Below are 461,373 nucleotides of genomic sequence, written 5' to 3'. Positions count from 1 at the left end.
TTGGAAAGTCAGTTTGTCAGCCGTGCCATCAAGCAATTTCTTTGTGTTAAACTCAGTATCAGTAGAGATTCTTGTTACTTCAGATGATAATTGGTCCATCTCTTTTTGAAGCTCGTCACGGTCAGAAGTAGTGTTCGTGTCGTTCGCCGCTTGAGTTGCAAGCTCGCTCATACGCTGAAGAATGCTGTGAGTTTCGTTCAATGCACCCTCAGCCGTTTGGATAAGAGAGATTCCGTCTTGAGCGTTTTTAGACGCCATGTCTAAACCGCGGATTTGAGAACGCATTTTTTCAGAGATCGCAAGACCCGCTGCGTCATCACCAGCGCGGTTGATGCGAAGACCTGAAGATAATTTTTCCATGTTTTTTGCAGCAGAACTTGAACCTGCATTCAGCTGACGGCTAGTGTTAAGAGCCGCGATATTGTGGTTGATTCTCATTTTGTATTTCCTCCCTGAATTGTTTTTCGCACGTCCTTGTGCATTTGCGCAGCATCATTTTTGAAGGAAATTTTTCCTCTCATTGGCTACACTATATATATCGGACGGCCGCTTCTATTGTTTATATTGAAAATAAAAAAATCCTCACTTTTTTTGTGAGGATAAATTAAGTAATAAATCAGTATTAAAAGATACAGCTCTGTTATTCTCTTCCAGGATGGACAAGTATATTTCCTTCCGATGAATATCCACGTGCTGCGGCGCTTCAATTCCCAGTTTCACTTGCTCTCCTTCGATGGCAATCACCTTGATTTCAATATCCGGCCCGATCTGAATGGACTCATTCACTTTTCTCGAGAGAACTAGCATGATCCTCCTCCTATCAAATGTTTTGTTTCATAGGAAGCATCATGTAAAATGATTTGTTTCGCCTTCATTTCCTTTTTATTGACGATAATCGGCGCTTTTAAATTGGCGGTCGTGTTTTCAAAAGGCTCTTCCAGCGTTAAAATCGCCATCACTTCGACGTCCTCTATATCTTCAATGTGCAAAAGCTCCAGCGTCGATTGGTCAATGTCAAATTCGTATCCTTTAAAGAAAATAAACGGACTGGCGACAATAAAGGCAATATGCTCCTGTTTGACAGACTGCAGCGCCAAAAACGGTGAATCTTCCGACAAAGGAAGAACAACAAATTGAGTCTCGTCATTAAATCCCGGTAGCCCGTTTTCAAATGAGATAATCTGCCCTTCGTCTATTCTGATTTCTCCGTGATATTTTGTTTTAATAATCATGCTTCACAATCCTTTACCACTTTCATCTTTTATTCTGTATTACCGTCGTCAACCGAAATCGTCACTTTAGGGTCTTGCCTCATATCAATCTGAACTCTCCCCGGTGTGTAATTCCATACCGGTTTATGGGCGGTGGCTTCAATTGAAGGTTTGCGGGCTTCAATATCAACCGTAAGCTTTGAAGGAATGCAGTCAATATCAACGAGAAACTGCGCAGGCAGAAAGTCGCTGAATTCGCCGAATGGATCGGGCGGACTGACATCCGCTGCCTGACGGGCCATCACATTGCCGGTTTTCTTTTCGATAGCCGCCATTTCCTTCCCTTCTCTGACTGTTTTCGCAATAAACTCACTGCATGCTTCCGCACCTTTCTGGGCGGCTTCAGCGTTCAGCTTTTCAAATGATTTCAGATTTAAGTTCTCCCACGCCCTCGTCTGATCAATCGTCAGTTTGGCCGGCGTGCTTTCAATGTTCAGCTCTGCCGGCGGCTGCTCGATTTCCAGGTCAGCGGGCGGCTGTTCCATCTCGATTTCTTCCTTCTGAAAGGTTATACCGATTTTAGCAGGCACACTGTCAATAATCAATCTCGGCATCTGCATAGAGACCCCTCCTCTTTAGAGTGTTCTAGTAAAAAAAGCGATCTCCCTGTTGTGAGTCGCTTTTTTTATATATAGAAGACGTTTCATCTATTATTTCAGGAAGTCGATCAGTGACGGCTGAATGATATTCGCATTTACTGACAGCGCAGCTTTATGAACCGTCTGCTGAGATAAATAATCAACAATCACATCTTCCATTTCTACATCTTCATTATCTGACAATACTTTTTCAGCGGTAGCAGCTTGAGATTCCAACCTTGTCTTAATGAGTTCCAAACGGTTTGTTCGGGCGCCGATATTGGATTTTTCAGCATTCATTTTGTCAGTAAAACCGTCGATGTCTGACAGAATTTGATTTGAATCTGCTTCAGAGAGCGTACCTTTGCTTAAAGAAGCTTCTAATGAGTTGAGAAATTCAAATACATTATCTCCATTTTGAGCGACGCCCCCGAAAGCTGAATTCGGGTCAGAATTCACTTTCAGCACTGCCCCGTTCGAAATGTTGATGTTAACATCCGAAGCACTCGTGTAATTTTCATAGTTGTACGTATACGTGCCGTCGGCATTTTCAGTGATCGGCGGGACATCTGAATTTGTTCCGTTAAACAGGTAACGCCCGTTCACCTGAGTATTCGCGACAGAAACGAGCTGCTTTTTCAGCTGGCCGATTTCTGTACCGATGGCTTTTAATTCCGTTTCACCGTTCGAATCACTTTTTGCCTTAATCATCAAGTCCCGGATTTTCCCCATAATATCCGTTTCCGAGTTTACGCTGGATTCCGAGTTTTCCAGCCATGTGAAACCTTGCGAAACATTCCGCTGATACTGGTTGACCTGCGCAAGCTGAGTACGGTACTGCATTCCCTTCATTGCGACGACCGGATCATCAGAAGCTTTGGTGATTTTTTTCCCCGTAGACACTTGCTGCTGAAGCCGATCGAGCTTGTCATAACTTGAGCCGATAAATCGAAGAGAATTTTTTGCGATCATCCCTTGAGTTACTCTCATTTACTTATCTCCTTATCTTCCTCCGGTGCCCATACCGTTAATAATTTTATCGAATATTTGATCCTGCATCGTTATGATTCGCGCAGCGGCATTATAAGCGTGCTGAAACTGAATCATATTTGTCATTTCTTCATCTAATGACACTGCGCTGACTGATTGTCTCCGCTGATCGGCCGAAAGGGTGTTGCTTTCAGAGTTGTTCATAAGATTGGCCGCTTTTTGTGAATTAACGCCCAGCTTGCCGATAAGGGATTCATAAAAGTCATTAATTGTAGTGGTTTCACCGTTAATTGTCAGCTTGCTGTTCTGCACGGCTGCCAGGTTTGTCGCGTTTGTGCCGTCGCTTTTTTCTCCGTTTAACGACGCTGCGATATTGTCTGTAGACGCAAGGACTTTGTCACTGACTTTTATTTTCGCTGCCGCCCCTTTTACCGGCACCGCTTCATCACCGCTGAAATCAAAAAATGCTGCGCCCTGTTCGCCTGTATAGGTCTTTCCTTTTTCGTGAACCGCATTAAACGCGTCAGCAAAGGAGAGCGCCATATTATCAAGAGCAGTCATCATTTCAGGATAAAGGCCCTTTTCTTCTCCATTTGACATATAGCCGTATGACTCAATAAGACCTAAAAGTGAGCCTTTGCCGGTAAATGCATCCGCATTAACCGCATTGCTGCCGACGGATACGCTTGACACAAGACCGCTGTCCTGGTCGTAGTTGATTTTCATTTCTGAAACGGTTTTTGTATTACCATCAAGCAGTGTTCCGAGAGAATTGTTGTTTCCGTTCAGCAATTCCACGTTGACCGTGCCTTCAGCAGTCGCCAAGGCATGTCCGCCCGACTTATTATATGAAACTTTTATATTTGCCATAGAAGATAGCTGGTCAATCAATCTGTCTCTTTGGTCATATAAATCATTAGGAAGCATACCGCTCGGCTCAACTGCCGCTATTTGAGTATTAAGGTCATTCAGCTGATTTAAAATTGAATTGGCCTGATCCGCTGTGTTATCCAGGTTCTTTTTAATATCCCCCTGAATGTTAGTCAAAGAGCTTGATATATAGTTAAAACTCTCGACAAGAGATTTCCCCTGCTCCTGCAAGACTGAGCGCGCTCCCGTATTTTCCGGGTTCGTCGCCAGGTCCTGAAGGGCATTCCAAAACGAACTGAGTGATCCGTTTAATCCGTTATCATCAAGCTCTTTCATGACGCCTTCCATTTGCGACAATGAATTGGAACGGGCTGTATAGTAGCCTAATTTTGTATTTTCAGTTCTGTACTGATAGTCTAAAAAACTGTCTCTTACACGCTCCACTGAACCGGCTTTGACCCCGGTTCCGATTTGGCCGGCCGTCAGCTCACTGTTTTTTGATACAGCGGGGTAAGGACTCGTCGATTGTAATGTGACGCGCTGCCTTGTATATCCTTCTGTATTTGCATTTGCAACGTTATTTGAAACTGTGCTCAATGCAGTCTGCTGCGCACTCAGTGCACGTCTTGCTGTTTCGAGCCCCATAAATGTCGATGGCATTGAAAATCCTCCGTTCTAAGCTTTTGAATCGAATAATGTCAAACGGCTGACAGGCTGGCGCGCCGCTTGCGGCTCTTTATAATTCATATTCTCTTTTTCATCCGGCATGATCATATCGAATGCCCCTGAGATGAATTGCAAAGCCTGAATCGTGAGCTGCTTATTCATCTCATTCACTTCTTTCAGACGGTTAAGAAGCGCAGATAAAGAGTGAAATAATCCTTCAAGCTCCTGTTTTTCACTGCCTGAAGTTCTTGAGATACATGCAGCAATTGTGTTATCTTCACCGCGGCTGAGAAACTGGGAAGTTAACTTGATTCGCTCTTCCTCAGTCTGCCCGATTGCCTGAATATACTTTTGCTCTTTGGTCAATATGTTGGAAAGCTCTTTTGTTTTACCTGCTTTCAGCGCTTCCGTTTTCTCCTCAGACAGCGTGAGCAGATGTTCATGCAGTGCGCAAAGTCGCTTCAGTTGATCGATAATTGGCTTTGCTGACATTGGCTTTCTCCTTTTTATTGCTTTTTATAGAAATTCATTATTTTTTCAGCGATGCTGTTTGAATCTATTTTATATGTTCCGCTCTCTATATCCGCTTTTAGCTGAGCGATTTTTTCCTGACGTGTTTTAGTGACCGCATCTGACGCATTTTGAAGCTCTTTTGCATGAGAAGAAATTTCCACTTTGTCTTTCGGCTTTGCAGCCTCTTTTTGTACGGCTTGCTTTTCGTAATTTTTTTGGTATGGATTAACGGATTGTGTTCCGTACTGATTGATTTTCATTGGATTCCTCTCGCTTTCTGTTCGCAGTCTAATTCTTTTATCGACTGCGTTATCAGTTAGTTTAGGGAATCAGGTGTTTTTGGTATTATAGGCATAGTATGTGTCTTTAGTACTATTTTTCTCTTTGAATTCAGCAGCTGTTTTTTGGTTCATATGATCTAATTGCGACTCGATATCAGTCTGACAGGACTTGCAGAATTTCCCCGTCCTGATCGGATTTCCGCATCTTTCGCAAGGGTATGCCAAATTCGGAAGATGGCTGATTTGAATCCTTTTTTGTTTGATAAACTTGAGGATCAGCTCTTCTTCCACACCTGTTTCCTCAGTAATCTGCTGCATCGTCGACTGTCTGTTGATCTGCTTTCTTAAAAATTTATAGACGGTTTCAAATGCTTTTTCTTCTTCTTTAATACATGCCTGGCATACGGTCTGCAGGTTCGTTTTAAAAAATAAAGCATTGCATTTTGGACAATTTGCCAATTCACCCATCGTTTTAACTCCTATTCCTTCATTTATCTGCCTTATATTTCTATCAATTATATCGGCAGAAAAAATGAATGATTTAGCTCCTGATTAAAGTAAAAGAGGAGACCGATAACGCTTTGCCTTCTGTCAGCAGAGCTTCGGCAGCTTGATGCAGTGTGGCGCCCGTCGTATAAATATCGTCTATTAAAATGACGTTCATACCTTCGGCGGAGTTTTCAGCAGCTGAAAACTTTTTTTCTGCGGAGAGCCTTTCTGTTTTGCTTTTTTTGGATTGTTTTTCATTGTTCAGTCGGATGAGGGGGTAAATGACGGGCATTCCGAGCAGAGAGGCCAGCAGCTCGGATTGATTGAATCCGCGTTCCGCCAGCCGTTCGCCGCTCAGCGGAATAGGGACGAGGGTATGTGTATTTGACGGGTACGCCGCTTTAAAGCCGGCAGCAAAATCACGTTCAAATGCTTGAATGATTTTCGCATCACCCCGGAATTTAAACCGGGTCAATGCATCCTTCATCGCATCATTATACAAATATACCGAACGGTTCTGCCGCAGTAAAAAGCGCTTTTCCGTTTTTGATTCCCGCGACATGCAATCAGCGCATTTTTCATTTGACTCCTGAGACCTTCCGCACAAACAGCATACGGGACCTTCAATTTTTTCGAATTGATTGCTGCATGCGCTGCATACCTCTTGTTCCGGCGCAAGGGAAAATAGAGATCTCCAGGTCAGTGAACTTGAAATTGGTGAATCACACAATAAACAATTCAGAGATATTACGCTCCTTCCCGATTTTCACAGAACTCGCTTGGTTTAACTGAAACAATCGAGGCTGATTCAGCCAGAATGACAAGCAGCGCCGTATTTTTCTGTTTATCAACCATCTCTGCTTTTGCATAAGCAACTTTCTTTTTATCAGTAACATATGCCGGTTCAGCCCGATTTAACGAAAGAGCCAGTACATCATTTTTGCATACGCGGCATGTGCATTTCATATGAAGCTGAGGCATATGGCGGTCGAGAAGTTCCCTTAATATGATTTCTTTAGAATTGACAAGCATGTTGACAGCTCCTCATAGGAAAGTATGAGTATACTGTATCACGTTTTCTGAAATTAACTAGTCCAACAATTTACTTTTTTGTGCCAATTTGTTCATATGTTCTATATGTTTTTTTGCTTTTTTCATTCCGTTTGTCATTCCGAAATGAAACATGACGACATCACCGCTGAAATGTTTATAGTGCCTTCCCGTTCTGCCTGCGATCTGCACGAGTGCGCTCTCAGTAAAGATAGGTGCTTCCGCGCCGAGGACACATGTCTGAACTTTAGGTACGGTAACTCCTCTTTCTAAAATCGTAGTTGTTACCAGCAGATCAAGCCGGCCGTCTCTGAACCGTTTCACTTTATCCTTTCTGAATGTGTCTTCCGCATGTACGCCTTCTGCGCGGATATTTAATTTCTGAAAATAATCCGTTGTCTTTTTCAATACGTGTACAGACGGAACGAATAAGAAAACCGGCAGCCGTGATTGAAGTTTTTGCCGGACCCAATCCGTTACTGAGTGCGGCAGTTTTCCTTTCTCAAGCTTCTTCTTCCAATTGCCGCACCATAAAAAACGCGGCTCCGGGAGAGGTTTTCGATGATATCTGGCCGGTATGCGGACGCTTTTCAGCAAACCGGCTTCAGCCTTCTTTTTTAATGCGTCTGAAGGAGTTGCCGTTACATAAACAAGGGCGCTGTTGTTCTTCCTGGCTTTATCAACCGCGAATCTTAATGTCTCATCGGCTGAAAAAGGAAATGCATCCACTTCATCTATTATCATGACATCAAAAATGTCCCGATATCGCATCAGCTGGTGAGCGGTTGAGATCATTAGCGGGGTCAAACTGCCTTTGTCTTCACTGCCGCCGTACAGAGCTGAAACTTCAACATTCTCAAATGCTTTTTTCAGTCTCGGCAGAAGTTCAAGCACGACATCTGTACGGGGAGTCGCGACACAGACCCGCAATCCGTGATTCAGTGCAAACTCTATACCCGGAAACAGCATCTCTGTTTTCCCTGATCCGCAAACCGCCCACACTAACAGTTCTTGTTTCTCTTTTATCGCTTTTATAAGCGCGCCGGCCGCCTGCTTCTGTCCGTCTGTCAGTGTTCCTTCCCAAGCAAGCTTTACAGGCTCCCAGCTGCTTTCTGAGGTTTGATTCCAAGAATATAATGACGTCAGTTCATCAGCCCTTCCCATTACGACACAGGCACGGCAATAGGTAATATGTCTTTTGGCAGAAGGCGCCCAGAATGCGGCAAAGCAGGCTTGGTCAGACTGGCCGCATCGGCGGCAGGCGTAACGGTTTTTCCTGCGGATAACAGACGGCTCGGCCGTTATATGTTCTTTTTCTATAAAAGAATTGATACGCTGATCTGAAAACGGTATCTCAGATCTCAACAAATGCCTGCCGTAAAAGAAATCCCGCACCTCTGAAAATTCTGAAGCATCTTCGGACATTTCTCTGCCTCCTTTCTGCTCAAAGTATGCCTGCCGGGAATTTTTTTGTCGAATCCCGAAAATTAAAAAACAAAAAAATCTCCGCCCTTGAAAACGGAGATTTCCACTTAGTTTTTAAAGCACCAGCCGATTCCGATGGCGCCTTCGCCCAAATGCGTTCCGATCACGGCACCGAAATAGCTGTTATAGAATTCGACATGAGGGTATTTACCGCTTAATTCTTGAATAATATCCGCGGCTTCTTCCTCCCTGTTTGCATGAATGACAGCTGCCCGCATCGGGATTCCTTTACTTGCATCCTCGCCAAACAGCTCGAAAATTCTAGAAATCGCTTTTTTGCGTGTCCGAATCTTCTCAAAAGGAACAATTAGCTTATTGTCAAAATGAAGAATAGGCTTTACCTTTAACAGACCGCCGATAAAAGCCTGAGCACTGCTTAGGCGCCCGCCCCTCTGCAGATGTGATAAATCATCAACCATAAAGTATGCACGGACTGTTTTCTTCATTTCTTCCAGCTCTTTTAAAATCTCTTCCGGAGAGTCAACACCGTCTTTAATAAGCTGTGCAGCTTTTAATGCATAAAAACCTTGTGCCAAACAGCTGATCTCTGAATCAAACGGATAAACTTCGATATTATCAACCATAGCGTTTGCCGAAGCGGCGCTGTTATAAGTTCCGCTGATTCCGCTGGACAAGTGTATGCTTATGACCGCATCATATGTTTTGCCCAGTTCTTCGTACAATGCAATCAATTCACCGAAAGAAGGCTGTGACGTAGTCGGCAGCTCATCATGATTTTTCACTTCTTTATAAAAGCTTCTCCAGTCGAGCTCTGTTTCTTCGCGGAATGTTTTTTCACCGAAAACCACTTGAAGAGGAATCATATGAATATGATGTTCATCTCTCATCTCTTTCGGAATATATGCTGTACTGTCTGTTACAACTGCAATATTCATCACTTTACCTGCCTTATTAAGTACTTAATAAGTATTTTAATAGATATGAAGCTGTAAAAAAAGACTTGCCTATTATGGCAAGTCTTCTCATACATGACTAACGCATCTCTACCCAGCCGTTTTTAATGGCTACGACAACAGCTTGTGTCCGGTCGTTAACGTTCATTTTCTGCAAAATATTACTCACGTGGTTTTTCACTGTTTTCTCACTGATAAACAATGATTCACCGATTCCGCGGTTGCTTTTTCCGTCTGCAAGCATTTGCAGCACTTCACATTCCCGTCTCGTTAATATATGTAATGGTCTCCGAATTTCCGGATAAACCTCATGCTGAGGATGAGCGGAAACTCCGCTTGTCGCAAGACGTCGGAATTCGTTGACAAGATTGTGGGTTACTTTCGGGTGAAGGTACGAACCGCCTTCGGCTACCACTTTCACTGCCTCAATTAAAGTATCCGCGTCCATCTCTTTCAGGAGATAGCCTCTTGCGCCTGTTTTTAAAGCATGGGTCACATAGTTTTCATCATCATGGATGGAGAGGATAATCACCTTAGATTCAGGGTACAGCTCAACAAGCTGTTTAGTAGCCTCTACTCCATTTACATTCGGCATATTGATGTCCATTATGACGACATCGGGATGATAATGCTCGACGATACGAGCCGCTTCATCTCCATCGTCACCTTCTGCTACCACTTCAAAGGTAGGTTCAAAATCCAATATTCTTTTTACACCCTCACGGAATAGTTGATGGTCGTCGATAATAACAATATTTACTTTAGTCACACGCTACGCCTCCTTATCCTATTGTTCTATATACGCCGCTGTTCGGTCAATATGTCTTTTGGCTCTATTTAACAAATTATAGGCCGAGAGATAACGGAACCTTAATCATGATAAATGTCCCAAGACCTATTTTAGAGTCTATCGTTATCGTTCCTTCAAGCAGATCTACTCTTTCTTTCATTCCCAGCAAGCCGAATGACTTGTTTTTCTTTTGTTTAGCTTCCTTAATATCAAAGCCTTTTCCGTTGTCCTTAATGATAAGAACGACAAAATCAGCGGTTACTTCCACTTTTACCGTAATTTCCTCTGATTCTGAATGTTTGAGAGCATTTGTGACGGCTTCCTGAGCGAGACGGAAAAGCGCCACTTCAAATTGCGGGGCAAGCCTTTTGTTCTCCGTGTCTCCGATACACTGAAAATGTATTTTCACCTTTCCGTTGTATTCTTCAGTTGTATAAAGATATTTTCTCAGCGTCGGAATCAGCCCGAGATCGTCCAATGCCATCGGTCTTAAATCATATATAATCCTTCTGACTTCGTAAAGGGCATTCCGCACATTCTGCCGAAGATTTCTGATTTCCTGAAAGCCGTCCTCCGTGCCGCGGTCGCGGAAGATCCGTTCTATCAATTCCGATCTCATCATGACATTTGCCAGCATTTGCGCGGGACCGTCATGAATTTCTCTGGAAACTCTTTTTCTTTCTTCCTCTTGGGCTTCGATAATTCTTAAACCGAAATCTTGTTTAGCCTGCGCATCGGCAAGCAGAAGCCCTACTTGGCGAAGGTCTTGATTCAGGTAATTCAGAACGACGGTTATTTGGCTGACCAATGATTCTGACCGTTCAATGATTTCCTGAAGCCCTAAAAGCCGGCGTTCCAGATCATCCCTGCGCTCCCGCAGCTGTTTTTCACGCTGCTGAATCATCGTCAGCTCCACTTGAAGTTTGTGCGCCTTTTCATAGGCGTTGCGAATTTCTTCTTCGCTGAACTTATGGAAATTCCTGCTTACTTCAGACAAACGGTTTCTTGCGTGCCGAGTATGAACTTCAAGTTTGTCGCCCAGCTCAATCACTTCGTAGACCTGCTGTTTGATCTGTTTAAGTTCTTCGACCAGCTGCTCATATTGCTGGCGCGACTGCTCTCCGATTTGAAAAACCTCGTCTTTGCTCCCGTCCACGGTTTTCAGCATTTTCATGAGTATAGAATCCAAAACTTTGGAGTCCATCTTCGATTTATTCATCAGTCTCCCTCCGTAACGGTGTTGTTATGTATTTTTATTATAAATGTAATTGAACTGCAATTTATGTCGAATTATAATGAAAGAATGCGTATATTCTAGAAAAAAACATTTTTATATAGTATCTTACTCTTTCATGATACCAAAATATGCGCAAAAATTCTAAAGTCTGTTCGAATTTGTAGAAACAAGTCTTTTAATGCTTGTCAGGAGGGTCCAGCAATCATGCTGCACAGCTATTTAACTGTTAAAGAAACGGGTGAACACGAGATTGTGATTGAAAAATCACGTTTTATCTGCCACCTGAGCCGTGCCGCTTCTGAAGAGGAAGCGCAGGAATTTATACAAAAGATAAAAAAACAGCACTGGAATGCGACTCATAACTGCTCAGCTTATCTGATCGGAGAAACGGATCATATACAAAAGGCGAATGATGACGGAGAACCAAGCGGCACAGCAGGCGTACCCATGCTGGAAGTGCTGAAAAAACGCGGCCTGAAAGATACCTGCGCGGTGGTTACCCGGTATTTCGGCGGAATAAAGCTCGGAGCAGGCGGATTGATTCGTGCATACGGGAAGTCAGTGTCTGAGGGGTTAAATCATATAGGGGTTACGGAGCGGAAGCTGATGCGGATTATGCATACATCGGCGGATTATACGTGGCTCGGCAAGATAGAGAATGAATTGAGGGAGTCAGTTTTTTTACTGAAGGATATCCATTATGCAGATCACGTCGAATTTGAAACGTACGTTGAAGAAAAAGACAAAGACGAGTTTATAAAATGGATGACAGAACTGACGAACGGCAAGAGTAAGAATACAGAGGGAGAACTGACGTATTTAGAAACAGACGTCAGCCCTAAAGGAGACTAATGTAATGGCTGAACGTGTAAGAGTGCGTGTTCGAAAGAAAAAGAAAAGCAAACGAAAGATTATTTTCAAGCGGATTTTGCTGCTGCTTACGCTCGTTTTGTTAGTCGCTGCCGGGTTCGGCGGGTATAAAGTATACAAAACGATCAATGCGGCAGATAATGCATATGATGCCCTTTCCCGCGGAGATAAATCAAAACTTCGGGATGAAGTCATAGATATGAAGAAAAAACCGTTCTCCATTTTGTTTATGGGGATCGAAAATTATGCCACTAGCGGAAAAGGCGGACGATCAGATTCTCTTATTGTCGTTACCCTTGATCCGAGAAATAAAACAATGAAAATGCTGAGTATTCCGCGTGATACGCGGGTGACGCTTGCCGGCGACACAACCGGTAAAAAATCAAAAATCAATGCGGCTTTTGCTAAGGGCGGAGCGGATGAAACCGTGGCGACCGTAGAGGACTTATTAGACATTCCGATTGATAAGTATGTCACTGTGGATTTTAACGGATTTAAGGATGTTATTGATGAAGTCGGCGGAGTGAATGTAAAAGTGCCGTTTGACTTCGACGAGATGAGTGACGTCAGTAAAAAGAAACGGATTTACTTCAAGAAAGGAAACATGCATTTGAACGGTGAGCAGGCTCTGGCTTACGCGCGGATGAGAAAGCAGGATAAGCGCGGAGACTTCGGCCGGAATGACCGTCAAAAGCAAATCCTCAATGCACTGATCGACCAAATGTCGAAGGCTGGAAATATTGCTAAAATCGATAAAATCGCTGAAACAGCGAGCAATAACGTACAAACGAATATCCGAATCACTGAAGGGCTCGCTCTTCAGCAGATTTACAGCGGCTTTACCAGCAAAAAGATTGATACACTGTCCATTACAGGATCAGATTTATATTTAGGCGGCGGCGGAACCGCATCTACGGGCGGAACGTATTATTTCCAACCGGACCCGGCCAACCTCGAAAAAGTACGGCAAACCTTGCAGAAACATTTAGATTACCCGTCCGGAAGCGGCACCGCTGCCGATTCTGCTTCTGACAGCACCGGAACGGACAGTACGACCGGTTCAACTTCCGGCGGCACAGGAACAGATGACGGCACGACTGATTCGACTTCCGGCAGCACGGGAACCGGCGGCACAACTGATTCAACCAGCGGTACTCAAGGTGCAAACGGAACGGACAGCACACAGTCCGAGAGCACAAATTCAAACGGCACAACAGGCTATTAAGGCTAGTAACAGCAAACCCGATCCTTTGAGAAGGATCGGGTTTTTCTATATAATAAGAGAATAGAAGAATCCATAAAAAAGCAGACCATTCGCATGATCTGCTCTTTTTAATTTTTCTTTACCAATCTCTTGTAAAACTTGGTAAATGGTTTAAATTGTTCATTTACTAACCCTGTGACCTCTGCTATGATTTGCATAAATACAATCAATATAAAAATAATAAACAGCGAAAGCCATATGGTCGCGCTTTTCAGCAGGATTGCACTGATGCTGAAAATAAAGCCGATTAAATAAATGATGATGACAGCCGTACGGTGTGAAAGCCCGAAGGCCATCAGCCGGTGGTGTATATGTGACTTATCAGGCGCCGAGATCGGCTGTTTGTTTAAAATCCGCCTGATGACAGCGAATGTCGTATCAAAAATCGGCACGCCCAAAATAATGATCGGAATGATGATACTGAATAAAGTAACGCTTTTATAAAGACCCAATAATGAGAGTACTGAGATGACGTATCCGAGAAAGAGCGATCCGGTATCTCCCATAAATATTTTTGCCGGGTGAAAATTATAAAATAAAAATCCGAGTGTGCTTCCTATTACTACGAGAGAAAGTGACAGAATCAGGATTTTGCCTCCGGATAACGCCATTACTGCGATGGTGGACAGTCCGATGACTGACAGGCCCGCAGCGAGTCCGTCCAAACCGTCTATCAGGTTCATCGCGTTCGTGATACCGACGATCCATAACACAGTCAGCGGGTAAGCGATCCATCCCAATTCTAAACGTTCCGTTAAAAACGGCACGGAGAAAAAGTCCATTTTCAGTCCCGTGCTCACAATCATAATGGCCACGGCTAACTGGACGAAAAACTTTACCTTTGCGCTTAATTGGTATTTATCATCAAGGATTCCTAAAATAACAATAATAAACGCGCCCACCGTGATAGCGGTCATCTTCGTTTCATTATATATGCCGGCCGCGAGCACCCCTGCCGCTACGCCGATAAAGATAGCCAATCCGCCCATACGGGGCATTATTTTATCATGTACTTTTCGGTTGCTGGGCTGGTCAACTGCACCTATTTTGATCGCAATTTTTTTCACGATAGGAGTTAGGATTAAAACCGTTAGCAGAGAGACAAAAAACGCAACAACTATGCGAAACATGCGTTCGTCAAGCATAAAGAAGTCTCCTTTGGAATTATATGAAGTCTTTTCTGATATTGAACCGTTCCTTCCATTATAATTCTTACTAGTTATTATAACAAGCATCATCAAAAAGAAACACGCAAATCAAAAAATGCGCTTTCCCTTTTAATGGGATTGCGCATTTTTCAATATACCCGTGCATTCGAGCATTCGGCCGAATAAAACGTTCCAATCCCGTCTCCGGGCCAATTCACGGCGCAACGCCTCATATGATCCGCTCCGTTCCGATGCCAGCAGGGCGTCGCAGGCCGCGATGAAATCTGCAGGGTCGCTGCCTTCAACGTATTCATAAACGAAAGGCCTTTTGATTTTTGCCGTAGAAGTAAGGTTGCACCCGACAACCGGTTTCCCGGCGGCTAAAAATTCAAAAAGCTTGAGCGGAAATACCGCGTCATTATAAGGCGAATTTTTATAAGGCATAATGCCGATGTCGACGAGCTGCATATAGGACGGCACTTCATTCGGCGCGGCGGGTCCCGTCCAGATAACATTCGGGCGCTCCAGAAGCGACTTGAAATCCGGGTCATCCTGAGCCGTGTTCGGGCCTACCAATAAAATCGTCCAGTCCGGCCGTAAATCTGCCGTTTCCGCCAAAAGCGCGAAATCAAGCTTCGGTTTGATTCCGCCGATAAAACCGAGAACATTTCCGTTTCTTCCCCGTAAAATGTCTGCATCCGGCTGTTGATTTTCCCGTGAAAACAGGTCATATTCCACTCCGTTTTCAATGGTGAACACTTTCTGGCGCGGATTCTCCAGCTTTTTTCCGACCTCCTGGTGCAGAAAGTCAGATGTGCAGGTAATGGAATCCGCCCGCTGAATGATTCTCATTTCCGCCTGTTTAATGATGTTTCTTCTTACATTTGACAGCACACCGGCACGGCCGCTGATCGGAGCGGCCCACAGATCGCTGCAATCGTAAATCACTTCATCCCAAGGGTAAAGATCTGATAGAAGCGGAAAACCGGGGAAGGTGTACCATAAGCAGCAGCGGGCCCCTTCTCCTTCTTCCTTCAGCACGGCCAGCAACGGTGAAAGCTTATGCCTGTAACACATATCTGTATACCTGCCGAATCGGAATGCTTTTTGCCTGAAGAGATCCTTTACCGCGAACTGCCGGATTCCCTCAGAAATTTCGGTCATCTGTCCGTCATTTGCGCGCGGAGACGGACATACCCAAATGACGCTTTTCGTTTCTTTTTGCCGTGCGAGAAATTCAGCCAGCCGGTGCCGTCTGTATCTCAGCCGGTCATGACCCCATTCCGCCGCTCCGACGATTACGTGAACAATCGGTTCCACCTTCATCACCCAGCCCCTCTGACGCCTACAGCCTTTTCATGACCGCGTTTTTCGCATATTGCATAAAACACCATGAAGCCTTGATAAAGTGCAGGCGCTCTATTTCTCTATAGACAAACCATGTTTTTTTGGCGGCTTTCCACTTGTTGCTTGAAATCGAATTCTGCACAAGTCTGTATTCTGAAAGACACTCATTCAAACCGTAAGCTGTAAATCCCCTTTTCAGCAGGGAAAGCCAAGTCGCCAAATCCTGCCGCGTTCTGATATCAGGCATTTGAATCTGCCCCGTCTGCTCTCTGTCAATCATGACCGTTAAACATCCGATAATCGTGTTTTTTAAAGCTTCATCATATGACAGGCTTTCAGGCGCTTGAATCGTTTTATCCGTCGGTGTTCCGTCCTGCTCCATGACGCTGTAGCCCGTGAATGAAAAGGCGCAGGACCGCTCTGACATAAACGTCAGCTGTTTCTGAAGCTTTTCCTTCTTCCATCTGTCATCGCTGTCCAAAAATGCGACATAACGCCCCTCGGCATGCTCGAGGGCTGTATTTCTGGCAGCCGCGGCTCCCTTGTTCTCTTCTAAATAAACGACGCGGATCCGCTCATCCTTTTGTTCATATTGCCGTAAAATATCTCTCGTTCCGTCCGTTGAACAATCATCCGCAATGATCATTTCCCAATGCGGATGGCTTTGATGTAAAACGGATTGAATCGTGTCTTCGATATATTCACTTGCATTATAAGACGGTGTAATGACAGATACGAAAGGTTTCCAGTTTGTCATGGTCACATCTCCATCGCAGATTTTTAAAAGGACTCTCTAAAAAACTCAGGAATGACAATGAACATAAATGCAACTGCAATGCCGATCAAAACACCCAGAACCGCTTTCTTTTTCGGCGGCATGCCTTGTCCCGCCGTTTCACTCACCGGCTCTGAATTGATGACGGCGGCTGATTTCAGGTTCAGCTGTGTATTTTTCAATTCGTATAAAAATCGTTCCTTATCCACTTTGGCATCCGCGCTGACGGTTTCTCCTTCAAGTGCATCAATGCTTTGCCGGACCACTTTTGCCCGTTTCTCAAACAGCTCCTGATCATTCTTCAGAAAAGTATTCATGACGTCCTGAAACACCGATTCGGTCTCCTGCTTGTTTTGGCCGCTGTAGCTGACCGTGATCAATGAATCTGATTGTGTTTCGACAGTCAGTTTACTTTTCACGGCCGTCCTTTCTTCGTCTGTTTTGTCAGGCAGAGCCTGTTTTAAAAAAGCATCGCTCGTCAAAAGGAGCGGAATTTCTTTTGTGTTGTTATAAAGCGGATGATCATAGTTTCCGGCGGCAATCGCGGCTTCCGATGTGAAACTGCTGCTTCCGGTGATTTTTGACGGCAATAGATAACCCGCCGCCCCCAGCACTACGGGCAGCGCAATGATCCAAATGATATTCTTTTTGATACGCCGGATTATTCTTGTCAACATATCCTTCATCTCGCATCTCCCTGTTTTTCATAGTACGCCGTAACGGCAGGCTCCTTTTGTAAACGCCTCAGAATATTGACCGCCGCAATCACGAGTGAGAGAAATACCCAGTGGAAAAATAAATTTGATACGGAGCTTGGGCTGATGCTGCTTACCAAAAAACCGGCCATTGCCGTGATGAGTCCTTCTGTGATCAGTCTTGACTGATTTACCGATTTTCTTTCATGGCATTTATAAAGTGTCCAAAAAAGGTACAAATAGACTGTCAAATAGCCGAGCATCGCAAGCACGCCGAAGTTCGCCATAATCTCGACGAGCCAGTTGTGCACCTCAACTACGCCGCCCGTATCATAAACGGGCTCGGCTTTTAAATAGTACGAGACGTTTCCGGCACCCACTCCGAACCCCCAGGAATCAATCACGTAGTAAAAGGCGTTCTTTAAAAGATTCGCCCGCGCAAGGTTCGATGGAAGCGGGTGCTGTCCCGGCATCGCCTGCGGAGCTGAAAACAGATTCAAGACGGCATTTGTGATACGGCCCGCAAATAAAACCGCAAACAGCGCAGCACCCGCTCCCGCTGCGTACAGTGCGAGTTTTTTCAGCAGGGAAGGCAGCAGGATGAAGACGTATACAGCCGCCCCCGCGCATATGCCCAGCAGGCTCGCGCGCGAACCGGTCAACATGATTAAATACAAAGCGCTGATCGCAAAGAGCAGGCTGACGGCTTTTACATAGCCGTTTTTCACATTTTTCACCGCCGCCGCGTACAGAAAGAAACTGATGCACAAAAACGTCGCAAAATCATTTTGATTAAAAAAAACGGACGTCGGATAATGCTGTTTGTATTGCGGCCCGTTATAAAGCGTAGAGCTCGGCAGTTGATGGTGAGTAAAATGGTTGTAAAAGCCGATCGCCATCACAAAAATGGTCATCACAAGCCATATGCCGTAAAAAACCATCAGCTGATCAAAGCGCTGAATAAACATGACGATGAGATAAATCAGAAACATGCCCATCGCCATTAATGCTAAATATTTGATCCCGTACGTCACGGATTTTGCCCACAATAACGATATGAGACCGTATGTAAACCATAAGGCGAAGAACATCAGGATGCCTTTTACATTCACCCGATTCCATCTGTCAATATGATGACGGTTTGTCAGGATGCCGGCGATGTGAAGAGCACCCGCCCCGATTAATAACAGCCGGTATATAAATAAGCTGAAAAATCCGAGATGGATCGCAAAGAAGGCCTGATTTAAAAATGTACACGCGATCAAGACATAAATGAGCCCCATAAACATCTGACCGTTTGCGGTAAAGGCGGATAGCAAAGCAAGACCGGCAATCCCGATCATGGCGGCAAGCAGCAGCACGGTGATTTTTCCGAAGCCGGCATCCGTCCTGACCGCCTCCACCATGATAAATCCTCCTGTAATGACAGCGGCAAGCAGCACAAGAACATGTGCCGCTGAACGTTTGATAATCACATGGCAAACCCCTTTCCAAAACCGGCAGCCGAGCCGGGCTGCCGAGAGCCTGAAGACAAATCTTTTTCTATCTTGCCAGTTCTTTTATTTGCCGATCGGCATGAACCGCCGGACGTCCGACGGAATGATAAGTGAATCCTGAAACCCGCATATATTCCAGCGGGAACATATTTCTGCCGTCAATGATGACCGGCTGTTTGAGCAGCTGCTTCGCCCTCTGAAGATCCATTTCTTTGACTTCCGGCCAATCGGTTGTAATCAGGCATGCATCCGCATTTTTGATGGCGCTGTACAGCTTTGTGTAATAGTCAATTCCGCTGTTTCCTAATGCCGCAGACGCTTCGGGAATCGCGATCGGATCATACGCTTTTACGTGAGCGCCCTGCTCTTTAAGACGCGGAATGATATCAAGAGCCGGGGCGGAGCGGACGTCATTTGTGTGCGGTTTAAAGGCCAGCCCCAGTACGGCCACGGTTTTCCCTTTTACCGAACCGATGGCGCGGTTTAATTTTTCCGTTATTAGAACCCGCTGCTTCTGATTGGTTTCTATGACGGCTTCCATCATTTGAAACGGATATCCGGCGCTGTTTGCGATATGCAATAAAGCCGTTGTATCTTTCGGAAAGCAGGACCCGCCGAACCCGATGCCCGCCTGGAGAAATTTATTCCCGATCCGGCTGTCAAGGCCGACGCCTTCTGACACGTGAGAAATGTCCGCGCCGACACGTTCGCAAATATTTGCGATATCGTTAATAAAAGATATTTTGGCGGCTAAAAAAGCATTTGCGGCATACTTAATCATTTCCGCGCTTTCAAGATTGGTCTTCACGATCTTCGTACGGAACGGCTTGTGAAGCTCTTCAATAACCGAAGCGGCATGTTCGCTTGTGGCGCCGATGACCGCCCGCTCCATCTGCATCGTATCCCGCACCGCCGAGCCTTCGCGGAGAAATTCAGGATTTGACGCGACATCAAACGGATATTTCCCCTTCGACGCTTCGCTGATGATTTGGTAAACGAGCCTTCCCGTCCCGACCGGAACGGTGCTTTTGCTGACAATGATTTTGTATCCGTTCAGCTGTTCCCCGATTGTTTGCGCCGCGGCCTTGATATAGGTCAAATCGGCTTCACCCGTCTTTGACATCGGTGTACCGACGGCAATATAGATGATATCAGCGGCTTTCACAGCCGGCCCAATCTCTGCCGTAAAGGACAAACGCCCGGCACTGACGTTTTTTTCAGCTAATTCCTCAAGCCCCGGTTCATATATCGGGATAACTCCGTTTTGCAGGCTTCTGATTTTCGCTTCATTGATATCACAGCAAGTCACATGATGGCCGATTTCCGCAAAACAAGTTCCAGATACGAGACCTACATACCCTGTTCCTAATACAGCGATTTTTTTCACAGCTTCATCCCTCTTTCGAAAGGTTCTCCTCTTGCCCGGCCCGGTTCATGACGGTCCGGTATTTCTCTTTCAGCGCTTTTGCGTTTTGGCTTGCGTCAAAATACGTGCGGACGGTTTGATAAAGTTCTTCGGCTGTTTGCGTTGTCCACGCCTCTCCTTTTTCATATTGCAGGATGGATTCCGCCAGCGTTTCGGGTGAACCCGGTCTGATCAGCAGCCCCCGGTGTTTACCGAATAAAGAAGCCGCTCCTCCGACATCAGTGCAGATCACCGGCACCTTCAGAGCAAGCGCCTCAATGACCACAGTCGGCATGCCTTCACTGTAGGACGGCAGGGCCATGATATCCGACGCCAGCAGATAGTCCTGTATCTTGTCGTTCGGCACTTGCCCCGTGACGATGTGAGCGGCTTCCCGCAATGAGGCTGCGGCGGGTCCGTCACCGACAAAGACGGCTTCAAATCTTTCATCCAATGACTGAACGGCTTTTGATAAGTCGAAAACGCCTTTCTCTTTGACAAGCCTGCCGATGAACACGATCAGCTTTTTATCCGGAGGAAGGCCGAGCCGTTTTCTGATAGCTTCTTTCGTCTCGTTTCTTTTTTGGAAGGCGTCAAGCGTGATGCCGATCGGAAGCACGCTGCAATCCGCTGCGCTCAGCTTCTTCATTTGTTCCCGCAGACTGCCGCTGACGGCATAAATATCGGCAGCCTCCCGCACCGCAAATGTGAATGCGCGATGAGCGCTTTTGCTGTAATGCGGATAGACATTGACATCACTGCCATGCAAGGTCAGGACATACGGAATTCCCAGGGCCTTTGACACAATGGCGGCCGCTCCGCCTGACGGCATGGCGAAATGCGCGTGAATCAGATCAGGCTTCAGACCGTTCTTTTTGATCGCAGAAAGAACCGATGCCGCCATTCTTTTATGCGGCTGCGCCCATTTCAGCTGCCCGGGGACCGCCTGATAAAACGGCCGGTGTACGGACACGCCTTTCCGCCATTCATGCGCAGGCCTTATATCCTTTTGCCGATATGTCTTTTTCAGCAGCCGGAATGGCGCGGCGAGTTTCGGCCGCGGACAGATGACGGTCATCTCCGCGCCAAGCTTTCTCAGTTCTTGCGCCTGTGTTTCATGAAAAACGCCTTCCCCCGGCTTTTCACTGCTCGGATAGACACTTGTCATCCACAATACCTTCATAGCAAACGCCCTTTTCTTAATTTACTTTTCATATGCGGATAAGCTTTGATTAAAAGAAATAAATAACACAATGCGCCGCAGGCTACTGAGATCGCCAGACGCAGCTTTACATCAAGGCTGATCCGCTCCATTCCGAGGCTGGCTGTAAAGGCGATGACACCCATCGCCGCCGTAAGCAGAAACGGTTTGGCCACGGCTTTGAAGTAAGCCGACAGCCGCAGCTTAATGACATATGCCAACAGCCAGCGGCCGATCAGGAAATTCAAGATGCTGATGAATGCGTATGTCCAGGCTACCTTCAAGAGATTTCCGGACAGCACGGCGGCGTACAATGATGCACCATACAGCAGCATCACCCCGGCGTCCCAATAAAACGCCAGATCGGCCCGCCCTTTTGCCAGCAGGACAGATCCGTTCGGGTTCATCAGGACCCTTAAAATCCCGACAATGGCGAGAACATTTAAGACCGGGACAGCCGCCAGCCATTTTTCTCCGAATACCGAAGCCACGAATGCATCCGACACTGAAACCAAACCGAGCAAAAGCGGAAAAGATATCAGCGCGAGCATTTTGGTCATATTGAGAAAGCCTTCTCTGATGGCGCTGTTTTCATGCTTGTTTTTCGCAAAGACGGGAAACGCGACTCTTGTAATGATCGGATTAATTTTTAATACCGGAAGCGTGACTATCTGATAGGCCAGATTATAAATGCCAAGGGCCTCAGCGCCGATAAAACTGCCGATCAGAATCATATCAATATTCGCCCCGAGCCGGTTCACAAGCCGGGAAGACAGCTGAAAGGCTCCGAAAGAAAAGAAGCCTTTCATTCCCTTCAGATCAAAAACGAACGACGGACGCCATGTTTTTCTGCAGGCCATCCAGTACAGAATCCCTTTCGACGATTGCAGCAGCACCTGGGAAATCACATATGCGAGAATCGGGTCCGTATAAAAAACCGCAGCCGCCAAGTAAACGAAGGACAGCACATTTGAAAAGATTTCAATTTTGCTTAACGTGTTAAATGCCAGCGCTTTTTGCAGCATATACTGATATTGCTGACCGATCGGTGCGATTAAAAACATGACGGCCAGCACGCGGACTAAATAGTCAAGCTCCTCCCGCTGATAAAAATCAGCAATGAGCGGGCTGCTGAAAAACAGCAGCGCAAACAGTGCAAGCCCCGTTATGATATTCAGCCAGTACAAGGAAGACATCTGTTTTTCAGTGACATGATCTTTTTGAATGAGCGCGGCGCCAAACCCCATATCAAGCGCAATTTGGGCAAACACCGCTACCGTTGTGATCATGCCGACAAGGCCGAATTCAGCCAGTGACATGACCCGCCCGAGCAGGGCGAATTGAACGATTTGAATGACCGTAATACACGCTGTCGAAATACTTGTCCATTTAGCGCCGCTCAAGATTTGATTTGTAATACTAGGCATCGTTTTCCCTACTTTTTGTCTGCTGACCAGAATTTTTATCGTGCCCCGTCACCGGTCCAGATTACTTTGCACGTTTTGAGCATAATCTTCAGTTCCAATGAAAAGGTCAGGTTGCGGATATAGTATAAGTCAAACATCAGCTTTTCCCTCGGTGTCATGTCATATCCCCCATTGACCTGCGCCCAGCCGCTTAATCCCGGCTTAACAGCCAGCCGCTCCGTAAATCCCGGGATTTCTGCCTGAAACTGTTCCGTAAACACGGGCCGTTCGGGGCGCGGGCCGATCAGGCTCATTTCTCCCCGAAGCACATTTACCAGCTGCGGCAGCTCATCAATACGGGTCCTTCTGATAAAAGCGCCGACCTTTGTCACGCGGGGATCCTTTTTCAGCGCCCAGACCGCACCCGATTTTTCAGCATCTATTTTCATAGAGCGGAGCTTATACAAATAAAACGGCTTCCCGTCTTTGCCTACCCGCTCCTGCTTATAAAAAGCCGGGCCGGGCGACTCCAAACGAATCAGTATGGAGAACAGGCCTATTATCGGAAGCGCCGCCAAAAGCCCCGCAAGCGCAAACACAATATCCATGAATCGCTTAAAAGCCAAATAACGGGCCGTTCTTTCCGTTACGGCAGCGGAAGTCCCCTGCCGCACTGCATAGTTATTATTTACATTCATGCTTTTCTCTGCTCCCACTGACACACACCTCACGATTTGTTGGGATGTTTGATGACCTATGCCGTGAGTTTAGCAGATGGATGTTAATTGGAAGTAAAGGAAACGTTAATGTTTATTAGAATGTTTCGATTATTGTTTTTTTATTGTAAATCTATTCATATCCATATTTGAGTCAAACCATAATGAAAAATAAAAAAACAGACCGGTATGAATCGGTCTGTTTTAAATGGAAAATACTATCTGAAATAGGAGGAAACGCCTTGGGTGATCCCCGCCGCGAGTCTGTCCTTTTTCGTTGATTGTTTTAAAATATTGGCATCAATCGGGCTTGTGACAAAACCGGTTTCTAACAAGACACTCGGCATTTTAGAATACTTAATCACGTAAAATCCGGCAGTTTTCACACTGCGGTCACGCGTGCCGAGAGCAGAAACCATTCTCGGCTGAATATTTTGGGCAAGCCTCAGACTGTTTGCGGATTGGTAGGTTGGATCATAATATGTCTCCGTACCGTTTGCACTGCTGTTATCATTCGCGTTTGCATGAACGCTGATGAAAATATCGGCATTCGCCTTCGCCCCTTTGCTCACTCTCTCCTCAAGCGAATCAAAGGTGTCTCCTGTCCTCGACATTACAGTAAGCGCACCCGCACCGTATAATTGATTGTTTAGGCGTGTTGCGATATCAAGGTTCACATTTTTTTCAAGCAGGCCATTGCCCGTTGCTCCTGAATCCTGGTAGCCGTGTCCCGGATCAATAAAGACCGTTTTGCCGACAACTGGATTTTTAAGCTGCGATGCCGCATTGTTGCTTAAAGATGATGCACTCCCTATGACGGTGAAGCTGGTGATGCGTTTACTTCCGATATACGTCCGGACGTCCTTTGACAGGCTGTCCCCATTCGTCATAAGGTGAACTCTTCCCTGTTTGGCACTTAAAACGCCTGCGACGATGGTATCCGGCTCTTTAAAACCATTGGTAACAAACGTATAGCCTGTGCTGAGGCCTGTCTTTTTCGCAAGATTCACAGACAGGTTATAGCGGTTTTTGCCGCTGACTCTTGAAGGATTCGGCAGCTTATTGTAAAGTGAGCTGCTGATGCTGCCGGTGCCGCCGATGACAATCGTATTTTTAATCCCCAGGCTTTTGATCGCATTTGACGTGGATCCATTCAGTGTTGAATCATTGGTGAATAAAATCGGATATTTTTTCGCGGATGCATAAGAAATCGCAGCCATCCCATCTGCATCAACAAACCCGTTTACCACCAAGGCTGTAGAAGATCTTGTCATTTCACCCGCCACTTTTGCGGCTGTGGCATATCTCGTGCTCCCTGATAATCGTTTGACACTGATGCCTAATTTAGCAATTTGATTTGCGGTATTTTTCGAAACGGCAGGTGTACCGCCTACGATAATCACATTTTTCGTTTTTAAATCAATTAATCCCTTTTTTGTGCCGGCAGACAGCTGATCTTTATTGGTAAACAGCAGCGGCGCATTTTTTTGATATGAAAGCGGCGCAGCGGCAATTGCATCGGCATATGAAGTCCCGCCGGTGATAATAACCGTTTTTGCTTCGCTCCATGATTGTTTTGCCGCCTGTACAGCCGTATCATACCGGGTGCTTCCGCCGATCCTTTTGACCGTGTTGTCAGCCAAAGCGGATGGGACAAAAAGAATGACCCCGAGAATGAAGACAGGGAGACATTTTATGATGAATTTCAATCCGATCTCCTCCACAGAAGTTTAGTAGTTTGTAAGTGCTGTATTAGGATAATAGAACGCAAGAATAGAAGTATACGGCTCTCCGGCCTCCGCTCTTTCTCTCGCTCCGTATTGACTCATTCCCACGCCGTGTCCGTATCCCTTTCCTGATATCGTGATTTTCGCAGAATCAGCGGACGCACTGGCGTATGTACTTTTAAAAGATGAAGCTCCGATCATCGTTCTGAGCTCTGACGCCTTCACCTCAAAGGATGCAGTCTTGTTCATGACATAGCCTTTCGACTTGTCATTCACATGGTATGTCACCTTCACCGCGGCGTCTTCTGCCCGCTGCCCTTTTGTTTTTCCAGTGAGCGAGAGATCAGAGATGCTTGCAATTTTTATGGAATTTGCATTGGTTTCTTTATTTTTCATCAGCCAATTTTTTATTCCGTTGAGCTGCGCAGCATTTGCTTCGTTTGTTTTGGACCACCAGGATGCGGGGTTTTTCATATCCAGACCGGCTGGCAGCTGCTGTTTCTGCAATGTTAAAGACCAGCTGATTTCCGGATCTTTTGTATCCTTTTTGGCTACTAAATACGGCACTTTTGAGCCCCATACTTCATCGCCGGCTTCAGTGTAGCCGCCATTGCTTGACGAGTAGGTGGCATCTATCAATCTGCCGGAATAAGTGAGCACTTTCCCCTTTGTTCCGTCAACGGCTGCGGTGGCGTTTGGAGACCAGCTGTATCCCCCGTATACCTGAAAAGCCGTTGAATCCGCAACTGTTTGTCCCGTCTTGCTGATAGAGTAGGTGCGGGCGGCAACAGCCTGAGCCTTCAGCGCTTCTGTCGGCCAGCTTCCCGGCATTTCATTCGGCAGGACACCTTTCAAATAATCCTCAAAAGGAATGTTTTCATTTACAGGTCTTACATATTTGCCGGATTCCGCAGAAAAACTCATATTCCCCAAATACGGTTTTCCGTCAATGCTGATTGTGTTCGATGTTGAATATTTTTCAGGAACCGCCTTGAAAGACGTTTTTCCGCTGTTAATACCGGCAACGCCTAGTTTGCCGCCGGATGTTTCAATGCGGTACGTTTTCCCGTTTACAAGATAAAACTCTTTTGCGTAAGCATCCTTAACTGAATCTGCAATTGAATTCGTGCTGCCTATTAATGTATAAGAATAGGTGCCTTTTACTTTAAAAAGGCTGGCTTCGTCGGCCGGCGTTTCACTTTTTTTGATGTATACAAGCGGCATATGATTTGCGGCGGCAATATTCGAGCCGACAACGATGTCCGCTAATTTTGTCCCGTTGGCAGCAACTGCTTTGCTTGCATCCATGCCCAGCGAAGTGACTGCATTTGCTGATATTTGATATCTGTTTGAACCGGTGATTCTTTTTGTCACTGAAGCTTTCTTTTTAATTTGATTCTCCACATCTTTGCTGACGCTTGAAGTGCCTCCCATGATGATCACTTTTTTAGGCAGATTGTAGCTCGGGAGGGAGTCTTTTTTCGTCAGGAGAATCGGATAGCCGTTTTGCGCGGCATAAGGTGCGATTGCCAGCGCATCCGTATAAACATCTCCGGTTACTACGATTGCCTGGTCATAGCTGCCCATTTCGGCCGCGATATTTTTGGACAGATCATATCTGTTTTTTCCGCTGATCCGTTTCGTGCGGCCGTATTTTTTCAATGTTTTTTCCGCAGCTGACGAAATACTGTTCGCCCCGCCGATGATTAAAATATTATCCGGGTTGTATTTTTTGATTTGCGCTTCCGTGCTGCTGCTGAGTTTTTTCGATTCAGTCAGCAGAACAGGCGCTTTCAGTTTATTCGCTAAAGGAATGACGGAAAGCGTGTCCGCAAAATAAGCATCCGTATTAACGACGACTACGTTGGACGGATTTTTCCAATACTTTGATGTCGCGGCGTTTGCCGTATCATATTTGGATGCGCCTCCCAATCTGACAACGGAGGACACACCGCTTCCCGTCAGTTTATAAGTTCCGGAGGGTTCGATATTCAGAGTCGATTTATTACCAATATAATTCGTCAGTTTTACTGAGATATCAGAACTGGCCGCAAAAGTGCTTTCCGGTAATAAAGCCAGGCTGAATATCACAGAAAAACAGACAGCCCATATTGTTTTCTTCAATTTTTATCCCGCCTTTTGCTGATCATGATGTATTATTTTGCTTTCTCGATTTCCTTGATCTCTTTTTGGCCTTTATCATTTGTGAAATAAGTAATGCTGACTTTGTCATTTTCGCTGAATTTATTCAGAACATCAGAGAAGTCGTCAGAAAATTCAAAGCTGACAGGCTGATCATCGACTTTTACTTCAATTGTGTGCGTATCCGCCATACCGACATAATATGCCGTTTCTTTTTGAGCCTGCGTTTCCGAAGAACCGCTTCCCTTCTTTGATTGATCCGCCGTTCCGCATGCTGCTAACACAACTGAAAAAAGCAGTATTAAGAACGAAGCTGCAACAGTTTTTTTCATTTTTTTCACCTCATCTTTATGTATCGTCTTATACTAACTTTTTTTTAAGGTAATTTTAAGGTCTTTTTGTAACCTTTTTTTTAAGAATTTCGTCTATTACACGGTTAGAAGTAAAAATATGACTGGGTTTATAAAGATTAGTAAATTGCATCGTGAAAGTTAATAGAAAAGGTGATGACAAATGAGGGCTGAACGAAAAAGAAAGAAGAAAAAAGTTCTTCTGACAATCGTAACGATCATCGGACTGTTAGTTTTATCATCAGGAGGCTACGTCTACTACTTGTGGCACAAAGCAGCTTCAACGGTGGCAAGCATTCAGGAAGACTTAAAAAAATCGGACAAACGTGACACAGATATAGATCTCGGAAAGAAGGACCCGATTTCTGTTTTAATCATGGGCGTCGATGAACGGAAAAATGATAAGGGGCGCGCGGATACGATGATTTATATGACCGTCAACCCTAAAACGAATACAACAGAAATGGTCAGCATTCCGCGTGATACGTATACGAAAATCTCCGGCAAAGGTACGATGGATAAAATCAACCACTCCTATGCTTTCGGCGGGACGCAGATGGCCGCGGATACCGTCGAGGACCTGCTTGACGTGCCGGTAGATTATTTTGTGAAAGTAAACATGGAAAGCTTCAAAGATACGGTGGATACACTCGGCGGGATTACGGTGAACAGCACGTTTGCCTTCAACTACGACGGGCACTCGTTCGGAACGGGGAACATCAGCCTGAACGGTGAAGAAGCACTCGCCTACACGCGTATGAGAAAAGAAGATCCCCGGGGGGATTTCGGCAGGCAGCAGCGCCAGCGCCAAGTGATTGAAGGGATTATATCTAAAGGGGCAAACATCTCGTCTGTCACAAAATTCGGAGATATGTTTAAGGTCATTGAAAACAATATGAAAACAAACATGTCATTCGATGATATGTGGACGGTTATGACTGACTATAAAAACGCCCGCGGCAAAGTTATTCAGCATGAACTGAAGGGAACGGGAACGAGAATCAACAATATCTATTATTACAAATTAGATGAAGCAAGCCTCGCTTCAGTCAAAAAAGAATTAAAAGAAAGCCTGAAATAATAAAAAACTCTGCATGCGATGCAGAGTTTTTTATTCTGTAAAAGGCTGCGGACGTTTTTTTCTATAGCCGTACCGATAAAGCAGTTCCTCCGCGATCCGTTTTGACGCAGATCCGTCACCATAGGGGTTGGACGCCTTTGACATCCGTTCATATTCGGCCTGATCGGTTAAAAGCCGTTTTGTCAGCTGATACACGGTTTCCTCATCGGTGCCCGCAAGCTTTAATGTTCCTGCTTTCACTCCCTCGGGGCGTTCAGTTGTATCCCGGAGCACCAAGACCGGCTTACCGAGGGAAGGCGCTTCCTCCTGCACTCCGCCTGAGTCGGTCATAATGAAATGGGCTTTCGCAGCGAAATTATGAAAATCCACAACCTCCAGCGGCTCTATTAAATGCACTCTGTCCGAATCAGCGAAATGGGCTTCTGCGGCCTCACGTACTGCAGGATTCAAATGGACGGGATAAACGACTTGTACGTCCTCAAACTCTTCAATGACTCTTCTGACAGCCTTAAACATCTGTTCCATCGGCCTTCCTAAGTTCTCACGTCTGTGCGCTGTCAGGAGGATCATCCTGCTTCCGTCCAGTTTCTCAAAAATCGGATGAAAATAATCTTCCCGCACTGTCGTTTGAAGCGCGTCTATCGCCGTATTTCCCGTGACAAATATAGAATCCGGCTTTTTATTTTCCGCAAGCAGATTCTGTTCAGCCTGGCTTGTCGGCGCAAAATTCACATCAGCGATCACGCCCGTCATCTGCCGGTTGATTTCCTCAGGAAAAGGAGAGTATTTATTTTGCGTACGCAGACCGGCCTCCACATGGCCGACCGCGATTTGATGATAAAAGGCGGCAAGGCTTCCCGCGAAAGTTGTCGTCGTATCTCCGTGGACCAAAACGATATCTGGTTTTACTTCTTGGAACAGCTTGTCCAGTTTCAGCAAGGCATGAGATGTAATTTCAGAAAGCGTCTGACGCTCTTTCATAATGTTCAAATCATAATCAGGCTTAATGCTGAATGCTTCAAGCACTTGATCCAGCATCTGTCTGTGCTGTGCGGTTACAGTCACCAGTGAATCAATTTCCGGATATTTTTCAAGCTCTAACACGAGCGGAGCCATTTTAATTGCTTCAGGTCTTGTACCGAATACGGTCATTACTTTTAGTTTTTTCAACGGTTTGTCTGCACCTCGTTTTATATGTCGGATATTCCCTTCATGTTAACATATTTATGCCGTTTCTTAGATATTGTAAAGCTTAACGGCAAACAAAGCAAAATCCTTTACAAGACTCTTTGGAAGCGGATTAAAAGGTGTGAATTTTAATCAATTGTGGTAAAGTGGAAAAAGACTAGGTTATAGTTCTGAAAAAAAGATTCAGCAGAAACAAGGATGGTGTTATTCAGTGAAGAAAGTACGCAAAGCCATTATCCCGGCAGCAGGTTTAGGCACACGTTTTTTGCCTGCCACAAAAGCAATGCCTAAAGAAATGCTTCCAATCGTTGATAAGCCGACAATTCAGTATATTATCGAAGAAGCTGTCGAATCCGGCATCGAAGACATTATTATCGTAACCGGAAAAGGAAAAAGAGCAATTGAAGACCATTTCGACAATGCGCCTGAACTGGAGCGCAATTTGGAAGAGAAGGGTAAAATCGAACTGCTGCAAAAAGTGAAAAAATCATCAAACATTGCGGATATCCACTATATCCGCCAAAAAGAGCCAAAAGGACTCGGTCATGCCGTTTGGTGCGCACGCAACTTCATCGGCGATGAACCTTTCGCCGTTCTTCTCGGCGATGATATTGTCCAGGCCGAAAAACCGGGACTTCGCCAGCTGATGGACGAATATGAAAAAACATTGTCTTCCATTATCGGGGTTCAGCAAGTTCCTGAAAGTGATACACACCGATACGGAATAATTGACCCGTTAACAAATGAAGGACGCCGTTACCAAGTCAGAAATTTCGTAGAAAAGCCTGAAGCGGGCACAGCTCCTTCCAACTTGGCGATTTTAGGAAGATACGTTTTCACTCCTGAAATTTTCATGTATTTGGAACAGCAGGAAGTCGGTGCAGGAGGAGAAATTCAACTAACGGACGCCATCCAAAAGCTCAATGACATTCAGCGTGTCTTCGCTTATGATTTCGAAGGAAAACGTTACGATGTCGGAGAAAAACTGGGGTTCATCGAAACGACGCTTGAATTTGCCTTACAGGACAAAGATATCCGCCATAAATTAATTCCGTTTATGAAGGATCTTCTTGAAAAAGAAGAAGCTGACGAATAGAAAAAGCTGCCGAATCCGGCAGCTTTTTTTATGTGATCTTTACTTTTTAGATGTTACGGTCAGTGTTTGATCAGCGTTGTTCACAGAGAAAGTATATTTCTGGTTTTTAAGCATGAACAAGTTCTGATTGATTTTGCTGCCGCCTTTTTCACTTAAAGCTGAGATGTCTGCGGGACGCGATAAATGAAAAATCACTTCGGAGACTGTATCATTGTCAATCACAAAATCCGTTTTCGCATCGGATACTTTTAATACTTTCCGTCCGTCATCCGTTTGCCCGTCAGCTGGATTTTTCAATTTACTCCGCACGTCGTCAAGGCTCTTATTGATATATGAGAGAAACTCTTCTGTCGTTTCGCTTGATAAACTGCTGCTTAAATCACTGAGCTGAACATCCGTCGTTCTTAAAGCGTTCACTTTATGCAAATCAGTCTTTTTCATAAAGTACTCTTTATCGTTTAATCTCACTTTGGCCGCTTGGTTATTCTCGGCTTCTATCTGCACCTTCGTACCGAAATTTACACTTGCCGAGATTTTCCCTTTTATATCTTTTCCGGCGTAAAGATCCGCTTTTTCAGCTTTTACCAAAGCAGGTTTATTCACAGACTCATAAAGGCCGGCATCGCTCTGTTTGACGTCGCCGAAAGATGCGATCGCACGCAGAGGCTTGTCTGAAAACATCGAAGCAGCCGCTCCTGCAGCCAGCAATGCAAGCAGCGTAATCTGAATCGTATTGGCAATGAATTTGGGCTTCGCTTTCTTTTGCTGCGCCTGAGTGATTTGCTGTTCCTCGGCAGCCCGCGTTCTGCCTTCAATCTGCTCATTTTGATATTTCTTTTTTTCTTTCTTTGAAAGCTTGTTGAACCAATCCACAAAAGCTTTATATTCTTTCACAACCGCTTTTGTTTCATCAAACATACGCATTTCGCCGTAATGCATCCAAGCCACCCGATCACACATTTTCTCAATCTGTCCGATGGAATGACTGACGAAAAAGATCGTTTTGCCGCGTTCTTTAAATTCCGTAATGCGGTCCACACATTTTTGATAGAAAGTCTGGTCCCCTACTGAGAGCGCCTCATCGATAATAAGGATGTCAGGGTCCATATGCGCCGATATGGCAAAACCGAGACGGGATTTCATACCGCTTGAATAGCTTTTAACAGGCTGATCTATAAAGTCGCCAATATCCGCGAATTCAACGATTTTTTCATAAAGCTCGTCTATCTGCCGATTGCTGAGACCCATCATCAAGCATTTCAAACGAATGTTGTCCTTACCGCTTAATTGATTGTTTAATCCGGCAGAAATGGCGATTAAAGACGGCTGCCCGTTCATATCAATCTCACCGCTTGTCGGCGGAATGATTTTTGCAAGCAGATTAGACATCGTTGATTTTCCCGAACCGTTGATTCCTACGAATCCGATCGTTTCTCCTTCATAGACGTCAAAAGAAACATTTCGGACAGCGAAAAAACCTTTTTGATTTCTGTTTGGGAAAAACAGCCCTTTAATTTTGTCAGACTGTTTTTTATATAGAAAATACTGTTTTGAAACATTTCTGAACGAAACTTTTAGTTTCATCGTATAATCTCCTTACTATATTAAAGAAAGTCAACAAACTTATCTCTGAATTTCATATGAAGAAGTGAACCGACTGTTAACAACAGCAGTGTGACGAACCAGAAATACAGCGTATATTTCATATCGTGGAAAAACCACTGCCCTTCCATAAAGCTGTCTCTAAAGCCCTCGATAATATAGAAAAGAGGGTTTAACTTCAAGATGGTCAAAACTTCAGGTCTGTTTCCAAATTTCTCGGCAATGTCCCAGAAAATCGGCAGAAGAAAAAAGAGAAGCCTTGTGACGGCCTGAAGCAAAAACTGATAGTCCCTGATTAATACGCTGATGGTCGAATTAAACAGGCCGAAAGCAAACATAAAACTGATCATGCAAAACAAGTAATAAATATATTGCAGCCAGTGAAGCGTCGGAAACAGCCCGTTGCTCAGCAGCACAATAATATAAATCGCCATCATCACAAAGTAACTGAATAAATTCGATGCTATCACTACAGAAGGCAGTGAACTGATCGGAAAGTTCATTTTCGATACTAAATTTATCCGTTTAAAAACGCTGTTAGATGCATCCAATATCGTCGGACTGATAAAGAACCAAGGAATTAAGCCGGCCAGCATCCAGACGATGAACGGTACGCTGTCTCCATTTCCAAGCACCATATCATGTCCGCCGCGAATCCCGAGACCAAATACGAACCAATAAGCCAGCATTTGAATCATAGGGTTGAGAAACTGCCACAATATACCCAAATAGTTCACTTGATACTTTGATTTCGTTTCGTACACTGCAAGCCGCATAATCAGCGGAAAAGAGTTGAATTGCTCTTTCAGAATTTTTACCAATGCATTCATTCTAATCTTCCTTAGTCGTAAGTTTTGGTAATAGCTTTGACTTACAAAAGCACCGCTCATAATTGTAACAGATTACGATGTATTTTTCACTTCATAACAAGCCTGCGGCCGGTGAGCGCAACATGCCGTCTTTTAAGCAAAAAAGCATAATTAACGTGGTTAAATTATGCTTTTTTGCACTTATTTACTTGTCCCCGAAAATCACTTTTACGGCTTTTTCAGACGATTCCCCGGTCTCTAAATAACAGAACTTCTCATAAAAAGGCCCGAACGAATCCGGAAGCTTATAATTGTCTGATTCCGTTTCATTCACCCACTTGATAACGTCACCCGTTTCTTTGACCAGCGGGCCGGGCGCTTCTTTTTCAAAGTCAAAGTAAAACCCTCTGAGTTTATCCCGATACGTTTCGATATCAGGCACATAAAACAGCATCGGTCTTTTCAGATTTGCATAGTCAAAAAAGACAGATGAATAGTCCGTTATAAGTAAATCAGAGACCATATACAGCTCACGGATATCTTCGTAGCTGGAGAAATCATACGCAAATCCTTCATACGGTCCGAGATCAAAGTTTTCCGCAACCAGATAATGCATCCGTAAAATAATGACGTAACGGTCGCCGATCGCTTCTCTCAATTGGTGAAGGTCTAAATCAAGGTCAAACTTGTATTTTCCCTTCTTATAAAATTGGTCATCCCGCCATGTCGGTGCGTAGATGATCACTTTTTTATCTTGCGGAAGGTTCATTTTTTCTTTCAGCGCTCTGATGACAGAAGGGCTGTTATCCGTCTGAAGGAAGTCATTCCGCGGATATCCAGATTCAATCATGGTTTTATTAAACTGAAACGCCCGAGCGAAAATTTCTGTTGAATATGCGTTCGGTGAAATCAGATAATCCCATTTTGAAGCCTCTGTCGTAAAATTGCGCTTATATTTTTCAGTGTTTGTTCCCGGCATATGCACTTCATCCATATCAACGGCAAGACGCTTTAAAGGCGTTCCATGCCATGTCTGGACATATGTCGTATGCTCGGGTTTCGGGATCCACAGCGGCATACGGCTGTTGACAATCCAGTACTCGGCTCTTGCCATGGCAAACAGCCATTTAAACGTAAAACGTTCGATATAAGGAATTCCTTTATCTTTAAATGTCTGTGTATAAGCGGGATTTACACTCCAGCACAGACGGTATTCAGGCATTTCTTTGCTCATGTATTCGTAAATTGCCCGCGGATTACAGCTGTACTGTTTTCCGGCAAAGCTTTCAAACATGACAAATTTCTGTTTGACGGGCATTTTCCCTGCAAGCCTGAATCCTGCTTTATAAGTGTTTTGTATTCTTTTCTCAATAAACTTTTTCAGCTTATTCTTTCTTTTGCGTACAAAGGATGCGCCCCGTTTCAGCTTTCCTTTTACAAAATACTCGACGCGGGTGCTGAAACTGTAATCATTCATTCTCAGATGGAGATTTTTTGTTTTCTTTTTCGTGAAAACATGAAATCTGGCAGGTCCTTTTTCCGTTTTCAGAATCGTGAATTGGTTAGGGTTTACTTGTTCAGATTTCAGTGCCTTTAACGGCTTGCTGTTGGTGATAACCTCTTCACCCGTCCCGGCATCTTCAAAAATGAATTGAATATGGAATTGAAAGATAAGCTGCTGATTCAATTCTTTATAAATGGCATTCAAATCAATTTTTGTATCAAAGCCTATCGTGTCAAGTGCCGTTGTATCCTGAACATATTCATCAAGGTCGTGTCTCGGCACGTCATGAAGCGGATACTTCAGAATGAGAGGCTCCTCTTCTTTACCTTTTTTCATTTTCAGAATCAGGTTTTTTTCTTTTATCTTTAAGGTTTCTGCTGCATTCAGCCGGAATGCAAAACCTTTCAGATGTAAGCTGCCGTCAGATTCAAGCTCCATTTCATCAATTCGTGTGACGAACTTTCTCTGCAGCAGCTTTAAGGAGAAATTCCCTTTCTTGGTCGTGTAAGGGAAAAAGAACATATGATGAGCCTCATCTTTATAAGAAGACAGTTCAATAGGTTCAAGGCTGGATTTTAACCGTTTTTTATTGATATCACTGTCATCATTGATAAAGGAGACATAGAAATCAAGACATCCTTTGCCGTCCGTATGTTCAGAAAGCAGCTCCGTGCCCATGACAGCATGGTACTCCCCGCTTTCTCCGGGCAACCGTTTCAGAGGGACGGAAAGTTCCGCTTTTGTCTTACGATTTATAATCTGAAGAGAAGGCTCTTCCTCTAAAGCGGCATTTTCACAGGATATCGTAATACTGAATGTATCTTCCTTTATATTAAGATGTTTTAACTTGTATCTGACAGGATTTTCTATACCCATAAAATAAGTCTACTCCTCTGTTTCAATTAAACATATCCAATCACAATCATCATTTTGATACTTTCAGCGATAGGTTCTCCTTCACTGTCCGGTAGAATTGATAGTGCAGTCCGTTCGCTTCTGCAGTTACCTTTTCATCGTCTTCTCTGTTTAACATGACCCGTTCATAATCGTTATAAATGACATACATAATATAACCGCCAAGTCCGACTTTTTCAATGTCACGTAACGGGAGTTCAAGGACGTACCGCCCGTCTCCCAGTGACTGTACCGGAAACTGGTGGTATTCTTTCATTTTTTCTCTGTGCTGAAACTGAATATATTGGGCATTATTTCTGTCCTGTCCGAACAAGCGGAACGTAATGGTGAATTTATCATCGGCGAACACCGCGCTTTCCGTTTCCCCGTGCATGCGCAGTTCGACCAGTTTATTTTCTTCATCCGTCAGCGGGCTTTCTAAATAAGCCAGTCCGTCCCGGGTCACGATGTTTTTATTGGGCTCTTTTTTAGACCATCGGAACAGCTTTTCGACTTCATCATACCGTTTTTGAATCAGCAGGCGGTAGGCTGTTTTATGGATCGGATGAAAAAACGTCTCGGAAATATCGTACTTCGTCTTCTTTAATACATTCAGAATTTCATTGAATTTATTGTAGTAAGCTTCTTTATTTTCGCTTTTCAGGAAGTGCATCCGATCGAAAAGCCGCGTAATGGAATCGAATTCAATCAGACGGTTCATCGCCATCTTTTCTTTCTCAGTATCTAATTTTTTGTTCAGAATATACTTCATTACGGCTATGTTCGTATCGGTTTTTTCCATAATATTCGTCTTTTTTGTCAGCGACTCATTATTGTCCATTCTGTTCAAATAATAAACCGGTTCTGTTGACGTTGAAATATCTCCGCACGACAAAAGAACATCCATAAAAAATTGCTTATCTTCAGCAAATTTCATTTCCGGATATCTGATATCATTATCTTTTAGAAATTGTAAGCTCATCATTCTTGCCCGCGGGCCGAGATGATAGAAAATATGCCGGATTGAAAAAGGCGATACTTTCGCTCTGTTCAGTGAGGACTCATGTTTCCCGATTGTTTTTTGCCCGTTCACCTGCATTTCGATCGTTTTTCCGACCGCATAATTCACATGATCTCTTTCAAGCATGTCGAATAAAATTTTAACTCCGTTCGGCGCAAACCAATCATCCGCATCTAAAAAGGTAATGTACTTTGCATTTGCAAGCTCAATTCCCAAGTTTCTCGGATAAGCGGGGGTTCCCGTATTGTCTTTCAGAAATACGACCGTAATATTCTCATACAGCTCGGCGTATTCAGTCAGAATGTTTCTGGAATCATCAGTTGAACAATCATCGACCAGAATTAAAGAAATATGCTGAAAGCCGATATTTTGAAGGATTACTGAATCAACTGTTTTCCGCACATATTCTTCTGCATTATAAACGGGAACGACTACCGCTACCTTCTTTTCATCCGCCAATGCTTCTTTGTTTAAAATGGTATATTCACGTTCTTCTATGGACGGCTTGGACTCTTTTTTATTCAATTTAAAAAAGTTACTAAGATTCATTTTAAATTCTCCTCTTATTGTCTAGCTTTTTTAAAAAAGCGCATAACAAATATAGCGAAAATAACCTTATATTACAAGAAGTACTCCCTATCCGGAGGGAGTACTTCTTTATCATCTGCATATCCGAATGTTTCAATTACACCCCGGCAATTTCTTTTTTAATCTGAGTAGTGGAAATGCCTTCGGTTCTAGGGAGATAGATGACTTCGCATTGATCTTTAAGGAAGTCGAACTTGCCTTCCCAATCGTCTCCCATTACGAACACGTCGATGTTGTGCTCCGCTACGTCCCGGACTTTTTGATCCCAGCTGTTTTCCGGAATAACTTCGTCGACATAACGGATCGTTTCAAGAATTAACTTTCTGTGTTCATAGCTGTGGTAGGCCTTTTTTTGTTTTTGAAGGTTGAACTCATCTGTTGAGATGGCAACGACAAGATAATCTCCAAGCTGCTTCGCGCGCTCGAGCAGTTTAATATGACCCCAATGCAGTAAATCAAACGTTCCGTAAGTAATGACCTTCTTCATGAAACAAAAGCTCCTTTCTATCATCATACGTATAACAAGCAACTGCCCTGAAATGCTGTGCAGCTGTATCCTTAATCACTAAAGTGCCAATTTCGTACTCATGGAACCTCATTATATCACATAGCCCTGAAAAGGTTAAGCTAATGTAAAACGAAGTTGAATTCCACTTATTGACAAATGTTATTACAATAGGAGTTTAGCAGGGTTTTTGCACGTATGATTAAAGAAATTGTTATCTTATTTATATTTTTGTAAAACTATTGTTAAGTTTATCTGAAGGTATTATGTTAAAATAAAGCTTAGCTTAAGTCACGAAAAAGTGAAAGAAAATCCCGTACAAAAAGGAGGACGGCAGATGCAGACTGAAATGGTGCACAACCTTTCTTATGTTAATGGAAATTTACAGGAGTTTATTTCATATTTAGACACTTATTATATCGCACAAAAGCAAGGAGCCGTCATTGCGACGGTCAATCCAGAGATCGGATACGCTGCGGCGAAAGACAAAGGTTATCATCAAGTCATTTCTTCCGCGGATTTCGTCCTGCCGGATGGTATCGGCGTCGTGTTAATGTCACGTTTGACGCAGCACCCGCTGAAATCAAGAATTGCGGGATTCGATGTGTTTCTGTCGCTGCTCGGTCTCGCAAACCGGCAGTCTAAAAAAATATTTTTATACGGAGCTAAGCAAGACGTGCTTGACGCCGTTTTGAATCGGATCAGTAAAGAGTATCCGAATATCGAGGTTGTCGGAGCCAGCAACGGCTATGAAGCCGATAAACGCTTCGTCGCCAAACAGATTTCCCGGGCGAAACCCGATCTCGTGTTTGTCGCCTTAGGATATCCGCATCAGGAGCAATTTATTTATGAATACAAACATCTTTTCCCTCAGGCTGTTTCAATCGGTTTGGGCGGAAGCTTTGATGTGTTCAGCGGAACGGTAAAACGCGCCCCTGAATGGATGATCAAAACAAATCTGGAATGGCTGTACAGACTGGTGACGAATCCGTGGAGATGGAAAAGGATGCTGAACATTCCGAAGTATGCTTTTACCGTTTTGAGAAACAATAAATCAAATAAGAGCCTGTACTCCAAGCAGGCTGAAGATCAAACGAAACAGCTTTAAACAAATAAAACAGCAAAAGAGATTGGTAATCTATGAACTTGCGATCTTTATTCGCCGCTTTCTATTCTATATATCTGTCGGTTCTCGGCGTTTTGTTCAAGCCTGTAAAGCCAAAGAATCATCTGACCCTGCTGGTATCTTTTGAAGAAAATGCGCAGGCTCTCATCCATTCTTACAAGGCGCACGCTGAATCGCTTTCTTATGAAGTGACGGTTCTGTATACGAGACATGCCGTCAGTCTGAAAAAAGAGCTGGAAGGTCTCGGCTCTTTTTATCTGGACGAAAAAAACCCTCTGCATCTTGTGAAGGCCGTTTTCATCCTTTTTAAGAGCAAAGTGGTCATAACAGATAACTATTTTCTCCTGACAAGCGTCTTAAACCGCCGGCCGCAAACGACATGCATTCAAGTATGGCATGCGAACGGCTCTTTGAAAAAGTTCGGCCTTGAGGACGTGACGAACCAAAGCCGGCCGGCATCAGATATCAGCCGCTTTAAAAAAGTGTACCGTTCGTTTGACTTTGTCACCGTCGGTTCAGATGAGATGGCGGACGTTTTTAAAAAGTCGTTCGGTATACGGGATGCCCAGCTGTTAAAAACGGGAGTTCCCCTGACTGACGTCTATTATGAAGAAAACAAGCCGGAACCGGAGCGTAAATGGCCGAAAAAAATCATTCTGTACGCACCGACATTCAGGGATTATGATATGCAATCCTTTCGGCTCCCATTCACCGAAGAGCAGCTCACAAACGAATTAAACGGAGAGTATCTGCTGCTTGTAAAGCTTCACCCTGCCGTTTTGCATCATATTTCAGCTTCGTTTGAAAGCGAATCGATCAAGAACGTATCTGACATGCGTCTTCATGATCTCTTGAAAGCGGCTGATATTTTAATTACGGACTACTCTTCTGTGCCCTTTGAATTCGCGCTCTTAAATAAACCGATTTTCTTTTTCACCTATGATCTGGAGGAATACGATCAAAAACGCGGTTTGATCGACAATTATGCTTCGGTCATTCCCGGAAGAGCTTGTCATGACAGCAAAGCCCTTCTCGAGGAAATGACGAAAAAGCCCTTTCATGCAGAAGAAATGAAGCGGTTCTCGGACAAATGGAATATGTATTCAAATGGGAATTCGAGTGAAGCGTTATTGAAATTTGCGGAAACAAAAATGAAAAATTGCGCTGAAGCACCTGCCTGAATCCGAGGCGGGTGTTTTTTTGCATGAAGAAAGGCTGAAGCAACAGCTTCAGCCTTTTTTTTATACTTTCATATACACAGGAACATCATAGTAAAGCGTGTAGTTGTCCAGCAGTGAGTATAAGCTGTACATGCGGTTTACCTGCTTATACGCCCAGCCGATGTCTGTGGCATACTGATGGGACGCGGCTGGAGACCATCTCATTTTATACAGGGTATCCTGTTCGTATGCGGAGTTGTGAATATATGACGCACCGATAAATTGGGCTCCGCCGATAATCGCGGCTTCCGGAGTAAACCAGCCTTGATTGTATGCGTATTGTGCGCCGTAATAATTCGGGTTGCTGTCATAAGCCCCGATGCCGTACATGTTATACACCTTTTTTCCATTATACGTAATGCCGTTTGCAAGCTCTGACGTGCCATTGCCCGTTTCAAGCAAAGCATGCGAAATCAAATACACTTCATTGATGCTGTATTTTCCGGCGGCTGAAATAAAGGCCTGGCCTTTGCCTGTCAGAATTCCTTTATTGACCAGCACTTTTTGATTCAATTCAGATGCGTTCAATCCCGCTGTCTGAGAGAGCTTCAGAAATTGAAAATAATACTTGCTGTCTTGTGCGAAGTGATCGGGATTGACGTATTGCTCGACTTCATCACTGCTGGCGTTTCTCCAGCCCATGCTGAGTTTGGCCCAGCCGTTTGTCTGGCCGGTGATGCTGACTTTATCGCCTTTTTTCAATTGCCCGATAATATTGCCTGAGCTGACTTCCGGAGTTGATCGGACGTTCAGGACGTCGGCTGTGACCGTCCCGGAAGCCGTATTGATGTAAGTAAGCGACGCGTAAGCCGAGGCATCAGTCTGCGGGCTGACTGTCATTTGTTTTTTGACCATATCTGCAAGCGAGATGTTGTAATTGGTATTCATAATTTGCGGTCCGTTTTTTATTTTCAAAATAGTCATCGTCCATCCGTACAGCTTTTTCAGCTTTTGGGAGGCGGCGTCCGCAGACTGCGCGCCCGTGAATTGATCGCGGAGATGGAGCTCATAAACCGGATGGCTTTCACTCGTATAGCCGGCCTGCAATTGTTTGGCGCTGAAATAGCTCATGCTTTTATTTAAAACGGTTTTACCGGTGAACTTTTCGGTTTTGATGACGTACTGTGAATAGGCGGTTTTCCCCGTCTCCTTTACAGTGCCGGCCGCTTTGTTTTGTTTGAAAAAGGCAGTCACGCGGTCAATGTCTTCCTTCTTAAGCAGCGGGGCCGTTTCAATCCTGAATTGTGTATACGCTGTTTCACCTGTTTTCTGTGAAGAAGCGGATACTTTTCTCCCTTTGAAGAAATCCAGCGTTCGATTGATCTTTGCCGTATCAAGCAGTGATTCAGTTGCGACTTGGTATGTTGTTCCCGTTTGCTTGGCTGCTGTTTTGGAAACGGCACTCAATTTATATCCGGCCAGAAGATTCAATCCTTTTTTGATCTTCGATTGGTCTGCCGTCTGCTGAGAAAGCAGCTGATATTGGTTTTCTGCTGTTTTCCCTGCCGCGGTTCTTGCCGTCTTTACATGCTGCTGGCGGAAAAACGCCTCCGCTTGATCTGCCTGTGCGGCGGTAAGCTGTCCTGCTGTAATCCGGTAAACGGACGCTGACGCTGTCTTTTTGACAGGCGTTGTGTCGCAATGCCATTTTTTCTTTTTAAAGAAGGATTGAACGCTTTGCAGCTGCTGAGCCGTCAGTCCGCTCATCGCTACCGTATAATTATTTTTCGTGCCGGCTTTTTGATAGCTGCCGCTGACGCCTGTATTCTTCTTGATTTGGCTGACGGCATTTTGCACGGCGCTTACTCCGTTAAAATATCCTGACCGCACGTTGTACACGGCAGCTGTTTTGCTTTGGGCATACGTTTGAACATTCCCTTTGATGCCCGTTTTCTGCTGCAGCTGTTTCGCTAAGCCTGCCGCTTTATTAGCATCCGGAATGCCGGAAGCTGTCACGGTGATATTCGGGCTTCCTTTTGTTATCACCTTCAGCGACGATTGTAATCCTGTTTCCTTTTGAAAATCAGTTTGGATTTGAGCAGCTTTTTGATCGCCGGTAATTGTTCCTGATTGGATCTGAAACTGGGCTGTTTCCCGCTTGATCGGGCGGTATGATGCCTTCACGCCCGTCTGCTTCGTCAAATCTTGAGTGAGCGTTTTCGCGTCTGCTTCGGCTGCGATCTCAGAGGTCACGACCTGCATGTACGGCTGCTTCGTTCCCGACTCTTTGACGGCGCCGGTCACGCCTGTTTCTTTCGTCAATTTGGCAAGAAGGTTTTTCGTCTGCTGCCCGTCTGATAGAACTCCTGATGTGACGGTCACGTACGGCTGTTTGCTTCCGCTTGCGCTGTAAGTGCCGGCCACACCCGTCTGCTTCGTAAAATCTTTCAGCACGGTTTTCGCGTCCGTTTCATCGTGTAAGCCTGAAACGGAGATTTGATAAGCAAGCGGCGCATTACCGGCTTTCTTTGCGTCAGCCTGCCACCCCGTATCCTTTTTCAATTTCGCTGCCGCTTGAAGCGCCTCATTCTCAGAAGCGAATTGCTGCTTCGTTTCCAGCTCATAAACGGAATAGTCGCTGTATGAAGCCTGGGCGTGCTGTGTAACGGTGCTAAAGACAAGGAAAACGGCGGACAATAACATAGGTGCAACGAATCTCTTTTTCATTCCTTCTCCTCTTTCTGATTCAATTGGTTTCTATCAAACTAGTTTATTTATCGGCCGGCTTTCTTCATTTTTACAGAGAGAAATCATCCAATTATCCAAATAAAAAAACTTAATCCCATCGCTGGGATTAAGTTTCGGTGATTTATATATGAGAGACGATGATTGTGCATTCTCCGGTTATCGTAAAGTCAGGCATCTGATCCGGCAATATGAAATGCGCGCCTTTTTCAAGTGTTGCGGTCTTGCCTTCACAAGTGATGGAGCCGCTTCCTTCTATGACGCTGCACAGCATAAACGGAGCGTCCTGGGTCATTTCCGCCGTCCCGCTGATATCCCATTTGTAAACAGAAAAATATTCTCCCTGCACAAAGGTTTTGATGGTGATGCCTTTTCTCGTTTCAGTTGATTCATCTAAAAATCCGTCCACATGAGGAACGGTGGCGGCGTTGACGGCATCGCGGATATGCAGCTCACGCGCCTCGCCGTTTTGATCTGTGCGCCCGTAATCATATATCCGGTAAACGGCATCTGAATTCTGCTGTATTTCCAGCACGAGCGCCCCGGCGCAAATGGCATGGATGGTTCCGCTCGGCACATAATAAAAATCGCCGGGTTTGATCTTCACGCGGCGCAGCAGGCCTTCCCAATCACCGCTGTTAATCATGGTGACAAGCTCTGCTTTCGAACGGGCCGTATGACCGTATATAATCTCCGCATTTTCTTTACAATCGATAATATACCAGCACTCAGACTTCCCCGTTTCGCCCAGTCCATGCTCCTCGGCATCATAATCGTCAGGGTGGACTTTGACGGACAGGTGATGTTTGACGTCCAGTATTTTCGTCAGCAGCGGAAAGCGGTCCCCTTCCGTTCCGCCGAATAATTCTCTATGCTGATTCCACAGTTCGATCAGGGTTTTCCCTTGATACGGACCGCTTTTGACCGTGCTCATCCCATGCGGGTGGGCTGATATCGCCCAGCATTCACCGGTTGTTTCTGAAGGTATACTGTATCCGAATCGTTCGCGTAATAACGTGCCGCCCCATATTTTTTCTTTACATACAGGCTGTAAAAAAATCGGCTCTTGCGTCATGTTCGTTCCCCTCCCATTAAAAAGCGGCTCATATCCCATTCCCCCTGTACCTATTTTAAAACACGGAGAGAGCCGCAGTTAAAAACAATATGTATAAATGGCTGACCTGCTCATTATACCATTCGGATGGGGCGGAATGCTCAGTCATTTCCTATTCCAGAATAAAATCCCTTGTTTGTCGCAAATTAAAATAACTGATGAAAGGGGGGAAACATTGTGACGATAAATGCTGAACTCGGACAAAACCTTCAAGCGCTGAAAAAACGGTTCGGCCAAAGCGATGACATGATATTTTATTCATTTACGTACGGAAACGGCAAATGTGACGCCTGTCTAGTGTATATAGACGGACTGACTGAAAATCAATTGCTTGCAGAATATATTATTTCGCCCGTGCAGGCGGCCGCCCGGCATCAAGAGGAACCGGCTGAAACAACGCCGGCATCCATTTCTTTCGGATATCACCACACCCGGCTTTCTTCACTTAAGGATGTTGAGGCAGACATTCTTTCCGGCAAATCGGTTTTGCTGGCGGAGGGATGGAAGGAGGCCCTTTCCTTTGATACGGAAACATTTAAAATGCGGGATGTCGAAGAACCGGCATCAGAAGTACTTGAACGGGGGCCGAGGATAGGCTTTGTAGAAAAGCTTCGGACGAACACGGCGCTTTTGCGTGAGCAGTCCGGTGATCCCAACCTCCAGATCAAGGAACTGACACTCGGCGAACGGACAAAAAAACGGATCGCCGTTGCCTACATTCGGGATATCGCGCCTGATGATGTCGTAAAAGAAGTGATGAAAAGACTGGAGTCCATCACCATTGATGATATTCCGGAATCAGGATCGATCGAACAGCTCATTGAAGATAACACGTATTCCATTTTCCCGACCATTTTGACGACTGAACGGCCTGACCGGGTTATGGGCGCTCTTTTGGAGGGAAGGGTCTCCGTTCTTGTAGACGGAACGCCATTTACCCTTTTGATGCCCGCTACCATTGATGAATTTATCCACTCCCCTGACGATTATAATCAGCGGTGGGTTCCGGTTACCTTTCTCAGGCTGCTTCGGTATTCGTGCATTTTAATCACGATTTATTTACCCGGCCTTTACATCGCGCTCGTTACGTTTCATACCGGGCTTTTGCCGACGAGAATGGCGGTGACGATTGCCGGGAGCAGATTGAATGTTCCGTTTCCCCCTTTTGTTGAAGCGTTTATTATGATTTTTACGATTGAAATGATCAGAGAAGCCGGACTCAGACTGCCGAAGCCGATCGGCCAGACGATCGGCCTGATCGGGGGAGTGGTGATCGGCCAGGCCGCCGTACAGGCGAATATCGTCAGCGCGATGATGGTGATTGTCGTATCCGTTACGGCATTGGCCTCTTTTACGACGCCCTCCTATGTGTTCAATTTCCCGCTGAGGCTCATCCGCATTTTTTCGATGATTTTATCGGCGATTTTAGGTTTATACGGACTGATCATGTGTTATCTGCTCGTCGTCGGCCATCTGATGCGCCTGAAAAGCTTCGGCCAGGATTATATTATTCCGATCATGGCGCAGCCGGGCCAGGACTTAAAGGATACGATTGTCAGGCTGCCGACACCGCTTTTGAAAAAACGGCCGACACGAAAAGAGACAAAAGATAAAATCAGACAAAGGTGATCCCCATGATAAAACCGGAAGACAAGCTGTCTTTTATGCAGACCCTTCTCATGGTAAGCGGAACAATGATCGGAGCGGGCGTGTTAACATTGCCGCGCTCGGCCGCAACAGCGGACAGTCCGAGCGGATGGATCATTATTCTGTTGCAGAGTGTCGTGTTTATCGGCATCGTCCTGCTCTTTATGCCGTTTTTGCAGAAGAACAGCGGGGAAACCATCTATGAGCTGAATCAAAGCATCATGGGCCGCGCTATCGGTTCTCTTTTAAATTTATTCATCAGCTGTTATTTTGTCGTCACCGTCTGTTTTCAAGCCCGGTTTCTCGGTGAAGTCATCAATTACTTTTTATTGAAAAATACGCCGATGGGTGTCGTCATATTCATTTTTCTGGCGGTCGGCATTTACCATGTGACCGGCGGGGTCTATCCCATTTCAAAGCTCTATGCTTATCTCTTTCCGGTTTCGATCGTCATTCTGCTTACACTGCTTATATTCAGCCTGAGACTGTTTAAGCTGGATTTCGTCCGCCCGGTCTTTGATGGGGGCTACAAAAGCTTTTTTGAGCTGTTTCCGCGAACCCTTCTGTATTTTTCGGGGCTTGAAGTGATTCTTTTTCTGGTGCCGTTTATGAAAAACCCGAAGCAGGCGAAAAAGGCGGCTGTCTTCGGCATCGCAGGCGCGAGCTTATTTTACAGCTTTACGCTGCTTATCGTGATCGGCTGTATGTCGGTTGCTGAAGCCAAAACGGTGACGTACCCGACAATTTCCCTGATTCACGCCTTGGAAATCCGCGGTATTTTCATCGAAAGGTTTGATATCTTTCTTTTAATTACGTGGACATGCCAGCAGTTCACCTGTATGCTCGGTTCTTTTAAAGGAGCGCATCTCGGATTCAACACCATTTTCAGGCTGAAAAATAAAAACAATGGCTGGCTGCTCGGGGGATTATTGGCGGTGACATTCGGCCTTTCAATGTACCCCGATGATATCAACAGTGTGTTTGCATTCGCTAATATTCTCGGATATGCGTTTTTTGCCGTCATTATGATTCCTTTTCTCATTTGGTTTGTCAGCTGGATGAAGAAAATAGCGGGGAGGAAACAGACGTCATGACACATTTCATAAAATGGGCGGCGGCGCTTTTCATACTGATCATGCTTTCAGGATGCTGGGACGCGAAGGAAGTCGAAAAACTATCGTTCGCCCGGGGAGTGGCCATAGACGAGACGAGTGACCGCCGATATAAACTTACCTATCAAAACCTGCTGCCCCAAAGTGAAAACAGCCAGGCTTCCGGCCGGCCCGTGTTTGTCAATGTGACGACGCGGGGGGATACCATTCTTGAAGCCGTCAGTGAAGTCTCCTTAAAAGATCCGCCCGTTTACAGCGATCATTTAAAAGTGCTGATATTCAGTGACAAATTGCTGGCCGACCAAAATATACTGCAGATGATGAATCATTTTATCCGTGATGATGAATTAAGGCGGAGCAGCTATCTTTTCGCGGCAAGAGGAAAAGCGTCCGATATTCTGACGGAGCCGACGCCGAATCAGCAGCAGCCCATGGCCGCGGAAAAGCTCATCGACCTCACAAACAACGGCAGCTACAATGGAAAAATTTTAAGGCCGCTCAGAATCGGGAGAGCTTCGATTTACTGCCATAATAAACTCAGCTTTCTCATGCAGGCCGTCAGCAATCAAAAAGGAAAAACGGTGTATGACGGAGCGGCCATCATCAAAAACAAAAAACAAAACAGACTGGCGGGATTCCTGTCATCATACGAAGTACAGAGCCTGAATTGGCTGACGGGAACGATACAGGGCGGCGTGCTGCCCGCTTTGGATAAAGGAGGGCACCCGATTACCTTCGAGATCAAAAAATCAACATCCTCCATCACCCCCCGGCTGAAAAACGGGAAGCTGTCATTTCACGCAGCGGTGAAAACAAAAGGCATCTTGTCGGAGGATCAATATGCCGGCGAGGATTCATTCAATCAGCATTATTTAAACGGGCTCGAAAAGATTTTCGAAAAAAAACTGAAAAGCGATATAAAAGAAGTCATTGATAAGCTTCAGAATCAATATGAAACGGACCCTGTATTCTTTTCTGACAGAGTCCGCATTCAATATCCCGACTATTGGAAGAAAGTGAAGAATCATTGGGATAAGACCTTTTCCGAAGCGGCATTTGACTATGATGTTTCCATTCAGATTGTCAACTTCGGAACGATGGGTCGGTAAGCCTTCAGCGTGTTTTTTCGACACGCAGGAGGATTTGGTAAATCCGGCTTTGTTCGGGCAGCTGTGTTACCGGAAATTGCATCGCCTGCGCCATTCGTGTGATTTCTTGTAAAAACAGCTGCACCCGCTCATCAACATGAACATACGTATAGGACTGCTTTTTCACGTCAAATGTCTCTTCCGGAAAGAGCGTGCGGACCGTCTGCGGCGTAAAAAACCGCAAGTGGGTGCGGTCGAGAATGCCGGCGTCCTTGTATGTCCAGTCACCGAGCAGAAGCGGAAACAGCGCTTCGGCATGAGAAATATTCGGAATGCTGCAAACGATTGATCCGGCAGGCGCCAAATAGGCTGAGTACGTTTCAATGACACGCCAAGGGTCTTTTAAGTGCTCAAGGATGTCTGCAAAAATGATGCAATCAAAAAAGCCTTCCGGATACGGGAGCTTCACTTCTTCGACATCTTCCTGCAGAACCGCTTTATAGTGTCCTTTTGCCGCTTGCGCCGCCAGCGGGTGCAGTTCTATTCCGTACAGTTCACAGGGCTGTCTGTTTTGAAGTTCCAGTCCCGTAGCTCCCGCGCCGCAGCCGACATCAAGTACCCTTTTCGCTTCCCGGGGAACAAGCTCCGCAATTTCCGGTCTAGGGTGGGTAAAGTACGTAAAATCAGTGCCCCATTTTTCCGTAAAACGCTGGCGGTTCTCCACATATAATTGATTGATATTGATATCCTGATTAGCCGTAAACGTCGCGTGCCCGTGATGATGCACAAAGGCATCGAGGGCAATGTGCAGACTGTAGCCTTTTTGCAGGGCGCGCAGACATAGGTCATCATCTTCAAAAGAACCGTATCCGAATTGTTCATCAAACGGGCCGATGTCTTCAATGACGCTTTTTTTCACCAGAAGGCAGAATCCGACAAGGCGGAGCACCCGCTTCGTATTATGCTTTTCCCGGGCGCAATAAGCCTCCGCGAATGACTCCAGTTCATCAAGCGATTGATACGCGTCATGGATCATCTGCGCGCCGCTGACATAGTTGCTGACGGGACCGACCATGCCGTTTTTTTCAGATTGATACAGCACTCTCAGCATGGCGGTGAGCCAATTTTTCGTGACCATCGTATCGTTGTTCAGAAACAGCAGATTGTCCCCCGCCGCCGCTTTGATTCCCTGGTTGCAGCCCTTGGCGAATCCGAGATTTTTCTCATTTAGGATGACTTTGACGTCAGGAAGATTTGATATGTACTCTCTCGTTCCGTCTGATGAACCGTTATCAACGATGATCAGCTCTATCTCTTCTTTGTCGGTGTATTGATCAATGCTGGCCAGACATTTTTTGGTCAGCTCCAGCTCATTATATGTAAGGATAATAATGCTCGTTTTCACCGGCATCCCCGCCTTTATCGTGACTTTATACTAACGTATGACATATTCCTGTCATTTATGTGACCGGGCGCGGGGCGCAGTTTTAAGGGGCCGGTGTATAACCGCCCCCTCTCACACTGGAATTAAGGATGAACTGTCTGCCGATTTGATTCTGATTCCGAGCCTCCGTTACGGCTTCGCAGATCCTGTTCGATTTCTTCAAGGCTTTTCCCTTTCGTCTCGGTCACTTTAAACCAAACGAACAGGAATGCCATTATCCCGATCGCGGCATAAATGATAAATAGATAGCTGATGCCGACGGCCTCCATTAATATCGGATAGGTTAATGAAACAAGCAATGTTCCGGCATGCAGCATCAAAGTCGAGACACCCGTGCCGATACCGCGGACATGCAGCGGGAATAATTCCGGCAGCATAACCCACACGACAGGCCCCCAGCTGATCGCAAACACGATGATAAACAGGCCTAAACAAATGACCGTCGTCCATGATGCAGCTGCTGAATGTTCAAAGAAGAGATTGACCGCGGCCAATACGAGCAGACTGATGACCATGCCCGCATTTCCGGCCAAAAGCAGCGGCTTCCGACCGATCTTATCAATGACTTTGATAGCCGCAAGTGTCATGATGACATTGACGGCGCCGATTCCGACGGTTCCCAGGATAGACGCGGAATTGCCGAACCCGACACTGGTAAATGTTTTCGGGGCGTAATAAATAATGGTATTTGTCCCGATGAATTGCTGTAAAAAGGCTAGCCCGAGACCGGCAATCAGCGCGGGTCTCACCCACGGCTCAAACAATTCTTTCAAACCGCCTTCGTTTTCCTTTTCCGCTTCTTTCATCTGGTCAATCTCGCCATCAATATTCTTCGTTCCCCGCAATGACGAAAGAATTTCTCTTGCTTTATCTTCTTTGCCGATTGTAAACAGCCAGCGCGGGCTTTCCGGCATGAATAATATTCCGATCAGCAGAATGACTGACGGCACGACCGCAAGACCAAGCATCCAGCGCCAAGCGCCTGCATCGGCAAATATATAATTCACGATATACGAAACGAGGATTCCGACTGTAATCATCAGCTGGTTCAGTGATGAAAGCGCCCCCCGTTTATGCTTCGGAGCCAGCTCCGATAAATAGAGCGGAACGATCGTTGTAGATGTTCCGACAGCCAGTCCGAGAATGATCCGGAATAGAACCATCACCTGTGTATTCGGGGCAAAAGCGACCCCTAGCCCGCCAATACAAAACAGCAGCGCCGCTCCCATGATGGCTTTCCGCCTGCCGAACCGATCGGTCAGCTTGCCGGCGAATCCCGAACCGAGAATCGCCCCCGCCAATAACGAACTGACGACGAGGCCTTCCGTAAAGGCGTTCAGCCCCAGCTCTTTTTTCATAAATAAAATAGCCCCGGAAATGACTCCGGTATCATATCCGTATAAAGCGCCGCCGAGAGCGCCGAAAAAATAGAGCCATTTATTCGAGTGTATGCTTTTCATGTGATATAGACTCCCTTTCATCCAACGCTTTATCCGCGCGGAGTTGTTCTACTGCTTCTTTTGCCTGATTACGATCGTTTCAAACCTTCCGTACGGTTAACATCCATTATTTTACTGATTATTTTTTACAACCCGACGAAACATTTTCCGGTTCCTGCCGTCCAATATAATGTGAACCTGATGTAAAAATAACAGTAGATGTTGTCGAAATAGAGAGAAAGATTTGGAATTTTCTCATTTACAGAGTTGCTCCAAGCCAACAATTATGGTACGCTTCACAAAGAATAGAAACGAGAGGTAATGATATGGAAGAACGATCTCAACGCAGAAAAAAGAAAAAACGCCTCAGAAAATGGGTGAAATTTGTACTGGTTTTTGCCGCTTTCTTATTGGTGATCGCCGGTTCCGTCGGCGCCTACGCATTTGTGAAACTGAACAATGCGACCAAGGAAGCGCACGTCAGTCTTGACCGCGGCGACCAGTCCGTGAAACGGATTAAAGAATTTGATCCGAAGAAGGATTCTTTCACCGTATTGCTTTTAGGAATTGACGCCCGTGACAATAAGGGCGAATCAGTGGATGACGCAAGAAGTGACGCCAACGTCCTCGTCACCTTCAACCGGAAAAAGAAAACAGCGACGATGCTCAGCATTCCGCGGGATTCCTATGTCAACATCCCGGGACACGGCTATGACAAATTCGCGCACGCACATGCTTACGGCGGTTATAATTTAACTTATAAAACAGTAGAAAACATGTTTGATATTCCGGTAGATTATGTGGTTGAGAGCAACTTCGACGCGTTCCGCGATGTCGTCAATGAATTGAACGGCGTGACGGTAAATGTAAAAAGCCAGAAAATTGCCGATCGTATTAAAGTCGATACAAAAGGAAAAGTCGTGCTGAAGCCGGGCGTCCAGACGCTTGACGGTGAGCAGGCACTGGCTTATGTAAGAACACGTAAAGCGGACACCGATCTGATGCGCGGACAAAGACAGATGGAAGTGCTGAGCGCCATTATTAAAAAGTCTAAATCGTTAAGCTCGATCCCTTCTTATGACGATATCGTCGACAGCTTAGGGAAAAACTTAAAAATGAACTTATCTCTGAATGACGCCATCGGCCTGTTCCCGTTTATCACATCGCTGAAATCAGTGAATTCTTTACAGCTGACGGGTTCTGACAGCTATATTTACACTCCTCAATACGGCAAAAATATTTATTATTTCAAACTGAATGAGGAGAACCTTCAAGAAGTGAAAACGAAATTAAAAAAGGATTTAAACGAGTAAGATGTCACGGCGGGGTTTCAGAATCCCCGCCGTTTTTCTGTTGAAAAATAGGGCATGAAAGTATAGCCTTTTAATTGACGGCTTTCTGCTGATTTCGCAAAAAGCTGAACATACTACAGGAAGCAGCTTTATTTTTAAGGAGGGCATCCATACATATGAAATTGATAGCCATTGACTTAGACGGCACATTACTGAACTCGGACAGTGTGATTTCTCCGGAAAACAGAGCGGCTTTACAAAGAGCGGATGAAGCGGGCGTTCTTGTGGCCATCTGCACGGGCAGAGCCACTTTTGATGTAAAATCACTCCTGGAAGATTTGGATATTCCGATCATTGCGGCAAACGGCGGGACGGTTCACGACAAAGGATACCGGCTCGTCAGCCGGCTCTTAATGGATCAGCAGGCCGGTAAGGATATCGCCGCTTATTTAACGGGAAAAGACATTTACTTCGAGGTTTATACAGATCATCACCTGCTGTCCCCGTTTGACGGCGAGTCCAAATTGCAGGCAGAACTGGACATTCTGAAAAGCGCCAACCCGAAGGAAGATATTCAGACATTATGGGAGGGCGCAAAGACGCAGTTCAAACAATTCGGCATCAAACCCGTGCAGGATATACAGGCGATTTTTAACGGAGACGAACATATTTACAAGCTTCTTTGTTTCTCTTTTGATATGGAAAAACTGAAAAATGCCAAAGAAGAAATTACACACCATCCGAAATTATCCCAGACTTCTTCCGGAAAACACATCATTGAAATCCTCCCTGCCGGTTCCGGTAAAGGACGGGCCCTGACGGAGCTTGCCTCACTGTACGGAATTGAAAAACAGGATATTTACGCCATCGGCGACAGCCCGAATGATTTCTCCATGTTTGAAGCAGCCGGAAACCGCATTGCCATGGGCAACGCGATTGATGAACTGAAGGAAAAAAGCACGTATATTACAAAAAGCAACGATGAAAACGGCGTTGCCCTTTTCATCAACCGGCTTCTCGACAACGAACAATAAAAAATCCGTCCGTCAAAAGCCAGGTCTTTCACGACCTGGCTTTTTCATGTTTTCTAAAAAAGGAATTTCCAAAATTGAAAATAAATTGTAAAATAAAGAAAAAAGGAGCGTTATTATGTCGAATGCAATCGCTATTATTGGATTTTTGGCTTTTTTCTTCGCACTTGGATACGGAATATTCCATCTCATATGCAAAGCAGCAAAAAAAGAAAAACGTTTTTCAAAAAAGCTGTTTTGGCCCCTTCTTGTCGGCGGGCTGATCTTGCTCCTGACAGGCGCCTCCCTCACAGAGCCGGACGCCGCGGCTGCAAAGGCAGAGCAGAAATACAGCACCCTTGATACGGCCTATCAAAAATTGACGAAGGAACACCTAGCGCTTGAGAAAAAATATGAAAGCATCAGTGCCGCGGCTGAAAAAGAGAAAGCAGAAGCGGAAGCGGGCAATGAGAAAAAACTCAGCGAACTCAGCCAAGAAATAAACGAGCTGAAAAAAACAAACAAATCACTCAAACAAGACAACGAGAAATTAAAAAATTCACAAAAGAAACTCGAAAAGACCGCTAAAACGCTTCAATCAGAAAATAAAACATTAAAGCGGCAAAAAGAAGAAACAAAAACATCCGAGCACACGGAAACGGCGCAAAATACCGCCCCTTCCTCCGGCGGACATGCCGGGACGAAAGCAGCCGACACCTCACAGGGATGCGACATTAAAGGCAGCCGAAACGGCATTTATCACACGCCGGGAAGTACATACTACGATCGGACGACAGATCCAGTGGAAATGTTCTGTTCTGTAGAAGAAGCGGAAGCGGCCGGATTCAGAGCCCCGAAACGGTAAAAGAAAAAGACGTCAGAGACACTCTCTGACGTCTTTTTTTATGGGAGCCGGATGCTGCCCGCATATTTGTCCTTCCAATAAGCGCTTGTGTTCATATTTGTTATGGTTACGCCTGCGGACACAGTGACATGAATCACTTGTCCGTTCCCGATGTAAATGGCCGGATTCAGGCTTTCCGCTTTAAAAAAGACCAGATCGCCGGGCTTCAGATCCTGTTTATCGACCGGAGCGCCCGCCTGCATCTGCTTGTCTGCGTAACGCGGCAGGCTGATTCCTTTCGCTTTTTGATAGACGTATTGAACAAATCCGGCGGTATCAAAGCCGGTTTCCGGTGAAACGCCGCCTTTCAGATAAGAAATTCCGATATGATCAGCCGCTGTTGACACAACGGGATTATCTTTAGAAATAGTCAGGTTGCTGAATCGGCGCACTCCTGTAAAATGCTTTTTCCAATAATCTTCCGCCAAATAAGAAATGGTGACTTTTTCGGAGCGGCTCGCTTGGATGAATCTTCCTTCTCCCGCATAAATGCCCGCATGGGAGATTCCTTTTTTATACGTGTCGCTGAAATAAATCACGTCCCCGGGCTTTATGTCGCTCAATTTGATTTTCTCACCGACCAGCCACTGCTGCTCCGCAGATCTCGGCAGGTAAATGTGAAGCTTGTTTTCGAAAACATATTGGACAAGCCCTGAACAGTCGAAACCCGCTTCAGGCGTGCTTCCGCCGAATACATACGGAATGTCGAGATAACGGGCGGCCTCCTGAACGATCGGATTATCAGCCAGCTCCGGATCTTTTTTAATCCGTCTCGCGCCAAGATATAAATTCATCCAATAACTGCTTTTTTGAAAGCGCGTGATCGTCACGCCTTCTGACGGAGAACTGTGTATCATCTCTCCGTTTCCGATATAAAGACCGTCTTGGACGGGCGTGTTTTTTGTTGAATCCGACTTTTTGAAAAAAACAATATCTCCCGGTAAAAGGTCATTGTCTTTGACGGCAGCTCCGACTTTCCATTGATCACTGACCGTTCTCGGCAGATGGATGTTCTGTCTGCCGAAAAGATAATGGATCAATCCGGACGGATCAAAACCGTCCTCAGGCTCTTCGCCTCCGTAAACATATTTATTTCCGACAAGTTTTTGTGCATCTGAAACAATCAGGACAGAAACTTGAGAATCCGCTTCAGCAATCTCCGTTCTCGTTACTGCAGGTGCCACAAGACAAATCATAAGGCCGGCAAGGATGTACTTCCTCCAGCTTGTGAGCATGTTTTTTGTTCACTCTCCTTATTTTTAGTAGTTTTTACATCGGTAACTTTTAACAAATGTTTAGAGAGCATAAAAAAAGAATGCCCGATATGGGCATTCTTTACTGGATTCGGTGCAAACAATATGCAGGCAAGCGGAATCATGCGCTTATTTTGCGCCCGCTGTGTCCTCCTGCTGAATTTTTTGCATTTCCGTGTCAATTTTTTGTTTTTCCTGATCTGTGAGCTGATCATTGTATTTAAAAGCTGACATAAACATAAATACCATAATGATCGCGGCAAACGGCCATCCGGCTTTAATGATTTTCATTTGTTTTTCCCTCCGCTTTCTTTTTTAAGATATTGCTGTGGTCCACATCAAACGTTAACTTTCCGTCCTTGACGCTCCACTTGAAATTCGATTCTTTCGTCAATTCTCGTATGATTGTTTTATGATTGATGCTGCCTTTTTTAACCGGCGCAGGCGTCGCTTCATGAATGTTCATCGGCGTGACTTCAAAGCGTCCCGTGCCGTTTTTCTGCAAATGATATTGTACAAGCGCCGTGTCTCTCGTTCTTGTCCATCCCTGGTCAAATACGAAGTTGCCCAGGCTGTAGAAAATAACGGTGCCGTGGTACATTTCGATCGGTTCAAGCACATGCGGATGGTGTCCGACGATGATATCCGCTCCTGCATCCGACATTGCTCTTGCCAACTGGCGCTGTCTGTCATTCGGATCATTATCGTATTCCTGTCCCCAGTGTGTTTGAACAATGACAAGATCGGCTTTCTTTTTGGCTTTGGAAATCATCGGAATGAACAGCTCAGGATCGGCCGGAAGCACACCCGGCGCATTTCGTTTAGCTGCAAAGCCTTTTCCGGAAACATCGGTGAATCCCAGTGTTGCGATTTTGATTCCGTTTACATCTTGATATGAAATGTTCTGCTCGGCCTCTTTAAGCGTCAGGCCCGCACCGACAAGTTCAAGGTTCTGCTTTGAAAATTCTTCAACAGTATCCCGCATTCCTTGAGGGCCGTAATCCATCGCATGGTTGTTGGCTGCCGTCAGAACGGTGAAATTCGTGTCCTTTAATACTTTTACGGCATCTTTGTCTGATTGAAGGTGAATATTTTTGTCTGCTTCTTTGTAGTTCTTTTTATATGTAACCGGGTTTTCAAAGTTTCCCGACACATAGTCAGATGCTTCAAAAAATGGCTTTGCGTAGCGGAAGACGCTTTCCGTTCCGTTATGCTTTGTCACTTTCTCCACATTCCGGCCCATCATAATATCTCCGACGAACGAGGCTGATACAAGATCATCGGCATTTCTTTTCACACTCGGCGTCTCCGCCTTCCCTGTCAGGATGCAGATGAACATCAGGCAAAAGACGATCGGCAGTGCGATAAAAACGTGAAGATTGGTTTTCTTTTTCTGCTGTTTGGTCAGCTTCAGCAGTTTCTCTTGAAAGCTTAATTGTTTTTTCATCGTTTGACACACCTTACATTAGATTAAGTAGTAAGCAAACATAATGGCAAAAGTGGCGCCGCTTAAAAACAGCGTGCTGGCAAATGTAATCGTTAATCCCTGTTTCTGAATGGTGTTGGCGATCAGACCCGGTACAATGATACCGATTCCGCGGAATTCTGATATCTCAAACGGTACGATCGGGTAGAGAAAATCCAATGCGATTTTTAAGCAGATTCCCGTAATCAGCATAGCTGCGAATTTTCTGCGTCCGTATAAAATCATAAATCTTGATAAACCGTATTTGACGATCACGTATGTAAGAAGACTCACTAACAATACGAGTAAAATAAAGACCGGCTGGTTAAAAACGAGCCCTAAATAACCCGGTACGACTAACCCGGCAGGTACGATACCTGTTTTTTCCGCAAAAATTAAACTGATTAACACGCCTAAAATAAGTGAGATATATAAATCTGATCCGAACATTTATCCTTTTCCTCCTAGCTAACGAGCTGTTTCACCTTATACTCTTGGATTTTTTCAATTAATGGTTCCGCTGAACCGTGGATGTTGCCGACGCCATATATGACACGGTTTTGCATTCTTGTTTTCAGCACGTCCATGATTTCGTCTGTTGATTTATATTCGAGATCGTGCAGGGTATCGGCAGGAATCTTGCCTTCTTCATAAGCTTTGACGATCGGTTCTGTCGTCTCGCCGATGAGAATGAGTTCCTTCGTTTTAATGTACGGAAGCACATCATTGGCAAACTGAATCGTTCTGTCCACGCGGTCGGCGCGGCAGTTCATGATGACGATTGGTTCATCTGTCGGATAGCCGATTTCCTTTACACGTTTCCATATATTCAAAGTAGAAGATGCATCATTTGCGGCAAAGCCATTTACGAAATGACCGGGCTCCTTTGTGCTGAGCAGCGGCAGAATTCTCATGGCGCCTGGATCAGGCGGCGCATTCAGCATGCCTTTAAACGCCGTTTCTTCATCTATACCAAGAGCCTGGGCAACGCCGAGCGCAAGTGAAGCGTTATCAGGAAAGACCATATATTCGAATTTCCGCAGGTATTCATCAGTAATTTTAGAGTTATCCGCAATAATGACTTCAGTATTTCGCTCTGCGGCTTTTTCTTTAAAGAAATCTGTGTATTCACTGTCTGTAATCACAAGATGGCCGTTATAAGGAATCGTCGCGGTAAAAGCTTCAGCGATTTCATCAAGCGTCGGCCCCATAACGTCCATATGGTCTTCAAGCACATTCACGATGACGCCGATGTTGGCTTGAAGGAGTTCTTCCTGAAAGATAATCTGATAATCCGGGTTTACCGCCATACATTCACTGACAATGGCATTGGCGCCCCGTTCAACGGTTTCCTTCATTACTTCTTTTTGCTCGCCGATATTCGGGCCCTGCGGTTTCCGTTTGATCGGTTTTTCCTCAGGTGTATCCCAATAGATCATCCTTGCATCTGTTCCCGTCGTTTTTCCGACTGTTTTGTAGCCCGCCTCCATCAGTATTCCGGTCGTCAGCCTCGTTACGGTTGACTTTCCGCGGATACCATTAATATTGACGCGTACTGGCAGAGCATCGATATTCTTCTGATGCCGCCTTTTTTCAATGATTCCGATGATTAGTACGGCAGCACAGGCTATAATGAGTAACCACATTGATTTTTGACATCTCCTTCTGTATTGATAAATTCATTCATCAGTATATAGCTTCACTATGAATTCTCAATCGGCATTATGTAACATAATCTTCCCGCTTTCACTGAGCCAAACTTCTCTATTAGTGACGCTATTCTTCCTATTATCGAATTGCTTTTTTTGGGAATCGGCAGGACTTAGAACTTACTTCAATTTTTTTCAGAAAAAATGAATGCGTTTACATTTTCCCTCGTCTATTTATTTGGACTAATAGAACTATCCGCGTTCCGGAAGAAAAAGATGCAATCATAATCCATCTTTTCCGGCCTTTTATACCAGTGTTTTCCGCACTGCGCATACGTTTTCTGACTCTTTGTCCGCTGGATGAAGACTTCCTGTTTTGTTAAGAATAAGGTCTTAAAGTCATTCATTTTTCCCCCGCATCCTGCTTTCAGTCCCATTCCAAAATAACTACCGGGATGTCTTGTACATGACAGAAACAGACGGGTCCGGAGTGTTTACAAGAAATATACATTTTATATGCGGAAAGCCTATCTGCTTTTGTTCCGTTTACAGGCCATTTCTCACTCTTTTGAAATAATTTTAATAAATCTTTAAATTCGTTCAAGAAAAGTTCATCCATAATTGTAGAGTTTATGGAAAAACAGCAAGCAGCAGCAAGAAATTCCTCTAATTTATAAAATGCATAAAAAGGAATGGATACTGATCCCCGCCGGCATCTGAAAGTAAAAATTCGTTTAAAGCTGAATGCACGTGCCTTGGAATATCCGAAAGACAAGCTGAATTCCTATGCGGCTATCGGCAAAATGAACAAACAAGCCCTCAGCCAATCTGAACGTGCGGAGCAAGCATTTCAATTGGGCGTGAGATCTATCCTTCCATAGAGATTGTCCCTGATACCAAAGTTAACTCCGGCCTCTTTTTTTGTTGCCAAGCGAAAATATTCGTGATACTCTTTTTGTGTAAACGGTTACATAAATAGAGGAGGAGTGTTTGTTGGCAACGATTAAAGATGTCGCAGGCGCTGCCGGCGTCTCTGTTGCCACGGTCTCGCGTGTCCTCAATGACAACGGCTACGTGCATGAAGATACAAGAACGAAGGTCATGCTCGCCATGGAGAAACTGAATTATTATCCGAATGAAGTTGCCCGCTCTCTTTATAAAAGAGAATCCAGACTGGTGGGACTTTTGCTTCCGGATATTACGAATCCCTTTTTCCCGCAGCTTGCCCGCGGCGCTGAAGACGAATTGCAGCGGGAGGGGTACCGGCTGATGATCGGCAACAGCGATGAGGAATTGGAAAAAGAACTTGACTATCTGCAGACATTTAAACAAAATCAAGTTGCCGGAATTTTGGCGGCCACCAATTACCCCGATCTTCCCGAATACAGCGGGAGCCTTTACCCGGTCGTATTTCTGGACCGGGCAAAAGAAGGCGCTCCTTCCGTATTCAGTGACGGCCGGGCAGGCGGAAAACGGGCGGCTGAGGAAATGCTACGCGGCAAAAGCACAAGCATCACGCTCGTCCAAGGCCCCGGCCGCCTTCCGACCGCTCAGGAACGTTTTAACGGCGCACGTGACGTGCTGCAAAAAGCGGGCGCGCAGTTCAATGTCATCTCCGCCGCTTCATTTTCCATCAAGGATGCCGCCATTTTAGCGAAAGAATTGTTTGCCGCATTCCCGGAAACTGACGGCGTCATTGCCAGCAACGATATTGCGGCGGCGGCCGTCCTTCATGAGGCGCTGCGGCTCGGTAAAAAAGTTCCCGAGGAGATTCAGATCATCGGATACGACGATATTCCGCAGAGCAGTCTCTTGTTCCCGCCTCTTTCAACCATCCGCCAGCCTGCATATGAGATGGGAAAACGAGCGGCAAGCCTGCTGCTGCAATTAATAAAGAAAGAGCCGCCGAAAGAGACGTCCATTCAAATGCCAGTCACATACATGGAAAGACAAACGACGAGAAAGGATGAGTACAAGTGAGTGAAATTTGTGTTATCGGAAGCTGTTCTATGGATCTTGTCGTCACATCCGAACGGCGTCCGAAAGCGGGAGAAACCGTACTGGGCGCAGACTTTCAAACCGTGCCCGGGGGAAAAGGCGCAAATCAGGCCGTAGCCGCTTCCCGCCTGGGAGCTGACGTATATATAGTAGGGAAAGTAGGCAGTGACAGCTACGGAAAAGCGATTATTGAAAACCTGCAGGCAAACGGTGTCAATACGGACTATATGGAAACGGTTACACACCAAAAAAGCGGAACGGCTCATATTGTGCTCGCAGAAGGAGATAACAGCATCGTCGTCGTAAAAGGCGCAAACGATGACATCTCCCCCGCTGATGCCAAAAGCGCGCTCGCGAAACTTCCCGGCATTGATATCGTGCTGATCCAGCAGGAGATCCCCGAAGAAACCGTTGAAGAAGTGTGCAGCTACTGCCGCGAGCATCAAATTCCGGTGATCCTTAATCCGGCGCCGGCCCGTCCGCTGAAACAATCAACGATTGAGGATGCCGCTTATCTTACGCCGAACGAACATGAAGCATCCATTTTATTTCCTGGCCGGACGAAAGAAGAGGCGCTAGCCGGCTATCCCGGCAAACTGTTCATTACCGAAGGGAAACAAGGCGTGCGGTATTCTGACGGCACTGCAGAGAGACTCGTTCCCGCCTTTCCTGTGGAAGCAGTCGACACGACGGGAGCCGGTGATACTTTTAACGCGGCACTTGCCGTCGCACTTGCGGAAGGACAGGACATCGAACAAGCGCTTCTGTTTGCCAACCGCGCAGCCTCCCTATCCGTGCAGCATTTCGGCGCCCAGGGCGGTATGCCGGACAGAAAAGCAGTCGAGGAGTTGCTGTCATGAAGAAACACGGAATGTTAAACAGCCACATTGACAAAGTATTAGCCGATCTCGGGCATACAGACCTCATTGCGATCGCCGATGCGGGTCTCCCCGTCCCAGACGGTGTCCCTAAAATTGATTTGTCCTTAACGGCGGGCGTTCCCGCCTTTCGGGACGTGACCAGCCTGGTAGCCGGGGAGATGGCAGTCGAAAAGGTGATAGCCGCTTCCGAAATCAAAGACGCAAATCCTGAGAATGCAAGTTTCATAGAAAGCCATTTCTCAGCGCAGACGATCGAGTACATGTCCCACGAGGAATTCAAACGGCTCACACAGAAAGCAAAAGCCGTCATCCGAACGGGTGAAATGACACCATACGCCAACTGCATCCTGCAGGCGGGTGTGATTTTCTAGAAGGAAGGGATCCAGCATGCACATCAGCATGACAGACATTCATAAAGCATTCGGGAAAAATCAAGTGCTCTCCGGCGTCTCATTTGAGCTTCTGCCGGGAGAAATCCACGCTTTAATGGGAGAAAACGGAGCGGGCAAATCGACGTTAATGAACCTGCTCACCGGGCTGCACCGCCTCGATAAGGGAAACATTACGATAAACGGAACAAATATGACCTTCTCCAATCCAAAAGAAGCCGAAAAGCACGGAATCGCCTTTATCCATCAGGAGCTGAATATATGGCCGGACATGACGGTGCTTGAAAACCTCTTTATCGGCAAAGAGCTGACGACGGCATTCGGTGTTTTGGAAACGAAGAAAATGAAAGCGCTAGCAAAATCACAGCTTGAAAAACTGGGAGTCTCTCTGCCTCTTGACCGGGAAGCCGGACAATGTTCCGTCGGCCAGCAGCAGATGATTGAGATTGCTAAAGCGCTGATGACAAACGCCGAAGTCATCATTATGGACGAACCGACCGCGGCGCTGACCGAACGGGAAATCAGCAAGCTGTTTGACGTAATGACGGCGTTAAAGCAAGACGGCGTTTCAATCGTCTATATATCGCACCGAATGGAAGAGATATTTTCAATTTGCGACCGGATCACCATTATGCGGGACGGCCTCACTGTCGATACGGCGCATTTGAAAGATACTAATTTTGATGAAGTGGTCAAAAAAATGGTCGGCCGGGAGCTGACTGATCGGTATCCGACACGCACGCCGTCACTCGGCGATAAGGTGCTCGAAGTGAAAAACGCCTCAAAAAAAGGAAGCTTTTCACAGGTCAGTTTCCATGTGCGCGCCGGAGAAATCCTCGGTGTTTCCGGCTTAATGGGTGCCGGACGGACAGAAATCATGAGAGCGCTGTTTGGAATTGACCGGCTCGATTCCGGAGAGATCTGGATTTCCGGCCGAAAAATCGGCATTCGGGGTCCGGCTGATGCCATCCGCAAGGGACTCGGCCTGATTACAGAAAACCGGAAAGATGAAGGACTGCTTCTGGATACGTCCATTCGTGAAAACATCTCATTGCCGAGCCTGACCAGTTTCTCTCCGAAAGGCATCATTGATCGAAAACGTGAGGCGGAGTTCGTCGAGCTGCTGATCAAGCGGCTGACCATTAAGACCGCGTCTCCGGAAACCGCCGCGCGGCATCTATCCGGAGGAAATCAGCAAAAAGTCGTCATCGCCAAATGGATCGGAATCGGCCCAAAAGTTCTCATCCTCGATGAACCGACAAGGGGCGTCGACGTAGGCGCGAAACGGGAGATCTATTCATTAATGAATGAGCTGACCGACCGCGGAGTCGCCATCATCATGGTTTCTTCCGAGCTGCCGGAAATTCTCGGCATGAGTGACAGAATTATCGTCGTCCATGAAGGACGCATCAATGGAGAAATCAATGCGGCCGGTGCAACGCAAGAACACATCATGACACTTGCCACGGGAGGGCAGCAGAATGAAAACTGAACCAATGACATCAACTGAACAACAGCGTTTTTCCATTCATACCTTTACGCAAAAACTCGGTCCGTTTCTCGGCTTACTGATTCTTGTGCTGATCGTTTCCGTTTTAAACCCGAGTTTTCTTGAGCCGCTCAATATTCTGAACCTTCTTCGGCAGGTTGCGATTAACGCGCTGATCGCTTTCGGAATGACGTTTGTCATTTTAACGGGAGGCATTGATCTCTCTGTCGGAGCCATCCTCGCCTTATCGAGCGCATTGGTCGCCGGTATGATGGTATCAGGCATCGACCCGATCTTAGCCGTCATCATCGGCTGCGTGATCGGCGCAGTACTCGGCATGATAAACGGTTTATTAATCACAAAAGGGAAAATGGCTCCGTTTATCGCCACTTTGGCGACAATGACGGTCTTTCGCGGACTGACCCTCGTCTATACAGACGGAAATCCGATTACGGGACTCGGTACAAATTACGCGTTTCAATTATTCGGGCGCGGTTATTTTCTCGGCATCCCCGTACCCGCCATTACCATGCTGATTGCATTCGCGGCCCTATGGGTTCTTCTGCACAAAACACCGTTCGGCCGCCGGACATACGCCATCGGCGGCAATGAGAAAGCGGCGCTGATTTCCGGTATCAAAGTGCCCCGCATCAAGATCATGATCTATTCTCTGACAGGTTTATTATCGGCGCTGGCCGGAGCGATTCTGACATCACGCTTAAATTCCGCACAGCCGACGGCCGGGGAATCATACGAGCTGGACGCCATCGCAGCGGTCGTCTTAGGCGGAACAAGCCTGTCCGGCGGACGGGGACGCATCATCGGTACGCTGATCGGGGTTTTGATTATCGGAACGCTGAACAACGGCTTGAACCTTCTCGGCGTATCGTCTTTTTATCAGCTCGTCGTCAAAGGAATCGTCATTTTAATCGCGGTGCTGCTGGACCGCAAAAAATCGGCATAGTAGGAGGATCATTATGAAGAAGGCCATCATCGCGATTGCGGCATTATCACTGTTTTTACTGTCCGCCTGTTCACTTGAACCGCCCCAATGGGCAAAACCGTCAAACACCAAACATAAAAAAGAATTCACACTCGGACTTTCCGTCTCCACTTTGAACAACCCGTTCTTCGTTTCATTAAAAGACGGCGTGGTAAAAGAAGCCGAAAAACAGGGCATGAAGGTCATCATTGTCGATGCTCAAAACGATTCATCAAAACAGTCGAATGACGTAGAAGACCTGATCCAGCAGGGAGTCGATGCGCTGCTGATCAATCCGACCGATTCATCAGCGATTTCAGCCGCCGTCGAATCTGCAAATTCCCTCGGCATTCCCGTCATTGCGCTTGATCGTTCAGCCGAACACGGCAAAGTCGAAACGCTTGTCGCTTCTGACAATGTCAAAGGAGGAGAAATGGCGGCCGGCTACCTCGCCGATCAGCTCGGAAAAGACGCCAAAGTCGCGGAATTGCAGGGAGTTCCGGGCGCATCCGCGACCCGGGAACGCGGTACGGGCTTTCATCATATCGCCGACAAAAAGCTGGATGTCGTAACGAAGCAAGCGGCGGATTTTGACCGTACAAAAGGATTGACCGTCATGGAAAATCTGCTCCAGGGCCATCCTGACATCAAAGCCGTGTTCGCCCATAATGATGAAATGGCGCTCGGTGCGCTCGAAGCGATCAACAGCTCGGGCAAACACATTCTGGTTGTCGGGTTTGACGGAAATAAGGATGCGATTTCCTCCATTAAAAACGGGAAGCTGACAGCCACGGTCGCCCAGCAGCCGGAGCTGATCGGAAAACTGGCGGCGGAAGCGGCGGAACAGGTGCTGAAAGGAGAAAAAATCAAAAAAACCATTTCCGCTCCATTGAAACTTCAAACACAAAAGTAACCGTCCGATGTTTAGACTTTCGGAAAAACGTGAAAAGAAGAAGTAAAAGGAGAGATAGAGATGAAGAAAACAGCCAAAGCGGCATCCATCCTGGCCCTTGCAGCGGGAATATCAGCGGCTTCAGCTGCCGGAATAACGCCTCTTCCTGAGACACACGCGCAAGAAGCGGTCAAGATTGACGATCTGTACAGCTATCCGCTTGACTCTTATCTCGTTTCCGCGGAAGCATTGAACGTCAGAACAAAAGCATCGGCTGTCAGCCCGAAAGCTGATGTTCTTCATTTAGGCGACAGCTTAAAAATCGTTTCATTCCAGAACGCAGACTGGGCAAAAGTCCATTATAAAAACGGAAAAACAGGATTTGTATCTACTCATTATATTGTTAAAGAAGCAACAACCGTAAAAACGACCGCAAAAACTAAAGTATTTACAGAAAACCGAGCAGTCAAAGCTTCTCTTGCTAAAAATACGAGCGTTTCTTTCTTAGGATGGAAAAAAACTGCCGGCGGCGGCATTGATTTCGGCTGGGCGCTTGTCGATTACGGCGGCGCAACTGGATACATCAGCACAAAAGATCTGCAAAAACTGACATAATTTCAAAAACGGATTTCGCACATTCACCGCGAAATCCGTTTTTTTTCTTTCTGACAGTCAAAATTGTCGGGAATTCGAAATATTTCTCAGGAAATATTGTCACATAAAGACGAATGCATCATGCATCAGCGGATCATTTTAAAATGATTTCTTTATGTAATCCGCCAGACTTCTCGCATTGTCACGAATATTCGCCGCACCCGCCCCATTTACACCGTACAGCGCGAAAGCCGGCAAATAGGTCATACCCGTAAAATTAGCCATTGCCTGAAACGGCCTTAAAAGCTCGCTCAATGTAAAGTGGTTGGAACCGCCTGCCTGGTATGCATCCTCCCCGGCACCTACGGAAACAGCCAGCAGTAATTCTTTGCCATGCAGCGCCTTGCCTTTGGAGCCGTAAGCCCAGCCGTACGACAGCACATGATCCATCCATGTTTTTAAAAGCGGAGGCGCACTGTACCAGTACAGCGGAAATTGAAATACGATCCGGTCATACTGTTCGCACAGCTGGCGTTCCTTTTCCGCATTGATTTTCCCGTCCGGATATTCTTTATAAAGCTCACGGACCGTAATGTCATCGTGATTTTTTAATTCTTCTGTCCACGCCTTATTGACCACTGAGTTTTCCATGTCAGGGTGAACCGCCAATACCAAAACTTTCACAGCTACCACACCTTTCCCTTTTGACTGTATTTTACCTAATCATTGCCGGTTCAGCCAAATAAAAAGAAAGCCCGGGAGAAGGGACTGACCCCCGTTTTTGAGACAGGGATCAAAACACCTTTAAGCAGCCAGCTGTCGGTATGTGACCGGCGGCTGGTTGTTTAGTTTCGTTTGAATACGAATGTTGTTATAATAGTGTATATAGGTTTCGACAGTTTGTTCTACGATGGTCGTCGTAGTGCTTTCCAACCTGTCGAGGTAGAACGTTTCAGACTTTAGTGAGGAATGAAACGATTCGATGGAGGCATTATCAGCGGGCGTCCCTTTGCGGGACATGCTCATGGTAATGCCTTTTGTTTTAACAGCTTTCTGATACTCATAAGATGTATAAACAGAACCTTGGTCACTATGTAACACGCAGTTCTCTGGCAGTGCGGGCAGCTGATCAAGTGTGTGTAAGACAAAGTCTGTGTCCTGTCTATCGCTAATCGTAAAAGCAATCACTTCTCCATTGTATAAATCCAATATACTGGAAAGATACAATGGTTTCTGCCCATAAGGCAAATATGTGATATCCGTTACTAGCTTTTCCAGAGGGCGATCAGACTGAAAGTTTCGATCCAATATATTCTCGGCCACGGCATATGGCTGCCCATTCTTCTTGCGCTTTTTCACCTTAACCCGGCATTGCCACTGATTCTTCTGCATAATGCGCTGAACCGTTTTATGATTCATACGCATTCCCTTTTTTAATATGGCTGTGATTTTCCGATAGCCATATCGATACTTGTGTTCTCGGCACAACGTGCCGATTTGTTTTTCTAAATGGTATTTAGGGTTATCTTTCATCAGATTCTTCTTCCAACGATAATAAGATGCTCGTGAGATACCTAAATGAATACAGATATCCTTTATGGTCATTGTGCCGCGCAATGCTTCTACAAGCTCGACTGGCGTTTCGCTATCAGCTTCCTTTCCAATTCGTTGTACTTTTTTAACACTTCGTTCTGTTGTCTCAGATAACGATTTTCTGCCTGAAGTTTCTCTAATTCGGAAGAATACTCTGGACCTTTTCCATAAGAATATTGCTTTCCGACAGGTTGTTCGAATCGATGTGTATCCCCAGCTTTATACCACCTGACCCATGTCTGCACCTGCGTCTTATTCTTTATATTCAATTCCTGCATGATCTCCTTCACAGGCACGCCCGCCAATCTCATTTCTACAGCCTTCTGTTTGACTTCAACCGGATAACTCACTCTTGCCCTCATAGAAAAACACCTCCAAGTCTAATTTCGGATAACAACGATCCGTTTTCAAACTTGAAGGTGTTTTTTGTTTGTCTCATATTATGGGGTCAGTCCCAGAAAAACGGGCTTTCTTTTTTCATTTATTCAGGGCTTCCTTCGGTTGTTTCAATGTCCTTCGCGAAATTCGGATTATCTAAATTCGCGTTGAAAAAGTCCGCCGTATTCGGAAGCTTGAGGTTCATGTTCATTTTTTGAGAAATGGTCACTTTGCAATCTTTAATGATATAGTCAAACACATGTCCGCCGGAATTGCGGCCTTCATCAATGAAGTGCAAGTGATACCCGGAAACAGCGATGCCGTTTGCGTAACCCGGCGTCCAGAAGCCGGCGATCGTTCCCTGAATGTCGTCAAAGTTGAACACAGGCTGTGTTTTCACCGCTTCGATCATCGGAACGTACGGTTTCTCCTGACGTTCTACCGTTCTCGTCTGCACCTTTTTAAATACACCGTCTAAACGGATCGCATAAAATAAGTTTTTACTAGGCAGAAGGCTGGCCATTTCCTGCTCGAATTCTTCACGGGTCATTTCGCCGTCGATCGTATGCGTCATATCCGGTGTGAAAAATGTGAATGAACAGAATGGTGACAGGTCTCCGCCTTTAACAGGCGTAGCCGTTCCGTCGCCGCGCAGACGATAGAATTGTCCGTCAAATCCGATTAATTCGCCGTCCAGTTTGTTGAAAGTGCCGATTCCGAAATCACCGAACTTCGGAATGTCAGCCATATCAAAATCTCCGTCATATACTCCGTCCAGCAGAGATGTCATTGTTGATACTTGATAGATCTGATCCTCAGGTGAGCCTTTTTCTCCGCGGCTCATCACTTGGATGTCGTTTGCATTTTTCATTCTCTTCACTCCTTTTAAATTAGGCTGTTTTAGAAAACAGGTCATGGTGCGCAGAGTGCTAGAGAGCTTTTGCTTTCATTCTTTCTTTGAATTGCTTCGGAAGCATGTCACTTGATAAATGAACGTTGTCACTGTAATCGACAGGAATGTCGATGATGACAGGTCCTTCTGTGTTCAAGCCTTTTTGCAGCACGTCTGCCAGCTGTTCCGGTGACTCGACACGCAAGCCGGTGGCGCCGAAGCTTTCTGCATATTTTACGATGTCAATGTTTCCGAAATCTACGCATGATGTACGGTTATATTTTTTCATTTGCTGGAATGCGACCATATCATATGTGCTGTCATTCCATACAAGGTGAACGATCGGCGCTTTTAAGCGGACTGCCGTTTCCAGTTCCATTGCGGAGAACAGGAATCCTCCGTCTCCTGAAACGGATACGACTTTTTCACCCGGATTCACCAATGTGGCGGCAATCGCCCAAGGAAGCGCTACGCCCAATGTCTGCATGCCGTTGCTGATCATCAGCTTCAACGGCTCATAAGCGCGGAAGTAGCGGGACATCCAGATCGCATGAGAACCGATATCGCAAGTGACGGTGACGTCGTCATCAATTGCATTGCGCAGTTCTTGGACGATTTGCAGAGGATGCGCTCTGTCGGATTTATGATCGCTTGGCGCCTTCTCGCTGTCTGATAGCATTTGTTTTAATTCGCTCAGCACTTCTTTTTCACGGCTGCCCATTTCAAATGTCACAGCGTCGTGTTCAATTTGTTTAACCGTAGCGGCGATATCACCTAATAATTCTAATTCCGGCTGATACGCATGATCGATATCGGCCTGAATTTCGTCAAGATGGATAATAGCACGGTCGCCGTTTACGTTCCAGAACTTCGGATCGTATTCAATCGGATCATAACCGATCGTTAATACGACATCCGCCTGTTCAAGCAGAAGATCGCCCGGCTGGTTGCGGAACAGTCCGATCCGGCCGAAATATTGGTCCTCAAGCTCTCTGGACAATGTGCCGGCCCCTTGGTACGTTTCTACGAAAGGCAGTTTTGTTTTGGCAAGCAGCTTGCGGATTTGTTTTACCGCCTCCGGTCTTCCGCCTTTCATGCCGACTAACAGAACGGGAAGTTTCGCCGTCTGGATTTTCGCGATAGCCGCGCTGACCGCTTCTTCCGGTGCAGGGCCTTGTTTCGGCGCCGGCACGCTGCGTACGTTTTTGACGTTTGTGACTTCATTCACAACATCCTGCGGAAAGCTCACAAAAGCCGCGCCTGCCTGACCTGCTGACGCTGCCCTGAAGGCGTTTGTTACCGCTTCTGGTATATTCCCTGTTTCCTGTACTTCTACACTGTATTTTGTGATCGGCTGAAATAGTGCCGCATTGTCTAATGATTGGTGTGTCCGTTTTAACCGGTCCGCGCGAATCACGTTTCCCGCCAGTGCCACTACCGGATCACCTTCTGTATTAGCCGTTAACAAGCCGGTCGCTAAGTTGGATGCCCCCGGGCCTGAAGTAACGAGACAAACGCCAGGTTTTCCTGTCAGTCTTCCGACAGCCGCTGCCATAAACGCAGCGTTCTGTTCGTGACGGCATAAAACCAGTTCAGGTCCTTTATCTTTTAACGCATCAAATACTGCATCAATTTTTGCACCCGGAATGCCAAAAACATGTGTGACACCTTGCTCCACTAAGCAATCAACAACAAGCTCCGCCCCGCGATTTTTTCCAGAGGTTCTCAGTTCATTTGTTGCTTTTGCCAACACCCTCACTCCTTATTATGCATATTAAATATAAAATTTTAAGTAATTTGTGATATTATTCACTATACACCCTTTGGAAATTGACCTCCAATATCAATTCGCCGTATGATTAATATGTTTCACGAATAATTAACAAAGGGAAAGGAATGGATAAGGATGGAGCTTCGCCATCTTCAATACTTTATTGCCGTCGCTGAAGAACTTCATTTCGGCAAAGCCGCGCTTCGGTTAAATATGACACAGCCGCCTCTCAGCCAGCAGATCAAACAGCTTGAGAAAGAAGTCGGCGTGACTTTATTAAAGCGCACGAAACGGGTTGTTGAGCTTTCAGCTGCCGGAGAAAGTTTTTTGAAACACAGCAGAAACGCGATCGAACAAATAGACAAAGCGATTGAAATGGCGCAGAGGACGGCGCGGGGAGAGCTCGGCCGGCTTGTCGTCGGTTTTGTCGGCTCAGCCACATATGAATTTCTGCCGCCGATCATTCGGGAATTCCGCGAAAAATTCCCCTCCGTCAAGCTTGATCTGCGTGAAATCTCTTCTTTCAGACAGCAGGAAGAGCTTCTGAAAGGCAACATTGATATCGGCATCCTTCATCCGCCTTTACAGCATTCGGCCTTACATATGGAAAAGGTGCAGAGCAGTCCTTGCATTCTGGCCTTGCCGAAGCAGCACCCGCTTACCGCCAAAGAGACAATCGACATTCAGGATTTAGAAAATGAACCGATTATCACACTGGCGAAAGAAACGTGGCCGACTTTATACCTGGAATTTGTAAACTATTGCGAGCAGGCGGGCTTTAAACCGAAAATCGTTCAGGAAGCGACGGAGTATCAAATGGTAATCGGATTGGTAAGCGCCGGAATCGGTGTAACCTTCGTGCCTTCTTCAGCTAAAAAGCTGTTTAATCTCGAAGTCGCCTATCGCGACATCAATCAGGTTCAGCTTACCGCCGATTGGGTCATCGCCTATCGCAAGGACAACCAAAACCCGATCCTGAAACATTTCTTGGAGATTATCAATAAACGCCAGGCTTTATTGCAGGCGGATAAGGAAAAAGTATAAAAAAGAGGACGCCGAGAAGCAGCCTCTTTTTTTTGTGCTTTTATGGAATTTTACTAAATTAGTAGAAACGCTCAGTACACCTTTCGGCCTGTACTCGTATACATACAGTACAACTGATCAGGAGGGATAAAAATAACGGGGCGGCAATGACCCATCCAAAAAGGAGGCAGAACACATTACACATATTAGCGTCATATTGACCCTGATTGCTTTCTTTGTGACCATTATTTTTATTTTTTGGAGACCCCGGGGATTAAATGAAGCCGTTCCGGCATCGCTGGGCGCCATTTTCGTTTTGTTATGCGGAACCGTTTCCTTTCATGATTTGGGAGATATAGGTTCTAAAGTCACCGGAGCATCGATCACCATTATTTCCACAATGATTATGGCGATCGCGCTCGAAAGCTTCGGTTTTTTTAATTGGGCGGCAGCCAAGCTGCTCCATCGCGCCAGAGGATCAGGCATCCGGCTGTTTTGGCTGACCAACCTGCTTTGTTTTTCAATGACGCTCTTTCTGAATAATGACGGCAGCGTCTTAATCACCACTCCTATTTTACTGTTGGTATTAAAGTATCTCGGACTTAAAAAACATCATAAAACGCCCTATTTAATCAGCGGCGTCTTAATCGCGACCGCGGCAAGCACTCCTATCGGCGTCAGTAATATCGTCAATTTAATTTCTCTCAAAATGATAGGCATGGACCTTTATTTGTACACCAATATGATGTTTATCCCCGGCACGCTGGGGCTCGTGTTTATGGCCTTTCTGCTGTTTGCTGTTTTTTACCGCCGCTTGCCGAAACAGCTCCCCGATATTCCGGTTCATTTTGAGTCACTGGAACACAAAAGATATCATCCGCTCCTGCCTCCGCCAGATCAGGCCCAAAACAGCCGTACGAAAATCATGTTTTGTGTTTTGGCGTTTGTATTGTTAGTGCGGGTCAGTCTGTTTGCCGCTTCATACAGCGGCATATCCGTTTCACTTGTGGCAGTCATCAGTTCAGTCATCCTGCTTGCCTGGAGATGGTTTCATTTGAAAATCAGTCCGGCAGACTTATTAAGGAAAGCGCCCTGGCATATCTTTGTTTTTGCCTTCACGATGTACATTATCATCTACGGACTGCATAATATCGGACTGACCGCATTGCTTGTTCAGTATATTGAGCCTTATGTCTCACAAAGCATTGCCCACGCGGCATCTATTATGGGTATTGCTACATCCGTCCTCTCTAATTTGTTTAATAACCATCCTGCCCTAATGATCAGCACCTTGACATTAACTGAAATGTCAATTGACCCCTTAACCGTAAAAATCATTTATTTGGCTAATATTATCGGCAGTGATATCGGATCATTGCTTCTGCCGATCGGGACATTAGCCACACTGATCTGGATGCATATCATCAGACAGCACGGCGAAAAAGTCTCTTGGTCAGAATATATCAAAACGACCATTGTCGTTGTCCCTCTCACCGTTGTGTTTACCATTACCGTTTTATATGTTTGGATCAGCTGGATATATCTTTAGCTCCGATGAAAAAAACTGCCTGCTGTATAAGAGAGGCAGTTTTATCATTTATGGGAGGTGCATGGTTTTTAAATGATTCAATTTCCAAAAGACCGTATCTCCGTCCGCATTGGTCAATTCAAGAATGTTATCTGAGACGTCCTTTAACAGCCCCACTTTATTCGGTATATCTCCTAAATCCAGAATAATCAATTTGCCGGTATATTTTTTTAATTGCTCCTCAAAATTCCGGACAAGGGGCACACTAGCGGGAACGACCGGCAGTTCTGAGCTGTTTAATGTATACGGCGTCTGCTCATCGGAATATGGTGTCAGCCATTTTAAATGATGCATTGAGATGAAAAGCGTCTTATAAACCGGAGAGAAGAAAACAAAATAATCGTTTAAAACACTTGTTACATACCCATGAATGGACCGGTCTCCCGTAACGAATATTTCTGTAAATCTGCCTTTTATATGCTGGAGGGTATTCCGGTAAGAAAATGAATGTTCCTGTTTTTCAGGATGCGGACTTTCTTCTCTTGTGTACGGCCCTTTATTCTCATCATCCGGCACAGTCAAAGTCATCCGCTGCAGATGCAGCAGCGGGATATAAAGAAAAGTCCGGCCGTCGTAGATCACAATGATATCATGACCGATATCCAAAAGAGTTCCTGAAAATGTTGTATTTCCCGATATCTCAATATCGACCTGTTTATCCAGAAATCTGCTTAACCCAGCCATTTCATCCTCCCCTCCCCTCGTTTTCGGACAATCTTTCCGGTCATTTACGGCCGTGTTTCCACCGGTAATCTATTGTTCTTAATACAGTGGCGTAGCTATAAGATTCATCTTTTTCCCGTTTTGAGGATCGTCCGGACTTTGATGATCTTTTCGATTTTTTAGAGGAAGTCTGCTGCTCTTCATGTGATTCTTCTTCAGCGCACTCTTTCTCATCTTTATTCTCGTCTTTTTTGGCCGCTCCTTTTGCCCCTGCGCTGATGCTCTTGATATGAAAAGGATAGATCCGCAGCACTTCTTTATCTTTCACAAGAGTATAGTGGCCGTCAGAATTATCCACAAGTATACCTTCAACAGCTTCAGGGCCTCCGCGGTTGATGGAAACCCATTTGTGGATCAGGCGTTTAAATATGCCGTGAAAATCATCAGCCATTTCAAATTCCGGGCGCTCCTCCTCTTGGCCGTCCTCTTCTTGTTCGGCGCTGATGCTTTTGACATGGTCGGCGTTAAAATAGACGATTCCGTCATCTTCCGTTTCCAGCACGAGAAAATCATCCCCTGTTTCGTGAAGCTTTCCTCTTTTCGATTCCGGACCTCCCTGATTCAATTGCACCGTGCGATTGGTCATCCTGCTGATCAAGTCTTGAAAATCATCAGCTTTCACGCATTCTGCCGGCTCAACCGGCGATAAGGTCTCACTCGTATTTTCCGTTACGCTTTTCACGTGCTTCCATTGATAGTAAACGATTTTATTATCAACCTGAAGAGCGATATAATCCGATTGAATGTCTGCCAATCTTCCTGTCTTGGACTCCGGGCCTCCCCGATAGACTGTAATCACTTTTCCTTCCATCGCATGCAGAAAGTTGTCATCAGACCGATGCCGATTCGTATTGCGTTTCATCTATTGTCCTCCTAGTCATATTTCTCATTAATATCAAACATAATGCATATATACGTATCCCGATTCTTTTCGGGAACTGGTTCACCAGCCTATTTGTAAAAATCTTTCTTCCTTTCAATCAGATATTCCACTGCTCTAACTCGCTGCTGATGAAAGCGGACCGTTCCTTAATGTATTCGCAAATCACATCAGGCTCCCGGTCAAAGCGGTCAAGCTCATCTTTTTTATAAGGATCCTTCGCGACATGCGGCCTGATCAGCTCATACAGCGACATGACCTTCGGCTTCATATGTTCAATGGTAAACCGGGTCTGAAGCGTCTCTTCCAAAAGCTGTTTGTACGCTTTGCGGAAATACGGTTCATCTAGAAGTCTTGCGGTCAAGGTATTAAATCCTTGTATTCTGACATAATCAGCCTCCATACGGTCACCGTGAATATCTCTTCCCCACGTCGCATCGTAATCCCACGGAATGACTTCAAAAAGTCCCGTTTCATGGCTGCGGTACAAGGCGTAATTATGAACAAACCCATCGTAGTTTGAGGTAAACACGATGCCCGCGAGCCACCGCAAATACTTATCTGCGTCCAAGTGTTTTACAATTTCTCCCTTGAACTCTGACTTCGGCACGGTATTAATTTTATAAATCATATCCTGCAGATAAAAATCGTCTTCTTTCGTTCCCGTTTTCTTTTCATAGCCAAGTTCGAGCGATGTTTTCGTGTCCCGCTCCAAATCACTGACGAGGGAAAAATTTGCATCATCATCCACCGCGTAAAAAACAGCGCCGTCAGCCAGGTTCCGTTTCGCCAGAAAATATTCATCCACTGACTCCAGCTCAAGGTACACACCCTCATATTTGCCGTTGATCTGCAAGGATACGAAATTCGCCTTTGGTGACAGCGTTCCAAGCTCCGCGAAGAAATCGAGAGACAGCTTATTCCGCATCATCGACGGATCTTTGTACTCGGCGTTTAAATGTATTTCTTTAGCCCTGCGAAATGTTTTCGGCGAATAAAAAGTGACGTGATACGATTTTTTCTTAAAGTCTCTAATATGAGAGCCGCGGTACGCCAGATCAATGTCAAGCCGTTTTTGATTTACTCTCAGCACCGCGGGCACCGGATCATCATCCCAAATGTCTTTTTTCAGCTCCAACAAGTCCTTCGGGTGAATAAACAGCTGGTATAAAGGCAATGCTGATTGGTCTTTCACCTGAAAACCTCCTTGTATTAATTTAGGCTGTGCTTTTTCGATAAAACTCAGCGGAACACACATACACTTTTTTTATCCATGCGTACTATGTGGTAGTAAGGATCGCATCCTTAAAACATATATCAAGAGGAGGTTTCAAAATGGGCCACTATTCCCATTCTGATATCGAAGAAGCAGTAAAATCCGCAAGCACCGAGGGATTGAAAGATTATTTGTACCAAGAACCAAAAAGCAGTAAGAAAAGAAAGTCCCGCAAAAATAAAAAATCTCGCAGCCACAAGAAATCACGTTCTCACAAAAAATCTCGCAGCCATAAAAAATCATGCCGCTCTCACAAAAAATCTCGCAGCCATAAAAAATCACGTTCTCACAAAAGATCCCGCAGCCATAAAAAATCGCGTTCTCACAAAAGATCCCGCAGCCATAAAAAATCGCGTTCTCACAAAAGATCCCGCAGCCATAAAAAATCACGTTCTCACAAAAAATCACGCAGCCATAAAAAATCACGTTCTCACAAAAAATCCCGCAGCCGTAAAAAATCGTGCCGCTCTCACAAAAAATCCCGCAGTCAGAAAAAATCGTGCCGCCGCAAGAAAAAACGCACTCAGAAAAAACCTTACCGTTCTACTAAAAAACCAAGCCATAAAAAAGACGATTACTGCACCAAAACAGAGTACTGGAAAGACGGAAATGTCTGGGTTGTAAAGAAAAACTATAAGAAGTAATCCCCCAACAACCTCATATCACTTGTAAATAGGCTGCCGGCTAAACGGAAGCCTTTTTCCTCAAACAGATATATGCCACGAAATAAGATATGCAGCCGGGTTTCTTTTGTTGTGCTTCCGAATTTTCTTTCGGTATAATCAGGTCATACGAAAAAGAAAGGCGGCTGACATGATGCATATCTTACGAGCAGACGAATTGAACGCGAAAGATACCTACAAATTGCTTTCGGGCACAGTAGTTCCCCGGCCGATTGCATTTGTCACTACGCGTTCATCTATCAATGGCGCCGTAAACGCGGCGCCCTTCAGTTTTTATAACGTTGTCTCCGCAGATCCGCCGCTTCTTGCCATTTCTGTAAACCGCGCGGAGGGGCAGCAGAAAGACACTGCGAGAAACATCATCGCTCATCAGGAATTCGTCGTGCATGTCAGTGATGAGTCCATCATTGAAGACATTAACAAAACGGCAGCGAGGCTTGGCCCTGATGTCAGCGAGCTTGACATGACAGACCTTTCCGTGACAGACAGCACCTGCATCAGCGTTCCCGGTATAAAAGAAGCGAAGGTCAGATTTGAATGTATACTCGAACGCCACCTTCCGTTCCAAAATGACGGCGGGGAAACGACGACAGATCTCATCATCGGCAGAGTCGTTTGTTTTCATTTGAATGATCAAGTATATGATGCCGATAAAGGCTACATACGGACCGATGAACTGCAGCCGGCGGCGAGGCTCGCGGGGAATGAATACGCCAGACTCGGGAAGACATATACGCTTGTCCGCCCGACCTGAAACAGGAGCCAATATAATAGAAGAAACTAGTCAAAAAGACCCCTTTTAAAAGGGGTCTTTTTTTATCTGTTAACCATTTAACTCAGTCTAATGTCTTATAAAAGATTAAAACTTACAAGGTCCTCATCCGTATGAAACGAGTGACACATTTTTAGGGGGCAGACGATGGATTTCATTCAGTTACTGATTTTTTCAGCCGTATTTATTTTGCTCAGCCTTATGTTTCACGTATTTGCCGACAAAGTTCTCCATTTGCCAAAGCCTGTTAAAAAGCAGAAACCGATAAACAGCACACATCGATTAATCGAAATCACACTGCTTATTTCAGGCATCGCAGCGGTGTCATTATTCGATGAAATGTACGTATTTGCGGGAGTTGTTTCCATGCTTTTTTGCTGCAGCGGCTTAATGGAGCGGCGGCACCGGCGGGAGAAAAAGCAATATGTGTACGATTCGTTTTACGCGGGTTTATCTGCCTCGCTTGGCGTGCTTATTTTTTTCATCAGTTAGCGTAGCTCTATACTCCTGCGGCCGCTCCGTCGCCGCGCGGGTCGGCACCGCCTTGGAGAAAACCTTCGTCATCAATGACGATCGCTGCCGCGTGTCCCATGATCCGGTCAAAATCGCTAACCGTCTCGACGCGGTGGCCGCTTCGCTTTAATGCTTCTCTCGTTTCACGGCTGATCCGGCTTTCGACCCTCAGCCCTTCATACGCCTCTCCCCATGTCCGTCCCCACACCCAGCGCGGCTCACTGACCGCCTGCTGCGGGTCCATGTTGTAATCAATGATGCGTGTAATCAGCGCCGTCTGAGTTTGCGGCTGGCCTTCTCCTCCCTGGGTGCCGTACAGGATGTGCGGCTTCCCTTCTTTACAGGCCATCGCCGGCATGAGGGTGTGGAAGGTCCGTTTGCCGGGTTCGAGCGTATTGACATGAGATTCATCCAGCGAAAAAAATGACCCGCGATTTTGCAGCAGAATGCCCGTCTCCCCCGCCGTAACGGCTGACCCGAACTCAAAATAAAGGCTCTGTATAAAGGAAACGGCATTTCCTTCCGCATCTCTGACGGCGGCATAAGCAGTGTCGCTTCCGACCGGACGGCTTACCGCCGGCGCAGCCGTGTAACCGATTTCTTCCGCCAGCTGCTTTGCATACTGTTTATCCAGTAACCGATCCAGCGGAATATGAGAAAACGCCGGATCAGTCAGCACTTCATTCCGATGCTGAAAACTCTTTTTCAGCGCCTCGATCAGCAGATGATAATATTCAAAGGAGCCGTGTTCGATCTTAGAAAAATCATAGTTTTCCAATATATTGAGCGTCATTAAGCCTGTAAACCCCTGTGAATTCGGGGGAGCCTGATAGATGCGGTACCCGCGGTAATCAGAGGATACCGGGTCCGACCACTCGCCGCGATGGGCTTTAAAGTCATCAAGCGTCAGACGGCTGCCGTTGTTTTGCAGAAATGATGTGATGCTTTGGGCGATATCCCCTTCGTAAAAAGCGCTCCTGCCTTTTTCGGCAAGCTGCTCCAAGCTGGCCGCCAGATCCTTCTGGACAAACCGCTCGCCGGGCATGGGCGCTTTTTTGTTTCTCGTAAAAATGGCTGAGGTATAAGGTGTTGAGGCTAAAAGAGCGAGATTTCGTTCTGTGTGGGCGCACTGGTCGGCGGACACCGGGAATCCGTCTGCCGCATAATCAAGGGCGGGCTTCAGCACCTCAGCGAACGAAAGACGCCCGTACGCCGAAAGCACGGCATCCCAGCTGTCCGCCATTCCCGGAACGGTAATGGCGCTTTCTGTACCGCGCATCGGTATCGCTTCTCTGCCTCGATACAAGTCTCTCGTCACATGTTTTCCTGAGCGGCCGCTCCCGTTGTAAGCTTTGATTCGGCCCGTTTCTTGATGGTAAGTAAGCCAAAATGAATCTCCGCCAAGCCCCGTCATATGCGGATACACGACTGCCAGGCAGGCGCTGACCGCCACCGCTGCATCAAACGCGTTTCCGCCCTTTTCAAGAATGCCGGCCCCCGCCTGGGAAGCAAGATAATGCGGACTGACGACCATTTGTTTCGTTCCGATGATAGAAGTATTCATGGCAAGCCCCTTTACAAATTTTCTCAAGTATAAAAAGCAGCACCGACGGCATCCACTTTTCTGAGAGAAAATCTCACACACTATTTTCTTTTCGATAAGAAAAAATCAATATTTATTACGTAACGAAAACAATTAAAAAATTTATCCTTCATACCGTAAGATTTCATGATACAATAATGTCTACCAGATGAAGGAAGGTGAAGCCGATTGGAACATGAGTACAGCATTCCGAACCTTGTACTTGATGAAACGGATAAACATATTCTCTCGATTTTGCACGAGGAAGGGAGGATTTCCTATACAGACTTAGGAAAGCGGGTTAATCTGTCGCGTGTGGCGGTTCAGCACCGCATCCAGCATTTAATGGATGCCGGCGTAATTGAAAAATTCACCGCTGTCATCAACCCGGCGAAAATCGGCCGCCATGTGTCCGTGTTTTTTAATGTCGAAGTGGAGCCGCAGTATTTGGAGGAAACAGCGTTAAAGCTTGAAAAGGAGCCGGCCGTGACAAGCCTTTATCACATGACCGGACCGAGCAAGCTGCATATGCACGGCATTTTCGCAAATGATCAGGAGATGGAAGAGTTTTTGACAAAACGGCTCTATACGCAAAAAGGCGTCGTCAGCGTCGATTGCCAAATGCTGATTAAACGGTATAAAAGCAGAATGGGCATGAAGCTGTAAGGAGGACACGGCAATGAAAAACCCCTATTGGGACATTACGGCGGCAATGGTGCGAACAGGCATTCTCGGATTCGGGGGCGGCCCGTCCGTGATTCCGCTCATCCGCCATGAAGCCGTCAATAAATACAAATGGATAGATGATGATGAATTCGGAGAAATATTAGCGATCGCAAATGCGCTTCCCGGACCGATTGCCACAAAAATGGCTGCGTACTTGGGCTTTAAGCTGAAAGGCACGTTAGGCGCAATCTTGGCAACCCTCGCCCACATTCTGCCTACATGCCTTGCGATGGTAGGCTTGTTTGCCGCTGTAAATGTGTTAAGCCATTCAGCGGTTGTTGCCGGCATGATTGGCGCCGTCACGCCGGTGATCGCCGTCATGCTCGGCATCATGGCGTACGAGTTTGGCCAAAAAGCGCTAAAAGGTTTCGGCTGGGTCACCGGCATCCTGTTTTTTATCATCGCTTTTATCGGTCTGCAAACACTGCAGATCAATCCCGGCTTTGTCATTATTATTTTCTTAGCATACGGCGCGTTTCATTTTAAATTGAAAGACAAAATCACAAATAAACGTTCAAAAGATAAAGGAATGTCGGCTTCATGATGATGATCTATTTATTTATGGCGTTTTTTATTGCAAATGTACTCGGATATGGCGGCGGCCCTGCGTCTATCCCGCTCATGTTTGAAGAAGTCGTCAACAGATACAGCTGGCTCTCAAACGATCAATTCTCAAACATGCTCGCCCTTGCGAACGCATTACCCGGCCCGATCGCCACTAAAATCGCCGCGTATGTTGGCTACAGCGCAGGCGGATGGCCCGGCTTCCTGATTGCGCTGATCGCCACCGTCGTACCGTCAGCACTCGCATTGATCGTGCTGCTTCGCATCATTCAGCGCTTCCGCCAATCACCCGTCATCAAAGGCATGACGCTGTCCGTCCAGCCCGTCATCGCCGTCATGATGCTCATTCTTACGTGGCAAATCAGCGCAGACGGCATCAAAGCGATCGGCTGGATTCAATCACTAGTCATTGCGGGGATTTCCCTCCTTGCCCTGACAAAATTCAAGCTGCATCCGGCCTTTCTGATTATCGCGGCGTTTTTGTATGGAGGTCTTGTGGTTCCTCATTTGTAGAAAAAAGCACCTGGACAGGTGCTTTTTTCTAGTATTCATTTTTCATTTCTTTCATAAAAATATGATCCAATTGTGTTGTTAATTCTTTAAGTCCTGTACACATAATATCCTCTAAAGGATTTTCCCAATCTCCGTTTTTTATCAGTTCAATGCCATAACTGCCGGTTGGATCCCCTTCTGGGTACCATCCTACGTCAAGCAACAAGTTTTTTGCCTTATGAGAGATTTGCAGAAGATCTTGATTGAAGTCAAATAACCACGCATCATCATTTGCCTCTAGAGTCTTAGGGTCAGTATCTTTTAATGAAATATAATCAACAGTCCAACCAGTTGGTATCCTAAGCCTTAAGAAATTGGGAACCTTTTGGCTTAGCGGATGGAAACCCTCTAAAACCCCACTTCCCACAGTCCAGATTTGATATTCTAACTCTTCTAATAATTGCTCTATTTCATTAAAAGATTTTTCTTCATAAATCTTTTCTGTTTTTAAACCCGCTACTTTGACATGGTATTGATCATTTTTAAATATTGCCTTAATAACAGCATTATGTTTTTCATTTTGCAGTATTAGCAGTTCAAATTCTTCTATTCTATTTTTTGAGTTTACATTGTTCAGTACTACAGACCAGCCATTACAGATTTTTAGTGGCTGAAATTGAGAAATTTGATCTCTGTCCATCCAGTTGCTCCTTGTACTTTGTTGGCCTATCTTTAAAAAGCTTCATCATTCTAAAAAAACTTGCCGATACAACACAGCAAGTTTTTATATATAGTAATTCTAATACATCAGTAAACCAATGCATCTCCTAATGTTAATCTCCGGAATGCATATTAGCTTTTAGAACATCTAATTTAATATATTTACTTACCATGAGAACCTCTGTTAGCAACTACTCATTTCCTAAGCTTTATTTTTTATAAGGTTCAATGCTATAACTTCCGGTTCAATCTCCTTCTGGGTACACCCCAAATAAACTAATCATTCATATCTTTAGGGGGTATAAAAGCGACTAATTGACCTTCAGGATATATACCTTTCCATCCACAAGGCCATCCGCCTGTTTTATACACTTGAAACATTTTCTCAAAAAGATTGTCTTTATTACCGTTTACTAGACGATTGATTGCACATTTATACAGATCTGACTCTACTTCTTCAGCAATATCCCAAAAATCCATAGGAATGAAATCTTCAGAATAGTTATCATCAGAATTGAAAATATTCGACAATTCTTCATCTAATGTTTTTAAGTGATCATCACTTAAAATTATCCCCAATAACTGTCCGCTTTCATTTGATTTTACATCTTGCCAAACTACTTCAACTTCATCAGTATCTTGAGACCACGCTAATTGTTGCGCTATCTCAAAATCTTCTATAAGTGTAATATCAGACAAATTCCGATTATTATTCTTAAATAATTCTCCGTGCTTAATAAAGTCAATTACCTCTTCCACTAAATCGCTATATTTACCGTAACTACTCATTTATTTAACCACCTTTCCCATAATTCCTCTGTAGCCCCCCCACCTCTTTGCCAAATAGGAAGCTTTTTGTTTTGACCCCTTTTATAAAATTTTTCTACATTTTTGATTTTCGATTTATAAAGAGGTATTCCTTTTTCTACCCCTAATTTTAGTTTTTGCTGTAATTCATAGACTTGTTGTTCTAAAACTTCAACATTTTCATTAATGTCCATTTTATTTAACTGTTTTTTTACAACATTATTATAAACACTGTGATAACCTCTATGTCTAGACAAAGTACTTATTGCCTCTGCAGGGATTGGTAAGAAAATACCGTTCGATGCATGATTTGTTTCCATTCCAATTTTTTTAATTATAGGATGGTTATATAGTTCTCCAGGAATAATATGTTGGGCTTGGTATCCAGTCCATTTTGATGACCGCGTTAATCCCATAGATTCTAACAAGTTTTTCCCAAGTTCAGTCGAATCACTTTTTGTTGTATGCCCCGGTCGTCCCGGTATTTTCCTCTTCTGCTCTATCATCGGACCCTTAGTGCCTTTACCACTGCCCGCCATCTTCACAATCCCAAGATCTTTCACAGCTTTCGTTTTCACATCAGCATGAATGATTGGGAAAGTTGCGCCATCCGGTGTGACAGTCTTGTGGACGCGAATTTTTACATTCGTTGGGACTTTGAATTCTTTTACTTGGTCTAGAATCTTTTTCCCTTTTTCAACTTTTGCTGCTTGTGGCGATTTTGCAAGCGGGATGCCTTTGTTTACATGTTTCGCCAATGCACCGGCACCAACCAAACTCAATGCCGCTTCCAGTGCTCCTTGCTTCCGCTTCTCCTCAGACACTTTGTTTCCGAACATATCCCGTCCTGTGACGGCTTCTGAGAAACCGTTTGAGGCGACGAGGCCGTATGCGCCCATTTCTGTCATTTTGAGAATGTCTAAGGATTTTCCGGTTTTATAGACGTCTAACGCGTGTTCTGCGGCCATGACGGTTTTTCCGGTTTTGTAGATGGCTTTTCCGCCTTTGAAAGCGCGTCCCGCCCAGCCGACGACTGGTATGAATCCGGCGGCGGCCATCGCTCCCGCTGTGACGCGTTCTGCGGTGGAGAGTTTTTCTCCGGTCACCGGATCGACGCCTTCGGCTGCTCTTTTATAATCATAATAGCCAGTGACTTCTCCGGTAAAGTCGCAGATTCCGTCCCATGTTTTTTCGTACCATGGTTTATTGGCTTCTTCTTCAGCCTTTTCCTGAAGCCGTCTTGCTTCGGCCTGCTGGGCTTTTGCATCAATATAGTCCGTTCCCTGCTTTTCTGCTTCAATGACGCTTTTGTAGATTTCATTGCTGTGGAAGGCTTTTTTGTCATAGTACATAGGGGATGCGTTTTTCCCGTTGCTGGTGGCTTGCATGAGAACGGAATATTTGCTGAGAACCGCGTTGTCCAGAGATTCTAAATTTTGATATTCAGTGGTCAGGGATTCATCAAGCTTATCGACTGCCGTGATCGTGTCACGTCTGGTTTTCTGGGCATCACCCATTTTATCTGCGTAATCATCCAGCGTATACGTGTCGAGATGAATAATATCGCTGATGCCTGACAAAATGGAGCCGATTTCGGCTTTATGGGCGGAGACAATCTCTGAAGCCTTCAAGTCCGCGTTGGGCAGCTCATGCTCCAAAAACGAAGTCTCCACATAAGAATCGCTGAGTTCTTGATCTTTAATATCACCTGAAATGCCGTTTAAAAACGCAATTTGAGCAGAAACAAGCGTCAGCCAGCTTTCGGCGATTTCCGCTTGTCCCTGAAAGAAATCCTTTATATTGTCTGCGCCTTTTCCTTTTAAAGCATCACCCAGGTCAGCCATGCCTTGAAAGGCTTTTTTGAGCGCATTCAGCTGTTCTTCAAGAGCTTCGTATTGTTTCTTTCTCTTGTCTGCTTCATCCGTTAACGATTGTGATTCAAACACTTTGCTCATCGGCAAGTCCTTTCTTTCGTTATTTTACGGCGATCGCCTCGTCCTGTTCTTTCAGGGAATCTACGTTGTCTTTTACGTCCGCGATGTTCTTATGAACGGCTTGCTTATATTCGCTGATCATGGATACAAGCTTTGCCTCGCGGGAGTGGTACTTGGAGGTATAGTCAAGCTTGTTTTTCCCGTTTGAACCCGCATTCCCGATCGAAACGGCCTCCAGCGCGCTGCTGACGGATTCAAGCTGTTTCATGACGGCTCCGTATTTGAGTTTTATTTCTGTCATTAAAACCAACTCCAGCTTCTTTTGATTGATTGTATTTTGTCTCCCACGGCGTCAAGGGCTTCTTCACCAAGCGTCAGCAGGTGCTCTGCTTCTCTGGCGATGCTTCTGGCGGCAAGGAGCCCTCCTTTTTCAATTTCAAGCTGTGTCATCTTTAAGCCGATCCGATAAATATACCCGTCGTATTTGTCTGTAACGATTCTGTATGCCTCTGTATGGGCCTGATCGCGCCGCTCATCAAATTCCTCAGCGAAAGTGCCGGTCCAATGATGATCCAGATGCGGTCTGAGGATGTCTTTGATTTCAGACATGCCCTCTTCCTGCAGAGATTCTATATCTCTCTTCGCTTCTTTTAATTTATCAATTTGGTGTTCGATCTCGCCCAGTTTATGGCTGATTGTGCTGTTAATATGGCTTAATGTGCTTGAATGGCTCATCTGTTTTCACCTCGTCTTACGCAAAAAGTCGTACAAAAAGCACAGACTTTTCCATACTATATTTCCATATATTATATTTTAAAATAGACAGAAAGCGGCTTAAATAGGTTAAACGGCTTATTTTCATCAGCCGAGGTGCTCTTCACCAACGCCAAAAGACTCACGAAACCGGCACGTTCATTCAAAGATCTCCTCTATATATCCATGATAAATTCCCTAAAAAAAGGAGCCGGTTATCAATAACCGTCTCCTTTGCCGTGTATTATCATTATAAATATGATAAAGGCCGGCGCGGACGCCGGCCTTTCAAGTGACAGAATCAGTCTGAGGCAGGACGGCTTTTCTTCCGATTGAGATATATTCCACGCCCGCCTGTTCCGCCTCTTTAAGCGAGTGGCAGTTTCTCCCGTCGAAAATAACCGGAGTTTCCATCAGCTCTTTGTAGGCTTCAAGCGGAAAATGCTTAATATCTTCCCAGTCTGTCAAAATCAGAACGGCATCCGCTCCCCTGACCGCTTCCTCTATAGACTCCCGATAGGAAACCCCGGCCGGAAGCAGCTCGGAAGCCCGGAACGAAGCGATCGGATCGTACGCTGTCATCCGGGCGTCAAGAGCCGCCAGACGATCCGCAATGACAATGGACGGCGCATCCCGCATATCATCGGTATTCGGCTTAAAAGACAGCCCTAATAACGCAATGGTTTTTCCCGTAACTCCGCCGAGCCTGTTCAGCACTTTATCAACCAGCATGGACTGCTGGTTATTGTTGACTTTAATGACGGACTTCAGCAATTCAAAATCATGCTCCACATGTCCCGCGATCTGCACGAGGGCATTTGTATCCTTTGGAAAGCAGGAACCCCCGTAGCCGATGCCGGCTCTTAAGAATTGATTGCCGATCCGTTTATCCAATCCCATTCCGTGTGCGACTGATTCCACATCCGCACCGACTTTTTCGCATATATTGGAAATTTCATTAATAAAACTGATCTTTGCCGCTAAAAAAGCGTTCGATGCATATTTGATCATCTCGGCGCTTCTGATATCCGTATGATAAACCGGAATGGCAAACGGCGCGAAAACCCGGTCAAGCGTTTCTCCTGTCTGCCGGTCTTCAGTTCCGATTACGATGCGGTCGCCTTGAAAGGTATCGTGAATCGCCGAACCTTCACGAAGAAATTCCGGATTTGAGGCGATTGAAATATTCACATCCGATTTCAGGCGTGAATAAATAACTTCGCTGATCCTGTCATTCGTTCCCACGGGAACCGTGCTTTTTGTCACGACGATCGCATCTTTAGAAATAGATTCGGCAATCCGTTCGGCGACATTTTCAATATAGGTAAGGTTTGCGTGTCCGTCTTCTTTTTGCGGCGTTCCGACCGCTATAAAAATAACCTCTGCTTCCGCAAGCCCTTTTTCATAGCTCGTTTCAAAGGCCAGCCGATGCCGGCCGATATTTCGTTTCATCATATCTTCAAGGCCCGGTTCAAAGATAGGGGATATTCCCTTTCTCATCTGCTCAACCTTACGTTCGTCAATATCTATGCATGTTACGTCATGGCCGATTTCTGAAAGAGACACTCCTGTCACAAGACCGACGTAGCCTGTTCCGATCACTGTTATTTTCATCGTGTTCCCCCAACCGTTTAGAAATTGCTGCTGGGCAGCTTACCGTTATTAGCATATGATCCCGGCGCCGGCAGAATGCCGGAAGCCTGCGGTCATGATAGAAAAAACGGTGCCGGCCGCTGGTTATAGCATAAGCATAAAAAGATCATCTTGCAAAACAGCCGCTTATGCTTCATTTAAACGGGATAGGGAAGATGGTTAAAAAAGACCCCAGCGCTTACGGCGGGCCACAGGCAGCGGAGGTTCCTTATAAACGGCTTTGTTTTCAACGAGAAGCGCAGCGTTTTCCGTAAGCATGTAAATCAGCTCCGCCCCGGCTTCTTTTTTCAAAACGCCGAGCGCCTCCTGATAATAAAAATGTCTCGATCCGAGATTATGGGCGTCAGATGCGAGAAAGTGGATCAAATTCGCTTCAATAAGCTGCAGCGAAAAGCTCTTCGCTTTCCGCCCGAATGCTCCGGCAAGGCAGCCGGCCGTCACTTGGGCAGCAGCTCCTTTCTTTACGAGACTGTAAAGGACGGACGGGTTTTCGCGGATTTCTCTGTTCCGCTCCGGGTGGGCGATGACAGGGACATATCCCCTCAGCTGCAATTCATAAAATAGCCGTTCGGCATAGGCCGGAACATGATCGGCCGGAAACTCCGCCAGCACATACTTTGTATCATGGAGCGGGATAAGCTGGCCGCTTTGAAGACCGGCCAGCAGATCTCCGTCTGTTCTGATTTCCTGGCCGGGCAGAACGGTGAGCGGTATGCCTTCCTTATTCAAACGTTTGTTTAACAGTCTGACCGCTTCTTTGACCGTATGCCGGTCCGTGTCATAGCGGTATTTCACGTGATGCGGCGTCGCAATGATCGTATCAATTCCCTGTCTGACCGCTTCTCTAGCCATCTCGAGGCTTTCTGTATCATCCGCCGCGCCGTCGTCTATGGAAGGAAGGATGTGACAATGGATATCTATCATATTTAACCCCTCCTTCTTAAAAAGAATGGACTGCGCCCATTATGACATTACTGTCCATAATAGGCGTAGTCCGAGTGTTTCGTTTGTTTTTTCCCGTTCATCACGGCCCCGAGGAGCTTGCACGGGCAATAATCGAGCGCTTCTTTCGCCTTGGCCGCTTTTTCCTTGTCCGTTTTCCCGCTTGAGATCACCATAATGGCCCCGTCAGTATAGCTGCCTAATATTTTCGTATCGGCTACGGCCAAAACGGGAGGCGTGTCCAAAATCACCTTATCATAAACAAGGGCTGCTTCTGACAGAAGATCTCTCATGGCCCCCGTCGATAAAAGCTCCGCCGGATTGGGCGGGATCGGCCCGCTCGTTAAAATATCGAGATTGGCTTCCTCAGCCCGCAGGACGGCTTTCTGAAACGGAATCTGTTGTAACAGCAGCGACGTTAAACCGGTTCCGTTATCCAATTTGAAGGTGAAATGAACCGTCGGTTTGCGCAGATCCGCATCAATTAAAAGTACTTTTTTCCCCTGCTGGGCAAATACGACGGCAAGATTGGCCGCGGTAGTCGACTTTCCTTCTTCCGGACCTGCGGATGTGATTAAAAGGGACTTCACCTCCGTATCGACGGAAGAAAATTCAATGTTTGTACGGATCGTCCGATATTGTTCCGAGTTGATGGACTTCGGCTCTGACATCGTAATCACGCTTCGTTTTGCCGGCTTGTCTTTTTTACGCGTCAACTTGTCCGCCTCCCGCTTGTTTGATTTCTGCCATCCTCAAATTTTTGGCAACGCTGTCTTTTGCGCTGATTGAAGTAACCGTTCCCAAGATCGGGATGCCGAGCAGCGATTCCAGCTGTTCCTCCGATTTGATCGTATTATCCAGATGTTCCAGCAAAAAGGCGAGACCGATTCCGCCCAAAAGTCCGGCCGCAAACGCAATCGCGATGTTCAGCTTGCGGTTAGGCTCTGCCGGTGACTGGCTGTCCGCCGCTTCGGCCTTTGAAAGAATGCTGACATTATCCACATTCATGATGGCCGTGATCTTGTCCTGAAAAACGGCTGCAACCGTATTTGCCATAACGGCCGCCCGCTTTGCATCCGTATCCCGCACGGCGATCGTCACGACTTGTGAATCCTGCTCGCTGGATACCGTGACTTTTGATTCCAGCTCTTTCGAAGTCATGGACAGATTCAGCTCTTTAATCACCTCATCGAGGATGACCGGGCTTTTGATGATGACATTATACGTGTTGATTAATTGGAGGTTGGTTTGAACGTCATTGAATTGGACTTCTTTTTGATTGTTTTTAGATTGACTGACCAAAATTTGCGTTGAATTTTCATAGACCGGCGTAAGAGCGAAGAAACTGATGAGTCCGCCTGCGGCAGATGCCGCCGCGGTGATAATAAGTATAAACAGCAGACGCTTTCTCAGTATTGCGAATATTTCTTTAATGCTTGCGGATTCTCCCATATAACCTCCATATCACTTTCCGTGTATTCCTATTCCCTCCAATAACTTTTCCAATTACGATTATACAGCTTTGAACTGTCATTTCTAACCTTTTCAAATGACAATATTCGACAAAAATATACAAACACTTCTATTCGGTTTATTTTTGTAAGCGTTTTAAATACTGGTGTCGCAGGAGGATTAAAAAATCCCGCGGTCAAGAGCCTGCGGGACTTTATGTTGCATATCCATTTTTAATATGAGAAATCAAATTCTCAAGCATTTCTTTTGTGGTCATCTCAGAGGACTGCTCACCGATGTCGTGCGCATGCATTAAAATCTTCAGAAACTCCTCTTGATCTAACTTCGTTTTCTTCATCATTCGTTTCCTTTCGGCTTCCATTAAATTGAAAACAAGATTATTATATGCTGTCGGGTGCTGTTTTGCAATCTCTAATACATCATTCGACACACTCGGGTTTTTATGTCCTTTTTTAGGAAAAACTTTTTCCGGACCATGTGTTGCGATATAATAGAGGAATTGGAATCTTTTTATTTTGTGACTCGTTAGGAGCGATAATCATGCTTCAGGATATGATTGCTAAAGAAGATGTGCTCGCAGCGGCTGAACAGCTTAAAGAACTTCTTCCTTACAATGAAGACAATGTTCAGCTGATGAAGAAAGCACTCATTTTATATCGGCAGGATTCCGTCTATCGTATACAGGTTCAAACCCCGACAGAGATTTCCGCGTATGTGCAGGATGTTGTGCCTGTAAGGGTCACGCTGAACTTATTTTTCATGGTGAAAAGCGGCTGCGCATGCCCGTCTGAGGCGATCTGCCGCCACGTGCTGGCCGTTTTTCTTTACGTATATGCCCAATTTGAGCGGGTCGGTTCCTTTACCGAGCATTGGCTGGAAAGAGAAAAGCTTGAGGAAAGCAAGGAGCTTGTCCGCCGGCAGTTTCAGGAAAAAGTGCTGCCGAATGAAGAGTCGCTGTCAAGCTGGCTCGCTTTTTTTGATTCGGAATTCTCGCTGTGGGAGGCGCGGACGCCGGCCGGAAGCCAGACGATGCAGGGGCTTTATTACGGCTATTTGTCAGCGCTCAAAAAACACGCCCCGAAAAAACCCGAGCTCAAAAGCTTATATCAGATTCACTCGGCGCTTGCCGTCTGGCTTCACATGTTTACTTTGATTGAGTCTGGCAGACTGGATGCCGAAAAAGATTATTACAGCATCAACCCATACGTCGAACAGCTGATGGATACGATTTACTCCTCCATTGACAGACTGAAAACGTATGCCCTGTCTTTCTCGCTTGATCCCTTTTTGGACCGGACGCCTCCGGTGATCCGCAGACTTCTGCTGAAAGAGGAGCTTTTTCAATACGAACGCCTTCGGGTATTCGGCGAAGTTTGGAGCGCGCTTTTGAACCGGCCGAAATGGGTCGCGCGTGAACAGGAGATTCTCGCACAGGAAAGCGGACGCCGTTTTTCGCCGGAAGTACGGTTCGGCCGGCTTCATTTGGCCTTTTTGCAAAAAGATGATGCAGCGGTCTTTGAAGATATTTCACGCTTCCCTTCCGAAGCGCTGCCTTATACCTTTCAATGGCTCAGTGAGCTCACCGCGAAAAAAGACTGGAAACGGCTGAAAACATGGTACGGTCAGATCGAACCTCTTGCCGTAAACTACACGAAACTTGATAAGCCGTTTAAAGAAATGCGCGATATTATCGGAGAACTGTTTGTGCTGCTGGCGGATTATGCGCGGCACTCACGGGATGATCAGCTGTTTGAACGGTTTGCCTCCGGCTGCCTTCCCTATACCTTTACAGAGTACAGCCAGTATCTGTACGAAAAACGGCGGTATGCGGAGTGGGTGGAGATTCACAGCCTCGTCGGTTTTTCCGTCTGGGAAATCGAAAAGGACATTTTGAAGGAAATTGCCGCCAATGATCCGGAAGCGCTCATCCCCTCCTATCACCGGGCGGCGGCCTTTTTTATCGACCAAAAAAACCGCAGCGCCTATAAAGAGGCTGCGCGCCATCTGAAAAAACTGCGGACGCTTTATAAAAAGGCAAAAAAACAGCAGGTTTGGGAGCGGTATATCAGCCAGCTGAGCGCAAGCTACAAAAGGCTGCGCGCCCTTCAAGAAGAATTGCAGAAAGGAAAGTTGATTGATGGCGAGTCTTAAGGAAATTTTCATTCATGTAGAACAAATGGAAGATTGGACATTTACGCTGTCAAGCCATGACGAGAAAGAACAGCCGCTTACGCTCAGTCAGATGAAGACTCATCTGTTCCAATGGCATGAGTCCACCTTTTACGGAACGTTTCTTGAAGACGTCAGCTTCATCGGCACCCCGGCCGTTCTGCTCAGCCCGTGGATGACCGTCGAGCTGCTCGGAAAAAACTCGTTCAATTCATTCAGCACCGTTCAGCTGACAAAGGAAACGGAACCATTAATCGAAGCGGCTTCGACGATATACGAATTTATAGCCGACGGCGATTTTCTTCCGGATTATGAGGCTTGGCAAAACGGCGTCTTGCGCTTCAAAGACCGCGAGCTTTTGCTGGAAGGATTTACGGCTGACTGGTTCTCGGCCGCGGTTCAGGACTACATTCAGTACAATGATGACCTGCGGGAAAAATGGCAGCAGATCGAAACCCGTTCGCCGGCCGTTCATACGTTTAAAGGCTCATTTTTGGACGAAGATGATTTTCTCGAGGGAATCGGCTGGAATGATGATCTGACGCCGTTTACCGTCGGGCTGCGATTAAACGAGCCTGATTTTGACGGTGACGACTGGAAAATCGAAATGTTTTTACGCGAGAAAAAAACCGGAGCCATCACCTTTTTCGACGGACTGAAGGGACTGAAAAAAGCGTGGCAGGCATACAGCGGAAAAATCGCGCGTGAACAGGACCGCTTCCGCCGAACGGTTCCCTGGCTTTCATTTGATTCGGGAACGACGCTCATTTCTGAAGAAGAAGCTTGGATCTTCTTATCAGAAGCGAGTGAGACGCTTGTCGATATGGGCGTGGAGATTCTTCTTCCATCGTGGTGGCAGATTGTCCGGGAAAGCAATATGATGCTCAAAGCAAAAGTGTCATCCTCCCCGCGGGGCGAGTCCTTTGTCGGCATGAACGCCCTGCTTGATTTCAACTGGAGATTCGCCACAAACGGAATTGAGCTGACAGAGGATGAATTCAATGAGCTTGTCGCAAACAACAGACGTCTCGTCAACATCCGCGGACAATGGGTGAAAATTGATCCGCAATTTATTAAACAGATGAAAAAACTGATGGAAAAAGCGGAATCTGAGGGTCTCCACATGTCCGACGTGCTGGCGCGCGAACTGATGGATCACGGGGAAAACGGAGCAGAGGACACGGACATCATTGACTCATCGGCATTTGCCGGGATCAAGATCGAATTATCAAAGCAGCTCAGAAGCCTGATCCGCAAACTGACGGATGCCCGGGATCTGCCGGAGCATGAAGTCAGCGCCGCGTTTCAGGGCCAGCTCCGCCCTTATCAGGTGTACGGCATGAACTGGCTTCTCTTCCTGCGGGAAAACGGCTTCGGCGCCTGTCTCGCAGATGATATGGGACTTGGAAAGACGATTCAGATGATCGCTTATTTTCTCCATGTGAAGGAAAGCGGCCGGCAAAAAGCGCCTGCCTTAATCATTGCGCCGACATCGGTGCTCGGCAACTGGCAGCGTGAGCTCCAGACCTTCGCGCCGCAGCTGAAGGCCGTGCTTCATTACGGACCCCGCCGACCGAAGGAGGAAGCATTTGTCCCGGCCTATCAAGACGCAGATGTCGTTCTTACTTCTTACGGCCTCTCGCACGCCGATCAGGAAGAACTTTCTTCCGTGACTTGGAGCACCATCTGCCTTGATGAAGCGCAAAATATTAAAAACGCGCATACGAAGCAGTCCCGCTCGATCAGAAAGCTAAGAGGCGTCCATCATATCGCGCTGAGCGGAACACCGATGGAAAACCGCCTGACAGAGCTTTGGTCGATCTTTGATTTTATGAACAAAGGCTATCTCGGCAGCCTGACCGGCTTTCATAAACGCTATGTGCTGCCGATTGAAAAAGACCGTGACGAAAAAAGAATCAACCAGCTACAGCAGTTAATCCGGCCGTTTTTACTGCGCCGGACAAAACGGGATGAAGAAGTGGCGCTTAATCTCCCTGACAAGCTGGAACAAAAAGAGTTTATCCCGCTCTCGGCCGAACAGGCCTCCCTTTATGAGCAGCTTGTCAAAGATACATTTGAACATATGGCTTCTCTGACCGGCATGCAGCGGAAAGCGCTGATTTTGAGCATGCTCGGCCGCTTGAAGCAAATCTGTGACCATCCTGCGCTCTATTTGAAGGAAGAACAGACAGAGCTGTTAAACGGGAGATCCGTCAAACTGGAAAAGCTGCTTGACTTAATGGCGGCGATTCGCGGACAAGGGGAAAGCTGCCTCATTTTCACCCAATACATTCAGATGGGCAACATGATGAAGCGCCTCCTGGAAAAAACATTCGGAGAGCCTGTTCAGTTTTTAAACGGAAGCTTGTCCAAGCAGGAACGCGATTCCCTTGTAGAACGGTTCCAGAAGAAAGAATACCCGACGCTGATTTTGTCACTGAAAGCGGGCGGAACCGGCCTGAACCTGACGGCTGCCAATCACGTCATTCACTATGACAGATGGTGGAATCCGGCGGTGGAAAACCAGGCGACCGACCGCGCCTACCGAATCGGCCAGGAGCGGTTCGTCCACGTGCACAAACTAATTACGACGGGAACGATTGAAGAAAAAATTGATGCCATGCTCGAAACGAAGCAAACGCTGAACGATCAGATTATCCAAAGTGAAAATTGGATCACCGAGCTGTCATCCGATGAGCTTGAAGAATTATTCACCCTCAGCGCATCGGCGCAATCACATTAAACGCAAAAAGGCCGGCTCTCTCGGAAGAGCCGGTCTTTTATGCCGTCCTTACTGTTACGCCGCATTTGCCATGAATGCGTCACGCCAGTCGTGAACAGTATCGCCAAACCTTTTAAAGTAAATTCCTGATCATATGCGCAACGCCGTTTTGATCATTTGTCAATGTAACGGCGTCAGCGATCTCTTTAATGTCTTCTCTCGCATTTCCCATCGCTATGCCTTTTCCGGCCGCCTGAAGCATTGAGTAATCATTTAAGCTGTCACCGACCGCTGCGGTTTCAGCCATCGGAATGCCGAGCTTTTGCGCCAGCCGTTTAAGCGCCTGCCCTTTAGAAGCATGTCGCGACGACAGTTCAAAGTTGTGATCGGCAGAGCTGACAAGGGTGAGGTCTTTCTGATCGCTAAATCGGTCCCAGCCCGCTTTCAGCTTCCGCTCATCAAACGAAAACCCGAGAATATTGTAAAAATCCAGATGTTCTTCTTTCTCAAAGAGCTCACGGTATGATTGAATGTAAGCAAAGCCCGACTGGCTGTATTGCACAGAAGCCGCCTGCTCCAAAATAGAAAGGTCGGTTTCCGGATTGGCGCTTTTTACCCGATCCATTTCGATATCGAGCAGCTGCCTGCCGGTTTCAGGCGTATAGATGGCTTTGTTTGTAAACACCTCATAGTAATATTGATTCTCTTCAAGCCAGGACAAAATCCCCCGGGCCCTTGTTTCTTCAATCGCATCACAATGGTACAGGCTGCCGTCAGGAGCATGAATGGCGGCTCCGTTTGCACTGATAATCCAAGTTTTTATGCCGAGCGGTTCGAATATGGAGTGCACGTCAAAATGCGCGCGTCCCGTGGACACCACGATTTCAATTCCCGCTTGCCGGGCTTCCCTTAAAGCCCGCTCGTTTTCATCGCTTACTTGATGACTGCTGTTCAGCAGTGTGCCGTCCAGATCTATGGCAATCAGTTTCACATGTCCTCATCCTCTTCTTCAGAATCAGTTACAAGCAATTCTACGCCGTGCCGGTCGAGCAGATCACAAAAATCCTGATCAGGCAGCCGATCGGTGATCAGCAGGTCAACCTCGTGCAGGTCTGCATATTGATAAAAACTCGTACGGCCAAGCTTGGAATGATCGCTCAGCGCAATCACCTGTTCCGCCTGCCGGATCATTTTACGCTTGACCATGCCGTCTTCTTCATGCGGTATCGTCAGACCGTTTTCCGAGATGCCGACAACGCCGATCAGCACCTTATCGGCGTGATAATCCCCCAGTTTTTCTACCACAGAAGCGCCGTATAAAAACCGGTGTTCCTTTTGCAGCTTTCCGCCGAGCAGATGAATGTCAATTCCCTCTTTTGCAGAGAGGATATCGGCCTGATTGATCGAATTTGTAATAACAGTGCAGTCGGTGACATTTAAATGTTCGGCGCAGGCCTGCACGGTTGTGGAGGTATCCAGGATGATCCGGTCTCCTTTATGGATCAGGGAGGCGGCCAGTCTGCCGATTTTGTTTTTCTCTTCAGAAACGGTTTTCAGCCGGCCGGAATAGCCAGGCACTTCCTGATGCACAGACGGCAGAATCGCGCCGCCCCGTGTTCTGATAATGGCCCCGCGCTCTTTCAGCTTGACAAGGTCCCGTCTTGCGGTGTCTCTTGAAATATGAAGCAGCGAACATATCTGTTCAGCGGTGATCCGCCGATGCTGTTTCAAATATTCCATTATCGCAATCAGTCTTTCTTCTTGATACACGTCCTCATTCCTTTTTTCGTCACTTATCTGTAAGTAATTATAAGTTTTTATCTTAAAACATTCAATTATTTTAAGTGTTTATAAGCAAAATCACTTCTTTTTAACCATTTTTTAGACCCCGAACCAAAAAACCAGTCTTTCGACTGGCGTATAGGAAGGGGGTATTGCGGGGCCCGCCAAAAGGCGGGAAAAAGAGGAAAAAAAGCATGTTATTCAGCCAGCGGCTCTTTCCGTTTTTGATCCATAAACCGAACGGTATCAGCCATGACCTCGGTCACATAAACTTTTACGCCGTCTGTCTTTTCATAGCTTCTCGTCTGGATTCTGCCGCTCACACCGACCAATGACCCTTTTTGGCAGTACAATGCTGTGTTTTCAGCGCTTTTTCTCCAAATGGTGCAGTTGACAAAGTCAGTCCCGGTTTCACCTGACGCGCTTTTAAAATTGCGGCTGACAGCCAAGGTAATATGAGCCACGGCAATGCCCGCTGATGTAAAACGGAGCTCCGGGTCTTTCGTCAGCCGGCCGACAAGCATCACGTGGTTAAACAAGCCGTATCCTCCTCTCTTTTTCGAGGGTGGCTTCATTGTAGTACAAGAGCTCCAGAAAGCAAAAAGCGGAAAAAACCGTTATCCGTTTATGCCTCTCTTATGATTTCGCTTTTCTTTCAGATAAAAAAAACTTTTTCTTTTGACCGCTTATGTAATATGTATTTTTGAGCAGCCGCGAGAAAAGTTTCGTTTTAAGCCAGTTTTTCTCAAACATCCTGACGAACTTTCCGCCGTCCCATGCGAACCAGTAAAAACTCAGCTTTTTATCAGTCAGCGAAAGCTGAATTTTATACTGTTCCATGCGGTCTTTTGTTTCATACAAAAAGACGACATTCCCTCTTCTGTTAAGATGCACCTCGCACTCTTCCTTTTTGGATACTAAGTAGGAATGATCGTCTTCCCGCCTTAAGCCGTCTTCTATATAAATTTCCTTCAGGCGCAATTGATTCATAAGCATCTCTCCATGACTATATTCTTTTACATTATAATGAAAAAATAGAAATGATTAAATGTTGATCGCCTACAAAAATAATGAAGCATGTCTTACAGCATTTTCCCGGAAAAAGTGATATGTGTTATAATAAATGAACGAAAAACATGGACAACAGGGGTGAAAATAGAGATGAAAACCTTTAAACTGGTTGATCTGAATGTGGAACGTTTAGATAAAGACGATCGGCCGATTGAACAGTTTCCCCTTTTAGACGGATTGATTATCAATAAAGAAGACGGTGAAAACCATTGGTTAATTGAAGCTCTGGTGCCGGCCGAACACTTTTCTTTTTTTGATATGCTGATGAAAAGCCAGAAAGAAGCGAAGGTGTTTGTAACGATTACGAAAAAAAGCAACCGTCCCGCCCAGCTGACGGGAAGCATCAAAAATATCGTCGAGCTGGAAAAGAGTATACAAGTTTTAATTTACGGTCAAATGGTGTCAAGAAATCACCCCGGATCAGAAAGCATTCTGGAGTCGCTCGTGAAAGAAGGATACTCAGGCAGCCGGCTGATTGAAGCGTTCAAACAAAAATTATAATCATGAAAAAGGCCGGACGTTAATCATCCAGCCTTTTTTTTATGCCCTAGTCATTGTGATGCGCCCGCTGTTTCAGCAGATCTCTGATTTCAGTCAGCAGTTCTGTCTGCTGATCTGTTTCTTCGGCTTCTTCCGCCTCTTCTTCAGCTTCTTTTTTACGTCTCAGCTTGCCTATTGTGCGAATCACGATAAAAATAGAAAATGAAATAATGAAGAAGTTCACAATCGTTTGTATAAAGCTTCCGTACTTGATATGGGCGTCGCCGAATGTCACCGCCAGTCCTGAAAAATCAAGGCCGCCAAGCAGAAGACCGACAAGCGGCATAATGATATCTTCAACGAGTGACGTCACGATTTTCCCGAAAGCGCCGCCGATGACAACACCGATTGCCAGATCCATGATATTGCCCTTCATCGCAAAGCTTTTAAATTCTGACCACATTACATTCACCCCTTTCTACACGAAATGGGCTTTTTTATAAGCCCATTTGTTTATTTTTATTCTCCGAGTGCAAAGGTTAATTCGGCTTCACACACGAGCTCGCCGTCAACTTTGGCAACGCCTTTGCCGCGTCCGATCGTACCGCGTGCACGTGTAATGTCCACTTCAAGCTCCAGCTTGTCACCCGGTTTTACCTGCTTTTTGAAACGGCAGTTATCAATCCCCGCAAAAAACGCGAGTCTGCCTCTGTTTTCTTCTTTAATCAGCATCGCCACAGCTCCGACCTGCGCCAAAGCCTCTACGATTAATACGCCCGGCATAACAGGGTATTCAGGAAAATGGCCGTTAAAAAAATCTTCATTCGCCGTCACATTTTTATATCCCGCCGCCCGTTTTCCTTCTTCGACTTCCGTAATTCTGTCTACCAGAAGAAACGGATAGCGATGGGGAATAATTTCTTTAATTTGCTGAGTATCAAGCATTCTCTTGACATCTCCTTCATCGACAATAGTATGTATAGAAGGTATAAGTGGTAACCAATCTGTACATTTGGAAGTATATTATGAATCAATTTCTTTTTCAACCGCGCTATAAACTGTAACCAGCTGGCAATGAGCCTCGTCCATTAATGTGTTATGATAAATAAAGATTTTTACCCTATGCAAAGAGGTTGGAAGATGATTGCTAAGTTTACTGAAAAACGTACGCTGGGGATGCTGAATGAGTGGTATGACGCCATGGGAAAACGCCAATTCGATCTAGCCCGTTCCCTTCACGAACAAATCAATCAGCATCTCCCCAAATTACAAAAGAATGCAAAGCTCAATCTCAGATATCAGCTGTTTTTTGCACGGTTTCAGCTGCTGTTTGAGAAAAAAGACGGCCTGAATAAACTGTTCTGTGAGCTGAAGCGGCGCAAAGATGAGATGGATCAAGAATTAACTTATTATTTCTATTTTTTCAAAGGGTTATTCCATATGGTGAACGGCACTCCGAACCGGGCTGTCTGCCGCTTTAAAGAAGCCGAACAGTACCTGCCGGCCATCCAGAACCGTATTGAAGCCGCTGAATTTTATTATAAAACAGCGGGTGCTTATTACATGATGAAGTCGCCTCCGCTTTCCATTCAATATGTCAACAAAGCGCTGAAGATCTATCAGAATGAATTCGGCTACATCAAAAAAATGCTCAGCTGCCAGCTGCTTCTCGCCGTAAATTACATAGACGAGGCACGCTATGAAGACGCTGAACAGCTCTTCAATGAATCCATAAAAATAACAGACCGCATCAATGACAATAACCTGCTGTGCCACGCTTATTACAATTTTGGTTTTTTAAAGACCGCTCAGAAAAAAGATAAAGAGGCGCTCCCTTTTTACAAAAAGGTATTGGGCAATCAGCGTTTTGAAAAGGAGTCTCCCGTTTCCTACCTTCATTGTGTATACGAAGCGGTCAGAGCACTTTTTAAAACCGGATGCTCCGCTGAAGGACAAACCGTGCTGCAGAAAGGATTATACATAGCTGACAAAGTGCAGAACAATATCATGAAACTGAAGCTGGCCGCGCTCAAAACACTGTATACCTCTCAGGAGGATCCGTACGACCGATTGCAGAAGCTCGTGCTGGAGCTCCAGAAGATTGAAGCGTGGGTGGATTTGGAAGTGCTGCTTCAAGATATTACGGATTACTACAAAAAAAAGGGCGATTTTGAGAAAGCCGCATTTTTCATCATGCGCGGCTGATCAAAACGCCCCTTCTTTTATCTGACTGAGTTGATTAAGCCCAGCATTTGGTCTCCCAATGTAATCGTGCGGCTGTTCAGCTGGTAAGAACGCTGCGACACGATTAAGTCGGTCATTTCCTTAGACATATCGACATTTGAATTTTCAAGCGCCCCCTGCTCCATGCCGATCTCCTGCCGGTTTGCGCCGGTCAGCTCTTCAATCGCTGAAGCTCCCGCACCGTTTACGGAAAACAGATTATCCCCTTCCGCATGAAGCGCCTGAGGGTTATTGACATTGACGATGCCGAGATTAAACGTCTGAGAACGGGTCCCTGTCTGGTCTGAAGCTGTCAGGGTTCCGGTTTTGCTGATTTTCAGCTTAGTCAGCGAGCTGTCAATTTGGATGGGCTGACCGTTCTCATCGAGGATGGGATTGCCTCCCGCCGTCATCAGCTGCAGAACCCGGTTATTTCCGCCGGCCGGCTTGAGGGTGAGTGAGCCGTCCCTTGTATACACCCGCCGTCCGTCCGCTTCTGCCTGGAGATATTGATATGGTGATGTGAACGCGATATCAAGGTCACGGTCGGTTTTTTTGATGCTTCCCTGCCCTGAATCCAGCTGCGGCGTCATCATCGCTCCGGCGCCGAGACGCAGGCCGGGCGGTGTTTTCCGCATGTTCGGCGAATTTTCCTTTTTATCATCTATTTGATCATACTGCTGCCTGATCAGCTCAGAAAAGCGGGAATCCCTCGCTTTATAGCCTGTCGTATCACTGTTTGAAAGGTTGCTGCTGACTGTATCCATCTGCTGCTGAAGCTGGTTTAAGGCTGTTGAAGCCGTCAGCATTGATCTGAGCATCATAATTGAACGTCCCCCATTTTATTACACTTTGCCGATTTCATTTGCGGCTTTATCCATGCTTTTATCGTAAGCCTGAATGACTTTCTGATTGGCTTCAAATGATCTGTATGCTTCCGTCATTTCTGTATACGTGCTTGTCACGTCCACGTTTGAAAGCTCCGAGACGCCTTGTTTTAAGGTATACGAGACTTGGGGATTCGCCGCCGCACTCGGCAGTTCAGAGCCGTCGGCCGTGCTGTATAGGTCATTGCCGTCCCGTTTCAGATTGCGCACGTCTTCTTCCATTCTGATGTCAATCTGTCCCGCCGGCCGGCCGTTTGTTGTGACCGTGCCGTTTTCTGATACGGTGAATTTTTCATTGTCGACTGTAATCGGCTGTCCGTTTGTTGATAAAACAAGATTTCCGTTTATCGTAAGCTGATTGTTTTCATTTAATGAGAAAGTGCTGCTTTTTGAGTAGCGGACGCCGCCCGCAGTCTGAACCGGATAAAACAGCTCAGCGTTTTCATTCGTTTCGGCATTCTTGGGAACTTGATTCTCCATAAGCGCGATATCCGTCGGCTGATCGGTCGTTTTCAGGCTTCCCTGCGTGAACAATGGTTTCAGCTCCTGCATGTACACGCCTGTGTTGACGGAACCGATTTTCGTTTTTTTGTCGCCTTCTATTCGGCTCAAAAGCATTTCGGGAAAGGCGCGGATTGAACCTTGATCCTCTTTGTACCCTGATGTATTCGCGTTTGCGATATTATTTGACAGCATTTCCGTTCTTCTCTGCTGTGTAATCATTGCGGACGTTGCGGTATATAATCCTTTTAACAAGTCTTCCACCTCTGAAATAGCATGATTTCCAGTTGCCTAACCGGAACATTTGTTCTATAATGAAGATCAGCATTTTTTCTTATTATCGGATTTACATTCCCTTTCGTGAAGGGTTTTACAGAAAAAACCTCATTCTTTTTCAAGAATGAGGTTTTATGATCAGCTCAGTTTGCGTTTTGGAAGCTTGTCCATGTTATCAAGCATGACGCCGGTTCCGACCGCCACACAATCCATCGGATTCTCAGCGACAAGAACAGGCACCTTCAGTTCTTCGGCAAGAAGCTGGTCAAGTCCGTTTAAAAGCGCTCCCCCGCCGGTAATGATGACGCCGCGGTCGATGATATCAGCGGACAATTCAGGCGGTGTTCTTTCAAGAACCTGCTTGGCGGCCTGCACAATGACGGCAACTGATTCACGAAGGGCTTCTTCCACTTCTTTGCTGTTTACTGTAATCGTTCTCGGCAGACCGGAAACCATGTCACGGCCGCGAATGGTGATTTCTTCATGACGTGCGTCTGGGAAAACCGTTGCGACCTTCACCTTAATATCTTCAGCGGTACGCTCACCGATCAGCAGCTTGTACTCGCGTTTGATATAATTTAAGATTTCCATGTCAAACTTGTCCCCAGCCATCTTAATAGAAGAGGAGGTGACAATATCGCCCATAGAAATAACTGCGATATCCGTCGTACCGCCTCCGATGTCAACAACCATGTTACCGCTCGGCTGGAAGATTTCCATACCTGCGCCGATAGCGGCAACTTTCGGTTCTTCTTCAAGGTACACATGCTTTCCGCCGCTTTTTTCAGCGGCTTCTTTAATCGCTTTTTGCTCAACGGACGTAATATTCGTCGGGCAGCAGATCAGCATACGCGGTTTTGAGAAAAGTCCTTTTACATTCAGTTTATTAATGAAGTGTTTCAGCATGGCTTCTGTTACTTCGAAGTCTGCGATTACGCCGTCTTTCAGCGGACGGATCGCAACAATGTTCCCAGGTGTACGTCCAACCATTCGTCTGGCTTCTTCGCCGACCGCCAGCACTTTGCCGCTGTTTTTATCAAGCGCCACAACGGACGGCTCATTCAGAACAATTCCTTTTCCTTTTACATGGATCAGTACATTTGCAGTACCGAGGTCAATTCCAATATCCCTTGCAAACATCTATTTATATCCTCCTTGATATCTGTTTCACAGTAAAATATCCACATTGTGCCCTAATTATATATATTATCATAATTTATCAAAAAAAAGCTGCTGAACGAGATAAGTTCTTGACAAAATTTTGCGGATATTTGCGAAACCGCCCGGAGGAAAAAAAGGGAGCCGGCAGACGTCAGACGCTACGGCTGCTGAACGGGCTCCCCTTCTAGAATTTCATCTTTTTTGTACTTTAATTTTGTCGCCTCTCCTCCTCTTAAATGTCTGATGGATTTATGATAATCGAGTATTTCTTTTACTTCATTCGCCAAGTCAGGATTGATTTCAGGCAGGCGCTCTGTCAGATCTTTGTGTACGGTACTTTTGGAAACACCAAACTCTTTCGCAATGACACGAACGGTTTTTTTCGTCTCCACGATATACTTGCCAATCTTGATTGTTCGCTCTTTGATGTAATCGTGCACACCACTCGACCTCCCCAGTTGGATGTGAGAAGTGTGAAATGAGATCCGTATTCTGTAACAGATTCACTGATGATGCAGCTTCTTTGTTGTCCGATTATATAAGAAGGTTTTTGAAATATGCCCACGATCCCTCACCTCAAACACTCTCTTTGATAGGTTTGTAACAGTGTATTAGCAATGAATTGGGAATATGCTAAAAACTCAATAAGGACAAGGGACGGATCGCAATTTTCTGCTTTTTGAACGGGGGGCTTTACATCCGCGCGATCCTGCTGTAGAATGAAACAGCGCAATTAGTTACTTAGGTAAGTTTTTTGAAAAGGAGAACGGAAATGATCCCCGTCAACAGACGCCTCATTCATCAAATCAATCAATGCGCCCGCCTGATTACGAAGAAAGCCAATGAGCGGCTGGAACCATTCGGCCTGTACTCCTCTCAATGGTCAATCCTATATTGCTTGAAAACGATCGGACCGATGACCCAAAAAGAAATCTGGTCCTATATGAATGTGGAGGCGCCGACCGTTACCAGAACGATCAAACGCCTTGAAGAAAACGGCTGGATTCAGCGGGAACAGGGAGAAGACAAGCGGGAAAAGCTCGTCGTCTTGACGAAGGAAGCTGAATTGAAATATGACTGCATCAATCAAGAGATGCTGAAGTTCGAGGAAGACATACTTGCGGATTTCCAGGATGGAGATAAGGAAGCTTTTTCTGAGTTTCTGAATGTGTTTTTAACGAAATAAAAAAGAAAGGGAAGTGCTGTACTTTTGAGTAAATCTGACTCGATCTGGACCAAGGATTTTATTATGGTCGTACTCGTGAATTTATTTGTCTTTGTGTTCTTTTATACATTTTTGGCCGTGCTGCCTATTTATATGATTCAGGAGCTTGGCGGCAGTGAATCGCAAGGAGGGCTTTTGATCAGCCTGTTCCTGTTATCTGCTATTATTACCCGTCCTTTTTCAGGGTCGATTATTGAACGGTTCGGCAAGAAAAGAATGACGATTGTATCTCTGGCGCTGTTCGCCCTGTCTTCTTATCTGTATTTGCCGATACACAATTTCTATCTGCTGCTTGGACTGCGTTTTTTCCAAGGCATCTGGTTCAGCATTTTAACGACGGTCACGGGCGCAATTGCCGCTGACCTTATTCCCGCCAAGCGGCGCGGCGAGGGACTCGGTTATTTCGCGATGTCTATGAACCTTGCCATGGCGATCGGTCCGTTTCTCGGGCTGAGCCTTGTGAAAGTCATTTCATTCCCGGTTTTCTTTACGATTTTTGCCGTGTTTGTTTCTTTAGGCTTGTTAATTGCTTTCATGATTCGCGTGCCGGATCAAAACAACAGCGGAACGACTGTCTTCCGTTTTTCTTTCTCCGACATGTTTGAAAAAGGCGCGCTTAAAATCGCGATTGTCGGGTTGTCCATTTCTTTCTGTTATTCAAGTGTGACTTCATATTTATCTGTTTATGCAAAGACGATCCATCTGTTGGATGTCAGCGGCTATTTCTTCGTCTGTTTCGCCGTGACGATGATGGCCGCCCGTCCTTTCACAGGAAAGCTGTTTGATAAAATCGGGCCGGGAATCGTCATCTACCCGTCGATTATCGTGTTTTCCGCAGGGCTTTGCATGCTGGCGATGACAAACAGCGCCCTCATGCTTCTCTTATCCGGCGCCGTCATCGGTCTCGGCTACGGCTCTATCGTACCGTGTATGCAGACTTTGGCGATTCAAAACTCGCCCGGACACCGTTCAGGCTTCGCAACGGCTACCTTCTTCACTTTCTTTGACAGCGGGATTGCCGGCGGGTCCTATGTATTCGGCCTCTTCGTCGCTTCGGCCGGATTCCATTCGATTTATCTGGCAGCGGGGCTGTTTGTCCTGATCGCTTTACTTCTGTATGGCTGGAGCCAGAAAAAAAGAACGCCGCTTGAAGCGGACGGAAACGTTTCAATCGCAGACTGATATGACAAAAAGCCGGGGGAAGCCCCCGGCTTTTTTTATTCTGCCGCTCTTTCCCGCACCATTTGTCCCGCCGCTTTCGCATAAGGCGGATGGAAATACATAAGCGCCGTATAACCGAGACATGACACAATCACACCCGCGAACCAGGAAATATCGTAGATGCTGGCGAATGCCGGGACGTACATCCCGATTAAGGAAATAAACGCGCCGAGAAAGGTCGCGGCAAAGGCCCGGTAATTATAGCCTTTGTAATAAGTGTACTGTCCGTTTTCCGAATAAAGGTCTTCAACTGAAAGCTGTCTTTTTCTGATGAGAAAATAATCAGCCATCATGACCCCGGCTACCGGTCCGAGCATCCCGCCGATGAGTCCGAGAAACGCATATACATTCGTGGCGCTCTCCATCAGCTTCCAAGGTATTGTGAACAGGGCCAGAACGGCGGTCAAATACCCTCCCCTTCTGAACGTAATATATTTCGGCAGGGCATTCGCCAAGTCATAGGCCGGTGACACGATGTTTGCCGCCACGTTGACCGAGACGGCGGCGATGCAGAGTGTGATGACTGAAAGAGCGATAACGTAAGGATTATCAAACCGGGCCAAAATCTCCACCACATCCCAAATCGGTTTCCCGAATGCCGCCTGTGAACCGGATGTCACTGTAATGCTCGCAAACGCAAACAGGGCAAACGTTCCCGGCAAGCCGTAAAACTGGCCGCGAATCTGTTCTTTTTGCGACGCGGCGAACCGGGTGAAGTCAGGAATATTCAGAATCAATGTCGCCCATATTCCGATAATGCCCGTTACTCCGGCTGCAAACGGCCAAAACGTTTCAGAAAAGGTATGAAATTTTCCCGGCTGTGAGTAAATCGGGCCGAGCCCACCGGCAATATCTATCGCCCACCAGACCATGCCGCCGAATACGAGATAAACAAGCGGGCCCGCCCATACTTCAAATTTTTTGATTGATTCCATGCCGTGCCTCAGCACAAGCAGATGAATGCCCCAAAAGAAAATAAACGACAGAAAGCCCGGCAGATGAAGTCCGAGTATATTCCAATCTCCGCCGAGGCTTCCCCAGCCCGGCCATATGTTCAGCAGCAGAATGTTTAAAGCTGTGCTCCCGGCAAATGTTTGAATTCCGAGCCACATAATGGCTGTAAACGCCCTGAGAAGCGCCGGAATGTTTGCGCCGTATATTCCGTAAGAAGCCCTGATGATGACCGGAAAGGGAAGCCCGTATTTCGTTCCGGCATGTCCGTTTAAGGCGAGAGCGGCGAATAAAATGAGTGATGCTGTCACGATAATGGCGAGCACCTGCCACGGAGAAAGGCCGATCGCAATGAGCCCGCCTACCGTCGCATAGGTCGGGATGTTATGAATGCAGCCCATCCAGATAGATGCAAAATTCACCGCTTTCCATGTCCGTTCTCCTTCTTCTAAAGGCAGTAAATCTTTGTTGCTAAGCCGATCATTCGTTGGTTTTTTCATCTTCACCCTCCTGTATGTACGGTTTCCTCACATATCATGTTAAAGAATATAACTGAAAATTCCGCAAATAACATTGGGCGCTATCGACAATTTTCGTTTTGATTTTTGAGCACATTGCACATCAAAAAGAGACGGGGAGTACCCGTCTCTTTTTGATGCGGCTGTTAAGAGGCCTTTTTGAGAAGAACTGAAAACCGGAACGCCATCAAAAGGCTTACGGCGCCGACAATGATAAGAATCGTGCCGAGCATATGAAAATGGCCTGCGGTTATTTCTTTTCCGAAAAGAATCCCCAAAATGACGGAGGATAAGATCGAACCGAGATACCGGCAGGTCTGAAACAGGCCGGACGTTGTTCCGACCATGTCGGCTGGACTTGTTTTCAGCATGGCCGCCTGAAACGTCACATTGCCGAAGCCGTAACCGACACCCAGCACAGACAGAATCAGCCCCTTCCCTATCATAGGCGCCTGAAGGAAGAAGAACGTTAACAGCACCGCCCCAATCGCAGTCAGGCAGGTTCCGGCAACAATCGGCTGAAGAACCCCTTTCTTATCTATCCATTTTCCGGTCAAAGGCGACACCAGGATGCTCATGCCCGACATAAACAGCATAATCATTCCGCTTGTCTGGACGGACAAATGCATTTCATCCTGAAAATAGCTCGGAAGCCCGAAAAAGATGCAGTAAAAGAATATATTCAGCAGAATAAATTGAATATACACCGACGATAGTTTCCGATGCGTTTTAAACAGCCTGACATCAATAAACGGCTTCTCTGTTTTCAGCTCGCGCCAGATAAACAGCCCGACAAACAAAAGCCCGAATACGCCTTCTGTATAATGGGGCTTCGTACTGAAGGACAATAAAAACGATAAGAGAAGTATAATCGCCCCGGCAAACAGGAGTATCCCGATCGTATCAAGCTGGCGGAGCACGGCTTTCAAGCCGCCGATCTCGCGTTTTTCATCTTTCGGAAACATATACATCCCGAGAAAAAAGCTGAGAATGATAAACGGCAGATTGACGAAAAATATTGCCGGCCACCCTCCCCAAACGATCAAAAAACCGCCGAGTGTCGGACCGAGCGCCGTCATGGCTGAGGCAAAGATCGACAGGACGGCAAGCGCCGATGCCTGCTTCTCCTGTATATTCGAACGGATCAATCCGACACCGGACGGATATATCGCGCTGCTTCCGATCGATTGAAACAATCTCATCATTAACAACGTCATGAAAGTCGGCGCAAACGGCGCGCCGACGGCTGAAACGGCAACAAGCAGAAGCCCGATCAAAAACAGCTTCTTCCTGCCGAGCATATCACCGAGCTTTCCGGTAACAGGCTGCGCCACCGCACTGGCCAGATAAAAGGACGATATCAGCCAGGACACCGTTGTAAACGACAGGTGAAATTCATGCTGAATACTGTGAAGCGCAAGAGAAATCATCGACGAGTTCAATGGGTTCAGCATCGTCCCCGAAGCCACGGCTGTTAAAAACAGAACGCGGCTTTTTTTGGAGATTGTCATTTGGTCTCTTCGATGAACTCTTCCGTCGTCCGGCTTCTGCCGATTTTCGGGAAGATAAACTTGAGTGTCGCTTCATGCTGTTCATCGCTGAACGTCGCCATCGCGTCAGTTATGAAAACTTGCTGATACCCGAGCTGAAAAGCTTCCCGCGCCGTGCTTTCCACACCGATGTTTGTCGCAATCCCGCATAATACAATCGTGTCGATTCCCCGTCTTCTGAGCTGAAGATCCAGATCAGTGCCGAAAAACGCGCCCCACTGCCGCTTTGTCACCGTATAATCATCTTCTTTCACTCCGATTTCAGGCACAAATTCAGCCCAATCCGCCGCCGGAGCCGAATGGCCCGCAGCCCTTTCATCCGTCAGCGGCTTCAGCGCATCAGCCCCGTCATGAAAATCAACGTTCACAAAGCTGATAAAACCGCCTTTTTCCCGGAACACATCAATTAATTTTTTCGCGTTCGGCACAACGGCCCCGCTTTTATCCATCGGCACAATGCCTTTTTGTAAATCAATAAGGACCAAAGCCGTTTTTTCAAATTGCAGATTCAATGATGTTGTCATATTCAATTCCTCCTGATGCAGTTAGTGTTTCTCACCCCGATTATTTTACTCTTTCCCGGACAGGATTTCTTCTTCCGTGCTCCGATGCTCTTTTTATGGATATAAAGACACATGACGTTCATTTGAAAAGCGACATGATGAACGCAAAAAACCATGTTAGATAACCTTACACGAAAATGTTTTATCATTCTTTTTTCTCTATAATAATGAATTAATCACAATTACATTCTGAATGAGACGGAGGAATACAACATGCAGATGGGCGATACAGTATTTATGTTCTTTTGCGCTTTACTCGTGTGGCTGATGACCCCCGGGCTGGCTTTATTTTACGGCGGAATGGTAAAAAGCAAAAATGTGCTCAGCACGGCGATGCACAGTTTTTCTTCCATCGCCATTGTATCCGTCGTTTGGGTTTTGTACGGATATTCACTTGCTTTTGCTCCCGGCAATACATGGCTTGGCGGCATTGAATGGGCGGGGCTGAAGGGAATCGGTTTTGACCCCGGGAGCTACAGTGATACGATCCCGCATTCATTGTTCATGATGTTCCAAATGACATTTGCAGTCCTGACGACGGCGATTATTTCCGGAGCATTCGCTGAACGCATGAGATTCAGTGCTTTTCTTTTATTTTCCTTTTTGTGGGTTTCCCTCGTATATACACCCGTTGCGCACTGGGTATGGGGCGGCGGCTGGATCGGCCAAATGGGCGCCCTTGATTTCGCAGGCGGAAATGTCGTTCACATCTCTTCCGGAGTCGCCGGACTCGTTCTGGCGATTGTCCTCGGGAAACGCAAGGACGGCACGGCGGCTTCTCCTCACAACTTAATTTACACGTTCTTGGGCGGGGCGCTCATTTGGTTCGGATGGTTCGGCTTCAATGTCGGCAGCGCCCTGACGCTTGACAGTATCGCGATGTTTGCTTTCATTAATACAAACACCGCAGCTGCGGCCGGAATTATCGGCTGGATTTTAATCGAATGGATGCTGAACAAGAAACCGACTATGCTGGGCGCTGTATCGGGCGCTATCGCCGGACTTGTCGCCATTACGCCGGCTGCCGGGTTCGTTACGCCGTTTTCTTCCATCGTGATCGGTTTTATCGGCGGGCTTGTCTGCTTTTGGGGTGTGTATTGGCTCAAAAAGACTTTCGGATACGATGATGCGCTTGACGCTTTCGGCCTGCATGGAATCGGCGGGACATGGGGCGGCATCGCGACCGGTTTATTCGCGACTACTTCCGTCAATGACGGCGGGGCAAACGGGCTGTTTTACGGCGATCCGGGACTGCTTTGGAAACAGATTGCGGCCATTGCGGCAACCTATGTATTTGTATTTATTGTCACTTTCGTTATCATTAAAATTGTAGGTCTCTTCATTCCCCTCCGCGCCAGTGAAGAAGAAGAATCACTCGGGCTTGATTTAACGATGCATGGGGAAAAGGCATATCAGGACTTATAAAGTGAGGAGTGACTTAGATGAGCGGTCAAATGTTCAAGGTAGAAATCGTTACGCGTCCGGCTAAGTTTGAAACATTGAAGCAGGAACTCGGTAAAATCGGAGTCACATCGCTGACTTTCTCCAACGTACACGGCTGCGGCCTTCAAAAAGCCCACACCGAACTGTACCGCGGAGTCAAAATTGAAAGCAATGTGTATGAACGGCTGAAAGTGGAAATCGTTGTCAGCAAGGTCCCCGTTGATCAAGTGGTGGAAACGGCGAAAAAAGTGCTGAAAACGGGAGAGCCCGGCGACGGCAAAATATTTGTCTATGAAATCGGAAACACGATTAATATCCGCACCGGAGAGGAAGGACCAGAAGCTTTATAAACATACAGAACGCCCGGAGACAGCATGTCCCGGGCGTTTTTTTCGGATTTCATTAAAAAGAAGAAGCCTTTTTTTCATGCGGGACAGGCCGCTTATGCCGTACGGTTTGTTTTTTTGAATATGTACTGATATTGACCAGTATGCCGCACAAAAACAGCGTCATAATCAATGAAGAACCGCCGTAGCTGATAAACGGCAGCGGCACACCCGTAACCGGGAGGAGTCCGCTCATCGCTCCCAAATTCAATACAACCTGAAACATCAATTGAAACGTAATTCCGATGGCGAGAAGCTTCCCGAACGGGTCATCAGCACGCATGGCTGTTTTTACGCCGAGAAGCATTAACGCGAAATATAATCCCAAAACGATCAGAACACCGAATATCCCCAGTTCTTCGCTGATCACGGCCATAATGAAGTCAGTATGCGCCTCAGGCAGGTAATTCATTTTTTCAACACTGTTCCCAAGTCCTCTTCCGAAAAATCCGCCTCCGGAAATGGCGAAATAGGATTGAATCAGCTGATAGCCATCCCCGTTCGCGTCACCAAACGGATTGGTAAAGGAAACAAGCCGCTTCACACGATAGGAAGCGGAAAATGCGAGATAAACGACTCCCGACACCGCCGTCGCGCCGAGCACGAGCAAATGGCGCTTTTTCAAGCCGGCACATAATAAAATTGACCCGCACGCCGCCAGAATTAAGGAAGCCGTCCCTAAATCAGGCTCTGCCAATGTCAGCAGAAAAGCGGTTCCCAAAATGACTAAAGGCGGCAGAACCCCCTTCACAAATTGATGAATGTACGGCTGCTTTTTCGTGTAAATCGCAGCGAAATACAAAATCATCGCGATCTTCGCCAATTCAGACGGCTGTATGACAAGCGGCCCCGCTCCCAGCCATCTGCGGGAAAAATTCCGCTCCAGCCCGATTCCCGGTATCAATACGAGCAGCAGCAACACCAGCGATCCGACCACAAACAGCGGTACAAGCCGGGCATACCGCTTATACGGCAGACAGGCCGCAAATAAAAATAAGCATATTCCGATCAGCAAAGAGGTTCTCTGTTTATGGAAGAAATAGGATGGATCTCCGTATCGCTGAGATCCCATCACATCACTGGCGCTGTATACCATTAACAAACCGAATCCGCAAAGCAGCATGATGACAAACACAAGCGGCAGATCGGCGTTTTTCAAACGTTTCAGCAACGGACAAAACTCCTTCGGCTATTCTTTTCCCTCATACTTGACGCACAGTAATACAGTCACGTTTCATTCTGTTTACTTTTTTATAATTATTTTTAATACCAATTGTGTCTCATAGAAAAAAGCATTACACTGTTCATATAAAATAAAGATAAAAGGTGATATTTGTGAATTACGAACTATTTAAAGCGATCAATGGTTTGTCGCACCATAGTGCCATTCTCGACTCTATCATGGTATTTATAACGGAATACGCCCTTTACGCCTACGCCCTTTTCCTGCTTGCCATGTGGCTGTTTGGAAACACAAAAGGCAGACAAAACGCCCTGTACGCCGGCTTTACCGGCATTGCGGCGCTTATCGTCAACTACATCATCACAAAAATCTATATCGAGCCGCGCCCCTTTGTCGATCATACGGTTCATACGCTGATTCCTCATGCCGCGGATGCTTCTTTTCCGAGTGACCATACGACAGGCGCTTTGGCCATTTCAATTGCGATTCTGTTCCGCAACAAAAAACTCGGCTGGCCGCTAGTGATTTTCGGCCTTTTGACCGGCTTCTCAAGAATTTGGGTCGGCCACCATTATCCGATTGATGTACTCGGAAGCATTATCGTTTCCCTCGTTGTCGGATTCCTGCTGTTCAGATTTTCAAATGTGCTTCGTCCGATTGTCGACCTGATCGTGCGAATCTACGAAAGTATCGTTCATAAAAACAAATCGACAAACCATAACATATAAAAAAAGCCGGCGTCTTTCACAGACTGCCGGTTTTTGTATGTCTGGCGGTATGTTTTTTCCTTTGTAAAACACAGAATGCGGCAATGCCGAGACTGTCAATCAGTACATCGCGAAGGCAGCCGTTTCTGCCGAAAAAGAGCTGGACGATTTCTGTCAGGAAGGCGGCGGCCAATGCATACAGCACCGCCCTCTTCATGCGTCTGTGCTCCCTGAAAAACAAACAGGTCAGCACAAAAAAAGAAAACGCGTGCCCGAGCTTTTGAATCGCCGCTTCAGGTACGGTGAGCTCCGCCATATCGAACACAAAGAAACCGGATGCATCCGGATGGGGCGTGAAACGGAAGGCCATCGTCTGCGTCACAATCATATCGTGAAAGCTTTCAGTCAAAGCAGAAATGAAAATAAAGACGAGCCATCCCGCCGCCAGACATTTATTCATTCAGCATCTCCCTCGTTTTCTATTAGTATAAAGGCACATAAGGCAAAATGAAAAGCGCCTATCAGAGCTGATAGGCGCTTAGGGATCACAGTTACTTGCCAGAATCTTTCATTGAACCGTCATCTTTACCATCTGTCTTGTCTTTTGTGCCGTCTTCTTTACCGCCGGGTTTTTCCTCGGTTTCTTGTTTAGGCGTCACATCTTTTTTCTCGGAAGACTGCTGAATGGACCCTTCCGTTTCTTCTGTTACAGCGTTTTTCTCTTCAGCTGCCGCTTTTTCAATAGATGTTACCGGTTTGTCCATAAAGTTCAGCGGATTCATCGCTACGCCGTCTTTGCGGATTTCAAAGTGCACGTGGTTTCCGCTTTCTTCACTGTAAAGGTTTTTTCCTGATTTTCCGATAACCTGGTTCTGCTTCACTTTGTCGCCCTGATCGACGCTGACTTCAGATAGAGACTGATAGACAGTAGACAGGCCGTCTGAATGTTCAATTTCAACCACATATCCCAGTACCGGATCTTTAGCAGCCTTCACAACCGTACCGCTCAGAGAAGCGGAAACGTCAAATGATTTTCCGTCTTTCTCAGCTAAGTCAATTCCTTTACTTAGGCTGTACGTGTTATTATAGTTAACAAGTGCTGCTTCTTTCTCTTTTTTTGCGGCATTCGTTTCATAAAACTTTTTCACAACAGAAACATTTTCAGAATGAGCAGCCGGCATTGCGACGTTTTCCATTGACTTTCCTACTTCGACGGCATCGTCCTTGCCGCTGTCATACGCGGAGTTTCCGCCGTTATTCGTCAGATTGTCCTTCACATCATTTGAAACGGATTGATACCAAAGGACAGCTGTTAAAATGACGGCCGCACTGACTAAGTAAATGGCAGGGAATATCCAGCGTTTGCGAAAGAACCGCTGAAGTTTTTTGACTTGAGAAGTTTTCTTTTCTTCCTCTCTCATTTGTTCATCACCTCAGCAACATTCTGAACACTTTTCTGAAAATATATACACATCTTAAAAAAACTTTTTTGGAAGTAGTATGTGCAGATTGCTCTTAATTATGTAATGAAATGTGAAGGGAGATCCCGGAATATGAATTTGACCCTGCGTAAAGCCGTATTGGAAGATTTAGATGCGGTTGTGGCTATATACAACTCGACGATCGCCTCACGGATGGTCACGGCTGATACGGAAGAAGTGACGCCCGAAGACCGGATGGATTGGTTTTTGCGGCACACGGACAGGCGCCCGCTGATGGTTGCGGAAGATGAAAACGGAAAAGTGGCGGCCTGGATCAGCTTTGAAACGTTTTACGGCCGTCCGGCCTATGACAAAACGGCGGAGATCAGTATTTATCTGCATCAGGATTGCCGGGGCAAGGGAGCGGGAAGCTTTCTGCTGAAAGAAGCCCTTGAGATAGCCCCGAAGATCGGCATCCGTAATCTGATGGCTTTTATCTTCGGCCATAATGTGCCGAGCATTAAGCTGTTTGAAAAATTCGGTTTTACCGAATGGGGCGTATTCCCGGGTATCGCCGAAATGGACGGAAAACGATATGACTTGAACATTTTAGGGAGAGAACTGTCATGATCAGCATCGATAAAGAAGAAAAAGACGGTAACCAGCCGCTCAATAAAAAAGCCCGTTCCCTTGCCGACATCGCCAAGTGGGGAAAAATCACCGCCGTGTTTCTTATCATTACGGGCTCTCTTTCCGCCCTGTCAGCCATTGTGACGCTGCTCGGAGCCATACCGGGTGTTTTGCTCATCATTTCCGGCGTCATGCTGATGCGCTCGGCAAAAGCCGCAGCCGCCCTTCAGGAAGAATCAGAAGAAAACGCGGAAGAACATATGCTCGAACATTACGCATCCTTTATCAAAATGCAGTTTTTTTACGCGGTATCGAGTTTGGCATTGGGCATTATCGCTTTTATTTTATTCATCATTTTCGCTGTCATCGGAATTGTGGCTTACCACAGCACTGATACGTATGACGCGCCTGATTCATATTACTATGAGAACGACCCTGTGTTTGAATGACAAAAAGAGCTGATCGCGCGTCAGCTCTTTTTTAATACAGCATTTCTTTTTTCCGGTCTTCTTCTGTTAAAAATTCAATAAAGCTTTTCATCGCAGACGGCTCCTCCGCTACCAATCGGGTATAGGCGCTTTTCCGTTCCTCGGACAGAATATTGCTTTTTCTGATTCTGTTCAGCATATACAGGCGGATCGTTTTTTGCACCTGTTTCCGCTGGTAGCCGGCTTCTTTAAAAAACGCAAGACCCAGAGCCGCAAGGAGTGCAAAAATGCCGGCCGACACGAGGGCTCCTCTCCCGGAAGGGGCCTGAATCAAAAGCGATGCCAGATGAAACAGACTAAAAGCGGCGAGCGGGAAAGCGAGAAAACGGTAAATGATGCTTTTTTTCATCAGCGGTGCGATGGCGATTTGTATTTTCTGAATTTCTTTTTTTATGAATCCCGGCAATTGTTCCGCATGTTCCAGCTTCATACCCTCTCCCCTTTGCTGTCATTTTTGTCTTCTTTTTCATATATGCTTATTCTACCGCACCCGGAACTTTCTTTGAAAGAAAACTGCATCCATCTTTGATTCCGGCTCTTTATTCTTTTAAAATGTCAATGTTATAATTTGAAGTGGGAATCAGATTGCTGCACTTGTCGGAATACTAATGGGCACAGTCTTGATAAATATGATATAGCGGGGTTGCAAAGTGAGCATTTCATTTATTTTATTCGGATTTTTTTTCGTTTTAAATATACTTTTGGCCGTCATCATGATTTTCAAAGAAAGACGCGACGCCAGCGCTTCATGGGCTTGGCTCTTGGTTCTTTTTTTTATTCCCATTTTAGGGTTTATTTTATACCTGTTATTCGGCCATAACCTGAGACGCAAGCACCTGTTTCAATGGGAAGACCGTAAAAAGATCGGAATTGAAAAGCTGCTGAAGTCTCAGCTGAAAGATCTGAAGTCGAGGCAATTCCAATTTAACAACAGGGCGACCGTGGATAATAAGGACCTCATCTATATGCTTGTCATGAACAACCACGCGGTTTTCACAGAGGATAATTCGGTTGAGATTTTAACGGACGGGCGCGATAAGTTCAAACGTTTAATGAAGGACATTTCCAACGCAAAAGATCACATTCACCTTCAATACTATATTTATAAAGGTGATGAGCTGGGAAAAAAATTGCGTGACGCCTTAGTGAAAAAAGCACAGGAAGGCGTAAAGGTCAGAGTGTTATATGATGAACTCGGTTCACGATCACTCAGAAAAAAATTCTTCAAACCGCTGCGGGACGCCGGCGGCTATGTGGAAGTCTTCTTTCCTTCCAGGCTTCGGCCGATTAATTTGCGGCTCAATTATCGGAATCACCGCAAGCTCGTGATTATTGACGGTGAAACCGGCTATGTCGGCGGCTTTAATGTCGGAGATGAATATCTCGGCCTGAATCCGAAATTCGGCTATTGGCGGGATACGCACCTCAGGCTTCAAGGCACGGCAGTCCATGCCATTCAGACACGGTTTATCCTCGATTGGAACCAAGCCTCCCATCACCATACGCTCACTTACGTTCCGAATCATTTTCCGGAATGCGAGCCGAAGGGCAATGTCGGGATGCAGATTGTCACAAGCGGACCGGATTCAGAATGGGAACAAATTAAAAACGGCTATATCAAGATGATCTCAACGGCGAAACGGTCGATCCTGATTCAGACGCCTTACTTTATTCCTGACTCCAGTCTTTTAGACGCCCTCAGGATCGCCTGTCTGTCAGGCATCGACGTCAAAATCATGATCCCGAACAAACCGGATCACGCTTTCGTTTACTGGGCGACTTTATCTTACATCGGCGATCTTTTGAAAGCCGGGGCCTCGGTCTACATTTACGATAACGGCTTTATTCATGCGAAAACGATTGTCGTCGATGATGAGACGGCTTCTGTCGGTACGGCGAATATCGACGTCAGAAGCTTCAGGCTTAATTTTGAAGTCAACGCCTTTATTTATGACGTCACCATCGCGAAAAAGCTCATTTCCTCATTTAAAGAAGATCTGCTTGTCTCCAGAAAATATACGTATGAAGAATATCAGGAGCGTTCGCTGTGGATTCGCATTAAAGAATCGGTTTCAAGGCTTCTGTCGCCGATTTTGTAATTCCCGGGTGCATCCCGGGAATTTTATCATATCAAAACGGATGCACGGCAGGAAAAAAACACATTTTATATTCAAAAGAATGACCGAATAGTGTATAAATGAAAAGTGAGTATTTTTTTGTAAAGGAGTGCCATGTGTTGAAACCTGAATCAGTAAATCGTTCGCTTATTTCTATTTCGAAATGGGGAAAAGCGACAGGTATTTTATTCATTATTATGGGCGCATTTGCGGCGCTGTCGGGTGCGTTTTTCTTCTTAATCGGAGCCATTCCCGGCGTTTTGCAGATTATTGCCGGCATTTTTCTGATGCGCTCGGCAAAAGAAGCGGGACAGATGGCGGAACAGTTCAATGAACTGACAGAGGAACATATGCTGGAGAATTACGCAAAATTCGTGAAAATGCAGGGGATCTACCTCATTGTAACGATCGGCCTGTCCGTTCTCGGCATCATTCTCTTCATTGTCCTCATGACGTTCGGCATTGTTGACGGTATGTTTGATAACATTGATGCAAATACATATTAAAAAACCCGGCGCGTGAGCCCGGGTTTTTTTCTTATTCGGCTTGCAGCCTTGCCTTTTCTGCCTTTTAACGAGGCTGACCATTCCTCTGCAGGCCCTCAAAATGCCATTGTCCGCCGCAATATCATAAGCAGATTTCCCTGTTCAGTGAGCGGCTTATCGGCGATTAAATCCCCTCTTACATCAAATACAAAGTAAAACATGACAGATGACTCAGTCAGAATCAGAAACAAGGATTGTGATTCTGCGAAAAAAGAATAAGGCTATGGCGGAACAGGACCGCCCATAATGTATTTTTTGGGCCTTTGTAATTAAATTACAAATACTCTTAATCTTCACTTATGCATTCGTGATATGATATTGAAGGGAGCGATCAAAAGCTTTGGCGTTAGTCATTAAGAATGTTTTAAATATATACGGGTGCTGCCTCACGTCAAAGTCAGAAAAAATAGTATAGGAGGTCACATATGTTTAAATTTAAAAAGAAGTTCTTAGTTGGATTAACGACAGCTTTAATGGGTATTAGCTTGTTTTCATCAACCGCGTCTGCTGCCGGTACAGACTACTGGCAAAATTGGACTGATGGAGGCGGAATCGTAAACGCTGTCAATGGGTCTGGCGGGAATTACAGTGTTAATTGGTCCAATACCGGAAATTTCGTTGTTGGTAAAGGCTGGACGACAGGTTCCCCATTCAGGACCATAAACTATAATGCCGGAGTTTGGGCGCCGAATGGCAATGGATATTTGACTTTATATGGCTGGACGAGATCACCTCTCATCGAATATTATGTAGTGGACTCATGGGGTACTTACAGACCTACCGGAGCGTATAAAGGTACTGTAAAAAGTGATGGAGGTACATATGACATCTATACAACGACACGTTATAATGCACCTTCCATTGATGGCGATAACACTACTTTTACGCAGTACTGGAGTGTCCGTCAGACAAAGAGACCAACTGGAAGCAACGCTACAATCACTTTCAGCAATCATGTTAACGCATGGAAGAGTCATGGAATGAATCTGGGCAGTAATTGGTCTTACCAGGTCTTAGCGACAGAGGGATATCAAAGCAGCGGGAGTTCTAACGTAACAGTGTGGTAACAGATTATCTTTAATCAGGGGCAGCTAACGGGCTGCTGATCGTTCCTTGAGAAATTTTAAAATCATTATGATTGTGAGTGCTAAGAGGCGACGGTCTTTTAGTTGGACTCCCAATATGGAGCCAAAACCGCAGCCTCTTGATCTTTTACGTTTGATGCATGTCTCCGATGGCTGTCATTTCATGCCTGCGTTCCTTCGCTTCTATCATAACGGCTTTTCCGCTGTTCTTTTCCTCCTTATTCCTGTAACCATTTTCATTACATCTCAAACGACATGAAGCCATCTCTTTTTAACAAAAGAGATGATTCATTACATCATAAAGAGATTTGTTCGCCAGTTCATTCTCCATTGCCCGCTGTACGCTTCCGAACGTCTCATCAAGCGCGTGCTGAATATTTTTGCCGACCGGACAGTCCGGATTCGGATTGTCGTGAACCGCAAAAAGCTCTTCCTTATTTTGTACCGCCCTGTAAACCTCTAAGAGGGTAATCTCCGACGGATCTTTTTTCAGGCTGGCTCCCGCAACACCTGCCCGGGATGTCAGAAGACCTGCTTTTTTCAGCTGGCTGATCGTTCTCCGCACTACGACGGGATTGGTGTTTACGCTGGCCGCAATCATATCTGACGATGCCCGTTCATCCGTTGAGATCAGCGAAAGAATGTGAATGGCCACAGCAAGACGGCTGTTAATCATGTTTTTCACCACCGGTGTAACCACAATGGTTACATTTCATTTGTTTTTCAATTATTAATATACACTAAAATACGCGGCAGGATGAAATCAAGTTGACAATAGAGGTGTAAAAAGGCCGGCGGAAACCGGCCGGTGAGGGATTAAAATAAGAAATAACGCTGACCGAGCGGAACATAGCTGACAGGCTGGCATGCCAGTTCTTCTCCGTCGGCGAACACCTGATAGGTTTTCGGATCGACTTGTATATTCGGCATCGCGTCATTCAGCTTCATGTCGAGCTTACTCAGCTTGCGGATATTCCGTACGGGGGAAATCATTTTTTCAAGCCCGAGCTTTTCCGGTACGCCGTTTGCGATACCGGCCTGGGACATAAATGTAATAGACGTATTGCGGTTCGCTTTCCCGTAGGATGCGTACATCTGACGCATAAACACAGGCTCAGGCGTCGGAATGGAAGCATTCGGGTCTCCCATCTGGGCGCGGGCGATCATGCCACCTTTGAGCACAAGTTCAGGTTTAACGCCGAAGAAAACCGGGTCCCATAGTACGAGGTCGGCGAGCTTTCCTTTTTCGACGGAACCGACTTCATGGCTCAGGCCGTGAGTGACGGCAGGATTGATCGTGTATTTGGCGACATAGCGTTTGGCGCGCACATTATCATTGCCGCTTTCTCCTGAAAGAGCGCCTCGCTGCTTCTTCATTTTATCGGCAACCTGCCATGTCCGGATAATCACTTCTCCCACCCTGCCCATCGCCTGCGAGTCAGATGATGTCATGCTGATCGCGCCGATATCGTGCAGAATATCCTCCGCCGCGATGGTGGCCGCTCTTATGCGTGAATGACTGAACGCCACGTCTTCAGGGACTTTTGAATCTAAATGATGGCAGACCATCATCATATCAAGATGCTCGTCCATCGTGTTGACCGTATACGGAATCGTCGGCGTCGTAGAGGACGGCAGAATATTGGCGTAAGAAGCGAGTTTCATAATATCCGGTGCGTGGCCTCCGCCGGCTCCCTCTATGTGATATGTATGGATAACCCGGTCGCCGATCGCATCAAGCGTATTTTCTAAAAAGCCCGCTTCATTAATCGTGTCTGTGTGGATTGCCACCTGAATATCCGCCTCATCTGCGACTTCCATGCATGCTTTAATGGCGCTTGGCGTTGATCCCCAATCTTCATGCAGCTTCAGGCCGATCGCGCCGGCTTCTGTCTGTTCAATGAGAGGCGCTTTATCAGAGGCATTCCCTTTCCCTAAAAAGCCGACATTGATCGGAAACTGCTCAGCCGCCTCCAGCATTCTCGCCATGTACCATGCGCCGGATGTACAGGTCGTCGCTTTACTTCCCGTCGCAGGGCCCGTTCCGCCGCCCAAAAGCGTGGTCACGCCTGAAGAAAGCGCGACTTCCATCTGCTGCGGGCAGATGAAGTGGATGTGCGTATCAACGCCGCCGGCCGTTACGATTTTTCCTTCGCCGGAAATGACTTCTGTTCCGGCGCCGATGACCATGTGCGGGTCCACCCCATCCATAATATCCGGGTTGCCGCTTTTCCCGACGCCGACAATCCGGCCGTCCTTCACCCCGATATCCGCCTTGACGATCCCTGTGTAATCCAGAACGACGGCATTTGTAATGACCAGGTCAAGCGCTCCGTCTTTCCCGGTGATACGGCCGTTTTGCCCCATGCCGTCCCGGATTGTTTTTCCTCCGCCGAAAATCATTTCTTCTCCGTAATTCGTGAAATCTTTTTCGACTTCAATCCATAAATCCGTATCTCCGAGTCTGACTTTGTCTCCCGTTGTCGGTCCGAACAGTTCTGCGTATTGCTCACGTGACATTTTCATCGGATCGCTTCCTCCATCCATCCGGCTTTTTTAAGATTCGACAGCGTCTTTTCTTTTCCCCGCTCATCCATATACGTATCAGCCATGCCGTTCAGGCCTCTGACCGTTTTTCGTCCTCCGATTTCCACGAGTGTGACGGTTTTCTCTTCTCCCGGTTCAAAACGGACTGAGGTGCCTGACGGGATGTCAAGACGCATGCCGATTGCTTTCTCCCGATTGAAGGACAGGGCGCCGTTGGCTTCCGCAAAATGAAAATGCGACCCTACCTGTACTGACCGCGTCCCATGATTGGTGACTGATACCTCCAGCGTCTTTCGGCCTTCGTTAATGGTGATGGTCCCCTTTGCGACTTGAATGGCTCCCGGCTTCATGACTTCACCTCCGCTTTGATCGGCTGATGAACGGTGACAAGCTTGACCCCGTCCGGAAACGTCGCTTCCACCTGAATGCTGTCCAGCATTGCCGGAACGCCTTCCATAACGTCTTTTTCCGTCAATACGCTGCGGCCTGATTCCATCAGCTCAGCAACGCTTTTTCCGTCTCTGGCGCCTTCCATCAGGTAACAGGTCAAATATGCGGCAGCTTCAGGATAATTCAGCAGAACGCCGCGCTCTTTCCGCTGTTTTGCGAGCTCTCCCGCTGTGAAAATAAGCAACTTTTCTTGTTCAACCGGTGTCAGTTTCATCTGTATTCCCCCTTAGTGATAGTCAAACGCAATCCACATGGTCATACCGAAACGATGCAGGCGGTTACCACCCCCTTCACCTCATGAAATGTTAAGTGATAAAAAGTATTCGACGGTGAACAGCCTGATTCCTTTTGCAGAAATTCCAGATTTCTTATTTTTTAAAACAAACGTTTAATCAAATGTGAAAAAAGATCACATTCTTTGTGAATATTATAAAGAAATTACCGCATAATTTATAGAATATTTAAAAATTTAGTGAATATTAACCAATCGAACTGGAATTTTTGTCATTTCTCATAACAAAAAGCCCAAAATATTTTGGGCTTTTGCTTTGTTTCAATATCAAATTAATCGTCACTGAGTTTATCTTTCGTTTCGCCGACACCCTTTTGCAGGCTGCCTTTCGCTTTGTCCTTCTTCCCTTCCGCTTTTAGATCGGACTTGTTTGCCATGTCACCCGCTTTGTCCTTCGCTTCCCCTTTCATTTTGTTCATGCCGCCTTTTACTTTGTCTTTTAACCCGTTATCTTGACTCATATCTATTCAGCTCCTTTTTTGTTTTGTGTACTTGTTTTCTTCCCTTTCAGCATTATCGCAAACATGTAAACTCTCAATTATTGATTTCACAGCGCTCCCCGTAGCGGAGCACTTTGTAAACGGCCAATCCGTCTGACAGCTTATTATCCCCGTATTTGACCGGCAGAAGGGCAAAGAATACATAATACGTTGAAAAATAGACAAATTGGTAAAAAAATAAGTTTGGCTCGAGAACATCTTTCATGATCAGCAGATTTATTATAAAGATAGAAGCGAGATTAAACAGACAGCCTCCGGAATAGACGAGCGCGCTCGTCAGACGGTTATCTATCCGCAATTCGCCGAATTGGCAAAAAGAATCTATAAAGTAGATACGCCGCACCTGAATCGGCCCCACTTTTAAAAAACGTTTCCCCATACCGATATCCAATGACGCCTTACCTCCGAACAGCATCGCCATAAAGCTGTGGCCTGACACATGGATGACAGACACCATCGGCAGAATGATGAGAAAGGATACGAAAAACTTTATCATATCATTAAATCCGAACAACAAATCCCTCCTTTCAATCATCCGTTTTTCCCTCTACTGCGATTTTTCCGTTTTCTTCAACGATCAAACGTCATAATGTGCATAAAAAAAATAACCATCTGCCGATCAGATGGTTAGAAAATTTATATATCGTATAAACATTGTTCTTTTTGAATGTTTTCTCTCATGTGAATCACTTTTTCATAAAAATACGCCGCTTCTTTATATTGCTCATGGGCGCTTGTGTATATGGCAGCCTCCAAGGCGAAATCTTCAATATACACATACAGCGATTTTTCATTCATATAGTCAAACACTTCATGGATTAAGTCCATATTGAGGGATTCCAGGTAAAGCGCTTGTAAAAACTTATATTTCTCTAAACTGAATCGGTCGCCGCGTTCTTTCGCGATCGTGACCCCTCTTTCATAATAAGTAAGGGCCGCTTCGTCATCACGCAGCCTGAAAAGGGTGTGTGTTAAGCTGAACAGCGCCTTCGGAAGCTGTTCAAGCTGATGTTCTTCAAAAACGGGCACCGCTTTTCTAAAGTAACGGGCCGCTTCAGCCAGATCACGCTTTTCAGAATAACAATTCCCCAGATTGTAAAGCGAAGACCCGATCAGGCGGGGCTGTCCTTCAAGCAAAGAAAGGCGGAGCGCTTCGTCTAAATGCTCAAGCGCTTTGTCGTAGTTTTTGCAGTCGATATAGTTTCCTGAGATTACGAAATGGCACTGTATTCTCCGCACTCTGTAAAAATCGTGTTTCATATATGTATCCAGCGCCTGAATCGCGTGATTCATGGAGAAATGAGTCTGCTTCATGACGTAAAACACTTCAGACATCTTGAAATGGAATTCCGCCCTCTCTATATCATCCTCGACAAATGAAAGGAGTTTTTCCGCTTTCCGGTAAAAAGAAATAGCCGCAACATAGTTATTCTGATCGAATTCATACATTCCTCTGAACAAATGGAAATAATACTCGGACAGTCCCGATATGCTGTCCGTGCTTTCGATCGTCTTTTGCAGCTCGCTGTACTGAATTTGAGATTGTTCGGTGAAATCCGGCTTGACGTAATCAAGCATAATATGATGGCGGTAGCTGATCAGCTGGTAATATAACAGCAGCAGCTGGTCTTCCTCCATACGTTGTATATCCTCATCAATTTCCTCTTTCAGCTTTATGGCATCAGCCGCTTGAAACGCTAAAATGTGCTTGTACCATTTGTTGATCTTGACTCCAACTTGAGATGACGGAATCTCGTATGCGGTCATGCCCCTTTCACAACCTTTTCTAATTTCTATTGGTTATATTTTAACATATTGTATGGCTTTGGAATTGAATAACTTGATCGTCCTGCATCAAAATTCCTATCATATATTTCGGCAGACATCGGTTTTTTTTGAACAGGCCTGAGCTTCATTTGAATAAAAAAGCCTGCCCTTGTTCGGGCAAGCCTTTATTCATCCGCCTATATACGACATTTCCACTTTCTTTTTCCCATCTGTTTTAGAAAGCGCGCGGTCAATTGAATACTGATCCGTACGATTTCTCCAGACAGAGGCGATGGATTCCGTCAATTCGTCATCAGTCAGGCCGCCGCGCACAAGCTTCCGCACATCGAAGCCGCTTGAAGCGAACAGGCACGTAAAAAGCTCGCCCCTTGCCGACAGACGCGCTCTGTTGCAGGAGGCGCAGAATGCATCCGAGACGGAGGAAATCACGCCGATTTCGCCGGAACCGTCGAGATAGCGGAATCTGGAGGCGACCTCTCCTTTATAATTCGCTTCTATCGGTTCCGCCGGCATGTGCTGATTGATCAGATCAATGATCTCAGCCTTCGTGATGACGTCTTTTTTATTCCATTGATTTGTATTGCCGACATCCATAAATTCAATAAACCGAAGAATATGGCCCTTTTCTTTAAAATAGCGGGCCATCGGCAGGATGTCTTTTTCATTGACGCCCTTTTGAACAACCATATTGATTTTCACACCGAGTCCGGCCGCTTTTGCCGCTTCAATGCCCTCGAGCACCTTGTTCACCGAGACGCCGCGGCCGTTAATGGCCTTAAACCGCTCATCCTCTAAAGAATCAAGGCTGACGGTCACGCGATGCAGCCCCGCCTGCTTCAGCTTTTCAGCATACACCGGAAGCAGAGAGCCGTTTGTCGTCATCGCAATATCGTTAAGCCCCGGGATGCGCGCAAGCTTTTTGATCAATTCAGGCATATCTTTTCTCATCAGCGGCTCCCCGCCCGTCAGCCTGATTTTTTCAACGCCGAAGCGGCCGACAAACAGTTTGGCAAGCCGTTCAAGCTCCTCAAATGAGAGCAATTCCGTCTTTTGCAGAAATGGATAATCCGGTCCGAACAGTTCGGCTGGCATACAGTACGTGCATCTGAAATTGCAGCGGTCGGTTACAGAGATACGGAGATCCCTGAGCGGCCTTTCCCTTTTGTCTGACACGCGGCGCGTTTCTGTATTCATAAGCCCAAGACCCCTTTCTATTGTTCAACCCGTTCAGGATGTGTGTATACGTTAAACGATCCGTTTCTCACAAAGCCTATCGCCGTCATGTTCAGCTCTTCCGCCATTTGCAGCGCAAGCTCCGTCGGCGCCGATTTTGAAATGACAATCGACACGCCGATTTTTGCGGCTTTCAATAAAACCTCTGAGGAAATCCGGCCGCTGAAGACAATCAGCTTGTCACGGACCGGCATTCCGTTTTTCAGGCAGTTGCCGTACAGCTTATCCAGCGCATTGTGGCGCCCGATGTCCGTCCTCATGAAGAGCATCTTTTCCGTATCGCACAGCGCCGCATTATGGACGCCGCCCGTTTCCTGGAATGTGCCGCTTTCGCTTTGCATCTCCTTCATGAGGCGAAGACACGTTTCAGGAGTTATAGTGATGCGGCTGACAGCGGTTTTGGCCGTTTTCACATCCTGCTGAAAGTAAAAATGGCGGCCTTTCCCGCAGCATGAACCGATCACTCTCTTCGTATAGTCTTTTTGCTCAAGCACTTCCGGATTCGTCAGCTCCACATATGCAAATCCGAGACTTTCATCTATCGTAAAACTTTTGATCTCTTTTTCAAAACGAATGACGCCTTCTGACGCGAGAAATCCGATAACGAGTTCCTCTAAGTGGTCGGGCGTGCAGACGAGCGTAACAAATTCCTGCCCGTTCACCATGACAGTCAATGGATACTCTGATACCATCCGATCTGCCGTTTTTGTTAATACCCCTTTTTCATAGCGGTATATTTCTCTTACCGCCGTTGTTTTTTCATCCACTGTTTTCCCCTCCGCAGTATCCTTCTCTTTTATTCTTCCATAATCCCTGTATTTTGTCGAATTTGCGGTTTAAAAAAAGAGCCCTCTTCGGACTCTATGTTTCGTTGCGATGATGTCTGCTCAAAATGGTGAATAAAATAACTGCGGCGATAATGGCCAATATACTGACAAATATGAAGGCGGCAAGCTTCAGAAAAACTCCCATCAGTACAAAAACGACTGCCGCCAGCACTAATATAATGCCTGCTCCTTTTAACAACAGCGTTCATCTCCTTTTAGTCGTATCATTCCCGCGGCTCCGTTTTCTAAACAAAAAAGACGCCGCGCGGGCGTCCTTTTTCAGCCTATTCTTTTGCTAAATCCTTCGCAGCGTCTTCCCAAGCCTGTTTGAACTCGTCCGCGCTGTCTGCTGAGACATACGTCCCGCCTCCTGCTTCCGCCGCTTTTTCAAGGCTTTCGCTTCCTTTCATGCCGAAGTTGAAGCCGATGATATTGACGATTGTGTTGACGTTCGCTTTACGGAGCTTTTGAATTTCAGCCTGAGGATTACCGCCGCATGTTTCTTCACCGTCTGTAATCAGATATACGACGTTTTTCCCTTTAGCGCCGGCCCGCTCAAATTCTTCGCGCGTATCAGAAAGCGCTTTCGCTATCGGTGTCCAGCCGGTCGGTTTAATTTTGCTGAGTGATTGCTCAAACGGAGTCACGGCGTACGGCTGAAGTCCGTATAACGTTTCTGTCGCGTTACATGATACGGCTTTGCCGGAGTTTTTATTATTGCCCTTATGGCCGAATACCCGAAGCATCAGATTCGTGTCTTCAGGAAGAACTTTTGCAAAAGAGGTGACAGAATCTTTCGCAACGTCTATTTTACGTTCTCCCCCCGTTTTTTGGATCATGCTTCCGCTTGCATCAAACAGCACAGCGACGTTGGTTTCCTCTTGCTTTTTCTCAGCCGCAAAAACAGGTGATCCGAGTGAGAGCGTCAAAAGTCCGACAATCCCCGCAGTAAACATTTTTTTCATTACCTTCATTCCTCTCCATTTGTTTTTTGCCGATGGGCCCCGGCTCTTCTCTATGCTAGTTTAGCTATTTGGAAAAAGATATAGGGCGTGATGCCTTTTATGAGAACGGCGATATATTACCAAAAATGAACAGAATTATGCGCATCATCCTAAAAAGATTGGCTAAATGATGACAGTTTTAATGCCTTTTTCGCCCTTTTTGTAATATAAGTCCGGGATCTGATTCTTTTTACAGTTTTCTCTTCATCTCTTCATGAAAACTTTGTTACATCAAACATAAAAAAAGGGCCGATAAACGGCACCTTTTTCTTATTCCGCTAATGATTTTGCTTCCATTGTAAAGATACGGTTCATATCCTTTTGGCTGTGAGCTTCGTAATATTTTCCTCCGCCCGCTCCGGCAATCGCATGCAGCTGGCCGTTGAAGCCTTCCTTAAAGTCAAAACCGATCACGTTGACTTTAATATGATGTTTGCGAAGTTCTTTCGCCGTCTTAATAGGATCTCCGCCGCATGTCTCCTCACCGTCCGTCAACAGGTAAACGGATTTAAAGCCGAATTTATGAACACCGTTAAAAGAAGCCTTCGCATCTTCTAATGCTTTTGCAATCGGTGTCCAGCCTGTAGGCCCGATTCCGTTCAGAGAGTTCAGGAAGCTTTGTCTGTCAAACTTTTGGAATCCGTACACACCGCGAATGGCTTCACATGATTGAACTTTTCCGGAATTTTTATTATTGCCTTCCGAACCGAAAACCGTCATTCTGACCTGTGATGTAGACTTAATTTGATCCGCAAAACGGATGATTTCATCTTTTGCCATATTGTATTTAGATACGCCGTCTATCCGTTTCGCCATACTGCCGCTCGCATCAAGTAAAATGGCGGTATTGTTTCTGAATAAAAGAGTGTTCTCGTCTGCTTTCTCAGCAGCAAAAGCAGCAGGAGATGCAGCAGTCAGCATCAATCCGAGCATAAGTATGAGTGAAAATGTTTTTTTCATTGCTTTTTCCCCTTTTCAATAGATTTACGTTCAACGCTGAACAATATTAATCGTAAATGAGATGAAAAGGGAAATAAATAGGACGGGCTTCCTCATTATTTTTGCGTACATTCACATAGAAGCGGCATTTTTATCAGTGATTTTCACCCGGTGCGCAGCCATCTACCCGCAATTGTCAGCCTTTAGCCTTTCGTTATATGAGTCCGTTGGTTGTTTTACCGTTTATGGAATAGTTTTCCGAAAAAAAGACGCTGATGACAGCGTCTACTTTTTCGCCATATATTTGTTTAAAAATGAAGCGGCCTCGGAAATGTTCACTCCCTGATAGTAATGCTTGACGATGTCCGTCACGGATTTTCCCTGCTCCGCCATGTAATTGGCTCCGTACTGGCTCATACCCACGCCATGGCCGAAACCCTTTGTCGTAATGGTGATGCTGCTCCCGTTTCGTTTCCATTCAAAGTCAGCAGAGCGGAGTCCGAGTTTTTCCCGGATGTCTCTGCCCTTCAGCTTCTTGCCGTTTATGACGGCCGTCGCCACTTGATGCCCCGGTGTTCTGGCTGTAATCTGCCCCACCGTGCTTTGTCCTGAAAGCTGCACGCCGAGCTTCTGCTGAAACTCAGACACACTGAAGGTCTGGGTGGCGAGATATTTAGGCGATTTCTTATCCCAGGGGCTTTTCACACTCTTTAAATAAGGAATGGCGCTTGTCCAATAGGCTTCCGCATTTTCCGTATAGCCGTTACTTGTAGAGAAAAAAGATGCCTCAATCGGTTTGTTGTCATACGTTAAAATCTTTCCTTGGGTGCCGGCCACCGCGTTTGTGATTTTCTTAAGCTTTTGAGCGTACTCAGAACCCCATTCTTTTTTCAGCTGGCTCTTGCTTTGATAGACTTGGAACATCTGCGTGTCATCCACCAGCGATCCTTTAGGCGCCTGAACGGCTGAGTCAGCGACCATCAGTCTGACGATGAATGTCCGGGCAGCGAGCGCCTGAGCTTTTAAGGCCTCCGGTTTAAAGTCTGCGGGCATTTCGGAAGCTACGACTCCGGTCACGTACTCTTCAAGCGGAATGTTCTCTACAGAATGTTTCGATGTCCGATAAACCGGAATGGATACAGGTGATTCTTTCAATGTTTCTGCTCCTTTTGTCTCTCGTATGGTGTGTGCTGTTTTGTGTCCGGGCTCTTTGTTCGCGGCCGCTCCTTTTTCTGCCTGAAACGGAAGAACGAGAATGGTGGGAACAAGAAGAATAAGTACACATAGCCCGGATAGTAGAAATACGATGGGTTTCATATATCAGCTGCCTCCTGCTTGGGATTCGACTCTACTTCATCTTATGGGCAGGGACAAGCTAATATGACTTCCTTTTGGACAGAATCTTTATTCGATTATTCACGCCAAAAACGTATTCTTTTTTGAAAATCAGAGCATAATAATGATGATAAACCCTATAAAAAAAACAGTATGCCAGATTGACATACTGTTTTTATAATCTTTATGCGTTTAAGTCAGTAACGGCTTCTTTGCTTTCCTGTTCAGCGGCCGTTTCATCAACGACACGCTCGATGTCAGCGCCGAGAGCCGCAAGTTTTTTATGGAAATCCACATAACCGCGATCCAAGTGCTTCAGTTCCGTGACGCGTGTATGACCTTCAGCCACTAATCCCGCAAGAATCAGCGCCGCGCCCGCACGCAGGTCCGTAGCGGCAACTTCTGCGCCTTGCAGCTGTACAGGACCGTTAATGATCACAGAACGTCCTTCAATTTTAATGTCGCCATTCATCCGGCGGAATTCTTCAGCATGCATAAAACGGTTTTCAAACACAGTTTCAGTAATCATGCTTGTTCCGCTCGCACGGAGAAGCAGCGCCATCATTTGCGACTGCATGTCAGTCGGGAATCCGGGGTGAGGCATCGTTTTGATGTCGATCGGCTTCAGCTGGGCAGGACCGATGACACGAAGGCCTTCTCCTTCATCCGTAATTTTGACTCCCATTTCTTCCATCTTCGCAATTAAAGACGTAAGATGCTCAGGAACCGCACCTTTTACTAATACATTTCCTTCCGTGATAGCCGCAGCCACCATGAAAGTTCCCGCTTCAATACGGTCAGGAATGATATTGTGTCTTACGCCGCGAAGCTTCTCGACACCTTCAATTTTAATGGTGCCTGTGCCGGCTCCGCGGATTTTTCCGCCCATCGCATTGATATAGTTCGCTAAGTCAACGATTTCTGGCTCTTTTGCCACGTTTTCAAGCGTTGTTGTTCCTTCAGCTAATGCAGCTGCCATAATCAAGTTTTCTGTCGCACCCACACTTGGGAAATCTAAATAGATTTTTGCGCCTTGCAGACGGCCTTCCACTTCCGCTTCAATAAAGCCGTTGCCTACTTTGATTTTTGCACCCATTGCTTCAAAGCCTTTTAAATGCTGGTCAATCGGTCTTGAGCCGATAGCGCAGCCGCCCGGAAGCGCTACTCTTGAATGACCCGTACGGGCTAATAGAGGGCCCATTACAAGCACTGACGCGCGCATTTTACGCACATATTCAAAAGGTGCTTCTGTTTCTAAAGCGTAAGAAGCGTTTACGGTAACTTCATTATTCTCAAAATGCACATCTGCTCCTAAATGACGCAACACTTCATTAATTGTATATACATCGGAGAGCGTAGGTACATCACAGATTACGCTTTTTTCTTCACTTGCTAATAAAGATGCAGCGATAACAGGTAAAACGGCATTTTTTGCTCCTTCAACTTTCACTGTGCCGTTTAACTTCTGACCGCCGCGGACGATGATTTTTTCCAAGGTATTCCCCTCCGCGTCCCTATATTCTCTATATTAATATTCAGTTGTCACGATTGGTGTGCCAACCGTAACGGTATGTTTTTCGCCCATTCCCGCACTTCTAAGCGCAATTTGCACATTCATCTTATGTTTAGATGTCATGATGTAATCTGTCCACTTATATGTAAATGCAGAAACAGAAACGAAATGAGGCTCAACTACATGTTCAACTGGACTTGCTTCAAATTCTTTCATGAGCTGTTCTGCTTTTTTTTGCAAAACAATACTCATATTATCATTTAAATGACCCTTAAGACAAGTAAAAATAAATACTTTATTTTGAAATATGTCATGTGCCTGCCGTTCAAACTGTTCATATGTATCATTCCAGTTTTCCGGTTGCTCCGGGCTCATTTGCTCATATAATAAATACGAAGTTGGGTTCTGGTTTTTGAGGGTAGTGACGAGCTGCAGTTTAAAAGTTGTATGATTTTTTTTGTCAGAATACGTGCCGACAGCCTTTACAATTTTATCTTCTTGAGCGGTTTCCCACTGATATTGCGGATTCTGCGTCTTCAGTTCTTTCACCTTGTCATCAAATTCACTCAGTGACAGGTTCAGATTCTCTTTCGCATGAAGCGTCCACTCATCTACAGTGACATGCTGCCGCTCCATTCCTTCGGCAATCTGGGCAAGCGGAGACAGCTCACTTGCATGAATGGAATGAAATACCGCAATTAAGGCGCTTAAAAAAACAAAAAACAAGATGATACGGCCTGCTCTTTTTTTCTTCATATCGATCTCTCCCCCTTACTCCCATTTTTGCCGGAGCCGGGGAAAGCGATACATGGAAAACTTCGTCAAAACTCGCCAAACGGGTGAAGAAAAAATTGGTTTCTCCCCCAGCGATTCCCTTCATTTCAACTGACGAAACACCTTAAAACAAGTATGGAAGCTGCTTCGAATACGTAAGATAATCTAAAAAGAAGTCAGCGACTGCCGTTCCGATCGCAATGGTAAGAAGAATAATCAGCAGCCTTGCCTGCACTATTTTTCCTTTTCGGATCAGCGGATCAAAGTTGACGGCCTGTAGCGCCCACCAAGTCACCGCAATGCATACCAGATGAACCAGAATGCTGATTGCGGCCTGCTGCCCCAATACATTCACACATTCCATCTCCTTTCATTTTTTCCGCCCCTCATATCCTCTCTTATTATATAAGAAGAAAAGAGAAAGATGATCATTTTCACAGCAGAATTTTTATCCAAAATTAGGGGCAATCCCCGCTTAAATGTCCGTTCTCCTGCATGGTATACTTTTTTGGAAAGGAGATGGGAATATGAATCATTCCTTTTTTCATCCGGAAAAGCAGTATGGAGAATCACTGCCCGTATTTGACCACGAGTGGGAAGCGATAGCATTCTACTATGATTATAGACAGTCTCAAACAGAGGAACTGAAAGAATTATGTCAGTTTTTCAACATTTCTCTTGATTATTCACACGGGAGCCTGAAGAAATTGGAAGCTCTCTACTTCCGCAGCATAAAAGAGCTGCTATTGGCGGAGTGGAGTCTGCCGATTGACGAATTTGAGAAAATGCTCAGTGTGTATGTCATAGATTGCGCCATCAGACACCATGACGATGCCGAATGGATCGTTAAACCTTATCCGTATACGGACGGCGCCTATACGACGGGCGTGCGAAGAGGAAACAAAACGTGGCACACTGACAACTGCTGTGAACATTTATATCTGCAAAAAGAAGAGGATCATCCGCTTATCGGCGTCTATGAATCTCTTATGCGTTAATATAGAAAAAGAATCCTTCTCAGACAGCCGAGAAGGATTCTTTTTTAGTTTCCTGCAACATCCAATCTGTTTACAGCCCGCTGTAACGCAAGCTCAGCCCGACGAATGTCAGTATCATCTGATCGTTTGTTCAAACGGTCTTCCGCCCGCTTTTTCGCAGCAAGGGCGCGCTCTTTATCAATGCTGTCCGCAGTTTCAGCGGCTTGTGCAAGGATAGTGACCTGATCAGGACGGACTTCTAAAAATCCGCCGCTGACAGCCGCCAAGTCGGTCTGTCCGTCTTTTTTAAGGCGGACAGCGCCGATTTTAAGCGGAGCCACGGTCGGAATATGGCCCGGCAAGATACCGAGATCACCGCTCTCGGCTCTTACGCTTACCATTTCAATATCAGCATCATATACTGGGCCGTCGGGAGTAACGATATTGACTTTAACGGTCTTCATGCTTTTACCCTCCTAGGACCAGATTAAACTTCTACACCCATCTCTTTTGCATTCTCAATAACTTCTTCAATGCGTCCCACAAGACGGAATGCATCTTCCGGAAGATGGTCATATTTACCGGAAAGGATTTCTTTAAAGCCTTTAACTGTTTCTTTAACAGGCACGTAAGAACCCTTTTGTCCCGTAAACTGCTCAGCTACGTGGAAGTTTTGAGAAAGGAAGAACTGGATACGGCGTGCGCGGTGAACGACAAGCTTGTCTTCTTCACCCAATTCATCCATACCGAGAATTGCGATAATATCCTGCAGTTCTTTGTAACGCTGAAGCGTTGACTGAACTTCACGCGCCACCGCATAATGCTCTTCTCCGACAATTTCCGGAGCAAGCGCGCGGGAAGTGGAAGCCAGCGGATCAACCGCAGGGTAGATACCCATTTCAGTTAATTTACGCTCAAGGTTAGTCGTTGCGTCCAAGTGAGCGAACGTCGTCGCCGGAGCCGGGTCAGTGTAGTCATCGGCAGGCACGTAGATCGCCTGGATAGATGTAACTGAACCAACGTTTGTAGACGTAATACGTTCTTGAAGCTGACCCATTTCTGTCGCAAGCGTCGGCTGATAACCAACCGCAGAAGGCATACGGCCGAGAAGCGCGGAAACCTCTGAACCCGCTTGTGTGAAACGGAAAATGTTATCGATAAAGAACAGTACGTCCTGTCCTTGTTTATCACGGAAATGCTCAGCCATTGTAAGACCAGTCAGTGCTACACGCATACGTGCGCCCGGCGGCTCGTTCATTTGTCCGAAGACCATGGCTGTTTTCTTGATAACGCCTGAATCGCTCATTTCGTAGAAAAGGTCGTTCCCTTCACGAGTACGCTCTCCTACACCGGCGAATACGGAAATACCGCCGTGCTCTTGCGCGATGTTGTTGATTAATTCCTGGATTAATACGGTTTTACCTACACCAGCACCGCCGAACAATCCGATTTTACCGCCCTTGATGTAAGGAGCGAGCAGGTCAACTACCTTAATTCCCGTTTCAAGAATTTCAACCTCAGTTGAAAGCTGATCGAATGAAGGAGCAGATCTGTGGATCGGGTCCTTTTGAGCATCCGCAGGCAGCGGTTCATTTAAATCAATTTTATCTCCCAGTACGTTAAATACGCGTCCGAGAGTCACATCACCGACAGGAACGGAAATCGGAGCACCTGTATCAACTGCTTCCATTCCGCGCTGAATTCCGTCCGTAGATGCCATGGCAATTGTACGGACTGTATCATCGCCTAAATGAAGAGCAACCTCTAGCGTTAGGTCGATGCCTACTTCATTTTCGCCTGTAGCTGGCTGTGAAACTTTAATCGCATTATAAATCGCAGGCAAGTGGCCGTCCTCGAAACGTACGTCGACAACCGGTCCAAGCACCTGACTTACGCGTCCTTTCTTCATCGCTATCCCTCCTGACAAAATCTTTCTATTCTAAAGCGGCTGCACCGCCGACAATTTCGGTAATTTCTTGTGTAATCGCCGCTTGACGCGCGCGGTTATATGAAAGCGAAAGTGAATCAATGAGTTCTTTCGCATTATCAGTCGCATTTTTCATTGCTGTCATTCTCGCAGCGTGTTCACTTGCTTTACTGTCAAGAAGCGCGCCGTAAATTAAGCTTTCCGCATATTGAGGAAGCAGCACTTCGAGCACCTCTTCTTCATCCGGTTCGAACTCGTAAGAAGCCGTGCGCTTCCCGCCGCTCGTTCCGAAATCCGTTAAAGGCAGCACTTTTTTCTCCGTCACTTCCTGTGAAATCGCACTGACGAAATGGTTATACACCAAATGCAGTTCATCAAAAGCGCCGTCGATAAACATTTGAACCGTCTGACGGGTCAAATCCTTAATCTGAGCAAAAGTGACCTCGTCGCCAAGCCCCACTAACTCAGACAAAATCGGCATTTCCCGTTTTTTGAAGAAATCGCGGCCGACTCTGCCGATTGCAATCACCGTGTATTCATCTTTAGACTGATGGCGTTCTTGAATGGTGCGGTAAGCGTTTCGCAAAACCGAACTGTTAAACGCACCCGCAAGCCCGCGGTCAGACGTAATGACGAGATACGCCGTCTTTTTCACTTCTCTTGAGACAAGCATCGGGTGTTTCGCGTTTTTCGCGCCTTTTCCGACGTTAAACACAACCTCCTGGATCTTATCCATATACGGAGCAAATGACTTCGCGTTGGTTTCCGCACGGTTCAGCTTCGCAGCGGATACCATCTGCATGGCTTTTGTAATCTGGCTTGTTTTTTTCGTTGACGTGATCCTTGACTTAATATCGCGTAATGAGGCCAAAGATTTCACCACCTTTATTCTTCATTTGCGTAAAAAGAGAGAAAAAGAGAACCTTTTTCTCTCATCTTCTAAGGGTTAGTTGCTTGGTGCAAATGTGCGTTTGAAGCCTTCGATTGCAGCTTTGAAGTCTTCATCAGCAGGAAGGTTTCCTGTTTTCGCAATGCCGTCAAGCAGATCTTTATGGTTTTGATCAAGGTACATGTAGTACTCTTCTTCAAAACGTCTGATATCCGCAACCGGAATATCATCAAGATATCCTTTTGTCAGCGCATAAAGAATGGCTACCTGTTTTTCAACCGGAAGCGGTTTATTCAAGTCTTGTTTCAGCACTTCAACTGTACGCGCTCCGCGGTTCAGTTTCGCCTGAGTCGCCTGGTCAAGATCAGATCCGAATTGGGCGAATGCTTCAAGTTCACGGTATGAAGCAAGGTCAAGACGCAATGTTCCCGCTACCTTCTTCATCGCTTTGATTTGGGCTGATCCGCCGACACGGGATACGGATAATCCGGCATTGATCGCAGGACGCACGCCTGAGAAGAATAAGTCGGATTGAAGGAAAATCTGTCCGTCAGTAATGGAAATGACGTTTGTCGGGATATAAGCGGAGATATCTCCTGCTTGTGTTTCGACGAACGGCAGCGCCGTAATTGATCCTGCACCTTTAGCGTCACTCAGCTTGGCTGCGCGCTCAAGCAGACGGGAGTGAAGATAGAATACATCCCCAGGGAATGCTTCACGGCCCGGCGGACGGCGAAGAAGCAATGACAGCTCACGGTAAGCGGCCGCTTGTTTGGATAAATCATCATATACGACGAGAACGTGCTTGCCGTTGTACATGAATTCTTCACCCATTGTCACCCCTGCATACGGTGCAAGGTAAAGAAGCGGAGCCGGCTGTGAAGCAGACGCCGTCACGACAATCGTGTAATCAAGCGCGCCATGCTTACGAAGTGTTTCCACCACGCCGCGTACTGTAGATTCTTTTTGACCGATCGCTACATACACACAGATCATGTCTTGGTCTTTTTGGTTTAAGATTGTATCAATCGCAACAGATGTTTTACCTGTCTGACGGTCCCCGATAATCAGCTCACGCTGTCCGCGGCCGATCGGAATTAACGCGTCGATCGCTTTGATACCCGTTTGCAGCGGCTCATGTACCGATTTACGGTCCATTACGCCTGGTGCTTGGCTTTCGATCGGGCGGGTTTTGCTTGTCAGAATCGGACCCATTCCGTCTACCGGCTGTCCGAGCGGGTTGACGATACGTCCGATTAATTCTTCACCTACAGGAACTTCCATGATGCGGCCCGTTCTTTTGACCTCATCACCTTCACGGATATCTCTGTAAGGTCCTAAGATAACGATACCTACGTTGGATTCTTCAAGGTTTTGAGCCATACCCAAAACGCCGTTTGAAAACTCAACAAGTTCACCGGCCATACAATTATCAAGGCCGTGCACACGCGCAATACCGTCTCCGACTTGGATGACTGTACCTACGTCATGAACTTCAATTTCAGATTGGTAATTTTGAATTTGCTGCTTTATCAGCGTGCTAATCTCTTCAGCTTTGATGCTCACTTAGGTTTCACCCCTTCTATCGATTTCCTCCGGCAAGTTGACGTTCCATGCGCTCAAGCTTTCCGCTCACGCTTCCGTCATAAATCCGGTTTCCAATGCGGACTTTAATGCCGCCTATTAAATCCGTCTGCACTTCATTTCTGATTCTGAGCGAAGCGATTCCGGCTTTTTTTGCAAACACTTGAGATAATGATAACATTTCCGCTTCTGACAGCGGTTTTACTGAATAAACAACCGCATCCTCTGTCTGACGTGCCTGATTGGCGAGTTTGATAAACTCGTCTGTGAGATCAGGCACAATCGAAGACCGGCGGCGGTCAATCAGAAGAAAAATCGTATGCAGCACAGACTCAGACAGTGCGCCGAACGATTGCTGAATCAGCTCTTTTTTCTTAGCAGCCGATACCTTCGGATGGCTTAACACTTCCTGTAATCCGGCTTCGTTTCGGAAAACTTCTTTTAGTACGGTAAGCTCTTCTTCGATTTCATTGATTTGAGAAGTCTCAACGGCAATGTCGAAAAGCGCTGACGCGTATCGTTTAGAGACAGCAGATCCACTCATCGGCTCTCTCCTACCTCTTTAAGATAATCCTGAATCAGTTTTTCCTGGGCTTGTTCATCAAGCTCTTTTTCGATCACTTTCGATGCGATTAAGACAGAAAGTGATGCGACTTGCTCGCGAAGTGCGGAAACCGCTTGTTCTTTTTCTTTGACAATTTCGGTTCTCGCCGCTTCTTTTAATCTTTCAGACTCGGCGCGCGCAGCCTGGATAATGTCTTCCTTCTGCTTTTCACCCAGTTTTTTCGCATTTTCAATGAGTGATTGTGATTCCTGTTTCGCTTCTTTTAGAAGAACGCGCTGCTCTTCAATCAGCTTCTGCGCTTCTTTATTTCTTTCTTCAGCGGACGTAATTTCGCCGGTGATATGATCTTCACGCTGTTTCATTATATTTAATAGCGGTCCAAGAGCGAATTTCTTGAGAAGCGCTAATAAAACTAACATAGCTAACAATTGGAATAGGATATCTCCGCCGTTAAACGACAGTCCTAATTCAAGAGGTAATTGAGACATCTACTACGGCAACTCCCTTCTGCAGGTTTTCTCTGCTGATAAAAGCCGTTTCAAGACGGCCTGCTTATCAGACATAAAGCAATGGCGAAGGTTCTCTTAGAGTGATCTTCGCCATTTTTAGTTCATATAAGGCTTTTATGCTTAGCCAAAGAACGCTAAGAACGCGATAACGACAGCGATAATTGGAAGGGCCTCAACCAATGCGATACCCATGAACATAAGAGTTCTAAGTTCTTTTCCTGCTTCCGGCTGACGGGCAATTCCCTCTACCGTACGTGAAACAATCAAACCGTTACCAATACCTGCACCAAGTGCACCTAAACCGATTGCAATCGCAGCTGCTATTAAATTCATGAAAAAGTTCCTCCTTTAAAATGTTATCCGAATTGGATATATGATTTTAATGATCATGACTGATTTTGTGTGACATGTACACCATCGTCAGCATCGTAAAGATAAATGCCTGGATGGTACCGATGAACAAGCTGAATGCCTGCCATGCAAGCATCGGAATAATGGCTCCGACTGTACCGACCAAACCGAGAAAGAAACTGTTTGAGTAGAAATTCGTCGCCAGATTTGCAAGAAGGCCAAGAAGAATTTCCCCGGCGAAAATGTTACCGTAAAGACGAAGTCCGAGTGTCAGCGTATTCGCAAACTCCTCAATGATCTTCATCGGGAACATAAGCGGAACCGGTCTGAGGTAATCCTTAGAATATTCCTTCAAACCTTTCATTTTCACGCCGTAGTAGTGTGTTAATGACACGACCATAACGGCTAGAGTCAGAGTAATAGCCGGATCAGCCGTCGGTGATTTCCACCAAAGCTCGTGTCCGACCGTTACAGAAAACGGCAGCCCCAGCATATTTGATACAAATATGTACATCAGCAAGGTTACACCAAGCGCCAAGAAGTTAGCCCCTGTCTTTAAATCCATTGTACTGCCTATAATATTGCGGACAAAATCAACAATCCATTCCATGAAGTTCTGGGCTTTTCCCGGACGGATGGACAGCGTTCTCGTAGTAAGAATCGCAATCAGCAGCACAATCACACTTGCCACAGTAATCATCAGAATGTTTGTCAGATTAAAAGTAAGACCATACAAATCAATAGTTCTGTAATCGTGATTCAATGGGTTTTCACCTCTCTTCCATTGATGAACGTTTGAGCTGAATAATGGAATCTATCATAATGACGGGATAAATTGTCATTAATCCAATAATCACACTTGCCACACTGACTTTGTCGGGATATTTAAAGGCGATAGCCATCGCAAGTATCGCATTGCACCAACGCGCTGCGCTCCCGAGTGATCGTATGGACTTTCCTTTCGCTACGGCCTTGTCAAAAGCATTCATTCTTCTGGTCAAGAGCCACAGATTAAACAAACTGAAAACAGTTCCCAAAAAGAGGCCTAAAAAAACAGTTTTATACGCCGTAAGACCATATCCCAGCAAATAGATTGCCAAGATCACAAATACATATCTCCGTTGTCTGCTGAATGTAAGATTGGGATCGTCCATCAACTATCTGTCTCCTGATGAAAAAGTAATATAATTCCTGGATACGGCATACATGCGGTTAACCCTTTGCAGAAGGCCTTTTTTGTCCCGCAAAAAAACGGCCTGTTCGAAAAAACCACTCATCCTCCTGATGCGGGATGCTGTTTCATTCGCTTAGATAAATCCTCATATAACGGGTTTTTTTGGAGGATTTAAAATGAGGATGGATACTAGAAATGAAAGGAATGAAAACCTTCTCATAATACCCTCGTTTAGCATACAATAGCCCCTAACATGTGTCAATCTGTTTAAAGTTAAAAAACTTTTTATACCGGAAGCATACACAGAATGTTCACAAATTCACCTATAAATGTATGAACTCTCCCCTTTCAGCAAAAATTTGGATAAAAAAAAGAAAACCTCTGAATGAGGTTTTCCGATTTATTTTGTTCCGTACAGTCTGTCACCCGCGTCACCGAGACCCGGAACGATATAGCCTTTTTCATTCAGCTTTTCATCCAGGGCCGCGATGTAAATATCAACGTCTGAATGGTGTTTCTGCAGCTCTTCCACGCCTTCGGGAGCCGCTACAAGACACATGAAACGAATGTTTCTCGCCCCGCGTTTTTTCAGGCTGTTTATCGCTTCAACCGCAGAGCCTCCCGTTGCAAGCATCGGGTCCACGACAATAAATTCACGTTCTTCCACATCAGAAGGAAGCTTCACATAGTATTCCACCGGTTTTAAGGTTTCCGGATCACGGTATAATCCGACATGTCCCACTTTGGCCGCAGGGATTAATTTCAGCATGCCGTCAACCATTCCGAGACCCGCTCTCAGGATCGGCACGATACCGAGTTTCTTCCCTGAAATCACTTTGGATGTCGCTGTTTGAACAGGTGTTTTCACTTCCACATCTTTAAGAGGAAGATCACGTGTAATTTCAAACGCCATCAGTGATGCAACTTCGTCCACAAGGTCTCTGAAATCCTTTGTGCCTGTATTTTCATTCCGAATATATGTCAGCTTATGCTGGATTAAAGGATGATCAAATACGTAAACCTTTCCCATACTGTGTTCAGCTCCTTTTTTGTTATCCGAGTGACTTTTTCACACTTCTATTGATTCTACAGAAAAAGACAAACAGTTTCAAGAAAATCATAAAAAAACCCGCCGGATTAAGCTTCCGGCGGGTTTCTTCCTTATTAATAGTCCAGTTCTTTATATAAAGGAAACTTTTCAGTCAAGGCAGATACGCGCTGTCTTGCTTCTTCAAGCTTTGCTTCGTCTTCATGATTTTTCAGCGCAAGGCCGATGATGGCGCCGACTTCTTCAAGTGCGTCACCGTCAAATCCGCGGCTTGTCACAGCTGCCGTACCGAGACGGATTCCGCTTGTGACAAACGGTTTTTCCGGATCATAAGGGATCGCGTTTTTATTAGATGTAATGCCGATTTCATCAAGAACATGTTCAGCGACTTTTCCGGTCAGACCGAGAGAACGGAGGTCGACAAGCACGAGGTGGTTATCCGTTCCGCCTGATACGAGCTGAATGCCCTCTTTGGTCAGAGATTCAGCAAGACGCTTCGCGTTCGAGATGACGTTTTGCGCATATGTTTTGAAATCATCTTCAAGCACTTCCCCGAAAGAAACGGCTTTGGCCGCGATGACATGCATAAGCGGTCCGCCTTGGATGCCTGGGAAAATGGATTTATCAATCTTTTTGCCGAACTCTTCACGGCAAAGGATCATTCCTCCGCGCGGTCCGCGAAGTGTTTTGTGAGTCGTTGTCGTTACAAAGTCAGCGTAAGGAACCGGATTCGGATGAAGGCCGGCCGCGACAAGACCCGCGATATGCGCCATGTCGACCATGAAGTAAGCGCCGACTTCATCAGCGATTTCGCGGAATTTTTTAAAGTCGATCGTGCGGGGATACGCGCTCGCTCCGGCAACGATCAGTTTCGGCTTATGCGCCAGCGCTTTTTCACGCACATCTTCATAATCTATATATTGCGTGTCTTTATCGACACCGTATTCAACAAAGTTGTATTGAACGCCGCTGAAATTAACCGGGCTTCCGTGTGTTAAGTGGCCGCCGTGGGAGAGGTTCATCCCGAGCACCGTGTCGCCGTGCTCTAAAATCGTGAAGTAAACAGCCATGTTCGCCTGAGCGCCTGAGTGCGGCTGAACGTTTACATGCTCGGCTCCAAAAATCTCTTTCGCGCGGTCGCGGGCGATGTCCTCAACGACATCAACGTGCTCACAGCCGCCGTAGTAGCGTTTGCCGGGGTAGCCTTCAGCATATTTGTTTGTTAAAACAGAGCCTTGCGCTTCCATTACCGCTTCCGTCACGAAGTTTTCAGAAGCAATTAATTCGATATTAGTCTGTTGACGCTTACGCTCATTTTTAATGGCGTTAAACACTTGTTGATCTTGTGCAGGTAAATGTTTCATCAGCGAAATCCTCTCCTATCCGTTTCCTGTTCTTTATTTTTACCACCCTTATTGTACATGGTTTTTCAGGTGAATGTAACAGCTTATTTAAAAAAATCACAATATTTAATTGGAAAACACGAACATTATACAGGGAAAGTATTTTCATCATTCGCATTCATAAACGGCACGAATTCCGCCGATCAGCTTCGGCCTTGTCCGGGCCATCGTCACATGCGCTTCTCCGAGCTCACGGCTTGATATCCGGACAGGGACGGCAACGGGTTTTAAATGCATGCCGATGAACGTATCACCGATGTCAATTCCGGCGTCAGCCTGAATCGATTCAGCGAGCACGGGAGACTGCATCTGCCGGTATGCATATGAAGCCATCGCTCCGCCCGCTTTCGGGACGGGGACGGCTGAAACGATGGGGAGCCTGAACCGCTCGGCCGTTTCCGCCTCAATGACAAGCGCCCTGTTTAAATGCTCGCAGCATTGAAAAGCAAGGTGAACACCCGTTTTTTCTTTGAACCGGGCAAGTCCGCCGTAAATCAATTCAGCCCAATCGCCGCTCCCCGCGGTGCCGATCCGGCTTCCGGCGGCTTCACTCGTACTGCACCCGATGACCAGCAGACTGCCGTCCTTAAGTCCGGCCTGCTCTTGAAATTCAGTCAGCATGTCCGTCCATTTTTGCTTCATCTCTTCCATTGTCCAGCACCTCTTACAGATTTTTTTCTTCGTAATCTGCGATTTTGCCGATCCGCCGTTCGTGGCGGCCGCCCGTAAATTCAGTCGTCAGCCAGATTTTTGCGATTTCGCGCGCCAGACCCGGGCCGATGACGCGTTCCCCCATCGCAAGAACATTCGTATCATTGTGTTCCCGCGTCGCTTTTGCGCTGAAGGTGTCATGCGCAAGCGCACAGCGTATTCCTTTTACCTTGTTTGCGGAAATGCTCATGCCGATGCCTGTGCCGCAAATTAAAATTCCCCTGTCAACTTCACCGTTCACCACTTTTTCCGCTACCGGAAAAGCGTAGTCAGAATAATCAACAGAACCGCTGCCGCATTCACAGCCCATATCAATGTATTCAATCTGCAATTCATCCAACAGACTTTTGATTTCTTCGCGGATATGGACGCCGCCGTGATCTGACGCAATAGCTACTTTCATTCATTTACCTCCTAGGTGTGGCTGGGCGAAGACAGCCCAGTGTGCTTGTCCTTTTTACGAAATCCGTTGATTTTATTCTACTCTTTCATATTCGTTTTGCAAATGACCTGTTTGCAGATTTTCTGACAGATTACTTGCTTTTTCCGTCAAGCAATTGGTCAGCCAAAAGGGTCAGCAGTTCCTCCAGTTCGTCCCGCGTCCTTTTATAAACATCAAGCGGACCGCCGAACGGGTCAGAAATATCGCCGCTTTTTCCCGTTACGTATTCTTTAATGGTAAATACTTTACCATGACTGTTTCGATATCGGCTTTCGATCAGCTGTTTATGCTGTTCGGTCATCGTCAGCACCAGATCGGCCGTCTCGATATGTTCTTCCGTTAAGGGAGATGAGCTGTGATTGAGAGCGATCCGTTTTTCAAACAGCGCTTCCACGGCATGAGCCGACGCTTTTCCGTTCGGGGACGCAAACACTCCGGCAGAGCTTGCGCTGACGTCCAGCCCTTTCGTTACTGCAATGGATTTAAAAAGAGCCTCAGCCATGGGACTGCGGCACGTATTGCCTGTACAAACAAAGATTATTTTCATATCCGTCACCTCTTACTGCCTATTATAAATGAAGAAAAAAGAAACGGCATCTTCGTTTCTTTTTTACTCAGCCCTATATCGGTAAAAGCAATTTCAGCCCGAATCCGATCAAAATGGCTCCGCCGAGCGCTTCGCTGTAGGAGCCGAGCCATGATTGCACCTTTCTTCCCGCCAAGAGACCCGCCCATGTTAAAACGGTGCTGAAGATTCCGAACAGCGCAACGGCCAGAATCGGGTTGGAGCCGTTCATCCCTAGGCTGAGCCCGACGGAAAAACTGTCAAGACTGACACCGACCGCGAATAAAAACAGTCCCGAGCCTGCCGGAGATATGAGCGGCCCGTCCGATTGCTTAAACGAGGCGATGATCATTTGCACTCCTAAAATGAAAAGAAGAGACCCGCCGATATAAACGGCAAGCATCCCCAGAAAACCGGACAGCAGATGCCCGGCCGCCATTCCTGCCAGCGGCATGATGACATGAAACAGCCCGATGACAATTCCTATATGAAAGATTTGTTTTTTCTTCAGCTGAATCATTCCCATTCCGAGCCCGACGGAAAAAGCATCCGTCCCCAAAGCAAATGCCATGATGCTTAAGGAGACAAGCTCCCCGATGAATAGATTCGACATGAAATAAAAAACCCCCTTGGACGTGCCCGCTTGTTTAGCTTATGCATGTCCGATAAGGGGTAGAACAAGTTAATGGATAACGGTGCCGCCCGCAGCCTTCATCAGCCTGTTCATAATGGCGAGTCCCACTCCGGTGTCCGGAAAGGATTCAGAAATAATCATATCCACTTTTGCATCATCAAAGCTGCGGAGCGCATCGTACAAGGCGGACGCCACTGTTTCAAGGTCGGCGCGCCGGCCGCATACTTTAATAAAATCAGCCTGGTAGCTATCGGCATTCTCCTCTGTTGTCAAAATGCCGATCCGTTTTCCCCGGCTTTTATATTCGTCAGCCAGCTCTTGAATTCTCAGAGCGCCGCCGTCGGCAATAGCCATCGGCGCAGAAGGCGCATAGTGTGTATATTTCATACCGGGAGAAATAGGAACCTGATCTTCTTCGGTCAGCCCTTTATCCACAAGAACCGGACCGGCTGCGGATTCAATCTGTTCTTTTGTCACGCCGCCCGGACGAAGCAGCACGGGCTGTTTCCCCGTACAGGACAGAACGGTTGATTCCACTCCGATCCCGGTCACTCCGCCGTCCACAATACCGGCAATGCGGCCGTTTAAATCATGAGCCACATGCCCGGCCTTCGTCGGGCTCGGTTTTCCTGATAAATTGGCGCTCGGCGCTGCGATCGGCAGTCCGGCCGAGCTGATGAGGGCTAACGCCACCGGATGATCAGGCATTCTGACCGCTACCGTCTCAAGTCCCGCGGTGACACGGGGGGACAGCACGCCGGGCTTACACGGCAAGACCAGAGTCAGCGCGCCCGGCCAAAAAAGCGTCATGAGCTTTTTCGCCGTTTCAGGAATATGGCTGATAAAACGATCAAGCTGGCTGATGTCAGATATGTGCACAATCAGCGGATTATCGCTCGGCCTTCCTTTCGCCTCATAAATTTTCGTTACGGCTTCCGTATTTTCAGCGTTAGCGCCCAGTCCGTAAACGGTTTCTGTCGGAAAAGCCACAACTTCATTCTGCCGAAGCAATTCCGCGGCTTGTGTAATCTGGGGATCGGTTGTGGATAATTCTGCGGAAGAATCCACAAACCATCTTCTTGTTTTCATGTATAACCAAACTCCTTATTTTAAAGCGGTAAAACTTTATTTTCTCTCGTGTATTCCTTTTGAAAGTATAAAAGATGTCCTTTAATAAAACAAGTGTTATCCACAAACTGTGGACAACACTTTTCGATAAGTGGATAACTTTGTGCATAAGTGAGGTTATGCAGAGGTTTTCACCATCAAAAACGAACCCTCTGTGCATAACGAATTGCGGAAATGCTCGGACGTATACAGTTCATCAGGCACATCTGCGCATTCTTCAAATCCCATCACATTCAGAAATTCAGCAGATGAGGGCTGATTGGCGACTAAGTAGACATCTTGAATTTCATGTTTTTTGCACAGCACATCCATACTTTGAAACAGCGTAACGATATGGCTTTGGTTCAGCCTGTCCGACATAACGAGTGAACGGAGAAGCCCTTTTCCGCCGCTGAATTTTTCGATCCCGAGACAGGCGGCAATCTCTTTCTCACTGTCCTCCAGCATGATAAACCGGCTGATCTGCTGATCGATTTCCGCATGTGCCGTATCAGCCTTTTTCAAAAAGGCCTCCAGCGCCTCCGTATCTTGATCTCTTGCCACTCTCAGCTGATAAAACATATATTTCCCCTCCGTTTCGATCAACTCTTTCTTCCAATCTATGAATCGAATCCGGATTTATGCCTTTTTGCTTCAGGAAAACAGATCTGAAATCCAATCGACGAGGAAAAACTTCACTTCGGTATCATCGTCATCTTTATTTTCTTTCTTCGCTTTATCAGCTTTCGCTTTGACATCATCCATCACTTTTTCTGTCTGTTTTTCCGTTTCTTCCTGCTTCTGTCCGCCGTCTTCCTGATCTTTCACCGCTTCACCGTTTGAGAAATCAAGGAAGCACAGCGGCGGAAACAAGACGCACCACCAGTTGGCGCCCTCGCCATTGCCGAGGGTAATTAAAATCGCTTCATATTTTCCGGCCGGATAGACCATATTGCCGTAAAGCTTTGTCGGAAACGAAATTTTATTGAATTCAACTGAAACGGATTGATGCGCACCTTTTTCTTTCATTGTTTGTTTGGCGATGTCTTTAATTTCAGGAAGCTTTGAACGGATGAGCCGCCGCGCTTCTTCAATAGAAGTGATATCTTTCACCCAGCCCGTGATTTCCTTGTTTACAGCATCTCTGATCTGGCGCTTGAGCGTTTGATCCTCATCGTTATCACTGTTGGCTAAGATCCGAAGCCGTATCGCTTCATCCGGTATGACAACGGGCTCATTGGCTGACGCCCGCGCCGTTTCTTCTTTCGTCAAGCCCGCAAGCGCTCCTGATAATAAAAGAAAAATATATATGCAGATCATCATTGTCTGTTTCATCGGTCCCCACCGTTCCTCTCCGTGCTTTTTTATCTAGTCTTATTATGGACATGACCGAAAAGGTTTAAACCGGCGGGAAGAAAAAAATCTAGCAAGCTGATAATCTGCATTGACAGACTCAGAATATGGTACGATATTATTTTGATAGGAGGGTTTTCAGATGAAATATAATTACACCGTGCTGCTGTCGGCGGCATGTATGTCTGTCATTTATTCTATTTTGTATGTTCATCAATTTATTATCGCGGCTTTCATTTCGATGGCATTTTATTTTTTGTTTCCCTATTTGATTTTTGCGCTCCCGCTTCAATACTTTTTGAATAAAAAGCCGAAGAGATTTCATCCGCTTTATTTCCTTTATTATTTAGGAACGTCATTTGTCGCAAACGGGATCATCTTCGGTCTTTTGCAGCCGTCAGGCCAATCTCTGTTTTCTAATTCGGTCTTTTATATTTTTGCGGTTTTAACAGCCGCCGTCTATTGGGTGTGGGATTCCGTATTGCTGCAAAGACAAAGTCCGGCTACAGAAGCGTAATCAGCAGACAGACGGCTGAAGGCAGAGCGGCGCAAAAGAAAACGGCTGCCATCTTTAAACGGGCGTGCCGGCCTTCTTTTGTTTCAGAATGATAATTGGCCCGCTGTTCTGCTCCGCTTACGGCCAACCCGGAAACAATGATCGCTGTGATGATAAGAACGGCCGTAACGGCACCGAAAATGCCGTCAAAGCCAAACGGCAGAACAAACCCCGCCGCATAAGCTGCGGCGGCGAGTATACATCCGAAGGCGAACGCTTTTTTCAAGGCGATTACCCCTTTCATTTTCTTTCCATTGTAACAAAAGCCTGCCGTGTGCGTCACAGGCAGGCTTTTTTTATGATGTGATGACCGCGGATACGGTTCTGTCTTTTCCATTGATGTCCTTTATGACTTCAACTTCCGCATTCGGAAAGGAATGACGGAACAGGTCTTTCACGGCTTTTCCCTGATTATATCCGATTTCAAAGACGACAAGCGCTTTATCTTTCATGACAAGAGGCAGCTCCTCCATAAACCGCTTGTAGAATTTCAAGCCGTCACCGCCGTCTGTAAGAGCATGAAGCGGCTCATGAAAACGGACGATATCGGATAACTCCGCCATCTCTTCTTCAGAAATATACGGCGGGTTGGACACAATAATATCCGCTTTTATTCCTGATGAAATAAAAGGAGTCAACAGATCTCCCTGCAAAAAGCGGACGTCCGCTCCGAGGTTTTGCGCATTTCTTTCCGCCACCTGAAGCGCTTCTTTTGAAATGTCCGAAGCCGATACTGAAAAATGTCCGCATTCAAGCGCAAGCGTCACCGCAATGGCTCCGCTCCCCGTTCCGATATCAATGACATTCAGGCGTTCTCCCTCAGAAAACACCCGCTTCTGTCTGTCCAGCAGATGAAAGACGACTTCTTCCGTTTCCGGACGCGGAATGAGAACATCGTCATTCACAAAGAATTCCCGGCCGTAAAACTGTTCTTTCCCGATAATATATTGAATCGGAATGCCTTCTTTATGCATTTCCACATGCCGTCTGAAACGGTATAGCTCATCCTCGCCGACAGGCTCCTGCAGACTTGCGAGAAGCTTGCTCCGATCCATTCCGGTATCATTTAACAGCAGCAGCTCGGCCGCGTTTTTTTCTCTTCCCGCTTCGGTTAAATAAGAAGAAGCCCAGCTTAGGGCTTCAAAAACGGTCTTCATCTTAATTTTCCGCCTGCTGGAGCTTGCTTGACTGGTCTTCTACGATTAACGCTTCAACCACTTCATCAAGCTTTCCTTCAAGGATTTGGTCCAGCTTTTGAATCGTCAGTCCGATGCGGTGATCCGTCACACGGTTTTGCGGGAAATTGTATGTGCGGATACGTTCAGAACGGTCGCCTGAACCGACGGCTGATTTGCGTGTCTGATCATATTCAGCCTGGGCTTCCTGCTGGAATTTATCATAGATTCTGGCACGGAGCACCTTCATCGCTTTTTCTTTGTTTTTAATCTGAGATTTTTCATCCTGACAGGATACGACGACACCCGTCGGCAAATGCGTCAGGCGTACGGCCGACATTGTCGTGTTTACGCTCTGTCCGCCCGGTCCGCTTGATGCGAATGTATCGACGCGGATATCCTTTTCATGGATGTCCACTTCTACTTCTTCCGCTTCCGGAAGACACGCCACCGTCGCCGTAGACGTATGAATGCGGCCGCCTGATTCCGTTTCCGGCACACGCTGCACGCGGTGCGCCCCATTCTCATACTTCAGCTTGGAGTACGCGCCTTTTCCCGTAATCATAAAGATGATTTCCTTGTAACCGCCCGTTCCGGTCACGTTTGCTTCCATGACTTCAGTCTTCCAGCCTTGGATTTCGGCATAACGGGAGTACATTCTGTAGAGATTTCCCGCAAACAGCGCGGCTTCTTCTCCGCCTGCTGCGCCGCGGATCTCCATGATTACGTTTTTGTCATCGTTCGGGTCTTTCGGGATGAGGAGCACTTTCAAACGCTCTGATAAGGTTTCGGTCTCTCCTTGCAGCTCGGAGATTTCTTCCTTCACCATTTCTCTCATATCGGCATCAAGCTTATCCTCAAGCATTGCTTTCGCATCGGCAAGCTGTTCTGATGCGTCTCTGTATTGTCTATAGACTTCAACAGTTTCCTGTATATCAGATTGCTCTTTCGAATATTCTCTAAGCTTTTTCGGATCGTTGACCACTTCCGGATCACTTAAAAGCTCATTTAATTTTTCGTATCGTTGTTCAATTGACTGTAAACGGTCTAACACGGTCTTCACCTCTGTTTTCCTGTGCGTAACATTCTCATTATAGTATAGGGCTTATCGCCAGTCAAAAGCAATCGGCCTCTGCTATACTGAAACAAAAAAGGAGGAGCGGATATGCTGAAATCCATCCACCATATAGCAATCATATGCTCTGATTATGAAAAGTCGAAAGCTTTTTACACCGAAACGCTCGGTTTCGGCATTATAAAAGAAACTTACCGAAAGGAGCGCGGGTCTTATAAACTCGATCTGGCGCTGGACGGCACATATGTGATTGAATTGTTTTCCTTTCCCGATCCGCCCGAGCGGCCGACCCGTCCTGAAGCAGCAGGTCTCCGGCACCTCGCCTTCACTGTAAACGATCTTGAAGCGGCCGTCAGGGAGTTAAAGGAAAAGGGCATCGCCACAGAACCGGTCAGAACCGATCCGCTGACGGGGAAACGCTTTACCTTTTTCTTCGATCCCGACAAGCTTCCGCTAGAATTGTATGAAGCGTAACGTTTTTTGAAGAAATGTTGCTTTCTTTGGCGAATTCCTTCTTGTTTTGTCTAACATGAAGGGAACGCCGCCTCATGGTCGAATACCTAGCTGAAAAGGAGGTATGTGATCATGAATACAAACATGGCCGCGAAAGAACTCGGTGTCTCCGCAAAAACGGTACAAAGGTGGGTCAAGCAGCTGAATCTTCCGGCTGAACGGAATGAGCTCGGGCATTATTCCTTTACGCCTGAGGACCTTGATGTGCTTAAATCGGTCAAACGGCAAATTTCTGAAGGCACCGCTCTGCTGGACGTACAAGTGCCCCGGCAGCTAAAAAAACGGACGGGCTTTATTTTGCAGCGGCCGAAAACGAGCGGCAGCGCCGAACAAAGGTTAGCAGAGCTGGAACGCAAACTGGATATTCTCACGAAAGAGAAACAGGACGGGGACCAACTGCTATCAAGAATAGATGAGCTGGAACGCCAGCTGAAACAAAAGGCGGATGAAGGGGTGTCTTATCAGCTTCTTCAGCACAGACGGGAAATCGACGACCTCAATGCCGAATTGCAGACATTGGCCTCCCGCATCCAGGAACTCGCCCAGACTGCTCCCCTCTCAGAAACAGCCGCTTCTTCAGAACATAAGAAACCCAGAAAAAAAACGAGATTTTCGCCTTTTAAATTTCAATTCTAATGAAAAAAGCTCCCTGAAACAGGGAGCTTTTCATTATGCAGTCAGCGCAATGATGATCGGCAGTGAGATTAGAGATAAAATCGCACTGATCACGAACGCAGACGCAGTTTCTTCCTCTTGTTTTTCGAAACGTGTGGCAATCATCGCCGCTACCGCAGATCCAGGGAATGCAACAAGCAATACCGCTTTTGTGATCTGGTCAGCCGGAAGTCCGACTGCAAGAGCGATCAAGTACATCAATGCAGGCTGAACGGCAACTTTTAACAAAGCGATACCGAAAGCCGGCACACTGAGCTTGATGTTGCGGATACCGACAGTTACACCGACGGCGAAGAGCGCAACACCTGATGTTGTGCTTCCGAGCTGCTCAAGCATTTTATCGCCGAGCTCAGGAAGACTTACACCGAACAGCACAAGGATGATACTGATAAGCGGTGCAGCCGCAAGCGGTTCGGAAAGACCGTGAAGAATAGACTTACCAGTCATTTTCCAGAAATTCTCGTTTTCACTGTCTTGCTTCTTAGATGACTCACCGACAGTAGCGATAATGATCGCAATCGGATCAAGCATGGCGTTAACCACGATACCTGTTACGGCAATAGGAATCGCTACTTCGTTTGCGCCGAATAAGCTTCCGAGTACAGGAATACCCATAAATGCAAATGTCGGCTGGGCTGAGTTTAAAGAAAATACAGATGAGTTCGTTAAATCATACTTAAAGATGAATTTACAAACCAGCAGAATGACGATATAGAATCCGACGATCCCGATGATCAAAGCGATCATTAAAGGAACCTGTGTTAAAAACGCACTTCTTGAAGTGGTTAAAATACTGGCGATAAAATGCGCCGGAAGCGCGTACTTCGTAACTAAGGTGCTTACCCCTTTTGCTGACTTCGCGTCATAACTTCCGAAGCGACCTGCGAACCAACCCAGCACGATCACGAAAAAGATCGGTGCCAGGAGGATTAAAATATCTAAGAAGCTCAAAATATTCTCCTCCAAATCCTTAATGTCCGTATACTTTAGCCTTTATATAAAAGCTTTCCCTCGGACTGTAAAATTAATCGTAAAATTATTTAGCGACAACTTGTTTGTATTGCGGTTTCCACATTGCATCAAGAACGGCTTGTTCTACATTTTCAGGAACGCGGTTTGCCACGCCTTCTTTAATTGCAGTTTCTGCTACGGCGATCGCAACTTTAATTGAAACTTCTTGTAAGTCGCTCATGCTCGGCAGAAGGCCTGCACCCGGTGTTTCAAAATCAACGCTTTCTGCGATTGCGTCAGCAGTTGCCGCAAACATTGCAGGAGTAATCACTTTCGCTTCTACAACGATTGAACCAAGGCCAAGTCCAGGGAACGCGAATGCGTTGTTAGATTGTCCGATTTCATGAGAAACGCCATTGTACTCAACATTTTCAAACGGGCTTCCTGTTGCCACAAGAACTTTACCGTCAGTCCATTTGAAAAGATCGCTAGGAACGGCTTCAGCAAGCGGTGTCGGATTAGACATCGGCATGATGACCGGACGCTCAACGTGTTTCGCCATTTCTTTTACGATTTCTTCACTGAATGCGCCGCTTTGGCCTGAAGTACCGATTAAGATAGTCGGTTTTGCTTGACGGATTACTTCAATGAAAGGAATTTGTCCATTTTCATCGCGTTTCCAATCTTTAATTTCTTCAGCTGTGCGCAGGTACGGCTCTTGGAAATCAAGAATGTTTTCCATACCTTCAACTAACAGGCCTCTGTAGTCCATTGTGTAGAATGCTTTGTTAGCCTCTTCTTCAGAAAGACCTGCAAGCACCATAGTGTCGCGGATTTGGTCAGCGATTCCGATTCCGGCAGATCCCGCACCGAAGACAACCACACGCTGATCTTTAATAGAAGCGCCTGTTTTCTTCATAGCTGCAAGCACACCTGCAAGCGTAATCGCACCAGTACCTTGAATATCATCGTTGAAAGTAAGAATTTCATGGTTGTATTTCTTCATGATATTGCGCGCGTTTTTGTTTCCAAGGTCTTCCCAGTGAAGAAGAGCTTTAGGGAAATATTTAAGCGCAGCTTTTACATAAGCGTCAATGAAAGCTTCATAACGTTCGCCTTGGATACGTTCATGGCGGTTACCGATGTATAAAGGATCGTTCAGAAGTTTTTCATTGTTCGTACCGACGTCAAGAACGACAGGAATAACACGGCTTGGATCAATACCGGCAGCGGCTGTGTATACGGCTAATTTACCGATGGCGATGTTGATTCCGCCTACACCCCAGTCACCGATTCCGAGGATGCTTTCTGAGTCTGTCGCAACGATCAGATCAATATCGCCGGCAGTGGCATGAAGGTTTTCAAATGCTTCTTCAATGCCTTCCACATTGTCGATAGAAAGGTAAATCCCTTGAGGTCTTCTGTACTCATGGCTGTATTCTTGAATCGCTTCACCGACAGTCGGTGTGTAAACAACCGGCAGCATTTCGCGAAGATGGTTTTGAAGCAATTTAAAGAAAAGAACTTCGTTACGGTTTTGCAAATCATTCAAATACACGTTTTGGCGAAGGCGGTCCGGCTGAGCCTGAAACTGCTCGTATGCGCGTTTAGCCTGCTCATCAAGAGACAGAATTGTCGGAGGAAGCAGCCCGTCTAATCCAAGGCTTTTTCTTTCCTCTGCTGAAAACGCAACACCTTTATTTAAAGTAGGGATAGATAGAACTTCTTTTCCTCTTAAAGTAGTTTCTAAGTTGCCTTCCTTCGTTACTTTAATATTATTCAAGAAAATCTCCTTCTTTCTTCAAATAGTTAACAAAGTTAAGTAATTACCCAATTCGGCTAATGCGATCGCGATCTGCTATATCTTTTTTGACAATTATTCGAACAATGTCTCATAACTATTTACATTACTTAGTCATTTTATGCCTGTAAAAATGAAAATTCAAGAGATGAAAATTACTTAATTTTTTCATACTCTTTTTTAAGTTATTTAACTACAATTTTTGAAAAAACGTCAAAAAAACACCGGATCTTTTACCGATGTTTTCATGAAAAGGATTATTTATCAGTCTGTTTATTCGGCACTTCGTGATGGTGTCTGCATCTCGCTTCGTATGACTCTGATGCGCCGACTAAAATGATCGGGTCATCATAGGAAGCGGGCTTCCCGTCAATTAAACGCTGCGTACGGCTTGCCGGCGACCCGCAGACGGAGCATACCGCCTGCAGCTTCGTTACCGATTCGGCAACCGCCATCAGATTCGGCACAACGCCGAACGGCTCTCCGCGGAAATCCATATCAAGTCCGGCCGCGATGACACGATAGCCTTTATCGGCAAGCCGGGATAAATCGTCAATGATCGATTCGCCGAAAAACTGCACTTCATCTACCGCGATGACGTCCGTGCTTTCACTGATATGATCCCATATTTCAGCCGAAGACGAGATGACGTGGCTTGTCATGGATGTGCCGTTGTGAGAAACGACGGCTTCCTCACTGTAGCGATTATCAATGGCAGGTTTGAATACCTTAACCTCCTGCTTCGCATATGTCGCTCTTTTCACTCTGCGGATCAGCTCTTCTGATTTCCCAGAGAACATGCTGCCGCATATCAGCTCAAGCCATCCGCTTTGCTTCATGATGTACATAGGCTATCCGCTCCCCTTTTTTCCTGTTTATAGACATAAAAAACAGGCAAGAAGCAATTCTTGCCTGCCTGTAAAATCTATTATTACTTAAGACCGTATTTTTTGTTAAAGCGATCAACACGACCATCAGCAGAAGCGAATTTTTGACGTCCAGTGTAGAATGGGTGGCATTCAGAGCAAATCTCAACGCGTACCTCTTCTTTTACTGAGCCTGTTTCAAATTCATTTCCGCAAGCGCATTTAACTGTTGCTTTTTTGAAATTAGGATGAATTCCTGCTTTCATTGTATCCATCTCCTTCCGCCCTGAATCCCATGTGGAAACAGAGTTATTATTCCGGAGCGAATCCGGAACGCATATGAGAGAATTATATCAGTCATTTACTGCATTTGCAAATACATTTTTTATCAGCGGCGGGCTGATGATGACAGGTTCGCCTGCTTCCATTCTTGGTTGATCAGATCGAAGAATTCCTGATTCGTTTTCGTTTTTTTCATTTTTCTCATAAACTTCTCTGCGAAGTCCGGAGAATCAGACATCGACTTGCGGATCGCCCATAAACGGTCAAGATGCTCTTTCGGCACGAGCAGCTCTTCCTTCCGTGTGCCGGAGCGGCGGATATCGATCGCCGGGAAAATCCGTCTTTCCGCAAGAGAACGGTCAAGGTGAAGCTCCATGTTGCCCGTTCCTTTAAATTCTTCATAGATGACGTCATCCATCCGGGAGCCCGTGTCTACGAGTGCCGTCGCTAAAATGGTCAGGCTGCCGCCCTCTTCAATGTTTCTCGCGGCACCGAAAAAGCGCTTCGGACGATGGAATGCAGCCGGGTCAATACCGCCGGAAAGCGTACGTCCGCTTGGCGGGATAACGAGGTTGTAGGCGCGTGCCAAGCGGGTAATGCTGTCCATCAGGATGATAACATCTTTTTTATGTTCAACGAGACGCATCGCCCGTTCAAGCACAAGCTCCGCTACCTTAATGTGATTTTCCGGCACTTCATCGAACGTGGAACTGACGACATCGCCCGCTACGGAACGTTCAATATCCGTAACTTCTTCCGGTCTTTCATCAATTAAGAGCACGATCAATTCAGCGTCAGGCTGATTTGTCGTAATGCTGTTAGCGATTTCTTTTAACAGCATGGTTTTACCGGCTTTCGGCGGCGCAACGATCAGACCGCGCTGGCCGAAACCGACGGGAGCCATCATATCGAGAATTCGTGTAGAGAGATAATTCGGTTTCGTCTCAAGCACCATTTGGCGGTCGGGATAAAGCGGAGTCAGCGCAGGAAAATGAACGCGTTCCTTCGCGGATTCCGGATCATCGCCATTTACCGCTTCAACGTGCAAAAGTCCGTAATAGCGTTCGTTCTCTTTCGGCGGGCGCACCTTGCCGGAAACTTTGTCACCGTTTCTTAAATCAAAGCGGCGGATCTGGGAAGCAGAAATGTAGATGTCTTCTGAGCTTGGCGAGTAATTAATCGGTCTGAGGAAGCCGAACCCTTCCGATTGGATGATTTCGAGCACGCCTTCCATAAACAGAAGATCCTCCTGCTCGGCGTTGGCTTTCAGTATGGCAAAGATTAATTCTTTTTTGGTCAGTTTGCTGTAATAGGAGATTTTATAATGTCTTGCCAGTTCGTACAGTTCTTTTAATTTCATATTTTCCAAAGAGGAAATAGATACGTCTTTCATAAAAACACCACGCTTTTCATAGTCAATGTATTGCTGTTTTCATTCAAATCGGCTGCTTTGCATGATTCCGCCAAAGCACATTCTTTTATAAAACATTCAGGAACTTCTATCGGTAACACTTCCACCCATGATCGGCGCTTTTTTTTAAAAAGGATTGTCTTAATGAGTTTTGAAGGAAGCGAGGACAAAAACTTGAGAAGATCAATATTTATATCGTCTGTATGCGGTAGAATTTGAAAATTTCCCAGTACTCAAAAGAAGGAATGACACAGAAAAATCGCAGCACTCTTTATTTTTACCTCATTTTAAAAAATTATTCAACTTAAATAATGCTTTGACATATAAATGATAGGGTTGACTCTTTTTTGCAAAAGAAAAGCGGGACGGAAAGTCCCGCTTTTCTCTCTATTTATGGCCGGATCACAAGATTTGGTTTTTTCTTCAGGCTGTGTCTTCCGTCAACGAATCGGACCGTTCCTGATTTCGCCCGGATAACCAGACTTTCGGTCGTGCCGACTGTGCCTTTGAACTGAACGCCTTTCAAAAGCTCTCCGTCCGTTACGCCCGTTGCCGCAAAAATGGCGTCGTCCCCCCTCACAAGGTCCTCCATCCGGAGCACTTTGGAGACATCGAGGCCCATCCGCTCACAGCGGGCTTGCTCTTCCGCACTTTGCGGCAGAAGCCTGCCGATGATTTCACCGCCGAGCGCTTTTAACGCAACGGCAGACAGCACGCCTTCAGGTGCCCCGCCTGAGCCGAAGAGAATGTCTACGCCCGTATGGTCAAAGGCCGTATTGATGGCGCCCGCGACATCACCGTCGTTGATCAGTTTGATTCTGGCGCCGGCCTCACGCAATTCAGAGATGATTCTTTCATGTCTGTCGCGATATAAAATGGTTGCCACGACATCTTCAATGTCTTTGTTTTTCGCTTTCGCAACAGCTTTCAAGTTATCAATGACAGGAGCTTCGATATCGATGCAGCCTACCGCTTCAGGTCCGACCGCGATTTTTTCCATATACATATCAGGAGCGTTCAGCAGTGTTCCATGGTCAGCGACCGCGATCACCGTCAGCGCATTCCAGCCGCCGCTGGCTACGATGTTTGTGCCTTCAAGAGGATCGACGGCGACATCGACGCGGGGGCCGTAGCCGTTTCCGAGCTTTTCGCCGATGTAAAGCATCGGCGCTTCGTCCATCTCGCCTTCCCCGATAACGACCGTGCCTTTCATCGGCACCGTGTCAAACACGTCACGCATGGCGCTTGTCGCCGCATCATCGGCTTCATCCTTTTTCCCGCGGCCCATCCATCTGGCAGATGCTAAAGCCGCCGCTTCAGTAACCCGAACCAATTCCATTGATAAGCTTCTTTCCATTTCAACACGATCTCCTCTCAAAAGTCCGCATTTCTATGAATTTTGGAGCTGTTCTATCTCTTCGTCCGTCAGCCTCTGCCGCCAGATTGTGGCGCCCAGACCTTCGAGTTTTTTCTCAAGATTGCTGTAGCCGCGGTCCAAATGCTCAAGACCGGTAATTTCGGTTACGCCGTCGGCCATCAGCCCTGCTACGACCAGACAAGCGCCTGCACGCAGATCGCTCGCCTTTACTTTTGCGCCCTGCAGCTCGGCCGGACCCGTGATAATCGCCGACCTGCCTTCCACTTTCATGTTGGCTCCCATCCGTCTCAGCTCATCAATATGTTTAAATCTGGCCGAGTAGATGGTGTCAGTCACGACACTCGTGCCGCCCGCTCTCGTTAACAGAGATGTCATCGGCTGCTGAAGGTCAGTCGGGAATCCCGGGTAAACAAGCGTTTTTACGTCGACCGGTTTGATCTGCTTCTGCCCGCCGAGCATAAGAAGCTGGTCGTCACTCGTCTCGATGTGAAAACCCATTTCCCTGAGCTTTGCCGTCAAAGACTCCAGGTGGGTCGGTATGACATTATCAATAATGACTTCTTTCCCCATCGCCGCGCCGGCAATCATAAAGGTGCCCGCCTCAATTCTGTCCGGGATGATGGTATGTCTGCATCCGTGCAGCTCTTTCACGCCGTCGATTCTGATCACATTGGTTCCCGCGCCTTTTATCTTTGCGCCCATGCTGGTGAGCAGTGTGGCAACATCAATAATCTCAGGTTCCTTGGCGGCGTTTTCTATCACGGTTTTTCCTTCAGCGAGCACAGCGGCAAGCATGATATTGATCGTCGCCCCGACGCTGACGACGTCCAAATAAATCCGTGCGCCTCTCAGCCTTTCGGCGCGCAGATAAATCGCGCCTTGTTCATTGGTGACTTCAGCCCCAAGCGCCTCAAACCCTTTTATATGCTGGTCAATCGGCCGAGGCCCGAGATGGCACCCGCCCGGCAGTCCGATGACCGCCTGTTTGAAGCGGCCGAGCATCGCGCCCATTAAATAATAAGAAGCGCGGAGTTTTTTCACTTTGCCGTTGGGAAGCGGCATGCTGATCATCGGAGAAGGGTCCACGACCATTTCTCCTTTTTCAAAATGGACGTTTCCGCCGATTTCTTTCAGCAGGTCACGCAGCGTTTCAATATCTGAGATCTCCGGAAGCCCTTCGATCGTTACTTCGGAATTTGCCAGAATGGTTGCGGGTATCAATGCGACGGCGCTGTTTTTCGCACCGCTGATATGTACGGTTCCGTTTAACGGGTCGCCGCCGGCAATATTCAACTTTTCCATGATAGTCTCCTTCCATAAGAAGATAGCTGCGGAGCATAAATAAAATGGCATTTTATTCTGTCTCTGCAAATAAAGCTCTTGTCCAAAATGTAGCCAATTCGAAGAGAAAGAATACAAGGACATTATAAAATAACAGGAAGAAAATAGCGAAGCTTTACGGGGCATTTTTAACACAGGATGCACAGAGACCCGCCGGGTTCACATTCCGGGGAACTTTGATATGAAGGCCCGCCGTCAAACAGGAAATAGGGTGCGGCAAACGGATGCAGCCGGTTTGCCGCCCATTACACCCTTATTTATTCCAGTCTGCCAAAAATTGCTCAATGCCTTTATCCGTTAACGGATGTTTTGTCAGCTGGTGAATGACTTTCAGCGGCATCGTACCGATATGTGCACCGCGCAAAGCCGCTTCAGTCACGTGCTGCGCATGACGGATGGAAGCTGCGATGATTTGTGTATCAATGTCATGAAGGTCAAAAATCTGTCTTACTTCTGAAATCAGGTCAAGGCCGTTATGGCCGATATCATCCAGGCGGCCTAAGAACGGAGATACATAAGTCGCTCCGGCTCTTGCGGCTAAAAGCGCCTGGTTGGCGCTGAAGATGAGCGTTACGTTTGTTTTTATGTTCAGGTCGCTCAGCGCTTTTACGGCTTTTAACCCTTCAGACGTCATCGGGATTTTCACCGTGATATTCGGCGCGATTTTCGCAAGTTCTTTACCTTCTTCAATCATTTCTTCAGCATTCAGGGAAATGACTTCTGCGCTTACTGATCCGCTCACGACTTCCGTAATCTCACGAAGTCTGTCATGGAAAGTCACGTCAGCTTCTTTTGCTACTAAACTAGGGTTTGTCGTCACTCCGGCGAGAACGCCAAGTTCATAAGCTTCTTTAATCTCGTCAATGTTTGCTGTATCAATGAAAAATAACATAAGGAAAGCCTCCCCAGTAATCAATTTTCAGAACTGTAAAACATGATTGCGCTTTCTAAAGGTAAGACATAAAACCGCCTGTCAATGCTGTCAGGCGGTTTATGGATGTTACACTGGATTAAGCTTGGTTTGAAGAACCGAACTCACGCATTTTGCCGATAACCGTTTCTTTGATCGCTTCACGAGCAGGTCCAAGATATTTACGAGGATCATATTCGTTCGGCTTAGCTGCCAATGTTTCGCGGACAGCTTTTGCAGAAGAAATTTGGTTTTCAGTGTTTACGTTGATTTTAGCCGTACCAAGTGAGATTGATTTTTTAATGTCGGCAGTCGGAATTCCTGTACCGCCGTGAAGTACTAACGGAAGGCCGGTTGATTTGCCGATGTCTTCCATTTCTTTGAAACCGAGGTTCGGTTCGCCTTTGTAAGGGCCGTGAACAGAACCTAATGCAGGTGCAAGGCAGTCGATGCCAGTGCGCTCTACAAGTTCTTGACACTCTTTAGGGTCAGCATAGATTACGCCTTCAGCGATAACGTCATCTTCCTGTCCGCCGACAGTTCCGAGCTCAGCTTCAACTGAAACGCCGTGGAAATGAGCAAGCTCAACCACTTTAGCTGTAGTTGCTACGTTTTCCTCAAACGGATGGTGAGATGCGTCGATCATTACAGAAGTGAAGCCTGCATGAATCGCTTTCGCACAAGATTCAAAGCTTGAACCGTGGTCTAAGTGAATGGCAACAGGAACTGTCACTTTGTATTCTTCCATAAGAGCTTTAACCATGGCAACGACTGTTTTGAAGCCGCCCATGTAGCGTCCCGCGCCTTCTGAAACACCAAGAATAACCGGGGATTTTTCCTCTTCTGCTGCTTGTAAAATAGCTTGAGTGAACTCAAGGTTATTTAGGTTAAATTGTCCAACAGCATATCCTTTTTCTTTAGCTGTATTCAACATTTCCGTCATTGAAACTAAAGGCATGTCGAAAGTCCTCCTTATGTAGCCTGATTTGCTTTCTCGAAAAAAGCTTTCCACCCTATAGCATGACCATAAAAACCTGTCATATGTAAAACAACAGATCGCTTTTTCTCCATCTCTAGGATACCAACTTTTCGACAAATCGGCAACACAATGACATAATTGTTTCTAATTTTATTAATTCGATTTTAGAGGTAAATACTTTTTCACCGCGTCTCTGATCTCGTCAATGTCGAAAGGTTTGGCAAAATGAGTCAGCGCTCCGAGCTCTTTTGATTCCTTAATCATATCGAGTTCTCCGTAAGCGGTCATAATAATGACGCGGATGGAGTCGTCGATCATTTTCATGCGTTTGAGAATTTCGATTCCGTCCATGCCTGGGATTTTCATATCTAATAGCACAAGATCGGGCCGTTCTTTCGTTACGATGTCCAGCGCCTGTATGCCGTTGGCGGCCTGAAACGTCTGGTACCCTTCTTTATGAAACACTTCATTGAGCAATATACGTATACCGTATTGGTCATCTACGATTAAAATCTTTTCATTCATCATTTTACACCCCAATATTATCATTTTCGTCAAAAGGAAGCAGTTGTTTATGTATTCTGTTTGATTTTCACATTTCCTTTAATTATAATAGTCTACTTTCCGACATTTTCTGAGCATTTTCTCTTTTGTTGTATACTGTTCTTGTAAGTGTAAAGGAGGTTTCACTCATGTTAAAGATCTTTACGACGCAGCTTGCAGGCATTTTTTCCCGCATTCAGGATAAGGAATCCGAAGCAATAGAAGACGGCGCGCGGCTGCTGGCTCAGGCTGCCGTCAGCGGCCATTCCATCTATTTATACGGCGCAAATGAGATGCAGGGCATTTTGTGCGAGGCGGAACTCGGCTCTGAACCGATGCCTTCCGTCAAGGCGTTTCCGGATACAGCTGATTCGATTACAGTAAGCGACAGGGTGCTGATGTTCTGTTCAGGCCCGGGTACGGCTGAAGAACAGGCGCTGGCAAAAAAGCTTTATGAAAAAGGGATCGGCCTTGTGTGCGTGTCCCCCGTCATTAAGGATCAAACCGGGATTGAGGCATTTTGTGATGTTCATATTGACAGCAAATTAAAAATGCCGCTTCTGCCCGATGAAGACGGAACAAGATACGGCTTTCCTTCATTAATGACAGGCCTGTATGTCTATCACGCACTGTCCTTTACATTAAAGGAAATGATGCAGGAATATGACTGATGAAGAAAAAAGACTTGCCGCTTTTAACGGAGGCAAGTCTTTTTTTATTACTTCTGTTCGGCAGCTTGTACGGAAGCGCCGATAAAGTCTTTGAATAAAGGCTGAGGTCTTGTCGGTCTTGATTTGAACTCAGGGTGGAATTGGCAAGCGACATACCAAGGATGGTCTTTCAGCTCGATAATTTCCACAAGGCGGCCGTCAGGGCTTGTGCCTGAGAACACAAAACCGTTCTCTTCCATTTGCTGTCTGTATTCATTGTTGAATTCATAACGGTGGCGGTGGCGTTCGTATACCACTTCATCCGCATACGCTTCGAAAGCTTTCGTGTCTTCCTGAAGCTTACAAGGGTACAGTCCGAGACGAAGCGTTCCTCCGAGATCCTCGACATCTTTTTGTTCAGGAAGAAGGTCGATGATCGGATAAGGAGTGGACGGATCGATCTCCGCAGAGTGAGCCCCTTCCAGACCTAATACGTTTCGCGCATATTCAATGGATGCAATCTGCATACCAAGGCAGATGCCGAAGAACGGAATTTTATTTTCACGCGCGTACTTGGCGGCGATGATTTTCCCTTCTACACCGCGGTCTCCGAAACCGCCGGGCACGATGATTCCGTCTGTGCCGTCAGTCAGCTCTTGAATATTGCTTTCCGTCACTTCTTCGGCGTTAATCCATTTGATCTTCACATCAGCGTCAAACGCATAGCCCGCGTGGCGCAGTGATTCAACGACTGAAATGTAAGCGTCCTGAAGCTCGACGTATTTTCCGACGAGGCTGATTGTAATGGTTTTAGACAAGTTTTTCACTCTTGTGACAAGGTCTTTCCATTCCGTCATATCCGGATCTTTGCACTCTAATTTCATATGATCGCAGACAAGCTTATCGAGTCCCTGCTCCTGAAGGTTTAGCGGGATGGAGTAAAGGTTGTCCGCATCTTCACATTCAATAACCGCTTTCGTGTCAATGTCGCAGAAGAGCGCGATTTTATCTTTCATATCTTGAGAAATCGGCATTTCTGTGCGCACGACGATGATATTAGGCTGAATGCCGAGGCTTCTCAGCTCTTTTACGCTGTGCTGCGTCGGTTTTGTTTTCAGCTCGCCCGCCGCTTTGATGTACGGAACAAGCGTACAGTGAATGTACATCACGTTTTCATGGCCGATGTCGCTTTTCATTTGACGGATGGCTTCAAGGAACGGAAGGGATTCGATATCTCCCACGGTTCCGCCGATCTCAGTAATGACTACATCTGCATTTGTTTCTTTGCCGGCGCGGTAAACGCGGTCTTTCAGTTCATTTGTGATATGCGGAATGACCTGAACCGTTCCCCCGAGGTAGTCGCCGCGGCGTTCTTTCTTCAATACAGCAGAGTAGATTTTACCGGTCGTCACGTTGCTGAACCTGTTCAGATTAATGTCAATGAAACGCTCGTAGTGCCCTAAGTCAAGGTCAGTCTCGGCGCCGTCATCGGTTACGAACACCTCACCGTGCTGGTACGGGCTCATCGTTCCCGGGTCAACGTTGATATAAGGGTCAAATTTTTGGATGGTGACGCTCATGCCTCTGTTTTTCAACAGGCGGCCCAGTGATGCTGCCACAATTCCTTTTCCGAGTGAAGATACAACTCCCCCGGTTACAAAAATATATTTCGTCATTTCGTTTGCTCCTCTCTTCGGTCTGCGCTACATTCTTTAAAATGTGCCGTTTTATAGAAAATCATTTCACTAAAAACAAATGATGTATAAAAGAATTTGGGAGATGAAAATAAGAAAGCTCCCTTTCAATTTCTTGAAAGGGAGCGTAGCACTCTTATGAATTCTCTTCTTTTTGAAGAGCCCAAAATACATACTACATAGTTCGACAATGAAAGTCAAGATCGTTTTGCTGCTATGAAATCAGCGTTTTTGATCCTCGTCTTCATCCTCATCATCTTCCTCATCTTCTTCAATCATATCTTCTTCGATCTCAAGATCGTCGTCATCTTCTTCATCGTCGATATCTTCGTCGTCAAAGCTGTCTGCTTCAAGATCGATATCTTCTTCCAATTCATCGAGATCGATGTCATCTTCATCAACTTCCTCGAATTCGTCAAGATCAAGATCTTCTTCAACGGCTTTTTTCGCTTTTTTCTTTTTCGCTTTTACAGTCGGCTGTGTTTCTTCGTCCAGCTGATCGTACGGATACCAGCTGCGAAGCCCCCAAGTCTGATCTGACAGAGCAATAAAGCGGCCGTCAATGTTGAGGTCGGTATAAAATTGGGCGATGCGGTCACCCAGTTCCTCTTTCGTAGCACCGAGCAAGGAAGTAATTTCATTCAGCAGCTCCTGGAACGGAACCGGTTTTTTATGTTCTGAGAAAATTTCGTGAGCGATTTCAACTAAAGCCATCTGCTTCAGCTGTTCCTGAGAATATTGTTTGATACTCAAGGTCGGACACTCCCTTTCTATTACTTATATGTATCTGTTTCTATCCTATAATAAGAACGATTTTGTATTGTTTTGTTCATAAACCATACCTCTCATTATAAACAAATTAAAACAGAATATGCTACCCTTAACAGTGTAATTTAAGAAATTTTAGAGGCGTCCCTTCATAATTGGGCCGATGTGCGAAAACAAAGCCGCCGGCATATGCGCGGGCGGCCTGCTTCTCTCTATAAAGACTCTTGTTTTTCCGTACCGAATACAGACATGGCGAGCAATTCACTGACATCATAAGTGCCGATCGCGTCTTCGGCTTCTTTCGCTTTTGTACCGTCACCGAGCATGGTCAGACAGTAAGGACATCCGGAGCTGATGACCGTCGGGCTGACAGAAAGCGCCTGCTCAGTCCGGGCCGTGTTGATTCTCACTCCCGTTTCTTCTTCCATCCACATGAGGCCTCCCCCGGCGCCGCAGCACATTCCGTTTTCGCGGCTGCGCTCCATTTCCTTCAATTGAACGCCCGGGATGGCTTTTAAGATCGCTCTCGGCGGCTCATATACTTCATTGTATCTGCCTAAATAGCATGAGTCATGGAAGGTAATCGTTTCATTCACCGGATGAAGCGGTTTTAGTTTCCCCTGCGACACCAGCTCGGCTAATAATTCAGTATGATGATAGACTTCAGCCTGGAATCCGAAATCCGGATATTCATTTTTGAACATATTATAGGCGTGCGGATCAATCGTGACGATTTTTTTGATCCCGTGTTTTTCAAATTCGCCGATGTTGTGTTCCGCCAGCTCTTGGAAAAGAAACTCATTGCCTAAACGGCGCGGCGTATCGCCTGAGTTTTTTTCTTTATTGCCGAGTATCGCAAAGGATACGCCCGCTTCATTGAGCAGTTTTGCAAATGAGACGGCGATCTTTTGGCTTCTGTTGTCATAAGAACCCATTGAACCGACCCAAAACAAATAATCAAACTCTTTCTCTTGTTTTTTCATTTCTTTCACTGTCGGAATCTCTGTATCCGTCTGCTCCCGCCAGTTTTCCCGCTCTTTCCGGTTTAAGCCCCACGGGTTTCCCTGTCTTTCAATGCTTGTCATGGCCCGCTGCGCGTCGCTGTCCATCTTCCCTTCCGTAAGCACAAGATAGCGGCGCAGATCGATAATTTTATCAACGTGTTCATTCATGACCGGACATTGATCTTCACAGTTGCGGCATGTGGTGCACGCCCAGATTTCCTCTTCCGTAATGACCTCGCCGATTAAGCTCGGGTTGTAGTCAATGGCTGCCGCCGCTTCACGTGATCCTCCCCCTGAGGAAGCCGCGGCGAGCTGATTCGCCTTCGTGTGCTGAAAAACGGGCGCGGGCACCCACGGAGATTTTGATGTCACGGCAGCGCCCTTTTCCGTCAGGTGGTCTCTCAGCTTTAAGATGAGATCCATCGGTGAAAGCATTTTGCCCGTACCGGAAGCAGGACACATATTTGTACAGCGGCCGCATTCGACGCAGGCGTAAAGATCGACAAGCTGGGAGCGGCGGAAGTCTTCAATCTTTCCGACACCGTAACTTTCTTTCGTTTCATCGGTGAAATCGATTTTTTCCAGTTTTCCTTTTGAATCCAGCCTGCTGAGGAACACATTCGCCGGACCCGCAATTAAGTGTGCATGCTTTGATTGCGGCACGTATACTAAAAAGCTGAGCAAAAACAACAGATGAAGCCACCATGAAACATAAAACACAGCGGCTGCGGCCGGTGCTGAAAGACCGCCGAGCACAAACGCAATGGAGGAAGCGATCGGCTCCGTCCAGGACAAAGAATGATCGTGCCATAAAAGGTTCATGGCGTTCCCGAGAAGCACCGTCACCATCAGTCCGCCGATAAACAGCAGGACAAGCCCCGCTTTAAATCCGCGTTTCAGTCTGACGAGTTTTTCAATGTAGCGCCGGTAAAACGCCCAAACCACGGCAATTAAAATAAGAAACGTGACGATTTCCTGAAAAAAGGTAAACGCCGGATAAAGCGGGCCGAACGGCAAATGCCGGTCGGGAAGCAGCCCTTTCAGGATAAAATCAATTGCGCCGAACTGAACGAGTATAAATCCGTAAAAAAACAGGACGTGAATGATTCCGCTTTTTTTATCTTTCAGCAATTTTTTCTGTCCGAACACATTCACCCATATCATTTGCAGACGTTCTTTCAGGCGTTTATCAAATTCTTCCCTTTGACCGAGCTTAATATAAGCGATCCTCGTTCTGATCAGGTAAACGAATAAATAAACGGCGTAAGCGGTTACAGCTAAGAACAGCAGCGCGTTTACCATGAGAAAAGCGTTCATCTTGTCTCCCCCTTTGTTCTGATTCCCCTCTGCATTGTCATATCTTTACTTTATCATAAATAATGAATGAGTGTTCAGTCAATAATTAAATTCGCATTCTCAGGGCACACTACGGATACTTCGGAAAGGAGCGTCGGTATGAAGGTCTTTGTTGTGTTGCTTATCATTTTTATCATTTTAATCGCACTTATGCTGCTTGATATGCTGCTTGGCAGGGCGGCGTACAAAAAACAGGCGTATGAGCCCGTTTTTGACCCGAAAAAGAGTGATATCAGACTCATTCACTGCGGCGGCGAGCTGGTGCAGCAAATGACGGCCGATATCCGCCAAGCCGCCTCTTCTATTCATATGATGTTTTTTATCATGAAGAACGACCAAGTCTGCCATGATATGTTTCATTTATTGAAAGAAAAGGCGCAGGCCGGCGTCTCCGTATATCTGCTGCTTGATTGGGCGGGCAGCCGCCAAGTGAAAAAGCCTTCTATTCAAACGATGGAAAAAGCCGGCGTTCACGTTCATTTTCTGAACAAACCCGGATTTCCGTTTCTTTTTTTCAAGCTGCAAAAACGGAATCACCGGAAAGTAACCGTCATTGACGGCAAAATCGGCTATGTAGGCGGATTCAACATCGCGGAAGAGTATCTCGGCAAAAAAGCGAAGTTCGGAAACTGGGAGGATTATCATCTGCGGATGACCGGCGAAGGCACGGCGGATCTCCAGACTCTTTTTTTAAGCGACCTGAAACGAAACACCGGTAAAACACCCGAGTCACCCGAGGTTTATCCGCCGTTGCCGGAAGGGAGTATCTCTCATAGGACATATGCGTCGGACGGTTTTTCGCTTGAATCGCATTATGAAAACTGCATCCTTAAGGCGGAGAAAAAAATCATAATCGGCACGCCTTATTATGTACCGAGCAAAAGGCTTCAGGCAGCGCTTATTGCAGCCCGCCGAAAAGGCGTCAAAGTCACCTTGATCGTGCCGATGAAGTCAGACCATCCGCTCGTTCGGGAAACGGCTTTTACCTATTATCCCGAGCTTTTGAAAGCCGGCTGTCTCATCTACCGGTATTATCAAGGCTTTTATCACGTCAAAGCCTTCATTATAGACGACCGCATCAGCATTATCGGTACGCCGAATTTTGATAAACGGAGCCTGTTCTTGAATGAAGAAGTGAATGTCATCATTAATGATGAGGCCTTTACAGAAGAAGTGCTCTCAACCATAAAGCAGGACATCGAAAAATCCGAGCTTCTCACATTAGAAAAAGTGAAACAGCGTTCCGTCAGACAGCTTCCTGCAGAATGGCTGGGGAAAGCCATATCTTATTTTTTATAAAGGAGAAAACATATGCTGTTCAGATTCGGTTTCGTTTCAAACGCCATGTGCCTTTGGGACGCATCCCCCGCCAAAACCTTAACATATGCGCGCTATACAAAACTTTCACCCGGCGAGCGGAAAGAGGCGCTGCTTTCTGTGACGAAAGCAAATCTGACCAATACGCTGCGCACCCTCCACTATGCGGTCGGACACGGCATCCCTTTGTACAGGTTCTCAAGCTCGATTGTGCCGCTCGCCACGCACCCGGATGTACTGTGGGATTTTGTCACGCCGTTTCGCCAGGAGTTCCGTGAGATCGGCGGGCTGGTCAGAAAATATGATCTCAGAACGAGCTTTCACCCGAACCAATTCACCCTTTTCACAAGCCCGAAACGGGGCATTACCGCTAATGCGGTCAAGGATATGGCCTATCATTATGACATGCTGGACGCCATGGGCATCGCGGACCGCTCCGTCATTAACATTCATATCGGAGGCGCTTATGGCGACAAACAAAGCGCGCTTGACCGTTTCGGCATGAATCTGAAAGAACTCCCCGATGTCATCAAACAGCGGATGACTTTGGAAAACGATGATAAAACGTATACATCTGAAGAAACACTCAGTGTATGTGAACAAGAGGGCATTCCGTTTGTGTTTGATTATCATCATTTTTACGCCAATCCGACCGATGACGCTGATTTAGATGACATTCTCCCGCGGATGATGAAAACGTGGCAGCGGATCGGCTTAAAGCCGAAGGTCCACCTCTCCTCGCCAAAATCAGAATCAGCCATACGCAGTCATGCGGACTATGTGGATGCGAATTTTATTCTGCCGGTGCTGGAGCGGTTCAGACAATGGGAGACGGACATCGACTTTATGATTGAAGCGAAAGAGAAAGACCGGGCGCTGCTTCGGCTCGTCGAAGAGTTAAGCGCTATCCGCGGAGTCAAACGCCTGGCGGGAGGCGTGCTGAGGTGGAAAGCATAACCAGGTTTATCACCGGTTTATATGGGGAATTTCCGAAATAACAGATCATCAGACGGAGGAGAATACATATGAAAAATATAACATCTTTGAAAATAGCCGCTAAGAAGTTCACTTTACGAAACATGCTTCAGCTTTATCAGCTTTGCCACACGGGAGGCCACGAGCTGTATATCTACTCTAAAAAAACGATGTGCAAAATCAAAGACATCATCGAACTGGAAACATTCAGAATGGCGCATAAAGAACAAGAATATTTAATTGTAGTGGAAGGAAAGAAAGCGGTTAGCTCATTGACCGTTTCAAACATATCATCGAACCTGCGCAAAAAGAAGCCCATTAAATACGGACTACATAAGAAAGGATAGACAGGAGGCGCCTCGGCCCCCGTTCGTCTATCCTTTTTCTATATTAATGAATCAGTTCGCCGAATTGCGCCTGATGGAGTCTTTGGTACATGCCGCCGGATGCCAGCAGTTCCTTGTGGTGTCCTTGTTCGGCGATGCCTTCTTTCGTGACGACGACGATCCGGTCCGCATCCTTAACCGTAGCCAGCCGATGGGCGATCACAAGTGTCGTGCGGCCTTCAGAAAGTTTCTGCAGAGACTTTTGAATGGCAGCTTCTGTCTCTGTATCGAGGGCCGATGTAGCCTCATCCAAAATTAAGATCGGCGGGTTTTTCAAAAACATTCTGGCGATGGAAAGCCGCTGCTTCTGTCCGCCTGACAGCTTCACTCCGCGTTCGCCGATCACCGTGTCTAAACCGGCAGGATACCCGTTTACCAAATCCTCTAAATGCGCCTGGCGGACGGCCTGCCAGATTTCTTCCTCGGACGCATCCAGCCGGCCGTAAGCAATGTTCTCCCGCAATGTGCCGGAAAACAGAAAGACATCCTGCTGGACGACGCCGATTTGTCCGCGCAGAGATGACAGCGTCATGTCTTTAATATCGATTCCGTCGATGGAAATCGCACCTTCAGACGGTTCATAAAAACGCGGCAGCAGACTTGTCAGCGTTGATTTCCCCGCTCCCGAAGGCCCGACAAATGCGACCGTCTCCCCCGCTTGAATGGACAAATTAATGCCGGACAGCACCTGATTGTTTTCTTCATAGCCGAATGACACATGATCATAGCGGATATTCCCTTTTAAACCGGACACATGTTTCGCATTCGGGGCATCCTTGATGTCAGGCTCCGTTTCAAGGATTTCCATAAAGCTTTTAAAACCGGCAATGCCCCGCGGGTACATCTCAATAATCGCGTTGATTTTATCAATCGGACGGAAGAGAACGTTCGTCAGCAGCACGAAAGCGACGAATTCCCCGTAGGATAATGATCCGCGGATGACAAACCATGTGCCGCACAACAGGACGAACAGCGTGACGAATCTTGTCAGCATGTAACTGATTGAGCCGTTTTTCGCCATGATTTTATATGACGTCAGTTTTGTTTTGCGGAACCGCTGATTGTTCACGTCAAACCGCTGCTGTTCAAACGCTTCATTACTGAAAGCCTGGACAAGGCGGATGCCGCCGATATTGTTTTCGACCCTCGCGCTGAAATCCCCGACGTCTTTGTTCAGTTTTGTAAATGCAGAGGTCATTTTTTTATTGAAATACAGAGCGAGCCAAATGACGACCGGCATGATGATAAACGTCAACAGCGCGAGCTGCCAGTTAATGAACAGCATGACGCCGAACGCGCCCAAAATCGTCATGATGGCGATAAAAAGATCTTCGGGCCCGTGGTGGGCGGTTTCTCCGATATACATCAAATCATTGGTGAGCTTGGACATTAAACTGCCCGTTTTGTTGTTATCGTAAAATTTGAAGGAAAGCTTTTGCAGATGGTCAAAAAGCTTTTTCCGCATATCGGTTTCAATGTTAATGCCGAGCATATGGCCCCAATACGTCACAACATACTGAAGTGCCGAGCTGAGGGCGTAGACCCCGAATAAAGCAGCGGAAGTCAAAATAATCAGACTCCAATCCCGGCCCGGGAGCAATGTATCGATAAAGTAATTGACAATCAGAGGAAAACTCAGCTCCATCAATCCGCCGGCAATGGCAGAAAAGAAGTCGAGAAAAAACAGCTTTTTGTACGGTTTATAGTAAGAAAAAAATTGTCGCAGCACGATTCCGTCCTCCTTGTGCCTCGTTCTTAATGATAATATTTCTCAATTATACTATACACAAGGCGTTTTTAAAGCGCTTTTTACAAAACGCCTGAAAATAACCGTGCAAAGGATTCCTTCGTTCTTTCCCATAATGTGCGCTTATAGAAACGGACGGGGCTGATTTTCTCAGACTCCTTCATATCTTCCAGATAATGCGCTTCAAGATCTTTGATCGCAGCCTGATCTGTAAAAAAGACATTGACTTCAAAGTTCAGCTGAAAGCTTCTCATGTCCATATTCGCCGTCCCGACAGAAGCGAGGTTTCCGTCAGTGATGAGCACCTTTTGATGCATAAAGCCTTTTTGATAGGAATAGACTTCGATTCCTTCGCGAAGAAGCTCGGGGAAATACGATCTCGTCGCGTACTGGGTTAAAAACCCGTCATTGGTTTCCGGCACCATAACACGCACCTCTACGCCTCTGGCAGCTGCCTCCTTTAACGCTGTGCGGATCGGCTCATTCGGCACGAAATAAGGCGTCGCAATCCATACAGACGATTCGGCTGCCGCAATCATGGCATAATACAGATCGCTCATCCTCTCCTTCATATCAGGGCCTGTCGGAACGACTTGATAGATGCCGCCGCTTTCCGCAGGGACCGGGCGGCTGTATGCTTTCTGATCAATAAGCACCTCATCCGAAACGTATTCCCAATCAAGCATAAAAATGCTGTGGAGCGTCTGAACAATTTCTCCTTCGACTTTCATATGGGTGTCACGCCAAAAACCGACATTTCGGTCTTTGCTGATATATTCCTTGCCGACATTCAGCCCGCCGACAAAACCGGTTTTCCCGTCAACGATAACGATCTTACGGTGATTTCGGAAGTTGAATTTCTGGTTGAAAAAGCCGTATTTCAGCGGCAGAAACGGGACGATATTCACGCCCGCATGTTTCAGTTTTTTAATGTCTTTTCCGGCCAGCTTCAAGCTGCCGGCCGCGTCGAACAAAAACCGCACTTCCACGCCTTCACGGGCTTTTTCCATCATAATCTCCATCATCTTGTGCCCGAGCATGTCTGATTTGAACATGTAATACTCAATATGTATAAATGACGTTGCCGCCCGAAGCGCCTCAAACAGCTCAGGGAATGTTTCATCCCCGTTTTTGAGCACCGTCAGCCTGCTTTTTGTATTGATATTCATATGGGCCGCTTTGATTGAATACTGAAAGAAACGCTTTTGATTTCCTTTCAATCCGGACAAGTCGGGAGTTTGCTCCATATCAAATATCGTCCTCAGCTTTTCCCGGTTATATGTCCGTTTCGACCTGAACAGCTTGCCTTTTTCATAAAGCTGGCCGGAAAAAAGGTAAAATAAGTACCCGGCGATCGGAAAAAACACAAGAATGTGAATCCATAACAGCGTGTGCTGCGAGGTGCGGTTTTCTAGGATTAACGAATAAATGCTGAACAAAATAATGCTTGCATAGCAAAGCAATCCGCCGTAAAACTCAAGCCTGGAAACCGGAAAAAACCATATGACATATGCTCCGATAAGCATCATATATAAAAAGCAAAATTCCAGTCTCCTTTTCAGCATCCCGACTCTCCCCCATCTGATCCGATATCTCTGTATACCCTCTGTTTTCCGGCCTGTAAACATATGAAAAAGCCTTTCCGAACGATCGGAAAGGCTTACGATGAGGCTTCCTGTGATTGACCCGGCGTGAGGTGTTGAAGCAAAGCCGGCCTGAGGGAGCTGCTGTTTTTGATTTTATTTTTAAACATGCCGATGATCAGGCCCGTGACCGCAATCGACACTAAGGAGAAGATTCCTCTCAGCAATCCGACAGAGAAAATGCCGGCCAGCACTACGCCAAAATCGAAGAGGAAATTAACCGCACCCGGATTCCATCCGCAGCGTTTTTGCAGAAATAAAGCGAGGATATTGGCGCCGCCGAGCGATGCCTGATGGTAAAACATGAGCGACAGGCCGAACCCGATCAGCGATCCTCCGCAAATCGCCCCGGCTAGCGGTGAAACAGAGAACGGCGGGAGCCAGTGATCTGCGCCTGTAAACATAGTCAGCACCGTGACTGCCAAAACGGTAGATAGAGTGAATTTGATGCCCATTCTGATGAGGGAAAATACATAAAACGGGATATTAATCAGAAAGAAGATAAAGGCAAACGAGGATTGAAACAAATATGACAGGCTTAGTGACAGTCCGGCCGTGCCGCCGGTTAATATATGAGAATGTCTGAGTGTCAGGACGCCGGCGCTTGTCATGAGACAAGCAGCTACAATGAAGAAAACCCGCTTCATTCTTCACTCTCCTTTTGTTCATGTTATTTCACATCAAACATAACAGGAATCCCGGCCGCCCAGCCATTACATTGGCAGAAAATATCTTATATTTTTATTTTTTTCACCATAAAAATCCCCTCTTGCAAGGGGGATTTTCATGAGCGTTTCCGATAAACAACATAGCTGCGGGTCAAATACTTGATCGGCAGGCTGAACACATGAACCAATCTTGTAAACGGCCAGAGGATAAAAACAACATACCCAATGATGATATGAAACTTAAACCATAGCGGGACACTCTCCATCAAAGAAGCGTCAGGCCGGAACAAAACGATTTCCCTGAACCACGGCCCGACTGTCGCCCTGTAATCAAAGCCTTTCGAATCAATGTTGAGAAACGTGGCCGCAACACCTGACAGCATCATGAACAGAAGCAGGATGAGCGTAAGGATATCCGATGGCGAGCTGGTTTTGCGGATTCTTTTGTCAAACAGCCTTCTGTACGTCAGGATCACTAGTCCGGTACACGCCGCGATCCCCGCCGGCAGTCCCGCGCCAATCGCTATTTTGTGATACATATGCTCTGAAATGCCGATGGAAGCGTACACGGCTTCCGGGATCAAAATTCCCATGACATGTCCGCCGACAACGCACAGCAGTCCCCAATGAAAAAGTGTGCTCCCAGCCGCGAGTTTTTTCTTTTCTAACAGCTCGCTTGATTTCGCCGTCCAGCCAAACTGGTCATGCTGATAGCGGTAAATATGCCCGCCGATAAAAATCGTCAATACAATGTACGGCATAATCCCCCACAGGACCCGCTCGCTCATGCCTGAACAGTCCCTTCTTCAATGCTTTCCCGCACGCCGAGAATGTCCAGCGCGGCCAGCAGGGCATGCAAGAGCCCGGCGTATATGCTGTCATTTTTTTCGAGTCGGGATGCCAGCTCTCTCACATTGGACAGATATTTCTCAAACACGCTTCTCGCCGCTTCAGTCTCCGCAGCCGCCGCAAATTCCAGCATCAGCGGCAGGTAATCAGGCAGTTCTTTCTCTGTCGGCAGGAAACCGGATTGCTGGTAGGTGTTTTTTAAATGCAGCAATTCAATGCCGCGTTCCCTTTGTTCGCCTGAGTTAAAGTAGGTGACGTACATATTCGTTTTTTTCCCGAAATCGAACGTATAGACATAGTGTTCAATCAGCGCTTCCGGAGAAAATCCGGCTGCCGCCTCTAAAAAGTGAAGCAATTTCTCACGGATTTGCTGATTGGTGATGTCATGGATAAGAGACTTCCAATCAGGAAGCTCAGCTCTCCATTCTTCATCAGGATAAGAGAGAAGACAGGAAAGAGCAGAAAACGTAATTTGCCGGTCCATGGTGTTCATCTTGTTCCACCTCATTTATCAAAAGTTAGAAACAAGAGCCTGGGCCGCCTGAAAATGATAAGCCGCAGCTCCCTTGTTCAGCGTATAAATCAGACACTTCTTCCCGATGGCTGCTTGGAATCACAAAGCGGTCATCATATTTGGCGATCGCCAGCAGCCGATACATGTCTTTAATTTGCTTTTCTGTTAAGCCGACACTGGAGATCAGTGCCGGGTCGATGGATTTATTCGTCTGGACCGCTCTCATATATTGGCGCATGACAGACATTTTCTTTAACGTGGACCGAATATGATCCGTATCACCAGCCGTTAATAGCTGCGCCAAATAGTCAATCGGAATTCTCATTTGGTCGATAGCCGGGAAAATAGCTTCCGCGGATTGCCCGCTGCCTTTTCCTTCAAAGAGATTCATAATCGGGCTCAGCGGCGGAATGTACCAAACCATCGGCAGTGTGCGGTACTCAGGGTGAAGCGGCAGCGCAATCTTCCAGTCGATGATCATTTTGTAAATCGGCGATTGCTGCGCCGCCTCTATCCATTCAGCCGGGATGCCTTGTTCTTTTGCCTGTTTGGCAACCTCAAGATCATTCGGATCGAGAAAAACGTCTAATTGGGAATGATAGAGATCCTTTACATTTTCAACAGATGCCGCTTCCTCGACTTTGTCCGCGTCATACAGCATTACACCGAGATAGCGGATTCTGCCGACACACGTCTCGGAGCAGATGGTCGGCAGTCCGGCCTCCAAGCGCGGAAAGCAGAGTGTGCATTTTTCCGCTTTGTTCGTCTGCCAGTTAAAATAGACTTTTTTATAAGGGCAGGATGACACGCAATATCTCCATGAACGGCACGCGTTTTGATCCACAAGCACAATGCCGTCTTCTTCGCGTTTGTACATGGCGCCGGACGGGCAGGATGACACGCACGCCGGATTGATGCAGTGTTCGCAAATACGCGGCAGGTACATCATAAAGACCTCATCGAATTCCGTTTTGATCGATTCCTCCATTTTTTGAACGTTTGGATCTTCAAGCCCTGTAATATGGCTGCCCGCGAGATCATCCTCCCAGTTCGGGCCCCACTCAATATTCATGAAATCCCCCGTCAGGGACGATTTCGGCCGTGCCACAGGCTGGTGTTTTTTCTGCGGACTGTTTGTTAATGTTTCATAATCATAGTTCCAAGGTTCATAGTAATCATCAATTGACGGCTGATTCGGATTATAGAAAAGGCCTGCAAGCCGGCTTGTTTTCGGTCCGGATTTCAGTTCAAGCTTCCCTTTTTTCAATGTCCAGCCGCCTTTATATTTGTCCTGGTCCTCCCATTGCTTCGGGTAGCCGATACCCGGCTTTGTTTCTACGTTATTGAAGTACATATATTCCGCACCGGAACGGTTTGTCCACGTGTTTTTGCAGGTGACGCTGCACGTGTGGCAGCCGATGCATTTATCCAAGTTCATGACCATCCCGATTTGCGCTTTAATCTTCAAGCCAATCGACCTCCTTCAGCTTGCGGATGACGACATTCAGGTCGCGCTGGTTCCCCGTCGGGCCGTAATAATTAAAGCCGTAGCTGAGCTGGGCGTAGCCCCCGATCATCTGTGTCGGCTTAACGTGAATCCTTGTCGGGCTGTTATGGGTGCCGCCGCGGTTATTTGTCAGTTTTGTGCCGGGCACGTTGATATGGCGGTCCTGGGCATGGTGCATAAACGCCATTCCTTTAGGAATCCGGTGAGACAAAACCGCTCTCGCCACGACAACGCCGTTTCGGTTAAAGCATTCAATCCAATCGTTGTCTTTGATATCCGTATCCGCGGCGTCATCTTTATTCATCCACACGGTCGGCCCGCCGCGGAACAGTGTCAGCATCGGCAGGGAATCAAAATACATGCTGTGGACGGACCATTTATTATGCGGCGTCAAATAATTAAGAACGATTTCTTTGCCCTCTTGGTCAGGCCTTTTGCTTAGGAACGGGCGATGCTGGAGGATCGGTTTAAATGTCGCCATCGTTTCACCGAATTCCATCATCAGTTCATGATCGACATAATAAGATTGTCTGCCGGTCAGTGTCCGCCACGGAATTAATTTTTCTACGTTTGTCGTAAACGGCGAGTACCTGCGTCCCCCTTTTTCTGAGCCGGTAAAGGCCGGAGAGGTGATGACCGTTTTCGGCTGGGCTGTAATTTGTTCGAACGTAAAGCATTCTTCCTCCCGTTCTTCCGCCAGGTCTTTCAGCTCCAGATTGGTGATGTTTTCAAGTGATTCCCATGCTTTCACGGCGACTTTTCCATTGGAGGTGGACGACAGGGTTAAAATCGCTTCCGCCGCCTGCTTCGCTTCACTTATATTCGGACATCCCTTTACGACGCTGTCCGAGGTGATTTCTCCCAGTCTCCTTTTAAGTGATTCATATTCATCGGCTACTGACCAGCTCATGCCTTTTGTGCCGCTCGGTTTTAAACCGGTGTAAGGTCCGAGCGCGGTCATTTTATGGAAGATGTGCTTGTAATCCCGTTCAACGACTTGGATGTTCGGCATCGTTTTTCCCGGAATGGCTTCACATTCGCCCCTGCTCCAGTCATTGATTTTGCCGAACGGCTGGGCCAGCTCCTGCATCGTGTCGTGGAGAAGCGGCGTTGCAACCACTTCTTTCACCGGCTCCATCTCGACTTCTTCTGCCAGATCGGAAACGGCTTTTGACAGGGCCTTGAAAATATCCCAGTCTGATCTCGATTCCCACGGAGCTGAGATGGCCGGAGCAAAAGGATGGATGAACGGGTGCATATCCGTGCTGCTGAGATCGTGTTTTTCATACCATGTCGCCGCCGGCAGCACGATATCGGAATACAGCGCCGTACCCGCCATTCGAAAATCAAGGTTGATTAACAAGTCGAGCTTGCCTTCCGGCGCCTGCTCCCGCCATTTGATTTCTTCAGGGCGGATGCTGTCGCTGTCATCATTCATCAAACCGTTCGTCGTTCCCAGCAAATGCTTGAGAAAATATTCATGCCCTTTTCCTGAGCTTGAGATCAGATTGGCCCGCCATACGAAGAGATTCCTTGGGAAATTGGCTTCATTGTCTGGATCTTCAATCGCGAATTTCAGCTTTTTGTCCTGAAGCTGTGAGGCTACGTACGCACTAACGTCTTCAGGTGTCGCCGCCCCCGCTTTTTCAGCTTCTTTGTACAAGTCAATGCCGTTTTTATCGAAAGTCGGGTAGGACGGCAGCCACCCTAATCGCGCCGCCAGCACATTGTAATCGGCGTGATGCTTGTAGCGGGATGACGAAGCGATCGGTGAAGCCAAGTCACTAATAGGCTGGTCTTCATAACGCCACTGGTCTGTCGCAAAGTAAAAAAATGAGGTGCCGTTTTGCAGCTTAGGCACGCCTTCCCAGTCCTTTGCATTTGCGATCGTCTGCCACCCTTCAGCAGGACGGAGCTTTTCCTGACCGACATAATGTGCCCAGCCTCCGCCGTTTACGCCTTGGGCGCCTACGAGTAAAACAAGATTTAACACCGCGCGGTAGATTGTGTCGGAATTGAACCAGTGGTTAATCCCCGCTCCGACGATAATCATGGATCTGCCGTCAGTATCAATCGCATTTTGAGCAAACTCTCTCGCAATCTGAATGACGGCTTCTCTTTTAATTCCTGTGATCTGTTCCTGCCAGGCAGGTGTAAACGGACGAGGATCATCATAGGATACGGCTGATTGCTGACCGATGCCCCGGTTCACGCCGTAATTGGCCAATATCAAGTCAAACACGGTCGTGACACATACCTCTTCGCCGTTCAGGTCCAGTTTTTTAATAGGAAGATCCCGCTTGAGCACTTTGTTTCCGTCATTTGAAAAATACGGAATGCGCACCGAGCCGATTTCGTCCTCCATTCCAAGCACAGAGAGACGGGGCTCGATCTGTTCCCCGGTGTCTTCATCGATCATGTGCAGGTTCCATTTCTGCTGCCCGTCCCAGCGGGAGCCCATTGTTCCTTGCGGTATGGCAAGAGCGCCTGTCTGTTCATTCCAGACTGCAGGCTTCCATTGATCATGCTTTGTCTGCCGCCCGATGTCCTTCGCATGCAGAAACCGGCCCGCTGTGTATACGCCGTTTTCTTTTGACAGAGTGACGAGGAATGGAAAATCCGTGTATTGCTTCGCATACTTGATAAACCGCTCCGTCTCTTGATTCACGTAAAATTCCTGCAAAATGACATGCCCCATAGCCATCGCAAGCGCCCCGTCAGTACCTTGGCGGATACTGAGCCAGTCATCGGCGAACTTTGAGGATTCCGCAAAATCCGGACTGATCGAAATGACCTTAGCGCCTTTATAGCGGGCTTCCGCCAAAAAATGTGCGTCAGGCGTTCTCGTTAACGGAACGTTTGAACCCCATGTGATGATATAGCCGGAATTGTACCAATCACTGCTTTCCGGAACGTCCGTCTGGTCGCCCCAAATTTGCGGGGACGCCGGCGGAAGATCCGCATACCAGTCATAGAAACTGAGCATAGGGCCGCCGATTAACGACATGAATCGCGAACCTGATGCGTGGCTGATCATGGACATCGCCGGAATCGGTGAAAAGCCGACATTCCGGTCAGGCCCGTATTTCATGACTGTATACAGCAGAGAGGCTGAAATCAGCTTCAGCACCTCCGGCCATTCAGCGCGCACAAACCCGCCTTTTCCTCTTGCCTGTTTATAAGACTTCACTTTTTCAGGATTTTCAACGATTGATTTCCAGGCATCAATCAGATTTTGATGCGCCTGCAGTGCTTCCCGCCACAAATTGATCAGCACACCGCGCACGTACGGATATTTCACACGGAGCGGGCTGTAGATGTACCACGAAAAACTGGCGCCCCGCGGACAGCCTCTCGGTTCGAAATCAGGCATATCCGGGCCTGTTGATGGATAATTCAAGTTTTGTCCTTCCCACGTGACAATTCCGTTTTTTACGTAAATATTCCAGCTGCAAGAACCCGTGCAGTTGACGCCGTGGGTGGAGCGAACGACTTTGTCGTACTGCCATCGGTTTCTGTATACATTCTCCCAATCACGATCTTCGCTTGTGGTTTGGCTATGTTTATTTGAATGATGTTCAATAGGAGAAAAATAGTTTAATCTCCTGAACAGCGGACTCATTTTCTTTTTCTTCATGATCGTTCACTCCTTCCGAGTCAGGTGATGCTACATACACTATAAACAGAGAGAGCGTATTTCCTTGTGAACTATGTCACACACTCCGTTTTTTTCACAAAACGTTCACACAAAGAAGAAGGAAAGACGGCGGCGTTCATGGCAGGGCGTTTTCTTTCAAAGAAAAAAACCGGCTCTATTTAAGAACCGGGCTCGGCGTTTTCATCGCATGATGTATGCAGATACCTCAAAAACAACTGATAGGAACAAAAGACATTTTGCTGAAGCATCACCAAAAAATTCATTTGCAGCCGCGGATGGTAAGACATCATCTGCTTAAAAACGGAATATGGAATATGCAGTGCCAGAATGTCCGGTGAGGCATTGACTGAGATAAAAGGCGATAAAGAATGCCCGCCTTTTTCATCAATCGGAAACACATCGCCTTTTTCCCACAGCGCAACGGTTTGCGATCCTTCAGGCAGCCTGCTGTCCTTAAAACGGATACTGCCTTTTAATACAACATAAACGGATTGTGAATGAAGAAAGGATGGAGACTGATCAGATGAGCCGCTGATAAACGTCCCGTTTTTCAGCAAAGTTTCGACAATGGACAGGGGCACTTCGTTAAACATAGGAAGTTGTTTCAGAAATAATAAGTAGTCACACTGATTCATAGGAAAGCCTCCTGTGCTGATGATAGCTTTAGTGTAGCCCGATTGAGCCTGTGCGTCAGTGATGTATTTCACAGCTTGTATGATGAATATCACTTCTCAGGAGGATGCCTGCATTTATAATGACATACAAAAGGAGGATTTCGATGAAGGTGATGATTCCGAATCAGCACGGCGCATGGGCGATGCTGCTGATTCCGTTTTTACTCGGCACAGTCAAGGGAGGCCCGGTTTTCTGGCATATTCCGCTCTTTCTGGGCTGGCTTTTCCTTTACTTAACGGTTTATCCCGTTTCGCTTGCCTTAAAAAAGAAACGGCTCAAACCCTATCAAAAGTGGATATATATTTACGGTTTTCCGGCATGCTGCTTTTTGATCATTTCTATCTATCATAAACCGCAGCTCGTCTGGGTCGGCCTTGCTTTATTGCCGCTGTTTCTTATCCATGTGCATTATGCCCGCCGAAAAAACGAACGGGCACTCGTGAATGATATGGCGGGAGTTTTGTTCTTTTGTTCAGGCGGGCTTGCGAGCTGCTGGCTGGGAACGGGGGCTCTTGACGGCTGGGCTTGGTTCATTCTCTCTCAATCTGCTCTATTTTTTATTGGAAGTTCCTTTTATGTGAAGTCGGTCATCCGGGAGAAAAAAAACAGAGGATTTGCATACTGGTCATGGGGTTATCACCTGCTGCTCCCCTTTTTATCCGCTCTTCTCGGAGCAGGCTGGGCATTTCTCGCTTTTATCCCCAGCAGTTTGCGGGCGTGGTTTTTTCACGGGAGAAATTGGCCCGCGAAAACGATCGGCATTTTGGAAATCGTGAATGCCGGCTTCTTTTTCGCCGTCATGTGTATATGTATCACAAATTGAAAAAACAAGGACACCGGCTGTCCTTGTTTTTTCAGTCAATATTGCAAATCTCCAGCGGGCAGTTTTCACACTCGATCTCACATCGTAAATAGTCCCGCTTGTGCAAAATAATTTTTCCGGTTTCGTCTATCGAAATAACCCCTTGTTTGCGCAGATCTCCCAGCATGCGGTTGACACTTTCCCGTGCCGCCGCGCAAAACTTTGCCAAATCCTGATTTGTCAGCACAATGTTAATCAGAATCCCGTCGCTTCGTTCCACCCCGTAGCTGTTTGACAGACGGATAAGGGTGGAATAGAGCGCCCCTTTTTTGCCGTGAAGAAGCAGATCCCTGATCTTGGACTGGATTTTTCGCAGATGGGTGCTCATCCATTTCATAAATTCAAACGTCAAATTACCGTTTTGAATCAATTCCTTTTCCAGCTTGTTTTTATTAATGACGAGCACCTCTCCGTCCTCTAACACTTTTGCACTGAGCATATACCTCGGCTCTTCTGTGAACAGTGTCAGTTCCCCGACAATATCGTGTTTCTGGCAGATTCTAAGTGTCAGGTCTTTTCCGTCAGACGTCAGCTTGCCGATTTCAATGAGCCCTGATTGAATCAGATAAAGCTCTTCTGCATCCATTCCTTCTTGAAACAAATAGGTGTGTTTTTTCATTTTCTTTTTCGTGCTGATTGATTCCAGCAATTCATGCAGTTCACGGGAAAGAAGTTCTTTATCAGATTTTCGGACAGAGAGAATATTCATGAGCTCACCTCGAAGAAAGTCACGTTGCGTATGTATATTGTAACGTGACTTGATTTGCACTCACCCAGAAAAAACTAACAATCTTGTGAATGGATCATTATGAATTGAGGCTCTGACTGTTTCTCTCCGTATGTGTTTTCATTCTTTCCTGCCAATACAGCCAGATCACAAGGACAAAGCTGGCTAACGCAACCTCTGAAAGCGCCATAAACCCGATCGCGTATTGGCCCGTTGCCTGAAATACACTTGCCAGAATCAGCGGAGGGAAAAAACCGCCCAGTCCGCCCATAGCAGACACAATACCGTTGGCAATCCCCGCCTGCTTCGAAAAATAGAAAGGCACCAGTTTAAATACCGTCCCGTTTCCAATCCCTGAGCAGACTGCCACCGTCAGCGATCCGAACGCATAGAGGCCGATCGCCGGCGAGAAAGAAAGCATAACGCCTGACAGCGTAAGCCCTGCGAAAACGAACATCAAAATGCGGAGCGGGTTCATTTTATCGGCAAGAAATCCTCCCGCGGGCCTGAGCAGCGTAGAGACCGCAATAAAGCCGGCCGTCCGCAGACCTGCATCCGCGGGGCTCAGCCTGAAGTGCTCAACCAAAAAGTTCGGCAGATAGATGGTAAAGGCGACAAAGGCGCCAAACGTAATAAAATAAAACATGCTCAAAAACCACAGTACATGATTTCGGTAAACGGCTTTGATTTGGGTTTTTACGGAAACTTTGACCTTCTTCTCATGCCGGTCGCCGAACAAAACATGCAGTAATGCGAAAACAGCCAGCAAAACGAGATACATCTGCACGGTTGCTTTCCATCCCGCGGCCTGAGCGATAACCGGCGCCGCAAAAGTGGTAATGGCGGTTCCGATGTTTCCGGCACCGTAAATCCCATTGACGGCACCGTGCTTTTCTTTCGGATAATATTTCGGAAGCGACGTCACTCCGATTGAGAATACCGCCCCTCCGATCCCTAAGAAAAAGCCGCCCGCGATTAAATCAAACAAAGAATCCGCGATACTGATCCAAAACACGGGAAACAAAAGCAGGATGAAGCTGATCATAAACATCAGCCGCGCCCCGTACCTGTTCGTTAAATACCCTAAAGGAATGCGGAGAAGCGATCCGAGAATAACGGGAATCGCCGTCACCAATGAAATCTCGCCTTTGGTTAAATGAATATCTGATGTCATTTGGGAAATGAGCGATGAAATCAGCACCCACACCATAAACCCTGCCACTAAGCTTAATGACTGCAACGATAATTGAATATGTTGACGATTGATCATTCGGCTTGCCCCTTTCACTGATTCAATATCAGTCTTATCATACAAAAACTCGGTGTGCGGGATTGTGAAGTACATCACACGTTTTATATACAAAAAAAGGACAAAGCCCGAAGACTTTGTCCTTTCATGAATGGTTACATTTTTTCCGGAGCCGATACCCCGATCAGCTGAAGCGCGTTGTTCAGCGTAATTTGCGTCGCTTTCATTAAAGCGAGGCGCGCGCGGCTCTTCTCTTCATTTTCCGGATCGATGACTTTCTCCGCATTGTAGAAACTGTGCAGAGCGGAAGCCAGATCATAAATATAGTTTGTGACACGGTGCGGGATTCGTTTTTCCGCCGCTTCTGCCACTGCCTCAGGGAAGCCGCCGATTGTTTTCAGCAAGTCATATTCTTTTTCTGATTGAATATGGCTGAAATCAAGATCCGCCGCTGGTTTAAGTCCTTGCTCCTCCCCTTGGCGAAGCATGCTGCAAATACGGGCATGTGCATATTGCGCGTAATACACAGGGTTTTCGTTAGATGTCGATACGGCAAGGTCCAAGTCAAAATCCATATGCGTATCAGCGCTGCGCATCGCGAAGAAATAACGGACTGCGTCAAGGCCGACCTCTTCAATCAGATCACGCATCGTGACGGCTTTCCCCGTACGTTTGCTCATCTTCATTTTTTCGCCGTCTTTATATAAATGAACGAGCTGAATGATTTCAACTTCCAATGTGCCTTTTTTGTAACCGAGCGCTTCAATTGCCGCCTTCATACGCGGAATATAGCCGTGGTGATCCGCGCCCCATACATTGATGAGCTTGTCGAATCCGCGGTCAAGTTTGTCTTTATGGTATGCGATATCCGGCAGCAGATAAGTGTATGAGCCGTCTTTTTTGATCAGCACGCGGTCTTTGTCGTCGCCGAACGTTGTGGAACGGAACCATGTCGCGCCGTCCTCTTCGTATACATGGCCCTTTTCGCGAAGCGCCTCGAGCGCCTGATCAATTTTTCCGTTTTCATATAGTGACGTTTCAGAATACCATACGTCAAACGGCACGCGAAAATTCTCCAGGTCGGAGCGGAGTTTATCAAGCTCGTACTTTAAGCCGTATTCACGGAAAAACGCCCGGCGTTCGCTCTCCTCTTCATGTACGAAGCGGTCGCCGAAATCTTCGGCAAGCTTTTTCCCGATAGCGATAATATCTTCACCGCGGTAGCCGTCTTCCGGCATCGGTTTTTCGAGACCGAGCGCTTCAAAATAACGGACTTCAACGGAAAGCGCCAGATTGTTAATCTGGTTGCCCGCATCATTAATATAGTATTCGCGGCTCACATCATAGCCCGCTTTAGAAAGCACGCTGCACAGCGCGTCACCTACCGCCGCGCCGCGCGCATGGCCTAAGTGAAGATCTCCCGTCGGGTTGGCGGACACGAATTCAACCTGAATCTTTTCGCCCTGTCCGACGTTTGTCTCACCGTAATGTTCACCCGCTTCAAGCACGGACGGAATCAGTTTTGTTAAGTAGCTGTTGTTCATGTAAAAGTTGATAAAGCCCGGTCCCGCAATATCCATCTTTTCAATGGAAGCCTTGCCTTTATCAAATGACGCCACGATTTCCTCGGCGATTTGGCGCGGCGCTTTTTTTGCGATTCTCGCCAGCTGCATCGCCATGTTTGTCGAATAGTCACCATGTGTTTTGTCTTTCGGTGTTTCTAACAGTACGCTCGGAATCTGGCTTTCTTCCGCCAGGCCCGCTTTCAGAACGGCCGCTTTGATTTCTTCCTTCAGCACGTCCTTCATTTGTTCCGCAATGTTCATGCGTGAGTTCCTCCCTCATACGTGATCGTCATATTATGTAAATGCTGCTGCTCGTCTCCGACATGCATGTCATATGCGATGCTGATTCGGCCTTTTTCTTCACCGAGATCAGATTGAATCGATTTTGTGCTTGTTTCCAGCTCAAGCTCACCAAATGACATTTTATATTTCGCAATTGTGGAAGCTCCCGTTATGAAACGCTGATTCATTTTAACAGCGCCTGACCTCATGATCAGGACTTCGCCTTCGCTCACCTTCACAATCGTTTTTACTTTGCCTAGGTCGTGTTCTTCATAATAAGATAGATACACTTTTTGTTGTTTTACATAGTAAAATCCGGTAGTACGGAATTCGATGACTTCCTCATTTCCGTCATCCTCGATCACAGACTTCACATGGAGTGTTATCGGTGTCTCTTGCTTCATTTTGACACGTCCTTTTCATCATTCCACTTTGACTTGAATAGTATAATCATTCAGCTTGTAAACTTCAACTGCTTCTATCTTACCATCATTGCTCATTAGATTTGAAGATAAACCTCATAAAAAGCAGTTCCTTATGAGAAGAGAGAATCATATCACTATGTCACCCAATCATGACAGCAGCTTTTCAGAAACTCACACAGTCTCATCAAAGCTGCTGCGACTTCCGGCAACATAGATTGTGCAGCAGCTATGCCAACGATGTCAAAGCGCTGCGTGTTCGAAATCGTCAAGGCCGTTCCTTTCCGCTTTCACACGCCCCTTGCCGTATCAATGGGACTCGCGATGTTACTGATTTTGTATTTTATGCGGACGTACTTGCGGGAGTGCTGACAGGAGCCGGGGTCTGGCGGATGCTCAGTTTCACCATAAGTGAACTGCTGTTTTTGATCATTCTGGCTGCCATCCAGCAGATCGGCTCATTTATTTATAAACGATTGTCTTATCGCAGCTCTGCTTCTCTCAACCTGAGAAATAAGCTACATTGCAATCGCAGACGGACCCGTGCCAACCGGGATCACCGTCACAGCTGTATAATCGCTCGTGCGGTACACGGTCACGGTATTGTCGTCGGGCTGTGCTCCATAAATGTACTGATTATCAGGTGTTACGACGAGATCAGAGACGCCGGGGAGAGAGGCAGTTGTTATAAAAGTATGCTGCGCTGTATCTACGACAGTGAGATTCTCCGGGAATGCCTCAAAATAGGGCTCAAGGAAAAACGCACGAGTCCCGTCAGCAGAAAAAACAATTGTAATTAAACCGTCAAACAGTCTGTTAATTCGTGAAGATTCGCTAAATGTTGTCAAATCTATCACAGAAACGGCATTCGGCCCTAGCTCACCATTTTCCAGATAAGCAAAATCCCCTATTATCGGGGTGACAATTAAATTTGGTGTTTCAAAGTTACTTAAACTTTCGATCAGCTGTCCGGTGTTTAAGTCATATTTATTAACGACCCAAATTACAGAGTTGGTCGTATAGAAAAACTGTCCGTTAGGGTCTAGGGCAAAATCGTCCGCAGCGGGTGACACCGTGAACGTATTGGTAATGGTTTGCGAGGAAATATTAATTTCATAAACGGAGCTGCCTCCTGCGAGAATATAAGCAAATTCTCCCCCAGTTTCAAACTGGATTTTTCTTGGGGCTCCTGCAAGAGGGATGGTTTGTGTAACCGTTAATGTTTCGTTGTTAATGATCGATACAAGATTCGCATTCCTATGGAGAACATACGTATACTCTTTATCCAAGGTAACACCCAAATCAGTCGGGATATCAGATAAAGAAATGGTACTTACAAGAGTATTCACCTTAGCATCAATGACAGAAACCGTGCTGTCTCCAGTGTTTACAGTAAACACGTAAGATCGCTGATCCGGTTCCGGCACAAGCACAATCGTGCCCGTCACTGATAAAGGACTGCCATAGAATGGCGGAACGACAACAAGGTTCTCGATCGTAATGTCACTGACAACCGGGCAATCATCGGGTTCATCAGAATAATAGACGACTTGGTCAATCTCTGCATTGCGGATGACAGAAACAGACCCGTCCCCTTGTCCATATTGATTTCGCACTGGTGAGACACTGACGAGAAGCGTAACAGTTCCCTGCAGGCGCACTGCGAATTGAATACCGATTTCATCAGGCTCAGGACCCGTCTCAATGAAACAGCGTTCAATGACACAAGAAAGGCTGTCTGCGTTCCACGTCACGTTTGCAACAGCTTCAGCCGGATCAACGACAAACCCCTCAGGCAATTCAATCGGCGCTTGAAACATCACTTCACGGCTTGCTTCTTCCTCGCAAAAACATAAACATTCTTCTTGTGCGGCTCCTGCTTTTTCTTTAAAGGAAAGCTTGTTATTTCTCATATCTTCACTTCCTTTTCAGACATACACTGCTCGCGCAGATACAACAGAATATGGGAAGGTGTATTTGTTTGCTTGTACAAATTGTCGGGGATCATAGCGGATTTTTGAAATGATATCCGCAGACATGCGGTTTTAACGAAAGAAAACATTGCGGTATTTTTGCGTTATCCTTCCGAATGAAAATGATAAAATATGTCATATACATAACGTGGAAGGGAGGGATTCGGAATAGTGGCGAGTGTTGTATCGTCTTCAGCGGTTGGAGAAAAAATCAACGAATGGTATATGTACATTCGAAGGTTCAGCATCCCGGACGCCGAGTACTTGCGGAGAGAAATCAAAGAAGAGCTTGCAAGCCTGGAAGATGACCAGGATCTTCATCTGTACTATTCTCTCATGGAATTCCGTCACAATCTGATGCTCGAATACCTCGAACCGCTGGAATCGCAGCGGATAGAAGAACAGCCGAGACTATCGGATCTGCTCGCGGATATTGATAAAAAGCAGGCCCAGCTGACCGGACGCCTTGATTATTATTTTAATTTTTTCCGGGGGATGTATGAGCTGGAATGCCGTGAGTATCTTTCAGCGATTCAGTTTTTTAAGAAAGCTGAAAGCAAATTGACGTACGTTACAGATCAGATAGAAAAAGCGGAATTTTACTTTAAGATGTCAGAAGTCTATTACTATATGAAACAAACCTATGTTTCAATGGACTATGCGCGGCAAGCTTATTTAATTTATAAAAATGGGGATAATTATAGCATTAGGTTGACTCAGTGCCATTCTTTGTTTGGCGCTAATTATCTTGATGTAAAGCAATATGATCATGCAATATCCCACTTTCAAAAAGCATATACGATGGCTGAACTGGATCAGCAGCCTCAATTAATGGGGAGAACACTTTTTAACATCGCTTTATGCTACAATAATCAAAACAATAAAGATGAAGCCATTCCTCATTTAAAAGAAGCCATAGCTGTTTTTGAAAAAGCTCAAATGATTCACTCACTTCCGCAGCCCTACTTCTTACTTACACAGATTTATTATAAGTTGGAAAATATAGATAACGCGTACGATTATCATAAAAAAGGTGTCTCAATATGTAAGGAAATAGAGGATATAATTTACGAGGAGAAATTTAAATTTTTGGAATATTTATACGAGCCGAATCCAAGAGATATATTAATAAATGATTGTCTGCATTTTCTTGAAAGTAAATTGATGTATGCTGATATTGAGGAATTAGCCCTTGATGTAGCTAAATATTATTACACAAAAGAAGAATATAAAAAAGCTTCTGTCTACTTTTTAAAAGTTGAAGAAGCCAGACAACAGATCGAAGGAGGAGTGAATTTATATGAAATTGAAGTATAAATTACTTATAGTCTGTTTTGCTGTGAGTACGCTATTAGTATCAGCAGGAATAACGAATAGTTTAACTCCTCATTATTATATATCTGAACGTGCAATGATCTGAATTTATAATGAAAGATTTCACTCTAGGTTTGCAACAATCCCCTTGAGTTTTTTTATTCAAGAGATAGATTCTATTACAAAAACCCGGAACAAAGGCTTCTTCTGCCCTATTATTCCGGGTTTTTTCTTTCTACTTCACAAACCCAAGCAGCATTTCACGGATCATCTTGCTTGCCGTGTTTGCGGTTTGTTCTGAGTGGTCATAGACCGGTGCGACTTCTACGAGGTCAGCGCCTTTTACGTTGACTTCTGAGCGCGCGATTTCATGGATGGAGGCGAGCAATTCCTTAGACGTGATGCCTCCTGCGTCAACCGTGCCCGTTCCCGGCGCATGAGCGGGGTCAAGAACGTCAATATCAATGGTGACGTAAACAGGACGTCCCGCGAGCTGCGGCAGCACTTTTTTCAGCGGCTCAAGCACTTCAAACTTAGAAATGTGCATGCCGTTTTCTTTCGCCCATTCAAATTCTTCCTTCATTCCGGAACGGATGCCGAATGAAAATACGTTCTGCGGCCCGATGAGCTCCGCCGCTTTGCGGATCGGAGTAGAGTGGGAAAGCGGTTCGCCTTCATAATCCGTGCGCAGGTCGGTGTGCGCGTCAAAATGAATGATGGCAAGGTCCGGAAACTTTTTATACATGGCTTTCATGACAGGCCATGACACAAGGTGCTCCCCTCCCATGCCGAGCGGGAACTTTCCTTTTTCTAAAATGCTGTCCACGTATTCCTCAATCATATCAAGGCTTCTTTGCGGATTCCCGAACGGAAGCGGAATGTCGCCGGCGTCAAAGAAATTCAAATCAGCCAGATCACGGTCGAGATACGGACTGTATTCTTCAAGACCGATAGACACCTCGCGAATTCTGTTTGGGCCGAAGCGTGAGCCCGGGCGGTAGCTGACCGTCCAATCCATCGGCATGCCGTAAAGGATGGCGTCCGCCTCTTTCCAGTCGGGACGGCTTGCGATAAATACTTTTCCTGAATAAGCTTCATCAAATCTCATGATAAAACCCTCGCTTTCCTGTAAAAAAGCGCAAGATTCGCTCCTGCGCCATACATTTTTATTTGATTAAGTCGCTCACAAATTTCGGAAGAACAAATGCCGCTTTGTGAAGCTCTTTCGTGTAATACTTCGTGTCGATGTCGAAGAAACGGCTGTCCTCGACCTCAAGCGGATCGTACTTTTTAGAACCGATTGTAAATGTCCACAGACCGCTTGGGTACGTCGGGATATTGGCCGTATACAGGCGGGTGATCGGGAAGATTTCTTTCACGTCACGCTGCACGTTTGTAATCAGTTCCGGCGTAAACCACGGGTTGTCCGTCTGCGCGACGAAGATGCCGTCTTCTTTTAACGCCTTGGAAATTCCGGCATAGAAGCCTTTTGAGAACAGATTGACGGCCGGCCCGACCGGCTCTGTTGAATCAACCATGATGACGTCATACTCATTTTCTGATTTTGCAATGTGCATGAAGCCGTCATCGACTCTTACATCGACGCGCGGGTCATCAAGTTTGCCCGCAATGGACGGAAGAAATTTTTTAGAGTATTCAATGACCTTGCCGTCAATGTCGACAAGCGTCGCTTTTTTTACGCTTGGGTGCTTCAGAATCTCTCTGATGACACCGCCGTCTCCGCCGCCCACAACGAGGACGTTTTCCGGATTCGGGTGCGTAAATAACGGTACGTGTGCAACCATTTCATGATAAACGAATTCGTCTTTTTCAGAAGTCATGACCATTCCGTCTAAGAACAGCATGTTTCCGAATTCTTCTGTCTCTACCATTTCCAGATGCTGAAATTCCGTCTGTTCAGTATGTAATGTTTGTTTCACCTTTAATGTAATGCCGAAATTCTTCGTCTGCTTCTCCGTATACCAAAGCTCGCTCAATTGTCATCTCCCTTTCAAGGCTTATTTCATTTATTGTAAGCGTCTGTTTCGCTTTTATTCCGGTTAAAATCTCATTTTCACCTAAGGAAAAAGTATAGAGGATGGAGGGGAAAAAGTAAAGAAGTGTCCGGTTTGATATGTTTAAAAAACCCCCTTTTTTCACATAATAATAGAATCATGAAAAAGGGGGTTCCCAAAAGTGGATAAAGTACCTGGAAAACAGCTTAGAATCACGCTCAAAATCATCCGCGCCTGCATCTTTCTGACACTGATCGGCGGAATGCTGGCCGGCGTCTGCTTCACATCCGTTCTTCTTGCAGCGAAATGGCAGGGCGCCCCCTCCGTCCGGGTCCCTCAGTCTACGATTCTTTATGCAAACGACGGCTCAAAGCTGGGAGAGACCGATTTCGGTGAAAAACGCTACTGGGTCCGGTTAAAAGATATTAATCCGATGGCGGTTCAGGCCGCCATTGCGGTAGAAGATCAAAACTTTTACAGCCACCATGGATTTGATTACCGGCGGATGGCCGCTGCCGCGCTTGCTGATATTAAAGCAATGGCCAAGGTTCAGGGCGCCAGCACCATCACCCAGCAATACGCAAGAAACCTCTATCTTGAGCATGATAAGACATGGAAACGAAAATGGAATGAAGCATTTTATACGATCCGCCTTGAACAGAACTATTCTAAAAACGAGATTTTAGAAGGTTATGTAAATACGATATATTACGGCCACGGCGCATATGGAATTGAAGCCGCCTCCCGCCTTTATTTCGGCAAACACGCCAAAGATCTGAACGATGCGGAAGCCGTGCTTCTGGCAGGCATACCGAAAGGCCCGTCCGGCTATTCGCCTTATGTCAGTGAAAAGAAGGCTAAACAGCGCCAGGAAACCATTCTCCGATTGATGACCGAACAGAAAATGATCTCAAAAGAAAAGGCGGAAAAACTCAAGAAAACACCGCTTGCCTATCAGCCGCTGAAAAACAGAACCGCGGCGAAAACGGCACCTTATTTTTACGATGATGCGATGAAAGAACTCGAGAAAAAGCTTGGGATGACGCACGAACAGCTGACGACGAGCGGGCTGCGTGTTTATACAACGCTTGATAAGCGCATGCAGCGGATCGCAGAAAACACTGTGGCACATACGATCCGTACCGGCTCTGACATTCAGGTCGGCTTTTCCGCGATTGATCCGGCAACAGGGCGCGTGCTTGCGCTGATCGGCGGACGTGATTACGAAAAAAGCCCGTTTGACCGGGCGACACAGGCGAAACGCCAGCCGGCTTCCACGATCAAGCCGCTTTTATACTACAAAGCGATTCAAAGCGGCTTTACTCCGGTCACGCTGATGAAAAGCGAAGAAACAGAGTTTCAGATTGACGATAACGGAGATACTTATTCTCCAAGCAATTACAACGGCTACTACGCCAATAAACCGATTACGCTGCTTCAGGCGCTTGCGTTATCAGACAACATCTATGCCGTGAAGACCCATCTCTTTCTCGGCACGAATAAGCTCGTGTCGGCGGCAAAGGAATTCGGCATCAGCGAACATTTAAAGCCCCTTCCGTCTCTGGCGCTCGGAACTGAACCCGTGCGCCCGATTGAAATGGTCAATGCCTACGCGATGCTCGCAAACGGGGGGAAACAAATCACCCCTTCCTTTATCACAAAAGTGACGGATACTGCCGGCAATGTCTTGTATGAACAGCCGCGCAGACATCAGCAGGCGCTCGATAAAAAAGCCGCATTTGTGACGGCGAGCATGATGACGGGCATGTTTGATCAAGATTTAAACGGCTATACTTCCGTCACAGGACGAACCATTTCAGACAGGCTGACCCGGACGTACGGCGGGAAATCAGGCACCACGAGCGCGGACAGCTGGATGATCGGCTTTAATCCCGCTCTTGCTGCCGGTGTTTGGACAGGCTATGACAAAAGCAGCACGATTGATTCCGTAGAGGAAAAAAGCTATGCGAAGACCATTTGGGCGGACTTTATGGAGAAGGCGCTTAAAGGAGAACCGGAAATGGCCTTTAAACCGCCGAAGGGCGTCACGGGCGTCTATATCGATCCCGCTTCCGGCTACACTTCCGGACCCGGATGCGCCGCAAAGCATTATACGTATTTCATCGCAGGCACAGAGCCAGCCGATGTGTGCTACGGACCGGAACCGTCTAAAAAAGAAAAGGAACACGCTCCCACCCGCAAGGAACCTCCGCGCAGAAAGTGGTGGGATAAGTGGCTCGGCAAAAAAGACTAAGCCCGGTGCATCGTGCGCCGGGCTTTACTCCGCTTCTTTCTCAAGCACCCACGGGAGCAAGAGTGAAAAGTCGAGATGAATAATAGGATCGGGAAAATCCTTCGGTATAAAAAATGTTGTACTCGGCAAAGAAAATGAAAAGCGGATATCTCCCGCTCTCTCAATATGAAACTTCGGCCCGCCTTCCCTAAGCCTGCCGACAATCGGATAACTGCCCGCATAATGATGCAGGCCGTTTTCCTTTCCATGCTCCCCCAAGTCGTGACAGACAGCCGGACGAATCCCAAACTGCGTAAACAGCCTTGTTTTCTCGGCGGGAAGGAGATTCATCGCCTCGGAAAAGTTCCGGCAGCTCCCGCAATCGCAAGGATCAGCCCATGATTTTTCATATTGTTTTCTCGTTTCCGCCGCATCTGCTTCAATGACCCAAGGCCCGATTTCAAATACGGTGAACATGATGAAACCTCCGCTAAACATGAAAAACCCCGAGTCTTGGTTCGGCTCGGGACTTTCCATGTCCTGATTCTGTATCAACAGTTTACTCAGTAAAAATGTAAAATAGTGCAAATATTTATAAAGTTCACAAAAAGTTCACAAATTATTTTTCTTCCGGAAGCAGACCCGTCTTCAATTCATCAGATGATCGTTCCCAGAGCCCTTGGTCATGCTTCTGAAGAAATTCAGCAAGCACCTGCTTTGAGCTGTCATCCATTTTATCCACGATAATGCGGCGCTTCATTGATTTATCCATTAAATTCACATGCTCCGGCAATGACTTATAGCCTCTGCGGATACTTCTGTCCACTGTCATTTCACAAGCCGTCACACCCGCGTAATAAGGGCCTTCTTCTTTTCTGTCAATGGTGACCCAGACGAGCCAGTACGGTTTTCCGTTCGGCACTTCATCCTTGTTCGGCAGGAATTTGATCCCTTTTTCCACGACACTGCGGGCGTGCATCGCGCCGATATCGACGAAGGCTTCCTTCTCTTCCACATCGACAAATACCGGAGAAATATTGTCAAGGCTCAGCGATCCGGCGCCGAAACCGCCATGTCCGTCGGTCGGATCACTTTTAATGATATTAAATCCGATTGTTTTTTTCTTTTTTTCTTCCATGAAAATACCCTCCTACAAAAGCGGTTGAAATATAATGGCAAAAACCTTGAGAACCCAGTCTCTTCCCTCGCTTAACAGCGGCCACACGACATAAGAGCCGACCGGTGTCACAAACAGCACGAGAAACACGATGATCCCGTAGCTCTCAAATTGAGTCATTTTCGCGCGCACCCGCGGCGGCACGAGATCCTCAATCATCCGGTAGCCGTCAAGCGGAGGAAGCGGCAGCAGGTTGAATAAACAAAGCGCGAGATTCAGCTGAATCCAAATAGAGAAAAAGCGGTCAAGCCCCATGCTGAATGCCGAAAGCAGCTCCATTCCGTAAGCATGCATCAACACTAGCAAAAAGAAACCGATAAAGGCAAGAAGCAGGTTGCTTACAGGCCCCGCGACGGAAACCAGCACCCCGGCCAGCCGCGGTCTTTTAAAGGCGCGGCGGTTCACCGGCACCGGACGGGCCCAGCCGAAACCCGCGACCAAAATAAGAATGGTTCCGAAAACATCAAGATGTTTAATCGGATTGAGCGTTAATCTTCCCTGTCTGGCCGCTGTATCATCACCGAACCGATACGCGACATACGCGTGCGCCAGTTCATGCATCGTAAATGCCACGATCAGCGTAATTACGACATAGGGCATAAGCTCCAGCGGATAATATAAAAATCTGTCCAAATGTAAAAATCCCCTTTTTTTAAAAATGCAAGATTGTCCTTCATTCAGTATACTATAAGTGATCTCTCTTCCAAAGAGAGGAAACGATAAAGGAGGATCAGCACCATGCCGCTCGTAACCGTTAAAATGCTTGAAGGCCGCACAGATGAACAAAAACGGAATCTGGTTGAAAAAGTAACAGAAGCCGTCAAAGAAACGACAGGCGCAGCCGAAGAAAAGATCATTGTCATGATTGAAGAAATGAGAAAGGATCATTACGCCGTCGCCGGCAAACGGATCAGCGATACGGAGTAATCCTTGATAAAGGCCGGCGCTGCCGCAGGCAGGCCGGCTTATTTCACAACCTTTTCAACCAGGCTGAAAAAGATTTTCTTTTCTTCCTCTGTCAATGCTTCGAACAGTTCGTCAATCAGCAGCTGCCGGTTTTCAATCATTTGCATGGCCGCCATTTTTCCCGATTCGGAAAGCGTCATCCATACCGTGCGGCGGTCTTCGTTGTTTCTCGACCTTTCCACGAACCCTTCTTTTTCTAAATGATTGAGAGCGGTTGTCGTGGCGGAAGGTGATAATGTGACCTCCTGCAATATATCTTTAATCGTGCACGTGCCGTGCCGGTAAATAATCCTCAGAATAAATCCTCTGATATTGTTGATACTCTTCGGAATTGTCGCCTCATCAAGCTTTTTCGTGCTCTTTAAATACTTTGTAAGAGCGTAATCCAGTACATTTGCTTGCAAGTTATCGTGCTTCATGCAGAAACTCCCCATTTCAAGATGCATCCATCATCATTTGTTAGTTTTTTATTACATTTTACTGATACCTTACGGAGAAAGTCAAAATTCCGGCCGGAATGCCCGCAACTTTTATCCTGCCCTGTACAGACTTTTGTCTCCCTCTTTTTTACCATATCCTTTTATGCAATGCTGGTTTTATAGAGACGATTCAGGTAAAATCATAAAGGCGGCTGATCTGATCGGATGCGGCAGACAATATGATTGGAAAAGAAAAGAAACGAAACAGACAGGGAAACAGAACACAGGATTGTTGATTACACAGAAGATGTGACACGGGTAAAAGCCAAAGAGCTTCTCTTGGTTTTTGCTTTCGGATGGAGGGATGCGTGTTGCGGAATATCCTACAAAAAAAAGACATCACCCAGCTGCTTGAACAAAGCAGAAACAGGCAGACTGCCAAAACGATGGGTGGATTTGATTTAACATTACTGGGCATCGGCGCCGTCATCGGGACGGGTGTCATGGTCCTTACAGGCATTACGGCCGCGAAAAACGCCGGGCCTTCCGTTATCTTTTCTTTTATCATTGCAGCCGTTGTCTGCAGCCTTGCAGCATTATGTTACGCCGAAATCGCTTCTGTTCTCCCGGTTTACGGAAGTGCTTATATTTACTCTTACACGACGATGGGAGAAATCATCGGCCATTTAATGGGCTGGACGCTCTTATCCGTTTATATGGTGACGGCATCCGCGGTCGCAAGCGGCTGGTCAAGTTATTTCAATAATCTGTTAGCCGAAATCGGCATGCCTTTGCCGGACAGTCTGCTGCACGTGCCGAGCCAGGGGGGCATCGTCAACCTTCCTGCCATCATCATTACTCTATTAATTGCGGTCGTTCTGTCACGCGGCTCCAAAGAGAGCAAAACATTTAATAATATAATGGTTCTCGTAAAAATCGGAATTGTTTTGCTGTTTATCATCACAGGCAGCTTTTTTGTGAAGCCGGGCAATTGGCATCCTTTTATGCCTTTTGGAATGAAAGGCGTCATCACCGGGGCTTCTGCTGTCTTTTTTGCGTTTCTCGGGTTTGACGCGATTTCCGCTTCGGCTGAAGAGGTCAAAAAACCGCAGCGCAACCTGCCGATCGGCATTATCGGTTCACTGGTGATCTGTACATTAGTATACGTCATTGTCTGTCTCGTCATGACGGGGATGGTTCCGTATACACAGCTTAATGTGCCGGAAGCCATGTCTTATGTATTGCAGACTGTCGGACAAAATGCGGTGGCAGGCGTGATCGCTGCCGGAGCGGTGATCGGACTGATGGCCGTCGTTCTCGCCCATACGTATGCGGCGACCCGTATATCTTTTGCGATGGCAAGAGACGGAATGCTGCCGAAAGTCTTTACCATTGTCGGAAAGAAATCGGGAGCGCCGATCTTTAATACGTGGCTGATCGGACTGATCAGCGCATGCATCGCGGGTTTTGTTGATCTGAAAGAGCTGTCAGATCTCTCAAACATCGGTGCGCTATTGACATTTGCCATGGTCAGTCTGTCCGTGCTGATTCTGCGCCGCACTCATAAAGATCTGCCTCGGGGATTTAAAGTGCCTTTCGTTCCCGTACTGCCGATTTTGGCCATTATCTGCTGTTTGTTTTTAATGGTCAATCTGCCGCTGAAAACGTGGCTTTATTTTGCCGCCTGGCTGATCATCGGCGTGATCGTTTACTTTTTATATTCGTACAAGCACAGCAAATTGAGACAATAAACAAAACCAGGCCCGCATTTTGCGGCCTGGTTTTTACATAAAAAAAGACGAAAGCCATCGCCTTTAACAAATGTGTTTCAGCTCTTCTATGTAGTGAAGCGCCTCATCATATTCTTCATCTGTATATTTCTGCTTGCTCTTGATCGTAAACACTTTCTCTTTCTTTTCCTCAGCTTCAAGGCCGTCAAAATACAAAATCGTAGACACCAGCTCCAGAAACCGGGATGAGCGGCTGTTGACGCTGTCGATGTACTTCTTCATATCCGGCATCGTCAGCTCCGCGTGATGTAAAAACTCAGCGCCCGTCTCCGTCAGCGAATACCGGTATTGAAAGTAGCCGCCCTTTTTTTCCTTCACCTCATCCAGAAAACCAAGATTGCACAGTTCTTCAATTCGAAGCGTCAGTTCTTCGGAATACGGGCCGTAAAAATGAAAATCATATTTTTCGTAGAAAGGATACTGCATTTTCTTCGCGATATAAATGATTTTCTGCAGCTTTTTCCGCCCGATGATTTCTCCAGAATCCGAGAACACCTTCATCAGTTTTGCATGTTCTTTCAACAAATTCCCGACATCTCCTTTTCCTTCTTTACCAAAATCCTTTTATGTCAGTCCCAGCAGCTGCCGGATTTTTAATTTTGCTTCAGGGTTTTCTGAATCGTCATAAATGAGGTCCATCGGATAGTACAGCTTATGATCCGTCCGCAGTTTTCCCGAAATGGATTCAACAATGGCGGACTGCCTGGACAGCTCTTTGATCTGGCCGTTCTGTGTTAACAGATGAATCGGCAGACGCTCCTCCTCTTCACCCGGACGGTAAAAATCATACGGCAGATCCGATGAAGAATCGACCACCAAATAATAATTGGGATCAATTCCCGCCTCTTTAAACAGAGCGGTCAGTTCAAAATAAGCCGACATTTCCTCATTCGGGTTAAATTCGGCATACTGAAACAGCTGGCGGTTAATAAAGCGGCGGCACAAGTCGGACAGAATCAGATCCTCTTCATCCTCCCAAGCCTGGAAATAATATAAAATGATGGCTTCATCAAGCTTCAGATAATCCTCAAGCGTCAGCTTCCCTTCAAAGATGGAATAAAAATGAACGGGAGCATGCGTGAAGATATACCCTTCTTCATGGAGCTGCTTCGCACGGTGGAGGATTTTCGTCAAAATGACTTCAGCGCTTCTCGTCACGGGATGAAAATACACCTGCCAATACATTTGATAGCGGCTCATAATATAGTCTTCGACGGCGTGCATGCCGCTTTGCTTAATGACGATCTGGTCCTCACGCGGACGCATCACCCTTAAAATCCGTTCCATATCAAAATGTCCGTAGCTGACGCCCGTATAGTACGCGTCCCGCTGAAGATAATCCATCCGGTCGGCGTCAATCTGGCTCGAAATCAGGCTGACCACCTGTTTGTTTCTGTATGTTTTAGCAATGACTTCTGCAACATCCTGCGGAAATCGGGGTCCCGCCTTTCTGAGAACCTGATTCACCTCGGTATCGCCGAGAATAATTTCTCTCGTAAAGTCTTCATGATCCAGATGAAAAACCTTTTCAAAGGAATGCGAAAACGGCCCATGTCCCAAATCATGCAAAAGCGCGGCGCTGAGACAGAGTTCGCGTTCATTGTCATCCCATTCAGGGCGCCCCTTAAAAACATCGTCAACCATTCTTCTGACAATCTCATAGACGCCGAGAGAATGGTTAAAACGGCTGTGTTCCGCGCCGTGAAACGTCAAATACGTCGTACCGAGCTGTTTGATCCGGCGCAGCCGCTGAAATTCACGGGTGCCGATCAAATCCCAGATCAGCTTGTCCCGCACATGAACATAGCGGTGAACGGGATCTTTAAACACTTTTTCTTCTGATAATTTTCCATTTGGATACGCCATCGTCATTCCCTCTTTTTTTTAGCCGTGATTCTATTATATCGGCTCAGTCTTTTGAAAACATCCTTGAATTTGTCCGGCGTTTTGTTCCACTTTTTCCGAAACTGATTTTTTTGAAGCAAAAAAGCCTGACCCATCGGGCGAGGCTGTCGAAAACACACATTTACTTTTTGATCTTCTTTTTCACTTTCTCAATCAGCTCGTCCTCAGTCGGCGCCGACAGCGGGCGGTTGTTTACGAAAGCAAATGATTTTTTGCGTCCGGGCCCGCAATATGACTGACAGCCGACCTCCACTTTTGCATCCGGGTCAGCTTCTTTTAAACGCGGCAGCAATGTCTTAATATTGGTGGCTTGGCAATCATCACACACTCGGAATTCATTAGCCATGATGTACGCTTCCCTTCATTCAATGTTCCTCTATGTTAAATCTTAATTTTAAAAACGAAAAAAATCACATCACATCTCATTGTACAAGGATTCATCTTATCCTGCAAGGCTCTGCGTATCTCTCATTCTTTCAGCCAATTTGTATAAATATTTTCCAATCTGGACATTCTAATACCATCAAAGATATTGGGGGTTGAGAACATTGACAAAACAAAGACAGGACGCCTGGTCAGAGGAAAACGACCTGCTGCTTGCGGAAACCGTGCTCCGTCACGTTCGGGAAGGAAGCACACAGCTGAACGCCTTTGAAGAGGTAGGCGATAAATTAAACAGAACGTCGGCAGCGTGCGGATTCAGATGGAATGCCGTCGTCCGCCATCAATACGAAAAAGCGCTTCAGCTCGCCAAAAAACAGCGGAAACAGCGGATGCGCGCGCTCGGAAACGGACAGCCGGCCAAGAAGAAACTATTATATCAGCCGCCTGCTCCGGAAGCGGATATCATGCAGGAAACCGCAGCCGAAGAGACGGTTCAAGCAGAAGCGCCTAAAGAAGACCGGCAAGCCGTCATGTCCGGCGAACATATGCCTTATGTCGATGAAAGCTTCAAGGAAGAGTTAGCTAGTTTATCACATTTGCTGGCGCCTCAGCAGCCGAGCCAAAAGGCGGAGCTCACAATGGCAGACGTCATTCAATTTCTGCAGAGCTATGAAGGCAGCGGAAAGCAAACTTCCGCCCTGCAAATGGAAAATGACCGTTTAAAACGGGAAAACCAAGAATTGCAGTCTAAAACAGAGCAGCTGGAAGCGGCCGTCGAAAAGCTCGAAAAAGACCAAAAAACCATTCAGGAAGACTACGAAACCTTGGTTAAAATTATGAACAGAGCCAGAAAACTAGTTTTATTTGAAGAAGACGAACACGCCTCCCCGTCCTTCAAAATGGACCGGAACGGCAATTTAGAAAAAATGGCCGAATAACGGAAAAACCCCCCTTTCCTTGTCATGGAAAAAGGGGTTTTTGCCATTTGTCAATGACGTACAGCCTGATCTATATTAATGTAAACATTGTTCAGGATCTTCTTCCCGCAAGGCCTGCATATCTCGGTTCCCGCCCGCACATAAGCATAAAGATTCAATTCCTCACCCCAAATGGTTCTTGGGAATTATTGCTTGATTAACTACTGTGCAATACACTGTATAGAGAATACAATTATTAGATATGATGGGAATGATAGTAAATGAGTAGCCAATTACGAAAAGGAGCGTTGGAACTTTGTGTGTTATCCCTGCTTCTTTATGAAGATTTATATGGTTATGAATTAATCAAGATCATCAGTGAAACGTTCCCTGTATCGGAGGGCACCATCTACCCCATATTACGAAGACTCACAAAAAATAACTATTTAAAAACGTATACTGCGGCTTCAGATCAAGGCCCGTCACGCAAATATTACAAAGTAACAGAAGAAGGCGCCTTTTATCATCACACATTAAAATCGGAATGGCTTGACCTGTCCGAAAAAGTGAACAGCATCATTAAGGAGGGAAAATGAATGTGTAAAGACCAATATTTAAAACATCTCCGGCGGGAAATAAAAGACCTGCCGGAATTTGAGCAAAAAGAGATACTCGCGGATATCAGCGAAATATTTGACATGGGCGGGGCTGAAGGTAAAAGCGATGAACAAATCGCCGGCAATTTAGGTAATCCAAAAACACTTGCGCGCACTCTAAAAGCGGATATTTTCATCAATAATGCCCAGGAGCAGAAGACATGGCGCTCCTTTTTCAAGGCATTCGGCCTGCTGCTGGGTATGGGCATGTTCAACTTCATGTTTATGCTGACACCGTTTCTTTTTGCCTCTGTTACGGTGTTAAGTTTGATGGCGATCGGCCTTATGCTGATGACCGGATCATTCTTTCTCCTCGTAAAAGTGCCGATTGTAACAGCCATCTTTAACGGATGTATTGTCCTCGGAGCCGGTATGGCAGTGTTTATGGCCGGATTTGATCTTTCGAAACTGATATTCCGCATCTTTTTGCGCTATTTCAAATGGAATGTCAGCGTTGTAAGGAGGGAAACCATTGAATCGGAAAATGTGGTATAGCATTGCTCTCATTTTAATCGCCGCCGGTCTGATCGGAAGCATGTTCTTCGGTTTTGACGGCTTTTATCCTAATTCATAAGGAAGGTGTGCAAATATCATGACTGAACCGGCCCTGATATTGAAAAATGTGTCTAAAACCATCAATCATACTCCGATTGTACAGTCAATTTCTTTCGATGTGAGAAAAGGTGAGATTTTCGGCCTTCTGGGACCGAACGGCTCGGGAAAAACCACTATTTTCAGAATGATCGTACAGCTTATTAAAAAAACGGAAGGAACCATTTCGTTCAGGGGCAGACCGGACAGCGACTTTGAATATTTTATGAAACATATCGGGGTTATCATCGAAGGCCCGGACATGTATCCGAATATGACTGCTTTGCAAAACCTGAAGTATTTTACCAGACTGCGGAGCACCTCGCTGAAAACGGATGACCTCATGAATATCCTTGCAAAAGTCGGATTAGAGCAGGCTGCCCGTAAAAAAGTGAAACATTTCTCATTAGGTATGAAACAGCGCTTGGGGCTCGCTTATTCTCTTCTTCACAATCCCGGGTTATTAATTCTGGATGAACCGATGAACGGCCTTGATCCTAAAGGAATGAAAGAATTGCGCACCATTCTTTCTGATTTAGCGAAGCAAGGGGTTTCTATTTTATTATCAAGCCATTTATTATCTGAAATGGAGGAAATTTGCGACAGGGTTGCCTATATCAAAAAGGGCCTGATTTTAGGAATTGAAGAAATGAAGAAAAGAAATGACCCTGCCCAGAAAAAGCTGTTTACCATCACGGTCAATCATCCTGAAAGGGCGAAAGAAATTTTGGAACAGGAAGGTATTCTTCAAGTACAGCAAAAAGACAGCCGCATCATTGAATTGGAAGCGGAAGAAGATACCATCCCGTACGTCATTAAATCTTTGGCAGAGAAAGAGATTCTGATTTCCCGCGTTGCTGCAAGAACTTTGTCATTGGAAGAAAAATACATGATGATTACAGATCAGGAGGACGCGGTATGAGCATATTGCATCTGGCGCAGAACGAATTCATAAAAATAACCCGAAAAAAAGGCACGCTTTTATCTCTTTTTTTCCTGTTTCTCATCGTTTTGCTGGCCGGCCTTATTATGAATCATGAGTTAGATGCTTCCTCGGATAACAACTGGAAAGAACGGCTTCTCGCCGAAAAAAAACAGGAAGAAATTGATAAACCGGCTGAAACGACGGGTGTATATTATTCGGCTGATGTTAAAAATAAAGACTATTATTTGGAGCATAACATCAACCCCTATGAATGGAACGGCTGGAGATTTTTCGGCACGGTTACTTCAAACGGGCTTGAGATTTTCGTAAGCTTAACCGCGATTTTAACCGTCAGCGGGGTTGTTTCTAAAGAGTTTGCCCTTGGGACGATTAAGTTTATCGCCACAAGCCCGAACAGAAGATGGCGGATCTTAGCATCAAAATTTCTCGCGTCCCTTCTGTTTACCGGTATGGTTTATTTGTTTTACTGTGTGAGCTGTTTGCTGATCGGCGGCGTGTTATTCGGTTTTTCCAACGCTTCATATCCGCTCGTCTATACTCATTTAAATGACAGTCTGTATACCATCAGTTCCTTAAAAGCATCCGGGATCATTCTTCTTTTGCGTTTCATTTCAATTATAAGCATTGTCACCATCGCGTTCACTTTGTCAGTATTGTTCAAAAGCCAGGCTCTCTCCCTTTGCTTATCCGTTTTACTGCTGTTTGCCGGCAGTATATTGGGCGGAACAGATTTGCTTGCTCAATTTACGTGGTATAAATTTACGCTCTTTCCGCATTTAAATCTCGTTGCTTATGTAAATAAAAGCGCGGGTGATGCGATTTCAACGTTAAACATTCCCTATTCCGTGACGGTTATAGCGATCTATTTTCTTATTTGTTTATTGATTTCTTTTTCCGTCTTTCAAAGGAGAGACATTACAGCATAGACAGAGAGGCGGCGGCATAATGAACGGACGGCAGAAAATATTGACGGTCCAGCAATTTGCCGCTGACCTTCCCTTGATCCATCGCTAAAGGGTTTAAATAACCGAAGCTCCCGCTGCTCCTCTGCTGAAAGCATAGAAATTCCCGCCCTTCCCGTATAAAAAGAGCGTCATCGAATCGAAGAAATTTCATAATGGCTGTGTATTTCGCAACGGCATCAATGTGATACTTTCTGCACTCGGCTAACATTAAACCTGAGAAAGCAAAGTCCGATGTTTTGTACCATTTTGTGAGAAAAGGCTGTAATTCTTTCATTTGCAAATAAGAGACGGCATAAAGGGCATCCGCCTGTTCTTCCTGCATGCCGCCCGGTGCCGTGAGCAAATCGGCCTCCCGTTTCAGTGCAGTTTCTAAGAAAACGATCAGCTCTTCCGGGGTCACCGCCCCAAAATAAGCTGCTAACACCATGAGGATCATAGAGGCGGGCTCTGATTTCAGTTCCTCTTGTAAACCGCGGACCATTTGTTCAAATCCGTTATGAAAAAAAATGCTTTTTGCGGCATCCATCCTGCGGTAAACATGATACGCATACGCGAACAGGACCGGATGGCATTCGTGTGTCTTTTCTCCGAAATAACGGTCTAGGAATAGAATGACTTCTTCTGTATCCTTTCTGCTTTCAAAATGATGACATGCCGCTAAACCGCAAAACAGGTGCATAAGGTCATCAGCTTCCATTTCTGCCGGCTGCAGCTGAAGGTTCTTCCAAAAACCCAGCAGCCATTCTTCTGTTTTTTTTATATTAAAATGTCCCTTTACTATCTGCATGTTCCACACTCCAGATTCAGAATCTCAATCGCCGGCAGAAGAGCCGGAGCACATTGAATGGATGGATTCTCGTTATGTATGTAATGAAGGGCTGCCTGACAGCCATAAAAAAAAGGATCGATACACGATTGGATCAATAACATAGTGCAAAGCTGTTTCATTTTTCGGCTGCTGAGACAAAACACAAGCCATTTTTGAATAGAAGCCTTCAAGCCGGGATGAAGCTGATGCTCCCCCTTATTCAAATGAAGAAGACAGTACTCAATAAACTCCAGCTCGTTTTCAGCTGTTCGTTTCCATGCGTCGCGGAGCAAAGGCTGAAACATCGAATTTTTGTAAAAACGGACTTTTTCCTGATCAAATGGCATTTCCAGTTCGTTCAGCAAACCGACTAATTCGGCGTATTTAAAATAAGGCCATTCTTTTTTTGTAAGATATCCGTTTTGCAATCCATGACGTATGATCTGATCATCCGCTTGCAATCCCTGCTTCGCTTTATACGTTTTTGACGTTAAATAGATATGAATCAATTCATTGACTATGGCCGTATTACAGTGAAACAGATCCTCCCAGCATGACTTATCAACGAAGGCTGCCGCAATCCTTTCAATATGTTCTTTTAGAGCGGAAGAATGGCTCGTCTTTCTGTAGTATTTGCAGAAGCCGGCAAACAGCTGAATGCTCTTCATATCCGGAAGCGATTGTTCAGCAAAAGATAATAAAAATTGGTCTGTCTCTTCAGCTAATCTGTTCAAGTTAATCGTTCCTTTCTGCTCTAAGACAGGCATGCGCGGCACCCGCGGCGACAAGTGTTGTATGGTAGCAGTGTTTAAACACATCTTCTCTTTGCTGTTCACCTTTCAAACCGGGTTTATGTTGATAGGTGATGCTCGGGATATTCCCTTCTTTCATTCGCCCCTGAAATATTTTATTCCAGGCTGCCTCATAGAGCGGTTTATGATTTTCTTTTTCCATGTCGATATGTAAAAAAGAGCTGCACATCAATAATTCACTGGTAATATCTAAATTCTCAAGACATATATAAATCCCGAGAAATTTCAGGACCTTTTCTTTTAAGGAGGGCAGATGATACTCTTGATCTGTAAGCGAAGAACATCCCATATCTGTTATATAAAAAATCGTATGAGTTATACTGTACGCATCATGGTCAGTCATATATGTATTTGGGATATTTTGACCGGCTGCCGTGTAGCAGTATAAATCAGAAAAATCCGTCATTTTCAAATTTACGCCTGCTCTGTGCAGACTGTACTTCAGATCCATTTTCCGAAAGGGAATTTTAGCAAGGCTTTCATCAAAACGAGACGCCGTGAATTTTTCCAGCTCCCATATCACTGAAGCCCGTGTCGGCTGATCAGTTAAGACAAGAAATTCGCCTGCAATAGCCAATCCGGCAAGGCCGTCCGGATCAAAATGAATAAATTCTTCAAGCTGATCATTATGGAGCCTTTCTGTAATAAACTCCGTTAAAACAGCAACTTCCTTATCATCTGCCTGATTTCTGATCAGGTAATTGGTAAGAAAAATAAGCTCTATAAATGTTTTAAGCCGCCATCTGAAATCGTTCGCTACTTTATGATTCATATCAAAATAATGGATATTCTCAACAATCCATGACAGTGCTCCCCGCTTAATTTCTCTTATATACTCTTGTGTCAAACTCTCACCGCCTTTTCTAAGATGCGTAGGTTCCAAACGGATGAATCTAATTCTGAACGGCTAAATCATTGATATTCAAATTCGGGTTTTGATTGTCTTCTTGGCTCGGTACTACAAGCACCCATCCGCTCCAAGCAAAGCTATTGCCTGATTGCTCAGCATCTCCGGCTAACAAATGTGTCGGGATCGTGATTCTTTTTTCCTCTTTTATTTTTTTAAAATTCATATCTCCATCTCCTCTAGTTTATAGAATTATTTGGAACCTACAACAATATATTAATCAAATAAGGGATAAATTGTAAACTAGTTTTGGAATAACGATTCTTTTTTCACTATAACTAATTAGTATATAATTACTAAAAATAAAAAAGCCCGGACCTAGTCCAAGCTTTCCTGCGTACCGAACACCTTCTCATTCCGTTCCAGCATTCGGATCAGATTTTTTTCAAATGCCATTTCTTCTTCCGGCGATAATCCGGCTGCATACAGGCGGCCGCTGCGTTCCTTCAGTTCGGTTAAAAGCGACAGCATTAAGTCCTGCACGGTAATGTCCGTTTGCAGCAATTCGCTTAATGAAGCCATCGTTTCAGGCCGGATGTCGGGGTACACGCCTTTTGTGTCATTGCTTTTGTCTTTTAAAGCGGCTTGATAGAAACGTCTGATCAGATCGGCGCGTTCGCTTCCGCTTTTATCGGCGCAGAGGTAAATCTGAACCGCGGTTCCGCCCCGCAGGCGTCTTTGTGAGATTCCCGCGAATTTCCGCCCGCCGATGCTGAGATCATAGCTGCCCGGACAATACGATCCTTTAATTTCATATGCTTCAATTTCAGCATTGTACGGACGCAGCATCCGCCGCACAAGCTCCGTCATCGCCTCGTAGCCTCTGTCGATGTCGATGCCTTTTTTCTCATCTTCAAAAATAAGCGAGATATTCAGTACGCCTTCATCGAGAACGACCGCGAGGCCTCCTGAATTGCGGACAATCACACGATAGCCTTCGTCCTCCAGCAATTTCACGCCGTCCTCTAAAAACGGCAGGCGTGTGTCCTGAATGCCGAGCACGATCGTCTGGTGGTGCACCCAAGAGCGTGCTGTCGCAGGCGATTCCCCTTTGCCTACGGAGGCGCACAGCGTATCATCCATTGCGAATGACTGCTTCGCATCAAAATAAGGACCGAGGCTGGATTGGTCAATGATTCTCCAGCTCGGCTGCATCAATAAATCAATCGGTTGCTTTCCCATCTATATTAAATCCCTTTCGTCATAGGCTTTCCATGCATTTATTATATCATTCCGCTTAAGATGATTGAAATTGACTTTTCAAAAGAGCGATGAAGATTTCTTTGTTTTTTGTGTTCTCCATAATGGAAGATTGAATGATAGACAGTTTCCGCTTTAAGGAAAATCCTTTGATCTGAAGCACGGAAATGCTGCCGTGAAGCAGATCCTTTTGCAGTACGCTTTTTGACAGAACGGAAAGACCCATTCCGCTGATCACAGCTTCCTTGACGCCCTGGTTGCTGCTGATCGTCATCATGGATTTCGGCCGCAGTCCGTTTGAATGCAGGACATGATCCAAATACTCCCTTGTCCCCGAACCTTTCTCCCTCGTCACCCACGCTTGATTTTGCAAGTCGGTGACCGGGATGTTTTTTCTGCCTGCGAGCGGGTGTCCGTTAGGTGCGGCAATGCATAATTCATCCTCCATGAACGGCTGAATGTCGAGCTCGTTTTTCCCCGTATGTCCTTCTATTAATCCGATATCGGCTTGAAGCATCCGAACCGCTTCGCTGACCTCCTCCGTGTTCCCGATCATGACGTCAAGGTTCAGTTCGGGATACTCGTCATGAAGCTTTGCGAGAAGCGGCGGCAGAATATATTCGCCGATGGTAAAGCTCGCGGCGATTTTGAGCTTCCCTTTGACATAATGATGATGGGCGTAAATTTCGGTTTTCGCCTGCTCGTACAAGAAGACCATTTGCTTCGCGCGCTGATAGAGAATGTCCCCCGTCGGCGTAGTCGTAAAGTGCTTCGGGGAGCGGTTCAGCAAGGCGGTTTGGAATTCTTTCTCCAGATTTTTAATGTGAAGGCTGACGCTCGGCTGAGAAATCATCAGCTTCTGCGCCGCTTTTGTAAAGTTTTTTTCTTCGACGACTGCAATGAATGTTTTCAGTTCCCCATAATACAAAAAGCATCGCCCCTTATCATTATTTTTCCTGATTGTTTAGATCATATAAATATATTTTACTAATGATTAAGACCGCAGTAAAGTGAAGTTATCAACCTAATGGGAAGTGACGGAGATGAAGATGGTAAAGGGTGTTTCAGTTACCGCAGGAATTGCGTTTGCGGCTTTCTATGCCAGCCGTCTGCCGTTTTTAAATTTGCTCGGAATGCTTGTCCTCGCGATGCTGATCGGAATGGTCTGGCGCGCCGTTTTCGGACAGCAGGCGGCATTCGAGCCGGGGATTCGATTCTCATGCAAATACTTGCTGAAAGCCGGTATTATCCTGCTTGGCATGAGACTGAACCTGACGGATATCTATCATGCCGGCTGGCACGTATTTGCAATTGCCATCTGCTGTATGATGGTTGCGGGTGCCGTCGTATACGGACTGTCCCGGCTGTTCCGCATTGATCAGACACTCAGCATGTTAACAGCCTGCGGCACTGCGATCTGCGGGGCGGCTGCCATTGCCGCGATCGCGCCGCAAATCAGGTCAAACGAAAATGCGACAGCCATCAGTGCAGCCGCCGTTTCGTTATTAGGAACCGTTTTTACAGTTGTATATTCTCTTTCTTATCATGTATTGGGCTTTTCTCCTGCTGCTTACGGCGCCTTTTGCGGGGCAACGCTTCATGAGGTGGCGCATGCGGCAGCAGCCGGAAGCGCCGGAGGAAAAGCAGCCGTCGAGATGGCGGTGATCGTCAAGCTGACGCGGGTCGCGCTGCTCGTCCCGGTTGCATTCATGCTTGGAATGCGGGCGCGCCGCGGCGGGAAATCAGAGACGGGCTCTGCTGCTTCACTGCCGATCCCTTGGTTTATCTTCGGATTTCTCGGAATGAGCGCCATCCACACATCAGGCATCATTTCCGCCGCGCATTCCGCGTTTCTTGTTCAAGTGTCCTATGTTTTAATCGGCATGGCAATGGCGGGTCTCGGTTTGAACGTTCATATATCGGCGTTTCGTCATAATGGCTGGCGGGCGCTCGCGGCTGGCTTGATCGGCTCTCTCTGTTTATCGCTGTTCGGCTGGGCCGCAGTGGCTTTCTTTCTATAAAAAAAAGCCGGCCTTCTTAAAAGGCCGGCTTTTTCCGGATTACAGCGCTTGAGCAGCCGTAATTAACGCAAGATTGTAGACGTCTTCCGCATTACATCCTCTGGAAAGATCGTTTACAGGCATATTTAATCCTTGCAGAATCGGTCCGACCGCTTCAAAGCCGCCTAAACGCTGAGCGATTTTGTAGCCGATGTTTCCTGCTTCAAGGCTTGGGAATACAAATACATTCGCGTCTCCTTTAATGTCGGAGTCCGGCGCTTTCTTCTCCGCAACAGACGGCACAAATGCAGCGTCAAATTGGAATTCGCCGTCAAGCGTAAGCTCAGGCGCTTTTTCCTTCGCAATTTTCACCGCTTCTGACACTTTTTCCGTCTCATCAGATTTTGCCGATCCTTTTGTAGAGAAGCTGAGCATGGCAACACGCGGGTCAATGTCAAACATTTGAGCCGTATTGGCGCTTTCAATGGCGATTTCAGCAAGGTCCTGACTGTCAGGGGCAATGTTGATCGCGCAATCAGCAAACACATATTGCTCGTCACCGCGGGCCATGATAAAGACGCCTGATGTTTTTTTCACGCCTTCTTTTGTTTTGATGATTTGCAGTGCAGGGCGCACCGTATCGGCAGTAGAATGTGCGGCTCCGCTGACAAGTCCGTCCGCGAGACCTTTGTACACAAGCATCGTGCCGAAATAGTTTTCGTCTAACAAAGCTTTGCGGGCCTGTTCTTCCGTCGCTTTGCCTTTGCGGCGTTCTACGAAAGCCTGAACGAGTTCTTCCATGCCTTCATATGTATGCGGGTCAAAAATGTCAACGCCGTCAAGTGTAAGATTTAATTCTTTCGCTTTTGCTTGAATGTCTTCTTTATTGCCGACTACGATCGGCTTTAATACCTTGTTGCCCGCCAAATTGTTGACCGCAACCAGGATACGTTCGTCCAACCCCTCAGGAAATACGATTTTCACATCTTTTCCTGCTACTTTTTCTTGTACTTTTGTAAATAAATCTGCCACGATATACCCTCCTCTATGTTGACAAAAAACGCTTACTTTTACAGCATACTCTTCTTCCAGCTAAATTCAAATAACCAACTTCTATTATAGCGCTTTCAATAAGAAATCTTATTTTTCTAACTAATTTAACTGACGGGTAGTTTACGGCTTAGTTTCTGATACAAGGGGTGGGATTATTCAAGGTTTCTCCACAGCCGAAACGGTTAAACTGTGATATAGTGAAGGCATCAATGAAAAGATATAGGAGTGAAGATACATGAGTGAGCAGCAAAAAACGAACGAGGCCGCACAAACGCTTGACGGCTGGTATGCGCTTCACGATTTCCGCACAATGGACTGGACGTCATGGAAGCAGTTATCCAGCGATGAGCGCCTGTCGATTATACATGAATTTACGGGACTGCTTGAAAAATGGGGCGTCGCCCAAAAAGAAGGCAAAGGCTCGCAAACCATCTACAGCATCGTCGGACAGAAAGCTGATTTTATGCTGATGATTCTTCGCCCGACAATGGAAGAGCTGAATGAAATCGAGCTCGAATTTAATAAATCAAAGCTTGCTGAATTTACAATCCCGGCTTATTCTTACGTGTCCGTGGTAGAGCTGAGCAACTATCTGGCAAGCGGAGAAGGCGATCCGTATGAAAATCCGCATGTCCGCGCCCGCCTGTATCCTGAGCTGCCGGAAGCGAAATATGTCTGCTTCTATCCGATGGATAAGAGAAGAAGCGGAAATGACAACTGGTACATGCTTTCTATGGATGAACGCAGAAACCTGATGAGAAGCCACGGCCTGATCGGACGGAGCTACGCAGGCAAAGTCAAACAGATTATCACGGGATCTGTCGGTTTTGACGATTATGAATGGGGCGTCACGCTCTTCAGTGATGATGTGCTTCAGTTCAAAAAGCTTGTCTATGAAATGCGTTTTGACGAGGTCAGTGCGCGCTACGGCGAATTCGGCTCATTCTTTGTCGGAAACCGATTGTCTCTCGACACGCTTCCGAAGTTTCTGCACGTGTAATAAGTTGTTAAAGCCTGATTTTAATAATCAGGCTTTTTTTTCAAAAAACCATTTACAAAATATTGAATTATTTGTAAAGTTTACTTTACGTAAAGCGAACTTTACTTTCCGAGCAATTGTTGCATCGAAATGAGGTGAAATATGAGTGAAAAATCGGTTGAAAGAAATGAGACAGAGGCATTCTTATTCACAAGAAACTTTAGCCTTGAAATTAAAAGTGTCCAGACAAACGATCATTTCAATTGAGAATGGGAAATATAATCCCTCGCTGCCTTTAGCTTTGAAAATGGCAAAGATTTTCAGAGAAAGTGTAGAGAATATATTTTTGTTAGAGGAGGAATAGAAATGAAGAGAAACTTTTTTTTAATATCATTTGTTTTTTTCATTATCGTCTCGGGAGCTTTCATCATACTATCAATCTTTACACAAACAAAACTGCCTTCAATCACTTTTTCCACGTTAACTCTTTCAATCATAAGCTATGTTCTTTGGTCAGCCTTCGCATCCTTATCGCCAAAAAAAGATGAACGGATAAAGTTTATAATCCAGAAGAGCCTGGCTCATACTGGCATGCTGACTTTCATTTATCTTTTTATCTTCTTGACTATATTTTATTTTAGATTAATCAACCTGGACAAAGAACAAATTTTACTCCTATTTTCCTCGTTATTTATAAGTACAGCGTTTTTATCAATCCTCATTCTGAATAAGAAATATTAGCAATCAGCTTTTAATAATTAGAAATCTTCATTATCATTCCACCTCGAGACCAAGCATTAAAATCTTTCCTATTAAATTGATATTCAATTGCTCATTGATCGAACACCCGCCTGTCCGGCGGGTTTTTTTATTTGTCAGAATTTAAATAAGATTTGCTGTTTTTATCATTTTTTTTACGATGTTAAGGAGATTCCATTTTGTAAAGGGGTGCTGACGGTTGTCAAAACGAACCGCATTTATTATGGGCGCCAGTCAGGGGATCGGCAAAGCGATTGCTTTGAAACTGGCGGACAATGGTTTTCATACCGTCATTAATTCGCGGGTTCCCGAAAATATTGAATCGGTGAAAGAGGAGATCCTCGCCAAGCATCCGGATGCGGGCGTCACCGTTCTGGCCGGGGATATGTCGGATCAGAAGACGAGAACCGGCATTTTTGAAGACATCAGATCAAAATGCGGACGGCTTGATGTATTGATCAACAACATTCCCGGCGGTGCGCCGGATACCTTTGAAAACTGTGATATAGAGAATATGACCAATACTTTTACGAATAAAACAATCGCTTATATCGACTCTATGAAAACAGCCGCAGCGATCATGAAACAGCACGAATCCGGCAGAATCATTAATATCGTCGGAAACCTATGGAAAGAACCCGGCGCCGACATGTTCACCAACAGCATGATGAATGCCGCTTTAATTAATGCCAGCAAAAAAATCGCCATTCAGCTTGCGCCTTTTCACATCACTGTCAACTGTCTGAACCCCGGCTTTATCGCCACGGACCGTTATCACCAATTCGTGCAGAACATGATGAAGCAAAACGGAATTTCCGAAACGGATGCGGAAGCAAGGATTGCCTCGGGCGTTCCGATGAAGCGTGTCGGAACCGCAGAAGAAACCGCGGCGCTGGCTGCCTTTCTCGCCTCGGAAGAAGCTTCTTATATTACGGTCCTGCTGCTGAATTTGTTGATTGATTTAGGAAACGCCTTTTTGAATAAGGTGGAAATTAACATTTATTAAATTATAGAAACTTTATTTACCGATACAATGATTGGTCGGCCTTATGCTCATATCTTCCATATCTTCTGTAAGCAAAAACGCTGAGGACAAAGCCGATGATGGTGACGGCCGCACAGATAAACCCGACAGCTGCATATCCGCAGCCGACATAGACCGGACCCATGACAGCCGAGCCCAAGGTCACGGCCAAATTGGACGCCAGACTGTAGAATGCCATGATTTTGCCGCGGCGGCTATGTGAGCAATCGCTTAAAATGGTGCTGAGCAAGGTCACCGTCAGGCTTTGCATCAAGCCCCAGATGAATAACCCGATGACCAAAAGCGGCATTGATGATGGCGCATAGGCGAGACAGGCAAGCCATATGCTGATCACGGCCATTGCCGCGATCAAAGAGCGCATTTTTCCCGCCTTGTCTGCGATTTTCCCCGTGAACACGCTCATAGAAAAACCGATTCCGTACACCATAATCAGCAGCCCGGAAGCTGTATTCCCCCCCGGCAGCACGCGGTGAAGATATGTGCCGAGAAAGGAATACATGCCGTAAAAACCGATCATGTTGCAGAAGGTGATCGTGAGGTATACAGGGACACGGGGCACCTTCAGCGCATCCCGGAAGGTGCCTGCCTGCCGTCCGTTTTCCTCTTCTGTTTTGTTCTCGTCCGCCGTGCTGCGGCGCGCCTCAATGAAAATAAGCGAAACAACGAGGACAGACATCAAAGCGAAAATCCAAAACGTCCACCGCCAATTCAAAACGCCGCCGATAAAAGAGCCGATCGGAACGCCGAAAATCAAAGCGAGCGACCAGCTTGACACGATCAGACCCATCACCTTGCCGCGGTACGCATAAGGCACACGGTCGCCGACGACCGCATATGCTGTCGGCACAAACGCACCCGCCGCAAGCCCGGAAAGCGCCCTGCCCAGAAAGAAGAAAAAGAGATTGTGCGCCAGCGCGCAGATCACCGTGCCGGCCGTAAATATAAGCAGCCCCGCCATCAGGCTGAGCTCCCGGGAATATTTATCGCCGAGGGGAACGAGAAGCGGCGCGCCGATAAAAATCATTACTCCGTAAATACTGATGGAAAGCGCCAGCACACTGACATCCGAGCTGAAAGCCCGCGCTAAATCCGGGAGCAGCGGGGATATCACCAGCTCTTCAGAACCCGCGGCAAATACGCCTAATGTCAAAGCAAGCGCGAGACAGACCGGAAATCGGCGTTTCATTTCAATATGCTCGGTTTGTTGGCTGTTCATGCTCTTTGAACACCTCCTCCGTAAAACTTTTCTATCTTTTGTTGTTTTATAGTTTAGCATCCTCCTTTTTCATTTTACATTTCATTCGAAAAAGAATTCTGTTTTTTTATTTGCATTCAGTTTTTAAATAAGCTATTCATTTTACATTCAATAAATGATATAAAATATGCCGGCCGGTTATGCTATAGTGATAGAATCATTTGTTAAGGTGGGTCATGAAATGAATAACGCTGGTTCAAAGGCCGCCCGCGCAAGCCTCGGCATGGTATTGATTCTCGGGACGCTCGCTTCATTCGGGCCGCTTTCGCTCGATATGTATCTGCCCGCTTTGCCTGAAGTGGCGGCCGATCTCCATACGACAGCGTCCCTTGCGCAGCTGAGCCTGACGTTTTGTCTTTTGGGGCTGGCGATCGGCCAGATCGTTGTCGGGCCGCTCAGTGATATGATCGGGCGCCGGAAACCGCTGATTCTGTCATTGCTGCTTTATACGCTGGCATCTTTATTATGCGCCTTCAGCCCTTCTGTTTCGTTTTTAATTGTCATGAGGTTTATTCAAGGATTCACCGGGGCGGCCGGAATCGTCATCGCACGGGCCTCCGCGCGCGATATGTATTCCGGAAAAGAATTGACGGCTTTTTTCTCATTGCTGATGCTCGTCAATGGGGCGGCGCCGATTTTAGCGCCGATTACAGGGGGATTTATCCTTCAGTTTGCCGGCTGGAAAATCGTATTTATCGTGCTGGCGGTGATCGGCTGTATCATTTTTGCAGCCGTGCTTACGGCATTGCCTGAATCACTCCCCCCCGGAAAGGCGGACAAGCGGCGGACTCAGGGAGACGCTGATGACGTTTCGCGGCCTGCTCGGTGACAGGATGTTTATGGGATTTGCGCTCAGCCAGGCATTTGTGATGACCGGCATGTTCGCATATATTGCCGGGTCGCCGTTTGTACTGCAAAACATCTACGGCGTATCGGCGCAAATGTTCAGCCTGCTGTTTGCCGTAAACGGTGCGGGAATCATATGCGCCACCCAAATGACGGGACGGATGGCCAAAACACATGATGAACGGAAGCTGTTTGTCTCCGGATTGGTCATTGCCGTCATCGGGAGCGTCGCTTTGCTTTTATCGCTTGCTTTCGGTCTGGGTCTGACGGCGGTCTGCATTTCTTTATTCATCATTGTTTCTTCTGTGGGGATCGTCACGACGACAGGGTTTTCTTTGGCTATGCAGAAACAGGAGAAAGGCGCGGGAAGCGCAGCGGCTCTTCTCGGACTACTGCCCTTTATCGGCGGCGCGCTTGCCGCTCCCCTGGTCGGTATTGCCGGAGAAGAAAACGCCTGGCCGATGGCTGTCAGCATTTTCGGTTTTCAGCTCTGTGCCGTTCTTTCCTACGTGCTGTTGGCTAAACGGAAAACAAAGTAAAGCCCGCCGCTTTTTGCGGAGGGCTTTTTTCTATCCTGCTGCGCCTTTTTCCGAAGAAGCCGGCTCACGTTTCAAGCGTTTTTTGATACCGAAGTGGTAATATGCGTAACAGATGATCATCAGCGGGACGCCGCAATATAGGCCGATACGCTGGTCCGGAATAAAGATGAGACTGATTAAGATAAGACCGTAAACTGAAAATCCGAGAATCGGCACGATCGGATAAAGAGGCGTTTTAAATGCCAGGTCTTTCAGATTTCCTCCTTCAGCCAGAAAGCGTCTCCGGAAAACGAATTGTGAAGCGCAGATTGACATCCACGCGACGACGGTAATCATACCCGAGATGGAAATAAGCCACACATACACCGTTTCAGCAGCGACTACACTTGTCAGCAGCGATAAACCGGAGATAGCAATGGTGATGGACAGGGCTTTCAGAGGCACGCTTTTTTTCGTCAGTTTTGTTAAGGAAGCGGGGCCCATTTTACTTTTTGATAGAGACCACATCATTCTGGACGAAGCGTACAGCCCGGAATTCGCCACCGACAGCATGGCGGTCAGAATGACAAAGTTCATGATATCAGCCGCATAGGGAACGCCGATTTTATCCAGCACAGCGACAAACGGGCTTTCGATGACCCCTGCCGTTTGGTACGGCAAAATGGACACGAGAACAAACATCGCCAGCACGAAGAAAAACAGCGTCCGCCATATGACGTTTCGGATTGAGCGGGGAAGCGTCTTTTCCGGATTTTCGCTTTCTCCCGAGGCGATTCCGACCAGTTCGGTACCCTGGAATGAAAAATTCACCATGACAAGCGTAAACAGCACGGCCTGAGCCCCGTTCGGGAAAAGCCCTTTGTCCGTCGTAAAGTTTGACAGATACGGCGCCGTCTGCCCGCCGTTAAAACCGACAAAGCCGAATACGGCAGCGCAGCCGAGAATAATAAATAATACAATAGCCATAACCTTGACGCTGGAAAACCAAAATTCCATTTCCGCAAAACTCCGCGCCGACAGCGCATTAATGGAGAAAATGACGACGCCGAATACAAGGCACCACACCCAAATCGGAACGGCCGGAAACCACCGCTGCATTAAAATCCCCGCCGACGTCAGCTCAAGCCCCACTGTATTGGCCCAGCTGAAAGCATACATCCACCCGATCGTAAAACCAGTAGACGGCCCGAGAAACTTTGCCGCATATGCCTGAAATGATCCTGCGACCGGCATGGCGACCGCGAGCTCCCCCAAACAAAGCATCACCAGATACATTAAAAATCCGCCGATCACATAAGCCAATATCGCGCCGATCGGCCCCGCTTCACTGATCGTAAAACCGGAGCCCAGAAACAGCCCCGTCCCGATCACGCCGCCGAGTGCGATCATAAACAAATGCCGGCCCTTCATCGTACGCTGCAATTCATTTTGATTGGTTTCTCCCTGCATATACATCCCCCTTATTCCGTTATGTCAGCCTTTTGTGCGTATGTCTAATCGATAGCTGTGCAAAAGGTGCAGCGTCGTCTGCTGAATGAGTTTGGGCAGAACATGGAATGTGTACGGTTTATACACCCGTTCCGTCCATTTATGGCCATCCTTGCCGTATACCCCCATATTGACTGACGGAATATTTAATTCCCTTATTTCTTTAAAAGGAATCGTCCCGATGACATCCCAGCCCGGAAAATTATCGGTAAAGGCGGCGACCTCCGCGTCTGTTTCATGCAGCGATAAAAAGCTTCCGTCCGCTAAATAAGGGAAAAACTTTTTAAAGATGAATGTTTCCCCCGTTGACGCCGCTGTTTTATCGACGGCTTCTTGAATGACATGCTGCAAAAGCCGGTCCCGCGTGCTCTCTTTCTTCAGATAATTGTGCGGAAGGTAAGGCGGCGCATAGAAAATAATAACCTTGGCACCCTGCTCAGGATCCAGTTTTTGCAATTCCTCGACGGCTTTAAAGCATCTCATCCGCAGTTCAAGATGTTCATATGTTTTAAATGCCTGCTCTATACACTGCGCCGGGTCGATGCCGCGGCTTCTCAGCCTTTTCAAGTAATCTTCCAGACTATAGACTTGAACGTTCCATGTGATTTCTTTTTTCGGGAGGCTCGTTCTCCCGCAGTATTCGTCATAATAATCAGATAATTTTTGTTCTGTCTCTTTGCATGCTTCCTCAGCCACGGCGGTCAGCTGATCCATGACTTCTTTGGCGGTTTTCTCGTAAATAAAATAATTAAAATAGACATAGCTGCTGACGGCGGTCTGCACGTTATACGCTTCCTTGTTGTCACGCTGGTAGAGGCAGGTCGGCGGCAGCACAAGCTCCCCTTCAATGTTTTCCGCCATATGAATATTGTTGTGGATTCTTCTGGTGATTTCCGAGGCGATCAAATTCGGGTCGATGCCGGACAGCGTATCACCGACATGCACCTCCCGCCCGTAAATCGCAAAGCAAGGCAAAAGCTTCCCTGCCGCGCCCGTGTAGATGTACCTTTTCGTGTCACCTTCATACAGCGGGGTGATGAAGTCGTTATTAATTGCTGCTAAATATCGAAGCTGCTTTTCTTGTTTCAGCCGTTTTAATTCAGAAATGCTCGTTAAAATGCCGGAATGCTGGCTTTCTTCATCCGGGTTTGCCATAAACAGAATATGGCCCGGCAGCTGATCGCGCCGTTCAGAAAAGTGAAGCAGATTGGCGAGATGAACGGCAATACCGCTCTGCATATCAACCGAACCCCTTCCGAACATCCACTCGCCTGAGCGGGCGTCCCGCTGCACGTCCCGATCAAATTCATAGCTTGAGAAATACGCCGCGAGACGGTCGGAATCAAAAGCGATATCTTTTAAAGGGCCGAAGTCTTCTATGCCGACCGTATCAAGATGAGCGTGATAAATGACCGTATTCAGGCTGTCACCGTTTCCTTCAATAAACGCGAAGATATTCTTGCGGCCGTAAGGGTCCTCAGGAATCGCCTGCTCCCACACATGTGACGGGTTCTCCTGAAAGTAGGGAAAGCTCTTGATCATATCTTTGATATAGTCGGCTTTTTTTCCTTCTCCCAATGTGCCGTTGATGCTGTTTAACGCCACCAGTGATTTCGTAATGGCTTCTATTTTCTCCTCCGGAAGCATCTTGCTGAGCTGCTGATACATGTTCCATCCCCCTTGCCCTCATATAGAGAAAATAGCGCGACTCTCTTTTTCATCGCGCTATTTCCGAAAGATTAATAGGCTTCAGACGTTGTTTTTGCCTGCATATGAAGAATCAGATAGTCAGGTCCCCCGGCTTTTGAATCGGTTCCTGACATATTGAAGCCGCCGAACGGCTGGTATCCGACAATCGCTCCCGTACATCCGCGGTTGAAGTATAGATTCCCGACGTGAAAATCTTCACGGGCGCGTTCAATGTGCGCGCGGGTTTTCGATAACAGAGCGCCTGTCAGTCCGTAATCGGTATTATTGGCAATCTCAAGCATATGGTCGAAATCCCGGGCTTTTGAGATCGCGACGACCGGCCCGAAAATTTCCTCCTGCATCAGGCGGGCGTTTTCATCAACATCCGCAAAAATGGTCGGCTGAATAAAGTATCCTTTCGAATCATCACCTTCGCCTCCCGTCAGAAGCTTTCCTTCTGTTTTGCCGATTTCGATATACTTCATGACTTTATTATAAGACGCTTCATGGATGACAGGCCCCATGTATGTATCAAAATCTTCCGGACTTCCGACAGTGAGTGACTTCGTTAAAGCGACGGCTTTTTCGACAACTTCATCATAGACGTCCTGATGAATGACCGCACGGGAACCGGCTGAACATTTTTGGCCTGAAAATCCGAAGGCGGAATACACGATTGAGGAAGCCGCAAGATCAAGATCAGCATCTCTGTCTACAAGCATCGTATCTTTTCCGCCCATTTCGGCGATGACCCGTTTCAGCCATTTTTGGCCCGGCTGCACTTTTGCGGCTCGTTCATAAATGCGGCATCCGACCGCGCGGGAGCCTGTAAACGACACAAATCTCGTTTTCGGATGCTCAACCAGGTAGTCGCCGATTTCTCCTCCGTCGCCCGGTATGAATTGGAGCACGCCGTCCGGCAGGCCCGCTTCCTTCATCACTTCAACGAATTTCGCCGCCACGACAGGCGCCGCATCCGCCGGTTTCAGCAGTATCGTGTTGCCTGTTACGATGGCTGCTGCCGCCGTTCCGGCCATGATCGCAAGCGGGAAGTTGAATGGAGAAATGACGATCCCCACCCCAAGCGGCTCATAATGATACTGATTATATTCTCCGTCACGGCTCTTTACAGGGGAACCGTCTTTCAGCTTCAGCATCTGACGGGCGTAATACTCTAAAAAGTCGATCGCTTCCGCCGTATCCGCATCCGCTTCCTTCCATGGTTTTCCCGCTTCTTTCACGAGATACGCTGAGAATTCATGCTTTCTTCTGCGGATGATCGCCGCCGCTTTAAACAGTACATTCGCGCGGTGTTCCGGCCGTACTTTTTTCCATGTTTGAAATGTCTGCAGCGCAGCCTGCATGGCCTTTTCCGCAAGTTCTTTTCCGGCCGCCGATACAGAGCCGATCACTTCTTTTTTATCAGCCGGATTGACGGAAATGATCTTTTTATCCGTCTCAATCGCTTCACCGTTGATGATAAGCGGATAATGCTTGCCGAGCTGTGAATTCACATAAGCCAGCGCTTCTTGAAAAGATTGTTTATTTGTCTCTTCCTGAAAATTTGTAAATGGTTCGTGTGCGTATAAAACTGTCATTAGAATTCCTCCCTGTATTTGTAATGTGTGCTCACGCTTTATGAAGATGCAAGAAGCATACCAGCATAACAATTAGCCGAAAGCAGACGAAGCTTGTCTGAATCTGTTGGCTGCATTCAGTAATGCAAAGAAATTTTGCGATCTCCTGCATAAAAGGCGCAAAATATTTTTGCAGATCACCCTTATACCCAGCCGCGGAATCGGGCCGCTTCAGCCGATTTTCTGATGCCTGTCATATAGGCGGCCAAACGCATATCGACTTTGTGGGTATGCGCTGTCTGATAAATGGATTCAAACGAATTCACCATGACGCTGCGCAGTTTACCGGCGACTTCCTCCTCAGACCAGTAAAAGCCTTGATTATTTTGCACCCATTCAAAATAAGATACCGTCACGCCGCCTGCGCTGGCCAAAATATCCGGCACGAGAAGCACGCCTCTTTCATTCAGGATTTTCGTGGCGTCTATCGTTGTCGGCCCGTTCGCCGCTTCCACAATGATTGAGGCTTTAATGTGATGGGCGTTTTCAGCTGTAATCTGATTGGAAATTGCGGCGGGCACGAGAATATCACAGTCTTTCTCCAGCAGCTCCCGGTTCGTTATGATATCTGAGAAGAGATTCGTCACCGTGCCGAAGCTGTCCCGCTTATCCAGCAGGTAATTAACGTCAAGGCCGTCAGGATCATACAAAGCGCCATGGGCGTCTGAGATGCCGATCACCTTGGCGCCGGCGTCATGCATGAATTTAGCGAGAAAGCTTCCGGCATTTCCGAACCCTTGAATGATGATGCGCGCATTTTCCAATGGAATCCCTTTTTTCTTAACGGCTTCCTCAATACAAATCGTGACGCCTTGCGCGGTCGCTGTTTCCCGCCCTTGTGAACCGCCGAGAACGATCGGTTTGCCCGTAATGAATCCCGGTGAATCAAATTCTCTCAGGCGGCTGTATTCGTCCATCATCCAAGCCATAATCTGCGAGTTGGTATATACGTCGGGAGCCGGAATATCCTTTGTCGGACCGACAATCTGGCTGATCGCCCGCACATATCCGCGGCTCAGCCGTTCCAGCTCACCGAAAGACATTGTCCGCGGATCACAGATGATGCCGCCTTTTCCGCCCCCGTAAGGAAGGTTTGTGATGCCGCATTTTAAGGTCATCCAGATGGAAAGCGCCTTGACCTCTTCCTCACTGACTTCCGGGTGAAACCGCACGCCCCCTTTTGTCGGGCCGACAGCGTCATTGTGCTGCGAGCGGTAGCCCGTGAAAACCCGCACTGATCCATTGTCCATTTTGACAGGGATGCGGACGGTCAAAAGCCGCATCGGCTCTTTCATCAAGTCATACATATTGTCAGGATAGCCCAGTTTGCGCAGGGCCTCTTTTATGATCGATTGTGTTGACAGAAACAAATCAAGTACTTCTTTTTCTTCGTCTTTCTGATTGCTTTTAGAAAGCGGGTTGGCTGACATGTTTATCACCTCATCGTATTTTACGTGTAAGCTTCAATTACCGGCAGAACAAAACGTAAGCGCTTTTACACCAAGACCCATCAGTCCCTTTCACATAGTCGTTACGTCCCTTTTTATATGCAAGATTCATGCCAGCCTTTTGTGCATAAAAAAAGAGCCATTCAGCTAAAAAAACACAAAAACGAAGACATCCGCTGTCTTCGTCTTGTACGCTACCGATGGGCCGTCTGCCAGTCAAATCCGATGGTTTCGTCGTTCCATGGGATTCTTTTTTCATCCGGCTGATCCGGATTGTAGGACATTGTCGTGAAATAAATAATGGTCAGCGGGGTTTCTCCCAGCACTCTGTACCCGTGCGCGACCCCTTTGGGAATGAGAAGCAGCATCGGATTGTCTTCTCCCATGTAGTAGACATCCGTTTCTCCCTTGGTTGCTGACTCTTCGCGAAGGTCATGCAGCACGACCTGGGCGTGGCCCGTCGGGAAAAACCACAGGTCATCCTGTTTCTCGTGATAGTGAAATGCTTTAATGACGCCGGGATAGCTTTTGGACCAGGAAGCCTGCCCGAATCGCTCCAAGAGATGTTCATCGTCGCGGACAAGTTCTGAAAAGAAACCCCGGTCGTCACTGTGTTTGGTCAGCTTTTTGATTTTTACGCCTTCGATCACTTGCATTGCCCCTCCCTTTGTAAATAATCCCGCAGCGCATCCCGCCAGTGCCTCATGCCGAGCCCCTGCCGTTCGATCGACTCAAGGCTTAACACCGAGTAAGCGGGACGCGGCGTCTCATTTCCGTATTCCTCCGTCGTCACGGGCAGCACGGCGGCGTTCCTGCCGCTTTCTTCAAAAATGGCCTTGGCGAATTCATACCAGCTGCACACTCCGCTGTTTGCGGCGTGGTACGTGCCCGGCGGCCTGTCAAACAGACCGATCACCGTTTCGGCTAAATCCTTTGTATACGTCGGCGAGCCGACTTGGTCATTGACGACACGCACTTGTTTATGTGTATCCGCAAGCTTCAGCATCGTATTGACAAAGTTATGCCCGCCGCTGCCGTACACCCACGATGTTCTGATAATGGTATGATTTTTTCCCGTTAACCGGATCAGTTCTTCACCGAGTTTTTTGCTTTTTCCGTAAATCGTGCCGGGGTCTGCGGGATCATCCGTCTGATAAGGCCGTGTTCCTTTGCCGCTGAAAACGTAATCGGTGCTGATGTGAACGAATCTCGCTCCGATGTTTTCAGCCTCAAGCGCGGCATAATAAGCGCCGATTCCGTTTATTAAATACGCTTTGTCGAGCTCCGTTTCACATTTGTCAACGGAGGTGTATGCCGCCGTATTGACGACGATATCCGGCTTGTAATGGCTGAATGAGTGCCGCACCGAACGCTGGTCGGATATATTCATCATCGCTTTTGTCAGGGCGATCACCTCATACCCTTCCCGCTTCAGCAGGCGGCATAACTCCCGCCCCAGCTGGCCGGCAGCTCCGGTTACTAATACCTTCGTCAATCGGATCCCCTTCTTTCCGATCAGTCTTGGCTGTCTGTATACCAGCGAATGGTTCTTCTTATTCCTTCTTCAAATGTGACCTGCTGCCGCCAGCCCAGCTCATTTTTCAGCTTTGAGGCATTGATGGCGTAACGGCGGTCATGCCCTTTTCTGTCTTCGACATGAGCAAACCGCTCCTCGACTCCGAGCTCCTTCATGATAAATGCCGCCAGATCTTTATTCGTCCGTTCATTTCCGCCGCCGATATTGTAAATGTCACCGAGCGTTCCGTTTTCCAGCACGAGCTTAATGGCGCGGCAATGATCCTCGGCAAACAGCCAGTCTCTGATCTGCATCCCGTCGCCGTACAGCGGAACCGGCGTACCGTTTACGGCGTGCCTGATAATGGTCGGAATCATTTTCTCGTGATGCTGGTAAGGCCCGTAATTGTTGCTGCATCTCGTAATGATGGCAGGGAGCTTATGGGTTTTCACATAAGACATGACGAGCAGGTCTGAGCCCGCCTTGCTTGCGGAATACGGATTGTTCGGAGAAAGCGGCGTCGTCTCTGTGAAAGCGGGATCGTCCGGCCCCAAATCTCCGTACACCTCGTCTGTGGAAATGTGAATCAGCCTGCCGGCTTTGCCCTGTAACACCGCGTCCGCCAGTCTGTATGTGCCCATCACATTTGTTGTGATAAACGGCTCTGCCTGATTAATGCTTCTGTCCACATGGGATTCAGCCGCAAAATGAATGACAGCGTCATACATTTGGGAAAATGCTTTATCAATGTCTTCTTTTTTGGAAATGTCACCTTTGATAAAACGGAAACGGCCGTTCTTTTTTAAGGCTTCTATTTCAAGCGGCCTGCTTGCATACGTGAGATTATCCAGGACGGTAATCTGCGCGTCCGTTTCTTTCAGCATCATGTTTGTAAAGGTAAGGCCGATAAATCCTGCGCCGCCTGTAATTAAATATGATTTTGGCATGATTAATGTTCCTGTCCTTTCTGTATTGCCTGCTGCGCCAGGCTTCCGGCGAGATAGAGCGATTCATGCGTGCCCGCATCCACCCACCAGCCCGTTAACACATCATACGTCAGCTCACTGTGTTCAATGTATAAATTATTGACATCCGTAATTTCCAGTTCGCCGCGTTTTGAAGGGGAAATTTGTTCAATATAAGAAAACACTTCTGCGTCGTACATGTAAATCCCTGTGACACATAAGCTGGTCGGCGGATGCTCCGGCTTTTCAATGATCGACTTGATCCGTTTGTTTTCTTCATCAATCTCGGCGATGCCGAAGCGCTCCGGATCGTCAACTTCTTTCAGCAGCACTTTTGCCCCTTTTCCCTGCTGTGCGAAACGTTCCGTATAAGGTTTTAATGAATCTTCGAAAATATTATCTCCTAAAAGCAGGACGAAGGGGTCGCGTCCGGTGAACCGCTTTGCGTACGATAAACCGTCTGAAATCCCTGATGCGGCGGGCTGAACCTGGTATGTGATCGACACGCCGAGCTCTTCTCCGTTTTCAAGAAGCTTATGAAATTGCGGAATATACTCTTTTTGCGTAATCAGCAATATATCCGTAATTCCCGCTTCTTCCAGCTTCATGATCGACCAGTAAATCATCGGGTACGGACCGACAGGGAGTAAATGCTTATTAACCGCTTTCGTCAGCGGCATAAGGCGCGAGCCGGTGCCTCCGGCTAAGATAACACCTTTCACATGAACACTTCCTTACGTGTGGTTTTATCACAAATCATAAAGAATCGCCGCCGCCCGTTTGATGCCTCTCCCGTCAACCAGCGGCGTTCCGTTCTGATGAAGCCCGAGCCGTCTCGGATAATCAGCAGACAGCTCAGACATATGCCGAGCGAGCACGTCCGCCGGGGTGTGTTCTCCCAGGCCGAGATGAACAGCGGCGCCCCGTGCGGCGAATTTTTCAGCCGTCACGGTTTGATGCGCCACTTGAGAAAGAACGATGCAGGGCACACCCGTACAAATGGTTTCATATAAAGTGATGCCGCCGGACACGACGGCCATATCAGCCCTCGTAAGAAGCGCGGCCATGTCATTTGTCTGCCTTACCATCTCGGCATAAGGCATTTGCGCGATAAGCGTGCGCACGTCATCAGCGTGAGCCGCGGCGCCGCCCATGGCGATAATCACTTGTTTTCGCTGAATATCCGGAATCCGGCGGCATGCTTCCATCACTTTAAAAACAAGCTTCCTCGGGTCGCTTCCTCCTAAAGAAACCAAAATGGTCCGGCATTCTTTTCTCAGCTGATAGTGCTGTTTGGCTTTTTCAAATTCCGGATGAAGAATGATATATTCCGGGCCTTCATATATAACGGCTCTGCCCATTTTCATCGTCCGGCTTTTCAGCCTGCCGTATATGCCGTTTATGACGGCATCACATAAATGAATGACATGCTCCCGCTTTTCTTCAAATAAGACGATGCGTGCCGATGAATGCCGCCTGATTTCTTCAAGCCAGTCACACGGCATATCGAGCAGGTCGAATATGAGCAGGTCAGGAGCCTGCCTGTTTATTTCCCGGACAATAAATTCCTTCTGTCCCTTGTCGGGCTTGATGATCACTTCCCATTGATCAGCAGACAGGTATGAAGAAGCCTCTTTATTGGTGTAAAACGTGATTGAGCATTTATTCAAAATGGCGCCGGCAAGCAGCTTCATCCTGACGGCGTGGCCCATACCGATTTCACGGCCCCCATCTGCGAATATCAAAACCCGCATCCTAATCAGCCTCTTTTTGCCGGATCATTTGATTAATGGCCCTGAGCCCAGGATCGCTATTCAGCAGATGAATCAATGCTTTTGCCGGAATATCAGGGTGCGAGCCTGCTTTTTCGTACAGCTCGCGGGCCAGCCTGTAGTCCTCTTCGGTATCGACGGTCAGCCGCAAATGAGGAGCCCGGAGTTCCTGCGGGGGTTCAGGAAAGAGCAGCCGGTACCTCTCAGGAGATTCTCTAATCAAAAGCGTGACATGCTCCTGATATTTGTCCGCCAGCGTTTTGTCGGCATTGATCTCCGTTAGGAGGCGCGCGTTAACCGCCTCTCCGCCGATGCCGAGCGGCGTATCGCTGATATACGTGTAGTCTGCGTGCTGGTCTGAGTGCGATTGAATCAGGACATCAAGCAGCGAAGGGTCGACAAACGGGTTATCCCCAGTCAGTCTGACTGCGATGGCCGGTTTTACTTGTTCAATGACTTGCGCAAACCGGTCAAGCACGCGCTGTTCGCTGCCCCGATGCACCCGGTAGTGCTTGCTGAGACAGTGCGCGTACAGAATGTCGTCGGTCTTGCTGTCGGACGTGGCCACAATCAGATTATCCCGCGCTTGATCATAATACGCGCTTTGCCGAACCCTTTTGACAATCATATCGAGGATGGTATACCCGCCGATCGGTTTCAGCACTTTGCCGGGAAGACGCCCGCTCCCCATCCGCGCCTGAATGATGAACAAAATGTCAGTCATCATCATAAGAGCTGCCTTTCGTCAAAAGGTCATCCCAAGTGATACCCGTGTCGGCAGGGATATCCCTGACCGCACGCGCCCCGTCAATTAAAAGCTCAAAATACCTCGGGTGAAGCCCCTGCGGTTTTTGGCCGGGACGAAGGACGGCAAGATTATCCGCCGTAAAACATTCGCCTTTTTGAATCGGCGCTGTTGAAAAAATGCCTCTGTAAGCGAATTTTCTGATATCCCCTTCAATCGGTGTCGTGGTCTTATGGGAGCTTCCCGACAGCATTTCCGGCACCGGAGCGTGATGCCCCTGCCGCAGCTCTTCTTCAACTGACCGGATCGCCGCCACCATTTCTTTTAATTCATCCGGGTTGAGGGCGAAGGAATGATCAGCGCCGGGCAGATTTTTGTCGATTGTAAAATGCTTTTCAATCAGTTTCGCTCCGAGCCTGACAGCCGTGCACGGCACGTCATACGGGTGGGCGCTATGGTCGGAAAAACCGATCACAGCATCAGGGAAAGCGGCGGCAAGCATAGGAATGACGCTCAGATTGCTGTGTTCGGGCGGAGCGGGATATTTCGCCACACAGTGCATGATCGCAATTTCTTTGTTCCCCTCGCCGGTAATGGTTTGATAAGCCTCCTGAATATCTGAAATATCAGCGCCCGCGGTTGAAAAGATAATCGGGGTCTTCAGCCCCGCCACATATTTCAATAACGGCAGATGGTTCAGTTCGTAGGAGGCGATTTTAAAGGCCGGCGGGGAAGTCGCATAGAGTAAGTCGGCAGAGCCTTCGTCACATACCGTGCTTAAAAACAGCACGCCTTTTTTCTTACAATATTCAAGCAGCGGTTCGATCCATTCAGCGGGCATTTCCATTGATTGCACGAGCGAAAAAATAGAGACGTCTTTTCCCGCAGCGGTTTTGTATAGACCGGGGTCTTTCTGATACATTTTGTCAGCCTGAAACATTTGGAACTTGACCGCATCCGCACCGGCCTCACTGGCCGCGTCTATCAATTCAAACGCCTGGTTCAGTTTTCCGTCATGATTAATCCCGGCTTCGGCGATAATGAAAACGGGCGATTCTCCGCCGATTGACTTCGATCCGATTTTGCATGATGCCATCAGTCCGCCCCCTTCCCGGGCCACACATGATAGTAATAATAAGATGCATCCGCTTTAAAGCCCATTCGTTCATACAGCCGGATGGCTCTTACATTGTGGAGCTGCGTGCCCGCTGATACAGTCTTATGCTGAAAGCGCAGTGATTGTTCAATAATGCGCGCCACTAAATGGTATCCCGCTCCTTTTCCTTCAAATCCAGGCTTTACCGCCATCAGATCAAGGACGAATTCATCGCCTTTAGAAAGCCCCTGCACAAAGCCCACGGTCTCTCCCTTATATTTGGCGGCGAATTGTAACGAAGCCCTGCCTTCCGCGTTATTCCGCGCCCATTCTTCAAACAGGCGGTTTGCACTTTCATAGCTGAGATGGGGGTCCTGGTAATACCTGCTTTTTGTAAAGGCATCTCGTGCCAGCCGGCTGATCGCTTCCGCGTCGCCGGGTCCGGCTTCTGCAATCTCAAATGGCGGCGTGCTGTTAAATACACGCACCGGGCTGACGAGTTTGAACAGACTCCCGACAAAACAAGCATTTGGAAGCTGCTGCACGACCTGCATCGCGCCGACATCCTCAGCCGGTATTTTAATAAATATAAAATCAGTGCCGTCCGCCCGCCTTGACGCGTAAAATTCCTGAAACAGCCTTTTGAGCTGACCGGTGCTGTTTGCGGCTGCAAGCTTCACATTGATGATATTTTTTTGGAACAATTGACTTTCCCACGAAGAGCTCTCATATAAAATCACGCCTTGAAGGCTGTTTTCTTCCAATAAACAGAGTGACGACTCATAGGCCTCCGGCTGAATGCCCTTCTGTTGCAGAAAAGCTTGAATCACATCCTGTGCAAGATTTCTCTTCAGTCTGTACACCTAATCAGCCCCTTTGATGATATCCGTAACGGCCGCAATGACGTATTCAACGTCGTCATCTGTCATTGACGGATAAAGAGGGAGTGATACGGTGCGGTGATAATACGCGGCCGCGGCCGGAAAATCAGTTTCCTTATATCCGTACGTTTTTTGATAATACGGGTGAAATGGAACCGGAATAAAATGAACGCTTGTGCCGATGTTATATTGATCTTTTAAAGCGGAAATCAGATCGTTCCGGCTGATCCCGGTTTCCTGCTCCTCTATTTGAAGAACATACAAATGCCATGCATGCCGCCCGTCATCACTGACATAAGGGACGGTCAGCCCTTTCATGTCTCTGAAAGCGTCCTGGTAGCGGCTTGCAATTTCAGCCCTTCTTTGCTGCATGCTGTCAATCCGTTTCAGCTGGTGAAGCCCAAGCGCTGCCTGAAGGTCAAACATATTCATTTTGTAGCCGGGCGCTTCGACCTCGTAATACCAGCTTCCGTTTGAAGAATAGCGGTTCCACGCGCCTTTGCTCATGCCGTGCAGGCTGAGCACCCTGATCTGATCGGCAAGCCTGTCATCATCGGTCGTCAGCATGCCGCCTTCACCGGTTGCCAGGTTTTTTGTCGCGTAGAAACTGAATGCCGTCGCGTCCCCGATTGATCCGACCATTTTCTGTTTATACGTGGTGTACACGGCATGTGCGGCATCCTCTAAGACAAACAGCTGATGCTTTTCGGCGATGGCCAGAATCCGATCCATATCACACGACTGGCCGGCGAAATGAACGGGCACAATCGCCTTTGTCCGCGGGGTGACGGCCGCCTCAATGTTCTCAGGGTCGGCATTCAGTGTAAGCGGGTCAATATCAACAAACACCGGAACGGCGCCTGTATGCACGATGGTATTGGCTGTTGAACTGAACGTCACGGCAGACGTGATGACCTCGTCGCCGGGACCGATTCCTTTCGCTTTCAAGGCCAAAAACAAAGCGGCGGTACATGAGTTCAGCGCGATCGCGTGCTTTGCTCCCGTCCAGGCGGCAAAAGCTTTTTCAAACGCCTCCACTTTCGGTCCCTTTGAAAGCCAGCCCGTTTCTAGCGTATCAATAACCTCCTGAATTTCGTCCTTCCCGATCATGGGCAATGAATAGGGAAGAAAAGCTGATCTTTTTTGCACCATTTTCTTTGCGCTCCTATCGTTTTTATGAAGAGTCAGCCTTTCTGAAGCCGACTCCGGTTTTTTCCTGAAGCACCTGACATAAAGCCGCAAGCGAATCCTGAACCGGGTAGTTCGCCGCGATAAAAGCCCGGCGCGCCTGTTCCGCCTTTTGATATGCTGCGGGGCTTTCGCATACCCGGATTAATTCCTGAGCCAGTGCCTGCGGGTCCTCAAAGGCAAATTCCCCGAGTGAATGATAATAAGGGTATTGGCGGGTTCCCGCTGATTTTCCGATCAGCACGGGTTTTTGAAACAGCATCGCTTCAAGACCGACCGTTGATGTCTGCGTCACCGCGGCGTCAACATACGGAAGAATATCGTAAAGCCCCATTTCTTTCTTGATGATTTTGCCGGCTTTGTATTTCCGCAGCACCTGGTTGTAAGCATCCAGCTTGTTTTTGCCGATTTCCCACGGATGCGGTTTAATAATGAGCTGCATGTTCTTATGCTTGACAAGTTCATCAAGCACCCCCGTGTAAAAGTCATCAGAGAACGGCTGCGTGGCGATCAGCACCGTCCGCTGCGACGGGAGAAAGGAAAGCTTGCGGTAAAACGTGTCTTTATCTATCGGTTCTCTTGAGAAGATCTCATCGAAGCGGGGATGCCCCGTGATGATGATTTGTTCGTCCCTGCAGCCTTTCGCTTTATACCACTCCGCTTCATAAGCCCCGAATACAGCCTGGTAGTCCGTAAACACGGGCAGAAACGCTTCATCTCCCATGAGGGCACCGTGCTGAAGACAGATGCTGACGGCGTTTTTTTTCGCGCACATCAGCGCCAGCACACGGCTGTAAATATCCTCTGTCGTGCCGACCACAACGGCGGAAATGGGCTCAGCCGTAAACAAACTATCAAGCGCATCAATCGTTTCAATAAATAACGGAATATCTTTATATAATCGCTCCTGAAATTCTCTGTTTCCGAAAGCGGGATGGCTGTGCAGCTCTTTCAGAATGGCATGGGCTTTTTCAATATAGGGGACGGGGTTCCCTTTTTGGCCCATTCCCGCCAGTTCCAATTTGCAGATAACGGGAAGCCCGTGATGGTCAGGCAGACTCCATCTCGCCAGTACCGCTGTTTTTGCCGGATCAAACTGCCGGTAATTTTCCTCGGTGAACCGAAGATGGTCGAAATGCAGAATGAGTTTTCCGTTTACCGGTTTCTCACCTGTTTTCTTAATGGATTGCTTCTTTTGATCAAAATAAGACTGAATATCGGCTTCAGGAATATGCCGGGCAGCGGAACCGAAAAGCTCTGGGTTCTGTTCCATGCTCTCCCGAAGCGCCGGACTGATATATTGATAAAAATTACTGATCAATGCGAGCGGAATGTCTTTGTAGCGAAGTGAGTGAAAAAGGTCAATATACTGCCGGTACAGCACCCAATAGTTCGCTAAGTATGCCGACAAGCCCTCACCCCTTTCCAAGCTTTTTTAATGATTCCCTCAGCTCCCGGCACGTGGCCTGCTGCGGAAGGCTGCTCACAAACTCATTTTTTTCCGCCGCGAAAAGCTGATAATGAATGGATTGATCGGTAATATAATTGATATCAAGCTCCTCAGAAATCGGATAAAACGGATAAAAATGATTCACTCTCCAGAAGAAACGGGCATCACCGATGCGGTAAAACGCGGGGCTTTCATCCCAATAGGAACCGAATGCCGATTTGACCTGTTCCAGCACGGAAAACCGATGCATGACTGAGCAATGGTCAATGGCGCACGGCGCATTCCATACGATCCGGTCGGCAGGCCTGGCCGTTTCCTTCACCGTCTCCTTCTGCTGATTCAGATGATAGGTTTTGGAACTTGAATACACAACGGCTTTTTCCGGGTCGTCATCAAGCTCTTTCACCATTTTCTCAAGCCGGTCCGGCACATATGTGTTGTCGTCGGTCGCATACGTCACGTACTCGCCCTCCGCCATTTCTATTGCCTGATTAATCAAGGCGGCGTAGCGTGTTTTTTCCGTCCTTTCTTTGACGCCCGATACATCGCTTTGATAAAACCGGACGCGGGGATCGGTGAGAAAAGGGCGTATTTCCGCCAATGTCGCTTCATTTGAGTTGTCATCCATAATAAAAAGCTCAAAGTCTGTAAACGTCTGGGACAGAATACTTTTAATAGAGCGGGCCACATAGTCACTTTTGTTATAGCTCGTCATGATCACTGACACTTTAGGCAACTCGTCACCCCCTTTACGTACCTGAAACTACCGCTATCATATGTTTCTTATGTCAAAGGTGCGCTAGGGTTACAGACTATTGTGTGAAAAGTCAGCTTTTCTTCACAAAAAAAAGCCGGCTTTGATGGCCGGACGAAAGGAAGCGTGTTTCTTTTTTTTGCATAAATCTTTCTATGGGCTCATATGGTGGAATAGATAAAAACGGCAGCCGATTTGAAGGCTGTCTGATACTTGTCAGGAGGTTCCAGCACCAAGAGGTTTTCATCAAAGGAGGAACAATATGAAACCGAAAAAGAATCAATATCAGCAAATGCAGGGGATGGGGATGGGAATGGATATGCAGGGATACCAGCCGCAGCTCGGGCCTAATCCTTATCCGCAGCCTCAGGGCCAAGGATCACAGATGATGCCGATGCAGCAGCAAATGCCAATGCCGATGCAGCAAAGCCAGCAGGGCTTCGGCGGAGGGTTCTCCGGCCAGCCGCAGCAGCAGGGCGGCGGGTTTCAGATCCCGTCGGGGCCATCATCATCACAAAGCGTTCCCGGCATGCTGCCGATTGAAGAATCATACATTGAAAATATTCTGCGGTTGAACCGGGGCAAAACGGCGACGATTTATATGACATTTGAAAACAGCAAAGAATGGAATTCAAAGATTTTCCGCGGTGTGATTCAGGCGGCGGGGCGTGACCATATCATTATCAGCGACCCGAAAACGGGCACCCGCTATCTGCTTTTGACCATTTACCTTGATTACATCACGTTTGATGAAGAAATTGCTTATACTTATCCGTTCTCCATGTCTTCCTATTCTCCGAGATAAAGCAAAAAGCCAATCGCTCACTTGGCAGAGGATTGGCTTTTTTTCTTTATAAATATTTGACGGCTGCGACGATAATCATAATCCATGAAATAATAAACGCCACGCCGCCGAGCGGTGTAATCGCTCCGAGAATAGAAATCTGAGTCACGCTCAATACGTACAGGCTCCCTGAAAACAGAACGATGCCCGCAAACATCAGCCAGCCTGCAACCGAAACGCTGCCTGCGCCGGAGAGCTTCTCGGCCAAAAAGGCGACAGCCAGAAGGCCGAGCGCGTGATACATATGATATTGCACGCCTGTGTGCCATACCTGCAGATATTTATCGGGGATTTTCCCTTCAAGCCCGTGTGCGCCGAAAGCGCCCAGCGCCACTGCCAATAAGGCGTTAATCGCGCCCAGAATAATAAACACTTTCATCTATTTTCTCCCGCCTTTTCGTTAAAGTTTCCATTTCAATCATAACCCAACATCGGCAAAATTCAACGTCCGTCCTCCGATGACACGAGATTGTCGGATTTTTTCCTTTTGATAAGCTGGGTTCGGTCAATCGCGATCGCCAGCAGCGTCCCCAGCACAAGGCCGTTGCTTAAGAGCGAAATCAGGATCGGATGCATCCCTGATAATGCGCTCTCCGGCACAAACATCACCCCGACTCCCGTGAGGAGCGCCAGACCGATAATGGAACGGATTCGTTTTTGCTCCGCTTTCTCATAAGAGTCAAACTCTGTAAAGGCAAGACCCGCCATTGTTGAGAAAACGACGAAGTTTACCGCAAAGCCGACAGGTGAGGGCAGACTCGCAAACGCATTCATAAATAATGGGATCATACTGATGATGATGACAAATACACTTCCTAAAAGAAACGGCTTTTTCGAAGGAAGCTTCGTCGTCTCAATAAAACCGGCCGCTCCTGAGATCGGCACAGGCGCAATGCCTCCCGACAGCCCGCTTAAAAGGTGGCTGATCGAGGCCGCAAACCCGGCCGGACGCTCACGCCGCTTCCCCACGGTGCCGCCGAATTTTTTCACAGCTGCTTCAACAACTCTGATGCTCGCAAGCATATTGACAATCAAAAGCACTGTAATGAAGAGTGACGTAATGATCAGACCGCTGTCGAACGAAGGTTTTCCAAACGGAAAGAGAGTCGGAAGCTGAATCATGCGGTCCGGTATTTGAATCGGTCTGGCAGCGCCGAAGACGGCAAACAAGATCCATCCGCCGGCAAGCGAAAGAAGAATCGCATACTGCCTTAAAAAAGTAACATTTGATCGGGACATGATGAACATCGCAGCCGTCACAACCATGGCGAGCCCGAAGACAAGACCGTCGACGCTGTTTTTTAAATAGCCGATGCCCAAAAGGCCTTTTACAATCGGCTGACTCAGCTGCATGACCAAAAGCAGCAGATACACGCCCGTCACTACCGGTGTAAACAATACGGCCAGCCGTTCAATCACTTTAAAAAGGCTGAACAAAAAGAAAAAGACAGCGCTTAATAACAGCGCCCCCTGCAGCGCCCGCAGCGTCTCGCCGAATGTCGCAAACACCGTGCCCGTCAATCCGCCGTAAATCGTGTATACGCCCCACCATAAGCCTGCCGGGCTTTCATTAATCGGCAGACGATGGCCTTGAAGACATTGGATGACCGCAGCGACGCCAAGCACAAAAAATGTGCTCTGAATCAATGCGGCAGAATCGGCATGGTTCAAGTGATATGATTGTGCGATGGCGACAGGAACCACAATTGCAGCCGCAATCATGAATGCCGTCCATTGCAATCCCCCGAGTATCAGTTTCAAATCAATCAACCTCTCCTGTTAAAAATCGAAAATGGAATCCCCGTTTCCGTCTTCCTCACGTTCGTCTTTCGCTTTTTTCTGATATTGGCTCAGCCCGGCGCTGCCCATCATTTTTTCAAGCAGCAGCGGGTCTGTCGAAGGTGACGCGGAAGGCTTCGTCGCCGCTTTCGGAATCGGATTCTGCACAGGCGCCTGAGCGGTGTGCGTCTGGGTGCCGAGCACGACGTCACACAAAGAGCGGATGGCGGCCGCGTGCATTTTGACATCCTCTGCGCGGGATGCCGTTTTCGCCTGCCTCAGTTCTTCTTCCATCTTCTGAATCAAAGCAGAGATATGTATGTTCATGAGTAAATCCTCCAGCAGTAATTTGTCTTCTTCCTGCATTTTATCAAATTTCTGAACCAATCGCAGAATTGAGTTTGTTATTTTTTCTGACAGCATACTGCCGGGAACGTCAAAAAAGACGCTTCCGCCGGGCGGAAGCGTCTCAAAACACCATTTATTGCGGCAAGTCGGGAATGCACCAGTCGATCGGCTGTTCCCCCATTTTTTCAAGGGCGGCGTTTGTCCGGGAAAACGGTCTGCTCCCGAAAAAACCGTTCCTTGCCGAAAACGGGCTCGGATGAGTCGATTCGATAATAATGTGTTTCGATGTGTCAATACGCTCTTTTTTCATCTGTGCGTGACGTCCCCACAGGATAAAGACGATCGGCTTTTCTCTTTCATTCACCACATCAATGATACGGTCAGTGAGCCGCTCCCACCCCTTGCCTTTGTGGGAATTGGCCTGACCGCGGCGAACCGTAAGCACTGTGTTTAACAAAAGCACTCCCTGCTCCGCCCAGCTGACAAGCGATCCGTGATTCGGTACGGGGCAGCCGATATCATCCTGAAGCTCTATGAAAATATTTTTCAAAGACGGCGGCTGTCTGACGCCGGGCTGAACGGAAAAACTAAGCCCGTGCGCCTGTCCGGGCCCGTGATACGGATCCTGTCCGAGAATGACCGCTTTTACATCCTCATAGGACGTATAATGCAAGGCATTAAAAATATCATGGCTGTCAGGATACACCGTTTGGCTGCGGTATTCTTGTTTCAGCATCTCTCTCAGCTCTTGATAATACGGTTTGTCGAATTCATCTTTCAGCTGATTCCACCAGCTGTCCTTTAAAAGCTGTTTCAAACTGTCCGTCCCCCTTATGAAGTGTGCAGTCTTGAATAGACGGGCTTTCCGTCCCACACAATGTCCGTCGGCGCCTCCCGCCTCTTCATGTCCGGCTCTTCAAGAAGAACCGCGAAATTTTTCGTCGGGAGCTCCCCAAGCCCGTGCTTTTCGCTTAGCCGGTCTAAGTACTGCTTCCGTTTTGCGCCGAGGTCCGCAGACTGATTGCCGCCTCCCTCAAAAAACGCATATATGACGCTCGCGCAAGGAACACGCTTCACACGGTGCTGTTTCGCAGCGCGCAAATAAAAATCCCAGTCCCAGTAATTATGGACATCCGGATCAAAATATCCTAACGTGTCATGCAGAGAACGCCTGTACATGCTGCCTGACGGGACATACGTGGAAAACACCCGCATATCCTCATAATCGGCCGTATAGGCGAATGGCTTTCGTGAAACCGGAAATCTCGTGTTGTCCCGTTCTTCAAATGACACAATTTCCGCATCCGAATGAACCAAGTCGGCATCATCGAGCTCAGCCGCCATTCTTTCCAAATGGCCCGGCGTAATGAAATCATCATCATCGCACAGCATGATACAATCACCTGACGCTTTTTTCACACCGGCGTTCCGCGCTTCCACATGTCCGGCATTCTGTTCTAAATCAATCATCTGAATCGGCAGATCGCTGTACAGCTTTTTCGCCTCCTCGACTGATTCCCCGGCATCATTTACGATGATTACTTCATAAGGCTTTACGGTCTGCCTGGAAATCGACTCCAGCAGCTCACATAAAGCCGGAATCCGATTATACGTGACTATGACAATTGATATATTCATGATCCGCTCCTTCTGCTTTTTCTCATGTTCTATTAAAACATAAAGCGGCGGAGAGATCAGGGGGGATTTTTGATTTCAGCCCATTCAGAAACAAATCATGGTCATGCCCGCCAGCAAAACCAGAATGATCAGAAGATCTCCCCAAACGGCGCAAACCGCCTTGGCATTAAGTCTGCCCGCCTCCATGACATTCCAAAGTTTTGATTGATAAACAGGCACCAACACCATCGCATAGCACGTGCACAAACAGACAAAAGCCGGCGGGACGAGCGCGCATCCCTCACTGTCAAATCATTCCTCTAAGCCTTTCGTATTGTGATCGGGAGTAAATCTAACTATAATGAGGTATAAAACACTGATGGAGGCCATTGATATGTCAATGCACAAAGCACTTACTATTGCCGGTTCTGATTCCAGCGGCGGCGCGGGAATTCAGGCCGATTTAAAAACATTTCAAGAAAAAAACGTATACGGAATGACGGCTTTGACCGTTATCGTAGCGATGGACCCGGAAAACAGCTGGGATCATCAAGTATTTCCGATAGATGCCGGCACGATCCGCGCACAGCTTGCGACGATCGTTGACGGAATCGGCGTAGACGCCATGAAAACGGGCATGCTTCCTACCGTGGAGATCATTGAGCTTGCGGCGAAAACGATTAAAGAAAAACAGCTGAAAAATGTCGTTATCGATCCGGTCATGGTCTGCAAAGGAGCGAACGAAGTGCTGTATCCGGAGCACGCCGAAGCGCTGCGCACCCAATTGGCCCCGTTGGCAACCGTCATCACGCCAAACCTGTTCGAAGCAAGCCAGCTGAGCGGCATCGACGAATTAAAAACGGTGGAAGACATGAAAGAAGCGGCCAAGAAAATTCACGAACTCGGCGCGAAATATGTATTAATTACAGGCGGAGGCAAGCTGAAACATGAAAAAGCGGTCGACGTGCTGTATGACGGGGAAACCGCGGAAGTATTAGAAAGCGAAATGATTGATACGCCTTACACGCACGGAGCCGGATGCACATTCTCCGCCGCCGTTACGGCAGAATTGGCCAAAGGCGCTGAAGTGAAGGAAGCCATCTACGCGGCAAAAGAATTTATCACCGCTGCCATTAAAGAGTCCTTCCCGCTGAACCAATACATCGGTCCGACTAAACATTCGGCGATGCGTCTTAGCGGAAAATAAAATAAATATCCCCCTCATCACCGAGGGGGATTATTTCATTTTTTTCGCAGATGAACGTAAAAACATCTCAATCGATTGCACAAACAGCGCATATTCCTTCATCTGTTCATATGTATGGCTCAGCCGATCACTCCATTCGTTGTGCGGCTCGGCTCTCTTGAGCATGCGTTTCAGCTGAAGCAATACTTCTTTATATTCTTCCCGCTTATCTTCCACTTGCTCCGCGGTTTTGATAAGTAAACATTTCGGCGTCATCTTCTGATTTTTCAAAACTGAGAAAACAACTCCTTTTATTCCTGAAAATAGTAGTCTTTCGTTTGAAGATTAGCACAGATGGCATAGGTTTCACATAAGAAAAAAGAACGATTTTCTACAAAAGTGTCCAAATAGAGGCAGTTATTTCCGTTCTTCCTCTCGATGTAACCGTTACCTCATCATTTCCCGGGAAAGGAAAATATCTGGCGCTGAATACCTCTTCTCCGTCATTTAAAAACAATTCGATGGAGGATGCATCCAAAAAGAGCTGGACGGAACGCACCTCACTGATGGCGCAGCTTCTCGTTTCTTTTTCTTCTCCGCTGAAAGCTGTGCGCTCCAGCACGGCAAGCCCCTCTTCCTGATGAAACATAAACCGGGCCGCGCCCCGAATAGAGATTTCAAAACCCGATTCATGAGTCATGTCTTCCAGCAGCACTTCAGCCCGGGACACCTCTTTCACCGGGAGGGTTTCTGATGAGCGATTCAATTGAAGACGGCGCTTTTGCTCATCCGTGCGCCGTAATTTCATTTCCTGAAGCGGACGCTGTATGATTCTGCCGTTTGACAGTGAAAGCTCTCTCGGCATCGTCAAGCAGTGAACCCAGTGATACGCATGTGTCGGATGTTTGTCCTCCTGCTGATCGGGGACGCCCATCCACGCGAACAGAATCCTCCGTCCCTTATCGTCTTCCAGCGTCTGCGCCGCGTAAAAATCAAATCCTCTGTCAAGCTCCGTGAATTCACCGTGCTTAAACTCAAGCGGCTCTGTATCCAGTCTGCCGAGGAAATAGCCCGCCTGATGGCTGTTATGATATTTGATCCCGTCAGCGTCAAGCCCCTGCGGACATACGAGCAGCACGTCGGTTCCGTCCAAAGAAAACAAGTCCGGGCATTCCCACATATAGCCGAATGACCCGAGACCGCCGGAATCCGCCCCCGCAATCGCACCGAGAAACGTCCAATCCTTCAAGTTCTCTGATGTGAACAGCACAGCGCTTCCGGTGAGATTTTCTGTCTGCGCGCCGAGCACCATGTAATACGTCCCGTCCTTCTTCCAAACCTTCGGATCACGGAAATGAGCGGTATAGCCTTCCGGGAGACGCGCAACGACTCCTTTTTTTTCAAACACTTTTCCGTCTTCGGATACGGCCAGGCATTGATATGTTTCACGGTTGCCTTCTCCGTCACGGACATTGCCTGTGTACAACAGGCAGAGCCGGCCGTCTTTTTCAATGGCGCTTCCGGAATAACAGCCGTTCTTGTCATACCATTCGCCCGGCGCAAGCGCGATTTCTTCCTCTTTCCACTCAACAAAATCCTTCGTCGTCACATGCGCCCAAAATTTCGCGCCATGCCCCGTATGAAATGGCTGCCATTGAAAAAACAAGTGATACTCGCCGTTCCATTGGATCACGCCGTTCGGATCGTTTAAAAGCCCGACCGGCGGCATAATATGATAGTTCTGGCGGTACGGATCTTTTGCAGCGGTTTCTCGGCGCTTCTTTTTTGCTTCCTCAGCCTGCATGCGCAGCTCTTGATCCAGTGTACTCATTTGGCGGCCTCCTTTTCTTTAGCTCCCATAATGTAAGCGGCAATAAACGCCGTCACAGAGGCGATGCCCATTCCGATCAGGTAGTTTATGAGATTTCCTAAACCGAGTGGTGCCGTGATGGCAATCATCGGGATTCCGCTCAGACCGTAGGCATTGGCGGCGACACCGGTCACCACGACATAGGCGCCTCCCAGCGCTCCGCCGATCATTCCCGCGATAAACGGCTTGCGGTATCTAAGGTTCACCCCGAAAATGACGGGCTCGGTTACGCCGAGAAAAGCGGAAAACGCGGCAGGCAGAGCGATTTCTTTCATCTTCACTTTTTTCGTCAGGAAAAATACAGCCAGTCCCGCCGCGCCCTGGGCGACATTTGCCATCGACCAGATAGGAAGGATATAGTTTCTGCCCAAATCAGCGATGAGGCCGGCCTCAATCGCATGAAAGCTGTGATGCACACCGGTAAGCACAATAAGCGGATAAGCCCCTCCGAAAAGAAGTCCTGCAACAATGCCCGCATGATCATACACATACATCAGCGAGACGGTAATGCCTGATCCGATTGCCCTGCCAAGCGGACCGATTGCGATAAAGGTGATAAATCCGGTCACAATCACCGTGACAAACGGCGTGACCAATAAATCTAAAGCGTGAGGCACAATTTTCCTCGTGCCTTTTTCCACCTTGCTCATAATATAAACGGCTAACAGTACGGGGATGACCGTTCCTTGGTAGCCGAGAAGCGCAATGTGGAAGCCGAAGAGTTCCATAAAATCAGGCGCTGAATCCGCAAGCCCCCATGGGTTCAAAAGCACCGGATGAATCATAATTCCGCCGAGCACCGCCCCGAGATAGGGATTTCCGCCAAATTCCTTTGCCGCGCTGAACCCGATGAATATGGGCAGAAAGAGAAAAGCCGCGCTTGAAAACATATTGAGAAGAATAAACATTGGAGATTGTTCAGACACCCAATGAAAGGCCTTCATCATGCCGAGCAGTCCCATTAAAAGACCGCTTGCCACGATAGCTGGAATGATAGGAACGAATATGTTAGACAGTGTTTTCGCCAATCTTGCGGCCGGGTTCAGCTTTTTTTTCGCTGCGTCCTGATGGGTCTCGCGATCTTCCCGCCCCAAATCGGCTTCTTTTGAAAAAGCGTCATACACTTTATTCACGAGCCCGGTGCCGAATATAATCTGATATTGTCCCGAGCTGCTGAAAGCCCCTTTTACGCCTTCTATTTCTTCAATGCCGGCCTGGCTGATCTTCTGTTCATCCTGAATGACGAGCCTGAGCCGCGTCGCGCAATGTGTCGCGCTGATGACGTTTGATTCCCCTCCGATATGTTTAATAAGCTGTTTTGCCGTTTTTTGATAATCCATTACGTTTCCCCCTTTCCAAAATCAAAAAAGACCTAAAATTCGCCAACGAAAAAGGTCAGTATGATCCCTTTTTCATGTACGCAAATTTTAGGTCTTGCCTGCATAACCAGTCACAATCCCGCCGGATTCAGTTTTATAATGCGCTATCATTTTATTTCATGACAGCGCTTTCGTCAATATATTTTCAAAAAAAAGTCTGTTTCTCCAAACAGACACGTTATTCCGGGGTTTTTTGAAGACGCTGGACATGCAGCGTAATATAGCCGGCCTCGGATTCCGGCAGTTCCAAATCATATTCATTTTTTAAAAACGCCGCCAGTTCAAGCGCACACCGATAAGCAAACGGATACTTTTTTTGGATGAAATAAAGCATCTCCTCGTCCATGGAGTGAAGAGCTTCATTTGAATCCAACCGGCTGACCGCATACCGCAAGTGCGTGACGAGGCGCTGATAGGAAATACTGTCTTCATCAACCTTCTGTTCAAAAAAGGATTCGATCTTTTCGATCATTTCTTTGATCATGGTTGTATGCTTCATCGCCGAATACATGCTTTTGGCATCCGCCTTGGCAGTGTGGATATGAAGCGCGATATACCCCGCCTCATCGTCAGGCAATGATATACCGAGGGTTCGTTTCACGTGTTCGACCGCCCAACGGCCGATTTCATATTCTTTTTTATAGAGCGCCTTAATTTCATGAAGCAATCGGTTATGCACCTGAAAGCCGTTTTGAATCCTTTCGATCGCAAAGGATAAATGGTCCGCCAGCGCAATGTGGATATGATCACTCAAAGGCGCCGCAAGCTCTCCCTCCGCATGGCTGATGATATCCTCAGCCGCTTCTATATGCTCTTCGGGAAGCGTTTCTAACACTTGTTTGAACTTTTCATTTTCGTCGTGCACGACAAATATTTTTTCAATTTTATGTTTTTGAATCACATCATTTTTTCTCTTTTGAAAAGCGATTCCGGGCCCCATTACGATCTTTTCCCGTCCGTCTTCTTTTATTAACGCCGCATTGTTATTTAATACTTTGTCTATTCTCAAGAGGTTCGCTCCCGTTCATATGTTTAGTGGGATTGTACCCTCTTTTTCATATGATGTAAAGGCACCGGACCTGCACGCTCCTGTTTCGGCAATTCTTTGCGGACCGGCACCCACCGGTTTTTATCCAGCCTGCCGCAGGCCGATTTCGTCTCATCGGTCAGATCCGCCGATCGGACTCGGCTCACAAACGAAAATGCCCCAGCCGTCCGTTTCGCTTTCATATGATAGACAGCTTGGTTTCCGTACACAGCGGCTAATTGATATTTTCCGTTACCCGGCGCCATCCAGTTCATCAGAAAGACCATCCACACCCGTAAAGATACCAGCAAACGTTTCATTGCAAATCATCCCTCCGCTTCTTTTTGACAGACAGCTTGTTCGCAGGCCTGTTTTCTCTCCGCTTTAACGGAAAAGGCGGCCGATCCTTCTCCGCTAAAAACTAGCGGGTCTAGCAACCCTATGACTCTATGATAGACGCGGCCGGGCGAATTGTTTGTCACAATATGAGTGAAAAAACAAACTAGTTTTCAGAAGTTTTGTTGAAAGCTGATGGAAATGACCTGAAAAATGGAGAAGCGGTTAAAAAAAGTTATACACACTTTATCCCTTGGTTAAGCACAGCTTAAACACAGGTGATATCCACATATCCACAAAACCGATCTATATTTTGTATAGGAACATTAGTTCCCAACAATATATATACACAAATTTATTCAGTTATACACAGGATTCTGTGTATAACTCCCTCCTTATTCACAGACCAATTTCCAGAAATGAGTCCTATGTCACAAGGAATATTTTGAATTTTCGAGAAATATATACTAGATTTCTAATTTAGATAAAGAAAAAGGGGGAAACACGATTGAAAAAAGGAATCATCCGTTATCTTCTTCCGGCTTTTGTCTTATCCTTTACCTTATCCACAAGTTCACAGGCGGCGCCGGCTTCAAAATCTCAAGCACCTGACCTTGAGAAGGCAGAGGTGTTCGGTGACATTGATATGACTACCGGCAAACAAACGACGGTCATCGTAGAGCTGAAGGAAAAGTCACTCGCGGAAGCAAAGGAACTCGGTAAAACCCAATCAAAAAACAAGCTGAAAAGCGAACGCGCAAAGGTAAAAAACAAAGCGCTCAAAACCATTAAACACGGAAAGATCAACAGGGAATATGAGCAAGTGTTTTCCGGTTTCTCCATGAAACTCCCGGCCAATGAAATACCCAAACTGCTGAGTGATCAGGATGTCAAAGCGGTTTATCCGAATGTCACCTATCATACCGATCAGCTGAAAGATAAAGACATCACCCTTGCTAAGGATGCCGTGTCTCCGCAGATGGATGACAGCGCGCCTTATATCGGGGCAAATGACGCGTGGAAGCTCGGCTATACGGGGAAAGGCGTCAAGGTTGCCATTATTGATACGGGCGTCGAATATAAACACCCTGACTTAAAGAAAAATTTCGGACAATATAAAGGATATGATTTTGTGGATAACGATTACGATCCTGAAGAAACGCCGTCCGGTGATCCGAGAGGCGCGGCGACTGACCACGGAACTCACGTCGCGGGCACAGTAGCCGCAAATGGAACGATTAAAGGCGTCGCGCCCGATGCAACACTCCTTGCCTACCGTGTGCTCGGTCCCGGCGGAAGCGGAACAACTGAGAACGTCATCGCCGGTATCGAACGCGCTGTACAGGACGGAGCGAATGTCATGAACCTCTCGCTCGGCAATTCTGTGAATAACCCGGACTGGGCGACAAGCACGGCGCTTGACTGGGCGATGTCAGAAGGCGTCACGGCCGTTACATCAAACGGAAACAGCGGGCCGAACAATTGGACCGTCGGCTCTCCGGGAACGTCCAGAGAAGCCATCTCCGTCGGAGCGACACAGCTGCCGCTGAATGAATATGCCGTCTCCTTCGGTTCTTATTCCTCAGCGAAAGTGATGGGCTATAACAAAGAAGATGACATCAAAGCATTGAATAAAAAAGAAACAGAGCTCATAGAAGCGGGTATCGGCGAGCAAAAGGATTTTGAAGGCAAAGATCTGAAAGGAAAAGTCGCAGTCGTCAAACGGGGCAGCATCGCCTTTGTGGATAAAGCCGACAACGCCAAAAAAGCGGGCGCGATCGGTATGGTTGTGTATAACAATGCCCCGGGAGAAATTGAAGCCAACGTACCGGGCATGTCCGTGCCGACGATTAAGCTTTCATCAGAAGACGGCGAAAAACTCGTCAGCCAATTAAAAGCGGGCAGCACAAAAGCGACATTCAATTTATCAGTGGCTAAATCGCTCACTGAACAAATGGCAGACTTCTCGTCTCGCGGTCCTGTTATGGACACATGGATGATTAAACCGGATGTCTCAGCTCCCGGCGTAAACATCGTCAGCACCATTCCGACGCATGATCCGGCCAACCCGTACGGCTACGGATCGAAGCAGGGAACGAGCATGGCTTCACCGCACGTAGCCGGCGCAGCTGCCGTCATCAGGCAGGCCAAACCGAAATGGAGTCCGGAACAAATAAAATCCGCTCTCATGAATACGGCCGACACCTTAACGGACGCGGACGGTGATGCATACCCGCATAATGCGCAAGGTGCCGGAAGCATCAGAATCATGAAGGCAATTAAAGCAGACTCCCTTGTCGCCCCGGGAAGTTATTCTTACGGAACGTTTATGAAAGACAAAGGCAATGAAACGAAAAAAGAAACCTTTACGATTGAAAACCAATCATCCATCAGAAAATCATATCAGCTCGAGTACTCTTTCAACGGCACGGGCATTACCGTTTCGGGCACAGACCGGGTCGTGGTCCCCGCTCATCAAATTGGAAAAGTCAATGCGAAGGTAAAGGTCAATGCCAAAAAAGTAAAGGCAGGCACCTATGAGGGAACAGTCACAGTGCGTGAAGGCGGAAAAACAGTCGCAAAAGTGCCGACGCTGCTGATTGTAAAAGAGCCGGACTATCCGCGCGTGACGTCAATCGACGTGCAGGACGGCACCACGCAGGGAACCTACCAAATTGAAACCTATCTTCCGGCGGGAGCCGAAGAGCTTGCCTTCCTTGTATATGACAGCAACCTCGACTTTGTCGGCCAAGCCGGCATTTACAAAAAGCAGGATAAAGGCTATCAATATTTCGACTGGAACGGCAAAGTCAATGGTGACACCGCACTGCCGGCAGGAGAATATTACATGCTGGCCTATGCCGCAAACAAAGGGAAATCAAGCCAGGTGCTGACTGAAAAACCTTTTATCATTGAATAACCAAACAACCCTGCTGAAGCATCAGCAGGGTTTCTTTCTGATCATTCGGCAAAGGCTTCACGAAGCAGCCGGTACGACTGAAGTTTATCTTCAAACTGATGAGTAATGGTCACAGCCATCACTTCTTCCGTTCCATATGCTTTACTGAGAGCCAGAATCTGTTCTTTCACTTGCTGCTTTGTTCCGATGATCATTCGATTCCGATTATCGGCAATTCGTCTTTGTTCATACGGTGTATACGTATTGCCGCGGACGGTTTCGTAAGACGGTACGCCCTGAAGCGGAATCCCCTGTTCACCCGCAAGAAGCGTATAATCCATGACGGCCGCGAGTTCCTCCGCTTTCTCTTCAGTATCCGCGCACAGTACAAATACCGCCACGGCCGTTTTTGGTTCTTTTCCTAATACAGAAGGTTTAAATCGGCGCTTATATTGTGCCGTCGTGCTTTCTCCGCCTTCTCCATTAATAAAATGGGCAAACATATAGCCTGCTCCCGTTTCTGCGCTCAGAAGCGCGCTTTCCCCCGAAGAACCGAGAAGCCAGACTTCCGGCGCTGTTTTAATAAGGGGTGATGCCGTCAGATTCGGAAAACGGTGATTTTCGTCGGCTGCATCATGCAAATACATCGCCAGCTCACGAATCTGCTGCGGGTATTGATCAGCATTCCGCTTCCCGCCGTCATTCAGCGCCCATGACGCGATCGGCATTCCGCCCGGCGCCCGTCCCAATCCGAGATCGATTCTGCCCGGCGTCAAACCTTCAAGCACGCGGAAATTCTCCGCCACCTTATATGCGCTGTAATGCGGAAGCATGACACCGCCCGAGCCTACACGGATTCTGTTCGTTTTCGCCGCAATATGGCTGATGAGCACTTCAGGGCTTGAACCCGCCAACCGCTCTGAAAAATGATGCTCTGACACCCAGAACCTCTTATATCCGAGTTTCTCCGCCTCCTGCGCGAGCCTCACTGTATCCCGCAGCGCACTCTCTGCAGTACTCCCTTCTGATACAGGAGATTGATCTAATATACTTAATGAAATCATCACTGTCACCTCCTCAACATCGTACCACTGCTAGGCCGTTTTTTCTTTCTGTATGCTTATAAGCATCCCTGTTGCTAAACTTTTATATACCTTGTTCCATTTTGTCGAAATATGTTACACGTGAAACATAAAAAAACCTCTCCCGTCAGGAGAGGTTTTTCTTAATTTTTTTGAAAACCTTTGTCTTTTACGTATTGATTTAAATACGTTCTCGGTTTTTGTTTCATGAACTGCAGAATTTGATCAGACCATGTTTCAACCCGCTTGCCGTTTGTCCGTTTATCATAATAATCGGAGATGGTTTCATCATATTCCTTCATATAACTGCGGAAGTTTTCGTCATTCGTATCATACGTGTTTTCATGATATACGGCTTGTTTCGGCAAACGCGGCTTTTGACCTGACGGATGAGCGGGGTGGCCGACTACCAGACCGAACAGCGGCAGCACATGGTCAGGTGTACCGAGCACTTCCGTCACCTGATCAAGCTCATTCCGAATGCCTCCGATGTAACAAATGCCAAGGCCCATTGATTCTGCGGCAACACTTACGTTTTGTGCAGCAAGTGCGGCATCAATGACGCTGACCATAAACATTTCCGTATTCTCAAGAAGCTCTGTAATGTTTTCGCCTTTTTCTTCAGCAAGTTTTTTATGACGGTACAAATCAGCGCAAAACACAAACAAGTGCCCGTTATTCTCGACGTAAGGCTGATTTCCGGCCAGCGCCGCCAGCTTTTGCTTTTTCTCCGGATCAGTTACGCCGATGATGGAGTAAGCCTGCACGTAACTGGATGTTGACGCCGCCTGGGCGCTTTTCACTAATGTATCTATCTCTTCTGCTGTCAGCAGCTCGTCAGTAAATGATCGGATCGACCGATGATTAAGTATAGTTTCGATGGTATTGTTCATATAAAAAGCCTCCTTCTCTATATATCATATCCCAAAGGGAATCATGTCAAAAGCAAAATGCTCTGAACAAAAAAAGACAGCCCGAAAAACGAGCCGTCTGACATTATGAATTGAACAAATAACTTTTATATTTCGTCAGCTGCACACTTGCGTTATATACAATCCCGAAGCTGATCAATGTAGATAGCACCGAGCTCCCTCCATAGCTGACAAACAGCAGCGGAATTCCGGTAACCGGCATAATGCCGATATTCATCCCGATGTTCTGGAAGGTGTGAATCACGATAAGTGCAGTAAATCCTACGCAAAAGAATGCGCCGAATCGGTTAAAGGCATGCAGACGGTCAATCAGCACCACAAGCCTGTAAATTAAAAAGAAAAACATGACAACCGCAATGGCACAGCCTAAAAACCCGAAACTTTCACCCAAAATCGCAAAGATAAAGTCGGTCTGTCCTTCAGGCACGTACACTTTCAGATTATGAACGCCGTTTCCGGTAATACCGCCCGATCCGATCGCCATAACGGCCTGATCGACCTGCCAGCTTTTGTCACTCTCTGCCTGTGTCGTAGCCGCGCTGGAATCAGACATCCACGATGTAATCCGGTTAATTTGATAGTCCGCAATGCCGATTGAATTTGCCACATGGGGAAATTCAATTACGAGCGCTAAGAAAAGGGCGACAACAAGGGCGGCTGATCCGCCGATAATGGTGATCAGCTTCCAGTTCACACCCGACATAAACACCATCACCATAACGATAAACAGACAGATCGCTCCCGTTCCGGCATCCTGCAAAACGATCAGTCCGATCGGAATCACTGTCCATGCTGCAATTTTCAAAAGCAGATTCACATCTTCCCGAAGTGATCTTTGATCTTTCGGGCTTGCCTTCGATATAATGGACGCGACCATCATCATAATTCCTATTTTCGTAAACTCAGAGGGCTGGAGGGTAAAGCTTCCGATTTTAAACCAGCTTTTTGCCCCGTTCTTAATCGGGGCGATGGATTCCGGTGCGACACGCAAAAGAAGCAGTGACAGCACGCCGGCAATTAATACGTACAGACTCAGTTTTTCAAGCTGCTCTAAATCAAAATACATAATACCGACCATGAGACCGGCTCCGATGACATAAAAGACGATCTGTCTCATCCAGGCATCACTTCCATACTGCCCGAACTGTCCGGCCGCATAAATCGCCGCAACACTAATTATTAAAAACACACCAAATATAAAAATCAAATCCCCCTGATAATAGGGATTTTGCTGTTTCTTATATCGACTCATTCTATCCCGCCTTACATTTTCATCGGAAGTCACTATTGTTTATTATACATGAACACCGTTCAAGAAAACATGATGAGGTTGTTTCTTTTTACGGTTTGGGGACTACACGACATATGACGTGTCAGAAAAGGAAATGTTTCGGTCATGGTGAAACTTTTCCGATAAAAAAACCCCTTCTCGTCAGAAAAGGGGATTCAGCTCATGTTTAATGTCATAAACAAACTGTTCGGGTCCTCATTGTAGTCTGCAAACGGTCCACAATATTGAAACCCGGTTTTTTCATACAGGCGCCTGGCGGGGAGAAAAGCATCCATCGAACCGGTTTCCAAGCTGATCCGCTGATAGCCTCTCCGCTTTGCTTCTTCAATTATATGGTGAAGGATTCGTTTGGCCGCACCTTTTCTGACATGCTGCGGAGAGGTTTTCATTGATTTCACCTCACCGTGCCGGCTGTTCAGCTCCTTTAAGGCGCCGCAGCCGAGCAGGACGCCGTCTTCCCTCGCACTCCAAAACGTAACGTCAGGCTGGCGCAGGCGGTCCGCATTGAGCGCGTGTATACTCTCCGGGGGAGAATGCAGGGTCATGCTCTTCAGATGCGCCTGCAAAAGCGCAATGACATCCGGCGCTGTTACATCTTCTTTCCTTACGTGCACTTCAACCACCCTTGCTGTGCATATTTTCTTTGACCATAGCAAAGGTTCACAGCCTGCGCTACTCCATTGTACGGAAATGTGACAGGGTATTTGGCCTTTCCGGTTTCTTGTACCTATCCAAAAATGGGGCAATAGTTGCAATACATTTCTCGAAAAAGCGGTATCAAAAATTGGAAAACATGGTATAATAATTGTAACAAAATGTTCAAAAAACGACCACAAAACAGACACATTTTATTCTCTGTATTTCATTTTGGAAACGTTGCCATAAAATGAAAGGAGACACGTAAGATGGACATGTTTTTTGCTTATTTACTGGTCGCAAGCGCAACACCCCTCTTTATCTGGCTGGATAACAAAAAAGTGGCCCTCTCGGCCATACCGCCAATCATTTTAATGTGGGTTTTCTTCTACTTTTACGCAACCAGCAGTCTATCCCCTCTCGGCCACACACTCATGATTATCCTGTTTGCCGTCAACGTCATCGTTGCCCATATCGCCGCCTTTATCATTTACGGTCTTCCGCGCCTGCGCCGGAGAAGAAGCCGATAAAGGCACAAAAAACCCTCTTCGCCTGAACGAAGAGGGTTTCTTTTTATTCCTTATGTTCGGAATGTTGTTTTGCACCGCCTGGAGGGTTTCCATCCATATGGTCACCGTGTTGGTAGTGCGCCGCAAAGATCCAGATGGAACCAAGGATGATGACAATCGCTCCGAAAAATCCGAAGAGCGTGTTTCCGACTTGGATTCCGCCGTTTTCGCTTTCTGTCATGTGCATGAACATGAGAAGCTGCAGACCGGCTTGAATAAATGCGAATCCGAAAATGATCCAGAGTTTTGCTGATGAACTTAAATCTGTGTATACCGCAACCCAAAGGGCCAGCAGGGTCAGAATAATAGACAACGCAAAACCTACGATATGCTTCCACGGGAAGTGGCTGTGTTCAGCAGATTTGTTTGCCATATTATAGTCCCCCCAATCCGATGAGATAGACGCCTGTAAAGATGAAAATCCAAACAACGTCTAAGAAGTGCCAGTATAAACTTGAGATAAAGATTTTTGAAGACGTCTGCGGTGTTAATCCGCGTTTCTTCAATTGCAGTAAGATGCCGGTAATCCAGAAGATACCGATCGTTACGTGCGTTCCGTGCGTTCCCAGAAGGACGAAGAATCCAGACCAGAAAGCACTTGTACCGAGAGATGCTCCTTCATGTACATAATGGATGAACTCGTTAAGCTCACATCCGACGAAGCCCGCGCCGAGAAGAAGCGTAATGATCGTCCAAATGACGACGCCTTTTAAACTTCCGCGACGCATTTCATGAACAGCGATCCCGCAGGTGAAACTGCTGATCAGAAGCAGGAATGTCATGATCATGACAAGCTTCACTTCAAATAATTCAGCCGGTAAGACCCCTCCTGCTGTTCTTCTTTGAAGAACGAAGAAGGTTGCAAATAGTGTTGAGAACAACACAATCTCTGCCCCTAAAAAGATCCAAAACCCGAGAATATTGAGTCTGCCGGTTTCAGATTGATATTCCATAGGCGCGTTAGAATTGCCGTGTTCTGCATGTTCCATAAATCACGCCTCCTTTATTCGGAAATCTTTCTTTCCGTCTCTTTTATTTCCTCAACAGGTATATAGTAGCCGTTGTCATATTCAAATGAACGAAGCACCATGCAAAGCAGAATGCCGATCAAGCCGACAATGCCCATCCAGAACCATTCAAATACAAGTCCGAAGCCTGCAAAACCGAACGCGACTGACATAATAAGCGGTCTGCCGGAGTTGTGCGGCATATGGATTTTCTTGAATTTGCTTTCCGGATGAATATCCATTTTGTCTTCTTTCAATTGCAGGTACGCATCTTGAGATTTCACTTCAGGAAGCACCGCAAAGTTGTAGTGCGGCGGAATCGCAGATGAAGTCGCCCACTCAAGCGTACGTCCCACGCCCCATGAATCTCCGCTGATCTCGCGAGTAGAGTAGCGGAAGCTGTAGTAGATGTTGTAGCAAAGGATTAAGAATCCGACACCCATCATGAAGGCTCCGACAGTTGAAATAAAGTTTAATGCAGTCCATCCGTCATTCGGTCCGTAAGTGTAAATACGGCGAGGCATACCTTGCAGCCCCAGGAAGTATTGAGGGAAGAAACATACATTAAATCCGATCATAAAGATCCAGAAGAACCATTTTCCGATTCTTTCGTTCAGCTTGTGGCCGAACATTTTCGGATACCAGAAAATAAATCCTGCGAAACACGCAAATACCGTACCCGCGATCAGCACATAGTGGAAGTGAGATACAAGGAAGTACGTATTATGGTATTGATAATCCGCTGCAGCCATCGCGAGCATAACCCCTGTTACCCCGCCGACAACGAAGTTCGGGATGAACGCAAGCGCCCACAGCATCGGTGTTGTAAAACTGATTCGGCCTTTATACATCGTAAAGAGCCAGTTAAAGATTTTAACCCCGGTCGGAACCGAAATCGCCATCGTTGTAATCGAGAAGAAAGAGTTAACAGACGCACTGTTCCCCATTGTGAAGAAGTGGTGAGTCCATACAAGGAAACTCAGGACGGAAATGGCGATAATAGAGCCGACCATCGCTTTGTAACCGAATAACTGCTTTCTTGCAAAAGCTGAAATAATTTCAGAGAAAATACCGAATGCCGGTAAGATAACAATGTAAACTTCAGGGTGTCCCCAAATCCAGAATAAGTTAGCCCAAAGCATCGGCATACCGCCGGCTTCCAGCGTGAAGAAGTGAGCGCCGAACAAACGGTCAAATGATAAGAGCGCCAATGCCACTGTCAGAACAGGGAAGGCGAATACGATAATAACCATTGTAATCAGCGTCGTCCATGTGAACATCGGCATACGCATCAGCGTCATGCCTTTCGTACGCATTTTCAGGATTGTCACCATAAAGTTGATACCCGTCATCAGCGTACCGATACCGGCAATCTGAAGACCGAGCAGGTAGAAGTTCTCACCAGGTCCAGGGCTCATGTCGTTGCTTGCCAGCGGCATGTAACTCGTCCAGCCTGCGTTCGGAGAACCCCCGATAACGAAAGAAATATTGAATAGCATCGCACCTACGAAGAACGTCCAGAAACTCAGGTTGTTCAAGTACGGGAATGCTACGTCGCGCGCACCGATCTGCAAAGGTACGACAACGTTGATCAGACCGATTAAAAACGGCATCGCCATGAAGATAATCATGATCGTACCGTGAGTCGTAAAGATCTCATTATAGTGGTTTGAGTCTAAAAAATTGTTATTAGGAAGCGCTAACTGGGCACGCATCATCAAGCCGTCTACCCCGCCGCGGAACAGCATGATAACAGCAGAGATAATGTACATGATTCCAAGTTTCTTATGGTCTACAGACGTAAGCCATTCAGACCAGAGCCATTTCCACTTTTTGAAGTATGTGAGTACAACGATGATAGCAATAGTGGAAAGCGCAATGGAAACTTGTGCGCCCAGAATTAATGGGTCACCTGTTACAAAAAATTCATCCCATCTCAATTTCATTCGGGCTTCCTCCTTTCTTGTTCAATTTCAATCTTGTTTATCGTCGGATACTTTAAATTCGTTTTTCTTTACATTTTCCCACGGATCTGTTTTAGAGTGCGGTGATACGGCTTTGTAGCCAAGGCGTTTGCGCGCCTCCATCGCATATTCGGCGTCTTGGCCGTGGTCAACGTATTTTAAGTGTGTAGAAGAGAACGTTAATTTACCGACATTCTCCGGAAGCATCAGTTCGTCATACTTCTCTTTCGTCAGCTTTGGAGAATTGCTTTGGGCTTTTTTCACCCAGCTGTTAAAGTCTTTTTGCGTAACGGCTTTTACGTTGAATTTCTGGTCGGCAAAGTGTTCGCCGGTGAAGTTCGCGTTGCGGCCTTCATATGTTCCCACTTTGTCAGCCTGTAAGTATTGATCCATCAGCATTCCCGCCATCGCGTATTTTTGTCCCCCAAGCTGAGGAATCCATAGCGACGCCATTGAATCGGCTGAAGAAATTTTAAATAATACCGGACGGTCTACAGGAATGTTCAGGTAATTTACCGTCTCAATATCCTGCTCAGGGTAGCTGAATACCCATTTCCAGTCTACCGAAGTAGCATAAACGACAAGCGGTTCTTTATCCTTAGTCGCTTCAGGCGCTTTTTCTAACGAATATATCGTCTGTACGGTAGGCACAGAAAGTGCAATGACAATTAAAATTGGGATCACTGTCCAGACTACTTCTAAGAACGTGTTGCCGTGCATCTCAGGCTTGTAATTTCCGCTGTCTTTGCCTTTGCGGTCGCGGTATTTCACTAAAATGATTGTAAATAGTACGAATACGACGCCGACAATGAACAGCATAAATCCGATTGACAAGAGAATCAGATCTTTTTGCTGGTCTGCTACAGGTCCTTTCGGATCTAACACGGAAATGTCGCTGCATCCGCCCAGTACGAAAACAACAGCCAACATCGCTAATAAAAGTAACGGTTTAAATGCTCTGAACAAGAAGATCACCATCCTTCCTATTGATGTAGTGAATCTGAAATGTACTTTCTCAAAATCTTTTCTCTATCTACCTTGTTATGCTATCAAAATCTGCCCTTATTAGCTTTATTTTTTTCTAAAGTTCATCTTTTTTTCGCCCTAATGTCACAAAATCGTCAAAAAATGCATGAACTTTTTTCACTTGCGTAAATCAAACATAAAAAGTTTTAGATCATTTAGCATATATAGAGAAAAAAGATAGTGAGAATGAATAATACCAAATAAAGGTTTACCACAATAAAAAACGCGGGTCAACAAAAAGTTTCATTTTGTTAACCATTCCATAAAGAAAATATTTTTCCCTTTGCTCTCACCTTTTCACACGGTTACCATTTTAACGCAACGCATAGGGAAAAAAAAGACCGGAACGCGCCTTGATATGTTCATTATAAAAAACACATTCATATGTTTAATATAGACAAAACGAAGGAATCATATAGGCATAAATAATAAAAAATAGGAAGTGATATTTATGAGTTTTATCGTATCTCTGATTGTTGCCATTATTATCGGCTGGATCGGAAGTTTATTTGTAAAAGGTAGTATGCCCGGGGGGATTATCGGGTCAATGATCGCAGGTCTGATCGGCGCATGGATAGGGCACGGCCTGCTCGGCACATGGGGCCCTCACCTTGCCGGCTTTGCCATCATTCCGGCAATCATCGGAGCGGCGATCGTGGTATTCTTGTTCAGCCTGATCGCCAGAAGCAGAGGATAAAAAAAAAGCCTCGTCCCTTAAGGGATGAGGCTTTTTTCAGGCAGAGCGTGCAAATGGCCGATAAACCGCCGGAAAGCCGCTCTGCCTTCTTCTGTCTGTTTAAAGACGCCGGCATGCTCCAATATCCGCGCAAAGACATGGCCGATTTCTTCTTTTAGAATCTGTTCCGCGTTTTCTTTCGTTACCTTCCGCTTATGCAGCACGCCGAGCGCCCAATCTTTATGCTTGGCCGCAGAAGGATCGGCCGTCAAGGCCGCATCCGGGTCCGGTGAACACAGCGCTTCAGCCGTGCGTTTCATCTCTTGTTCAAGACGCCCCGGCAGAATTGCCAGCCCCATCACCTCAATCAGTCCGATATTTTCTTTTTTCAGATGATGAACTTCCTGATGGGGATGAAAAATTCCCAGCGGATGTTCATCAGAGATGCGGTTATTTCTGAGGACGAGATCTAATTCGAATAAATCGTTTCTCCGCCGGGCTATCGGCGTAATTGTATTGTGCGGTGTTTCCCCTGAATAAGCGAGGATATCCGCCGCTTCATCGGTATAGCCGCGCCATGCCCGCAGGATGGTGTCCGCCGCGTCAGATAGCTCAGATGCGCTCTCGCTTTGCAGACGGATGACCGACATCGGCCACTTCACAATGCCCATCTTCGTCTTCGGATAATCAGGCAGCCTGTACCGGCTTTCTGTCTCCGCCTGCGCCATGGGAAATTCATGATCGCCGCCCTGAAAATGATCGTGGCTTAAAATACTGCCGCCGACAATCGGCAAATCAGCATTGGAACCGAGAAAATAATGAGGGTACTGGCTGACGAACGCCAGCAGCCTGTCGAACGTTTTTTTGCTGATCTTCATCGGTTCGTGCCGGTCTTTCAATACGATGCAATGCTCCCGGTAATACACATACGGAGAAAATTGCAGAAACCACTGCTCCTCGCCGAGAATCACCGGAATGACGCGAAGGTTTTGACGTGCGGGGTGATCCGGCCTCCCTTCGTACCCGACGTTTTCTTTACAGAGAACACATCTCGGATACTCGGATTGAGGCTGCTCTTTGGCGGCGGCAATTGCTTTCGGATCTTTTTCAGGTTTTGAAAGGTTGATCGTGATATCCAGCTTTCCGTAAGCCGTCTCAGCCGTCCACCCGATATTCCGCTGAATTCTGTCCGAACGGATATAATATACATCCTCTGAAAATCGGTAAAATGCCTTTGTCGCCTGCTCCGGCCCGTGCACCGCCTTTGTTTCTTCAAAGCGCCGGACAATCTCAGACGGCTGCGGGGCAAAGCAGCCCATGATCTTCGCACTCAGCAGATCGCGATATGTGTCTGTATCGGCTGCAATCCGGCCCGCCTTTGCCGCCCATTCGTAAATCGGGGCCAATATGTCCGGCAGAGATGCCTCTGATTCATTTTCCGTCCGTGCTGATGGCGCCGGATGGGTGATATGCAAAGTTTCATATAAACGGTTTCTTGTATATTCAATATCAAGAAAGGAAATCAGCTCTTTTTGCAGTCCGTACCGAATTAAACGTTCCACATGCCGCTCAATCGCCATCGTCATCCCCCCTTAGTTCTCTCGCTCCGGCTCCGATGTCCGCCGTGTAAAAATCAGCCTTTCCCCCGGTCTGTTCCTCATAGCGGGCGCCTGCCGTTTCAATAAAATCTGAAACCGCATCATCCTTGACGATACTGACCGTACAGCCTCCGAAACCGGCTCCCGTCATCCTTGACCCGACAACCCCCTCGTGGCGCCATGCCGCTTCAGCCAGTGTGTCCAGCTCAAAACTTGTCACCTCGTAATCATCGCGTAACGAGAGATGCGAATCCCTCATTAATTCACCGATATGATGAAGCTGATTGTTACTGAACATGCCGGCCGCCTTTTTGGTGCGGTGATTTTCATAGACGGCGTGTTTCGCCCGGCGTCTGTTCACTTCATTCTGAATCAGCTCCGCATGGGAATCAAAAGCGGAGGGAGACAGCTCCCCCAGCGACTGAATGGAAAGGTGCTTCTGCAGATCATAAAGCGCTTCCCGGCACTCCTTGAGCCTCGTATTATAGCCTGAGTCTGCAAGCGTCCGTTTTTTATTGGTATTCGCAATCACGATCGACAGTCCCGACACCCCGAGTCTAATATATTCAAAGGCGAGCGTTCCGCAATTCAGCAGGATCGCATGATGTTTCTTTCCCATCCCGACGGCGAATTGATCCATAATGCCGCAGCTGACGCCGATAAAGGAATTTTCCGCCGCTTGAGCCAGTTTCACCAAATCGGGCATATCTGCATCAAGCTCATGACATTCCTTGAGAATGACCGCCGTGACAAGTTCAATAGAAGCTGATGATGACAGCCCTGCGCCGTTCGGGATATTTCCCCAGAATACAATATCGAAGCCGTGCGGAAGGGAAAAACCGCTGCGGAGGCATTCCGCCATGACCCCTTTCGGATAATTGGCCCACCCGTCCTCTTTCTGATAGCGGATATCATCGAGACTGCATTCTTTTATGCCTGCTTCCTTAAAATTGTGAGAGTACATTCTGACGAGCCTGTCCCCTCTTTCTCTGACGGCTGCATATGTACCGATCGTCAGCGCGCACGGAAAGACGCAGCCCCCGTTATAATCCGTATGCTCCCCGATGAGATTCACTCTGCCGGGCGCAAAGAAAAGACGCAGGCCTTCCGATTCCCCGAATACATCAGCAAACGCTTTCTTTATTTTGTGTTTCATACGCATCCCCTTTCACCGTTACTCTTTCCCCCCGGGCGCGGAAAGAAACCGTTATGACACGCCCCCTTCTTTCGCTTTTCTGAAAACAATCCACTTGCTGGCAGCATAGTTGACGACTACGATGATGACGTTATCGGCGATTTTCGCCAACGTTTCATTCATGTGAAATTGACTGACCAAAAGAATCATCATCGCGAGATCTATGCCGAGAGACAAAACCCGCACGCTGAAAAAGGCAGTCAATTCTTTCATCAGACTCCGCATCCCCGCAGTTTTTTGCTGAAATACATACAGTTTATTCGTGACATATGCAAATAGAACGGACAGAACCCAAGCGGCGACGGTCGCCGCCTTGTAATCCATCTCAAATACCGCCGTCAGAATGTAAAAACTGACGATGTTCACGATCGTCGTGAACACACCCATAATGATATACATCATAATTTCTCTGTAACGCATGGCAGTTCCTCGCTTTCTGAAAAACTTTTCTAAACCTTTTGTCAAATCAAGAAGAACGTTCCCCTGATTTTCTGCCGCTGACAAAAACATAGAGCGCGTCAAACATGCTGCGGAACGTAACGGGCCTTCCCAGCACATTGGATTGCTTGATCATCCCGTCGATGAGCGCGCACATTATTTTAGCGGTATGCTCGGTATCTATATGGTCTTCTATTAAATTTCTCGATTTGAGCCAATTTATGTACATGGCGCTTTCTTCTATCCATAACTTATACAGGCGGATATACGCTTCATATTCACTGACGACTTTGTAAGTAGGCATATGAACGGCAAAAGACACCACATTCCAGGCAGGCTTGCTGTTTACAAACCGCATCAACAGGCTTGCTGTGCTTGCCGCGGCTTCACAAAGCGTCAACGGCCGCGCTGTTTGCTTTTCTATTTCGTCGAGATAGCCCGTGATGATCCTTTTTTTAATCTGACGCCTGTCTAACAAATGCTTCAGAAAATCTTCTTTGCTTTCAAAATGAACGTAAAACGCACCTTTGCTGAAACCCGCCGCTTTACTGATGTCATCGATTGAGACTGAATCGTAAGCTCTGTCAATCAGGAGATGAAGGCCTGCGTCAATAAAACTTTCAAATGTTTCTTCTCTCTTAATTTGAAATTTGTTTTTTTTCATTTTTTACCCCAGCTGTTTGATCATTCACTTTATCTTACACCGAATCATTCTTTTGCGGTATTTTTTATACAAAAAGAATATGCTAGTCGACGATCAAAGGGTAAATATTAATAGGTCATATGATTTATTTTTATTTACATACTATCCAGTCAGTATTTATTTGTTTATTATTATATGTAAGAATTCTTGAAGGATTTTGGTTATTTCAGTCATTTTTTTAGGGAATAGGTAGGTGAATTCATCTTCAATTTGGGATTACCGGCCAACTATGTGTGATATTTGTTACACATTGGCTGCTGTAGCTGGGCAAATCATTTTTTCAATTGGAGGTTCTTATGAAAACTCATGTAATGAAGAATATAGATCAAGATTGGCAATTGTTAATTCAAGAAGCTAGAATCATGGGTTTGCACATTGACGATGTAAGGCGATTCTTAAATACTGAGAAAGCGGTGAAGAAAAAAACATCAATGAAAAACACCATCCGCCAGCAGTAAGATTTACAGGCGGATCCTTTCACCCGAGTTTTCAAAGGAACACTGCCATCTTAAGAGGGGAATCAGAGTACAAAACCGTGAACGGACAACCATTCCCGCCCCATTCCGCTACCTGAACAGCCAAACATGGTGATATGAGATCCCCCCGCTGCATATCTTGTGTATTATGCCCATTTATGAGGTGATACACGGATGGATACGAATCCCTATTATGATGAAAAACAACAGAGCTACTACGAAGGCCTGAATCCTTATTTATTAAACAAAATAGACAAAAACTGGCGGACAGTGCTCGATGTCGGCTGCGGCACGGGCAATTTAGGCGCGGCGATTGAAGACCGCGGAATAACGGTTTACGGCATTGAAGCGTTTCCCGAAGCAGCAAAAAAGGCGGAAAGTAAATTGAGCCATGTGCTTTGCGGCGACATTGAATCCGCCATTCTTCCGTACGAATCAGAACAATTCGATTGTATGCTGTTCGGAGACGTTCTGGAGCATCTTGTCGACCCGTGGTCTGTGCTGAAAAAGCTTCGCCCGTATGTAAAAAAAGACGGCACGGTGCTTGCATGCATACCGAATGTCGGCCACATCTCAGTGGTGCTGGAGCTTTTAGCCGGCAAATGGACTTACAGGGACGCCGGGTTAATGGATCAGACCCACCTGCGTTTTTTTACCCGGGAAGAAACCCTTTCATTATTTAAAGCGGCAGGCTATGAGGTGAAACGCATTGAGGCGATCCGCGTTGATCATCCCTCTTATCACCGGGCCATCGCCTCATTGCACGAAGTATGCGTACAGCTTGGCATAAGACATGATTTTCTGACAGAAGCATCGGCCTATCAATACGTGATTGAGGCCGAGAGGAGCATGTAATGGATGCACATTCATTTCTGTTTGTCATTTGCGTGAATGATGAGTCGCTCTACTCCCGATGCAAAAACCATATTCTGAAGCTTACCGTTCCCCCTTCACATTCCGTTGATATCATGCCGATATACGATTCAGAAAGCATGGCCTCCTCCTACAACAAAGCGCTGAAACACCCTTCCAAATATAAAATTTATCTGCATCAGGATACATTTATCATTCATCAGCATTTCCTGCGAGACATGCTTCATATCTTTCAATCTCATCGTGAGCTCGGTCTTCTCGGTGTCGCGGGCTGCAAAACGCTTCCGCCGAACGGCATTTGGTGGGAAAGCGGGCACCGGATGGGGAAAGTGATTGAATACCGCGGGAATGCTTGCCATCCGCTTGAATTCGAGAACGGTGATGAAGACGGACTGTTTATGCCCGCTGACGCCATTGACGGATTGTTAATGGCCGCTCAATATGATGTGGAGTGGCGGGAGGATTTGTTTCGGGGCTTTCATTTTTACGACACATCACAGTCGCTCGAATTTCAAAAACACGGCTATCAAGTCGGCGTCGCCTGCCAGAAAGACCCTTGGTGCCTTCATTTTTGCGGTGACTCCTTTGACGCCGCGGCGTATGAAGCGGACAGACAAATATTTGTCCAACACTATATGGGAAAGCCCTCTTGCTGATGCAAAGAGGGCTTTTTACGGATTAACGTTTATTCAATTCCCGTTCAATGATTTGTTCAAAAGTTTCCTTTCCCGCAACGCCCGGGATTCTTTCATCGCCGATGATAAACGTCGGAACTGCCGTAATGCCGGCTTCCTCATAGGCATGGCGGAGCGCTTCCCGCTGCATGTCCCTGTACGCTCTTGTCTCAAGCGCCTCTTTGAACGCGACGCCGTCAAGTCCGGCTTCTTCCGCGAGCTTTGTCAGCACGTCAATGTCACCGATATTTTGTTCTTCCTGAAAGAATGCCTGAAAAACGCGTGTATGGTATTCGCTTCCTTTCCCATGTTCCTTCGCAAAATGAAAACCTTCAAACGCCAAATCCGTGTAGGGATGCGGTGATACGCGGGGGAATGTCATCTCAACGCCTAAAGACCGCGCCATCGGTTCAATTGAATTTTTCCACATCTGCCGCTTGGCGGGATCATTTACCGGATCAAGTTTCGGTGAGGGGCTCGGACGCAATTCAAACGGCATCCATTCCACCTGTACGTCCTTGTCCTTGATTGCTTCTTCAAACGCCGCTTTGCCGACAAAGCAAAACGGACATACATAATCAGTATATACTTTAATCTGCAGTGTCATTGTATGTCTCCTTTCCTTTTTATTTTATGTTGTAACAAAAATAGTTACAAGTATTTTTTAAAAACACCTTCCATATGGAAGGTGTCACGATTCCAGCAGCTTCTGGGCGATATATTCTCCTTTTTTACAGCCTCCGGGACAGGCGAATAAAGAAGAGCCGATCGTTTGTGTGTATTCATTCAGCGCATCCTTTGCCGCCAAAGCTTTCAGCATCGGGACAAATTGGCGGTCCGGGTCTTTTTGAAAGCTGATAAACAGCAGGCCTGCGTCAACATAGCCCGTCTTCGGGTCGATTCCGTCCGTATAAGAAAACGCCCGCCGCAGAATCTGTCTGCCGGTTGATTTCGCCACGCTGACATGCGAGTCGGCGGGAATTTGATTCAGCTTGACGGGATCAGTCTCCTTTTTTTGTCCGAAAGGAGCGCCCGAGCTTTTCACCCGCCCAAACGTGTCCTCCTGTTCCTTCAAGGATGAACGGTCCCATATTTCTAAAAACATTTTAATTTTCCTAAACGCCATGTACGTGCCGCCCGTCATCCAGTCAGGCTCCCCTGATTGAACCCAAACGATTGAATTCATCAGATTTTCATCCTTTGTGCTTTGGTTGCCGGTGCCGTCTTTGAATCCGAAAAGGTTGCGCGGGGTTTCGCCGTTTTTCCCGCCGCTTAAGAAACCTTTATTGAGAAAACGGACTTCACACACGCCGACAGCCTGTTTAATCAGATTGCGCACCGCGTGGAACGCCGTTTGTTCATTATCCGCACAGACCTGAATGACGATATCACCGCCGCCTTGTTTCTGATCGAGCTTGTCGTTTGGCATCGGCGGAATTTCAGCGAGGTGCTTCGGTTTTTTATCCTTCAGCCCAAAGCGGTCCTTCCCGTCTTTTTCAAAAAATCCGGCGCCGAAGCCGAAGGTAACAGTTAAATTCGCCGGTGCCAGATCCTGCGACTCCCCGGTATCCTGCGGAGGCATATATTTATTTTTTTGCTCGCCTGACAAAGCGGAGCCTGAGGTCAGCAGCTGCGTCAGACTGGTCCAATTTCTAAAGAGGGAGATGACATCAGCTTTGTTGCTTGACTTGACATCAAGCGCCGCAAAATACACATACGTCTGATGCGCCGTTGTGATCCCCGCTTGGTGCTTCCCGTAAAAAGGAACGATTTGATCATTATCACTTTTTCCTTCACTCTTCTTTGAAGCGGTGGCCGCCGGTTTGAAGAGCGGAGCGAGTCCTCCGAGGCCGCTCGCTCCCACAGCGACGGCGGCGCCCGCTACGGCGCCCCACTTCAGGACATCCCGTCTGTGGATCTGTTTTTCCTTGTTTTGTTCATCGCTCATGCTGTGTCATAACTCCTTTTAAAGCACATCGGCAATCTTCGACATGGTTTCAGAAAGGGCCGTCAGCTTCGTGCTTATCTCTCTGATTTGATCTTTACTTAATTTATCATAAGACGTATACGAATGATCGCCTGTTTTGTATTTCGACATCAAAACTTCAAATTCACTGAATTCCGTATCAAGTTTTTCGGTGACGCCGGAATGATCTTTCACAAGCGCGCTTTTCACTGTTTCATAGACAGCTTTTGAGCCTTCGACGTTGGCGGCCAGATCTGTTAAATCAATCCGGGAGTAACGTTCTTCTTCACCCGTGATTTTTGAGATGCCCGCTTCATTCAGAAGCTCCATGGCGCCGGCGACGATTTGTTCAGGCGTCAGTTTGAGAGAATCGACAGAACCGTCAAGCTCCTTCACATCCTTTAACAGGACGGAGGCCGTTTCTTTTTCGCCAGAAATCTGATTGTCCTTCCAGAGCGCTTTTTCAAGCTTGTGGAAGCCCGTCCATTTGCCGCCTTCTTCCACATCATTTTCTCTGGCATCGATTTTCGGATCAAGCGTGCCGAGGCTTTCGGCAATCGGTTCAATTCGCTCATAATAGACGCGCGCCTTCGGATAAAGTTGTTTCGCTTGATTGATGTTCCCCGCCTTGACGGCGTCTGTGAACGCTTCGGTCGATTTTACAAGCTGATCGCTCTGTTCTTTGACATATATTTTATAATCACCAGCTGCTTTCTTGAGCTGGTCACCGGCCTTTTTGCTGCTTTTTCCAGCGCCCGTCAGCTCCTCCAGCGAGGCTGTCAGCGATATAGATTCCGATTTAATCTTCTCTGTATCAGGCTTATCTTTTTGTGCTTCTGTATAAATCGGCTGCAGGTGCTTTTCGATATCCGTGTATTCAAACGGATAATCTCCGCGGATTTTATTTTCAAATGAGAGCCAGTAGCTGTTCAGTTCTTTTCCTTTTTGCTGAATGCCTTTCCGGTCTTGTTTTTTAACGGATTCATTCAGTTTGGTCAGAATATCCTCCATTTTGTCCACTGATGTTTTGATGTCCTGTTTTACACTGGTTTTTTCGGCTCCTTTGTCAGACGCTGACTGCTGAGCGCCGCAGCCCGAGCACAGAGCGAGGAGTAAGCCGGCTGATAAAGCCGCTTTCCGGATCTGTTTCATTTTGCAACTTCCCTTCTATTCGATTTTAATTTTACGGCTTCCATGATGAGTGCTGCGGCTAAAAAGCCAATGATGAACAGCTGCGGAATGGTGCTGAAAACCGACGGATAGATGCCGAGAAACGATACCGACGGAAGCCAGCTTTCAGCGTCAGACGGGAGAATATCCGCCAGCTGCAGGCTGTGGATGCCCGTACCGAGAAATTTCACGCACATATACAAAACGACGGCCATGGACAGCAGAAAGAACGGCTTTAACGGAATCCGCATTCCGAGCTTAATCATGAGAAAACCCGCTGCCGCAAGGATCAGCAATCCCGCTGCGGTTCCTCCTATTAATTCGGTAAGCGGCAGCTTGCCGACGAGGCCGATAAAAAAGATTACCGTTTCAAGCCCTTCTCTGACGACCGCCAAAAAGGCGATCAGCGCGAAGGACAGCAGACTTCCTTTTTTAAGCGCCTGCGATTTTTGTGTGTTGATTTTTTCCCGCCATTTATCCATTGAAGCGTTGCGGTGGAGCCAGACGCCGACAAACAGGAGCATCACGGCAGACAGAATGCCGGTCACGCCGCCGAGCAGAAAATTGTTTTCTCCGAAAATGTTTGAGGAAAACAGCAGTGTGACGCCGACTCCCGCCCCGAGAGAGACGAGCATGCCGAGTGACGCTCCGCCCCAGATCCAAGCGGATGAACGGGTGACCCGGGCTTTTTTCGTCATCGTCAACAGCGCGCCGATCACAAGAAGCGCCTCCATTCCCTCCCTTATCGGGATAAGAGCGGCGTCCAGCCAGCTGTAGCTGCTTGACGCAATCGGCTCAAGGAGCTGAATCATTTCGTCAATATGTTTAACGGCCTGATCCGGGCGGTTTTCGGCTTCCGCCTTCATGAGCGCCAGATTCTCTTCTGAGGTTGTGTAGGCCGTTTTGGATTGGGACACGACGTCTCCTTCGACAGCCAGCCAATTCGTGACAAGCTGATCGATTTTTGCTTGGGCTTCAGCGGTTTGGCTGCTTTTGATCAGCTGTTTCGTCTCTTTTAAGCTTTGAATATAGGCTGAGAGTGTAAGTCTTGAGCTCCCGCCGGCTGCGCCTTTTAATGTGACGGCCTGCCGGTAGGTTTCTAAATGGGACCCAAGCTCAGAAAGCTCCGCCTGTACCTTTTTTGTGTCTTTATTAAGCAAAGAAAGTGAAATCATTGCGATATTGGAGTTCATTTTTGAATAGGAAGATAGATTTTCTTTTTTAATAGCAGGCTCTTCCTTTTTCCATACTGTTTTGAATTGTGAAAATGTTTTTTCGGCGGATTGCAGGTTTCCGTCCTTTGCAGATTGAATCATTTGCTGATTCAGGCTGATAAGTGAAGCGATGGGATCAGCGCCTTTCGCCACGGCAGAAGAACTGACTATGACGAGCAGGCTGAATAACATGAAAGCAAGCTTCCGTGCCATCATGCACCTCCTGTAGTTGAAAATGATTATCATTATATATCATAATCATAGTCCGATCTCGGCCTTTGTCAATAAAAAGTTGCGCATACAGAAAAAGGCCGTCCTCCCCGGACAGCCCTTCTGACAGAAACATGTCAGCTTTTTGCTTTGGAACGCTGAATTTCTTCAAAAAATCTGCGCGCCGCCTCTTTTGGATCATCGGCTTGGCTGATGGCGCTGATCATGCTGACGCCGTCAGCTCCCGCTTTAATGACGGGCGCCGCATTCGCCGCCGTAATGCCGCCGATTCCCACAATCGGTATGGTGATGCCCTGAAGCCGCACTTCTTCAATCAATGTAACGCCCTGCACAGCTTCAGCATCTTTTTTCGTTTCGGTCGGATAGACCGGGCCCATTCCGACGTAATCAGCTCCGGCAGCTTCCGCCCGCTTCACCTCGGAGACATTATGCGCTGATACACCGAGAATCATATCACCGATTGCCGCTCTCGTTTCTGCAGCGTCTGCGTCATCCTGGCCGATATGCACTCCGTCCGCCTTAAGGCGCAAGGCCAATTCAACATCATCATTAATGATGAAAGGAATGCCGGCCTGTCTGCAGACATCCTGCACCTGCTTTGCAAACAGGACACGTTCCTCTCCTGTTAAAGAACCGGTCCCCTTTTCCCGAAATTGAAAAAGCGTAGCGCCGCCCTCTATGGCTTTTTTCACTACAGACACGGGGTCTGCATCAGTATTATTTGATCCCATAATAAAATAAACCGATAACATATCCTTCATCATTTCCCGAGAAATACGCGTCATTTTTCTGTCATCCTTTCAATTGCAGCAAGCTCGGCCGCCTCTTGTTCTGAAATGCTTGCCAGCTTGTTTAAAAGCTCAATCTGGAAGCTGCCCGGGCCCTTGTGAGACGTGTCTAAAGCAGCAAGCTGAGCGGCGCTTCCGTATACAGAAACGGCTGAAACGGCCGCTTGCAGAATATCCTGGCCCGCTGCGCAGAAGGCTCCGATTACAGACGTCAGCAGGCATCCCGCCCCCGTCACCTTCGTCAGCAGTTTATCACCGTTATGAACGGCGTATGTGTCGGTGCCGTCAGAGATGATGTCAGTTTTTCCGGTAATCGCAATGACCGTTTTCAGCCTGCTTGCAGCCGTCTTGGCGAGCTGAAGCGCGTCTCCTCCGCCTTCCCCGGCATCCACGCCTTTTATCTTCCAATCGGATGCGCCGGCAATATTGGCGATTTCCGCGGCATTTCCGCGAATGACGGACAAGCGGACTTCCTGTATGATTTTGCGGGCTGATGCCGTCCGAAACGGCGTGGCGCCGGCGCCTACCGGATCAAAAATGACCGGAACGCCGTTTTCGTTGGCTGATTTTCCCGCGGCGATCATAGCTTCAACCGATGCCGGACTGAGGGTGCCTATGTTCAGGACGAGCGCTCCGGCGATTTTCGCCATGTCGGCGGCCTCCTCAATTGCATAAGCCATAACGGGCGATGCGCCGAGCGCGAGCAGGCCGTTAGCGGTGAAGTTCGTGACAACGTTATTGGTAATACTGTGAACGAGCGGGCATTGCTCCCGCACTTTACTCAAGTGTTGAGCTGCCGTTTGTGCATCCATGCTTAATCATCCTTTTTTCTCTTTTTCGGATTCCACAAATACGATTTTGTATGTTCCAGCCAGGCTCTGGCGGCAAAGGACATGTAGCGGTCCTTCCGCCAAATGATGGCTAAATGCCACGGAATGACCGGGTGAACGAGCGGAATGGTTTTGACTTTCTCAGGATCAAGGCCGCGGCAGATTCTTTCCGGCAGCAGGCCGATGCCGAGATTGGCCGATACCATTTCGCTGATAAAATCCCACTGTGACGTTTCATAAATGACGTGCGGCCTGAACCCGGCTTTCACACATTCCGTCATAATTCGATTGTGAAGGACAAAATCCTCCCTGAAAAAGATGAACGGCTCTTCTTTCAATTCGTGAAGACTGCATTCTTTCTCGTCCGCGAGCCGATGTGACGGATGGACGACGAGCATGAGGGTTTCCTTTACGATTGTAAACGTATGAAAAATCTCTTCATTCGCGGGAAGCACGACGACCCCGATATCAAGCGAGCCGTCCTCCACACCTTGCTGCACTTTAATAGAGCCGTCCTCTACGAGCTGAAACGTCACATCGGGATATGTGACGCGGAAGTCACCGAGCACTCTTGGGAAAAAGCCCGACCCGATCATCGGCGGCAATCCGATGCGGACGTGCCCTTTCTTTACCTCCATAATATCATTCAGCTCTGATGTCAGGTTTTGGAATGACTTTGTGATTTCCTGTGCCTGCACATACATGCTTTGTCCGGCGTCAGTCAGTTCAACCTGCCGGCCATTACGGTAAAACAGCTTGATGCCGAGCTCCGTCTCCAGATTTTTAATCATTTTTGAAATTGTCGGCTGTGAAACATACAGTGACTGCGAAGCCTTCGTAAAACTTTTCAAACGGGCCACTTCCAAGAAGTACGTTAAGTGCCGGATGTCCATTTCATCTCATCCTTTCTATAGACAAAAGGAATACATATTATTCTTTATATATATTTTACCTATAGCAAAACCTTATGTACAATATAAATATAAGGGAGGCATCATTATGAAAAAATTGTTGCTTACCGTTATTCAAATCGCTCTGCTGTTTATATTTGCGCGTCTGATCAATTGGGTCACGGCGGCTCTTCATATAAATATTCCCGGCAGTATAATCGGGATTGTGATTCTTTTCACATTATTGCATTTCAAGATTATCAAGCTTGAATGGATCGAGCTTGGCGCAGCATGGCTCCTCGGTGAGCTGCTGTTGTTTTTCATCCCGTCTGCCGTCGGAGTGATTGAATACGGAGATATTATGTCTAAATTCGGTGTAAGCATTTTACTTGTCGTCGTCATCAGCACATTTGTCGTGATGGTTTCAACAGGTACGCTTACACAGCTGATAGCAAAAAGAAAGGAGAAAAAACAAACGTGTTCATCGGAATCATAAGTTTATTCTTAACTGTCTTAGTGTATTTGGGCGCGAAAAAACTCTACATTCGTTTTCCGCGGGTGTATACGTCGCCGCTTCTGATTACGCCCGCTGTTTTGGTCGTACTGCTGCTTCTTGTCAATGTCCCGTATCAGACATACAATCTCGGCGGCGGACTGCTGACCGATATGCTTCAGCCGGCAACAGTGGCGTTCGCTATCCCGCTTTATAAATATTTCCCAATTTTAAAGAAATACGCCGTGGAAATTATTTTGAACGTAGCGGTCGGTTCATGTATCGCTATTCTGTCAACGGCGTTTATCGCGAAATGGTTCCATCTCGGCAGCAGCTTAGTCGACAGTCTCGTGCCGCGATCAGTGACGACGCCGATTGCCATGAACGTTTCAGAAATGATCGGCGGGATGCCGGCCGTTACAGCGGTTTTCGTCATTTTAACGGCTTTACTCGGAACGATCATCGGGCCGATGGTCATCCGCTATTTCCGCATTGATAACGAAATTGCCCGGGGCGTGCTGCTCGGAACAAGCGCGCACGGAGCGGGAACATCTAAAGCATTTGAGCTCAGCTCCGTATCAGGTACGATCTCAAGCGTGTCCATGATTCTCGCCGCGATTATGACGCTGTGCGCGGCTCCGATTTTGCTTTCGTTTATGTCATAAAAGACTGCTCCTGACAGAGCGGTCTTTTTTATTTGCCGGAGATCAATCAGTCTGTCCTTCATAAAAAGACGAAAACACGATATGATAAGACATGAAGTGAAAAGACTGAAGAACGGATGTGTCATATGAACGGCCAGCAGCGAAATAGCATCAGAAAAGGGCTTGAAGTCGATATCGTCTTGAAAGCCGATCAGCGTTCAGGAAAGCTGACAAGAGGAATCGTGAAAGATATTTTGACGAACTCAAGCTTCCACCCGCGCGGCATTAAGGTTCGCCTGGAAGACGGGCAAATCGGCCGGGTCCAGCAGATTATTGAATAGAAAAAAAGCCGGGGCTGCATGCATGCCCGGCTTTTTTTGTTTATTTTTTCCGTAAGAAAACAACCTTTAAATAGTCCCCTTCTTTAAACGCGGGAATCGTTTTGAAATCTTCCGGAAGCGTATATTCTTCCAAAATGTCGTAACGCTCGTTTGTTTCTTTGAAGGCGGTCTCTATAAAGCCTTTAAATTTCTTCATATTGAAGGCGCTGCTGTTTGTCGATGCAACGATAATGCCGTTTTTTGCGGTGATGGCGATCGTTTCCTTCAGCAGGTTTTTATAATCTTTCGCCGCGCTGAACGTCCGTTTTTTTGTACGGGCGAAAGAAGGCGGGTCAAGGATGATGAGGTCAAACGCCAGCCCTTTTTTCTCCGCATAGCCGAAGTATTTGAAAACATCCATGACTTTAATATCATGTGCTTCGTAATCAATTCCGTTGGCGCTGAACTGTTCAATCGTTTTTGCAAGGCTGCGGTTGGCGACATCGACACTGGTCGTTTTCTCAGCTCCTCCAAGCGCCGCCGCAACCGAAAATGCCCCCGTATAAGAGAATGTGTTCAGCACCCGTCTGCCGTTTGCATACTTGTCCCGAATCGCTTTGCGTACATGACGCTGGTCTAAGAAAATGCCCGTCATCGCCCCGTCGTTTAAATCCACCGCGTACTGTATGCCGTTTTCTTGGACAATGATTGGAAAGTCTCCTCTTTCGCCTTTGACAAAGTCGTCGTCTTCCACGTATTGTCCGGCGGTATCAAACCGTTTCTTTTCGTAGATCGCCTTATAAGAAAGCTCCAGGCCGTCAATCGCCTCAATCAAACTGTCCTTATATGCGTAAATGCCTTTGCTGTACCACTGAATCAGCAGATAACCGTCATAGACATCAATCGTGACGCCGCCGATGCCGTCGCCTTCACCGTTGAACAGACGGAACGCCGTCGTATCCGGTGCCTTAAACAGATGGGCTCTTGCTTCAGCCGCTTTTTTCAGCTTGCCCAGAAAAAAACGTCCGTCGATTTGTTCGTCTCTCGCACGGGACAGCACCCAGCCGACTCCTTTATTCTGCAAACCGTAATAGCCTTTCCCGATAAATTCGCCCTTCTCAGATGTTACATCAAAAAGATCGCCCTCTGTTAAGTGAGCCGAGCTTCCGGACAGAGCGTCTTTTTCAATCAGGGGGAATCCTTTTTTCAGCTTTCCGGCAAATGTATCTTTCACTGTAAGTAGCTTCATTGTGCATTCCTCTTTCGTTTTGCTTTCTCTTATCGTACCATAAAACATGCATTGTCCCGAAAAATTCAAAACAGGGGGAAAAACCATGACAGCCAAAAGAATCGACCATACAGGCATTATGGTCAAAGATATTGAAACATCCATTGCTTTTTACCAAGACGTTCTCGGTATGCAGTTAAAGGATCGTATCACTCATACGAACGGCATTATTGAACTTGCCTTTCTCGGCTTTCAGGAAGGGCCTGAGACGGAGATTGAGCTGATTCAAGGCTACAGCAGCGAGCTTCCCGCAGAAGGAAAAGTGCATCATATCGCTTTATTAACTGAAGATATCGCGGCGGAATTCACGCATGCGAAGCGTCAGGGCGCCGTATTTATCGATGAAGAAATCACGACGCTTCCGAACGGGTACCGCTACTTTTACATTGAAGGACCGGACGGCGAATGGATCGAATTTTTCCAGCGTTAAAAAAAACGGGCAGAAGCGCCCGTTTTTTTATATTTCTTCTGTGACGTTTTGTTCCGCTGCCCGTTCCTCTCTCCATTTTTGAAGATCCCACATTCTGAAAAACGGATAATAAATGATAAATGTAATCAGGAGGTTGATCAGCTGCATAACCGAACCGGAGATTTTCCCGCCCGTCGCCAGATAACCGGAAATCAGCGGCGGCATCGTCCACGGCACGGCGATTCCCGCCGGTTTTGCCACCATTCCCGTGCTCATCCCGATGTACGTCGCCGTAATGGTCAAGAGCGGTGCGATGATAAAAGGCACGATTAACAGCGGATTCATGACAAGCGGCATCCCGAAAATAATCGGCTCGTTAATGTTAAAGATCGCGGGTCCGATGCCGAGTCGGCCGAGCTGTTTCATCTGTTTGCTTCTGGAGCGCACAAGCATGGTCAGCACAAGGGCCAGCGTTGCGCCGCTTCCGCCGACATTGATCCATATTTGAAAGAACTGTGTGGTAAAAATGTTCGGCAGCGCTTCTCCCGCTTGAAAAGCCAAACGGTTGACGTCCATCGCTCCGTACCAGATCGGTGACATGACCCCGCCGATAATGGAAGCGCCATGTATGCCGCACGACCAAAGGAGCATTTGCACGAATTCGGCGACAAGGCTTCCGCCGAGACTCCCGCCTAAAATAGACAGCGGAGTGCCCAGCAGGTCGCCTACGACATTGTGGAGGCTTTTAAAAGGAGTCATTTCAATAAACAGACGGGCCAGCCATACGAGCGTAATAATAATGAATCCGGGGATAAGCGCAACAAACGATTTGCTGACCGCAGGCGGCACTCCGTCAGGCATCTTAATGACGATATTTCTTTGTACGATAAACCGGTACACTTCCGTAGACAGCATTGCTATGATCATCGCGACAAACAGGCCTTTGCTTCCGAGCAGCGAAATCGGAATGCCGCCCCCCACCATAATCTCTGTTGACGAGCCGTCAGGGATAAACGGAATCTGATACGGTGTCGCCAATAAAAAGGCGGCAAGGGCAATGGCACCCGACGACAGGGCATCCACCTCATAGCTTTCTGCGAGCCGGTAAGCAATCCCGAAGGCGGCGACAAGCGCCATAATGTCAAAGGACGCATTCACGGGATACCCGAGCTTTTCAACCCATTGTTCACCGAAAAGACCCGCCATAAAATCGGCATAACCGGGAATCGGGAGACTCGTCAGAATCAGAAAAACCGATCCGATGATAATAAGCGGCATAGTCAAAATAATGCCGTCCCGCAAAGCCCTTAAGTGCCTTTGGCCGGCGACTTTTCCGGCGACAGGCATGATTTTTTCTTCCATGACCCGATTAAACGTACTCATTTATCAAAAAACCCCCTTTTTGAGTTCATTGCGCAGATGTCTTAAAGCATTTTCTCCATCATATTTTGGAAACGCTTACATTTGCATACAGAAATTTTCCTTATCCCTCAGGAAAAAAAGAATTCCGCACTGCCGATATATAAAGAAAAAGGGGGAATCGCAATGCATCACATCCTAAAACCGATCATCGCCGCGGCCTTGTGCGTCACCCTGTTCTCCGCCGCGGCACCCGCTCACGCCGAGACGCAGGACCGGGACGTTATCGTGGTCTACAAAAATAATAACGGCAAGGAATCCGCCATAGACAGCGGAGCGGATGTGGAACAGACCTATCAGCATCTTCCCGCAGTCGCCGTGTCGGCTGATTCGGAAACGGTGAAAGACCTGAAACATGATCCTGACATTTTATATGTTGAAGACAATGTATCCTTTCAGGCAGCAGGCGGTTCTGATATACACCCGTTAACAGCGGCCTCAAGCGGCAGTTACACCCTGCCGCAATGGGATATAGAGCCCACTCAGGTCAAGCAGGCCTGGAAAGAAGGCTTGACGGGAAAAAAGGTGAAAGTGGCTGTCATTGACAGCGGCATTTACCCTCATGATGACCTTTCCATTGCGGGAGGCTATTCCGCAGTCAGCTATACATCTTCATACAAGGATGACAACGGGCACGGTACGCATGTCGCCGGCATCATTGCCGCCAAACATGACGGATACGGCATTGACGGCATCGCGCCGGATGTCCGGTTATATGCAGTTAAAGCATTGGACAGAAAAGGCGCGGGAGATCTCAAAAGCCTTCTTAAAGCGATCGACTGGTCCATCGCCAACAAAATGGACATCATCAATATGAGTCTCGGAACTAACGCAGACAGCAAAATTCTTCACGACGCCGTCGACAAAGCATACAAAAAAGGAATTGTCATCGTAGCCGCCGCAGGAAACGACGGCAACAAAAAACCCGTCAATTATCCGGGCGCCTACAGCAGCGTAACGGCAGTCTCAGCGTCAACCGAAAAAAACGGGCTTGCGGCTTTTTCCACGACCGGAAAACAAATTGAATTTGCCGCACCCGGCACCAATATTACGAGCACATACCTGAATCAAATGTACGCTGTGGCTGACGGCACATCTCAAGCCGCGCCGCACGTCACCGGAATGTTCGCGCTGCTCAAGCAAAAATATCCGGAAGAAACAAATACACAGCTCCGACAGCAGATGCAGCAAAACATTAAAGATCTGGGCGCTCCCGGACGTGACAGCCAATTCGGGTACGGGCTGGTGCAATATCACGCAAAGCAAAAGAGCTTTGCCGAACGGGCCGTAATAAAAGCGGAAAAAACGAAAAAGCAGGCAGATATCAATCAAGCAAAAACGGCCGTCAGCAAGCTTTCCAAGTCAAAGGGAAAAACCGCCCTCGAGTCCCGAATCAATAAAGTTCAGACAGCAAGAAATGTGGCGGACGCCAAAGGCAAAGTCCGGACTGCCGAAAAACAAAAGAAAAAAACCGCCGTTAATGCGGCACAAAGCGCCATCCGGAAATTACCGGCCGGATCAGAGAAAAAAGGGCTGCAAAAGCGGCTTGACGCTGTCAATTCAGGCCTTTTGAAAACTGCTGGGGCCAGCGTCAGACAGGCCGAAAAAAAGACCTCTGAGGCCAACGCCGCAAAAGCCAAAAAAGCAGTGAGCGAGCTTCAGCCGGGAAAAGAAAAAACCACTCTGGAAAAACGGCTTGACCGGATAAAAGAGAAACTCCACCGGAAGCAGGCAAGAGACAAAGTGAAAACGGCCGAAAAAACCAAAACGAAAAAGGCAAAATCAGCGGCACAAACGGCGGTCAGCCGGCTGAAGCCGTCTGCCGAAAAGACCAGCCTGCAAAAACGCGTGCGCGCAATTCAGGTGAAACATTAAAAAAACGCTTATGAGCCGCATCATGGCTTCATAAGCGTTTTTCTTCCATCTGCCTATTGGTTCATGGCCGGGCGATCGACCGTGTTCCATTTCGTAAAGGACATATATCGGAAATAATGATCACGGTACGGGTGCGCGGTGCCTGTATTCCAAGGCTTGTCTCCGCCGCAGAAATGGACGATGGCCGGTTCGGCCCGTGTTTCTCTGTAACGTATACGGTCGATCAGTTCAGGAGGCGTTTTCTCATTCATGATAATATGCGTCTGTGCATTCCAGCGCGGATGCAGTTCATACCATTGATCATATAAGACCGCGTTAAGCGCGTCCTGATCATGAAACACGAGAAAATCCTCCGAACTGTTTTCATTGATAAAATCAATCACTTTTTTGGAAATATTCTGTTTTCTCCAAGGTTCAAAATCTATAATCATAATGCCGGAATTGAAATACTTGGCCGTGTCGCTGATATTCATTTTTTTCAGTCTTTCATGCTGTCCGGCATCTTCTACTGCCGCAACTATTGCCGGGGAAATATCCAAATCCCATAAAACCGAAATATCTTCCATCACAATTGCATCGCAATCAATGTAAATCATCCGCTTTACGGACTCATCCTTAATTAAATCAGGAATGGAAATGCGGTAATAAGCCGCTTTTGTAATGTGGCTGCTTTCGACCGCATGTTTGTATTGGTCAGCATCCACTTCTAAAAATTCAAGCGGCGTTCCGAATGACATCGCAGTCTGTTCAAGCTTGTCCTTATTTTCAGCAGTAATTCCGCCGTCGATCACATATAATTTGGCATTCCTTGTTTTATCCATATTCATCAATAAAGAAGCGAACATCCCACCCAAATGACGAGCATAATGATCATCGGCACATGATACGATATGCATTGTTTCATTCTTTCCCACTGATATTCATCTCCCTTTTTGTTGTATCATTTTCTTTCCCTTTTTTTCAAAAGTAAACCTCGATCTTACACATTTTTTCTGCGGGAATGTGCTGTTGACGAGTTGATATCTTTCTTCTTTGTTTGGGGTGAGGAAAGAAAATGACCTTATCGGCGGGTTCTATGTGAACGGGGGCAAGACGATCAAGGCCGGCAGCGAAAAACGGTGAGCGTCATTGGATAAACAAACAGCCGGACCGCTTTTATTTGCAGTCCGGCTGTTTATGATGCGCCAATCGGTTAATCGACTTCTTTCTTAATCCCAAGCATCTTTTCGTCTAAATAATGGGCGATTTCCGCCGCTTCCTTCAGCTCGTCAGTCAGATGCTTCGGGACTTCGTTATTTAATTTGTAATAAATTTTATGCTCAAGACTCGCCCAAAAATCCATGGCGATGGTGCGGATTTGGATTTCCGCCTTCACATATTCCACCCGATTCGTCAAATAGACGGGAATTTCAATAATCAAATGCAGGCTGCGGTAGCCGTTCGGCTTCGGATGTTTGATATAATCCTTCACCTTCACAATTTTCAGGTCCTTATGCTGTTTCAAAACCTCAGCGACATTATAAATATCTGATATAAAAGAACAGATGATCCTGACACCCGCGATGTCATGAATATGCTCTTTCATTTCCTGCGTCGTCACATCACAGCCTTTGCGCATCAGTTTATTGACGATGCTTTCAAAACTTTTCACGCGTGATTTTGTATGCTCGATCGGGTTATGCCCGTGAATCAGATTATATTCCTGACTGATGATAGAAAACTTCGTATCCAGCTCATCTAAAGCGAATTTATAAACTAATAATTCATTTTTCCAATCTTCCATGACCGTTTTTAAATCATCCATATGGGCTGTTGACAAGTCCATTTTTTTCATCTCCTTGCTTTGCTGTCCACATATCAGACGGTTCGGTCGGCAGTCAGGTTCTTTACAAAATCGTGAAGATTATTTCACAAAAAAAAGCAAATGCCGTTATGGCATTTGCCTTGTCATTTGATCAGGAAATAATTGATCAGGAGTCCGATGGAAAGCAGGAATCCGAAGAATGTATTGGTTTGCGCCGTTGATTTCATCGCAATAATCATGTTCATCGGCATTTCGTTTTTCACGAAGCCTTTCACGGCCTGAACGGGTTTCGGCACGCTCAAAAAGACCAGGAACAGCCATGGGCTTGTATATCCCATGATAACAAGACCGACGATCCAAATGTAAGCGATGGCAAAGGACGCGGCCAGTATCATGACGGCTCCCCTATGCCCCATTAAAATCGCCAGCGTTTTACGTCCGCCCTTTTTATCTTCTTCAATATCACGGATATTATTGGACAGGTTAATCGCGCCGACCAAGATGGCGATCGGGATGGAAATCAAAATGCTCTGTTCATTAATTCCGCCAGTCTGAATGAAGAAAGAAATAAGGACAAACACAGAGCCCATGCAAATGCCGGAGAACAGTTCCCCAAACGGTGTATACGCAATCGGCAGCGGGCCGCCCGTATACAGATAGCCGATCAGCATGCCGGCAAGGCCGATTGCCGCAAGCCACCAGCTGCTGCTCATACAGATATAAACACCGAGCACGAGGGCAATCGCATAAGAGCCGAGCGCCAGCTGCAGAATCGTTTTCGGCTTCATGCCGTGGCGGACGATCGCTCCGCCGATACCGACAGAATCCGCCGTATCTAAACCGCGTTTAAAATCGTAATATTCATTGAATAAGTTCGTGGCGATCTGGATCCAAAGGCAGGAAAACAGCATGGCCAAAAACAGCAGGAAATCAACCTTTACGTAAAACATCGCCAATACGGTGCCGAGAAGTACGGGCACAAACGATGCCGTCAATGTATGAGGGCGGGTTAACTGCCATAAAATGCGGCCCATGCTTTCTTTTTCAGGCGTCTTTTGGCTGCCTCCCATATTGTTTTGATTCATTTTCCTCTTCCTTTCTATTAAAAGGCTTTCACAGTCAGCCGATAACAGTAGTGTTGAATTGGGGTTTTTATGTTTTCTGCTACCTTATCTATCATAATAATTTCTTCCCCATTTCACAAGATGCGGCGCTCCGTCAGCTTTGCTGCCGAAAACGGCTTTCCGCCCTTCCCTATTGGGGTTCGGCACAAGCCTGCGTAAGAAAAAGCCGCCGAAATTTTTTTACCTCATTTATATTTACGATAAGTTAAAAATCCCGCCTGAACATCGCTTTTTTAGTATGATCATTTGCCAATTTATACATGCGTATTTTCCATCCTTTTGTTTCTCATTCATTTTTAAGGAAATTTTAAGCTTAGGATATTAGACATATTTTGAAACTTTTTGTTAATCTAATCGTCATATACTGGTGTAATTATTGAATACGCGGGGAAGGAATTTTAACATGATGCAAAAATTAAAACGTGCTTATGAAAATACATTGGTTAAATGGACGTTTCATACGGGCTTTTATTTTCTGATATTAGTATTGCTCTTTTGGATGTATGGATTTCATACAGCCAATACCGGCACTTATATTTACAACGATTTCTAATCGGGGAGGATAACTATGAAACTACTTGATGCTATAAAAACATATGCAGACGCCAAGCCTCAGGCCGAAGCGTTTCGTTCCTTAGATCATTCCCTCACTTACGGGGAATTATGGGATTTGTCGGAGCGGGTTGCGTCCGGCATTGAAAAACATACAGCTGACGGTTCGAAAACACCTGTCCTGGTTTACGGACATATGGAGCCGAATATGATCGTTTCTTTCTTAGGAAGCGTCAAAGCGGGCCGCCCTTACATCCCTGTCGATGTGTCCATTCCGGCAGAGCGGATCGTCAAAATCATTGAAAGCTCAGGCGCAGAGCTGCTCATCAGCGTATCGGGCGATGCAGTCGATACGGGGAGCAATCTGATTAAAACCGTTACACCCGAAGAACTTGCAGCTGACGGAGATGCAGACCTCAGCCGTGAGAACTGGGTAAAAGATCAGGACACTTTTTACATTATTTACACGTCCGGCAGCACGGGAAATCCGAAGGGCGTGCAGATATCAGCTGATAACCTGCAAAGCTTCACAGACTGGATCTGCAGGGATTTTCCTGTGGGCGAAGGCAAGACATTCTTAAACCAAGCTCCGTTTTCTTTTGATTTATCTGTCATGGACATTTTCCCGTCGCTTCAAACGGGAGGTACGCTGCACTGTGTAACGAAAGACAAAATCAATAAACCGAAAGTACTATTTGAAGAGCTGGAGAAATCCAGGCTGAACGTCTGGACATCGACGCCGTCTTTCGTCCAAATGTGTCTGATGGACCCCGGCTTTACGCAGGAACTCCTGCCTGACGCAGAAGTATTTATGTTTTGCGGAGAAGCGCTTCCGGCTGCCGTGGCACAGGAACTGTTAAACCGTTTTCCGAAGGCCCGCGTATTCAATACATACGGCCCGACCGAAACAACGGTTGCCGTCACCTCCGTGGAAATTACGCAGCAGGTCATCGATGAAAATGAATCTCTGCCCGTCGGATTTGCAAAACCCGATATGAATATTTTCATCATGGATGAAAACGGGAATAAGCTTTCGGACGGAGAAAAAGGGGAAATCATCATCGCCGGCCCGAGCGTAAGCAAAGGTTATCTCGGTGAGCCGTCTCTGACGGAAAAAGCGTTTTTCTCTGTTGACGGACAGTGGGCATATCATACGGGTGATGCCGGTTATGCTCAAGAAGGTCAGATTTTCTGCCAAGGACGCCTGGATTTCCAGATAAAGCTTCACGGCTACCGAATGGAGCTTGAGGAAATCGAAGTGCATGTAAGGCAGTCTCAATATGTACGCTCAGCGGTTGTCATCCCGTATCAGCCTAACGGACCTGTCGAATATCTAATTGCCGCCATCGTGCCTGAAAAACATGATTTCGAAAAAGAATTCCAGCTGACAAGCGCTATTAAGAAAGAGCTGGCCGCTTCGCTTCCGGCTTACATGATTCCGAGAAAATTCATTTATCAGGATCACATTCAAATGACTGCGAACGGAAAAATCGACCGTAAACGCATTGGCGAAGAGGTTCTTGTATGACGCCTTACAGCTCGTTTTTCTTTTTTATCTTACTTGGAATCCTTCTCTTGCCGACGATTATTTTAGGGCTGAACGGCAAGAGATTCCAAGGATACAACATGTTTATATCCATCATCGTATTGGCTTTGATTTTCTCGCATGATCTGCACGGCGTCATTGCATTATGTATCTTTACGCTGTGGCAGGTGCTGTTAATCAGGGGGTATCTCGCTTACAGACTGAAAGCCAATAGCGGCTTTGTCTTCAGCATGGCCGTGATCGCGTCCATTTTACCCCTGTTTTTATCTAAATTATGGCCGTTTTTCTTTCCGGCGGTGCCTCATCATCCGGTTCACAACCTGATCAGTTTCTTAGGAATTTCTTATTTGACATTTAAAGGCGTCCAGCTGATCATGGAAACGAGAGACGGGCTGATTAAAGAAAAAATGCCGCTTCACCGCCTTTTGTACTTTATTATGTTCTTCCCGACCATTTCTTCCGGTCCGATCGACAGATACCGCAGATTTGCCAAGGACGAACAGAAAGTATGGACAAAGGGAGAATACGCTGATTTACTGTATACCGGCATTCATAAAATTTTTATCGGTTTCTTGTACAAATTCATTATCGGATATGCGATTAACACGTATTTCATTATGAATCTGTCTCATATCACCCACAGCAAACTGTGGAGCAATGTGCTGTACATGTACGGATACAGCTTGTACCTGTTTTTCGATTTTGCGGGCTACACGATGTTTGCCGTCGGTGTCAGCTACATTATGGGTATCAAATCTCCGGAAAACTTTAATAAGCCGTTTATCAGCAGAAACATTAAAGACTTCTGGAACCGCTGGCACATGTCCTTATCCTTTTGGTTCAGAGACTACGTATTTATGCGCTTTGTTTTCTGGATGACAAAGAAAAAATGGATAAAGAACCGGATGGCCGTCTCGAACATCGGGTATTTCCTGCTGTTCATGCTGATGGGCGTCTGGCACGGGCTCGCCCTGCAATATATTGTGTACGGCCTGTACCATGCCGTGTTAATGACGGGGTATAACTTTTTTGAGAAATGGAATAAGAAATACAAGTGGCTGCCCGCCAATCGTTTTACGGCGTTTTTAGCCATCGTCATCACATTCCATTTCGTATGTTTCGGATTTTATATTTTCTCAGGAAAACCATTTCATCACTAAAGGAGATTGAAAACACATGGAATTTAAACAGGAAGTATTAGACGTATTAGCTGAAGTTTGTCAGGAGGACGCTGTGAAAGAAAATCCTGATATTGAAATCTTTGAAGAAGGACTGCTTGATTCTTTCGGAACTGTAGAGCTGCTTGTTGCCATCGAAAACCGCTTCGGCATTACAGTGCCGATCACTGAGTTTGACCGTGACGAGTGGAATACGCCAAACAACATTGTAAACAAACTGACTGAGTTGAAGTAAATGAAAAAGCGTTTCTTTGGACCAATTATTTTAGCGTTTGTCCTGTTTGTCGGAGCTATAGCAGTTCCGGCTTCATGGCTTACGCGCTTCATTCCTGAAAAACGTGTCGAAGAGTCGGCAGCGGCCTTAAACCCTAATATGTTCCAAGGGCTCTATCTGCAAAACAAAATGTTCGAAGACTCGAAGTATCTGCCGATTTTCGGATCTTCCGAGCTTTCAAGATTAGATCAGTTTCACCCGTCCAACTATTTTCAAGTGAACAACCAAGGCTTTACGCCTTATCTTGTCGGAAAAGGCGGGGATCAATCCCTGATACACGCCGTAAACTTTGCGGCGCATTACCAGCAGCTGAAAGGCAAAAAACTGGTATTCATTGTTTCTCCTCAATGGTTTATTAAAAAAGGTTCGGATGAACAGCACTTTGCGCCGAATTTTTCATCACTTCAGGCATTGGATTTAGCATTTAATGACCAGATTGATCCCGCGGTCAAAAAGAACATGATGAAACGCATGCTTCGTTTTAAAGTCGTTCAGCATGATGCCGTCCTTTCTGAATTGTACAAAGGAATGGTCAACGGCCAATCATGGAAAGTGAAAACGGTCATGCCGGCCGCCAAGGCTTACTATTCTCTGCTTGAGAAAAAAGATCTTTATTATTCATTGGGAGAAACCGAGGGTCCTGAGCGGACGATCTCTGAAAACCTAAAAGGAAAATCGTGGTCAGAGTTAAAAACAGCCGCCGCGCAATTAGGAAAACAGAGTTCCAAGTCCAATCCTTTCTATATCGATGACACTTCTTATAAAAAAATTAAGCCGAAGTTAAAGAGAGTGAAAGGAATCAACAAAGGAAGAACATACGCCAAATCAGTCGAATATCACGACTTTGAGGATATGCTGGACATTCTGAAAGATGCCGGCGCTGAACCGATGTTCGTGGTTATTCCGGTCAACGGAAAATGGTATGACTACACCGGCTTCCCGAAAAAAGGCCGGACTGATTACTACAAAAAAGTCACAAAGCAGATTAAAGCGAAGGGCTTTCAGGTTGCCGACTTATCCGGACACGAATATGATCCGTACTTTATGAAAGACACCATCCATATCGCCTGGAAGGGCTGGGTGTACGTCGATAAAGCGATGGAGCAGTTTTACAAAACCGGCAAAGTGACGGTTCACTGAGCACGGCGATGATCGAATACAGAAAAAACGAACACGCAGGGGGCATTCTCTCCCCTGCTTTTTATGTGATTTGATTTTTTCACAAATTTGAGGAAAACTATTGCGAATATTTGTTGAAGGTATACAATAGAATATAAATTATTTTCAAATAAGTTCGCCAATAACACCAATAGGGAGACAGAACATTATGAAACAAGACATTCGTGTTGAATTGACTTCAGCCAAAAAACCTAAACCGGACCCCCATAACCTTGCGTTCGGCAGAATTTTCACCGACCATATGTTTGTTATGGATTACGATGCGGATCAAGGCTGGTACGATCCGAGAATTATCCCTTATCAGCCCTTCTCAATGGATCCTGCGGCTATGGTTTATCATTACGGCCAAACCGTTTTTGAAGGGCTTAAAGCGTATGTAACGAAGGATCAGGAGCTGCTTCTGTTCAGACCGGAGAAAAATATGGAGCGCCTGAATCAGTCAAATGACCGTCTTTGCATCCCGCTCATTGATGAAGAGCTTGTTCTTGAAGGCCTGAAACAGCTCGTAGCCATCGACAAAGACTGGATTCCGAAAGCGGAAGGCACTTCCCTTTATATCCGTCCGTTTATCATTGCGACCGAGCCTTTCCTCGGTGTAGCGGCATCCCATACGTACAAGCTGTTTATCATTCTGTCGCCGGTCGGCTCTTATTACAAAGAAGGCATTAAACCGGTGAAAATCGCCGTGGAAAACGAGTTCGTCCGCGCCGTCAAAGGCGGTACGGGAAACGCGAAAACGGCCGGCAACTACGCTTCAAGCCTGAAGGCGCAGCAGGTTGCGGAGGAGAAAGGCTTTTCCCAGGTGCTATGGCTTGACGGCATTGAGAAAAAATACATAGAAGAAGTCGGCAGCATGAACATCTTTTTCAAAATCAGCGGCGAAATTGTGACGCCGGAGCTGAACGGAAGCATTCTTGAAGGAATTACGAGAAATTCCGTCATCACCCTGCTCAAACATTGGGGATTGACTGTGTCTGAGCGGAAAATTTCGATCGATGAAATCATTCAGGCGCATCGTGACGGCCGATTGGAAGAAACGTTCGGAACCGGTACGGCGGCGGTCATTTCTCCGGTCGGCGAACTGATTTGGAATGATGAAAGTCTTGTCATCGGCAGCGGTGAAACCGGAGAGATCTCGAAGAAGCTGTATGATACCATTACAGGCATTCAAAAAGGCGCCCAGCCTGATCTATTCGGCTGGACAGTAGAAGTCGATACACTGTAATAGACCTATGAAACCTCTCTTTAAGAGAGGTTTTTCTTCACCATCTCCGTCACTGCCGCCCTTCTTTCCGTTACTTTAAGCACTGCTAAGTAAAATAGCCCTGTAGCAATAAAAGTAGGAATGGTCACGCCGATCGGCAGCGGGATCACATAGGAAAAATAATAAGCGAAAACAGCGCCAAAAAGATAGGTGAAATAAACCCGTACGTGAAACCCCTTTTGATACCAATAAAACCGCTTCTCCCCTGTTAACATTTCATCCACATGATAGTGTTTTTTTCTAACAATATAGTAATCAACCAGTACAATAGCAAAGATAGGAATAAAAAGCGTACCGATCATCAGTAAAAAATTTTGAAAGTGATCGAGCAGCCATTCTTTTAATAATGAACCTCCAATGGTAATGATACCAAGAGCGATTGCAGGAAAAATGAAGCGCTGTTTGCTGAAGATAGATAAATAAGACATGACAGCACTGTATAATACCATCACATTGGTCGATAAAACAGATAAAAAAATAACAATGGCCGCAATAAAACCGAGAATAGGATGATACTGTCCAATAATGCCCGCCATTTGGTGGTCAGGTTGTTGATGTCCTAAAACCGCAAAAGCTGAAACTGCCGCTCCAAGTCCCATCGCAATGACGGTGGATAAAATATAACCGAAAAAGGTACCTGCCATCCCCGTTCGCTCATTTTTGCAATGCCGATTATAATCGCAGACGATCGGCACCCAAGTAAATGCAGTCGCGACGACAATATCAAATGCGCTTATGCCCTTGATTCCTGAAACGGCAGTTGTTTTCATTTGCAGAAATTCAATCTGATGAAACGTCATAAAGATAAACCCAAACAAAACAGCAGTTAATACCACCATAATAGCCGCTACAATCGTTTCTGCAGATTCAACGACTTTATGCCCATATAACGTGATGAAAAGCACAGAAGCTTGCGTCACTATTGTGAACAGATTAATGTTGCTGTAGCCTGTTAAAAAATAAACAGCCTCATTTAAACTGGCCCCCGCCATATAAGCTTGGATCCATGACCAGCCAACTAAAATGAGAATGTTGACAGCTGAAGGCAAAATACCTCCTTTTATTCCGAAAGCCGGACGCATTAACACCATCGTCGGCAATCCTGTTCGTGTTCCGATATTACCCATTAAAACCAAGGGGACAGCGCCGGCAATGGAGCCGAGCAAAATGAGCCATAATGCTTGCCAAAAGGTCATATCCGGTACAAAAAGCATCCCTGTATACATCGTCGTGACCACTATATTCGCGCCCGTCCAAATCGAGAAAGTTGAAAAGAACCCCATCGTCCTCTTCCCTGTCTCAATAGGCATGATCCCATCACTGCTAAAACCTGCCGCTTCTTCTGTCATGTCATCACCCCTTATTCAGAACAGATGGATGCCACTGATACCATTCCACAGGATTCAATTTGCTGGTGATATTGATATGTTTAGGCTCTGTAAACGAAGCGAGGCCATAAGGTCCGAGTTCTCTCCCTATCCCGCTCTGTTTTACCCCGCCCCATGGCGCTTCAAGATACGGTGTATGATAGCTATTGATCCAAATGATCCCTGCATGGAGACTTTCTGCTGTTCGCAGCGCTTTTTCTTCATTTTCTGTTAAAATACCAGCTGCCAAGCCAAATCTCGTACCGTTTGCCAAAGCGATGGCTTCATCTTCATTAGAAAATTCCTGAACCGTTATCACCGGGCCGAAAATTTCTTCCTGAACAATTTTCATCGATTGGTTTACGTTCGTGAAGACTGCCGGTGTGATATAGTAACCGGTTTGAGGAATGATCCGCTCACCTCCAGTCACGAGACGAGCCCCTTCTTCCTTCCCGGCTCTGATATAGTGTTCAATTTTTTCGAGGTGCTCCTGACTGATGACAGGCCCCATTTCCGTCTCTTCGTCACGAGGATCGCCAATTTTAATCTGTTTAGCCCTCTCTGTCAGCCTGGCTAAAAAACTGTCATACAATGCATCTTGCACGAGTATACGGGAAGCAGCGACACAGACCTGTCCCTGATTAAAATAAGACGAAAACAATGCAATATCACAAGCTGTTTCAATGTCTGCATCATCAAAGACGAGAAGCGGCGATTTACCTCCTAATTCAAGAGACACTCGCTTAAATGTGCCTGCACATTCGCGATTAATCAGTTGACCCGTTTTGGAACTTCCAGTAAACGAGACTTTCCGAACCGCTCCGTGCTTAATTAATTCTTGGCCGACAGACGAGCCATCTCCTGTTACTAAGTTGAATATGCAATCTGGGAGGCCCGCCTCTTTGACCAATTTTGCAAATGTTAAAAATGACAGCGGCGTCCATTCAGAAGGCTTGAAAACCACTGCATTCCCCGCAGCTAACGCCGGCGCCAGTTTCCAAATTCCCAATAACAGCGGAAAGTTCCACGGTACAATCAAAACACAAACACCCATGGGGCCTTCAATCACTCGGCTGATTGAACCGTCATCCATTTCCTTGGACCACGTTTTTTTCGACTCTTGCAAATCAGCGTAATATCTTAAACAAGACACAGCATCACTGATATCTAATCTTGATTCACGAATCGGTTTACCGGTATTTTGGGTTTCGATTTCGGCAAATGTCTCTGCGGAAGCTTCCAATAGATCCGAAAGTCGGCGAAGGACTTTTATACGAAGGGATTGATTTTGAGCCCAGTCTGTTTGGACAAAAGCCCGTTCTGCACCTTGGACAGCTTCACGTGCTTGTTCTCCCGAAGCTTCTTGAATGACGGTGATAAGGCGCCCCGAAGCAGGATCAATGATTGCACGTTCTTTTCCTTCTCCTTTTATAAATTCGCCATTAATGAAAAGCTGTTCATTTTTCACATTCAATTTCGATCAGCTCCTAGCCTTTAATAATAAGGTTCAGACTTTTTAAGTGCAGCTGGTTCTTTCTTTGATGTACCAGCAAGCGAGACTGTAATCATGACGATGATACTGACAAGCAGCCCGTACACAATCGGCTCTGTCGACGACACCCCTTGGATAGCAAGACCCGCAAGGATAACTGCAGTACTGAGCAAAATCGAATAAAATGCTGCTTGTGCGGTAGCTCTTTTCCAAAAGAATCCTAAAATAATCGGGAAGAATATCGCTCCGGACAGCACAGCATACGCCACATCAAGCGCTGTCAGTACATCTTGAATCCAAATTGAAATGACGATCGTCGTGATTCCGACTGCGAACGTTGTCAACCGGGATATTTTCAAAAAATGCTGTTCGTTCATCTGAGGCGACATATATCGTTTTAAAATATCATTTACAATCAAAGTTGATGAAGCCAGCATCGTTCCTGAGGCTGTCGACATGAGTGCGGAAATGACACTTGCGATAACAACCCCTAATATGCCAGGCGGAAGCGTCGCGAGCGCCATACTTGAAAAGGCTGTTTGCGGGTCTTTCAAGTGCGGGAGAACAACATAGGCGCACATTCCGATCAAACAAACAGCAACTGCGTAAAAACAACTGTAGACCCCTGCTCCAATCGTGCCGGCCCGGGCGATTTTAGTTGTTCTTGCTGTAAAGACCCGCTGCCAGATGTCCTGCCCGACAGCCATACCTAAGCAAAACAGCAGGAAGTATTGAAAGATGGTTGACATGCCGATAGATCCTGCATCAAAATATCCTGGCGGCAATTTCTCTAAAAGCGTGCTCCAGCCTCCCGCTTTGTGGAGACTCATCGGCAGCATAATGAAGAAGATACCAACTGTCATAATCACAAATTGGATAATATCGGTCATCGTAATGGCCCACATTCCGCCAAGCAAGGTGTAAAACAGGACAATTCCTCCGCCTGTGATCATGGATAACGTTAAATTCCAGCCAAGCAGAACATTGAGAATAGTCCCCATACTGATCACCTGTGTCACCGTAACCATCAGCGTATAGATGGCAGCAACTAAAGAGCTGATCAGCCTTGTTTCCGAATTAAAACGTTTTTCAAGCACCTCACTGATGGTGAGTACTTTCAAGGCCATCATTTTTCGAATCAGAAAAACTCCGATTGCCGATATCCCCAGACCAAGCATGAAAACCATCCATATTCCTGAAAGGCCAAATTGATAGCCAAGTTTGGCGGTGCCAATTGTAGAGGCACCGCCTAATATAACAGCAGCCAGACAGGCTAAATACATCGTGAGGCCGAGATTACGCCCGGCAACGATATAATCCTCAGAAGTTTTTGCTTTTCTCGCTCCTAAAACACCTACAAAAATCAATGCAGCAAAATATAAGACAACCATCATGACATCCAGTCCATTCATAACACCAGCCTCCTTTCGAGTTGAGAATATTCAGTCATTTATGTTAAAAACTATCTCTCTTTGGCCAACCGCAGTTCAGCCTCAGCTTTCTTCTTCGCAAGGGCTGTCAGTGTGACAAACTCATAAATGATGTTAGCGGCCGCTGCTGCAGTAATTTGACCATGATCATACGCAGGAAGAACTTCTACAAGGTCAAAACCGATAAAGTCGATATCCGTCAATCCCCTGACGAAAGCCAAAGCATCATCAATACTTGCTCCAGATACCTCAGGGGTTCCTGTCCCCGGCGCATAAACAGGATCGAGAAAATCGATATCGAATGATAAGAAAACAGGTCCGCTGCCGACTCTCTGATGAATCACATCAAGCATTTTTTCAACACCAAGCTTTTTGTATTCATTCGTCGTAAACACTTCTAACCCAAGATTTTTCGCATCCATTAGATCCTCTTCACCATACAGTCCGCCCCGCATTCCAATTTGAATGGAACGTGAGACATCGATAAGCCCTTCTTCGATCGCTCGGCGGAAAACCGTGCCGTGGTTGTATTTTTGCTCAAAATAGCTGTCCCATGTATCTGAATGCGCATCGAACTGAAGCAATGCGACTGGTCCGTGAATTTTCTTTAAGGCTCTTAATTCCCCTAGCGTAATCGAATGATCTCCGCCAATTGTAATGGGAATGATCCCTTTTTCTGCTATTGAATAAATACCTTCTTCGATTTTTTTATATGTTTCTTTAAAGTACCCAGGGACCACAGGAATATCTCCATAGTCTACTCCTGAAACATAATCAAAGATTTTAATATTTTGTTCCGGGTTATAAGGCCGTAAAAGAATGGAGAAATCTCTCACTGCTTCAGGGCCGAATCTCGCCCCTGTTCTAAAAGATTGACCGGAGTCGAACGGAATTCCCGTGATGACAAAATCCATATGCTCGTCAAGCTGTTCTCTGTAAGGCAGTCGCATAAATGTCCGCGGCCCGCAGTAGCGCGGAGATTCAAAAGAATTTTTAGGCTGATATTTTTTCATCATAAGACCTCCCAAACGTTTTTCTTTTATTTATGCAATTTCCGTGCCAATCATTTGATTCCAAGTAACGGGAGATTATGAATACGCACAATGAGTTAAAAGTGAATGAAAAGCGGTTACTTCGATTCAAAATGAATTATCTTCATTTATTTTGAATCAATCTTGTATTTTTTGAGCCTCCTGACAACCGTGGCTTGGCTGATCCCTAGTATATCTGCCATCTCATACGTTGTTTTACATTGGCGGTAGGCCCGCTTGAGCCATGCTTTCTCGACTTCTTTTAAAGCGTCTTGCAGTGTGCCCCCACTCGAATTAAATTCGAAGAGCGAGCTCCAATCATAGTCAGCCTGAGTCTTACCAGTCAAAAAACCAATATCTTTTGGATAGATCGTATTGGTGTCAGTCGTAACAATGATTCTTTCAATCATATTCTCGAGTTCTCTTACATTTCCTGGCCAATGGTACTGTAAGAATAGCGGAAACACTTCGGCATGAAAAAACTTGCTTGTCCCATATTTCTGATTGAATTTTTCCAGAAAATGCATCATCAGCTGATCAATTTCTTCTTTTCTTTCTCTTAACGGCGGAATGGTTATGGGGACGACGTTTAAGCGGTAAAATAAATCTTCACGGAATTTTCCCTGCTGAACTAACTCTTCTAAATTCTGATTTGAAGCCGAAACCAGTCGAAAATCGACATGTTTGCCTGTGATTCCGCCAATTCTTGTAACCCTTTTTTCCTGCAGAACTTTTAAGAGTTTGACCTGAATACTAAATGGGAGTTCCCCTACTTCATCAAGAAATAAAGTACCTTTTTGAGCGAGTTCAATCATGCCTGCTTTGCCTTTCTGATTTGCCCCAGTAAATGCACCGCCTTGATAACCGAACATCTCTGATTCAAACAGGTTTTCCGGGATGGCACCGCAATTCACTTCAATGAAAGGGCCCGCCTTACGATGGCTGGCCTGATGGAGGGCGCGGGCAAAAACCGTTTTTCCTACACCGGATTCACCCAGAAGGACTACATTGGCATCACTCGCCGCAACGCGGTTCAATAATACCCAAAGTTTCTCCATTCGATCGCTATTGATGACAACCTCTCCAGAATTAGCGGTCTTCTTTTTCAATTCCTGAATCTCCTTTTCATATCGCCGCATCTTGGATTGAAGCTGTTCATAATCTTCTTTCAGCCGCCTAATCTCCGTTAAATCATGCGAGAAACTGATGATTCTAAATATCTCTCCGTTTTTCATAATCGGAATTCCCGTCGCCATTACGGATTTGCCAGCAGAGGTCGTTTGCATCACTTGAATTTCCTTCTTTTCTTGAATCACTCGTACGGTAACAGACGGAGAAAAGACCGATCTGCTTTGTAAATCAAACACCGATTTCCCAATGATCTCAGAAAGCGGCCGTCCGTAAATATCTTCACAATTACGACTTGCTTTTAAAACGATCCCTTCCCCATCTGTTATCACAATATTGTCGTTCGAAACATTTAATATCGCCCCTAACTCTACTTCCAACACTTTCACTTCTTCATTCATTAAGCAGCACCCCTTTATAGATGATTCTTTTAAGGTATCATAATTTTCAGACTTCATAACAAAAAGAGCCCTATTTGGTTTGGGCTCTTTCTTTTTCTTAGATTTTCTAAAGAATGGATAATATACAGTGAATGAGATGGCGATATTGATGATTTGCATGACAGCTCCTGATATTTTCCCACCCGTAGCCAGATAGCCTGAAAAGATCGGCGGCATCGTCCATGGCACAAATATTCCTGCCGGCTTTGCAACTAGGCCGGTGCTCATCCCAATGTAAGTGACAGTTACCGTTAAGAGCGGCGTGATGATAAAGGGCATTAACAGCATCGATTCATGACAATCGGCAAACCGAAAATAATCGGTTCATTAATATTAAAGCAGGCAGGACCAAGCGCAAGACGGCTCAGCTGCTTCATTTGCTTTTGAACGAACCGCCATGCTGCGTACAAGTGCTAACGCCGCCCTGCTTCCGCCAATATTAATAAATATGTCGAAAAATTGTTTTGTGAAAATATGCGACAATGCTTCAGCGGCCTGAAACGCAAGTCGGTTCTCATCCATTGCACCATACCAAATCGGAGACATGATTCCGGCGACGATGCTTGCGCCATGCAAACCGCAGGACCATAAAGCATTTGTGTAAATTCAGCTATTAAACTCCCCGTCAGACTTCCGCCAAGGTTTGCCTAAAGGTTCTCCTATCACGTTGTGAAGGCTTTGAAAAAGCGTGAGTTCAATGAATAACCTTGCTGCCCAGACAACGCCAATGACTGCGAAACCTTGAATAAGCGCTGTAAATGATTTGCAGACTGCAGGAGGCACGCCTATCAGGCATTTTGAAGACAATATTCTTCTGGATAATCCACCTGTAGATTTCAGTTGAGAGCATAGCAATAACCATTGCGACAAATAGACCTTTACTGCCCATTAACGAAACAGGAATGCCGCCTGAGACAAGGACCTCCTTTGTTGACCCATCTGGTGTAAACGGAATTTGATAAGTGTCCCCAGCAGAAATGCAGCAAATGCAATGGCTCCAGCTGAAAGAGCATCCACTTTATACTTTTCTGCCAAGCGGTAAGAATGCCGAATGTCGCGACGAGCGCCATGATGCCGCAGGTTGCACTGACCGGGTAAGATAATAGATCTGCTCATTGCTTACCGAATAAACCAGCCATAAAATCTGCATAACCAGGGATCGGCAAATTCGCTAAAATTAGAAACAGCGACCCAATAATAATCAGCGGCATTGTTAAGACAATGCCATCGCGGAGAGACTGCAGGTGACGCTGGCCAGCTACCCTTGCAGCTGTGGGTATGACTTTCTCTTCCAGGATTCTGTTCAATGAACTCAAGTTCGAATTCTTCCTTTATCTAATAAAGAATGAGTCGAACACGGGGTGCAAAGTTGTTTCAATGGGGCTGGATTTAAGCGGCAGTCCGGTGAAATAAAATAGGTTCCAGCACACCCGTACTGGAACCCTTTGTTTAAGCTTCGACAGAGTTAAAAAATTTTGGAAGATATTCTTTATGCGCCTCAAGCATTTCATCGAGTATTTCTTTCGCGATCTTATCAGATGGCACAAGCGGATTGATCGTCATCGCAAGGAGCGCTGTTTGATAATCTCCCGTGACGGCTGCTTCAGCGGCGACACGTTCAAATGATTTGATTTGCTGGACGAGCCCGCGGACAGATACCGGCAAATCACCGACGGCGATCGGTTTCGGACCGTCTTTCGTTATGACGCAGTTCACTTCGACCGCTGAGTCATTCGGGATACTGGCGATCGCGCTGTTGTTTATCGTATTGACGGGCTGGATATCATGTTTGTCGTTATAGATGGAGCTGATCAGGTTGCAGGCCGCGTCACTGTAGTACGCTCCGCCCCGTTTCTCAAGCTGCGGCGGTTTGATGGCGAGATTCGGATCTTTATACAGTTCGAACAGTTCTTTCTCAACCTTCTGCACGACTTCGGCGCGTGTGCCCTCCGTCTGTGACGCTTCTATTTCATGCTCGAGCATTTCTTTCTTTTTGAAATAATAGCGGTGGTAGCCGCAAGGAATCAGATCGAGCGCCTTCAGGAATTCAGGCTCCCATTCCGCGCCGGAAATGTTTTTCATCGTCATGGCGTTTTCCGGGTCTCCCATGGCTTCGATGACTTTATCCTTTACGCTGACGCCGTCTAAGAAAACATCTAATCCGAAGACCATGTGATTCAGCCCGGCAAATTGCACCTCGATCCGGCTGACATCGACATCCAAGGCTTTGGCGACGCCCATTTTAATGCCGATCGGCACATTGCAGAGGCCGACGACTTTTGTGAGATTCGAGTAGCGAAGCAAGGCCTCGGTAACCATGCCGGCAGGGTTTGTAAAATTCACGAGCCATGCATTCGGACAAAGCTCTTCGATGTCTTTCGCGATTTCCAGAATAACCGGAATGGTGCGCAGCCCTTTGAATAAACCGCCCGGACCGTTTGTCTCCTGCCCGATTACGCCGTATTTTAACGGAATCCGTTCATCTTTGGCGCGGGCCTCAAGAAGACCGACGCGGAATTGAGTTGTTACGAAATCCGCATCCTTCAAGGCTTCTCTCCGGTCAAGCGTCAGGTGAACCTCTATCGGAACCCCCGCTTTTTCGACCATGCGTTTTGCAAGCGTGCCGACGATATTGAGTTTTTTCTCGCCTTCGGGAATGTCGACGAGCCATAATTCTCTGACAGGCAGTTCATCATAGCGCTTAATAATGCCTTCCACAAGCTCCGGTGTATAGCTTGAACCTCCGCCGATCGTTACAATTTTAATTCCTTTTGTCATATTTTTGCTCCCCCTTGCAGACTCACTTTTTCATAAATCTCGACTAACTCTGCGGCCAAGTCTTTCACGGTCATCGCATTCATTAAATGGTCTTGCGCATGTACCATCAAAAGCGTCATGTCTGTTTTTTCTCCGCCGGCTTCATTTTGGATCAGTTCTGTCTGATAATGATGGGCTTCAGTCAGTTCCCTTGCGGCTTCCTGAAGCTTTTCTTCCGCCAGGGCTCTGTCTCCCCGCTTTGCGGCGGCAATGGCCTCCATTGATGCGCTTCTGCCATTGCCGCCATGCAGGATGATCTGAAAAATGGTCTGTTCCATTTTCTCATTCATGTGTTTCACTCCCTTTCTCTAAAGCGCGGCTTTTTCGTCTCCCTGTACGGCTGGCGCCTGCGGTTGTTCAAGTTCGTTTTCTTCTTTCAGCTTTTGCGAATCCCACATTCTGAAGAATGGATAGTACACGATAAAGGCTGCGATGATATTAATCGCCTGCATGACAGCCCCTGATATTTTTCCGCCCGTGGCCAGATAGCCGGAGAAAATCGGCGGCATCGTCCACGGGACGGCAATGCCGGCAGGTTTGGCGACGAGGCCCGTGCTCATGCCGATATAGGTAAGGACCAGTGTGACAAGCGGCGTGATGATGAACGGAATGAGAAGCATCGGGTTCATGACGATCGGCATTCCGAAAATAATCGGCTCATTAATATTAAAGACGGCCGGCCCGATGGCGAGTTTCCCAAGCTGCTTCATCTGCTTGCTTCGCGAACGGAGAAACATGGTGACCACGAGCGCCAGTGTCGCGCCGCTTCCGCCGATGTTGATCCAAATTTCAAAGAACTGCTGGGTGAAAATATTCGGAAGCGCATCGCCCGCCTGAAATGCAATCCGGTTGGCATCCATCGCTCCGAACCAGATCGGCGCCATGACGCCGCCGACAATGTTCGCCCCGTGTAATCCGCACGCCCACAAGAGCATTTGAACCGTTTCGGCTATCAGGCTTCCGCCGAGACTTCCCCCAAGAATCGAGAGCGGCGTCCCCAATACAACGCTTACAATATTATGAAGGCTTTCAAACGGCGTCGCTTCGACGATTAAACGCGCACCCCAGATGAGAAAGACGACGGCAAAACCGGGAATTAAAGCGACAAACGATTTGCTGACCGCCGGAGGCACGCCGTCCGGCATTTTGAAGACGAAATTCCGCTGGATGATCAGGCGGTAAATTTCCGTCGACAGCATGGCGATGATCATTGCGACAAACAACCCTTTGCTTCCCATGAGAGAAAGCGGAATGCCGCCGCCCACCATGATTTCCTCTTTTGCGCCGGCCGGCAGAAACGGAACTTTGTACGGCGTTGCCAAAAGAAACGCTGCCAGAGATATCGCACCGGCCGATAAAGCGTCCACCCCGTATTTTTCGGCCAGACGGTAGGCGATTCCAAAAGCGGCGACAAGGCCCATGATTTCAAAGGTCGCATCAACCGGATATTGCAGTTTTTGAGACCACGCACTTCCGAACGTCTTCGCCATGAAATCCGCGTACCCCGGAATCGGCAGGTTGCCGATGATCAGAAAAAACGAACCGATGATGATAAGCGGCATGGTGAGGATGATCCCGTCACGCAATGCTTGCAGATGCCGCTGGGAAGCAATTTTCCCGGCAATGGGCATGACTTTCTCTTCTAAAAACTGATTCACCTTATTCACACGGCCCGCCCCTTTCTACGATGCGTTTCCGAGCTGTTCTGCTGATTTCAGAACCTCCGCTCCGTTGCATGTGCCGTAATGGACGGTATTAATGACTTCAACCGGCACGCCTTTTGATTCACCCAATTTTTTCAGCTGCGGAAGCAAATAACGGACTTGAGGCCCAAGCAGCAATACGTCCGCTTTATCTATATGCTGGTTGACTGAATCGCCTGACACAGCCCAGATTTTATATTCTTTTCCTTGTTCCTGCGCGCTTTTTTCCATCTTTGTAACGAGTAAGCTTGTTGACATCCCTGCTGCACAAACGAGTAATATATTCATGTAAAAGACCTCCTGAAAGTTTGATATTTTGTATGTCTCGGTGTTAATACCATCATATTATGAAATCGCTTTCATAACTACTCAGGCTTTTTCCGCTGCTAACGGAAAAAAGGTGTATCCCGGTCTTTCTCTGATCGTTTGTCTCTGAACACTTGTAAAACCTCGTGATAGGCTGTGCATTTTAAGAGACGGCTCACCGCGGCCGGATCATCTAACATGCCCCCCAGCCATTTGTACATATGCTGGAGGTCGGCTTTGCTCTCTTTCTCGACGCAAAGCAGGCAGACAAATTGGACACGCTTATCCGCCCAGTCAATCGGTTTTTTCAGCGTGCACACCGCCCAAAACGTCGTGTCTGTCTGCGGAACGAGCGGATGCGGAATCGCCGTGAGATTGCCGAAACTCGTAGGAGAAATCGCTTCCCTTTCAAAAATAGAATCGGTCAGAGTATCAGAAGCGAGGCCGGCTTTTGCAACCTGATGTCCGAGAAAACGGATGACGTCCTCCTTCGTCTCCAGATCCTGCTGCAAAAAAACCAGCTCCGGTTTCAGAAAGTTCAATTGTTCCCGCTTTTCTTCCAGCATGGCGTCGATTTTTGTAAAATCCCCGCCTCCCAACAGTGTATGAACCTTTAATACGGGAACGGGCAGGTCTTTTTTGATCGGCACTGTACTGACCACAAAATCAATCGACTCAAAAGAAAGCTGGTCAAGGCTGCAGTAATCAGCCGTTCCGACGATTTCAAGGCGCTTTGCGAACCGTGAACGGAGCTTTTCTCTTAAAAGCTGCGCGCTGCCGGCGCCGGACGCACAGACAATCAAGCAGCGTTTAGGCGGCCGTTCTGTCTTTCTCCTTTCGATGGCCGCTCCGAAATGAAGCGCCAAGTATCCGATCTCATTTTCATGGATATCAATGCCGGTTTGCTCCTTAATCACGATTCCCGCAATCACTCCCGCTTCAAATGCGAGCGGGTAATTTTCCTTTATGGCGGAAAGCATCGGGTTTCTCAGGTTCATTCCGTACCGGCTTCGGTTAATCGCCGGCTTGATATGGAGCGCAAGACCCGCTTTTAGCTCATTATCGTCCGTGATTCCGAGCTTCAGCTCCCGCTCAATGGCTTCAATCATCGCCTCTGTCAAACGGCTGGTCTCCCCGTCTATCAACCTTGTAAGCTCTTTTCCTTCCATTTGTGACTGGGTCATGCGTTTTGTCCCGAGCAGGTGAATGGCGATATAGGCGGTTTCCTGTTCAGGAAAGGTGACAGATAGCGCCGATTCAAGCTCTTTGACGATGGCTTCCGCTGACTGATATTCTGTTTCAAGCTTAATATCATGAAGATCCTCCGGAATGAGAGATACATAGTTTTCTGTCCGGATTCGTTTGCAGGCAATGGCGATATGGATGATGAGATTGTTCAGGCCGAAGAAAGAAAGCGGGATCTTATGGTTTCGAACCTGCTTCATAATGGCTGATCGGATCACTTGAATGTCGTCTTTCGGCAGAATACCGGCCTTCTCACTCAGGAGATCAGGCTCAGGCTCGCGGTCGTCCACTAAGTATTCCGCCATACAATAACGGAGACGGAGCTCTTCTCCGCGCAGTTTAAAGCCGTAGTTCGGCCTTGTTTCCAAAATGATGTCATAGGGGCGGAGCTGTTTTTTTACTTCTTTCAGATCGGATTGAAGCGTGGATTTACTGATGAATAATTCTTCTGCCAAGTCATCCAGCTTGAGGTAGCCGTCGGTCAGAAGCAGTCTTTTCATCAGATAATTTATCCGTTCTTCGGGAAAAATCGGCACGGCGCTGTTCTGCTGGAAATTGTCCTGAAGCCAGTTTTTAAACGGCTGCTCATCCCGGATCAGCAGCTTATAGCCGCTCCCTCTGACAGATTGAATGGAAGCGCCGTGTTTTTCGACAATGGTTTGCAGTTCCTTTATGTCATTGCGGACCGTCCGCGTCGTTACCTTTACTTTTGCAGCGATGACTGAGCTTGTAACCGGTGTTTCAGCAGCTAAAAGCAAGCGAAGAAGTTCACGAAGCCGCCCATGAAGCATGAGAAAAACCTCCTATCAGATCAGATGCAGACGTAAAAAATAGGCAAAAAGGATGAAAAAGGGGTAAATGTATGTAAATTCTATAATGGGGAGGTTTTCAAGTCAATGCGGCAGCCTGAGGCAAAGCCCGTAAAAAAACAGCCGGATCAGCCGGCTGTTCGGGATGCGGACATGCGGTTTCGCTTAGATGCCTTCCGATCTTTTACGATTTTTCTGATGATCGGATAGATGACGGGCGCCCATTTAATAATTGTTTTGAAAAATTTTTTCAATGTTTGAATCCCCTTTCTTTTACCTTGTCTTTCCCCTGTTATCAGCGTTTATAAACATAGTCAGCGTGAGACATACCGGTTCCCCGTCACCCAATAGCGCCAAGGATAATCCCGGGCTTCTCCGCTGTTGTCAATCCCGATTCTCGGGCCTGTTGATATATGCTCCGGTGTAAAGCCTTCCGTAATATACAGCGGCGGTTCCGTGATCATGCCGCCGTAGTCATTCATTGAAATGCCCATCGCCTTCGTCAGTTTTCCCGGGCCGTTCGTCCACTCTCTCGGGGGTCTGCCAGGTCTCCTGCGCTCCATCAGGAACTGACCTTCATGGGGCTGTGCCGCCCTGATTAACACAGCCTGCGGAATGCCGATGTCAGCGGCGACGACGTTCATTAATGTATGGGTGTGCATGACGTATGTATAAATGCGGCCCGCCTCGTGGAACATAATTTCCGTCCGTTTCGTGCGCCGGTTGCCGAAGCTGTGCGCCGCCCGATCTTCCGCTCCCATATAAGCTTCCGTTTCCACGATAAAGCCTGAAGCCGTTCCCTCATCCGTCTCTTTTACTAAGAGACAGCCGAGCAATAAAGGAGCAAGCTCTACTGACGGCCTTTGGTAAAATTCAATCGGCAAAGGCTTTCGTTCTCCCGCCATTTGTCTCCCCCCTTTCTGATTATATCCAATTCCCTCTTTCACGTTTTTCACTTCTTTTTTACAATATAAACATGAAAGAAAAAAGGGCATCATTGTTGAACACTCTATTGCGTTTTGAAAATCGGCTGGTTATAATATGATGGTTCAAATGAAAATGATTCTCATGTTCAATAAATACCGGACAATGATCATAAAAGTAGGTGAATTGATTTTTGAGCGATTCTGTCACGTCCGCAAGCCGTCTGATCAGCATCTTAAAAAACGGGATTTTCTTCCTGATCGCGGTAATCGGACTGCTTGTGTCTATTTTTTTCGCCGTCTCATTCGGCGCGAAAGACATTACTTTACATACGGTGTGGTCGGCGATTGCTGATTACAATCCAAACATGACGGGCCAGCAGATCATTCATGAATTGCGTCTGCCGAGAGTGCTCGGCGCGGCCGTTACAGGCGCCGCATTTGCAGCAGCGGGCGCCCTCATGCAAGGTGTCACGAGAAACCCGCTTGCCGATTCGGGTGTCTTAGGCGTAAATGCGGGAGCCATGTTTGTTGTTGCGATCAGCTTTGCTTTTTTCCCTCATTTGTCATACGCCCTGCTGATGGTGATGTCGTTTTTGGGCGCACTGGCAAGCACAGGCTTGATTTTCTTTATCAGCGCGGCGGGAAAAAGCAGCATGACACCTTTAAAGGTGACGCTTGCCGGGGCGGTTGTAGCCGCTCTATTACATTCACTCAGCACAGGTGTGGCGATTTATTACGATTTAAGCCAGGATTTGGCCTTCTGGTACGCCGGCGGGGTCTCAGGAATCAAGTGGGCTCATTTACAAGTCCTTGCTCCCGTGATTGCGGTCTTCATCATTCTCGCGACATTCATGGGCCGGTCCGTCACCCTTCTCTCAATGGGAAATGACGTTGCGGCGAATTTAGGGGTGAACACCGCTCTGACGCGTGCAGCGGGATTAATGATCGCCGTTGTTCTTGCCGGTGTGTCTGTTTCCGCTGCCGGTGCAATCGGCTTCGTCGGGCTGGTCATCCCCCATATCGCGCGAAAGATCGTCGGCGTTACGTACAGGCTGATTATTCCGATGTCCGCGTTGCTTGGGGCGATTCTTTTGATTTTGGCCGACTTGGCCTCACGCACGGTCAGTCCTCCGAGAGAATTGGCAATAGGCATCATGGTCGCACTTGTCGGTGTCCCTTTCTTTCTTTATATTGCCCGCAAGGAAGGGAGAGAATTATAAATGAAGATGCAGAAGGAAACCAAAAAAGCGGCGGCGGCAGGCCTCATTCTGCTGATCATCGCCGTTTGCATTATTCTGATCGGGCTGCATACGGGCTCATTCCGGCTTTCTCCCTTTACGGTGGGAAAAACGCTGTTCGGATACGGCACGTTTCAAAGCACAACCGTTTTATTCGATTACCGGCTCCCCCGGATACTGGTGACGATGCTGGCCGGTATCGGCTTAGGCGTGTCGGGCGCTATTTTGCAGGGCGTATCCCGGAATCCGCTTGCCGATCCGGGTATCCTTGGGCTTCATGCCGGGGCTTCGTTCGGCCTGATGATGTATATCACGTTCTTTCATTCACTTGAGGCGCAGGCGTCGATGTTCATCCCGTTATTTACGTTTGCGGGCGGAACCCTCGCCGCCCTGCTGATCGTAGTGCTCACGTACGACAGGCTGAACGGGTTTTTAACGATCCGCATGCTGTTAGTCGGGATTGCCGTTTCCGCGGGCTTCAGCGCCGTTACATTGTTTATGTCGCTGCGTCTGAATGAAGAAACCTATACATTCGCTTCCCGCTGGCTGGTGGGAAACGTCTGGGGCAGGGACTGGATTCACGTGTGGTCGCTATTGCCCTGGATCGGCATTCTCGCCCCGCTTGCATGGCTTAACGCCCGGTCTTTGAATATTTTAATGCTCGGTGACCAGGCCGCCGCGGGGCTTGGCGCACACGTGCAGAGAAAAAGGATCATGCTGATCGCCATAGCGGTCGGCCTGTCCTGCGCGAGTGTGGCGATGGCCGGCGGAATCGGCTTTATCGGCTTTGCCGCCCCTCACTTGGCGAGACGGCTCGTCGGCACCATGCATCAGCATATCATCCCGATTGCGGGGTTAATCGGCCTTGTCATTCTTGTGGCGGCAGATACCATCGGCCGCTCTTTGTTTCAGCCGAACGCCATTCCGGCCGGCGTGGTTGCGGCAGCCATCGGCGCGCCGTATTTTCTCTATCTGGTTATGAAAATCAAAACATAAAATAAGGAGTCTTCTCATGAAAAAAATAATTGCCCTCGTCAGTTTCATGTGTATTTTCTTATTGGCTGCCTGCCAATCCGATTCAACACAGCCGGAGACAAATAAGGCATCCGGCGATCATAAAATTGCTTCGATGTCCATTCACCTGACAAATGATCTGCTGGCTCTCGGCATTACACCGGCCGGTTCCGTCGTGGGCGGAGAATTAAAAGATTTTCTCCCTCATGTAAAAAATCAGCTGAAAGACACGAAAAAACTCGGCCCTGCCTCAGATCCGGATATGGAAGCGTTACTCGAACTGAACCCTGACAACATTTATCTTGATAAAGAATTTGCAGGAAAAGATGTGTCAAAATACAAGAAAATCGGAAACACACACGTTTTCGACCTTGATAAAGGCACTTGGCGCGATCATTTAAAAGACATCGGAAAAATCGTCAACCGTGAAAAAGAAGCGAAAACCTTTATTCAAGATTACGAAGATGAAACAAAACAAGTCAAATCTATGATCGATAAGGAATTAGGAAAAAACGCCAAAGTCATGGCGATCCGCGTGAATGCAAAAGAACTTCGCGTCTTCAGCACACGCCGCCCGATGGGTCCGATTCTGTTTGATGACCTGAAACTGAAGCCTGCTGACGGCATTAAAGACATGAACACCTCCCGCCCTTATGAGGTCATTTCTCAGGAAGTGCTGCCGGATTACAACGCAGATGCGATTTTCGTGGTCGTTAACAGAGACGACAAGTCACAGCAAGCTTTTAAAGAATTGCAAAAAAGCGCTGTATGGAAAGGGCTGAAGGCCGTGAAAGCAAACCACGTCTATAAGATTGCCGATCAGCCTTGGCTTGATTATTCGGCACTGGGAAATAAATTAGCAATGGATGAAGCGAAAAAGCTGTTCCAAAAATAAACATGAGCCGGTTTTGCAAAACGTGCAAAGCCGGCTTTTTTATATTGTTATTTACTTATATAAACAACCGCTTATATAATGATGTAAAAAAGGAGTGAGAGCATGCAACGGCAGCATAACGCCTTAAGTTCCGAAGGGGTCAGCCAATGCCTCAAGCTTCTCAGCGACACGACAAGGCTTTTGATGCTGAAGTTTCTGAAGGAGAAGGAATACTGTGTCTGTGAGCTGACGGCCATTTTTGGCATGAGTCAGCCCGGCATCAGCCAGCACTTGCGGAAATTAAAGAATGCCGGGCTTGTGCGGGAAAGACGGGAAGGCCAGTGGCGGTACTATGCCATTCATCCGTCCGGTCCGGAATACGCGCTGGTCCGCTCCATTCTGCAGCAGATAGATGAAAAAGACGGCGTTTTACAGACATTGCGGCAAAAAGAAGCCACTGTTTCATGCCGATAAGGAGGATATATTCTTGGGAGTTGCGGTTTTATCAGCGCTGATTTTTGTGCTGACACTTGTATTTGTCATATGGCAGCCGAAACATATATCAATCGGCTGGTCTGCCTGCGGCGGAGCGGTCCTCGCTTTGATTGCGGGGGCAGTCAGCCTGCATGATATCGCGGAAGTGACGGGGATCGTCTGGAACGCGACACTTGCCTTTATCGCCATTATTATCATTTCATTGATTCTTGACAGCATCGGATTTTTTGAATGGGCCGCGCTGCATATGGCCATGGCGGCCAAAGGCAGCGGGCTGCGGATGTTTCTCTATGTTTCCGTCTTAGGGGCGGTGGTCTCCGCCCTGTTTGCCAATGACGGAGCGGCGCTCATTTTGACGCCGATCGTACTGGCGATGGTGCGGGCTTTGGATTTACCTGAAAAACTGGTCTTTCCCTTTATTATCGCCGGAGGGTTCATCGCCGACACCACCTCGCTCCCGCTCGTGGTCAGCAATTTGGTCAATATCGTATCCGCGGATTACTTTCATATCGGATACATTGAATATGCATCACGCATGCTGGTGCCCAACCTCTTTTCTTTGGCGGCAAGCATTTTGGTGCTGTATCTCTATTTCAGAAAAAACATTCCGAAACGGTTTGACACCGGCCTTGTGAAACACCCTGCATCCGCCATTAAGGATGAGCGCCTTTTCCGGTTATCATGGGGTGTCCTGGCCGTTTTATTGATCGGGTATTTCGTCAGCGCGCTGCTGTCGATCCCTGTGTCCTTCGTTGCCGGCTCCATCGCGGTTATTTTTCTCATTCTGGCGCAGCGAAGCCCCGCCGTCCCTGCAAAACAAGTCATCAAGGATGCCCCGTGGGCCATCGTGTTTTTTTCTGTCGGCATGTATGTTGTCGTGTACGGCTTGCGGAATGCCGGACTGACGGATCTTCTTTCTCAGCTTATTCAGAAAGCGGCGGATCACGGACTGTTTGCGGCGACACTCGAAATGGGTTTTATCGCTGCGGTTCTGTCCTCCGTTATGAATAACCTGCCGACGGTGATGATTGACGCCATAGCCATCAGCGGAACGGATGCTCACGGGCTGATGAGAGAAGCATTGATTTACGCGAATGTTATCGGGTCGGACCTCGGGCCGAAAATCACGCCGATCGGGTCGCTGGCGACATTGTTATGGCTCCATGTGCTGAGCCGGAAAAACGTGAAAATTTCCTGGGGAATGTATTTCAAAACAGGTCTGATATTAACCGTTCCGACGTTATTCATCACCCTGATCGGGCTTTATTTATGGCTGTTATGGCTGGCCTGAGTATGGAACGGCCGATCTTTGACGCCGATTGCGGAATAACCGCTTCTTTTGAAAACGGGTTTTAAAAAACGGCTCTGCTGGGCATATTGTTACCGTTCAAAAAGGAGGGTTCAGCAATGGAAAATAACAAAGACAGCGAAGAAGCGCTTTCCAGTAAGACGACCGGTAAAGGCGAGTCAGAAGACACGCTGACAAACCGGCAGGGCCATCCGGTCACTGACAACCAGAATGTCAGGACAGTCGGCAATAGAGGGCCGACGACATTGGAGAATTACGATTTTTTGGAGAAAATCAGCCACTTTGACCGTGAACGGATTCCCGAGCGCGTCGTTCACGCGCGCGGCGCCGGCGCACACGGATACTTTGAGGCGTACGGAAGTTTTGGAGACGAGGAGATTTCAAAATACACAAGGGCGAAGGTGTTTCAAAAGAAAGGAACGAAAACACCGGCGTTTGTGCGCTTTTCAACCGTCAATCACGGAAAGCACTCGCCGGAAACACTGCGTGATCCCCGGGGTTTTGCCGTTAAGCTTTATACGGAAGACGGCAACTGGGATCTGGTCGGCAATAACTTGAAAATCTTTTTTATCCGTGATCCGCTGAAGTTTCCGGATCTTGTTCACGCATTTCAGCCTGATCCGGTTACGAACATACAGGACGGTGAGCGTATTTTCGACTTCATCTCCCAATCACCGGAAGCGACTCATATGATCACTTTCTTGTTTTCGCCGTGGGGCATCCCGGCCAACTACCGGCAGATGCAGGGCTCAGGCGTCCACGCGTACAAATGGGTCAATGAAGAAGGAAAAGCCGTGCTCGTCAAATATCACTTTGAACCGAAACAGGGCATCCGCAACCTGACACAGAAGGAAGCGGAAGAGATTCAGGGAAAAAACTTTAACCATGCGACACAGGATTTGTATGACGCGATTGAAAATGGCGATTATCCGGAGTGGGAAGTGTATGCGCAAATCATGACTGATGACGAGCATCCCGAACTGGACTTTGATCCTCTTGACCCGACAAAGCTGTGGTATAAAGACGATTTTCCTTGGAAGCCGATCGGCAAATTGGTGCTCAATAAAAATCCGGAAAACTACCATGCCGAGGTGGAACAAGCCTCATTCGGAACGGGCGTGCTTGTGGACGGCCTTGATTTTTCAGATGACAAATTGCTTCAGGGGCGGACATTCGCCTATTCAGATACCCAGCGGTACCGCGTCGGCGCAAATTATCTGCAGCTTCCGATCAACTCGCCGAAAAAGCATGTCGCCACCAACCAGGAAGGCGGGCAAATGCAGTATCGGGTCGATCGGGCAGAAGGGCAAAACCCGCACGTCAACTATGAGCCGTCTATTATGGGCGGACTGAAAGAAGCGAAGCAGGATGGGAAAGACCATACGCCTCATGTCGAAGGCGACGTGAAGCGGGAAGCGATCGACCGGTCGAATAACTTCGGCCAAGCCGGAAAAACGTACCGCCGCTTTTCGGAATTTGAACGGAACGAATTGATCACAAACTTGGTCAATACGCTCTCTTCCTGCCGGAAAGACATTCAGGATCAAATGATTGAGAATTTCACAAAAGCAGATCCGGACTACGGAAAACGCGTGGCGGAAGGGCTGATAAAAGCCTCCGAAAGCAACAGCGGCGGGCCGATCGGCACTACGGATGCGGCAAAGGCGGCAAAGCAGGCTGAACGGGAAAGCCATCCGTCAGATCCGTATTAAACAAAAAAAAACAGGACAATCGCGTCCTGTTTTTTTTGAGCTAATTAAGCTCCTGTATATTCTGCTCCGCCACAGCCGCAAATACTTTCGGCTCCGGACGGTCAAGATCTTCATGGAATAAACTTACTTTATGGATCTGCCGGTTGTCGTACAGATGAAAGTAATAGCTCCCCGTGTCACAGCACATGACGGACGTATACTGCGTATAATCAATTTCATTCTCCTCGGTGATCACCGCGCCTTTTGGAATATTCATATTGGACAGCACGTGGAAAGCGGCCGTAACGCCATCTGTTTCATGAGCGGCAGGCTCTAAATGCTCTTTCAGGTAAGCGGCCCTGATGAATCGGGATGGCGGCGTGTAGTCACCGGGAAGCCCGATCGTTCCTGACCCTTGGCCGAATGCGGTTAATGTCATTCCGCCCAATGTTTTGCTTTCTGACTGCTGCGGCCTGATTCCGATATAATGGCGCAGATTGGTCACATGCCAAGGAAATTCAGGACTGTTGGTCATCACTCCGGGTTTGTTGTCATAGACTTTCATACCTTCCGGCGTCGGCTCGATCACAATGCAGCTCCCCGTGCAGTCTGATAAAATCCAATGAAGGGGCAGCACCGTATCCAATAACATTAACTTCTTCTCTACAATTGTCAGTGAAGCGAGCTTTTCCTTTACGTCTTCAAGAGATTCACAGTTTGATAAGGTCCATGTGACGAACTCATGAGGAGCAATGTGGCACGTGCCCTCCCGTTCCGCTTTCTCGTATCCCGCAAAGCCCGGAAAATACAGCGTCGCACAAGACAGCCCTTTTTCATTCACGCCGTCGGCAAACAGAATATTGCCGAGGTTTCTCCCCATGCCGATAAATGCGTATTTCGTCTTATGCAGCCTGCCGTCAGCTTCGCTTTTCCAGCTGTACTGACGAGGGTACAGCATGACGTCGGTGTCGAGCTGAAAAGCAAAATCCATCGTTCGCGCCAATAGGTGATTACCATCTGCCGTTTTCAATGTAAGACTTGTACACATATCATCAATCCCCTTTTCATTTATGAAATTTACACAAAGTAAACTATTCTTAAAGCTTAGCGAATAATGATTCCATTCGTCAAAAGATTGGCACATTTCTCCTTCATACATATTAGTCCGTAAGCATATCCATGCCTTTTAAACCCCGGTAAATCGTTTTGGCGGCAGTGTCTGTTCAGTTTCACAAAAAATCTAAGAACTGCTGTCAGCGAGGCTTTACAATGTTTTTCCTGCGTACTGGAATTTGTAAACGGTAAGTCAATCTGTTAAGCTATGACTTTATGTTAAAAGAAGACATACGGAGGAGATTATCTATTGAAAGTAGAAAGGCGAACGATTGAACATATTCCGCATCACGAAAGACACGGAAAGGCCAAAGATTTATTCCCCGTTTGGTTCGGGGCGAATATGCATATTACGACGTTAGTCACAGGCACACTGCCCGTTACGATGGGACTCGATCTCTTTTGGAGTATCGCCGCCATTATTATCGGAACCTTTATCGGCGCAATCTTTATGGCGTCTCATTCCGCACAAGGACCTCAGCTCGGAATTCCGCAAATGATTCAAAGCCGCGCGCAATTCGGCGTGATCGGAGCGATTCTGCCCCTCTTTTTGGTCATGTTTATCTACCTGGGCTTCTTTGCGAGCAGTACGATTCTCGCAGCCGGTACACTGAGCAGCTTTGTACCGATTCCGGCTTCATGGTGTATTATCGGCTTAAGCGCCATCTGTTTTTTACTCACGATCTACGGTCATGATCTGATTCACAAAATGCAGAAAATCCTCTCTTGGACCTCCTTTGCCGTTTTTTTTGCTGCAACGATTCTTATTTTTCAACTGCCGATTCCCTCAGGAAGCTGGGTGCCCGGCTCATTAGATCTGCCTGTTTTCTTAGTGGCGGTCAGCGCGGTGGCCACATGGCAGCTGGCATACGCGCCATATGTCGCAGATTATTCCCGTTATCTGCCGATCAAAACACCGGCATCGCATACCTTTTGGTACAGCTACGCAGGTACGTCAGTCAGTTCTATCTGGATGATGCTTCTCGGCGCTATTTTGACGACGGCGCTCCCGGGATTCACTGCTAATGCCGGAAATGAAATTGTCCGATTGTTCGGCCCGTTTTCCTTTATTATGCTGATTATCGTCCTGTTCGGACAAATGGCGATCAACGTCTTTAATTTATACGGAGCCTTTATGTCAACCACGACTACCTTGGAGCCGTTTTTAAAACTGAAGGTGACGCCGAAAACGAGAGTCGTAATGATCCTTTGTGTGACGGCAGCGGGTACTGTATTAAGTCTCTTGGGTCAAAGCAATTTCATGGAACTGTTTTTAAATTTCATCTTTTTCATCAGTTATTTCTTAATTCCATGGACAGCGATCAACCTCGTGGATTACTATTTTATCCGCCGCGGAAAATACCACGTCAAATCGATGTTTGACGTGAATGGACAATACGGCAGGGTCAACTGGATTACAGCGGCCGCCTTTGTTTTGTCGATCATATTAGAAATCCCGTTCATCAATACATCCTTTTACATCGGGCCGCTCGCAGAAATATTCGGCGGAGGCGACATCGCCTGGGTCGTCGGGCTGGCCGTTCCGTCGCTGTTGTATTATGTTCTGATGAAATCAAGGTTAAAACAAAAAGAGGCGCCTTCCCTATGAAGACGCCTTTTCTTTATTCATATTCCTTCCATACACGCGGCAGCAGTTCAGAAAGTTCGTGCGCCAATAAGGTATGTGCGGAGCGCTCTTTCGTCCATAACTCCGCACATTCGCCGTGAAGGCGGACAGCGTTCAATACGGCATGCTTCGGGTCTTGATGACAGCACAGCATACCAAGGATCATTCCCGTCAGCGTGTCGCCGGTCCCGCCTTTTGCAAGCGCGCCGTTTCCGGTTGTATTCCGGCGGCACTCCCCGTCAGGAAAAGCGATAATGGTTTCGTTTCCTTTCAGGACAATCGTGACATGAAGCCGCTCCGCCCATTCCGCGGCATATGCCGCCCTGTTCTGCTGAATCTCTTGAATCGGAAGGCCTGTCATTCTTGAAAATTCGCCGGGATGAGGCGTCAAGATCACCGGGGCTTTCCTTTCCGGATAGGTTCTTTTCGTTATGGCACCCGCATCCAGTATGACGGGATAATCGACAGAAAGCAGCTGGTCAGCCGCCTGCTGCACTTCGTCCGTTTGGGGAAGCCCCGGCCCGATGGCCGCGGCCCGGATGGTTTCTTCCGGCTGAGCCGCCGCGGCTTTTTTCCACCCGTCCCGCCAGTACGTCGCTTCCGGCAGCACCGGGACAATGAGCGGGATGACGCCTGCCGATGTACCGATGACGAGCTTGCCGACGCCGCTTCTCATCGCGCCCAAACCTGCAAGAAGGGCGGCTCCCGGCATGTCATCGCTTCCGGCCAGCAATAACGCCGTCCCGAACGTCCCCTTATGGCTGTCTGCGTCCCGTTTCGGCAGCGTATCTTTCACATCCCGTTCCGTCCAATCCAGTATGTTCATCTCTGTACCTCCTCTTCTGTCTCTTATTTATATTCCAAACAAGAAGAGATTTTAAACCGCACAAAAAAAACAGCCGCACGTTTGCGGCTGTTTATGTTCTGATCGGAACATCAAGACGGTAAAGCTTCCGGTACCGTTCGTTTTCTGCAAGCAGCTCTTGATGGGTTCCTTCCATTTCTGCTTTTCCATTTTCTAAAAAGACGATCTTATCAGCTGTTTCCACACCTGCCAGATGGTGTGTAATCCAGAGGATCGTTTTCTCTTTAAAGACGTCAAAAATCGTATCAAGCAATTCGCGTTCAGTGACCGCATCAAGGCCGACCGTCGGTTCATCAAGAATAATGACCGGCGTATCCTGGAGCAGAATGCGGGCAAGTGCGATCCGCTGACGCTCCCCGCCTGAAAAACGTATCCCCGTCTCCTGCACGGACGTTTCATACCCGTCAGGCAGTGATTCAATATAGTCGTGCAGCTTCACTTGCCGCGCCGCACGCTTAACATCTTCATCACTCGCCTTGCCGTTTCCGAGCCGGATATTGTTCATAATGCTCGTATTAAAGAGATGAGGCTTCTGATTCAAAACGGCTACCGCTGAGGAAATCTGATCCTGCACGGCCGCAGTTTCCAGCCCGTTCAGTGTCACTTTGCCTGAATCGGGAACTAAGGCGCCTTCAATTAAAGCGAGAGAGGTCGACTTACCGGAGCCGCTCCTGCCGAGCAGCGCCATTTTTTCACCCTGGCGGAGAGTGAAGGAAAAGCGGTCAAGCACATGACTGTGCTGATCATAAGAAAATGTCACGTTATCAAACGTCAGTGTCACATCAGTGACATCCAGTTTCTCATCTGACTGCTTCACCTCACGCCCCCGCAGCTCCGGAGCCGCCTTACTCATTCTTCTGATCGAATCCTGATAAGAAGGCACTTCCGTCAGCGCATCCGAAAGGGGCAGAAACGCCTCCGTCAATGGAAATACAACAAGCACAAAGGCCGCGATCATCGTGTTGGCCATACTGCCGTCCGCATACTGACCTGCCGTCCAGAACAGCATGATCAATATGAAGCCGCCGACAAGGCATTGAGCGGCGAGATCGCGCAGCCTCGTAAATCGCTGACGTTTGCTCTCAAGGTCAAACCACGCCTTTTCTTTCTCTTCATAAGAGGAAATAAAGGCGGCCTGACGTCCCGAGAACATCCAGTCGCTCACGCCGAGCACAGCATCGGTCAGCCGGCTGTAGAGCGTATTCCGTCCGCTTTTCAGCCTCATGTTTTTCGCTCTCGTCACAAGAAGCGACACAACCGGAAATAAGACAACCAATACAAACAGGTAAATCGCCGCAAGAGCGGCAAACGGCCAGGAAAAAAAGCCGAGCCCGATAACGGATGCCGCATAGAGCAGCAAAGCGGAAACCCCGGGGAAAATCGTTTTTAAAAACGCATCCTGCAAATGCTCAATATCCTCAGCCAAAATGCCGAGCATGTCGCCCGTCCGGAAACGGGAAGAGAGCATGAGAGAGGCCGGCTCCAGCATATTGTAAAGCCGCACCCGCATGTCGGACACGATTTTCAAAATGATGTGATGCCCCGTCAGACGCTCGGCATACCGGGAGACTGAACGGGCGATCCCGAAGGTGCGCACGGCCACAATCGGAACGTACACCAGCAGGATATTCTCAGGCCTAGTCGCCGACTTAGAGATCAAAAAACCGGAAGTAAACATGAGAAAGGCCGCCGAAAAAATCGTCACCGCGCCTAAAAAAATCACAAGAACAAACAAACGGGCATTTTGCTTAATATACGGCAGAATCCATTCTTCTTTCCTCATGTTCTTTCCCCCAGTTGCGCCTCTACAAGTTTGGCGTATACGCCTTGTTTCGCCATCAATTCGTCGTGGGTGCCGATTTCCGCTACCGCGCCGTCATCAAGCACGATAATTTCGTCCATTTCAAGCATCCAGTGAAGACGATGAGTCGCCAGAAAAACAAGCTTATTTTCAAACAGGTCTTTCATCGTTTCTTTTATTTCATACTCTGTTTCAATATCAAGGTGAGCGGTCGGCTCATCCAAAAGGAGAATCGGACGGTTTCCTAAAAAGGCTCTGGCCAGCGCGACACGCTGAGCCTGCCCTCCGCTGAGCGCCCGTCCGCCCTCGCCGATCCGGCCGTCAAGACCGCCGGGCAGATCACGGATCAGTTCGGAAAGACCCGCCGAAGCAGCGGCCTGCGCCGTTTCCTCACGGGAAGCATCAGGATGATAAAACCGGATATTATTCAAAAGCGTGTCATCAAAAATGTACGGATGCTGCGGAATATAGAGCAGCTGCTTCTGCCAGCCGTCCGACTGCAGATGCGAGCGGGATTCACCGTTTACCTTGATCTCACCGGACGCAGGCTCTAAAAAGCCGCCCAGCACATCAATGAGAGTCGATTTTCCCGCGCCGCTTTCACCGATAATCCCGATTTTTTTCTTCCCTTTAAAGGACAGATTAAATTCAGGCATCGATTCACGGACGGACAAACGCGTAAGCTGTAATTCATCTCCGTCAGTCCACGTATCAAGCTCGAGCGGCTTTTCTTCTTTAAAACCGGGCTGCGTCAAAATCGCCTGAATGGTTTTTCCCGCTTCCTGCCCGTTTAATGTCGCGTGGTAATCATTTCCCACCTCGCGGACCGGGAGAAAGTATTCAGGCGCGAGAATCAGCGCGGTCAATGCCGGACCGAGAAGAATCTGTCCGTCTATCAGCCGCAAGCCGAGGAACACCGCCACTGTCGCCACCGACAGCATCGTGAAGAAATCAAGGGCGAATGATGATAAAAACGCGACCCGGAGCGTGCTCATCGTCGCCTTGCGGTATCTCTCACTGACGTGAAAAATATTTTTGCTGTGTGATTTGCTTAATCCTAAAAACCGCAATGTCTCCAGTCCGCGGAGCGAATCCACGAAATGATTGGAAAGCGTCTGATAGGACTTCCATTGGCGATCGGCTTTTTTCTGTGCGACAAGTCCGAGCAGAATCATAAATACAATCAAAATCGGAAGCGCAAGAATCAGAATCAAAGCCGATGTTTTATCCTGAAAAAACACGTAAATGACAACGGCAGCCGGCACGATCGCCATGCTGACCATTTTCGGCAGAAACAGCTCTAAATAGCGGCGGAACTGGCTGATGCCCTCCATCGCCAGCGTCACCATCCGGCCTGTCCCCTCTTTTTTCGCAAAGCGGGGGCCGAGACGGAACAATTGCTCAAGAAATCTTTTTCTTAAGTCCGCGCCGGTTTGCGCGGCATATTGGTACACGATTTTCTGCCGGACCGTTGTCACCACATGCCGGACCAAAAACGCAAGCAGGAAAAAGCCGATAACCGGATAAAGAGAAGCAATCCGCTTCCCGTTAAATAATCCGGTTACCGCCTGGCTCAGCCATTCCGCCTGCAAGATAATGGCGGCCGTTTGTATGATCGTTAATCCCGTAATGATCGCAAGAATCCGCTTCATTCCTTTATAAAGAAACAGGTCTTTTCCCATTAATAAGTCATAGGCTCCTTATGGCTGACGCGTTTCCGGAAGACATAATAGCTCCAGATCTGACTGCCGATGACAAACGGCAGCAGAGTCAGTGCGACAATTGTCATGACTTTAAGTGAATAATCACCGGAAGACGCGTTAGCTACTGTTAAGTCATACGCGCTTTTCAGCGAGCTGACCATGACGCGCGGGAACAGGGAGATAAAAATCATCGCGACTGTCAAAGCGAGACCCGCGCCGGTCATACCGAATGCCCAGCCGTCTTTTTTCTTGCTCATGAACACAATGGCAAGAACGTTGCAGATGACAATCAGCACGAATATTGGAATCGTGATGTTTGCCCGGCGTGTAAACATATCCGTATCGTATGCAGACATCGCAAAGAAAGCAAGTACAACAAGAAAGATAACACCGATTACGCGTTTTGCCATTTTTCTCGCACGCTCTTGTAAATCACCGATCGTGCGCAGGGTGATAAACATTAAACCGTGCAGGAATGAAAGAAGGGTGACGGCTGCTCCGCCAAGAACGGAATACACGTTCACAATATCTGAAAAACCAGCGTGAATGTTCATGTGTCCGTCAATCGGCACACCGCGGAACAAGCTTGTAAAGATAAGGCCGAATACAAACGGCGGGATAAGGCTTCCGAAGAAAATTACCCAGTCCCATGTTTTGACCCATTTCAGATTGTTCACTTGCCCGCGGAATTCAAATGCCACGCCGCGGCCCATCAAGGCAAGAAGAATGATGATAAACGGAATGTAATATCCGCTGAGCATCGTTGCATACCAGTTCGGGAATGCCGCGAAAATCGCTCCCGTACCTGTGATCAGCCACACCTCATTCGCATCCCAGAACGGGCCGATGGTGTTAACCAGCACTCTGCGTTCTAATTCATTATGGCCAAGAAATCGGGTCGAAATGCCGACACCGAAATCAAAACCTTCTAAAAAGAAAAATCCGACAAACAAAATCGAAACGAGTATAAACCAAAGATCATGAAGTGACCCCATGGTAGACCTCCTGACTGAACGGATCTGTTGATACAGGAACATCCTTGTGATCATCATGGTCCGCACCTTTTTTAATTTCACGAACGAATAGGAAAACAAGCAGCGCGCCTAAAATCAAGTACATGACGCCGAAGCTGATAATTGAAAACAGCAGAGATCCCGTCGTTACGTTAGGCGAAACGGATTGTGCGGTCGTCAATTGCCCCATGACCGTCCACGGCTGGCGGCCGATTTCAGTCATAATCCATCCGGCAGAGTTCGCAATGAACGGGAATGCGATCAGTGCGATCATGCCCCGTAAATACCACTTGCTTGTATGAAGCTTTTTGCGGCGGTTCAGAATAAAGCCGGCAATCGCGGCGAAAATCATAAGCGCGCCAGCACCCGCCATGATGCGGAAGCTCCAGAACGTCGTTTTAACAGGCGGGATATAGTCGCCTTTTCCGTACGTTTTTTCGTATTCTTTTTGAAGAGTTTTCATCCCTTTAACACTGCCGCTGAACTTCTGATAAGCCAAGTAGCTGAGTGCGTAAGGAATTGAAATTTCTGATGTGTTTTTTTCTTTATTCGTATCAATGTTCGCAAAAGCCGTCCATGCGGCAGGATCACCGCTGTCATCCCAAAGCGCTTCACTGGCGGCCATTTTCATCGGCTGCGATTCCATTAAATGCTCAGCCTGCATATGTCCGCTGAACGCAACGCCGATACCGGCGATCAGACCGACAATCATTGAAAGCTTGAAAGATTTATGGAAGAAAGGCACTTCTTTTTTCTTCAATAATTTATATGCGCTGACACCGGCGATAAAGAAAGCACCAGTTGCAAGCGCCCCGAAAATGACGTGAGGGAATTCAACCCAAAGCTGAGGGTTTGTCAAAAGCGCCCCGAAATCATTCATTTCCGCGCGGCCGTTTTTAATCGCAAAGCCGACCGGCTCCTGCATGAATGAGTTTGCCGTCAAAATCCAGAAAGATGACATAATTGTCCCGAAGGATACAAGCCAAATGCAAAGCAAATGCACTTTTTTAGATAAACGGTCCCAGCCGAAAATCCATAATCCGATAAAAATAGACTCCATAAAAAACGCCAAAAGCGCTTCAACCGCAAGCGGAGCTCCAAATACGTCTCCGACAAAACGAGAATAATCAGACCAGTTCAATCCAAACTGGAATTCCTGAAGAATCCCTGTGACGACGCCGACAGCAAAGTTAATTAAAAAGAGATGTCCCCAAAATTTAGCCATTTTGAGATAGGTCTCTTGTTTTTTGACAACATAAAGCGTCTCCATCAAAGCAACCATAAACACAAGCCCGATAGACATAGGCACAAACAGGAAGTGAAACAATGTTGTAGATGCAAATTGTATGCGGGCTAAAACCAACTCACTCATGATGTTTTTCCTCCAATCTGGTAAATTGCTCAACATTTCACAAACACGACAAAACCATTGCTCGGTATTTCACAAGAAATGATATATTTGCTCAATGTTTCACAAATTTGTCAAAACTAATGAATTATCAGCCTGCACTCCCTGGGGGGCAGCGGCTGTCATAGAAATGATTCAATATCATTACTTTACAACGATTCCGCCTAAAAAAAAAGATCGATATACCTAAAAATAGGCTGAAATTGTGACCGATTAATGTCGAATTTGTAGAGACTTTATGTCGGCACCTAGGATTTTTGTCCCTTCCATATCGTACCTCTTTTTTATTCGTGTGGCGAACAAAATGCTTTATTCAGCGAGAAAGGCCGCCAAATCGCCTTTTTGAGAAAGAAAAGAGGGGAAAGCAAGTTTTCTAGTAAATTCTTAATATATGAAAAATTTAAATTTTTTAGTATACTTTAAATGGGGATATTTTTCACTACATAACGACTGGGGGAACAAGCATGGGAGAACTTCAACCAAATTTGCAAACGGATTCAATCCCAAAACAGCAACGGACTGATAATTGGTTTGCCAGAGCAATGAATATAAGAATCGGCATTATTCCTCTTCCTATCTATATCCTGCTCTTCTTGCTTATTACGGTGTTTGTCATGAAACACGATGTAAAAAGCGACATCCTGACATCGATTGCCGTCATGAGTTTTTTCGGATTTACCTTCGGCCAGATCGGAAAATCCATTCCGATCGTGCGTTCCATCGGCGGCCCTGCGATCCTCGCAACCTTTATTCCGTCCGCTGTCGTCTACTATCACCTGCTTCCGAAAGATATTATTACATCAACAACAGAATTCACAGAAAACTCTAACTTTCTCTATCTATTTATTGCCGGTATCGTCGTCGGCAGTATTCTGGGGATGAAAAGAGAGACTCTCGTCAAAGCTTTCGTCAAGATTTTCATTCCGCTGATCGCCGGCTCGATCGCGGCCGCCATCGTCGGCTTATGCGTCGGGACGCTGCTCGGGCTCGGTTTTCAGCACACACTGCTTTATATTGTCGTCCCGATTATGGCGGGAGGTGTCGGCGAGGGCGCGATTCCTTTATCCATCGGCTACTCCGATATGATGCCGATGTCCCAGGGAGATGCCTTTGCGCTTGTGCTGCCGTCCATCATGCTCGGCAGCCTGTGTGCCATTATGTTATCGGGTTTGCTGAACGTCATCGGGAAACGCAAGCCGGAATGGACGGGCAATGGGAAGGTTGATAAGTCTGATCAATCCGCTCCTGTATTGGAACAGCCGGCCAATGACAATGCGTTTAATCTGTCTTTTTTCGCTTCGGGGGGGATTTTAGCGGTTTCCCTGTATTTGGTCGGCATGCTGGCGCATGATTTCTTTCAGCTTCCGGCTCCTGTCGTGATGCTCGTCCTTGCCGTGCTTATTAAGCTGTTCAGGCTGGCGCCGGCCTCGATTGAAAACGGAGCTTTCGGCGTTTCGCGTTTTTTCTCGACAGCCGTGACGTATCCGCTCTTATTTGCGATCGGCGTTTCAATGACACCGTGGGACAAACTGATTGCAGCGTTTAATATCAGCAATATCATTACCATTTTATCCATTGTCATTACGATGATAGCCGTCGGTTTTCTGACCGGTAAATGGCTGAACCTGTACCCGATTGAGACAGCGATCATCAATGCCTGCCATTCCGGTCAGGGCGGCACAGGCGACGTCGCGATCTTAAGCGCCGCTGAACGGCTTGAGCTTATGCCGTTTGCCCAAGTGTCGACCAGAATCGGCGGGGCGATTACCGTGAGCGTCACCCTCCTGTTGCTTCATCAATTCTATTAAACGGAAAAAAGCCTCCGCCATATGCGGAGGCTCTGTTATTTCATCACATTTTGGATATAAGAGCCGAATGCCGTACCGGACATGTCCGGCGACACACGGACACGGTGAAGCGAGTAAAGCCCCTGATCTCTCGATGCCGCTCCCGGCTCCGTCGTGACCGCCATACGGTAGCCTGCAGCAGCTGCGGCTTTTAATGTTTCCTTATTATATCGTCCGACAGGGTAACTGATTACAGACGTCCGCTGCCCGAACATTTGGTCAAATAGACGCTTAGAGTCCGCCATTTCGCGTCGCTGCTGCTGAGGCGTGAGCCCGTTCAATTCGAGATGGTTCATCGTATGGCTTTGAATGGAAATGCCGTTTGCGGCCATCTCCTTCATCTGCTTCTCAGTCAGGTGATTTTTATGTCCGATAAAGTTACCGATCATGAAGATAGTCGCTTTCATCTTATATTTCTTTAAAATGGGATACGCCGCTTTGACATTGTCGGTATAGCCGTCATCAAATGTGATCAGAACGCATTTCTCACGCGGCTCTCTATCCTCCGTCAGCATCAGATAGGCTTCTTCCGGAGTCATCGTATAATAGCCGTGATCATGAAGCCACTTCATATGCTGCTGGAATTCTTCCTTCGGCACACGCAGGCTGTTTCCCTCAGAAATGCTGTGGTACATCAGAATCGGCAGTCTCGCCGTTCCTTTCGTTTTAACCCAGGCGGACGTATCCGGCTCCTTTTTGATTTGGCGCTTTACAGACTTTTTATCGTGGTGCGCTTCTGCCTTCGGAATGCTCTCTTCGGCACTTGCCTCATGGTCCGAACAGGCGGCAAGCGTTAACAGAGCAGCCAAAAGGCACATGCACGTAATCATGCGTTTCATGGTTTTCCTGCTTTCTGTCTACTATTTACTTTTTATATCGGTCGACGGGCAAAAATTGTTACATCAAAAAAGCCGGACATCCAGCTGTCCGGCTTTGCGTCATGAGCGGATTCTGATTTCTGTTTCACTGTCGAAAAAATGAGCTTTATTCATGTCGAAAGCGACAGTCAATTCCTCACCGGCATGAATGTCATGGCGAGCATCAATCCGGGCGATAAAATCCTGATCCCCGATCCGGGAATAAACCATAATTTCTGACCCGAGCAATTCCGCGACATTGATTTTAGCTGTGATGGATGAATTCTTATAGGATTCTACCACAATCAGCTCGTCATGTATGTCTTCCGGGCGGATGCCGAAGATCACATCTTTACCGGCATAGCCTTTTTCCCGGAGCATTTTCATTTTCCCTTCCGGCACGCTGAGAGCGGCCGAACCGATCTGAATGGCGCCGTCAGTCAGCTTCCCTTTAAAAAAGTTCATCGCGGGGGAGCCGATGAACCCGCCGACAAAAACGTTTTCCGGATGTTCATAGACTTCTTTCGGCGTGCCGATCTGCTGAATCTTCCCATCCTTCATGACTACAATGCGTGTCGCCATCGTCAGCGCCTCTGTTTGGTCGTGCGTCACATAGATCGTAGTTGTTTGCAGTCTTTGATGGAGCTTAATAATTTCAGCCCGCATCTGCACCCGAAGCTTTGCATCCAGATTTGACAGCGGCTCATCCATTAAAAACACTTTGGCGTCCCTGACGATCGCCCGTCCTAATGCAACACGCTGCCGCTGCCCGCCGGAGAGCGCCTTCGGTTTGCGGTGCAGATACTCTGTGAGCCCCAGCATTTTCGCTGCTTCTTCGACCCGTTTTTTAATCTCCGGTTTCGGCATCTTTCTCAGCTTCAGACCGAAAGCGATATTATCATAGACCGTCATATGCGGATACAGCGCATAGTTTTGGAACACCATGGCGATATCCCTGTCTTTAGGAGCGATATCATTCACCCTCGTGTCTCCGATATAAAAATCGCCCTTCGAGATGTCTTCCAGCCCGGCAACCATCCGCAATGTTGTCGACTTTCCGCATCCCGACGGACCGACAAACACGATAAACTCTTTATCTTTAATATGAAGGTTAAAATCATCGACAGCCGCTTCTTTTTGATCGTAATACTTATAAATATGCTCGAGCCGAAGTTCCGCCATGTATATCCCCCTTTATTTGTAAACGCTTTCTTAAATAGGATTGTAACAGCCTCCGGCGGCGGCGTGTATAGGCAATGTTCATAAAAAAAGCCGGCAGCCTTCGTGCACATTTCCCATTTACTGTGATTTTTCATACTGCAGGCAAATGAAATAAGCCAGCAGGGCGCCCCGATATGTCTTAATATCAATACCTGAGCGTTCCGCAAATTTATCAATCCGATATTGAAGACTGTTGCGGTGCAAATGCAGTTTTTTCGATGTGAGCGACATGTTTGAGTTATGTTCAATAAAAGTCTGAATCGTATGCTTCAGCTCCGGTTCTTTCTGAAACAGCAACACCGCCTCTTCGTGAAGCAATGCAGAGAGCTTATCTCGGCTTTCTTCCGAGAGCATGGCCGGAAATACCGTTTCCGCGGTCAGCGTGCTCAGCTGCGGGAGATGACGCCTTCCAATCTGAAAATATTGCTGTTCTCTCCGATAATGAAGGCGCAGACGTTCCCCGGCACCGTAATACCTCCCGATGAAGAAACGGACTCTGAAATAAAAATCGCATTCAGAAACCTTTACAAAAGATGCGATATCATCCGGATCAGGGGCTTCAAGCTTTTCTTCCTCTACAATCACGCCCTGATCCCTTCCCGTCCGGACAACGGTATACGGAATCGGCCAAAAATGGCGCAACGCTTCCGTAAACACCCCCCAGTTCCGTTCCCCCATTAAGTCATAATGAATAAAACGGACACGAAACTCTTTGACGTCAGGAACCGGACCCTCTTCCAGCAGAAAACGCCGCCACCTCTTTGCTTCCGCCGTCTCTGCAAAAAAAACGCCTTTCTCTTCAGCAGGTGTCAAAAACGATTCCAAAAGCAGTTTCTCCTTCGGGGTGATATCCTCCTTCGGAATGGCGACATAGACCCGCCTCTTCTCATCATAAAAACAAAAGACATCCTCTGCCGCACAGCACGTATCAGACAGCACAGCCCTCGGGTAAATTGCCAATAACGGGTTCATATGCGCTCCTCTCTATCGCTCTATTATATTTTCAGTATAAAACGTCCGGCGGGTTGTATCTACTTCATTTTAGAAACAGCTTTCCGGCTATTTCCCGGGAAACGGATCATTACCGTTTCTCCCCGGTATATAAAAAACCCTCCGCACCGGCAGAGGGATCTTTTTTATTTAGAGATATCGACGAAGCCTTCACCAAAGACGTCACGCACATCATGAACAATGACAAACGCCTTTGTATCACAGCTTTTAATAATTTTCTTGAGCATGGAGAGCTCTTGTTTCTGGATGACGATATATAAAATTTCTTTCGACTGCCCCGTGTAATTCCCTTTACCCGACAGCAGCGTCACCCCTCTGTCCATAAGCGTGTTGACCTGCTCAGCGATTTCGTGCTTATGCTCAGATATGATCGTCACCGCTTTTTTCGTATTCAGCCCTTCAATGATAAAGTCCATCACCTTCGTTCCGATGTACAGCATCACAATGGTAAACATCATTTTTTCCGCACCGATGATGAAATAAGAACTGAAGACGACAATCAGATCAAAGAACAAAAGCGCATAGCTGATATTCCAATCGAGATATTTGTTCGCAATCCTCGCCAAAATGGCAGATCCCGCAGTCGTGCCTCCGACTCGGATAATGATTCCGATTCCGACACCGGCAAACACACCTGCAAAAATAGTATTAATAATGAGTTCATGTGACGGCGAGTGCCAGTCATGCGTCAGATGCAGAAACAGCGAGTTGGCGACAACAGTAATGATCGTATAAAGCGTTGTTTTACCGTCTAAAAACTTATATCCGATGATCAATAAGATCCCGTTCAAAATGATATTCGTCACCCCGGGCGACCATTCAAACACATAATACAAGATCAAGGTAATCCCCGTTACCCCGCCCTCTCCAAGATCATTCGGAATGGCGAATAAATTAACGGCCAATGCGAAGATAAAAGCCCCAATCATCAGCATCAGCACATCCAGCAACCTCTTTTTCATCCCAGACACTCCCTTTTTATAAAATCAAAAAAGCCCGGGAGAGCACTCTTCATCAAAAGAGCAGAAACTCCCGGGCTTTTATCCCACCGTGTCACAGCAAAAAACCTGCTGTGTGTTTTCTCTCGGTCCAGACCAATTCAGCATTGCGGAACCCTAGAAAACCACTGTTTTTTATGTTCAGTTTTTGTATTTCTTTCAAGATTATACGGGAAATCACGAGCATGTTCAACCACTCTTTTTTCCATAAACCTATGAAAAATTCGAACGACCTGCCGATACTAATAAAGGCCCTTAAAATATATGACTAAAAAATCATCAAAATACTATTTTTCTCAAAATTGTATTGACTATAGGTTATTTTACAGTCATTATAGTATGTAGTTTTCAAGAAATAGTTTACATAGGAGGAAATATTATGGCAGGCAATTTAGTGTCTTGTAAGGCATGCGGCAAAGAAATCGCTAAAGGCGTTAAAAAATGCCCAAACTGCGGTAAAGATCAGAGAAACTTTTTTATGAGACATAAAATCATCACATTGCTTCTGGCAGTAGTGGTTATTATCATTCTCGTAAATCTCGGCGGCGGAGGCGGATCTTCATCATCTAAAACTGCGTCCTCAAAAGCTGCGGAGTCCAAGGAAAAACTGTATAACATCGGTGACACTGTTAAAACTGAAAAAACAGAAGTTACTGTGACGAAAGTGGAAAAAAGAGATTCAGTAGGCTCTCAATTTGTCGAGAAAAAAGCGTCTGACGGCGGCGTTATCGTAGCTGTTCAATACACAGTTAAAAATGTGTCAAACAAGCCGTTAAGCTCTTTCTCCATTCCAAGAGCGAAATTAGTAGATTCTAAAGGAACATCCTATGATTCAGATATTGATGCTTCTTCAAGCTATGCAACAGAAACAAAAGTAGACAACAGTAAAATTTTAAGTGACTTGAACCCGAACATTAAAGTTACTGACGTAAAAGCCTTTGAAGTTGATAAAAACGCATACTCTAAAGGCACTTGGAAATTAAAATTCAGCAACGATGTTGAAGTAAAAGTTAAATAATGACCGTAATAAAAGAGACCTTCGCCATTTGAAGGTCTCTTTCCTTTTACACCTTTTGATACCCGTTCACATTGGAGGACTGCCACTTCCATGAGTCGGCGCACATTTCTTCAAGGTCTCGCTTTGCTTCCCAGCCTAATTCTGCCTTCGCTTTTGCCGGGTCTGCGAAGCATGCGGCAATGTCTCCCGGGCGCCGGTCGGCAAAACGGTACGGCACTTCTTTTCCCGATACTTTTTCAAACGCCTTGACCATCTCAAGAACGCTGTAGCCTCTTCCCGTGCCGAGATTATAGGCGTCGGCGCCCGTTGTGTCCAGCACCTTTTCAAGCGCTCTGACGTGGCCCTCGGCAAGGTCAACGACATGGATGTAATCCCGCACGCCGGTGCCGTCCTTTGTCGGATAATCATTGCCGAACACCTGCAATTGCTCAAGCTTGCCGACAGCGACTTGGGCGACGTACGGCATTAAATTATTCGGGATGCCGTTCGGGTCTTCTCCGATCCGGCCGCTCGGATGCGCGCCGAACGGATTAAAGTAGCGGAGCAGCGCAATGCTCCATTCAGGGTCCGCCTTATGCAGATCGCGCAAAATCTGTTCCAGCATCAGCTTGGTCTGCCCGTAAGGATTGGTCGCACTTAACGGAAAATCTTCGGTGATCGGCGTTGTTTCCGGAACGCCGTAAACCGTCGCTGATGAGCTGAAGACGATTTTTTTCACACCGTGTGCCTGCATGGCTTCACATAAAATAAACGTCCCCGTCAGATTATTATGATAATAACGGAGCGGAACAGCCACAGACTCACCGACCGCTTTTAAACCCGCAAAATGAATGACGGCTTCAATCTCATTTGCAGCAAACACCCGGTGAACGGCGTCACGGTCAAGGAGATCCGCTTCATAAAACACAAGCCCTTTTCCGGTAATGTCTTTCACACGCTCCAATGCTTCCGGTGAACTATTTGACAGATTATCCAGAACCACGATGTCATAGCCGCTGTTTAACAGCTCGACACATGTGTGGCTTCCGATATAACCCGCTCCGCCTGTCACTAAAATCGCCATGAAGAAAGCCTCCCTATTGAATGAATTGACCATATTATATCGGTTTTTTCTTCCTCTATCATCCATTTTCAGAAAGTTTAATCGTTTAGTCATCGTTTCTTCATATTTTGTTTTCATTCGCGTAATTCAAACGGGTTGTGAAATAGAAATCCCTCCCCCGCACATGGTAAGATAAGACAAAGGAGATGACGGTATGAAAAACGAAATCATTGAACGCTTTACTTCTTATGTAAAAGTCGATACACAGTCTGACGAAAACAATGAAAACTGCCCATCCACCCCCGGACAGCTCACATTGGCCAACATGCTGGCAGATGAATTAAAGTCGATCGGCATGAAAGAAATCACAATCGATGACAATGGATACGTCATGGCGACTCTTCCGGCAAATACGGATAAAGACGTGCCGACGATCGGTTTTCTGGCCCACGTAGATACAGCGACTGATTTCACCGGAAAAAATGTGAATCCTCAGATTATTGAAAGCTATGACGGACATGATATCGTTCTGAATGACAAACTCAACGTCATCCTGTCGCCTGAGCAGTTCCCGGAGCTTTCCCGCTATAAAGGCCAGACGCTGATTACAACCGACGGCACGACGCTGCTCGGAGCCGACAACAAAGCGGGCATTGCCGAAATCATGACGGCAATGGCGTACTTGATCAACCATCCGGACATCAAACACGGGACGATCCGGGTCGCATTCACGCCGGATGAAGAAATCGGCAGAGGGCCTCACAAATTCGATGTCGGCCGCTTCAACGCCGCATTCGCCTACACGATAGACGGAGGCCCCCTCGGAGAACTGCAATATGAAAGCTTTAATGCAGCCTCCGCAAAGCTTACTTGTTACGGAAAAAGCGTTCACCCCGGAACGGCGAAAAACAAAATGGTCAACGCTTCAAAAATCGCGATGGAATTTCATCACGCGCTGCCGAAAGAAGAAGCGCCGGAATATACGGAAGGGTATGAAGGCTTCTATCACTTAAATTCAATGAACGGAGACGTTTCTGAAGCCGCCCTGTCGTACATCATCAGAGACTTTGACAGAGACCGCTTTACAGAACGAAAAGAATTTATGCAGAAAACCGCCGACGCGCTTGCGGCTAAATACGGCAAGGAAAGCATCAAGCTTGAACTGCATGATCAATATTACAACATGAGAGAAAAAATCGAACCGGTCAAAGAAATTGTCGACATCGCCTATCAAGCCATGAAAAACCTCGGCATCGAACCAATTATCGAACCGATCCGGGGCGGAACCGACGGATCACAGCTCTCTTACATGGGACTGCCGACACCGAACATCTTCACGGGCGGCGAAAACTTCCACGGAAAATATGAATACATTTCCGTCGACCATATGGAAAAGGCGGTAAACGTCATTGTTGAGATCGCCAGGCTGTTTGAAGAACGCGCGTAAAACCAAAGCTCCCTGCTTTGGTTTTTTTCTTTCACATGAAACCTTTCCTTCTTTCTTTCCGTATATAAGGTATGAAATGGAAAGAAGGAGTGAAGACTATGGCAAGAGGCACTGTAGCAAGAGAATTGAAAAAAACCTTAAAAGACCCCCGCGTTCTGGAGACGAAATCGAACCCTTTTAAAAAGCTGCGGAAAATGTTCAGACGATTTTTTGTAAGATAACATCTCGTTTTCTTACAAAAAATAAGGAAAGCGTTATCAAATCATAATCTTCCGTTAGAAGCAGTTATTTTGCATATCCCAGGATTTTTTAGGGTACTGAATAACACAAGGCAAACGAAAACACTGTATTAGTTAATTCGGCACTGCCAAAAAATAGTCGAAAAGTTATATAAACGATCATCACTCAGCAGCCGATACAATCTATAGAACCACAATAAGAGCAAAATCCACTGCAGATCATAGTCATTTTTACGGAAAATGTCTTTATTTTTTAAAAAAGTGACAATTGTTTGAATACTTTTCGTTTGTTTTTTCGTACAATAATAATACCAAAACTTTTTTTGGGAGGTATGTAAAATGATGCTACTTATTTTTGCTGCTTTGACAGGATACCTGGTTTTCTCTTTCAGTAAGGACAACCGCCGGAAAACGCCAAAGACAAGCCCGCTGGTGACAGCTGCCGACACGAATAACATCATTGATTTAAATGCGATCCGTCAGAAACGCCGGATGCCGCTATCATAAAAACGACAGCTGCCGCAAAATCGGCAGCCTTTTTTTGTGCACCCCTCCAATATGAAACCATCCGTCTCCTTTTTACGTACAACATAAAAAAGGAGTTTTTTTATGTATCATTTTTATATCAAAGAGCGGATGTTTACGTTTAAGAATCGGTTTCAAGTGTTTCTTGAAAGCGGAAAAGAAGTCTACAATGTGGAAGGAAAGCTGTTTTCTTTCGGTGATGAACTGAAGCTGACTGATTTGGACGGCCGCACGCTCGCCAGCGTCAGTCAGAAACTGATGTCGCTCGTTCCCCGTTACGAAATTTCCGTCGGCGGCAAGCCTGTATGCCAAGTCATCAAGAAAATGACGTTTTTCAAACCGAAATTTGAAATTTCCGGAGTCGGCTGGGATATTACCGGCGATGTGTGGGGACGGAATTTTCAAGTGACAGACGGGAAATCAAACCGGATGACCGTCACCAAATCATGGATGAGCTGGGGCGATTCTTATCATTTGGAGATTGAAAATGAAGAGGATATTGTTCTTTGTCTTGCGATCGCAATCGTAATAGATATGATTCTATTTGAGGGTGATAAATAAAAATATTTATCGAAATATATTGACAATATAAGATAATATACTAAGATTAAGAGTATTACAGTTTATTCTGAAAAATAGCATATTTCCTTATCAAGAGAGGTGGAGGGACTGGCCCTATGATACCCGGCAACCGCTGTTCAGCAGAATGGTGCTAAATCCTGAAGATAAGGTTGAGATTTGCGGACGCAAGCTCTTCCCTATCCAAGGGAAGAGCTTTTTATATTTCATTGAGGAAAGAAGGAATCGTTCATGTCACAGCAAAACACAGAACAACCATTGCACACTCTTCTTAGAAAAAACCCGCCGTTTCGCGCGGATCAGGTCGGAAGCCTGCTCCGGCCGGCGGCTGTGAAGCAAGCCCGCCTGCAAAGAGCGGCGGGTGAGATTTCGGCAGAACAGCTGCGCGAAATCGAAAACCAAGAAATCATCCGCAGCGTGAAAAAGCAGAAAGAAACCGGCCTCAATGTCGTGACTGACGGCGAATTCCGCCGGGCCTGGTGGCATTTTGATTTTCTCGAAAACTTAGACGGCGTCGAAGCGTTTACGCCAGATAGCGGCATTCAGTTTCACAATGTACAGACGAAAGCGCGCGGCATTAAAGTAACGGGAGATATTGATTTTTCTCAGCATCCGATGCTCGAAGATTATAAATTTCTTCACAGCATTGCCGGCGATGCTGTTCCAAAAATGACGATTCCAAGCCCGAATATGCTGTTTTTCCGCGGAAAATTGGAAAAAGCAGCGTATCAGAATAATTACAAACAATTTCAGCATGATGTATCAAAGGCGTATAAAAAAGCGATTCAAGCTTTCTATAACGCCGGATGCCGCTATCTTCAGCTCGATGACACCGCATGGGCCGTTTTCTTATCGGAAGCGGGGCTTCGCCAGATTGAAGCATTCGGAACGACGCCGGATGAGCTGCGCAGGCTGTTCGCAGCTTCTATTAATGACGCCATTAAGGATCGTCCTGCCGACTTGAAGGTTACGATGCATATCTGCCGCGGCAACTTCCAGTCCACATGGACGGCTGAAGGCGGATATGATGCGGCGGCGGAAACGATTTTTGACGGGCTTGACCTTGACGGATTGTTCTTGGAATATGATGATTCCCGCTCCGGCGGCTTTGAACCGCTCCGTTATGTCAAACGCTCTGATCTTCAGCTTGTGCTCGGTTTGATTACGTCGAAACACGGCGATCTCGAAGACAAGGACGCGGTTAAACGCCGGATTGAAGAAGCTTCTCAATATGTCAGCCTGGATCAGCTTTGCCTCAGCCCGCAATGCGGATTCGCTTCCACTGAGGAAGGAAACCTGATCACAGAAGAACAGCAATGGGCAAAACTGCGCCATGTCGTCGATATTGCCGGTGAAGTCTGGAAATAAAAAAAAGACACGCTAATAGCGTGTCTTTTCCGTTTTACAGCGGATCGGTCCCGATTAAAACTTCGATATCTATCGTGATATCAGCCGCTTTTCGGCCGATAAACCGCTGAATGCTTTCTTCAGTACATTTCCATGTTAGGGGCGTCATTTTCACAAGCCGTTCAAGATCAGGCTGCGATAACGTCTTCGTGTAACGCAGCCGTTTGCGCTCAAAGGTTTGAAAGCCCGCTTGGAAACGGCAGGCCGCTGAATCAGCGGTGTCATTCCGCCGGGGACTGTTTCCGAAAAAGAATTCCCTTACTTCCTTCAAATAATCACGCCGCGGCACCGCTTTAATGACTGTGCCACCCTTTTGTAAAAGCCTGCTGCATTCCTTGTAATTCCAAGGTGATAAAACAGACATCACGACATCAAAACAGCTGTCGGCAAACGGCGCATCCGCCACATCAGCGACGGCAAAAACCATTTGATCCCCGAAGCCCTTTGCCGCATGCAGCACACCTTCTTTCGAGAGATCAATGCCGATTCCCGTCACAGAAAAAGCGGGCTGCAGCAATCGGCATACGGCGGCTAAATGAGAGCCCTCTCCGCATCCCGCATCCAATACCGCCGCCTGTTTTTGCGGAGATTGCGTACGGCTGATGATGCCGGCGATCTCTTTTTGAACCGGCGCAAAAAACTCCCGGCTGTCAAAAAGCTCGCGTCTCGCTTCAAACAGCTGCCTGTCATAGCGTGTTTTGACCGCTTTATTGAGGAAATTCACATATCCTTGTTTTGATATATCAAATGTATGCCCGTTTCCGCATATCAAGCTTTGATTTTGGGAGACCGCCATGGCCGTACGGCATAGCGGACACCTGAATACGGACTGGCATGATTGCAGTAATTCCGCGCGTTTTCTTTTCATCGACGCCAAAAAAACACCTCATTCATTCGTTATTTTGATGAAATGAAAAAGGCATAGACAAATAAACCTTGCCAAATTGGAAGGTTTAACCTATTTATCTATACCTCTCATTATCTGTAACGAATGAACTGGATGATCACGAAAATGACCCCTTTTCTGCCGCCTTTTGAAGGCTGTGCCCTCAGATCCATTTTCCCAGCTGCATCCAGTCTTTACAATGAACCGGAACGGATTTCAGGGGCGTTTTATACCTTTATTATCCAATTACTTTTACATATCCTTTATTTTCTTTATTTATAATATAAATTTATTATTTTGAAAATATCTAAAAAGGTTGATTTTCAAAAATTGAAACGATAAAATACTGCTATCTCATGTAATATCGTTATTCTTGTATATGATCAGTAATATGGTCTGATTGTTTCTACCTAGTGCCGTAAAAGACTAGACTACAAGAAAGTTTGCATAAATTTGAACGAGTGAAAAGCATATGATGCTGTCAGTCTATTCTTTTCTTTTGGCTCTTATTTATCACACTTTCTGGCTTTCAGGAATTTGTGACGAATAAGAGCTTTTTTTATTTCCATAATACCCTTATAGGAGTTGCTCACATGTACTTTTTATTGAACATTGTCGGTCTCATTGTTGTCATGGCTGTTGTTTTCTTATGCTCTCCCAACAAGAAGAAGATTAAATGGCGTCCGATTGTCATGCTCCTCGTCTTTGAGTTTCTGATTACTTGGTTTATGTTAGGGACAAAAGTCGGCGGCTTTGTCATCGGGAAGATCGGCGCGTTCTTTACATGGCTGATTTCCTGCGCCAGTCAAGGGATTGCGTTCGCTTTTCCGTCTGTCATGGCCAATCCGACGGTTGATTTTTTCTTCAGCGCATTGCTGCCGATTATCTTCGTCGTGACCTTCTTTGATATGCTGTCGTATTTCGGTATTCTGCCGTGGCTCATTGATAAAATCGGCTGGCTGATTTCTAAAATATCCCGTCTGCCGAAGCTGGAGAGCTTTTTCTCCATTCAGATGATGTTTTTAGGCAATACGGAAGCCTTAGCCGTCATCCGCCAGCAGCTTGCCGCCGTCAACAACAATCGGCTTCTGACATTCGGGCTGATGAGCATGAGCAGCATCAGCGGCTCGATCATCGGATCGTACTTGACGATGGTTCCGTCCACTTATGTGTTTACAGCCATCCTGCTGAATTGCTTAAACGCGCTTTTAATCGCAAATATGCTGAATCCCGTTGACGTTTCTAAAGAGGACGATATCATTTACGTACCTTCAAAAGCGGAGAAAAAAGACTTCTTCTCTACGATTTCTAACAGTATGCTTGTCGGCATGAACATGGTGATTGTCATCTTAGCAATGGTAATCGGGTATGTGGCGTTAACGGCTGCGTTAAACGGCTTGCTCGAACTGTTCGTGCACGGTTTGACCATTCAAAAGATTTTCTCATACATTTTCAGTCCGTTTGCCTTCCTTCTCGGATTAGGCGTACATGACGCGATGTATGTCGCACAGCTGATGGGCATTAAGCTCGCGACGAACGAGTTTGTGGCGATGGCCGATCTGAAAGGGCATCTGAATTCACTTCCGCCGCACACGATTGCCGTGGCGACGACATTCCTGACATCATTCGCAAACTTCAGCACCATCGGTATGATCTACGGATCTTATCAATCTCTGCTTGATGGTGAAAAATCAGCCATCATCGGGAAAAACGTCTGGAAGCTGCTTGTCAGCGGAATTGCCGTTTCCTTATTGAGCGCGGCGATTGTCGGATTGTTTGTCTGGTAAAAGAAAAAAAGCGATACCGCTCCGTTCTGGAGTGATATCGCTTTTTTTTATTGATAGACGGATGCAGGCACGAAAACATCCCGGATTCCTGCCGCATACGGCCCGAGATCGTATTGTCCGAACACAACGGCAATGCCGTTTTTCGTAAAGAAGAAAGGTCTTTCGTTGTTCAGGGTGATCTCCTGTTTTTTGACGTCCTGATCGAACAGATCGTCATGTTTCTTGATGTAGCCGTAAAGATAGTCTCTCGTTTTGTTACCTTTCGTTTTCGTATTCAGCACATCTTGGAGGGTGACCCGTTTTTTTGCGGCCAGGTCGTAATTAAAGGTCTGAACGGATGTCAGCCCGTGTGCGCCGCCTGTGTAAATGTAGTTTTCAGTCAGAATGCTGAGCTTGCCGTCTTGATTATACTTCACCTTGAAGTCTGCTTGGTATTCCGCTTTATAGCCTTGTTTCTCACCGTCTTGTTTGTTTTTCACATATTCTTTGTACGAGTTTTCAATATAGCGTTTGAAGTCCTGATTGATTTTCTTTTCAAAAGATGCGTTTCCCGTATTTGTGACCTCGGGGTATGTCAGCTGCTTTACATGCTTATACGTATGGCTTTTGACAACGGGCTTTGCGGTTTGTGCAGCTTCGGCTGAAGGGGTGAAACCTCCGAACGGCGCGGCTGTCAGCACTGCCAAAAGCACGGCCGCCATCATTTTGAATGTCTTTTTCATCACAACTCCTCCTTTTCATTTACCCGTTCCCTTTTTGAAAACGGGTTACACACTATAGACAGCGCAGATCAGGAAATTGTTTCTGGGCCTTCTCTCACATTTTCTCCATAAAAAAGAGACATGGATCATCCATGCCTCTTTTACCGGGAAGGTCTTTGCGCAATGGCTTCATAAACAGCTTCCGCCAGATCAGAGTTGCCGAACATCTCCAAAACGCCGATGACGGTTTGATCAGGAATCGGTTCTGATTCCTCCTTCGGCACGACGAGCTCTTCAGCCGTTTTTCGCAGCTCTTCGTTTAAAGGCTGTCCGGGGTAAGCCCTGCTGTAAATCGCCATCGGATCAAGGTCATGATTGACGCACCATTGGGCAAACACCAAAATCATCCTGTTTTCGTCACGCCGGTAATATTCTTCGAGTTGTTTTTCAGTAAACGGCTTCACTATCATTCGCTCCTCCAGAAAATCTATCCCTAAGATACACAAACACAGAGCGGAAGTAAACCAAAGAGGGTGAAACATTTATTTCACAGCGGGAAGTGCGGATGTGCACGGAAGCGATTTTCGTTTTCTTCCCATATTAATGCTTCGTTCCGATAGTTCACTTTCACAAGAAAAAAAGCGCCCCTCTCATAAAAAGGCGCTTTGTCATTCTTATATTTTTCTGTCCCAATGCCGATGCTCAGCCACGGCCTTCAGAAATTGTTCGCCATTTCCGTCCGGAACAAGGCCAGGGCCGTTTTCGGTTCCGGCGGTGAGGGCGAGAAGTTCTTTTCCTTCACCGGAGGCGCCGATCGCTTTGTAATGGCTGAAGGCTTCACTGACGAAATCTTTAGCCGGTTTTTGGGCTTTGAGGCTGTCAGTGCTTTGTTGTCCGCCCGGAATGAATACAGCGTCATACAGGACGGAATCCGCTGTCAGGAAAGTGGCTGACGCTTCGAGCTCCGTGCCGTTTTCTCCCTTGATGGTTCCAAGCACAGGACTGATGATATCGGCTCTGACTCCCGCCTGTTTGCATGCGTCAAGCAACTGTTTGACTTCCGCATCGGCAAACCCGTGGTCGGCTAAAACCGCGACCTGCCTTGTGGCTGCCGTCTTTACCGTATTTTCCTGGCTTAAGGCCGGGGAAGTGAACGTTTCATCAGATTCACGGTCCTTTGGCGGCGGGTTCACACCGATTCCTTTCGCAACGCGCTCGGCAAGACCGGCGTCGACGTGACTGAAGACATCAATCACCTGCTGCTGCACATCCTTGCTTTTCACTTTTCCTACCTCAAAACAGAACGCGGAGATGATATGTTCCTTCTCGGCGTGTGACATGCTGTTCCAGAACATCTTCGCCTGAGAAAAATAGTCATTGAAGCTCTCGCTGCGCTGGCGGATTTTTCTGCCTTCTACTTTTTCCTGATAATGAACGTATCCGCCTTCTTCTTCTGAGGCCGGCGATGGATCATTGTTCTGCAGAGAGTTTTTATGATAGGCGACAGGGCCCTTATTAATCGTCATCCGGTGGTAGCCGTCGTATTGGTTGTTATGGAACGGGCAGACCGGCCGGTTGATCGGAATCTCGTGAAAATTCGGTCCGCCAAGACGGATGAGCTGTGTGTCCGTATAAGAGAAAAGCCGTCCCTGCAGAAGCGGGTCATTGGTGAAATCAATGCCCGGCACGACATTTCCCGGGTGGAATGCGACCTGCTCCGTTTCCGCAAAGACATTGTCCTGATTGCGGTCGAGGGTCATTTTTCCGATCAGCTTGACGGGAACCAGTTCCTCCGGCCAAAGCTTCGTCGGATCAAGGATATCGAAGTCAAATTTAAATTCATCTTCTTCGTCAATCATCTGAACACCGAGCTCAAACTCGACTTTGCCGCCGTTTTCAATGGTCTCCCATAGGTCGCGGCGATGGAAATCGGGATCTTTCCCGGCAATTTTCTGCGCCTCATCCCAGACGAGAGAATGCACGCCGAGAACCGGCTTCCAGTGGAATTTCACGAAACGCGCTTTTCCTTTCTCGTTGACAAAACGGAATGTATGCACGCCGAAGCCCTCCATCATCCGGTAGCTTCGCGGGATGCCGCGGTCAGACATCGTCCACATGACCATGTGCGCGGATTCAGGATTGTTGGCGACAAAATCCCAGAACGTATCATGAGCCGTCGCTGCCTGCGGCATTTCATTGTGCGGTTCCGGTTTAAAGGCATGGACGAGATCCGGGAACTTGATCGCGTCCTGAATGAAGAATACCGGAATATTGTTTCCGACGAGATCGTAATTTCCTTCTTCGGTATAAAACTTAGTCGCGAATCCTCTGGCGTCACGGACTGTGTCGCCTGACCCTTTGGAGCCCGCCACTGTTGAGAAACGGACGAAGACAGGCGTTTTGACAGACGGATCCTGTAAAAATTTCGCCCGTGTATATTCCGTCATCGGTTCGTACACCTGAAAATGCCCATGAACGCCGTATCCGCGCGCATGAACGACCCGTTCCGGAATCCGCTCGTGGTCAAAATGCGTCATTTTTTCACGAAAATGAAAATCCTCCATCAGCGTAGGGCCGCGGACACCCGCTTTTAAAGAATGCTCATCCTCAGACACACGAAGTCCCTGATTGGTCGTCATTTTCTTCCCGCTGTTATCAGACCTGTACTGCTCAAGCTGCTCGTCTTTTGAGTGCTCATTTACTCGTTTGTTTTGATCATCACTCATGTCAGTTCCCCCTTTTAAAACGAAACATTCTACAGCACATTTACCCGCGGTGTTCCCTATATAAACTGCTGATCGGCTCAATAGGATTTTAGGTCTATATCTAAATATGCGGTCATACACATTTGAAATAAGCCTTCGTGACAGAAAGAAATCATGGAAGCGCTTACTAAAACAACCGTTGAAAAAGGGAGGTCCTATCGTGCTTGCCATACTCGGTTTTGTGATGATCATTGTCTTTATGTACCTTATTATGTCTAACCGGCTTTCCGCTCTTATTGCCTTGATTGTCGTTCCTGTTGTGTTTGCCCTGATCAGCGGATTTGGCAAAGATCTCGGCGGGATGATGATTCAGGGCGTGACAGACCTCGCCCCTACCGGCATCATGCTGTTATTCGCCATCCTATATTTCGGCATTATGATTGACTCAGGTCTGTTTGATCCTCTCATTGCCAAAATTTTATCATTTGTCAAAGGAGATCCGTTAAAGATCGCCGTCGGCACAGCGGTCCTGACGATGACCATTTCGCTCGACGGAGACGGGACAACGACCTATATGATTACGATTGCGGCGATGCTGCCTCTTTATAAACGGCTCGGCATGAACCGTTTGGTATTAGCCGGAATTGCGATGCTCGGTTCAGGGGTCATGAATATTATTCCGTGGGGCGGACCGACGGCGAGGGTTTTGGCTTCCTTGAAATTGGACACGTCAGAAGTCTTCACTCCGCTGATTCCCGCCATGATTGCCGGCATTCTTTGGGTGATCGCCGTTGCTTATCTCCTCGGAAAGAAAGAACGGAAGCGGCTCGGCGTCATTTCGCTTGATCACGCGCCGTCCTCCGATCCGGATGCGGCGCCGCTCAAGCATCCCGCTCTCCAATGGTTTAACCTGCTGCTGACTGTCGTCCTGATGGCCGCTCTGATCACCAGCCTGCTCCCGCTCCCTGTTCTTTTCATGACCGCGTTCGCCATTGCCTTGATGGTTAACTATCCAAATGTCAAAGAGCAGCAGAAACGGATCTCGGCGCATGCGGGAAACGCGTTAAACGTTGTGTCCATGGTGTTTGCGGCCGGCATATTCACAGGCATTCTCTCCGGTACAAAAATGGTAGATGCAATGGCGCATTCTCTCGTTTCACTCATTCCTGATGCCATGGGTCCGCATCTGCCGCTGATCACTGCGATTGTCAGCATGCCGTTCACCTTTTTCATGTCAAATGACGCCTTTTATTTCGGTGTCCTTCCCATCATCGCAGAAGCCGCTTCCGCTTACGGAATAGACGCCGCTGAAATCGGAAGGGCCTCCTTGCTGGGCCAGCCGGTGCATCTGCTCAGCCCGCTTGTGCCATCCACCTATCTATTGGTCGGAATGGCGGGCGTCAGCTTTGGCGGCCATCAAAAATTCACCATTAAATGGGCTGTGGGGACAACGATTGTCATGACAATTGCGGCGCTTTTGATTGGGATTATTTCGTTTTAATCAGAAAAGGATTTCCGCTGGCGGAAATCCTTTTCTATACATTATTTTTTTGTATAACGCACCCAGTCGTAATGAGCGTACAGCGGATTTACGCCATTGTAGGAACCGAGCCAGTCATCGACACCCGTACCATTCCACAAATTCATCATGATTTTCCCCGGTGCTGACGGAATTTGGGTGGTCGCAGTATGTTTTAATTGCCCATCGACATACCATTTAATAGAGTTTGGCTGCCAATCGAACGCATACGTATGATAGGCATTGGCTGCATCAAATCCGAGATCCGCCAGCTTCTCATGGTTTCCCGCGCCATTTGTATAATAGTTAAATTGAACCTTTGTTGTGTCTTTTCCTAAAAACTCGATATCAATCTCATCCCAAGGAGTCCCATCCGTTGGACCTGTATAAGTAAAGAACGATGAAACAATCCCTGTGTTTTTAGCCGGTTTCATTCTGACTTCATAAAGTCCATAGCCATATTTTTGAGCCGAACGGTTTTCCCCGCAGTCAAACTTGTTATATGACGGACTTGTCAGCGCCAAACGCATTTCACCTGATGACGTCACGGATACGTTATTTGCACGCCAAGTGCAGTTAAACATATCTCCATTCGAGTAACCATCTGCTTTTTGCCATAATCCGGAGTTATAGCTGTTAAAAGGTTCAAAAAACGATCCGCCTGTTTGAGCCGAAGCACTAGAAGTGACCGCACACAAACTCAAAAACAATCCAGTGACAAGAAGCAGCAGCACTCGTTTCATACGATAAGGCATATTGGCATTCCCCTTTCTTGGAAAGCGTTTTTTTATTGATCATACATGATTCTGTTAAAAGGGAACATCGGTCAGAATAATGATAATAATGAATCTTAAAAAACCTAAATTACATTAGCACAGTAAGAGATAATCCGCACTCATTGTAATTTAGGCTCATATGTAAAATGAATAAATGATGACGCTCTCATTATGCTTGTTTGACTACCCTTTCTATATGAATCGTTAAATACAGCAGCTCATCACTAGTGAGCTTGTGCTCATACTTTCTCTCCATGCAGGTTTGGATTTTCTTCGTGCATTCATACGCCCGATGGTATTTTTCTTTCACTGTCTCCAGCAAAAAGTCGTCCCGGCTTTCCATGTGTGTGCCGTTAAAAAGGCGCTGTGCGAAAAACTTTAAGTGGGTGACAAACCGATAATAGTGAAGTGATTCTTCATTGAATTCAATCTTAAAATGGTATTTTACGATACTCAAAATCTCTTGCATGACTTTTGTAATGCTGATGATATTGGGCATCTCCTCATTCAGCTCGGCATTTACAATATGCAGCGCAATAAAGCCTGCTTCATCCTCCGGCAGAGACACGCCAGTCTTGTTTTTTACCATGATCAGCGCTTCTTTTCCGATTGCAAATTCGTCTTTGTAGAGCCTTTTTGTTTCCCACAGCAAGGCATTTTTGATATCCAGCCCTTTCTTATTGCGCTGGATGGCAAAGTTAATATGGTCGGTCAGCGACACATAAATGCTGTCGTTGAGCTTTTTGCCGAGCCGTAATTTCGCATAGCTGATAATCTCTTCGGATACTTCCATACACTCGATCGGGATATCATACAAAAGGGTTTTGAACTTTTCGGATACATCTCTGTTATCGAGGGTGAACACTTTCTCAATACGGGCTTCATCTACAGGGTCTCCCGTTTTCTTTTGAAAAGCAATGCCCCGGCCCATGATAACCAATTCCTGATTGCCTTCCTTAAGCACACTGACGACATTATTATTAATGACTTTCGCAATCTTCAATTCTGTCTCCCTCCCGCCTGACCATTACCTGCCACACCTTGATTGTACCTCCTTTTTGAACTAGGTCAATATCTCCAGGTCAATCAGAAAACAGGGTGCAGAAATCTTTGTCCAACGATGCGGATGAGGCGCATATAATGCAGAGAACCGGTTTTTGAGAAGGAGCGTGTGTGATGAAACGGTTTTCGAAAGAAGAAAGCAGCTGGATGCTGTATGATTGGGCCAATTCAGCTTATTCGGTCATTATTATGACGGCGGTATTTCCCCTGTTTTTTAAAGCGGCCGCGGCGGAAAACGGCGTCAGCGCGGCTGATTCCACCGCTTATTTAGGCTATACGATTGCCGCCGCGACTTTTATTTTGGCGATGCTCGGCCCCGTCTTAGGAACGATTGCCGACTACAAAGGATGCAAAAAACGGTTTTTTGCCTTCTTTTTTCTGATTGGTGTGGCGGGCACCGCCGCACTGGCTTTGATTCCCGGCGAATCTTGGATGCTGTTGTTAATTTGTTATACGATTTCCACGATCGGCTTTGCCGGGTCTAATGTGTTTTATGATGCGTTTCTCGTTGATGTAGCCGCAAAGGAGCGGATGAATATGGTGTCGGCCAGGGGGTTTGGGCTGGGCTATATCGGCAGCACAATCCCTTTTCTCCTCAGCATTGCCGTCATTCTGTCAGCACAAGCGGGGGCGATTCCGCTGTCCGCCCAGGCTGCGGGCCGCATTGCCTTTTTGATTACGGCGGCTTGGTGGGGACTGTTCACGATTCCGCTCCTTCGCCGCGTCCGCCAGCGCTATTATATCGAGAGAGAGCCGCGGCTTGTGATCAGCAGTTTTAAACGGCTGGCCGGCACGCTGAAGCAGATCAGGAAGTACCGGGCGCTGTTTTTGTTTCTGCTCGCCTATTTCTTCTACATCGATGGGGTTGGCACCATCATTACAATGTCGACGTCATACGGGGCAGACCTCGGCATCAGCGCGGCAAATCTTCTGATTATTTTATTTGTCACACAGGTCGTCGCCGCGCCTTTTTCGATTTTGTACGGGCGGCTGGCCGAACGGTTTAAAGGAAAAACGATGCTTTATGCCGGAATCGGCGTGTATATGATTGTCTGCACGTATGCTTATTTTATGGATTCCGCTTTTGATTTCTGGGTTTTGGCTATGCTTGTCGCCACTTCCCAAGGCGGTATTCAGGGGCTGAGCCGCTCTTACTTTGCCAAGCTTGTCCCCAAACAGCACGCCAATGAGTTTTTCGGCTTTTATAATATCTTCGGCAAGTTTGCTTCGATTATCGGCCCGCTTTTGATTGCCGTCACCGCCCAGCTGACCGGGAATTCGTCAGCCGCCGTGTTCAGCCTGATTTTATTATTTGTGATCGGAATCGCCATCCTTGCATTTGTGCCGGAAGAGAACAGTGCCGATAGCAGCCAGCAGCAAAATGACCTGCCCCTTTAACTGGGAGCAGGTCATTTCATCATTTATTCGCTTTATTCACCTTGAGCTTTTTCCCTTTGACGGTTGTGTTTTTCATCACTTTGAGAACTTGAGGGCCTTTTCCGTTTAAAATCTCCACGTAAGAGGCGTTGTCCATAATTGTGATAATGCCGATGTCGTCAGCTGTCACACCGTCAATTTTGGCGATCGTTCCGACAAAATCAACGGCTCTGATTTTCTTTTTCTTTCCGCCGTTAAAGTACAGCTTCATGATGTCTTTGTTTAACTGTTCGCTTCTGTCTGTTTTGACGTCTGGGCGGGCGTTCAATTTTTCCGCAAAAGCCGCTTTCCGTTCCGCTGTTTCTTTTTCTGACGGTGCTTCCCGCTTTTGGATGCGGAAACCGATATATGTCTCAATGTCATTCAGAAACCGCCCCTCAAACGGCGTCACAAACGTGATGGCCCGGCCGCGGTGTCCGGCGCGGCCCGTTCGGCCGGTGCGGTGCACATAGCTTTCTTTTTCAAGCGGAATATCATAATTGATGACGAGGCTGATGTTTTCGATATCAATTCCTCTGGCGGCAACATCGGTCGCAACGAGATAGCGGAACTCGCCGCGCTTGAACTCATTCATGACGTCAAAGCGGTCTTCCTGCACCATGCCGCCGTGAATTTTATCGCAAGGATAGCCCAGCCTGTCCAGCTCATCGGTTAACTGGATGACTCTTTCTTTTGTCCGGCAGAATATGATGCAGCTGTCCGGATTTTCGGTGATCAGGACATCACGCAGCAATGATGATTTATCCTCTTCTGCTGTTCCGGTGACAAAATGCTCAATATCTTTTGTCGTCAGGCCTTCCGCTTTTACTTCAATCAATTCAGGGTCTTTCATATATGTGCGGCTCAGCTTCTCGACGTCGTCCGGGAGCGTCGCTGAAAAGAGCATGGTGACTCTGTTTTTCGGCAGATGCTGAATGATGGCTTCCACCTGTTCAATAAATCCCATATTCAGCATTTCGTCCGCTTCGTCAATCACCACATACGCCAGCCGTTCAAGCGGCAGCGTCCCTTTCTCTATATGATCAAGCACACGCCCCGGCGTTCCGGCAACGACGTGGCTTTTTTGCTTCAGTTCGGTTTTCTGTTTATCAAAAGAAGCTTTTCCGAAAACCGCCGTGGCTTTTATCCGTTTAAAACGGCCGATATTTGTGATATCTTCTTTAATCTGCGCCGCAAGCTCGCGGGTCGGCGTTAAAATCAGGGCCTGCGGTTTGTTTTCCTCCCACTCCGCAAGCTCGCAGATCGGAATGCCGAAGGCTGCGGTTTTGCCGCTGCCCGTCTGCGATTTGACGACGAGATCTTTTTTTTGCAGCGCGGCGGGGATGACGCGCCGCTGCACTTCAGTCGGCTCGGTGTATTGCAATCCTTTCAGCGCCCGTTGGATATCAGGGCTGATCGCGTATTCATTAAACTCATTCATGACTAAACTCCTTCTCTGTCCGGCTCCCCTCATTATACGCGAAACGCCGCCGCTTTACCCTGACGTTTTGCCGGAACATTCGGAGACTGCTTTTTCTTCATGTCAAGCACGACCCACTTGGCGCAATAGAAGCTCATTCTTCCTTCCCCGTCATCGACATAATAGCGTATCGATTCCCAGCCGCCGTCGACCGGGCTGATACCCAGACGGATGTCGGTGATGCTCTCCAGATCATCCAGCCGGGCAGCACTCACACCTTCAAACCGCAGCACAGCATCATACTGTCCATCAGTCAGCCTCAGCTCAAACACCGGGATTTTATCATAATACTCGTTATATCCGGTATAGAACATAAACTCCGTCAATTCAAAACAACCCGGCGAATCCGGCCGCAGCATAACTGCTTTCTCATGTTTGTGCCACTCCATTTTGTGCCTCCTTCTTTTCAGCTGGCATGTCTGACTCAAATGAAATTTTCTTACAAACCCCTATGAATTTCTTTATATTCCTGCAACCAATCTCTTAATTCTTCTATCGTATGCAGATATGAATCAGGCGAATCTTTCAGATCAAACCCGCTTAAATATATGAGCATCTCCCAGACGTTTTCGTCCTCAACCGCCGGATCATCTGCAGCCACATACTCAGACGCCCAATCCGACACTTCTTCCCTCGCCGCTTGACCGTTCAAGATCAGACCAGCCTTTTTCAGACATTCTGCCATTGTTGTTTCTTTCACGCCAGAAGCCTGCCTTTCACTTCTTGTTTAAAATGCTGACCAACAGCCTTCTCACCCGCTCGTGCCGCCCGATTTCCCGGCTGAGCTCCGGATAATCTGTTAAAGTGTTTTTCAGCTGTGCATATTGCGGATAAAGCTCAAAAAAGGATTTATATAAGGCTTTACGCTGCCGAGCAGGCATTTGTTTATTCGCCACCACAAAATCTAAGCTGCCGCAGATAAGCGCGAAATACTCATAAAAATCCCCAGCGCAGACAGCACCCTCAAAGTCTTCTTCAAAACTTCCTGCATCTAAAGGCAGCGGACCCTCTAATTCTTTTTTGTGTAATTTCAAGTTTCTGATGACGTCATTATTTAAAGAATATCTGTTGGATTTTAACATCTCATTTAGCCGAGCGGATTGTCCCCAAAACGCTCCCACAGTTTTGGAAACCTTTCAGGCAAATCTTCTTCTTCCCAATCCAATTCAATACCGTCCGATTCGGCAAGTCCCTTTTGTTCAAGCGCATCTAAAAGCTCGTCGTGTACTTTATCATCCCATTCATCGTCACCAGTCTTCATATATGTCAACGCCTCGATTGCCACTGACAGCAAGTCTTCATTTTGCGGATAGTCTTCCTCGTCAAGCGTCTCTTCTGTGATGTAGGCTGCCAAATACTCGTGATCATCCAGCACTTTTTCAAAAGTTTCTTTTCCCTGAGCAATTAGCCAGCCGCGGAAATAATCAAATGTATCGTCCGAGCAGCCGTCCATTAGGATGTATGCTGCCGCCCATAGTAAGGACAGATAGCTTTTGTGCATGAATGTCTGAAGCATAAATTCAAAATCAACGATCTCATTGATTTCTTCTTTCAATAATGCATCACGCAGCCACTCATTAGGTTCTTCATGACTGCCAGCTTGGTCAATAAGCTGCCAAAAAGATGTTTCATTCATTTGATTTTCCCCCTCTGATATCCCACTTATAGATCCCCGAGTCTGATAGTGTATAAATAGCATTGCTTGTTAGTTTCAGCTGTTGTATCGAGAGCTCCCGCCCGTCTGGATCACAGCATTTCACCTCTTGCATCGGCAGGCTGACATCGGCCGGAATGAGAGACAGTGAATGATCATCTTTGCATACCCAAAACCCGTCATTTGAAATCGCTAGCTGGTCGTAAACCCCGGAATATGCTTTATCAGAAATAATCCAAACTCGTTTCACGTCGGTTTCATCAAATGCGGCAATGACTGTATAAGAGTAATACAGCATGTAGATCAGTCCGTCTTTTTCTGCAAGTGCATAGCAGTCATCTGCCGCGGGCGCGTATATTTCCGAAAGCTGCTGATCAATGTGAGTTTTCTTCAGCCGGCCATCTAATGAATAGCACAGCACACTGTGCCCCTCAGGGTTTTCATCACTATAAATACCTTCATCACTTAAACCGATCCACAGGTTTTGTTTTTCGTCCAAAAGACTGCATGAAACCCCTGAAGGCAGAGAAAATGCACATTGTTCTGTTCCATCTGCTGAAAATACTTTCACTTTATACTCATGCGATTCAAAGTAAATCAATACATACCGGTCAGCCGAACTCTGTTGAAACAGCATAATATCCTCACACAGAATTTGTTCATCGATATGAATCACTCGGCTATCGCCCGATTTGTCGATGATCATAAACGAAAGACCGTCATTCTGATGCCTTCCGAGATACAGACGCCCGCAGTTATCAAAATGAAAAAAACATCCTATTACTGATTCTTCGGCTATCTTATTCATTTTTATTTTCATGTAATTGCCCCTTGAGTCTTGGATGGTATTTTATTTATATCGATCGTTCACTCTGTAAAATGATATGCAGATGGCTGAAAAAAGCCATCTGCATAGGATTGATCAAAACTTTACCAAATATAAATCGTTATCATTAAAGATAAACATGCGGTCCTGGACGGCTCTGTACGTTGTTTTTCCTTTTCTATCAATACCGTGTATCATGACGTCAGTCTCTGATAAGCCTTTGTTCTCTTCATGAAATGCAAATAGGTTATCCTCGTGACTCTGAATCAGAAGCACCCTTTTTTTCGAAACGGACAGCTGATCACAATAGGAGTATTGATCGCCGTCCAGCACATATTCTGCAACAGTACGAATTCTGTCCCGTCCAATCTGATAATGCCCGATGACACAGCAATCCTCTCCCTCAAAACATACATACAAATCGGATTTGATCGATTGTACGGCATAGCATTCATGCATCATTTCTTTAAAATCGTCTTCAAAATAAAACGTTCTGTCTTCTGTATGAAAAGCAAATATCGCTTTTCCTTGAGGATTCCTCTCATCATACATACCCTCGTCTGTTAATCCGATCCATAATAACCCATCCTCACTCAGATGAAATACATTGGCGCTTAATAGAAAAGAACAAATCGGATTGATTTTATTACTGTTTACGCAGTATGCGGCTAATTGACACGTATGATTTTCCAGGTAAACGATAACGATAGTGTCATCATACGAATCAACCAGATAGAAATGGGTATCTTCAGAAAATCCGTGTAACTCTTTTTTGATTAAAAGAGAGCTGCCTTTCATAACCTCCAATATTACTTTGTCATCGTGCACCGACACAATAAATACCTGATCATCCCGGCCCGCATTGAAATAAATGATATTTTCCCTTTCATATGACCCAACCCGCTCCGCGGTAAGTTCTAACATCAGCAACACTCCGTTGAATAGGAATCTGGAATTTATATTAAATTAAGCAATGATATATAAATCTGCTGCATCGTATTCAAACCAAATGATTTTTTCATTATTTTCAGTAGTAACATCAACCTTTTGAGTGTTCGGATTCATGTAGGACTTATTGTTGAAAGGGTTTGCTATTATAACAACAAAATCATTGATCGATGCTAAAAAATATAATTCATCCAATAAGTGGTCTGCCATCAATTCTTCTTTTGTCAGACCACATTCAATATGAATTAACTTTTTCGATATCGTATTCATATGTATCATTTTCTTTTCAACCTTCTTCTTCCATCCCTCAATAAAAGAAGGTGATGCCATTACTTCTATCAGAACTGTTTCGAATTCTAAGTCATTCATTAATTGGAAAAAAGTATCTTTACTCACTAGATCACATGAATATATTGAGTTGTATTTCAACGGGTTAATCACATCCAGATTCCCTATAGCCCTCAATGATTCTTTTTGTAAATTTAAAGGACGGCTCATATTACCTCCGCAAACGGTTTCCCGCGTAAAAGCGGTTTTATTTGTAAGAAAAGAGAGGCTGGGAACCTCTCTTATTTGTTTATTTATGATTTCGAATGATACGCATAAAATGATTGATCATCAAATCGAACGGTTTCAGCTTCTATAGCAATCAGCATTCTGTTCATGTCAATGAGAAAATTAGCATTTGATTGATACTCAGGAATTACAGCATTTGATAGATTTCCGGTTCCTTCCGGGTGGTAACTCATCTCAAATACTTGCCAATTGTATTCTTCCGGATCTATTTTTTCTAATCTCATATCACCAATATCTGCACTATAATAAGTGGATGCCACATTTTGAAATAATATTTTATGCGTATATTCAGCTTCACTTTCAAAAACCTTGATATCAAGTGAGAGTTCTTTTTTAAACACATTAAAATCTAAATGACGGACACTGCACCCCCCATCTATGTAATCTACCCATTCATTTATTGTTTTGTACATGGTCATCTCCTGCCTCTTTTATTAAGACAAATGTAAAGCCAGACCTCACAAGAGAGGAATTACCTTTCAAAACCATCTAGATAAATTCTTCGTTACGAACAATCTTTATCTGATGCATATATTTCAGTTGAATCAAAGATCACCCGTTCAGTTTCAATTGCATAGACTGCTTGGTTAATCCCAATCAAAATGTTTGCATTCGATTCATAATCTTCAATTAAAGGGTGATATATTGTTCCAATCCCCTGAGGATAGCATGAGAACGAATGTAACCTCCATCTTTTCTCTGCATTGACTCCATCTAAAGATGATTCCTTGCCCGCATAAAAAAATAATGATGATACATTTTTGAATTCAATACAATGCTGTTGCTTCTTTCCTTTCGTATTCACTTCCAAATGAAGAATAAACTCTTTTTTAAAGAAATGAAAATCTGTTTTTAATACGATGCATTCCGAATCAATCAGTAGCTTTTGTAATGGATTATTCACCTGAATCCTCCCTCCTTGAAAAGATTTTTTTGATTCCAGCCACTATATGACTCTTTTGATTTTTTTCAGTTTTCTCGTGATAATTAAACACTTGATATTCTTTAGAATCAAAGTATATATATTTACATTCTATAGCAAGTAAAGTTCCGTTAATTTCTATAAGAAAATTAGCACTTGAGACTTGATCACCTAATATACCATTTTGCATTTTTCCAATTCCCTCTTTGAAATAACTGATTTCTTCAAGGTACCAATTAGCATCACTGGGCATAGTTTTATCCAACTTGTTATTAACACCGAAATAAATTCCGTTTACATCTTTAAATGTAATTTCTTTTAAAGTGGCTTTTTCTCCTCCATCATATACCTTGAAATAAAGAGTTAATCTATTCTCTAAGTATTCAAAATTAATATCGTGCAAAAAGCAATTAACATCATGATTTATATAGTCTATCCATTGTTCAATACTGTTCATGTTATAACATTCTCCTCACTTTATTTAAGTAAAAGGGTATGATAATGCAGATGGCAACTTAGAAAATATCTATAAATAGATTTCATCTGTATAACCATCTGCATCTCTATCTATGTTAATTGCTATTATTAACCCCTAAATGGATCAAAACTTAGAGCTATACATTTATACTAATATCATCTGTGTGACTTACTGCGTAAGCGTTTATTTATATTTCGATGTGATGACCATCTTAACTTTATATGAGTCTCATAAGGATTATTTGAGAAATGCCCTTTTGCATTTAAAGGTCCTTTATTTCTAACTGACATTCTATAGTAAGGTTTTTTTCGCTGACCAGAATTCTTCCCCATTAATCTTACTGTATGTTTTTTAGTAGTAACTACCCAACCTTTCTTAGTTTTAGCTCTCTTAATCACACCTTTGTTTGCCTTTGCGACTTTTCTAGCATTCCAATATGTTTTAGATAATTTTCCAGCCTTATATAGAGTACGTCCTACTCGTAGATAGTTTCCTCCGATTGCTCCGCCAGCGGCACCTAAGGCTACAGATCCAACTAACCTCCAACCTCTTGCTCCCTTTGCCTTCGCTGCTTTGTAAGAAGAGACTCCTCCAATTAAAGCACCTACTACCATCCACACCCAATGCCCATCCGGATCGACGTTCATGACTGGGTTGTTGTTTCCATAAGTATACCCATTCTGATCCAGCGAATCTCCGTCGCTGCCCGGGTCAGGGTCGAGTGATAAGAATACGCCGTTTCTTGGTTCGTAGTAGCGGGCCATGAGATAGTACAGGCCGGTTTCTTCGTCGTATTGGTAGCCTGCGTAGCGGTAGCGGTTGTCTTTTACTTCGTCGCTCGCTTCGGTTTTTGTCGGATTTCCCCACGCGTCGTACTGATATTTGGCAACGGTTTTTCCGGTGCTGTCTGAGATCGCGATGACGTCACCGTGTGCGTTGTAGTGATAGAAATATTTCTTGCCGTTCTCTGTATAGGATAACAGCTGGCCGTTGTCACCGTACGTGTATGATTTTGTGACGTTGTCGTCGTCTGTTTCATACAGGACGTTCAGGCTGTCTCCGTCGTAGAAGTAGTTCGTAACTTTTCCGTTGACGGTTTTTTGGATTCTGTTTCCTTTTTCGTCATACTTATATGTTGCGAACGGTTTGTCTTCGCCTTTTTTTGTAACGGCGGTCAGGTTGTCTTCCGCGTCCCACGTATATGTGTATTTGCCGTCGGATGTGCGGTTGCCGTTTTTATCGTAGGACAGGTCTTCGTCATTCACCTTCGTCAGCTGGTTCATGATGTTGAAGGATGCGTTGACTGATTTGCTTGCGCCGTCCTTTGTTGTGGTGACGTTTGTCCGGTTGCCGAAGCCGTCGTACGTATATTGAATGACGGTGCCGTCTTCATGAGTTTCTTTGACGAGCTGATTGAGCTTGCCGTATTCGTACTGCACCTTTCCGCCCGCTGAGCTGTCGATGACCGTGCGGTTCCCGTTGGCGTCATATTCGTAGCTTTCCCGGAAGATGCTGCCGCCGTTTTTCGCTCCGATATGAAGAGAGCTGACGAGATTTCGCTCATCATACGAGAAGCTCGTGCCGACTTCATTTCCGCTGATGAATGTCTGGACATTGCCGTTTTCATCATAATCAAATGTATAAGCTGAAGAGCCGTCTTTCATTTCAATCATTTGATCAAGTTTGTTGTACGTAAAGCTGTTTGTTCCTTTTTGGCCGCCGTGGCTCCATGAGAAAGTTTTCAGCTTATCTGAATCAGCCGGATACGTCCAGCTTTGGCTGCCGCCGCGGTCGGTTAATTCGGTCAGGCGGTTTTTGTTGTCAAAGGTGCGTTTTTTCGTTGTATTTTGTTCTTTGTTTGTGACCGACGTTTCATTGCCGTTTTTGTCATAGGTAAAGTTGTATTTTTCAGTGCCGTTATACGCTTTTGACTTAACCCGGTCGGTGCCGTCATAGGTCAGCGACACTTCATTGCCGTTGGCGGAAACAGTTTTCGTCAAGTTGCTGTTGGCGTCATATTCACTCTTTAATACATTGCCGAGCGGGTCGGTTGTTTTGACGAGCTTGCCCATGACGTCATATTCATATTGATAGGTCTGGTCTGCGCCGGCCCGAATCGTTTTTGTCAGCTCATTTCCTTCCTTGTCATAGCTGTGAAGGATGGATGTGCCGTTTGACAGGGTCAGCTTTGTCAGCTGGTCGGCCTGATCGTATTCGTAGGCGGTTGTTTCGCCTTTCGCGTCGGTTTCAGATGTTTTCTTGCCAGTCTCGTCATATGAAGCAGTGCTTGCATACCCTAGTTCGTCTTCTTCTTTTGTGACATAATTTCCTTTTTCGTCATAGGTGTTTTTCGTCAGGATGCTTCCTTCGATTAAACGGATATCATCAAACCACGCCGTTCCTGTGGCGCTTTTTTGGAACAGAATGCTGATTTCGATTTTATTGATCGGCTTTGTTTTCGGAATGACTGCCGCTGCCCGGTTCCATTCCTGTGTCCCCTGCGGGAATTTGGCGGTGTAGACGCCCGTCGTGCCGTCCGCATAGGTGACGCCGGCCTGAAGCGCGTAATCATTGTCGTTCGTTAATTTTACGCCGTCAGCCTTGGACATCCCTGTCAGCGTGATATATACCGGCTTATCGTCCGCGCTTTGGCCTAATGTGACGGTTTGTTTTGCGGCCGCATTGGCTTGTGATGCATTTGTGCGGGACGCTTTTAATGAGCTGTCATCATCGAAGCCTTCATCAAGGTCAGCGGCGGCTCCGCTTGTGCTCCAGCCGTCTGCTTTGGCCGTGAAACTGCTGTTTTGAACCGGGTTATAGCTTGAAGAGACTTCGCCTTTTTCCAGCTGAACCTGATCAAACCACGCTTTTCCTTTGCCGTCCTTGTCGTTATGATCCACTTCCATATAGACGATGGCTTTTCCTGCATTGGCCGGTGTTGTAAAGGTGATCTGCCGTTTCGTCCAGTCATTCTTTCCGGCTAATGCGCCTGATTCATTGTGAATCCATTGAATTCGTTTTTGGTCTTTGTCACGCAGATCAATGTTGAAATACGCTCTCGCCTTTGTCAGATCTGTTTTGATCTGGCCGCTGAGTGTATACGTCGTATTCGGCTCAAGCTGCACTTCCTGCGTTGCGGACGCATGGCCGTGCTCTGTTCCGGCTGAAACGGATTGTGAGGTGATCTCCAGTGCTTTTTGTCCGGACAGCGCGCCGCTTCTTGCTTTTACAGACGCAATACTTCCGCTGTCTCTCGTAGCGGTGAGATTCCAGCCCAGCTTTGTTCCTTCAAAGCTGCCGTCTTTCAGCAGACTTGCCGAAGCTGCCAGCTCTTTGCTTGATTGAATGAGATTTCCGTACTTGTCATACACGGCGGCGGATGAGGATTTTCCGCTTTGATCCGTTTCAGATACGGCATCCAGTCCGTCGTATGCAATATCAGTGACGTTCCCCTCGGTATCCTTCATTTTCGTTACGTCATTGTTTTTGTTGTACTGATACGTTTCGGTGCCGTAGTTGTCTTTTACGGCTGTGACGTTGCCGTCTTTATCATATTGATAGCTTTCTGTCGCTTTGCCCGCATCCGCGTCGTTCGGATCGGTGTCCTGAATGACGTTGTTGCCTTCGTATACGGTGTTGGTCGTGATTTTCAGCCCTTCGGCATCATCGATCATCTGAATCGGGTTGCCCGCCTCGTTATAGCCGTACTGCACTTTTCGACCGTTCGGCTGCGTCATGAGCAGTGTTTTTTTGCCGGCGTCATAGCTGTAATCATACGTTTCTTTTTTCGCATTGACGGCTTTGGCGAGGCGGTGGCCGCTGTATTGGTATTCAGTGAACAGCGGTTTGTCATCCGTACTGTTTGCGGAATACTGCTTGACGAGGCGCCCGTCGGCATCATAGTCATAGCTTGTGACGCTGCCGTCAGTATCCGTCACCTTTTTAAGAAGGTCTTTGTCATATGAATACGAAATCTTTTTGTTTTTCGGGTCTGTTAAAGATGTGACATGGCCGTTTTCATCATAGGTAAACGTCAGCTTGCGCCCTGATGCGTCTGTTATGGCGGTCAGCTGATTGCTGTCGTTATACTCGTATACGGTTGTGTTGTTGTGTCCGTCAACGATTTTTTGGAGCTTGCCGCCTTTTTTGCTGAAATAAGCGTTCGTCTGATCTTTTGTTTTTAATACAAATTGATCGCTTGTTTCCGTCAGTTCGAGATAAACGCCCGTCGGCGGCTGATACGTGCCGTCAGATTTTTTCGTGAAGACATGTGTTGTCGCGTCCTCATCAATATAAACGGCTCTGCCGTCTTCAGAAAGGATCGACGTTTCCGCATCGGCATACCAGCCTTGGCCGAACATATGGTCAGAGCTGTCAAGGCTGTTGAAGGTCCGGGAGAGTCCGAGCCCCGGTCCGCGTCCGTCGATTGACATATCTTCTTCATTGACGATGACATTTCCCGTCGCGCCATTCAGCTGTCCGTCCGGAATGTCAATAATGGACCAGAATTCTTCCGTTCCGAGGAATTCCGCCCCTTCATGGAAAACAGGGTTAAAAGGTGCCGTCGGTATGCTGTCACCGTTTGCGTCATAGGCGGTCAGTGTGAAGGAATAGTTCTTCTTTCCTTTGTAATTGCCGTTTGCGTTTTCGTAAACAGGTGAAGGGTCAAGCGCCAGTTCGCCGCCCTTTCCGTCCGTGTGAAGCTGGAATCTTCCCGCTTTCACTTCATCGGCTGACGGCCAGATGTTTTTGTTTTGGGTCGTCCAATGATCGGTATCCCCGACATCAAATGATTGATAGTCTTTTCCGTTGTAGATATTGATTTTGTAGCCTTTGGCGTTTTTGACTTTATCCCATATGAGATTGACATAACCCGTTTGGCTCGATTTCGTGTTTGTATAGACATAGCCTGTCAAATTTTTCGGCTTTGCGATATCAGGCAGCGCCGGACTAGCTTCCGGTGAGGCGATCGCTTCCCCGTCTTTGTTATAGGCGATGACTTTAAATCCGTAGGATTTCCGGTTTGCGTCTCCGCCGGCGTTTTTATAAACAGGGCCCGGGTTGATCGACAATTCCGCGCCTTTATTGTCTTTTAGGTGAAGCGCATATTTTCCGGCGCTGATTTCCGCCTTTGTCGGCCAGATGTTTTGATCTTTTGTGGACCAGGATGTTTTATTTCCGAGGTCAAGCGTTTCAAAGCCTTTGCCGTTAAAGACTTGCATTTTATATCCGGCTGCGCCTGATACGGCTTTCCAGGAAAGATCAAACCAGCCTGTTGCGTTGTTGTTATTAAAACCTTTCGTGCTTGGCCTTTGAACTCTGCCAATATTCGGAATGACGGGCTTGGCAGCCGCAGACATGGCGCCTTCTCCCTGGTCAAACACCGCGCTGACCGCGACCCAGTAATTTTTGCTTGCCGGATAGCTGCCGCCGGAGTTTTTATAGACCGGTGAAGGGTCAAGCGCTAATTCACTTCCGCCTTTTCCGTCTGTATGCAGCTTATATTTACCGGAATCAATTTCCGCTTTTGTCGGCCAGATGTTTTTTCCTTTTGTGCTCCAAGAGGTTGCATTGCCAACAGAAATGGCTTGATATTCTTTCCCGTTATAAAGCCACACTTTATAGCTTTTGGCGCCTTCAGCTTTTTTCCAGCTGATATTGAAAAATCCTGTCGAATCTCCGTTATGATACGCTTTGACAGACGGCGTGTCCGCCTTCGGAATCGTGTATGTCACTTCGATGTAAGGTTTTTTGTCGGAGTTTGCTGATGACATCAGCTTCTTCCAATATTCTTTTCCGTTGCCGTTTGTGTGAAGCTTAAAGCCGTAATTGGCGCCGCCGCTGTTCCACGACTTGACTGCGGATGTGACATCGAAGCTTGCCCATTGGCCTTTATAGACCTCGGCTTTGCCGATATTTTTGGAGTCCGGCTTGTTCTTCCACGTGATCTTGGCATTGTCGTAATTGCTGTTTACGGTGTCGAGCCAAAGCCCCGTCGCCTTTGATCCGTAATAGGAGTGGGCTGTGTATGCTTTAAGCGTCGCTTTTGTCACCGTCATGTTTTTGATCGGCTTTAAATTATCAAACTTCATAAATGCGTAGTTCGTTCCGGTTGTGCCGTCATAATAACCTGTTTTCAGCACGTACGCTTTCAATCCGGCGTCCCATTTCTGCGACGCGGCAGAGTAGTTTGTCGTCGGATACGCGCTCATGACAAAGGTATCGGATGACACGGATACTGATGTTGACGGGTCAATAGATACCGGATAAACCCGCTTGGGATCTTTCAGCCATTTTTCATCGGCCGTTACATGGAGCAAGTAGCCTTCACTGTTTTTTTCAAGCTTGAAGCTGACATCTTCTGACCTGCTGACTTCACCTGACTTTTCGTCGAGATCTGAGTCGGTCATAAAAGGCTTCGGCACAGTGTAGACGACATTGTCTTTATCATCAGAAAACGCGATAGAGCCGTCTTCCTGTTCTTTAGCCTGAAGGTCGGTTTTGATTTGAAAGGTGAAGGAATTGTAGCCTTCATATTTGTGAAGCACAAGGTCTTCTTTTATGTTTTCGTTAAATGTGTAGGTTTGTAAATCAATAGCAGGAAACACTTGCTGATACGTAAGCTCGTTGCTGTCTTCCTTGACTTTTGCTGAGGCATCTGTCGGAGTGATTGCAGCCTGATCGGGGCCTTTTGCGCCGGTTAAAGAGTATGTGAGCTTATGATCATCGTGTTCAAATGTAGCGTATAATCCGTTTTTCATTTGCTTCAGAAAATCGGAGTTCAGCACTGTATTTTCCGTCCCGACTTCCTTTGAGCCGGTTTTCAATTCAGGAGAAATGTCTTCCCAGTCCGCATTGGCGGTTTCTTTCGTATGAATGGGGTCTGTGTAGATTTCCTGTTTGTATACACCCTCGCCCTCATAATAAAGTTTTGAATTCTCAGTTCTTTCAGACGTGATCTCACCGTCTTTATTGATATCTTTTTGATCAAACGGCATCTGCTCGGATGCTTTTTCCGCCGGAAGATCTTTTTCCGGGTCTGCTGCCGGAATGGCGGCGGTTTTCACTTGATCTTGTTTTTCACGTGTTTCTGCCGCAAATACATCGGCAGGCGCAATGGAAATCATAAGCGATGCCGCAAGAGTGCCGGCCAGCCATTTTTTCCACTTGTTCTTTTTTCCTATTTTCATAGGTTCTCCTCCTTCTTTTGTAATATAGGCTTAACAATAGTAATATTATTGAAATTGTTTATCAATATTTTCCTAGGTATTTAAGGTTTTTTTAAGGATGATAGGAATTTATGACCTTTTACTCATATAAAAAAACCGCCGGCTAGGGCGGTTTTTCGTATTATGGATAGCGAAGATTTGTATTTTGTGCTCCCGCGTAGGATTGGGCGAAGTTTTTGGCATCCTGCGCTGAAAGCGTGCCGTAGCTGTAATTGGATCTCGGATTCCAGCCGGTGCGCGGTGATTTCGGAGCTATGAGCGACGGGAATGAACCGATGTCAGTGAATTGGGCCGTCCCGTAGTCGTCTATCATTCCGCCTTTTTCATTTCCGTTGCCGAAGTAGTTGGCTTCTGAGAAGACAGTCGCGTTTGTATGAATGGTAAATCCTAAATTGAAATTGGTCACATAGTTGTTTTTCGCGTGAAAATAGCCGTATCTCATCAGGCCCGGTGAACGGACATAGACGTTATTAAAATAGTTGTTGGTGATCGTCATATGCGGATAGCCGATATAATTGCGGCCTTCGTTATCATCATTCGGATAGCCGAGAATCAGGCCGTACAGATGATCGGAGAATTTTGAATTAGACAGCGTCACAAAATCCGCTTTGGCGCCGACATACAGAAGCTTTCCCAAATCGCTGTGGCTGTTCGGATTGTAGCTGTGCCCTTCAAACCACACGTGGTCAATCCAGTAATTCTGTCCGTTCGCTATGTACATCGGAATGTCGTTGTTACCCGTAATAGCTGCACTATGGCCGATAATGAGATTTTTGAAAATCACATTGTTTGAGCCGGAGCCTGTTGTCAGATAGATGTTGGTCAGCCTGTGGCTGGTATAAGAGCCGACGATGGTTTTATTGGCGCCGACTGTCACGACGGCTTTACCCGGGGAGTAAATATCACTGGTGATGACAATGGTTTTGCGGTCCGTCCCGCCCGCATTGTTTTTCAAATCATTGAGATTGCTGACGTAGACGACGGGGCCGCCCTGGCCTCCCGATACGGCGGATTTTGCTTTTCCGTTATGATCCTTCGCATTTCCCGCAAATCCGGTAAGTCCCTGCATCACATCCGGATACGCCGCTGCCGCTTCTGCCTGCTTGGATGCGGAACATACGATGGCCAGACAAAGCGCAAATCCGAGTGCAGCTAAGAAAGCGAGATGACGCGTCTTCTTGATCATGCCCTTCACTCCTTTAATCTCTTAAATTGTAAGTACATGAAGTATTATACAATTACTATCCTCTTTTTCCATGATCTGTTTGTCTTCTTTTTCATTGTGGCTGAAAAGCCCCAAAACAAAAAAAGCAGCCGATACGGCCGCCTATATACGGGTGCTGTCTGCCTGAGCCTCCGCCGGCACGGCTTTATGCTTTCGAATCAAGGACAGCGCCATCCCCGCAAAAATCATCACAATCCCCAAAGATTGATAAAGATCGGGGCGAAATCCCGTAAACACGGTGTCAAGCACGATCGCCACCGCCGGATCAAGAAATACGATGATCGAAATAAACCGGGTGGATAAAAACCGCAGGCTGTCAAAAAAGAGCAAATACACAATTCCCGTGTGAATGATGCCGGTCGATACAATCATAATCCAGTTCACCTGCGACAAATCAGAAAAAGCGCCGAAACGGACGAACGGGAGAAGAATGATAACGCCCAATCCGGTCTGCAAACAGGTGACGGCATATGGGCTGAGGTTGTTGATACCTTTCCCGGCCAGTGTCGTAAAGGCGTAAAAAAGGGCGGCCAGCACAGCCCAAATAATACCCGATCCCATCAGCTGAGAAAATGACGTATTTCCGTTGATGCCGGAAATCAGGGCGGTGCCCAGAAAACAAATCACGATGGAACTGACGGACACAAGATGCAGTTTTTCCCGGTATATGAGACTCCCGAGGAGAAGAACGAGGACCGGTGCCAGATGATAAACGGAAATCGCTATCGTCACTGATGTTTCCTCAAATGATTTAAATAAAAACACCCAGTTCAGCACGAGAAAAAATCCGCAGGCCAGTGTCTGTAGCACCTCACGCCGGTTCCATTGTTCGGTGCGGTACCGTCCGGAACCAAACCAGCAAACGCCCAGAAACAATGAGGCGCACAGACATCTCACAAAGACCAGTTCAATTGAAGGCACATTCGTATGTTCTGAGAAAAAGCCGATTGATCCGAAAATGACCATGGAAATGACCATTTTGATGACGGCATTTGATGCTTGTTCAGCTTGCATTGATTCGCTTCCTCCATATCATTGACTGTTTATTCAGACAAATACTAACAGCCATTTTACTTGATTCAGAGGAAGATTTCATCCTATTTTTCGAAAGACGGAGGTCTTTTCTCATAAAAAAAGCCCCGCATCAGCGGGGCGGTCTGTTAATGAACGATCAGTACAGGGCAAGGAGACAATTGTGAGACTTTGTGGCTCACGCTTCCGAGCATCATTTCTTTAAATCCGCTGATTCCGCGGCTTCCGACGACAATCAGATTGAAATGCTGTTCTTTCGCTATGTTTAAAATTTGATGTGCAGGTTCGCCTTGAACGTACAGGCTTTCCGCGTTTACTCCGCTTTCCGCCGCTTTCTGCTTGGCATCTTCCAGAATGGCTGCTCCTTTTTGCGCGACTTCATGTTTGATGTCTTCAATGAAGTTTTCCGGAACATAGACAATTCCGGTTAAGGCTGTTGTGGAGACAACGGCTTCACGTCCCGCATAGAGAATGGTGAGTTCCGCCTGCTGTTCTTTCGCCAGATGGATCGCTGCATCCAGAGCTTTGCTGCTCATGTCTGAACCGTCTACTGCTGCAAGAATTTTTTTAAACATATGAATCCCGCCTTTCTGCTCTTATTGTCCTCCTCTCATTGCTGAATGTCAATTTTGCCGGCTTTCTCCGGAACATTGTGTTTACAGACTTTCTCCATTTGTGGCGATGACGTCTTTATACCAATAAAAACTTTTCTTTTTCTTTCTTTCAAACGTGCCTTTTCCGTCATTGCCGCGGTCAACATAAATATAGCCGTAGCGTTTTTTCATTTCTGCTGTTGAGGCGCTGACGAGGTCAATCGGTCCCCACGACGTGTAGCCGATCAGGTCGACGCCGTCTTCAATCGCCTCTCTTGCTTCTATTAAATGATCACGCAGATAATCGATGCGGTATTCATCCTGAATGCTTCCGTCTTCCTCCGGCTCATCAACCGCGCCGAGCCCGTTTTCGACGATAAAGAGCGGTTTCTGATAACGGTCGTACAGCGTGTTTAAGGTGATGCGCAATCCCTTCGGATCAATTGGCCAGCCCCATTCCGAAGATTTCAGGTACGGGTTTTTCACGCCGCCGAGAAGATTCCCCTTAGATTGCGCCAGATCCTCAGGCGCCGTGCTGGCCGTCATCGACATGTAGTAGCTGAAGCCGATGTAATCCACCGTATGTTCTTTCAGGAGCGCCTCGTCTCCTTCCTTCATCTCGATCGTAATTCCGTTTTCTTTAAAGAAGCGCTTCATGTAGCCCGGATAGCTGCCCCTCGCCTGCACATCAGAAAAGAACAGCGTGCTCCGCTCTTTTTGCAATGCCGCATATACATCCTCCGGCTTCGGCGTCATCGGATACGTTGTCGTCGCGGCGATCATGCAGCCGATCTGTGAATCCGGGATGATCTCATGGCCGGCTTTTACCGCCAGCGCGCTCGCCACAAATTGGTGGTGGGCTGCTTGGTACATCGTGTTTTGTTTATTTTCGCCTTCCCGGAATATAAGACCGCCGCCTGTAAACGGAGCGTGAAGAACGACGTTGATTTCATTGAAGGTCATCCAATATTTCACTTTGTCTTTATAACGGGTGAAAACCGTGCGGGCGTACCGTTCATAAAAATCGACCGTTTGGCGGTTTCGCCAGCCGCCGTAATTTTTCACCAGACCGAGCGGCATCTCATAGTGAGAAATCGTGACGACCGGTTCGATCTGATGTTTTCTCAATTCGTCAAACAAACGGTCGTAAAATTGCAGCCCTTCTTCGTTCGGCTCTGCTTCATCACCGTTCGGAAAAATTCTCGTCCACGCAATGGAGGTGCGGAACGCTTTAAAGCCCATCTCCGCAAACAGGGCGATATCCTCTTGATAGCGGTGATAAAAATCAATCGCGTCGTGATACAGATTCAGCGCATCGTCCGTCTCATGAAACGGAGACATAATGCCGTCCGGGGAGACATCCGCCGTAGAAAGTCCTTTGCCGCCTTCTTTATAAGCTCCTTCAATCTGATTGGCAGCCGTTGCGCCGCCCCATAAAAAACCTTCCGGAAATCTCTTCATGTTTTCTCCACCTCTTTTTCAGGATAACGCCAAAAGCGCTTCGTTCGGTTTGACCATTCCGCGTTTTTTCACGTCTGTAAATAAATATTGATCCGTATTCGTAATGATGACCGGCGTCATCACGTCAAAGCCGGCAGCCTTTATCTCTTCGATATCAAAAGTAATCAGCAGATCTCCCGGCGCGACGGCATCGCCTTCTTTGACGTGCATTTCAAAATGCCTGCCATCCAGCCGTACCGTATCAAGCCCGATATGAATGAGAATTTCGGCTCCCAGGGCACTCGTAATGCCGATGGCGTGCTTTGTTTTAAATACGGCTGTCACCCTGCCTTCTACGGGAGAAACCGCCGCGCCCTCTTCAGGCAGAATCGCAAAACCTTTACCCATCATTCCGCCGGAAAACACGCTGTCATTCACTTCGCTTAATGCTTTCACTTCGCCTTTAATCGGGCTGTGAATGATTTCTCCGCCTGCCGTCACACCCGGCGTTTCAGATGCCTTGTCCCGTTCGGACTGTACATCTTCAAACCCGATCAGCAGTGCCGCCGCCATACCCGCCGCAAACGAGATAAAAAGCCCGATCAGCGCGTAAAGAAACGTCGGCCCGATAAAGACCGGAATGCTCGGCAGACCCGCGTTTCCGCCGACAATGTAGGAAGCGACGCCCGTTACACCGTAAAAAGCTCCGCCTGCCGCGCCGCCGATTAAAGCAGCCGCGAACGGTTTTTTCAATCTCATGTTGACGCCGTACATGGCAGGTTCGGTTATGCCCATCAAAGCCGTAATGCTCGTCGTAAATGCGAGTGACTTAAAGGTTTTGTTTTTTGATTTCAAGAAAACCGCAAATGACGCGCCGGCCTGCCCCATGTTCGCCAAAAACATCGCAGGCAGAATGTAATCATGTCCGTTTTGAGCGATGTTATTGATCATGATCGGCACAAGCGCATAATGCATCCCCGTCATAATGATGAGCGAAAATGTGCCGGCCAGCAGAATCATTGCGGCAATCCCCGCATGACTGAACAAATAATTGACGCCGACAGACAGATCATTTCCGAGAATCGCGCCGAGCGGGCCGACTGTGATCAGTGTGACAGGCACGACGATCACAAGCGTAAGCATCGGAACGGCAATCAATTTCAAAGAAGAAGGAGTGATTCGGTCGATTCCCTTCTCCACATAGGACATCAGCCAGATCGCCAGCAAAATCGGAATGACTGTCGATGAATACGTGGCAGCGGTTACAGGAAGACCGATAAAGGAGATGCTTTTCCCAGACCCAAGCAAGGCAGTCAAATCCGGATGCAGAATCGCACCCGCCACAGCAGCCGCCACGTACGGATTACAGCCGAATTTTCTCGCCGCGCTTACCGCAAGCAAAATCGGCAGAAAATAAAACGCACCGTCACCGACAGCCGTGAGAATGCTGTGAGTCTGGCTCTTCTCCGACATCCAGCCGAATGTCACCGCTAACGCGACAAGTCCTTTTATCATGCCCGCCCCGGCAATGGCCGGCAGAATCGGTGTAAACACGCCGGAAATCACATCAAACACGGCACTCAGCACATTTTTCTTCTGCTTTGAAGTTTTGTTTGCGCTTTCATTGCTGAGCCCGCTGCTCTCCATCAAAGCCTGATACACCTTCGGCACATGATTGCCGATAATGATCTGAAACTGCTCGCCGCTGATATTTGTCCCCATCACGCCTTCCGTCTGTTCCAGCCCGTCCCGATCTGCTTTCGCATTGTCATACAGATTAAAACGAAGCCGCGTCATGCAATGGATGACACTCTGAACATTCTCCTCCCCGCCGACAAGTTGTACTATCTCTTTTGATATTTTATGATAGTCCATGAGTATACCTCCTTAAAAATGGGGGAACTGCCGGACGAAAGGTGGCCGCCTTTCTCCGGCTTTTTTGTTATGAAATCAGCATCACCTCCAAAAAAGGGTATAAAAAAAACCTAAACTGCACAGCACACGGGGGTCTTCCCCTGTCTGACGCAATTTAGGTTTTGCCTGCGGTTTGCAGTAACAATCCTAGGTGAATGATATTGGGTTGATATGTATACTTTAGCACTGGATTTAGGGGGTGTCAACGCTTACATTTTAATTGTTGTGTTTTAGTGATTCATATTATGTTACTTATGTAATGATAGCATAACTTAAAACAGAAACTTGATTAGTGTTTTCACTAATCAAGCATTTAACGGCAATATGCTTTTAAAAATTCCTTGTTCACAGCAAAAAGATACCGAATTGCTCTTCAAAAGTTACCTTTATCTTTTCTTCATCCTTAATATAAATGATCATATTATTGTTTACTTTCTTCAACTGTGTAACATTGTTCAGCTTCGAATGAAAAACGATTGATTCATCATAAGTCAGACTTACATCGCATTCCATCTTATATACATCTACAAATAGCACCAGTTTAAACCCTTTAGTATCTTTTACAGAATATATTAATTCTCCAGCATCTGGATTATCCGCTATACTTACCGGTTCATTCAAAAACAGCTCTAATAACTCAAGTTCATCATATTTTATAAACAAATCAAGTCACCTTCTAAATAGATTCATGTTATGGGCTATAGCTATAATATCAACTCCTGCCAATTAAGCTCACACCAATATCACATAGGATATCCGGTAAAACGGATCCCAGTTCCCTTCTCTACACTGTTTCTATATCTAAATCTGAAATTCAATATAAGTATTTTTATCCCAAATATAATTTAAGGCTTTTTAAGAGATACTGCACTTATAAAACAACCTCTAGAGCAAATTATAGAGTATTAATTACTTTGAAGTGATTTTTTATATTATAAAAAAAAGAACCTTCTTAATTAAAAGAAGGTCCTAAGTCCGGATCACTCCGCTCCCCAAACAGCCTCCCCATCACTGCTCAGCACACTGAACGTCACGACTTCTTTCTTCCTCTCTGAATCCCATTCTTTCAGGAAGGCGCCGTCATAATTTGTGCCGTTCAGGTTGATTCGGGCTTTGCTGCTGCCGGTTATTGTCCAGGTTCCGTTCATTTCCCCGGAAATGGTGCCGTTGGTGTTAAGCCGGATGGTTTTTGGGGTTTTGATTGTGGCTGTGATGTTTTTTCCGTGTCTGCGGAATCCCTTGTATGATCCTGTGCTATCTCATTTATTTTTTGAGAAAGAAACAGCCAAAACAATCCGTTCATGACATTCATTTGGATAAAACCATGCCATAAAAAAAGGCACATACTGATGGGGTATGTGCCTTTCTGTTCTTATTCCGTAATCAGCGTATGAATCAGCTTCGGTGCTTCCGCTTTTTCTGAGATGCGAATGTTGTCATAGACTTTGGCGGTCACGTCGTCAACGTTTTCGCGGTTGGCGTAAAGGGTGACGAGCGGCTCTCCTTTTTCGACTTTGTCACCGACTTTTTTACGGAGCATGATGCCGACGGCAAGGTCGATTTCGTCCTCTTTTGTCGCACGTCCCGCGCCTAACAGCATCGCTGCGACGCCGATTTCGTCAGCGATGATTTCTGAAACGACACCCGCTTCTTTTGCCGGGACGTCAATTTTGTACGCCGCCTGCGGAAGTTTGGACGGTTCGTCAACGACGGAAGCGTCTCCGCCCTGATTGCTCAGAAACTCTTTGAACTTTTCAAGCGCTTTGCCGTTTTTCATGACTTCCTGCAGCTTCGTTCTCGCTTCTTCCAATGTCTCGGCTTTTTTCGCCAATACGACCATTTGGCTGCCGAGCGTGAGGACGAGTTCGTTTAAGTCTTCAGGGCCTTCCCCTCTTAACGTATCAATGGCTTCTTGAACCTCCAGGGCATTCCCGATCGCAAAACCGAGCGGCTGCGACATGTCAGAAATCACGGCCATCGTCTGGCGGCCGACGTTGTTTCCGATGCGGACCATTGCTTTGGCGAGGTTCACGGCGTCTTCATCCGTTTTCATAAACGCGCCGGCGCCCGTTTTGACGTCAAGCACGATTGCATCTGCTCCGGCGGCGATTTTTTTACTCATAATAGAGCTTGCGATCAGCGGGATGGAGTTTACCGTACCCGTTACATCACGCAGCGCATACAGCTTTTTATCGGCAGGCGTCAAGTTGCCGCTTTGTCCGATGACGGCTACTTTGTCGCGGTTCACAAGCTTGATGAATTCATCTTTTGACAATTCCACGTGGAAGCCTTCGATCGCTTCCAATTTATCAATGGTTCCCCCCGTATGGCCGAGGCCGCGTCCGGACATTTTAGCAACGGGAACGCCGAGCGCCGCGACGAGCGGTGCGAGTACGAGAGTCGTCGTGTCGCCGACCCCGCCCGTAGAGTGCTTGTCGACCTTGATGCCTTCGATGGCGGAGAGATCAATCGTTTCCCCTGAATTGACCATCGCCATTGTCAGATCGGCGCGCTCCCGATCTGTCATATCCTGAAAGTAAATCGCCATGGCAAGGGCGCTTGCCTGGTAATCAGGGATGCTTCCGTCCGTATATCCTTTTACGAAAAATTGAATTTCTTCTGTTGTCAGTTCTTTTCCGTTTTGTTTTTTTACAATAAGATCTACCATTCTCATGATCTATCACCTGTCCTTCAATTATGTTCAGTGAATCAATCCCACGATCGCCGCTGTCAGGAAGCTGACGAGCGTTGCGCCGTACAGCAGCTTCAGCCCGAACCGCGCGACGACGTTTCCTTGCTTTTCATGCAGTCCTTTCACCGCACCCGTAATGATACCGATAGAGGAGAAATTCGCAAATGAGACAAGGAATACCGATACCACTGCCTGAGTATGCGCGCTGAAATGGAAATCGCCGGATGAGAGCGTCTGCATCGCCACAAATTCATTCGATACCATTTTCGTCGCCATAATGCTTCCCGCGCTCACCGCTTCATTCCACGGAATACCGGTTAAAAACGCAAACGGCGCGAAGACATAGCCGAGCAGCGCCTGGAATGTAATGCCGAAGACTGCGTTAAAAACGCCGTTGACCAGGGCAATGAGTGCGACAAATCCGATCAGCATCGCCGCTACGACAACGGCGACTCTGAATCCATCCATTATATACTCACCGAGTACTTCAAAAAAGGATTGCTTTTCTTCTTCAGGAACGACGATCAAATCCTCTTCTTTGGTGACGGTGTACGGGTTGATGATAGAAGCGATGATAAATCCGCCGAATAAGTTCAGCACAAGCGCCGCCACGACGTATTCCGGCTTCAGCATCATCATGTAAGAACCGACGATCGACATTGAGACCGTCGACATAGCAGATGCGCAAAGCGTGTATAAGCGCTGTTCAGTAAGATAGCCGAGCTGTTTTTTCAAGCTGATAAACACTTCTGATTGCCCTAAAATTGCGGAGGCGACAGCGTTGTAAGATTCGATTTTCCCCATTCCGTTCACCTTGCTTAACGCAAGACCGATATACTTCGTGATGAAGGGGAGGACCTTCCAATGCTGCAGAATTCCGATTAAAGCGGATATAAAGACGATCGGCAGAAGCACGCTCATGAAGAACGTCGTCTGTTTCGCATTCACAAGTCCGCCGAATACAAAGTTAATCCCTTCTGATGCATATTCCAGCAAATAGTTAAATCCTTTTGCAAAACCGCCGACAAGAAAATTCCCGATACCGGTGTTGAGGAGAATGTAACCGAGAACCAGCTGCAGCACGAGCATGACGGCGATCGGCCGGATTCTGATTCTTTTTTTGCCGTTGCTGGCGAGCCAGGCAAGACCTAAAAACACAATGATACCGATAATTCCGATGAGATACTTCATATGTGTTCTCCTTTTATTTGTATTCGCTTACAATTTTTTATGCATCAACAAAGAAAGAGGATGGCGGAAGCTTTCGGCTTCCGCACTGCTGATTAATAGTCGCTGCTGCCGCTGTCTCCGCCGCTCACGATAGAGACGCCCGCACTTGCGCCGATCCGGCTCGCGCCCGCTGCAATCATGCTGTCAACATCAGCTTTTGTTCTGATGCCGCCTGATGCTTTGACCCCGATGTCCGGTCCGACTGTTTTTCTCATAAGAGCGATGTCTTCAGCCGTTGCTCCGCCTGTCGAAAAACCGGTAGACGTTTTGACGAAATTGGCGCCTGCGGATACCGCCAAGCGGCACGCGCGCTCTTTTTCTTCGTCTGTCAAAAGGCATGTTTCGATGATCACTTTGACGAGCGCTTTTTTATCAGCTGCTTCAACTACCGCGCGGATATCAGCCTCAACAGCCGCATCATCACCGTCTTTTAATGCGCCGATATTGATGACCATGTCAACCTCAGTGGCTCCTTTTGAGATGGCATCCTTCGTTTCAAATGCTTTTGTTTCCGATGTCGTTGCGCCGAGAGGGAATCCGATAACGGTGCAAACGTCAACTCCCGTGCCCTTCAGCTCCTCCGCTGCGAGTTTGACCCAAGTCGGGTTCACACAAACGGATGCGAATTTATACTCTTTTGCTTCTTTTATCAGTTGTAAAATATCTGCTTTTTGTGTATGCGGTTTCAAAGCAGTATGGTCTATTTGACTTGCAATTGACATTGTATGCACTTCCTTTTTCCTAGGATACGTTTAGAATAACCGAATTTTGAACATATGTAAATTGGTTATTGAAATTATGTTCATGAATTGTCACAATTCTTGAATGAGTTTTTTGGCCGTATGCTGATCGGTAATCAAAACGTTGGCGTATTTTCCTGTCAGGGCCCCGTGAATGGCCTTGCATTTTCTGCTGCCGCCCGCCACCAGAATCGAACGTTCTTTCATTTTCAAGTCGCTGAGCTCGACGCCGATCGTCCGGCCGTTAATGCTGCTGCTGCAGATCCTGCCTTCCGCGTCAAAAAACCGCGAACAAATATCGCCGACTCCGCGCGCTTTCAGCAATTGTTTCTCTTCTTCCCGGAAATAGCCGAGCCTGAAAAGCAGCGCCTCATCCCGGACGGTTCCGACCGTAAACAGCGCGATATTGGCTTGTCTGCCCATTTCAATGATCCGCTTAATATGTCTGTCCCGCTCGACCATCTGTTTCACATCAGCGCTGTCAAATATAACCGGCAGCGGCAAATACCTCGGCATGGTCTGAAATGCTTCGGCGAACAGTTGAATCGTTTCTGACGAATACGTATTGACATTGGAATGACTGATGCCGCCTTTCAGCTGCACGACTTCAACGCTCTTTACCTGCTTCGGCTCCATGCGGCTTGCGATCTGGTACATCGTCGTCCCCCAGCTTACGCCGAGTATATCGCCGTCCTTTACGGTTTTATGCATATAGTCTGCGCCATAACGGCTTAAGTAATGTGTAATGGCCTGGTAATCGTCACTTGGAGAAAAGACGACGTGCGCCTCAAGCAGCCCGTATTTTTCTTCCAGCTTCGCGCCGAGCTCGTCCAGATCCTCAAACGGGTCCATGACGCGAATTTGGACATATCCTTTTTCCTTTGCGTACTGAAGCAGCCTCGAAACGGTGGGGCGTGACAGATTAAGCCGTTCGGCGATCTGCTGCTGGCTGTAATCTGATTGATAATATAGTTTTGCCGCTTCTATGCTGAGCTGCTGTTTTTCACGATCCATATCGCGCCTCCCCTCTCCGCTTATCATATCACCAAAACACGCGGTAAAAAAGCACCCTCTGATGGGGTGCCTATTTTTTCAGCACAAGCTCCTGAATCGCATGCGCTACGCCGTGTTCGTTGTTTGATTTTGTTTCAAAATTTGCAATTTCCCTTACTTCCGGGATGGCATTGGCCATAGCGACACCGCAGCCGGCCCACTGAATCATGGACATGTCGTTGCCGTTATCGCCGATTGCCATGACGTCTTTTTGTTCAATGCCGAGTTTTTCAGCCAGCAGCTTGACCGCGTTTCCTTTACTGACTTTCGGGTGAAGAATCTCGTGAAAGAACGGCGCGCTTTTGACCATTGTGTATGTTTCCGTGAATGATTCCGGAATGGAAGCGATCGTTTTCTCCAGCTTGTCCGGATCGTCGATGAACATGACTTTCGGAATCAGAATATCCTTCGGCACCTCATCAATCATGCGGAAATGAAGCGGCACTTTCGTGATATATGATTCGTAAACCGTGTATTCACTGATATCCCGGTTCGGCGTGTACAGATTGGCTGTGTCGAAGTAATGCATCGGGGTGTCCAGCTGTAAGCTCAGCTCGTAAAGGGACTTCAAATCCTCATAACCTAATGACTGCTCGGCCACGACACCGTTTGTATACGTATTTTGGACGAGGGCGCCGTTATAAGCAATCACAAAGTCGCCTTCCTCCTGTAAGTTCAGCTCTTCCAAATACCGCCGCACGCCGCCGATCGGCCGGCCCGTGCACAGGACGATATTGACCCCTTCCGCTTTAGCGGCATCAAGCGCCCCGCGGACTTCAGCCGTCACTTCATGATGATCGTTTAATAGTGTTCCGTCCATATCTATTGCGATTAACTTGTACATCCTGCATCTCCTTTGTATCCTTTTCGTCTTATGCTTTCATCATATCGTTTTTTCGTTTCAAAGAAAAATTAAACGGACGGATTTCTCCGTCTTCTCTTCTTATACCGGGCCTGTCTCCGGATACGGGGCCGTCTTGTTTTCTTATCGGTTTGTTCTGCGCCGTTATCTGTTTTCTGCTTTAAGAGAATCAGTCCTGCCGCAAAGAAAGGGACGGCCGCTATGTCCAGAAGGGCAAGCTTTATTCCCATCGCTGCGGGAAAGTATGCCCATAATGAACGGCTGTTCCGCCTGATCATGATGTAAGAAACGATTTCCAGCAGAATAAACAGGGCGTTCACCCATAAGTAAATGAGCAGCGCCGCAAACAGAAACAGCAGGAGCGTATTCCGCAGCGTGCCGGAAAACAGAAGAGCGCGCATCATATCAAAGAATGAAAAAGACTGCATGCTGCCGTTTACGACATTGGGATTATAAATAGTAAAACGCCCGAACTGATCTAAAAGCATAAAAAATAACCATACCAGTGAAAACCATTGAATGATATGTACGATGACACCCGTCAAAACGAGTCTGTCGGCAGCTTTATTTCTCATGTGCATCCTCCCCGCCGGTTTTTATTCTTGTCATTGTTTTTGTTTCTCCGTATATCTTCCAAATGAGCGTATCGTTTTTTCCCCTTTTCAACATGCTTTTGACGGGGTGCGGACGTCCGAGGTATTCAATCTCTATCGTTCCGTCCGTGTTTTGTGAGATCACCTTGTAAGCATCCGAGGGCATGGGAACCTCGCCGCGGCCTTTAATGACCTGCTTTGTCAGCACGCTGTCTTTCGTAAACGTGACGGTTTCAGATCTGACTCCGTCCATCGGGCCCGGTTTCAGCCCCGCATCCCATGTCCCGTAATAAAAAGGGGTCTCGTCCGCTTTCTTTTGCGAGCAGCCTGTTATCATGACGCATCCGAAAACAAGAACCATCATGATGAAAATCCGTATGTCCCGCAACATGATCACCTTCCTTTGCAGCTTTTTTTACGCCTGTAAGTTAGGCAGATGCCGTGGCACTGTGCGATTGACTACATAGTGTATAAAGACTTCACTAGATAAGGAGAATGATGAATGAACCCATATCAGTACTACACCCCGCCTGCCTATTTCCCTCAGCAGCAGGAATACGAAGTGAACCGCGTTGAGTATGAGCCGTATCAGCAGGAAAGCTATTATGCGCCCTACCAGTCCGAAGAACGGCAGCCGACTGCATTAGAACGGAGAGTCGCACAGCTTGAAAGACAAAATGCCGAGCAAACGAGAGAGCTTACCCGCCTCTCACAAGAAGATCAGCGCCAAAACCGGGAAATTACGCGGATGAGTGAGCAGGTCAGACGGCTGAGCCAGGCGGTTGAAATCCATACCCGCCGCTTAAACCGTTTGAATCAGCGCCTGCGCGCAGTCGAAAACAGACTCAATATCCCTTTTCACGCTACAGAAGGCGGCTTCTGAGAAAAAGGGCCGGAATACAAAGCTCGACAGGCCATTCCCGAGCCTTGTATTCCGCTCTGTACATAACAGGTAAATATTTGAATGCCATTCTTGCATGAATGCCTCACATTTTCTTTCACATGATAAATATGTAAAATCAATCACTCCAGGAGGTTTTCATGATGTACCAAAACCAATACAGCGGAAATCAGCTGCAGCAATGCCGCCAAACAGCACAGCAGCTTATTCAGCAGACACAGCAAAGCAGCCAGCAGTACAAGCAAATGCTCCAGCAGGAACAGCAAAACATTCAAATGCTTCAGCAGATGCTGAACCATGAGCAGCATGCCGTTCATACCATTCAGCAAGCGCTGCAGGGTCATGAAATGGCCATCCAAAAATGTCAGCAAATCGTGAATGTGTGCAATCAGCTGCAGCAGGAAGTAAGCGGACATATAACTTCACCGATGGCAAACGCTAACGTTTCTTCATTCCCGCAAACCCAGCATCACACACCGTTCCAGCAGCATTCATACCAGCAATAGCCCGATCACGCAAATGACAAAGCACAAGGATACCGGCTTTGTCATTTGTTTTTATCTCTGTTTTGTCAGGTCAATACGATGAGCGGGTTTTCCGCCGAATTTTTCTTCCGCCTCGTGCCTAACCGCTTCATACGCTCTCGCTTCGACATTTTGTTTAAACACATCAAGCTGTATCAAATAAGCCGCCCGCACCTTCAGCCCGTGGATGATGGCGATGACCCATAGAGGCAGCACGATATACACGCCGGGAGTGCTCGGCAGCACAAAAGCAATTGCTAAAATAATAAATAGATAAGTCCGTATTTCAGCCATTTTTTGTTCTTGGCCCGGTAGCCGATATAGAAAAAGGCCAAGAAAGCGGTGAGCGCAAACGGCGCAAAAGTCAGCAGCAGCCACCAGCTGTGCAGCACTTCCCACCAAGTTCCTCTTTTCGTAATCAACATTCATTCCTCCTTTACTACTATAACATGGATAATCAAGAAAGGATTTCTATAAAAACATAGACGGAATAAGGTCTTCCTGCTATATTAATAATGATAATCATTATCACTAAAATAGGGGGATCATGATGAAGAAAAGATCATGGCTGATGGGCCTGGCACTTCTGCTTGTTTTCGCCTTAAGCGCTTGCAGCGGCGCGAAGGAAAACAGCGGCTCCGCATCAGGCAAAGGAAAGACAGACATGCGTACATATCAATCAACAAAAGGAAAAATTGACATACCCGCACATCCGAAGCGGATCGTCACTGACTTTTATGCGGGTGAGCTGCTGTCCGTTGACGCAAATGTCGTCGGAGCGGGCTCATGGGCTTTCAAAAATCCGTTTATCCAAAAACAGCTGAAAAACGTCAAGGACGTCGGCAATCCTGTCAATGTGGAGAAAGTGATGCAGCTGAAGCCTGATTTAATCGTGCTGATGAAGGATGATCAATACGAAAAACTTTCGAAAATCGCGCCGACGATTGTCATTCCTTTTAACACCGCAAAAAATACAAAAGATACGGTCAGCCTGTTCGGCGACATTACCGGGGCGAAGGATAAAGCCAAAAGCTTTATGGCAGACTTCAACAAAAAAGCCGAAGCCGATCAAAAGCGCCTCAAAAACGTGATCGGCAAAGACGAGACAGTCGGCCTTTATGAAACGACGGATAAAGGCGAGATCTGGGTTTTCAATGACAATTCCGGCCGCGGCGGCCAAGCCGTTTATAACGCACTCGGATTAAAAGCGCCGGCCAACATTGAAAAAGACATCATGAAAACGGGCGCCATGAAACAGGTTTCCCAAGAGGTCATCCCTCAATATGCGGCTGATTATATGTTCATCACCGATTACAATCCGAATGGAGAAAGCAAAACATTTGAGCGTCTGAAAGATTCATCCGTTTGGAAAAATCTCGACGCCGTAAAGAACAATCGTGTCTTTATCAACGACTTCAACACTTTCTATCCGTATGACCCGATTGCCGTCAGCAAACAGATGGACATCATCACCGACATGCTGATCAAACGGGCCGAAGAAAATAAAAAATAAGAAAACGGCACAGTCTGACGCTGTGCCGTTTTTGTATGATTTACTTGAATTTCGACTGTACGGAGTCCGGCATATCTTTAAACCTGACTTCTTCCCAAGTCTCGACATACTTTCCTTTCGCCTTCACCTTCAAATAGGCATTCTTCCGAAGGTCTTTCCCGGCGAAAAAGGTCACTTCTTCTTTTTTTCCGGATGCGTTGTATCCGTCTAATGTATATTCAGTACCGCCCGGGCTAAGATGTTTGCCATCTCGGTCAATCTGTACATAAACATCTTGCTGGTGAATAAACGGATTAAATCTGTCTGTAACATCGTTATGAAAAAAGAGAAGCCCGTATATGACGGCAGCGGCCGCCAAGACGGCCAGGATTGCCAATGCTTTTTTCATCTTTGCACTCCCCTTATTTGTTCAGTTTTTTCAAATAGCTTGACCGCACCGCGAGGAAGAACAGAAGCTGAAAAATGAAAAATCCTCCGATGGTCAGACTGAGCGGCCCCGCTACATCGGAATAGCCTTCCACGGCCAATGTTCTCAAGGCAAACAGCGTATGCATGACGGCAATGACAAATGGAAAGAAGAAAAGAATCGCCAATTGTATCGTCACGCTTTGTGACATTTCACGCTCACTCAGACCGATTTTGGCCAGTGAACGGTAGCGCTCCCGGTCGTCATCTAAATCGGTGAACAGCCTGAAATATAAGAAACTTGCTGCCGCGACAAAGAAGACGATCGCGATAAACAGGCCGATGAATAAACTCAAGCTCGGCAGCTGCACCGTATCATAGTAGGTGCCCGCTTTTGCCATAAAATCAGAATGCACGTCGATATAGTTGCCGTAAATCTCATTTTTCAAGGATTGGCTGATCCCAAGACTGTCTTTCCAATGGTCGTAGCTGTAGCCGTATAATGACGCTTTATCACCGAGTGATTTCAGCTGATCAAAGGTTTGATCGTTTACCGCAATGATGGCATTCAATGAAATCAGCGGTTTTTCGACTTCTTTTACCGACAGTTTTTGGCTGGACGGCTTGCCTTTCTGGTTCAGCAGCTTCAGCTGATCCGGCGCTTCGTTTTTGAAATTGCGGTCATACGTGCCCGGGAAATAGACGGCCTCACCATGTTTCAGGCCGTTCAGCTTGACATGGAAGTATTTCGCTGCATCCGATTCGCTGATCATGTAAACAGGCGGAACAGTATCCCCTTCCTGATAGCGGACATAGGAAACATCTATTTTGTCTTTCTTATACGTAAAGCCGTGTGTCTTCAATTCATGGTCAATATCTTTCAAATGAGTCTTTTCTTTTGGATTGCTGCTGAAAGATACATACTCCATCTCATAAGCGGACTCTTCCGCCCCGACGGTCGCTTTGTACATCGCGAGCACGCCCGTCGCCGTAAAAGCTACCGCGGAAATAATGCTGACGATAAAGAACAGGCGGGCGTTGTCTTTTAAACGATAGACAAGATCAGAAATCCAAATGACATTTTTGCCGCGCAGATAAAAGGTTTTCCACTTCTTCAGCGCGCGCAGAATCCAGATGCTGCTTTGGCTGAAAAAGAAATACGTGCCGATGACGGTAAGCAGTAAAATGATAAACGGTTCAGTCCCGTGGACATTGCCTTTCAGAACCATGCCGTACCCGCCGCACAGGCAGACGAGGCCGAATAAGGACAGAAGCACGGACGGCTTCGGCTCCGGTTTGGTCTTGTCAGTGCCCTTTATTAATTTGATCACCGTATTTGATCTGACAAAAAGGATCGTGAACTGCGATAAAAGGAAAAATAAGAGCAGAAATCCGCCGGCCGTCATGCCGAGCGCTTTCCAAGGCATATAAAGAGGCAGCGCGTCCATTTCTAAAATATAAGCGCCGACCGTAAAGAACGTTTTCGAAAAAATGAAGCCGCCGATAATCCCGGCTGCGATCGACATGACGCCGATGATCATGTTTTCCGCCGTAATGAGCTTTCTCAGCTGTCCCGGCGTGATGCCCTGCATCAGCAGGATGCCGAATTCTTTATTTCTCGATTTCAAAAAGGCATTAACCGAATACAGAACAAATAAGAAAGAAAAAACAAAGATCATCCATTCCGCTGCGGTTAACCCTTTTCTGGCGATGTTATTCAGGTAGCCTTCCTTTAATGCCGGATGAAACAGGAACATCGCAAAGGTAAAGAAAATCAACACGGAAAAGGCGCTGCTCAAGAAGAATGCAAGATAGGCCCTTTTGTTTCTCGTGACGTTTTTATAAGCGAACTGAAGAAAGGTCATTTGCGTTTCCCCCCAGCATAGACAGCACATCAAGAATTTGTTCATAAAAGACTTGGCGGTTTTCCCCGCGGTAAATCTCATTAAATAGTTCGCCGTCTTTTATAAAGATGACGCGGCGGCAGTAGCTTGCCGCAACCGGATCATGGGTCACCATCAAAGCCGTGACATGATCATCCTGATTCAGGCTTTGCATCGTTTCCATGACGTCTTTTGACGCTTTGGAATCAAGGTTTCCCGTCGGTTCATCGGCGAGAATGAGTGACGGCTTATGAATGACCGCTCTTGCGATGGCGGCACGCTGGCGCTGTCCGCCGGATACTTCAAACGTCCGTTTGTTGAGCAGGTCTTCGATTCCGAGCTTTTTCGCGATGCCGTGCAGTTTTTCTTCCATGACAGACGGCGCTTCTTTTTCAAGCGTTAACGGCAGCATGATATTTTCACCGATTGTCAGCGTGTCCAAAAGGTTGAAATCCTGGAACACAAATCCGAGCTGCTTGCGGCGGAAATGAGCGAGCTTTGTCCGCTTCAGCCGGTGCGGATTTTCTCCGTGAATCAGGATATCGCCTGAATCCGGACGGTCAATCGTTGAAATGATATTCAAAAGCGTTGTCTTTCCGGAGCCGGACGGTCCCATCACCGCCGTGAACCCGCCTTCTTCTATTGAAAATGAAATTTGCTTTAAGGCTTGATAGGATACTTGTCCTTTATAGGTTTTATTTATCTGTTTGACTTCAAGCATATTCGCCATGAGAATCCTCCTTATGGTTTTATTCTTGTTGATCAGGGCTGCTTTCATGTAGTGCCGGGGCGTTCAGCATAAAAAATCCCCTTGACATGAATCCATGTTATCAAGGGGAAGCAAAACGAGCTATGTTGTTTTCTTAACGCAGTCTTACATTTTTGTAAGAAATGAAAATCGAACCGATGTCCCTTCACCGGGGGACGAACTGATGTCCGCCGTATGATTGAGCTTGCTCGTAATTTCTTTGACGAGATGGAGGCCGATTCCCGTAGACTCTTGGAAACGCCGCCCGTTTTCGCCGGTGAAATAAGGGTCAAACACCCGCTTGATGTCCTGCGGGGGAATGCCGACACCGTAATCTTTGACTTCAAGCACCGTCCTGTCTTCATCGCGGAAGACATTCAGCTCAAGTCTGTCACTCTTGCCTGCCGAATACTTGACCGCATTTGTGACCACTTGGCCGATCGCAAATTTCAGCCATTTTGCATCGGTGTAAATCTGATGATCATCGTGAATGTTCATTTTCGGATAAACGCGGTATTGAATAAAAAACCGTTTATAGCTTTGAATGACCGATTGGAGAAGCTCTGATAAGGAAACCGCTTCGACTTTAAAATCCCGCTCAAACAGGTCGAGCCGTGATGAATAAAGGAGCGTCTCCAGCCCGAATTCAATCTGCCGGACCTCTTTTTTGATTTGTTCAAAGACGGGCTCATCCTCTTCCTGAATGATTAAATTAATGACCGACAGCGGCGTCTTTACTTGGTGCACCCATTGATTCATATACGTCACCCGCGCGTCGAGCTTGGCTTCGGTCTCATGGAGCTTCTGGTGCTGCAGCCGGATCAGCTCCATCTGCTTTTCGTACAGCTCTGAACAAAACACTGAAGAACCGAGATACGGGATGTCCGTCCCTTCCTGCCCCGAGCTGAGCCAATGATACACGCCGCGGTCTTTGTACCAGCGATAGGCCAGGTACCCCGCCAAAATAAGAAGCTGCACGCCCAATATGTAAAACAAGTGGGAAAAAGAATGAAGACCCGCAAACCAGTAATAAAAGAAGACAAACAGCCCTTGAAGGAGAAAAAGCCGAATCAGCACGGCATGAGAACGGAGAAACAGCTTCATGACAGCGCCCTCAGCTGGTAGCCCTCGCCCCGCACCGATTCAATGGAAACAGGCGCATTCAGCTCCCGCAGTTTTTTTCTGAGCCGCGTGATATACACGTTAAGCGTATTGTCATCGACGAAAATGTCGGTGTCCCACGTTTTTTCCATGAGCCGGTCTCTTCCCGTTACCTTTTCTCCCCGCTCCAGCAGCACCTCCAAAAGCTTGCTTTCTTTTTTAGAAAGCTCGCTTTTTTCGTCGTGAAAGCGCAGTTCAAACCGTTCCACAAAGAGCTGCACACCGGCATATTCAACCACTTTCTCTCCCTGCTTGGCGGCGTACTCTCCGTATGCCCTGCGGATCTGGCTTTTGATTTTCGCAAGCACAATATCGTAGGAAAACGGTTTTTCGATATAATCGTCTCCGCCGTTTTCAATCGCCATGACCTGATCCATTTCCCCGCTTCTGGCTGAGATGAAAATGATCGGGCTCGTGGAATGCTGGCGGATCTGCCGGCACCAATAATAGCCGTCATAGGACGGCAGGTTGATATCAAGCAGCACCACATCAGGCTTTTCCCGCAAAAAGACATCAAGAACAGCTGTAAAATCATCGGCGGCCACGGTTTGATAGCCGTATTTTTCAAGGTAATTCCGCAATAATCCGCGAATGTCTTCACTGTCTTCTACTATCATGATTTTATTCAAACTGAACCACTCCCGTTTTTACGCTGCTGCCATCATCATAATCGTTTCGGGCATATGGACGCAACACCGCACAAAAAAACCGCCATTCCGGCGGTTAGTGGTTTCATTCAGCCGACTTGCTGCTTAGCGGCTTTTCCGGCTGATCCGAACGCTCTCAATTTGCTTCGCACTGTCTCTTCTACAGCTTCAATGCCGGGTGTCATGTAGCCGCGCGGCTCATACAGATCGCGGGTTTTGTGAAACATGCGGCGTGTTTCGTCTGTCCAGGCGACCATACATTCCGTATTGATATTGATCTTCGCGTGGCCGAGCGTGATGGCTTTTTGGATCTGATCCTGCGGAATTCCGGATGCCCCGTGAAGAACGAGAGGAATATCAGTCATGCGGGAGATCGCTTCCATCTCCTTAAATCCGAGATTCGGCTCACCATGATACTTGCCGTGTACGGAGCCGAGGGCGGCGGCCAGCGCGTCGATACTGGTTTCTTTGACAATCCGCTCACATTCCGTGATATCGGCATAGCGGACACCGCCGATCAGACCGTCTTCCATGCCGCCGACCGTGCCGACTTCAGCTTCTACTGAGACGCCGTGCTTAGCGGCATAATCGGCGACTTCTTTTGTCATCGCGATGTTCTCATCAATCGGATGATGGGAGCCGTCAATCATCACTGAGCTGAATCCGGCGTCAATGGCCTGTCTGCAGCGTTCCGCACTGCTTCCGTGATCAAGATGAAGCACGACAGGAACGGTAATCGCCATTTCCTCCATTAACGCGCTGACCATGGCGGAAATCGTTTTAAAGCCGCCTAAATAATCGACCAGACGATCGGAAGCCGCGGCGATGACCGGCGATTGCTCCTTTTGCGCCGCTTGCAGAATCGCCTTCGTCCATTGCAGACCGTTTATATTAAACTGGCCGACTGCATACTGCTCCCGTTTCGCTTCTGCAAGAAGATGTTTCATGGTGACAAAAGCCATGTTCACGCCTCCTTCATGAAGTATTTTGATACGACGGCTTCCGTTGTTTCCTTTGCCGTTTTGATCGTTTCCTCCGCGGTCAGCTTATAATATTCAGGCCTGAACAGTTCTACGGAGACAACATCATTGAATCCGATATCCCTTAACGCTGACAGGTGGGCGTCTAAGTCAATCGCTCCCTTCCCCGGCCAGACGCGGTCTTCATCCGTTAAACATCCGATCGGGAAATCTTCTGTATCGTCAATATGATAGATGAAAATTTTCTTTCCGTCCGCCTGCCTCAGGCTTTCAATATTGGAGCCCATCGCGTGAAAATGGAAGCTGTCAAACACAAGCCCGACATTATCGCGGCCGACAGCGTTCACGATGTCATACGCCTGTTCAAATGTATTGACCGTGCATTGCGGGTGGCCGACAAATTCAAGCGCGATGTTTACGCCGTACGGCTCAGCGATATCCGAAAGCTCAGTCAGCACCTCTATGCTGCTCTTTTTGATCTCTTCTTTCAAGATTTTCCGCTCTGTCACAAGCGGCACGGCCACTACATATTTCACGCCGAGCGTCCTGCACGTTTCCATCATGCTTTTGAATTCCGAAATGATCTCCCTATAGCCCTTCTCATCACGGTTGTTGAAGAAAACCAGTGCGTTCAGGGCAAGCGGTTTAATGTGATGGGTTCGAAAATATTCCGCCAGATCGGCCAGTGAATGGTCTTTTAAGTATTCCGGCAGCTTATCCATTGTGCGGATTTCAATATAATCATAGCCGTGCTTTTCGCACAGCTCTAAATCCTGTTTCAAGTTTGAATTCTCCAGCGTTGTCGCTTCATTAAAGCAAAGTTTCATGTCAGCCTCTCCCATCTGCGTTTAGCTGAGGAGCCTTTCCGCCCCGCCGAACTCCGTACTAAAGCTTATGCCATACCTAATTCTTCTTTTAATTTCTTAAGCATGAACCGGCTTGATTCATCCGCTCTCTCGCCGACCCAAGCGAAAACGGCATTCGTCGCAATTCCGTCGAATTTCATCTCTCTCATTTTTTTGAAAATCGTATCAAAGTCGACCTCGCCTTGCCCGATGTCCAAATGCTGATGAACCGTTACTTTCGCGTCAGGCGGATTGACGATGTAACGCAGGCCGTGAGCCGCTTTATGATTAAAGGTATCTGCAAATAAAACATGTGTGAGGCGGCCGCCGGCTTCATCAAACATAGTCGCAATATCGCCTTTGCCGTCATCGTAAAAGAACGTATGCGCCGTCGAGTAGACCAGATTGATCCAATCCTTATCAAGCGCGCGGATCATATCCATCGCACCTTTGTGCGTCTCGATAAAATCGTACGGGTGGGCCTGCAGATTGAGTTTAACGCCTTCTTTTTCAAAGACGGGCAGCAGTTCATCCATGGATTTGATGAATTTTTCTTCACTTGTCAACGGATCATACTTTGAACCGCTGAATTCACTGTTCATCAAATCCACTTCAAGCTCAACCGCAATTTCGATCGCCCGTTTCCAGTTGCGCACGGCGGCCTGGCGGCGGTCTTCATCAGGTCCCGCCCAGTGGTAAAGCGGCAGGAGAGAGGACAGCTTCACGCCTGTATCCTTTAAAAGACGCTTCAGATGTTTGATTTTTGCTGAATCGACTTTCGGATATTTATAGAAAGGACAGAAATCCTCGCGCGGGGACAGTTCGATATACTCGTATCCGAGCTCCGCCGTTTTATAGACCATTTCCTCTAACGTTAAATCATCACGGTACATGGATGGATCTAAGGCCAGTTTCATTGCTTTCACTCCAAATCTATTATTTGTTCACAGTTGTAAAGGATTGATAGAATGCCGGTTTTTCTTGCAGCGCCACCGGCTCTTTCTGTCCGGATTCCTGAGCTTTTACGCACGCGTCAGTTGTCACCGCGGCAATATAACCGTCCCATGCCGTCGGACCGCTGACTTCGCCTTTTTCCCGGATCGAATCGATGAAGTCCTGAATTTCCGCATCATACGCAGCCACAAATCGGCGCTGCCAATCCATCAGGATATCGGTGCTGAGTTTTCCTTCTTTTCTCAAGCTGATGCTTGATGGCTCCGGAAGCTTGATGACACCGTCTTCCCCGACGATTTCACATTGAATGTCATAGCCGTATTTGCAGTTCACGTAGATTTCGGCATTGATGACGATACCGCCTTTTGTTTCGATGATGACCATCTGCGGATCTTTGAGATGCGGCAGCGCATTTTTTGATTTCTTCGGATAGATGACTTGTACCGATTCATAATCGTCATTGACGAGCCAATGGAGGACATCAATTTCATGAACGAGCGTATCGACAACGGCCATGTCTGTTGAGTAATTCGATGCGACTGTCGGGTTGCGGTGCGCACAGTGAATCATCAGCGGCTCACCGACCGCACGATTGTCGATCGCTTCTTTCAGCTGAACGTAACCGCTGTCATATCTGCGCATGAAGCCTACCTGAACTAAACGTTTACCCGTCTTCATTTCTTCTTTGACGATGCGCATACAGCCTTCTGCCGTTGTGGCGAGCGGCTTTTCACAAAACACGTACTTGCCGTGCTGAATCGCTTTCAAAACGCTGGACTCGTGAGCCGGGCCCCAGCTTGTCACTAAGACGGCGTCCACATGTTCAGCAGCGAGGAGGCTTTCGTCATCAGGATAAACGGAGGCGTTCAAATTGAAATCCTTAACGGTCTGCTGCGCAGCCTCCTGGTTCACATCTGTGACAGCGGTAATCTCCGCTCCGGACAGCTTATTTGTGATGCGGTTGATGTGCTCCTTTCCGATAGCACCGGTTCCGATAACACCTATACGTAAGTTCATTGATCGCCACTCCTTCTGATAATCAAATAATGGTTCTCGTCTTTCTTTTCTCGCTGCCGTCCTGAGGAGCACCGTACAGTTCCTCCTGAATCTGTTCAAGCGGCTTGCCGGACGTATTCAGTGCGAAGACAAGCCCGATGGCCGTCACGCATATGAGCAGAATACCGGCCATAGATGGTCCTTTTGCTGAAAGCTGATTCCGCCTTGGCACGATTCATATAAGTCCCCCTCTAATTTGCAGGATCAAGCAGTTGACTGTCGATATACTTTCTCGCTATCAGCGCGTACTCAAGCGGATTGGCGATTGCCGGGTCTTGTTCGGCTTCAATGACGATCCAGCCTGAATAATCATGACGGATGAGCGTCCGGTACACTTCGGTAAAGTCGATGCATCCGTCTCCGGGAACCGTGAAAATGCCCTGTAAAAAAGACTGCCTGAATGACTTGCCTTCTGTTCTGCACCGCTCCATAATGTCAATCCGCGCATCTTTGAAATGAACGTGTCTGATCCGATCCATATGCTTGTTGAGAATCGTCATGCAGTCTCCGTCGGAGATATAGGCATGGCCGGTATCATAAAGTAAATGGACATACCGGGGGTCCGTTCCTTCCATCAGCCGGTCAACTTCTTCCGCCGTCTGGACGCCTGTGCCGAGGTGATGATGAAAAGCGAGGTTCAGCCCGTATTCCTCCGCGATTTTCCCGAGACGGTTCAAGCCATTGCACAGCGTATCCCATTCTTCATCTGAGAAGTGCGGTTTTTTCTTAAAAACATCAATGTCCAAGCCCTGGACACTGTACGTCTGTTCAGAAACGATGGCGACATCCGCTCCGACTTTCTGCAAATAATCGCAGTGTTCCGTAAATGATTCAGCCGTTTTTTCAATACCGTCTTGAATGATAAAGCTGCTGAACCATTTCCCCGCAATCCGTAAGTTCCGGAGAGCCAGCTCCTTATTCAGGACGGAAGGTTCAGGGAAAAATCCCCCCACTTCCGTACCTTGAAAGCCGGCGACGACAATATCGCTCAACAAATGCTGCAGCGTATTCCCGGCTCCGATTTCCGGCATATCGTCATTGCGCCATCCAATGGGAGCGATGCCCCACAGAATATTTTGTTTGCCCATCGTGATGCCTCCCCTCTAGTACTGCTTCGCAGACTTCAGCTTCATCTCTTTCGCTTCGAATGCCCGCTGAACGCTTTCCTGCTCAGACACTTCCGCCACGCCGACGTGCCACCAGCTGTCATAGCCGTCCGTCATCGTTTTCGGCAGAACCTTCATTTCAATTAAAGTGGATACGTCTTGCGTTTTCGCATCTTCAAGCGCCGCCTTCAGCTCTTCAACCGTATTGGCTCTGTATGTTTTAGCGCCGTAGCCCTCTGCCACCTTCGCGTAATCAACGTTTAAAATCTGATTGTCCCCTGTGCGGAACTCGCAAAAATAACTGCCGCCGCCGTGATCCATCTGCAGGTTGCTGATACAGCCGAAGCCGGAGTTGTCAAAGAGCAGGACATTGATTTTTTTGTTATATTGAAGCGCGGTAATCAGCTCTGAGTGCAGCATCAGAAAGCTTCCGTCACCGACGAGTGAATAGACTTCTTTGTCGGGGTGGGCCAGCTTGAGGCCGAGCGTGCCTGATACTTCATATCCCATACAGGAATAGCCGTACTCCAGATGGTACGTATTCGGGACATTGGAATGCCACAGCCGCTGCAGATCTCCCGGAAGAGATCCCGCCGAGCTGATGACGACGCTGTCTTCAGGAATCGTCTCATTGATGGTCAACAGCGCCGTTGTTTGCGGCAGCTCAGTCTCGAGCGCGTCGGCATACTCGTTTAACACGCCTTGTGAGAAATGGTTCTTAATTTCCGGTTCGAACGCGTCACGTGTAAAAGTAACTTTGCCGAGCCGGTCCCGTTCAGCGAGCCATTCATCTTTCCAGTCTTTAATCGCCGTGCCGAATGCACTTTTATATCCGTCTAATAAGCCGTGCAGCCTGCCGAGCGTCACTTTCGCATCGGCTACGACCTGAAACGCGTCAAGCTTATAAGCCTGCATACGGCTGACATTGATATTCAGAAATTTTGCTTTATCAAAATCAAATGCCGTTTTTGAGGATGTCGCAAAGTCCGTATACCGTGTGCCGACACCGATGATCAGATCAGCCTGGCGGGCGGCTTTGTTTGCGGCGAGTGTGCCCGTGATGCCCATGCCGCCCAGATTGTTGGCAAAATCGGCTTCAACCGTTGACTTGCCGGCCTGCGTTTCGACAAGCGGAATGCCGTATGTTTCAGAAAGCGCGATCAATTCCTCGCGCGCGCCGGAATACTTCGCGCCGCCGCCCACTAAAATGACGGGACGGCTGCTCTCCTTGATTCTCTCCGCGGCGCCTCTCAGCTCACGCTCGCTCGGCTGCATCCGATCCATGTAATGAACGCGTTTTTCAAAGAAGCTTTCATCAAAATCATATGCTTCTCCCTCGACATCCTGAGAAATGCAGATTGTCGCCGGGCCCGCTTTTGCCGGGTCCGTCATCACTTCAAAGGCCCGGATTAAACTGCTCATCAGCTGCTCGGGGCGGGTGATGCGGTCCCAATAGCGGGACACGGGCTTTAACGCATCGTTTGTCGTGACGGCGGCACTGTATTCCTGCTCCACCTGCTGAAGCACCGGGTCAGGCTGCCTCGTCGCAAAAGTATCGGCCGGGAGCAGCAGCACCGGAATGTTATTGGCCAGCGCCGTACCCGCGGCAGCCGTCAAATTTGCGGCACCCGGACCGACCGATGTCGATACCGCGTAAATTTTTCTTCTCAGCATCTGCTTGCTGTATGCCATTGCGGCATGCGCCATTCCTTGTTCGTTTTTGCCTTGATACACTTTCAGGTGCCCGGCGTCCTGCTCAAGCGCCTGCCCGATCCCTAACACATTTCCATGGCCGAAAATCGTAAAAATGCCCTCAACGAACGGCTCTTCTTTCCCATCAACATGAATGTACTGCCGGTTCAAGAATTTAATCAGCGCTTGTGCTGTCGTTAAGCGAATTGTCTTGCCCACAAACGATCCCACCTTTTATACGTTCTATTTACCATTCAGGCTGTTCTGTGCTTCAATCAGTTCGAGGATTTCACCGGCAGCCGGCATGGCTTCTGACGAGCTGTGTTTGCTGACGACGATGGAAGCGGAAGCGCTCCCGTATTTTAAGGCCGTTTCAATATCCCGGCCGCTGACAAGTCCGTAGATGAAGGCAGACGCATAGGAATCACCCGCTCCAAACGTCTTGAGCACCTTTGTTTTATAGGCGCGCGCCCGGAAAACTTCTCCCGATCTGCTGTATGCGTATGACCCGTCAACGCCGTGCTTAATAACGACAAGATCTGCGGAATGTGCAAACAAACGGCGGACGGTTTCATCGTTGTCTCCGCCGCTGCGGTTTTCCATCACGTCAAATTCGTCACGCGTTCCGATGACGATATCGGATTGTTCCGCCGCCAGCGTGTAATACACGGCGGTTTCTTCTGCCGATGGCCATGTATACGGACGGTAGTCGAGCTCAAAAACGACTTTTACGTCATGTTTTTTTGCGATATGCACCGCTTTTAGGACGGCTTCGCGCGACGGGCTTTTCGCAAGCGCCGTGCCTGATACGAGCAGCATTTTCGCGTTTGCGATGTAGCCTTCCTTGACTTCGGACGGCTCAAGATACAGATCCGCCACGTTATCTCTGTACATCAGAATGCTGCACTCTTCGGGACTGAGAATTTCCGTAAAAGCGAGTCCGGCTTTGCGCCCTTCTTTGTCAACGGCCATTTGTGACGTATCAACGCCCTTTCCCTGCATATAGGAAACAATGAATCTGCCGTGCTGGTCGTCCGGGATTTTGCCGATAAAACCGGCTTTTAATCCGAGCTTGGCGCTGCCGATTGCAATATTCGCCGGGGAACCGCCGACATATTTAGAAAACGTCATCGTTTCTTCCATCGGCCGGTTGTATTCCGCCGCGTTCAAATCAATACACGCGCGTCCGATCGCGACAATATCAAACTCTTTTTCTTCATTAAATGTATACTTCATCGTTATCTGCCACTCCTCACTTGTCAGCGTTCCAGAATCCATTCATGGGCCGGATCATTATGAAACTTCCATTTTCGTGTCGGTCCCGCCATTACATTCAGGTAGTAAGAGGTATACCCGTCCGGAACACCAACCGGATGATAGCCCGCCGGCACGATGACAACGTTTTCATTTTCTGCGGTCATCGTCTCGTCAATCGAGCGGTCGTCCGTGTACACACGCTGGAAGACAAACCCCTGGGGCGGGTCTGTTTCGTGGTAATAGGTTTCTTCTAAAAAGGACTCAGCCGGCAGATTGTCTTGGTCATGTTTATGCGGCGGATAGCTCGACCAGTTGCCGCTGTCCGTGTAAACTTCAACAACGAGAAGGCTGTTTGCCGATGGATCTGAATCGGGGAGAATGTTATGAACGGTTCGTTTGTTTGCCAGCTTGCCGCGATGTTCCACACTGTTGTCTTCCGCTTTAATCAGCTTTGTCGGAAGCTGGCGTTCGGACGGAGAGTAGCACAGCGCGACCCTCGCCCCGCTGACGGCTGTGATGTCAAAGGAGCGGTCATTGGACACATAAACACTGTCCGTCGGCTTTCTTTCAAATACGCTTTCACGTGTGCCGATGCTTTCAAATGTCTGATCATGATCCGTGACGGTGATTTTTCCCGTGACCGCCACGATGCAGCACTCCGTCTTTTTCAAATCTTCTGTATATGTTGAGCCGGGAGCGAGATCAACGACTTTAAATCCGACGTATTTGAGGTCTGAATTAGCTGAAGTGACGTCATGTATGATGTTCACGCCTTGAGAAATCTCATCGGCCTGCGGTTTGCGCAGCAAATGACTCATGTTTATTCCTCCTTAATTGATGATAAAAGAAAACCCGGACGGAATCACAAAGCCGTCCGGGCCGGCTGTCAATTGAAATCAGGAGACGGATATCGTGCCGTCACGACTTTTTTACGTGTATAAAAGTCGACGCTGTCTTTTCCGTTTGCGTGCAGTGTGCCGAAGAAAGAAGACTTCCAGCCTGAGAATGGGAAGAATGCCATCGGCGCCGGGACACCAAGGTTGATCCCGAGCATTCCCGCGTCAATATTCTCACGGAAGTAGCGGATCGCGTTCGCATTTGAAGTGAACAGGCAGGCGCCGTTCGCAAATTCAGACTGGTTGGCGATGTCAACCGCTTCTTTTAAGTTTTTCACACGCATGACCGACAGAACGGGCGCAAAGATTTCATCTTTCCAGATCGTCATATCCGTCGTCACGTTGTCAAAAATCGTCGGTCCGACGAAATAGCCGTCTTCCGTTACATTTTCACGGCCGTCACAAAGAAGTCTCGCTCCCTCTTCGATGCCTTTTTCAATATAGCTGTGCGTACGCTTCTTGTTGTCCTCGCGGATGACCGGGCCTAAGAACACGCCGTCATCCAGTCCGTTTCCGAGCTTGATGTCCGCGGCCTTTTCCTGTAATTTCGCCATAAACTCATCGGCGATTCCCTCTTCAACCGTCACAACCGCGCATGCCATACAGCGCTCTCCTGCCGAACCGAATGCCGCGCCGATAATGTTTGTGACCGTATCTTCAAGGTGGGCGTCATTTAACACGATCGTGTGGTTTTTCGCCCCTGTTAACGCCTGCACGCGTTTCAAATGTTCGCTGCCTTTTTTGAAAACATACTCGCCGACAGGTTTTGACCCGACGAATGAAATGGCTTTAATCTCCGGATGCTCAAGAATGCCGTTTACGACGTCATGCGCGCCGTGCACGACATTGAAGACGCCCTTCGGCAGACCGGCCTGTTCAAACAGCTCTGCCAGTTTTTCCGTTAACAGCGGCGTGCGCTCAGACGGCTTCAGAATGAACGTGTTTCCTAACGAAATCGCCATCGGGAACATCCAGCACGGGACCATCATCGGGAAGTTGAACGGTGCGATGCCGCCGACCACCCCGATCGGATAGCGGTAGTTCGCCGCTTCTACATCTGTGGCGATAGAGGCAAGTGAATCGCCCATCATGAGTGACGGCGCGCCTGCTGCGAATTCGACGTTTTCAATTCCGCGTCCCACTTCACCGAGTGCTTCTGTCGTGTTTTTACCGTTTTCCAAAGTAATCAGACGGGCAAGCTCTTCTTTGTTTTGCTGGAGAAGCTGCTGATAGTTAAATAGAATTCTCGCACGGCGCGGCACTGCCGTCTTTGACCATGTTTTAAACGCTTCTGACGCTGAGCGGACGGCGTATTCCACATCCTCCCGCGTAGAAATCGGAACCTGGCACATCACTTCTTTTGTAGCCGGATTGACAACGTCTTCATATTGATCTGTCTTACTTTCAACCCATTCACCATTGATGTAGTTTTTCAGTTTTCTGATCTCTGCCATGCTCATTGCCTCCTTAAATAGTAAACATCCTGTTCAGCTGGTAATAACGGATGAATATATTCATCTTTTACATACAAAAGACATGAATTAAACGCTTACAAATGCTAAAATGATGGTGTCTCCCATTCTTTCCATGTAAAAGTTGATCATGTACCGAACCAAGCAAACGGTTACATCTATCATTTTTGATCTTGCGGGTTACATTTTGGTCATTTCTTGGTTACATTGTAATCCCCACACCACTTCAAGTCAATCTAAAAAATCAAAATTTTTTCACTATTTTTATCATACCTTTTTGGATCGGGAAAACAGGAACTTGAAGAACGGTGTCGAATCGTACGGGCGATCCATCTTTTTTATCATTTGTTAAGTAACTATTGATTAACTCTTGGTGTTTATTATATATTTTAATTACTTTAAGAATTCTAGAAGGAGTTTTTTTATGAAACTGATGCGGATTCAGGAGATGGAAGAATACATTCTCAAACACGGAGCCACTTCGCTGGATGAGCTGTGCGAGGTTTTCAACGTCTCTAAAAACACGGTCAGACGCGATATTAATAAGCTTGCGGAAAAAGGGGTGATCAAAAAGGTGTACGGCGGCGTGACGTCGGCAGAAAAATCTGTGCTCGTCCCTTTTGAAAACCGCACCATTCAACATCAGGATGAAAAAATCAAAATCGCCCGCTATGCGTCACGGTTTATCGAGGATCACGATCTTGTGTTTATTGATTCCGGCACGACGACCAAATCGATGCTGGAGACGCTTGATCCGGATAAGAATGTGACGGTGCTGACGAACAGTCTTGATATTATTAACGCCGCTTCCTCCATGAAAAATGTCGACCTGATCATCATCGGCAGCAACTACAAGCGGAAGACAAGGTCATTTGTCGGCATTGATGATCCGAGCACCCTCAATAAATACAATATTAACAAGGCGTTCATGTCCGCTACCGGGACAACGATCACCCACGGCCTGACGAATTCCGACTTGCTGGAATACGAGGTGAAAAAGAAAATTTCCGAAAAGGCGAACGAAGTGTATCTGCTCGCGGACCATTCCAAATTCGGCAAATCCACGCTTCTGACATACGCGCCTTTCGACCGGCTTCACAGCATCGTCACTTCTCAGCAGCTTGATGAGGAATATACAAAGTATTGTCAAGAGCACCAAATCGACATTCACTTGGCATAGCGTTACAATTAATAGAGAATGCGCTGCCGTATTTTTCCGGCAGGCGCTGTGATATCCTAATTTACTTTTTCAGGGGGCGAAAACATGAGCAAAGTAACAATCGGCAAAACTGACCTACAAGTATTTCCGATCGGTTTGGGAACAAATGCGGTCGGCGGACACAATCTCTATCCGAATCTGAATGAAGAGACGGGAAAAGAATTGGTTCGGGAAGCGATTAAAAGCGGCGTTACCATGTTAGATACCGCCTATATTTACGGAGTGGGCCGTTCTGAAGAATTAATCGGCGAGGTGCTGAAAGAATTTAACCGCGAGGATGTCTTCATCGCTACAAAAGCCGCGCACAGAAAAGAAGGCGATGACTTTGTTTTCGACAATTCACCGGCCTTTTTGAAACAATCAGTTGAGGACAGCCTGAAACGTCTGCAGACTGATTACATTGATTTATTCTACATCCATTTCCCGGATGAGCACACACCGAAGGACGAAGCCGTCCAAGCATTGAATGAGATGAAAAAAGAAGGAAAAATCCGTTCCATCGGCGTCTCCAATTTCTCTCTGGAGCAGCTGAAAGAAGCCAATAAAGACGGCTTAGTCGATGTGATTCAAGGGGAATACAACCTGCTGAACCGTGAGGCGGAAAAGACTTTCTTCCCTTATACGACAGAACACAGCATCTCATTCATCCCGTATTTCCCGCTTGTATCCGGACTGTTAGCCGGCAAATACGACGAGAACACCACCTTCCCTGAAGGCGATCTGCGCAATGATCAGGCGCATTTCCAAGGGGAGCAGTTTAAAGAAAACATCAAAAAGGTCAACCAGCTCAAACCGATTGCCGAGAAGCACAATGCCGACACGGCGCATATCGTGCTAGCCTGGTATTTGGCGAGACCTGAAATCGACATCCTGATTCCGGGCGCCAAACGCGCGGATCAATTAAAAGACAATATGAAAGCAGCCTCCATTACGCTTTCTGCGGAAGAAATCGCGTTTATCGACAAGCTGTTTTCCTAAGAAAAGAGAAACACGCCTTTTAAAAGGGCGTGTTTTTTTTAAAGGTTTATATTTTTTTCACAGGGGAATGAAATAGTTATCTAAATAAACTATTATGCGTTCCAAAAAGATGAGGAGGATCATCTGTGAAGAAAAACACCAAAAAATTCCTGATTTACTTTTTCGGAGCATTAGGCGGGCTGCTTTACGGTTATGACACCGGCGTGATTTCAGGGGCTTTGCTTTTTATCAACAATGATATTCCTTTAAACACGCTGACTGAGGGATTGGTCGTCAGCATGCTGCTGCTCGGTGCGATTTTCGGGTCCGCCTTAAGCGGGACATGCTCTGACCGATGGGGCCGGAGAAAAGTGGTTTTCGTCCTTTCACTCATTTTCATTATCGGCGCGCTTGCCTGTGCGGCTTCGCAAACCGTCACCATGCTGATCATCTCACGTGTCATTCTCGGATTAGCCGTCGGCGGTTCAACGGCGCTTGTTCCCGTTTATCTTTCTGAGATGGCTCCGACAAAAATACGCGGAACGCTTGGCACATTGAATAACTTAATGATTGTAACCGGAATTTTACTCGCATATATTGTGAATTACATATTCACCCCATTTGAAGCTTGGCGCTGGATGGTCGGTCTCGCCGCAGTACCGGCGGCGCTGTTATTAATCGGAATCGCGTTTATGCCGGAATCACCGAGATGGCTCGTCAAACGCGGCCGTGAACAGGAAGCCAGACAAGTCATGGAAATGACGCACGACAAAGAGGATATCGCCGTTGAATTGGCGGAAATGAAACAAGGTGAAGCTGAGAAAAAAGAATCTACACTCGGCTTGCTGAAAGCAAAATGGATCCGCCCTATGCTGCTGATCGGGATCGGCCTCGCCATCTTCCAGCAGGCGGTCGGTATCAACACGGTGATTTACTATGCGCCGACCATCTTTACAAAGGCCGGACTCGGCACCTCGGCGTCCGTTCTCGGCACAATGGGAATCGGTGTCTTAAACGTCATCATGTGTATCACCGCCATGATCTTAATTGACCGGATCGGCCGGAAAAAACTGCTGATGTGGGGAAGCATCGGCATCACCTTGAGCCTGGCGTCATTATCAGCCATTCTCCTTCTGGCAGGCCTGTCAGCTTCTACGGCTTGGCTGACCGTGCTGTTTCTCGGAATCTATATCGTCTTTTACCAGGCGACATGGGGTCCCGTCGTATGGGTCCTGATGCCGGAGCTGTTCCCGTCAAACGCACGCGGGGCCGCAACCGGATTTACGACATTGATTCTGTCGGCAACAAACCTTGTCGTTTCACTGGTATTCCCGCTTATGCTGAGCGCCATGGGCATCGGCTGGGTATTCGGAATTTTCTCAGTCATCTGCCTCACATCCTTCTTCTTCGCCGCTTACATCGTTCCTGAAACGAAGGGCAGAAGTTTAGAAGAAATCGAAACGCACTTGAAAAAACGGTTCTCCTTAAAGAAGCGCAATAAACAAAATCAAATTCTTAAACAGCGCACGCTGTAATAAAAAAAGGATTCGCCCCCGACGGGCGATTCCTTTTTTGGCGTCATACCATGACTTTGCAAATATCATTCGTAAATTCGACCGGATCATGGATCGGCAGCCCTTCAATCAGCAGCGCCTGATTGTAGAGAAGATTTGTGTATAAAGCAAGCTTTTCCCGATCTTGACCGTGCGCGTTCTTTAACGTCTCAAACACTTCGTGATTCGGGTTGATTTCCAGCACTTTTTCTGCTTTGACCTGCTGGCTGTCAGGCATGGCGTTTAATACTTTCTCCATTTCAATCGTCACTTCGCCGTCTGTCGCAAAGCAGACCGGATGAGATTTTAAGCGTTTTGATGCTCTGACGTTCTTGACTTTATCCGCAAGAATGTCTTTCATGCTTTCAAACAGGTCTTTATATTCGTTTTCTTCGGCTTCAGTCTGCTTTTCATCTTCGTCACTGTCGATGCCTAAGTCGGCGCTGGATACGGATTTGAACTCTTTTTCCTCATAGCTTGTCAGCATTTTGATCGCGAATTCATCAATATCTTCCGTGAAATATAAAATCTCGTAGCCTTTGTCCGCCACCATTTCAGTTTGCGGCAGCTTTTCAATCCGCTCATATGAATCGCCGGACGCGTAATAGATATATTTTTGATCCTCAGGCATTCTGGACACATATTCATCCAGTGTGACGAGCTTTTTCTCCTTAGATGAATAGAAAAGAAGCAGGTCTTTTAATACGTCTTTGTTTGCGCCGAAATCATTGTAGACGCCGAATTTCAGCTGTCTGCCGAAAGATTCATAGAAAGATTCGTATTTTTCCCTTTTGTTCTTCAGCAGGCTCTTCAGCTCGGCTTTGATTTTTTTATTGATGTTTTTCGCAATCAGCTTCAGCTGGCGGTCATGCTGCAGCATTTCTCTGGAAATGTTCAGCGACAAATCTTCAGAATCCACCATGCCTTTTACAAAGCTGAAATGATCCGGAAGCAGGTCGGCGCATTTGTTCATGATCAGCACGCCGTTGGAATACAGCTCCAATCCTTTTTCAAATTCCTTCGTATAATAGTCAAACGGCATGTTTTCCGGAATAAACAAAATCGAATTGTAGCGCACCGCTCCATCGACGCTGATGTGCACGTGGGTCAGCGGTTTATCGAAGCCGTAATGCTTTTCAGCGTAAAAAGCCTCGTAATCCTCATCCGTCAGCTCGCTTTTGTTTTTTCTCCAGATCGGCACCATGCTGTTGACCGTCTGTTCTTCCTGAACCTCTTCAAACTCGTTCTCGCTGCCCTCTTTCGGCTTGTTGACCGTCTCTTCCATTTTGATCGGGTAGCGGATAAAGTCTGAGTACTTTTTCACGATCGCTTTGATGCGGTAGTTTTCTAAAAACTCATCATAGCTTTCATCTTCTGTGTTTTCTTTTATTTTCAGGGTGATTTCCGTACCGACGGTTTCCTTGTCACACGGCTCGATCGTGTAGCCGGCAGCCCCTTCCGACTCCCATACATGCGCCTCGTCACTGCCGAGCGCTTTACTTTTCACCGTGACCTTATCAGCCACCATAAACGCCGCATAAAAACCGACGCCGAACTGGCCGATAATGTCATGGCCGTCTTTCGTGTCATTTTCTTGCTTGAAAGCGAGTGAACCGCTTTTCGCAATCGTTCCGAGATGCTGTTCAAGCTCGTCTTTTGTCATCCCGATACCGGTATCTGTGACAGTGAGCGTTCTTGCCTCTTTGTCCGCCGTCACTTTTATGTAGTAATTGTCTTGATCAAACGTTAAAGAATCATCGGTTAGCGCCTTGTAATAGATTTTGTCAATCGCATCACTCGCATTGGAAATTAACTCTCTGAGAAAAATTTCCTTCTGCGTATAAATGGAGTTAATCATCATATCCAGCAAACGCTTGGATTCTGCTTTAAACTTTTTTTTCCGCACTTCAGATCTCTCCTTTAATTATGCTTTGATGGTATGTAAAATCTTTTTCAGCATCTATTTATCATATGCGGTGACAATTGTCAACTGAATCAGCAGATGCATATATTGTAAATTTAACATGTTAATGGATTCATTTCACTCATTTTATCAATAAAAAAGAGAGAATCCTGATCATCCTCTCCTTTCTTCTTCTTTCCAGCGGCCGAATTCCTTCTTCATCCATATGTATGACGGGTAGAAAAACAAACTAAATAAGAGAAGAGATCCCATGTTTCGCAAAGACTAATGCAGAACATTTCTTACAGTGAGAGGAAATGTGATGTCATGAGAAAAAATAGAGATAACGATGGAAATACCAAACCATATAGGAACAACGGTATAACAATAAAGCGCTATCTCCTTTTTATGCTGTATCTTCAAAATATGTAAGCCTTCCAATGTTGTATATACATAATATTAACATATTTAATAGGTATTTAGAAATGGAGGTCTATATGTTTATCCCCCTATTCAGCGGGAACAGATATAGAAAAAGGAGGAATCGCATTATGGGAAGATTAACAGACAAAACCGCAATCATCACAGGGGCCGCGACAGGCATCGGACAAGCGACGGCACGGGTTTTCGCCGATGAAGGCGCCCGCGTGATCTGCGGTGACATCAATGAAAGCGAACTGAATGAAACCGTCAGCGCCATCAGAAAAAACGGCGGAGAAGCAGAGGCCTTTCATCTTGATGTATCGGACGAAGAAAACGTAAAGTCTTTTGCAGACGGCATTCAGCAAAAGTACGGAACAATTGATATTCTTTTTAACAATGCCGGTGTTGACCAAGAGGGCGGGAAAGTCCATGAATACCCGGTCGAGCTGTTTGACCGGATCATCTCCGTCGATTTGCGCGGCACATTTCTGTGCAGCAAATATCTCATTCCGCTTATGCTCGAAAAAGGAGGCTCCATCATTAACACCTCCTCCATGTCAGGCCGGGCCGCAGACCTTGACCGCTCCGGCTATAACGCCGCAAAAGGCGGAATTACAAACCTAACGAGAGCGATGGCCATTGATTACGCCAGAAGCGGAATCCGCGTCAATTCCTTATCGCCGGGGACGATTGAAACACCGCTCATTGATAAATTAGCAGGCACGAAAGAAGACGAAATGGGCGAGGCGTTCCGTGAAGCCAATAAATGGATCACGCCGCTCGGCCGGCTCGGAAAACCGGAAGAAATGGCGGCTGTCGCGCTCTTCCTCGCTTCAGACGACAGCTCTTACGTCACAGGAGAAGACATCACGGCAGACGGCGGCATCATGGCATACACATGGCCGGGGAAAATGCTGATTGATAAGAAGTGGAAGGAAGAGACAGAGTGACGGCGAAAAGAAAATAAGCCAGTGCAAAAACACTGGCTGAACAAGGAGGGCTGGTTACTTAAACCAGCCCTTTTCCTTTGATCGGGTAATGGCCTCAATTCGATTTTTCACTTCTAATTTATCCAGAATCATCGAAACGTAATTGCGGACTGTACCGCTTTTGATGCTGAGGGCATTTGCAATTTCTTTCGTGTTTTTTCCGTCTGCGACGAGTTCGAGCACCGCTTTTTCCCGTTCAGTCAGCGGGTTTTCTTCACCATAGATATCCTCCATTAATTCAGGGGCGTAGACGCGCCTTCCTTTCATAACGCTGCGGATGGCGCTGACGAGCTCATCACTCGGGCTGTCCTTGAGCATGTAACCGCTGACGCCCGCTTTTAGCGCCCGCTGAAAATAGCCGGAGCGGGCAAAGGTCGTCAAAATGATGATTTTCACATCACTGTCCTTGAGTTTTTCCGCCGCCTCAAGACCTGATACCCCGGGCATTTCAATATCCATCAGACAGATGTCAGGCGCATTTTTTTCCACGAAATCGATCGCATCCTGGCCGCTTGTGCCTTTGCCGACAACCGTCATATCCTCTTCTAAATTCAACAGCGAACCGAGTGCGCCAAGCAGCATTTGCTGATCCTCGGCAATGAAGATGTTGATCATCTGCTACCATCCTTTTCTTTTGATTTTGAATCATTCGGGATTCTCATGGTCAGCTTTGTTCCGGCAGCTGTATCGATGGCTAAACTGCCATTCGCGAATTCAAGCCGTTCTCTCATTCCAAGCAGGCCGTGCCCCTTTGAAAAAAAGCGGTCTTCTCTGCATTGAAAGCTGCCGTCGTCTTCTACCGTAATGACAGCCTCTTTCCAAAGCTGCTGAATGGTGATGCGGCATACTTTGGCGCCGCTGTGTTTCACGACATTGGTGACGGCTTCTTTAATGCACATGCTGACAATGTTTTCGTTCAGCAAAGAGATATGTTTTGGCGCTTCTTTTTCTTCATACACAAATTCAATTCCTGCCGCTTCAAGAATTTGCCGAACATTGCCGAGCTCATCCTTCAATCGGATGCCTTTCATCGACGAGACAATTTGTCTGACCTCATTTAAGGAGGAGCGGGCCGTCTCTTGAACGCTTTTCAGTTCAGTGCGGGCCTGTTCAGGGTCCTTGTAAATCAGCTTTCGGGCAAGGTCGCTTTTCAGTCCGATTAAGGAGAGCTTTTGTCCAAGTGTATCGTGAAGGTCCCGGGCAATGCGCTGCCTTTCTTCCAGCTTCACAAGATCCGCGATTCGTTCATTTGCATATTCTAATTTCTCCTCAAGGCGCTCTCGTGCCTTTCTGCTTCGAATGCTGAGCGGGAGAAGGATGGCACTGATCAGAGTGATGACGATAAACGGAATTTGCGTCAAAAACCAGTCTTTTTTCAGAACAAGGCTGAAGTTGACGGCAACCGCCGCACTGATGATATGAATGTAATATAAGATATAAAATGGAACTTTGTCCCGGATATGGCCGATGAAGTAGGCGATAAAGAAAGCGAAATAAATATAGCTGAACAGCATGACTGATCCGGTCGATATGCCGATCAGAAGAAGCGCCCATAAGTAAACCGGCCAGCCTTTTGCAACAAATGCAAAGCGATACGCGCCAAAGAAAACAAGTGTGAAAATGACGCCGGACACCATTACAAAGGTGGAAGAGCTCTTGAAAATAAAATAAAAGGGCAAGATGAAAAAAATCGTCCATATATAAGGAGAAATCCCATTCAGTTTTTGAAATTTAAAATATTTCTTCATCCTTATTCCACCTTCTGCCGCTTGTGTCTACCATCACTTTACCAAAACGCCGCCTTTATTGCATCCTCATACATAAAGAGCAGGCCCTTTCTGATAAGAGAAAGAGCCGCGCGCCATATCAGGCATTTTTCTTTAAACGTTCTTTCGGCACCTGTTGGGGCGGCGGTGTTTTCCGCGCCTCCCGAAAGGTGACAAATTGCTTTTCATCCTCATCCCACAGACGGAATTTCATGGATTCAAGACTTGTTTTAAGCGTAATGGTCGGTACGTTTTTTAAAGGTTCATGCCCCTCGTGAGCCGCTTCCAGCTTGTAATTCGGCACTTTCGGGCTTAAGTGGTGGACATGATGGTAGCCGATATTGCCCGTCAGCCATTGCAAAAGCTTCGGCAGCTTGTAAAAGGAGCTTCCTTCTACCGCGGCCTGCACATAGTCCCAATGCTCATCGGCTTCAAAATAAGAATCCTCGAACGTGTGCTGAACATAAAAGAGCCAGACGCCGATTGACCCCGAAATAAGGAAAATCGGACCCTGAACAAGCAAAAAGTTTTCCCAGCCGACAAGCAGGCATGTTGCAGCAGCCAATAAGACAATCGCCGCGTTCGTGAAATAGGTGTTCCAGCGTTCCTTGCGGCGGGCGCCTTTTACATTGAAACGGTTTTTAATCAGAAATACGTAAATCGGGCCGAGAATAAACATAATAAACGGATTGCGATAAAGTCTGTAGCGTACTTTTGTCCAGGCTGACGCTTCGTTGTATTCCTTAACGGTCATCATCCAAATATCGCCTGTTCCCCGTTTATCTAAGTTGCTGCTTGTCGCATGATGAATGGAGTGGCTGCGCTGCCATTGAGAGAACGGAAACAGTGTCAGCACACCTGAAATAAACCCAAACAGCCGGTTCAGCTTCTTTTGTTTGAAAAAGGATTGATGGCAGCAGTCGTGGAAAATAATAAAGATTCTTGTCAAAAATCCCGCTGCTATTACAGTAAAGGCGAGGGTTAGAAGATAGGAGACATTGAGGCTGAAGTAAGCAAGAAACCAAAGGGCAAAGAACGGCACAAACGTGTTGAGAAGCTGAATGACACTATGCTTTGTATCGGCACCGGAAAATGCGGCAACCTGCTTTTTTAAAGACGCTTGTTTTTGAGTTGCGGCGTGATTGATCATGAATGTCATGTCCCTTCTTTTTCATTATGATCCCAAGTATAACGGGGCGCCGGACGCTTTTGTAGTAGCAGCCATCATGCCCCGAATATGACATTTGTCATGTTTGGCAGCAGAAATGCTGATCTGGCGTCATATGGCTGGTTTCTTTTTTTATAAGGGATAAAGCCGGACACTTCATAACGGCACTTCTCGAAGAAAACAGCAAAAAAGAACTCCGCCTGTTTTGGAGTTCTTTTTCATCATCTTCACAGCAAAATCACCCGATACTTCTTCACATCCAAAAACTGCAGAAATTCCCGGGCCAGCATGTCCGGCGCGTGGTCTTTTCCTTCATGAAGGCGATATTGAATCAGGCCGACAAGCATGGACGCGACATAGTATGCATAGAGCTTTTTGCCCGCCTGAATGTGCAGAGGCTGATGAAGATAAAACGATTGCAGCGCTCTGAACATTTCCGGGATGACGTCAGGCACTCCGGAACCCTCTCTCAGAAAATGGACGAGCGGCATGCCGTCGGACAGTGCGGAAAAGAGACGAACGAGCGCGGCTTCCGCTTCTTCCATGGAGCAGTCAGCAGGATCTCCCTTTACCGTCAATATTCCGATCAGCTCCCGGCATGATTGATGGATGATCGTTTTCAGCAACGCCTCTTTGTTGGTGTAATGGTCATAAAAAGTGGCACGGCGCAGGTTGCTTTCACGGGCAATATCGGAAATCGTAATCGCCGCGTAATCCTTTTTTCCCGCTGCTAAGCCGATCATAGCCTCCTGCAAGGCCTGCCTCGTCCGTGTCACCCGCCGGTCGGCGGGCTTTTTTTCTTCTTGTTCCGGCACCCGGCGCCCGAACAGCCAGTAAAACCGTTTTTGAGAAATCAAATCCCACACCTGCCCGCTGATCGCTTCCGGTGATGCCCCGGGCTCCTCATTCAGCCAGTACAACACAATGGCATACGTGTATAAAGAGCGGTAATGAATGTACATATCCTGTTCGGTCGGTGAGAAATTTGCATTCACCGGGGACAAAAGCACATCATGCCGGAATACATCTTTAAAAAAAGCATGAAAGTGAAAATACGGCATTTTATGACGATCCATCATCGTTTGGAAAAACGCCCGATGCCGGTCAACAAACGACAGGGTCGGATGCACTTTTTGCCAGCCGCCATTTAAATGAAGCACATCTTTATGCTTCAGCGAATCATACAGCGCTTCACTCAGCCCGTCCTTCATTTCTTCCGCTATATCTTCTAAAATTGCATATTTATCCTCGTAATAAAGGTACAGTGTCCCCCGGCTCACGTTCGCCCGTTCGGCGATATCCTTCATGGTCACACGGCGGATATCACGCTCCCCAAGCATAACCAAGAGCGCTTGTTTGATGTCAGTTGTCACAGAATCCGGCATAAGAGACACTCCTTTCATTAGACAGATCACCGCAATTTGTACGGTAACGTATAGATGCGTTTACGCTGTCTTTGCCGCAAAATCACATCACACTATAATAGGCCCTGAAGAAACAAAAAAGCAACCAGAGGAGGAAGACCGATGGATCAGCATATAAAAGCAGACATCAAACGCGTCTTTGAGCTTCAGAAAAAAAATCAAAAAACCCTGCGTGCTTCAACAGCCGAGCAGCGCAAAGAAAAGCTTCAGCGCTTTTTAGATGCCGTCACCGCTCATGAAGAAGAAATCATCGAGGCGATCAGACGGGACGTCCGCAAGCCTTATCATGAGGTGAAAAGAGCGGAAACGCAGGGAACAATCAAGGCGATTAAAGATAATATGAACAATCTCGACACCTGGATGGCGCCGAAACGCGTCGGCTCATCCGTCAGCCCGGACGCTGACGGCGTATTAATGTACGAGCCAAAAGGCGTCACCTTAATTCTCGGACCATGGAATTATCCGTTTATGCTGACGATGGCTCCGCTTGCCGCCGCCATTGCAGCCGGCAACAGCGCGATTGTGAAGCTGTCTGATTTTACGATGGAGACGAGCCATATTGCCGCGACAGTCATTCGCGAGGCATTTCATGAAGAAGAAGTCGCCATTTTTGAAGGTGAGGTTGATGTCGCGACAGAACTGCTCGACCAGCCGTTTGACCACATTTTCTTCACCGGCAGCACGAATGTCGGCAAAATCGTCATGACGGCAGCGGCGAAGCACTTGTCGTCCGTCACGCTTGAGCTTGGCGGAAAAAGCCCGACGATCATTGACAGCGGCTATGATTTAATGGACGCGGCGAAAAAAATCGCCGTCGGCAAATTTGTCAATGCGGGACAAACATGTATCGCTCCTGACTATCTCCTTATGAAGGAAGATGTACAGGACACCTTTACAGATCTCCTGCAAACCATTGTCAATGCAGGTTTTATGGAAGATGATCATACGGTTGACCGCAATAAATTCACGCAGATTGTCAATGAGCGCAACTTTAACCGTGTCAAAGCCCTGTATGATGATGCCATTGAAAAAGGGGCGAAAACGGCCTTCGGCGGCGTATTCGATGCACATGACCGCACGATTTCTCCGACCGTGCTGACAAACGTCACGCCCGATATGAAGATCATGCAGGAGGAGATTTTCGCACCGATTCTGCCGATTATGAATTACGAAGATATCAGTGAAGCCGTTGATTACATCACTGACCGGGACAAGCCGCTTGCCTTGTATGTATTCAGCCATAATCAGGAGCTGATCGATTATGTTCTGCAGCACACGACGTCCGGCAACGCTTCTATCAATGATGTTGTCGTTCATTTCACTGACGTTAACCTTCCGTTCGGCGGCGTTAATACGAGCGGAATCGGTTCATACCACGGTGTGTACGGCTTTAAAGAATTTTCTCATGAAAAAGGCGTATTTATTCAAGCCTCTAAATAAAAAAAGAATCCGCGCAGATGACGCGGATTCTTCTTTATTATTTTTTTGCCCCGAATGCGAGCAGTTTCGTAAAAGTGCCGACGTAAAGCGTGCCGTCTTCAGCCAGAACCGGGGAGGAAATGACATTGCTGTCTGTTTGATAGCGCCATTTTTCATTACCGTCAGCGTCGACCGCATAGACGTTTTTATCGTCAGAGCCGAAGTACACATTGCCGTCTGCATCAATCAGCGGCGCCGTTCTCACAGGCCCGTCCGTATAGAAAGACCAGTTCATATTACCGGTTTTGCTGATGGAAAACAGCTCGCCGCTTCCGGAACCGATATACACATTGCCGTTATGGTCGATCGCTAATGAAGAGCTGGAGAAACCGTTTAACGGGAACGTCCATTTTACAGCACCCGTTGAGGTATAGGCGTATAAGCTGCCGTCTTGGTTTCCGGCGTAAACGGTGCCGTCTCTGTCAATAACCGGATAGCCTTTAAACCCGTTGGACGTTGTTTTTGACCATTTCACTTGGCCCGTTCCGGAATTGATCGCATAAAAGATATTATTGTACGTTGCCGTATACAGCGTGCCGTTTGACGCTAACACGGGAGCGGAGCCGACCACGCCGTTTGTTTTAAACTTCCACTTTTGCGTCCATGTCGAAGGCGATGTCGGTTTAATCGCATAGATATAGTTATCCAGCGTCGACACATACAGCGTGCCGTCAGAGCCGATAGCCGCATCGGAACTCGGCGCTCCGCTCAGCGGAACTGAAGTTAAAATGTTTCCGGTTTCTTTGTCGATGAAATACAGTTTTTTATCGTGAGAAGGGAGATAAATGACACCGTTTGTTCCGAGCACCGGAGTCAGCGTATAGGTCGTCCCGAGGTTTTCCGTCACCCATTTCACAGTACCGTCCGGATGATACGCCGTCAGCTTCCCGTCTTTTGATTGAATAAATACGGTGCCGTCCCCGTCAACCGCGGCTCCCGCACCGTTTTGAGGATTGGCCGGGACATTCTTTTCCCATTTTAACGATCCGTCAGCAGTGCTTGTGAATCGGCTTTCCCTTGACCAGTTGAACATCGTCGGAGACATGGCCTGCGCGTCATACCGTCCCGTCAAGAAACCGGATGCCGCATGATTTTGTTTAAATACCGTTTCCGCAGCTTGAGCAGCCGCCGGATGCAGCCATTTTGCCCCCGGCAGATCAGAAACCGCTCCCACAGATAAAGCCGCAGCAACCGCAGCGCCGGCTGCCAATGTTTTCATTCGAAGTGAAGCCGTCTTTTTTTTCAATGTCAGTTCCTCCCGTTTCTATTAAAAACTGCTATACCGCTATAATCATACCATAATCATCCTATGAAATATTTGTATTTTCGGCAGATTTATAGAACAAATGTCACATAGACTGCTGCTGATGTTTCGGAGAGGAACGAAACGCGGCGATGTACCATATCACATTGACGATAAAAGCTGCGCCCGACCATGCGAGAGGACCGTAATAAAGAGACAGCTCCTGCCCTAAGGAAATGGCGGCCAATAGCGCCACCAACAAGACAGCCGCGCAAATGATAAGCCCGATTCCGCAAAAAACGGCCATGATGATTTTCATGACACGAACACCTAGAACATACATAATGAACGGGACCGCATATATAACAAGGATCTGACCGACGGCGGCCCACATGCCCGCGGAGTTAAAACGATTCGCGTTCGGCCCCGTTTCCGCAAGCGGAGAAAGCGAGACGATGACCAGCAATAGACAAAACATCAGAGCGGAAAGCAAGGTCACCGCGATCGTACCTTTTTTCTTTTGATTCATGTGAATATCCTCCTGACAAATACCCGGATTTTTTACCGGTAATCTGATAATATGTTATATTTTAACATGCTTTCTACTTATTTTGAGAAGCGTTTCGTCAAAAAACGAATTTACAAATCCAGAAAAATAGATATAATAAACGTTATGGAACCGATATTGATTCATAAAGCGCTATCTAACAAAACACGAAGTGATATTATGACATGGCTTAAACACCCGGAGGACCATTTTGATGAAAGGCCTTATCTTGAGCAGGGCCTCAGTTTCCGCACCGGAATTTGCGTCGGTGATATTCAGGCAAAGTCGGGGCTTGCGCAGTCCGTCATCTCCAGCTACCTGCTGACCATGCAAAAAGCCGGCCTGCTGGAATCTGAACGAATCGGGAAGTGGACCTATTACAGAAGGAACGAAAAACAAATTAAAGCCTTTGCTGACTATGTTCAGCACCAGCTATAACCATGAAAGGAGGGCTTTTTTCGTTCTAACATATCTATTTTTCTGTATATGTAGTTATAAAAAGGAGGCATACATAACAATGAAAAAAAGCAGTTCCATCTTCATTCTATTTTTGGCCCTAGGGGTTTTCGGGATTATTACGACCGAGATGGGCATCATCGGGGTTCTTCCGCAGATGGCGGACAGATTTCAAATGACCGCTTCAAAAGCGGGGTGGCTTGTCAGTATTTTCGCATTCATCGTCGCTGTGTCGGGGCCGTTTTTGACCTTGCTTGCTTCAGGTATAAACCGGAAATACATTCTGCTTTTGGCGGTGCTGATGTTTGCCGTTTCTAATGCGGTCTACGCGTATACGGCACATTTCAGTGTCATGCTTGCGTTTCGGATCATTCCGGCCTTATGCCACCCCGTGTTCTTTTCTGTAGCGCTTGCGGCCGCGGCCCGCCTTGTTCCCGCCGGCCAATCCGGAAAAGCCGTAACGAAAGTCTTTTCAGGCATCACCGCCGGCTTTGCGTTCGGCGTCCCTTTCACGTCCTATCTGGCTGAGCGTCTCTCCCTTGAATCAGCCTTCCTATTCGGCGCGATCGTCAGTCTCATCGCGTTCATGGGCATTCTTCTCTTTTTGCCATCCATGCCGGTCACAGAAAAAATGTCTTTCCGAAGCCAGCTCGGCATCCTTCGCAAACCGGCCTTGTGGCTTAATATCGCTGCCGTCACCTGTCTCTTTGCGGCCATGTTTTCTGTCTACAGCTATTTTGCGGAGTACCTCGGACGGGTGTCGCATATGAACGGCACATGGGTCAGCTTCATGCTGATGAGCTTCGGGGTGATTATGATAGCCGGGAATTTCGTCTTCGGCGCTTTGTTATACAAAAATATGAAAAAGACTGTCATCCTGTTTCCGCTTCTTTATACAGCCGCCTACTTGCTCATATACGGGTTTGGGACGTCTTTCGCACCGATGGCCGTCCTCGTCTTCGTATGGGGCGCCGTTCATTCCGGCGGGCTCATTGTGAGTCAGACTTGGCTTACTGCGGAAGCAAAGGAGGCCCCCGAATTCGGCAACAGCCTGTTTGTCTCCTTTTCCAACCTCGGCATCACCATCGGAACGGCGGCGGGCGGCTGGTTTATTTCACATTTGGGAATCCATCAGCTGATGTGGTGCGGCATCATGTTTGCCCTTCTGGCTTTCGGACTGATCATGGGACGCTTAGCATGGGGAAAGAGGCCGCTCGCAGAAGCTTAAGCTCCGTTGCAAAATCCGGCATGTTTTCGTATAATATGCCAGATTAAAACAAGGGAGAGAAAAAGATACATGGAAAGACCGGCAGGATTTTGGATTCGGTTTCTGGCTTACGTCATTGATCAGATCATCATAGGAATTCCGATTTTTATTATTCAATTTGCAGTCACTTTTTTATTTGCGGCAGGCGTTGCGGCGGCTGACCCCTTCATGACCGAAAATCAGTTTAACATCTCTTTTCTGGTGTTCGGCGTCATCCCGATTCTTGTGAGCTCTTTTGTGATCAGCATCTTATATTTCAGCCTGCTCACAGCCTCAAAGATGCAGGGGACACTGGGAAAAGCATTGCTCGGCCTTAAGGTCGTCAATGAAGATGGCGGACGCATTTCCATCGGCCAGGCCTTCGGACGCGCTTTCGCTTATATCATATCTAAGGTCATTCTTTATATCGGTTTCATTATGGGTGCCTTCGGAGAGAAAAAAGCGCTGCACGACATCATGTGCAGCACCCGGGTTGTTTATAAATAATGTCCTTAAGTCCGGGCCTTTTGAGCCCGGGCTTTTTATGACGGCTGCGCCCGCTTGATGTCAATGCCGCCTTTTCCGTCAGCCTCAATGCGGATCGTCCCGTTCACAATGACAGACAGCGGATGAAACTCCGCATGCTGATCAGAAAAAATCCAGCGGCGGCCGTTCGGCCCTAAAAGCAAAAACGCCCCATCATTGTAATCACCCATAAAATGAAATCCGTTCTCCTTAAGAGGCGCGCCGTCTCTCACCGGTATACCGAAACGCTGCAGCTCCTTCCCCGTCGATACCACCTCGGCAGCCGTCAGATTCACCTCGCCGATATTCAGGACGGACTCAATCGAAAAACGTTCCGCGCTTGCCGGTGACGTTTCTCTCGCGATGAATTCCGCCAGATTGTTGGACGGATCTTTGAAATAAAAGGAACGCGCATGTATATGAGAGAAATACACCTCATCCTCGCCATCTTCCGTTTGAAAAACGACTTTATCCTTCATCCATGCCTTCGCCTCATCAAAACGATTATTCGGAATGTTAAACGCGAAATGATACGTCGGATGAGATTGAGAATCGGTGCGCCTGAATTCCAATTCGCTTTCTCCCGCCCTGATTGTAAACGAATCATCGGACTGATCCGCTAAAGAAAAACCCAACACCCTTACATAGAAGTCTTTCGTCTCCTCTAAAGCACAACTGTACAAAGTAATGTTATTTATTTGCATGATCATACCCCCTTTGGTTTATACTGCCATATAGAGGGGTTGATTTCCCACTATTTCGTTTCACCAATTGAGAATCCCCCTTTCGCCCGGCGCTAAACATGATAAACAGCGCCAAACCGCTTATACCAAGCGATTTTTAACGTTTAAAGCAAAAAAAGCAGAAAATAATACCTCATATTGCTTGACAAAAAATAAATGTTATTTAATAATCTATATATAATTAGAATTATTATTGAAAGATAAAGTGAATGCTTTGTCTTTTTAATATATTTTAAAATCACATTTCAGGAGGAAGATATTATGTCTTTAATTGGAAAAGAAGTACTGCCATTCGAAGCAAAAGCTTTCAAAAACGGTGAATTCATCGATGTAACAAACGAAGATTTGAAAGGTCAATGGAGCGTTTTCTGCTTCTACCCAGCAGATTTCTCTTTCGTTTGCCCGACTGAGCTTGAAGATCTTCAAGGACAATACGCTGCACTGAAAGAATTAGGCGTTGAAGTATACTCTGTTTCTACAGATACTCATTTCGTACACAAAGGCTGGCATGACAGCTCTGAAAAAATCGGCAAAATCACTTACGCAATGATCGGTGATCCATCTCAAACGATCTCCCGCAACTTCGACGTTCTTGACGAAGAAACTGGTCTTGCTGACCGCGGAACATTCATCATCGATCCTGATGGCGTCATCCAAACAGTTGAAATCAATGCAGGCGGTATCGGCCGTGACGCAAGCAACCTTGTAAACAAAGTAAAAGCAGCTCAATACGTTCGTCAAAACCCAGGTGAAGTCTGCCCGGCTAAATGGGAAGAAGGCGGCGAAACACTTACACCTAGCCTTGATTTGGTAGGTAAAATCTAAGGAGTGCATTCCATTGGTACTTGATGCAAATATCAAAGCACAATTAAATCAATACATGCAGCTAATTGAGAACGACATTGTTCTCAAAGTAAGCGCCGGTGATGATGACACTTCTAAGGACATGCTGGCTCTCGTTGACGAACTGGCTTCCATGTCATCTAAAATTTCAGTTGAAAAAACTGAATTAAACAGAACACCGAGCTTCAGCGTTAATCGTACCGGAGAAGACACAGGCGTTACATTCGCCGGTGTTCCTCTCGGCCACGAATTTACATCATTAGTGCTGGCATTGCTTCAAGTCAGCGGCAGAGCGCCTAAGGCTGATCAAAAGGTCATTGACCAGATTAGGAACATCAGCGGAGAATACCGCTTTGAGTCTTATATCAGCCTGACATGCCACAACTGCCCTGATGTCGTCCAAGCATTAAACATGATGAGCGTGCTCAACCCAAATATCACTCATACAATGATTGACGGCGCGGCATTCAAAGAAGAAGTAGAAAGCAAAAACATTATGGCTGTTCCGACTGTTTTCTTAAACGGTGAATCTTTCGGAAGCGGCCGTATGACCATCGAAGAGATTCTCGCGAAAATGGGCAGCGGCGCAGATGCGTCTGAGTTTGCCGACAAAGAGCCGTTTGACGTTCTTGTTGTCGGCGGCGGACCTGCCGGCGCAAGCGCGGCGATCTACACGGCGCGTAAAGGCATCCGCACCGGTGTCGTCGCTGAACGCTTCGGCGGCCAGGTACTCGACACCATGAGCATCGAAAACTTCATCAGCGTCAAAGCGACTGAAGGACCGAAGCTCGCTGCAAGCCTTGAAGAGCATGTGAAAGATTATGATATTGACGTCATGAACCTTCAGCGCGCGAAACGCCTTGAGAAAAAAGACCTCTTCGAACTTGAACTTGAAAACGGCGCTGTACTGAAAAGTAAAACAGTGATCCTGTCAACAGGTGCCCGCTGGCGCAATGTCAACGTACCTGGTGAGCAAGAGTTCAAAAACAAAGGTGTTGCATACTGCCCGCACTGTGACGGACCATTGTTTGAAGGCAAAGACGTAGCCGTTATCGGCGGCGGAAACTCCGGAATCGAAGCGGCGATTGACCTTGCAGGTATCGTCAATCACGTGACTGTGCTGGAGTTCGCGCCGGAGCTGAAAGCAGACGAAGTCTTGCAAAAACGTCTTTACAGCCTGCCAAACGTCACTGTGCACAAAAATGCACAAACGAAAGAAATCACAGGCGACCAAAACGTAAACGGCATTACGTTCGTTGACCGTGAAACAGGCGAAGAAAAACACGTTGAACTTCAAGGTGTATTCGTCCAAATCGGTCTCGTGCCTAATACAGAATGGTTAGACGAAACCGTCGAACGCAACCGCATCGGCGAAATCATCGTCGATAAGAGCGGCGCGACAAGCGTTCCCGGCCTATTCGCCGCAGGGGACTGCACAGACGGCCCGTACAACCAAATCATTATCTCAATGGGATCAGGTGCAACTGCCGCTTTAGGCGCATTTGATTATTTGATCCGGAATTAATGTAAAAAGCCGCCATATGAATGGCGGCTTTTTATGTTATCAGTTAGGGCTTGCTCCGCCAACACATGCTTTTCCTCATAGTTTTGCAGCTGCTCCCACTTTTTCGCCTTCTTTCTATATCATTTGAATTTTAAGGGTAAATAATGTTAACATTACCCTTGTTAAAATATCAATATATCCCCATTTATATCTATTGCTTTTTTCCTCAAATTAGAAAGGGGTTATTTGAATTGCAAAGAAAGTCTTTTACTGACTCATCAATTTTCTTTTTTTTAATTTGTATTTTGGGAGGCATACTTTTTCTTTTAACAAAATGATTCGAGTCTTTTTTAGTTGTTGACTCTCTAATTTTATACATAAGGCTTGTCGCTATCCACCGTTCCCTTTAAGGCACAAATAGCTTGTTTCCTATATGCCAAAAAGACAGCATACTGCAAGCGGCACGCTGTCTTTTTCTTGAAACTCTGATTACTATTTCATTCATAACCTTTATGTCTTGCTCCCTCTCGCCCGATAGATAAGAAACAGTCCAATAAACCACAGCGGCGTCAGCAGCAAAGCCGGGCGCGTCGCATCCGCAAACAGCATAATCACCAGAATGGCGGCAAACAGCGCCAGCACGGCGTAATTGATAAACGGCGCGAACGGCGCCTTGAAAGACGAGCTTGCGTGTAGGTCCGGACGGGTTTTCCTGTATCTGATATGACAGACAAGAATCACGCCCCACACCCAAATGAAACAAATCGCGCTGATAGTGGTCACGATGCCAAACGCTGCTTCCGGTATCAATTTGCTTAAAAGAGCGCCCGCTGACAGCACAATGACCGATACCCATAACGCGCTGCTCGGCACATGATTTTTATTCAGCCTCGCGAAACTGGCCGGCGCCTGTTTCGTTTTGCTTAAATTATACAAAATCCGGCTTGTAGAAAACATCCCGCTGTTACAAGCAGAAGCGGCCGACGTTAATACGACAAAATTAATGATTCCCGCGGCCACCGGAATGCCGACTAAGCTGAAGGTTTTCACAAAAGGACTTTCCGCCGCATTCAGCTGCGTCCAAGGGTTAATACATAAAAGAATGATCAATGCCCCGACGTAGAAAAATAAAATACGCAATGGAATTTTATTGATAGCGGACGGAATGTTTTTTTTCGGATTTGATGTCTCCGCTGCCGACACACCCACTAATTCCACACCGACATAGGCGAAGATCACCATCTGGAACGACAGCAAAAAGCCTGAAAACCCGTTTGGAAACAAGCCGCCATGCTCCCACAGATTCGCCGCTGAAACCGTTCCGGTATGCGTTTTGAACCCAATCACCAGCAAAACCACACCGATGACAATTAACGCGAGAATCGTGATCACCTTAATTAAGGCGAACCAAAACTCCAATTCTCCAAAAATCTTGACCGTTAACAGATTAAGTCCTAATAAAATGAGCAAACAGATAAGTGCAGGAACCCATTGCGGAATGTCAAACCAATATTTCACATATACACCGACGGCGATCACATCCGCCATAGCCGTCATAATCCAGCAAAACCAATAAGTCCAGCCGGTGACAAACGCCGCACGCGGCCCTAAATACGCCTCGGCAATATCCGTTAATGATTGGTACCCCGCTTTAGATAACAGCAGTTCTCCCAGCGCCCGCATGACGAAAAAAAGCGCAATACCTACAATAAAATACGCAAAGATGATAGAAGGACCCGCCAGCTGAATCGCCTTACCGGACCCTAAAAACAATCCGGTGCCGATCGTGCCGCCAATGGCGATCAGCTGCACGTGCCGATTCGACAAGTCCCTCTTTAGCTCTCGCTGTTCCACACCTGACTCCTCCTTACTTTTTGATGAACGACGAGAAAATAAAGCCAATAAAAAAAGAGATTGGATGCCCTCCAATCTCATGGTCATAAGAATATCAAATTATATTTGCGCCGCTGACAATCAACAGCATGCCAAATACATATTCGGTACTCTTCTGTCCTTTTGCCTGAGATTGTGAACCCTTCGGCGCCGCGGAAAATCCGCGGTCTCTCCAGAAGCCGCTCCTGCTGTAGTGCGACCCACAGCAATCATAGCCTGCTACGTATTAAGTTTCCGATAGAAATAACTATCAGCTAACTTTTTATTTTAATAGAAGTTTGATCATTTGTCAACGGGGTGATGAGCTGTCTGCGGAAGGTATATGTTGAGGCCTTAAGCGCCGTATTTTCTGTTTTGTTTGTCTCAAAAAGGACTTATGAGGTACTATCATATAAGGTCTAATGATTTAAATATCATGTCATACTTTAAATTCACCTTATCATGCAACGGCTCGTAAATAAAAAGGGGATGGACGAGATTGGAAACCAAATATTTAGATCTGCTCGCACAAAAATACGATTGTGAAGAAAAAGTGGTCACAGAGATCATTAATCTGAAAGCGATACTGAACCTGCCGAAAGGAACCGAGCATTTCGTCAGTGATCTGCACGGAGAGTATCAGGCATTCCAGCACGTGCTGCGGAACGGTTCAGGAAGAGTAAAAGAGAAGATCCGCGATATTTTCAGCGGCGTCATTTACGATAGAGAAATTGATGAACTGGCGGCTTTAGTCTATTATCCGGAGGACAAACTGAAGCTGATTAAACATGACTTTGATACGAAAGAGGCATTAAACGAGTGGTATAAAGAAACGATTCATCGGATGATTAAGCTCGTTTCTTATTGCTCCTCTAAGTACACCCGCTCCAAATTGCGCAAAGCGCTGCCTGCCCAATTTGCTTATATTTCCGAAGAGCTGCTGTACAAAACAGAACAAGCCGCCAACAAAGAACAATATTACTCCGAAATCATAGAACAGATCATCGCGCTCGGCCAAGCTGATAAGCTGATCACCGGGCTTGCTTACAGCGTGCAGCGATTGGTGGTCGACCATCTGCATGTTGTCGGCGATATTTATGACCGCGGACCGCAGCCGGACAGGATTATGGAAGAACTGATCAACTATCATTCAGTGGATATTCAATGGGGGAATCACGATGTTCTCTGGATAGGCGCCTATGCCGGTTCGAAAGTATGTCTGGCCAATATTATCCGTATCTGTGCCCGCTATGACAACCTGGACATTATTGAAGACGTCTACGGCATCAATCTGAGACCGCTATTGAACCTTGCCGAAAAATATTATGATGATAACCCGGCTTTCCGCCCGAAAGCAACCGAAAACAGACCGGAAGATGAGATTAAGCAAATCACAAAAATCCATCAGGCGATCGCGATGATCCAATTCAAGCTTGAGAGCCCGATTATTAAGAGACGGCCGAACTTTAATATGGAAGAACGGCTGTTACTGGAAAAGATTGATTATGACCGCAATGAAATCACGCTGAACGGAAAAACGTATCAACTGGAAAACACCTGCTTTGCGACGGTGAATCCCAAACAGCCCGATCAGCTATTAGAAGAAGAAGAAGCAGAAGTCATGGACAAGCTGCTGTTTTCTGTCCAGCACTCCGAAAAGCTGGGCCGCCATATGAATTTTATGATGAAAAAAGGCAGCCTGTATTTAAAATATAACGGCAACCTGTTGATTCACGGCTGTATTCCTGTTGACGAAAACGGCAATATGGAAACGATGATGATTGAGGATAAACCGTATGCGGGCCGTGAGCTGCTAGATGTTTTTGAACGATTCTTACGGGAAGCGTTTGCCCATCCGGAAGAAACCGATGACCTGGCGACAGACATGGTCTGGTACTTATGGACAGGCGAGTATTCCTCCCTCTTCGGAAAACGCGCCATGACCACCTTTGAGCGGTATTTCATCAAAGAGAAGGAAACGCATAAAGAAAAGAAAAACCCGTATTACTATTTGCGTGAAGACGAGGCAGCCTGCCGAAACATCCTGAAGGAATTCGGGCTCAACCCGGATTATGGCCATATCATCAACGGCCATACACCGGTAAAAGAAATCGAAGGAGAAGATCCGATCAAAGCAAACGGAAAAATGATCGTCATCGACGGCGGCTTCTCCAAAGCCTACCAATCCACAACAGGCATCGCCGGCTACACGCTCTTATACAACTCCTACGGCATGCAGCTCGTCGCCCATAAACACTTTAACTCCAAGGCCGAAGTGCTGAGCACCGGAACCGACGTCTTAACGGTGAAACGATTAGTTGACAAAGAGCTGGAGCGGAAGAAAGTGAAAGAAACGAACGTCGGTGAAGAACTGATGAAAGAAGTCGCGATTTTGGAGAAACTGCGGGAGTATCGGTATATGAATTGAGGAATATGGAGTTCAGGGATGATTCTCTGGGCTCTTTTTTTACGGTTTCCCTGTATGTAAAACCGATTTAACCGCTTCTTCAATCTCCCTATAACCCGTACATCTGCAAATATTGGACTCCAGCCAATTTTTAATCGTTTCATCACTTGCATTCGGCTCAGTATTCACTAAAGCATGACAATTCATGAGAAAACCAGGTGTGCAATATCCGCATTGAAACGCAAATTTTTCAATAAAAGCCTTTTGAATCGGCGTATTGATAAGTCCTTCAATTGTCGTAATGTCCTTTCCTTCCCCTTCTGCCGCAAGCATTAAGCAAGATTTCATCGGTATCCCGTCCGTTAATACCGTACAGGCGCCGCAATCCCCATTTAAGCAGCCCGGCTTTGAACCAGTTAATCCGAGACGAAGACGGAGAGCAAATAACAAAGTGTCGGCCGGTCTGACAGTAATCTGTCTTTCCTCACCATTTACTTTCAACGTAATAGGATCAGACATTGGAACCTCCTTCTAATTCTTGTAAGGCATCTAAAATTGTATTTTGCAAGACAAATATCCGATATTCACTTGAGCCTTCTGCATCATCAAGAACAGGTTTGGGTACATACTGTAAAGATCTGCGCACTCTATCTTCTGCTGTGCCGCTTTTATCGTTAAGCACAGCCTCCATTTCAGCAGAACGAAAAGGAAATGGACATACGCCGCTGAAGGCCATTCTGATCTCATCATCTTTTTTCAGCGCACAGACTGTCACCAATGGATATCCGACATTCCACTGCTGTCTTCTTTTGATACTGACAAACGGCAAGTCAACATACGCTCGATCGACAACGATATGAAATAAAAAATCTCCTTTTCGCAACTGTATTTCCTTGTTAAATACTTTATTTATGGGACGGTAATGAATCCCCTCTCTCCCTGCAATCCCTAGCAAACTATCAGAAATCAGCAACGGCAGCACGGCCTCACGGTAATAGATGCCCCCGCAAATGTTTCCGCCCAGGCTGATTTTATTTCGGGACGTCCGATCCGCTATTTCACTTACTGTTTTACTTAATAGCGGAAATGGATTTTCTTCCTCCAGTTTCGTTAATGACACGCCCGCTCCGATCACCAGATCATGTTCATCAAAACGGATGGCGTGAAATTCCGGAAGCGCGTTCATATCTATTACTGCATCCGTATAGACGATATTCAGCCTTCCTAACGTGATAATTTCCGTGCCGCCGGAAAAATACATTGGTGTTTTCTTTTCAGCCGCAAGCGAGTGAAACAGACGGGTTGTTTCTTGAATGGTCTTCGGTTTAAAATAGTCGAAATCAAACGGTATCATCTTTCCACCCCATTTGCGTCCTCCATAATTGTTCGGGAATGAGAGGAAGTTGATTCAATTGGACACCTAAAGCGGCGGAAAGGCAATTTCCCAATGCTGCAGGCATCCCCAGCAGTCCGTGTTCCCCGCCGCCGCGCGCTCCATAAGGCGCAATCACATGCGGGGTTTCAACAAATTCAATGATATATTCAGGCTGCTCTCCATAGTGAAGGGGTCTGTATGTTCTGAGTTGAGGATTTAATACTCTTCCATACGGATCAAATACAAAGGTTTCTCTTCCTCCAAATGCGATTCCCATACTCATCCCTCCCATCACTTGACCCCTTGCAGCTTTTTCATTCAGTACAGTTCCTATATCTACAACAGAATAGGCTTTTGTGATCCGATACGTATAATCCCGCTTATCCAACTCAACTTCAATTCCCTGAGCACCTACAGCCCACTCGGGTCCCGGCTTTCCTCTTCCCGTTTCCCGGTCTAAATTCGTCATCCGGGTTAATGTATAATTGCCGCTCGCAATGATTTGGCCGCCAATGGTATTTCCATTTGGAAACGTGTATCCGTAAGCAATGTCTTTTATTTCAACATGTACAGCAGGATAATCTATAAAATAAACCTTTCCGTCTGCCACTTCCAATTCCTCGACAGGAACCCGCAACACACACGATGCCACTTCCTTAAGCTTTCGAATGGCTTCTTCCGCTGCATTCAGTACGGCTCTTCCGGCCATTAACGTCCCTCTGCTCCCCACGGTTTTCCAATGCTCGGGCGTTGTTTGCGTGTCTACAAGCATTTTCACGTGAATTTTGCTTATATCCATTTTCATTCGTTCCGCCAAGATTTGGGCTAACACTGTTTTTGTCCCTGTTCCAATTTCCACTACCCCTGACATCAAATTAATGCTTCCATCGGGATTAAAGGTTAAAATCACCCCGGATGTTGCATTTGTATCAAATGTTGAGGTTTTCCAAATACAGCTGATTCCTTTCGCCCTTATCTTCCGGCCGTCGATTTCAATTCTCTGTCCCTCGGACCAATTCATTAATTCCTTCAATCTCTCAATGCATTTCGGCACATTTCCGACCGTGCTTGAATTGAGAAGAACTTGAGTCGGTGTCGTATCACCGGGACGAATGGCATTTTTATAGCGGAGTTCTAACGGGTCCATGTTCAGTTTTTCCGCCAATACATCCATCGTCCGCTCAAAGGCAAATAACACTTCAGCATGACTGTAGCCTCTATATGCACTTGGATATGGATGGTTCGTATACATACAATATGAATCACACGATATATGATCGATAGCGTACGGACCCGTACAATCAACCACCGCAGCCCGGCTGATGTCCACTCCTTTATCAGAGTATGCTCCGCCATCAAATAAAAGCTGAATGTCTGCCGCCTTTAAAATTCCGTCCTTTGTGGCCCCTAATTTGACAATGGCATCCAATCCTATATGACCAGGAGATGTGATCATATCCTCTTCTCTCGTATTAAATAATTTGACGGGCCGGCCTCCGACTGCTTTTGATGCCAAATAGGCAATGACCTCTAACTGAACGGCTGCTTTTCCCCCGTAGGCCCCTCCTACTAAAGGGGTTTTGACGATAACCTTTCCGGGTTCAATTCCAAAGTACCACTCCATTAACTTTTTAATAGCAAAAGGAGCTTGAGAGGATGTTGTCATGATAATCTCCTCATCAGCCCGAATTTCAACAATCGAGCACCTTGTCTCCATAGCCGCGTGATCAGAAGGGTTAAAGGATATGTGGAATTCTGCTGTCACATCACTTTCCTTAAACCCGTCTTCTATATTTCCTTTTCTGATCTTATCCAGGTTCGCGATATTTGTCTTCGGAACCGGGAATACACCTGCCTTCTTCTCATAGCGGTCAACATGTTCATGGACGAGGGGAGCATCTTTTTGAAAAGCCTCACGGGGGGAATTGACGACGGGAAGAGGTTTATAGGACACTTTAATGGCATCCGCTGCCTTTTTAGCTATGATTGGATTTTCCGCCACAACTACAGCAACCGGCTCACCGTGGTACCTGACCCTTTTATAAGCAATCGGCGGCCTGTCTTTAATTTCTTCACCTGCAAGCGGAAAAGGTTCATCGCCCAATATCGCTTTCACTCCGGGAATCTTCCAGGCTTCTGAAAAATCCATAGACACAATATCGGCATGAGCATATGGGCTGATCAGCATTTTTGCGTGTAATGTGCTTGTTTCATGTAAATCATCCGTATATTTCGCCTTACCCGTCACTTTTTCAAGGGCCTCTTTCCGAATGACACTTTTCCCGATATACTCCAACTCATTCACTCCCCGAATTTATTCAGCAGGAAAGTATAATCTTCAACCGTGTCTACGTCATAAAAAAGCAAGGGGTCTTGAAAGCTGATCATTTTTCCCGTCTTGATCATACTTTCACGGATCACATGCCGGGCGCCCTGATCTCCCTTTAACTGATGCAAGACTGGAAAACATTGATTTGAGAATAAAATGGGGGGCATAGGAAGATGCTGATTTTCAGCGGCGATAAATGAATAGCGGCGCTCCTTTTGATAGGAATCAATTAACGTATTGATGATATCTGAGGTGACAAACGGCTGATCTGCAAGGAGAATGATAACGGCGTCAGCCTCGTACGCTGCCGCTTTTTGCAAACCGCATTGTATAGAATGGCCTTGGCCCTTACCCGCTTGCTCACATTCTGCCTGGCTCCACTTATTTGAGATGGGATTTAAAAAGAAAAAATCCGAAAGCCAATGCAGTGAATCTCCCTTTCTCGTTATAACGAAGATATGATCTAATTCAGATACCAGGGCATGTTTAAGCGCCATACTTCCGAGGGAGACGCCATTGAGAAATAAACTGCGCTTATCCGTCCCCATGCGTCTGCTTGTACCGGCTGCCAGGTAAATGCCTGCTGTTTTCATAAGCGAGCCCTTTGTTTTCGCATTTCTTTAATCATCTCGCCAACAATGCTTACAGCAATCTCCTCAGGCCCTTGTGCTCCGATGGAAAGCCCAATGGGGGAATGAATATCCTCTGGAATCTCTGCTCCGCCTAATAGCCGCTCGGTGCGCCTTCTGGGGCCTAATACACCTTTATAAAACACATTCTTGTTTTTTAACGTATGTAAAATGATCTGATCTTTTTGAAAACTGTGCGTCATAATGACAACAAAATCCCTTTTTGTCATGCTCAGGCCTTCCATGACTTCTTCCGGTGTTCCTATTATCAATTGGCCGGCTTCAGGAAAATGACCGTGATGACATAAAGCGGGACGCCAGTCAATCACCGTCACATGAAAGCCCGCACGAGCCGCCAACGAAACGAGCGGCCTTGCATCTTCTCCTGCTCCGAAGACGTATAGACAAGGTTTTGGAACCATCTCATGGATAAAAAATAAATCAGATGTATGTTCATCCCTTTTGATTCCCTTTTCTGTCTGTCTCAGTTTTTGAATACAGCCTTGTTCCATAACATCCCCGGTTCCAAACACTCTGCCGTCTTCAGCTATATACAGATCTTCCTTCGGCTCTAACGTTTCAGTGAATCGTTTCACTCGGGTCACAGACTTTTTTTCATCTAAGCATGTCTTGACTGTCATCAGATTTCGTTCCAATTCCGCTTTTACAGGCTCAAGCAACACCGTCAAAACACCATTACAGCCAACGCCCTGCCCCCAGGATAAATCGTCCTCCGCGCTCATATCAAAGCGGACAATCAACGGCTCTCCCGCAGCCCAGACCTGCTCTCCCCTTTCAGCAAGATCTTCTTCCAGACAGCCGGCGGATAACATTCCGACTCTTGTTTTGTCCCCTAAAATTAACATGGAGGCCCCTTCCTTCTTATAAGCGGACCCCTCTGTTTTAATGATGGTAGCCAGTACCTTAGCTTTTGCAGAAGCCCCGATGACATCCAAAATCCGGTGTATATCATCCATTTGATTTCCCCCGCTTTTACCTGATCATCTGTATATCCATATTCTTTTTTTCCGGAGAACATTACAAACTCTTCAGCAATTTCTTCATTTCTAAAAAAAAAGAGTCTTTATAGACCTGACTCGGCTGCGGGTGCGACTGCATATCGGAACGGAGAGATTCCAATAACATGTTCTGTTCCTTCTGTTTCCAATTGTCTGTTTCACCCTGCTGTATTCCTTTAAAATCCGCAAAAAATTCACTTAACACTTGTAAATCTTTGCCCAGCTCCCTTTTGTCACTCGAAGATAAGTCTCCTTCTTTTTCCCATTCTTTTAACGTTTTCACGACATTGGATATATACTCATATCCAGCATTCATCTTTTGCATCTCTGTTTGATATCTTGCAAGAGTGATTTTATGTTTTTTTCTGATGGGGTTGAATTTCAAGCTCTCAGAGGCTGTTTGCAGCATCTCTTTTGCCGTATGCAGCTCCTGCAGAAGATTGTTCACTTTATCTTCCATGATGTTCCCTTTTCCTTGTCCCCACTCTGATTGAACCCATTGGGAAACGTCTGAAAGTGTGTCAGAAAGCTGATGAGCCAATGTTTGAAAAGAGTCCGCTGCCCTTTTTGTATAGTCCGGCGGGAAAAGGAACATATGAACCAGAATCGCGATGACGACACCGATCACCGTATCGATGATCCGATCCATTGCATAATCTTTAGAGTGTCGTTCAAACGTAAATACCAATAAAATGGTGAGGGCTACCTGATGCAGAACCGTTTCATCTATTCGTAACCACTTTGCAATGTAAGTCCCGCCTAATAGTAACAGCCCCAGCATCCAGCCATTCATTTGTAAATAACTGACAAGATAAGAGGTTAACATGATTCCGATGACCGTTCCCGCAATCCGATGAAAAGAAAATCGAACCGACTGATCTAAGGTCGATTGCAAACATAAGATAACGGATAGAGGCGCCAAATACGGATGTTTAGAACCCGCCAGTTTTGCCGCTTCCCAAGAAACCGCAGAAGCAATCGCCATCTTCCAAACCAAGGATGTTTTGTTTTGATTTTTTTTACTTTTCTTCATCACACGCCCCCTCCTTTCAGAAACCTTTTCCACTAGGTTTCCGTGACGGAAAGGGATTTATACTGATATATGGGAAATGCGAAAAGAAGCTGTGATTCAAGGGGGGATTCTTGAATGATGGCTTCTTTTTGGGGGTTGGGGAAACCGTTAGCCTTCAGAAACATGAGGCGTAAGGTTTGGCTAGAGGAGAATCCTATTCCATTAAAAGAAAGCGAAGTAAGATCCGATCAAGGCGAATGGAAAAATGATCGTCACCGTCGGCTACACGCTCTTATACAACTCCTACGGGATTCAGCTATTCGCCCTTAAACACTTTAACTCCAAGGCCGAAGTGCTGAACCCCGGAACCGACGTCCTAACAGTGAAATGATCAGTCGACAAAGGAGCGGAAGAAAGTGAAGGAAACAAATGTTGGGGAGGAATTACTACAGGAAGTTGCGATTTTGGAGAGTTTGCGGGAGGGAGTTCAGAAATATTCTCTGTGCTCTTTTTATGGTTTCTCATTTAGCATAGCAAATCGTTAACAAATCTCGTTATCTACTCATTCATGAGCATAAATAACAATACTAAATATTTTGGGACTGAAAAAGAAAGATCGGAGCCGGAACAAACGCTGTATTTTGAAGGGAAGTGCGCACTTCTTTAATAAGGTCTGCGATACATTTTTTGAGCATGTTTATCCATTTACTGTTGCGGCTTAGCCGGCGCTACTTCTTCGAGTTATAGACTTTTGATGATAATAGAACCTTAAAAAATACAATTTGACTACTCGACGTCATATTTCAATTTCTAATTAACCAAAATTTCTATTGAGAAAATAAAAAGACATTCAAGAGTCGTTAAAAAATAATTGGATCTTATTTTACAGAAGTTAACACATCCAAGACTTATACTATAATAGTCACTCTATTAATTTGAAACGGATAACGATGATTTTTCAAACAGCCATTACCCGTTTCCATAAAATAAAATACGATTGCACTTATAAATTTTCCCTTTATTTAGGGTATCACCATAAATAGTTTAAGCATATTTTTCTTTTGATAATATTTATTAAACTAAACATGACTTAGCATAGAAATTAAATTTATTCATAGCATCATATACTGTACCTAACGCATAATAACCTTCCTTAGATCGGTCAACACATCCTATTAATGGTGAAGATAAAAACTGCAACATTTCAGCAATTTCTTCTAATGAAGGCGGTGTATCAAATCTATTATCATTTCTTAAAGTTCTATATATGTCTTTTTCTTGTAACAAACCTTCGGTCACAGGATCATTACTTTCCACAACAAGACACTCCATAACAGATAGTAAAAGTTTCCCGGATCTTTTAATTTCTCTCCTTTCAACTTCTAAACAACTAATATCAACTTTGCCTGCTTGTGAAAATATATTTTTATACGCATTAGCTTGCAATGGAATTTCAGAATGGGATCTAATTAATTTTTCAAGCGAATCAATATCTATCAAAACTACTTTGTGTTCTATTGCTCGTTTAACTAAACGTTCTCCTTGAAAAGAATACCCTACAACCGCAATATAATCAGCTGAGTGTAGTTTCTTATGCTCTTTTAATGTATCAAAATTTATTTGTCCTTCTGAGACTACACCTGATTGTGTTGATTTTGCATCGACGGTTACAGTATATGAATATTTCGGAATACTTGGAGAATGAATTAACACATCCGTTTTACCTGACCCTCCAAGCCAAGTTGCATTAAAGCCTAAGGTTAAAAAAGCACCTGTAATAGCTTTCTCAAATCTTGCAGGGATTGAAGAATCTTTTGAAGCTAAACGAATTTCGGTTAAATGCTCATTTACTACTGAATATTTATTTTCACTTGGGTTGTTTTCAATCTCATTTTTGATTTCTATATCTATTTTTTGTTGTATTAAAACTTTTTTTAGGATATGTTTTGCTCTTTGCGTTAAGCAATATTTACCCGGACTTTCTTCTTGAACGAGTAAAGCACATTGCATAATATTTAGTCGCTTTCTGATCTCCTCTATTCTTTCAGTCTCAAATCCATAAGATACCTTTGCAATTACAGCTAGTTCTTTAACAGATAAACTTTCTTTTTCTAATTCCTTTAACATTTCAAATATAAATAATACTTTTGCTTGTAAACAGAAAACTAAATCTAAAGCTGATTTAGTAGTTAACCATTTTTTCGCTATTTCTGTAGCCTCATACAAATTTCTTGACTTTCGCTCTAAAAAATCAATATTGGTTAAAGTTGTAACAAAAGAATTTGCCGAAGAAACTGATATATTAAAAGTTTCCTTTGAATAATTTAAAAAGGATTCCTTATCAACAGTAGAATACATTAATTGAATATATCCATTAAATGTATCACATACTTCAGAAATATTTCCTGGGATATAGCCTATAGACGGCTTTCTGGATTTAAGTTGTTCTTGACTCATTTGAATTAACTCTTCTGCCCAAAAAGAAACCGGTATATCAGTTTCTTTAGTTGTCGGGTCTCCAATGATTTCTATTTCTTCGGACTTTACATAACTAATATTTTTTATGAATTCCTTTCCTTTTTCAGTTAAAAAATAAGTATTTTTAAAGTCATTAAAATTTACTAAGCCTAATTGTCTGAACCACGTCAATCTATTACCAACTTCGGACTTGGTATCCCAATTTAATTTGTAGTCTTTATTAGCTATATTTAATAACTCCATAGTTGTTAATGGTTTATCAAGTTTTACAAGAAGTTCACCAATAAATCTAACATTAGCGCAGAATAAAGCTGTTAAGTATAAATCATCCTCAGACTCTAAATATTTTTTGCTTTCCTCTGATATTTTCCATATACCGTCTTCTTTATAGATTAGACCAATAGGCCTTAACCATCTACACAAATTTTCTAACGTTGCTTCACTGGTGCTTCCTTTAAACTTCATTTTTGTACCATATGGAACTTTATTCACTAACGCTTTTAAAATTTCTCTTAAAACAACAGGCTGCCCCATGTCACTTCTGGGGATCTTCGGTAGTGAAAATACTTTTGCATTCCATTCCCTATGTTTGGGGTAATTTTTTGAATCAATTAAAAACATTCATCTCACCTTCCAAGCTTAAATAACAATTAACAATATAATATTGAATAAAAAGCCTATCTATTTTTAGAAGATAACTTAATATTATAACCTCATTCACTTATTATAAGACTCACAGGAATGTATCTAAATGAGATTTTTATGAAATTGAACGTGATGAGCGAATGAATTCCTCAGTTTATTCTAATTTTGTTCTACTCTAGGTTTTTGCTCAAGATATTTTCCAAAGACAAATTTAAACCTTTCACATATAAAAGAAATATACCATCAGTTTCTACTTGACTAAATGTTAAATATTTTTCAGCTTTAATTGGGTCCCGATCGCCATGCAAGCTATTTTTTTATGTTAAGTATTTTTGAATTTTTGATATCTATGAATTGCATAACATAAATCATATCTCATCATTTTATTTGACCTCTATACTCTTCAATTTTAATAGCATCTTTAAAATAATCCATCCAATATAGTCCATATCTTTCTTTAGCTTCTCTAATACAGCTATGGAAGCTGCTATTTTGCAACTTTAACCTTGTAACAAAAGATCCAGAATCCTGTGTTTCTATTAGCTCAAAAAATTTTAGAGTCTCAATAATTTCATGATAAGGTGATGCATTAATATCCGTACCCTTTAAATGAATTTTAAATATATTCGCAGGAGCTAATTTGCATTCCCTACTTTTAGTAAGAACATCAAATATATTAAAGTATTTATCGCTCAGTAACATATTTAAAGGACTGACTTCCTTTTCATTTAAATGCTTAATAAATCTATAGGCTGGTTCGACTTTATCTAAATTTAATTTACTTTTAATTTGTTCAACATCAATTCCTTCTAATTTATATAGAAAACTTTGGATTTCTTCCATACTAACATTTTCGTTATGCACAAAGTGTAACTTCTCCTTCTCACCCTTCAACAAAGGTGGAACTGGAATATTGTCTAAAAGCACACAGACAAAAGGTTTTTCTGTCTGTATAGAATATTCAACTTCCGCCATTACCCACTTGAAATTCTCAACCACGTTGCTTGAATAAAACACTATTACTATGTCACTTTCATCAATTTTTTTAGTTATTTCTCCTATTATAGATTTTCCCGGAATAAACTCGTGAGTATCTACAAATGCTTTATGTTTTTTTTCACTATTTTCTATTAAGTTTATATATGGGGTTATTCTTCCTTTATCTTTAGTTGAGTGACTAATAAAAAACTTCATTATTCTTTTCTCATCTCCCTTTTTATTTTCTAAGTAGTTATTAAAATTTAGTATAGATAATCTTGATCGTGGATTTTTCTTAGTGAGTTTTTCAATAATATTCAGTAACTCATAAAAACCTTCTTGTATAGGGGACTTTACTACAAAATCCCTACTAAATACTATTTTAAATTCATCGTTATTATTCTTCCATACTCGCTTTGGGTTAAACTGTAAAGAGATTAAATTTAAGCTATTAATTTTATCCATTTCTTTAAGGAAGAGACTAAAAGCTATTAATCCTATCATAAAAGATATCTTTAATTCATTTTTGACATGCTGTCTATCAAAAAAATCTTCGGGAGCGCTCAAATATAAGCTTCTATCTTTTACTGGTTTTGGATTTAGCCTAACCTCCATATCATGGTATAAGGAGGTTTTCACCCATAAATTTTTTGGGTTTACGAAAATAGGATTATTCATATATCGATTATCTTTCATAATTAACGTAATAACCTTTTTCAAGAACATAAAAATATCTTTCACACTATTAAATGTAGAATGTAAACTATGTAGAGTGAAATAACCTTCACTTGGTTCTACAATTTCTTCTTGGACATCTTTAACAATCAGTAGCTTATATAATTCTTGATATTCTTTTTTCAAAAAATCAAAAAAACTTATATGTGCTTTCTCGTTCGAATTCTTAAACTGTTCTAATAATGAGGTATCCTTTAAAAAGGCATCTATTATGAATTGCCCACAATTGCTTACCTTATAAATGTTTTTTTCAATAATTTTATTAATGATTACTGACTTTACCCGTGTTGAAAAGCCTCTTCCTTTTGCACCTGTACTCCTTGACATATGATATAAAATAGAATTAATTAGATAAGGGTTTGCTCTCTCTAACCTGTTAATACATTTATTAATAATCGTAGTTAAAATAAAAGATTCTACCTTTTGAGATTTTGAGCTATTTAATATATATAATTCTACAATACCTGTATCACTGGGAATGACCTTACTAAATCCACCTCGGAGTTTCATATTCCAATTGTATAAATTTGCTATTGCCGCACCAACATAGGTTTCATAAGGACGGTCCAAATAGATATTATTAACACTCACTACATTGAGCTTCTTTTCTTTAAATCTATATTTGAAGAGCTTTTCTAAAAAGTAGGTAACTTTTTCAGGTTTTGTTTCCATTTGTGATACTAATAATGGAAAAGAGGCTGGATCACCTTTTCTAATTAAATTATTAGTTGCAAAATTGATTTTTCTCTTTCTCAACTTTTCAAGTTCCTTGAAATCGCCTTTAGCTTGTGGAAGTTTTTCATTTTTAGTTATTTCATCTTTATATTGCTGAAGTAACCTATACATCTCTTCGTCAGATTCCTCTTGAAAATGTGACAACTTATCCTCTTGCTCTTCTCTAAACTCTTCTAATTCTTCATCATCTTCAACTTCATATACTTTTGTTTTACCAGCATTTATTTCTAGACCTAATTCCCATAAGTGAGCCTGCAAATGCAGTAGACTTCTCTCTACTTCTTGTTTAGTTTCTCCCAATATCCTTATATCGTCCACATAGCGAATATAGTTAAATTTCGTGAATTCTTTCATTTTATGGTCTAACTCATTTAGATATAAATTACTTAAAAAATAAGCCAAAGATCCCCCTTGAGGAATACCTTTATCTGATCTTTTACTCTCCCCCTTTAGTGAATAAAAGCTTTTTAAATAGGTCGGAATTAGTATTTCTAAAATATAAGAGTAAGTTTCATCTTTGAGATGTTGTTTTAACATATTCATTAGAAGGTCATGGTCAATATGATCAAAATAAGAAACAAGGTCTGTCTCACATACCCATCTATTACCTGCTTTTATTTTATAAACAGTATGATTTAAAAACTTATTGTATTGTTTAAAATAAGGAATGAATGTGGGAGCAGAGAATTTTGTTTTTTTTCTTGGTATTCTATTAGCACAACTCCAATAGTAAAATTTGGAATCTATTTTTCTACCTATAAAATTTAAGATTGCATGCGACACTATTTGATCTTCGATTTCCATAAAAGAGTTTTTTCTTAATAAACCATTATTTTTAGGCATTAAAAAAATTTGCTTATTAGAAAACCTATACTGGTTATTCTTCAACCTATGATAAAGGTCCAAAATTATTTGATCGATGTATGTATCATAAAAACTCATCTCTGAATGTATTTTAAACTTTGTTACATCTTGGACTATAGAGTATCTACATCTCATCCAAGCAATATATAACTCCTCTTTACCAAAGGGATCTTTAACCATTAAATAAACTCTCTCTTTCTAAAAAAATTATAATGTCATTTCACTTATCAAACTTTCTGTATGTAATAATCAAAGTGCATTTAATGCTCTAGTAACATTAATTTCAAATGACGACGTGAAGTCCCTACTTATTTATGATAAGGCTCCCCACGATTAATCCGAAAAGCCCGATAAATCTGCTCTACAAGTATGAGACGCATCAGCTGATGAGGAAATGTCATTTTTGAGAATGACAGCTTGTCGTCTGCGCGCTTCATGACGGCGTCGCTTAGGCCGAGTGAGCCGCCGATGACGAAGGTGATTTTGCTTTTTCCATAAGTCGCCAGCTTATCTATTGTATCGGCCAGTTCTTCGGATGTTTTCATTTTTCCTTCGATGGCGAGGGCGATGACGTGGGTGTCCGGGCTGATTTTGGCCAGGATGCGTTCGCCTTCTTTGTCTTTGACGATTTTCATGTCTTGGTCGCTCAGATTTTCCGGAGCTTTTTCGTCCGGGAGTTCGATGATGTCGATTTTTGCGTAGGCTGAGAGTCGTTTTTTGTATTCTTCAATGCCTTGCTTGAGGTATTTTTCTTTTAGCTTTCCGATGGTCACAATATTGATATTCACAGGTCATCCCCACTTTAGAAACAAGTTATTCATATATATTGTCCACAATTGTGGATATCTTTTCTGTATTTTGTGTAGGATCATTCGTTCCCTACTAGATATGTTGCAGTGTCCCCACATAATTCACAGGCTGTGGATAAACTGTTAGTATGTTCGATTTTTCTGATTTCGGGCGGAAGCTCATGGTCATCTATGTACATGTCCAGCACGGTTTCGATATGTTCTTCACAAGAATAATAAGCGGTTTTCATTGTTACATCCTCCGGTTTTCTTTTGTGCGCGGCAATTGTTCTCTTCTCAATATAACCTATTTATACACATGTTAGTAGTGCTTCGGGCTGAGTTTTATCCACAATTCGGCAAATGACGCGCAAAAAGAGCCGGCGTTTGCAGCATCCGGCTCTTTACGTGTTTTCTCTTTTTTCTAAGCGAAGGACGAACAGAATTCCTAATAGACACGCCAGCAGCGTACAGCATACGTCAATCCAGTCCGGCTTTCCGCCGTTTAAAAAAGAGTTGGTTATCACGGAAACCAGGAGAATGGTGACGGTTACCGCGGCAAGCTTTTTCTTCATCGGCTCCCTCCTTCAACTGACTGTCTTCTGCTTTTACGGTGCAAATTCCTCTATTTCTATGTTCGGTCGGCTTTTTTCTTGCAGTAACATTTCATTATAAAAAGCTTACCAAAAGCGGCAAGCTCTTCCGAAATATTTATACTCTTCAAAACCCACCCATCACCTGCACATCATACAGCTTGAGATGGCTTTTCGGCGTGATGATGTCTTTCAAGCTGGGGATGGTTCGGTCGTTCAGTTTTTTGCCCGTTTTCAGGTCGAAGGATTCAATTTTGGCGGGCTTTTTGTAGCTGTACGTGAACAGATACAGCTTTCCGTTTTGATGCGTCAGGTCTTTGAAGTCGGCTTTCATTCGTGATGCGGGGAGGGTGAAGGCCTTTTTGCTTTTTCCGGTCTCAGGGTTGATGCGGTAGACGGTTCCGAAGCCGTCAACGAAATAGAAGCTGCGCTGCTCCATGAAAAAGCTTTTTTTGAAGCTGAACGGCATGGAGTCATAGATAGTCTGTTCGTCATTTTTATAAGCGGCGATGTCATATGTTTTGATCGCGCCGCTCTTTCTCATAACTTTCACCATTTGGTAGATGCGGTCTTCTTTTTCCCCTCTGGTAACAAAGCAGATGGCGCCGTCGTCCGCGGCGAGCTGGGATTCGACTGACGTGCCTTCTTTATGCGTCCATGTCGCGATGGATTTTGTATGGAGCTTTTCTTTATCGGCCTGAATGTCTTGTATGTGATAGCCTTTTTCGTCATCTGTCGGCGTGAGCGCGAAAAGATGATCTTTAAAAAAGCCTGAGGCGCGGATATAGTGCGGGATGACGTCTTGCTTCCACCTGCCGTCAATCTGGCGGTACAGCTCTGAGCGGTAGCTGCCGCCGCTCTTGTCGTAGCCCGAATTGTACAGCGTGTAAAAGCCTTTCGTCCCTTCGATATACCCGGCGCTGTCTCCCGTATGCTGATACGTTCTTTTATATGTGTGAAGACCATTTTGAACGGTGTAGATTCCTTTTTTGTCCTCCAGCAGCACGCTGCCGTCATGCACTTTGGCCGATCCGAGTTCAAGCCCCTTCATTTGATAAGAAGAGAGCCGCCCCTTTTGATCGGCGAAGAGGGCATAGCTTTTTCCGCCGCCGAACGTGTCTTGGTCAGCCGCAGTGGAGAAATACAGCAGCGCTTCTTTATCTTTCAGAAAATCAGGGTCATTTAATGTTTCCCTATCAACCTCCGCAGGCTCTTCCGTGCGGAAATAGAAGAAGCATAAGACCGCTGCGGCAAGGATGAGCACTAAGGGTATCCAGATGATTTTTTTCACGTTGTTCTCCTTAACGAATGGTCAGAATCGTGGTCGTGTAAGACGAGCTTGTGATGTCGCGCGGATATACGCCTAAGCCGCCGTTAGAGTCGATATCAATCCCGGCTTTTAAAAGAAATGCCGACCACAGCAGTTTTGAGCAGTTTTTGGCGCCTTCATGGCCCGTATTTCTGTTATTGACGAAGTTGAAGGAGTACTCATCACCCACTCTTGATACAGCCCAGTCAGCAGCGGCTTGTTTTTGGGCATCAGTGACTTTCACGGTCTGAACGATTGAATTGTCTTCGACTTCTCTTCCGTTATAAGCAATCTGGCGGACGCCGTCTCCCGGCACGGATTCGACAATTTTATCAGCGGATGAATACATGCCGACATGCCCGTGGTTGTAATAAGCCGTGTATGAGTTCGTGTAATAAATATTGCCTTTTGTGCTTTTCGGAAGTTTTTTTGTGCCTGATGATCCGCCCATTGCAGAGAGACCGTCTTTGGAAGCGATTACATTTCCTTGTACCTTGTCTGCTGTGATTTCTTGATGAAACTGCTTGAGAATCGCTTCTGTTGAAACGTGCTTCTGCTGGGCAAGCTCTTTGGCGGATCGGAGAATGTCTTGCGGGGTCGTGCCCTGCTGAAGCTCTGCGATTTCTTTTGCGTAGCGGGCTGCTTCTGTTTCTTTCGCTTTCACATTCGTACCGGAGAACGACAGAACCATGGTGAACGACAGGGCAAACGGGATGACGGCTTTGAAGAGCTTTTTACACATATTACTTCGCCTCTTTTCTCAAAGTATAATTTTTCCACATTTGCATTATATGACGGAATTGTGATAAAAAAATAGTCAATTTACAGATTTTTAAAAATTTTATAACAATAGTAAAATATATGCATAATCGCCTTATCAAATACATAACCATCGGGTCGTTGCGGTTTCCTCATTGGGGTTAGGGTGCAGTGCATGGGCATGCAGGAAGGGCTACGGCAGCCAGAGTGAGTCATGCCGTTCATTTCGGGGTGATCTATGTGGATTGGATCGAATGAAGAGCTTGTCGGAAAAGCACCTTTATGATCTGCATAGGTTGATCCGCGGGTGCCGATTGAAGAAACCGTCGGCGCCATGAAGGAGGACGGCTGATCAGAGGCGTCTCCCTGCCGTGAGCTCGGCAGAGGTTTTCTGCCTAAAGGCGGATCAGCTTGATGCCGATGAAACGCCGCGATTTCATTTAGCTGTCAATACGGAGCCCGTCCAAAAACTTACCGCCATTGCCCGGGAAATGAATAACAAAAGAGGCCCATCGTGCGGGCCTCTTTTCAAGAAAGCTCTTTACTCATAATCACATCGGTCTCCAGGAATCCCGTCTTCTCATACAGCTTCCGCGCCGTTTCGTTATGAGCGAATACATGGAGAGAAATCTTGCGGACACCCAGATCTTTCGCTTTGTCCTCCAGCCTTGCGAGTGCCTCTTTTGCATAGCCTTTGCCGCGGAAAAGCGGATGAAGGCCGAAATCATAAATAAATGCGTCGTGCTGCGGGTGGTCCGGATCTGCGTGCAGCCAAAGCCAGCCGGCATTTTCCTTACCGTCCAATGTCAGCGTCCATAAATAGTGATCGGCCGTTTCCAGGCCGTCAGGAAGCAGGTCTTCAAACGCCAGCTCCGCTAATTCCGGCGCTTCATCAGGCAGCCACGTTCCTGCTTTTACCTTTTCTTCAGCGTAATGCTTTGTTGAATGAGCGAGATAGGATTGAAATTCTTGTCCTGTCATCGGCTGCAGCGTGATAGCCATTGAATCACTCCTTACAAAACACAGACTGAAAGCGGGTCATGAAGTATTATCCGAAGGCTCCGTTTTCTGCCGGTTTTATGATTTGTTCAGCTTGTGCCGTTGAACCAGTTTGCGCAAATAATCCAATCGAAATGAGACTTGCCAAAGCTGCTGAGAGTACAATGAATTTACATGTTTTCATTACGAATCCCCTCCGTCAATCTCAAAATTTGGTCATTGGCATCAATTGATTCCTGAAAATACTTCGCCGCCAGTTTGTAATTCTCCTGTTTTTTGAAATGCGCAGCAGCCTGATACGATAAATCAGAAACGTCACTCCACAACTCTTTCCTTCTTAACTCGGCGAAAGCTGATTCAAGCGCTTCTTCACTGTGGTCGATAAATACATGCTGTAAGATGCGCAGCTTTTGGGTATATACGGGCTCGTTTTTGTCTTCTGCGGCATTCAGCGCTTTATGCAGCCAAAACCGGCCCTCATCCGTCTGTTCCTGCTTCAATAATACTCTGGCCAGCATGTACAGACTCCGCACCGAATACGCTGATCGCAAATGCTCCTTTTGATCGAGAGCCATTTCAAATTCGACTCGCGCCTCCTCCAATTTCTCCTGTCTTTCATAGCAAATGCCTGCGTTAAAGTGGGCGAGCGCTTCAATGTGCGGATCGCCCGCTTTGGCGGCTTGGTGGACTGCCGTCTGCAGAAGCTCTTCAGCTTTCTGGTAGTGAAACAGGTCCATTCTGTTACAGCCGATCACCATTAAACACTGTGCTTCTCTGACCGCGTACATTTCGTTGGCTTTGTAGATCTCTAACGCTTTTTCCGCATGGTTCATCGCAAAGTAGTTTTGGCGGATTTCATAATAGGCAATCGCCACTTGATAATTAAATTCGGCTCTTTCAATCTCATTCGGTATGTGCCGGAGCCTGCTTTCAGCAATCCGGTAAAAATTAATGGCGTTCATAAACCGTTTTCGGTAAAACTCGTGCATTCCGGAAAAAAAGTAATAATAGTATTGAATCATCTGGTCTGTTTTTTCTTTATCGGCGGTCAGCTGGATCGTTTTTAAAATGCCGTCTGTTTTCTCATACTCTTCCATCAAAAGCTTATAGCGGGAATCAATTAAATTAAAATAAAGGAGCACCGTTTGATTTTGTGTCATATTTTGCAGATCTGTAAGCAGTTGTTCTCTTAACGCCTCAGCCGATTCGGTGTTGTGCTTTTTGATTTCTTCATACCAGTCACTGATTTTTTTCGCAACAGTTTCGTGGGCCATCACCTCAGCCATCTGTCAGGACACCTCCCTTTCCCATTTTGTGTAATAAATATATCATATTTACAGGGTCAAAAAGAGGGTGACAGCCTGCTAGTTTCCTCGTGGCAACAAAAAAACCTCCGCAGGTGCGGAGGCGCATATTTTATAATAGTTTTTTTCCCAACAAAGATTCCACCAGCTCAACCGCTGTTTTGCCGGTTTTGTTTTTGTGATCGAGGATCGGGTTGACTTCGACAAATTCAGCTGAGGTGATAATGTCGGCATCATGCAGCATTTCCATTGCCAAATGGCTTTCACGGTAGCTGATGCCGCCGACGACAGGCGTCCCTACGCCGGGCGCGTCGCTCGGATCGAGGCCGTCGAGATCAAGGCTGAGGTGAACGCCGTCACAGTCTGACAGGTAGTCAATGGTTTCTTCAATGACCTTCGTCATGCCGAGGCGGTCAATCTCATGCATCGTATAAACCTTCATGCCTGTTTCCTTAATGTATTCACGCTCGCCTTCGTCAAGCGATCTCGCGCCGATGATGACGACGTTTTCCGGCTTGATTTTCGGAGCATAGCCGCCCAGATTCACCAATGTGTCGTGCCCGACGCCGAGGCTGACGGCCAGCGGCATTCCGTGAATATTGCCTGACGGCGATGTTTCCAGCGTATTTAGATCGCCGTGCGCATCGTACCAGATGACGCCGAGCTGTTTATAATGCTTGGCCGTTCCTGTCAGCGTTCCGATCGCGATGCTGTGATCGCCGCCCAAGACGAGAGGGAACCGCTCATTCTCGATGACGCTGTCCACCTTATGGGCGAGCTGCTCGTTCCCTGAAAGCACAGAGTTCAGATTTTTCAGCTCTTCATCATTTTTGAGTTTTTCACGATTGACGGGGATGTCGCCTAAGTCTTCCACCGCATACCCCATGTCAGATAACCGTTCAATGAGATGCGCGTAGCGGATGGCGCTCGGGCCCATGTCCACTCCGCGTCGTGCTTGTCCTAAATCCATCGGCATTCCAATAACTGAGATATTCTTGTTCATCCGTTTTTCCACCTCAACATGTTGTATGTTGTCCTGTGCGGGTTTCTCAAAGATGACTTGGACACGAAAAGATTTAAAGCTCTATCTGTTTTTCTGACTGTTTATGCTTTTTTACATACAGATGATAGACGATAACGCACACCACCATGAACGGGATGCCGCAATAAAGGGCGAGCCGCTGTTCTGAATCAAATGCGAGACTGATCAGAACAACCGTATTTAACGTCAGCCCGATAATAGGCAGCACCGGGTACAGCGGTGTTTTAAACTTAAGGTCTTTCACTTTGCCGCCTTCTCGGATGTATTTCCGTCTGAACATCAGCTGCGACAAAGAAATCGTAATCCAGCCGACCTGCGCGCTTAGTCCGGCTAATGATAAGAGAAACATATAAACGGTTTCCGGCGCTGCCACTTTAGACAGCAGCGACAGACAGGCGACGGCCAGCGTCACGATCAGCGCGTTCATCGGCACGCCGCGTTTATTTGTTTTGCCGAGCGCTTTAAAAGCCTGTCCTTCGTTCGCCATGGCATATAGGATACGCGTCGATGCAAACAGGCCTGAGTTGGCCACTGACAGCAGCGCAATTAAGATAACAAAGTTCATGATATCGGCGGCATATGGGATTCCGATTTGTTCAAACACCACGACAAACGGGCTTTCGACCACTCCCGCCTGCTTCCACGGAATCATGCCGGCAATGACGATGATGGAAAGAACGAAGAAGACAAGCGTTCTCCATACCGTCTGCCGGATAGAGCGCGGAATCGTTTTCTCGGGGTTTTCACTTTCTCCCGCGGCAACCCCAATCAGCTCCGTTCCCTGGAACGCGAAGTTTACGGTAATCATCGTAACAAGCATCGCCTTCATTCCGTTCGGGAACAATCCATCCTCATAAAAATGAGAGAAGAAAGGTGCCTGCTCGCCGTGTTTCAGATCGATCAGCCCGAACATGGCGGCGCCGCCCAAAACAATAAACAGCAGAATGACTAAAATTTTAATGCCGGAAAACCAAAATTCCGACTCAGCGAACGCTTTTGTGGTAATGGCGTTCAATAGGAACATCAGCCCGACAAACACGAGGCACCACACCCATACGGGAACATGCGGAAACCAGCGGAGCATCAATTGTCCCGCAGATAAAAACTCAATGGCGCATGTCACCGCCCAGCCGAGCCAGTACAGCCAGCCGAATGCGAAACCGAAAGCGGGACTGATGAATTTGGTGGCGTACGTCTGAAACGACCCTGATACAGGAAGGGCAACCGCAAGCTCGCCTAAGCAGAGCATTGTCAAAAACATAATAAAACCGCCGACCAGATAAGACAGAACCGCGCCCAGCGGTCCCGCCTGGTTGATTGTAAATCCGGTACTCAGGAAAAACCCGGTGCCGATCACTCCGCCCAATGAAATCATAAACAAATGGCGCGATTTCATTGTGCGCTGAAGCTGATTCTCTTTTTGATTTGTATTCACTATTTTGCACCCCTTCAGCAACTTGTATTGGAACCAAGCCGGTGCTTTGAAACCGATTTGCTGTCCAAAGAGCCTCTATTTGTATATGAAAGTTATATGAAATTCATTTTCGTACATAAAGATACATTATACTAAAATACTGTCGCCGCGCAAATAGAGTGTGCTGAATTTTTTATTTGTTAATTCCATACAAGCTGAGGGAAAGCGTCGCCATATCAAGTTTTTACGCGTTTTGAAGCACGTTTGTGATCTTTTGGATCGCCCAGTCCAAGTCTTCCTTGGAAATCATTAACGGCGGTGCAAAACGGATCACGGTATCATGTGTTTCTTTGCATAAAAGCCCTTCGCCTTTCAGCTTTTCACAGTACGGGCGGGCCGCTTCAGTCAGTTCCACGCCGATAAACAGGCCCCGTCCGCGCACGTCTTTTATGATCGGGTTATCGATTTTCTCAAGCTCTTCTTTAAAATACCGGCCAAGCTGAAGGGAACGCTCTGCCAGTCCTTCTTCCTCAAGGACTTCAAGAGATGCGAGCGATACCGCGCAAGCGAGCGGGTTTCCGCCGAATGTCGAGCCGTGGGAACCCGGATTAAACACGCCGAGAATATCACGGTTCGCCGCGATGCAAGAAATCGGGAAGACGCCCCCGCCGAGTGCTTTGCCCAAGATAAACATATCCGGTACGATATTTTCCCAGTCAACCGCGAATGTTTTCCCTGTCCGGCCGAGTCCCGTCTGAATTTCATCAGCGATCAGGAGCACATTTTCTTCCTTACAAATAGCGGCCGCTTCTTGTAAAAATCCTTCCGGCGGAATAACGATGCCCGCTTCTCCCTGAATCGGTTCGAATAAGAAAGCGGCTGTGTTCGGCGTAATCGCCCGGCGCAGCGCTTCCGCGTCTCCGTATGGAATTAATTTTATACCCGGAAGCATAGGTCCGAAACCGCGTTTATACTCATCTTCTGAAGAAAGGGATACCGCAAGCATCGTTCTGCCATGGAAGTTGCCGATACACGCAATGATTTCCGCCTGATTATCTTCTACTCCTTTGACCTCATAGGCCCAGCGTCTCGCCGCTTTGACAGCGGATTCAACAGCTTCCGCCCCCGTATTCATCGGCAGAATCATATCTTTTCCCGTCAGCTTGGCTGTTTTCTCATAAAACGGGCCGAGCTGATCGTTATGGAACGCGCGTGACGTCAAAGTGATTTTATCCGCCTGATCCTTCAGCGCCTGAATGATCTTCGGATGTCTGTGTCCCTGATTCACGGCAGAATAAGCACTGAGCATATCCATATATTGATTGCCTTCAGGGTCTTTTACCCAAACACCCTGCGCTTCAGAAATAACGATCGGAAGAGGATGGTAGTTGTTCGCGCCGTAATGTGAAGTTTGGCTGATAATCTCTTGAGATTTTGTGAAAGCTGACATAATCTGATTCCCCCTTGTTTTGTATATCATTCAACATAAGATCTTGCTTTCCCTTTTTATAAAGCAAGTTCCGTGCCAATCCGAAAAAACGGGATATTTCGCCAGCATTCTTTCTCTTCCTGCAAAATTTTCCGGCAGTTTGCGTGCAAACTTCAGCCAAGCGCAAAATTTTTTTGCATTTCCGCTGACAAAATAGGAGCAATCCAATTAGATTGCTCCCATTCAGCAGTTATTTACTCAATTGTCTCTGATAGACAATGTAAGAATATAGTAAAGATAATATGATACAGCCGATTGCGGCAATGAAAATGACTGACACTCTATACACTGGCGGCAAAAAAGCTGCAAGCATCATGATAATGCCCGCTAAGACAAAAATTTTCGAACTAACCCTGTGTGTATCCTTCCAAACTCTTTCACTGCTCAGCGTCCAAGGCGTTCTTATCCCCAAAAAGAAATTAGGCTTAACGATCTGAATAAAGTTTCCAAACACAATGAAAATGACTCCCACTATAAAGTTTCCTAAATAAGATATAGGGAGATCATATCCCAGGCCGGTCAAGATGGTCATCAGATTAATGACAAACAGAACCGCAAACATTGTATTAAATATAGCCATATATGGCCGAATAAATGTTTTGTAGTTATTTTTAGGATCAATCTTAGGGATGATAACCATTAAAATATATAGAATCATCATTATGCCAATAAGCATCATCATCGCATTAAATTTCGAAGAATAATCATTTGCACTTCCGTTTAATCCCCAGTGTGTCGCCAAAATGTCCGGTAAAGATGAATATGTGAAACCCCATGTTAAAACAGTTAAAACAATGATTCCTGCCGAAAAAAGATATTTTTTCATGATTCCCCGCCTTTCTTATTATCATGTTCTGAATCAGCCAAAGAAAAGAACCAGCCTATAAGATCCTGTAATACAGTGGTATTTAATGAATACATAATAAATTGGCCTTTCCTCTCATCGTGAACCAGATCAGTATTTTTCAATATGTTAAGGTGATGAGAAATACTGGGTTTTGACATTTCGAAGTGTTCCGCAATTTCTCCAGCTGTCATATCTTGTTTTTTTAATAAATCCAAAATTCTTCTCCTTGTAGGATCGGCTAGTGCTTTAAATGCTTTATTCAAGAACGTTCCCCCTCTCATACATGCATGATTTAGATATTTAAGTATATATCTAAATATCAATCAATTTCCTGAAAAAGTCAATGGTTTTATTACCTTAATTACCATTTATTTTTAAAATATCAGCCAAGCGCAACATTTTTTTGCGTTTCCTGATCAATTTATTTTAAAATAATGAATGTTAAGACGATTGGGAGGGGGAATTGACCTGCACACGACCAGCGAATTTTTCACACTCGTGTTACAAAGCATTCTGGAAGAGATTGATGTCGGGCTGCATGTAGTGGACGAAAAGGGCAGCACCGTCATTTACAATAAGAAAATGATGCAGATTGAAGATATGGATGAACGGGACGTCCTGCATAAAAATCTGACTGATGTATTTATGTTTTCCAATCAGCAGGACAGCACACTCGTTCAGGCCCTTCAGGAAGGCAAAACGATTAAAAATGTAAAGCAAAGCTATTTCAATAACAAAGGCCAGGAAATCACGACGATCAACCACACCTTCCCGATTGTGCAAAACGGCGAGATCAAAGGCGCCGTGGAGATCGCCAAAGACGTCACCAAGCTCGAACGGCTGATCAGGGAGAATATGCACAGAAAAGAACAGAACAGCTACACGTTTGACAGCATTCTCGGCAACAGCCCGGTTATCCGGGAAGTCATCGAAAACGCGAAACGGGCAACCCGCACGTCATCGTCCGTGCTTTTGGCCGGTGAGACGGGAACGGGCAAGGAACTGTTCGCCCAAAGCATTCACAACGGCAGCCAGCGCTCAGGGGCCCCGTTTATATCACAAAACTGCGCCGCCCTGCCGGACAGTCTGGTCGAAAGCATTTTATTCGGCACGAAAAAAGGCGCCTTTACCGGAGCCATCGACCAGCCGGGCTTATTTGAGCAGGCGCAGGGAGGCACCCTTCTCCTTGATGAGATCAATTCTCTCAATCTCAGCCTGCAGGCAAAGCTGCTCCGCGCCCTTCAGGAAAAGAAAATCAGGCGCATCGGATCAGCGCAGGACAAACCGATTGACGTCCGCATCATCGCCACGATGAATGAAGACCCGATCACCGCCATTTCAGAAGAGCGGCTGCGCAAAGATTTATACTACCGATTAAGCGTTGTCACGCTGATCATTCCGCCGCTCCGGGAGCGCAAAGAGGACATTCTGCCTCTGGCCGAAGTCTTTATCCAGAAAAACAATCACCTGTTCCAAATGCATGTCGATTCGATCAGTGACGATGTGCAGCGATTCTTCCTGGAATATGACTGGCCGGGCAACATTCGCGAGCTTGAACATATGATTGAAGGCGCCATGAACTTTATGACGGATGAAACGACGATTACGGCGGCCCACCTTCCTTATCAGTACCGCATGAAAATCAAACCGGCTGACACGGACGCCAAAGCCGCCGCAAGCACCCAGCCCGGCACCGATTTAAAAGATAAAATGGAGAACTTCGAAAAATATATGATTGAAAAGATCCTGAGAAAACACGGCAATAACATATCCAAAACGGCAAACGAGCTCGGAATCAGCAGACAAAGCCTGCAATACCGCCTGAAAAAATTCGGTCTGGACCGGATGAAATGAATCCAACTGAAAAAAGGCTGAGATGCTCCTCAGCCTTTCATCAGGTTATGTCTGATTGGCGAGCCGCTCCCCGGTAAACCAAAAGTTCTCGCTCACTGCCAATGCCGGGTGAATTTTACTAATTTTCTTGTATAAGCGGGCATCTTTTTTGAATCAGCAGGCTTACCCCGGCAGCCGGATTACGAACACGGTGCCTTTTCCCTGCTCGCTTTTCACTTCAATTGTTCCGTTATGGCTGTCGATAATGGTTTTTGTAATGGCAAGACCCAGCCCGGTGCCGCCGTATTTACGGGCTCGGGAGGTTTCTGCCCTGTAAAACCGGTCAAACAAATGAGGCACATGCTCCGTGGCGACGCCCGTCCCGTTGTCCGCCATCATGAGCATGATTCCGCCGTCTTTCTGCAGGGAGACGGTGATGACGCCCGTTTCTTCATCCGTATGCTGCACCGCATTGTAAAAAAGATTAAGAATGACCTGCTTCATCTTGTCTTTGTCAAAAACGGCTTCAATCTTTTGATCGACAAAAAACTCGAGCTTCCGGTTTCCCGCCAGCAGCCTCAGCTGAGCCTCCATTTCCAAAATGACGTCTCCCAGCGCGCCTTTTTTCATTTCAAAGCTCGGGTCCCGGTCCATCTTCGCGAGAAACAGAAGGTCCTCTATCAGCTTATTCGCTCTGGCGGATTCCGCGTACAGACTTTGAAGCGCTTTTTCTCTCTGCTCCGGCTTCTTCGCTGCTCCGCGCATTAAAATTTCAATAAAGCCGTGAATGGAGGTAAGCGGTGCTCTCAGCTCGTGTGACGCGTCTGATACAAACTGCCGGATGCGCTCCTTCGCTTCTTTTTCCGCCTGAAACGCGGTTTCAATCCGTCCCAGCATCTGATTGATGGATATGCCCAGCGACTCCATTTCTGCCTGCCTTTTATCAATCGGCAGCCGTTTATCCAGATTGGCGGCATTGATGTCACCCAGCATACGCCCAATGCGCGATAATGGCTTGAGCGTGAGCCGGATCATCGGTAAGAAAACAAACAGTCCGATGACGAGAGCCGCAAAGGAAAGCACCGCAAAAATGCCGATCTGGCGGAAAAGCGAATCATTCAGAGGCTGGGTCAGCGTACTCATTTGCACAACTCCCGCCTGTCTTCCGTCAACAGAAATCGCCTGACACACGGCGATGATTTCCTTACCCGCTTTATTGTGAGCCACCTGATAGTGAAGCGCCATGGGGTCTGTCAGCGCATCCCGATACACGTTTTTCGGGAAAGATGGGGCGGCTCCCGCTTGCGGGTCTTCTGATAAAACAGCCATCTTGTATGATGGATTGATAAAAGCAACCGTCATCCCGGGGTAAATCAAATTCGGGTGGGCCGGTGTTTCGGAGCGGTCAAGGGCTTTGATTGACCTCCATACACTTTGATTCATTGAATTGATATAATTCTGGATGCTGATCGCCTGATTTTCATACATCGTCCGTGCCATAAACATGTACTGAGTGCCGCCGATGAAGCATAGCAGCAGGGCCAAAATCGCCAGTGACCTGAACAGGAGCTGGAATCGCAGGGTTCTGTACAGCTTTCTCCGCTTCATCCCAGGTCCGCCCTGCATCCGGCGCCCCGCACCTTGTGCTCTTTGTCCCTCAGCTTTTCGCGTAAAGAGCGGATATATGCTCCGAGAACCGTTCCGTGGTGAAGTCCCATCGTTATCAAATCAATGAGTGCAGACCCGCCGTCTGCACTCAGCAGCCGGATGCCTTTCAACTTATTCATGATGCAGTCTCTCCTTAGATGTATCAGCCTGTGTTTATTTTTTTCGCTTCCTCTTCTATTATTCGCTTTTATGTGAAACAAAACGGAATCTAAGCTGAATTGGTTAAAGTCAATGCCGAAAACGGTGCAGTCTGCACATAACAATAATTTCACCTGCCGCTTCAATTTTGCAGCATCAGTCTGTTTCTGCCTATTTTCAACTGAGCGTGTTGCGGCCCGCCTTCAGTAAAAAACGGCATAAAAAAAGCGCCCTGAAAAAGGACGTTTGATATGACATGTTTCATTTTCTTATATTCTGCATTCTAAAATAATTCTTCCTTCGCATTCACCCTCGATTTCGTTCAATACGATGATCACATCAGCCGTTCTCATGTGTTTCACCCCCTTTTCTTCATCATATTAACAAATAAACCAATAAAAAACAGCCCGGTTTTTTTCCGGACTGCTTTTTTATTTCTGTAATCGATCCGCTTCTGTCAGTTTGACTTCCGCTGTTTTTTTCTTTCCTGAACGGTAGAACGTGATGTTCACACGGTCGCCGATCTTTTTGCGGTACAGACGTTCACGAAGGTCCACAATGTCATTGACCTTATGACCGTCGAAATCGGTGATCACGTCAAGCTTTTTCAGCCCTGCTTTGCCGGCCGGTGAAAACGCGTCGACACCCATAATGACCGCCCCGGTTTTAACACCTTTCGGGAGTTTCAGCGTCTGGCTCCAATGGTAGCTCGCAATATCCGTTAAAGATTTCATCTCGATACCGAGGAAAGGCCGTCTGACTTCTCCGTATTTTTCTAAATCCTGAATAACGGGAATGACAAGCTTTGAAGGGATGGACAGGCCGATCCCTTCAACGGCGGATTCGGCGATCTTCATTGAATTGATGCCGACCACCTTACCCGATATATCCATCAAAGCGCCGCCGCTGTTGCCGGGATTAATCGCGGCGTCGGTCTGCAGCACCTCCGCATTCCAGTCTGGCTGTCCGTCGCCGTTTGAGTCAACGGGCACCGCCCTTTCCTTGCCGGAAATGATTCCCTGCGTCACTGAGCCTGCAAATTCAAGCCCGAGCGGATTTCCGATCGCCACGACCGGTTCTCCGACTTTGACTTGATCGGAATTGCCGAACTGGGCGGCCGATTTGATTTTATCAGACTTCACCTTCAGCACGGCCAGATCCATCAGACGGTCGCTCCCGATCAGTTCGGCAGGCACGCGCGAGTCATCTTTAAGACTGATCTCAATCTCAGTCGCACCTTCAATGACATGGTGATTGGTTACGATATAAGAAGTGTTTCCGTTCTTTTTGTAAATGACACCGGACCCGCTTCCCGCTTCGCCGCCCTCTCCCCAAATATCAGTCTTTTGGATATTGAGAACGCCGACTACCGAGTCTGATACACGGCTGACCATATTCGTGACAGCGTCGTTGACATTTACGTTGACTGTTTTAACTTGTTCGCTGCCGATGCGCTGATTGGCGCCTTTGCTGCTTTCACCATGGTCTCCGCCTGTCCAGTACGGCAGCAGTAAAGCCATGAGCGCGGCCCCGACGATGACGCCGATCAGACTAGAAAGGAAGTATCCTCTCTTGCTGCGGCGGGGCTGTTCGGAGGCGTACTGTTCATCATCGCGATTATAATCCACCCTATCTCAAATCCTTTCAAGAGAACTCAATTTGCTTATAGTGTGGGTTATATCGCGGATTAATAATCATGATTCATTTGGAAAAATTACACGGCGCACAGCGGCGTCGGGATTTTCGGATCGGTATCAAATAATTGAAACGTTTCCCCCGCGACAAATCCTTTCGCAGCCAATGTCTGCTGCACGGACATTCTCGCCAGTTCCTTCATATTGTTGTCTTGGCTCAGATGCGCCAAATAAATGCGTGATGTGCCGTCGCCGATGACATCGGTCATGGCGAGCGCCGCGTCTTCATTTGAGACGTGGCCGACATCGCTTAAAATCCGACGCTTAATGCTCCAAGGGTATCTGCCCATTTGCAGCATGCCGACGTCATGGTTGCTTTCAAACACAAATACATTGGCCGAACGGATAATGCCTTTCATTCTGTCGCTCACATATCCGGTGTCCGTCATCAGCGCGAGCTTTCTGCCTTGGTAATGGAAAACATAAAACATCGGCTCGGCCGCGTCATGAGAGACGCCGAATGACTCAACATCAAGCCCGCCGAAAGATTTCACGCTTTCCATCGGGAACAAAAACTTTTGTCCGGTATCCAGCTTGCCGATCTGATTCTCCATCGCTTTCCACGTCTTTTCATTAGCGTAGACGGGAAGACCGTACTTTCTCGCAATGACGCCGAGCCCTTTAATATGGTCGCTGTGCTCATGAGTGACAAAGATGCCGTCCACGTCGTCTATCTTGCGGCCGATTCTCTCCATCAGCCCGTCCATCGCTTTACCGCTCAGGCCGGCATCCACCAGAAAAGAGTGCTCCTCTGTCTCCAGATAAAACGCGTTTCCGGTACTCCCGCTCGCAAGAACGCTAAATTGCAAGCTCATTTGTTCTCACTCCATTATTTATTTTGATTGTTATCAATGACTGTGCTTTCCAAAGCATTCACAGTGTACGTTTGCTGTGTTTTTTTCTTCGTCCCTTTTGACTTATCTTCAATTGTAATTCTCCATACCGGCGCCAGCACCTGCGTACTTGTCAGCGGGTATTGGGCAATATAGCCGAACTTGACGCTTTTGACGGCGCAATTCGCTTTTAAGTAATTTTGAGAATACAATAATTCGACCGCATCCAGCTCTGGAATCAGGCTTTCCGTCTGGATTCGCTTGAATGACTCCAGCATGGTCTGCTCGTAAGACACGACCTCGTTTTTATCGTTCAGATGCAGAATCACCTGTCCGATCGCATCCGTGGACGAGTCAAAATCCTGATAAATAAACTGTCCGTCATACGTCTGGTAAAAAATGATCTGTTTTTGATCCTTGTCGACTTTCCACAGTTTATATTTTTCACCGCCGGTTATTTTAGAGCTCACGAGCGATTCCGCATCATCCTGCGGTTTTTGCTTCGATAAACCGACCGGATCAGTAAATTTCATTTTCAGCGTCGTGACCTTGTGATCATCCGCCGGCATCTCCATTAAAGGCTTTTGATCCTTCAAGGCATCAATATCTTCCGCGGTGAATACCTTTTGGCCCGCCGTCAGCCGGTAGCCCGTCGTGGAATCAGAAGACAGGTTGCCGAATGTGATATGATCCATCTCCATGTCTTTTTCCACATTTGAATTTTTAATCACTTCGTATTCACTGCTTGAGCGTTTTTCAAAAAACTGATAGCCAAGAAAAATATCGAGGATGAGGAAGGCAATGATGAAGATCGTTTTTGTCTTATTCCACTCCATTATCGGCCTCCTCCTTCCCCAGCAGATCTTTCGTAATCGGAACGATCTTCCCGTTGATTTTCATACTCCAGACGGGTTCCAGCTCAACAAGATCATTCGTTGACGAAGATACCATTTGATAGGACAGGAAGATCTGGTCGATTTTGTTCACATCGTATTTATCCTGCTGCTCCAGCAGAGACACAATCTCATTGCCGCTCATCATTTTTACGTCTTTTGTTTTAATCGGATTCGGCCCGAGAACATAGTTCGGCCGCTTGTAGCTGAGAACCTCGTCATTGGCCCATTGCAGGGTTATAACAGGCCCGGATCCGAAAGGCTTAGACGTGCTGTTGATGACAGGCATTTGATCTTTAAACATGTAGAAACTCAGCTGCTGGTTATCACTCACATTGAAAAATTGATAATGATCCGTCCAGCTCCCCGTATCCTCTAAATATTTATAGCTTTTCTTAATCAGCTCTCCCGTTTGGTAAGAAGCACTTTGCGCCAGGTTCCGGTGCTGGAACTGAATCTGCCGCTGCGTCGAATTGATTTCCAGACGGCTGATTCCGTCAGTCAGCACGTTCCGATTGTAATTCGGGTCCTCTCTGACCGTGCTCGGATCATTAAAGAGTGTCTGCTTAAACAGGTTCGTCTTAATGGTTTCAGTGATAAATTCTTTTTCCTTCATATTAAACCGCGCATTCGGCATGAGAAATTCTTTACTTTTTCCGACCGAATAGAGGTGGTATAACGGCATACTCGATTTTTTGCTGTACAGCTCGTTCATCAGATTGCGGTAATTTGCCGATTCGACAGTCACTTCCAGAATCAGCTGTTTGCTGTAAGAGACCATGTAAATCTTCTTATTCGGCTTATTCTCATTAAACGGAATGACAATATGGTCAAATGAGCTGTATTCCATTGACTGATTCGACCATTTAAACATCGTTTGGAAGAAATCAATCGGAATGGTGTCATTGAATTGCAGATCAAGCTTTGCCGAATTCCCATTTCTGCCGTAAAGCCAATTTTTAAAACCGAGTTTGTCGTATTGATCAGAAATATCCTTCATCCCTTTTACTTCCCATTGCGGCAAATCCGCCCACAGGTCATTAAAGAGCGTTTCATCAGCCACTTTATAATGAGAGCCGTTTGTATGAATGAACATATCCCGGGGTTTTACCGTTTGCGACATTTTTTGGCTCGTTTTATCAATTTTATGCTTTTCACGGACAGTCGATTTGGTTGAGGCCGTGCCTTCTGAGAAATTGGGCTGAAATGTCCAAATCCCCCATGTTAAAACAAGACTAATGACGACTAGCACCGACAGTATGACTGTTTTTATATTTTCACGCCTCATCCCAATCATCCTCTTGCTCTTCTTTATATGGAAGAGTAAATGTAATCTTCGTGCCTTTGCCTTCTACACTGTCGGCCCAAATGTCCCCGCCGTGCGCCTGAACCATCTCTTTTGCAATCGCAAGGCCGAGTCCGGTGCCGCCGAGCTTTCTCGTGCGCGCCTTATCCACCCTGTAGAAACGGTCAAATACTTTTTCCACATCTTTTTTCGGAATGCCGATCCCTTCATCTTTTACGCTGATGTAGAGCAGCTCTTCTTTCTCATTCACATCAACTGAGAAGGTGACATGTCCGCCTTCCGGTGAGTATTTCAATGCGTTAGAAATGATATTATCGAGAACCTGCGTCACTTTATCCTGATCAATCTCCACGTACAGATTTCTGTCCGGCAGCTCGCGGATAAATTCGACATGCTGTTCTTTCGTCATTTCAAAACGGTCAATAATCAGAGACATAAAGCGGATCATATGAATCCACTCTCGATTAAACTGATAATCCTTGCTGTCGAACTTAGAAAGCTGAAGCAGATCATTCACCAATCTGATCATGCGCTCAGTTTCATTTTGGGTCACCATTAAGAAACGCGGAGCGATCTCTTTGTTTTCCCACGCGCCTTCTGCAAGCGCCTCTAAATAGCTTCGCATTGTCGTCAGCGGCGTCCGAAGTTCATGGGACACATTCGCAACGAACTCTCTGCGCTCGCGATCGAGTTTTTCCTGCTCGGTGACATCATAAAGAACCGCGATTAAACCATCAATTTTTCCGTGCTCTCTCTGAATAACAGAAAAATTGACCCGCAGCACAGTCGTTTCATCGTCACGTTCGATCTCCAGCAGCATGGAATCCTGCTGTTCTACTAAATCCTCAAATGTAAAGTTCTCTTTTATGCCCAATAAAGACGTAATCGGCATCTCTAAAGCCGTTTCACGTGAAACATTCAGCAGCTCAAGCGCAGGGCTGTTTAACAGAATAATAGCCCCGTTGCGATTCGTGGCGATGACGCCGTCCGTCATATACGCGATAACGGAAGAAAGCTTTCTTCTCTCCCCTTCCGTCATGGCTTGGGCATCTTCAAGCTCTTTCGTCAGGTGGTTGAAGGTCGTTGCGAGCTGACCGATTTCATCATGCCCGTATTTTCGAACCTTTCTGGAGAAATTCCCTTTTGCCAGTTCCATCGCCTGCTTACGCATATCCGACAGCGGATGGGTAATGGTCCGGGCGAGAAATATACCGAGAAGAGCCGTCAGAACGAGGGCTAAGCCTGTTCCTGAAGCAAGAATCGAGTTTACGGTTTTCATTTGGTTAAAGGTATCTTCCATACTGGCCACGACATAAATCGCGCCGACAACTTCCTGATTCTCTGTAATGACCGGTTTTGCCGAAATCAGCACTCTGTTTTTGCTTTTAGGATCATAATATTTTTTTGAATAGGCCTGTTTTGTAGAGAAAATCCGTTTGAAAATCGGGTCTGTCGTCTGTTTCCCCGCTATTTCCTCGCCATAAGGCCTCGAAGAACCGACGACCTCATAGCTTTTATCAACAAAGGTAATTTCCCGTATTTCATTGTTTTTCGTAAAATCATTCAAAATACGCTTGACGTCATCCTTTATGACGGTGCCGTCATTGTCCCCTTTATATTCCTGCTCAATATAATAGGAAAGGTTGTCAATCCGCTGATTTAACGATAATTCATAGGACTTGAGAAGAGAATTCTCCACCTGTTTCACAAAGTACACGCCGATAATCTGCATGGCAATGATAATAAGAAGCACATAGATCAGCGTGATCTTAAATTGAATCGACCGAAAAAAACCAACCTTATTCATCGCCGGTTAGTCCTGTTCAGGGTTTCTCAAGTAATAACCGACACCCCGTCTTGTGACGATCCAGTTCGGATGGCTCGGATTATCCTCGATTTTCTCGCGAAGGCGGCGAACCGTTACATCCACCGTTCTCACGTCACCGAAATAGTCATAGCCCCACACAGTCTGCAGCAGATGCTCACGCGTCATGACCTGTCCGATATGTTTGGCTAAGTAATGCAGCAATTCAAATTCACGATGGGTCAGCTCGATCGTTTCTTCTCTTTTTGATACGACATAAGCGTCAGGGAAGATGACGAGAGAACCGATATGAATGTCATTAGAAGCTGATTCTTCCTCAGCCGGCGCAACCGTAAGCTGGCGTCGCAGGTTAGCTTTAACGCGGGCCAGAAGCTCACGCGTGCTGAAAGGCTTAGTGACATAGTCATCCGCTCCGATTTCAAGTCCGATGACCTTGTCAATCTCCGAGTCTTTTGCCGTCAGCATAATAATCGGCATATCATATTTTTTCCGGACTTCCCGGCACACTTCAACTCCGTCTTTATTCGGAAGCATAATATCTAATAGAATTAAATCAGGCTGAAGCTCCTCCACCATTTCCACGGCTTCGTTTCCGTCGTACGCACAGTGCACGTCATAGCCTTCTTTTCTTAAATTAAACTCTAATATATCTGCAATCGGTTTTTCATCATCGACTACAAGGATTTTCTTATCCATCATCTTGATTTTCCTCCTGCCAGAATGACTTCATTTCATCTATTGATGTTTCATGATGATCACAATTCGGATCGTGAAAAACGTTCCCTGTCTATTATAACGGTTTCAGGTCAAAAGATAAAAAAATTAAAGAGAACAGCGCAAAAACGTATTGAACTGCCATCCTTTTGTCATGTTTTTTATTTTCTTTTAAAAAATAATATTTTTTTGAAACCTCACGAAAAAAAACGCCGTCTACTGTTTGACGTCTTCTTCTGGGCCGGCTGAAAAGCCGGCTCTCCCTTTTTTTATCACAAAGAAAAAACGCACCTACTATTGCAGATGCGTTTGGGTAAGTGGCTCGGGACGGAATCGAACCGCCGACACACGGATTTTCAGTCCGTTGCTCTACCAACTGAGCTACCGAGCCAGATGTTTCTTTTCTATACTATAAAGTAAAGTAAAATGGCGGTCCGGACGGGACTCGAACCCGCGACCTCCTGCGTGACAGGCAGGCATTCTAACCAACTGAACTACCGGACCTTACAGTAATTTGTCCGGGGAACCGTATCGTGGCGGTCCTCCCAGGACAAATAAGGAGTTAGCAATAACGCTAAAGTAAATCAATGACCCGTACGGGATTCGAACCCGTGTTACCGCCGTGAAAGGGCGGTGTCTTAACCGCTTGACCAACGGGCCATAAAAAGTGGTGAGCCATGAAGGACTCGAACCTTCGACCCTCTGATTAAAAGTCAGATGCTCTACCAACTGAGCTAATGGCTCTTGATGTGTCGGATTATGTATCATAGAGCATTCAGACAAAAGCTTTCTTGCAGTACTCTATTGAAGCTGTTCCGTAACAACGAGATTTATAATATCATAGAACATTCGAAAGTGGCAACTACTTTTTTGAAAAAAATCTATTATTTTTTTCCTACATAAAAAAACAAGCCTCCGGTCACGGAGGCTTGTCTGCTGTAAATCCTTAGTTCGCACGGTATACACTGCGGATGACGTTCGTTTGTGAACGGTCAGGACCGACAGAGAAAATAGAAAGCGGAATACCTGTCAGCTGAGACACGCGTTCCAGATAATGGCGCGCGTTTTCAGGAAGGTCGCTTAACGTTTTTGCGCCTGTAATATCTTCCGTCCAGCCAGGCATTTCTTCATATACCGGTTCACACTCAGCGAGAGCTTTCAGGCTTGCCGGGAATTCTTCAATCACTTCACCTTTATAGCGGTAAGCGACACAGATCTTCAGCGTTTCAATACCAGTCAGCACATCGATTGAGTTCAGAGAAAGATCTGTGATTCCGCTGACGCGGCGGGCGTGGCGGACAACAACGCTGTCAAACCAGCCGACACGGCGAGGGCGTCCTGTCGTTGTGCCGTATTCGCGTCCGACTTCACGGATTTGATCTCCGATTTCGTCTTTCAGCTCAGTCGGGAAAGGACCGTCACCGACACGGGTTGTGTACGCTTTCGATACACCGACGACGTGCTGGATTTTTGTCGGGCCAACGCCTGAACCGATCGTCACCCCTCCGGCGACCGGGTTGGATGAAGTGACAAACGGGTATGTCCCTTGGTCGATATCAAGCATAACCCCTTGAGCGCCTTCAAATAAGACGCGGCGGCCTTCATCCAGCGCGTCATTTAAGACGACGGATGTATCGCATACATACTTTTTAATCTGCTGGCCGTATTCATAATACTCATCCAGAATATCTTCAATTTTGAAGCCGTCCGTTTCATACATTTTTTCAAGAAGACGGTTTTTCTCTTCAAGGTTCCGCTCAAGCTTTTCTGCAAACACGTTGCGATCTAGCAGGTCTGCGATCCGGATGCCGATCCGCGCCGCTTTGTCCATATAAGCAGGTCCGATGCCTTTTTTCGTTGTGCCGATCTTATTGGCCCCTTTGCGTTCTTCCTCTACTTCATCCAGTTTCAGATGATACGGAAGAATCACGTGGGCTCTGTTGCTGATTCTCAAGTTATCCGTGCTCACATTGCGTTCATGAAGATACGCAAGCTCCGTTACGAGCGCTTTCGGATCAACAACCATTCCGTTCCCGATGACACACGCTTTTTCTTTATAAAAAATTCCTGATGGGATTAAATGAAGCTTGTACGTGACGCCATCAAACTTGATGGTATGTCCTGCATTGTTTCCGCCTTGATAACGTGCGATCACTTCTGCATTTTCTGATAGGAAATCTGTAATTTTACCTTTTCCTTCATCGCCCCACTGCGTACCTACTACGACTACTGAAGACATATATCCGTGCACCTCCGTTAACCTTTCAAAACGATATCTCATTCAAACAAATTAAGTGTATCAGTGCCGAAACAGAAAGTCAATCGTAAATCCGAACATTAAAATCTTATCATTCTATATTTGTTCGCCTTAACTCTGTTTAAAAGCGTTTTCTCTTTCGTTTGTTATCTATTACTCCTGAAACTTTCATACTTTAACACGAAAAAGAACCCGTAGCCCGGGTTCTCCAGACAGTCATTTATATGCCGCTTGTATTCATCAGAACGATCCGCCAGCCGTCAGGATCTTCGATGGTCACGCCTTTTTCTTCCCAGTACGGATTTTCGGGTTCTTTTTCTTCATATCCCATCTGCTTTAACCTCGTGCTGATGCGAATGACCTCCTGAGAATCCGGGATGTAAAAGACAAGCAGGCTGTCGCCGTGCGGAACGGGCGCCGGATGAGACGCGCCCGTTTCTTCGGTAAATTCTAAATGATATTGCGTATGGGGCAGGCCGAACATGACGCCGCTGTAGCCTCTATGTCCGGAAAAGCTGCCGACCCTCTTCAGTCCGAGGCCCTCTTCATAAAACCTGATGATTTCTTTAAGCTGTCCGGTCGGCCGGGCAATCCGGATTTGCGCCGCTTGGAATTGCGGAAATGCAATTGTCATCATCATTCCTCCCTTGATGCCATTATATAAAAGCGCTTTCTTTTTATCGACTGCCGAACGGACGGCATCCTCTCATTCTTTCGGATGAAAAAAAGCCTCAAGACATTGCTTGAGGCTTTACGCACCTGCCGGAACACCGCCGTCATCAAAGCGTCTTTCCAGGTTTACGAACTTATTGTATTCCTTCACAAAAGCCAGTGAGACGGTGCCCACCGGGCCGTTACGCTGTTTGGCGATAATGATTTCGATGATGTTTTTGTTTTCGGATTCTTTATCATAGTAATCATCACGATACAGGAAGGCGACGATGTCGGCATCCTGCTCAATACTTCCTGACTCACGGATATCTGACATCATCGGACGTTTATCCTGCCGCTGCTCAACACCCCGGGAGAGCTGAGACAGGGCGATGACCGGAACTTCAAGCTCCCGTGCCAGCGATTTTAGCGCCCGTGAAATTTCCGATACCTCTTGCTGGCGGTTGTCACTTGAACGGCCGCTTCCCTGAATGAGCTGCAAGTAGTCAATTAAAATCATTCCCAATCCGTTTTCCTGCTTCAGCCGGCGGCATTTTGAACGGATTTCGCTGACGCGGATGCCTGGGGTGTCATCTATAAAGATACCGCTGTTTGACAGGCTTCCCATCGCCATCGTCAGCTTGCCCCAATCTTCTTCCGTCAGATTTCCCGTTCTGAGATTTTGGGCGTTAATATTCCCTTCGGCGCAGAGCATACGCATGACAAGCTGCTCGGCTCCCATCTCAAGACTGAATATCGCGACGCTCTCATCCGTTTTGGTGGCCACGTTTTGCGCAATATTTAAGGCGAACGCCGTTTTCCCCACGGACGGACGGGCTGCGACAATGATCAGATCATTTCGCTGAAAACCCGCCGTCATCCGGTCAAGCTCAATAAAGCCGGTCGGAATCCCGGTAATATCGCCTTTCCGGTTGTGAAGCTGCTCAATATTGTCATATGTTTGCACAAGCACATCTTTAATATTTTGGAAGGCGCCCGAGTTTTTTCGCTGCGCAACCTCCATAATCGTTTTTTCCGCATCGCTTAATAAATCTTCAACTTCATCCTCGCGCGTATACCCGTCCTGGGCGATCGAGGTCGCCGTTCTGATTAAACGGCGGAGAATTGATTTTTCCTCAACGATTTTCGCGTAATATTCTATATTAGCCGCTGTCGGAACGGAATTCGCGATATCCGTCAGGTAAGAAACGCCTCCCACCTCTTCTAACAAATCGGTATTCGCAAGCTCTGACGTTACCGTGATCAAATCAACCGGTTCGCCGCGGTCTCCGAGCACGAGCATGGCATTGTAAATTTTTTGATGTGACATTCTGTAGAAATCATCCGGAATCAACACTTCAGAAGCCAGTGTCAACGCAGACGGCTGTAAAAAAACAGCACCTAACACGGCCTGCTCAGCTTCTATGTTTTGCGGCGGCAGCCGATCATTCAGAAGGTCTGTCATGCTAAGCACCGTCCTCTCCTTAAAAAATATCCAAACCCCATTTTACCATTTCTCATGAAAAAGAATAGAAAAATATCACTTTCCCTGTATTTGTCAAGAGAGGGTTATGGGTTTTGCCGTTCCGAATGCCGGGAAACAAATAAACAAATCAAACCAGGAGGGAAGAAGGATGAAGACATATGCAGTAACACCAAGTATTGATGCAGACGGATGGTTTGTGAAGGCAGAAAATGTGGCGCCGACGGCTCTTTGTACATCAAAGGACGCGGCGATTGAAAAAGCGGAGCAGATGGCGAAAGAGAACAGCCCGGCTAAGCTTGTCATTTATGATCAGCATAAAAACATTGAAGAGGAACGTTCCTTTTAAGAAAAGCCTTCGCCCGCGCGAGGGCTTTTCTTATTCGATGAAGCGGATATGCAGCACCGTCTGCGCCATGAGATCAGCCGTTTTTTGATACAGATCCCATTCTTCACAGGCGGCGAATACTTTCATCATTTCCTGCAATGTCTGTTTCAGCATGATAAATTCGTCAATTGTCCGCAGTTCTGCGGCTTTTTTCTGATAATCAGCCAGCTTCAGCTGTAATAACATCAATGGCGATTGCATAAAAAACCTCCCCCATTCTGTTATAAAGCCAGGCTTATCAAACCTCCATTTCTTTGTCATATCCTCTTACGATAGAATTTTGATTTTAGTACAATAAAGAAACGGAAGGAGTGATCACATGAAACCGCTGCAAATTTCCGCTGAAACGGCGCAAAAGCTTGCAGAATCATTGAATATGCCGCTTGAAAGAATCATGCACATGCCTCAGCACATTCTGCTTGCCAAATTAGCCGAAGTCCAAAAAGAGAACGATCAAAAATAAAGGCTGTTCCCTCATATATATGTGCGGGAGGCGGAAGCAATGGCTTTCCGCCTCTTTTTCTTATAGGTAAATAAGGAATGACGGCCGGACAAGGCGAGATCCAAGCATAAGACCGGAAAAAAGGCTGGATATTCAAAACCCTGCCTCTTCACTTTGCCCTTAATCACTCATTTAAAAAAATGATTGATAAATACTGTCTATTTTTGAAATCATGTTTTCTTGGCGCAGATGCTGAGCGGCATAGGTCTTTGCTGCTTTTCCGAACTGTTCTCTGAGAGCTTGATCCGTAATCAGTCTTAAGAGGGCATCGGCAAGCTCCCGGATGCTGCCGGGCTGACAGATAAGGCCTGTTTTCTCATGCCGGATCATCTCAGGGATCCCCCCGCAGTCAGTTGCGACAATGGCCTGCCCCGAGAACATCGCCTCGATGATCGCTATGGGAAAATTATCATTCAATGTAGGCAGAACAAAAATAGACGATTCAGCCAAAAGCGCCGGCACATCACGCCGTTTTCCGAAGAAAAACACATTTGAAAGACCCAGTTTCCGTCTCTTCTCTTCAAGAAAACCCCGCATTTTCCCGTCTCCGATGATCCATATCTCGGCTCCGGATAAGTGCTGCCGGATTTGTGCGAGGGCGTCCAGCAGCACGTCATGTCCTTTTCGCTCTGTCAGACGGGAAACACACGCAATCACGAGCTTTTCAGTACGTTTTGGCTCGGGGGCATCCCGGATGTCAATGCCGGTATAAACAGTCGTCAGCTGTGTTTCTTTTGCACCGTACTCCAGAAGAGGTGCGTGAAAGGAGTCGCTGATGGTAATGATTTTATCCGAAGCCCGAATGCCCTGTCTTTCTATTTCAGAGAAGTATGCCTCTTCAATTGAGCCCTTTTGGATTTTATGAAACTTCATCCGGCTTTTCGTAAAATGTCCATGCGGCGTGAAGAAAAGAGGACGCCGATACGTTTGATTAAGGTGTCCCAGCAAAAATACCGCAAACAAATCCTGCGCATGAAACAGATCGTATTGCTCTAAATCCTTTTCCATCAAAAATCGTTGAAAGACATGTAAATAGCTGAGATTTTTGACGAGTTTTTCGTTTGCGGCGCCGTATCTGCCAAGAAGAAACACTCTGACTTCATCAGCGGCACGCGGAATATCTTCATGAAAAAAGGATGGCGGCATTTGAAGGGGCGAGATGACATCCGCCTGATGACCGGCGCGCTCAAAACCTGTCTTAACTGACGTGATATAGCTCGCCAATCCTCCGACATTCGGGTACTTGAGAAAAGTTGCGTACAAAATACGCAACGGCCTTTTTCTTTTGGGGGAGCTTTTTCTTTTCGCACAAAATGAATACAGCTCTTGTTCATCTTGATGGCCGATGCCATAAAATTGATCCATGACGCGCAATAAGGCAGGAGGCACCAGACTGCACGGCCTCCCGATCTCCTCTCTCAAACCCGCTCCCCCTCTCTCAAACCTATAAACCTAATTCCCGTCCCCATTGTGACACTTTGTCTGCATGATAGGGCAGCAGCTCTCCTCCCCGATTGTCGAATATTCTCCGCAATTGGGTATGAAGCCCTTTCTCAAGGGTTCTCTGCACATAAGCCATTTTATAAAGCGTCATAGGGGGCGTCTCAAAATGAATGCCCCGCTTTTTCATTTCTTTCGCATACACTTTTACGCAATACGTCCGAATGTCTTCTGCGTGGCGGCTCCAATCTTTTCTGAAGCCGAGCAGAATCTCAACCAGAACCGTCATATCGAACCATACCGGCGCGTATTTTGCTGATTCCCAATCGATGAATTGAATGTCCCACGGTTCATGGCCGGACGCGTCATGGGTGCAGATATTCTGCATATGAAGATCGCCATGTGTAATGGCCGAGCCGTTTTGTATCAATTCAGGGAAAAAATCCGGTCCTTTTTGCTCCAGCAAGTGAGAGATCTGCCGATAATGAGGCTTAACGATATCTTTTGTACGTTCATCTTTAAGGGCCCTATCCAATAATTCCGCTGTCTTTTTGATCTGCTTTTTACGCCCCTTCCTCATCGTTTCCGATTCATATACCGGGAGCCATGACCGCCATTTTCCATCAGAAATTTTCTTGTTTTCAAAGGTGCGGCTGTGCAGTTCTGCGACAGACGGAATAATATACTTGAAATGCTTAGGATGAAATGTAAGCTGACCCCTGATCTGGCTGACAAACTCCATAAATATCCATGTTTCATGATGACTTTCTTCTATAAGATAGATTTCCGGCAGCAAATTCCCTAAGACAGAACGGGCTTTACTGTATATATTAATCTCGACCGCGTTTTTTTCACGTGAAGATTTATACACCTTCAAAATCAGCGGCACGATCCCGGATTTCTTTTTCACAAGCAGTTTATAAATGGCGCTTCTGTCCGTTGATTTCAGACATGTGATGCCGTCCGGATTCACAGCCGCCTTTTCGCCAAGTGAATACGATAGTTTTTCGTCAATTTTCAGTTTCTGAAACGCAGCATACAAATGATCCTTTTCAACCATGCCGATCTTCCTTCCGCTTCCGTTTCCAGCTGTTTTTGAGATGGGACCAAGTGTTTCTGATAAACGGCATCGGGTCATTCCAAGCAAACAGGGCATATTCTTTTTTTCCTTTAAACCCTCTCCAAAAATGCCGGAACGTCATTTCTCCTCTTTTTCGTTTCTTCAAAAATGTTAAGAAGTAACGCACCTCATAAATCCAACTGATTCCTTCTTTTTGTTCGAGCTGAGGCTTTACATGTTGTCCGGTCAAATACAGATAGTACATGTAAACGAAATGAACGCCTGCAGGTTCCGTCAGGCTATGGCTGAGCCAAAAGCGCGGATTTATTTCTATAAACTTGTAAACATTGTCCCGTGGATCTTTTTTAAATTCCGCCATGCCTACTCCTTTCAGCTGAATCGCTTCAAAAAACGGCAGGGTCTTCTCAATTAATTCAGGAACCCGTTTGCTCACGACATGAGCCCCAGCGCCAAAATCAGCGGGAAATTGATGGTTTTTTTGCAGAGAAAACAAGCCCATTAACTTCATTTGGTCATCATAAAAAGTCGCCACTTTGTAAAAACATTGATTGTCTCCGGGAATGATCTCCTGCACGAGCAGTTCTCCATTTTCTCTGTAGGAGCTGAACTCCCTGCGCAATTGTGCGGCATCCTTCATCACTATTGCTTTTTTGTTTACTTTTTTTCTGTATTCATGGCCGGCCACCGGTTTTAAAATACACGGGAAGTCAATATTGGCGATGGCCTCTTCCAGTTCATCCTGATTGTTCGGAAAAAAGGTTTTCGGGCAGGGAATGTTGTGCTTCATCGCTAATTCATATGCTTTGCTTTTATCTAAAACCGTCTCTAACAGAGAGCGGCTCGGGAGCAAAAATAAAAAAAAACCGGCTAATGTGTCGCGGAATTTGGATATGAATCCCGCATAATCATCAGATCCTGCGTACAGAACCGGTTTTACTTGAAATCGCTTCCCGAAATCAGTCAGAAATGTCAGCAGTTCTTTCTCTTGTGTTAAAGGGCTGGGACAGACCCCGCAATCTGCCAATCTTGATTTTCCGATACGATAAGGTTCCTCCGTGTCAAACGCGTAAACATCTATTCCTCTTCGGGCCAGGCTTCGAATCATCCCGATCCCGTTTGCACTGAAATCAAGTACAACGGCCGCATGTTCGTGTTTCATCATTTCCCTCCGAGCTTGATGGTATTTTGATAAATGGACTCAATATTTCTTATCATCGTCTCGCTGCTTAAATGCTTCTCTGCGTAGGCCTTTGCATTTAAAGCAGCTTTTTTCCGCGCAGATTTGTTAGTGATAAAAAACGTTAAAGCCCGGGCAAGCGCCTCTGCATTTCCCGGCTCGACAATAAGCCCTGTTTTGTTATGGCGGATCAGATCCGGTATTCCCCCGCAATCGGTCGCGATGATAGCCGAGCCGCTGAACATCGCTTCGATAATCGAAATGGGCAGACTATCATTAATGGTCGGCAGTACGAATATGTCCGTCATATTCAAAATAGCGGGAACATCGTCTCTTTTTCCTAAAAAGGAGACCATTGATAGTTTCAGTTTTCGAGCCTGCTCCTCCAGGGCGCTCCTTGTCTCTCCGTCTCCTGCGATCAGCACTACTACATCATCAAGTACATCAGACGGAATTCGCGAGAGTGCCTCCAGCAAATACTTATGTCCCTTTCTCGGGCCTAATCTTGCAATACACGAGATGATAATCTTATTTTTCGGTAACTGGATTTTCTTTTTCCAGCCTGTTTTTGTATCGTAATCAATTCCCGTGACCACCGTTGTCATGTCTTTCTGTTCTGCTCCGAGCTTCATGAGCGGCCTGCGGAACGTATCGCTGATAATAATCAGGCGGTCTGCGTATTCAATGGCTTTCATCTCTAATGTTTTATAATAAATCTCTTCTACCGAGCCTTTTTTAAATATGTGGAATTTAAGTCTGTTGAAAGTAAACATGCCATGCGGTGTGAAAAATAAAGGTTTTTTATAGATTTGATTGAACCTGCCTAACATATTGGCTGTAAATAAATCTTGAGCGTGGAACACATCATATCTTTCCAAAGGAATCTTTTGAAGCATTTGCTCGTATACAAACATCAGCCGATTATTTCTCAAAATATGATCGTTATAATCCCCGTATCTGTCTTTAAAGAAATCTTTTAATTGCGGAACAACAGCCTCCCGCAATGCCTCTACCTGTGCGGAAGGAAACAGATTAGGTGATATGACATCCACCTTATGACCTCTTTTTCTCAGTCCTTCACTAAGCGTTTTAATATAGTTTGATAAACCGCCCGTGTGCGGGTAGTCCCAAAACGTGGCAATCAAAATGGATAACTTCTTCTTTTTCCTGTATACCGGCGGAATTTGATCTGCAAGTTTCATCTGTGTCTTTATGACTTTCTTTTTTTGCGGGCGCGTTTTGACCCCGTAGTAGCGGTCAAGCGTCTGGACCATATACGGATAGGGGACGGAAAATGTCTTGTTCATTTCCAGATCCTCCGCACCACTTCAAATGCTTCGGCGTATTCCACACCCGCTGTCATCCCTCTGACTCTTCCTAAATGTTTAACGCCTTCATATGAACGGGGATGAGGGTAATCCCTCATTTCTACGTCGTAGTGGTGAAGCGCCGCGAGTTTGGCGTCCATCGTGTCTGTGATATTGACGAAGTAATTGGGCTTGAAGAGTTTATCAGCCGTATTCCTCTCCCACTCGCTTGAAGACAGCGTTTCAAACGTAAGCAGTTCAATCGGCTTTTGATCCGGAAGAGGTCTGGCGGCTGTTAAAACTGCTTGGAATGTTTTCTGATGGTCCATATTGATATCGCCGTAATGATGAGTAAAGATTTTATCAGGCTGATAGACGCGAATGAGCTGTTCTAATTCTTTGACAAGCTTATGAAGAGGGATACATTCCAATTCTAAATTCGTATGCTCCAAAAAGATGACGTTCTCAATTCCAAGCTCTTGATTCGCACGTTCGCCTAATTGTTTAATATGATGAGCTTCTTCTTTTCTTCCTAATGCCGTAATAACGGAAATTACTTTATATCCTTCATTGATCAGCCGTTTTATGGTGCCCGCTGATCCCAATAGTTCATCATCAGGATGAGCGCCGATAACCATAATGTATTCTTCCATTTTTTCCACACTCCACCAAACAATTGTTACAAGTATCATATGACGACCCTAAAAAAAGGAAACTTACATGTGCGGATTTTCAGAAACTTACATGTGCAGCTGCCATTCCAGGTAACGTGACGGATTTAATTTTTTTATGGTGTCCAAAAACTCATCTGCCAGGCCGTATTGGTTCAATCCTTTTAATAGTTTTACAGGAAAGCGGGCAATAGCGGAAAAGGCTCTTTTATGATCGACGACTTTTAGATTACCGTGTTCGTTGATCAGAATGTGCCTGATTTCAGCGTCCCATCTGGTAAAACCGATTTTCTTTAAATCATCCAGCATATTTAAAATATCAGCCGCCAGTTTGTCGGAAATGGATTTTTCTGTTTTAATATGGCGGGCAAGGGAGGTGCCTTGAACATATTCCATCACAATATAACGATCTCCGTATTCATACAGTCTTGGAATCACCGGGGAACCTTGTCCGATTTGCAAAGCTGCCAATTCCTTCCCACATGTCTCTATTTCAAAGAAATACTTTAAGCATTTGTTGTGTGTTAAGCGATAGACTTCCCCGTCTTTTCCGTTCCCGATCAGCGGATAGTGTTCCAGCGTCTTTTTATTTTCCGGATCATTAAAATAGGTTTCAGAAAAAAATCGCATCATACCGACACATCCTTCGTTATGTTGTAATATCATATGCAATCGGATAAGCATCGGACATGAAACATTCTCATCATTTTCTTACGCCGCGTCTTATGCTGACATAAAAAAACCCGCCGGATCGGCGGGTTTTTCTATTATATATTACGCTTCTTCTTTTACGTGAACCTTCAGCACAGCCTGAACTTCAGGATGCAGCTTTACAGGAACGTTTGTATATCCCAGTGTGCGGATACCGTCTTGGAGTTCCAGTTTCCGCTTATCCACTTTAATCTTGTGCGACTTTTGCAGCGCTTCTGCAATCTGCTTGCTTGTGACAGATCCGAACAGGCGGCCGCCTTCACCGGATTTGGCACTCAGCTCAACAGTCAGCTGTTCAAGCGTTTCTTTTAAATCTTTCGCTCTTTCAAGCTCTGCAATCGCTTCTTTTTTCTCTTTTTCTTTCTGTCCGTTCAATGCGCTGATGTTTGTCGCATTTGCTTCGACAGCGAGGCCTTTTTTAATGAGAAAGTTATGTGCATAACCGTCTGCTACGTTTTTCATTTCGCCTTTTTTCCCTTTACCTTTTACATCTTGTAAGAAAATAACCTTCATCTCTGAACGCCTCCCTCAAAATATTCATCAATGGCTTCCTTCAGCCGGACAAGCGCTTCTGAAACAGAAATGCCTGATAACTGGGTTGCCGCATTGGTTAAATGCCCTCCGCCGTCCAGCGCCTCCATAATAATCTGCACATTGACCTCGCCAAGCGATCTCGCACTGATGCACACCGTATGCTCATCCCGTCTGGCTACGGCAAATGAAGCTTCCACTTCACTCATCGACAAGAGGGAATCAGCAGCCTGCGCAATCAGCACTTGGTCAAAGTACTCCTCTTCATTTTCAGGAAGAGAAGCAATCGCGATATTTTCTTTATAAAGAGCTGTATGCTGGATCAGCTTCGCCCGCTTAATATAAGAACCGACTGATTCTTTGAGGACTTTCTGCACCAGAACCGTGTCTGCGCCTTTCGCTCTCAAATAAGAAGCGGCGTCGAACGTCCGCGAGCCCGTGCGAAGGGAAAAGCTCTTCGTATCCACTATTATACCAGCTAACAGGGCTGTCGCTTCAATCATATTGATTTTGAGCCGCTTCGGCTGGTACTCAAGTAGCTCCGTCACGAGTTCTGCGGTGGATGAAGCGTATGGCTCCATATAAACGAGCAGCGGGTCTTTAATAAATTCCTCGCCTCTTCGGTGATGGTCAATCACAACGATGTGCTCGATTTTGTTCACGAGACGCTCTTCCATCACAAAGGACGGTTTATGTGTATCCACGACGACAAGCAGCGTGTCATCATTTGAAATTTCCATCGCCTCTTCCGGCGTGATAAACCGCGACCACAGCTCTTCATATTTTTTAATTTCTTCAATCAGGCGCTGAACACTTGATCCGATCTGATTCGGATCAATGACGATGTAGCCTTCCTTGCCGTTGGCCTGCGCCACCTTTAATATTCCGATTGCGGCTCCGACTGCGTCCATATCAGGAAATTTGTGACCCATAATAATGACATTGCTGCTTTCTGAGACAATTTCCTTGAGCGCGTGGGAAATCACCCGGGCGCGCACCCTTGTGCGCTTCTCCATCGGATTCGTTTTGCCGCCGTAAAATTTCACCTTGCCGTTCGGCATTTTGATCGCCACTTGGTCGCCTCCGCGGCCGAGAGCCAAATCGAGGCTGGACTGCGCCAGATCTCCAAGCTCCTTCAAGGAAGAAACCGATGCGCCGATCCCGATGCTGAGGGTCAAAGATACAGTGTGAACGGATGTTTTTTCACGGATTTCATCCAAAATCGAAAATTTCGCGTTTTCAAGCTCCGTTAATATGTGTTCATTTAACACAGCGATAAACCGTTCCGAGGACGTCCGCTTCAGGAAAATGCCGTACTCTTGCGCCCACGCATTTAATAATGAGGTGACCTGGCTGTTCATCGTGCTTCTCGTCTGGTCATCCAGCCCCTGTGTGACATCATCGTAGTTATCTAAAAAGACATATGCCAGCACGGTTCTCTCATTTTCGTACTGCTTTTCAATCTGAATCTGTTCCGTCACATCAAAGAAATAAAGCAGGCGCTCATCTCTTTTAATCACCACTTTAAACTTCCGCTCATTCAAGGTGATCGTTTCCGAATCGACCTCCTGCTTGATCAGCGGCACGACGGCCTCACATGTGTCATACAGCGAGCGCCCGACGAGCGTGCTTTCATTAAAGCAGGAAGACAAAAACGGATTCGCCCACTCAATGTAATATTGATCATTAAACAGCATAATCCCGATAGGCATTTCCATTAATGCCTCTTCGCCTACTTTTTTCAATCTATAGGATAGCGTGGAAATATAATTGTCAATTTCTCTTCTGATCAAAGAATCCGCACGCTTAATGAAAAACAAGATCACGGCGAGCAGCACAACCCCGACGGCTCCTATCAGCCAGTTAAAGTAAATGCTGATGAGGATTACGATGATTGACAATGCAATCAATGCATAGATGGGATACCGAAACAACGGCTTTTCATAAAAACTAGGCATTTCTATCAACTCCCCACCTGTAAGTCACACTCAATTTCGCGTCACCTTATTTCTTATGTTAAAGCCTATGTCAATGATGCCTAAGAGGAGATACACGGACATGATGAGCGGAAAAAGCACACCCAGCACAATCGCTAATACAGGAACGGCTTTTGGCATCTCCATCTCATGGCAATAGAAAAAAATAAACGCTAATCCTTGAATACAAATCAGCAAGCTGAGAATATGTCCCCCATTCAATGAAACCGAATACATCATATGCCCTTTTTCTAAATGCAGAAACCCTAATATCGTCACAACAAAGTACAAAATAACAACGACTTGCGGGAGTCTGAGCTCTCTAAAAGGCTTCATCTTCGGAAGATCAGGGAAAAACCGCCTTAAAAACGGCCTTGCCATAGCATAACTGAGGAAAGCAGAAACAATGCTGGTCAATATAAGCGCAGTCGGAAAAAGATATTGAAGCGTGCTCAGCTGACTTTCCATCAGCTTGGTCTGCTTCCCGAACTGATCTCCGTAACCCAGCTGTTTTGACATGGTTTCTGCTAAAGACAGCGACTCTCGAAGCTGGGACATAGTGTTATCAACCACGTTCATATTAAGAAACACGATGCTGAACACAAAAATAACGACACCGCACAGCATACACGCAATGGCGCCGGCCGCAACCGCATAACCGGGCTGTTTCTTTTTAAAGTAATATCCCATAGCGACCCCCGTACAGGCCGCCGTAAACGCGCCTGTAAGCCCGGCAAACGAACTCACAATAAAACTGACCGGGAGGCTGGCAAGGCCCATCCATATCCCCGGCTTCAGACCGTGCCGAATGGTGTAAAGAATGATCGGCAACGGCAAAGCAAAGAGAAGAATCGCCCCCAGTAAAGGGAGATACACGACCAAAAGGGAAATGATTGCAAAAATACTGATCAAAATGGCGCCTTCTATTAGAGCCCTTGTATTCTTCACTTACTCACCTCAAACCTTGTATCATTCAGAACATACGAATAGAAAAGAGCAGCTTAGACGACTGCTCTTTTGACGCCGCAATGTCTCTTCCAAGACCTGAATTTTCCATAAACTCTCCAAAATACACGTATTTATTCTAACATAAGTCAAAATCGTAAGTAAAATGAGCGCAGACGGCTCCAATGTTCCATGTGAAACATGAAAACAGACAAACGGACATCCTAGTGAAAGAATGCCCGTTGTATCAATGATCCTGATCGTCCATGAAACCAGAAGTATCTCTGTTTTTCTTTTTGGTTTTCCGTACAAATAACAAGACGATAACGATAAGTAAGAGAGTGGTTGCCTGTAAAACACCGCTGCTGAAAAGGAAGAAGTTCTTTATCATGTCCCACATATAGTTTCACCTCTGTTTCGTATTTCCTTTACATTGAGTTTCCCTTTCTGGAAACTTCAAAACATCAGGAACAACATCAGGACCGGGGCATATGCTGATAGTGAAAATGAAGGATAAAGGAGATTCTCACACCATGACTGAGCGGAGAACATTAGCATGGCATGAAACGTTAGAACTGCACGAGTTAGTGGCTTTCCAGGCAAACGGGCTTGTGAAATTAAAAAGAACGGAACGTGAAGTAAGCGATGCCAGATTAAAACAGCTTTACAGATTTTCCATCCACTCGCTGGAACAAAATCTGCGTGAACTGCTTCCCTTCTTCCCTGAAGCCCCCGGCTTTCGTGAAGATGAGACAGAAGAGCGGGCTGATTCCTCCTTTTATAGCGGCGGCCTGCTGAGCATGGCCAAAACATCTGTCCGCAATTACGCCGGAGCCATTACAGAAACGGCCACACCTCAATTAAGAATCGTCTTCGTTAGGCACTTAAACGCGGCCATCAAGTGGCACCAAATGGTCTTTGAGTATATGGAAGAACGCGGTCAATATCCGGCTTATAACTTGAGCGAATTGCTGAAAAACGACGTCCGCAACGCCAGAAAAGCCATTGCGATGAAATAAAAAAAAGCAGCAGGGAATCTCATCCTTTGCTGCTTCTTATTTTTGAGCGGACTGATCTTGAGCCGACGTTTTTTCCCGGTATGATTCGAGAAATTCCCGGTTGGCGTCTCCCCATTTCTTCATTTGCAGCACGATCGGTTCAAGCGACCTGCCGAATTCTGTGAGTGAATACTCAACCTTTGGGGGCACCTGCTGATACACTTCACGATGCACGATGCCATCCGCCTCCAGCTCCCGAAGCTGAAGCGTGAGCATACGCTGCGTAATACTGGGACAGATGCGCCGAAACTCATTAAACCGCTTTTTTCCGCTGATCATATGATAAAACAAAATACCCTTCCACTTTCCGCCGATAACGGAAAGTGTCAGCTCAACCGGGCAACCTTCTTTATTCGGATATATGTTCATAATTCATCCTCCATAGTACCTTTTTTGATACTACATGCTGATTAGCATCTGACTTACCCAGTATTTTACTCGCAATCTGCTCCCACTCTCAACAAAAATGCTTCTTTTTCACATCAATTTTTAAGGTTTTGAAGATTACACCCTCCGCAAGACGTGTTAAACTATAAAAAGATTGTTTACACTACAAAAAAGGACAAGGAGTTATTATGGAAAAAATTCTTATTTTCGGACATCAAAACCCAGACACAGATACCATTTGCTCTGCCATTGCCTACGCTGATCTAAAAAATAAACTCGGCTTCAATGCTGAGCCTGTCCGCCTAGGACAAGTCAACGGCGAAACACAATACGCTCTTGATTATTTCAAGCAGGAGAGCCCGCGTCTCGTGGAAACAGCCGCAAACGAAGTAAACGGCGTCATCCTTGTTGACCACAATGAACGCCAGCAAAGCATCAAGGATATTGAAGACGTTCAGGTTCTTGAAGTCATTGACCATCACCGTATCGCCAACTTCGAAACGGCGGAACCTCTTTACTATCGTGCAGAACCGGTCGGCTGTACGGCTACGATCTTAAACAAAATGTACAAAGAAAATAACGTGAAAATCGAGAAAGAAATTGCCGGTCTTATGCTGTCAGCGATTATTTCCGACTCACTTTTATTTAAATCTCCGACTTGCACAGAGCAGGATATCGCAGCGGCAAAAGAGCTTGCTGAAATTGCCGGCGTAGATGCGGAAGAGTACGGCTTAAACATGCTGAAAGCAGGCGCAGACTTAAGCAAAAAAACGGTGGAAGAGCTGATTTCCCTTGATGCGAAAGAGTTCACGCTCGGCAGCAAAAAAGTCGAAATCGCCCAAGTCAACACAGTTGATATTGAAGATGTCAAAAAGCGTCAACCGGAATTAGAAGCGGCCCTTTCAAAAGTCATTGCTGAGAAAAACCTTGATCTGTTCCTTCTCGTGATTACGGACATTTTGGAAAACGATTCCCTTGCGCTTGCCATCGGCGATCAGGCGTCAAAAGTGGAAAAAGCATTCAATGTCACTTTAGAAAACAACACGGCTCTTTTAAAAGGCGTCGTATCCAGAAAGAAACAAGTCGTTCCTGTTTTAACAGACGCGATTGCAGAATAACCAAAACGCCCCGGGAACCCGCCGGGGTGTTTTTTTTACGACCTTTTTTGTAAGCGCTCACCAAAAAAATCGCTTTGACGCGTTTTGATATGTAATATATAATATATCACATGAAAGGCGTTTTCTATTAATTGTAAATCAATACAGCAAAGGGGGGTTCTACACTGGAGAAACACGCTGCTCTTTCCTATTCACGAACAACAGGAATTTGGCTTGTGCTTACAGGAGCTATCTTATGGGGGGTCTCAGGAACAGTTGCCCAGTATCTGTTTCAGGACCGCCATTTTAATACAGAATGGCTGACCTCTGTACGGCTGCTGCTTTCAGGGGCGCTTCTGCTCGGAATCGCGTACCGCAAAGAAAAAGGACGCATATGGGCTGTTTGGAAAGACAGACGGGACAGGGTTCCTCTTCTTTTATTCGGGATTTTCGGAATGTTAGGCGTTCAATACACCTATTTCGCGGCAATTGAGTACGGCAATGCGGCTACCGCTACCGTTCTTCAATATTTAGGGCCTGCCCTTATTACATGCTTTTTAGCGATTCGCGCAAAGAGAATGCCTTCAGGAAAAGAACTGCTCGCTGTCTTATTAGCGGCTGCAGGCACATTTATTTTGGTCACGCACGGGAATGCCGGCAGCCTATCCATTTCCGGCCTGGCCGTCTTTTGGGGTATCAGCTCAGCCTTTGCACTGGCGTTTTACACTCTTCAGCCGCATCGGCTTTTGAAGAAATGGGGATCGGCCATTATTGTCGGATGGGGCATGCTGATCGGCGGAGCCGCTCTCAGCTTAGTCCGGCCGCCTTGGAAGTTTGAAGGCCAATGGTCATTATCCGCATATGCGGCGATTGTATTTATCATCATTTTCGGAACGATTATCGCTTTTTATTGCTACTTGGAAAGCCTGAAATATCTGAGTGCCTCTGAAACCAGCCTGTTCGCCTGTGCGGAGCCGCTGTCGGCAGCTTTTTTAGCGGTGATCTGGCTGCATGTTCCCTTCGGACTATCAGAATGGCTGGGTACTTTATTGATTTTAGCCACCATCGCTTTATTATCTATCAAGAAAAAATAACCTCTCTTTTTTAGAGAGGTTTTTTCCTAGGCCTAGAGCACCCCTTAGTCTTAATTACCCATATATTAAAGGGTCTTTTTTCATTTTACTATCTTCCAAAAGAGGAAATTAGACCAGTTGTCAATAGATTCAGAGTCGAATAGAATGATGTCGACAAGTAAATCACGCAGGATTGTTACTGATAAAGCAGGCAAGACCTAAAATGTGTTAAGGGCAAAGTGTATTCTTTGGCGTCACCCCTGGCATATTTTAGGTCTTTTTTTCTGTAACAAACCTGCCATCCATGAATGCGGGAGGATCGAATCGGCAGATCGCAACAAAGTACATACAAAAGGAGACATGGACATGAACATCAAAAAATTTGCAAAACGAGCCACAGTTCTAACTTTTACGACTGCACTTCTGGCAGGGGGAGCGACTCAAGCCTTCGCGAAAGAAAATACCCAAAAACCTTACAAAGAAACGTACGGCGTCTCTCATATCACACGCCATGATATGCTGCAGATCCCTAAACAGCAGCAAAACGAAAAATACCAAGTGCCTCAATTCGATCAATCAACGATTAAAAATATTGAATCTGCAAAAGGACTGGATGTGTGGGACAGCTGGCCGCTCCAAAACGCTGAC

At 46.5% G+C, this 461,373-nt stretch carries 448 protein-coding genes, 4 tRNA genes, 10 pseudogenes and 4 riboswitches (2 of these 466 cut by a window edge); of the genes and pseudogenes, 124 read left to right on the top strand and 338 right to left on the bottom strand.

Features of this window, described 5'->3' with window-relative positions; all coding sequences use genetic code 11:
• From ACQE26_RS06830 to degS, 15 genes are all read right to left on the bottom strand, one after another.
• Nucleotides 1–438, bottom strand: the 5' portion of a protein-coding gene (locus tag ACQE26_RS06830; protein ID WP_438420743.1) for a flagellin N-terminal helical domain-containing protein. 717 nt of this gene lie to the left of the window's left edge; the window shows 438 of its 1,155 coding nt (coding positions 1–438); the start codon lies at nucleotides 436–438; the stop codon falls past the left edge of the window.
• Between the two features lie 144 nt (nucleotides 439–582).
• Nucleotides 583–807, bottom strand: coding sequence for a carbon storage regulator CsrA (csrA, locus tag ACQE26_RS06825; RefSeq protein ID WP_003151402.1), 225 nt, complete (start codon nucleotides 805–807; stop codon nucleotides 583–585).
• Entirely contained in the window at nucleotides 801–1,232 is a 432-nt protein-coding gene (fliW, locus tag ACQE26_RS06820) for a flagellar assembly protein FliW (protein ID WP_016937778.1), read from the bottom strand. The genes csrA and fliW overlap by 7 nt, the downstream gene beginning before the upstream one ends.
• Before the next feature lie 29 nt (nucleotides 1,233–1,261).
• Nucleotides 1,262–1,831, bottom strand: coding sequence for a DUF6470 family protein (locus ACQE26_RS06815; RefSeq protein ID WP_316099486.1), 570 nt, complete (start codon nucleotides 1,829–1,831; stop codon nucleotides 1,262–1,264).
• Between the two features lie 90 nt (nucleotides 1,832–1,921).
• Entirely contained in the window at nucleotides 1,922–2,839 is a 918-nt protein-coding gene (gene flgL / locus ACQE26_RS06810; protein ID WP_060964149.1) for a flagellar hook-associated protein FlgL, read from the bottom strand.
• 12 nt (nucleotides 2,840–2,851) lie between these two features.
• The gene (flgK, locus tag ACQE26_RS06805; RefSeq protein WP_500471079.1) at nucleotides 2,852–4,369 is read right to left on the bottom strand and encodes a flagellar hook-associated protein FlgK; all 1,518 of its coding nucleotides are present in this window, start codon (nucleotides 4,367–4,369) and stop codon (nucleotides 2,852–2,854) included.
• A gap of 15 nt (nucleotides 4,370–4,384) precedes the next feature.
• Complete coding sequence (locus tag ACQE26_RS06800) at nucleotides 4,385–4,867, bottom strand: flagellar protein FlgN (protein WP_438420744.1); 483 nt, start codon at nucleotides 4,865–4,867, stop codon at nucleotides 4,385–4,387.
• A gap of 14 nt (nucleotides 4,868–4,881) precedes the next feature.
• Nucleotides 4,882–5,148, bottom strand: coding sequence for a flagellar biosynthesis anti-sigma factor FlgM (flgM, locus tag ACQE26_RS06795; protein WP_016937773.1), 267 nt, complete (start codon nucleotides 5,146–5,148; stop codon nucleotides 4,882–4,884).
• A gap of 69 nt (nucleotides 5,149–5,217) precedes the next feature.
• Entirely contained in the window at nucleotides 5,218–5,637 is a 420-nt protein-coding gene (locus ACQE26_RS06790) for a TIGR03826 family flagellar region protein (RefSeq protein ID WP_438420745.1), read from the bottom strand.
• A 73-nt stretch (nucleotides 5,638–5,710) separates the two neighbouring features.
• Nucleotides 5,711–6,400 carry a phosphoribosyltransferase family protein gene (locus tag ACQE26_RS06785; protein WP_500471466.1) on the bottom strand — a complete coding sequence of 230 codons (690 nt, stop codon included), beginning with the start codon at nucleotides 6,398–6,400 and terminating at the stop codon, nucleotides 5,711–5,713.
• A gap of 5 nt (nucleotides 6,401–6,405) precedes the next feature.
• Nucleotides 6,406–6,690 (bottom strand): late competence protein ComFB, encoded by a 285-nt coding sequence (comFB, locus tag ACQE26_RS06780; RefSeq protein ID WP_500471076.1) that lies wholly within the window; start codon nucleotides 6,688–6,690, stop codon nucleotides 6,406–6,408.
• A gap of 57 nt (nucleotides 6,691–6,747) precedes the next feature.
• Complete coding sequence (locus tag ACQE26_RS06775) at nucleotides 6,748–8,133, bottom strand: ATP-dependent helicase ComFA (protein ID WP_500471074.1); 1,386 nt, start codon at nucleotides 8,131–8,133, stop codon at nucleotides 6,748–6,750.
• Nucleotides 8,134–8,240: 107 nt separating this feature from the next.
• The gene (locus tag ACQE26_RS06770) at nucleotides 8,241–9,089 is read right to left on the bottom strand and encodes a DegV family protein (protein ID WP_500471072.1); all 849 of its coding nucleotides are present in this window, start codon (nucleotides 9,087–9,089) and stop codon (nucleotides 8,241–8,243) included.
• A 97-nt stretch (nucleotides 9,090–9,186) separates the two neighbouring features.
• Entirely contained in the window at nucleotides 9,187–9,876 is a 690-nt protein-coding gene (gene degU / locus ACQE26_RS06765) for a two-component system response regulator DegU (protein ID WP_003219701.1), read from the bottom strand.
• A 76-nt stretch (nucleotides 9,877–9,952) separates the two neighbouring features.
• Nucleotides 9,953–11,116 (bottom strand): two-component sensor histidine kinase DegS, encoded by a 1,164-nt coding sequence (degS, locus tag ACQE26_RS06760; protein WP_047475788.1) that lies wholly within the window; start codon nucleotides 11,114–11,116, stop codon nucleotides 9,953–9,955.
• A 222-nt stretch (nucleotides 11,117–11,338) separates the two neighbouring features.
• On the opposite strand from degS, the gene ACQE26_RS06755 reads away from it, so the two are divergent.
• Complete coding sequence (locus ACQE26_RS06755) at nucleotides 11,339–11,986, top strand: YigZ family protein (protein WP_007614107.1); 648 nt, start codon at nucleotides 11,339–11,341, stop codon at nucleotides 11,984–11,986.
• Nucleotides 11,987–11,990: 4 nt separating this feature from the next.
• Nucleotides 11,991–13,229 carry an LCP family protein gene (locus ACQE26_RS06750; RefSeq protein WP_500471069.1) on the top strand — a complete coding sequence of 413 codons (1,239 nt, stop codon included), beginning with the start codon at nucleotides 11,991–11,993 and terminating at the stop codon, nucleotides 13,227–13,229.
• A 107-nt stretch (nucleotides 13,230–13,336) separates the two neighbouring features.
• Here the strand turns inward: ACQE26_RS06750 and ACQE26_RS06745 are convergent, their stop codons facing one another.
• The 12 genes from ACQE26_RS06745 to lytA all read right to left on the bottom strand — a co-directional run bounded on the left by ACQE26_RS06745 (nucleotide 13,337) and on the right by lytA (nucleotide 27,658).
• Nucleotides 13,337–14,413 carry a glycosyltransferase family 4 protein gene (locus tag ACQE26_RS06745; RefSeq protein ID WP_438420750.1) on the bottom strand — a complete coding sequence of 359 codons (1,077 nt, stop codon included), beginning with the start codon at nucleotides 14,411–14,413 and terminating at the stop codon, nucleotides 13,337–13,339.
• 132 nt (nucleotides 14,414–14,545) lie between these two features.
• On the bottom strand, nucleotides 14,546–15,742 hold the full coding sequence (gene tuaH, locus ACQE26_RS06740) for a teichuronic acid biosynthesis protein TuaH (RefSeq protein WP_500471067.1): 1,197 nt from the start codon (nucleotides 15,740–15,742) through the stop codon (nucleotides 14,546–14,548).
• Nucleotides 15,743–15,761: 19 nt separating this feature from the next.
• Nucleotides 15,762–16,520: a teichuronic acid biosynthesis protein TuaG gene (tuaG, locus tag ACQE26_RS06735; RefSeq protein WP_500471065.1), complete on the bottom strand. Its 759-nt coding sequence runs from the start codon at nucleotides 16,518–16,520 to the stop codon at nucleotides 15,762–15,764.
• Between the two features lie 23 nt (nucleotides 16,521–16,543).
• On the bottom strand, nucleotides 16,544–17,224 hold the full coding sequence (gene tuaF, locus ACQE26_RS06730; protein WP_500471063.1) for a teichuronic acid biosynthesis protein TuaF: 681 nt from the start codon (nucleotides 17,222–17,224) through the stop codon (nucleotides 16,544–16,546).
• Nucleotides 17,221–18,708 (bottom strand): teichuronic acid biosynthesis protein TuaE, encoded by a 1,488-nt coding sequence (tuaE, locus tag ACQE26_RS06725; RefSeq protein WP_500471061.1) that lies wholly within the window; start codon nucleotides 18,706–18,708, stop codon nucleotides 17,221–17,223. The genes tuaF and tuaE overlap by 4 nt, the downstream gene beginning before the upstream one ends.
• A gap of 67 nt (nucleotides 18,709–18,775) precedes the next feature.
• Complete coding sequence (gene tuaD / locus ACQE26_RS06720) at nucleotides 18,776–20,116, bottom strand: UDP-glucose 6-dehydrogenase TuaD (protein ID WP_500471059.1); 1,341 nt, start codon at nucleotides 20,114–20,116, stop codon at nucleotides 18,776–18,778.
• Nucleotides 20,117–20,120: 4 nt separating this feature from the next.
• On the bottom strand, nucleotides 20,121–21,317 hold the full coding sequence (gene tuaC / locus ACQE26_RS06715; protein ID WP_500471057.1) for a teichuronic acid biosynthesis protein TuaC: 1,197 nt from the start codon (nucleotides 21,315–21,317) through the stop codon (nucleotides 20,121–20,123).
• Entirely contained in the window at nucleotides 21,314–22,762 is a 1,449-nt protein-coding gene (tuaB, locus tag ACQE26_RS06710) for a teichuronic acid biosynthesis protein TuaB (RefSeq protein ID WP_500471055.1), read from the bottom strand. The genes tuaC and tuaB overlap by 4 nt, the downstream gene beginning before the upstream one ends.
• Nucleotides 22,763–22,797: 35 nt before the next feature.
• On the bottom strand, nucleotides 22,798–23,457 hold the full coding sequence (locus tag ACQE26_RS06705) for an exopolysaccharide biosynthesis polyprenyl glycosylphosphotransferase (protein WP_060964134.1): 660 nt from the start codon (nucleotides 23,455–23,457) through the stop codon (nucleotides 22,798–22,800).
• 218 nt (nucleotides 23,458–23,675) lie between these two features.
• Nucleotides 23,676–25,166, bottom strand: coding sequence for an N-acetylmuramoyl-L-alanine amidase (locus tag ACQE26_RS06700; protein WP_500471053.1), 1,491 nt, complete (start codon nucleotides 25,164–25,166; stop codon nucleotides 23,676–23,678).
• 21 nt (nucleotides 25,167–25,187) lie between these two features.
• Nucleotides 25,188–27,308: a SpoIID/LytB domain-containing protein gene (locus ACQE26_RS06695; protein WP_500471051.1), complete on the bottom strand. Its 2,121-nt coding sequence runs from the start codon at nucleotides 27,306–27,308 to the stop codon at nucleotides 25,188–25,190.
• Nucleotides 27,309–27,340: 32 nt separating this feature from the next.
• On the bottom strand, nucleotides 27,341–27,658 hold the full coding sequence (lytA, locus tag ACQE26_RS06690; protein ID WP_016937755.1) for an acidic lipoprotein LytA: 318 nt from the start codon (nucleotides 27,656–27,658) through the stop codon (nucleotides 27,341–27,343).
• Between the two features lie 181 nt (nucleotides 27,659–27,839).
• On the opposite strand from lytA, the gene tagU reads away from it, so the two are divergent.
• Nucleotides 27,840–28,757 carry a polyisoprenyl-teichoic acid--peptidoglycan teichoic acid transferase TagU gene (tagU, locus tag ACQE26_RS06685; protein ID WP_060964131.1) on the top strand — a complete coding sequence of 306 codons (918 nt, stop codon included), beginning with the start codon at nucleotides 27,840–27,842 and terminating at the stop codon, nucleotides 28,755–28,757.
• A 30-nt stretch (nucleotides 28,758–28,787) separates the two neighbouring features.
• Here the strand turns inward: tagU and wecB are convergent, their stop codons facing one another.
• A complete protein-coding gene (gene wecB / locus ACQE26_RS06680; protein WP_060964130.1) occupies nucleotides 28,788–29,927 on the bottom strand; it encodes a non-hydrolyzing UDP-N-acetylglucosamine 2-epimerase in 1,140 nt (379 codons plus the stop codon).
• A gap of 229 nt (nucleotides 29,928–30,156) precedes the next feature.
• On the opposite strand from wecB, the gene galU reads away from it, so the two are divergent.
• Entirely contained in the window at nucleotides 30,157–31,041 is an 885-nt protein-coding gene (galU, locus tag ACQE26_RS06675; protein WP_016937752.1) for a UTP--glucose-1-phosphate uridylyltransferase GalU, read from the top strand.
• 39 nt (nucleotides 31,042–31,080) lie between these two features.
• On the opposite strand, the gene tagH is transcribed toward galU, so the two are convergent.
• The 5 genes from tagH to tagD form a co-directional block, all read right to left on the bottom strand.
• On the bottom strand, nucleotides 31,081–32,625 hold the full coding sequence (gene tagH, locus ACQE26_RS06670) for a teichoic acids export ABC transporter ATP-binding subunit TagH (protein WP_500471048.1): 1,545 nt from the start codon (nucleotides 32,623–32,625) through the stop codon (nucleotides 31,081–31,083).
• A 20-nt stretch (nucleotides 32,626–32,645) separates the two neighbouring features.
• Nucleotides 32,646–33,473, bottom strand: coding sequence for an ABC transporter permease (locus ACQE26_RS06665; protein WP_016937750.1), 828 nt, complete (start codon nucleotides 33,471–33,473; stop codon nucleotides 32,646–32,648).
• A 184-nt stretch (nucleotides 33,474–33,657) separates the two neighbouring features.
• Nucleotides 33,658–35,832 carry a CDP-glycerol glycerophosphotransferase family protein gene (locus ACQE26_RS06660; protein ID WP_500471046.1) on the bottom strand — a complete coding sequence of 725 codons (2,175 nt, stop codon included), beginning with the start codon at nucleotides 35,830–35,832 and terminating at the stop codon, nucleotides 33,658–33,660.
• A 49-nt stretch (nucleotides 35,833–35,881) separates the two neighbouring features.
• Nucleotides 35,882–37,420: a glycosyltransferase family 2 protein gene (locus tag ACQE26_RS06655; protein WP_060964127.1), complete on the bottom strand. Its 1,539-nt coding sequence runs from the start codon at nucleotides 37,418–37,420 to the stop codon at nucleotides 35,882–35,884.
• A 136-nt stretch (nucleotides 37,421–37,556) separates the two neighbouring features.
• The gene (gene tagD / locus ACQE26_RS06650) at nucleotides 37,557–37,946 is read right to left on the bottom strand and encodes a glycerol-3-phosphate cytidylyltransferase (RefSeq protein WP_016937747.1); all 390 of its coding nucleotides are present in this window, start codon (nucleotides 37,944–37,946) and stop codon (nucleotides 37,557–37,559) included.
• A 355-nt stretch (nucleotides 37,947–38,301) separates the two neighbouring features.
• On the opposite strand from tagD, the gene ACQE26_RS06645 reads away from it, so the two are divergent.
• Nucleotides 38,302–39,072, top strand: coding sequence for a WecB/TagA/CpsF family glycosyltransferase (locus ACQE26_RS06645; protein WP_064108203.1), 771 nt, complete (start codon nucleotides 38,302–38,304; stop codon nucleotides 39,070–39,072).
• 32 nt (nucleotides 39,073–39,104) lie between these two features.
• Nucleotides 39,105–40,271, top strand: coding sequence for a CDP-glycerol glycerophosphotransferase family protein (locus tag ACQE26_RS06640; protein WP_500471044.1), 1,167 nt, complete (start codon nucleotides 39,105–39,107; stop codon nucleotides 40,269–40,271).
• A 60-nt stretch (nucleotides 40,272–40,331) separates the two neighbouring features.
• On the opposite strand, the gene ACQE26_RS06635 is transcribed toward ACQE26_RS06640, so the two are convergent.
• Nucleotides 40,332–42,977 carry an N-acetylglucosaminidase gene (locus ACQE26_RS06635; protein WP_500471042.1) on the bottom strand — a complete coding sequence of 882 codons (2,646 nt, stop codon included), beginning with the start codon at nucleotides 42,975–42,977 and terminating at the stop codon, nucleotides 40,332–40,334.
• A 142-nt stretch (nucleotides 42,978–43,119) separates the two neighbouring features.
• Nucleotides 43,120–44,070 (bottom strand): mannose-6-phosphate isomerase, class I, encoded by a 951-nt coding sequence (gene manA, locus ACQE26_RS06630; RefSeq protein ID WP_500471041.1) that lies wholly within the window; start codon nucleotides 44,068–44,070, stop codon nucleotides 43,120–43,122.
• Nucleotides 44,071–44,286: 216 nt separating this feature from the next.
• Here manA and gerBA point away from each other — a divergent pair, with 216 nt between their 5' ends.
• The 3 genes from gerBA to ACQE26_RS06615 are packed head-to-tail and all read left to right on the top strand — an operon-like array spanning nucleotide 44,287 to nucleotide 47,977.
• Nucleotides 44,287–45,738: a spore germination protein GerBA gene (gene gerBA / locus ACQE26_RS06625; RefSeq protein ID WP_500471039.1), complete on the top strand. Its 1,452-nt coding sequence runs from the start codon at nucleotides 44,287–44,289 to the stop codon at nucleotides 45,736–45,738.
• A gap of 5 nt (nucleotides 45,739–45,743) precedes the next feature.
• Entirely contained in the window at nucleotides 45,744–46,850 is a 1,107-nt protein-coding gene (locus ACQE26_RS06620) for a GerAB/ArcD/ProY family transporter (RefSeq protein ID WP_060964121.1), read from the top strand.
• Nucleotides 46,847–47,977 (top strand): Ger(x)C family spore germination protein, encoded by a 1,131-nt coding sequence (locus ACQE26_RS06615; protein WP_500471038.1) that lies wholly within the window; start codon nucleotides 46,847–46,849, stop codon nucleotides 47,975–47,977. Before ACQE26_RS06620 ends, ACQE26_RS06615 begins: the two co-directional genes overlap by 4 nt.
• Nucleotides 47,978–47,981: 4 nt before the next feature.
• Here the strand turns inward: ACQE26_RS06615 and ACQE26_RS06610 are convergent, their stop codons facing one another.
• Together ACQE26_RS06610 and ACQE26_RS06605 are read right to left on the bottom strand one after the other, a co-directional pair.
• Nucleotides 47,982–49,367, bottom strand: a complete 1,386-nt coding sequence (locus tag ACQE26_RS06610; protein ID WP_500471036.1) for a glycosyltransferase — start codon at nucleotides 49,365–49,367, stop codon at nucleotides 47,982–47,984.
• Between the two features lie 116 nt (nucleotides 49,368–49,483).
• Entirely contained in the window at nucleotides 49,484–50,860 is a 1,377-nt protein-coding gene (locus tag ACQE26_RS06605; protein WP_500471035.1) for a sugar porter family MFS transporter, read from the bottom strand.
• A gap of 305 nt (nucleotides 50,861–51,165) precedes the next feature.
• Here ACQE26_RS06605 and ACQE26_RS06600 point away from each other — a divergent pair, with 305 nt between their 5' ends.
• The 3 genes from ACQE26_RS06600 (at nucleotide 51,166) to ACQE26_RS06590 (ending at nucleotide 54,006) form a co-directional block, all read left to right on the top strand.
• On the top strand, nucleotides 51,166–52,152 hold the full coding sequence (locus tag ACQE26_RS06600; RefSeq protein ID WP_060964117.1) for an LCP family protein: 987 nt from the start codon (nucleotides 51,166–51,168) through the stop codon (nucleotides 52,150–52,152).
• 155 nt (nucleotides 52,153–52,307) lie between these two features.
• Nucleotides 52,308–53,165, top strand: a complete 858-nt coding sequence (locus tag ACQE26_RS06595; protein WP_500471034.1) for a Cof-type HAD-IIB family hydrolase — start codon at nucleotides 52,308–52,310, stop codon at nucleotides 53,163–53,165.
• Between the two features lie 115 nt (nucleotides 53,166–53,280).
• Nucleotides 53,281–54,006 (top strand): sunset domain-containing protein, encoded by a 726-nt coding sequence (locus tag ACQE26_RS06590; protein WP_500471033.1) that lies wholly within the window; start codon nucleotides 53,281–53,283, stop codon nucleotides 54,004–54,006.
• A 38-nt stretch (nucleotides 54,007–54,044) separates the two neighbouring features.
• On the opposite strand, the gene ACQE26_RS06585 is transcribed toward ACQE26_RS06590, so the two are convergent.
• The 5 genes from ACQE26_RS06585 to pgsB all read right to left on the bottom strand — a co-directional run bounded on the left by ACQE26_RS06585 (nucleotide 54,045) and on the right by pgsB (nucleotide 58,409).
• Nucleotides 54,045–55,280 carry a C40 family peptidase gene (locus ACQE26_RS06585; RefSeq protein ID WP_500471031.1) on the bottom strand — a complete coding sequence of 412 codons (1,236 nt, stop codon included), beginning with the start codon at nucleotides 55,278–55,280 and terminating at the stop codon, nucleotides 54,045–54,047.
• Nucleotides 55,281–55,427: 147 nt separating this feature from the next.
• On the bottom strand, nucleotides 55,428–55,589 hold the full coding sequence (gene edmS / locus ACQE26_RS06580) for an extrachromosomal elements maintenance protein EdmS (RefSeq protein ID WP_003151344.1): 162 nt from the start codon (nucleotides 55,587–55,589) through the stop codon (nucleotides 55,428–55,430).
• The gene (locus ACQE26_RS06575; RefSeq protein ID WP_060964114.1) at nucleotides 55,576–56,745 is read right to left on the bottom strand and encodes a CapA family protein; all 1,170 of its coding nucleotides are present in this window, start codon (nucleotides 56,743–56,745) and stop codon (nucleotides 55,576–55,578) included. Before ACQE26_RS06575 ends, edmS begins: the two co-directional genes overlap by 14 nt.
• An 18-nt stretch (nucleotides 56,746–56,763) precedes the next feature.
• Complete coding sequence (gene pgsC, locus ACQE26_RS06570; RefSeq protein ID WP_003151340.1) at nucleotides 56,764–57,213, bottom strand: poly-gamma-glutamate biosynthesis protein PgsC; 450 nt, start codon at nucleotides 57,211–57,213, stop codon at nucleotides 56,764–56,766.
• A 14-nt stretch (nucleotides 57,214–57,227) separates the two neighbouring features.
• Nucleotides 57,228–58,409 (bottom strand): poly-gamma-glutamate synthase PgsB, encoded by a 1,182-nt coding sequence (gene pgsB, locus ACQE26_RS06565; RefSeq protein WP_016937732.1) that lies wholly within the window; start codon nucleotides 58,407–58,409, stop codon nucleotides 57,228–57,230.
• Between the two features lie 996 nt (nucleotides 58,410–59,405).
• On the opposite strand from pgsB, the gene ACQE26_RS06560 reads away from it, so the two are divergent.
• Genes ACQE26_RS06560 through ACQE26_RS06530 form a run of 7 tightly spaced genes read left to right on the top strand, consistent with a single transcriptional unit; the run spans nucleotide 59,406 to nucleotide 65,658 of the window.
• Nucleotides 59,406–60,392 carry a LacI family DNA-binding transcriptional regulator gene (locus tag ACQE26_RS06560; protein WP_500471029.1) on the top strand — a complete coding sequence of 329 codons (987 nt, stop codon included), beginning with the start codon at nucleotides 59,406–59,408 and terminating at the stop codon, nucleotides 60,390–60,392.
• Nucleotides 60,389–61,270 carry a ribokinase gene (gene rbsK / locus ACQE26_RS06555; RefSeq protein ID WP_500471027.1) on the top strand — a complete coding sequence of 294 codons (882 nt, stop codon included), beginning with the start codon at nucleotides 60,389–60,391 and terminating at the stop codon, nucleotides 61,268–61,270. The genes ACQE26_RS06560 and rbsK overlap by 4 nt, the downstream gene beginning before the upstream one ends.
• The gene (gene rbsD / locus ACQE26_RS06550) at nucleotides 61,267–61,662 is read left to right on the top strand and encodes a D-ribose pyranase (protein WP_438420774.1); all 396 of its coding nucleotides are present in this window, start codon (nucleotides 61,267–61,269) and stop codon (nucleotides 61,660–61,662) included. The genes rbsK and rbsD overlap by 4 nt, the downstream gene beginning before the upstream one ends.
• 16 nt (nucleotides 61,663–61,678) lie before the next feature.
• On the top strand, nucleotides 61,679–63,172 hold the full coding sequence (locus ACQE26_RS06545; protein ID WP_500471026.1) for a sugar ABC transporter ATP-binding protein: 1,494 nt from the start codon (nucleotides 61,679–61,681) through the stop codon (nucleotides 63,170–63,172).
• Nucleotides 63,162–64,133 carry a ribose ABC transporter permease RbsC gene (gene rbsC / locus ACQE26_RS06540; protein ID WP_500471025.1) on the top strand — a complete coding sequence of 324 codons (972 nt, stop codon included), beginning with the start codon at nucleotides 63,162–63,164 and terminating at the stop codon, nucleotides 64,131–64,133. Before ACQE26_RS06545 ends, rbsC begins: the two co-directional genes overlap by 11 nt.
• 13 nt (nucleotides 64,134–64,146) lie before the next feature.
• Nucleotides 64,147–65,064 carry a ribose ABC transporter substrate-binding protein RbsB gene (rbsB, locus tag ACQE26_RS06535; protein ID WP_500471024.1) on the top strand — a complete coding sequence of 306 codons (918 nt, stop codon included), beginning with the start codon at nucleotides 64,147–64,149 and terminating at the stop codon, nucleotides 65,062–65,064.
• Nucleotides 65,065–65,124: 60 nt separating this feature from the next.
• Nucleotides 65,125–65,658 (top strand): SH3 domain-containing protein, encoded by a 534-nt coding sequence (locus ACQE26_RS06530; RefSeq protein ID WP_500471022.1) that lies wholly within the window; start codon nucleotides 65,125–65,127, stop codon nucleotides 65,656–65,658.
• A gap of 138 nt (nucleotides 65,659–65,796) precedes the next feature.
• Here ACQE26_RS06530 and ACQE26_RS06525 read toward each other — a convergent pair whose 3' ends face one another.
• The 4 genes from ACQE26_RS06525 to alsS all read right to left on the bottom strand — a co-directional run bounded on the left by ACQE26_RS06525 (nucleotide 65,797) and on the right by alsS (nucleotide 70,250).
• Nucleotides 65,797–66,321 carry an NAD(P)H-dependent oxidoreductase gene (locus tag ACQE26_RS06525; RefSeq protein ID WP_047475826.1) on the bottom strand — a complete coding sequence of 175 codons (525 nt, stop codon included), beginning with the start codon at nucleotides 66,319–66,321 and terminating at the stop codon, nucleotides 65,797–65,799.
• A gap of 120 nt (nucleotides 66,322–66,441) precedes the next feature.
• Nucleotides 66,442–67,592 (bottom strand): IS3 family transposase gene (locus ACQE26_RS06520; protein ID WP_500471021.1). Its coding sequence is split into 2 segments (ribosomal slippage): nucleotides 66,442–67,319 and nucleotides 67,319–67,592, totalling 1,152 coding nucleotides; the frame shifts between segments, so codons are not numbered across the junction.
• Nucleotides 67,593–67,711: 119 nt separating this feature from the next.
• Nucleotides 67,712–68,479: an acetolactate decarboxylase gene (budA, locus tag ACQE26_RS06515; protein ID WP_016937721.1), complete on the bottom strand. Its 768-nt coding sequence runs from the start codon at nucleotides 68,477–68,479 to the stop codon at nucleotides 67,712–67,714.
• Nucleotides 68,480–68,537: 58 nt separating this feature from the next.
• A complete protein-coding gene (gene alsS / locus ACQE26_RS06510; protein WP_500471020.1) occupies nucleotides 68,538–70,250 on the bottom strand; it encodes an acetolactate synthase AlsS in 1,713 nt (570 codons plus the stop codon).
• Between the two features lie 156 nt (nucleotides 70,251–70,406).
• On the opposite strand from alsS, the gene alsR reads away from it, so the two are divergent.
• Both alsR and ACQE26_RS06500 read left to right on the top strand, forming a co-directional pair.
• Nucleotides 70,407–71,315 carry an acetoin biosynthesis transcriptional regulator AlsR gene (alsR, locus tag ACQE26_RS06505; RefSeq protein ID WP_269774185.1) on the top strand — a complete coding sequence of 303 codons (909 nt, stop codon included), beginning with the start codon at nucleotides 70,407–70,409 and terminating at the stop codon, nucleotides 71,313–71,315.
• 196 nt (nucleotides 71,316–71,511) lie between these two features.
• Nucleotides 71,512–72,843: an arsenic transporter gene (locus ACQE26_RS06500; RefSeq protein ID WP_500471019.1), complete on the top strand. Its 1,332-nt coding sequence runs from the start codon at nucleotides 71,512–71,514 to the stop codon at nucleotides 72,841–72,843.
• 48 nt (nucleotides 72,844–72,891) lie between these two features.
• Here ACQE26_RS06500 and ACQE26_RS06495 read toward each other — a convergent pair whose 3' ends face one another.
• The 3 genes from ACQE26_RS06495 to ACQE26_RS06485 all read right to left on the bottom strand — a co-directional run bounded on the left by ACQE26_RS06495 (nucleotide 72,892) and on the right by ACQE26_RS06485 (nucleotide 75,680).
• Complete coding sequence (locus tag ACQE26_RS06495; protein ID WP_500471018.1) at nucleotides 72,892–73,566, bottom strand: YwrJ family protein; 675 nt, start codon at nucleotides 73,564–73,566, stop codon at nucleotides 72,892–72,894.
• A 40-nt stretch (nucleotides 73,567–73,606) separates the two neighbouring features.
• A complete protein-coding gene (locus ACQE26_RS06490) occupies nucleotides 73,607–74,467 on the bottom strand; it encodes a spore coat protein (protein WP_500471017.1) in 861 nt (286 codons plus the stop codon).
• 118 nt (nucleotides 74,468–74,585) lie between these two features.
• On the bottom strand, nucleotides 74,586–75,680 hold the full coding sequence (locus ACQE26_RS06485) for a CotH kinase family protein (RefSeq protein WP_500471016.1): 1,095 nt from the start codon (nucleotides 75,678–75,680) through the stop codon (nucleotides 74,586–74,588).
• Between the two features lie 140 nt (nucleotides 75,681–75,820).
• Between ACQE26_RS06485 and ACQE26_RS06480 the strand changes: the two genes are divergently transcribed.
• The 3 genes from ACQE26_RS06480 (at nucleotide 75,821) to ACQE26_RS06470 (ending at nucleotide 77,708) form a co-directional block, all read left to right on the top strand.
• Nucleotides 75,821–76,405, top strand: coding sequence for a CotG/ExsB N-terminal domain-containing protein (locus tag ACQE26_RS06480; RefSeq protein WP_500471015.1), 585 nt, complete (start codon nucleotides 75,821–75,823; stop codon nucleotides 76,403–76,405).
• A gap of 172 nt (nucleotides 76,406–76,577) precedes the next feature.
• The gene (locus ACQE26_RS06475; protein WP_342007135.1) at nucleotides 76,578–77,198 is read left to right on the top strand and encodes a flavin reductase family protein; all 621 of its coding nucleotides are present in this window, start codon (nucleotides 76,578–76,580) and stop codon (nucleotides 77,196–77,198) included.
• Between the two features lie 165 nt (nucleotides 77,199–77,363).
• Complete coding sequence (locus ACQE26_RS06470) at nucleotides 77,364–77,708, top strand: DUF4181 domain-containing protein (protein ID WP_500471014.1); 345 nt, start codon at nucleotides 77,364–77,366, stop codon at nucleotides 77,706–77,708.
• Nucleotides 77,709–77,715: 7 nt separating this feature from the next.
• Here the strand turns inward: ACQE26_RS06470 and ggt are convergent, their stop codons facing one another.
• On the bottom strand, nucleotides 77,716–79,293 hold the full coding sequence (ggt, locus tag ACQE26_RS06465; protein WP_500471013.1) for a gamma-glutamyltransferase: 1,578 nt from the start codon (nucleotides 79,291–79,293) through the stop codon (nucleotides 77,716–77,718).
• Between the two features lie 207 nt (nucleotides 79,294–79,500).
• Between ggt and chrS the strand changes: the two genes are divergently transcribed.
• The 3 genes from chrS to chrA are packed head-to-tail and all read left to right on the top strand — an operon-like array spanning nucleotide 79,501 to nucleotide 81,114.
• A complete protein-coding gene (gene chrS / locus ACQE26_RS06460; RefSeq protein ID WP_016937711.1) occupies nucleotides 79,501–79,977 on the top strand; it encodes a chromate efflux transcriptional regulator ChrS in 477 nt (158 codons plus the stop codon).
• Nucleotides 79,978–79,990: 13 nt separating this feature from the next.
• Nucleotides 79,991–80,581 carry a chromate efflux transporter subunit ChrB gene (gene chrB / locus ACQE26_RS06455; protein ID WP_016937710.1) on the top strand — a complete coding sequence of 197 codons (591 nt, stop codon included), beginning with the start codon at nucleotides 79,991–79,993 and terminating at the stop codon, nucleotides 80,579–80,581.
• Nucleotides 80,578–81,114, top strand: coding sequence for a chromate efflux transporter ChrA (gene chrA, locus ACQE26_RS06450; RefSeq protein WP_500471012.1), 537 nt, complete (start codon nucleotides 80,578–80,580; stop codon nucleotides 81,112–81,114). Before chrB ends, chrA begins: the two co-directional genes overlap by 4 nt.
• A 28-nt stretch (nucleotides 81,115–81,142) precedes the next feature.
• Here chrA and ACQE26_RS06445 read toward each other — a convergent pair whose 3' ends face one another.
• From ACQE26_RS06445 to ACQE26_RS06400, 10 genes are all read right to left on the bottom strand, one after another.
• Nucleotides 81,143–81,793 (bottom strand): hypothetical protein, encoded by a 651-nt coding sequence (locus ACQE26_RS06445; RefSeq protein ID WP_500471011.1) that lies wholly within the window; start codon nucleotides 81,791–81,793, stop codon nucleotides 81,143–81,145.
• Between the two features lie 296 nt (nucleotides 81,794–82,089).
• Nucleotides 82,090–82,602 (bottom strand): hypothetical protein, encoded by a 513-nt coding sequence (locus ACQE26_RS06440; protein ID WP_016937701.1) that lies wholly within the window; start codon nucleotides 82,600–82,602, stop codon nucleotides 82,090–82,092.
• Nucleotides 82,599–84,575: a T7SS effector LXG polymorphic toxin gene (locus ACQE26_RS06435; protein ID WP_500471009.1), complete on the bottom strand. Its 1,977-nt coding sequence runs from the start codon at nucleotides 84,573–84,575 to the stop codon at nucleotides 82,599–82,601. Before ACQE26_RS06435 ends, ACQE26_RS06440 begins: the two co-directional genes overlap by 4 nt.
• Nucleotides 84,576–84,594: 19 nt before the next feature.
• Nucleotides 84,595–84,855 (bottom strand): YwqI/YxiC family protein, encoded by a 261-nt coding sequence (locus ACQE26_RS06430; protein ID WP_016937698.1) that lies wholly within the window; start codon nucleotides 84,853–84,855, stop codon nucleotides 84,595–84,597.
• Nucleotides 84,855–85,289 (bottom strand): DUF5082 family protein, encoded by a 435-nt coding sequence (locus tag ACQE26_RS06425; protein ID WP_049627551.1) that lies wholly within the window; start codon nucleotides 85,287–85,289, stop codon nucleotides 84,855–84,857. The genes ACQE26_RS06430 and ACQE26_RS06425 overlap by 1 nt, the downstream gene beginning before the upstream one ends.
• A gap of 306 nt (nucleotides 85,290–85,595) precedes the next feature.
• Nucleotides 85,596–86,921: a UDP-glucose dehydrogenase family protein gene (locus ACQE26_RS06420; RefSeq protein WP_500471008.1), complete on the bottom strand. Its 1,326-nt coding sequence runs from the start codon at nucleotides 86,919–86,921 to the stop codon at nucleotides 85,596–85,598.
• Nucleotides 86,922–87,119: 198 nt separating this feature from the next.
• The gene (locus ACQE26_RS06415) at nucleotides 87,120–87,884 is read right to left on the bottom strand and encodes a tyrosine-protein phosphatase (protein ID WP_500471007.1); all 765 of its coding nucleotides are present in this window, start codon (nucleotides 87,882–87,884) and stop codon (nucleotides 87,120–87,122) included.
• A gap of 47 nt (nucleotides 87,885–87,931) precedes the next feature.
• Complete coding sequence (locus tag ACQE26_RS06410) at nucleotides 87,932–88,573, bottom strand: CpsD/CapB family tyrosine-protein kinase (protein WP_342008063.1); 642 nt, start codon at nucleotides 88,571–88,573, stop codon at nucleotides 87,932–87,934.
• A 34-nt stretch (nucleotides 88,574–88,607) separates the two neighbouring features.
• Nucleotides 88,608–89,354: a protein-tyrosine kinase activator TkmA gene (gene tkmA / locus ACQE26_RS06405; protein WP_500471006.1), complete on the bottom strand. Its 747-nt coding sequence runs from the start codon at nucleotides 89,352–89,354 to the stop codon at nucleotides 88,608–88,610.
• Nucleotides 89,355–89,568: 214 nt separating this feature from the next.
• On the bottom strand, nucleotides 89,569–89,712 hold the full coding sequence (locus tag ACQE26_RS06400; RefSeq protein WP_014471134.1) for a YwzD family small protein: 144 nt from the start codon (nucleotides 89,710–89,712) through the stop codon (nucleotides 89,569–89,571).
• 203 nt (nucleotides 89,713–89,915) lie between these two features.
• On the opposite strand from ACQE26_RS06400, the gene ACQE26_RS06395 reads away from it, so the two are divergent.
• Complete coding sequence (locus tag ACQE26_RS06395) at nucleotides 89,916–91,526, top strand: SWIM zinc finger family protein (protein ID WP_489201946.1); 1,611 nt, start codon at nucleotides 89,916–89,918, stop codon at nucleotides 91,524–91,526.
• Complete coding sequence (locus ACQE26_RS06390) at nucleotides 91,513–94,287, top strand: DEAD/DEAH box helicase (RefSeq protein WP_500471003.1); 2,775 nt, start codon at nucleotides 91,513–91,515, stop codon at nucleotides 94,285–94,287. The genes ACQE26_RS06395 and ACQE26_RS06390 overlap by 14 nt, the downstream gene beginning before the upstream one ends.
• Before the next feature lie 112 nt (nucleotides 94,288–94,399).
• Here ACQE26_RS06390 and ACQE26_RS06385 read toward each other — a convergent pair whose 3' ends face one another.
• The 4 genes from ACQE26_RS06385 to ACQE26_RS06370 all read right to left on the bottom strand — a co-directional run bounded on the left by ACQE26_RS06385 (nucleotide 94,400) and on the right by ACQE26_RS06370 (nucleotide 97,038).
• Complete coding sequence (locus ACQE26_RS06385) at nucleotides 94,400–95,257, bottom strand: Cof-type HAD-IIB family hydrolase (RefSeq protein ID WP_489201947.1); 858 nt, start codon at nucleotides 95,255–95,257, stop codon at nucleotides 94,400–94,402.
• The gene (gene glcR / locus ACQE26_RS06380; RefSeq protein ID WP_500471002.1) at nucleotides 95,254–96,036 is read right to left on the bottom strand and encodes a transcriptional regulator GlcR; all 783 of its coding nucleotides are present in this window, start codon (nucleotides 96,034–96,036) and stop codon (nucleotides 95,254–95,256) included. Before glcR ends, ACQE26_RS06385 begins: the two co-directional genes overlap by 4 nt.
• A gap of 209 nt (nucleotides 96,037–96,245) precedes the next feature.
• Entirely contained in the window at nucleotides 96,246–96,587 is a 342-nt protein-coding gene (gene ssb, locus ACQE26_RS06375; RefSeq protein ID WP_045926379.1) for a single-stranded DNA-binding protein, read from the bottom strand.
• 97 nt (nucleotides 96,588–96,684) lie between these two features.
• Nucleotides 96,685–97,038 carry a hypothetical protein gene (locus tag ACQE26_RS06370; RefSeq protein WP_060964082.1) on the bottom strand — a complete coding sequence of 118 codons (354 nt, stop codon included), beginning with the start codon at nucleotides 97,036–97,038 and terminating at the stop codon, nucleotides 96,685–96,687.
• 171 nt (nucleotides 97,039–97,209) lie between these two features.
• Between ACQE26_RS06370 and ACQE26_RS06365 the strand changes: the two genes are divergently transcribed.
• Nucleotides 97,210–97,620 (top strand): YwpF-like family protein, encoded by a 411-nt coding sequence (locus ACQE26_RS06365; protein ID WP_016937685.1) that lies wholly within the window; start codon nucleotides 97,210–97,212, stop codon nucleotides 97,618–97,620.
• A gap of 46 nt (nucleotides 97,621–97,666) precedes the next feature.
• Here ACQE26_RS06365 and mscL read toward each other — a convergent pair whose 3' ends face one another.
• Complete coding sequence (gene mscL / locus ACQE26_RS06360) at nucleotides 97,667–98,062, bottom strand: large conductance mechanosensitive channel protein MscL (RefSeq protein WP_016937684.1); 396 nt, start codon at nucleotides 98,060–98,062, stop codon at nucleotides 97,667–97,669.
• A gap of 56 nt (nucleotides 98,063–98,118) precedes the next feature.
• Entirely contained in the window at nucleotides 98,119–98,544 is a 426-nt protein-coding gene (fabZ, locus tag ACQE26_RS06355; RefSeq protein ID WP_003151242.1) for a 3-hydroxyacyl-ACP dehydratase FabZ, read from the bottom strand.
• A gap of 195 nt (nucleotides 98,545–98,739) precedes the next feature.
• Between fabZ and ACQE26_RS06350 the strand changes: the two genes are divergently transcribed.
• The gene (locus ACQE26_RS06350; RefSeq protein WP_500471000.1) at nucleotides 98,740–99,804 is read left to right on the top strand and encodes a tetratricopeptide repeat protein; all 1,065 of its coding nucleotides are present in this window, start codon (nucleotides 98,740–98,742) and stop codon (nucleotides 99,802–99,804) included.
• A 17-nt stretch (nucleotides 99,805–99,821) separates the two neighbouring features.
• On the opposite strand, the gene ACQE26_RS06345 is transcribed toward ACQE26_RS06350, so the two are convergent.
• From ACQE26_RS06345 to spoIIID, 4 genes are all read right to left on the bottom strand, one after another.
• Nucleotides 99,822–100,643 (bottom strand): flagellar hook-basal body protein, encoded by an 822-nt coding sequence (locus tag ACQE26_RS06345; protein WP_438422167.1) that lies wholly within the window; start codon nucleotides 100,641–100,643, stop codon nucleotides 99,822–99,824.
• A 24-nt stretch (nucleotides 100,644–100,667) separates the two neighbouring features.
• Entirely contained in the window at nucleotides 100,668–101,465 is a 798-nt protein-coding gene (gene flhO, locus ACQE26_RS06340; RefSeq protein ID WP_047475848.1) for a flagellar hook-basal body complex protein FlhO, read from the bottom strand.
• 159 nt (nucleotides 101,466–101,624) lie between these two features.
• Nucleotides 101,625–102,626, bottom strand: a complete 1,002-nt coding sequence (mbl, locus tag ACQE26_RS06335) for a cell shape-determining protein Mbl (RefSeq protein ID WP_016937680.1) — start codon at nucleotides 102,624–102,626, stop codon at nucleotides 101,625–101,627.
• A gap of 179 nt (nucleotides 102,627–102,805) precedes the next feature.
• A complete protein-coding gene (spoIIID, locus tag ACQE26_RS06330) occupies nucleotides 102,806–103,087 on the bottom strand; it encodes a sporulation transcriptional regulator SpoIIID (protein WP_003151236.1) in 282 nt (93 codons plus the stop codon).
• A gap of 332 nt (nucleotides 103,088–103,419) precedes the next feature.
• On the opposite strand from spoIIID, the gene ACQE26_RS06325 reads away from it, so the two are divergent.
• Nucleotides 103,420–103,833, top strand: coding sequence for a MarR family winged helix-turn-helix transcriptional regulator (locus ACQE26_RS06325; RefSeq protein ID WP_500470996.1), 414 nt, complete (start codon nucleotides 103,420–103,422; stop codon nucleotides 103,831–103,833).
• A 24-nt stretch (nucleotides 103,834–103,857) separates the two neighbouring features.
• Complete coding sequence (locus ACQE26_RS06320; RefSeq protein WP_045926376.1) at nucleotides 103,858–105,054, top strand: MFS transporter; 1,197 nt, start codon at nucleotides 103,858–103,860, stop codon at nucleotides 105,052–105,054.
• A 35-nt stretch (nucleotides 105,055–105,089) separates the two neighbouring features.
• Here the strand turns inward: ACQE26_RS06320 and ACQE26_RS06315 are convergent, their stop codons facing one another.
• The 3 genes from ACQE26_RS06315 to ACQE26_RS06305 form a co-directional block, all read right to left on the bottom strand.
• Entirely contained in the window at nucleotides 105,090–106,544 is a 1,455-nt protein-coding gene (locus ACQE26_RS06315) for an NCS1 family nucleobase:cation symporter-1 (protein ID WP_500470994.1), read from the bottom strand.
• A 164-nt stretch (nucleotides 106,545–106,708) separates the two neighbouring features.
• The gene (locus ACQE26_RS06310; protein WP_045926374.1) at nucleotides 106,709–108,073 is read right to left on the bottom strand and encodes an MFS transporter; all 1,365 of its coding nucleotides are present in this window, start codon (nucleotides 108,071–108,073) and stop codon (nucleotides 106,709–106,711) included.
• The gene (locus ACQE26_RS06305; protein ID WP_500470993.1) at nucleotides 108,070–108,636 is read right to left on the bottom strand and encodes an isochorismatase family protein; all 567 of its coding nucleotides are present in this window, start codon (nucleotides 108,634–108,636) and stop codon (nucleotides 108,070–108,072) included. The genes ACQE26_RS06310 and ACQE26_RS06305 overlap by 4 nt, the downstream gene beginning before the upstream one ends.
• A 252-nt stretch (nucleotides 108,637–108,888) precedes the next feature.
• Here ACQE26_RS06305 and ACQE26_RS06300 point away from each other — a divergent pair, with 252 nt between their 5' ends.
• Both ACQE26_RS06300 and ACQE26_RS06295 read left to right on the top strand, forming a co-directional pair.
• The gene (locus tag ACQE26_RS06300) at nucleotides 108,889–110,100 is read left to right on the top strand and encodes an ammonium transporter (RefSeq protein ID WP_016937674.1); all 1,212 of its coding nucleotides are present in this window, start codon (nucleotides 108,889–108,891) and stop codon (nucleotides 110,098–110,100) included.
• Between the two features lie 17 nt (nucleotides 110,101–110,117).
• Entirely contained in the window at nucleotides 110,118–110,468 is a 351-nt protein-coding gene (locus ACQE26_RS06295; protein WP_014419080.1) for a P-II family nitrogen regulator, read from the top strand.
• Between the two features lie 52 nt (nucleotides 110,469–110,520).
• Here ACQE26_RS06295 and ftsW read toward each other — a convergent pair whose 3' ends face one another.
• On the bottom strand, nucleotides 110,521–111,675 hold the full coding sequence (gene ftsW / locus ACQE26_RS06290) for a putative lipid II flippase FtsW (protein WP_045926372.1): 1,155 nt from the start codon (nucleotides 111,673–111,675) through the stop codon (nucleotides 110,521–110,523).
• Nucleotides 111,676–111,839: 164 nt separating this feature from the next.
• On the opposite strand from ftsW, the gene ACQE26_RS06285 reads away from it, so the two are divergent.
• Nucleotides 111,840–112,415 carry an undecaprenyl-diphosphatase gene (locus tag ACQE26_RS06285; protein WP_045926371.1) on the top strand — a complete coding sequence of 192 codons (576 nt, stop codon included), beginning with the start codon at nucleotides 111,840–111,842 and terminating at the stop codon, nucleotides 112,413–112,415.
• Between the two features lie 16 nt (nucleotides 112,416–112,431).
• Here ACQE26_RS06285 and ACQE26_RS06280 read toward each other — a convergent pair whose 3' ends face one another.
• Both ACQE26_RS06280 and spoIIQ read right to left on the bottom strand, forming a co-directional pair.
• On the bottom strand, nucleotides 112,432–112,854 hold the full coding sequence (locus ACQE26_RS06280; RefSeq protein ID WP_500470991.1) for a VanZ family protein: 423 nt from the start codon (nucleotides 112,852–112,854) through the stop codon (nucleotides 112,432–112,434).
• Between the two features lie 91 nt (nucleotides 112,855–112,945).
• On the bottom strand, nucleotides 112,946–113,815 hold the full coding sequence (spoIIQ, locus tag ACQE26_RS06275; RefSeq protein ID WP_016937669.1) for a stage II sporulation protein SpoIIQ: 870 nt from the start codon (nucleotides 113,813–113,815) through the stop codon (nucleotides 112,946–112,948).
• A gap of 138 nt (nucleotides 113,816–113,953) precedes the next feature.
• Here spoIIQ and ACQE26_RS06270 point away from each other — a divergent pair, with 138 nt between their 5' ends.
• Nucleotides 113,954–114,445: a GNAT family N-acetyltransferase gene (locus tag ACQE26_RS06270; RefSeq protein WP_438422168.1), complete on the top strand. Its 492-nt coding sequence runs from the start codon at nucleotides 113,954–113,956 to the stop codon at nucleotides 114,443–114,445.
• Entirely contained in the window at nucleotides 114,442–114,894 is a 453-nt protein-coding gene (locus ACQE26_RS06265; RefSeq protein ID WP_500470990.1) for a DUF5362 family protein, read from the top strand. The genes ACQE26_RS06270 and ACQE26_RS06265 overlap by 4 nt, the downstream gene beginning before the upstream one ends.
• A gap of 31 nt (nucleotides 114,895–114,925) precedes the next feature.
• On the opposite strand, the gene ACQE26_RS06260 is transcribed toward ACQE26_RS06265, so the two are convergent.
• Nucleotides 114,926–115,363, bottom strand: a complete 438-nt coding sequence (locus tag ACQE26_RS06260) for a DUF5392 family protein (protein WP_016937666.1) — start codon at nucleotides 115,361–115,363, stop codon at nucleotides 114,926–114,928.
• Between the two features lie 220 nt (nucleotides 115,364–115,583).
• On the opposite strand from ACQE26_RS06260, the gene cls (ACQE26_RS06255) reads away from it, so the two are divergent.
• The 3 genes from cls (ACQE26_RS06255) to xynA all read left to right on the top strand — a co-directional run bounded on the left by cls (ACQE26_RS06255) (nucleotide 115,584) and on the right by xynA (nucleotide 118,662).
• Complete coding sequence (gene cls / locus ACQE26_RS06255; protein WP_489201951.1) at nucleotides 115,584–117,032, top strand: cardiolipin synthase; 1,449 nt, start codon at nucleotides 115,584–115,586, stop codon at nucleotides 117,030–117,032.
• Nucleotides 117,033–117,169: 137 nt separating this feature from the next.
• Nucleotides 117,170–117,556 (top strand): DUF5362 family protein, encoded by a 387-nt coding sequence (locus ACQE26_RS06250; protein ID WP_060964070.1) that lies wholly within the window; start codon nucleotides 117,170–117,172, stop codon nucleotides 117,554–117,556.
• A gap of 464 nt (nucleotides 117,557–118,020) precedes the next feature.
• On the top strand, nucleotides 118,021–118,662 hold the full coding sequence (gene xynA, locus ACQE26_RS06245) for an endo-1,4-beta-xylanase XynA (protein ID WP_016937663.1): 642 nt from the start codon (nucleotides 118,021–118,023) through the stop codon (nucleotides 118,660–118,662).
• Nucleotides 118,663–118,951: 289 nt separating this feature from the next.
• On the opposite strand, the gene ACQE26_RS06240 is transcribed toward xynA, so the two are convergent.
• From ACQE26_RS06240 to ACQE26_RS06165, 16 genes are all read right to left on the bottom strand, one after another.
• Nucleotides 118,952–119,356, bottom strand: coding sequence for an Rrf2 family transcriptional regulator (locus tag ACQE26_RS06240; RefSeq protein WP_500470989.1), 405 nt, complete (start codon nucleotides 119,354–119,356; stop codon nucleotides 118,952–118,954).
• Nucleotides 119,357–119,496: 140 nt separating this feature from the next.
• Nucleotides 119,497–121,206 (bottom strand): urease subunit alpha, encoded by a 1,710-nt coding sequence (gene ureC, locus ACQE26_RS06235; RefSeq protein WP_016937661.1) that lies wholly within the window; start codon nucleotides 121,204–121,206, stop codon nucleotides 119,497–119,499.
• The gene (ureB, locus tag ACQE26_RS06230) at nucleotides 121,203–121,577 is read right to left on the bottom strand and encodes an urease subunit beta (protein WP_016937660.1); all 375 of its coding nucleotides are present in this window, start codon (nucleotides 121,575–121,577) and stop codon (nucleotides 121,203–121,205) included. Before ureB ends, ureC begins: the two co-directional genes overlap by 4 nt.
• Entirely contained in the window at nucleotides 121,574–121,891 is a 318-nt protein-coding gene (ureA, locus tag ACQE26_RS06225; RefSeq protein ID WP_500470987.1) for an urease subunit gamma, read from the bottom strand. The genes ureB and ureA overlap by 4 nt, the downstream gene beginning before the upstream one ends.
• 350 nt (nucleotides 121,892–122,241) lie before the next feature.
• A complete protein-coding gene (locus ACQE26_RS06220; protein ID WP_016937658.1) occupies nucleotides 122,242–122,430 on the bottom strand; it encodes a CsbD family protein in 189 nt (62 codons plus the stop codon).
• A 73-nt stretch (nucleotides 122,431–122,503) separates the two neighbouring features.
• Nucleotides 122,504–122,983 carry a hypothetical protein gene (locus ACQE26_RS06215; protein WP_438420812.1) on the bottom strand — a complete coding sequence of 160 codons (480 nt, stop codon included), beginning with the start codon at nucleotides 122,981–122,983 and terminating at the stop codon, nucleotides 122,504–122,506.
• 122 nt (nucleotides 122,984–123,105) lie between these two features.
• Nucleotides 123,106–124,236, bottom strand: coding sequence for a response regulator aspartate phosphatase (locus ACQE26_RS06210; protein ID WP_500470985.1), 1,131 nt, complete (start codon nucleotides 124,234–124,236; stop codon nucleotides 123,106–123,108).
• A gap of 189 nt (nucleotides 124,237–124,425) precedes the next feature.
• Nucleotides 124,426–125,451, bottom strand: a complete 1,026-nt coding sequence (moaA, locus tag ACQE26_RS06205; RefSeq protein ID WP_016937655.1) for a GTP 3',8-cyclase MoaA — start codon at nucleotides 125,449–125,451, stop codon at nucleotides 124,426–124,428.
• Between the two features lie 17 nt (nucleotides 125,452–125,468).
• On the bottom strand, nucleotides 125,469–126,257 hold the full coding sequence (fdhD, locus tag ACQE26_RS06200; protein ID WP_049627565.1) for a formate dehydrogenase accessory sulfurtransferase FdhD: 789 nt from the start codon (nucleotides 126,255–126,257) through the stop codon (nucleotides 125,469–125,471).
• A 94-nt stretch (nucleotides 126,258–126,351) separates the two neighbouring features.
• Nucleotides 126,352–126,516, bottom strand: coding sequence for a hypothetical protein (locus ACQE26_RS06195; protein ID WP_438420814.1), 165 nt, complete (start codon nucleotides 126,514–126,516; stop codon nucleotides 126,352–126,354).
• An 85-nt stretch (nucleotides 126,517–126,601) separates the two neighbouring features.
• Nucleotides 126,602–127,282 carry a VWA domain-containing protein gene (locus ACQE26_RS06190; RefSeq protein WP_049627566.1) on the bottom strand — a complete coding sequence of 227 codons (681 nt, stop codon included), beginning with the start codon at nucleotides 127,280–127,282 and terminating at the stop codon, nucleotides 126,602–126,604.
• Between the two features lie 309 nt (nucleotides 127,283–127,591).
• Nucleotides 127,592–128,281 (bottom strand): VWA domain-containing protein, encoded by a 690-nt coding sequence (locus ACQE26_RS06185; protein ID WP_500470984.1) that lies wholly within the window; start codon nucleotides 128,279–128,281, stop codon nucleotides 127,592–127,594.
• A 264-nt stretch (nucleotides 128,282–128,545) separates the two neighbouring features.
• Complete coding sequence (gene spoIID, locus ACQE26_RS06180; RefSeq protein WP_060964061.1) at nucleotides 128,546–129,577, bottom strand: stage II sporulation protein D; 1,032 nt, start codon at nucleotides 129,575–129,577, stop codon at nucleotides 128,546–128,548.
• A 202-nt stretch (nucleotides 129,578–129,779) separates the two neighbouring features.
• Nucleotides 129,780–131,090: a UDP-N-acetylglucosamine 1-carboxyvinyltransferase gene (gene murA / locus ACQE26_RS06175; protein ID WP_016937650.1), complete on the bottom strand. Its 1,311-nt coding sequence runs from the start codon at nucleotides 131,088–131,090 to the stop codon at nucleotides 129,780–129,782.
• Nucleotides 131,091–131,123: 33 nt separating this feature from the next.
• Entirely contained in the window at nucleotides 131,124–131,864 is a 741-nt protein-coding gene (locus ACQE26_RS06170) for a YwmB family TATA-box binding protein (protein WP_016937649.1), read from the bottom strand.
• Nucleotides 131,865–132,006: 142 nt separating this feature from the next.
• Nucleotides 132,007–132,237 carry a DUF1146 family protein gene (locus ACQE26_RS06165; protein WP_007614366.1) on the bottom strand — a complete coding sequence of 77 codons (231 nt, stop codon included), beginning with the start codon at nucleotides 132,235–132,237 and terminating at the stop codon, nucleotides 132,007–132,009.
• A 172-nt stretch (nucleotides 132,238–132,409) separates the two neighbouring features.
• Here ACQE26_RS06165 and ACQE26_RS06160 point away from each other — a divergent pair, with 172 nt between their 5' ends.
• Nucleotides 132,410–132,880 carry a YwmA family protein gene (locus tag ACQE26_RS06160; RefSeq protein WP_500470982.1) on the top strand — a complete coding sequence of 157 codons (471 nt, stop codon included), beginning with the start codon at nucleotides 132,410–132,412 and terminating at the stop codon, nucleotides 132,878–132,880.
• Nucleotides 132,881–132,924: 44 nt separating this feature from the next.
• Here the strand turns inward: ACQE26_RS06160 and ACQE26_RS06155 are convergent, their stop codons facing one another.
• From ACQE26_RS06155 to spoIIR, 18 genes are all read right to left on the bottom strand, one after another.
• Nucleotides 132,925–133,323 carry a F0F1 ATP synthase subunit epsilon gene (locus ACQE26_RS06155; RefSeq protein ID WP_013353907.1) on the bottom strand — a complete coding sequence of 133 codons (399 nt, stop codon included), beginning with the start codon at nucleotides 133,321–133,323 and terminating at the stop codon, nucleotides 132,925–132,927.
• Nucleotides 133,324–133,346: 23 nt separating this feature from the next.
• Nucleotides 133,347–134,768 carry a F0F1 ATP synthase subunit beta gene (gene atpD / locus ACQE26_RS06150; RefSeq protein WP_016937646.1) on the bottom strand — a complete coding sequence of 474 codons (1,422 nt, stop codon included), beginning with the start codon at nucleotides 134,766–134,768 and terminating at the stop codon, nucleotides 133,347–133,349.
• Between the two features lie 25 nt (nucleotides 134,769–134,793).
• On the bottom strand, nucleotides 134,794–135,657 hold the full coding sequence (gene atpG / locus ACQE26_RS06145; RefSeq protein WP_003151172.1) for an ATP synthase F1 subunit gamma: 864 nt from the start codon (nucleotides 135,655–135,657) through the stop codon (nucleotides 134,794–134,796).
• Between the two features lie 75 nt (nucleotides 135,658–135,732).
• Nucleotides 135,733–137,241: a F0F1 ATP synthase subunit alpha gene (atpA, locus tag ACQE26_RS06140; protein ID WP_016937645.1), complete on the bottom strand. Its 1,509-nt coding sequence runs from the start codon at nucleotides 137,239–137,241 to the stop codon at nucleotides 135,733–135,735.
• 16 nt (nucleotides 137,242–137,257) lie between these two features.
• Nucleotides 137,258–137,803 (bottom strand): F0F1 ATP synthase subunit delta, encoded by a 546-nt coding sequence (locus ACQE26_RS06135; RefSeq protein ID WP_003151169.1) that lies wholly within the window; start codon nucleotides 137,801–137,803, stop codon nucleotides 137,258–137,260.
• Nucleotides 137,800–138,312, bottom strand: a complete 513-nt coding sequence (gene atpF / locus ACQE26_RS06130) for a F0F1 ATP synthase subunit B (RefSeq protein WP_016937644.1) — start codon at nucleotides 138,310–138,312, stop codon at nucleotides 137,800–137,802. Before atpF ends, ACQE26_RS06135 begins: the two co-directional genes overlap by 4 nt.
• A gap of 141 nt (nucleotides 138,313–138,453) precedes the next feature.
• Nucleotides 138,454–138,666 (bottom strand): F0F1 ATP synthase subunit C, encoded by a 213-nt coding sequence (gene atpE, locus ACQE26_RS06125; RefSeq protein ID WP_003151167.1) that lies wholly within the window; start codon nucleotides 138,664–138,666, stop codon nucleotides 138,454–138,456.
• 46 nt (nucleotides 138,667–138,712) lie between these two features.
• Nucleotides 138,713–139,447, bottom strand: coding sequence for a F0F1 ATP synthase subunit A (atpB, locus tag ACQE26_RS06120; RefSeq protein ID WP_016937643.1), 735 nt, complete (start codon nucleotides 139,445–139,447; stop codon nucleotides 138,713–138,715).
• A 7-nt stretch (nucleotides 139,448–139,454) separates the two neighbouring features.
• The gene (gene atpI / locus ACQE26_RS06115) at nucleotides 139,455–139,838 is read right to left on the bottom strand and encodes an ATP synthase subunit I (protein ID WP_013353910.1); all 384 of its coding nucleotides are present in this window, start codon (nucleotides 139,836–139,838) and stop codon (nucleotides 139,455–139,457) included.
• 420 nt (nucleotides 139,839–140,258) lie between these two features.
• Nucleotides 140,259–140,888 (bottom strand): uracil phosphoribosyltransferase, encoded by a 630-nt coding sequence (gene upp, locus ACQE26_RS06110; protein ID WP_060964058.1) that lies wholly within the window; start codon nucleotides 140,886–140,888, stop codon nucleotides 140,259–140,261.
• Nucleotides 140,889–141,022: 134 nt separating this feature from the next.
• Nucleotides 141,023–142,270, bottom strand: a complete 1,248-nt coding sequence (gene glyA, locus ACQE26_RS06105; RefSeq protein ID WP_060964057.1) for a serine hydroxymethyltransferase — start codon at nucleotides 142,268–142,270, stop codon at nucleotides 141,023–141,025.
• Between the two features lie 147 nt (nucleotides 142,271–142,417).
• Nucleotides 142,418–142,960 carry a TIGR01440 family protein gene (locus ACQE26_RS06100; RefSeq protein WP_264819287.1) on the bottom strand — a complete coding sequence of 181 codons (543 nt, stop codon included), beginning with the start codon at nucleotides 142,958–142,960 and terminating at the stop codon, nucleotides 142,418–142,420.
• Nucleotides 142,961–142,973: 13 nt separating this feature from the next.
• Nucleotides 142,974–143,423 (bottom strand): ribose 5-phosphate isomerase B, encoded by a 450-nt coding sequence (gene rpiB / locus ACQE26_RS06095; protein ID WP_016937637.1) that lies wholly within the window; start codon nucleotides 143,421–143,423, stop codon nucleotides 142,974–142,976.
• A gap of 130 nt (nucleotides 143,424–143,553) precedes the next feature.
• On the bottom strand, nucleotides 143,554–144,009 hold the full coding sequence (locus ACQE26_RS06090; protein WP_047475863.1) for a low molecular weight protein arginine phosphatase: 456 nt from the start codon (nucleotides 144,007–144,009) through the stop codon (nucleotides 143,554–143,556).
• Nucleotides 144,010–144,082: 73 nt separating this feature from the next.
• Nucleotides 144,083–144,640 (bottom strand): manganese efflux pump MntP, encoded by a 558-nt coding sequence (locus tag ACQE26_RS06085; RefSeq protein ID WP_489201954.1) that lies wholly within the window; start codon nucleotides 144,638–144,640, stop codon nucleotides 144,083–144,085.
• Nucleotides 144,641–144,709: 69 nt separating this feature from the next.
• Complete coding sequence (locus tag ACQE26_RS06080; protein ID WP_500470979.1) at nucleotides 144,710–145,750, bottom strand: L-threonylcarbamoyladenylate synthase; 1,041 nt, start codon at nucleotides 145,748–145,750, stop codon at nucleotides 144,710–144,712.
• Nucleotides 145,751–145,906: 156 nt separating this feature from the next.
• Nucleotides 145,907–146,350, bottom strand: coding sequence for a GNAT family N-acetyltransferase (locus ACQE26_RS06075; protein WP_060964052.1), 444 nt, complete (start codon nucleotides 146,348–146,350; stop codon nucleotides 145,907–145,909).
• Between the two features lie 72 nt (nucleotides 146,351–146,422).
• Nucleotides 146,423–147,103 (bottom strand): stage II sporulation protein R, encoded by a 681-nt coding sequence (gene spoIIR / locus ACQE26_RS06070; protein WP_500470977.1) that lies wholly within the window; start codon nucleotides 147,101–147,103, stop codon nucleotides 146,423–146,425.
• 160 nt (nucleotides 147,104–147,263) lie between these two features.
• Here spoIIR and ACQE26_RS06065 point away from each other — a divergent pair, with 160 nt between their 5' ends.
• Entirely contained in the window at nucleotides 147,264–147,638 is a 375-nt protein-coding gene (locus ACQE26_RS06065) for a UPF0715 family protein (RefSeq protein WP_500470976.1), read from the top strand.
• On the opposite strand, the gene ACQE26_RS06060 is transcribed toward ACQE26_RS06065, so the two are convergent.
• From ACQE26_RS06060 to prfA, 3 genes are all read right to left on the bottom strand, one after another.
• The gene (locus tag ACQE26_RS06060; RefSeq protein ID WP_029575295.1) at nucleotides 147,625–147,903 is read right to left on the bottom strand and encodes a DUF5316 family protein; all 279 of its coding nucleotides are present in this window, start codon (nucleotides 147,901–147,903) and stop codon (nucleotides 147,625–147,627) included. The genes ACQE26_RS06065 and ACQE26_RS06060 overlap by 14 nt on opposite strands.
• Nucleotides 147,904–147,973: 70 nt before the next feature.
• Nucleotides 147,974–148,834 carry a peptide chain release factor N(5)-glutamine methyltransferase gene (gene prmC, locus ACQE26_RS06055; RefSeq protein ID WP_198698184.1) on the bottom strand — a complete coding sequence of 287 codons (861 nt, stop codon included), beginning with the start codon at nucleotides 148,832–148,834 and terminating at the stop codon, nucleotides 147,974–147,976.
• Between the two features lies 1 nt (nucleotide 148,835).
• Nucleotides 148,836–149,906, bottom strand: coding sequence for a peptide chain release factor 1 (prfA, locus tag ACQE26_RS06050; RefSeq protein WP_029575294.1), 1,071 nt, complete (start codon nucleotides 149,904–149,906; stop codon nucleotides 148,836–148,838).
• A 111-nt stretch (nucleotides 149,907–150,017) separates the two neighbouring features.
• Between prfA and gloA2 the strand changes: the two genes are divergently transcribed.
• A complete protein-coding gene (gene gloA2, locus ACQE26_RS06045) occupies nucleotides 150,018–150,401 on the top strand; it encodes an SMU1112c/YaeR family gloxylase I-like metalloprotein (RefSeq protein WP_500470974.1) in 384 nt (127 codons plus the stop codon).
• Between the two features lie 111 nt (nucleotides 150,402–150,512).
• A complete protein-coding gene (gene racA / locus ACQE26_RS06040; protein ID WP_500470973.1) occupies nucleotides 150,513–151,076 on the top strand; it encodes a chromosome-anchoring protein RacA in 564 nt (187 codons plus the stop codon).
• 33 nt (nucleotides 151,077–151,109) lie between these two features.
• On the opposite strand, the gene ACQE26_RS06035 is transcribed toward racA, so the two are convergent.
• From ACQE26_RS06035 to spo0F, 11 genes and pseudogenes are all read right to left on the bottom strand, one after another.
• Nucleotides 151,110–152,066, bottom strand: coding sequence for an AEC family transporter (locus tag ACQE26_RS06035; RefSeq protein WP_016937625.1), 957 nt, complete (start codon nucleotides 152,064–152,066; stop codon nucleotides 151,110–151,112).
• 85 nt (nucleotides 152,067–152,151) lie between these two features.
• Nucleotides 152,152–153,849 carry an oxaloacetate-decarboxylating malate dehydrogenase gene (gene malS, locus ACQE26_RS06030; RefSeq protein ID WP_438420826.1) on the bottom strand — a complete coding sequence of 566 codons (1,698 nt, stop codon included), beginning with the start codon at nucleotides 153,847–153,849 and terminating at the stop codon, nucleotides 152,152–152,154.
• A gap of 275 nt (nucleotides 153,850–154,124) precedes the next feature.
• On the bottom strand, nucleotides 154,125–154,715 hold the full coding sequence (locus tag ACQE26_RS06025) for a thymidine kinase (RefSeq protein ID WP_047475873.1): 591 nt from the start codon (nucleotides 154,713–154,715) through the stop codon (nucleotides 154,125–154,127).
• 83 nt (nucleotides 154,716–154,798) lie between these two features.
• Nucleotides 154,799–154,999: a 50S ribosomal protein L31 gene (gene rpmE, locus ACQE26_RS06020; RefSeq protein WP_003151132.1), complete on the bottom strand. Its 201-nt coding sequence runs from the start codon at nucleotides 154,997–154,999 to the stop codon at nucleotides 154,799–154,801.
• Nucleotides 155,000–155,121: 122 nt separating this feature from the next.
• A complete protein-coding gene (gene rho, locus ACQE26_RS06015) occupies nucleotides 155,122–156,408 on the bottom strand; it encodes a transcription termination factor Rho (RefSeq protein ID WP_003151107.1) in 1,287 nt (428 codons plus the stop codon).
• Nucleotides 156,405–156,614, bottom strand: a pseudogene (locus ACQE26_RS06010) (hypothetical protein). The gene rho and the pseudogene ACQE26_RS06010 overlap by 4 nt, the downstream one beginning before the upstream one ends.
• 203 nt (nucleotides 156,615–156,817) lie before the next feature.
• Entirely contained in the window at nucleotides 156,818–157,783 is a 966-nt protein-coding gene (gene glpX, locus ACQE26_RS06005) for a class II fructose-bisphosphatase (RefSeq protein ID WP_016937621.1), read from the bottom strand.
• A gap of 33 nt (nucleotides 157,784–157,816) precedes the next feature.
• Nucleotides 157,817–159,106: a UDP-N-acetylglucosamine 1-carboxyvinyltransferase gene (gene murA / locus ACQE26_RS06000; protein WP_016937620.1), complete on the bottom strand. Its 1,290-nt coding sequence runs from the start codon at nucleotides 159,104–159,106 to the stop codon at nucleotides 157,817–157,819.
• A 292-nt stretch (nucleotides 159,107–159,398) separates the two neighbouring features.
• On the bottom strand, nucleotides 159,399–160,037 hold the full coding sequence (gene fsa / locus ACQE26_RS05995; RefSeq protein ID WP_016937619.1) for a fructose-6-phosphate aldolase: 639 nt from the start codon (nucleotides 160,035–160,037) through the stop codon (nucleotides 159,399–159,401).
• A gap of 118 nt (nucleotides 160,038–160,155) precedes the next feature.
• Nucleotides 160,156–161,013: a class II fructose-bisphosphate aldolase gene (locus tag ACQE26_RS05990; protein ID WP_003151102.1), complete on the bottom strand. Its 858-nt coding sequence runs from the start codon at nucleotides 161,011–161,013 to the stop codon at nucleotides 160,156–160,158.
• A gap of 174 nt (nucleotides 161,014–161,187) precedes the next feature.
• Entirely contained in the window at nucleotides 161,188–161,562 is a 375-nt protein-coding gene (gene spo0F / locus ACQE26_RS05985; protein ID WP_101605357.1) for a sporulation initiation phosphotransferase Spo0F, read from the bottom strand.
• A 164-nt stretch (nucleotides 161,563–161,726) separates the two neighbouring features.
• Here spo0F and ACQE26_RS05980 point away from each other — a divergent pair, with 164 nt between their 5' ends.
• Nucleotides 161,727–162,248: a DUF2529 domain-containing protein gene (locus ACQE26_RS05980; RefSeq protein WP_438420828.1), complete on the top strand. Its 522-nt coding sequence runs from the start codon at nucleotides 161,727–161,729 to the stop codon at nucleotides 162,246–162,248.
• A gap of 47 nt (nucleotides 162,249–162,295) precedes the next feature.
• Here the strand turns inward: ACQE26_RS05980 and pyrG are convergent, their stop codons facing one another.
• From pyrG to ACQE26_RS05965, 3 genes are all read right to left on the bottom strand, one after another.
• Nucleotides 162,296–163,903: a glutamine hydrolyzing CTP synthase gene (pyrG, locus tag ACQE26_RS05975; protein WP_016937615.1), complete on the bottom strand. Its 1,608-nt coding sequence runs from the start codon at nucleotides 163,901–163,903 to the stop codon at nucleotides 162,296–162,298.
• 240 nt (nucleotides 163,904–164,143) lie between these two features.
• Nucleotides 164,144–164,674 carry a DNA-directed RNA polymerase subunit delta gene (rpoE, locus tag ACQE26_RS05970; RefSeq protein ID WP_500470971.1) on the bottom strand — a complete coding sequence of 177 codons (531 nt, stop codon included), beginning with the start codon at nucleotides 164,672–164,674 and terminating at the stop codon, nucleotides 164,144–164,146.
• A gap of 227 nt (nucleotides 164,675–164,901) precedes the next feature.
• Nucleotides 164,902–167,010: a (Fe-S)-binding protein gene (locus ACQE26_RS05965; protein WP_500470969.1), complete on the bottom strand. Its 2,109-nt coding sequence runs from the start codon at nucleotides 167,008–167,010 to the stop codon at nucleotides 164,902–164,904.
• A 138-nt stretch (nucleotides 167,011–167,148) separates the two neighbouring features.
• On the opposite strand from ACQE26_RS05965, the gene cls (ACQE26_RS05960) reads away from it, so the two are divergent.
• The 3 genes and pseudogenes from cls (ACQE26_RS05960) to ACQE26_RS05950 all read left to right on the top strand — a co-directional run bounded on the left by cls (ACQE26_RS05960) (nucleotide 167,149) and on the right by ACQE26_RS05950 (nucleotide 169,663).
• A complete protein-coding gene (gene cls / locus ACQE26_RS05960) occupies nucleotides 167,149–168,348 on the top strand; it encodes a cardiolipin synthase (protein WP_500470968.1) in 1,200 nt (399 codons plus the stop codon).
• A 12-nt stretch (nucleotides 168,349–168,360) separates the two neighbouring features.
• Nucleotides 168,361–169,323: a UV DNA damage repair endonuclease UvsE gene (gene uvsE, locus ACQE26_RS05955; RefSeq protein ID WP_500470967.1), complete on the top strand. Its 963-nt coding sequence runs from the start codon at nucleotides 168,361–168,363 to the stop codon at nucleotides 169,321–169,323.
• A gap of 68 nt (nucleotides 169,324–169,391) precedes the next feature.
• A pseudogene (locus ACQE26_RS05950) lies at nucleotides 169,392–169,663 on the top strand (hypothetical protein).
• A gap of 68 nt (nucleotides 169,664–169,731) precedes the next feature.
• Here ACQE26_RS05950 and ACQE26_RS05945 read toward each other — a convergent pair.
• From ACQE26_RS05945 to ACQE26_RS05910, 8 genes are all read right to left on the bottom strand, one after another.
• Entirely contained in the window at nucleotides 169,732–171,456 is a 1,725-nt protein-coding gene (locus ACQE26_RS05945; RefSeq protein ID WP_500470965.1) for an ABC transporter ATP-binding protein, read from the bottom strand.
• Between the two features lie 80 nt (nucleotides 171,457–171,536).
• Nucleotides 171,537–173,039: a cardiolipin synthase gene (gene cls / locus ACQE26_RS05940; protein ID WP_060964035.1), complete on the bottom strand. Its 1,503-nt coding sequence runs from the start codon at nucleotides 173,037–173,039 to the stop codon at nucleotides 171,537–171,539.
• Nucleotides 173,040–173,134: 95 nt separating this feature from the next.
• Complete coding sequence (locus tag ACQE26_RS05935) at nucleotides 173,135–173,764, bottom strand: YitT family protein (protein ID WP_500470964.1); 630 nt, start codon at nucleotides 173,762–173,764, stop codon at nucleotides 173,135–173,137.
• 137 nt (nucleotides 173,765–173,901) lie between these two features.
• Nucleotides 173,902–174,573 carry a respiratory nitrate reductase subunit gamma gene (gene narI, locus ACQE26_RS05930; protein ID WP_500470963.1) on the bottom strand — a complete coding sequence of 224 codons (672 nt, stop codon included), beginning with the start codon at nucleotides 174,571–174,573 and terminating at the stop codon, nucleotides 173,902–173,904.
• Entirely contained in the window at nucleotides 174,570–175,127 is a 558-nt protein-coding gene (gene narJ, locus ACQE26_RS05925; RefSeq protein WP_500470961.1) for a nitrate reductase molybdenum cofactor assembly chaperone, read from the bottom strand. Before narJ ends, narI begins: the two co-directional genes overlap by 4 nt.
• Nucleotides 175,128–175,152: 25 nt before the next feature.
• On the bottom strand, nucleotides 175,153–176,616 hold the full coding sequence (gene narH / locus ACQE26_RS05920; protein ID WP_500470960.1) for a nitrate reductase subunit beta: 1,464 nt from the start codon (nucleotides 176,614–176,616) through the stop codon (nucleotides 175,153–175,155).
• On the bottom strand, nucleotides 176,606–180,292 hold the full coding sequence (locus ACQE26_RS05915; protein ID WP_500470959.1) for a nitrate reductase subunit alpha: 3,687 nt from the start codon (nucleotides 180,290–180,292) through the stop codon (nucleotides 176,606–176,608). Before ACQE26_RS05915 ends, narH begins: the two co-directional genes overlap by 11 nt.
• Nucleotides 180,293–180,471: 179 nt before the next feature.
• The gene (locus ACQE26_RS05910) at nucleotides 180,472–180,948 is read right to left on the bottom strand and encodes a cyclic nucleotide-binding domain-containing protein (protein ID WP_500470957.1); all 477 of its coding nucleotides are present in this window, start codon (nucleotides 180,946–180,948) and stop codon (nucleotides 180,472–180,474) included.
• 143 nt (nucleotides 180,949–181,091) lie between these two features.
• On the opposite strand from ACQE26_RS05910, the gene ACQE26_RS05905 reads away from it, so the two are divergent.
• Nucleotides 181,092–181,811, top strand: coding sequence for a YwiC-like family protein (locus ACQE26_RS05905; protein ID WP_500470956.1), 720 nt, complete (start codon nucleotides 181,092–181,094; stop codon nucleotides 181,809–181,811).
• A 31-nt stretch (nucleotides 181,812–181,842) separates the two neighbouring features.
• On the opposite strand, the gene fnr is transcribed toward ACQE26_RS05905, so the two are convergent.
• The 4 genes from fnr to ACQE26_RS05885 all read right to left on the bottom strand — a co-directional run bounded on the left by fnr (nucleotide 181,843) and on the right by ACQE26_RS05885 (nucleotide 186,077).
• On the bottom strand, nucleotides 181,843–182,559 hold the full coding sequence (gene fnr, locus ACQE26_RS05900; protein WP_016937599.1) for a fumarate/nitrate reduction transcriptional regulator Fnr: 717 nt from the start codon (nucleotides 182,557–182,559) through the stop codon (nucleotides 181,843–181,845).
• Nucleotides 182,560–182,656: 97 nt separating this feature from the next.
• Complete coding sequence (gene narK, locus ACQE26_RS05895) at nucleotides 182,657–183,847, bottom strand: nitrate transporter NarK (protein ID WP_438420843.1); 1,191 nt, start codon at nucleotides 183,845–183,847, stop codon at nucleotides 182,657–182,659.
• Between the two features lie 134 nt (nucleotides 183,848–183,981).
• Nucleotides 183,982–185,652 (bottom strand): arginine--tRNA ligase, encoded by a 1,671-nt coding sequence (gene argS / locus ACQE26_RS05890; protein ID WP_438420844.1) that lies wholly within the window; start codon nucleotides 185,650–185,652, stop codon nucleotides 183,982–183,984.
• Nucleotides 185,649–186,077, bottom strand: coding sequence for a YwiB family protein (locus ACQE26_RS05885; protein WP_016937596.1), 429 nt, complete (start codon nucleotides 186,075–186,077; stop codon nucleotides 185,649–185,651). Before ACQE26_RS05885 ends, argS begins: the two co-directional genes overlap by 4 nt.
• Nucleotides 186,078–186,247: 170 nt before the next feature.
• Here ACQE26_RS05885 and ACQE26_RS05880 point away from each other — a divergent pair.
• Nucleotides 186,248–186,604 (top strand): annotated as a pseudogene (locus tag ACQE26_RS05880) (AlbG); the annotation flags it as partial.
• A 9-nt stretch (nucleotides 186,605–186,613) separates the two neighbouring features.
• On the opposite strand, the gene ACQE26_RS05875 reads toward ACQE26_RS05880, so the two are convergent.
• On the bottom strand, nucleotides 186,614–188,008 hold the full coding sequence (locus ACQE26_RS05875) for a YncE family protein (RefSeq protein ID WP_500470955.1): 1,395 nt from the start codon (nucleotides 188,006–188,008) through the stop codon (nucleotides 186,614–186,616).
• 231 nt (nucleotides 188,009–188,239) lie between these two features.
• On the opposite strand from ACQE26_RS05875, the gene ACQE26_RS05870 reads away from it, so the two are divergent.
• Nucleotides 188,240–189,385, top strand: a complete 1,146-nt coding sequence (locus ACQE26_RS05870; RefSeq protein WP_500470953.1) for a response regulator aspartate phosphatase — start codon at nucleotides 188,240–188,242, stop codon at nucleotides 189,383–189,385.
• On the top strand, nucleotides 189,369–189,488 hold the full coding sequence (locus ACQE26_RS05865; RefSeq protein ID WP_115996635.1) for a PhrC/PhrF family phosphatase-inhibitory pheromone: 120 nt from the start codon (nucleotides 189,369–189,371) through the stop codon (nucleotides 189,486–189,488). The genes ACQE26_RS05870 and ACQE26_RS05865 overlap by 17 nt, the downstream gene beginning before the upstream one ends.
• 129 nt (nucleotides 189,489–189,617) lie before the next feature.
• On the opposite strand, the gene speB (ACQE26_RS05860) is transcribed toward ACQE26_RS05865, so the two are convergent.
• Both speB (ACQE26_RS05860) and speE read right to left on the bottom strand, forming a co-directional pair.
• Nucleotides 189,618–190,490 (bottom strand): agmatinase, encoded by an 873-nt coding sequence (gene speB / locus ACQE26_RS05860; protein WP_099743984.1) that lies wholly within the window; start codon nucleotides 190,488–190,490, stop codon nucleotides 189,618–189,620.
• Nucleotides 190,491–190,548: 58 nt separating this feature from the next.
• Nucleotides 190,549–191,379, bottom strand: coding sequence for a spermidine synthase (speE, locus tag ACQE26_RS05855; RefSeq protein WP_003151052.1), 831 nt, complete (start codon nucleotides 191,377–191,379; stop codon nucleotides 190,549–190,551).
• Between the two features lie 199 nt (nucleotides 191,380–191,578).
• On the opposite strand from speE, the gene ACQE26_RS05850 reads away from it, so the two are divergent.
• On the top strand, nucleotides 191,579–193,651 hold the full coding sequence (locus ACQE26_RS05850) for a transglycosylase domain-containing protein (RefSeq protein WP_500470952.1): 2,073 nt from the start codon (nucleotides 191,579–191,581) through the stop codon (nucleotides 193,649–193,651).
• Between the two features lie 24 nt (nucleotides 193,652–193,675).
• Here ACQE26_RS05850 and ACQE26_RS05845 read toward each other — a convergent pair whose 3' ends face one another.
• The 3 genes from ACQE26_RS05845 to ACQE26_RS05835 form a co-directional block, all read right to left on the bottom strand.
• On the bottom strand, nucleotides 193,676–194,107 hold the full coding sequence (locus ACQE26_RS05845) for a hypothetical protein (protein ID WP_500470950.1): 432 nt from the start codon (nucleotides 194,105–194,107) through the stop codon (nucleotides 193,676–193,678).
• Nucleotides 194,108–194,249: 142 nt separating this feature from the next.
• Nucleotides 194,250–194,768 carry a YwhD family protein gene (locus tag ACQE26_RS05840; protein WP_438420849.1) on the bottom strand — a complete coding sequence of 173 codons (519 nt, stop codon included), beginning with the start codon at nucleotides 194,766–194,768 and terminating at the stop codon, nucleotides 194,250–194,252.
• Nucleotides 194,769–194,780: 12 nt separating this feature from the next.
• Complete coding sequence (locus ACQE26_RS05835; RefSeq protein WP_500470948.1) at nucleotides 194,781–195,440, bottom strand: site-2 protease family protein; 660 nt, start codon at nucleotides 195,438–195,440, stop codon at nucleotides 194,781–194,783.
• Between the two features lie 105 nt (nucleotides 195,441–195,545).
• On the opposite strand from ACQE26_RS05835, the gene thmT reads away from it, so the two are divergent.
• The gene (gene thmT, locus ACQE26_RS05830; RefSeq protein WP_003151042.1) at nucleotides 195,546–195,734 is read left to right on the top strand and encodes a 2-hydroxymuconate tautomerase; all 189 of its coding nucleotides are present in this window, start codon (nucleotides 195,546–195,548) and stop codon (nucleotides 195,732–195,734) included.
• A gap of 38 nt (nucleotides 195,735–195,772) precedes the next feature.
• On the opposite strand, the gene ACQE26_RS05825 is transcribed toward thmT, so the two are convergent.
• Nucleotides 195,773–196,192, bottom strand: coding sequence for a MarR family transcriptional regulator (locus tag ACQE26_RS05825; RefSeq protein WP_003151040.1), 420 nt, complete (start codon nucleotides 196,190–196,192; stop codon nucleotides 195,773–195,775).
• Between the two features lie 371 nt (nucleotides 196,193–196,563).
• Between ACQE26_RS05825 and ACQE26_RS05820 the strand changes: the two genes are divergently transcribed.
• The gene (locus ACQE26_RS05820; protein ID WP_049627592.1) at nucleotides 196,564–197,943 is read left to right on the top strand and encodes an amino acid permease; all 1,380 of its coding nucleotides are present in this window, start codon (nucleotides 196,564–196,566) and stop codon (nucleotides 197,941–197,943) included.
• A 63-nt stretch (nucleotides 197,944–198,006) separates the two neighbouring features.
• Here the strand turns inward: ACQE26_RS05820 and ACQE26_RS05815 are convergent, their stop codons facing one another.
• From ACQE26_RS05815 to ACQE26_RS05805, 3 genes are all read right to left on the bottom strand, one after another.
• Nucleotides 198,007–198,507, bottom strand: a complete 501-nt coding sequence (locus ACQE26_RS05815; protein ID WP_007407653.1) for a YwgA family protein — start codon at nucleotides 198,505–198,507, stop codon at nucleotides 198,007–198,009.
• 39 nt (nucleotides 198,508–198,546) lie between these two features.
• Complete coding sequence (locus tag ACQE26_RS05810) at nucleotides 198,547–199,848, bottom strand: HD domain-containing protein (protein WP_500470947.1); 1,302 nt, start codon at nucleotides 199,846–199,848, stop codon at nucleotides 198,547–198,549.
• 160 nt (nucleotides 199,849–200,008) lie between these two features.
• Nucleotides 200,009–200,233, bottom strand: coding sequence for a YuzB family protein (locus ACQE26_RS05805; protein ID WP_003151034.1), 225 nt, complete (start codon nucleotides 200,231–200,233; stop codon nucleotides 200,009–200,011).
• Nucleotides 200,234–200,435: 202 nt separating this feature from the next.
• On the opposite strand from ACQE26_RS05805, the gene ACQE26_RS05800 reads away from it, so the two are divergent.
• The 5 genes from ACQE26_RS05800 to ACQE26_RS05780 all read left to right on the top strand — a co-directional run bounded on the left by ACQE26_RS05800 (nucleotide 200,436) and on the right by ACQE26_RS05780 (nucleotide 204,307).
• Complete coding sequence (locus ACQE26_RS05800) at nucleotides 200,436–201,209, top strand: RsfA family transcriptional regulator (RefSeq protein WP_060964015.1); 774 nt, start codon at nucleotides 200,436–200,438, stop codon at nucleotides 201,207–201,209.
• A 260-nt stretch (nucleotides 201,210–201,469) separates the two neighbouring features.
• Nucleotides 201,470–201,784 carry a PadR family transcriptional regulator gene (locus ACQE26_RS05795; RefSeq protein ID WP_012118696.1) on the top strand — a complete coding sequence of 105 codons (315 nt, stop codon included), beginning with the start codon at nucleotides 201,470–201,472 and terminating at the stop codon, nucleotides 201,782–201,784.
• Nucleotides 201,785–202,339, top strand: coding sequence for an HAAS signaling domain-containing protein (locus tag ACQE26_RS05790; RefSeq protein ID WP_438420854.1), 555 nt, complete (start codon nucleotides 201,785–201,787; stop codon nucleotides 202,337–202,339).
• Between the two features lie 97 nt (nucleotides 202,340–202,436).
• Nucleotides 202,437–203,357 carry an ATP-binding cassette domain-containing protein gene (locus ACQE26_RS05785; protein ID WP_500470946.1) on the top strand — a complete coding sequence of 307 codons (921 nt, stop codon included), beginning with the start codon at nucleotides 202,437–202,439 and terminating at the stop codon, nucleotides 203,355–203,357.
• On the top strand, nucleotides 203,354–204,307 hold the full coding sequence (locus tag ACQE26_RS05780; RefSeq protein WP_500470944.1) for a DUF2705 family protein: 954 nt from the start codon (nucleotides 203,354–203,356) through the stop codon (nucleotides 204,305–204,307). Before ACQE26_RS05785 ends, ACQE26_RS05780 begins: the two co-directional genes overlap by 4 nt.
• Here the strand turns inward: ACQE26_RS05780 and ACQE26_RS05775 are convergent.
• The 6 genes from ACQE26_RS05775 to cysL all read right to left on the bottom strand — a co-directional run bounded on the left by ACQE26_RS05775 (nucleotide 204,297) and on the right by cysL (nucleotide 209,001).
• Nucleotides 204,297–205,133, bottom strand: coding sequence for a hypothetical protein (locus ACQE26_RS05775; protein ID WP_500470943.1), 837 nt, complete (start codon nucleotides 205,131–205,133; stop codon nucleotides 204,297–204,299). The two genes, ACQE26_RS05780 and ACQE26_RS05775, sit on opposite strands and share 11 nt — an antisense overlap.
• A complete protein-coding gene (locus tag ACQE26_RS05770; protein WP_500470942.1) occupies nucleotides 205,124–205,921 on the bottom strand; it encodes a hypothetical protein in 798 nt (265 codons plus the stop codon). Before ACQE26_RS05770 ends, ACQE26_RS05775 begins: the two co-directional genes overlap by 10 nt.
• Nucleotides 205,890–206,813, bottom strand: coding sequence for a DUF6895 family protein (locus ACQE26_RS05765; RefSeq protein ID WP_500470941.1), 924 nt, complete (start codon nucleotides 206,811–206,813; stop codon nucleotides 205,890–205,892). Before ACQE26_RS05765 ends, ACQE26_RS05770 begins: the two co-directional genes overlap by 32 nt.
• A 46-nt stretch (nucleotides 206,814–206,859) precedes the next feature.
• Nucleotides 206,860–207,039: a hypothetical protein gene (locus ACQE26_RS05760; protein ID WP_500470940.1), complete on the bottom strand. Its 180-nt coding sequence runs from the start codon at nucleotides 207,037–207,039 to the stop codon at nucleotides 206,860–206,862.
• Nucleotides 207,040–207,191: 152 nt separating this feature from the next.
• Nucleotides 207,192–208,055, bottom strand: coding sequence for an octanoyl-[GcvH]:protein N-octanoyltransferase (gene lipL, locus ACQE26_RS05755; RefSeq protein ID WP_159353559.1), 864 nt, complete (start codon nucleotides 208,053–208,055; stop codon nucleotides 207,192–207,194).
• A gap of 55 nt (nucleotides 208,056–208,110) precedes the next feature.
• The gene (gene cysL, locus ACQE26_RS05750) at nucleotides 208,111–209,001 is read right to left on the bottom strand and encodes a cysJI operon transcriptional regulator CysL (RefSeq protein ID WP_016937573.1); all 891 of its coding nucleotides are present in this window, start codon (nucleotides 208,999–209,001) and stop codon (nucleotides 208,111–208,113) included.
• A gap of 115 nt (nucleotides 209,002–209,116) precedes the next feature.
• Here cysL and ACQE26_RS05745 point away from each other — a divergent pair, with 115 nt between their 5' ends.
• A complete protein-coding gene (locus ACQE26_RS05745; RefSeq protein WP_500470938.1) occupies nucleotides 209,117–210,094 on the top strand; it encodes a YeiH family protein in 978 nt (325 codons plus the stop codon).
• Nucleotides 210,095–210,133: 39 nt separating this feature from the next.
• Here ACQE26_RS05745 and pta read toward each other — a convergent pair whose 3' ends face one another.
• The gene (gene pta / locus ACQE26_RS05740; RefSeq protein ID WP_045926607.1) at nucleotides 210,134–211,105 is read right to left on the bottom strand and encodes a phosphate acetyltransferase; all 972 of its coding nucleotides are present in this window, start codon (nucleotides 211,103–211,105) and stop codon (nucleotides 210,134–210,136) included.
• Between the two features lie 256 nt (nucleotides 211,106–211,361).
• Here pta and hemQ point away from each other — a divergent pair, with 256 nt between their 5' ends.
• The 3 genes from hemQ (at nucleotide 211,362) to bacG (ending at nucleotide 213,870) form a co-directional block, all read left to right on the top strand.
• Nucleotides 211,362–212,126 carry a hydrogen peroxide-dependent heme synthase gene (hemQ, locus tag ACQE26_RS05735; protein ID WP_016937570.1) on the top strand — a complete coding sequence of 255 codons (765 nt, stop codon included), beginning with the start codon at nucleotides 211,362–211,364 and terminating at the stop codon, nucleotides 212,124–212,126.
• Nucleotides 212,127–212,271: 145 nt separating this feature from the next.
• Nucleotides 212,272–212,469: a helix-turn-helix transcriptional regulator gene (locus ACQE26_RS05730; RefSeq protein WP_500470937.1), complete on the top strand. Its 198-nt coding sequence runs from the start codon at nucleotides 212,272–212,274 to the stop codon at nucleotides 212,467–212,469.
• 594 nt (nucleotides 212,470–213,063) lie between these two features.
• The gene (gene bacG, locus ACQE26_RS05725) at nucleotides 213,064–213,870 is read left to right on the top strand and encodes an NADPH-dependent reductase BacG (RefSeq protein ID WP_500470935.1); all 807 of its coding nucleotides are present in this window, start codon (nucleotides 213,064–213,066) and stop codon (nucleotides 213,868–213,870) included.
• Nucleotides 213,871–213,886: 16 nt separating this feature from the next.
• On the opposite strand, the gene ACQE26_RS05720 is transcribed toward bacG, so the two are convergent.
• Complete coding sequence (locus ACQE26_RS05720) at nucleotides 213,887–215,125, bottom strand: MFS transporter (protein WP_500470933.1); 1,239 nt, start codon at nucleotides 215,123–215,125, stop codon at nucleotides 213,887–213,889.
• Between the two features lie 220 nt (nucleotides 215,126–215,345).
• On the opposite strand from ACQE26_RS05720, the pseudogene ACQE26_RS05715 reads away from it, so the two are divergent.
• Nucleotides 215,346–216,549, top strand: a pseudogene (locus ACQE26_RS05715) (multidrug effflux MFS transporter).
• Between the two features lie 30 nt (nucleotides 216,550–216,579).
• Here the strand turns inward: ACQE26_RS05715 and ACQE26_RS05710 are convergent.
• The 15 genes from ACQE26_RS05710 to ACQE26_RS05640 all read right to left on the bottom strand — a co-directional run bounded on the left by ACQE26_RS05710 (nucleotide 216,580) and on the right by ACQE26_RS05640 (nucleotide 233,160).
• The gene (locus ACQE26_RS05710) at nucleotides 216,580–217,998 is read right to left on the bottom strand and encodes an amino acid permease (RefSeq protein ID WP_500470932.1); all 1,419 of its coding nucleotides are present in this window, start codon (nucleotides 217,996–217,998) and stop codon (nucleotides 216,580–216,582) included.
• A gap of 24 nt (nucleotides 217,999–218,022) precedes the next feature.
• Nucleotides 218,023–219,705: a M20 family metallopeptidase gene (locus ACQE26_RS05705; protein ID WP_500470931.1), complete on the bottom strand. Its 1,683-nt coding sequence runs from the start codon at nucleotides 219,703–219,705 to the stop codon at nucleotides 218,023–218,025.
• 71 nt (nucleotides 219,706–219,776) lie between these two features.
• A complete protein-coding gene (gene pruA, locus ACQE26_RS05700) occupies nucleotides 219,777–221,324 on the bottom strand; it encodes an L-glutamate gamma-semialdehyde dehydrogenase (RefSeq protein WP_500470929.1) in 1,548 nt (515 codons plus the stop codon).
• Between the two features lie 182 nt (nucleotides 221,325–221,506).
• Entirely contained in the window at nucleotides 221,507–222,793 is a 1,287-nt protein-coding gene (locus ACQE26_RS05695; RefSeq protein ID WP_438420868.1) for a Glu/Leu/Phe/Val family dehydrogenase, read from the bottom strand.
• Between the two features lie 212 nt (nucleotides 222,794–223,005).
• Nucleotides 223,006–223,461 carry a dTDP-4-dehydrorhamnose 3,5-epimerase family protein gene (locus ACQE26_RS05690; RefSeq protein ID WP_029575291.1) on the bottom strand — a complete coding sequence of 152 codons (456 nt, stop codon included), beginning with the start codon at nucleotides 223,459–223,461 and terminating at the stop codon, nucleotides 223,006–223,008.
• Nucleotides 223,458–224,306: a dTDP-4-dehydrorhamnose reductase gene (gene rfbD, locus ACQE26_RS05685; protein WP_500470927.1), complete on the bottom strand. Its 849-nt coding sequence runs from the start codon at nucleotides 224,304–224,306 to the stop codon at nucleotides 223,458–223,460. Before rfbD ends, ACQE26_RS05690 begins: the two co-directional genes overlap by 4 nt.
• 20 nt (nucleotides 224,307–224,326) lie before the next feature.
• Nucleotides 224,327–225,274: a dTDP-glucose 4,6-dehydratase gene (gene rfbB, locus ACQE26_RS05680; protein WP_500470926.1), complete on the bottom strand. Its 948-nt coding sequence runs from the start codon at nucleotides 225,272–225,274 to the stop codon at nucleotides 224,327–224,329.
• A 2-nt stretch (nucleotides 225,275–225,276) separates the two neighbouring features.
• Nucleotides 225,277–226,014 carry a sugar phosphate nucleotidyltransferase gene (locus ACQE26_RS05675; RefSeq protein ID WP_438420877.1) on the bottom strand — a complete coding sequence of 246 codons (738 nt, stop codon included), beginning with the start codon at nucleotides 226,012–226,014 and terminating at the stop codon, nucleotides 225,277–225,279.
• A gap of 27 nt (nucleotides 226,015–226,041) precedes the next feature.
• Nucleotides 226,042–227,046, bottom strand: coding sequence for a PseG/SpsG family protein (locus ACQE26_RS05670; RefSeq protein ID WP_500470925.1), 1,005 nt, complete (start codon nucleotides 227,044–227,046; stop codon nucleotides 226,042–226,044).
• A gap of 1 nt (nucleotide 227,047) precedes the next feature.
• Nucleotides 227,048–227,788, bottom strand: coding sequence for a cytidylyltransferase domain-containing protein (locus ACQE26_RS05665; RefSeq protein ID WP_500471464.1), 741 nt, complete (start codon nucleotides 227,786–227,788; stop codon nucleotides 227,048–227,050).
• Entirely contained in the window at nucleotides 227,781–228,905 is a 1,125-nt protein-coding gene (locus tag ACQE26_RS05660) for an N-acetylneuraminate synthase family protein (protein ID WP_500470923.1), read from the bottom strand. Before ACQE26_RS05660 ends, ACQE26_RS05665 begins: the two co-directional genes overlap by 8 nt.
• Nucleotides 228,905–229,768 (bottom strand): GNAT family N-acetyltransferase, encoded by an 864-nt coding sequence (locus ACQE26_RS05655; protein ID WP_438420880.1) that lies wholly within the window; start codon nucleotides 229,766–229,768, stop codon nucleotides 228,905–228,907. The genes ACQE26_RS05660 and ACQE26_RS05655 overlap by 1 nt, the downstream gene beginning before the upstream one ends.
• Complete coding sequence (locus tag ACQE26_RS05650; protein ID WP_500470921.1) at nucleotides 229,769–230,938, bottom strand: DegT/DnrJ/EryC1/StrS family aminotransferase; 1,170 nt, start codon at nucleotides 230,936–230,938, stop codon at nucleotides 229,769–229,771.
• Nucleotides 230,939–230,960: 22 nt separating this feature from the next.
• Nucleotides 230,961–232,385 (bottom strand): capsular polysaccharide export protein, LipB/KpsS family, encoded by a 1,425-nt coding sequence (locus ACQE26_RS05645; RefSeq protein ID WP_500470920.1) that lies wholly within the window; start codon nucleotides 232,383–232,385, stop codon nucleotides 230,961–230,963.
• Between the two features lie 4 nt (nucleotides 232,386–232,389).
• Nucleotides 232,390–233,160, bottom strand: a complete 771-nt coding sequence (locus ACQE26_RS05640; RefSeq protein ID WP_500470918.1) for a glycosyltransferase family 2 protein — start codon at nucleotides 233,158–233,160, stop codon at nucleotides 232,390–232,392.
• Between the two features lie 280 nt (nucleotides 233,161–233,440).
• Between ACQE26_RS05640 and gerQ the strand changes: the two genes are divergently transcribed.
• Complete coding sequence (gene gerQ / locus ACQE26_RS05635) at nucleotides 233,441–233,983, top strand: spore coat protein GerQ (RefSeq protein ID WP_047475915.1); 543 nt, start codon at nucleotides 233,441–233,443, stop codon at nucleotides 233,981–233,983.
• Between the two features lie 46 nt (nucleotides 233,984–234,029).
• Here gerQ and ACQE26_RS05630 read toward each other — a convergent pair whose 3' ends face one another.
• The 5 genes from ACQE26_RS05630 to ACQE26_RS05610 all read right to left on the bottom strand — a co-directional run bounded on the left by ACQE26_RS05630 (nucleotide 234,030) and on the right by ACQE26_RS05610 (nucleotide 237,787).
• Complete coding sequence (locus tag ACQE26_RS05630; RefSeq protein WP_003150969.1) at nucleotides 234,030–234,401, bottom strand: DUF423 domain-containing protein; 372 nt, start codon at nucleotides 234,399–234,401, stop codon at nucleotides 234,030–234,032.
• A gap of 62 nt (nucleotides 234,402–234,463) precedes the next feature.
• The gene (locus ACQE26_RS05625; protein WP_500470917.1) at nucleotides 234,464–235,783 is read right to left on the bottom strand and encodes a purine/pyrimidine permease; all 1,320 of its coding nucleotides are present in this window, start codon (nucleotides 235,781–235,783) and stop codon (nucleotides 234,464–234,466) included.
• Between the two features lie 18 nt (nucleotides 235,784–235,801).
• Entirely contained in the window at nucleotides 235,802–236,224 is a 423-nt protein-coding gene (locus tag ACQE26_RS05620; RefSeq protein ID WP_500471462.1) for a YwdI family protein, read from the bottom strand.
• A 58-nt stretch (nucleotides 236,225–236,282) separates the two neighbouring features.
• Nucleotides 236,283–236,966: a uracil-DNA glycosylase gene (locus ACQE26_RS05615; RefSeq protein ID WP_016937539.1), complete on the bottom strand. Its 684-nt coding sequence runs from the start codon at nucleotides 236,964–236,966 to the stop codon at nucleotides 236,283–236,285.
• Nucleotides 236,967–236,980: 14 nt separating this feature from the next.
• The gene (locus tag ACQE26_RS05610) at nucleotides 236,981–237,787 is read right to left on the bottom strand and encodes a glycosyltransferase family 2 protein (protein ID WP_500470916.1); all 807 of its coding nucleotides are present in this window, start codon (nucleotides 237,785–237,787) and stop codon (nucleotides 236,981–236,983) included.
• Nucleotides 237,788–238,160: 373 nt separating this feature from the next.
• Here ACQE26_RS05610 and ACQE26_RS05605 point away from each other — a divergent pair, with 373 nt between their 5' ends.
• Nucleotides 238,161–238,973 carry a bifunctional hydroxymethylpyrimidine kinase/phosphomethylpyrimidine kinase gene (locus ACQE26_RS05605; RefSeq protein WP_500470914.1) on the top strand — a complete coding sequence of 271 codons (813 nt, stop codon included), beginning with the start codon at nucleotides 238,161–238,163 and terminating at the stop codon, nucleotides 238,971–238,973.
• A gap of 30 nt (nucleotides 238,974–239,003) precedes the next feature.
• On the opposite strand, the gene ACQE26_RS05600 is transcribed toward ACQE26_RS05605, so the two are convergent.
• The 5 genes from ACQE26_RS05600 to ACQE26_RS05580 all read right to left on the bottom strand — a co-directional run bounded on the left by ACQE26_RS05600 (nucleotide 239,004) and on the right by ACQE26_RS05580 (nucleotide 243,548).
• Nucleotides 239,004–239,228: a hypothetical protein gene (locus tag ACQE26_RS05600; protein ID WP_500471460.1), complete on the bottom strand. Its 225-nt coding sequence runs from the start codon at nucleotides 239,226–239,228 to the stop codon at nucleotides 239,004–239,006.
• A gap of 115 nt (nucleotides 239,229–239,343) precedes the next feature.
• A complete protein-coding gene (locus ACQE26_RS05595) occupies nucleotides 239,344–240,783 on the bottom strand; it encodes a sucrose-6-phosphate hydrolase (RefSeq protein WP_500470913.1) in 1,440 nt (479 codons plus the stop codon).
• Entirely contained in the window at nucleotides 240,780–242,162 is a 1,383-nt protein-coding gene (locus ACQE26_RS05590; protein WP_500470912.1) for a sucrose-specific PTS transporter subunit IIBC, read from the bottom strand. Before ACQE26_RS05590 ends, ACQE26_RS05595 begins: the two co-directional genes overlap by 4 nt.
• 217 nt (nucleotides 242,163–242,379) lie before the next feature.
• Nucleotides 242,380–243,210 (bottom strand): PRD domain-containing protein, encoded by an 831-nt coding sequence (locus ACQE26_RS05585; RefSeq protein ID WP_375004676.1) that lies wholly within the window; start codon nucleotides 243,208–243,210, stop codon nucleotides 242,380–242,382.
• A gap of 23 nt (nucleotides 243,211–243,233) precedes the next feature.
• Nucleotides 243,234–243,548 (bottom strand): hypothetical protein, encoded by a 315-nt coding sequence (locus ACQE26_RS05580; protein WP_500470910.1) that lies wholly within the window; start codon nucleotides 243,546–243,548, stop codon nucleotides 243,234–243,236.
• A gap of 524 nt (nucleotides 243,549–244,072) precedes the next feature.
• Here ACQE26_RS05580 and ACQE26_RS05575 point away from each other — a divergent pair.
• Nucleotides 244,073–246,484, top strand: a complete 2,412-nt coding sequence (locus ACQE26_RS05575; protein WP_500470909.1) for a S8 family peptidase — start codon at nucleotides 244,073–244,075, stop codon at nucleotides 246,482–246,484.
• A 41-nt stretch (nucleotides 246,485–246,525) separates the two neighbouring features.
• Here ACQE26_RS05575 and ACQE26_RS05570 read toward each other — a convergent pair whose 3' ends face one another.
• The 4 genes from ACQE26_RS05570 to ACQE26_RS05555 form a co-directional block, all read right to left on the bottom strand.
• Complete coding sequence (locus tag ACQE26_RS05570) at nucleotides 246,526–247,527, bottom strand: LLM class flavin-dependent oxidoreductase (RefSeq protein WP_500470908.1); 1,002 nt, start codon at nucleotides 247,525–247,527, stop codon at nucleotides 246,526–246,528.
• 161 nt (nucleotides 247,528–247,688) lie between these two features.
• Nucleotides 247,689–248,438, bottom strand: coding sequence for an oxygen-insensitive NADPH nitroreductase (gene nfsA / locus ACQE26_RS05565; protein ID WP_438420896.1), 750 nt, complete (start codon nucleotides 248,436–248,438; stop codon nucleotides 247,689–247,691).
• Between the two features lie 103 nt (nucleotides 248,439–248,541).
• Entirely contained in the window at nucleotides 248,542–249,729 is a 1,188-nt protein-coding gene (gene rodA, locus ACQE26_RS05560; protein ID WP_016937524.1) for a cell shape-determining peptidoglycan glycosyltransferase RodA, read from the bottom strand.
• Nucleotides 249,730–249,923: 194 nt separating this feature from the next.
• Nucleotides 249,924–250,382, bottom strand: coding sequence for a GNAT family N-acetyltransferase (locus tag ACQE26_RS05555; protein ID WP_500470906.1), 459 nt, complete (start codon nucleotides 250,380–250,382; stop codon nucleotides 249,924–249,926).
• Nucleotides 250,383–250,673: 291 nt separating this feature from the next.
• Between ACQE26_RS05555 and ywcE the strand changes: the two genes are divergently transcribed.
• Nucleotides 250,674–250,934 (top strand): spore morphogenesis/germination protein YwcE, encoded by a 261-nt coding sequence (gene ywcE, locus ACQE26_RS05550; RefSeq protein ID WP_060963974.1) that lies wholly within the window; start codon nucleotides 250,674–250,676, stop codon nucleotides 250,932–250,934.
• 43 nt (nucleotides 250,935–250,977) lie between these two features.
• On the opposite strand, the gene qoxD is transcribed toward ywcE, so the two are convergent.
• From qoxD to qoxA, 4 genes are read right to left on the bottom strand one after another with little or no spacing between them, the layout of a single operon-like run.
• Nucleotides 250,978–251,346: a cytochrome aa3 quinol oxidase subunit IV gene (gene qoxD, locus ACQE26_RS05545; RefSeq protein WP_095241156.1), complete on the bottom strand. Its 369-nt coding sequence runs from the start codon at nucleotides 251,344–251,346 to the stop codon at nucleotides 250,978–250,980.
• A 1-nt stretch (nucleotide 251,347) separates the two neighbouring features.
• Nucleotides 251,348–251,962, bottom strand: coding sequence for a cytochrome aa3 quinol oxidase subunit III (qoxC, locus tag ACQE26_RS05540; protein WP_013354030.1), 615 nt, complete (start codon nucleotides 251,960–251,962; stop codon nucleotides 251,348–251,350).
• Between the two features lie 14 nt (nucleotides 251,963–251,976).
• The gene (gene qoxB, locus ACQE26_RS05535; RefSeq protein WP_500470905.1) at nucleotides 251,977–253,926 is read right to left on the bottom strand and encodes a cytochrome aa3 quinol oxidase subunit I; all 1,950 of its coding nucleotides are present in this window, start codon (nucleotides 253,924–253,926) and stop codon (nucleotides 251,977–251,979) included.
• 27 nt (nucleotides 253,927–253,953) lie between these two features.
• The gene (qoxA, locus tag ACQE26_RS05530) at nucleotides 253,954–254,919 is read right to left on the bottom strand and encodes a cytochrome aa3 quinol oxidase subunit II (RefSeq protein ID WP_095241275.1); all 966 of its coding nucleotides are present in this window, start codon (nucleotides 254,917–254,919) and stop codon (nucleotides 253,954–253,956) included.
• Nucleotides 254,920–255,421: 502 nt separating this feature from the next.
• Here qoxA and ACQE26_RS05525 point away from each other — a divergent pair.
• Nucleotides 255,422–255,667, top strand: a complete 246-nt coding sequence (locus tag ACQE26_RS05525; protein WP_014419187.1) for a GlsB/YeaQ/YmgE family stress response membrane protein — start codon at nucleotides 255,422–255,424, stop codon at nucleotides 255,665–255,667.
• Between the two features lie 17 nt (nucleotides 255,668–255,684).
• On the opposite strand, the gene galT is transcribed toward ACQE26_RS05525, so the two are convergent.
• The 4 genes from galT to ACQE26_RS05505 all read right to left on the bottom strand — a co-directional run bounded on the left by galT (nucleotide 255,685) and on the right by ACQE26_RS05505 (nucleotide 259,541).
• Entirely contained in the window at nucleotides 255,685–257,226 is a 1,542-nt protein-coding gene (gene galT / locus ACQE26_RS05520) for a UDP-glucose--hexose-1-phosphate uridylyltransferase (RefSeq protein WP_500470904.1), read from the bottom strand.
• Complete coding sequence (locus tag ACQE26_RS05515; protein WP_060963971.1) at nucleotides 257,216–258,400, bottom strand: galactokinase; 1,185 nt, start codon at nucleotides 258,398–258,400, stop codon at nucleotides 257,216–257,218. Before ACQE26_RS05515 ends, galT begins: the two co-directional genes overlap by 11 nt.
• A 51-nt stretch (nucleotides 258,401–258,451) precedes the next feature.
• Nucleotides 258,452–258,838, bottom strand: coding sequence for a GtrA family protein (locus tag ACQE26_RS05510; protein WP_032864817.1), 387 nt, complete (start codon nucleotides 258,836–258,838; stop codon nucleotides 258,452–258,454).
• A 67-nt stretch (nucleotides 258,839–258,905) separates the two neighbouring features.
• Nucleotides 258,906–259,541: a TetR/AcrR family transcriptional regulator gene (locus ACQE26_RS05505; RefSeq protein WP_438420901.1), complete on the bottom strand. Its 636-nt coding sequence runs from the start codon at nucleotides 259,539–259,541 to the stop codon at nucleotides 258,906–258,908.
• Nucleotides 259,542–259,876: 335 nt separating this feature from the next.
• On the opposite strand from ACQE26_RS05505, the gene ACQE26_RS05500 reads away from it, so the two are divergent.
• The 3 genes from ACQE26_RS05500 (at nucleotide 259,877) to ACQE26_RS05490 (ending at nucleotide 261,585) form a co-directional block, all read left to right on the top strand.
• Complete coding sequence (locus ACQE26_RS05500) at nucleotides 259,877–260,038, top strand: anti-repressor SinI family protein (RefSeq protein WP_060963969.1); 162 nt, start codon at nucleotides 259,877–259,879, stop codon at nucleotides 260,036–260,038.
• A gap of 192 nt (nucleotides 260,039–260,230) precedes the next feature.
• Nucleotides 260,231–260,911, top strand: coding sequence for a class I SAM-dependent methyltransferase (locus tag ACQE26_RS05495; protein ID WP_095241153.1), 681 nt, complete (start codon nucleotides 260,231–260,233; stop codon nucleotides 260,909–260,911).
• Nucleotides 260,911–261,585 carry a glycosyltransferase family protein gene (locus ACQE26_RS05490; RefSeq protein WP_500470903.1) on the top strand — a complete coding sequence of 225 codons (675 nt, stop codon included), beginning with the start codon at nucleotides 260,911–260,913 and terminating at the stop codon, nucleotides 261,583–261,585. The genes ACQE26_RS05495 and ACQE26_RS05490 overlap by 1 nt, the downstream gene beginning before the upstream one ends.
• Before the next feature lie 22 nt (nucleotides 261,586–261,607).
• Here ACQE26_RS05490 and ACQE26_RS05485 read toward each other — a convergent pair whose 3' ends face one another.
• From ACQE26_RS05485 to cidR, 7 genes are all read right to left on the bottom strand, one after another.
• A complete protein-coding gene (locus ACQE26_RS05485) occupies nucleotides 261,608–262,210 on the bottom strand; it encodes a DsbA family oxidoreductase (RefSeq protein ID WP_438420904.1) in 603 nt (200 codons plus the stop codon).
• 84 nt (nucleotides 262,211–262,294) lie between these two features.
• Entirely contained in the window at nucleotides 262,295–263,551 is a 1,257-nt protein-coding gene (efeB, locus tag ACQE26_RS05480) for an iron uptake transporter deferrochelatase/peroxidase subunit (RefSeq protein ID WP_500470902.1), read from the bottom strand.
• A gap of 18 nt (nucleotides 263,552–263,569) precedes the next feature.
• A complete protein-coding gene (efeO, locus tag ACQE26_RS05475; RefSeq protein WP_500470901.1) occupies nucleotides 263,570–264,721 on the bottom strand; it encodes an iron uptake system protein EfeO in 1,152 nt (383 codons plus the stop codon).
• Nucleotides 264,718–266,166, bottom strand: coding sequence for a ferrous ion permease EfeU (gene efeU / locus ACQE26_RS05470; RefSeq protein ID WP_500470900.1), 1,449 nt, complete (start codon nucleotides 266,164–266,166; stop codon nucleotides 264,718–264,720). Before efeU ends, efeO begins: the two co-directional genes overlap by 4 nt.
• 134 nt (nucleotides 266,167–266,300) lie before the next feature.
• On the bottom strand, nucleotides 266,301–266,969 hold the full coding sequence (thiE, locus tag ACQE26_RS05465; RefSeq protein ID WP_500470898.1) for a thiamine phosphate synthase: 669 nt from the start codon (nucleotides 266,967–266,969) through the stop codon (nucleotides 266,301–266,303).
• A complete protein-coding gene (gene thiM / locus ACQE26_RS05460) occupies nucleotides 266,966–267,784 on the bottom strand; it encodes a hydroxyethylthiazole kinase (protein ID WP_438420908.1) in 819 nt (272 codons plus the stop codon). The genes thiE and thiM overlap by 4 nt, the downstream gene beginning before the upstream one ends.
• 2 nt (nucleotides 267,785–267,786) lie before the next feature.
• Complete coding sequence (cidR, locus tag ACQE26_RS05455) at nucleotides 267,787–268,695, bottom strand: cidABC operon transcriptional activator CidR (protein ID WP_045925509.1); 909 nt, start codon at nucleotides 268,693–268,695, stop codon at nucleotides 267,787–267,789.
• Between the two features lie 106 nt (nucleotides 268,696–268,801).
• Between cidR and ACQE26_RS05450 the strand changes: the two genes are divergently transcribed.
• The 3 genes from ACQE26_RS05450 to ACQE26_RS05440 all read left to right on the top strand — a co-directional run bounded on the left by ACQE26_RS05450 (nucleotide 268,802) and on the right by ACQE26_RS05440 (nucleotide 270,170).
• Nucleotides 268,802–269,188, top strand: a complete 387-nt coding sequence (locus ACQE26_RS05450) for a CidA/LrgA family holin-like protein (RefSeq protein WP_007407725.1) — start codon at nucleotides 268,802–268,804, stop codon at nucleotides 269,186–269,188.
• On the top strand, nucleotides 269,170–269,850 hold the full coding sequence (locus ACQE26_RS05445) for a CidB/LrgB family autolysis modulator (RefSeq protein ID WP_012118753.1): 681 nt from the start codon (nucleotides 269,170–269,172) through the stop codon (nucleotides 269,848–269,850). Before ACQE26_RS05450 ends, ACQE26_RS05445 begins: the two co-directional genes overlap by 19 nt.
• Before the next feature lie 125 nt (nucleotides 269,851–269,975).
• Nucleotides 269,976–270,170 (top strand): YwbE family protein, encoded by a 195-nt coding sequence (locus ACQE26_RS05440; protein ID WP_060963961.1) that lies wholly within the window; start codon nucleotides 269,976–269,978, stop codon nucleotides 270,168–270,170.
• Between the two features lie 40 nt (nucleotides 270,171–270,210).
• Here the strand turns inward: ACQE26_RS05440 and ACQE26_RS05435 are convergent, their stop codons facing one another.
• On the bottom strand, nucleotides 270,211–271,398 hold the full coding sequence (locus ACQE26_RS05435; RefSeq protein WP_500470895.1) for a class I SAM-dependent rRNA methyltransferase: 1,188 nt from the start codon (nucleotides 271,396–271,398) through the stop codon (nucleotides 270,211–270,213).
• 85 nt (nucleotides 271,399–271,483) lie between these two features.
• On the opposite strand from ACQE26_RS05435, the gene glxA reads away from it, so the two are divergent.
• On the top strand, nucleotides 271,484–271,867 hold the full coding sequence (glxA, locus tag ACQE26_RS05430; protein ID WP_032875731.1) for a glyoxalase GlxA: 384 nt from the start codon (nucleotides 271,484–271,486) through the stop codon (nucleotides 271,865–271,867).
• 27 nt (nucleotides 271,868–271,894) lie between these two features.
• Here the strand turns inward: glxA and celB (ACQE26_RS05425) are convergent, their stop codons facing one another.
• Entirely contained in the window at nucleotides 271,895–273,229 is a 1,335-nt protein-coding gene (celB, locus tag ACQE26_RS05425; RefSeq protein WP_500470893.1) for a PTS cellobiose transporter subunit IIC, read from the bottom strand.
• A 162-nt stretch (nucleotides 273,230–273,391) separates the two neighbouring features.
• On the opposite strand from celB (ACQE26_RS05425), the gene ACQE26_RS05420 reads away from it, so the two are divergent.
• Nucleotides 273,392–275,140 (top strand): S8 family peptidase, encoded by a 1,749-nt coding sequence (locus ACQE26_RS05420; protein ID WP_500470892.1) that lies wholly within the window; start codon nucleotides 273,392–273,394, stop codon nucleotides 275,138–275,140.
• A gap of 53 nt (nucleotides 275,141–275,193) precedes the next feature.
• On the opposite strand, the gene ACQE26_RS05415 is transcribed toward ACQE26_RS05420, so the two are convergent.
• The 3 genes from ACQE26_RS05415 to ACQE26_RS05405 all read right to left on the bottom strand — a co-directional run bounded on the left by ACQE26_RS05415 (nucleotide 275,194) and on the right by ACQE26_RS05405 (nucleotide 278,029).
• Entirely contained in the window at nucleotides 275,194–276,054 is an 861-nt protein-coding gene (locus ACQE26_RS05415) for a glycosyltransferase family 8 protein (RefSeq protein ID WP_060963958.1), read from the bottom strand.
• A gap of 278 nt (nucleotides 276,055–276,332) precedes the next feature.
• Nucleotides 276,333–276,965 (bottom strand): GTP pyrophosphokinase YwaC, encoded by a 633-nt coding sequence (gene ywaC, locus ACQE26_RS05410; protein ID WP_013354057.1) that lies wholly within the window; start codon nucleotides 276,963–276,965, stop codon nucleotides 276,333–276,335.
• 122 nt (nucleotides 276,966–277,087) lie between these two features.
• The gene (locus tag ACQE26_RS05405; RefSeq protein WP_047475954.1) at nucleotides 277,088–278,029 is read right to left on the bottom strand and encodes a 1,4-dihydroxy-2-naphthoate polyprenyltransferase; all 942 of its coding nucleotides are present in this window, start codon (nucleotides 278,027–278,029) and stop codon (nucleotides 277,088–277,090) included.
• 442 nt (nucleotides 278,030–278,471) lie between these two features.
• Here ACQE26_RS05405 and ACQE26_RS05400 point away from each other — a divergent pair, with 442 nt between their 5' ends.
• The 6 genes from ACQE26_RS05400 to ACQE26_RS05375 all read left to right on the top strand — a co-directional run bounded on the left by ACQE26_RS05400 (nucleotide 278,472) and on the right by ACQE26_RS05375 (nucleotide 284,022).
• Nucleotides 278,472–278,621: a teichoic acid D-Ala incorporation-associated protein DltX gene (locus tag ACQE26_RS05400; RefSeq protein ID WP_013354059.1), complete on the top strand. Its 150-nt coding sequence runs from the start codon at nucleotides 278,472–278,474 to the stop codon at nucleotides 278,619–278,621.
• Nucleotides 278,622–278,636: 15 nt separating this feature from the next.
• Nucleotides 278,637–280,148, top strand: a complete 1,512-nt coding sequence (gene dltA, locus ACQE26_RS05395; RefSeq protein WP_500470889.1) for a D-alanine--poly(phosphoribitol) ligase subunit DltA — start codon at nucleotides 278,637–278,639, stop codon at nucleotides 280,146–280,148.
• The gene (gene dltB, locus ACQE26_RS05390; protein WP_060963955.1) at nucleotides 280,145–281,326 is read left to right on the top strand and encodes a D-alanyl-lipoteichoic acid biosynthesis protein DltB; all 1,182 of its coding nucleotides are present in this window, start codon (nucleotides 280,145–280,147) and stop codon (nucleotides 281,324–281,326) included. Before dltA ends, dltB begins: the two co-directional genes overlap by 4 nt.
• Nucleotides 281,327–281,342: 16 nt before the next feature.
• Complete coding sequence (dltC, locus tag ACQE26_RS05385; protein WP_003150875.1) at nucleotides 281,343–281,579, top strand: D-alanine--poly(phosphoribitol) ligase subunit 2; 237 nt, start codon at nucleotides 281,343–281,345, stop codon at nucleotides 281,577–281,579.
• Nucleotides 281,580–282,758 carry a D-alanyl-lipoteichoic acid biosynthesis protein DltD gene (gene dltD / locus ACQE26_RS05380; RefSeq protein WP_060963954.1) on the top strand — a complete coding sequence of 393 codons (1,179 nt, stop codon included), beginning with the start codon at nucleotides 281,580–281,582 and terminating at the stop codon, nucleotides 282,756–282,758. It abuts the gene before it with no gap.
• Nucleotides 282,759–282,942: 184 nt separating this feature from the next.
• A complete protein-coding gene (locus tag ACQE26_RS05375; RefSeq protein WP_438422172.1) occupies nucleotides 282,943–284,022 on the top strand; it encodes a branched-chain amino acid aminotransferase in 1,080 nt (359 codons plus the stop codon).
• Between the two features lie 20 nt (nucleotides 284,023–284,042).
• On the opposite strand, the gene ACQE26_RS05370 is transcribed toward ACQE26_RS05375, so the two are convergent.
• The 15 genes and pseudogenes from ACQE26_RS05370 to ACQE26_RS05300 form a co-directional block, all read right to left on the bottom strand.
• Entirely contained in the window at nucleotides 284,043–285,410 is a 1,368-nt protein-coding gene (locus ACQE26_RS05370) for a purine-cytosine permease family protein (RefSeq protein ID WP_500470888.1), read from the bottom strand.
• A gap of 4 nt (nucleotides 285,411–285,414) precedes the next feature.
• Nucleotides 285,415–286,896, bottom strand: coding sequence for an aldehyde dehydrogenase family protein (locus ACQE26_RS05365; RefSeq protein WP_500471459.1), 1,482 nt, complete (start codon nucleotides 286,894–286,896; stop codon nucleotides 285,415–285,417).
• Between the two features lie 26 nt (nucleotides 286,897–286,922).
• Complete coding sequence (locus ACQE26_RS05360) at nucleotides 286,923–288,332, bottom strand: sodium:solute symporter family protein (protein WP_500470887.1); 1,410 nt, start codon at nucleotides 288,330–288,332, stop codon at nucleotides 286,923–286,925.
• Nucleotides 288,333–288,382: 50 nt separating this feature from the next.
• The gene (gene speB / locus ACQE26_RS05355; RefSeq protein WP_060963950.1) at nucleotides 288,383–289,363 is read right to left on the bottom strand and encodes an agmatinase; all 981 of its coding nucleotides are present in this window, start codon (nucleotides 289,361–289,363) and stop codon (nucleotides 288,383–288,385) included.
• Nucleotides 289,364–289,509: 146 nt separating this feature from the next.
• Complete coding sequence (locus tag ACQE26_RS05350; RefSeq protein WP_500471458.1) at nucleotides 289,510–290,910, bottom strand: sigma-54 interaction domain-containing protein; 1,401 nt, start codon at nucleotides 290,908–290,910, stop codon at nucleotides 289,510–289,512.
• 317 nt (nucleotides 290,911–291,227) lie between these two features.
• Nucleotides 291,228–291,495: pseudogene (locus tag ACQE26_RS05345) on the bottom strand (PTS transporter subunit EIIC).
• Nucleotides 291,496–291,643: 148 nt separating this feature from the next.
• Nucleotides 291,644–291,904, bottom strand: coding sequence for a PTS transporter subunit EIIC (locus ACQE26_RS05340; protein WP_500471457.1), 261 nt, complete (start codon nucleotides 291,902–291,904; stop codon nucleotides 291,644–291,646).
• A gap of 157 nt (nucleotides 291,905–292,061) precedes the next feature.
• Nucleotides 292,062–292,265, bottom strand: coding sequence for a hypothetical protein (locus tag ACQE26_RS05335; RefSeq protein WP_500470885.1), 204 nt, complete (start codon nucleotides 292,263–292,265; stop codon nucleotides 292,062–292,064).
• Nucleotides 292,266–292,398: 133 nt separating this feature from the next.
• Nucleotides 292,399–293,727, bottom strand: a complete 1,329-nt coding sequence (gene licH, locus ACQE26_RS05330; protein WP_500470883.1) for a 6-phospho-beta-glucosidase LicH — start codon at nucleotides 293,725–293,727, stop codon at nucleotides 292,399–292,401.
• Nucleotides 293,724–294,056: a PTS lichenan transporter subunit IIA gene (licA, locus tag ACQE26_RS05325; protein ID WP_016937491.1), complete on the bottom strand. Its 333-nt coding sequence runs from the start codon at nucleotides 294,054–294,056 to the stop codon at nucleotides 293,724–293,726. The genes licH and licA overlap by 4 nt, the downstream gene beginning before the upstream one ends.
• Before the next feature lie 18 nt (nucleotides 294,057–294,074).
• On the bottom strand, nucleotides 294,075–295,433 hold the full coding sequence (gene celB / locus ACQE26_RS05320) for a PTS cellobiose transporter subunit IIC (RefSeq protein WP_500470881.1): 1,359 nt from the start codon (nucleotides 295,431–295,433) through the stop codon (nucleotides 294,075–294,077).
• A gap of 15 nt (nucleotides 295,434–295,448) precedes the next feature.
• A complete protein-coding gene (licB, locus tag ACQE26_RS05315) occupies nucleotides 295,449–295,757 on the bottom strand; it encodes a PTS lichenan transporter subunit IIB (protein ID WP_003150863.1) in 309 nt (102 codons plus the stop codon).
• 98 nt (nucleotides 295,758–295,855) lie between these two features.
• Nucleotides 295,856–297,811: a transcriptional regulator LicR gene (licR, locus tag ACQE26_RS05310; RefSeq protein ID WP_500470880.1), complete on the bottom strand. Its 1,956-nt coding sequence runs from the start codon at nucleotides 297,809–297,811 to the stop codon at nucleotides 295,856–295,858.
• 146 nt (nucleotides 297,812–297,957) lie between these two features.
• The gene (gene yxzF, locus ACQE26_RS05305; RefSeq protein WP_326123496.1) at nucleotides 297,958–298,083 is read right to left on the bottom strand and encodes a small protein YxzF; all 126 of its coding nucleotides are present in this window, start codon (nucleotides 298,081–298,083) and stop codon (nucleotides 297,958–297,960) included.
• Between the two features lie 60 nt (nucleotides 298,084–298,143).
• Nucleotides 298,144–298,734 carry a DNA-3-methyladenine glycosylase gene (locus ACQE26_RS05300; protein ID WP_500470878.1) on the bottom strand — a complete coding sequence of 197 codons (591 nt, stop codon included), beginning with the start codon at nucleotides 298,732–298,734 and terminating at the stop codon, nucleotides 298,144–298,146.
• A 242-nt stretch (nucleotides 298,735–298,976) separates the two neighbouring features.
• Between ACQE26_RS05300 and ACQE26_RS05295 the strand changes: the two genes are divergently transcribed.
• From ACQE26_RS05295 to katX, 6 genes are all read left to right on the top strand, one after another.
• Complete coding sequence (locus tag ACQE26_RS05295) at nucleotides 298,977–299,975, top strand: FecCD family ABC transporter permease (RefSeq protein ID WP_500471456.1); 999 nt, start codon at nucleotides 298,977–298,979, stop codon at nucleotides 299,973–299,975.
• Nucleotides 299,976–300,989 (top strand): FecCD family ABC transporter permease, encoded by a 1,014-nt coding sequence (locus ACQE26_RS05290; protein WP_500470877.1) that lies wholly within the window; start codon nucleotides 299,976–299,978, stop codon nucleotides 300,987–300,989.
• Nucleotides 300,990–301,005: 16 nt separating this feature from the next.
• Nucleotides 301,006–301,902, top strand: coding sequence for an ABC transporter substrate-binding protein (locus ACQE26_RS05285; protein ID WP_060963943.1), 897 nt, complete (start codon nucleotides 301,006–301,008; stop codon nucleotides 301,900–301,902).
• Between the two features lie 102 nt (nucleotides 301,903–302,004).
• Nucleotides 302,005–302,355 carry an ArsR/SmtB family transcription factor gene (locus tag ACQE26_RS05280; RefSeq protein ID WP_269774087.1) on the top strand — a complete coding sequence of 117 codons (351 nt, stop codon included), beginning with the start codon at nucleotides 302,005–302,007 and terminating at the stop codon, nucleotides 302,353–302,355.
• 13 nt (nucleotides 302,356–302,368) lie between these two features.
• Nucleotides 302,369–303,667, top strand: a complete 1,299-nt coding sequence (locus ACQE26_RS05275) for an arsenic transporter (RefSeq protein WP_500470876.1) — start codon at nucleotides 302,369–302,371, stop codon at nucleotides 303,665–303,667.
• 116 nt (nucleotides 303,668–303,783) lie between these two features.
• Complete coding sequence (gene katX / locus ACQE26_RS05270; RefSeq protein WP_500470875.1) at nucleotides 303,784–305,397, top strand: catalase KatX; 1,614 nt, start codon at nucleotides 303,784–303,786, stop codon at nucleotides 305,395–305,397.
• A gap of 40 nt (nucleotides 305,398–305,437) precedes the next feature.
• Here katX and yxeI read toward each other — a convergent pair whose 3' ends face one another.
• Nucleotides 305,438–306,424 carry a penicillin V amidase gene (gene yxeI, locus ACQE26_RS05265; protein WP_500470874.1) on the bottom strand — a complete coding sequence of 329 codons (987 nt, stop codon included), beginning with the start codon at nucleotides 306,422–306,424 and terminating at the stop codon, nucleotides 305,438–305,440.
• Nucleotides 306,425–306,739: 315 nt separating this feature from the next.
• On the opposite strand from yxeI, the gene ACQE26_RS05260 reads away from it, so the two are divergent.
• Complete coding sequence (locus tag ACQE26_RS05260; protein WP_500470873.1) at nucleotides 306,740–308,098, top strand: purine-cytosine permease family protein; 1,359 nt, start codon at nucleotides 306,740–306,742, stop codon at nucleotides 308,096–308,098.
• 13 nt (nucleotides 308,099–308,111) lie between these two features.
• On the opposite strand, the gene ACQE26_RS05255 is transcribed toward ACQE26_RS05260, so the two are convergent.
• From ACQE26_RS05255 to ACQE26_RS05235, 5 genes are all read right to left on the bottom strand, one after another.
• A complete protein-coding gene (locus ACQE26_RS05255; RefSeq protein ID WP_500470872.1) occupies nucleotides 308,112–308,942 on the bottom strand; it encodes an NAD(P)H-hydrate dehydratase in 831 nt (276 codons plus the stop codon).
• A gap of 91 nt (nucleotides 308,943–309,033) precedes the next feature.
• On the bottom strand, nucleotides 309,034–310,764 hold the full coding sequence (cydC, locus tag ACQE26_RS05250) for a thiol reductant ABC exporter subunit CydC (RefSeq protein WP_438420923.1): 1,731 nt from the start codon (nucleotides 310,762–310,764) through the stop codon (nucleotides 309,034–309,036).
• Nucleotides 310,761–312,464, bottom strand: a complete 1,704-nt coding sequence (gene cydD, locus ACQE26_RS05245) for a thiol reductant ABC exporter subunit CydD (RefSeq protein WP_500470871.1) — start codon at nucleotides 312,462–312,464, stop codon at nucleotides 310,761–310,763. Before cydD ends, cydC begins: the two co-directional genes overlap by 4 nt.
• Nucleotides 312,464–313,480, bottom strand: a complete 1,017-nt coding sequence (cydB, locus tag ACQE26_RS05240) for a cytochrome d ubiquinol oxidase subunit II (protein ID WP_060963936.1) — start codon at nucleotides 313,478–313,480, stop codon at nucleotides 312,464–312,466. Before cydB ends, cydD begins: the two co-directional genes overlap by 1 nt.
• On the bottom strand, nucleotides 313,464–314,870 hold the full coding sequence (locus tag ACQE26_RS05235; protein ID WP_016937474.1) for a cytochrome ubiquinol oxidase subunit I: 1,407 nt from the start codon (nucleotides 314,868–314,870) through the stop codon (nucleotides 313,464–313,466). Before ACQE26_RS05235 ends, cydB begins: the two co-directional genes overlap by 17 nt.
• Before the next feature lie 500 nt (nucleotides 314,871–315,370).
• Here ACQE26_RS05235 and cimH point away from each other — a divergent pair, with 500 nt between their 5' ends.
• The gene (gene cimH / locus ACQE26_RS05230) at nucleotides 315,371–316,714 is read left to right on the top strand and encodes a citrate/malate transporter CimH (protein WP_500470869.1); all 1,344 of its coding nucleotides are present in this window, start codon (nucleotides 315,371–315,373) and stop codon (nucleotides 316,712–316,714) included.
• Between the two features lie 35 nt (nucleotides 316,715–316,749).
• On the opposite strand, the gene ACQE26_RS05225 is transcribed toward cimH, so the two are convergent.
• The 4 genes from ACQE26_RS05225 to ACQE26_RS05210 form a co-directional block, all read right to left on the bottom strand.
• Nucleotides 316,750–317,592: a polysaccharide deacetylase family protein gene (locus tag ACQE26_RS05225; RefSeq protein WP_500470868.1), complete on the bottom strand. Its 843-nt coding sequence runs from the start codon at nucleotides 317,590–317,592 to the stop codon at nucleotides 316,750–316,752.
• A gap of 99 nt (nucleotides 317,593–317,691) precedes the next feature.
• A complete protein-coding gene (locus ACQE26_RS05220) occupies nucleotides 317,692–318,792 on the bottom strand; it encodes an ABC transporter ATP-binding protein (RefSeq protein ID WP_047475985.1) in 1,101 nt (366 codons plus the stop codon).
• A 117-nt stretch (nucleotides 318,793–318,909) separates the two neighbouring features.
• Nucleotides 318,910–319,803 carry a PucR family transcriptional regulator gene (locus ACQE26_RS05215; RefSeq protein WP_500470866.1) on the bottom strand — a complete coding sequence of 298 codons (894 nt, stop codon included), beginning with the start codon at nucleotides 319,801–319,803 and terminating at the stop codon, nucleotides 318,910–318,912.
• A 164-nt stretch (nucleotides 319,804–319,967) separates the two neighbouring features.
• Nucleotides 319,968–320,804 (bottom strand): YitT family protein, encoded by an 837-nt coding sequence (locus ACQE26_RS05210; RefSeq protein WP_016937469.1) that lies wholly within the window; start codon nucleotides 320,802–320,804, stop codon nucleotides 319,968–319,970.
• Between the two features lie 65 nt (nucleotides 320,805–320,869).
• Nucleotides 320,870–320,972: riboswitch (guanidine-I (ykkC/yxkD leader) on the bottom strand.
• Nucleotides 320,973–321,318: 346 nt separating this feature from the next.
• On the opposite strand from ACQE26_RS05210, the gene ACQE26_RS05205 reads away from it, so the two are divergent.
• Nucleotides 321,319–321,858 carry a DUF4352 domain-containing protein gene (locus ACQE26_RS05205; protein WP_500471455.1) on the top strand — a complete coding sequence of 180 codons (540 nt, stop codon included), beginning with the start codon at nucleotides 321,319–321,321 and terminating at the stop codon, nucleotides 321,856–321,858.
• 46 nt (nucleotides 321,859–321,904) lie between these two features.
• Here ACQE26_RS05205 and galE read toward each other — a convergent pair whose 3' ends face one another.
• Nucleotides 321,905–322,921, bottom strand: coding sequence for a UDP-glucose 4-epimerase GalE (gene galE / locus ACQE26_RS05200; protein WP_438420928.1), 1,017 nt, complete (start codon nucleotides 322,919–322,921; stop codon nucleotides 321,905–321,907).
• A 193-nt stretch (nucleotides 322,922–323,114) separates the two neighbouring features.
• Between galE and pepT the strand changes: the two genes are divergently transcribed.
• The 4 genes from pepT (at nucleotide 323,115) to ACQE26_RS05180 (ending at nucleotide 327,058) form a co-directional block, all read left to right on the top strand.
• Nucleotides 323,115–324,347: a peptidase T gene (gene pepT, locus ACQE26_RS05195; protein ID WP_500470865.1), complete on the top strand. Its 1,233-nt coding sequence runs from the start codon at nucleotides 323,115–323,117 to the stop codon at nucleotides 324,345–324,347.
• A 578-nt stretch (nucleotides 324,348–324,925) separates the two neighbouring features.
• On the top strand, nucleotides 324,926–325,093 hold the full coding sequence (locus ACQE26_RS05190; protein WP_003150808.1) for a hypothetical protein: 168 nt from the start codon (nucleotides 324,926–324,928) through the stop codon (nucleotides 325,091–325,093).
• A gap of 102 nt (nucleotides 325,094–325,195) precedes the next feature.
• Nucleotides 325,196–325,672, top strand: coding sequence for an LURP-one-related/scramblase family protein (locus ACQE26_RS05185; RefSeq protein WP_438420930.1), 477 nt, complete (start codon nucleotides 325,196–325,198; stop codon nucleotides 325,670–325,672).
• A gap of 84 nt (nucleotides 325,673–325,756) precedes the next feature.
• A riboswitch (SAM riboswitch) is annotated at nucleotides 325,757–325,843 on the top strand.
• A 78-nt stretch (nucleotides 325,844–325,921) separates the two neighbouring features.
• Nucleotides 325,922–327,058, top strand: a complete 1,137-nt coding sequence (locus ACQE26_RS05180) for a 5-methyltetrahydropteroyltriglutamate--homocysteine S-methyltransferase (protein WP_500470864.1) — start codon at nucleotides 325,922–325,924, stop codon at nucleotides 327,056–327,058.
• A gap of 34 nt (nucleotides 327,059–327,092) precedes the next feature.
• On the opposite strand, the gene ACQE26_RS05175 is transcribed toward ACQE26_RS05180, so the two are convergent.
• Nucleotides 327,093–327,974: a putative RNA methyltransferase gene (locus ACQE26_RS05175; RefSeq protein ID WP_500470863.1), complete on the bottom strand. Its 882-nt coding sequence runs from the start codon at nucleotides 327,972–327,974 to the stop codon at nucleotides 327,093–327,095.
• A 362-nt stretch (nucleotides 327,975–328,336) separates the two neighbouring features.
• Nucleotides 328,337–328,437, top strand: a riboswitch (purine riboswitch).
• A 139-nt stretch (nucleotides 328,438–328,576) separates the two neighbouring features.
• Here ACQE26_RS05175 and ACQE26_RS05170 point away from each other — a divergent pair.
• The gene (locus ACQE26_RS05170; protein WP_500470861.1) at nucleotides 328,577–329,770 is read left to right on the top strand and encodes a NupC/NupG family nucleoside CNT transporter; all 1,194 of its coding nucleotides are present in this window, start codon (nucleotides 328,577–328,579) and stop codon (nucleotides 329,768–329,770) included.
• 47 nt (nucleotides 329,771–329,817) lie between these two features.
• Here the strand turns inward: ACQE26_RS05170 and ACQE26_RS05165 are convergent, their stop codons facing one another.
• The 3 genes from ACQE26_RS05165 to ACQE26_RS05155 all read right to left on the bottom strand — a co-directional run bounded on the left by ACQE26_RS05165 (nucleotide 329,818) and on the right by ACQE26_RS05155 (nucleotide 333,197).
• Entirely contained in the window at nucleotides 329,818–330,492 is a 675-nt protein-coding gene (locus ACQE26_RS05165; protein ID WP_500470860.1) for a DUF3298 and DUF4163 domain-containing protein, read from the bottom strand.
• A 140-nt stretch (nucleotides 330,493–330,632) separates the two neighbouring features.
• Nucleotides 330,633–330,941, bottom strand: a complete 309-nt coding sequence (yxiS, locus tag ACQE26_RS05160; RefSeq protein WP_500470859.1) for a protein YxiS — start codon at nucleotides 330,939–330,941, stop codon at nucleotides 330,633–330,635.
• A 204-nt stretch (nucleotides 330,942–331,145) separates the two neighbouring features.
• Complete coding sequence (locus ACQE26_RS05155; protein WP_500470857.1) at nucleotides 331,146–333,197, bottom strand: catalase; 2,052 nt, start codon at nucleotides 333,195–333,197, stop codon at nucleotides 331,146–331,148.
• Nucleotides 333,198–333,396: 199 nt separating this feature from the next.
• Between ACQE26_RS05155 and citH the strand changes: the two genes are divergently transcribed.
• A complete protein-coding gene (gene citH / locus ACQE26_RS05150; protein ID WP_500470856.1) occupies nucleotides 333,397–334,677 on the top strand; it encodes a citrate transporter CitH in 1,281 nt (426 codons plus the stop codon).
• A 41-nt stretch (nucleotides 334,678–334,718) separates the two neighbouring features.
• On the opposite strand, the gene bglS is transcribed toward citH, so the two are convergent.
• Together bglS and licT are read right to left on the bottom strand one after the other, a co-directional pair.
• The gene (gene bglS, locus ACQE26_RS05145; protein WP_438420937.1) at nucleotides 334,719–335,450 is read right to left on the bottom strand and encodes a beta-glucanase; all 732 of its coding nucleotides are present in this window, start codon (nucleotides 335,448–335,450) and stop codon (nucleotides 334,719–334,721) included.
• Nucleotides 335,451–335,640: 190 nt separating this feature from the next.
• Complete coding sequence (licT, locus tag ACQE26_RS05140; RefSeq protein ID WP_438420938.1) at nucleotides 335,641–336,474, bottom strand: BglG family transcription antiterminator LicT; 834 nt, start codon at nucleotides 336,472–336,474, stop codon at nucleotides 335,641–335,643.
• A gap of 170 nt (nucleotides 336,475–336,644) precedes the next feature.
• Here licT and ACQE26_RS05135 point away from each other — a divergent pair, with 170 nt between their 5' ends.
• Nucleotides 336,645–337,931: an MFS transporter gene (locus ACQE26_RS05135; RefSeq protein WP_500470854.1), complete on the top strand. Its 1,287-nt coding sequence runs from the start codon at nucleotides 336,645–336,647 to the stop codon at nucleotides 337,929–337,931.
• Nucleotides 337,932–337,950: 19 nt separating this feature from the next.
• Here ACQE26_RS05135 and ACQE26_RS05130 read toward each other — a convergent pair whose 3' ends face one another.
• The 26 genes and pseudogenes from ACQE26_RS05130 to ACQE26_RS05005 form a co-directional block, all read right to left on the bottom strand.
• On the bottom strand, nucleotides 337,951–339,390 hold the full coding sequence (locus tag ACQE26_RS05130; RefSeq protein ID WP_500470853.1) for a DEAD/DEAH box helicase: 1,440 nt from the start codon (nucleotides 339,388–339,390) through the stop codon (nucleotides 337,951–337,953).
• Nucleotides 339,391–339,422: 32 nt separating this feature from the next.
• Nucleotides 339,423–339,818 (bottom strand): hypothetical protein, encoded by a 396-nt coding sequence (locus tag ACQE26_RS05125; RefSeq protein WP_060963919.1) that lies wholly within the window; start codon nucleotides 339,816–339,818, stop codon nucleotides 339,423–339,425.
• A gap of 50 nt (nucleotides 339,819–339,868) precedes the next feature.
• Nucleotides 339,869–340,129 carry a YxzC family protein gene (locus ACQE26_RS05120; protein ID WP_500470852.1) on the bottom strand — a complete coding sequence of 87 codons (261 nt, stop codon included), beginning with the start codon at nucleotides 340,127–340,129 and terminating at the stop codon, nucleotides 339,869–339,871.
• A gap of 16 nt (nucleotides 340,130–340,145) precedes the next feature.
• Nucleotides 340,146–340,511 (bottom strand): YxiJ family protein, encoded by a 366-nt coding sequence (locus ACQE26_RS05115; RefSeq protein ID WP_500470851.1) that lies wholly within the window; start codon nucleotides 340,509–340,511, stop codon nucleotides 340,146–340,148.
• Nucleotides 340,512–340,516: 5 nt separating this feature from the next.
• Nucleotides 340,517–341,065: a DUF4240 domain-containing protein gene (locus ACQE26_RS05110; RefSeq protein WP_500470850.1), complete on the bottom strand. Its 549-nt coding sequence runs from the start codon at nucleotides 341,063–341,065 to the stop codon at nucleotides 340,517–340,519.
• The gene (locus tag ACQE26_RS05105) at nucleotides 341,058–341,903 is read right to left on the bottom strand and encodes a YxiH-YxzG fusion protein (RefSeq protein ID WP_500470849.1); all 846 of its coding nucleotides are present in this window, start codon (nucleotides 341,901–341,903) and stop codon (nucleotides 341,058–341,060) included. Before ACQE26_RS05105 ends, ACQE26_RS05110 begins: the two co-directional genes overlap by 8 nt.
• Before the next feature lie 102 nt (nucleotides 341,904–342,005).
• A complete protein-coding gene (locus ACQE26_RS05100) occupies nucleotides 342,006–342,833 on the bottom strand; it encodes a hypothetical protein (protein ID WP_500470847.1) in 828 nt (275 codons plus the stop codon).
• Nucleotides 342,834–342,875: 42 nt separating this feature from the next.
• Nucleotides 342,876–343,355 (bottom strand): hypothetical protein, encoded by a 480-nt coding sequence (locus ACQE26_RS05095; RefSeq protein ID WP_500470846.1) that lies wholly within the window; start codon nucleotides 343,353–343,355, stop codon nucleotides 342,876–342,878.
• 83 nt (nucleotides 343,356–343,438) lie between these two features.
• A complete protein-coding gene (locus ACQE26_RS05090) occupies nucleotides 343,439–343,852 on the bottom strand; it encodes a YxiG family protein (protein WP_500470845.1) in 414 nt (137 codons plus the stop codon).
• An 86-nt stretch (nucleotides 343,853–343,938) separates the two neighbouring features.
• Nucleotides 343,939–344,337, bottom strand: coding sequence for a YxiG family protein (locus ACQE26_RS05085; protein ID WP_060963907.1), 399 nt, complete (start codon nucleotides 344,335–344,337; stop codon nucleotides 343,939–343,941).
• Nucleotides 344,330–344,812, bottom strand: a complete 483-nt coding sequence (locus ACQE26_RS05080; protein WP_060963906.1) for a YxiG family protein — start codon at nucleotides 344,810–344,812, stop codon at nucleotides 344,330–344,332. Before ACQE26_RS05080 ends, ACQE26_RS05085 begins: the two co-directional genes overlap by 8 nt.
• A gap of 176 nt (nucleotides 344,813–344,988) precedes the next feature.
• A complete protein-coding gene (gene wapA, locus ACQE26_RS05075; protein ID WP_500470843.1) occupies nucleotides 344,989–352,023 on the bottom strand; it encodes a tRNA nuclease WapA in 7,035 nt (2,344 codons plus the stop codon).
• A gap of 160 nt (nucleotides 352,024–352,183) precedes the next feature.
• Complete coding sequence (locus tag ACQE26_RS05070; RefSeq protein WP_500470841.1) at nucleotides 352,184–353,248, bottom strand: polysaccharide lyase family 1 protein; 1,065 nt, start codon at nucleotides 353,246–353,248, stop codon at nucleotides 352,184–352,186.
• Between the two features lie 141 nt (nucleotides 353,249–353,389).
• Nucleotides 353,390–354,301, bottom strand: coding sequence for a DMT family transporter (locus ACQE26_RS05065; RefSeq protein ID WP_500470840.1), 912 nt, complete (start codon nucleotides 354,299–354,301; stop codon nucleotides 353,390–353,392).
• A 146-nt stretch (nucleotides 354,302–354,447) separates the two neighbouring features.
• A complete protein-coding gene (locus ACQE26_RS05060; RefSeq protein ID WP_049627663.1) occupies nucleotides 354,448–354,894 on the bottom strand; it encodes a universal stress protein in 447 nt (148 codons plus the stop codon).
• A gap of 81 nt (nucleotides 354,895–354,975) precedes the next feature.
• Nucleotides 354,976–356,373, bottom strand: a complete 1,398-nt coding sequence (gene bglH / locus ACQE26_RS05055) for an aryl-phospho-beta-d-glucosidase (protein WP_500470838.1) — start codon at nucleotides 356,371–356,373, stop codon at nucleotides 354,976–354,978.
• Nucleotides 356,374–356,391: 18 nt separating this feature from the next.
• On the bottom strand, nucleotides 356,392–358,227 hold the full coding sequence (locus ACQE26_RS05050) for a beta-glucoside-specific PTS transporter subunit IIABC (RefSeq protein ID WP_500470836.1): 1,836 nt from the start codon (nucleotides 358,225–358,227) through the stop codon (nucleotides 356,392–356,394).
• 384 nt (nucleotides 358,228–358,611) lie between these two features.
• Nucleotides 358,612–358,929 (bottom strand): hypothetical protein, encoded by a 318-nt coding sequence (locus tag ACQE26_RS05045; RefSeq protein WP_500470834.1) that lies wholly within the window; start codon nucleotides 358,927–358,929, stop codon nucleotides 358,612–358,614.
• A gap of 317 nt (nucleotides 358,930–359,246) precedes the next feature.
• Nucleotides 359,247–359,501: pseudogene (locus tag ACQE26_RS05040) on the bottom strand (lipocalin-like domain-containing protein); the annotation flags it as partial.
• A gap of 137 nt (nucleotides 359,502–359,638) precedes the next feature.
• Entirely contained in the window at nucleotides 359,639–360,940 is a 1,302-nt protein-coding gene (locus ACQE26_RS05035) for a pyrimidine-nucleoside phosphorylase (RefSeq protein WP_016937442.1), read from the bottom strand.
• A 27-nt stretch (nucleotides 360,941–360,967) separates the two neighbouring features.
• The gene (locus tag ACQE26_RS05030) at nucleotides 360,968–362,149 is read right to left on the bottom strand and encodes a NupC/NupG family nucleoside CNT transporter (protein WP_500470833.1); all 1,182 of its coding nucleotides are present in this window, start codon (nucleotides 362,147–362,149) and stop codon (nucleotides 360,968–360,970) included.
• Nucleotides 362,150–362,241: 92 nt separating this feature from the next.
• Nucleotides 362,242–362,910 carry a deoxyribose-phosphate aldolase gene (deoC, locus tag ACQE26_RS05025; RefSeq protein ID WP_500470832.1) on the bottom strand — a complete coding sequence of 223 codons (669 nt, stop codon included), beginning with the start codon at nucleotides 362,908–362,910 and terminating at the stop codon, nucleotides 362,242–362,244.
• A gap of 90 nt (nucleotides 362,911–363,000) precedes the next feature.
• Nucleotides 363,001–363,942, bottom strand: a complete 942-nt coding sequence (deoR, locus tag ACQE26_RS05020; RefSeq protein WP_060963897.1) for a DNA-binding transcriptional repressor DeoR — start codon at nucleotides 363,940–363,942, stop codon at nucleotides 363,001–363,003.
• Between the two features lie 70 nt (nucleotides 363,943–364,012).
• A complete protein-coding gene (gene yidA, locus ACQE26_RS05015) occupies nucleotides 364,013–364,825 on the bottom strand; it encodes a sugar-phosphatase (RefSeq protein ID WP_500470831.1) in 813 nt (270 codons plus the stop codon).
• 68 nt (nucleotides 364,826–364,893) lie between these two features.
• Nucleotides 364,894–365,418, bottom strand: a complete 525-nt coding sequence (locus ACQE26_RS05010) for a hypothetical protein (RefSeq protein ID WP_500470830.1) — start codon at nucleotides 365,416–365,418, stop codon at nucleotides 364,894–364,896.
• On the bottom strand, nucleotides 365,408–365,827 hold the full coding sequence (locus tag ACQE26_RS05005; RefSeq protein ID WP_438420947.1) for a lipocalin family protein: 420 nt from the start codon (nucleotides 365,825–365,827) through the stop codon (nucleotides 365,408–365,410). Before ACQE26_RS05005 ends, ACQE26_RS05010 begins: the two co-directional genes overlap by 11 nt.
• Nucleotides 365,828–365,938: 111 nt before the next feature.
• Here ACQE26_RS05005 and ACQE26_RS05000 point away from each other — a divergent pair, with 111 nt between their 5' ends.
• Together ACQE26_RS05000 and ACQE26_RS04995 are read left to right on the top strand one after the other, a co-directional pair.
• Complete coding sequence (locus tag ACQE26_RS05000; protein ID WP_060963894.1) at nucleotides 365,939–366,319, top strand: hypothetical protein; 381 nt, start codon at nucleotides 365,939–365,941, stop codon at nucleotides 366,317–366,319.
• Nucleotides 366,320–366,480: 161 nt separating this feature from the next.
• Complete coding sequence (locus ACQE26_RS04995) at nucleotides 366,481–366,843, top strand: hypothetical protein (protein ID WP_500470829.1); 363 nt, start codon at nucleotides 366,481–366,483, stop codon at nucleotides 366,841–366,843.
• 51 nt (nucleotides 366,844–366,894) lie between these two features.
• Here the strand turns inward: ACQE26_RS04995 and ACQE26_RS04990 are convergent.
• Nucleotides 366,895–367,286: pseudogene (locus tag ACQE26_RS04990) on the bottom strand (hypothetical protein).
• 125 nt (nucleotides 367,287–367,411) lie between these two features.
• Between ACQE26_RS04990 and ACQE26_RS04985 the strand changes: the two are divergent.
• A complete protein-coding gene (locus ACQE26_RS04985) occupies nucleotides 367,412–368,374 on the top strand; it encodes an iron-hydroxamate ABC transporter substrate-binding protein (protein WP_500470827.1) in 963 nt (320 codons plus the stop codon).
• 40 nt (nucleotides 368,375–368,414) lie between these two features.
• On the opposite strand, the gene ACQE26_RS04980 is transcribed toward ACQE26_RS04985, so the two are convergent.
• From ACQE26_RS04980 to iolA, 15 genes and pseudogenes are all read right to left on the bottom strand, one after another.
• Nucleotides 368,415–368,762 carry a YxeA family protein gene (locus ACQE26_RS04980; protein ID WP_438420950.1) on the bottom strand — a complete coding sequence of 116 codons (348 nt, stop codon included), beginning with the start codon at nucleotides 368,760–368,762 and terminating at the stop codon, nucleotides 368,415–368,417.
• A 13-nt stretch (nucleotides 368,763–368,775) separates the two neighbouring features.
• Nucleotides 368,776–370,644, bottom strand: coding sequence for an ABC transporter permease YxdM (yxdM, locus tag ACQE26_RS04975; protein WP_500470825.1), 1,869 nt, complete (start codon nucleotides 370,642–370,644; stop codon nucleotides 368,776–368,778).
• On the bottom strand, nucleotides 370,619–371,392 hold the full coding sequence (gene yxdL, locus ACQE26_RS04970; RefSeq protein ID WP_045925573.1) for an ABC transporter ATP-binding protein YxdL: 774 nt from the start codon (nucleotides 371,390–371,392) through the stop codon (nucleotides 370,619–370,621). Before yxdL ends, yxdM begins: the two co-directional genes overlap by 26 nt.
• Before the next feature lie 144 nt (nucleotides 371,393–371,536).
• Nucleotides 371,537–372,514: a two-component system sensor histidine kinase YxdK gene (yxdK, locus tag ACQE26_RS04965; protein ID WP_500470824.1), complete on the bottom strand. Its 978-nt coding sequence runs from the start codon at nucleotides 372,512–372,514 to the stop codon at nucleotides 371,537–371,539.
• Nucleotides 372,511–373,200, bottom strand: a complete 690-nt coding sequence (gene yxdJ / locus ACQE26_RS04960; RefSeq protein WP_326351826.1) for a two-component system response regulator YxdJ — start codon at nucleotides 373,198–373,200, stop codon at nucleotides 372,511–372,513. The genes yxdK and yxdJ overlap by 4 nt, the downstream gene beginning before the upstream one ends.
• A 107-nt stretch (nucleotides 373,201–373,307) precedes the next feature.
• On the bottom strand, nucleotides 373,308–374,180 hold the full coding sequence (fba, locus tag ACQE26_RS04955) for a class II fructose-1,6-bisphosphate aldolase (RefSeq protein WP_500470823.1): 873 nt from the start codon (nucleotides 374,178–374,180) through the stop codon (nucleotides 373,308–373,310).
• A 2-nt stretch (nucleotides 374,181–374,182) separates the two neighbouring features.
• Nucleotides 374,183–375,025 (bottom strand): 2-keto-myo-inositol isomerase, encoded by an 843-nt coding sequence (gene iolI / locus ACQE26_RS04950; protein ID WP_500470822.1) that lies wholly within the window; start codon nucleotides 375,023–375,025, stop codon nucleotides 374,183–374,185.
• A 65-nt stretch (nucleotides 375,026–375,090) separates the two neighbouring features.
• Nucleotides 375,091–375,960: a sugar phosphate isomerase/epimerase family protein gene (locus ACQE26_RS04945; protein ID WP_438420957.1), complete on the bottom strand. Its 870-nt coding sequence runs from the start codon at nucleotides 375,958–375,960 to the stop codon at nucleotides 375,091–375,093.
• Between the two features lie 19 nt (nucleotides 375,961–375,979).
• On the bottom strand, nucleotides 375,980–377,014 hold the full coding sequence (gene iolG / locus ACQE26_RS04940) for a bifunctional inositol 2-dehydrogenase/D-chiro-inositol 1-dehydrogenase (protein WP_500470820.1): 1,035 nt from the start codon (nucleotides 377,012–377,014) through the stop codon (nucleotides 375,980–375,982).
• Nucleotides 377,015–377,036: 22 nt separating this feature from the next.
• Nucleotides 377,037–377,186, bottom strand: a pseudogene (locus tag ACQE26_RS04935) (MFS transporter); the annotation flags it as partial.
• 58 nt (nucleotides 377,187–377,244) lie between these two features.
• The gene (gene iolE, locus ACQE26_RS04930) at nucleotides 377,245–378,141 is read right to left on the bottom strand and encodes a myo-inosose-2 dehydratase (RefSeq protein WP_500470818.1); all 897 of its coding nucleotides are present in this window, start codon (nucleotides 378,139–378,141) and stop codon (nucleotides 377,245–377,247) included.
• 15 nt (nucleotides 378,142–378,156) lie between these two features.
• Nucleotides 378,157–380,070: a 3D-(3,5/4)-trihydroxycyclohexane-1,2-dione acylhydrolase (decyclizing) gene (gene iolD / locus ACQE26_RS04925; RefSeq protein WP_500470816.1), complete on the bottom strand. Its 1,914-nt coding sequence runs from the start codon at nucleotides 380,068–380,070 to the stop codon at nucleotides 378,157–378,159.
• A 24-nt stretch (nucleotides 380,071–380,094) separates the two neighbouring features.
• On the bottom strand, nucleotides 380,095–381,087 hold the full coding sequence (gene iolC / locus ACQE26_RS04920; RefSeq protein WP_500470815.1) for a 5-dehydro-2-deoxygluconokinase: 993 nt from the start codon (nucleotides 381,085–381,087) through the stop codon (nucleotides 380,095–380,097).
• A gap of 23 nt (nucleotides 381,088–381,110) precedes the next feature.
• Entirely contained in the window at nucleotides 381,111–381,926 is an 816-nt protein-coding gene (gene iolB, locus ACQE26_RS04915; protein ID WP_500470814.1) for a 5-deoxy-glucuronate isomerase, read from the bottom strand.
• Nucleotides 381,927–381,994: 68 nt separating this feature from the next.
• A complete protein-coding gene (gene iolA / locus ACQE26_RS04910) occupies nucleotides 381,995–383,458 on the bottom strand; it encodes a methylmalonate-semialdehyde dehydrogenase (RefSeq protein ID WP_045925583.1) in 1,464 nt (487 codons plus the stop codon).
• 442 nt (nucleotides 383,459–383,900) lie between these two features.
• Between iolA and ACQE26_RS04905 the strand changes: the two genes are divergently transcribed.
• The 3 genes from ACQE26_RS04905 (at nucleotide 383,901) to ACQE26_RS04895 (ending at nucleotide 387,187) form a co-directional block, all read left to right on the top strand.
• On the top strand, nucleotides 383,901–384,656 hold the full coding sequence (locus ACQE26_RS04905; protein ID WP_438420964.1) for a DeoR/GlpR family DNA-binding transcription regulator: 756 nt from the start codon (nucleotides 383,901–383,903) through the stop codon (nucleotides 384,654–384,656).
• Between the two features lie 84 nt (nucleotides 384,657–384,740).
• Complete coding sequence (locus ACQE26_RS04900) at nucleotides 384,741–385,673, top strand: aldo/keto reductase (RefSeq protein WP_060963876.1); 933 nt, start codon at nucleotides 384,741–384,743, stop codon at nucleotides 385,671–385,673.
• Between the two features lie 125 nt (nucleotides 385,674–385,798).
• The gene (locus ACQE26_RS04895) at nucleotides 385,799–387,187 is read left to right on the top strand and encodes a sugar porter family MFS transporter (RefSeq protein WP_438420965.1); all 1,389 of its coding nucleotides are present in this window, start codon (nucleotides 385,799–385,801) and stop codon (nucleotides 387,185–387,187) included.
• Nucleotides 387,188–387,230: 43 nt separating this feature from the next.
• Here ACQE26_RS04895 and htpG read toward each other — a convergent pair whose 3' ends face one another.
• Nucleotides 387,231–389,111, bottom strand: a complete 1,881-nt coding sequence (htpG, locus tag ACQE26_RS04890) for a molecular chaperone HtpG (protein ID WP_500470812.1) — start codon at nucleotides 389,109–389,111, stop codon at nucleotides 387,231–387,233.
• A 548-nt stretch (nucleotides 389,112–389,659) separates the two neighbouring features.
• Between htpG and ACQE26_RS04885 the strand changes: the two genes are divergently transcribed.
• Nucleotides 389,660–390,481, top strand: coding sequence for an SDR family oxidoreductase (locus ACQE26_RS04885; protein WP_500470811.1), 822 nt, complete (start codon nucleotides 389,660–389,662; stop codon nucleotides 390,479–390,481).
• Between the two features lie 54 nt (nucleotides 390,482–390,535).
• Here the strand turns inward: ACQE26_RS04885 and ACQE26_RS04880 are convergent, their stop codons facing one another.
• The 4 genes from ACQE26_RS04880 to ACQE26_RS04865 all read right to left on the bottom strand — a co-directional run bounded on the left by ACQE26_RS04880 (nucleotide 390,536) and on the right by ACQE26_RS04865 (nucleotide 394,839).
• On the bottom strand, nucleotides 390,536–391,135 hold the full coding sequence (locus ACQE26_RS04880) for a response regulator (RefSeq protein WP_438420966.1): 600 nt from the start codon (nucleotides 391,133–391,135) through the stop codon (nucleotides 390,536–390,538).
• Nucleotides 391,132–392,268 (bottom strand): sensor histidine kinase, encoded by a 1,137-nt coding sequence (locus ACQE26_RS04875; RefSeq protein WP_438420967.1) that lies wholly within the window; start codon nucleotides 392,266–392,268, stop codon nucleotides 391,132–391,134. The genes ACQE26_RS04880 and ACQE26_RS04875 overlap by 4 nt, the downstream gene beginning before the upstream one ends.
• A gap of 118 nt (nucleotides 392,269–392,386) precedes the next feature.
• Nucleotides 392,387–393,436, bottom strand: a complete 1,050-nt coding sequence (gene desA / locus ACQE26_RS04870) for a Delta(5) desaturase DesA (protein ID WP_500470810.1) — start codon at nucleotides 393,434–393,436, stop codon at nucleotides 392,387–392,389.
• A 245-nt stretch (nucleotides 393,437–393,681) separates the two neighbouring features.
• On the bottom strand, nucleotides 393,682–394,839 hold the full coding sequence (locus ACQE26_RS04865; RefSeq protein ID WP_500470808.1) for a TetR/AcrR family transcriptional regulator: 1,158 nt from the start codon (nucleotides 394,837–394,839) through the stop codon (nucleotides 393,682–393,684).
• 141 nt (nucleotides 394,840–394,980) lie between these two features.
• Here ACQE26_RS04865 and ACQE26_RS04860 point away from each other — a divergent pair, with 141 nt between their 5' ends.
• On the top strand, nucleotides 394,981–396,318 hold the full coding sequence (locus ACQE26_RS04860) for an aldehyde dehydrogenase family protein (RefSeq protein ID WP_500470807.1): 1,338 nt from the start codon (nucleotides 394,981–394,983) through the stop codon (nucleotides 396,316–396,318).
• 37 nt (nucleotides 396,319–396,355) lie between these two features.
• Here ACQE26_RS04860 and ACQE26_RS04855 read toward each other — a convergent pair whose 3' ends face one another.
• Both ACQE26_RS04855 and ACQE26_RS04850 read right to left on the bottom strand, forming a co-directional pair.
• Nucleotides 396,356–397,576: a beta-alanine-activating enzyme beta-propeller domain-containing protein gene (locus ACQE26_RS04855; protein WP_500471453.1), complete on the bottom strand. Its 1,221-nt coding sequence runs from the start codon at nucleotides 397,574–397,576 to the stop codon at nucleotides 396,356–396,358.
• A gap of 130 nt (nucleotides 397,577–397,706) precedes the next feature.
• Nucleotides 397,707–398,129 (bottom strand): DUF5391 family protein, encoded by a 423-nt coding sequence (locus ACQE26_RS04850; RefSeq protein ID WP_500470805.1) that lies wholly within the window; start codon nucleotides 398,127–398,129, stop codon nucleotides 397,707–397,709.
• A 144-nt stretch (nucleotides 398,130–398,273) separates the two neighbouring features.
• Between ACQE26_RS04850 and ACQE26_RS04845 the strand changes: the two genes are divergently transcribed.
• The 3 genes from ACQE26_RS04845 (at nucleotide 398,274) to ACQE26_RS04835 (ending at nucleotide 400,356) form a co-directional block, all read left to right on the top strand.
• A complete protein-coding gene (locus ACQE26_RS04845) occupies nucleotides 398,274–398,585 on the top strand; it encodes an ArsR/SmtB family transcription factor (RefSeq protein ID WP_015240918.1) in 312 nt (103 codons plus the stop codon).
• Between the two features lie 79 nt (nucleotides 398,586–398,664).
• Entirely contained in the window at nucleotides 398,665–399,831 is a 1,167-nt protein-coding gene (locus tag ACQE26_RS04840) for an MFS transporter (RefSeq protein WP_500470804.1), read from the top strand.
• 69 nt (nucleotides 399,832–399,900) lie between these two features.
• On the top strand, nucleotides 399,901–400,356 hold the full coding sequence (locus ACQE26_RS04835; RefSeq protein WP_060963863.1) for an RDD family protein: 456 nt from the start codon (nucleotides 399,901–399,903) through the stop codon (nucleotides 400,354–400,356).
• 35 nt (nucleotides 400,357–400,391) lie between these two features.
• Here ACQE26_RS04835 and ACQE26_RS04830 read toward each other — a convergent pair whose 3' ends face one another.
• Nucleotides 400,392–401,078 carry a toxoflavin lyase-like VOC family protein gene (locus ACQE26_RS04830; RefSeq protein WP_500470802.1) on the bottom strand — a complete coding sequence of 229 codons (687 nt, stop codon included), beginning with the start codon at nucleotides 401,076–401,078 and terminating at the stop codon, nucleotides 400,392–400,394.
• 300 nt (nucleotides 401,079–401,378) lie between these two features.
• Here ACQE26_RS04830 and ahpC point away from each other — a divergent pair, with 300 nt between their 5' ends.
• On the top strand, nucleotides 401,379–401,942 hold the full coding sequence (gene ahpC / locus ACQE26_RS04825) for an alkyl hydroperoxide reductase subunit C (protein WP_004393188.1): 564 nt from the start codon (nucleotides 401,379–401,381) through the stop codon (nucleotides 401,940–401,942).
• Between the two features lie 13 nt (nucleotides 401,943–401,955).
• Nucleotides 401,956–403,485 carry an alkyl hydroperoxide reductase subunit F gene (gene ahpF, locus ACQE26_RS04820; RefSeq protein ID WP_500470800.1) on the top strand — a complete coding sequence of 510 codons (1,530 nt, stop codon included), beginning with the start codon at nucleotides 401,956–401,958 and terminating at the stop codon, nucleotides 403,483–403,485.
• Nucleotides 403,486–403,974: 489 nt separating this feature from the next.
• Here the strand turns inward: ahpF and ACQE26_RS04815 are convergent, their stop codons facing one another.
• Complete coding sequence (locus tag ACQE26_RS04815) at nucleotides 403,975–405,318, bottom strand: amino acid permease (RefSeq protein WP_500470798.1); 1,344 nt, start codon at nucleotides 405,316–405,318, stop codon at nucleotides 403,975–403,977.
• A gap of 144 nt (nucleotides 405,319–405,462) precedes the next feature.
• A riboswitch (glycine riboswitch) is annotated at nucleotides 405,463–405,543 on the bottom strand.
• 292 nt (nucleotides 405,544–405,835) lie between these two features.
• On the opposite strand from ACQE26_RS04815, the gene fbp reads away from it, so the two are divergent.
• Complete coding sequence (fbp, locus tag ACQE26_RS04810; protein ID WP_500470797.1) at nucleotides 405,836–407,764, top strand: fructose-1,6-bisphosphatase; 1,929 nt, start codon at nucleotides 405,836–405,838, stop codon at nucleotides 407,762–407,764.
• A 39-nt stretch (nucleotides 407,765–407,803) separates the two neighbouring features.
• Here the strand turns inward: fbp and ACQE26_RS04805 are convergent, their stop codons facing one another.
• The 6 genes from ACQE26_RS04805 to ACQE26_RS04780 all read right to left on the bottom strand — a co-directional run bounded on the left by ACQE26_RS04805 (nucleotide 407,804) and on the right by ACQE26_RS04780 (nucleotide 414,128).
• Entirely contained in the window at nucleotides 407,804–408,262 is a 459-nt protein-coding gene (locus tag ACQE26_RS04805; protein WP_500470796.1) for a (2Fe-2S)-binding protein, read from the bottom strand.
• The gene (locus tag ACQE26_RS04800; protein ID WP_500470795.1) at nucleotides 408,255–409,097 is read right to left on the bottom strand and encodes an FAD binding domain-containing protein; all 843 of its coding nucleotides are present in this window, start codon (nucleotides 409,095–409,097) and stop codon (nucleotides 408,255–408,257) included. Before ACQE26_RS04800 ends, ACQE26_RS04805 begins: the two co-directional genes overlap by 8 nt.
• The gene (locus ACQE26_RS04795; protein ID WP_500470794.1) at nucleotides 409,084–411,414 is read right to left on the bottom strand and encodes a xanthine dehydrogenase family protein molybdopterin-binding subunit; all 2,331 of its coding nucleotides are present in this window, start codon (nucleotides 411,412–411,414) and stop codon (nucleotides 409,084–409,086) included. Before ACQE26_RS04795 ends, ACQE26_RS04800 begins: the two co-directional genes overlap by 14 nt.
• A gap of 5 nt (nucleotides 411,415–411,419) precedes the next feature.
• Nucleotides 411,420–412,040, bottom strand: coding sequence for an NTP transferase domain-containing protein (locus ACQE26_RS04790; protein ID WP_500470792.1), 621 nt, complete (start codon nucleotides 412,038–412,040; stop codon nucleotides 411,420–411,422).
• Nucleotides 412,037–413,053, bottom strand: a complete 1,017-nt coding sequence (locus tag ACQE26_RS04785; protein ID WP_500470790.1) for an XdhC family protein — start codon at nucleotides 413,051–413,053, stop codon at nucleotides 412,037–412,039. The genes ACQE26_RS04790 and ACQE26_RS04785 overlap by 4 nt, the downstream gene beginning before the upstream one ends.
• Nucleotides 413,054–413,114: 61 nt before the next feature.
• The gene (locus ACQE26_RS04780) at nucleotides 413,115–414,128 is read right to left on the bottom strand and encodes an FUSC family protein (protein WP_500470788.1); all 1,014 of its coding nucleotides are present in this window, start codon (nucleotides 414,126–414,128) and stop codon (nucleotides 413,115–413,117) included.
• 220 nt (nucleotides 414,129–414,348) lie between these two features.
• Between ACQE26_RS04780 and ACQE26_RS04775 the strand changes: the two are divergent.
• Nucleotides 414,349–414,652: pseudogene (locus ACQE26_RS04775) on the top strand (fructose-bisphosphatase class III); the annotation flags it as partial.
• 529 nt (nucleotides 414,653–415,181) lie between these two features.
• Here ACQE26_RS04775 and ACQE26_RS04770 read toward each other — a convergent pair.
• The 7 genes from ACQE26_RS04770 to ACQE26_RS04740 all read right to left on the bottom strand — a co-directional run bounded on the left by ACQE26_RS04770 (nucleotide 415,182) and on the right by ACQE26_RS04740 (nucleotide 423,974).
• Nucleotides 415,182–417,206, bottom strand: coding sequence for a hypothetical protein (locus ACQE26_RS04770; protein WP_500470786.1), 2,025 nt, complete (start codon nucleotides 417,204–417,206; stop codon nucleotides 415,182–415,184).
• Between the two features lie 402 nt (nucleotides 417,207–417,608).
• Nucleotides 417,609–420,722, bottom strand: a complete 3,114-nt coding sequence (locus ACQE26_RS04765; RefSeq protein ID WP_500470785.1) for a reverse transcriptase domain-containing protein — start codon at nucleotides 420,720–420,722, stop codon at nucleotides 417,609–417,611.
• A 128-nt stretch (nucleotides 420,723–420,850) separates the two neighbouring features.
• Nucleotides 420,851–421,330 (bottom strand): 23S rRNA (pseudouridine(1915)-N(3))-methyltransferase RlmH, encoded by a 480-nt coding sequence (gene rlmH / locus ACQE26_RS04760; protein WP_013354196.1) that lies wholly within the window; start codon nucleotides 421,328–421,330, stop codon nucleotides 420,851–420,853.
• A gap of 80 nt (nucleotides 421,331–421,410) precedes the next feature.
• Nucleotides 421,411–421,581, bottom strand: a complete 171-nt coding sequence (locus tag ACQE26_RS04755) for a CxxH/CxxC protein (protein ID WP_004393147.1) — start codon at nucleotides 421,579–421,581, stop codon at nucleotides 421,411–421,413.
• A gap of 153 nt (nucleotides 421,582–421,734) precedes the next feature.
• Entirely contained in the window at nucleotides 421,735–421,905 is a 171-nt protein-coding gene (locus tag ACQE26_RS04750) for a hypothetical protein (RefSeq protein ID WP_004393146.1), read from the bottom strand.
• Nucleotides 421,906–422,050: 145 nt separating this feature from the next.
• Nucleotides 422,051–423,214 (bottom strand): YycP family beta-propeller protein, encoded by a 1,164-nt coding sequence (locus tag ACQE26_RS04745; RefSeq protein ID WP_500470783.1) that lies wholly within the window; start codon nucleotides 423,212–423,214, stop codon nucleotides 422,051–422,053.
• 10 nt (nucleotides 423,215–423,224) lie between these two features.
• Complete coding sequence (locus ACQE26_RS04740) at nucleotides 423,225–423,974, bottom strand: hypothetical protein (protein WP_500470782.1); 750 nt, start codon at nucleotides 423,972–423,974, stop codon at nucleotides 423,225–423,227.
• Nucleotides 423,975–424,286: 312 nt separating this feature from the next.
• Here ACQE26_RS04740 and ACQE26_RS04735 point away from each other — a divergent pair.
• Nucleotides 424,287–424,488, top strand: a pseudogene (locus ACQE26_RS04735) (aldo/keto reductase); the annotation flags it as partial.
• 31 nt (nucleotides 424,489–424,519) lie between these two features.
• Here the strand turns inward: ACQE26_RS04735 and ACQE26_RS04730 are convergent.
• The 8 genes from ACQE26_RS04730 to ACQE26_RS04695 all read right to left on the bottom strand — a co-directional run bounded on the left by ACQE26_RS04730 (nucleotide 424,520) and on the right by ACQE26_RS04695 (nucleotide 431,349).
• Nucleotides 424,520–424,993 carry a GNAT family N-acetyltransferase gene (locus ACQE26_RS04730; protein ID WP_500470781.1) on the bottom strand — a complete coding sequence of 158 codons (474 nt, stop codon included), beginning with the start codon at nucleotides 424,991–424,993 and terminating at the stop codon, nucleotides 424,520–424,522.
• Nucleotides 424,994–425,039: 46 nt separating this feature from the next.
• Nucleotides 425,040–425,174, bottom strand: a complete 135-nt coding sequence (locus tag ACQE26_RS04725; RefSeq protein WP_007407881.1) for a hypothetical protein — start codon at nucleotides 425,172–425,174, stop codon at nucleotides 425,040–425,042.
• Nucleotides 425,161–426,276 carry a response regulator aspartate phosphatase gene (locus ACQE26_RS04720; RefSeq protein ID WP_269774011.1) on the bottom strand — a complete coding sequence of 372 codons (1,116 nt, stop codon included), beginning with the start codon at nucleotides 426,274–426,276 and terminating at the stop codon, nucleotides 425,161–425,163. The genes ACQE26_RS04725 and ACQE26_RS04720 overlap by 14 nt, the downstream gene beginning before the upstream one ends.
• A 130-nt stretch (nucleotides 426,277–426,406) precedes the next feature.
• Nucleotides 426,407–427,297, bottom strand: a complete 891-nt coding sequence (gene rocF, locus ACQE26_RS04715; RefSeq protein WP_016937381.1) for an arginase — start codon at nucleotides 427,295–427,297, stop codon at nucleotides 426,407–426,409.
• Nucleotides 427,298–427,370: 73 nt separating this feature from the next.
• The gene (locus ACQE26_RS04710) at nucleotides 427,371–428,771 is read right to left on the bottom strand and encodes an amino acid permease (protein ID WP_500470779.1); all 1,401 of its coding nucleotides are present in this window, start codon (nucleotides 428,769–428,771) and stop codon (nucleotides 427,371–427,373) included.
• Nucleotides 428,772–428,994: 223 nt separating this feature from the next.
• Entirely contained in the window at nucleotides 428,995–430,200 is a 1,206-nt protein-coding gene (locus ACQE26_RS04705) for an ornithine--oxo-acid transaminase (RefSeq protein WP_438420994.1), read from the bottom strand.
• A 229-nt stretch (nucleotides 430,201–430,429) separates the two neighbouring features.
• Complete coding sequence (locus ACQE26_RS04700) at nucleotides 430,430–431,065, bottom strand: SdpI family protein (RefSeq protein WP_500470777.1); 636 nt, start codon at nucleotides 431,063–431,065, stop codon at nucleotides 430,430–430,432.
• On the bottom strand, nucleotides 431,062–431,349 hold the full coding sequence (locus tag ACQE26_RS04695) for an autorepressor SdpR family transcription factor (protein ID WP_047477365.1): 288 nt from the start codon (nucleotides 431,347–431,349) through the stop codon (nucleotides 431,062–431,064). Before ACQE26_RS04695 ends, ACQE26_RS04700 begins: the two co-directional genes overlap by 4 nt.
• A gap of 175 nt (nucleotides 431,350–431,524) precedes the next feature.
• On the opposite strand from ACQE26_RS04695, the gene ACQE26_RS04690 reads away from it, so the two are divergent.
• On the top strand, nucleotides 431,525–432,940 hold the full coding sequence (locus ACQE26_RS04690; RefSeq protein ID WP_438420996.1) for a sigma-54 interaction domain-containing protein: 1,416 nt from the start codon (nucleotides 431,525–431,527) through the stop codon (nucleotides 432,938–432,940).
• A gap of 162 nt (nucleotides 432,941–433,102) precedes the next feature.
• Here the strand turns inward: ACQE26_RS04690 and ACQE26_RS04685 are convergent, their stop codons facing one another.
• The 15 genes from ACQE26_RS04685 to dnaB form a co-directional block, all read right to left on the bottom strand.
• Nucleotides 433,103–434,527 carry a sensor histidine kinase gene (locus ACQE26_RS04685; protein ID WP_500470775.1) on the bottom strand — a complete coding sequence of 475 codons (1,425 nt, stop codon included), beginning with the start codon at nucleotides 434,525–434,527 and terminating at the stop codon, nucleotides 433,103–433,105.
• Nucleotides 434,524–434,706, bottom strand: coding sequence for a hypothetical protein (locus ACQE26_RS04680; RefSeq protein ID WP_500470774.1), 183 nt, complete (start codon nucleotides 434,704–434,706; stop codon nucleotides 434,524–434,526). The genes ACQE26_RS04685 and ACQE26_RS04680 overlap by 4 nt, the downstream gene beginning before the upstream one ends.
• 450 nt (nucleotides 434,707–435,156) lie before the next feature.
• Nucleotides 435,157–436,353 (bottom strand): S1C family serine protease, encoded by a 1,197-nt coding sequence (locus ACQE26_RS04675; protein ID WP_438420999.1) that lies wholly within the window; start codon nucleotides 436,351–436,353, stop codon nucleotides 435,157–435,159.
• A gap of 86 nt (nucleotides 436,354–436,439) precedes the next feature.
• Nucleotides 436,440–437,234, bottom strand: coding sequence for an exodeoxyribonuclease YycJ (gene yycJ, locus ACQE26_RS04670; RefSeq protein WP_016937374.1), 795 nt, complete (start codon nucleotides 437,232–437,234; stop codon nucleotides 436,440–436,442).
• Nucleotides 437,235–437,248: 14 nt separating this feature from the next.
• Nucleotides 437,249–438,088: a two-component system regulatory protein YycI gene (locus ACQE26_RS04665; protein ID WP_500470772.1), complete on the bottom strand. Its 840-nt coding sequence runs from the start codon at nucleotides 438,086–438,088 to the stop codon at nucleotides 437,249–437,251.
• The gene (walH, locus tag ACQE26_RS04660; RefSeq protein WP_438421000.1) at nucleotides 438,075–439,433 is read right to left on the bottom strand and encodes a WalRK two-component regulatory system regulator WalH; all 1,359 of its coding nucleotides are present in this window, start codon (nucleotides 439,431–439,433) and stop codon (nucleotides 438,075–438,077) included. The genes ACQE26_RS04665 and walH overlap by 14 nt, the downstream gene beginning before the upstream one ends.
• Entirely contained in the window at nucleotides 439,423–441,258 is a 1,836-nt protein-coding gene (gene walK, locus ACQE26_RS04655) for a cell wall metabolism sensor histidine kinase WalK (RefSeq protein WP_016937371.1), read from the bottom strand. Before walK ends, walH begins: the two co-directional genes overlap by 11 nt.
• A 6-nt stretch (nucleotides 441,259–441,264) precedes the next feature.
• Nucleotides 441,265–441,972, bottom strand: coding sequence for a cell wall metabolism DNA-binding response regulator WalR (gene walR, locus ACQE26_RS04650; RefSeq protein WP_004393104.1), 708 nt, complete (start codon nucleotides 441,970–441,972; stop codon nucleotides 441,265–441,267).
• 336 nt (nucleotides 441,973–442,308) lie between these two features.
• Nucleotides 442,309–442,381, bottom strand: a tRNA-Phe gene (locus ACQE26_RS04645).
• Between the two features lie 36 nt (nucleotides 442,382–442,417).
• A tRNA-Asp gene (locus ACQE26_RS04640) sits at nucleotides 442,418–442,494 on the bottom strand.
• Between the two features lie 84 nt (nucleotides 442,495–442,578).
• Nucleotides 442,579–442,650 (bottom strand) — tRNA-Glu (locus ACQE26_RS04635).
• An 8-nt stretch (nucleotides 442,651–442,658) separates the two neighbouring features.
• Nucleotides 442,659–442,734: transfer RNA gene (locus ACQE26_RS04630), tRNA-Lys, on the bottom strand.
• 202 nt (nucleotides 442,735–442,936) lie between these two features.
• The gene (locus ACQE26_RS04625; protein ID WP_500470771.1) at nucleotides 442,937–444,229 is read right to left on the bottom strand and encodes an adenylosuccinate synthase; all 1,293 of its coding nucleotides are present in this window, start codon (nucleotides 444,227–444,229) and stop codon (nucleotides 442,937–442,939) included.
• A gap of 238 nt (nucleotides 444,230–444,467) precedes the next feature.
• A complete protein-coding gene (locus tag ACQE26_RS04620) occupies nucleotides 444,468–444,881 on the bottom strand; it encodes a VOC family protein (protein WP_500470770.1) in 414 nt (137 codons plus the stop codon).
• A 117-nt stretch (nucleotides 444,882–444,998) separates the two neighbouring features.
• Nucleotides 444,999–446,363 carry a replicative DNA helicase gene (gene dnaB / locus ACQE26_RS04615; protein ID WP_016937368.1) on the bottom strand — a complete coding sequence of 455 codons (1,365 nt, stop codon included), beginning with the start codon at nucleotides 446,361–446,363 and terminating at the stop codon, nucleotides 444,999–445,001.
• 169 nt (nucleotides 446,364–446,532) lie between these two features.
• Between dnaB and ACQE26_RS04610 the strand changes: the two genes are divergently transcribed.
• Complete coding sequence (locus tag ACQE26_RS04610) at nucleotides 446,533–446,730, top strand: DUF2188 domain-containing protein (RefSeq protein WP_016937367.1); 198 nt, start codon at nucleotides 446,533–446,535, stop codon at nucleotides 446,728–446,730.
• A gap of 30 nt (nucleotides 446,731–446,760) precedes the next feature.
• Here the strand turns inward: ACQE26_RS04610 and ACQE26_RS04605 are convergent, their stop codons facing one another.
• Entirely contained in the window at nucleotides 446,761–446,970 is a 210-nt protein-coding gene (locus tag ACQE26_RS04605) for a hypothetical protein (protein ID WP_060963836.1), read from the bottom strand.
• Nucleotides 446,971–447,088: 118 nt separating this feature from the next.
• On the opposite strand from ACQE26_RS04605, the gene ACQE26_RS04600 reads away from it, so the two are divergent.
• The gene (locus ACQE26_RS04600; RefSeq protein ID WP_016937365.1) at nucleotides 447,089–447,232 is read left to right on the top strand and encodes a YycC family protein; all 144 of its coding nucleotides are present in this window, start codon (nucleotides 447,089–447,091) and stop codon (nucleotides 447,230–447,232) included.
• A gap of 171 nt (nucleotides 447,233–447,403) precedes the next feature.
• On the opposite strand, the gene ACQE26_RS04595 is transcribed toward ACQE26_RS04600, so the two are convergent.
• The 10 genes from ACQE26_RS04595 to ACQE26_RS04550 all read right to left on the bottom strand — a co-directional run bounded on the left by ACQE26_RS04595 (nucleotide 447,404) and on the right by ACQE26_RS04550 (nucleotide 457,510).
• A complete protein-coding gene (locus ACQE26_RS04595; protein ID WP_500470769.1) occupies nucleotides 447,404–448,693 on the bottom strand; it encodes a glycosyltransferase family 4 protein in 1,290 nt (429 codons plus the stop codon).
• A gap of 22 nt (nucleotides 448,694–448,715) precedes the next feature.
• On the bottom strand, nucleotides 448,716–449,771 hold the full coding sequence (locus ACQE26_RS04590; protein WP_500470768.1) for a phosphotransferase: 1,056 nt from the start codon (nucleotides 449,769–449,771) through the stop codon (nucleotides 448,716–448,718).
• The gene (locus ACQE26_RS04585; protein WP_500470767.1) at nucleotides 449,764–450,951 is read right to left on the bottom strand and encodes a carboxylate--amine ligase; all 1,188 of its coding nucleotides are present in this window, start codon (nucleotides 450,949–450,951) and stop codon (nucleotides 449,764–449,766) included. The genes ACQE26_RS04590 and ACQE26_RS04585 overlap by 8 nt, the downstream gene beginning before the upstream one ends.
• Nucleotides 450,951–452,276 (bottom strand): glycosyltransferase family 4 protein, encoded by a 1,326-nt coding sequence (locus ACQE26_RS04580; protein WP_500470766.1) that lies wholly within the window; start codon nucleotides 452,274–452,276, stop codon nucleotides 450,951–450,953. Before ACQE26_RS04580 ends, ACQE26_RS04585 begins: the two co-directional genes overlap by 1 nt.
• A complete protein-coding gene (locus ACQE26_RS04575; RefSeq protein ID WP_060963831.1) occupies nucleotides 452,273–452,929 on the bottom strand; it encodes a PIG-L deacetylase family protein in 657 nt (218 codons plus the stop codon). Before ACQE26_RS04575 ends, ACQE26_RS04580 begins: the two co-directional genes overlap by 4 nt.
• Before the next feature lie 87 nt (nucleotides 452,930–453,016).
• A complete protein-coding gene (locus ACQE26_RS04570) occupies nucleotides 453,017–453,580 on the bottom strand; it encodes a kinase (RefSeq protein WP_500470765.1) in 564 nt (187 codons plus the stop codon).
• Between the two features lie 141 nt (nucleotides 453,581–453,721).
• Complete coding sequence (gene rplI, locus ACQE26_RS04565; RefSeq protein WP_438421005.1) at nucleotides 453,722–454,171, bottom strand: 50S ribosomal protein L9; 450 nt, start codon at nucleotides 454,169–454,171, stop codon at nucleotides 453,722–453,724.
• Nucleotides 454,168–456,147 carry a DHH family phosphoesterase gene (locus ACQE26_RS04560; protein WP_045925622.1) on the bottom strand — a complete coding sequence of 660 codons (1,980 nt, stop codon included), beginning with the start codon at nucleotides 456,145–456,147 and terminating at the stop codon, nucleotides 454,168–454,170. Before ACQE26_RS04560 ends, rplI begins: the two co-directional genes overlap by 4 nt.
• Before the next feature lie 30 nt (nucleotides 456,148–456,177).
• Nucleotides 456,178–457,113, bottom strand: a complete 936-nt coding sequence (locus ACQE26_RS04555) for a YybS family protein (protein ID WP_500470764.1) — start codon at nucleotides 457,111–457,113, stop codon at nucleotides 456,178–456,180.
• 244 nt (nucleotides 457,114–457,357) lie between these two features.
• Complete coding sequence (locus ACQE26_RS04550; RefSeq protein ID WP_016937356.1) at nucleotides 457,358–457,510, bottom strand: hypothetical protein; 153 nt, start codon at nucleotides 457,508–457,510, stop codon at nucleotides 457,358–457,360.
• A gap of 133 nt (nucleotides 457,511–457,643) precedes the next feature.
• On the opposite strand from ACQE26_RS04550, the gene ACQE26_RS04545 reads away from it, so the two are divergent.
• The gene (locus ACQE26_RS04545) at nucleotides 457,644–458,129 is read left to right on the top strand and encodes a spore coat protein (RefSeq protein WP_500470763.1); all 486 of its coding nucleotides are present in this window, start codon (nucleotides 457,644–457,646) and stop codon (nucleotides 458,127–458,129) included.
• A 36-nt stretch (nucleotides 458,130–458,165) separates the two neighbouring features.
• Here ACQE26_RS04545 and ACQE26_RS04540 read toward each other — a convergent pair whose 3' ends face one another.
• A complete protein-coding gene (locus tag ACQE26_RS04540; RefSeq protein WP_060963827.1) occupies nucleotides 458,166–458,537 on the bottom strand; it encodes a winged helix-turn-helix transcriptional regulator in 372 nt (123 codons plus the stop codon).
• 206 nt (nucleotides 458,538–458,743) lie between these two features.
• On the opposite strand from ACQE26_RS04540, the gene ACQE26_RS04535 reads away from it, so the two are divergent.
• From ACQE26_RS04535 to sacB, 3 genes are all read left to right on the top strand, one after another.
• Nucleotides 458,744–459,673: a manganese-dependent inorganic pyrophosphatase gene (locus ACQE26_RS04535; RefSeq protein ID WP_004393053.1), complete on the top strand. Its 930-nt coding sequence runs from the start codon at nucleotides 458,744–458,746 to the stop codon at nucleotides 459,671–459,673.
• A 137-nt stretch (nucleotides 459,674–459,810) separates the two neighbouring features.
• A complete protein-coding gene (locus tag ACQE26_RS04530) occupies nucleotides 459,811–460,746 on the top strand; it encodes a DMT family transporter (RefSeq protein ID WP_438422178.1) in 936 nt (311 codons plus the stop codon).
• A gap of 345 nt (nucleotides 460,747–461,091) precedes the next feature.
• Nucleotides 461,092–461,373: the 5' end (the start) of a levansucrase gene (gene sacB, locus ACQE26_RS04525; RefSeq protein ID WP_500470762.1), read on the top strand. 1,140 nt of this gene lie beyond the right edge of the window; only the first 282 of its 1,422 coding nucleotides appear in the window; the start codon lies at nucleotides 461,092–461,094; its stop codon lies off the right edge, out of view.

The sequence above is a fragment of the Bacillus sp. 5RYD7K genome (assembly GCF_059831465.1).
Note: the sequence above shows the minus strand (reverse complement) of the source record. Positions and strands in the feature narration are given on the sequence as shown.

What these genes read in the sequence shown, in the direction of transcription:
- rocF (WP_016937381.1), bottom strand. Translation starts at nt 427,297, where the DNA reads ATGAACAAGAATATCTCAGTTATTGGAATGCCGATGGATTTAGGACAA.
- ACQE26_RS04885 (WP_500470811.1), top strand. Translation starts at nt 389,660, where the DNA reads ATGGGAAGATTAACAGACAAAACCGCAATCATCACAGGGGCCGCGACA.
- ACQE26_RS05630 (WP_003150969.1), bottom strand. Translation starts at nt 234,401, where the DNA reads ATGAAAGTGTTTATTATTCTGGGCGCGATTAACGCCTTATTGGCAGTG.
- narJ (WP_500470961.1), bottom strand. Translation starts at nt 175,127, where the DNA reads ATGAACACCATGGACCGGCAAATTACGTTTTCTGCTCTTTCCTGTCTT.
- ACQE26_RS05180 (WP_500470864.1), top strand. Translation starts at nt 325,922, where the DNA reads ATGTCACAGCAAAACACAGAACAACCATTGCACACTCTTCTTAGAAAA.
- ACQE26_RS05515 (WP_060963971.1), bottom strand. Translation starts at nt 258,400, where the DNA reads ATGAAACACAAAATAAAGAAAGCGTTTGCTGATGTATTCGGGGAATCG.
- ACQE26_RS06610 (WP_500471036.1), bottom strand. Translation starts at nt 49,367, where the DNA reads ATGCCGGTGAAAACGAGCATTATTATCCTTACATATAATGAGCTGGAG.
- ACQE26_RS06635 (WP_500471042.1), bottom strand. Translation starts at nt 42,977, where the DNA reads ATGAAAAAGAGATTCGTTGCACCTATGTTATTGTCCGCCGTTTTCCTT.
- ACQE26_RS05795 (WP_012118696.1), top strand. Translation starts at nt 201,470, where the DNA reads ATGAGTAGCCAATTACGAAAAGGAGCGTTGGAACTTTGTGTGTTATCC.
- ACQE26_RS06265 (WP_500470990.1), top strand. Translation starts at nt 114,442, where the DNA reads ATGATCAGCATCGATAAAGAAGAAAAAGACGGTAACCAGCCGCTCAAT.
- dltB (WP_060963955.1), top strand. Translation starts at nt 280,145, where the DNA reads ATGACGCCTTACAGCTCGTTTTTCTTTTTTATCTTACTTGGAATCCTT.
- ACQE26_RS05100 (WP_500470847.1), bottom strand. Translation starts at nt 342,833, where the DNA reads ATGTTAGAACTTACCGCGGAGCGGGTTGGGTCATATGAAAGGGAAAAT.
- fabZ (WP_003151242.1), bottom strand. Translation starts at nt 98,544, where the DNA reads ATGCTTGATACTCAGCAAATTAAAGAAATTATTCCCCATCGCTATCCG.
- cimH (WP_500470869.1), top strand. Translation starts at nt 315,371, where the DNA reads ATGGGAGAACTTCAACCAAATTTGCAAACGGATTCAATCCCAAAACAG.
- gloA2 (WP_500470974.1), top strand. Translation starts at nt 150,018, where the DNA reads ATGCTGAAATCCATCCACCATATAGCAATCATATGCTCTGATTATGAA.
- ACQE26_RS06240 (WP_500470989.1), bottom strand. Translation starts at nt 119,356, where the DNA reads ATGATTAACAGCCGTCTTGCTGTGGCCATTCACATTCTTTCGCTGATC.
- ACQE26_RS04800 (WP_500470795.1), bottom strand. Translation starts at nt 409,097, where the DNA reads ATGATACCGTTTGATTTCGACTATTTTAAACCGAAGACCATTCAAGAA.
- comFB (WP_500471076.1), bottom strand. Translation starts at nt 6,690, where the DNA reads ATGCTTGTCAATTCTAAAGAAATCATATTAAGGGAACTTCTCGACCGC.
- ACQE26_RS05785 (WP_500470946.1), top strand. Translation starts at nt 202,437, where the DNA reads ATGACTGAACCGGCCCTGATATTGAAAAATGTGTCTAAAACCATCAAT.
- ACQE26_RS05875 (WP_500470955.1), bottom strand. Translation starts at nt 188,008, where the DNA reads ATGAGAAATAACAAGCTTTCCTTTAAAGAAAAAGCAGGAGCCGCACAA.
- rbsD (WP_438420774.1), top strand. Translation starts at nt 61,267, where the DNA reads ATGAAGAAACACGGAATGTTAAACAGCCACATTGACAAAGTATTAGCC.
- ACQE26_RS06295 (WP_014419080.1), top strand. Translation starts at nt 110,118, where the DNA reads ATGAGCGGTCAAATGTTCAAGGTAGAAATCGTTACGCGTCCGGCTAAG.
- rodA (WP_016937524.1), bottom strand. Translation starts at nt 249,729, where the DNA reads ATGAGTCGATATAAGAAACAGCAAAATCCCTATTATCAGGGGGATTTG.
- iolE (WP_500470818.1), bottom strand. Translation starts at nt 378,141, where the DNA reads ATGGGCAAACAAAATATTCTGTGGGGCATCGCTCCCATTGGATGGCGC.
- csrA (WP_003151402.1), bottom strand. Translation starts at nt 807, where the DNA reads ATGCTAGTTCTCTCGAGAAAAGTGAATGAGTCCATTCAGATCGGGCCG.
- iolG (WP_500470820.1), bottom strand. Translation starts at nt 377,014, where the DNA reads ATGAACTTACGTATAGGTGTTATCGGAACCGGTGCTATCGGAAAGGAG.
- ACQE26_RS06135 (WP_003151169.1), bottom strand. Translation starts at nt 137,803, where the DNA reads ATGAGTGGATCTGCTGTCTCTAAACGATACGCGTCAGCGCTTTTCGAC.
- flgL (WP_060964149.1), bottom strand. Translation starts at nt 2,839, where the DNA reads ATGAGAGTAACTCAAGGGATGATCGCAAAAAATTCTCTTCGATTTATC.
- ACQE26_RS06370 (WP_060964082.1), bottom strand. Translation starts at nt 97,038, where the DNA reads ATGAATCAATTGCGCCTGAAGGAAATTTATATAGAAGACGGCTTAAGG.
- ureA (WP_500470987.1), bottom strand. Translation starts at nt 121,891, where the DNA reads ATGAAACTGACACCGGTTGAACAAGAAAAGTTGCTTATTTTCACAGCG.
- ACQE26_RS04740 (WP_500470782.1), bottom strand. Translation starts at nt 423,974, where the DNA reads ATGTGTAAAAAGCTCTTCAAAGCCGTCATCCCGTTTGCCCTGTCGTTC.
- yxiS (WP_500470859.1), bottom strand. Translation starts at nt 330,941, where the DNA reads ATGATAGTGAAGCCGTTTACTGAAAAACAACTCGAAGAATATTACCGG.
- pgsB (WP_016937732.1), bottom strand. Translation starts at nt 58,409, where the DNA reads ATGTGGTTACTCATTATAGCCTGTGCTGCCGTACTAATCATCGGAATC.
- ACQE26_RS04750 (WP_004393146.1), bottom strand. Translation starts at nt 421,905, where the DNA reads ATGAAGAAAAAGCTTGCCGCGGTAACCGTCACCATTCTCCTGGTTTCC.
- ACQE26_RS06445 (WP_500471011.1), bottom strand. Translation starts at nt 81,793, where the DNA reads ATGGACAGAGATCAAATTTCTCAATTTCAGCCACTAAAAATCTGTAAT.
- ACQE26_RS06600 (WP_060964117.1), top strand. Translation starts at nt 51,166, where the DNA reads ATGGAAGAACGATCTCAACGCAGAAAAAAGAAAAAACGCCTCAGAAAA.
- rbsB (WP_500471024.1), top strand. Translation starts at nt 64,147, where the DNA reads ATGAAGAAGGCCATCATCGCGATTGCGGCATTATCACTGTTTTTACTG.
- ACQE26_RS05070 (WP_500470841.1), bottom strand. Translation starts at nt 353,248, where the DNA reads ATGATCAAGAAGACGCGTCATCTCGCTTTCTTAGCTGCACTCGGATTT.
- ACQE26_RS06430 (WP_016937698.1), bottom strand. Translation starts at nt 84,855, where the DNA reads ATGACAGAAATAAAACTCAAATACGGAGCCGTCATGAAACAGCTTGAA.
- ACQE26_RS05910 (WP_500470957.1), bottom strand. Translation starts at nt 180,948, where the DNA reads ATGAATCAGTGTGACTACTTATTATTTCTGAAACAACTTCCTATGTTT.
- ACQE26_RS05915 (WP_500470959.1), bottom strand. Translation starts at nt 180,292, where the DNA reads ATGAAGAAAAAGAAAATGAGTCCGCTGTTCAGGAGATTAAACTATTTT.
- pgsC (WP_003151340.1), bottom strand. Translation starts at nt 57,213, where the DNA reads ATGTTCGGATCAGATTTATATATCTCACTTATTTTAGGCGTGTTAATC.
- dltA (WP_500470889.1), top strand. Translation starts at nt 278,637, where the DNA reads ATGAAACTACTTGATGCTATAAAAACATATGCAGACGCCAAGCCTCAG.
- ACQE26_RS05360 (WP_500470887.1), bottom strand. Translation starts at nt 288,332, where the DNA reads ATGAATGGACTGGATGTCATGATGGTTGTCTTATATTTTGCTGCATTG.
- ACQE26_RS06530 (WP_500471022.1), top strand. Translation starts at nt 65,125, where the DNA reads ATGAAGAAAACAGCCAAAGCGGCATCCATCCTGGCCCTTGCAGCGGGA.
- ACQE26_RS06025 (WP_047475873.1), bottom strand. Translation starts at nt 154,715, where the DNA reads ATGTACATCATGAAGCAAAGCGGATGGCTTGAGCTGATATGCGGCAGC.
- ACQE26_RS06495 (WP_500471018.1), bottom strand. Translation starts at nt 73,566, where the DNA reads ATGGCTGGGTTAAGCAGATTTCTGGATAAACAGGTCGATATTGAGATA.
- ACQE26_RS05505 (WP_438420901.1), bottom strand. Translation starts at nt 259,541, where the DNA reads ATGAAAAAAAACAAATTTCAAATTAAGAGAGAAGAAACATTTGAAAGT.
- ACQE26_RS04605 (WP_060963836.1), bottom strand. Translation starts at nt 446,970, where the DNA reads ATGCAATCGCCATTGATGTTATTACAGCTGAAGCTGGCTGATTATCAG.
- ACQE26_RS05570 (WP_500470908.1), bottom strand. Translation starts at nt 247,527, where the DNA reads ATGATTTCATTAAGTATATTAGATCAATCTCCTGTATCAGAAGGGAGT.
- chrB (WP_016937710.1), top strand. Translation starts at nt 79,991, where the DNA reads ATGAAAAACCCCTATTGGGACATTACGGCGGCAATGGTGCGAACAGGC.
- ACQE26_RS05780 (WP_500470944.1), top strand. Translation starts at nt 203,354, where the DNA reads ATGAGCATATTGCATCTGGCGCAGAACGAATTCATAAAAATAACCCGA.
- argS (WP_438420844.1), bottom strand. Translation starts at nt 185,652, where the DNA reads ATGAACATTGCGGAACAAATGAAGGACGTGCTGAAGGAAGAAATCAAA.
- ACQE26_RS05105 (WP_500470849.1), bottom strand. Translation starts at nt 341,903, where the DNA reads ATGAAAATAAAAATGAATAAGATAGCCGAAGAATCAGTAATAGGATGT.
- ACQE26_RS05220 (WP_047475985.1), bottom strand. Translation starts at nt 318,792, where the DNA reads ATGGCGGAACTTCGGCTCGAGCATATTTATAAGTATTACGATCAAAAA.
- speB (WP_099743984.1), bottom strand. Translation starts at nt 190,490, where the DNA reads ATGAGATTTGATGAAGCTTATTCAGGAAAAGTATTTATCGCAAGCCGT.
- rpiB (WP_016937637.1), bottom strand. Translation starts at nt 143,423, where the DNA reads ATGAAAGTAGCTATTGCGTCAGATCACGGCGGCGTCCATATCCGCGAA.
- ACQE26_RS05935 (WP_500470964.1), bottom strand. Translation starts at nt 173,764, where the DNA reads ATGAAGCGGGTTTTCTTCATTGTAGCTGCTTGTCTCATGACAAGCGCC.
- ACQE26_RS04550 (WP_016937356.1), bottom strand. Translation starts at nt 457,510, where the DNA reads ATGTGGGACATGATAAAGAACTTCTTCCTTTTCAGCAGCGGTGTTTTA.
- ACQE26_RS04560 (WP_045925622.1), bottom strand. Translation starts at nt 456,147, where the DNA reads ATGCCTAGTTTTTATGAAAAGCCGTTGTTTCGGTATCCCATCTATGCA.
- ACQE26_RS04585 (WP_500470767.1), bottom strand. Translation starts at nt 450,951, where the DNA reads ATGAAACACGAACATGCGGCCGTTGTACTTGATTTCAGTGCAAACGGG.
- ACQE26_RS06395 (WP_489201946.1), top strand. Translation starts at nt 89,916, where the DNA reads ATGCTTCAGGATATGATTGCTAAAGAAGATGTGCTCGCAGCGGCTGAA.
- ACQE26_RS04610 (WP_016937367.1), top strand. Translation starts at nt 446,533, where the DNA reads ATGAAGACATATGCAGTAACACCAAGTATTGATGCAGACGGATGGTTT.
- ACQE26_RS05905 (WP_500470956.1), top strand. Translation starts at nt 181,092, where the DNA reads ATGAAGGTGATGATTCCGAATCAGCACGGCGCATGGGCGATGCTGCTG.
- ACQE26_RS04590 (WP_500470768.1), bottom strand. Translation starts at nt 449,771, where the DNA reads ATGGTTGAAAAGGATCATTTGTATGCTGCGTTTCAGAAACTGAAAATT.
- cls (WP_060964035.1), bottom strand. Translation starts at nt 173,039, where the DNA reads ATGCTGAAAAGGAGACTGGAATTTTGCTTTTTATATATGATGCTTATC.
- tagD (WP_016937747.1), bottom strand. Translation starts at nt 37,946, where the DNA reads ATGAAGAAGGTCATTACTTACGGAACGTTTGATTTACTGCATTGGGGT.
- pyrG (WP_016937615.1), bottom strand. Translation starts at nt 163,903, where the DNA reads ATGACGAAATATATTTTTGTAACCGGGGGAGTTGTATCTTCACTCGGA.
- ACQE26_RS06090 (WP_047475863.1), bottom strand. Translation starts at nt 144,009, where the DNA reads ATGAAAATAATCTTTGTTTGTACAGGCAATACGTGCCGCAGTCCCATG.
- ACQE26_RS05010 (WP_500470830.1), bottom strand. Translation starts at nt 365,418, where the DNA reads ATGAGAAATAAAGCTGCCGACAGACTCGTTTTGACGGGTGTCATCGTA.
- efeU (WP_500470900.1), bottom strand. Translation starts at nt 266,166, where the DNA reads ATGGCACGGAAGCTTGCTTTCATGTTATTCAGCCTGCTCGTCATAGTC.
- ACQE26_RS05130 (WP_500470853.1), bottom strand. Translation starts at nt 339,390, where the DNA reads ATGAATGAGTTTAATGAATACGCGATCAGCCCTGATATCCAACGGGCG.
- iolA (WP_045925583.1), bottom strand. Translation starts at nt 383,458, where the DNA reads ATGGCAGAGATCAGAAAACTGAAAAACTACATCAATGGTGAATGGGTT.
- ywaC (WP_013354057.1), bottom strand. Translation starts at nt 276,965, where the DNA reads ATGGACTTGTCAACAGCCCATATGGATGATTTAAAAACGGTCATGGAA.
- lytA (WP_016937755.1), bottom strand. Translation starts at nt 27,658, where the DNA reads ATGAAAAAAACTGTTGCAGCTTCGTTCTTAATACTGCTTTTTTCAGTT.
- ACQE26_RS05125 (WP_060963919.1), bottom strand. Translation starts at nt 339,818, where the DNA reads ATGGAGTGGCACAAACATGAGAAAGCAGTTATGCTGCGGCCGGATTCG.
- ureB (WP_016937660.1), bottom strand. Translation starts at nt 121,577, where the DNA reads ATGAAGCCGGGAGCCATTCAAGTCGCAAAGGGGACCATCACCATTAAC.
- ACQE26_RS04625 (WP_500470771.1), bottom strand. Translation starts at nt 444,229, where the DNA reads ATGTCTTCAGTAGTCGTAGTAGGTACGCAGTGGGGCGATGAAGGAAAA.
- ACQE26_RS06595 (WP_500471034.1), top strand. Translation starts at nt 52,308, where the DNA reads ATGAAATTGATAGCCATTGACTTAGACGGCACATTACTGAACTCGGAC.
- budA (WP_016937721.1), bottom strand. Translation starts at nt 68,479, where the DNA reads ATGAAAAATGCAAACGACATCCAAGTGATGAGCCGCGGAGAAAAAGGC.
- thmT (WP_003151042.1), top strand. Translation starts at nt 195,546, where the DNA reads ATGCCGCTCGTAACCGTTAAAATGCTTGAAGGCCGCACAGATGAACAA.
- ACQE26_RS04835 (WP_060963863.1), top strand. Translation starts at nt 399,901, where the DNA reads ATGGAAAGACCGGCAGGATTTTGGATTCGGTTTCTGGCTTACGTCATT.
- atpD (WP_016937646.1), bottom strand. Translation starts at nt 134,768, where the DNA reads ATGAAGAAAGGACGCGTAAGTCAGGTGCTTGGACCGGTTGTCGACGTA.
- ACQE26_RS04535 (WP_004393053.1), top strand. Translation starts at nt 458,744, where the DNA reads ATGGAAAAAATTCTTATTTTCGGACATCAAAACCCAGACACAGATACC.
- ACQE26_RS06750 (WP_500471069.1), top strand. Translation starts at nt 11,991, where the DNA reads ATGGCTGAACGTGTAAGAGTGCGTGTTCGAAAGAAAAAGAAAAGCAAA.
- ACQE26_RS04805 (WP_500470796.1), bottom strand. Translation starts at nt 408,262, where the DNA reads ATGTCTGATCCTATTACGTTGAAAGTAAATGGTGAGGAAAGACAGATT.
- ACQE26_RS05620 (WP_500471462.1), bottom strand. Translation starts at nt 236,224, where the DNA reads ATGCTGTCAGAAAAAATAACAAACTCAATTCTGCGATTGGTTCAGAAA.
- ACQE26_RS06345 (WP_438422167.1), bottom strand. Translation starts at nt 100,643, where the DNA reads ATGCTCAGATCAATGCTGACGGCTTCAACAGCCTTAAACCAGCTTCAG.
- ACQE26_RS04570 (WP_500470765.1), bottom strand. Translation starts at nt 453,580, where the DNA reads ATGATGCGATTTTTTTCTGAAACCTATTTTAATGATCCGGAAAATAAA.
- ACQE26_RS04575 (WP_060963831.1), bottom strand. Translation starts at nt 452,929, where the DNA reads ATGGAAGAATACATTATGGTTATCGGCGCTCATCCTGATGATGAACTA.
- ACQE26_RS05790 (WP_438420854.1), top strand. Translation starts at nt 201,785, where the DNA reads ATGTGTAAAGACCAATATTTAAAACATCTCCGGCGGGAAATAAAAGAC.
- ACQE26_RS05005 (WP_438420947.1), bottom strand. Translation starts at nt 365,827, where the DNA reads ATGTTGCGGGACATACGGATTTTCATCATGATGGTTCTTGTTTTCGGA.
- tuaB (WP_500471055.1), bottom strand. Translation starts at nt 22,762, where the DNA reads ATGCCTAGTATTACAAATCAAATCTTGAGCGGCGCTAAATGGACAAGT.
- ACQE26_RS06310 (WP_045926374.1), bottom strand. Translation starts at nt 108,073, where the DNA reads ATGACAATCTCCAAAAAAAGCCGCGTTCTGTTTTTAACAGCCGTGGCT.
- ACQE26_RS04685 (WP_500470775.1), bottom strand. Translation starts at nt 434,527, where the DNA reads ATGAAGCGGAGAAAGCTGTACAGAACCCTGCGATTCCAGCTCCTGTTC.
- racA (WP_500470973.1), top strand. Translation starts at nt 150,513, where the DNA reads ATGAATACAAACATGGCCGCGAAAGAACTCGGTGTCTCCGCAAAAACG.
- ACQE26_RS04980 (WP_438420950.1), bottom strand. Translation starts at nt 368,762, where the DNA reads ATGAAAAAAGCATTGGCAATCCTGGCCGTCTTGGCGGCCGCTGCCGTC.
- ACQE26_RS06645 (WP_064108203.1), top strand. Translation starts at nt 38,302, where the DNA reads ATGCAGACTGAAATGGTGCACAACCTTTCTTATGTTAATGGAAATTTA.
- ACQE26_RS04780 (WP_500470788.1), bottom strand. Translation starts at nt 414,128, where the DNA reads ATGAAGAAAAGTAAAAAAAATCAAAACAAAACATCCTTGGTTTGGAAG.
- ACQE26_RS06490 (WP_500471017.1), bottom strand. Translation starts at nt 74,467, where the DNA reads ATGAAACGCAATACGAATCGGCATCGGTCTGATGACAACTTTCTGCAT.
- ACQE26_RS04580 (WP_500470766.1), bottom strand. Translation starts at nt 452,276, where the DNA reads ATGAACAAGACATTTTCCGTCCCCTATCCGTATATGGTCCAGACGCTT.
- prmC (WP_198698184.1), bottom strand. Translation starts at nt 148,834, where the DNA reads ATGAAGACCGTTTTTGAAGCCCTAAGCTGGGCTTCTTCTTATTTAACC.
- yxdK (WP_500470824.1), bottom strand. Translation starts at nt 372,514, where the DNA reads ATGAAGCTGTTTCTCCGTTCTCATGCCGTGCTGATTCGGCTTTTTCTC.
- walH (WP_438421000.1), bottom strand. Translation starts at nt 439,433, where the DNA reads ATGAGGCGTGAAAATATAAAAACAGTCATACTGTCGGTGCTAGTCGTC.
- ACQE26_RS04865 (WP_500470808.1), bottom strand. Translation starts at nt 394,839, where the DNA reads ATGCCGGATTCTGTGACAACTGACATCAAACAAGCGCTCTTGGTTATG.
- ACQE26_RS04855 (WP_500471453.1), bottom strand. Translation starts at nt 397,576, where the DNA reads ATGAAAACATTGGCAGCCGGCGCTGCGGTTGCTGCGGCTTTATCTGTG.
- mscL (WP_016937684.1), bottom strand. Translation starts at nt 98,062, where the DNA reads ATGTGGTCAGAATTTAAAAGCTTTGCGATGAAGGGCAATATCATGGAT.
- ACQE26_RS06100 (WP_264819287.1), bottom strand. Translation starts at nt 142,960, where the DNA reads ATGGAAGAGATGAAGCAAAAATGGACGGACATGCTGACTGAATTTCAA.
- ACQE26_RS05650 (WP_500470921.1), bottom strand. Translation starts at nt 230,938, where the DNA reads ATGGTGCAAAAAAGATCAGCTTTTCTTCCCTATTCATTGCCCATGATC.
- fba (WP_500470823.1), bottom strand. Translation starts at nt 374,180, where the DNA reads ATGGCTTTTGTCACCATGAAACATCTTCTTGCAGAAGCGAAACGGGAG.
- ACQE26_RS04680 (WP_500470774.1), bottom strand. Translation starts at nt 434,706, where the DNA reads ATGAATAAGTTGAAAGGCATCCGGCTGCTGAGTGCAGACGGCGGGTCT.
- tuaH (WP_500471067.1), bottom strand. Translation starts at nt 15,742, where the DNA reads ATGAAGGTGGAACCGATTGTTCACGTAATCGTCGGAGCGGCGGAATGG.
- licA (WP_016937491.1), bottom strand. Translation starts at nt 294,056, where the DNA reads ATGAATGAGAAAATGGAACAGACCATTTTTCAGATCATCCTGCATGGC.
- ACQE26_RS06590 (WP_500471033.1), top strand. Translation starts at nt 53,281, where the DNA reads ATGTCGAATGCAATCGCTATTATTGGATTTTTGGCTTTTTTCTTCGCA.
- upp (WP_060964058.1), bottom strand. Translation starts at nt 140,888, where the DNA reads ATGGGAAAGGTTTACGTATTTGATCATCCTTTAATCCAGCATAAGCTG.
- ACQE26_RS05865 (WP_115996635.1), top strand. Translation starts at nt 189,369, where the DNA reads ATGAAATTGAAGTATAAATTACTTATAGTCTGTTTTGCTGTGAGTACG.
- ACQE26_RS06300 (WP_016937674.1), top strand. Translation starts at nt 108,889, where the DNA reads ATGCAGATGGGCGATACAGTATTTATGTTCTTTTGCGCTTTACTCGTG.
- qoxC (WP_013354030.1), bottom strand. Translation starts at nt 251,962, where the DNA reads ATGGAACATGCAGAACACGGCAATTCTAACGCGCCTATGGAATATCAA.
- ACQE26_RS05600 (WP_500471460.1), bottom strand. Translation starts at nt 239,228, where the DNA reads ATGACGCCGAAATGTTTACTTATCAAAACCGCGGAGCAAGTGGAAGAT.
- dltC (WP_003150875.1), top strand. Translation starts at nt 281,343, where the DNA reads ATGGAATTTAAACAGGAAGTATTAGACGTATTAGCTGAAGTTTGTCAG.
- ACQE26_RS04830 (WP_500470802.1), bottom strand. Translation starts at nt 401,078, where the DNA reads ATGCAAATAAATAACATTACTTTGTACAGTTGTGCTTTAGAGGAGACG.
- dnaB (WP_016937368.1), bottom strand. Translation starts at nt 446,363, where the DNA reads ATGACAGACCTTCTGAATGATCGGCTGCCGCCGCAAAACATAGAAGCT.
- degS (WP_047475788.1), bottom strand. Translation starts at nt 11,116, where the DNA reads ATGAATAAATCGAAGATGGACTCCAAAGTTTTGGATTCTATACTCATG.
- fliW (WP_016937778.1), bottom strand. Translation starts at nt 1,232, where the DNA reads ATGATTATTAAAACAAAATATCACGGAGAAATCAGAATAGACGAAGGG.
- cidR (WP_045925509.1), bottom strand. Translation starts at nt 268,695, where the DNA reads ATGGACATCCGGCACTTAACGTACTTCTTGGAAGTGGCCCGTTTGAAA.
- rplI (WP_438421005.1), bottom strand. Translation starts at nt 454,171, where the DNA reads ATGAAGGTTATTTTCTTACAAGATGTAAAAGGTAAAGGGAAAAAAGGC.
- ACQE26_RS06410 (WP_342008063.1), bottom strand. Translation starts at nt 88,573, where the DNA reads ATGTCAGAGCCGAAGTCCATCAACTCGGAACAATATCGGACGATCCGT.
- ACQE26_RS04840 (WP_500470804.1), top strand. Translation starts at nt 398,665, where the DNA reads ATGAAAAAAAGCAGTTCCATCTTCATTCTATTTTTGGCCCTAGGGGTT.
- ACQE26_RS06365 (WP_016937685.1), top strand. Translation starts at nt 97,210, where the DNA reads ATGAAAACCTTTAAACTGGTTGATCTGAATGTGGAACGTTTAGATAAA.
- ACQE26_RS05670 (WP_500470925.1), bottom strand. Translation starts at nt 227,046, where the DNA reads ATGCGGGTTTTGATATTCGCAGATGGGGGCCGTGAAATCGGTATGGGC.
- ACQE26_RS06170 (WP_016937649.1), bottom strand. Translation starts at nt 131,864, where the DNA reads ATGAAGAAAAAAAGAGCAGGCCGTATCATCTTGTTTTTTGTTTTTTTA.
- ACQE26_RS05990 (WP_003151102.1), bottom strand. Translation starts at nt 161,013, where the DNA reads ATGCCTTTAGTTTCAATGACGGAAATGTTGAATACAGCTAAAGAAAAA.
- licB (WP_003150863.1), bottom strand. Translation starts at nt 295,757, where the DNA reads ATGAATATATTACTCGTTTGTGCAGCAGGGATGTCAACAAGCTTACTC.
- ACQE26_RS06325 (WP_500470996.1), top strand. Translation starts at nt 103,420, where the DNA reads ATGATCCCCGTCAACAGACGCCTCATTCATCAAATCAATCAATGCGCC.
- walR (WP_004393104.1), bottom strand. Translation starts at nt 441,972, where the DNA reads ATGGATAAGAAAATCCTTGTAGTCGATGATGAAAAACCGATTGCAGAT.
- ACQE26_RS05115 (WP_500470851.1), bottom strand. Translation starts at nt 340,511, where the DNA reads ATGTTAAAATCCAACAGATATTCTTTAAATAATGACGTCATCAGAAAC.
- ACQE26_RS05225 (WP_500470868.1), bottom strand. Translation starts at nt 317,592, where the DNA reads ATGAAACGCATGATTACGTGCATGTGCCTTTTGGCTGCTCTGTTAACG.
- ACQE26_RS05000 (WP_060963894.1), top strand. Translation starts at nt 365,939, where the DNA reads ATGAACCCATATCAGTACTACACCCCGCCTGCCTATTTCCCTCAGCAG.
- ACQE26_RS06260 (WP_016937666.1), bottom strand. Translation starts at nt 115,363, where the DNA reads ATGAAGCTGGAACATGCGGAACAATTGCCGGGATTCATAAAAAAAGAA.
- spoIIQ (WP_016937669.1), bottom strand. Translation starts at nt 113,815, where the DNA reads ATGAGAGAGGAAGAAAAGAAAACTTCTCAAGTCAAAAAACTTCAGCGG.
- ACQE26_RS04730 (WP_500470781.1), bottom strand. Translation starts at nt 424,993, where the DNA reads ATGGCTATCACGCTGCAGCCGATGACAGGACAAGAATTTCAATCCTAT.
- ACQE26_RS06435 (WP_500471009.1), bottom strand. Translation starts at nt 84,575, where the DNA reads ATGAGCAAAGTGTTTGAATCACAATCGTTAACGGATGAAGCAGACAAG.
- ACQE26_RS05775 (WP_500470943.1), bottom strand. Translation starts at nt 205,133, where the DNA reads ATGCAGATAGTAAAGGGACATTTTAATATAAAAAAAACAGAAGAATGG.
- ACQE26_RS04545 (WP_500470763.1), top strand. Translation starts at nt 457,644, where the DNA reads ATGACTGAGCGGAGAACATTAGCATGGCATGAAACGTTAGAACTGCAC.
- ACQE26_RS05280 (WP_269774087.1), top strand. Translation starts at nt 302,005, where the DNA reads ATGCAACGGCAGCATAACGCCTTAAGTTCCGAAGGGGTCAGCCAATGC.
- ACQE26_RS05060 (WP_049627663.1), bottom strand. Translation starts at nt 354,894, where the DNA reads ATGTTTAAAAAAATTCTTGCAGCAGTAGACGGTTCAGACATGAGCAGC.
- ACQE26_RS05035 (WP_016937442.1), bottom strand. Translation starts at nt 360,940, where the DNA reads ATGAGAATGGTAGATCTTATTGTAAAAAAACAAAACGGAAAAGAACTG.
- ACQE26_RS05205 (WP_500471455.1), top strand. Translation starts at nt 321,319, where the DNA reads ATGAGACATAAAATCATCACATTGCTTCTGGCAGTAGTGGTTATTATC.
- ACQE26_RS05185 (WP_438420930.1), top strand. Translation starts at nt 325,196, where the DNA reads ATGTATCATTTTTATATCAAAGAGCGGATGTTTACGTTTAAGAATCGG.
- thiE (WP_500470898.1), bottom strand. Translation starts at nt 266,969, where the DNA reads ATGACGCGTATTTCTCGGGAAATGATGAAGGATATGTTATCGGTTTAT.
- ACQE26_RS05050 (WP_500470836.1), bottom strand. Translation starts at nt 358,227, where the DNA reads ATGGACTATCATAAAATATCAAAAGAGATAGTACAACTTGTCGGCGGG.
- ACQE26_RS04620 (WP_500470770.1), bottom strand. Translation starts at nt 444,881, where the DNA reads ATGACAATTGCATTTCCGCAATTCCAAGCGGCGCAAATCCGGATTGCC.
- ACQE26_RS05885 (WP_016937596.1), bottom strand. Translation starts at nt 186,077, where the DNA reads ATGAAGCAAGAGACACCGATAACACTCCATGTGAAGTCTGTGATCGAG.
- ACQE26_RS05235 (WP_016937474.1), bottom strand. Translation starts at nt 314,870, where the DNA reads ATGAGTGAGTTGGTTTTAGCCCGCATACAATTTGCATCTACAACATTG.
- ACQE26_RS06155 (WP_013353907.1), bottom strand. Translation starts at nt 133,323, where the DNA reads ATGAAGACCGTTAAAGTCAATATCGTTACTCCCGACGGCCCAGTATAT.
- glxA (WP_032875731.1), top strand. Translation starts at nt 271,484, where the DNA reads ATGACAGCCAAAAGAATCGACCATACAGGCATTATGGTCAAAGATATT.
- ACQE26_RS04665 (WP_500470772.1), bottom strand. Translation starts at nt 438,088, where the DNA reads ATGGAGTGGAATAAGACAAAAACGATCTTCATCATTGCCTTCCTCATC.
- ACQE26_RS06305 (WP_500470993.1), bottom strand. Translation starts at nt 108,636, where the DNA reads ATGACAACATCATTGAATCTGCAATTTGAAAAAACGGCTTTGGTCCTT.
- pruA (WP_500470929.1), bottom strand. Translation starts at nt 221,324, where the DNA reads ATGACAGTTTTATACGCACACGAACCATTTACAAATTTTCAGGAAGAG.
- ACQE26_RS05215 (WP_500470866.1), bottom strand. Translation starts at nt 319,803, where the DNA reads ATGAACCCGTTATTGGCAATTTACCCGAGGGCTGTGCTGTCTGATACG.
- rho (WP_003151107.1), bottom strand. Translation starts at nt 156,408, where the DNA reads ATGAAAGACGTATCTATTTCCTCTTTGGAAAATATGAAATTAAAAGAA.
- rpmE (WP_003151132.1), bottom strand. Translation starts at nt 154,999, where the DNA reads ATGAAAGCAGGAATTCATCCTAATTTCAAAAAAGCAACAGTTAAATGC.
- ACQE26_RS05810 (WP_500470947.1), bottom strand. Translation starts at nt 199,848, where the DNA reads ATGGCGTATCCAAATGGAAAATTATCAGAAGAAAAAGTGTTTAAAGAT.
- thiM (WP_438420908.1), bottom strand. Translation starts at nt 267,784, where the DNA reads ATGGATGCACAAACGGCAGCTCAACACTTGAGTAAAGTGCGGGAGCAA.
- ACQE26_RS05980 (WP_438420828.1), top strand. Translation starts at nt 161,727, where the DNA reads ATGTTAAAGATCTTTACGACGCAGCTTGCAGGCATTTTTTCCCGCATT.
- rbsC (WP_500471025.1), top strand. Translation starts at nt 63,162, where the DNA reads ATGAAAACTGAACCAATGACATCAACTGAACAACAGCGTTTTTCCATT.
- ACQE26_RS05660 (WP_500470923.1), bottom strand. Translation starts at nt 228,905, where the DNA reads ATGGCATCATGCAAAATCGGATCGAAGTCAATCGGCGGAGAATCGCCC.
- cydD (WP_500470871.1), bottom strand. Translation starts at nt 312,464, where the DNA reads ATGGGAAAAGACCTGTTTCTTTATAAAGGAATGAAGCGGATTCTTGCG.
- ACQE26_RS05605 (WP_500470914.1), top strand. Translation starts at nt 238,161, where the DNA reads ATGTCAATGCACAAAGCACTTACTATTGCCGGTTCTGATTCCAGCGGC.
- fsa (WP_016937619.1), bottom strand. Translation starts at nt 160,037, where the DNA reads ATGTTATTTTTCATTGATACAGCAAACATTGACGAGATTAAAGAAGCT.
- yxeI (WP_500470874.1), bottom strand. Translation starts at nt 306,424, where the DNA reads ATGTGTACAAGTCTTACATTGAAAACGGCAGATGGTAATCACCTATTG.
- mbl (WP_016937680.1), bottom strand. Translation starts at nt 102,626, where the DNA reads ATGTTTGCAAGGGATATTGGAATTGACCTCGGTACTGCAAATGTACTG.
- ACQE26_RS04765 (WP_500470785.1), bottom strand. Translation starts at nt 420,722, where the DNA reads ATGGTTAAAGATCCCTTTGGTAAAGAGGAGTTATATATTGCTTGGATG.
- atpE (WP_003151167.1), bottom strand. Translation starts at nt 138,666, where the DNA reads ATGAATTTAATAGCAGCTGCGATTGCAATCGGTTTAGGTGCACTTGGT.
- deoR (WP_060963897.1), bottom strand. Translation starts at nt 363,942, where the DNA reads ATGGATCGTGAAAAACAGCAGCTCAGCATAGAAGCGGCAAAACTATAT.
- atpF (WP_016937644.1), bottom strand. Translation starts at nt 138,312, where the DNA reads ATGTCTCAATTACCTCTTGAATTAGGACTGTCGTTTAACGGCGGAGAT.
- ACQE26_RS05170 (WP_500470861.1), top strand. Translation starts at nt 328,577, where the DNA reads ATGTACTTTTTATTGAACATTGTCGGTCTCATTGTTGTCATGGCTGTT.
- ACQE26_RS05210 (WP_016937469.1), bottom strand. Translation starts at nt 320,804, where the DNA reads ATGAAAAAGAGGTTGCTGGATGTGCTGATGCTGATGATTGGGGCTTTT.
- flgM (WP_016937773.1), bottom strand. Translation starts at nt 5,148, where the DNA reads ATGAAAATCAATCAGTACGGAACACAATCCGTTAATCCATACCAAAAA.
- ACQE26_RS05065 (WP_500470840.1), bottom strand. Translation starts at nt 354,301, where the DNA reads ATGCAAGCTGAACAAGCATCAAATGCCGTCATCAAAATGGTCATTTCC.
- ACQE26_RS06800 (WP_438420744.1), bottom strand. Translation starts at nt 4,867, where the DNA reads ATGTCAGCAAAGCCAATTATCGATCAACTGAAGCGACTTTGCGCACTG.
- ACQE26_RS06575 (WP_060964114.1), bottom strand. Translation starts at nt 56,745, where the DNA reads ATGAAAAAACAATTAAGCTTTCAAGAGAAACTGCTGAAGCTGACCAAA.
- ACQE26_RS04770 (WP_500470786.1), bottom strand. Translation starts at nt 417,206, where the DNA reads ATGTTTTTAATTGATTCAAAAAATTACCCCAAACATAGGGAATGGAAT.
- ACQE26_RS06415 (WP_500471007.1), bottom strand. Translation starts at nt 87,884, where the DNA reads ATGATAGATATCCATTGTCACATCCTTCCTTCCATAGACGACGGCGCG.
- ACQE26_RS05510 (WP_032864817.1), bottom strand. Translation starts at nt 258,838, where the DNA reads ATGTATATCATTATGGGTGTGTTCACGACGATCGTGAACATCGTCAGT.
- ACQE26_RS06585 (WP_500471031.1), bottom strand. Translation starts at nt 55,280, where the DNA reads ATGCTCACAAGCTGGAGGAAGTACATCCTTGCCGGCCTTATGATTTGT.
- yidA (WP_500470831.1), bottom strand. Translation starts at nt 364,825, where the DNA reads ATGTACAAGTTAATCGCAATAGATATGGACGGAACACTATTAAACGAT.
- ACQE26_RS05500 (WP_060963969.1), top strand. Translation starts at nt 259,877, where the DNA reads ATGAAAACTCATGTAATGAAGAATATAGATCAAGATTGGCAATTGTTA.
- glpX (WP_016937621.1), bottom strand. Translation starts at nt 157,783, where the DNA reads ATGGAAAGAAGCTTATCAATGGAATTGGTTCGGGTTACTGAAGCGGCG.
- ACQE26_RS06220 (WP_016937658.1), bottom strand. Translation starts at nt 122,430, where the DNA reads ATGAGTCAAGATAACGGGTTAAAAGACAAAGTAAAAGGCGGCATGAAC.
- ywcE (WP_060963974.1), top strand. Translation starts at nt 250,674, where the DNA reads ATGGACATGTTTTTTGCTTATTTACTGGTCGCAAGCGCAACACCCCTC.
- ACQE26_RS05840 (WP_438420849.1), bottom strand. Translation starts at nt 194,768, where the DNA reads ATGGAAGAAAAAAAGAAAAAAACAATCGGATTTAATATCATTAAAAGT.
- ACQE26_RS05580 (WP_500470910.1), bottom strand. Translation starts at nt 243,548, where the DNA reads ATGAAACGTTTGCTGGTATCTTTACGGGTGTGGATGGTCTTTCTGATG.
- ACQE26_RS06160 (WP_500470982.1), top strand. Translation starts at nt 132,410, where the DNA reads ATGAATCATTCCTTTTTTCATCCGGAAAAGCAGTATGGAGAATCACTG.
- licR (WP_500470880.1), bottom strand. Translation starts at nt 297,811, where the DNA reads ATGCTTCATGGGCGGCTTCGTGAACTTCTTCGCTTGCTTTTAGCTGCT.
- ACQE26_RS04690 (WP_438420996.1), top strand. Translation starts at nt 431,525, where the DNA reads ATGTTAAGACGATTGGGAGGGGGAATTGACCTGCACACGACCAGCGAA.
- ACQE26_RS05300 (WP_500470878.1), bottom strand. Translation starts at nt 298,734, where the DNA reads ATGGCGGGAGAACGAAAGCCTTTGCCGATTGAATTTTACCAAAGGCCG.
- ACQE26_RS05760 (WP_500470940.1), bottom strand. Translation starts at nt 207,039, where the DNA reads ATGAATTTTAAAAAAATAAAAGAGGAAAAAAGAATCACGATCCCGACA.
- dltD (WP_060963954.1), top strand. Translation starts at nt 281,580, where the DNA reads ATGAAAAAGCGTTTCTTTGGACCAATTATTTTAGCGTTTGTCCTGTTT.
- ACQE26_RS04755 (WP_004393147.1), bottom strand. Translation starts at nt 421,581, where the DNA reads ATGAAAACCGCTTATTATTCTTGTGAAGAACATATCGAAACCGTGCTG.
- ACQE26_RS06190 (WP_049627566.1), bottom strand. Translation starts at nt 127,282, where the DNA reads ATGAAAAAAATGTTTACTGCGGGGATTGTCGGACTTTTGACGCTCTCA.
- ggt (WP_500471013.1), bottom strand. Translation starts at nt 79,293, where the DNA reads ATGAATACTTCTATCATCGGAACGAAACAAATGGTCGTCAGTCCGCAT.
- ACQE26_RS06665 (WP_016937750.1), bottom strand. Translation starts at nt 33,473, where the DNA reads ATGAATGCATTGGTAAAAATTCTGAAAGAGCAATTCAACTCTTTTCCG.
- ACQE26_RS06615 (WP_500471038.1), top strand. Translation starts at nt 46,847, where the DNA reads ATGACACATTTCATAAAATGGGCGGCGGCGCTTTTCATACTGATCATG.
- ACQE26_RS05705 (WP_500470931.1), bottom strand. Translation starts at nt 219,705, where the DNA reads ATGTATCAGCAGCTCAGCAAGATGCTTCCGGAGGAGAAAATAGAAGCC.
- ACQE26_RS05805 (WP_003151034.1), bottom strand. Translation starts at nt 200,233, where the DNA reads ATGGCTAATGAATTCCGAGTGTGTGATGATTGCCAAGCCACCAATATT.
- ACQE26_RS04995 (WP_500470829.1), top strand. Translation starts at nt 366,481, where the DNA reads ATGTACCAAAACCAATACAGCGGAAATCAGCTGCAGCAATGCCGCCAA.
- moaA (WP_016937655.1), bottom strand. Translation starts at nt 125,451, where the DNA reads ATGAATACAGAAACGCGCCGCGTGTCAGACAAAAGGGAAAGGCCGCTC.
- lipL (WP_159353559.1), bottom strand. Translation starts at nt 208,055, where the DNA reads ATGGGAAAGCAACCGATTGATTTATTGATGCAGCCGAGCTGGAGAATC.
- bglS (WP_438420937.1), bottom strand. Translation starts at nt 335,450, where the DNA reads ATGCCTTATCGTATGAAACGAGTGCTGCTGCTTCTTGTCACTGGATTG.
- ACQE26_RS05610 (WP_500470916.1), bottom strand. Translation starts at nt 237,787, where the DNA reads ATGAATATATCAATTGTCATAGTCACGTATAATCGGATTCCGGCTTTA.
- murA (WP_016937620.1), bottom strand. Translation starts at nt 159,106, where the DNA reads ATGGAAAAGTTGAATATTGCCGGCGGCGACCCGTTAAACGGAACCGTA.
- ACQE26_RS05825 (WP_003151040.1), bottom strand. Translation starts at nt 196,192, where the DNA reads ATGAAGCACGATAACTTGCAAGCAAATGTACTGGATTACGCTCTTACA.
- katX (WP_500470875.1), top strand. Translation starts at nt 303,784, where the DNA reads ATGGAAAATAACAAAGACAGCGAAGAAGCGCTTTCCAGTAAGACGACC.
- ACQE26_RS05695 (WP_438420868.1), bottom strand. Translation starts at nt 222,793, where the DNA reads ATGTCAGCCAACCCGCTTTCTAAAAGCAATCAGAAAGACGAAGAAAAA.
- wapA (WP_500470843.1), bottom strand. Translation starts at nt 352,023, where the DNA reads ATGAAAATAGGAAAAAAGAACAAGTGGAAAAAATGGCTGGCCGGCACT.
- tuaF (WP_500471063.1), bottom strand. Translation starts at nt 17,224, where the DNA reads ATGAAGGATATGTTGACAAGAATAATCCGGCGTATCAAAAAGAATATC.
- xynA (WP_016937663.1), top strand. Translation starts at nt 118,021, where the DNA reads ATGTTTAAATTTAAAAAGAAGTTCTTAGTTGGATTAACGACAGCTTTA.
- ACQE26_RS05435 (WP_500470895.1), bottom strand. Translation starts at nt 271,398, where the DNA reads ATGAAGCTACTTACAGTGAAAGATACATTTGCCGGAAAGCTGAAAAAA.
- yxdM (WP_500470825.1), bottom strand. Translation starts at nt 370,644, where the DNA reads ATGACCTTTCTTCAGTTCGCTTATAAAAACGTCACGAGAAACAAAAGG.
- ACQE26_RS05495 (WP_095241153.1), top strand. Translation starts at nt 260,231, where the DNA reads ATGGATACGAATCCCTATTATGATGAAAAACAACAGAGCTACTACGAA.
- ACQE26_RS06280 (WP_500470991.1), bottom strand. Translation starts at nt 112,854, where the DNA reads ATGAATAAATGTCTGGCGGCGGGATGGCTCGTCTTTATTTTCATTTCT.
- spoIID (WP_060964061.1), bottom strand. Translation starts at nt 129,577, where the DNA reads ATGAAACCCATCGTATTTCTACTATCCGGGCTATGTGTACTTATTCTT.
- ACQE26_RS06605 (WP_500471035.1), bottom strand. Translation starts at nt 50,860, where the DNA reads ATGAAAAGCATACACTCGAATAAATGGCTCTATTTTTTCGGCGCTCTC.
- licH (WP_500470883.1), bottom strand. Translation starts at nt 293,727, where the DNA reads ATGACAAAAGGAATTAAAATTGTAACGATCGGCGGAGGTTCAAGCTAT.
- ACQE26_RS05255 (WP_500470872.1), bottom strand. Translation starts at nt 308,942, where the DNA reads ATGAACATACTGGATTGGACGGAACGGGATGTGAAAGATACGCTGCCG.
- ACQE26_RS06790 (WP_438420745.1), bottom strand. Translation starts at nt 5,637, where the DNA reads ATGGGTGAATTGGCAAATTGTCCAAAATGCAATGCTTTATTTTTTAAA.
- ahpC (WP_004393188.1), top strand. Translation starts at nt 401,379, where the DNA reads ATGTCTTTAATTGGAAAAGAAGTACTGCCATTCGAAGCAAAAGCTTTC.
- tagH (WP_500471048.1), bottom strand. Translation starts at nt 32,625, where the DNA reads ATGAAACTAAAAGTTTCGTTCAGAAATGTTTCAAAACAGTATTTTCTA.
- iolC (WP_500470815.1), bottom strand. Translation starts at nt 381,087, where the DNA reads ATGAAGTATACATTTAATGAAGAAAAAGAGTTTGATATTGTCGCGATC.
- ACQE26_RS05370 (WP_500470888.1), bottom strand. Translation starts at nt 285,410, where the DNA reads ATGACAGAAGAAGCGGCAGGTTTTAGCAGTGATGGGATCATGCCTATT.
- ACQE26_RS05770 (WP_500470942.1), bottom strand. Translation starts at nt 205,921, where the DNA reads ATGCCTGTCTTAGAGCAGAAAGGAACGATTAACTTGAACAGATTAGCT.
- glyA (WP_060964057.1), bottom strand. Translation starts at nt 142,270, where the DNA reads ATGAAACATTTACCTGCACAAGATCAACAAGTGTTTAACGCCATTAAA.
- fnr (WP_016937599.1), bottom strand. Translation starts at nt 182,559, where the DNA reads ATGAATATTCTCTCTGTCCGAAAATCTGATAAAGAACTTCTTTCCCGT.
- uvsE (WP_500470967.1), top strand. Translation starts at nt 168,361, where the DNA reads ATGCTGTTCAGATTCGGTTTCGTTTCAAACGCCATGTGCCTTTGGGAC.
- desA (WP_500470810.1), bottom strand. Translation starts at nt 393,436, where the DNA reads ATGATCAATCACGCCGCAACTCAAAAACAAGCGTCTTTAAAAAAGCAG.
- ACQE26_RS05095 (WP_500470846.1), bottom strand. Translation starts at nt 343,355, where the DNA reads ATGAGCCGTCCTTTAAATTTACAAAAAGAATCATTGAGGGCTATAGGG.
- ACQE26_RS05110 (WP_500470850.1), bottom strand. Translation starts at nt 341,065, where the DNA reads ATGAATGAAACATCTTTTTGGCAGCTTATTGACCAAGCTGGCAGTCAT.
- yxdL (WP_045925573.1), bottom strand. Translation starts at nt 371,392, where the DNA reads ATGGCGAATATGCTTGAAGTCAAACAGATAAATAAAACCTATAAAGGA.
- ACQE26_RS05190 (WP_003150808.1), top strand. Translation starts at nt 324,926, where the DNA reads ATGATGCTACTTATTTTTGCTGCTTTGACAGGATACCTGGTTTTCTCT.
- ACQE26_RS05080 (WP_060963906.1), bottom strand. Translation starts at nt 344,812, where the DNA reads ATGAACAGTATTGAACAATGGATAGACTATATAAATCATGATGTTAAT.
- ACQE26_RS04790 (WP_500470792.1), bottom strand. Translation starts at nt 412,040, where the DNA reads ATGAAAACAGCAGGCATTTACCTGGCAGCCGGTACAAGCAGACGCATG.
- cydC (WP_438420923.1), bottom strand. Translation starts at nt 310,764, where the DNA reads ATGAGGAAAGAAGAATGGATTCTGCCGTATATTAAGCAAAATGCCCGT.
- ACQE26_RS05290 (WP_500470877.1), top strand. Translation starts at nt 299,976, where the DNA reads ATGAAGATGCAGAAGGAAACCAAAAAAGCGGCGGCGGCAGGCCTCATT.
- spo0F (WP_101605357.1), bottom strand. Translation starts at nt 161,562, where the DNA reads ATGATGAATGAAAAGATTTTAATCGTAGATGACCAATACGGTATACGT.
- ACQE26_RS04600 (WP_016937365.1), top strand. Translation starts at nt 447,089, where the DNA reads ATGAAACCGCTGCAAATTTCCGCTGAAACGGCGCAAAAGCTTGCAGAA.
- ACQE26_RS05745 (WP_500470938.1), top strand. Translation starts at nt 209,117, where the DNA reads ATGAAGATGGTAAAGGGTGTTTCAGTTACCGCAGGAATTGCGTTTGCG.
- yycJ (WP_016937374.1), bottom strand. Translation starts at nt 437,234, where the DNA reads ATGAGCTTGCAATTTAGCGTTCTTGCGAGCGGGAGTACCGGAAACGCG.
- ACQE26_RS04905 (WP_438420964.1), top strand. Translation starts at nt 383,901, where the DNA reads ATGAAACTGATGCGGATTCAGGAGATGGAAGAATACATTCTCAAACAC.
- flgK (WP_500471079.1), bottom strand. Translation starts at nt 4,369, where the DNA reads ATGCCATCGACATTTATGGGGCTCGAAACAGCAAGACGTGCACTGAGT.
- ACQE26_RS06620 (WP_060964121.1), top strand. Translation starts at nt 45,744, where the DNA reads ATGATAAAACCGGAAGACAAGCTGTCTTTTATGCAGACCCTTCTCATG.
- ACQE26_RS06475 (WP_342007135.1), top strand. Translation starts at nt 76,578, where the DNA reads ATGCATATCTTACGAGCAGACGAATTGAACGCGAAAGATACCTACAAA.
- ACQE26_RS06350 (WP_500471000.1), top strand. Translation starts at nt 98,740, where the DNA reads ATGATTGCTAAGTTTACTGAAAAACGTACGCTGGGGATGCTGAATGAG.
- hemQ (WP_016937570.1), top strand. Translation starts at nt 211,362, where the DNA reads ATGAGTGAGCAGCAAAAAACGAACGAGGCCGCACAAACGCTTGACGGC.
- bglH (WP_500470838.1), bottom strand. Translation starts at nt 356,373, where the DNA reads ATGAAGAGATTTCCGGAAGGTTTTTTATGGGGCGGCGCAACGGCTGCC.
- ACQE26_RS06470 (WP_500471014.1), top strand. Translation starts at nt 77,364, where the DNA reads ATGGATTTCATTCAGTTACTGATTTTTTCAGCCGTATTTATTTTGCTC.
- ACQE26_RS06770 (WP_500471072.1), bottom strand. Translation starts at nt 9,089, where the DNA reads ATGAATATTGCAGTTGTAACAGACAGTACAGCATATATTCCGAAAGAG.
- atpI (WP_013353910.1), bottom strand. Translation starts at nt 139,838, where the DNA reads ATGGACGATCCCAATCTTACATTCAGCAGACAACGGAGATATGTATTT.
- tkmA (WP_500471006.1), bottom strand. Translation starts at nt 89,354, where the DNA reads ATGGGAGAATCCGCAAGCATTAAAGAAATATTCGCAATACTGAGAAAG.
- ACQE26_RS05400 (WP_013354059.1), top strand. Translation starts at nt 278,472, where the DNA reads ATGATGCAAAAATTAAAACGTGCTTATGAAAATACATTGGTTAAATGG.
- ACQE26_RS06815 (WP_316099486.1), bottom strand. Translation starts at nt 1,831, where the DNA reads ATGCAGATGCCGAGATTGATTATTGACAGTGTGCCTGCTAAAATCGGT.
- celB (WP_500470893.1), bottom strand. Translation starts at nt 273,229, where the DNA reads ATGAGTACGTTTAATCGGGTCATGGAAGAAAAAATCATGCCTGTCGCC.
- ACQE26_RS05350 (WP_500471458.1), bottom strand. Translation starts at nt 290,910, where the DNA reads ATGAATGAAGAAGTGAAAGTGTTGGAAGTAGAGTTAGGGGCGATATTA.
- tagU (WP_060964131.1), top strand. Translation starts at nt 27,840, where the DNA reads ATGAGGGCTGAACGAAAAAGAAAGAAGAAAAAAGTTCTTCTGACAATC.
- ACQE26_RS04875 (WP_438420967.1), bottom strand. Translation starts at nt 392,268, where the DNA reads ATGAAGAAATATTTTAAATTTCAAAAACTGAATGGGATTTCTCCTTAT.
- cls (WP_500470968.1), top strand. Translation starts at nt 167,149, where the DNA reads ATGAAGGTCTTTGTTGTGTTGCTTATCATTTTTATCATTTTAATCGCA.
- ACQE26_RS04860 (WP_500470807.1), top strand. Translation starts at nt 394,981, where the DNA reads ATGGATCAGCATATAAAAGCAGACATCAAACGCGTCTTTGAGCTTCAG.
- ACQE26_RS04785 (WP_500470790.1), bottom strand. Translation starts at nt 413,053, where the DNA reads ATGGATGATATACACCGGATTTTGGATGTCATCGGGGCTTCTGCAAAA.
- ACQE26_RS06420 (WP_500471008.1), bottom strand. Translation starts at nt 86,921, where the DNA reads ATGAAAATAACAGTGATCGGAACAGGCTACGTCGGTCTTGTGACAGGA.
- deoC (WP_500470832.1), bottom strand. Translation starts at nt 362,910, where the DNA reads ATGTCAATTGCAAGTCAAATAGACCATACTGCTTTGAAACCGCATACA.
- ACQE26_RS06085 (WP_489201954.1), bottom strand. Translation starts at nt 144,640, where the DNA reads ATGTCGAATCTATTCATCGGGGAGCTTGTCTCCTTAAGCATCATGGCA.
- ACQE26_RS06425 (WP_049627551.1), bottom strand. Translation starts at nt 85,289, where the DNA reads ATGAGCCATTCAAGCACATTAAGCCATATTAACAGCACAATCAGCCAT.
- qoxB (WP_500470905.1), bottom strand. Translation starts at nt 253,926, where the DNA reads ATGAAATTGAGATGGGATGAATTTTTTGTAACAGGTGACCCATTAATT.
- ACQE26_RS04720 (WP_269774011.1), bottom strand. Translation starts at nt 426,276, where the DNA reads ATGGCTGAGGTGATGGCCCACGAAACTGTTGCGAAAAAAATCAGTGAC.
- ACQE26_RS06440 (WP_016937701.1), bottom strand. Translation starts at nt 82,602, where the DNA reads ATGAGTAGTTACGGTAAATATAGCGATTTAGTGGAAGAGGTAATTGAC.
- ACQE26_RS06755 (WP_007614107.1), top strand. Translation starts at nt 11,339, where the DNA reads ATGCTGCACAGCTATTTAACTGTTAAAGAAACGGGTGAACACGAGATT.
- ACQE26_RS05165 (WP_500470860.1), bottom strand. Translation starts at nt 330,492, where the DNA reads ATGAAAAAGACATTCAAAATGATGGCGGCCGTGCTTTTGGCAGTGCTG.
- rfbB (WP_500470926.1), bottom strand. Translation starts at nt 225,274, where the DNA reads ATGCCAAAATCATATTTAATTACAGGCGGCGCAGGATTTATCGGCCTT.
- ACQE26_RS04700 (WP_500470777.1), bottom strand. Translation starts at nt 431,065, where the DNA reads ATGAAAAAATATCTTTTTTCGGCAGGAATCATTGTTTTAACTGTTTTA.
- ACQE26_RS06660 (WP_500471046.1), bottom strand. Translation starts at nt 35,832, where the DNA reads ATGGGTATAGAAAATCCTGTCAGATACAAGTTAAAACATCTTAATATA.
- ACQE26_RS04880 (WP_438420966.1), bottom strand. Translation starts at nt 391,135, where the DNA reads ATGATCAACATCTTCATTGCCGAGGATCAGCAAATGCTGCTTGGCGCA.
- alsR (WP_269774185.1), top strand. Translation starts at nt 70,407, where the DNA reads ATGGAGCTTCGCCATCTTCAATACTTTATTGCCGTCGCTGAAGAACTT.
- walK (WP_016937371.1), bottom strand. Translation starts at nt 441,258, where the DNA reads ATGAATAAGGTTGGTTTTTTTCGGTCGATTCAATTTAAGATCACGCTG.
- ACQE26_RS04985 (WP_500470827.1), top strand. Translation starts at nt 367,412, where the DNA reads ATGAAGAAAAGATCATGGCTGATGGGCCTGGCACTTCTGCTTGTTTTC.
- qoxD (WP_095241156.1), bottom strand. Translation starts at nt 251,346, where the DNA reads ATGGCAAACAAATCTGCTGAACACAGCCACTTCCCGTGGAAGCATATC.
- ACQE26_RS05155 (WP_500470857.1), bottom strand. Translation starts at nt 333,197, where the DNA reads ATGAGTGATGATCAAAACAAACGAGTAAATGAGCACTCAAAAGACGAG.
- ACQE26_RS04845 (WP_015240918.1), top strand. Translation starts at nt 398,274, where the DNA reads ATGGAACCGATATTGATTCATAAAGCGCTATCTAACAAAACACGAAGT.
- ACQE26_RS05405 (WP_047475954.1), bottom strand. Translation starts at nt 278,029, where the DNA reads ATGAATCAAAACAATATGGGAGGCAGCCAAAAGACGCCTGAAAAAGAA.
- ACQE26_RS06185 (WP_500470984.1), bottom strand. Translation starts at nt 128,281, where the DNA reads ATGAAAAAAACATTTTCACTCATACTTATGCTCGGATTGATGCTGACT.
- ACQE26_RS06545 (WP_500471026.1), top strand. Translation starts at nt 61,679, where the DNA reads ATGCACATCAGCATGACAGACATTCATAAAGCATTCGGGAAAAATCAA.
- speB (WP_060963950.1), bottom strand. Translation starts at nt 289,363, where the DNA reads ATGAAAAAATATCAGCCTAAAAATTCTTTTGAATCTCCGCGCTACTGC.
- spoIIR (WP_500470977.1), bottom strand. Translation starts at nt 147,103, where the DNA reads ATGAAACAGACAATGATGATCTGCATATATATTTTTCTTTTATTATCA.
- ACQE26_RS04725 (WP_007407881.1), bottom strand. Translation starts at nt 425,174, where the DNA reads ATGAAAACATGTAAATTCATTGTACTCTCAGCAGCTTTGGCAAGTCTC.
- edmS (WP_003151344.1), bottom strand. Translation starts at nt 55,589, where the DNA reads ATGAAAATCATTAAAGCCGGATGGCCGTTTGCCGCGATCATTATGGTA.
- ACQE26_RS05845 (WP_500470950.1), bottom strand. Translation starts at nt 194,107, where the DNA reads ATGTTCACCGTATTTGAAATCGGGCCTTGGGTCATTGAAGCAGATGCG.
- ACQE26_RS04850 (WP_500470805.1), bottom strand. Translation starts at nt 398,129, where the DNA reads ATGAATCAAAAGAAAAAAGGTACGATCGCGGTGACCTTGCTTTCCGCT.
- narK (WP_438420843.1), bottom strand. Translation starts at nt 183,847, where the DNA reads ATGATCAATCGTCAACATATTCAATTATCGTTGCAGTCATTAAGCTTA.
- efeB (WP_500470902.1), bottom strand. Translation starts at nt 263,551, where the DNA reads ATGAGCGATGAACAAAACAAGGAAAAACAGATCCACAGACGGGATGTC.
- ACQE26_RS06480 (WP_500471015.1), top strand. Translation starts at nt 75,821, where the DNA reads ATGGGCCACTATTCCCATTCTGATATCGAAGAAGCAGTAAAATCCGCA.
- ACQE26_RS05525 (WP_014419187.1), top strand. Translation starts at nt 255,422, where the DNA reads ATGAGTTTTATCGTATCTCTGATTGTTGCCATTATTATCGGCTGGATC.
- cydB (WP_060963936.1), bottom strand. Translation starts at nt 313,480, where the DNA reads ATGGGGTCACTTCATGATCTTTGGTTTATACTCGTTTCGATTTTGTTT.
- ACQE26_RS06065 (WP_500470976.1), top strand. Translation starts at nt 147,264, where the DNA reads ATGAAATATAATTACACCGTGCTGCTGTCGGCGGCATGTATGTCTGTC.
- ACQE26_RS06745 (WP_438420750.1), bottom strand. Translation starts at nt 14,413, where the DNA reads ATGCTTGACGAACGCATGTTTCGCATAGTTGTTGCGTTTTTTGTCTCT.
- galT (WP_500470904.1), bottom strand. Translation starts at nt 257,226, where the DNA reads ATGGCGATTGAGCGGCATGTGGAACGTTTAATTCGGTACGGACTGCAA.
- pepT (WP_500470865.1), top strand. Translation starts at nt 323,115, where the DNA reads ATGAAAAACGAAATCATTGAACGCTTTACTTCTTATGTAAAAGTCGAT.
- ACQE26_RS05665 (WP_500471464.1), bottom strand. Translation starts at nt 227,788, where the DNA reads ATGACTGACATTTTGTTCATCATTCAGGCGCGGATGGGGAGCGGGCGT.
- ACQE26_RS04945 (WP_438420957.1), bottom strand. Translation starts at nt 375,960, where the DNA reads ATGAAACTGGCCTTAGATCCATCCATGTACCGTGATGATTTAACGTTA.
- ACQE26_RS06775 (WP_500471074.1), bottom strand. Translation starts at nt 8,133, where the DNA reads ATGTCCGAAGATGCTTCAGAATTTTCAGAGGTGCGGGATTTCTTTTAC.
- ACQE26_RS04900 (WP_060963876.1), top strand. Translation starts at nt 384,741, where the DNA reads ATGAGCAAAGTAACAATCGGCAAAACTGACCTACAAGTATTTCCGATC.
- ACQE26_RS06655 (WP_060964127.1), bottom strand. Translation starts at nt 37,420, where the DNA reads ATGAATCTTAGTAACTTTTTTAAATTGAATAAAAAAGAGTCCAAGCCG.
- ACQE26_RS05710 (WP_500470932.1), bottom strand. Translation starts at nt 217,998, where the DNA reads ATGCAGGGAGAAACCAATCAAAATGAATTGCAGCGTACGATGAAGGGC.
- ACQE26_RS06390 (WP_500471003.1), top strand. Translation starts at nt 91,513, where the DNA reads ATGGCGAGTCTTAAGGAAATTTTCATTCATGTAGAACAAATGGAAGAT.
- ACQE26_RS05090 (WP_500470845.1), bottom strand. Translation starts at nt 343,852, where the DNA reads ATGACCATGTACAAAACAATAAATGAATGGGTAGATTACATAGATGGG.
- tuaC (WP_500471057.1), bottom strand. Translation starts at nt 21,317, where the DNA reads ATGAAGGTATTGTGGATGACAAGTGTCTATCCGAGCAGTGAAAAGCCG.
- nfsA (WP_438420896.1), bottom strand. Translation starts at nt 248,438, where the DNA reads ATGAACAATACCATCGAAACTATACTTAATCATCGGTCGATCCGATCA.
- ACQE26_RS04540 (WP_060963827.1), bottom strand. Translation starts at nt 458,537, where the DNA reads ATGAACATATATCCGAATAAAGAAGGTTGCCCGGTTGAGCTGACACTT.
- efeO (WP_500470901.1), bottom strand. Translation starts at nt 264,721, where the DNA reads ATGAAACAGATCCGGAAAGCGGCTTTATCAGCCGGCTTACTCCTCGCT.
- ACQE26_RS05440 (WP_060963961.1), top strand. Translation starts at nt 269,976, where the DNA reads ATGAACGGCCAGCAGCGAAATAGCATCAGAAAAGGGCTTGAAGTCGAT.
- manA (WP_500471041.1), bottom strand. Translation starts at nt 44,070, where the DNA reads ATGACGCAAGAGCCGATTTTTTTACAGCCTGTATGTAAAGAAAAAATA.
- gerQ (WP_047475915.1), top strand. Translation starts at nt 233,441, where the DNA reads ATGAAACCGAAAAAGAATCAATATCAGCAAATGCAGGGGATGGGGATG.
- ACQE26_RS06640 (WP_500471044.1), top strand. Translation starts at nt 39,105, where the DNA reads ATGAACTTGCGATCTTTATTCGCCGCTTTCTATTCTATATATCTGTCG.
- ACQE26_RS05590 (WP_500470912.1), bottom strand. Translation starts at nt 242,162, where the DNA reads ATGGATTATCAAAAAACGGCAAAACAGCTTATTAAACATATCGGAGGG.
- ACQE26_RS05420 (WP_500470892.1), top strand. Translation starts at nt 273,392, where the DNA reads ATGCATCACATCCTAAAACCGATCATCGCCGCGGCCTTGTGCGTCACC.
- ACQE26_RS05595 (WP_500470913.1), bottom strand. Translation starts at nt 240,783, where the DNA reads ATGAGTACACTGGATCAAGAGCTGCGCATGCAGGCTGAGGAAGCAAAA.
- ACQE26_RS05030 (WP_500470833.1), bottom strand. Translation starts at nt 362,149, where the DNA reads ATGAAGTATCTCATCGGAATTATCGGTATCATTGTGTTTTTAGGTCTT.
- ACQE26_RS04705 (WP_438420994.1), bottom strand. Translation starts at nt 430,200, where the DNA reads ATGTCAGCTTTCACAAAATCTCAAGAGATTATCAGCCAAACTTCACAT.
- iolI (WP_500470822.1), bottom strand. Translation starts at nt 375,025, where the DNA reads ATGAAACTTTGCTTTAATGAAGCGACAACGCTGGAGAATTCAAACTTG.
- ACQE26_RS06075 (WP_060964052.1), bottom strand. Translation starts at nt 146,350, where the DNA reads ATGTTTTATCAGCTGAGAGTGGCAAGAGATCAAGATACGGAGGCGCTG.
- ACQE26_RS05720 (WP_500470933.1), bottom strand. Translation starts at nt 215,125, where the DNA reads ATGAACAGCCAACAAACCGAGCATATTGAAATGAAACGCCGATTTCCG.
- narI (WP_500470963.1), bottom strand. Translation starts at nt 174,573, where the DNA reads ATGAGCGAGCGGGTCCTGTGGGGGATTATGCCGTACATTGTATTGACG.
- ACQE26_RS06080 (WP_500470979.1), bottom strand. Translation starts at nt 145,750, where the DNA reads ATGAAAACAAGAAGATGGTTTGTGGATTCTTCCGCAGAATTATCCACA.
- tuaG (WP_500471065.1), bottom strand. Translation starts at nt 16,520, where the DNA reads ATGACAAACTGGAAACCTTTCGTATCTGTCATTACACCGTCTTATAAT.
- iolB (WP_500470814.1), bottom strand. Translation starts at nt 381,926, where the DNA reads ATGAGTCATTTGCTGCGCAAACCGCAGGCCGATGAGATTTCTCAAGGC.
- galE (WP_438420928.1), bottom strand. Translation starts at nt 322,921, where the DNA reads ATGGCGATTTTAGTGACAGGCGGAGCGGGTTATATCGGAAGCCACACA.
- ACQE26_RS06210 (WP_500470985.1), bottom strand. Translation starts at nt 124,236, where the DNA reads ATGACCGCATACGAGATTCCGTCATCTCAAGTTGGAGTCAAGATCAAC.
- ACQE26_RS05485 (WP_438420904.1), bottom strand. Translation starts at nt 262,210, where the DNA reads ATGACACTGCAGATTAAAGTATATACTGATTATGTATGTCCGTTTTGC.
- ACQE26_RS05450 (WP_007407725.1), top strand. Translation starts at nt 268,802, where the DNA reads ATGAAAAAATTGTTGCTTACCGTTATTCAAATCGCTCTGCTGTTTATA.
- ACQE26_RS05965 (WP_500470969.1), bottom strand. Translation starts at nt 167,010, where the DNA reads ATGAACGCTTTTCTCATGGTAAACGCGCTGCTGTTCTTAGCTGTAACC.
- ACQE26_RS05285 (WP_060963943.1), top strand. Translation starts at nt 301,006, where the DNA reads ATGAAAAAAATAATTGCCCTCGTCAGTTTCATGTGTATTTTCTTATTG.
- ACQE26_RS05490 (WP_500470903.1), top strand. Translation starts at nt 260,911, where the DNA reads ATGGATGCACATTCATTTCTGTTTGTCATTTGCGTGAATGATGAGTCG.
- ureC (WP_016937661.1), bottom strand. Translation starts at nt 121,206, where the DNA reads ATGAAAATGTCACGTGAGCAATACGCAGAACTGTTCGGACCGACAACG.
- ACQE26_RS06400 (WP_014471134.1), bottom strand. Translation starts at nt 89,712, where the DNA reads ATGAAGAAAACGAAGTTAGATCAAGAGGAGTTTCTGAAGATTTTAATG.
- ACQE26_RS06315 (WP_500470994.1), bottom strand. Translation starts at nt 106,544, where the DNA reads ATGAAAAAACCAACGAATGATCGGCTTAGCAACAAAGATTTACTGCCT.
- chrA (WP_500471012.1), top strand. Translation starts at nt 80,578, where the DNA reads ATGATGATGATCTATTTATTTATGGCGTTTTTTATTGCAAATGTACTC.